This window comes from Polynucleobacter antarcticus, assembly GCF_013307245.1.
Taxonomy (GTDB): Bacteria; Pseudomonadota; Gammaproteobacteria; order Burkholderiales; family Burkholderiaceae; genus Polynucleobacter; species Polynucleobacter antarcticus.
The window spans coordinates 1-461,373 of record NZ_CP028941.1; the positions used below are offsets into that span (position 1 = coordinate 1).

Genomic DNA, 461,373 nt, shown 5'->3' on the forward strand with positions numbered 1-461,373 from the left:
TGAAATCGCTACAATAGACCTTCTAAAAATATGAGTAATTTACAAAATCCCCCTGCATTAAAGCTGCTTAGTCCACTTGGTTTTTGGGATGGCGCACTTGGTACATTCGCGCGCGAGCTCTCCCCCCAGCAGTTCAAAACATGGATACAGCCCCTAACTCTCATCTCTTATAACGAAAGTGAGTATTTACTAACTATTGGCGCTCCAAACCGATTTAAGCTTGATTGGATAAAAAAAACTTTTTCAGATCGTTTTCAAGAGTTAGCCACTGAATACTTTGGCTACGCCATTTCACTCAATTTTGTACTTAATGTAGACGGTGCAAGCTCACAAACGGCCGTAGAAACATCCCCCATTGAGGTGGTGGGGCTGCCGGTGGCCTTAATAAATCATGACAACCCGTCCACAGATGAGCATGCCTTTGAAATAGAGGACCACTCCAAACTTAACCCAAATCTCACATTCGAAACTTTTGTTACTGGAAAAGCTAACCAATTAGCTCGGGCAGCCTCCATTCAAGTAGCACACAACCCTGGAACGTCTTATAACCCGATGTTTTTGTATGGCGGTGTGGGCCTAGGAAAAACCCACCTAATTCATGCCATTGGCAACCACCTTCTTAAAGAAAAGCCTGGCGCCCGAATTCGTTATATTCACGCTGAGCAATATGTGTCCGATGTCGTGCGAGCCTATCAACAAAAGGCTTTTGATCGCTTTAAGCGCTACTATCACTCGCTTGATCTTCTTTTAATTGACGATATTCAGTTTTTTAGCGGCAAATCCCGCACCCAAGAAGAGTTTTTTTATGCCTTCGAGGCGCTACTAAGCAACAAATCGCAGGTCATCATTACTAGTGATACCTACCCAAAAGAGATGGCCGGAATTGATGATCGGCTAATTTCTCGTTTTGATTCCGGGCTTACGGTGGCTATAGAACCGCCCGAGCTTGAGATGCGAGTGGCTATTTTGATGAAAAAAGCGTTGATTGAAGGCATCCCTATGAGTGAGGATGTGGCATTTTTCGTTGCAAAGCATTTGCGCTCTAATGTGCGCGAACTTGAAGGTGCGTTGCGCAAGATTTTGGCTTTTGTCCGCTTTCATGGCAAAGAGGTCACTATTGAAGTTGCCAGAATGGCTCTTAAAGACCTGTTATCCATCCAAAACCGGCAAATTTCAGTTGAAAACATTCAAAAGTCAGTCGCAGATTTTTATAGTATTAAGGTTGCTGACATGTATTCAAAAAGGCGTCCTGCGAACATTGCTAGACCAAGACAAATTGCGATGTTTATGGCAAAAGAGTTAACTCAAAAAAGTCTCCCAGAAATTGGGGAATTATTTGGTGGGCGAGATCACACAACCGTTCTACACGCAGTTCGTAAGATTGGTGAAGAGCGTACTCGCGATGGGCAACTCAACCATGAAATACATGTAATAGAGCAAACCTTAAAGTCTTAAATTTGCTTGTGGATAAGTGTGTGGATGGTTGAGTGGATAAGTTTGTGGGTTCTATGTGGATAAATTGTGGAAAACGGCTCCTTCATGCAAAAATAGAGTGCCAATTAAAAGTTATCCAAGATTTATCCAGTGTTTATACAAAAGTTTTACACAGGGTTTTAAGAGTTTAGTGGCTTGTTTTATAAGGTGTTTATAACTTATCCACTGAAAAAGCAGGCCTTACTACTACTACTAATAAGATATATACAAGGATTTAAAAGCAATGCAACTCGTAAACACATCGCGTGATAGTTTATTGAAACCCCTTCAAGTTGTTAGTGGCATTGTGGAACGAAGGCACACACTGCCCATTTTGGCGAATTTACTTTTCAAAAAGTTGGGTGACCGTGTTTCTTTTGTGTCTACTGATATTGAAATACAAATTACCACCAATGCCATGTTTGGTGTAGGTGAGGATGACGTAACGACTACAGTGGCTGCTAGAAAGCTTTTGGATATTTTAAGAGCGCTCCCAGAGGGCCCTGTTGCCTTAAATCTGAAAGACAATCGTATGGTTGTGCAAAGCGGTAAAAGCCGCTTTTCATTACAAACTTTATCGGCCGCAGAGTTTCCTGTAATGCAAAGTGTTGGCGAAGTGACAGCTAAATGGAAAATGCCTCAGAAGAGTTTTCGACAGCTAATTAGTCAAGTGCATTTTGCAATGGCCCAACAAGACATTCGTTATTACTTGAATGGAATGTTATTGGTGCTTGAGGGCAAACAGGTTATTGCAGTTGCCACCGATGGTCATCGCCTAGCTTATTCACAAGTGGAATTATTAGAGGCGCCTTCAGGTTCTGGTCAAAAACAAGAGATCATTATTCCTCGCAAAACAATTTTAGAATGCCAACACTTGTTGGAAGACTCAGATGAGGTGTTGGAGATGAGCCTAAGCTCAAATCAAATTAAATTTACTTTTGGCGACATTGAATTAATTTCTAAGTTGGTTGAAGGAAAATTCCCGGATTTTCAGCGGGTTATCCCAAAAGGACATAAAAACTCATTAGTAGTCGGTAGAGATGTTTTACAGTCAGCGCTTCAGCGAGCTGCAATTTTAACTACTGACAAATTTAAAGGTGTTCGGTTTTCTTTATCGCCAAATCGGATTACAGTGCAATCGACGAATGCCGAACAAGAGGAAGCACAGGAAGAAATTGAAACGGAATACAGTGGAGACACTGTTGAAATTGGCTTTAACGTAAGCTACTTACTAGACGTTTTATCAAACCTAAAAAACGACAAAGTTCAAATTAGCCTAGGTGATGCCAACAGTAGCGCGGTCATCACCCTACCAGGCTCAGAAGATTTTAAGTATGTCGTGATGCCAATGCGTATTTAATTTAGAAAAAAATGACTGAAGAAAAAAAAGTAGTAGAGCAGTACGGCGCATCATCCATTCAAATTTTAGAAGGCCTTGAAGCGGTTCGCAAACGCCCTGGCATGTACATTGGAGATACTTCTGATGGTACGGGCCTTCATCACCTTGTCTTTGAGGTTCTAGATAACGCTATTGATGAAGCGCTTGCCGGATATTGTTCTGAAATTACAGTAGTAATTCAAACGGACAATTCAATATCCATTGTTGACAACGGTCGAGGCGTTCCAACAGGTATTAAATACGACGATAAACATGAGCCCAAAAGAAGTGCTGCTGAAATTGTTATGACGGAGCTTCACGCCGGTGGAAAATTTGACCAAAACAGCTATAAAGTATCTGGCGGACTACATGGCGTAGGAGTGAGTTGTGTGAACGCCCTTTCAAAGTGGCTGAAGCTTACGATTCGTCGCGACGGTAAAGCGCACTATATGGAGTTTGCGCGTGGTGTGATCCAAAATCGTAATATTCAAGACGAGAACGGCGTAGCTACATCTCCCATCTCTATTACTGGCGACACAGACCTTTCTGGAACCGAGGTACATTTTTTAGCCGATGAGACTATTTTTGGAAATGTTGAGTTCCACTATGAAATTTTAGTAAAACGAATTCGTGAGCTGTCGTTTCTGAATAATGGAGTTCATATCAAACTCATTGATCAGCGCTCTGGCCAAGAAGAGGATTTTGCTTTTTCCGGTGGCGTAAAAGGATTTGTTGAATACATCAATCAAACTAAAACCGTTTTACACCCCAATATCTTTTATGCCGAAGGTATTCGACCATCAGATTTAGGTGGGAATATTACTGCTGAAGTATCCATGCAATGGAATGACAGCTTTAGTGAACAGGTTTTATGCTTTACCAATAACATCCCCCAACGAGATGGCGGCACGCATTTGACCGGCCTTCGCGCCGCCATGACCCGCGTCATTAATAAGTACATTGACGAGCATGAGGTTGCTAAAAAAGCAAAAGTAGAAATTTCTGGTGACGATATGCGCGAGGGGCTTACCTGTGTTTTGTCGGTTAAGGTTCCGGAGCCCAAGTTTTCAAGTCAAACCAAAGACAAGCTAGTGTCAAGTGAGGTTCGTGGCCCCATTGAAGAAATTGTTGCTGAAGCCCTAAGTGCGTATTTGCAAGAACGTCCAGCGGATGCAAAGATTCTTTGTGGAAAAATTGTAGATGCTGCACGAGCCCGAGAGGCGGCGCGTAAAGCGCGTGACATGACGCGACGTAAGGGCGTGCTTGACGGCCTAGGCTTGCCTGGAAAGCTAGCCGACTGCCAAGAGAAGGACCCCACGAAATCAGAATTATTTATTGTCGAGGGAGATTCCGCAGGCGGCTCTGCTAAGCAGGGCCGAGATCGGCGTTTTCAAGCCATCCTCCCATTAAAGGGAAAAATCTTAAACGTTGAAAAGGCGCGCTTTGATAAAATGCTTGCTAGCCAAGAGGTGGTTACCTTAATCACCGTTTTGGGTACGGGTATTGGTGCCGAAGAATATAAAGCAGATAAGCTGCGCTATCACCGCATCATCATCATGACCGATGCGGACGTTGATGGAAGCCACATTCGCACGCTATTACTCACCTTCTTTTATAGGCAGATGCCTGAGCTCATTGAGCGTGGGCACATTTATATCGCCCAACCGCCGCTGTATAAAGTAAAGTTTGGGAAAAATGAGCAGTACATCAAAGATGATGCCGAACTTAATGTGCTTCTACTGAAAATTGCACTGGAGTCGGCCTCTCTTCAAACACCTTCTGGTGAAATCATAGAGGGTGAGGCTTTAGGCGAGCTGGCTAAACACTATCAAGTCATCCAATCCATTGTCGATCGCCTTTCAAGAACGATTGACGAAGATGCGTTACGCGCAATTGCTTCTGGTACAAAGCTTAATTTAGATACAGAAGGGGCCGCACAGGACTCTGCTGAGCGCTTGCGTAGTGCGCTTACTGAATCTTTGAATCCTTTGGCGTTGCCACCAGAAATTATTGTGCAAAAAGAAGAGCGGACCGATCGCTTTAAGCTTTTATTGTCTCGCCGCATTCACGGCAACCTCAAATTGTCTGCGATTAATTCTGACTTTGTACATGGGGATGATTATCAAAGCCTCTCTAATGCCGCAGCCGTTCTTTCGGGCAAAGTGCTGCCGGGCTCCAAAGTGCGTCGTGGTGATCCAGAGAAAAACCAGAAAGAACAATCTATACAAGATTTTAGGGCAGCCTTTGCATGGTTGTTATCCGAAGCGGAGCGTGTGCTCAGTCGCCAACGTTACAAAGGTTTGGGCGAGATGAATCCATCCCAACTTTGGGAAACCACTATGGATGCCGGATCAAGAACATTGCTCCAAGTAAAAATCGAGGATGCAATCACGGCTGATCAAGTGTTTACAACTCTCATGGGCGATGAGGTCGAGCCACGTCGTGCCTTCATTGAGAAAAATGCTTTAATTGCCCGCAACCTAGATGTTTGATGTCAATGAGTAAACAGAAATTAGTGGCGCCAAAAGTTGATCGTTCTTCTGTTGAAGTGCGGTCCTCGCCTATTCATGGCAAAGGCGTCTTTGTGCTTAAGCCAATTAAAAAAGGTGCGGCCATTGTTGAGTACAAGGGCGAGCACATTAGCTGGAAGCTAGCAGAGAAGCGTCACCCACATGACCCCAAGGATCCCAACCATACCTTTTATTTTTCTTTAGAGAGTGGTCGTTGCATTGATGCAAAGTACGGCGGTAACGCTGCACGGTGGATTAATCACTCATGCAAACCAAGCTGTGATGCGCGCGAAGATACCTTTGGTAAAGACCCCCGTGTTTTCATTTATGCTAAACGTGATCTTAAGGTTGGAGAAGAGCTTTTCTATGATTATTCCTTGGGTATTGAAGGCCGTATTACCAAGCAAATGAAAAAAGATTACGAATGTCGTTGTGGTGCAAAGAAGTGTCGTGGCACCATGCTAAATCTAGATTAAAGACGGCTTTTTAATATGCTGTTTTTGTCAATTCAAGATTTAGAGGCCGCCATTAATTATTGGCGTGGTCGATCTCCTGCTTCAGGTGAGGAGTTGCATTTATGCCTTGAGGCAGCCGCACTTGCGAAGCCTTATGCACTTATGATTATTCAGGGCGCACAAAGGGTTCCATTGGATATGTTGGATGTCGCCGCTAAATCTGCTATTGAAAAATACCAGAAACTACCCAAATAAATAAAATATCTATTTAAATCAATGTATTGCGGATGGCTTAGGCGCCATCGATGCTATTTTATCCATTTTGTTTCACGTGAAACCAACAAAATGCTATGATCATCGCCCCATCAAAGGTAAATCATGCGTTACTCAAAGAATTTCGATGTCATAGTGGTTGGCGGCGGTCATGCTGGAACTGAGGCCGCCCTTGCGGCCGCACGTATGGGTTGTGACACGCTGTTAATTACTCACAGTATTGAAAGTTTAGGCGCAATGAGTTGTAACCCCTCAATTGGGGGGATTGGCAAGGGTCACCTAGTTAAAGAGATTGATGCGATGGGCGGCGCCATGGCTGCCGCAACTGACGAGGCCGGCATTCAATTTAGGATCTTGAACTCAAGTAAGGGGCCAGCGGTCCGCGCCACCCGCGCCCAGGGCGACAGGATTTTGTATAAAGCGGCTATTCGCCATCGTCTGGAGAATCAAGAAAATCTCACCCTTTTTCAGGCTGCAGTAGACGATCTTTTGGTTAAGGGAGATGAGGTCCAGGGCATAGTGACTCAGATGGGCCTTGAATTTATGTCACGGAAAGTGGTGCTTACAGCGGGGACTTTCCTTAATGGCAAAATTCATGTTGGCTTAAACAACTATTCTGGCGGGCGAGCTGGCGATCCAGCGGCGATTTCTTTGTCGGATAGATTAAAAGAACTAAAGCTTCCTCAAGGCAGACTTAAGACAGGCACCCCACCCCGCATTGATGGCCGAACAATTGATTTTTCCGTCATGCTTGAGCAGCCTGGGGACTTAGACCCCATTCCTGTTTTCTCTTATCTAGGTAGGCCAGAACAGCACCCTAGGCAAGTTCCTTGCTGGATCTCACATACTAATGAGCAAACACACGACATTATTCGCGGCGGCCTGAGCCGTTCCCCGATGTATACCGGGGTGATTGAAGGGGTTGGCCCCCGTTATTGCCCCTCTATTGAGGACAAAATTCATCGTTTTGCCTCCAGAAATAGCCATCAAATTTTTCTAGAGCCCGAGGGATTAACAACCAACGAGTTTTACCCCAATGGAATTTCTACTAGCCTCCCTTTTGATGTTCAGTGGGATTTGGTGCGTAGTATTCGAGGTCTAGAGGCCGCGGTCATTGTGCGCCCTGGTTATGCTATTGAGTATGACTTCTTTGATCCCCGCCATTTGCGCCACAGCTTAGAAACGAAGGCAATTACTGGCTTGTATTTTGCGGGTCAAATTAATGGCACAACGGGTTATGAAGAGGCCGCAGCACAGGGTATGTTGGCCGGTATTAATGCTGGTTTGGCGGCAAAGGGTAAGGCACCCTGGACTCCTAAGCGGAGTGAGTCTTATATCGGGGTATTGGTTGACGATTTAATTACTCTAGGCGTTCAAGAGCCATACCGAATGTTTACCAGCCGCGCTGAGTATCGCCTCAGTTTGCGCGAAGACAATGCGGATATGCGATTAACGGCCATTGGTCGAGAGCTTAACTTGGTCGACGACTATCGCTGGAACACATTTTGTCGAAAACAAGAGGCTGTTTCACGTGAAACATTAAGGTTGCAAGAGACCTGGATAGGCCCCAAACATGATTCCGCAAAACTTGTTTCTGAGCTTCTGGGTCAAGATTTATCGCATGAGTGTAGTTTGGTAGAGTTAATAAGGCGCCCTGGTGTCACCTATAACGCCGTTATTGGCTTAGCAAACGGTATGTGGTCTCCAGGTCCTCTGGATGATGATTTGGGCCTGGCGCAGCAAATAGGCGATCAGGTAGAGGTTGCCATTAAATACAAAGGTTACATAGATAGACAGGCAGCTGAAATTGAGCGCCAGAGCCATCATGAGGACTTCCCTTTGTCCGAGGCTCTTGATTACACCCAGGTGCTTGGTTTGTCAAAAGAAGTGCAGCAAAAACTGAATCTTCATAAACCAGATACCTTGGGCCAGGCTGGCAGAATCTCGGGTGTGACACCAGCAGCGCTCTCCTTGTTGTTGGTACATCTTAAAAAAGGCCTGGGACGCACCACAGAAGCCTCTCATGAGTAATGAGCTTATTGCTTTGGGCGTTGAGGGCTTGGGTCTTGACCTTACCCCTGAAAACCTTGCCAATTTAGAGTTGTTTTTACAAGAAATGCATCGTTGGAATCGCGTTCATAACCTCACGGCGATTGACAATGAGCAGGATTCAATACGCCTGCATCTCATTGATTCTATTACAGTTTTACCGATAATGCGGCATTATTTAAAAATACAAAGCCCCCAGATTGCTGATTTAGGCTCAGGCGGCGGCTTACCTGCCATTCCAATTGCTATCTTGCAGCCAAGTTGGCATTTGACTTTAATAGAAGCTGTGCGAAAAAAAACCGCTTTCTTGCAGCATATTCGCGGTAAGTTAGGCTTAAAGAATATTGAAGTGCTGAGTGAGCGGGCAGAGGCTGTTGCCAAAGCACGGCCAGGGCAATTCGATGCCGTGATTTCTAGGGCATTTTCTAGCCTAACCCAATTCTTAGACCTATCTCTCCCCTTGTTAAGGCCGGGCGGCCTTGTTTTTGCTATGAAAGGGAAGCGCGCTGACGAAGAATTGAAGGCCGTTTGTATTGATAGTTGGCAGTTGCTTGCGGATGAGTCTTTGCATATTCCCAATCTGGCGGTGGAGCGACGTCTATTGGTTTTATCCCCCATGAGAAAATTACCCCTTTCAGCACAACATTAATAAGAAAACGATGGCCAAAATATTTTGTATTGCCAATCAAAAAGGCGGCGTTGGTAAAACAACCACTGCAGTTAATTTAGCGGCAGGTTTAGCAGGCTTACAGCAACGCGTTTTGTTGGTGGACTTAGATCCACAAGGCAATGCCACGATGGGGTCAGGTATCGAAAAAGCGGATTTAAAAAACACGGTGTATCAAGTGTTGATCGGCCTTGCTTCTATAAAAGAAAGTGCGCAACGTTGCGAAAGTTCTGGCTACGATGTGCTGCCTGCCAATCGCGATTTAGCGGGTGCGGAAATTGAGTTGGTAGATCTCGATTCTCGGGAGCAGCGTTTGAAAGATGCGCTTGCCGAAGTAGGCGGGGACTACGATTTTATTTTGATTGATTGCCCTCCCGCACTATCCTTGCTAACACTTAATGGATTGTGTGCAGCCAATGGTGTGATCGTACCAATGCAATGTGAATACTTTGCTTTAGAGGGTTTATCCGACCTGGTAAATACTATTAAGCAGGTACACGCCAACTTAAACCCGGACCTGGTCATTATTGGTTTGCTGCGCGTTATGTTTGATTCACGCATGACTTTGCAGCAACAGGTTTCAGATCAGTTGATTGAGCACTTTGGTGACAAGGTATTCAAAACTATTATCCCGCGCAATGTTAGGCTGGCTGAGGCCCCATCTTACGGGCTTCCTGGAGTTGCTTTCGATAAATCAGCGCGCGGCGCAAAAGCATATTTAGAGTTTGGTGCCGAAATGATTGCGCGCATCAAGCAAATGTAAAACGGAGAGGCAATAAAAATACTATGGTCGCAATTAAGAAAAAAGGCTTGGGCCGCGGGCTAGATGCCTTGCTTGGTGAAAAGGCGCAAAAAGAAACGACCACCGAGATTAATCGTTTGCCATTAAGTGCATTGCAAGCGGGCAAATATCAACCGCGCCAAAAAATGGAAGCGGGCGCCCTGCAAGAGTTGGCTGAAAGTATTCGCGAGCAAGGCGTGATGCAGCCATTGTTGGTGCGCTTAGTAGCGCCAGGGAAATACGAAATTATTGCGGGTGAACGTCGTTTTCGTGCGGCCACTTTAGCTGGATTGAAAGAAGTGCCTGTATTGGTTTCTGGGGCCGATGATCAAGCTGCTGCTGCAATGGCCTTGATCGAAAATATGCAGAGGGAAGATTTAAATCCGCTGGAGGAATCGCAAGGTTTAGCGAGGCTGATTGAAGAGTTTCGATTTACCCATGAGCAGGCCGCTAAAGCAGTTGGCAAATCTCGTAGCGCCATCACCAATTTACTGCGCTTAAGTCAGCTGGCAAAGCCAGTTCAAGCAATGCTCTTGGCAGGGGATATTGATATGGGCCACGCCCGTGCCCTACTTCCATTGCCGGGTGCGAGTCAGGTGGCCTTGGCCCAAAGAATTGCTGCACAAGGACTATCTGTGCGAGAAGCGGAAAGAATGTCGACAGCTTTGGCTTTGGCCGGGGGCCATATTGGCGACAAAAAAGGGAAAACGAAGGCTGGGGGCGGGGCCGTAAGTCGTGACCCGGATATGCAGCGCCTCACCCATGAAATTTCAGATCTTATTGGCCTCAGTGCGGAATTTAAACTTAAAGGCCAGGGCGGAGAGCTTAAAATCCGCTTTAGTCAATTTGAGGAGCTAGACTCCTTATTAAGTAAATTAGGCATCAAAGTAGATTGAAGCCCCCTGATAAAAAATTGAATACGAATAGGCCGACTTCTAGGCCAGCAGATCAGTGGGAGGACTCTGCCGAAGAGATATGGCCAAGTTATAGCAAGCAAGACATTGAGGCATTGAAAGCCTTAAACCCCAGATTGTTTACGAACAGCCGGTCTTGGTATGTCATCTTGATGCAAATAGGCATTACGCTAGTTTTATCGTTTTTTTTCTTCATATTTGTTGGAAGCCCTGATAATTCCGTTTATACTTACTCCGCTTTAGTAGGCGGCTCAATTGGTTTTTTGCCTTCAACCCTATTTTTATTGCGTTTAGAGCTTGCAAAAGCCAGCAATAAAAATAAGAGTGCTGGCACCTACTTATCTGCCCTGGTATCCGGTGAGCTGCTAAAAATTGTTTTAACTGTGCTGCTGTTTATAGCATTTGCTATTAAGTTGCCAGACTTGAAATGGGTACCACTATTAGTAGCATATGTGGTGACCCTAAAATGTTATTTATTGGCTTGGTTTTGGAAATAATCAAGCAATTAAAAGGAACGGGTTTATCAGATGTCTAGTGAAGTGAAAGCTGCAGCAGAAGTCGCGAATCAGGCTCCGCTGACCCCAACCGCATACATTGCTGAGCACCTGCAAAACCTCAATTCGGTTGGTGGCCCTCAAGACGGCATCATTAATTTCAGCGTTTTAAATTTAGATACTCTGTTTTGGACTGCCCTCATGGGTATCATCACGGTTGTTTTCTTGTTGATCGCAGCCCGCAGGTCAAGTCCAGGGGTCCCAGGAAGATTTCAGTGTTTAGTTGAAATGTTGGTGGATATGGTCGAGACCCAATCCAAAGGGATTGTGCATGGTGACCGCTCTTATATTGCACCCTTAGCTTTGTTTGTGTTTTGTTGGATCATTTTGTTAAACACCTTAGATTTGGTGCCAGTTGATTGGGTAGTGGGCGTCAATCACTTTATAGAGGGATTTGGTATTCATGTTCCTCACCATAAGCTTGTGCCGACAACAGATTTGAACGCCACTCTTGGCTTGTCATTTTCAGTGCTGCTCCTAGTGTTTTTCTACAGCATCAAGATAAAGGGCGTTGGCGGCTTTGCTAAAGAGCTACTATCAGCACCGTTTGGTCCAAAATGGTACTTAGCCCCCTTTAATCTTGTACTTAATATTATTGAATATATTGCTAAGGGCGTGTCCTTAGGTATGCGGTTATTTGGCAATATGTACGCAGGCGAATTGATATTCTTATTGATCGCCCTCTTGGGAAGTATTTGGACGTTTAGTTTGGATCTTTCCATGCTTGGTTTCGTTGGGCATGTCATTGCTGGCTCTGCCTGGGCAATATTTCATATTTTAGTCATTCTGTTGCAAGCTTTTATTTTTATGATGCTGACTTTGGTCTACATTGGTCAGGCACATAGTCATCATTAAGTAACAACCACCCTTTATTTTTAACTTTATCTTTAATACTCAGGAGTAATCATGCAAGCATTCTTAGCCAATATTCAGGGACTCACCGCTATCGGCATTGGCCTTATCATCGGCCTCGGCGCACTTGGAGCCTGTTTGGGCATCGGCATCATGGGCGGCAAATTTATTGAAGGCGCTGCACGTCAGCCTGAGTTGATTAATGAACTCCAAACCAAGATGTTCCTTTTGGCCGGCTTGATCGACGCTGCGTTCTTAATTGGCGTTGGTGTTGCGATGTTGTTTGCTTTTGCAAACCCACTACTCGCAGTTATTAAGTAATTGTTTTGGCGTGGATGACTATCAAGCCATCCAACTGTTCTCAACAATACTGAAAGGAATATCGTGAATCTGAACGCGACCCTATTCGCGCAAATGATTGTTTTCTTCGTCTTATGGTGGGTAGTTGCCCGTTTTGTGTGGCCACCACTTATTAAGTCATTAGATGAGCGATCAGCCAAAATTGCCGAAGGTTTGGCAGCAGCCGAACGTGGTAAAGAAGCGCTTTCATTGGCAAATAATGTGGCCGAACAAGAATTAAGCAAAGCCCGCCAAGAAGGTGTGCAGCGTGTTGCTGAAGCTGAGAAGCGTGCACAAATGTCTGCGGAAGAAATTCGCGCCAACGCACAAGCTGAAGCGGCCCGTATTATTTCTCAAGCAAAGCAAGATGCAGATCAGCAGGTAACACGTGCTCGCGAAGTGTTGCGGGCCGAAGTGGCAATGCTGGCCGTTAAGGGCGCCGAACAAATTTTGCGCCGCGAAGTGGACGCAAAAACACACGGTGCATTGCTTGATCAGTTAAAGGCAGAGCTCTAATATGGCTGATTTAGCCACCATTGCACGCCCCTACGCTGAAGCGCTTTTTCAGAGCGCTAAGCCTGCTGAGCTCGCTGCTTATTTGCAACAGTTACATGAGCTAGCGCAGCTCGCTGCATTGCCTGAGGTTGCCGTCCTCTCAAATAACCCAAAAGTTTCTGCAGATGATTTAAGCAAATTACTTTCTGGCATGGTGAAGACAAAATTAGATGGGAAGGTTTCTAGTTTTTTAAGCCTGATTAACCAGAGCCATCGTTTATCAGCGATTCCTGAAATTGCAATTCAATTTGAAGCGATGAAAAATAAGAGCGAAGGTGCTGCAGAGGTGCTAATTACAAGCGCATTCCCATTAGAAGGCTCTGCACTGAACGACTTATTGTTAAGTTTGAAAAAGCGCTTTGGGGGTAAAGAATTGCGCCCGACTATTCAGGTAGATCCAGCATTAATTGGCGGAGTTCGCATTCAGGTTGGTGATGAAGTGATGGATAGTTCAGTGAAGGCTCGTTTAGCTCAAATGCAAGTCAGTCTTGGTGCTTAAGACATCCCTATTAAGAACATACGAAATAATACCCAGGAGTAAGTAATGCAACTCAATCCTTCCGAGATCAGTGAACTGATCAAAAGCCGAATTAGCGAAATGGGCGTTGACTCCCAACTTCGCAACGAGGGCACTGTAATTTCAGTGACCGACGGTATTTGCCGTGTACACGGTTTATCTGGTGTGATGCAAGGCGAGATGTTGGAGTTTCCTAACAACACCATCGGCCTCGCTTTAAATCTAGAGCGCGACTCCGTTGGTGCCGTTGTATTGGGTGAATACACCCATATTAAAGAAGGCGACCCAGTTAAATGTACGGGCCGCATTTTAGAGGTGCCTGTCGGCCCAGAGTTGCTTGGACGCGTAGTCAATGCACTCGGTCAGCCGATTGATGGCAAAGGCCCTATCAATACAAAATTGACAGACTTCATTGAAAAAGTAGCTCCAGGCGTGATCGCTCGTCAATCCGTTAGTCAGCCATTGCAAACTGGTTTGAAGGCAATTGATGCCATGGTTCCGATTGGCCGCGGTCAACGTGAGCTGATCATTGGCGATCGTCAGACTGGTAAGACAGCGGTTGCAGTGGATGCGATTATTAACCAAAAAGGTAAGGGTGTTTATTGCGTCTATGTCGCGATCGGCCAAAAGGCTTCTACCATTGCTAACGTAGTTCGCAAGCTCTCAGAAACTGGCGCAATGGAGTACACCGTAGTAGTAGCGGCCAGCGCCTCTGAGTCTGCAGCGATGCAGTACCTCTCAGCGTACGCTGGTTGCACCATGGGCGAGTATTTCCGTGACCGCGGTGAAGATGCGCTGATCGTGTATGACGACTTAACAAAACAAGCCGTTGCGTATCGTCAAATTTCTTTATTGCTTCGCCGCCCCCCAGGTCGCGAAGCCTATCCTGGCGACGTCTTCTACCTTCACTCCCGTTTGCTCGAGCGCGCTGCTCGCGTCAACGCTGAATATGTTGAGAAATTTACAAACGGATCAGTAAAAGGTAAGACAGGCTCCTTAACCGCGTTGCCAATTATTGAAACCCAAGCTGGTGACGTTTCAGCATTCGTTCCAACTAATGTGATTTCGATTACTGACGGCCAAATATTTTTGGAGACTGACTTATTTAACGCGGGTGTACGCCCTGCGATTAACGCGGGTATTTCTGTTTCACGCGTTGGTGGGGCAGCCCAAACTAAAGTTATTAAGAAACTATCTGGCGGTATCCGTACCGACTTAGCCCAGTATCGTGAATTGGCAGCGTTTGCACAGTTTGCCTCTGACCTGGACGAGGCAACTCGCAAGCAGTTAGAGCGCGGCCGTCGTGTTACAGAGCTCTGTAAGCAAGCACAATATAAGCCATTACAGGTTTGGGAAATGGCCGCATCTTTGTTCGCGGTGAACAATGGGTATTTTGATGATCTTGAAGTAAAGAACGTGCTGGCATTTGAAAAAGGTTTGCAAGACCATTTGAAATCTAAATATGCTGACTTAGTTGGGCGTATCGAAGAGACTAAAGACTTAAGCAAAGATGATGAAGCTACTTTACGTGCTGCCATTGAGGATTACAAGCGCTCAGCCTCCTTCTAAGAGGGCGCGCATACATCATGGCAAGTACTAAAGAGATACGATCCAAGATCAAGAGCGTGCAAAACACGCGCAAGATCACGAAGGCAATGGAAATGGTTGCTGCATCTAAGATGCGGCGTGCCCAAGAGCGCATGCGTAACGCCCGCCCCTATTCTGAAAAAATTCGTGAGATTGTTGCGAACCTTTCAAAAGCGAATCCAGAGTTTCGCCCTGCGTACATGGCCACACGCGAAGTCAAGAAAGTTGGCACTATATTAGTTACAACAGACAAAGGCTTGTGCGGCGGTTTAAATACTAATGTATTGCGTCTGATTGCAAATCAAGTGCGTGATTTTCAAGGGCAAAAAATCGAGGTTTCTTACACTGCAATTGGGTCAAAAGGCCTGCAGTTCTTAAACCGCTCCAAGGCAAAGTTAATCTCTCAAATTATTCAAATTGGTGATACGCCACACATGGATGTATTGATTGGTGCCATTGTTGCTCAACTAGAAGCGTTTGAGCGTGGCGAGATTGATGCTGTCTATTTGGCATATACGCGATTTGTAAACGCTATGAAGCAAGAAGCGGTTTTGGAAAAGCTACTACCCTTAGAGCCAGCTGAATTAACGCCAGAAGAAAAGTCTGGTAATTCTTGGGACTACATTTATGAGCCTGATGCTGAATCTATCTTGAACGGTTTATTAAAGCGCTATGTAGAGGCCATGATTTATCAAGCTGTTGCTGAAAATATGGCTTCCGAGCAGTCTGCGCGCATGGTTTCCATGAAGGCCGCCTCAGACAATGCAAAGAACGTTATTGGCGAATTGCAATTGGAATACAACAAAACACGACAGGCTGCTATTACTAAAGAGCTATCCGAAATTGTTGGCGGAGCGGCCGCTGTTTAGGCGGTCAGCGTTTAGGAATACGAAAGAATTTATAGAATTAAAAGCGGAGAAATGCGATGAGTAACGGAAATATCGTGCAGTGTATCGGTCCAGTGGTGGATATTCAGTTTCCACGCGACAAAATGCCCAGTATTTATGAGGCATTGACGCTAGTTGAAAGCGGCGAAAAATCATTTGCTGAAAAAGGCTTAACCTTTGAGGTTCAACAACAAATTGGCGATGGTGTTGTTCGTGCGATCGCTATGGGCGCAAGCGATGGCTTACGTCGCGGCATGGAAATTAAGGCTTCTGGTAAGCCCATTTCTGTACCGGTTGGCCCAGCAACACTAGGGCGCATCATGGACGTTTTGGGCCGCCCTATCGATGATGCAGGCCCTATTGCCACCGAAGAGCGTCGCGCTATTCACCAGCCAGCACCAAAGTTTGATGAGCTCTCCCCTTCGGTTGATTTGTTAGAAACGGGTATTAAGGTAATTGACTTAGTTTGCCCCTTCGCAAAAGGCGGTAAGGTTGGACTGTTCGGTGGTGCGGGTGTTGGTAAGACCGTGAACATGATGGAATTGATTAACAACATTGCTAAGCAACATGCTGGCTTATCCGTATTTGCGGGTGTTGGTGAGCGAACCCGTGAAGGTAATGACTTCTATCACGAGATGAAAGAGTCTAACGTTATCGATAAAGTAGCTATGGTGTTTGGTCAGATGAATGAGCCCCCTGGCAACCGTCTGCGCGTTGCGCTGACTGGTTTGACTATGGCTGAAGCATTCCGTGACGAAGGCCGTGACATCCTATTTTTCGTTGACAATATTTATCGCTTCACCCTCGCCGGTACTGAAGTATCTGCTTTGCTTGGTCGTATGCCATCTGCCGTGGGTTATCAGCCTACTTTGGCAGAAGAGATGGGCAAGTTACAGGAGCGTATTACTTCTACTAAGACGGGCTCAGTTACGTCTATTCAGGCAGTGTATGTTCCAGCCGATGACTTAACCGATCCATCACCAGCAACAACCTTCTTACACCTTGACTCTACTGTAGTGTTATCGCGCGACATTGCTGCGCTCGGTATTTACCCAGCAGTGGATCCATTGGATTCCACTAGTCGTCAGCTAGATCCACAAGTTGTTGGTCAAGAGCACTACGATGTTGCCCGTGAAGTACAGATGACCTTGCAGCGCTATAAAGAGTTGCGCGACATTATTGCAATTTTGGGCATGGACGAATTATCCCCAGAAGATAAGCTTGCCGTATCCCGTGCCCGTAAGATTCAGCGCTTCTTGTCACAGCCATTCCACGTTGCTGAAGTGTTTACTGGTTCGCCAGGAAAATACGTTCCGTTGAAAGAAACTATTCGTGGTTTCAAAATGATTTGCAGCGGTGAGTTAGATCACTTACCAGAGCAAGCGTTCTATATGGTGGGTTCAATTGATGAAGCCATCGAGAAAGCTAAGAAGCTTTAATCAGATTCATCTAGGGAAATTATGTCAACCATACGCGTCGATGTAGTAAGTGCCGAGCAATCTATTTTCAGCGGTGAAGCAAAGTTTGTTGCGCTTCCCGGTGAAAACGGCGAGCTTGGTATTTTGCGCGGTCACACTCCGTTGATTACACGTATTCGTCCAGGCTCAGTTCGTATTGAAAAAGCCGATGGCGATGAAGAATTTGTATTCGTAGCGGGCGGCTATTTAGAAGTTCAGCCTGACCATGTGACTGTTTTAGCAGATACTGCCATTCGTGGTCATGACCTTGATGAAGCAAAGGCCACAGAAGCGAAGAAGCGTGCTGAGGAAGCAATGCAGAATCGTGGCACAGACTTTGATTTGGCTTTAGCCCAATCAGAGTTTGCCATGGCTGCTGCACAGTTAGCAGCGATTGCTCGCTTGCGTCGTAAGAAATAAAAAACGGGCCACCCAATTGTTGTTAAATGATCGGTTTTTAAAAGCTTGCTTAGGTGAAGCAGTGGATCAAACGCCACTATGGCTTATGCGCCAGGCGGGCCGCTATCTCCCAGAATACAACGCTACTCGAGCGAGAGCAGGTAGCTTTTTAGGGCTTGCAAAAACCCCCAGTTATGCAACTGAAGTAACGCTTCAGCCTTTAGATCGCTACCCATTAGATGCAGCGATTCTTTTCTCAGATATTCTGACGATTCCAGATGCAATGGGATTGGGGTTGAAATTCACTGCGGGCGAAGGCCCTAGCTTTGAACACCCACTTCGCACGGAAGAGGCTGTTAAAAAATTACGCGTTGCAGATATGAATGAGCTCAAGTATGTTTTTGATGCCGTTTCAGAAATTCGGAAAGCATTAGTTCAGGATGGCAAGCAACGCGTGCCGCTGATTGGTTTTTCCGGTAGCCCATGGACACTTGCTTGCTACATGATTGATGGTTCTGGCTCCGATGATTTCCGTCATGCCAAAACAATGATGTTTAGTCGCCCTGATTTACTGGAATACATTCTAGAAATTAACGTACAGTCTGTTGCTGCTTACTTAACAGAACAAGTCAAGGCGGGTGCTCAGGCCCTGATGATTTTTGATACTTGGGGAGGCTTACTGCCTGATGGCTGGTATCAGCGCATGTCTCTGGCGGCGATGCAAAAAGTGATTGCACTATTGCCGCGCGAGTATGAGGGTAGAAAAATCCCCATCATCATGTTTACTAAGGGTGGCGGTATTTGGTTAAACGATATGGCACAAGCTGGGGCAGATGTCATCGCTATCGACTGGACAATGCCGCTTGGCCGTGCCCGCAAACAACTTTTAGATATTAATAAGCCTTTGGCCCTTCAAGGCAATCTCGATCCATTGATTCTTTTTGCTGAGCCAAGCCAAATCAAAGTAGCGGCTTCAGCCCTACTGGACGACCTAGCGAAATCCCCTACTTTAAAGCCGGGCCTCCATCCCCTTGACGGTCATATTTTCAACCTTGGTCATGGCATTAACCAGTTCACGCCCCCTGAGAGCGTCACGGCCTTATGCGAAGCAGTCATTTCAAGGTCAAAAGTCCTCAGGGCAAGGTAATATTCCCAAGTAGGCGCTAACTTAGTAGCCGTTGTAACAAAAGTTATGCACATATTGGTGCAGAGTTACTAATACAGGGGGATTGGAAGCAATATTCAATATCTACTTTTAATAAATTATATAAGTAACTGATTTATAAAGAATAAATTAAAAATAGATAATAAAAGCTTAGGAAGACATTCCTATAAAATAAGTAGACATAGGATGTTTTGTAAATGATATCCACAGACTTATCCACAAGCAAAGCCAGAAACTTGAGTAAATGACTCTTAAACCCATTGTGGTCCAGGTAGTGCTTGATAAGCCCCTAGCCCAGGGGTTTGATTACTTGTGGGATGCTGAAAAATTAGGCAAATTACCTGAAGTTGGCTGTTTAGTGGAAGTTCCGTTCGGACGATCAAGCGGGGTAGGAGTAGTTATAAGAGTTAGCGATCACTCAGCTTTTGAAATGGACAAATTGAAATCCATTTCTCAATTAGCACCTTTACCGTCATTGGACCCCGGGCTATTGCGCATGATGAACTTTGCAAGCCAATATTACGTCCATGCGCTAGGCGAAACAATTCTGCCAGCTATTCCACAGATGTGGAAAAAACCCGATGAGTGGGGCAAGATAGTAAAAAAAATAGAGGCCGCGGAGAAAAAGCAAGGCTTAGATAAAGAGACGACATCTGAAGGCTTCATTTCAAAGGAACAACTAAATTCAGGTCAAAAAAAGGCGCTCCAAGATCTACTGTTGGATGAGAAAAGTGGAAAAAAATTTAGGGCGATATTGTTGCAAGGCCAGACAGGTAGCGGTAAAACAGCCGTATTTTTAAATTGGCTAGCCAGTATTTTGGAAGATGCAAATGCACAAGTGCTCATACTAGTGCCAGAAATTAATTTGACCCCACAATTAGAGAGGCGGGTGCGAGCATACTTCCCAGATAAAAAGATGGTGGTGTTACATAGTGATGTGAGTGAGAAGAAAAGAGGCATCGCATGGTTTGAGGCAATGACAGGAAAGGCTAAAATTATTTTAGGTACCCGACTTGCAGCCTTAACTCCCCTGCCAAATCTCAGTGCAATCGTGGTTGATGAAGAGCATGACTCTTCATATAAACAGCAAGATGGAATACGATATTCTGCAAGAGATTTAGCAATTTGGCGAGCACATGATTTGCACATTCCTATTTTATTATCTTCAGCTACGCCATCACTCGAGACCTGGATTGCTGCACAGTCTAGCCGATATGAATATATTAGATTGGATCAGCGCGCACAAGGTGCAAACCTGCCTAAAGTAAATCTAATTAATACGCGAGATCCGCAACATCAATTTAGTCCCGGAGATCTTGGAGCGCCAACGCAAAAAAGTCTCATCACGAAAACATTGGCTCAAGCAATTACTAAAAATTTAGCAACTAAGAAACAAAGCTTGATACTGATTAACCGTCGAGGTTATGCGCCAGTATTAAGTTGTAGTGCTTGTCAATGGTTATCGAGGTGCACACAATGCTCAACTTATGCCGTAATGCATAAGGCAGGAGCGTTGGGAAATAGACCGGTATTGAGTTGCCATCATTGCGGCCTAGTACAACAGATTCCTCGCTTTTGCCCAGACTGCGGTAATGCCGACTTAAAAACCCTAGGACATGGAACACAGAAATTGGAAGATGCTATTGAAGATATGTGGCCGCAGGCAAGAGTACTGCGAGTGGACACCGACTCTACAAAAAAGAGTAAAGGGGCAGAAGCCTTATTTCAAGAAATTCATAACGGAAATGTAGATATTATTGTCGGAACCCAAATGATTGCCAAGGGCCATGACTATCAAAACATAGGGCTAGTGGCGGTATTAGACGCAGATAGCCGTTTGTTCTCAGCAGATTTTAGAGCAGCAGAAAGATTGTTTGCGCAACTAGTACAAGTGGCGGGGCGTGCTGGCAGAGCAGGCACCGAGCTAGAGGCGGGCGGAGAAATATACATTGAGACTCAGTATCCAGAGTCTCCGGTTTTTCAGTATTTATTGCGCCACGATGTGGATGGATTTTTAGCATTCACAGCCCGCGAAAGAGAGGAGGCAAAGTTACCTCCAAACTCTTATCAAGCACTGATACATGCCGAGGGTAAAAACTTAGAAAAGGCCATCCAATTTTTGCTTGAGCTAAAGAGCGTATTAAAAGCCAGGGGGCTCATTACAAAAGAACTTAAGGTATACGACCCCGTAGCAAAACCAGTGATGCGCGTTGCTGGATCTGAGCGCGCCCAATTGGTCATTGAGTCTCAGAATCGAAAGGCCTTACAAGAGGTGCTTGAAGTTGTTGATCAAGAATTACGCCAACATTCTCAGGGGCGTATTAGTAAAGCATCTCGCATCCGTTGGCTCATTGAGCGCGATCCAATTACGATTTAGCTGCCTACAGTTGCGCTATATTGCTCAAGATTCATTAAGCTGGCTAATTCGGCATGAAGAGTATCGTTAGATTCGGGCTTAATTTTGAAAAGCCAAACCGCATAAGGCTTTTCATTAATGATTTCAGGAGATGAGTCCATCTCTGCATTGATAGCAACGATTTCTCCGCTGATTGGCGCATGAATATCACTCGCAGCTTTGACAGATTCAATTGCAGCAATAGCCTCACCTTGTTTTACCTGCCGACCTATTTCGGGTGCCTGAAAAAACATCACATCACCTAATGCTTCTTGGGCATGGTTGCTAATGCCTACCCAAATGAGGCCGTCATCTTCGCTTGCCCATTCATGGGATTGTGCGAACATAAAGGTGTCTTGATTTTTCATAATCGAAAATATACCAATCTAACAATGAAAGGTAGGAGAAGCAAAACTAAAGGTGAATAACCTAACTGAGAATTAAGTCTTGGCGGATCCGGTACGGTGAGTACGGTTAAATAAACAGCTTGCACAAATCCAGCGCTGTTTACGATTACTGGTCGGAATCCATGTGCCACCTTCCAGGCGCTTCTCGCGACTGCAAGAAGAACAAAATTTCAGACTCTGGGAAGTGTCTTGGGTAGCAGCAGGAGTCGAGGTAGTCATGGGCAATCCGGGTAAGCCAAATCAATTACAGAAAGTCTATTTTAACCGTTTTGCGCTACTGGAGCTGGGCTCAAGACAACTCGGATGGAATCCGCTGTTTTATTGCCATCAAAGTCAAGCCAAGACTTATTCTCAAAGTCATAGAGCTTGCACTTACGAGCCGTCTCAAAATACCATTCCCAAGAGAACTTTTGAATGAAAATACGCTCTGGAAGGATGGTTTCCAGGGTATTTTGGGCCTCCTGAAGGCGGTAAAGAGGCACACTCATGTCAACGTGATGAGCTGTATGTTCCATGATATGGTGCATTAAAGAGCCCCAAATCCAGTTAAAGGTTAGATGGACAGTGGTCGATACAAAAGGCTGGGCACGTAACCATTCTGATTTTTTGTCATACCAAGATACCGATGTGTGGGTATGGTGAACATAGACCACAAACCCAATCATGCCGTTCCAGAATAGAAAGGGAATAGCAAATCCAATGATTAAGCCGATCCAAACCGATTGGCCAGTTGCTAGGGCGCCAGCGATCAGACAGCCGATCCACACAACAGCAAAGGCAGATACCAGTAAATTATCCTTAAGGAAAATCGGGCGGTCACCGGGTTTGTTCTTTGCGTTTGGAAAATACTCACGTCTCCACCAAATTTCAATAAGGTAATAAAAGACTGGTCCCCAGCCACTGCGATAAAGTCGCTCTAGACTTTTGCGCCATCCTGGTAAGGCATCGAATTCCGCCTTGGATAGCGGAGCCCATACGAAGTCAAAACCTTTTAAATTGGTCTGACCATGATGCACCACGTTATGCCCTACATCCCATAGGCTATATGGCGTCAGGGACGGTAAGAAGGCAATTCGACCTAACACTTTATTAAGTTCACGATGCGGGGTAAAACTTTGATGACAAGCATCATGACCCAAAATAAAAATCCGACCAGTTACAAAGCCTGCGATTACGCCAAAGACTATTTTAAGCAAGACGCTTTCCACAAAAATCGTTCCAGCAATACAGCCTAGCCATAAAGCAGCATCGAGTATGAGCAGCATCAAAGCCTTTGCTGTTTGCCCTTGAGCCATGGGAATCAGCCAGCTACGAATGATTTTGCGGTGTGGCAATGGCAGATGCGGAGCCAAAGGATTGGCCATCGACGGCTCGGAGAGCGAAGGATTTAAGTGATTAGTCATGATAAGAATCAATAAGTTAACCAGGAATGATAGACTTATTCACAGTTTTTCGCATGCGCTAGGTCAAAAACACCCTCATTTTGGTGCGCCCGGCAGGAATCGAACCTGCGACCCTTGGCTTCGGAGGCCAATACTCTATCCACTGAGCTACGGGCGCCTCATGAAAAACGTTAACCTCGCTATTGTAAGTGCCTAAACCCCGCCCTCTCGTTATAATCTTGGCCAAACAACACTAACTCGTCAAATAAAAAAGTCCTATGAGCGAAGCACACGGAAACATCATTAAGACCCCTAAACAACTCATCATTATGGTATTTGCATGCTTTTTCGTGCCACTAATCATTATTTTGTTGTTATTGGTATATGTAAATAGCGGTAAACGCATTGCAGATTCTGGAGCATCTACGGAGCTCTTGATCAAGCCTGTGGCCCAACTCAACTTCAAGGACGCCAGCGCTCCACGTGAATTTCAAACGGGTGAGCAGGTATATAAGGCAGTTTGCTCTTCATGCCATGCATCCGGCGCTGCTGGTGCGCCAAAATTTGGCGATGCAGGAGCTTGGTCTGCCCGTCTTGGTAAGGGATACGATGGTTTGTTAACTTCGGTGATTAAAGGAAAAGGCGCCATGCCTGCACGCGGCGGCGCAAATCCTACCGATACCAGCGATTACGAGTTAGGACGCTCAGTGGTGTATGTAGTGAACTCTGCCGGTGGTAAGCTGTCAGAGCCTAAAGCGCCAGTACCCGCTGCCCCTGAAGCGAAATAACTTTCGCAATAGTTTCTATGCACTCAATAAAAGCTGGCATTAGGCCAGCTTTTATTCTTTAATGTTCTCTGCTTTTGCATCAAGTGCAACTTGATAGGCTTCTTTTTTACTGATGCCTAAAATTTGTGCCAGCACAGAAGCAATCTCTTTACTCCCTAAGTAAGGAGCCAGTACATTTGCCCAAAGCAACAGGGTCGCATGCTCTGGAGCCTCATCATTGTTGGCTTGGCGGCCTGCTACCAAAATAATAAATTCGCCTTTCAGGCTCTCAGCTTTTTCAAGCCACTGTGGAATATCGGCAGCAGATAGTGCCACGAGCTGTTCAAACTTTTTCGTCAGCTCTCTACCGATAACGATTTGACGATCAGACTCAAGATGCTTACAAAGGCTTAAGAGTGTTTCAGAAATTTGGTGGGGTGACTCAAAAAAGATACTGGTTTTTGAGTTAGAGCGAATATCTTGAATAAGCATCTCGCACTCTTTTGTTTTATTGGGCCAAAACCCAAGAAACTGAAAACGCCCTTCTGATGACAGCATGACAGAGCCACTAGCTGAAATGGCTGTGGAGACTGCGCTTGCCCCGGGAACGGGAATGACTCGAAAGCCAGCCTGCCGCACTGCACTGACGAGCCGGGAGCCTGGATCAGAGACTCCGGGTGTGCCAGCGTCTGATATATAGGCCCAGCGCTCATGTTTGCTCAGGTGTTGAATTACAGATTGTGCGCCAGCCAGTTCATTGTGTTCGTGCAATGCCAGGCATTTTTTATGAATTCCAAAATGTTGGAGAAGGGGCGCGCTATGTCTAGTATCTTCGCAGGCAATCCCATCAACTAGGTTGAGAATATGTAATGCACGTAAGGTAATGTCACCCAGATTGCCGATGGGTGTGGCAACCATATATAGGGCCCCAGTTGGCATATCTTGTTGTTTTAAAAAGTCGAACGAACTTAATTCCATGGGGATATCTTTTATGTAGAAAGTATCAATAAGCAAGAGAATACGTTGCTTTTGAATGCGACGGCAAGTCAAACAGCCTATGCCGACTTTGGCGCATAATATTACGATGGATAAAGATACTCTTGAACGTCTAAGCGCCCGTGCATCCCAGCATTTTTTAGATAGCATTGCCGTAAAGCAAGCAGCCGAAAAGATGCTTCCTGAACAGGTTGCGCACGGCATTGTTGCGATAACGGAGTGTTTGCGCGCTGGCGGCAAAGTGATGGCCTGCGGTAATGGCGGATCTGCTGCGGATGCTCAGCATTTTGCTGCTGAATTAATTGGACGTTTCGAGCGTGAGCGTCAAGAGTTAGCAGCAATAGCATTGACTACAGATACCTCTATTTTGACGGCTATTGGTAATGACTACAGCTACGATGAAATTTTTTCTAAACAAGTTCGTGGTCTTGGAAAGCAGGGTGATATTTTGCTAGGCATTTCAACTTCGGGTAATTCAAAAAATGTAGTGCAGGCTATTGAGGCTGCAAAAAAACTGGGCATTAAAATTATTGCGCTAACTGGTAACGATGGTGGAAAAATAGCGGGCCTCTTAGATGCCGGCGACATTCATTTATGCGCCCCCTCTACTCGCACTGCACGTATTCAAGAAACCCATCTGGTTTTGCTTCACGCTATATGTGATGGAGTTGATCACCTTTTGCTCGATTGATCATATCTTTCAATCTATTTTAGAAAACATACCCATGCGAATTTCATCCTTAAGTAAACTAATGATTGCATCAGTAGTGTTGTCACAACTTTCTGCCTGCGCAGTTGTTGCGGTGGGTGCTGCATCTGCTGGTGCAGTGGGGGGCATTGCAATCATGGCAGATCGTCGCTCCCCCGCTGTTCAGGCAATAGACAAAGGTATTGAGCTTGAGGCTGGTAGCGCGCTATCAAAACGATTTGGCGATAATGCACATATTAATGTGACCTCGTTTAATCAGAAAGTACTGCTGACAGGCGAGGCCAAGGACGCAGACATTAAAGCTCAGGCAGGTGCATATGCCAAAGCAATGAAGAACGCGCGTTCTGTATTTAACGAAATTATTATTGGGCCTAATAGCACTTTCACTGCCCGCGCGAACGATTCTTTTCTGGAGTCAAAAGTAAAAGCACAAATGATTTTCACAGATAAGTTGCCATCCAATTCGATGTCATTGATTGCAGAAGGTAGCAGCATTTATCTCATGGGTATGTTGACTCAAAACGAAGCAGCCATTGCAAAAAAAGTAGCGAGCACTACGAATGGTGTGAAAGAGGTATTTGCTTACTTTGATATTATTTCTGAGCAAGAAAAATTACGTTTAGAAAAACAAGGTAAGGCAGATGAGTCGCAGCCTAGCACTGCGCCACTTCAGTAATTTTACATAGCGCATTTATGCCATGAATTTTTTGCAGCTACACCGCAACGCGTGCTGTGTCTTTTTCTTGTTATTTTGTGGCGTATGTAGCGCACAAATCCCGAATGAAAATGCACGCGCATTGTCATTGGCAAAACAAAATGCTTGTTTAGGCTGCCATGCGATTAATAAAAAAATTGTAGGACCTGGATTTCAAGAGGTTGCCAAAAAATATGCAGGTGACCCAAGTGCACATTTATTTTTGAAGAATAAAATTCAAAAGGGTGGCGCAGGTTCTTGGGGTGTTGTACCTATGCCTGGCAACGCTAAGTTGGGCGACGCAGATTTATCTTTATTGACAAGTTGGATACTGCGTGGCGCACCTAGCGCGAATTAAATTGCTGTAACAGGTCTTTTGAAAGGCCACCACCAGGCATCTCTTGAGCGTTTAAAGTTTTCTTTAAGTGCGTAGTCAAAATCGCCCCACTGTTTATTGGCAGCTTCTTCTATGATGGTTCCAGAGTGAGCTGCTGGCAATGTCAGATAGGCGTCAGCATCCCCATAAGCATATTCAACACGCATACCCGCCTTTGTTGCGAGATGCATCATGGCTTTGTTATTTGCAAGGCAGTGAACAAAGAGCGTTTTAATGTTTGTATTGCGTGCATGCATTGCAGCACGCGCTAGTAAAGCCGAGCCAATACCCTGCCCGCGTCCCAACTTAAGTACTGAAACCCCGAATTCAGCTGCTTGATCAGTGTCCTTAAGCTTTGGTAAATAGGCTAAATGCGCCATGCCGACAATCTTGAGCTGAGTATCAAAACTAGCAAATATAGCGTCTCTATTAAAGTCAAGATGCTCTACATAGCTGGCAATCACAGCATCAGAAGTTTGAGTGCCAAAGCGCAGATGCCGATCTTCTTTATTTAGCAATAAAAGATGGCGCAGAATTGCTTCCCTATGACCAGCATGTAGCTCACGAATTGGTACTAACCCGCCAGATTCATAAGGCTTTTCAGGTAAGTGATCATTCACTAATTTATTGTGCATAGCAACATATTAGCAGAAATATAAGGGTTTTCCCGTGGTTTTAGTGCGCATCTTCAAAAGAAATAAAAAACAAAAAAGAGAGTGAGTGATCCATAAAGTAATTTATAAAACTCAAAAATATAAAAATTTCTTAAGATCTAAAGCATTGTTTTTAATAGATTAATTTTCAATATCAGAAAAAACGGGGTGTTTTTAAGGAAAAAGACTACGAAAGGTATTGACGACCCTGTAGAAGTACGCTATAGTCTCATCTCTCTGCTGAATGTTATTTGAAATACACAACAAGTCAGCCCTCTTTAAAAATTAGTCAACCGATAATTGTGGGTACTAAGTGAAAGCATCCAGTCCTTCGGGACAGATGTAAATAAATAGTACTCATAGACAGTAAAAAGATTTGGTTTTATTACCAAGTCAATTTCTTTTGAATGAGTGCGACGATCCGCAAGGATCACAGGAATTAAACTGAAGAGTTTGATCCTGGCTCAGATTGAACGCTGGCGGCATGCCTTACACATGCAAGTCGAACGGCAGCACGGGTACTTGTACCTGGTGGCGAGTGGCGAACGGGTGAGTAATACATCGGAACGTACCTTATCGTGGGGGATAACGCAGCGAAAGCTGTGCTAATACCGCATACGCCCTTAGGGGGAAAGCGGGGGATCGCAAGACCTCGCGCGATTAGAGCGGCCGATGCCTGATTAGCTTGTTGGTGGGGTAAAAGCCCACCAAGGCGACGATCAGTAGCTGGTCTGAGAGGACGATCAGCCACACTGGGACTGAGACACGGCCCAGACTCCTACGGGAGGCAGCAGTGGGGAATTTTGGACAATGGGGGAAACCCTGATCCAGCAATGCCGCGTGAGTGAAGAAGGCCTTCGGGTTGTAAAGCTCTTTTGTCAGGGAAGAAACACCGGCTCTAACACAGTCCGGGAATGACGGTACCTGAAGAATAAGCACCGGCTAACTACGTGCCAGCAGCCGCGGTAATACGTAGGGTGCAAGCGTTAATCGGAATTACTGGGCGTAAAGCGTGCGCAGGCGGTTATACAAGACAGGCGTGAAATCCCCGGGCTTAACCTGGGAATGGCGCCTGTGACTGTATAGCTAGAGTGTGTCAGAGGGGGGTAGAATTCCACGTGTAGCAGTGAAATGCGTAGATATGTGGAGGAATACCAATGGCGAAGGCAGCCCCCTGGGATAACACTGACGCTCATGCACGAAAGCGTGGGGAGCAAACAGGATTAGATACCCTGGTAGTCCACGCCCTAAACGATGCTGACTAGTTGTTCGGGATTTTCATCCTGAGTAACGTAGCTAACGCGTGAAGTCAGCCGCCTGGGGAGTACGGTCGCAAGATTAAAACTCAAAGGAATTGACGGGGACCCGCACAAGCGGTGGATGATGTGGATTAATTCGATGCAACGCGAAAAACCTTACCTACCCTTGACATGTCACTAACGAAGTAGAGATACATTAGGTGCCCGTAAGGGAAAGTGAACACAGGTGCTGCATGGCTGTCGTCAGCTCGTGTCGTGAGATGTTGGGTTAAGTCCCGCAACGAGCGCAACCCTTGTCTTTAGTTGCTACGCAAGAGCACTCTAAAGAGACTGCCGGTGACAAACCGGAGGAAGGTGGGGATGACGTCAAGTCCTCATGGCCCTTATGGGTAGGGCTTCACACGTCATACAATGGTGCATACAGAGGGTTGCCAACCCGCGAGGGGGAGCTAATCTCAGAAAATGCATCGTAGTCCGGATCGTAGTCTGCAACTCGACTACGTGAAGCTGGAATCGCTAGTAATCGCGGATCAGAATGTCGCGGTGAATACGTTCCCGGGTCTTGTACACACCGCCCGTCATACCATGGGAGTGGGTTTTGCCAGAAGCCGTTAGCCTAACCGCAAGGAGGGCGACTGCCACGGCAGGGTTCATGACTGGGGTAAAGTCGTAACAAGGTAGCCGTATCGGAAGGTGCGGCTGGATCACCTCCTTTCTAGAGAAAGATGCTGGAGCTTTAGTGCCCACACTTATCGGTTGACAATAAAAGCCACGGGTCTGTAGCTCAGCTGGTTAGAGCACTGTGTTGATAACGCAGGGGTCGTAGGTTCAAGTCCTACCAGACCCACCACCAGCCAGAAACAAGACTTAGTGGAACGTTGGGGGATTAGCTCAGCTGGGAGAGCACCTGCTTTGCAAGCAGGGGGTCGTCGGTTCGATCCCGTCATCCTCCACCATCATCTAAATGTCAAAACTAAGCAATTTCTTAATTGTTTAGTTTTGTCATTTATGGCTGTTCTTTAAAAATTTGAGTAAGCAAAGTGTCTAATGTTTCTTTGAGAGAGCATTAGACAATGTAATTTGGGTAAAGATTGAATCATCAATCAGTAATACAAACGAGTTTTTAAAAGTTCTTTAATACGTACTTATAGTTTGGATTACGGCAAACATGTCAGATGTAGAAGTAAAACCTGTAACGGTTGCTAGCAATGGTGCTCGTTATAGGATCAAGTGAATAAGTGCACATGATGGATGCCTTGGCGATTACAGGCGACGAAAGACGTTATAACCTGCGATAAGCCCCGGGGAGCTGGTAAATAAGCTTTGATCCGGGGATTTCTGAATGGGGAAACCCACCACTTTTGTGGTATCCATACCTGAATACATAGGGTATGAGAAGCGAACCTCGTGAACTGAAACATCTAAGTAGCGAGAGGAAAAGACATCAACCGAGATTCCCAGAGTAGTGGCGAGCGAAATGGGAACAGCCTTCTAGTGATAGCTCAGTAATTAACAGAACGGAATGGAAAGTCCGACAATAAAGGGTGATAGTCCCGTATGTGAAAATTATTGGGTGGTACTAGGCTAGAGACAAGTAGGGCGGGACACGTGAAATCCTGTCTGAATATGGGGGGACCATCCTCCAAGGCTAAATACTCGTAATCGACCGATAGTGAACAAGTACCGTGAGGGAAAGGCGAAAAGAACCCCGGGAGGGGAGTGAAATAGATCCTGAAATTGTGTGCATACAAACAGTAGGAGCCTCGTAAGGGGTGACTGCGTACCTTTTGTATAATGGGTCAGCGACTTACATTCAGTAGCAAGCTTAACCGAATAGGGAAGGCGTAGCGAAAGCGAGTCCGAATAGGGCGCTAGTTGCTGGGTGTAGACCCGAAACCAGTTGATCTATCCATGGCCAGGTTGAAGGTGCGGTAACACGTACTGGAGGACCGAACCCACTAACGTTGAAAAGTTAGGGGATGAGCTGTGGATAGGGGTGAAAGGCTAAACAAAACTGGAAATAGCTGGTTCTCTCCGAAAACTATTTAGGTAGTGCCTCGTGTATCACTGTAGGGGGTAGAGCACTGTCATGGTAGTGGGGTCCATTGCGGATTACTGCGCCATAGCAAACTCCGAATACCTACAAGTGCAAGCACGGGAGACAGACATCGGGTGCTAACGTCCGGTGTCAAGAGGGAAACAACCCAGACCGCCAGCTAAGGTCCCTAATATATGCTAAGTGGGAAACGAAGTGGGAAGGCTAAAACAGTCAGGAGGTTGGCTTAGAAGCAGCCATCCTTTAAAGAAAGCGTAATAGCTCACTGATCGAGTCGTCCTGCGCGGAAGATGTAACGGGGCTAAGCATATAACCGAAGCTGCGGATCACAGCAATGTGATGGTAGGAGAGCGTTCTGTAAGCCTGTGAAGGTGTCTTGTAAAGGATGCTGGAGGTATCAGAAGTGCGAATGCTGACATGAGTAGCGATAAAGGGGGTGAAAAGCCCCCTCGCCGTAAGCCCAAGGTTTCCTGTTCAACGTTCATCGGAACAGGGTGAGTCGGCCCCTAAGGCGAGGCAGAGATGCGTAGCTGATGGGAACCAGGTTAATATTCCTGGACCATTGTTAAATGCGATGGGGGGACGGATCGCGGAAAGTTGTCCGGGTGTTGGATGTCCCGGTTCTTGCGTTGGAGATGGCTATTAGGTAAATCCGGTAGCGTAATTCAAGGGCGTGATACGAGTGAATTTATTCACGAAGCAATTGGAAGTGGTTCCAAGAAAAGCCTCTAAGCTTCAGTTTAACAAGACCGTACCGCAAACCGACACAGGTGGGCGAGATGAGTATTCTAAGGCGCTTGAGAGAACTCAGGAGAAGGAACTCGGCAAATTTGTACCGTAACTTCGGGATAAGGTACGCCCTGGTAGTTTGACCCTGTACAAGGGGAGGACGAAAGGGTTGCAATAAAAAGGTGGCTGCGACTGTTTAATAAAAACACAGCACTCTGCAAACACGAAAGTGGACGTATAGGGTGTGACGCCTGCCCGGTGCTGGAAGATTAAATGATGGGGTGCAAGCTCTTGATTGAAGTCCCAGTAAACGGCGGCCGTAACTATAACGGTCCTAAGGTAGCGAAATTCCTTGTCGGGTAAGTTCCGACCTGCACGAATGGCGTAACGATGGCCACACTGTCTCCTCCTGAGACTCAGCGAAGTTGAAATGTTTGTGATGATGCAATCTACCCGTGGCTAGACGGAAAGACCCCATGAACCTTTACTGTAGCTTTGCATTGGACTTTGAACCGGTCTGTGTAGGATAGGTGGGAGGCGTTGAAAGCGGAATGCTAGTTTCGCTGGAGCCAACCTTGAAATACCACCCTGGTTTGTTTGAGGTTCTAACCTTGGCCCGTTATCCGGGTCGGGAACAGTGCATGGTAGGCAGTTTGACTGGGGCGGTCTCCTCCCAAAGTGTAACGGAGGAGTACGAAGGTACGCTTGGTACGGTCGGACATCGTACCTAAAGTGCAATGGCAAAAGCGTGCTTAACTGCGAGACCGACAAGTCGAGCAGGTGCGAAAGCAGGTCATAGTGATCCGGTGGTTCTGTATGGAAGGGCCATCGCTCAACGGATAAAAGGTACTCTGGGGATAACAGGCTGATACCGCCCAAGAGTTCATATCGACGGCGGTGTTTGGCACCTCGATGTCGGCTCATCTCATCCTGGGGCTGTAGCCGGTCCCAAGGGTATGGCTGTTCGCCATTTAAAGAGGTACGTGAGCTGGGTTTAAAACGTCGTGAGACAGTTTGGTCCCTATCTGCCATGGGCGTTGGAGATTTGACGGGGGCTGCTCCTAGTACGAGAGGACCGGAGTGGACGTACCGCTGGTGTACCTGTTGTTTCGCCAGAAGCATCGCAGGGTAGCTATGTACGGAAGAGATAACCGCTGAAAGCATCTAAGCGGGAAACTTGCCTGAAGATGAGATCTCCCGTAGGTTTAACCTACATAAAGGGTCGTTGAAGACCACAACGTTGATAGGTCAGGTGTGGAAGCGCAGTAATGCGTTAAGCTAACTGATACTAATTGCCCGTTAGGCTTGATCCTATAACCAGCACTATCGTGTTGGATGTTTGCCAGATTTAATCTGCACTCTAAATTACATGCTTACTCAAATAGAACTGTTGATTTATCAACAGTTCGACCCTCTACGCCCGGTGACCATAGCAAGTTGGAACCACTCCTTCCCATCCCGAACAGGACAGTGAAACGACTTTACGCCGATGATAGTGCGGATTACCCGTGTGAAAGTAGGTAACTGCCGGGCACCAATGCGACGCCCAGACCCTTTCAGGTCTGGGCGTTTTTACTTGTGCAAAGCGTTTAGAGATTGACAGAAGCTCCGATTGGAGTCAAAATATTGGGTTCGCGGAGGGGTGTCCGAGCGGCTAAAGGAGGCAGACTGTAAATCTGTTGGCTATGCCTACGTAGGTTCGAATCCTACCCCCTCCACCAGGTAAAAAGCAGTAAATGCCTTTTATCAGAAGTGTGTACAGAAAATAGATGGTGTTGTAAGTGTAGTTTGGTGAGATTACTGCGGGATTAGTTTAATGGTAAAACAGCAGATTTCCAATCTTCGGTCAAGAGTTCGATTCTCTTATCCCGCTCCAAATAACACCGCAGCAAATTAGTTCAGTCGGCAAAACATAAAAGTTTTGCCCATGTGGCTCAGTGGTAGAGCACTCCCTTGGTAAGGGAGAGGTCGGCAGTTCGATCCTGCCCATGGGCACCAAGTTTAGTTTTATATATTGTGTAGTTTTTTGTTTTAAGAGTTTAATAAAGGCAGACAAAAAAATGGCAAAAGAAAAGTTTCAGCGGACAAAACCGCACGTAAACGTAGGCACTATTGGTCACGTTGACCATGGCAAGACTACCCTCACAGCAGCAATTGCTACCGTGCTCTCAAAGCAATTTGGTGGTGAAGCTAAAGCATATGATCAGATCGATGCTGCTCCAGAAGAAAAAGCCCGTGGTATTACGATTAATACTGCGCACGTAGAGTATGAGACAGCCAATCGTCACTACGCTCACGTTGATTGCCCAGGACATGCTGATTATGTGAAGAACATGATTACTGGTGCTGCGCAGATGGACGGCGCTATTTTGGTGTGCTCTGCAGCAGACGGCCCAATGCCACAAACCCGTGAGCACATCCTCTTGGCACGCCAAGTCGGTGTTCCTTACATTGTCGTGTTCTTAAACAAATGCGACATGGTTGATGATGCAGAACTATTAGAGTTAGTTGAGATGGAAGTACGTGAGCTTTTATCTAAGTACGACTTCCCAGGTGACGATACTCCGATCATCCAAGGCTCTGCTAAGTTAGCGCTTGAAGGTGATGAAGGCCCAATGGGTAAAGAAGCCATTATGAAATTGGCGGATGCTTTAGATACCTACATTCCTACTCCAGAGCGTGCTATTGACGGTGCGTTCTTAATGCCAGTAGAAGATGTGTTCTCCATCTCTGGTCGCGGTACGGTTGTTACAGGTCGTATCGAGCGCGGTATTGTTAAAGTCGGCGAAGAGATTGAAATTATCGGTATCAAGCCAACACTCAAGACAACATGCACCGGTGTTGAAATGTTCCGCAAATTGCTCGACCAAGGTCAAGCAGGCGATAACGTCGGTATCTTGTTACGCGGCACTAAGCGTGAAGAAGTGGAGCGCGGCCAAGTATTGGCTAAGCCAGGTTCAATCACTCCCCATACGCACTTTACTGCCGAGGTATACATCTTGGGTAAAGATGAAGGGGGTCGTCATACACCGTTCTTTAACAACTACCGTCCCCAGTTTTACTTCCGTACTACGGACGTAACCGGTTCGATTGAGTTGCCAAAAGATAAAGAAATGGTCATGCCTGGTGATAACGTTACGATTACTGTAAAACTCATCGCCCCCATCGCGATGGAAGAAGGCTTACGTTTTGCGATCCGTGAAGGTGGCCGTACTGTTGGCGCTGGTGTAGTTGCCAAGATTTTGGCTTAGTAATTTTTTAATAAAGGGGTGTAGCTCAATTGGCAGAGCGTTGGTCTCCAAAACCAAAGGTTGGGGGTTCGATGCCCTCCGCCCCTGCCACGATTTGAACTGAAAGTAATATGTCTCAACAAACAGCAAGTAATTCTGAAGAAAAAAGCAGCTGGGTCATTTGGCTCGCTGCTTTAGTTGTCGTTGCCGCGTTAGTGCTTTACTACACATTGGCCGATCAATCTTTGGTGATTAGATTGGCTGTATTGTTTGGCGGTATTGCTGCAGCAGTTTTGATTGTGGCGATTTCTCCGGATGGGCGTCGTTTTATTGCCTACTCAAAAGATTCTTGGTATGAAGTAAAAAAGGTTGTTTGGCCGACTCGTAAAGAGACCAACCAAATGACACTGGTCGTATTTGGCTTTGTTCTGGTGATGTCCCTCTTTTTGTGGATTGCAGACAAATTAATTGAATGGCTAGTTTTTTCAGTCTTTCTTGGCTGGAAGTGAGTAAGAAAAAATGATTGATGCTGAATTAGTCTCAAATCCACAAGCTACCGGCAATATGCGCTGGTACGTGATTCATGCTTATTCCGGAATGGAAAAAAGCGTTAAAAAAGGCCTAGAGGAGCGGATTAATCGCTCTGGAATGCCTGAAAAATTCGGTCGTATTTTGGTCCCCTCCGAAGAGGTTGTTGAGATCAAATCCGGTCAAAAATCAGTCAGTGAACGCCGTTTCTTCCCTGGATACGTCCTAATTGAGATGGAAATGACGGATGAAAGCTGGCATTTGGTGAAAAATACGCCAAAAGTGACTGGTTTTGTTGGCGGCGTCAGAAATCGTCCAAGTCCAATTTCTACAGCTGAAGTGACCAAAATCATGGATCAAATGCAGGCTGGGGTGGATAAACCTAAGCCCAAGACCCTGTTTGAGGTGGGAGAGATGGTCCGCGTCAAGGAAGGCCCATTCTTAGATTTCAACGGCAATATTGAAGAAGTGAACTACGAGAAGTCAAGATTACGCGTTTCTGTTACAATTTTTGGTCGCGGTACTCCGGTTGAGCTGGAGTTCGGACAAGTAGAAAAGATGTAATAAAACAAGGCTTTAGCCCTGTTGTGCAACGTAAAAGTAGTAGTTTTAAATAGTGGTTAGCAATAACCGAGGAGCGGAGCTAGAAAGCCAAAAAACTAGCGAAGCGTTTACTCAACGGCGGTCTTACTGAATATAGTTCGGCGCGCTTTTAGGAGCAATTCATGGCAAAGAAGATTATTGGCTTTATCAAACTGCAGATCCCTGCAGGTAAAGCAAATCCATCCCCACCCGTAGGTCCAGCTTTGGGTCAACGTGGTCTCAATATTATGGAATTCTGTAAGGCGTTCAATGCTCAAACTCAGAGCATGGAACCAGGCTTGCCAATTCCAGTGGTGATTACTGCATTTGCAGATAAGAGCTTTACCTTCATCATGAAGACGCCTCCAGCGACCATCATGATTAAGAAGGCAGCGAAGATCGAAAAAGGATCACCACGCCCCCATACCGATAAGGTTGGAAAAATTACCCGTGCTCAAGCAGAAGAAATTGCAAAAGCAAAAATGCCAGATTTGACAGCTGCTGATATGGATGCTGCTGTAAGAACAATCGCTGGTAGCGCCCGCTCGATGGGCATCACAGTGGAAGGTCTCTAATCATGACAAAATTATCTAAGCGTTTAAAAGTAATCGAATCTAAAGTCGATCGCAATAAATTTTATGCATTAGAAGATGCGTTGAACTTAGTTAAAGAGTGTGCAACTGCTAAGTTTGATGAGTCTATTGACGTTGCAGTACAGCTCGGTATTGATGCTAAAAAATCTGACCAAGTTGTACGTGGCGCAGTTGTACTCCCAGCTGGTACAGGCAAGCATGTTCGCGTTGCAGTATTTGCTCAAGGCGAAAAAGCAGAACAAGCTAAAGCTGCTGGTGCAGAAATTGTTGGTATGGAAGAGTTGGCTGAGCAGATCAAGGGCGGAAAAATTGACTTTGATATTTTGATCGCATCCCCAGACACCATGAAGATTGTTGGAACCTTAGGTCAAGTATTGGGCCCACGTGGCTTGATGCCAAACCCAAAAGTTGGAACGGTTACTCCTGACGTAGCTACTGCTGTTAAGAATGCAAAAGCTGGTCAAGTGCAGTTTCGTGTGGACAAAGCCGGTATTGTGCATGCAAGCATTGGTCGTCGTTCATTCGAGCCAGCTGCATTGAAATCAAACTTGTTGGCATTGCTTGAGGCTTTGAATAAAGCAAAACCTCCGGCATCAAAAGGGATTTATTTAAAGAAGGTTGCCGTAAGCAGCACTATGGGTGCAGGCGTACGTGTAGACCAAGCATCGATACAGGCAGCGCAATAATTTAAATAATGCCTTGTTTGTAGCAAAAAGAACTTTGGGTCGACTTTTATCTTCGGGTAGGAGTCGAACATCAAAGACCGTTGGTGAATGCGTAGCTGTTAGACAAATTCTTAATCGTTACGAAAGTAGCAACCAGCGCAGATGGCGACCCTGAAAAGATTTCACAAGATTTTTTGTGACAAATGATCAGACGCTGGTGTGTAACCCCAACTGGAAACAGTTGGTTTTTTAGGAGTTAAACCGTGCCTTTGAATGTACAAGACAAAAAAGCAATTGTTGCTGATGTCGGCGCTCAATTGGCAGGAGCCCAAACAGTCGTGCTCGCTGAATACCGTGGTATTCCAGTAGAGCAGTTGACAAAGCTGCGTGCTAGCGCACGTGACCAAGGTGTCTATCTTCGCGTTTTGAAGAACACATTGGCGCGCCGCGCTGCACAAGGCACTACGTTTGAGCCTCTTGCTGATTCGATGGTTGGTCCTTTGATTTACAGCATCTCTGCTGATCCGATTGCCTCGGCAAAAGTATTGCAGAACTTTGCTAAAACTCAAGACAAGCTAGTCATCACTGCTGGCTTATACAACGGCAAATTGTTAGATGTAGCGGGTGTTAAAGCCTTAGCAGCAATTCCTAGTCGCGACGAGTTGTTATCGCAGTTGTTGGGCGTGATGTTGGCCCCAGTATCTGCAATGGCTCGCGTATTAGGTGCAGTAGCAGCACAAAAAGCCGAAGGAGCACCTGCTCCCGTGGCCGTAGCACCTGTTGTTGAAGCAGTAGCCCCAGCAGAAGTTGTTGCTGAAACCGCCGCTCCAGAAGCAAGTGTAGAACCTGCAGCTGCAGCAGAACCAAACGTTGAAACCCCTGCCGCTGAATAAGCGACAGATTAACTATTTAAGTATTAGGAGCTAAAAATGGCGATTACTAAAGAAGAAATCATTGATGCAGTAGGCAGTATGTCCGTAATGGATTTGAATGACTTAGTTAAGGCATTCGAAGAGAAGTTTGGCGTATCCGCTGCAGCTATGGCTGTTGCTGGTCCTGCTGGCGCTGCTGGCGGTGCTGCTGCTGAAGAGCAAACAGAGTTCACTGTGAACTTGCTCGAAGCTGGCGCAAACAAAGTTTCCGTAATTAAGGCTGTTCGCGAAATTACTGGCCTTGGCTTGAAAGAAGCTAAAGACTTAGTGGATGGCGCACCAAAGCCAATCAAAGAAGCAGTTGATAAGAAGACAGCTGAAGAAGCTAAGAAGAAGCTTGACGAAGCAGGCGCTAAGTCAGAAATTAAGTAATAAAAACTTTGCTAACGTTTCTCAAAAAGAAGCGTTAGCTATGTTGGGTTTGACCATTAGTGGTCAAACCCGATTTCATTGTTGATTGAAATCGGGTTTGCCTTCTGATACGACTGCAGAATGCAAGTTTGGTCGGACACTGAATCTGAACGATTGAGTGTTGTCCGCCAGTGATTGGTAGTGGCCAATCGCCAAATCTTTGTACAGTCGCTGAATTCGGAGATGAAATGAACTACAGCTTCACCGAACGCAAGCGAGTCCGTAAAAGCTTTGCTAAAAGAGTAAATAATCACCAGGTCCCGTACCTGATCGCAACACAGCTGGAATCCTACGCTAAATTTTTACAGGCTGAAAAGCCAGCCATGTCTCGCCTTACAGAGGGACTTCAAGCTGCCTTTACTTCAGCATTCCCAATTGTGTCCAACAATGGTTACGCACGCATGGAATATGTGTCGTATCAATTGGCACAGCCACCATTTGACGTTAAAGAATGTCAACAACGTGGTTACACCTATCACTCAGCCTTGCGCGCTAAAGTTCGCTTGATCATTTATGATCGCGAAGCGCCTACCAAGGTTAAAGAAGTAAAAGAGAGTGAAGTCTACATGGGTGAAATACCACTCATGACTGATAACGGTTCTTTCGTGATTAACGGTACAGAGCGCGTCATCGTATCTCAGTTACACCGTTCTCCAGGCGTGTTCTTTGAGCACGATAAAGGCAAGACACATAGTTCAGGTAAGTTACTGTTCTCAGCACGCATCATTCCTTACCGTGGTTCATGGCTCGATTTTGAGTTTGATCCAAAAGATATTTTATATTTCCGCGTTGACCGTCGTCGTAAGATGCCAGTCACCATTTTGCTCAAAGCAATTGGTTTGAACAACGAGCAGATTTTGGCTAACTTCTTTAACTTTGACCACTTTGCATTGACAGCCAACGGCGCTGCAATGGAATTTGTGCCAGAGCGTTTGCGTGGACAGTTAGCTAACTTTGATGTGCTCGATAAGAATGGCGTTGTAGTCATTCAAAAAGACAAGCGTATCAATGCGAAACATATCCGTGAGCTCGAAGCAGCTAAGACTAAAAATATCGTTGTTCCTGACGACTACTTGGTTGGCCGTGTAGTTGCTCGCAATACTATTGATCCGGATTCAGGTGAAATCTTGGCTTACGCTAATGATGAAATCACTGAAGAGTTGCTGGCGACATTGCGCGATGCAGGCATCAAGCAATTAGAAACTATTTACACCAATGATTTAGACTCTGGTGCATACATTTCACAGACATTACGTACTGATGAAACTGCAGATCAAATGGCTGCACGTATCGCTATTTATCGCATGATGCGTCCTGGCGAGCCACCAACAGAAGATGCGGTAGAGGCTTTATTCCAGCGCTTGTTCTACAACGAAGATAGTTACGATTTATCCCGTGTGGGTCGTATGAAGGTTAACAGCCGTCTTGGTCGTTCAGAGATGGAAGGCCCTATGGTCTTGTCGAATGAAGATATTCTCGAGACTATTAAGTCCCTCGTTGACTTGCGTAACGGCAAAGGCGAAGTGGATGATATCGATCACTTAGGTAATCGTCGTGTACGTTGCGTCGGTGAGTTAGCAGAAAATCAATTCCGTGCAGGTTTATCACGCGTAGAGCGTGCGGTGAAAGAACGTCTTGGCCAAGCTGAGACAGAAAACCTCATGCCGCATGATTTGATTAACAGTAAGCCAATCTCTTCAGCGATTCGTGAGTTCTTTGGATCTTCACAGTTGTCCCAGTTTATGGACCAAACCAACCCATTGTCTGAAATCACGCACAAGCGTCGAATTTCTGCATTGGGACCTGGTGGTTTGACACGTGAGCGCGCAGGCTTCGAAGTGCGTGACGTGCATCCAACCCACTATGGCCGTGTATGCCCAATTGAAACGCCAGAAGGACCAAACATTGGTCTGATCAACTCACTCGCTTTGTTTGCGCGTTTGAATGAACATGGTTTCTTGGAAACGCCATATCGTAAGGTTGCTAATAGCAAGGTCAGCGATGAAGTAATGTATCTCTCCGCAATTGAAGAGGCTAAATACGTTATTGCTCAGGCTAATGCTACGATCGACAAAAATGGTAAGTTGGCTGATGAGTTAGTTTCTGCTCGTCAAGCAGGCGAGACCATGATGGTGAGCCCAGAGCGTATTGATTTCATCGACGTTGCGCCTAGTCAGATCGTTTCTGCTGCTGCTTCTTTGGTTCCATTCTTGGAGCATGATGATGCGAATCGCGCCTTGATGGGTGCAAATATGCAGCGTCAAGCGGTTCCTTGCTTGCGTCCAGATAAGCCATTAGTGGGAACAGGTTTAGAGCGTATTGTGGCAGTGGACTCCGGAACCGTAGTGTTGGCAAATCGCGGTGGTATTGTCGATTATGTTGATGCAAACCGTATTGTGATTCGTGTAAACGATGATGAGACAGCTGCAGGTGAAGTAGGTGTGGATATTTATAACCTCATCAAGTACACCCGTTCAAATCAAAACACCAACATCAATCAGCGTCCTATTGTGCAAATGGGCGACCGTGTTGCTCGTGGCGACGTTGTTGGTGATGGCGCATCGACCGATTTAGGTGAATTGGCTTTAGGTCAAAACATGACTGTGGCATTCATGCCATGGAATGGCTATAACTTCGAAGATTCAATTTTGATTTCTGAGAAGGTCGTTGCTGACGATCGTTACACCTCGATTCATATTGAGGAATTGTCGGTGGTTGCGCGTGATACGAAGTTAGGCTCAGAAGAAATTACACGCGATATCTCTAACTTGGCTGAGTCACAACTCTCCCGTTTAGATGAGAGCGGCATTGTGTACATTGGTGCTGAAGTTGAAGCCGGCGACGTCTTGGTTGGCAAGGTAACTCCAAAGGGCGAGACTACTCTCACACCTGAAGAGAAGTTGCTGCGTGCGATCTTCGGTGAAAAAGCATCTGACGTTAAAGATACTTCTTTGCGCGTTCCATCTGGAATGATTGGTACGGTTATTGACGTTCAAGTCTTCACTCGTGAAGGTATTGAGCGTGATGCCCGTGCACAAGCGATTATTCAAGAAGAGCTGCAACGTTATCGCCTGGACTTAAATGACCAGCTACGTATCGTTGAGGGCGATGCCTTCATGCGTTTAGAAAAAATGCTCGTTGGCAAAGTCGTTAACGGTGGGCCTAAGAAGTTAGCTAAAGGTAGCAAAATTGACAAGGCTTATCTTGATGATTTGGATAAGTACCATTGGTTTGATATTCGTCCTTCAGATGATGAAGTTGCCGCTCAAATTGAAGCAATTAAATCTTCTATCGAAGCGAAGCGTAAGCAATTTGATGAGGCTTTTGAAGAGAAGCGCACCAAGTTGACGCAAGGCGATGATTTGCAGCCTGGCGTAACGAAGATGGTTAAGGTGTACTTAGCTGTGAAGCGTCGTTTGCAGCCTGGTGACAAGATGGCCGGTCGTCACGGTAACAAAGGCGTGGTTTCTAAAATTGCTCCTGCAGAAGACATGCCATTTATGGCTGACGGACGCCCTGTTGATATTGTCTTGAACCCGCTGGGCGTTCCTTCTCGTATGAACGTAGGCCAGATCTTGGAAACCCACTTAGGTTGGGCGGCTCAAGGTATTGGTAAGCGTATCGATGAGATGGTTCGCGAGCATGCTAAACAAGCTGAACTCCGCAAGTTTTTAAAGCAGCTTTACAACGAAACAGGCCGTATTGAAGACATCGACAACTTTACGGATGAGCAAGTGACTGTGTTGGCTGAGAATTTACGCCAAGGCTTGCCATTTGCTACGCCAGTATTTGATGGTGCTACTGAGGCAGAAATCAGCAGAATGCTCGAGTTGGCTTATCCACAAGAAGTCGCTACTTCTTTGAAGATGACCCCATCCCGTCAGCAAATGATTCTGTGCGATGGACGGACCGGCGATCAGTTTGAGCGTCCTGTTACGGTTGGTGTCATGCATGTCTTGAAACTCCATCACTTAGTGGATGACAAGATGCACGCACGTTCAACTGGACCTTACTCTTTAGTAACGCAACAGCCGCTGGGTGGTAAAGCCCAGTTTGGTGGTCAGCGCTTTGGTGAGATGGAAGTTTGGGCCCTCGAAGCATACGGTGCTTCATATGTCTTGCAGGAAATGCTGACAGTGAAGTCCGATGACGTCGCAGGCCGTACCAAGGTTTACGAAAACATCGTCAAGGGCGAGCACACAATTGATGCTGGCATGCCCGAATCCTTCAACGTACTGGTAAAAGAAATCCGTTCGTTGGGTATTGACATTGACATGGAGCGCAACTGATATGAAAGCATTGCTCGATTTATTTAAGCAAACGCAGGGCGACGAACAATTTGATGTTATTAAAATTGGTCTCGCTTCTCCTGAGAAAATTCGCTCATGGTCTTTTGGTGAAGTACGCAAACCAGAAACCATCAACTATCGGACCTTTAAGCCCGAGCGTGATGGCTTATTTTGCGCCAAGATTTTTGGACCAACTAAAGACTACGAGTGCTTATGTGGTAAGTACAAGCGCTTAAAGTTCCGTGGTGTCATTTGCGAGAAGTGCGGCGTTGAAGTGACGCTCGCTAAAGTGCGTCGTGAGCGCATGGGCCACATTGAGTTGGCAGCCCCTGTAGCGCACATCTGGTTTTTAAAGTCTTTACCATCCCGTTTGGGCATGGTCCTTGATATGACTTTGCGGGATATCGAACGCGTTCTCTACTTTGAAGCCTATGTAGTGGTAGACGCAGGTTTGACCCCTGAGGGCGCGATGAAGCGCGGTCAGATCATGTCTGAGGACGAGTACATTACTAAAACGGAAGAATATGGTGATGGTGCTTTTACCGCCATCATGGGCGCTGAAGGTATTCGGGATCTCTTGCGTTCGATTGATATCGATCGTGAAGTAGAGACTATCCGTGCTGAATTAAAAGCGACTGGTAGCGATGCCAAGATCAAAAAATATGCCAAGCGCTTAAAAGTGCTCGAGGCGTTCCAGACTTCAGGGATCAAGCCTGACTGGATGATCATGGAAGTATTGCCAGTATTGCCACCCGAGTTGCGCCCATTGGTGCCATTGGATGGCGGCCGCTTTGCTACTTCTGATTTGAATGACCTCTATCGTCGTGTCATCAACCGTAACAATCGTTTAAAGCGTTTGTTAGAGTTGCGTGCACCAGAGATCATCGTTCGTAACGAAAAACGTATGTTGCAAGAAGCCGTTGACTCATTGCTTGATAACGGTCGTCGCGGTAAGGCTATGACTGGCGCTAACAAGCGTCCTCTCAAGTCCTTGGCTGAGATGATTAAAGGTAAGAGCGGTCGTTTCCGTCAAAACTTGCTAGGTAAACGCGTTGACTACTCTGGTCGTTCCGTCATCGTGGTTGGCCCGACATTGAAACTACATCAGTGCGGCTTACCAAAATTGATGGCTTTGGAATTGTTCAAGCCATTTATTTTCAACAAGCTTGAAACTTTGGGAATCGCAACCACGATTAAGGCTGCGAAGAAAGAGGTTGAAAGTCAGACGCCAATCGTTTGGGACATTCTCGAAGAAGTGATTCGTGAGCATCCAATCATGTTGAACCGTGCCCCTACCTTGCACCGTCTCGGTATTCAGGCTTTCGAGCCAATGCTGATCGAAGGCAAGGCAATCCAGTTGCATCCGTTAGTCTGCGCAGCATTTAACGCGGACTTTGACGGTGACCAAATGGCGGTCCACGTTCCTTTGTCGCTCGAAGCGCAAATGGAAGCACGTACCCTGATGTTGGCATCCAACAACGTATTATTCCCAGCCAATGGCGAGCCATCGATTGTTCCCTCACAGGACGTCGTTTTGGGCCTGTACTACGCTACACGTGACAAGATCAACGGTAAAGGCGAAGGCATGGTCTTCGCTAATATTACTGAGGTTGTGCGTGCTTATGAAGCGGGCGAAGTAGAGTTAGCTTCGCGCGTTGCTGTGCGTATTACTGAGCATGAGATCGTAGATAAGAAGGCAGAGGGCGATGCCCGTTTTGCTGAAAAGACAAAGATCTATCAAACTTCAGTAGGCCGTGCAATCTTGTCAGAGATTTTGCCTAAGGGCATGTCTTTCGAGGAAATTAATAAGCCTCTGAAGAAAAAAGAAATCTCACGTTTGATCAATACTTCATTCCGTAAGTGTGGTCTTCGTGAAACGGTTATTTTTGCTGACCGCCTCTTGCAGTCTGGTTTCCGCTTGGCGACTAACGCTGGTATCTCGGTTGCGATCGACGATATGCTGATTCCGACATCTAAAGAGCGCATCATCAGTGAGGCTTCAAATAAGGTTAAAGAGTACGACAAGCAGTTCATGTCAGGCCTTGTAACCAATCAAGAGCGTTATAACAACGTGGTGGATATTTGGGGTGCTGCTGGTGATCAGGTCGGTAAAGCGATGATGGACGAGTTGTCACACGTTGACGTAATCGACCGTAATGGTAAAACTGTTCGCCAAGAATCCTTTAACTCTATCTACATGATGGCGGATTCTGGTGCACGGGGATCTGCAGCGCAGATTCGTCAGTTAGCAGGTATGCGTGGTTTGATGGCGAAGCCTGATGGCTCGATTATTGAAACTCCGATTACTGCGAACTTCCGTGAAGGCTTGAACGTATTGCAGTACTTCATCTCCACTCACGGTGCACGTAAAGGCTTGGCCGATACAGCACTGAAGACAGCGAACTCCGGGTACTTGACACGTCGTTTATGCGACGTAACGCAAGACCTCGTTGTGATTGAAGATGATTGCGGTGCAACCAGTGGCGTGAAGATGAAGGCCCTAGTTGAAGGTGGTGAAATTATCGAAGCCTTGCGCGATCGTATTTTGGGTCGTGTTTGTATCGGTGATGTAGTTCACCCTGATACCCAAGCAGTGATAGTTCCGCATGACACATTATTAGACGAAGACCATGTTGATGAAATCGTTGCCTTAGGTATCGATGAAGTCACTGTACGCACCGTGTTGTCTTGTTTAACCCGTTTTGGTTTATGTGCTAAGTGCTACGGTCGTGACCTCGGTCGTGGTGGATTAGTAAACGTTGGCGAGGCAGTGGGTGTGATTGCTGCTCAGTCTATCGGTGAGCCAGGAACACAGTTGACTATGCGCACATTCCACATTGGTGGTGCTGCATCACGCGCTTTGGTGGCAAGCAATATTGAAGCGAAGTCGAATGGTGCATTGAAGTTCTCCGGCACGATGCGTGTGGTGAAGAACGCGAAGGGTGAGCAGATCGTGATTTCACGTTCCGGTGAAGCCTTGATCGTTGATGACAATGGTCGCGAGCGTGAACGTCATAAGGTGCCTTACGGCGCTACCCTCTTGGTAAAAGAAGATGCTGCAGTCAAGGCTGGCTCAAGCTTGGCAACATGGGATCCATTAACACGTCCGATTATTTCTGAGTACGCTGGTATTGCTCGCTTTGATAACGTTGAAGAAGGCGTTACTGTTGCTAAGCAGGTTGACGAAGTCACCGGTCTTTCCACTTTGGTGGTGATTGATGGTAAGCGTCGTAGTGCTGCCAGCAAAGGTGTTCGTCCGATGATCAACCTTGTAGATAGCAAGGGTGGTGAGGTGATGATTGCTGGTACAGATCATCCAGTCAACATCGGCCTCCAAGTTGGTGCGTTGATCACTGTTAAAGATGGTCAAAAAGTTGAAGTCGGGGAAGTGTTGGCGCGTATTCCAATCGAATCACAGAAGACTCGCGACATTACCGGCGGTTTACCACGCGTTGCTGAATTGTTTGAAGCGCGTTCACCAAAAGATGCTGCTGTATTGGCTAAAGTCACGGGAACTGTTTCCTTCGGTAAAGAAACTAAAGGCAAGCAACGTTTAGTCATTACTGACATGGATGGTGAAGCCAATGAATTCTTGATTCCTAAAGAGAAGCAAGTGCTTGTTCATGACGGTCAAGTGGTGAACAAGGGCGAGATGATTGTGGAAGGCCCTGCCGATCCACATGATATCTTGACGCTCAGAGGAATTGAAGAGCTAGCAATCTACATCGTGGATGAAGTGCAAGACGTTTACCGTTTGCAAGGCGTAAAGATTAATGACAAGCACATTGAAGTGATCGTGCGTCAGATGTTGCGTCGTGTGCAAATTACGGATGGTGGTGATACTGCCTACATCACAGGTGAGCAGGTTGAGCGTTCAAAACTCTACGATGCCAATGATTTAGTGATTGCTGATGGTAAGCGCCCAGCGCAGTTTGAAAACGTATTACTGGGTATTACTAAGGCATCCTTGTCTACAGACAGCTTTATTTCTGCTGCTTCTTTCCAAGAGACCACTCGTGTATTGACCGAAGCTGCAATTATGGGCAAGACCGATACACTCCGTGGCCTCAAGGAAAACGTCATTATTGGTCGCCTGATTCCTGCTGGTACTGGCTTGGCTTACCGCCGTGCCCGTAAGGTCAGAGAGCAATTCGAGCGTGACCGCGCTCAAATGATCGCTGCTGAAGAGGATGCCATGCCAGATACGCCTTTAGAAATAGAGGCTGAAGTGGTTGCTCCTGCTGGGGAGGCAGATCCAAGCTAATTTGGTATTTCTGGCCAGAAATGGCCAGTTTTTCCCCTATTTGGTTGACGGGAAAGGCTGGTCAGGCTAGAATGCTGAGTTCTACTGATTCAGAAGAAGGTCTTTTTGACCTAGAAATTATCTAAGTCATTGATTTTCTTGAAGAAAGCAACAAAGAAGTACTAACCGAGCTATTTATGCCAACAATTAATCAATTATTACGTAAGCCAAGAACTCGGCTGACCGTTAAAAGTAAGAGCCCTGCGCTGCAAAACAGCCCACAGCGCCGTGGTGTATGCACACGCGTGTACACAACCACTCCTAAAAAGCCTAACTCTGCGTTACGTAAAGTAGCTAAAGTGCGTTTAACCAATGGTTTTGAAGTGATTTCATACATTGGTGGTGAAGGCCATAACCTCCAGGAACACTCAGTAGTGTTAATCCGCGGTGGTCGTGTAAAGGATTTACCAGGTGTTCGTTATCACATCGTTCGTGGATCGCTGGACTTGCAAGGCGTTAAAGATCGTAAGCAGTCACGTTCTAAGTACGGTGCTAAGCGTGCCAAGAAAGCTGCTTAATTAGTAAGCTAGCTGTAAAAGAATTTTGTATTAAGTATTTGTAATAAGTCGTCGTTTGTCAGACTTTAAAGACAAGTAAGTGGCTGTTCCGTTTAGAGCTTTTTCTAAATAGTAGGACAGCCGGAGCGGGTAATCCATGTGGATTGCCCCTAACTGAACTGAAGGAGTTGTTATGCCACGTCGTCGTGAAGTTCCCAAACGGGAAATCTTGCCTGATCCAAAATTTGGCAATGTAGAAGTAGCAAAATTCATGAACGTCCTGATGTTGGACGGTAAGAAATCGGTTGCAGAGCGTATCGTTTATGGTGCCTTTGATCACATCGAGAAAAAAGCAAATAAAGAGCCACTCGAAATTTTTTCAACAGCCATGGGCAATGTAAAGCCAATGGTTGAGGTGAAGAGTCGTCGTGTTGGCGGTGCTAACTACCAGGTTCCTGTTGAAGTTCGCCCATCACGCCGTTCCGCTTTAGCAATGCGCTGGGTGCGCGAAGCCGCTAAAAAGCGTGGCGAGAAATCTATGGCGCAGCGTTTGGCCAACGAATTATTAGAGGCTGCTGAAGGTCGTGGCGGCGCAATGAAGAAGCGTGAAGAAGTTCACCGTATGGCTGAAGCTAATAAAGCTTTCTCACATTTCCGCTTCTAATCGCACAGTAAAGAAAAGGTACCAACAGTGGCACGTAAAACCCCTATCGAAAGATACCGCAACATCGGTATTTCTGCGCATATTGACGCAGGCAAAACAACGACTACAGAACGCGTTTTGTTCTACACCGGCGTTAACCATAAAATTGGTGAAGTGCATGATGGTGCAGCAACCATGGACTGGATGGAGCAAGAGCAAGAGCGTGGTATCACGATTACTTCTGCTGCTACGACTACGTTCTGGAAGGGTATGGCTGGTAATTTTCCAGAGCACCGTATCAATATTATTGATACCCCAGGCCACGTAGACTTCACTATTGAAGTAGAGCGTTCAATGCGCGTCTTAGATGGAGCATGCATGGTTTACTGTGCAGTAGGTGGTGTACAGCCACAATCTGAAACGGTTTGGCGTCAGGCTAATAAGTACAAGGTTCCCCGTTTAGCATTTGTAAACAAAATGGACCGTACTGGTGCAAATTTCTTCAAGGTCTATGACCAGATGAAATTGCGTCTTAAAGCGAATCCTATCTTGATTCAAATCCCCATCGGTGCCGAAGAGAATTTCAAGGGCGTTGTGGATTTGGTGAAGATGAAGGCAATCTACTGGGATGAAGAGTCACAAGGGATTAAATTCACTTACGCTGATATTCCTGCAGAATTGCAAGACTCCGCTAATGAGTGGCGTGAAAAATTAGTTGAAGCTGCTGCCGAAAGCTCTGAAGAGCTGATGGAAAAGTATCTTGGCGGTGAAGAGTTGACTGAAGAAGAAATTAAGACAGCATTGCGTAACCGTACTATTGCCAATGAGATCGTTCCTATGTTGTGCGGAACTGCTTTCAAAAACAAAGGTGTTCAAGCAATGTTGGACGCAGTGGTTGAGTTATTGCCATCTCCATTAGATGTTCCACCAGTTCCTTGCGAATTGGAAGACGGTACGCCAACAACTCGTAAAGCTGACGACAAAGAAAAATTCTCTGCATTGGCATTTAAGATCATGACTGATCCATTTGTTGGTCAGTTGATCTTCTTCCGCGTGTATTCCGGCGTTATGAAGTCAGGCGATACGATTTACAACCCTATTAAGGGTAAGAAAGAGCGTGTTGGTCGTTTGCTGCAAATGCATGCAAATCAACGTGAAGAAATTAAAGAAGTATTTGCAGGCGATATCGCGGCTGCTGTCGGATTAAAAGACGCCACTACTGGTGAAACACTGTGTGACCCAGATGGCATTGTGATTCTTGAGCGTATGGTATTCCCAGAGCCAGTGATTTCACAAGCGGTTGAGCCAAAGACAAAACCTGACCAAGAAAAAATGGGTCTGGCATTAAATCGTTTAGCGCAGGAAGATCCATCTTTCCGCGTGAAGACAGATGAAGAGTCTGGTCAAACGATTATTTCTGGAATGGGCGAGCTCCATTTAGAAATCTTGGTTGACCGTATGCGTCGTGAATTTGGCGTAGAAGCAACTGTTGGTAAGCCGCAAGTTGCTTACCGTGAAACAATTCGTAAAGTTTGCGAAGAGATCGAAGGTAAATTCGTTAAGCAGTCTGGTGGTCGTGGTCAATATGGTCACGTAGTGCTTAAGCTTGAGCCACAAGCCCCAGGCAAAGGTTTTGAATTCGTTGACGCCATTAAGGGCGGTGTCGTTCCTCGCGAATACATCCCTGCGGTTGAAAAAGGCATTATCGAAACTTTGAACTCCGGTATTCTGGCTGGCTATCCAGTGGTTGACATTAAGGCAACATTGTTCTTTGGTTCATACCATGATGTTGACTCAAACGAAAATGCATTTAAGATGGCCGGTTCCATGGCGTTCAAAGATGGTATGCGTAAAGCATCTCCAGTATTGCTTGAGCCAATGATGGCGGTTGAAGTAGAAACACCAGAAGATTTCATGGGTAACGTCATGGGTGATCTTTCATCGCGTCGCGGTATTTTGCAAGGCATGGACGACATTCCAGGCGGCGGCAAGATTGTTCGCGCTGAAGTGCCACTAGCTGAGATGTTTGGTTACTCAACTGGCTTGCGCTCGTTGACCCAAGGTCGCGCTACTTACACTATGGAATTTAAGCATTATTCCGAAGCACCTAAGAACGTAGCTGAAGCAGTGATGGCTGCTAAAGCGAAGTAATTTATCCACATTATTTTGAATATTGACTAGCTAAAGAAAGCAGACAAAAAAATGGCAAAAGAAAAGTTTCAGCGGACAAAACCGCACGTAAACGTAGGCACTATTGGTCACGTTGACCATGGCAAGACTACCCTCACAGCAGCAATTGCTACCGTGCTCTCAAAGCAATTTGGTGGTGAAGCTAAAGCATATGATCAGATCGATGCTGCTCCAGAAGAAAAAGCCCGTGGTATTACGATTAATACTGCGCACGTAGAGTATGAGACAGCCAATCGTCACTACGCTCACGTTGATTGCCCAGGACATGCTGATTATGTGAAGAACATGATTACTGGTGCTGCGCAGATGGACGGCGCTATTTTGGTGTGCTCTGCAGCAGACGGCCCAATGCCACAAACCCGTGAGCACATCCTCTTGGCACGCCAAGTCGGTGTTCCTTACATTGTCGTGTTCTTAAACAAATGCGACATGGTTGATGATGCAGAACTATTAGAGTTAGTTGAGATGGAAGTACGTGAGCTTTTATCTAAGTACGACTTCCCAGGTGACGATACTCCGATCATCCAAGGCTCTGCTAAGTTAGCGCTTGAAGGTGATGAAGGCCCAATGGGTAAAGAAGCCATTATGAAATTGGCGGATGCTTTAGATACCTACATTCCTACTCCAGAGCGTGCTATTGACGGTGCGTTCTTAATGCCAGTAGAAGATGTGTTCTCCATCTCTGGTCGCGGTACGGTTGTTACAGGTCGTATCGAGCGCGGTATTGTTAAAGTCGGCGAAGAGATTGAAATTATCGGTATCAAGCCAACACTCAAGACAACATGCACCGGTGTTGAAATGTTCCGCAAATTGCTCGACCAAGGTCAAGCAGGCGATAACGTCGGTATCTTGTTACGCGGCACTAAGCGTGAAGAAGTGGAGCGCGGCCAAGTATTGGCTAAGCCAGGTTCAATCACTCCCCATACGCACTTTACTGCCGAGGTATACATCTTGGGTAAAGATGAAGGGGGTCGTCATACACCGTTCTTTAACAACTACCGTCCCCAGTTTTACTTCCGTACTACGGACGTAACCGGTTCGATTGAGTTGCCAAAAGATAAAGAAATGGTCATGCCTGGTGATAACGTCACGATTACTGTAAAACTCATCGCCCCCATCGCGATGGAAGAAGGCTTACGTTTTGCGATCCGTGAAGGTGGCCGTACTGTTGGCGCTGGTGTAGTTGCCAAGATTTTGGCTTAAGTAGTCGATAGATTTAAGCATTAGAAGTAAATAATATTTAGCGGTTTGCTAACCAGTGACATCTGTGCTGCAGATGTCACTGTGCTCTTTAGATGTATAACGCGGCAGCACCGCAACGCTCTTTGGAATTAATATGCAAAACCAAAAAATTCGTATTCGTCTTAAAGCCTTTGATTACCGCTTAATCGACCAATCAGCAGCTGAAATCGTGGATACAGCCAAGCGCACTGGTGCCGTTGTAAAGGGTCCAGTTCCTTTGCCAACCCGTATTGAGCGCTTTGATATTTTGCGTTCACCACACGTCAATAAGACATCGCGTGACCAGTTAGAGATTCGTACCCATCTGCGTTTGATGGATATTGTTGATCCTACAGAGAAAACCGTAGATGCCTTGATGAAATTAGACTTACCAGCAGGTGTGGACGTCGAAATTAAGTTGCAGTAATTAAGCATTTATAGTCTAAGCGCTTGCCAAGACTAAATATTCGGGATAGAATCTAAGGCTTCGCTTCATTGTTTGAGCGAAATTTCTGGTTTTATTAGCATTAAAACGTTGTAACTTATTGATTTAGAAGTACTTTTACTTGTAAATCACTTAAATTAAATTTTGCCGACCAATCGCAGTCGGCGTGGAGCATGAATATGAGCTTAGGCTTAATCGGTCGCAAGATCGGCATGACCCGTCTATTTACGGACGAAGGGGAAGCAATTCCTGTAACCGTAATTGACGTGAGCGACAATAGAATCGCTCAAATCAAGACCCAGGCAACTGATGGCTACAACGCTATCCAGTTGGCACATGGCACACGTAGAGCTACTCGCGTTACCAAAGCAATGGCTGGCCACTTCGCTAAAGCAGGTGTGATGGCTGGTAACGGTCTCAACGAATTCACATTAGACGCAGCAAACATTGCAGAAATGACTACAGGACAAGTAATTCCTGCAGATACTGCATTTGCTGCTGGCCAAAAAGTGGACGTACAAGGTGTGACAATTGGTAAAGGCTATGCCGGTACCATTAAGCGTCACCACTTTGCATCTGGCCGTGCATCGCACGGTAACTCACGTTCACATAATGTGCCGGGATCTATTGGTATGGCGCAAGATCCAGGACGTGTATTCCCAGGTAAGCGCATGACTGGCCACTTGGGTGACGAGACACGTACTGTACAAAATTTAGTGATCGCACGCATTGATGCAGAGCGCAACCTCATCATGGTTAAAGGTGCTGTTCCTGGCGCCCCAGGCGGTAAAGTGATCGTTACTCCAGCGGTGAAAACACCGTTGAAGAAGAAATAAGGGAGAACGAATATGGAATTAAAGCTTCTCCAAGATAACGGAACTTTAGGCGCAGGCGTTCAAGCCTCCCCAGAAGTATTCGAGCGCGAATATAACGAAGCATTGATACATCAAGTTGTTATTGCGTATCAGGCAAATGCCCGTAGTGGTAATCGCGCACAAAAAGACCGTGAGCAAGTTAAGCACACCACCAAAAAGCCTTGGCGTCAAAAAGGTACTGGTCGTGCACGTGCTGGTATGAGCTCTTCCCCGCTGTGGCGTGGAGGTGGTCGCATATTCCCTAATTCTCCAGAAGAGAATTTCAGCCAAAAAGTAAACAAGAAAATGTACCGTGCCGGTATGAGATCTATTCTGTCTCAGCTAGCGCGCGAAGGTCGCTTGAACATTGTGGATGATTTCAATCTTGATGCGCCAAAGACCAAAGTTTTAGCTGACAAAGTTAAGGCGATGGGCTTAGACTCAGTGTTGATCATTGTTGATCAGGTGAGTGAGAATTTATTCTTAGCATCACGCAACTTGCATAAAGTTGCTGTATGCGAGCCACAGCATGCAGACCCACTAGCCTTAGTTGGATATAAAAAGGTATTGGTAAGCAAAGCTGCGATTGCAAAAATCGAGGAGATGCTCAAATGACCCAAATCCGTAAAAACGATCACAACCTGATGAAGGTTCTGCTTGGACCGGTGATCTCTGAAAAAGCCACTATGGTTGCAGAGAAAAACGAACAAGTGGTTTTCCAAGTGATGCGCGACGCCAATAAGAGTGATGTCAAACAAGCAGTTGAATTGTTATTCAAAGTGCAAGTAGAGTCAGTTCAAATCGTAAATCAAAAAGGTAAGCCTAAGCGCTATGGCCGTTTTGAAGGTCGTCGTGATCATACTAAGAAGGCTTACGTCAGTTTGAAGCCAGGTCAAGAAATTAACTTTGAAGCGGAGGCGAATTAATCATGCCTTTGATGAAAACAAAACCGACCTCACCAGGTCGTCGCTCAATGGTCAAGGTGGTCAATCCTGATCTGCATAAAGGTAAACCTTTTGCAGCATTGGTAGAGCCACAGTTCCAAAAAGCAGGTCGTAACAATAATGGTCACATCACTACCCGTCATAAGGGTGGTGGACATAAGCATCACTACCGCGTTGTGGATTTTAAGCGCAATGACAAAGATGGTATCCCAGCAAAAGTAGAGCGCTTAGAATACGATCCAAATCGCAGTGCCAATATTGCATTGGTCTTGTTTGCGGATGGTGAGCGTCGCTATATTCTGGCTGCTAAGGGTATGACTGTCGGTCAAGCATTGATGACCGGCTCCGAGGCTCCAATTAAATCTGGCAATAACTTGCCAATTCGTAACATTCCTGTTGGTAGCACGATTCACTGCGTAGAAATGTTGCCAGGTAAAGGTGCACAAATAGCGCGCTCAGCCGGCGGCTCAGCGGTATTGCTAGCACGTGAAGGCGTTTACGCTCAGGTACGTTTGCGCTCAGGTGAAGTGCGTCGTATTTTGATCGAGTGCCGTGCAACTATTGGCGAAGTAGGTAATGAAGAGCACAGCTTGCGCGTTATTGGTAAAGCGGGTGCAAATCGCTGGCGTGGTATTCGCCCAACCGTTCGCGGTGTGGCAATGAACCCAGTAGATCACCCACACGGTGGTGGTGAAGGTAAAACTGGCGAAGGCCGTGTACCTGTATCTCCATGGGGCACACCAACCAAAGGTTACCGTACACGTCGCAATAAGCGCACAACTTCGATGATCGTTCAGCGTCGTCAAAAACGTTAAGCGATAAGGATAAATAGATATGACACGTTCAGCTAAAAAAGGTCCTTTTTGCGACGCCAGCTTGGTAAAAAAAGTTGAAGTTGCACAGGCCAACAAAGACAAGAAGCCGATTAAAACTTGGTCACGCCGTTCAACAATTCTGCCAGACTTCATTGGTCTGACAATTGCTGTTCATAACGGTCGTCAGCACGTTCCGGTTTATGTATCAGAAAACATGGTGGGTCATAAGTTAGGCGAGTTTGCCTTGACCCGTACTTTCAAAGGTCACGCTGCTGACAAGAAAGTAACGAAGAAGTAAGGGGATGATGATGGAAGTTAAAGCTATTCACAAGGGCGCCCGCATTTCTGCGCAAAAGACACGTTTGGTCGCCGATCAAATTCGTGGTTTGCCGATTGCACGCGCAATGAACATTTTGAATTTCAGCCCTAAAAAAGCTGCCTTCATTGTGAAGAAAGTTGTTGAGTCTGCAATGGCCAACGCTGAACATAATAAAGGTGCTGATATTGATGAACTCAAGGTATCAACGATTCTTGTTGATAAAGGTACATCTTTGAAGCGCTTTACAGCGCGCGCCAAAGGTCGTGGCAATCAAATCGAAAAACAAACATGTCACATTACCGTGACCTTGAGTAACTAAGGAAAGATATGGGCCAAAAGATAAACCCCACCGGATTCCGACTCTCGGTAACGAAGAACTGGACATCAAAGTGGTATGCAAACAATACTGATTTTGCAAAGATGCTGAAGGAAGATGTAGATGTCCGCATCTATCTCAAGAAGAAGTTAAAGAATGCATCTGTGAGTAAAGTCATTATTGAGCGTCCTGCAAAGAATGCACGTATTACTATTTACAGTTCACGCCCAGGTGTTGTGATCGGTAAAAAAGGCGAAGATATTGAAGTGCTCCGCCGCGAACTACAAAAGCGTATGGGCGTTCCAGTCCACGTGAACATCGAAGAAATTCGTAAGCCTGAAGTAGATGCGCAATTAATTGCTGACTCTATTACTCAGCAGCTTGAGAAGCGCATTATGTTCCGTCGTGCCATGAAGCGTGCCATGCAAAATGCTATGCGCTTAGGTGCACAAGGCATCAAGATTATGTCTTCTGGTCGTTTGAATGGTGCAGAAATTGCTCGTCGCGAATGGTATCGCGAAGGACGCGTTCCACTTCACACATTAAAAGCAGACATCGATTACGCAACCTCTGAAGCTGAAACAACTTACGGCATTATTGGCGTAAAAGTTTGGGTTTACAAAGGGGATACTCTTGGTCGTGGAGCAGAAGCGCAAGCAGCTGCAATCGAACAAGCAGTAGAAGAGAAGAAGCCACGCCGTGCACCGACTAAAACAGCCGGTCGCAAACCAGCAGGTGACGAGAAGCCATTAGTGGTTGCTAAGCCAGCAGTGAAGCGTGTCCGCAAAGCCGTTGAAGCTACTGTAGAAGTTGCAGCTGCTGATGCGCAGAAGTCAGGAGAGTAAGCATGCTACAACCAAAGCGTCGCAAGTATCGCAAGGAACAAAAGGGTCGGAACACTGGAGTGGCAACACGCGGCAGTTCGGTAGCCTTTGGTGACTTTGGATTGAAAGCGGTAGGTCGTGGTCGTTTGACAGCACGTCAGATCGAATCTGCACGTCGCGCAATGACCCGCCATATTAAACGCGGTGGTCGTATCTGGATTCGTATTTTCCCAGATAAGCCAATTTCGCAAAAGCCAGCTGAAGTACGTATGGGTAACGGTAAAGGTAATCCAGAGTACTACGTAGCTGAAATCCAGCCAGGTAAGATTTTGTACGAGATGGACGGTGTAGATGAAACTTTAGCTCGTGAAGCCTTCAAGCTTGCCGCTGCTAAGTTGCCTTTACAAACCACATTCGTGATTCGCCACTTAGGTTGATCGGGATAGAAATTATGAAAAAGACAGAATTAGCTTCTAAAGATCTGGTTGCCTTAAATGCAGAATTGACTGAGCTCTTAAAGACAAGTTTTAAGCTCCGTATGCAAAAAGGCACTCAGCAACTCACCAATACCAGCCAATTGGGTAAAACTAAGCGCGACATCGCTCGTGTGAAGACCTTTATTACCCAAAAAACTGCGCAGAAATAAGGAAAAAGGGATATGACAGAACTATCTAAACCCTTACGCCGCACCCTTGTGGGCCGTGTCGTCAGCGATAAAATGCAAAAAACTGTAACAGTTTTAGTGGAGCGCCAAGTAAAGCATGCGCTTTATGGTAAATATGTTGGACAGTCCAAAAAGTACCATGCACATGATGAAGCAGGCACCTACAAGATGGGCGATACCGTTGAAATTGCTGAATCTAGGCCAATTTCACGTACTAAATCTTGGGTTGTAACCCGTTTAGTAGAAGCATCAAAGGGTATTTAAAGAAATATTAAGGGATAGGGTGAAATTCATTGCCATATCCCTTATTTTCGTAGTAAGATAGAAAGCTTCTCTGGTTTTATTGAGAGAAGCAGTGTTTTTTCATTAATTCCGGGCCTTAGCTTTCGTTAAAGCCCATAGACGGAACCAAGACTGTTTGCCTATGGCTTACAAGTTGGGGATTAAAAAATGATTCAGACCGAAAGTAGATTACAGGTCGCCGACAATACAGGCGCCAGTGAAGTTTTATGCATCAAGGTATTGGGCGGCTCTAAGCGTCGTTACGCCAGTATCGGTGATGTCATTAAAGTCAGCGTGAAATCCGCTGCTCCACGTGGCCGTGTAAAAAAAGGTGATATTTATAACGCTGTAGTGGTGAGAACCGCTAAGGGTGTTCGCCGTCCAGATGGTTCATTGATTAAATTCGATTCGAACGCTGCGGTATTGCTCAACGCAAAGTTAGAGCCCATTGGCACACGTATCTTTGGACCAGTCACACGCGAATTGCGTACTGAGAAGTTCATGAAGATCGTTTCTCTCGCCCCCGAAGTGATTTAAGAGGCTGATATGAAAAAAATTCGTAAAGGTGATTCCGTAATTGTTAGAACTGGCCGTGATGCTGGTAAACAAGGAATAGTAACTGCCGTTCTCGAGAACAAATTAGTTGTTGAGGGCGTGAACATTTATAAAAAGAGCGTTAAACCCAATCCATCTGCTGGCATTACTGGCGGCATGATTGATAAGGTTATGCCTATCCACATTTCAAATGTGGCCTTGGTAGACGGTAACGGCAAAGCTTCCCGCGTAGGCATCAAAGTAGACGCTGGCAAGAAGGTTCGTTTCCTGAAAACCACTGGCGCAACATTAAGCGCATAAGGGGTACGGAGAAATTATGAGCACACGTTTACAAGAGCATTACAAAGAAAAAGTTATGGGCGACTTGATGACCAAGTTTGGTTATAAGTCTGTCATGCAAGTTCCACGTATCACCAAGATCACCCTGAACATGGGCTTGGGCGATGCAGTGAATGACAAAAAGATTATTGAAAATGCAGTTGGTGATTTGACCAAAGTAGCAGGTCAAAAACCAGTTGTAACCAAAGCGAAAAAAGCGATTGCTGGTTTCAAAATTCGTCAAGGTTACCCAATTGGTGCCATGGTGACATTGCGCGGTCAGCGTATGTATGAATTTTTAGATCGCTTCGTGACAGTAGCTTTACCGCGTGTACGTGACTTCCGTGGAATTTCCGGCAAGGCATTTGACGGCCGTGGTAACTACAACATCGGCGTTAAAGAGCAGATTATTTTCCCTGAAATTGAATACGACAAGATTGATGCTCTTCGTGGCCTCAATATTAGTATTACGACGACCGCTAAAACTGACGAAGAAGCAAAAGCTTTGTTGGCAGCGTTCAAATTCCCATTCCGCAATTAAGAGGCTAACGTGGCAAAACTATCCCTAATTGAGCGCGAGAATAAGCGCGCAAAAACTGTAGAAAAGTACGCTGTAAAGCGTGCTGAAATTAAAGCAATCATTGCTGATCAGTCACGCAGCGATGAAGAGCGCTACGAGGCTCGCTTAAAGTTACAGGCACTTCCACGCAATGCAAGTCCGACTCGTCAAAGAAATCGTTGTGCATTAACCGGCCGCCCACGCGGTGTTTACAGTAAGTTTGGATTAGCCCGTAGCAAGATTCGCGAAATCGCCTTCCGTGGCGAAATCCCCGGAATAACCAAGGCCAGCTGGTAAGCGGCGAAAGAATTAGGAGAACTCATGAGTATTAGCGATCCAATCGCCGACATGTTGACCCGGATACGCAATGCGCAAGCAGTGCAAAAGCCTATTGTCATCATGCCGTCGTCAAAAGTTAAAGTAGCCATTGCAAAAGTTTTGCAAGATGAAGGTTATATCGATGGTTTTGAAATCAAAGGTGAAGCGGCTAAGCCAGTGCTCCATATTGATCTCAAGTACTACGCTGGCCGTCCAGTAATTGAGCGTATCGACCGTGTGTCCACACCAAGTCTGCGTATTTACAAAGGGCGCCATGACATTCCTGAAGTGATGAATGGCTTGGGCATTGCAATTATTTCAACCCCACAAGGCCTAATGACAGATCGCAAAGCACGTGCAACAGGCGTGGGCGGCGAAGTTATTTGCTTCGTAGCCTAAGGAGAGAAATATGTCACGCGTTGGTAAATCACCTATTTCAATCCCAAAGGGTGCAGAAGTGAACATTAACGGAGCTACTGTTACCGTTAAAGGCCCCTTAGGAACCTTGTCCCATCAATTACATCCTGCAGTTGGATTAAAGCAAGAAGATGGTATTTTGACTGTTACCTTGAATAACAATGCGCCTGAAGCTGGAGCCCAGTCAGGCACAGCACGCGCATTAGTGAACAACATGGTTATCGGCGTAACGACTGGCTTTGAGCGCAAGCTCAGCTTGGTAGGCGTTGGTTATCGTGCTGCAGCTCAAGGTGATTCCTTAAAGTTGCAGTTGGGTTTCTCACATGACATTATTTACAACCTGCCAAAGGGCGTAAAAGCTGAAACACCATCACAAACTGAAATCATTATTAAAGGCTCCAACAAGCAGCAAGTTGGCCAGGTCGCAGCTGAAGTTCGTGCATACCGTTCACCAGAGCCATACAAAGGCAAAGGCGTTCGCTACGTTGACGAAGTTGTGCATCTGAAAGAAACCAAGAAGAAGTAAGCGAGATTAAAAAATGAATAAAGACGAATCCAGACAAAGACGTGCACGGCAGACTCGTATTCGCATTGCCGAAGCATTGGCAAATCGCTTAACAGTTATCCGTAGCAATACGCACATTTCTGCGCAGGTATATAGCCCATGCGGAACCAAGGTTGTGGCATCTGCCTCATCCATGGAAAAAGATTTACGCCAAGTGATCAAAAACGGCGGCAACGCCGATGCTGCAAAACAAATCGGCAAGTTAGTTGCTGAGCGTGCTGTTAAAGCAGGCGTTGTTGATGTGGCATTTGATCGTTCCGGTCATCGTTACCACGGCCGTATTAAGGCCTTAGCTGAAGCTGCGCGTGAAGCCGGCCTGAAGTTCTAATAGGGTTTAGGAAAAAATATGGCAAAAATGCAAACTAAGATGCAAAACGAAGAGCGTGATGATGGTCTCCGCGAGAAGATGATTGCAGTCAATCGCGTTACTAAAGTGGTTAAGGGTGGTCGTATTCTAGGCTTCGCTGCACTCACTGTAGTTGGCGATGGCGATGGTCGTATCGGCATGGGTAAAGGTAAATCTAAAGAAGTTCCAGTAGCCGTTCAAAAAGCTATGGACGAAGCACGTCGCAAGATGATCAAAGTTTCTTTGCGTAAAGGTACTTTGCAACATACGGTGATTGGTAAGCATGGCGCATCACGTGTGATGATTTCTCCTGCAAAAGATGGTACTGGCGTTATTGCTGGCGGCCCAATGCGCGCTATTTTTGATGTGATGGGTGTAACCAACGTAGTTGCTAAGTCACTTGGCTCAACAAACCCATACAACATGGTTCGTGCAACGATTGATGGCTTGAGCAAGATGAGTACTCCTTCTGAAATTGCTGCTAAGCGCGGTAAGTCAGTTGAAGAGATTCTCGGCTAAGACTACAAGATTAGGAATTTATAAATGACAACAACTCAATCTAAAGTCAAATTGCAACTAGTGCGCAGTTTGATCGGTACACGCGAAAGCCACCGTGCCACGGTTCGTGGTTTAGGCCTTCGTCGTATCAATTCTGTTTCGGAATTGGAAGACACACCAGCAATTCGTGGAATGATTAATAAAGTTTCTTATTTAGTTAAAGTTATTAACTAAAAGCAAGTCAATAGGCGAAGAATATGCAACTCAATACACTCAAACCCGCAGCGGGATCTAACAAAAACCGTCGTCGCGTTGGTCGTGGCATCGGTTCTGGCCTTGGTAAAACAGCTGGCCGTGGTCATAAAGGTCAAAAATCACGTTCCGGCGGATTCCACAAAGTGGGATTCGAGGGCGGTCAGATGCCAATGTACCGTCGTTTGCCAAAACGTGGCTTTGTATCGTTAACACGTCGTCACGTAGGTCAGATTACTTTGAATGACCTAGCAAAAATCAATTTGCCAGAAGTCGATCTCCTGGTTTTAAGAGCTCACGGCTTTGCTGGTGAGCAGATTAATTCCGTTAAGGTCATTAAGACTGGCGAACTCAAGATTGCAGTTACCCTCAAGGGCATTACTGCAACTGCTGGTGCAAAAGCAGCAATTGAAGCAGCTGGTGGCAAATTAGTTGAATTGGTTTAATCGGTTTTAAGTTCAAGATGGCACTCGCACCTACCAACCCAGCAAATATTGCTCAATCAGGAAACAAGTTTGGCGAATTACGTCAACGCTTGATTTTCTTGGTGTTGGCATTGCTCGTGTTTCGTTTGGGTGCGCACATCCCTGTACCAGGAATTGACCCAGATCAGTTGGCCCAATTGTTTGCGGGACAAAAAGATGGCATCTTGGGAATGTTTAACTTATTCTCTGGCGGCGCTTTATCTCGCTTTACAGTGTTTGCTTTAGGAATCATGCCTTACATTTCTGCATCGATCATCATGCAGTTAATGACCATCGTCATTCCTACCCTAGAGGCAATGAAAAAAGAAGGTCAAGCAGGACAGCGCAAGATTACGCAATACACTCGTTACGGCACTGTCGTCTTGGCGACATTCCAAGCTTTGGGGATTTCAGTAGCATTGCAGGCACAGCCAGGCTTAGTCATTAACCCTGGGTTAATCTTTGAAGTAAACACAGTGGTGACTTTGGTTACTGGCACGATGTTCTTGATGTGGCTTGGTGAGCAGATCACCGAGCGTGGTCTAGGTAACGGCATTTCTATTATTATTTTTGCCGGTATTGCTTCTGGCTTACCATCAGCTATTGGCAGCCTGCTTGAATTAGTAAGAACAGGCTCTATGAATATTCTGTCTGGCTTACTCATTGTTGTTATTTGCATAGCAGTAACTTACTTTGTTGTTTTTGTAGAGCGCGGTCAGCGCCGTCTACTAGTAAATTATGCAAAGCGCCAGGTCGGCAATAAGGTATATGGTGGTCAGTCCTCTTATTTCCCGCTGAAGTTAAATATGGCTGGTGTAATCCCCCCTATTTTTGCTTCATCAATTATTTTGTTTCCTGCGACGATTGCTGGCTGGTTTACATCAGGTGAGCCAACCAATATGTTTAGCAGTGTGATTAAAGATTTGGCAGCAACCCTTGCTCCTGGTCAGCCTGTCTATACGATCATGTACGCAGCTGCAATTATTTTCTTCTGTTTTTTCTATACAGCTCTGGTCTTTAATAGTCGCGACACCGCTGATAATTTAAAGAAGAGCGGCGCATTTATTCCCGGTATTCGTCCTGGTGATCAGACTGGTCGTTATATCGACAAGATCCTAGTGCGTTTAACTTTAGCCGGCGCAATTTATATGGTTTTAGTATGTTTGTTGCCTGAATTCTTAGTCTTGAAGTACAACGTGCCATTTTATTTTGGCGGTACTTCATTGTTGATTATTGTCGTTGTCGCAATGGATTTTATGGCGCAAGTGCAGTCATTTGTCATGCAGCAACAATACGGTTCATTGATGAAAAAAGCTAATTTCAAGATGGGCGCTTAACTGAATGTCTAAAGACGATGTTATTCAGATGGCGGGAGAAATTATTGAGAATTTGCCAAACGCGATGTTTCGCGTGAAGCTAGAAAACGGACATGTGGTACTTGGGCACATTTCTGGAAAGATGAGGATGCATTACATCCGCATACTGCCCGGAGATAAGGTAACAGTGGAGTTAACTCCATACGACCTAACGCGAGCAAGAATCATATTCCGGGCGAAGTAAAGATTAAGTAGTACCTATTTTTAAGAGGTGAGTTATGAAAGTTTTAGCATCCGTTAAGTGTATTTGCAGAAATTGCAAGATCATTAAGCGCAAACGCGTTGTTCGTGTCATCTGTTCATCAGATGCACGTCATAAGCAGCGTCAAGGCTAATTGGTTAATTAAGAGGAAATCTCATGGCACGTATCGCTGGGGTCAATATCCCCAATCATCAACACACTGTCATTGGTTTGACAGCAATCTTTGGCGTTGGCACAACTCGTGCCCGTCAGATCTGTAAAACCACAGGTGTTGCAATTGACAAAAAAGTTAAAGATCTTACTGACGCTGACTTAGAAAAGTTGCGTGATGAAGTAGGTAAGTTCATCACCGAGGGTGACCTTCGACGTGAAGTAACGATGAGCATCAAGCGACTCATGGACTTGGGCTGCTACCGTGGCGTACGTCATCGTAAGGGCTTGCCTGTTCGTGGTCAACGTACAAAGACAAACGCTCGTACCCGTAAGGGCCCGCGTAAGTCTGGCGTGCAATTGAAGAAATAATCAAGAAAGTTTATTGACATGGCAAAACAACAATCCGCTTCCGCAGCTTCACAGCGCGCTCGCAAGAAGGTTAAAAAGAACGTTGCTGACGGTATTGCACACGTTCACGCTTCTTTTAATAACACCATTATTACGATCACAGATCGTCAAGGAAATGCGCTGTCATGGGCAACTTCTGGCGGTCAGGGTTTTAAAGGTTCACGCAAGTCCACTCCTTTTGCTGCTCAGGTAGCTGCAGAAGTTGCAGGCAAAGCAGCTATTGAATGCGGTATCAAGAACTTAGAAGTCCAGATCAAGGGCCCAGGTCCAGGTCGTGAATCTGCAGTTCGCGCTCTGAACTCTTTGGGTATCAAGATCACGGAGATTCAAGACGTTACTCCAGTTCCGCACAATGGTTGCCGTCCTCCTAAGCGCCGTCGTATTTAAGTTTAGAAGTTGGCAGTACAAAGTTTTGTAATTTTTTATTAAAGCCCACTGTTCATCTGATTTAAAGGGTGAACTCACCGCAAGTCGCAATACTGCGGCAATGAAAGGAAAGCATCGTGGCACGTTACTTAGGGCCTAAGGCCAAGTTAGCACGTCGGGAAGGTACCGACTTATTTTTAAAGAGCGCTCGTCGCGCTTTGTCAGACAAATGCAAGTTAGATACAAAGCCTGGTCAACATGGCCGTACATCTGGCTCAAGAACATCTGATTACGGCAATCAATTGCGTGAAAAGCAGAAGGTAAAGCGTATCTACGGTATTTTAGAGCGCCAGTTCCGTCGTTATTTCGCAGAAGCAGAGCGTCGCAAAGGCAATACAGGTTCAACACTGCTTCAGTTGTTAGAGTCACGCTTAGATAACGTGGTTTATCGCATGGGCTTTGGTTCTACTCGTGCTGAAGCGCGTCAATTAGTTTCTCACTGCGCAGTGATGCTCAATGGTAGCCCAGTAAACATTCCATCTATTCAGGTAAAGCCGGGTGATGTGGTGGCTATTCGTGAAAAAGCGAAGAAGCAAGCCCGTATTACAGAATCACTCAATCTGGTTCAGCAAATGACTGCAGTAGGCTGGGTTTCAGTCGACGCAGCAAAGCTGGAGGGAACATTTAAGCAAGTGCCTGACCGCGAAGAAATTAGCGGTGAAATTAACGAAAGTTTAATCGTCGAATTGTATTCACGCTAATTAGGCACTCTCTAGGAAAAAATATGCAAACAAATTTGCTCAAACCAAAAATTATTTCTGTTGAAGCGCTTACTGCCAACCAAGCTAAGGTTGTTATGGAGCCGTTCGAGCGTGGTTATGGCCACACACTCGGAAATGCATTACGTCGTGTCCTGTTGTCATCTATGGTTGGTTATGCGCCAACTGAAGTTGCTATCGCAGGCGTTGTTCATGAGTACTCCACATTAGATGGCGTACAAGAAGACGTTGTTAATCTTCTATTGAACATTAAAGGTATCGTGTTTAAGTTGCAATCCCGTGATGAAGTCACCATCAATTTGCGTAAAGAAGGTCCAGGCCTCGTTACTGCAAAAGATATCGATTTGCCACATGATGTAGAAATTATTAACCCTGAACATGTCATTGCTCACTTATCTGCTGGTGGTAAGTTAGACATGCAGATTAAGGTTGAAAAAGGTCGTGGCTATGTACCAGGTAACGTACGTCAATATCAAGATGAAACTACCAAGATCATCGGCCGGATTGTTTTAGATGCCTCATTTAGTCCAGTAAGTCGTGTGAGCTATGCGGTTGAGTCTGCACGTGTGGAACAGCGCACTGACCTTGATCGTCTCGTCATGACAATCGAGACAAACGGTGTCTTGTCTCCTGAGGAAGCGATTCGTCAAGCTGCGACTATTCTGGTTGATCAGTTAGTTGTCTTTGCAGCCTTGGAGAGTAGTGAAGCTTCTGGTGATTTAGCACCAAGCCGTTCATCTATGGTTGACCCAATGTTGATGCGTCCGGTAGATGATCTTGAGCTGACAGTGCGCTCTGCCAATTGTTTGAAGGCAGAGAACATTTATTACATCGGTGACTTGATTCAACGTACAGAGAATGAATTGTTGAAGACGCCTAATTTAGGTCGTAAGTCTTTGAATGAAATCAAGGATGTACTGGCGGCTCGTGGCTTAAGTCTTGGCATGAAACTCGAAAGCTGGCCTCCAGCTAACCTCGAGAAATAATTAGAAAGGAAGCATCATGCGTCACGGAAACGGCTTACGCAAACTTAATAGAACATCATCACATCGCTTAGCGATGCTGCGCAACATGTCTAATTCTCTTTTGGAGCACGAAGTGATTAAAACCACTTTGCCAAAAGCAAAAGAATTGCGCATGGTTGTTGAGCCTTTGATTACCTTGGGTAAGAAAGATAACTTAGCAAATCGTCGCTTGGCATTTAATCGCACACGTGATCGCGATATCGTGACTAAACTCTTTACAGAGCTTGGCCCACGCTACGCAACACGTCCAGGAGGCTACCTTCGTATTTTGAAGTTTGGTTTCCGTCATGGCGATAATGCTCCAATGGCTTTGGTTGAGTTGTTAGATCGTCCAGAAGTTGAAGAAACTGTAGCTGTAGCTGAAGAGGCTTAAGTCTCCAGGCTAGATTAAAAAGCCAGGCTTCGGTCTGGCTTTTTTCATTGATACGCTTATAAATACGCTATGCATCAAGATAAGATCGGTAAATTACTCGTAGTGGTAAGCAGCTTCCCAGGGCTTGAGGAGGCTCAGTTCGTGGCGCGATATTTAATTGAGCATCATTTGGCGGCATGCGTACAAATTCAGGAGGGTGTACATTCATTCTATCGTTGGGAAGGCAAAATATGTGAAGAAAGCGAAGCCTTACTTTCTGCCAAAACAGACGCAAGCCTATGGCCTGAAATCTCTGAATGCATCAAAGCTAGGCATCCCTATGATCTGCCAGAGATACTTGCATTTACACCGGAGCAATATGAAGAGCACTATGGCAAATGGGTGCAAGCAGAGGTAAAGTAAACGGTATGGGTTTATTGAAAAAATACGGCATTATTTTTGCAGGGCTACTAATCTCAGTTAGCCAAGTATTTGCTGCGCCAGAATTTCTGCCTCCTGAGAAAGCATTTCGTGCCGAAGTCACGTGGGTACAAAATACCAACGATATTGAAATAGAAATTTTCCCAGCTAAAGGCTACTACATCTATCAAGAGTCTTTACGCTTTGAGATAGGTGTGCAGCCCACTACATTAAAGGCTGCGACTGCATCTCTTCCCACAGGAATTGAAAAGTTTGATGAGACTTTCCAGAAGAAAATGCAAGTGTACAAGCAGGCATTTCTACTGACATTGCAAGCTAAACCAGAGTTAGGTAAACCGCTGTATTTAGATTTAGAGTTACAAGGATGTGCCGAAGCGGGTATTTGTTATCCACCCATGACGATGAAGTTTTTAATTTCAGGGCCAGGAGTGAAGGCGGGGCCAATACCAGAAGCTTTAGAAGCATCGGCTATGAGCCCGAAAGAAAATCTTGGGTTAATGGATCTATGGCGTGAGCGAGATGATATTAATACAATTAGTCGTTTCTTAGAGGGCACGCCAACAGGCTATTTATTTTTAGCATTCTTTGTTTTGGGCTTAGCCCTCGCATTTACGCCCTGTGTTTTACCTATGCTACCCATCTTGTCTAGCGTGATCTTTGGCTCTCAGGGTGGCAAAACAGTATCAAAGCAACGTGCGAGTGTATTGGCGCTTGCCTATATATTTGGTATGGCTTTGGTATACGCGGCCGCGGGCGTCCTTATGGCAGCCTTAGGGGGAAGTGTCCAAAGAGCCTTGCAAAGTCCCGTGGCATTAGCTGGATTTGCGATATTGCTCTTGACCCTATCTGGCAGTTTATTTGGCTTATATGAGCTCAGATTGCCCCAATCTTGGCATCAACAGATTGATCGCTTAGCAGGGCGCCAAAAGGGTGGAAGTGTCTTTGGAGCCTTTGCCTTAGGAGGAATTTCAACCTTGGTGGCAAGCCCATGTATCACTGCCCCCTTGGCGGGAGTACTCACTTTCATAGCCCAAACAGGGTCAATGAGTTTAGGGGCGGGACTGCTTTTCGTGATGGCTCTAGGGATGGGATTGCCATTGTTCTTTATTGCCATTGAAGCCCGCATTTTGATTCCTTCTACCGGCATCTGGATGGTGTGGCTACAGAGAACTTTAGGTGTTTTGTTGGTAGCCACCGCAGCATGGATTGCTTCACCACTCATGCAAGTTGGTGATGAGGCGTTGGGTAGGACTACCGTGAATGGTCAACGCCAACACCAAATTGGGAAAGTAAGTTTTTCTATTATTGAGACAAGTGCACAGCTAGACTCTTTTTTAATCAAAGCAAAAGAGCAGAAAAAAATCGTATTACTGGATTTTTATGCAGACTGGTGTATCTCTTGTAAAGAGATGGAAGTCAATACTTTTGCTAATGCTGAAGTAAATCAAGCATTGCAGCAATTTGTTTTGCTACAGGCTGATGTGACCAAAAATAGCGCTGATCACCAAGTATTATTACAACGCTTTGGCCTTTATGGCCCACCTGGGATTTTGTTCTTTAATCTGAACTCAGAGGAATTAAAAGATCAGCGTGTGATTGGCTATGTGCCACCCCAACGTTTTTTAGAGCGTTTGAAAAAAGCTCTGGAAAATTAAAATACGGGGTTACTTTTTTTCTTTTAAAAGACGTGCTGCTTCTAGTGCGAAGTAAGTGAGGATGCCATCAGCCCCAGCACGTTTGAATGCCAGCAACGATTCCATCATGACAGCATCGTGATCAAGCCAGCCATTTTGTGCAGCTGCTTTTAGCATGGCATATTCACCGCTCACTTGATAGACATAAGTTGGGTACTCAAACGTTTCCTTGACCCTGCGTACGATATCTAGATAAGGCATGCCAGGCTTCACCATTACCATATCAGCACCTTCGCTAATATCCAAGGCAACCTCCCGCAAAGCCTCATCACTATTGGCGCAATCCATTTGATAGGTTTTTTTATCTGCCTTACCTAAATTTTTTGCTGATCCCACTGCATCACGAAAAGGCCCATAGAAAGCGGATGCATATTTAGCGGAGTAAGCCATGATGCGCGTATGAATGAATTTCTTTTGCTCGAGCGCTTCTCGGATTTTACCAATGCGACCATCCATCATGTCCGATGGCGCAACAATGTCCACGCCAGCTTCCGCTTGGGCAATCGCTTGTTGCACGAGGATGGCAGTAGTTTCATCATTGAGGATACGACCTTGCTCGTCTAAGACGCCATCTTGGCCATGGCTGGTGTATGGGTCGAGTGCAACATCGGTCATGACGCCTAAATTAGGAAAACGTTTCTTGAGTTCACGAACCGCATTCGGAATTAATCCGTTTGGATTAAAAGATTCTTTTCCATCTGGCGTTTTTATGGTGGCATCTATTACCGGAAACAGCGCCAAGACGGGGATGCCTAATGCAACACATTCTTCTGCCACGGCAAAGAGTAAGTCTAGTGAGACGCGATTGACCCCAGGCATAGAACCCACTGCTTGAGATTGGTTTTTACCTTCTAATAAAAAAACGGGATAAATCAAATCATTTGCACTGAGATGATTTTCTTGCATGAGGCGGCGAGACCAATCATCACGACGCATGCGACGTGGACGATGATCCGGAAAGTGCAATAAAGCGTTAGCTTGTGATTTCATCTTTTTGAGTCTCTGCGTCAAATAACCATTTAATAACAAGATTGTCAGCTTCTTCAAGACCAATTCGCTTGGTACTGGAAAATAATTGTGCCGTAAGTCGAGTAGATTCGCCTGTGCCATCCGGAAGGGTAGGATCATATTGCTGCAATTGCTGCCGAACGGCCTCTAAGGCATGCTTACACTCACTTTTATTGAGCTTGTCGCACTTACTAAGCAAAATATGAATAGGTTTACCGGTAGGCACGAACCATTGAATCATTTGCTCGTCTAAATCAGTAATCCCGCGCCTAGAATCCACAATGAGGACCATACCTACAAGTTGCTCTCGCTCCTGTAAATAATCGCTTAAAAGGGCATTCCAGTGATATTTTGTCTCCCGATTAACGGCAGCATAGCCATATCCTGGTAAATCCACTAAGTAAGCCAAAAGATCGTCTTTAGCAAAAAGCCCGAAATAGTTGATATGTTGGGTACGCCCAGGGGTTTTACTGGCAAAAGCGAGCCTTTTTTGGTTGCAAAGTACATTAATTGCGCTGGATTTGCCGGCATTTGAACGTCCTGCAAAGGCCACCTCCCTGAGCGGAGTGGCAGGCAGGCAATGGCTGTCGTTGACCGTGGTCGCAAAGCGAGCTTGAAAGAGTTTAGACATGTCTTGAACCTGAAGCTATTGTAAAATTACTTGAAATCATTAAATGTCTCACAGTGTTGGGTAAAGAGTTATAAAAGTAGGGCCCAAACACTTTTAGGAATTTTTGCCAAGGTAAACATAATGCTTCAAAGCTCCAGAATTTCCAAATTAACACGTTTAAGCACCAGTGTAGTAGCTGGCCTATTTTTGGCTATAGCTGGCTTTTCAACTGCGGTGATTGCTGCTGATCCTGCCCCTGCCGCAATGGCTACAGCTAACCCATTAGTTCCAGGTAAGCCTAAAGCTGATCCTGCAGCTGGGGAAGCGCTGTATGCCAATGGTGACCCAAGTCGCGGTGTAGTGGCCTGCATAGGTTGTCATGGCGTAAATGGAATGAGTGCCTCAGGCGCTTGGCCAAAGCTTGCAGCGCAGCATGCGGCTTACACCACAAAGCAACTAAAGAATTACAAAGATGGTACTCGTGCTAATGCCATCATGGCAGGCATGTCTGCTGCACTCACTGAGCAAGATATGAATAATATTTCTGCTTATTTAGTCAAGCAAGAGCCAGCGCTGGGTGTTGCTCAAAATAAAGCCAGCATTGACTTGGGTAAAGCGATCTATCATGGCGGCATTGCAGCTAAAGGCGTACCAGCATGTGCAGCATGCCATAGTCCAAATGGTGCAGGCATTCCATCGCAGTATCCACGTATGGGTGGTCAATGGGCTGAGTACAACACAGCTCAGTTGGTGGCATTCCGCGAGGGGGTTCGTAAAAATAGTGCGCAGATGACAACGATTGCTACTAAGTTATCAGATCAAGAAATGCAAGCAGTATCCGATTACATGGCTGGTTTGCGTTAAACAAAAATTATTTGCCAATAAAAAACCCGCTGATGTAGCGGGTTTTTTATTGGTCTTTATTTACTTAGGCAACGTAGCTTCCGTAGCAAAGAGGTCTGAAACTTTTTCGCGCGCACGAATAACGTAGGCGTTTTTTCCGTCCACCATTATTTCAGCAGGCTTAGGTCTTGTGTTGTAGTTTGATGCCATCACAAAACCGTAGGCGCCAGCAGAGAGTATGGCCAATAGGTCACCTTCTTCAACAGCAAGCTGACGATCTCTCCCTAGCCAGTCTCCAGATTCGCACACGGGACCAACAACATCATATGTAACACTGGTAACAGCTTTTGCCTGAACAGGAACAATCCCGTGATAAGCCTCGTAGAGCGCAGGGCGCATCAACTCGGTCATCGCCGCATCGACAATACAAAAATTTTTCTCAGTACCTGGCTTAAGATATTCCACTTGGGTTAGTAGTACGCCCGCATTGCCTACGAGCGATCTACCTGGCTCAAGTACTACATCTAAGTGCCCAAAGCCCCGCTCAGCAACCCGATTGAGTAAGGAGTTGGTGAACTCAGTAATGTCGGGCGGGTTGTCATCGCCATAAGAGATACCCAGTCCTCCGCCTAAATCCAGATGGTGAATCTCAATACCTTCTTTCTTGAGTTGAGCCACAAGCTCGAGCACTTTATCTAAGGCATCCAGATAAGGAGCTGTGCTGGTAATTTGCGAGCCAATATGGCAATCAATACCGACTACATCAATTTGCGACAACAGCGCAGCCTCTCTATAGGCTTTTAGTACTTCGTAATAAGCGATGCCAAATTTATTTCCTTTTAAACCCGTAGATATATAAGGATGTGTTTGGGCATCCACATCTGGATTAACGCGTAAAGAGACGGGCGCGCGGCACTGCAGTTTTGCAGCGATCCGCTGAATTTGATGAAGTTCAGCAAGCGACTCGACGTTGATGCATTTGACGCCTGCTTTCAATGCTTGAGCAATTTCTACCGCTGATTTACCAACACCGGCAAAGACAAGGCTGTGAGGATCTGCGCCGATAGCTAATGCACGGGCTAATTCACCGCCGCTGACTAAATCAAAGCCAGCACCTAATTTTTTGAAGCAATCAATCACTGCCAAATTACTATTGGCTTTCATAGCGTAGTGAACCCGAGCTCGCCTTTTACCATTTGAATCTATACAGGCCTTGTCATAAGCTTGATAAGCAGTACTTAATGCTTTCTTGCTATAGACGTATAAGGGTGTGCCATATTCTTTTGCTAAATCAGCTAAAGGAATATCTTCGGCGTACCAGCTGCCATTGCGTTCAGTAAAACCCGTTAATTCAGGAAGAGGAATTGCTGTATTGGTCATTGCTTAGGTGATGGTATTGGAGTCACGGCAGGGCTCTGGGGTTGATAAAGCTTACCTTTGGGCTCGGACTCGGTCGGTGGAAGGGGAGCAGGTGGCACATTAGGCAAATATAGCGGCCCTCTTACCCCACATCCTACAAGGGATATCAAAAGACTAAAGCCGAGAGTTCTTAGAAGAATCGCTATCATGGTTATCTCTAAAACGAATGATTGAATATAGCATGCAGGACTCCCATATGAAGCCAAATAATCCTAGTATTGAAACCATTGATGACAAACAATTTTATGTCCTAGGGGCGAATGTGTTGCAGTCAATCGAGGTGGCCTTAGAAGCAGCAGACGAGGCCCTCGACTTAGATCTGGATATTGAGCGCCAGGGCGGTAATGTCATCAATATTCGCTTTCGGGATCGCAGCGTCATTGTGGTCAATACCCAACCACCTTTGCATGAGATTTGGGTAGCAGCCAAATCCGGTGGCTATCACTATCGTTGGGCTGGTACATTAAGTACTCCACTGTGGTTGGATACTAAAACCGGGCGTGAACTACTCAGTGACTTATCTGAGTTTGCAAGTGCCCAAGCAGGCCAAGCTATTGGAATTAGTCTGATTCAAAAATAAGAGCAGCGTTTCCTATTGGTGGGCACCCGTTGCTGTTAAGGTTTCAATGACTTGCCCATCGGGCACGCTTTGAATGATTGCTTTGCCCATCTTTTCCAAAATCACATAACGAATTTGGCCACCTTCGGTTTTTTTATCAACCTGCATCAGCTCCATGTAACGCTGTGCACCGAACGGTGGTGGCTGGGTTGGTAAATGCATAGAGCCAATGATCTGGGTTAAGCGGCTTACTTCTTTTTGGGTTATGTAGTTTAGGCGACAAGATAAGTTTGCCCCCATCACCATACCGCAACCTACAGCCTCTCCATGAAGCCATTCGCCGTAACCCATACCTGCCTCTATGGCATGACCAAAGGTATGACCAAAGTTAAGCGTAGCGCGAATACCCCCTTCTTTTTCATCAGCAGAAACTACTGAAGATTTAATTTCACAAGAGCGCAGCACGGCATATGCCATCGCTGTGGTGTCGCAGGCTAATAAAGCGGAGGTATTGGCTTCGATCCAATCTAAGAAATCAGCATCTGCAATCGCACCATGCTTGATTACTTCTGCCAGCCCCGCGGAGAGCTCGCGTGCAGGTAAAGTTTTCAGTGTATTTAGGTCAGCAATCACAGCGACTGGCTGATGAAAAGCCCCGATCATATTTTTTCCAAGCGGGTGATTGATGCCCGTCTTTCCGCCTACCGATGAGTCTACTTGGGCTAATAAGGTCGTCGGCACTTGAATAAAACGAACGCCACGCATATAGCTCGCAGCTGCAAAGCCAGTCATATCCCCAATAACACCACCACCTAGCGCCACCAAGATAGTCTGACGATCTGCAGCAAACTTGAGGAGATTATCAAAAATAAGCTGAAGATTTTTCCAGTCCTTATAAGACTCTCCATCAGGTAAAACGATGGTTTTAACTTGCTTACCTAGTTTTTCTAAAGTGCGCGTCAAACGTTCAGCGTATAGAGGTGCCACCGTAGTATTTGTCACAATAAAGATGGAGGTCGCCTTTTCACAAGCGTTAAATAGTTCGGGCCGATCAATTAAATCAGTGCCAATATGAATGGGATAACTTCGATTACCTAAATCAACTTCTAATGTTTTCATGGGGGTATTCAAGCGGAAAGTTCAAGCTGCGTAATTAAAATATGTACTAACTGATTGACACTAGGCTTGCCAGTTTCAATGACGTAGTCGGCGATCTCGCGATACAGGGGGTCGCGAATGGTGTATAAGTTTTCTAGGATCTTCTTTGGGTCACCGTTTTTAAGTAGGGGCCTACCTTCGCTGCCTTTAGTCCGATGCCAAAGCTCTGTGGGATTTGCGTGGAGATAAATCACAGTTCCTCTTTCACTCAGCAATCGCCGATTTTCAGGAAACAATACTGCACCACCACCAGTTGCCAAAATCAGGTCTTGCTCATTAGTGAGCTCGTTAATAACCTGAGCTTCTCGTTTACGAAACCCCGCTTCACCTTCCATCTCAAAGATGATAGGGATTTTTACACCACAGCGCTCTTCAATGACATGATCGGCATCCAGAAAACGGCGATCTAACTTTTTGGCTAATAATTTGCCAACGGTCGACTTTCCGGCGCCCATCAGGCCGATTAGAAATATATTGTGGGATGAAGAGTTCACCCCTCGATTTTATTAGGGTTTGTCTATGACGGTAGGAGTTAAGAAGACTAATAATTCGGTTTTATCTGCCAATTTGGATTTATGGCGAAATAAATGACCAATCCATGGGATATCACCTAAGAAGGGAACTTTGACCTCATCTTCTCTTTCAGTAGTTTGAAAAATACCCCCAATAATTGCTGTCCCGCCATTTTCTACGGTCACTTCAGAGCTCAGATTTTTGGTATCAATGGCATAACCCTGCTCGGTTTTCATACCAATAGTGTCTTTATTGATCCCTACGAGCATAGATATTTTTCCATCAGGATGAATTTTGGGCAAAACCTCCAAGCGAAGATTAGCCTTACGAAATTGCAATTTACTCCCGCTTTGACTGCTTACTTGGTAGGGTAGTTCGGTACCCTGTTCAATGGTTGCTTTCACCTGATCTCCCGTCATAATGCGGGGATTGGACAAGATCTTTCCTTGACCATCAGATTCCAATGCAGAAAGCTCTAATTGCAGAAGCCTGCTGGCATTTTTAGAGACTAGCGTAGCAGCTAAGGTAGCGGGATTGAAGCCATTTAAACCCGCTCCCGCTAAATCTAGTGCACCGCTGGCATTTTGATCGGGGTTATTTCCAAGGCCGTTTGCCTGATAACCGAGCTTTACGCCCAGCTCTCTGGCAAAGCGTTGATCTGCTTCTACGATGCGGGCTTCTATGAGGATTTGCCTAGGACTATTAATGTGGTCGCCTCCAAAAGGGAGAGCAGCATCCTCTCGGCGAAACTTTTGGAAGCTTTGAATTTCTGCATGAGGCCCAATCCAGTAAATATCGCCGTTTCTGACTAAGCGCAGTCCTCTGCTGGCCAGAATGGAATGTAAGGCTGTTTGCCAAAGGGTGTTGTTCAGGTTGACGGTGATCTTGCCTTGGATAGATTCACTCAGAAGAAAGTTGGTTTCACCCATTTTGGCCAATACATGCAACAGGGCTGTCAGCTCAATTTGATGAAACTGCAAACTAATCAGATTATTTTTTGGGTGTGCTGTTGGATTGCCCTCCTGGGAATTTCCTTGCGCCATCCTAAAAAATAGGGCCAAGAACAATGCCAGTAAAAGAGATATACATCTGGAGTGTATTTTCAAAAATATTATTCCGATCTTGCTGAGTTCAGGGTGATCGATTTGCCTTGAGGGTGAGCCAAGATCGCCATCTCTTTTTGGGCTTGAGAGAGGCGCCATTCTCCGATGGCCACAGCATCCTTTTTTACAACGACCGTGGTCTTGCCATCATGAAAAAAAGCCTGCTCGCCAGAGTGCATTCTTGTAAGCCCTAAATACTGCCAACGGCGTAGCTCAGCTTCATGGGGGATCGCTACAGATTTACTCTGAGTGGCAGTAATTGGCTTAACTAATTTTAAAGAGTGAATACTTACTTCTAATTCATCTATTACCAGATATAAGTCCTCTTGGTCTAATGCCCATTCTGCTTTAGCTAATTGCATTTCCTTTTGAAGAGCAGAGAGTTGATTTCTGAGTGCGCTGAGTTCTATTTCGGAGCTGGATTGATTGGTGTTCCAGAGGAAGAACATGGCAGCAGATGCAAGTACTAAGCCTATGACAGCTGTTAAGACGGGAGCAATAGGGACGCCCGAGAATTGAAAGCTGCCCTGAGATAGAAGGGTAGGTTTAGATGCTGTATTGGCCTCTTTTGAAGGTCTGGGCGGAGAGGAAGATTTACGAATCCCATGGGGGTCTGGAATGGCAGGATCATCTCCAAGTTCGCTCAAAATATCGTCAAAAGAGTGGGATGAGATTTGGCGGGTAGGCATGCCATATTGTTCGCCCTAGAGGTAGTCAAAAACATCAGGAAATACTGAATTAAGGGTAAGAACAAAGATTGGCTAGGCTAGGGGGTAAATCACTTAAGCAACCTATAATTTGACAATATGGCCCTAAACCCACAAGACAAGCCGCCATTAAACCGACGGTTTAACAGACAGCCCAGACAATCTAGGGCGTCCAATTCCTTTGCTGGTAAGTCGGGAGGAAGTGCTTTGATAAAAGCCCTGCTGATTACGGGCATGGTCTTTGCAGTGGTGTTCACCTTATTGATTGGCTATGCGTTCTTAATAGCCAAGCCAAATTTACCGAAGATTTCTGCGCTGGTAGATTACAACCCCAAAACCCCCCTCAGAATTTTTACTGCAGATAAGGTACTAATTGGTGAGTTTGGTGAAGAGCGTCGTAACGTGATTCCTTTAACTGAGATTCCCGCCAATATGCGTAACGCAGTCTTGGCTATTGAGGACGATCGTTTCTATTCTCATGGCGGGGTAGATTACATCGGGATTTTGCGAGCAACCCTCACTAATCTACGGGGTAACTTATCCCAAGGGGCTTCAACTATTACCATGCAGGTAGCTAGAAATTTCTTCTTGAGTAATGAAAAAACATTTACTCGAAAAATTTATGAAGTCTTATTGGCATGGGAAATTGAATCCCAACTCACGAAAGATAAGATTCTTGAAATTTACATGAATCAGATTTTTTTGGGACAGAGAGCCTATGGTTTTTCTAGTGCAGCCCAGATCTATTTTGGTAAAGAACTAAAAGATATCTCCTTGGCTGAATCTGCTATGTTGGCGGGCTTACCCAAAGCGCCCTCTGCATACAATCCAGTAAGCAATTACCGACGGGCAAAAATTCGTCAGGAATATATTTTGCAACGTATGCGAGATTTGTCGTACATCACGCCCGAAGATTATCAAAAGGCGATGGCAGAAGAGTTAGGTATCCGTGGGCTGGGTAATGAATTTAGTACCCGAGCAGACTTTGCTTCGGAGATGGTTCGCCAATTATTATTAAGTCAGTATGGTGAGGCTATTTATTCTCAGGGATTAAATGTTTACACCACGATCTTAAAAGCAGATCAAGATGCTGCATATCAAGCGGTACGCCGCGGTATTTTTGAATATGATCTACGCCATGCCTATCGGGGTCCAGAAGGATTTATCGAATTACCAGAGAACTTAGTAAAGCGTCAGCGCGCTATTGATGAGGCACTCTTGTCGTACCCACAGCTAGACGATTTGCAATCGGGTGTTGTTCTGGATATCAAGCCCAAAGAAATGCAGGTCATGATTTCTACTGGAGATACTATTACCCTAAAAGGGGATAGTATGAAGCTCGCTAGTGCCTCTTTTACTGACAGTACTCAACCCAAAAAACGCTTACGTCCCGGTGCCATTATTAGGTTGTTGTCAGATAATGGAATTTGGAAACTAGCCCAATTGCCACAAGTAGAGGCAGCCTTTGTTTCCATGAACGCAGATAGTGGCGCGATTCTTTCTTTAGTGGGAGGTTTCGATTTCAGGCGCAATCAATTTAATCATGTGACTCAAGCCCAGCGTCAACCAGGTTCTTCATTCAAGCCCTTTATTTATGCGGCCGCTCTTGAAAAAGGTTTTACTCCAAATACCGTCGTCAATGATGCTCCGCTATCGATTGGCAGTATGGAAACAGGCAGTAAAGCATGGGAGCCAAAAAATTATGATGGTAAATATGAAGGCATGATGCGTTTGCGGGTTGCTTTGGCAAAGTCTAAAAACTTGGTATCAGTGCGCCTCATTCGTGCAATTGGCCCTTCCTATGCGCAAGACTTTATTCAACGTTTTGGATTTGAGGCTGAGAAGCATCCACCCTACTTAACGATGGCCTTGGGCGCAGGCTCTGTCACTCCCTTACAGATGGCCTCTGCTTACAGCGTATTTGCGAACGGCGGCTATCGGGTCGATCCTTTTTTGATTAACCGAATGTTAGATTCAAAAGGCACGGTGTTATTTGAAGCCAAGCCTGCCCTAGCAAACCAAGATGCTGCGCGTGTGCTCGATGCACGAACTGCTTTTGTCATGGATAGTATGTTGCAAGAAGTGACTAAGACTGGCACAGCTGCAAGTGCACGAGTCAAGCTGGGACGCAATGATATTGCTGGAAAGACGGGCACTACCAATGATTCTCATGATGCTTGGTTTGCTGGGTACAGCCCCAAAGTAGTAGCAGTAGCTTGGATTGGATTTGATAAGCCTACCAGCTTAGGTGATCGTGAAACAGGTGGGGGTCTTGCATTGCCCATGTGGATTTCTTATATGGGGATTGCACTTAAATATGAGCCTCAGCAAGTCCGTGAGGTACCCACAGGCGTTACTCAAGTAGACGGCGATTGGTCTATTCCAGGGTTCTCAAGCAATCTGGGTGGGCGCGAACTTCAGTAGTTCGCAGTAGCGATGGCACGCCAGGCACGCATCATTATTCTCGGTCAAGCGATGCATGTGATGGTGCGGGGTAATAATCGCGAGACGCTATTTTTTAACGCTGCTGATCGCAGAATCTATTTAGACTGGTTAAAAGAGGCAGCAAAGCAATTTGCTTGTTCAGTTCATGCATTTGTCTTGATGCCAAATCATGTGCACCTTTTAATAACCCCTCAGCATGGGGATTCACTTGCCAAAACCATGCAGTCGCTTGGTAGGCGTTATGCGCAGTACTTTAATCAACAACATCAGCGCTCAGGCACTATTTGGGAGGGGCGCTACAGATCCTCCTTAATAGACCCCGATTATTTTTTGCGGTGCCAACGGTATATCGAGTTAAATCCAGTAAGGGCGGGTTTCGATTCAAACCCTCAACTATCCAATTGGACGAGCTTTCCATCTCACATTGGGGGAAACGCAGAGCCGTGGTTGGTAGACCATCAGCACTTTTGGAGTTTGGGCAATACTCCCTTTGAGAGACAAATGACTTGGGCCGCCTTTGTAAAGGAGGGCGCCCCCCATTGGGAAGATCAACAAATCACCGAAGCCATTAATCGATCTAAGCCTTGGGTAAGCGATGTATTCGCTAAAAAGCTATTTAAAGATAACCCTGCGCAAGTGCTTATTCGCCGTCGAGGGCGGCCACAGAAAAACCCCATTTAAATTCAATGGCTTAGAATTATCTACAGGGCATGAAATAGTCGTTCATGCCGAATCCTTCTTAAGTCTGTCCCCATTTATTAAAGACCCCCTAATCTTGATCATAAAATAATGGGACAGAGTCATTTAATTTCTATTGCATCAGTGTGGGTATTCCCCTATATTGGATCCTCCAAAAGTAATGAGGCCAACAATGGCACACGGAAATATTATGACTACAGAAATTCAATCCAATCTTCGCCCAATCGCTCAAGGTCTTTACGATCCCCGAAATGAGCATGATGCTTGCGGCGTAGGATTTGTAGCACATATCAAAGGTAAAAAATACTCACGAGATCGTTGCTCAAGGTTTGCAGATTTTGGAGAATTTAGATCATCGCGGTGCTGTTGGTGCAGATCCCTTAATGGGTGATGGTGCAGGCATCTTGATTCAAGTGCCAGATACTTTGTATCGTGAAGAAATGGACAAGCAGGGTGTGACACTTCCACCTTTGGGCGAGTATGGCGTGGGTATGATCTTCTTACCAAAAGAGCGCGCATCCCGTTTAGCTTGTGAACAAGAATTAGAGCGCACAGTGCGACTAGAAGGACAAGTTGTATTGGGTTGGAGAGATGTGCCGATTGATGTGAAGTTGCCTATGTCGCCAACTGTACGTAAGACAGAGCCATTTATTAGGCAGATCTTTATTGGGCGCGGTCGAGACATTATGACCACCGATGCGCTTGAGCGTAAGTTATACGTGATTCGCAAAACAGCCAGTCACGCCATTCAAGATTTACATCTGAAGCATGGTAAAGAATATTTTGTGGCATCGATGTCGGCACGCACTATTGTGTACAAAGGCTTACTACTAGCAAATCAAGTAGGCGCTTATTACCAAGATCTACAAGATGCACGCACTGTTTCAGCATTGGCACTAGTACATCAACGCTTTTCAACAAACACCTTCCCAGCTTGGGAGCTAGCCCATCCGTATCGCATGATCGCCCATAACGGCGAAATCAATACCGTCAAGGGAAATGTTAACTGGGTCAATGCCCGCGAAGGAGCCATCAGCTCCCCAGTGCTAGGCGATGATCTTAAAAAATTATGGCCACTGATTTATCCAGGGCAATCCGATACTGCTTGCTTTGATAATTGTTTAGAGCTGCTGGTGATGGCAGGCTATCCATTAGCACAAGCCATGATGATGATGATTCCAGAAGCATGGGAACAGCATACCTTGATGGATGAGAACCGTCGTGCATTCTATGAATATCACGCCTCCATGATGGAGCCATGGGATGGACCTGCAGCGATGGCATTTACTGATGGCCGCCAAATTGGCGCCACCCTAGATCGCAACGGATTACGTCCAGCACGATATTACGTGACCGATGATGATTTAGTCATCATGGGCTCAGAGGCAGGTGTATTGCCGATTCCAGAAAGTAAGATTATTCAAAAGTGGCGCTTGCAACCAGGCAAGATGTTCATGATTGATATGGAGCAAGGCCGCATTATTGATGACGTTGAATTAAAGAATGCAGTGTCTCAAGCTAAGCCATATAAGAGTTGGATCGATGCAGTACGCGTCAAGCTAGACGAAGTAGATGCGAGCAAAGCCGATTTGCTCGATGAAAAAATGACTATTCGTCCTGCCGCCAAGTTATTGGATCGACAGCAGGCATTTGCTTATACGCAAGAAGACATTAAGTATCTGATGGCACCAATGGCCATGAATGGTGAGGAGGCGATTGGTTCCATGGGGAACGATAGCCCATTGGCTGTTTTATCTAATAAGAACAAGCCGCTATATAACTACTTCAAGCAATTATTTGCGCAGGTGACCAATCCTCCGATTGATTCTATTCGCGAAAATATGGTGATGTCTTTGGTGTCTTTCATTGGGCCGAAGCCTAATTTGCTAGATACCAACAACATCAATCCACCAATGCGCTTAGAAGTGAGCCAACCTATTTTGGATTTTGATGACATTACTAAGATTCGGCATATTGGCCATTACACCAACGGCAAGTTCCGTTCTTATGAATTAGATATCTGCTATCCAGCTTCTTGGGGTAAAGAAGGTATTGAAGCTCGCTTAGCTTCCTTGTGCGCTGAAGCGGCAGATGCCGTGCGCTCTGGGTATAGTATTTTGATTGTCAGTGATCGTCAGGTCGATGAGCAACATGTCGCTATTCCTGCTTTGTTGGCAACCTCTGCAATTCATCAGCACCTAGTTGAAAAAGGTTTGCGTACTAGCGTTGGCTTGGTAGTAGAAACGGGTAGTGCACGTGAGACTCATCACTTTGCCCTCTTAGCTGGCTATGGTGCAGAAGCTATTCATCCCTACCTTGCTATGGAAACACTAGCCGAGATGGCTAAAGGCTTGTCAGGTGACCTGTCTGCTGAAAAAGCAGTCAAGAATTTTGTAAAAGCCGTTGGTAAGGGCTTGCAAAAGGTGATGTCCAAAATGGGCATCTCTACTTACATGTCCTATACCGGCTCACAGATCTTTGAGGCTATCGGCTTGAACCAAGATGTGATTAATCGCTATTTCAAAGGTACACCATCAAATGTAGGCGGTATTGGTGTGTTTGAGGTTGCCGAAGAGGCATTGCGTATGCATCAATCTGCCTTTAGTAATGACCCTGTCTTAACAAATATGCTTGAAGCAGGTGGTGAATATGCTTTCCGTATTCGTGGTGAAGACCATATGTGGACGCCGGATACGATTGCTAAATTACAGCACTCCACACGCATTGGCGCTGAGAAGGGTTATCAGACTTATAAAGAGTATGCAAACCTGATTAATGATCAAACCAAGCGTCAAATGACATTGCGGGGTTTGTTTGAGTTCAAGTTAGATCCCTCTAAGGCGATTCCTCTGGATGAAGTAGAGTCTGCAAAAGAAATCGTTAAACGTTTTGCAACGGGTGCGATGTCTTTGGGTTCAATTTCTACTGAAGCCCATGCTACTTTAGCTATTGCCATGAATCGTATTGGCGGTAAGTCCAATACTGGCGAAGGGGGCGAGGATCCAAATCGTTACATCAATGAGCTCAAAGGTATTCCCATTAAGAAGGGCGAAACCCTGGCTAGCGTTTTAGGAGACGATGTTGTCGAGGCACACATCCCTTTGCTCGATGGCGATTCATTACGCTCTAAGATTAAACAAGTAGCTTCCGGTCGTTTTGGTGTCACTACTGAATATCTTCGATCTGCCGATCAGATTCAGATCAAGATGGCGCAGGGTGCTAAGCCTGGCGAAGGCGGTCAATTACCTGGTGGTAAGGTCTCTGACTACATTGGTAAATTACGCTTTTCTGTTCCGGGCGTGGGCTTGATTTCCCCGCCTCCGCATCACGATATTTATTCGATTGAAGATATTGCGCAATTAATCCATGACTTGAAGAACGTCAATCCTGCGGCAGATATCTCTGTCAAGCTGGTATCTGAAGTCGGTGTTGGTACAGTGGCCGCCGGGGTTGCTAAAGCAAAAGCAGATCACGTTGTGATTTCTGGTCATGATGGCGGTACTGGTGCATCGCCACTTTCTTCTATTAAGCATGCTGGCTCTCCTTGGGAGCTAGGCTTAGCAGAAACACAGCAAACTTTAGTACTCAACGGCTTGCGTAGCCGTATTCGTGTACAAGCGGATGGCCAAATGAAAACCGGTCGCGATGTTGTCATTGGTGCCTTACTTGGCGCTGATGAGTTTGGTTTTGCAACAGCACCCCTGGTCGCTGAAGGTTGCATCATGATGCGTAAGTGTCACTTAAATACCTGCCCTGTTGGGGTAGCTACGCAAGATCCGGCATTACGTAAAAAGTTTTCTGGCAAACCTGAGCATGTAGTGAACTTCTTTTTCTTCATTGCTGAAGAAGTACGAGAGATCATGGCGCAACTTGGTATTCGTAAATTTAATGATTTGATTGGAAGAGTCGATTTCTTAGATACCCGTAAGGGCATTGAGAACTGGAAGGTTCATGGTTTAGATTTCAGTAAGATTTTTGCTGAGCCACAAGTGGCTAAAGACGCTCCACGTTATCAAATCCTGACTCAAGAACATGGCTTAGGAAGTGCGCTGGATAATATTCTGATTGAGAAGAGTGAGCCTGCACTTGAGCGTGGCGAAAAAGTCTCTTTCATTGTTCCTGTGAAGAATGTGAACCGTACGGTTGGTGCCATGCTCTCCGGAGAAATCGCACAGCGTTATGGTCATGCAGGCTTACCAGATGACACTATTCACATTCAGCTGAATGGAACTGCAGGTCAAAGCTTCGCTGCATTCTTGGCGCGTGGTGTTACTTTAGATTTAGTGGGTGATGGTAATGACTACGTAGGTAAAGGCTTGTCTGGCGGTCGTGTGATTGTGCGCGCCCCACATGAGTTCCGTGGCGATACAGCCAAGAACATTATTGTGGGTAATACAGTTCTCTATGGTGCAATTGGTGGCGAGGCCTTCTTTAATGGTGTTGCAGGTGAGCGTTTTGCAGTTCGAAATTCTGGTGCCACAACGGTCGTAGAAGGGACCGGTGACCATGGATGTGAATACATGACTGGCGGTACCGTAGTGGTCTTAGGCGCAACCGGACGTAACTTCGCTGCTGGTATGAGTGGTGGTATTGCTTATGTTTATGACGAAGATGGTCTATTTGAAAAGCGTTGTAACACCAGCATGGCTACTTTAGAGAAAGTACTTTCCTCTACTGAGCAGATTGCTCAAATACCTCAATCACAGTGGCATGCGCCGATTGACGTTAAAGATGGTGGCGAGCGCTTAACGGATGAGGCTATTTTGAAGGGCCTGATAGAGCGTCATTTCCGTCATACAGGATCAGAGCGTGCCAAAGCATTGTTGGCCGATTGGGAAAATGCCCGTGGTCGTTTTGTCAAAGTTCTGCCAGCTGAATACAAACGTGCATTAGGCGAGCTGTGGGAAAAAGCGCAAAACAAAACCGTTGCTGCTTAATCAAACAAGACATTAAGAAAAGATACTAAGGATTTAATATGGGTAAAGTCACTGGGTTTATGGAGTTTGAGCGCGTAGCGGAAACCTACGAAGCGCCTATTAAACGTCTTCATCATTACAAAGAGTTTGTTGTGACATTGACAGATGCTGAAGCTAAGGTGCAGGGCGCACGTTGTATGGATTGCGGTATTCCTTTTTGTAATAGCGGCTGTCCGGTAAACAATATCATTCCGGATTTTAATGATTTGGTATTTCATGATGACTGGAAGAATGCATTAGATGTTTTGCAATCTACCAATAATTTCCCTGAATTCACGGGCCGTATTTGCCCAGCCCCTTGCGAGTCTGCTTGTACGCTAGGGATCAATAGTGAAGCCGTGGGTATTAAGTCTATCGAGCACGCGATTATTGACAAGGGTTGGGAAAATGGTTGGGTTGTACCGCAGCCTCCTAAAACTAAGACTGGTAAAAAGATTGCAGTGGTTGGTGGCGGACCTGCTGGTATGGCAGCAGCACAGCAATTAGCGCGCGTTGGTCATGATGTCACTGTATTTGAAAAGAATGACCGAGTGGGTGGACTACTGCGTTACGGCATCCCTGATTTTAAGATGGAGAAATGGCTGATCGATCGCCGTGTCGAGCAGATGCAAGCTGAAGGCGTGAAGTTTGAAACGGGCGTTTTTGTGGGTAAGGAGGCCATTGGTATTGAAGTCAAAAATTACTCTACCAAAACCGTTTCTCCTGATCAGTTGATGAAAGATTTTGATGCAATTGTGATTACTGGCGGTGCTGAGCAGCCTCGTGACTTGCCAGTGCCAGGTCGCGAGTTAGCTGGTGTGCATTACGCTTTGGATTTCTTAATTCCACAAAATAAAGAGAATGCGGGTGATCTTAAAAGTGAGATTCGTGCAACTGATAAGCATGTTGTTGTGATTGGTGGCGGAGATACCGGATCTGATTGCGTCGGGACATCTAATCGCCATGGTGCGACCCAGATTACCCAGTTTGAATTGTTACCGCAGCCTCCAGAAGTGGAAAATAAGCCCTTAGTTTGGCCGTATTGGCCTACCAAGTTACGCACCTCTTCTTCGCATGAGGAAGGCTGTGAGCGTGATTGGTCTGTAGCTACTAAGCGTTTTGAGGGTAAAGACGGCAAAGTAGAGAAGCTCATTGGGGTTCGCTTGGAGTGGAGAGACGGCAAGATGTCAGAAGTGCCAAACTCAGAATTTGAGATTAAGGCAGACTTGGTATTACTAGCGATGGGATTTGTATCACCTGCACAGCAGGTACTTACTGCCTTTGGCGTAGAAAAAGATGCTCGCGGTAACGCAAAAGCAACAGTTGACGGTCACAATGCGTACCAAACGAATGTGCCAAAAGTATTTGCGGCGGGTGATATGCGCCGGGGCCAATCTTTGGTTGTGTGGGCGATCCGTGAAGGCCGTCAGTGCGCTCAAGCAATAGACGAGTTCTTAATGGGGTCTTCCGTTCTTCCGCGATAATAGGGAGGATATGAATGGTGACCAGTCCAGCTTAGTGAGTACAAGTAAAGATCCCTTGGGCGAAGTTGTCGTTGCGATTAAAGATGTCAACTTTTCCTATGCACCAGGTGAGCGACAAATTTTGTCGGGACTCAATATGGAGTTTCGTCGTGGTCAGGTAGTCGCAGTGATGGGCGGTTCTGGTTGCGGTAAGACGACAATTCTGCGATTGATCGGCGGACAGTTCGCAGCCCAGTCAGGCCAAGTGCTATTCGAAGGTGCTGATGTTGGCAAGATGAGCTCAGCTGAGCTGATGGCGATTCGTCGCCGTATGGGTATGCTATTTCAGTTTGGTGCACTTTTTACAGACCTCAGTGTTTTTGAAAATGTTGCTTTTCCCTTGCGTGAGCATACCGATTTAAGTGAAGACTTATTGCGCTCATTAGTCTTGATGAAACTTAATGCCGTAGGCTTACGTGGTGCACGCGATTTGATGCCCTCACAAATTTCTGGAGGTATGGCACGGCGCGTGGCTTTAGCCAGAGCTATTGCACTAGACCCTCCCTTGATCATGTATGACGAGCCTTTTGCTGGACTAGATCCGATTTCTTTAGGAATTACTGCGCGCCTGATCCGCGATCTTAATAATGCCTTGGGTGCAACTAGCCTGTTAGTAACGCACGATGTGGAAGAGACATTTGAAATTGCAGACTATGTGTACTTTATCGCTAATGGGCGCATTGGTGCGCAAGGTACCCCAGCAGAATTAAGTCGCTCAACGGATCCTTTTGTACGTCAATTTTTTAGATGCCTGTCCTGATGGTCCTGTGCCATTTCACTATCCCGGCCAAACTCTGGAAGAAGATTTTGGGGTGCTACCCAAATGAATATAATTTCTAAAGCTTTAGATTTATTTGGCGACCTCGGTTTTTTCATCCGCCGCAACTTAACTAGTCTTGGCTTAGCTGCACGGATGTTTGCAGCAGTGATCATGCGTTCCGCATTTTTATTAAAACGCCCACGTTTAGTGTCTGATCAAATTCTGTTTTTAGGAAATCATTCCTTTGTCATCATTGCGGTGTCTGGTTTATTCGTAGGTTTCGTTTTGGGCTTGCAGGGTTATTACACCCTCAATCGTTATGGCTCTGAGCAGGCCTTAGGCTTATTAGTCGCACTTTCTCTCACCCGAGAATTGGGCCCCGTCATTACTGCTTTGCTATTTGCAGGGCGTGCTGGTACTTCACTCACTGCTGAAATTGGTTTGATGAAAGCGGGTGAGCAATTGAGTGCCATGGAGATGATGGCCGTAGATCCTTTGAGTCGTGTGATTGCGCCACGCCTTTGGGCTGGGATCATAGCCATGCCTATTTTGGCGACCATCTTTACTGCTGTGGGTGTCATCGGCGGTTACTTTGTCGGGGTTCCTCTGATTGGAGTGGATTCTGGTGCTTTCTGGTCACAAATGCAGGGTGGGGTTGATCTTTTTTCTGACATTGGCAATGGTTTGATTAAAAGTTTGGTTTTTGGTGTTGCGGTCACCTTTATTGCCCTTTATCAGGGTTATGAAGCTAAACCTACGCCTGAGGGTGTATCCCAAGCCACTACTCGGACTGTGGTGATCTCTTCTTTATCGGTTTTAGCATTAGATTTCTTGCTGACCGCCATGATGTTCTCGAATTAGAACGAATAAACTGGAACTCTTATGAGAAAAAGTGCAATTGATATTTGGGTCGGCGTCTTTGTAGCCATTGGCTTATTAGCCGCTTTATTTTTGGCTTTAAAAGTCGGCAATATGAATGCCGTTTCGTTTACGCCAACTTACAAAATTTCAGCGCGTTTTGACAATATTGGCGGACTAAAGCCACGTGCCCCTGTAAAAAGTGCGGGAGTAGTGGTTGGACGTATTGCCAACATTTCTTTTGATGACAAGACCTATCAGGCAACGGTAGTCATGACGATTGAAGAAGGTTATCAGTTCCCCAAGGATTCGGCCGCTAAGATTTTGACTTCGGGACTGCTGGGCGAGCAATATATTGGGCTGGAGGCAGGTGGCTCAGATGCTATGTTAGTCGCTGGCGATAGGATTACTCAAACGCAGTCAGCAGTTGTTTTAGAAAACCTCATTAGCCAATTCTTGTACAACAAGGCTGCTGATAGCGGACAAGATAAAGGCCAAGATAAGGGCGCGTCAAAATAATGTATTTACTAGCAAAGCTTAAGCATATTATTTTGCTTGGTCTGATTACGACCATGGTGGGTTGTGCGTCTATTCCTGCTGGCGTTGCACCTTCTCCTAATGACCCTTGGGAGCCTTTTAATCGTTCTGTATTTGAGTTTAATGAGGGCTTGGACTCGTATGTTCTCAAGCCCGTGGTAAAGGGTTATCGCTTTGTTTTGCCAGAATTTGTGCGTGATGGAATATATAACTTCTTCAGCAATTACAGCGACATCTACACTGCTTTGCAAAACTTGCTTCAAGGTAAACCAAGTTTGGCCTTTAGTGATCTCATGCGCGTAGTTGTCAATACCACCTTTGGTTTAGGTGGCTTGATTGATATGGCAACACCTGGCGGTCTACCAAAACACAAAGAGGATTGGGGTCAAACCTTTGGTGTCTGGGGTCTTCCCTCTGGCCCTTATGTTGTTTTGCCATTTTTTGGCCCAAGCACTGTACGCGATACCTTGGGAACAGCAGCCGATCTGGAGTCAGACTATCTATTTGCTTACGTTAAAGATATTGGCTTACGGAATAGTATTACTGGCTTACGGGTAGTCAATGCACGTAATACCTATTACGAGGCAGGTGACTTATTAGATGGCGCGGCTATTGATAAGTACAGCTTTGTGCGGGATGCGTATATTCAGCGGCGTGAGTATCAAATCAATGAATCGCGCGATGATGACGAGTCGGTGATCCCCATTTATCAAAATCCTTACGAATAGCCTTGATCGAGAAAATATGAAAAGCAACAAAACTATTCAACAATACTGCCTCGCCTTGTGCGCTGGCTTTTTCTTGATGTCTGCCAGTGTCAGTGCACAAACAGTGGATCAGTCAACGCCAGATGGCCTGATTAAAGCGGTAGTTTCTGATGTGATGGCATCAGTCAAGTCTGATCCTGAGATTCAGAAGGGGAATGTCCCTCGCATTGTAGATTTGGTCGAAAAGAAAATTGTTCCCTATACCGATATGCGTCGCACGACAGAGATGGCGATGGGGCCTAATTGGAAAAAGGCAAGTCCAGAACAACAGGCGCAGCTAGTCAGTGAATTTAAGAGTTTATTAATTCGTACTTATTCTGGAGCATTAAGCCAGCTGAGAGATCAAACAATTCAATTCAAGCCCCTGCGGGCTGCTCCCGATGATAAAGAAGTAGTGGTCAGAACAGTCGTGATTGGTCGAGGGGATCCTATCCCGCTAGATTACCGCTTAGAGAAAACTCCCAGTGGTTGGAGGGTCTATGACATCAACATTATGGGCGCTTGGTTGATAGAGGCTTATCGCAATCAGTTCGCCAATCAGATTAGTCAGAACGGCATTGAGGGCTTAGTGAAGTTTTTGCAGGATCGCAATAAACAATTAGCTGCTGCAAAGCCCACTAATTAAAGACTGAGAGAGAATGCCTTTTTTACTTCCTGTCGCAGTGACACAAGAGAATGCATCGCACTTAGAGATAGAGGGGCTACGTAATGTAGTCGCATTAGGATTAGTAGATTGCTCACAATTACATGACTTTGACTCTACCGTCCTAACAGTACTACTCGCATGGCAGAAAAAACTTCAGGCAGTTGGTCAGCAGATGTCTGTATTGAATGCGCCTGAGAAATTAAAAGTTCTAGCTGGTGTATATGGCGTGGCCGAGTTGCTAGGCCTGTCATAGCATGCACTCTGCGATCTCGATTAAACACATATCAAAAAACTATGGTGCGCTTCAAGCACTAGATCAGGTTTCCTTGTCAATTGAACAGGGTGAGTTTTTTGGTTTACTAGGTCCTAATGGGGCAGGTAAAACAACCCTCATTTCTATATTGGCGGGTTTAGTAACTACGGATCAGGGTACCGCCGCGATTATGGGCGCTGATGTGCAAGCCAATTTTCGTGAGGCACGCCGAATGTTGGGAGTAGTGCCGCAAGAGTTGGTATTTGACCCCTTTTTTACTGTGCGAGAAACCCTCCAATTTCAGTCAGGCTATTTTGGCATTCGCAATAATGATTCCTGGATCGAAGAGATTATGACTAACCTCGATCTCACTTCAAAGGCAGATAGTAATATGCGCGCCTTATCAGGCGGAATGAAACGGCGCGTACTGGTTGCCCAAGCGCTGGTGCATAGACCACCAGTGATCATCTTAGATGAGCCAACAGCAGGAGTAGATGTCGAGTTACGTCAATCCCTTTGGCAATTTATTAGTCGTCTAAATCAAGATGGCCATACGATTGTATTAACAACGCACTATCTGGAAGAGGCTGAAGCACTATGCCAGCGGATTGCGATGCTCAAGCAAGGCAAGATTGTTGCGCTAGATACTACGGCCAATTTGTTGAGTCAGTATGGCTCTGTCAAAAAAGATGGTGAAGGTAAAACAGACTTAGAAGATGTCTTCGTGAATATTATGTCGGGAAGCCCTAAGTGAAGCCCGAAGTGAAGCCTATTCTGAGTAAACCCCTGATGATCTACGGTAGCGGTTTCCCCACCTTGCTCCGTAAAGAAATTAAGCGTTTTTATAAAGTAGGTTTTCAGACGGTGGCAGCCCCAGTGCTCACTGCTATTTTGTATCTGATGATTTTTGGTCATGTACTAGAGGGTAAAGAAGTATATGGACGCTTGAGCTACACCACCTTTTTGATTCCTGGTCTGGTCATGATGAGCGTATTGCAAAATGCTTTTGCGAATACTTCCTCATCCTTGATTCAGTCTAAGGTAACCGGTAATTTAGTGTTTGTATTACTGGCACCGTTTAGTCATCTGGAGTTTTATGCTGCCTATGTTCTCGCAGCGGTGTTTCGTGGTGTCATGGTTGGTCTAGGCGTCTTGGCGATCACTGCCTGGTATGCCCCACCTGCATTTGAGTACCCTCTATGGATATTGACATTTGCTTTTCTGGGCGCTGCTATTTTAGGAAGCATGGGTTTAATTGCCGGTATTTGGGCTGATAAATACGATCAGCTAGCCGCTTTCCAGAATTTCATCATCATGCCGGCAACGATGCTATCGGGGGTGTTTTATTCTATTCATTCCTTACCAGTCGCGTGGCAAACAGTTTCGCATTTCAATCCATTTTTCTACATGATCGATGGATTCCGTTATGGCTTCTTTGGTGTATCGGATATCTCGCCTTGGAATAGTTTGGCGATTGTAGTCAGCTTCTTTATTCTCGTTTCTGTAGTTGCTTTGCGTTTATTACAAAAAGGCTATAAGTTAAGAAATTAGTAGAGCATTAAAATTAGCAGTGAATTCGGTAGTACGTCATTAGCCATGAAGAATAAAATCAGGAGTTAAAAATGTTGCCAACCCCAAAACAAATTGAGGACTATATCCAGCAAGGAGTAGCCTGCACATACCTTCAGGTTGAGGGTGATGGACAACATTTTTTTGCCACCATTGTGAGTCCTGATTTTGAAGGCAAGCGCTTGATACAGCGTCATCAATTGGTCTATGCTGCCATGGGTGATCGTATGAAGGCTGAAGTGCATGCCTTATCAATTAAAGCATTTACCCCCGAAGAGTTTGCAAAAAACACCGCTGCTTAAGATTGTTACGGAAATAGAGTCATGGATAAATTACGGATGTTGGGTGGCACGCCACTCAAGGGAGAGGTACTGATTGCTGGGGCTAAAAATGCTGCATTACCAATTTTGTGCGCCTGCCTCTTAACAGATCAACCTATTTCACTGCGCAATGTGCCAGATTTACAAGATGTGCGCACGATGCTCAAGTTGTTGCAAGAAATTGGTGTCACTGTATCTTTTCCGGATGCGAGTAATCGCAATCATGTAGTTCTTAGTGCAGCAAATATTAAAAGCTCAGAAGCAACCTACGAGATGGTAAAAACCATGCGCGCTTCTATTCTGGTGTTAGGCCCTCTTTTGGCCAGAATGCATAGTGCAAAAGTGTCTTTGCCTGGGGGATGCGCTATTGGCGCGCGTCCAGTCGATCAGCATATTAAAGGCCTTAAGGCGATGGGTGCCACGATTAACATTAAGGGTGGCTATATTCAAGCAGCGACCCAGTCACCCGATGGTCGTTTGCAAGGTGCCTCGATTTTGACCGATATGATTACTGTCACGGGCACTGAAAATTTATTGATGGCAGCTACCCTGGCATCCGGCATAACGATTTTAGAAAATGCTGCCCGCGAACCTGAAGTGGGTGACTTAGCTGATCTGTTGGTGAAGATGGGTGCAAAGATCACCGGAATTGGTAGTGATCGACTGGTGATTGAGGGGGTTGAAAAACTTCATAGTGCTGAGCATGCGGTGATTGCTGATCGTATTGAGGCAGGCACTTTCCTATGTGCAGTTGCCGCCGCCGGGGGTGAGGTCTTGGTAAAACATTGCCGCCCAGATACATTAGATGCGGTCCTAGTCAAGCTGAAGGAGGCTGGTCTAAAGATGGAAGTAGGACCTGACTGGATCAAGGCTTCCATGACAGGCCGCCCTAAGGCAGTCAATTTTCGTACTTCTGAATACCCTGCCTTTCCAACAGATATGCAGGCACAACTCATGGCAGTCAATGCCATTGCTTCAGGCACTTCTACAATTACCGAAACCATCTTTGAAAATCGCTTTATGCATGTTCAAGAGCTCAACCGCTTAGGGGCAGATATCGCGATTGAGGGCAATACCGCTATTGCTCAGGGAGTCGAAAAGCTTTCTGGGGCAGTGGTGATGGCGACCGATTTGCGCGCATCTGCTAGTTTGGTGATTGCGGGCTTAGCTGCTCAAGGTGAAACCCAGGTAGACCGGATTTATCACTTAGATCGTGGATATGACCGCATGGAGCAAAAGTTGACCTTATTAGGGGCCAACATTCAGCGAGTGAAGTAAGCCTGATGGATAATTAGTCCATGAAGTTAACTTTAGCCCTTTCGAAGGGGCGCATCTTCGAAGAAACCGCCCAGATCTTATCTAAGATCGGCATTCGTCCGCTGGAAGATCCTGAAAAGTCACGCAAACTCATTATTGAGACCTCCAATCCTGAAGTACGCCTCATTATTGTGCGTGCTTCGGACGTTCCTACCTATGTTCAATTTGGTGGCGCCGATTTTGGTGTAGCTGGTCTGGATGTATTGATGGAGAACGGCACGGATGGTTTGTATGTACCCTTCGATCTTCAGATTGCTCGATGCCGCATGTCTGTTGCTGTCAAAGAAGGATTTGATTACGCTGCCGCAGTCAAACAAGGCTCTCGCTTAAAAGTGGCAACCAAGTATGTCAACTGTGCACGAGAGCACTTTGCAAATAAGGGCGTACATATTGATACGATCCACTTATACGGTTCTATGGAGTTAGCCCCACTAGTGGGTTTGGCCGATGCGATCGTGGATCTGGTTTCTACCGGCAATACCTTGCGAGCAAATGGCTTAGTTGAAGTCGAACAGATTGCCGATATTAGTGCGCGCCTGGTTGTGAATCAAGCTTCTTATAAACGTAAGCGTGCGCAATTGCAGCCATTTTTTGAGCTTCTAAAATAAGTATGTCAGCAGAAATTAATATTCAGCGTCTTCATAGTAAAGAGGTAGGCTTTAAAGAAACACTCATGTCTAGCCTGTCTTTGCCGATGGCGGATGACGATGCTATTGATGCTGCAGTGGTTAAGATCTTGGCGCAAGTAAAAGAGCGTGGCGATACTGCTGTCCTTGAGTTCACAAAACAATTTGATCGTTTAAGTGTGGATAGTGTTTCTCAATTAGAGATTTCTAGCCAAGAGCTAGAGAAGGCTTATCAGAGCTTACCGGCAGAACAAAAAAATGCATTGGATATCGCTGCACAACGGGTGCGCGCTTATCACGAGCAGCAAAAAATAGAAGCGGGTTGCCATTCTTGGGAATACACCGAGGCTGATGGCACGCGCTTGGGTCAGAAGGTTACCCCTTTAGATCGAGTAGGGATCTATGTGCCCGGTGGCAAGGCAGCCTATCCATCATCAGTATTAATGAATGCCATTCCAGCAAAGGTCGCTGGGGTTAGTGAAGTCATCATGGTTGTGCCTACACCAGATGGTGCACGTAACCCACTCGTACTTGCGGCAGCTTATTTAGCGGGCGTAGATAGAGTCTTTACGATTGGCGGGGCACAGGCTGTGGGTGCATTAGCCTATGGTACAAAAACAATTCCTTCGGTTGATAAGATTGTGGGTCCTGGTAATGCCTATGTAGCAGCAGCCAAGCGAAGAGTATTTGGTACGGTAGGCATCGATATGATTGCTGGTCCTTCAGAAATCTTGATCTTGTGTGATGGCACTAGTCATTCAGATTGGATTGCGATGGATCTATTTTCTCAAGCGGAGCATGATGAGTTAGCACAATCTATTTTGCTTTGCCCGGATGCTGCTTTTATTGAGCAAGTGCAAGCAAGCATTAATAAACTATTGCCAGAGATGCCCAGAAAGAAAGTGATTGAAGCATCACTTACCAATCGTGCTCTATTGATACAAGTACAGGATATGGCAGAAGCTTGTGAGATTGCTAACGATATCGCCGCTGAGCATTTAGAAATTTGCGCTACTAATCCACGTCAATGGTCGGAATTGATTCGTCATGCGGGTGCGATCTTTATGGGAAATTACACTAGTGAGTCATTAGGTGATTACTGTGCTGGCCCTAATCACGTATTACCCACCGCGCGTACTGCACGCTTCTCATCACCATTAGGTGTTTATGATTTTATAAAACGCTCGAGCATGATTGAAGTCAGTGAAGCAGGGGCGCAAACACTAGGTGCAGTAGCAAGTACACTTGCGCACGGTGAGGGCTTGCAGGCCCATGCGCGGGCAGCGGAGATGCGGCTCAAGAAGTAAAGCGGCAGCCTAAATCTCAGTCTGCATTTAAGCTTTAGATACGATTTCTTTTAAAGCAGTCAACAATTCATTACTTTGCTCATCCGTACCAATGGTAATGCGCAGAAAATTATCAATGCGGGGCAGCTTAAAGTGACGCACGATAATCCCTCTATCGCGTAGGGCTTGATACAGTGTTGCACCAGCGTGTTTTGGGTGCTGGGTAAAAATGAAGTTTGCTGTTGAGGGTAGTGTTGCAAAGCCAAGGCTTTCTAATTCTTTCACTAAGCGTTCGCGTGTCTTTATTACTTTTGCGCTTGTAGCTTCTAAGTGTGCTTGATCTTCTACTGCAGCAATAGCTCCGACCTGTGCTAATTTTCCTAGTGGATAAGAGTTAAAACTATTCTTGACGCGTTCTAGGCCTTCAATCAGAGTAGGGTGACCCACAGCAAATCCCACCCTCAATCCTGCTAATGCGCGTGATTTTGAGAGTGTGTGTACAACGAGTAGGTTTTCAGGACAAGCAGATCCTCGTAGTAGGGGAATACATGACTCTGTGCCGTAATCGACATAAGCTTCATCAATCACGAGAACCGAAGCGGTGTTTTTCGCTAGGAGCGCTTCAATTTCTGCGCGCGGGATTGCTCTGCCGGTTGGGGCATTCGGGTTTGGGAAAATAATTCCCCCATTCGGAAACGTAAAGTCTCGGGTGTCCACTTCAAAGTCAGGGCCCAAAGGGATGGTTTGGTATTCCATACCAAATAGCTTGCAATAGACCGGGTAGAAGCTATAAGTGATGTCAGGAAATTGCACAGGCTGAGCTTGCTTCAAAAGACCTAAAAATACATGGGCAAGCACTTCATCAGACCCATTGCCTAAAAACACCTGTTTTGGGTCAAGACCATGTAAATCAGCGATCGCCTTTTTAAGAGCAGCACCTCCTGGGTCAGGATAGAGTCTTAAATCCTCATTAATTTGCTGGCTTATTGCAGTCAAGGCCTTGGGCGATGGGCCATAAGGACTCTCATTGGTATTGAGTTTGACTAGCCGCGCCATTTGCGGTTGCTCCCCAGGGGTGTAAGGGGTAAGGGTCTGCACTACGGGGTTCCAAAAACGGCTCATGAGGGACTCTGGTCAAAAATCAGCAAGAAAATGAGAAAACTCAGCATTTATATCTGCATGAGCAATGATATTATGAGGCTTCAATCAACACTTCGCCTCGCGGCGCAACGAAGCATGCGGCAAGCCGACGTCACCCGAAACACTTCGGAAACCAAAATTCAAATTGTCATCAATTTAGATGGCACTGGTAAAGCTGAGCTCGCCTCAGGCGTGCCTTTTCTGGATCATATGCTCGATCAAATTGCCCGTCACGGCATGATCGACCTTAAAGTCGTTGCCAATGGCGATACCCATATTGATGATCACCATACGGTTGAGGATGTAGGAATTACCTTGGGGCAGGCCATTGCCAAGGCGGTAGGCGATAAGGCAGGTATTACACGGTATGGCCACTCTTATGTTCCTTTGGATGAAACTTTATCGCGTGTCGTGATTGATTTTTCAGGTCGTCCGGGTTTGGAATTTAATGTTCCCTTTACCCGTGCACGGGTAGGTGATTTTGATGTGGATCTGAGCATTGAGTTTTTCCGTGGTTTTGTGAACCATGCGGGCGTGACATTGCACATCGATAATCTGCGGGGCATTAATGCCCACCATCAAATTGAAACAGTGTTCAAGGCTTTTGGCCGTGCTCTGCGTATGGCTTTAGAGCTTGATCCAAGAGCGGCTGGTGTGGTGCCTTCGACCAAAGGCAGTCTGTAATTTAGAAGCCTTCCAGTGCTTTCTATTAGAAGACTGCCCAACACAACACAAAATACAGGTTAACTTTGGCACCAACCATTGCGATTGTGGATTACGGCATGGGCAACCTTCGTTCCGTGTATCAGGCATTTCATCATGTCGCGCCGGACGCCAATATTCTGATTGCCAATAAACCTGAAGAGATCCTTGCTGCCGAGCGGGTAGTGCTGCCTGGTCAGGGGGCGATGCCCGACTGTATGAAGCATCTCAAAGAGTCTGGCTTACTGGAAGCTTTGTTGGAAGCAGCTAAGAGCAAGCCACTATTAGGGGTTTGCGTCGGAGAGCAGATGCTATTTGACCAAAGTGCTGAAGTACGTGCTGAAGTGAAAACCGATACGAATACGCCCTGGACCCCCTGTTTGGGATTAATTCCTGGAGAGGTACGTCGTTTTGATTTAGCTGAAAAAAAGCTGCGCCAAGCAGATGGCTCTGCCTATAAAGTTCCCCACATGGGCTGGAATCAAGTACGCCAAGATCGTCAGCACCCCTTATGGAGCGGTATTCCGGATTTAACGAGCTTTTACTTTGTGCATAGCTACTATGTTGTGCCACAACGTCAAGAAGACATTGTGGGATCAACAGAATATGGCGATTGGTTTACATCTGCGGTGGCAAAGGATAATATTTTTGCAACGCAGTTTCATCCAGAAAAAAGTGCAGAATATGGTTTGAAGCTTTATAAAAATTTTGTTTCTTGGCAACCCTAACCCTAAACAACGCGCTGCTATGCTACTAATCCCTGCAATTGATTTAAAAGACGGCCACTGTGTTCGACTCGAGCAGGGTGATATGGATAAAGCTACGGTGTTCTCTGAAGACCCTGGGGCTATGGCTGCACATTGGATTAGTAAAGGTGCGCGACGTTTGCACCTGGTTGATCTAAATGGTGCCTTTGCTGGCAAACTCAAAAATGAGTCTGCAATTAAATCTATCCTTAAAGCAGTCGGAGATGAAATTCCTGTCCAACTCGGTGGTGGCATTCGGGATTTAGAAACCATTGAACGTTTATTGGATGATGGTATTAGTACTGTGATTATTGGCACAGCTGCCGTGAAGCGCCCTGGATTTGTTCAGGATGCGTGCACAGCTTTTCCAGGGCACATCATGGTTGGATTAGACGCGCGTGATGGCAAAGTAGCGACCGATGGTTGGAGCAAGATTACAGGCCATGAAGTGATTGACCTTGCGAAGAAGTTTGAAGATTGGGGAGTTGAAGCCATCATCTACACCGATATCGGGCGCGATGGCATGCTCAAAGGCGTAAATATGGACGCTACGATTAAATTGGCTCAGGCTATTCGGATTCCGGTAATTGCTAGTGGTGGCTTATCTAATAATCAGGATATTGAAGCCTTGTGCGAGGCCGAGCCCGAAGGCATTATGGGTGTAATTGCTGGCCGATCTATTTATGCTGGCGATTTAGATTTAACAGCAGCGCAAAAATATGCGGATGAGTTGACACTCAAGTTTTCTAAGAAATTTATCTAGTGCTCACAAAAAGAATTATTCCTTGTTTGGATGTCACTGCGGGGCGCGTTGTTAAAGGGGTGAACTTTGTGGGTCTGCGTGATGCTGGTGACCCCGTAGAGATTGCGCGTCGCTATGACGCACAAGGCGCTGACGAGTTAACTTTTTTGGATATTACGGCAACATCGGATGGGCGGGATTTGATCTTGCACATCATTGAAGAGGTTGCCTCTCAAGTCTTTATTCCTTTAACGGTAGGCGGTGGCGTGCGGGTAGTAGCCGACGTGAGGCGTTTACTGAATGCGGGTGCGGATAAAGTCAGCATGAACTCTTCAGCAGTGATTAATCCTGACCTCGTATCGGATGCGGCTGCGTACTATGGTTCGCAATGTATTGTGGTGGCGATTGATGCTAAAAAAACAGAGGCTGGTCATTGGGAAGTATTTACCCATGGCGGAAGAACGGCGACTGGTAAAGATGTTGTGGGCTGGGCAATAGAAGTTACAAAACGCGGCGCCGGTGAAATCTTACTAACGAGTATGAATCGTGATGGTAGTAAAGATGGTTTTGATTTGGAGTTAACCGCTGCCGTGAGTGATGCAGTAAGTATTCCAGTAATTGCCTCAGGCGGAGTCGGTAACTTACAGCATTTGGTGGATGGCATTACTAAAGGCCATGCGGATGCTGTTTTAGCAGCGAGTATTTTTCATTATGGTGAGTTCACCGTTGGTCAGGCAAAAGAATATATGGCTAGCCAAGGAATTCCAGTAAGACTGTAATTTCTATCCTTAGGCGCTAATCGCCATATGGGCGATAAAAGCAGAACGATTTTCTCCGGCTGACTTAGCTTTAGCATCCAATCTTGCCAGCACTCTTTTTGGCAAGGTAATGTTTACCCTTTCGATGTCGTCGGAGAGTAGGGCTGGATCAATCTCAGCAATGGCCCAAATGCAGCCCTTAAATTCTTTTTTCTTTTGTAGATCGGTAATGGAGCTAGGCTTGGGTATATCTTTACCCGCATCTAATGCCGTTTCAATCCATAGTTCGATTGCTTCTTTAGCATTTTCAATAGCCTCATCAATTCCGCTATCAGCAGCAGAAAAGCATCCAGGTAAATCAGGCGCAATCACGCCCCATGCCTTCGTATCGTTGCCCGCCTCAATCGCAATGGGATATTTCATTATGGGGCTTTTATTTAACTTAATATACACATCATACACACAAAATAAGGCTGTGTCCATAAGATGAGCATGGGCTTTTATTTGCCTAGTATTTTTATGAAGGTTGCTCTACCTGCATAATCCTATTAAACTAGTTTAATAAACCAGTTGGATACTATATGAAATCAATCCCTATCACTGTTGGTGCATTTGAGGCTAAAACCCATTTAGCGGAGCTGTTGAGAAAAGTAAGTACTGGCCAAGTCGTACGAATTACACAGCGCGGAAAACCTGTTGCAGACTTGATGCCGATCACTGAAGAGGGTATGCAATCAACATCACTAGCAGCCCAAAAAATGCTGGCATTGATGCATGAGGCAAAGGCTCAAGATGGAATTGATATTAAGGCGCTCATCAATGCGGGTAGAGATTAATGGATTTTGTCCTAGATAACTCTATCGTCATGCGTTGGCTTTTTGATGATGGCGGAACAAAAGATCGCCAATACTCAGAGACTATTTTAAATTCAATCGTAGCCGGTACTTACACACCGATCGCCCCAGGAATCTGGCCACTGGAGATTGCCAACGTTATCTCAAGGGCAGAGGCAATGGGACAAATTGAAGAAATGCGAAGTGCCCATTTCTTAGAAATCATTCGGGAGATGGGAGTAACGACTGAGCCCGTTTCTCAAAGCGTTTGCTTTGGAGGGGTGTTGCATTTAGCCAGAGCTTACAAACTGAGCTCTTATGACAGCGCCTATTTAGAGTTAGCAATGCGTCAAGGTATACCCTTGGCAACTTTAGACAAAGACTTAATTGGCGCCATGAAGAAGGTAGGTGTTCCAAGGCTATTAGTTTAGTTACGGAATACAAACTTTTATTGCTACAAAAATAAATCTGTCAAAATTGAAGAAATGAGCATATTTAATCCCATCCCATCTTTAGACCCTGGCCCATGGCTAGACGCTGTAACCTGGAATGAACAAGGTCTTGTCCCGGTGATTGCACAAGAGGTTGGCACCAAAGATGTCTTGATGATGGCTTGGATGAATCGCGATGCGCTTTTAGCAACCTTACGTTTAGGCGAAGCAGTCTATTGGACCCGCTCAAGACAAAAACTGTGGCACAAGGGTGAAGAGTCAGGTCATATCCAAAAAGTGAAGGAAATTCGTTTGGATTGCGATGGCGATACGATTTTGCTATTGGTAGAGCAAAAGGACGGCATTGCTTGTCATACCGGTGAGCACAGCTGCTTCTTTTTGCAATGGGATTCAGTTAAATCTGCATGGGTCGATGAGTCCACTAAAAAGCATTCGTAGTTATTGATTTAAGGCCAAACTAAGCCCTAAAATGGTATATACTTTGATATATATCAGGAGGGTCAAATGATGGTCCAAACAGCAAAAATCTTCATGAATGGGCGTAGCCAGGCCATTCGGTTACCAGCAGCCTTTCGTTTTGATGAAAAAGAAGTCTTTATTCGTAAAGATCCGGCTACTGGTGATTTGATTCTTTCACGTAAGCCCGATAACTGGGATGGTTTTTTCCTTGCCTTGAATCAGGCTGAGATCCCACTAGGTTTTTTGTCAGCTGAGGAGCGCAATCAAGGTATTCATAATCGGGATCCTTTTGAGGGCCTGGAAGAGTAATGCCGGCTAAAAGATATATGCTTGACACCAATATGGTGAGTGGCCTGATAAAACAACACCCTAATATAGTGAGAAAGATTACTAGTATTCCTATGGAACAGCTGTGTTTATCGGCTATTTCTGAGGGAGAAATACTATTTGGCTTGGCTAAAAAACCTCAAGCCAAGAACCTTCGTAGAGTAGTGGAAGAATTCTTAAAGCGAGTAGATGTTCTTGGGTGGGATAGTCAAGTTGCTGAGCGTTATGGTAAGTTGAGGGCAGACTTAGAGCTAAATGGGGTGTTATTAGGGGCTTTAGATGTTCAAATCGCAGCGCATGCTTTAAGCGAAAACACCATCTTAGTGACCAATGACCAAGCGTTTAAAAGGGTCAAGCAGTTAAAGATTGAAGATTGGACGCAGTAATTTAAATACACATATGAATAAAGCCAATACAGTACCAGCAGATTTAAATAGGTCTTTAGCCCATTTGGCTGACGTAGTAGATCAGCGCCGTGATGCATTTAAGGCAGGCCAAGCTGACCCCAAGACTTCCTATACTGCTTTGCTCTTTTCTAAGGGCGACGATGGGATTTTGAAGAAAATTGGTGAGGAAGCTACCGAAGCAGTCATGGCGGCTAAAGATGCCCGTCATGCCAATTTAGCCCCTGAACAGCAGAAGCTTCTGGTTGGAGAAATGGCGGATTTGTGGTTCCACTGTTTAATAGCCCTTTCTCAGTTTGGTTTACGCCCAGAAGATGTTGTTGGTGAATTAGAGCGTCGTTTAGGCACATCCGGTATTGAAGAAAAGGCTGCCAGAAAGGCCAATGGCAATGATTGAGCAAAGCAAATCTGTGGCGCATGACCCCAATTGCCTCTTTTGTAAGATTTCTGAGGGCTCAATCCCCTCACAGAAGGTCTATGAGGATGAAGAAATCTATGCATTTAAGGACATAAACCCTGCTGCCCCAGTACATTTTTTGATTATCCCTAGAAAGCACATGCCCATGCTGGAGTCTGCAGAAAGCCAGGATGCCCCATTGCTAGGTAGAATGATGGAATTAGCACCACGGCTTGCCAAAGAACAGGGTTGTCGTCCGGGTAAGGATGGCGGCTTTAGATTGATGGTGAATAATGGTGCAGATGGTGGGCAGGAGGTCTTTCACTTGCATTTGCATGTGATGGGCGGTCCGCGCCCCTGGAATAAATAATCCAAGGAGATTAAAGATGGGCTCATTTAGCATTTGGCATTGGGTGATTGTTTTGGTGATTGTGATGTTGGTATTCGGGACTAAGAAGTTACGTAATATCGGCACCGATTTAGGTGGTGCAGTGAAGGGCTTCAAAGATGGCATGAAAGCCCCTGAAGAAGCTAAAACTGAAACCACAGAACAAATCCCACAAAATGCAGCTGCCACAACTACTGCCGCAGCCTCTGCAGAAAAAACTGTAGATGTCCAAGCTAAAGACGTGAAGTAATCATCATCAAAAACATCCTTAGAAATTGATGTGCTCATTGCATGATTGATCTTGGAGTTTCAAAGCTCGCACTCATCGCGGTAGTGGCTCTGATTGTCGTCGGTCCTGATCGTTTACCGAAGGTCGCTCGCATGGCGGGTAATTTATTTGGACGGATGCAGCGTTATATGGCTGATGTTAAATCTGAAGTCAGCCGCCAAATGGAAGTGGAAGAGTTTAAAAAGCTCCGCGAAGAAAGTACTGCTGCTTTTAAAGAGGTGGAGACAAGCCTGCAATCAACCGTGCAAGAGGCTGGTGGAAATTTAAGCGATCAAGCAGATGTCTATGGCAGCCACTTAAATACACTCCCGTTGGATGCCAAAGAAGTGCTTGCTAAATCAACCCGTCAGGGCCGCAAGAGTTGGGGTGTCAGACGTGCAGCAAGACCTACTTGGTATAAGCACTCTACTGGGGTACGAACCCGTGTTCAGTCAGGCGCTGCCAGAATGAAGCGCTTTCAGTACAGCGCCAACAATACGTAACCATTACTGATGCCCGATACTAACGCTGCCGAAGATTCAGGCTTACAGGAATCTTTTCTTTCGCATTTATATGAGTTGCGTGATCGCGTCATTAAATCGGCGATTGCTATTATTGGTGTTTTCTTGTGCCTGGTGTATTGGGCGCCCGATATTTTTCACTTATTTGCTCAGCCACTCTTAAAAGCATTACCGGTTGGTGCCAAGATGATTGTGACCGACGTCACGGGCTCCTTCTTTGTCCCGATGAAAGTCACCATGCTGGTGTCCTTCTTAATTGCATTGCCGGTAGTAATGTATCAGTTGTGGGCTTTTATTGCACCTGGCCTTTATCAGCATGAGCGTACCCTGATCGTGCCACTCGTTATTAGCAGTTACAGCCTCTTTCTGGTTGGTATGTCTTTCGCATATTTCTTAGTCTTCCCCACCGTATTTGAATTTATGGCCAGTTACAACGCCCCACTGGGCGCAGAGATGTCGACGGATATTGATAAATATCTCAGTTTTGCCATGACGACATTTTTAGCATTCGGCATTACTTTTGAAGTGCCAGTCGTCGTAGTAGTCCTAGTACGCATGCGGATAGTAACTCTAGAGAAGTTACGAGAAATCAGACCCTATGTGATTGTCGGTGCCTTTGTCATTGCCGCCATTGTGACTCCGCCGGATGTACTCTCACAGTTATTACTCGCCATACCAATGACGATACTGTATGAACTCGGATTAATCGTGGCGCGCTTTTATGTGCCTAAGCCTGCTGATGACGAAAGCGATGAAGGCAATACAACTGACAAAGGTAATGCCGCTGACAAAAATAATGCCCCAGATAAAGATAATGCAGCGGATAAAGGAAATACTGCAAATTAAACAGCAGTGTGATTTTCTGAAAAAGTAGTATTGAGCCACTCACTCAGACGATCAAAGCGATAACGTCTTTGTCGTAAATTACCTTCTTGTTCTGGTTCACTACCCGCAAATACTTTGCCTGCTGATAATAGAGAGCGGCGCTGCTGAGTCGTATCAATCTGAATAAGTCGGGGTAATATTTTTGGCAGTTCATGCCGAATGTCCACCACAATGCAATGCTCATGTTGTAGCTGGCTGACCTCGCAAAGTAGCATCTCCGCTTTGCTCAAATGAAATTGATTGGCAATGATGAAGCGATGGCACATCAAGATCCATTCCTGATCTAGTTGATGCTCGGCATAATGATTGAGCACTCTATGTGCATGAGTGGCTAGACTATGCCATTCATTCACATCGGTATTGCTGACATTCTCTAAGACTTTAGAGAGGAGTTCTTTTGCTTCAGCTACCCCTTGTTGGTGTGCCTGCCAGATCCAATAAGAGGCTTGTAGACCGCGTACTTTTTCTTCGATCTTTTCGCGCTTGCGCCATAAATTAGCACCTCTCCGAAACTGCGCTTGGGCATGACCTAAATCTGCAGCCATATCAAAACAGCGATCACTTTCTGCGGCGCTGTATCCAGAAAACTGGGGACGACGGTAAATCTCACCAAGCGCAAACCACGCATTACGGTCACCATCTTTTGCTGCCATCTCTAACCAATAGGCAGCCTTCTTAAGCGAGATATTAGATTTAGCGAAAGTAGTAGCTTTGACAACATTGCCTATATCTTGCAATTTTTTTTTAGGCTGTGCCAAGCGCAAACCTAGTGTCAATTTAGCTGCAGTCAGTCCAAGTTCAGCGGCCTGCACAAGAGCGGCCTCATTCTGATTAGAGACCCAAGCCTTCCAAAGCGAGGACAGAGTCTCATCTTTAGGCTGCAACTTCATTAAGAGATCTTTTGCTAACGCTGCAAACTCAGTATTGGACTCAGCTAAAGAAAGTAAAAATGCTTTGGCTGTTTTTTGCAGGGCTGGTAGATCAACAAGATCAACATCCTCTGAGTCGGTATGTGGATGACGCTTTACTCCACCATTAGAGCCGCCATAGTTTTTGTAGTTTTTTAAGAGCCACTCACTAAGCTCCGCCTGTAGATTTTTTTATCTGGGTCAAGGAGTAACTCTGCAAGTTGCCATTGCGCAGCATGTCTTTCGGAGATATTGAGATTTGCCATCTGCCAAAAAGATTCCCAGCCAAAACTAAACGCTGAAGAATTGAGCGTGGCAGCCAAAGGAACGGCAGTAATTTGGCTTAAGATCTCAAGAGCAATAGGAGAATCCGCATCATCAGAGACGGGTTTAGCACTTTCTGAGCTTAAATTAGTAAGTGCTTGATTATAAATAGAAAAATAGGATTTCTCGAACCAAATTAAGGCATTGGAGGGCTGAATCGGCGTCCTAAATGCACCTGTTAAATACGCAGAGGCCACACTTTGTTGCGCAGATACATCACCTAGTCGAGCAGATTGCAATATTTTTAAGAATTCACGGCTTGCCATATGACAATTTTGACATTTAAGGCCCTAAAAGAACAGGAAACAAAGCCCTTGTTGCCCTCATACAACGAAGAAAGCCAAAAAACTGTCTTTTGACAAGCAAAAATAACCCCTACATACCCTGAACCCCAAACTAGCCAAGCAAAACAAGCAAAATTCGTGAGTCCCAGTTTTTTATTGGGCGTTACTTTTAATTTATGGAGATTTAAAGAATGAAAAAATCGCTATTCGCAATCGCTGCAGTAACAGCATTTGCTGGTGCAGCTCAAGCTCAGTCATCAGTGACTGTCTACGGTATTTTGGATGTGGGTTATGTTGGTGGCAACACCACCACTAACAACTCAGCAGCAACATCGCCAACATCAAAAAATAATAAGGTAACTGGCAACCAGTTTGGACAAAATGCTGAGTCCACAAGCCGTTTGGGTTTCCGTGGTACAGAAGATTTAGGCAGTGGCTTGTCTGCTTTTTTCACAACTGAGTTCGCTCTAGCACCACAAGAAGCTGATATTTCTGGTAACTCCAATCTCGGTTTGCAAAATCGTCAAACTTTTGTTGGTTTGAAAAAGAATGGTATTGGTCAAGCTGCTATTGGTACACAGTACACAGGAATCCACACAGCTGTTGCTGCAACTGACCCAGGTCAAGCAAACAACATGGTTGGTAACGTTATCTATTCATTTGGCTCAGGCGTAGCGACCTCCTCTTCTGGATCTACTGCGGCCCAAGGTAACACTGTTGCCTATACAGTTCGTATGGCCAATGCATTGACAGTGCAGAGCGATGCAATGGCTGGTTTCCGTGTTAACGGTATGTTTGTGATGAATAACCAAACTACTACTGTTGGTACAACTGGCCTTACAGGCGGATCTGTAAATACTAATGGTTGGGGCTTAGGTGCTGACTACACGCTAAATAAATTCTATGCAACTGCGCAATATCAAGCATTCAAGCAGCAAGCTGAATTAGCTACAGCTGGAGCTCAGCCTTTCAATGGTGCAGGTGTTCTGCCAGTTACCCTGACTACTGATGCTGCAGCTACTACTGCTGGCGCTGTTGTTGGTACCAATACAACTGCAGTTAACGCTTCTCAAGGTCGTAACATTCAAGACAACCAGATGTACGCAGCAGCTACGTACGACTTTGGTATCTTGAAGGCATATGCACAATACGTTTCACGTAAAGCTACTGCAACTTACAATACAAATTACTACGGCAAGCGTTCTGCTGAGCAAATTGGTGTTCGTAGCTTTATCACACCAAAAATTGAAGGTTGGGCAAGTGCTGGTCTTGGACGTTATACAGCATATGGTGTTGGTTCTCCAACAGCAAACTTTAATGCATGGCAGTTGGGAAGTAACTATTGGTTGAGCAAGCGTACAAACTTGTATGCAATCTATGGTTCAACAACCACAAGTAATTCCACTACTACTACTGGCGCTCTTGTTAGCGGTAGTGCTCAGAACTACGCAGTTGGCGTACGTCACACTTTCTAATTGCCTGCTAACGCGAGTTAGCTGAAGATTAGTTTGGTATTAAATTAACCCACTGTGGCAACACAGTGGGTTTTTTCTTTGTGAAGATTTTGTATTGCAGTTTAAGTCGTGGTGTTTAACGAAGCACGCTGCGCATTCAACTTGATCCGCTGTTGACGTATACGTTCAGCCTTAACACGCTGCTGTGATTGCTTCACCTGTGCTTGCAGACTCTTGATGCGAGCCTGCTCTGGTGTTGGTGGATTGACGACTTCTGCAATGCGCATGCTAAATCGCCCGCGGCTGCGACACGATGTTGCCAGCACCATACACATGCTGCGCCAAACGTAATGCTGCGTCCGCACGTTCAGCATGTATGACAGTGTTGACAGCAATGCCTGCGACACGTACAGTGAGTTGATATTGTTTCATACACGTATTTATTGCTATAGCAGTTTCAGACAGCAGCAGAGTGAGCGACCATTTGTGCATAGTGTCTCACTCGCATGCTCAAGTTTTCTTACACATGCCATATTCGACACAAAACTCTGCGAATTCGGCGTGATTTCAATCATTTAGCAAATGCTGCACGCAATATTGTAGCAGCTGATTCAATCTGCGCATCTAATTCTCCTGCTGTCACTGCAGCTTTGATGGTATCCAACACAGCAATCAAATCCCGTTCAGTACCCACTTCCACTGCTAACTTTTTTGGTGCAATTTCCAACACTCTGCTGCCATAGCGCACTGAGATTGCTAACTTGCCATTCGCAGCTGTAAACCACCAAGGTTTCACACGCACGTCTGTTTCAATCTGTTTACGTGCACCTGTTGTGACATCTGTGAATGTACGAAAACGTTTGATGGTGAACTGACCACCTGATGCATGTGCACGTGCCAGTTCAGTTTGTTGCCATATGCGCCGTATCAGTTTATTGCGTCGTTGCACTTGCGGTGACGCTTGTGTGGGTTTGCGTGCGTCTGTGAGTTTGAGTGTGCTTAATGCAGTTGCTGTAGTCATGTTGTTCTACCTTTCTGTGTTTGTGTAGAGCAACTGTACGTTCGGTCAACATGCGAGGACAACCGATTTGCACATGATCATGTCAATTTCACCAAAATCACCTGCAAACACCTAATATTGCGTCAGATTTTGTAGTGCTTTGTTTGGTCAGTGCTAAATACTTGCATGGATGATCGTACTTACGCACAACTCAAACGCACCAAACGCGATACTGCTCGCACTGACGTATGGATTGCACAGCAAAAGATTACGCCTGAGCAGTTTGGTGATGTGGATACTGCAACAGCGCTGTTACAAGCGCAAAAGATTGCTCGCACCACACTCAAAGCGCATGCAGGATTGCTATGCTCCTACAACATTGCGGCATTAAATGCATTCTTGCAGAAAATGGCTTTTGGTAAGTCACGTAGTAAGTTGCGTGAACAGCATGCCCGTGCTGTATTTCGGATATGTGCGCAGGTCAATCGTAAGTTGTACAAACACAGCAGATAGACACTGCTAATAAAAGGTCAAAAACCCAGTATGTAATATGACGGCTAATGACACTGGACTTGATGCACGACGCTGTGAAGTTAGTGCATAACACAAGGAGCCGCAAGATCACTGCAACAGCAAATCAATGCTGTTGCAGGTTGGAAGTTTGAATACATTGGTCTTCCGTTAAATCTTTTCACAGTCGTGTGCGAAAAGTAATGTCATGCCAATCAGCACGCGATGCGACAGTTATGTTGATTTAGTAATAAATCACATAGCCGTCGTATGACTTCAAGTTCTATCACCCAATCAACAAAACAACAAAGCAAAGACAAAAAAAAAGACAAAAAGAAAGAAAAGGAATGTGTGAGTATGAGCGACAAGCGAATACGAAACACAAGCAAACGCAGTTTGCTTCATCATGTGTGTGATGTGTAGGTAGTTAGATATAAATCACCACCCAAAATGGATTTTGACATGCGAAAAAACTGCAGCAGCAAAATTACAGGATTACATTACCCGTTTGTGTGCGCCACAGCAGCAACACCTCAAATCACCTGCACAAGCGCAGATCACGAAGCACAACAACACAACACCAGCGAGCACAACACGACTGCGCTACAGCGTGTTTTACGCAAGTTGCATGTACTGTAGTCAAAAAGCCACGATCTAATTACAGATACATACAGATTTGCAATAAATACATGACCAAATAGAACATACAAACTATTTGGTCCATGACGTAACCGCATGTTTTGTTACAGATCACACTGTACAGGATGCGTTTTGAAAGCCGCAGTAGATAGTAGTGTCCTAGAAAAAACTAAAGCCTAGACCTACTATTTCGCTGAAGCTGCCTTTGGCCTTTTGCCAATCTTAATTTCTACGCTGAGTTTTTTTCCTTTACGAAGTAATTCAATCTTCGCTTCATTGCCTGGCCCTAACTCTGCAATTTGATTTAAGAGTTGCTTAACATCTTTTGTACTTTGGCCATTGACAGAGGTGAGAACGTCACCCGCTTTAATGCCGCTTCGCTCTGCAGGGCCTCCTACTAACAGGCCTGATATCAGAACGCCTTGTGTATTGCCTACTAGCCCCAAAGACTCTGCGAGATCTTTAGAGAGGTTCTGAGGCTCAACGCCAATCCACCCTCTCGTCACTACACCACTCTTGAGGATGGACTCCATCACTTGCTTTGCAAGGCTAATAGGGATGGCAAATCCAATACCCATAGACCCACCATTATTGGAGTAGATGGCAGTATTAATTCCAATCAGATTACCTTTGGTATCTATCAGCGCACCACCAGAATTCCCAGGGTTAATTGCAGCATCTGTTTGAATAAAATTTTCAAAGGTATTGATACCGACATGGTCTCTGCCTAATGCGGAGACAATACCCGATGTCACTGTCTGTCCAACACCAAAGGGGTTGCCAATAGCAAGGACCACATCACCGACATGAACAGACTCTAGTCTTCCTAGGGTGATCGGCGTCGGCAGTTCTTTGGCATCAATTTTAAGAACCGCAATATCTGTTTCCGGATCGCTGCCAATGATCTTTGCTCTAAATTTTCTACCGTCCGCAAAAGCAACTTCAATCTCATCTGCATCACTAATGACATGGTGATTGGTGAGGATGATGCCATCAGCGCCGACAAGCACACCGGAACCCAAGCTAGAACTCGGATCTACTTGGGGTGATTGATCCCCAAAATATTGTGAAAAAGGATCTGATGAATTTGGTTTAACGCCTTGACGTGTTTTTGCTTTGCTACTTTTATTGGTAAAAATATTGACGACTGCAGGCATCGAGTTCTTGACGGCCTCGTGATAAGAGCCGGGACTGAGCGAGCCATCATAGCTCGCTTCTTTTAGTAAAACCGGTCTGGATGACAGATCTGTAATTTCCTGGCTAATCCACTCTGGCTTTAAGTTGGCTGTGACAAACCAAGCAGCTAACAAGACAGTGACGGCTTGGGCAAAAACAAGCCAGAGGCGATTAAACATAGGGAGGATTATTTCTTTAAGCTGTCGCGGATTTCGCGCAATAAGACTACGTCTTCGTGGGGTGGGGGGTGCTGGTGGTGTAGGAGGTTCATCCATTGCCCTTACTCTATTGACTATCTTCACCATTTGAAAGATCACAAAAGCTAACAAAATAAAGTTGATGGCAATCGTAATGAAGTTGCCATAAGCAAAAATCGGCACCCCTGCTTTTTTGAGGGCATCAAAGGTGTAAGGAATGTTCTCGGGAACCTTGCCCAGGGCAATAAATAGGTTGGTAAAGTCAATATGACCCCCAAATAAACTCGAAATCAGCGGCATCACAATGTCGTTGACGAGAGAATCGACGATTTTTCCAAAAGCCCCGCCAATAATGACGCCAACGGCCAAATCAATCACATTACCCTTGACTGCGAATTCTCGAAATTCTTTTAAAACAGGCATTTATAGCTCCCTTTGCTCTTTTAAACGGCTCAACCGTCATTATCCCAAGATTAACCCTATTACTTTCTGCTTTACCCCACTTTTTACTTTAAAATCTTACCTTTAAGTATTTTCTATCTATAAATGCTCTTCCAAGGAATTTTGTAAATGAGTGACAAGCCTAGTATGGACAAAGAACGCCGCAAATGGCTAATTGCTACTTCGGCGGTTGGTGGTGTTGGTGCGGCCGCAGCCATCTATCCTTTTGTTGATAGTTTTCAGCCCTCAGAGCGTGCTAAGGCCGCTGGAGCGGCTGTTGAGGTAGACATTAGCGGTATGCAACCCGATGAGATGAGAGTGGCCGAATGGCGTGGTAAGCCTGTTTGGGTGGTGCGTCGTACCCCTGAGCAAGTAGCAGAGCTCTCCAAGATTGATGCTGAGCTGGCAGACCCCAATTCTTTAAGAGATCCAGCCCAATTTACCCCTCCGTATGCTCAAAACCAGTGGCGCTCTATTAAGCCGGAATACCTTGTTGTTGTCGGTATTTGTACGCATTTAGGCTGTTCACCAACCCCTATTCTGAAATCTGGCCCACAGCCTTCCGTTCCGAATGATTGGCCAGGCGGCTTCTTATGCCCTTGCCACGGCTCGACATTTGATATTGCTGGTCGTGTCTACAAAAACAAACCCGCACCAGACAATCTTGAGGTGCCCCCCCACTATTACGTCAGTGACACTGTGATTTTAGTCGGCGATCACAATAAGGCCTAAGGAGAAATAAATGGCATTTCAGGAAAAACAAGTCCCAGCAGGTTCATCAGTAGCAGTTAAGGCAATGGCATGGGTAGATTCCCGACTGCCGGTAACCCAGGCCTTTAAGAAGCATATGAGCGAGTACTACGCTCCTAAGAATTTGAACTTCTTCTATATTTTTGGAGCCCTCGCTATTGTGGTGTTGGCGATTCAAATCGTTACAGGCATTTTCTTGACCATGAACTACAAGCCGGATGCTGCTAAGGCATTTGAGTCCGTTGAGTACATCATGCGTGAGGTGCCATTTGGCTGGTTGATTCGCTATATGCACTCAACAGGCGCTTCCATGTTCTTCGTGGTTGTATATATGCACATGTTCCGTGGTTTGATTTATGGTTCATATCGCAAACCCCGTGAATTAATTTGGATCTTCGGTTGTGCGATTTTCTTGACTCTGATGGCTGAAGCATTTTTCGGCTACTTACTCCCTTGGGGTCAGATGTCCTATTGGGGCGCTCAAGTGATTGTGAACTTGTTCTCTGCTATTCCGTTGATCGGTCCAGACCTGTCTTTGTGGTTGCGCGGTGACTACGTTGTAGGTGACGCTACCTTAAATCGCTTCTTTGCATTCCACGTCATTGCCATTCCATTGGTATTAGTAGGTTTAGTGGCGGCACACATCTTGGCTTTGCATGAGGTTGGCTCAAATAACCCAGATGGTATTGAAATCAAAGAAACTGTAGACGAAAAAGGTATCCCATTGGATGGTATTCCTTTCCATCCTTTCTACAGTGTTCATGACGTTATGTATCTTGGTGGATTCTTAATCATCTTTGCTTGCATCGTATTCTTTGCACCAGAGATGGGTGGGTATTTCCTTGAAGCAAATAACTTCATTCCAGCAAACCCATTTGTGACACCATCACACATTGCGCCAGTTTGGTATTTCACACCGTTCTATTCGATGTTGCGCGCTGTGACACCTGATTTCCTTATACCGTTGTGGATTTTTACGACTGTTATCTTGGGTCTGTTTGCTGCTATGTCAAAAAACATTAAGGTGAAGGCTGCTTGCGTAGCAATTGCCGTTGGATTAGCCGCTGGTTTTTATGTGTTTGATGCGAAGTTCTGGGGTGTTGTGATCATGGGGGGTTCAGTAATCATTCTATTTTTCCTGCCTTGGTTAGATCATTCTCCAGTGAAATCCATTCGCTATCGTCCTCAATTCCATAAATATATCTATGGAGTATTTGTGGTGACTTTTGTGATTTTGGGTTATTTAGGCATTCAGCCACCGACACCAACATTTGAAAAGATTTCTCAGATTTGCACTATTTACTATCTGGGCTTCTTCTTGGCGATGCCGTTTTGGAGTCAATTGGGCGAATTTAAGCCTGTCCCGAAGCGTGTCACATTTGCAGCCCATTAATTGAGCACTACAGAGAAATTAGGAACTAGTATGAAACGAATTCTACAAACTGTGATGGGCGCCTGTCAGGCAATCGCATTCGTGGCAGCCCTCAGTGTTGGTCTGTCTGCCAACGCGAGTGAAGCTGGCTTTCCACTAGATAAAGCTCCAGATCGCGTAAATAACAATGCATCGCTGCAAAACGGCGCAAAGATCTTTACAAACTATTGTCTAAATTGCCACGCTGCTGGCAGCATGCGTTACAACCGCTTGCGTGACATTGGTTTAACCGATCAGCAAATTAAAGATAATTTAATTTTGACGGATGCCAAAGTGGGTGATCTGATGACTGTTGCCATGTCAGCAAAAGATGGCAAGGCGTTTTTTGGTAAGACTCCACCAGATTTATCAGTAGAAGCGCGGGCGCGGGGCACGGATTGGCTGTATACCTATTTCCGTACTTACTATAAAGATGACACTACTCAAACAGGTTGGAATAACTTAGTGTATCCAAACGTCGGTATGCCGCACGTTTTGTGGCAGCTCCAAGGTGAGCGCGCTGCAAAGTTTGAAGAACGCAAAGATCCACATGACGCAACCAGAATGCAAAAAGTGTTTGTGGGATTCGAGCAGATCACTCCTGGCACCATGAAGCCACAAGAGTATGACGATAATATCGCTGACTTAGTTTCCTTTTTGTCATGGATGGCTGAGCCAGTGCAGTTAGAGCGTAAGCGTATTGGTGTGGTTGTGCTATTGTTCTTGGTCATCTTTACCTTAGTGGCTTGGCGTTTGAATAAAGCTTATTGGAAAGATATTCACTAATTAACTTAGAGTTAATTAGTGAAAAAAGATGTAACGCTATCGTTGTATGCGTTTGTTGTGTGATTTAGAAATTTAAGGAATAAATTTATGATGGTGTTGTATTCGGGTACTAATTGCCCATTCTCGCAACGCTGCCGTTTAGTGCTTTTCGAAAAAGGCATGGATTTTGAAATTCGTGATGTGGACTTGTTTAACAAGCCTGAAGACATCTCGGTCATGAACCCTTACGGCCAAGTTCCTATTTTGGTTGAGCGTGACCTCATTTTGTATGAGTCCAACATCATTAATGAATATATTGATGAGCGCTTTCCACATCCACAGTTGATGCCACCTGATCCCGTAGCACGCGCACGTGCACGCCTCTTTCTCTTCAATTTTGAGAAGGAGCTCTTTGTTCATGTCGCTTCATTGGAAAATGAAAAAGGTAAGCCCGCAGAAAAGAATCATGAGAAAGCACGCCTTGCGATTCGCGATCGTTTGACTCAGTTGGCGCCGATTTTTGTGAAGAATAAGTACATGCTAGGTGATGAGTTCTCGATGTTAGACGTTGCTATCGCTCCTCTGCTCTGGCGCCTTGAGCACTATGGCATTGATCTGTCACGTAATGCAGCACCGCTTCTGAAGTACGCTGAGCGTATTTTTAGTAGACCTGCTTATATTGAAGCATTGACTCCTTCAGAAAAGGTCATGCGCCGCTAAGCGGGGCATGATTGTCAGCGGCATTGTTTAGCATGGCCGACATTCCAAGTAATAAACCTTACCTTATCCGTGCCCTACATCAGTGGTGCACGGATTTTGGTTTTACACCTTTCATTGCAGTATTTGTAGACTCTAGTGTTGAAGTCCCAATGGAGTTTGTGAAGAATGACGAGATAGTCTTGAACTTATCTGTAGAGGCTTGCCATCAGCTCAATCTAGATAATGAGTGGATTAGCTTTCAGGCGAGATTTGGTGGAATTCCGAGAAAGATTATGGTTCCCGTTACCCATGTCTTGGCAATCTATGCCAAAGAGAATGGACAGGGGATGTCTTTCCCATTTGATACCAATCAATCTACAGGTAATGGCCCTAAGCAATCAGCCACTAAGGAAGTCGAAAAGCCAAAATCAACTAGACCTTCCTTAACGATTGTGAAATAGGCTAAAATATCGTTCGTTGCCCCTTTAGCTCATCTGGTAGAGCAACTGATTTGTAATCAGTAGGTGGTCTGTTCGAGTCGGACAAGGGGCACCAAAACTTAAAACCTAAATTTATGATGAATTTAGGTTTTTTCTTTTGAAAACTCCAATCCAGTTGTTTTATATTGTATTGCTTAATTTAGTAGATTTACTTTATTGGTTTCAGGCATATAAAAATACGCAATCACAGTTCCAATAGCTAAAAAGATCGTCGGATACCATAAGCCAGTAAGGCTATTTCCGGACCATTGATTTAACCAAGTCACGATAAGGGGGAGTAGCCCACCTATCCAGCCTGCTGCAAGATTATGCGGAAGGGTTGCTGCGCTATTTCTGCTTTTGGCGGGGAAAAGCTCTGCGAGTAATGCTGTTTGTGGGCCCACTACAAGGCCAAGAGCCAGTGACAGTACGGTCAAAATCAGCCCAATTCCTAGCAATGAACTTGGGGTACCGTACTGAAGATATTGAGTGCCTAGGCTTTGGAGTATTTCATAGGCAGGATGGATGAAAAAAGTACCTAAGATAAGGCCACTAATTACCACGGGCTTTCTGCCAATCTTATCGGATAGCCAGCCTGCAAATACGGTGAGTGGAAACAGAACGACCGTAGCGTAGATGCTAAGTTGATCTACTATTCCACTGGGGATGTTGACTGATACTTTCAGGAAGATTGCAGTGTAGACCTGTACACAGAAAAATAAAATAGCCCCACTGGAAGAGATGCAGAAAAACAATAAGAACATGCGCTTCCGAATTTCTGGGTCCTTAAAGTTATTGATGAGTTGCGACTCGACTTTTTTATTTTTCTTAGTGAGCTCTAAAAAGACGGGGGTCTCTTCAAGTGATCTCCGAATCCAAAAGGCAATGATCAATAAAAAGAAAGAAATCCAGAATGGCACGCGCCATCCCCATGCTTGAAAGTCTTCTGGGCTGAGGTAGTGACGTAACAAGGCAATTTGTAGGGTGGAAGCCAAAATACCTAATGGCCCCATCAGTTGTAAGAAGCTGGTTTTAAAGCCCCGAGATTCATTGCCAGCATGCTCAGTTAAATACACTGCGCTGCCACCGATTTCACCGCCGGCGGAGAGTCCTTGTAGGAGTCTTAAGCTCACCAACATGACGGATGCCCAGATGCCAATTTGCTCATAGGTAGGCAAGAAGCCCACAAGGACGGTAGCAATACCCATCAAACTAATGGTGATCATAAATATCGGTTTACGGCCAATCTTATCGCCCAAAGAGCCAAAGAAAGCAGCACCCAAGGGCCGAACTACCATACCCACCCCAAAGGTTGCCAGGCTAGCTAAAAGCGCTGTATTAGGGTCGCTATATGGAAAGAACAATGGCCCAAATACCACTGCCAGAGTTGCAAAGGTCAAAAAGTCATACCACTCTAGAAAGGTACCAAAACAGGCAGCCGTCGCTACCTTTCTATATGAGTGAGTGTCTTTTTTGAGCATATTGTTCTGGAATATTTTTCGAGGCATGCCATTAAGGCTGATGAATACTAGTTTTACTTATTCGGGATCTGCAGACGACTCAATCAGGGGTGCCGCTAAGTTCTTACTAGGTTTTACACCCAACTCCCGCACTTTCTCAGCAGTACGAATGAGGTTGCCTTTGCCAGACTTTAATTTACTGAAGGCATCGTGATAACTGGTTTGGGCTTGGTCTAGACGTTGGCCTAATTTCTCTAAGTCATCTACAAACCCTACGAACTTATCGTAGAGCGTGCCACACTGTTTTGCTATTTCCAGTGCGTTGCGATTTTGATGATCTTGACGCCATAGGTGTGCAACCGTTCGTAGCGTTGCCATTAAAGTACTTGGGCATACCAGCACAATATTCTTGGCTAAGGCCTCTTGGTATAAGTTAGGCGCTGTTTTGAGCGCCAACAAAAAAGCGGGCTCAATGGGTACAAACATCAGCACAAAGTCTACTGAGCCAGTGCCATATAAGGCGCTGTAGTTTTTCCCTGAAAGCCCTTGAATGTGTTGGCGCAGAGACTGAATATGCCCCGCTAGTTCTTGCTCGGCAACTAGTGGATCGGAGGCCTCTGCATGACGTGAGTAAGCGGTAATCGATACTTTGCTATCAACCACTAGGCTTCTACCTTCGGGCAGCTTAATCACGACGTCAGGTTGCTGTCGCGAGCCATCGGTCAAGGTATGACTGTCTTGCACTAGATACTCTTGGCCTTTACGCAGACCGGAAGATTCGAGGATAGATTCCAGGACAAGTTCACCCCAATTACCTTGTACCTTAGAGTCGCCTTTTAATGCTTGTGTGAGCGAGCGGGTTTCATCTGACATACGTAGATTGAGGCTAGCCAGACGCTCGATTTCTGCTCTGAGGGCAAAGCGTTCACGCGCCTCGTTGCCATAAGAAGTATTAACTTGCTCTTTAAATTCAGTGAGCTTAGTTTGTAAGGGTTTTAGTAGTGCATCTAAATTAGCGACGTTCTGTTCGGTAAAGCGTTTTGACTTATCTTCCAGAATGTCATTGGCTAAATTCTTAAACTGGTTGGTCAAAGCTTCTTTAGCTTCATTGAGGGATTCCAATCTACCTACACCTTGTTTACGCTCAGAATCTAATTCTGCTTCAAGGCGAATAGCTTGTTGAAGCGCTTGATCCCGCTCAGATCTCAGATGGGCAGCGAGGGCAACCTCAGTCTGCATTTGCTGTTCAGTGCGATGCAGTGCTGAGCGCAAGTTAAGTGCATAAACCAGAAGGCCCGCACATAAACCCAAGGGCAGGCCAAACAGGAGAAGCGAGCTTAAATCAAAAGTCACAGAGATTTAGAGCAGAAGTGAGGTAGCTGTTTATGCTAATTAGTGCCCACTAGTGTCTAGTTATGCTTTTACTAAAGCCTGTAACTCGCCACTTTGAAACATTTCCGTCATGATGTCTGAGCCGCCAACGAATTCACCATTGATGTAAAGCTGAGGAATGGTTGGCCAGTTCGAAAATTGCTTAATACCTTGACGAACTTCCTCGTCTTCCAAAATATTGACAGTGTGCAGATTATCTACACCACTAGCACGCAGAATATTAATCGCGTTGCCAGAAAAGCCGCATTGAGGAAACTGGGCAGTTCCCTTCATAAATAAGACTACGGGGTGGCCGGTAACGATTGCTTCAATTTTTGCTTGGGTATCCATCATGTGCTCCTAAAAGAGAATGGTTGAGTGGTCGGGTAGTTGGGAGGTCATTTATAAATGCAGATGCAATGAATTTTAAGCCTATATGCAAAAAGGGGTTAATTAGGCAGGCCGTCTGCCTGTAGTGACGCGATCATGGCCCGCTAAATCTTGATGCACCTCTACATCAGTCAATCCTGCGGAACTCATGAGCTGAATGACCGGTTCAGATTGATCAAACCCATGTTCTACGGCAATCAAGCCCCCTAGTGTTAAGTATTGATCCGCCTGAGAAATAATTACCTCAAGGCAAGTTAGGCCACTAGCAAAATCCGTGAGGGCAGAAGAGGGTTCAAAGCGAAGATCGCCTTGGCTGAGGTGGGGATCTAGATTGGCGATATACGGGGGATTACTCACGATGACATCAAAGCGCATTGCTGCATCCAGTGGCTGGTACCAGCTACCTTGCACGAATGTCACTTGATGCTCTAAACCCAATTCTTTAGCATTTAATTGAGCAATGTTGAGTGCATCCTCCGATTGATCGGTAGCGATGAGTAGCGCATTAGGCGCTGATTTTGCAATTGCCAGGGCAATGGCACCTGAGCCAGTGCCCAAGTCTAGGATCTTGCATGGCTCACCTTGTTTATCTGGCTTAGGTAGTTCTGTCAGTTTCCTTATTTCACTAAGGACGACATCTACTAAAAGCTCAGTTTCAGGGCGAGGTATTAATACGCCAGGCCCCACTATTAATTCGATATCGTGAAAGCCTTTTTTACCCAAGAGGTAAGCAATCGGTTCACCATCAATTCTTCTCGATTCTAGGCTTTGCCAATCCTCTTGAGCCGCCGGACTGAGAACCATATCATCACGGGATAGGAGGGCGGATCTTGGTAATTGGTAATGTTTTTCTAAAACATGCGCCAACAGAATGCGTGCTTCACTTGCGGGCAATGTACAGTTACTCAGAAGTGATTTTAATGACTGAGTAGCATCCATCTCAAAAAAGATTACTGATCACCCAGGGCAGCTAAAAGCTCAGCCTGATGTTCAGATGCTAGTGCATTGCAAAGATCATCCAAGTCACCATCCATCATGGCATCTATTTTGTAGAGCGTGAGGTTAATACGATGATCGCTAATGCGTCCCTGCGGAAAGTTGTATGTCCGAATGCGATCACTGCGGTCACCAGAGCCCACTAAAGATTTACGGGTTTGCGCTTCTAGTTGATGCTTCTCCCGCTCACGGGCATCCATGATGCGCGATACCAATACCTTCATAGCCTGATCTTTATTACGATGTTGACTCCGATCATCTTGGCATTCCACTACGGTGCCAGTAGGTAAGTGTGTAATGCGAACTGCGGAATCGGTTTTATTAATGTGCTGTCCACCAGCACCAGATGCGCGAAAGGTATCAATACGTAGTTCAGCGGGATTGATCTTGACTGCCTCTAGTTCATCCGCCTCTGGCATGACAGCAACTGTACAAGCCGATGTATGAATACGTCCTTGAGTTTCTGTTTGTGGAACGCGTTGCACCCGGTGACCACCGGATTCAAACTTTAGTTTGGAATAGACTGATTGCCCTACAAGGCGGAGTACCACTTCTTTGTATCCACCTAAATCTGATTCAGCAGCACTAACCACCTCTACTTTCCAACCCTGACGTTCTGCAAAGCGGGTGTACATCCGATAGAGATCACTGGCAAATAAAGCACTTTCATCACCACCAGTACCTGCACGAATTTCTAGAAAGACATTACGCTCATCGTTGACATCTTTTGGAAGGAGTAGTTTTTGGAGGGTGCCCGCAAGGGTTTCCATCGTGGCTTGCGCTTGCTTTTGTTCTTCGTCAGCAAAGTCTTTCATTTCTGGATCTTTGCGCATGTCTTCAGCAGCTTGTGCATCGGCCTCTGCTTGTTTGTACAGACCGAATTGCTCCACGACGCTAGCAATGTCCGCATGCTCACGCGTGAGTTTCCGATAGTTGTCCATGTCTTTTGTGGACTCTTCGGTAGTTAAAAGGGAATTAAGTTCGGCTAAGCGCGTATCTAGATGATCCAGCTTAGCCCGCATGCTGGGCTTCATCTAATGGTCTTCTGGTTTGGATTGGGGGGAAAATAATTTAGGGAGTAATTTAATCAGGATGTCACGCTCAGTACCATTAGAGTGTTGTAGAGCATGCAGTGATCCGTGCAAAAACTTATTGGTCAAGCCCTGCGCCATCGCATTTAATACCTCTTGGGGGTCATCACCTCGCATCAGACGTTTCATAGCGCGGTCTAACTCTAATTGTCTGAGGTGTTCACCTTGTTGCTGAATATCTTGAATCAGTGGCACGGTCTTGCGCCCTTGCATCCAGTGCATGAAGTTTCCAACCCGATCTTCAATGATGAGCTCAGCTTGACTCACAGCTGCCTGGCGCAGAGCGGTACCCGTTTGAATCATCACGCCCAAGTCATCTACGGTATACAAATAGACATCATTGAGGCGGGAAATCTCTGTCTCAAAGTCACGGGGTACTGCTAAATCAATCATGACCATCGGTTTGTGACGGCGCTGTTTGAGTGCGCTCTCCACCATGCCTAAGCCAATAATGGGTAGTGATGAAGCCGTACTAGAAACAATAATGTCGAATTCATGAAGTCGATTGGCAAGCTCGGATAGCTTGAAGGATTCTGCTTGAACTTCTTGTGTAGCAATAGAATCAGCTAATTCTTGGCCACGTTCGATCGTGCGATTAGCAATCGCCACTCCTTTAGGTTTACGTGCTATGAAATGGGTAGCGCATAAAGAAATCATGTCACCAGCACCAATGAACAGTACGCGTTGGTCAGCAATACTTGCAAAGATGCGTTCAGCAAGCCGCACAGAGGCAGCTGCCATTGAAATGGAATGTGCACCGATTTCAGTAGAGCCACGAACTTCTTTCGCAACGGCAAAGGTTTTCTGAAAGAGTTGGTTGAGATAAGTGCCTAAAACACCAGCATCATTTGCGGTGCGGACCGCATCTTTCATTTGACCCAATATTTGGGTTTCACCAATCACCATAGAGTCAAGACCACAAGCCACCCTGAAGGCATGACGCACCGCATCGGATTGTGGCAGTGAGTAAATGTGAGGCTCTAGGCTGCTAGGTGCGAGTCGTTGGGTTTTAGCTAACCAGTCAAAAGTCGCTTCATGCAAAAGGCTGGCTGCATCGGCATCATTTGCTGCGCAATAAAGTTCGGTGCGATTGCAAGTCGACAAAATAGTCGCTTCAGGCAAGCCGGCCTGATTCGCGCCAACCAAATGTTGGCGAAGATCGTATAACGCTTCTTGAAGGAATTCAGGGTCGAAGGCGACCTTCTCCCGAATAGCGATCGGCGCTGTGTGATGATTGATGCCGAGGGTCAACAACTTCATAATGGCAATTATAGATTTGATGACCGAAATAATGGGGGCTTAGCAATGGGGTTTTTAGCATTTCTTGTAATTGGCGGCTTATCTGGGGCTATTGCTTGGGGTTTCTATCCCAGACAGCGTGCTGTCAGACCCAAGCTGCAAAAGCTGCTTATAGCTTCCCTGCTAGGCTTTCTAGCAGCCCTAGCCAGCTCTTATACCGGTCAATGGACTGGATTCTTTCAGGCAGGCCAGATGCTAGAGTGGCTAAGTGCCATTATTGCTGCTTGTGTGGCGGGTGGCCTCTATGCGGCGTTATTTAAGTGAGCTTTAAGGGTTCTAGGTAAATCAGGTCTAAATAAGCGCTATCAAGAAATCCTGTCAGCTCTTTGTCTTCATTTTCTGTAATGTTGACCAGAGTAGATTGATGCCGACATTCTTCAACAAACTGAATTGACATCATTTGAGAGTTTTGAGGATAGTTTGGGATACTTGAAGACATTGGGAACGCCTACAAAAGTCATTATTTTAATGGTGCTGAGTGCTTATTCAAGCCCATCAGTTTTTATCTATCAAGCTTATAGGGCTATTTCTAAGCAGATTGGGATCCTTACCTATGTAGCTAACTAAAAAGCGTAGCCTGCGCCTTCTCTGAAAGATCTTCCCCTGCAGTATTCACCCAAGTAATAGGGCTTAGGCGGTGTTCTAGAAGCCACTTATTTGCTTTCCTAAAATGCCCACAACTAGTTATTCCGCCAGGGTCTAAAAAAGGCTGATCTGTTTTATATACCCCGAGTCCGGAAGGATGTGATGACTGCAGGATCAGTTGTTTTTTGCCCAATTCAATGAGGGGTAGCTTGGATTGGGCATGCCCACCCCACAGCATCCACACCAAATTGGGTTGGTATTGAACAAGCCCGGTAATAAGCCTATCAATCAGGTATTTCCACCCAAGGTTGGCATGACTGCCTGCTTCACCCAATGTAACGCTGAGGGCGGTATTGAGGAGTAATACACCTTGGTTTGCCCAGGCATGAAGGTCACCATGGGGAAGGGCACCAAAGCCCTCTAGGGCAAGTGCTTTGCGGATGTTACGCAATGAGCTGGGAAACTGCCGAGAGTTTATGGGAATGTCACTCGGAATAGAAAAGGCTAAGCCTTGAGCAAGTCCTGGTGAGTGATAGGGATCTTGCCCTAGGATCACTACCTTCACATTAGCAAGGGGGGTAAGCGCTAGTGCTTTAAAGAAGTGTCGAGGCTCTGGCCTGATGAGAGATTCATTTAAATCAATTTGAGCTTGCAGTTTCTGCTGAAAAGTTTGCCATTGCACAGACTCAAAATAATCACCAAGTAGTGCTCGCCAATCTGCAGGAATATCAGTCGATAAGAATGGACTTGGAAGTGGCGGCATTACTCGACTGGAGATACATCGTATTGATCTGGCATTTGATGTTCTTCCAGCACAGTCATACATTCATGTTCGAGATCATCACGATAAAAGCAAATACTGATAGCTTGCTCATCAATAAGACTTGCGAGGACCTTATCCCAACGGGCTGGCGTAATACGCTCCCCATTGATGCTAGCTAAAACATCACCGGAGGCGAGTCCAGCAAGTTGAGCCGCACCACCATCGAGTACATGCGTGATCTTGAGCCAACCGTTTGAGTCAGTGTGTCGTAAGCCCAACTGCAACTTAATCTTTTCTACCTTGGTGTGCACTTTTCGTTTTACCGAAATGAAGTCTGAGTTAAACCACTTATTGAGAGGAATATCTTCCACGCCAAAAATATAGCGAGACTTCAATTGATTCCAGGTTTTAGTAAACCCAGTACCCAATAAGGTATGAATCAGATAATCTAAGCCTTCTTCAGATACCCCCTCCATGGTGACCCCATGTTCGCGCCAAAGCAAGCGCATGAAATCATCTAATGATTGGCGATCATTCGTGAACGCCCGAATCTGCAAATCAAGACCCAAGGCAAGCAATGCGCCTTTACCGTAATAGCTGACTACTGCATTAGGTGTGTTCTCATCTGCTTGGTAGTATTTCGTCCAGGCATCAAATGAGCTATCAGCAAGGCTTTGCTTGAGTCTACCGGGACTACGTAAAATGCCATTCCAATTATTAGCAACGAGCTTGAGATAGGTTGTTAGATCAACACGCTTGCTACGCAGAAGTTGTAAGTCGTCATAGTAGCTCGTGAAGCCTTCAAATAACCATAGCAAGCGGGTATGGTTACGGCGGTCGAGTTGGTAGGGCTGAAAGGCTTTCGGTTGAATACGTTTGACTAGCCATGCATGAAAATATTCATGACTACAAAGACCAAGGAATTCTCGATAGGTGGCTTCATCCAAAGGCGTATTCAGTTGTGGGATCTGATCACGGCGGCACAGGAGTGCCGTGCTGTTGCGATGTTCGAGACCACCATACCCAGCGAGCACCGCATTGGTTAAGAATAGATAATTCTCAAACGGGGCCTGATGTGTTTTAGGCTCAAACAGATCTATCGTGCAGGCACAGATTGCTTGTAGGTCAGTCGCTAGCCGCTGAAGATCGACCTCATGGACACACCCCTGAATAGCCATGCTATGAGAGACCCCATGGGATTTCCAATGTGCAATTTGAAATACTCCCATCGCAATTGGATGATCTAGCAGGTCATCATAATCTTTGGCTAAATAAAAGCCATATCCTTGATCATCTACTTTGGCAGCTTTTAAGCCAGTTTGTACCGTCCAATGATCGGCAACGGTATCTTTGGGTGGAATCAAAATGAGTGCGCATGGCACAGACTCTTGCCCTTGTACTGATAAACACACGCTACTCGGATTAATAAAGGCACGCTCAGTATCTAAATAAGCAGCTCGTACTGAAGAATCAAAGGCATAGACGGTTGTCAGAATTTCTATTGGTCCATTAACTACTGGTAAGCGCCATTGATCGTTATCGATGCGCTCAAGATGGAGTGGTGCATTAGGCTGATGGACTACATAGGCTTCTATTGTTTCGATGTGCTTACTAAAGTCTCGAATTAAATAGCTCCCCGGAATCCAGGTCGGCATCTGTACTATTTGTCCACCGCTCGAGGGGTTCTCAATTCGGAGCTTGATATGAAAGCGGTGGCCATGAAGATCAGCCGACCAAATCGTATATTGAATTTCAGGTAAATCTGATAGTTGCATGGTGTGCATAAAAAATTATTTCAGGCTACTAAACTTCTTTTCGATATCACTAATTTGTACAGCACCGGGGAAGCGGCTACCGTCTACAAAAACCAGGGTAGGCGTCCCTGTGATGCCGTAATTTTTAGCGACAGCCGTATTTTTGTCTAGTGGCGTAGCGCAATCACCTTTTCCGGTGGGGGTAATGCCATTGATCATCCAATCAACATAGGCTTTTTGGGGGTCAGCGGCACACCAAATTTGTTTGGATTTTTGTGCTGAATCTGCAGACAAAATAGGGATGAGGTAGGTGTAGATAGTCACATTGTCTAATTGCTGCAGAGATTTATCTAGTCTTTTGCAATAGCCGCAATTAGGATCTGAGAAAATAGCGACCTGTCTACTGCCATTGCCACGTACCATTTTTATAGCATTTGCAGGCAGAAGGTCTGACCATTTGATGCGATTGAGATCGGCCTGTCTTTGCTCAGTAATATTTTTACCGCTAGCGAGCTCAATGATTTCACCTTGAATGACGTATTTACTTGCAGCATCCGTATAAAAAACATCATTCCCAACCAATACTTCAAATATTCCAGGAATAGGTGAAGCAGAAACACTTTTAATTTTAGTGTTGGCGCCAATCTTTTTTTGTAGTTCAGTACGAATTTGTTGTTCTGATTGTGCATGGGCTGGCCCAGCAAGTAATGCAACGCTACATAAAAAAGCATATGACAGAGCAAGCTTACATAATTTATCCAACATCAACATCTCCTAGTGCACGCTCGATGAGGCGCTGTTTAATAAATTGACTACGGTTAACCATACCTAAGCCCCAATTACGTAATTGTCGTTCGGTACCACTACTGGCCGAGAATAGTTTTTTGAGTTTATCGGTTACCCACAAGATGGCAGCAGTATCACCTTGACGTTCACGCTCATAGCGACGCAAGAGCACTTGATCATTGAGTAATCTAAAGGATTCGCGCTTACCTAAAATATGCAGCAGGGTTGCGACATCTCTCAAGCCTAAATTGAGACCTTGTCCGGCAAGGGGGTGTATGACATGCGCAGCATCACCAACCAGTACGACTTTAGGCTGATCTATTGGACCTATAAAGCGGCTTGCGCGCATTTTTCGTAATGGGAATGTTGCAGGAGAAGAGTTAAGGGTCAGTGTTCCCAATGTTTTGATGATCGCGCCATCAGCGATAGATGAAAACTCTTGAGACCATGCATTGGCATCATGCTGCAAAAGCACGCTTGCTTTTTCTGGAGAAGTTGACCACACCATAGACACTTGTTTGTTTGGTAAAGGTAGCATGGCGATAATGTCGCCGCCTGGTAAAAACCACTGATAGGCTGTTTCTAAATGGGCGTGTGTACAGGTCCAATTTGCTACCACAGCGTTTTGCGAATAACTTTCTTCGCTTGCCACAATCCCGACGGCATTCCGAATGGGTGAGTGAGCCCCATCTGCTGCGATCACTAGCTTGGCATGTAGCGCAGATCCATGTGTGAGATGCAGTGTTGCTCCATCCGTATCCACCACAATATCTTTCACGGCATCATGAATACGCTCTAACTTATTTTGAAAGCGGGCAGCTTGATCAAGCATATGCTCAATTAAATTGGATTCACCGATCCATGCTAATTGCGGTACACCTGCCTCAAACGCAGAAAGATGCAGTTGGTCTAATTCTTCTCCACGATCACCAAAAATACGCATATCGCGTACAGCTTGTAGGCGACCATAATCTAGGGCATCCCATATTTGTAAACGTGACAATAATTTTTGCGTGCCAGGAGAAAAGGCATAAATACGTTGCCCCCATTGCACTCCCTCTGGGGTAGGGACTGCTTGCGCTAAGTCAGGGGCGATTTGAATGGTTTGCAGGCCTAGCTGTGCTAGCCCAAGCGCGCAGGCTTTCCCGACAACTCCCCCTCCCACTACTGCTACATCTACAGAGCGGATTTGGGCATTATTTTTGGGTAATTTACCGAGGGTATTTTGACGAACTTCAGACATATCTTGATGATATCGAAACTAGCCCCTTTACAATGGTGCCATGTCTTTAAAATGTGGCATCGTCGGCCTGCCTAACGTCGGCAAATCTACCCTCTTTAACGCGCTTACCAAGGCTGGGATCGCAGCGGAAAACTATCCTTTCTGCACGATCGAGCCCAATGTAGGTGTGGTTGAGGTTCCTGACCCCCGTCTGGCCGCTTTGGCCGAGATAGTCAAGCCAGAGCGCATATTGCCAGCTGCTGTCGAGTTTGTGGATATTGCCGGCTTAGTTGCTGGGGCTTCCAAAGGGGAGGGTCTAGGCAATCAATTTTTGGCCACCATTCGTGAAACAGATGCCATTACGCACGTCGTACGTTGCTTTGATGACGCGAACATCATTCACGTCGCTGGGAAAATCGATCCTATCGCGGATATTGGGGTGATCGATACAGAATTAGCCCTCTCAGACCTCGCCACTGTTGAAAAAACACTCAATCGCTCTAGTAAGGCTGCCAAATCTGGAAATGATAAAGAAGCTGCTGCTTTGGTGGCGGTACTCACCAAGGTTCAGGCTCACCTAGATCAGGCGCAACCGGTTCGTAGCATGAAGTTGACCGAAGACGAAATCCTCCTCTTAAAGCCCTTGTGCTTAATTACAGCTAAACCTGCGATGTACGTCGCCAACGTCAAGGAAGATGGGTTTACTGATAACCCCCACTTAGAGGCCGTGAAGCAGCATGCCGCCAAGGAAGGTGCTCCAGTCGTCGCCGTATGCGCAGCCATTGAGGCCGAGATTGCGGACTTGGATGATGCGGATAAGGTAGAGTTTTTAGCAGATCTTGGTATGGCAGAGCCCGGCTTAGATCGGGTAATTCGTGCGGGATATGATCTTCTGGGCTTGCAAACCTACTTTACTGCAGGCGTGAAAGAAGTACGTGCATGGACTATCCATAAGGGCGACACAGCTCCTCAGGCAGCCGGGGCAATTCATACGGATTTTGAGCGGGGCTTTATTCGTGCGCAAACTATTGCTTATGAAGACTTCATCCAATTTAAAGGTGAATCGGGTGCTAAAGAGGCGGGGAAGATGCGCGCAGAAGGTAAGGAGTATGTCGTCAAAGACGGCGATGTCCTCAATTTCCTCTTTAACGTTTAGAAATTCTTATTGCTAAGCTCCTAAAGTAAAAAAGTCCTTATAGGTTAAGGACTTTTTTAAAATCAGAATGATCGTATTTAGCTTAATTTGACAGCTTTATCAAGGCATTTAGAGATCTCATCATAGCGTTTTAAAGCCATTTTGCTGGGCACTACTTCTTTTTTGTCGACCATCTTCATTGGCAACCATTTTGATGTAACCCATGGCACTCAGATTCTTCAGGCGTCCATGCAGGGTTGCCTGAGAACCGAGTTCAGACAAGGCAATGAGATCACCAACCAACATGGACTTCTTCGCATGAAAGCTCAAAACAATTTTGTCTAGAAGATCTTCTTCAATACAGTCTAACTTTTTCCCTGGATTAATGCGGTCAAGTACATCAAGGAGGTTTAAAAAGCGCAGATAAGAGGACTTTGGACTGTTCATATTGAAACTATATGTGTAGTTCTTGAATAAAAAATTGATCGTGGTCAATAGCTGTAGAGCTAATAGTAAGTGTATTCCCTTATAGGGTGTTTTGCTAATTAGAAATCCCTTTTTTTGAAGCAAACTAGTAATGATGAGTAAATTATCTTCCGAATGGTTGTTGGGTATCAGCATTAGTCTTATTGCCTACTACGCCTTGTTCTATGCCAATGATTGGCTTACAAGTTATCTAAGCTATGGGCTTGGGGTTAATTGGATTTATCTACCGGCAGGACTGAGGCTATTTCTTATTTTGATATTTGGATTACCTGGAGCGTTGGGTATTGCTCTTAGCTCATTCCTCATTAGTTATTACGGCGACTTTGCTACCAATATCACCACTTGTATTGGGATTGGTTTGATTTCAGGCTTTGCACCCTACATTGCGCGGCTTTTCGTATTGCGCCAAATCAGCATTGCACCTGACTTAAGTGATTTAAATTTACCGAAGTTACTTAGCTGTATTTTAATCTATGCCGTCTTAAGTGCTGGCTTACATCAGTGGTGGTATCTTGTACGGGGATTGGATGAGACCGGTAGCTTCAATCACTTCATAGTGATGTTCTTAGGCGATGTATTAGGCTCTTTACTGCTTATCGCTCTGGTGAAGTACAGCTTGGACTTGCTCAGAGCTTATAGGACCTAAAGAAATAACTCCCTTAGAGCGACGCCGGGATCGGGCGCGCGCATAAATGCCTCGCCCACTAAAAATGCATCAATGTGATGATCACGCATCAGCTGGACATCTGCGCGCGTCATAATCCCGGATTCAGTCACTAAGGTTTTTTCTGGTGGAGCCATCGACAATAACGAGAGCGTTGTTTGAAGCGTGACTTCAAATGTTTTGAGATTGCGATTATTAATTCCGAGTAAGGATGTTTTCAGCTCTAGAGCCTCTTCAAGCTCAGGTGCGTTATGCACCTCTACGAGCACATCTAAACCCAGTTCCTGTGCGCAGGCTTCTAGTTCTTTCATTTGATTGAGCTCTAGGCAAGCCACAATTAATAAAATAGCATCTGCACCAATCGCTCTGGCCTCATAAATTTGATAGGGGTCAATTGTGAAATCTTTACGCAACACCGGAATATGGCATGCTGCTCTAGCAGTTTTCAAATACGCATTAGCCCCTTGGAAATAATCCCGATCTGTCAACACGGATAAACAGGCGGCGCCATTTTTTTCATAGGACTGAGCGATTTCAGCGGGCAGAAAGTGTTCACGCAAGATTCCTTTGCTAGGACTTGCTTTTTTAATTTCAGTAATAACACCCGCTTTGCCCAATTGAATCTTGTGATTCACTGCATTTATAAAGCCACGCGGCTTCAGTAGAGAATCACGATTGTTCTCTTCCGCAAGCTCGCGCTGATTCCCAAGCGAAATTTTTTGAGAATCAGCAGCAATCTCTAATTTTTTGGTCGCTATGATTTTATCGAGGATATCGCTCATGAAGATCTTTAATGACTTTGAGTGGCTAAAACAAATTGATCAAGCTTTTGGCGAGCAGCGCCCGATGCAATGACCGCTTGTGCCATTTGAATGCCGCTCGCAATACTCGGCGCTACATTGGCTACATAGAGCACAGCACCAGCATTTAAGCTGACGATATCGCTAGCAGGGCCCGGTGTTTTATTGAGCACATCTAAAACAATGGCTTTAGATTCTTCTGCGTTGGCTACTTTAAAGCTATGTGAAGGCGCAATATTTAATCCAAAATCCTGAGGATGAATTTCATATTCGCATACGACACCATCTTTAAGTTCACCCACTAAGGTAGGTCCTTCAAGCGAAATCTCATCTAAACCATCGCGACCATATACGACTAAGGCGTGATCCATTCCCATCGCCTGTAATACACGTGCTTGTATGCCTACTAAATCTGCATGGAACACCCCCATCAAAATCCGTTTAGCATCTGCTGGATTTGTCAAAGGCCCTAAGATATTAAAAATTGTGCGCACACCCAAATCTTTACGAATGGGCACCACATTTTTCATTGCAGGATGATGGTTGGGCGCAAACATAAATCCTGCGCCAACGCTAGCAATGCAATGTGCAACTTGCTCTGAGGAGAGTGTCAGCTTCACTCCTAGTGACTCCAAGATATCTGCACTACCCGATTTGCTGCTTACACTGCGATTACCATGCTTCGCAATTTTTGCGCCTGCAGCAGCAGCAACAAACATCGCCGCAGTAGAAATATTAAAGGTATGTGCTCCATCACCGCCAGTGCCTACAACATCCACCAAGTTCGTTCTGTTTTCTACATACACTGGCGTCGCAAACTCGCGCATCACTTGGGCAGCTGCAGCAATTTCACCTACGGTTTCTTTCTTAGTACGTAGAGCGACTAACAACCCCGCTACTAGAGTAGGCGGCATTTCACCACTCATGATGAGACGCATCATTGCAGACATTTCATCATGAGATAGCTCATGATGCTCAATGCATTTTTGGAGGGCTTGCTGAGGAGTGATTGACATAGTACTTGGTAGATTGCTTATGCTTATTTTATTACTTGGCTTGAAGAAAATTCTTCAGTAGAGCATGGCCATGCTCAGAAAGAATAGATTCAGGATGGAACTGCACGCCCTCGACTGCCAATTCACGATGGCGCACACCCATGATCTCACCATCCGATGAGGTGGCGGTAATCTCCAGCGCTCCCGGAAAAGTACTTTTCTCAATGGCTAAAGAATGGTATCGGGTCACTTTGAATGGGTTTGGCAAGTCTTTAAAAACGCCCACACCCGTATGGTGAATATTATCGGTTTTACCGTGCATGACTTTTTGAGCGCGCACAATCTTGCCGCCAAACGCCTCGCCGATTGCTTGGTGTCCTAGGCAGACCCCTAATATAGGAATATGTCCTGCATAACGCTGAATTGTTGCTACTGAGATACCTGCCTCAGCGGGGCTGCAGGGCCCAGGAGAAATGCAAATACGCGCGGGCTTGAGTACCCCTATTTCGTCAACCGTGATTTCATCATTCCGAAACACTTTGACTTCTTCACCCAGCTCGGCAAAGTATTGCACCAGGTTATAGGTAAATGAATCGTAGTTATCAATCATGAGGAGCATCAAGTCCTCCTTGTACTAAGTCAGCGGCCATGAGTACGGCACGAGCCTTGGCTTCAGTCTCTTTCCATTCAGCAGTTGGATCGGAGTCAGCCACAACTCCCGCACCGGCTTGAGAATGTAAAACACCATCCTTAATGACCCCAGTACGAATGGCAATTGCGACATCCATATCACCGGAGAAGGAAAGATAACCGACAGCACCACCATATACACCGCGCTTCACAATTTCCATCTCATCAATGATTTCCATTGCCCGAATTTTCGGAGCACCAGATAAAGTGCCAGCAGGGAAGGTTGCTCGTAAGACATCCATATTGCTCATATTGTCCAGCAATTTTCCCTCTACTGAACTGACGATATGCTGAACATGGGAATATTTTTCAATCGACATAGAGTCGGTGAGCTTGACTGAACCTATTTTAGCAATACGACCTACATCATTGCGAGCCAAATCAATCAACATCACATGTTCTGCAATTTCTTTTGGGTCAGCTAATAGTTCTTGAGCGAGGCGCTCATCTTCTTCAGGGTTTGCACCACGAGGACGGGTACCAGCGAGTGGACGAATGGTCACGATCTTCTCGCCTGCACGATTTTCTTGACGTACTAAAATTTCTGGTGAAGAACCCACAATCTGCATCTCACCAAAATCATAGAAGTACATATACGGTGATGGGTTTAAAGAGCGTAATGCACGATAGAGCGCCAAAGGCGAATCCGTAAACGGTTTACTAATTCGTTGGCCGATTACTACTTGCATACAGTCGCCTGCCAAAATATATTCTTTAGTTTTACAGACGGCGGTCTCAAAATCTGCGGCTGTGAATTTACGGATTAATTCTGTTTTAGTGTTTGGTAATGAGGCAGGTATATTTACTGGTTTACTTAAGCAGGCTAGTAACTCTTCTAATCTACCCTGACTCTTTTCAAAACTATCAGCCACACTAGGATCAGCGTAGACTATAAAATAAATCCGATCGGCGAGGTTATCAAAGACCGCTAACTCTTCAGTCAACATAAGCTGAATATCAGGTACACCCAATTCATCTATCAGTTCATGCTTGGCTAAGCGAGATTCGATATAGCGCACAGTGTCATAACCAAAATAACCAGCAAGACCGCCACAAAAGCGCGGTAGCCCAGGCTGTACTGCCACTTTAAAGCGCTTGAAATACGTATCCACAAAATCAAGCGGATTATCGTGATTTGTTTCTATGACTTCACCATTGAGTAGCACTTCAGTGACGGGTGCGTGCGGAGTACCCACAGTTCTTAATACTGTTTTCGCAGGTAGACCGATAAAAGAGAACCGGCCAAACTGTTCGCCTCCAACTACTGACTCTAGAAGATAGGTGTTCTTTTGTCCAAGCGCTTGCGTTAGTTTGATATACAGCGAAAGCGGAGTTTCTAAGTCAGCTAATACTTCTTTGACCAGCGGAACACGATTGAACCCCTGCTTTCCTAGGGCCAGGAATTCTTCGTGCTGCATTACGCTTTCCCTATGCCCGCGAGTTCAGTTCGCATTGCATGAATGACGGCAGCATAATCTGCTTGTCCAAAAATAGCTGAGCCTGCAACAAAGGTATCGGCTCCAGCCTGAGCAATCTGTGCGATGTTATCCACTTTGATGCCACCATCTACTTCAAGACGAATGTGGCGGCCAGTCTCCGCTTGATAGCGGTCTAAACGCGCGCGTACCTGGGTAATCTTATTGAGCGTGCTGGGAATAAATGATTGCCCACCAAAACCTGGATTGACAGACATAAGCAACACTAAATCGAGTAACTCTAAGGTGTGCTCTAAGTGATCAAGCGGCGTAGCGGGATTAAATACTAATCCTGCTTGACAGCCTTGATCCCGAATTAAATTTAAAGTGCGATTGACATGTGGGCTTGCTTCCGGATGAAAGCTAATCAGGTTTGCCCCCGCTTTAGCAAAATCGGGCACTAAACGATCTACAGGCTCAACCATTAAATGCACATCAATCATGGCGGGTTTGCCATTTTTGAGGGCATGTGGCCGTATCGCCTCGCAAACTAGTGGCCCAATCGTGAGGTTGGGAACATAGTGGTTATCCATCACATCAAAATGAATCCAGTCTGCGCCGGCTACGAGAACCTCTTGAACTTCTTTGCCAAGGCAGGCAAAGTCAGCCGACAAAATGGAGGGCGCAATAACAAACGGGCTATTTGAAGGTGATTTCTGGATATCCATCCCTAGATTCTAGCTTGCAGTTGACTCCAAGATAGCGCAAAATTCGTGCATGAACCCTCACGAAATCAGTATTACGGTCAAAAGCCAGTACTTGCCTGAGCAGTCAGACCCTGAGAATCGGCAATTTGTCTTTGCCTACACCGTCACGATTAAGAATATCGGAACAGCCAATATTCAGTTGATTGCCCGCCATTGGTTCATCGTGGATGGGGAGAATGACATCCAGGAAGTTCGTGGTTTAGGGATTGTGGGGCAGCAGCCGCTATTGCGGGCGGGTGAACAGTTTGAGTACACCAGTTGGGCTACCTTGCCCACGCCAGCAGGCACTATGCGGGGTGAGTATTTCTGCGTTAGTGAGGATGCTCAGTTTTTCCAGGCCCCAATCCCTGAATTCGCCTTGGTGATGCCTAGAACTTTGCATTAAATCGCTTAAAACCCCTATTTTTTACCCTTGCCTGTCCAAAGGACTATAAACAGCAAGAGTGCTAAGGCAAGACCCCCCTCTAAAACAAATAGGAGCATGGGGTATTCATCGAGTAAATTGGCAATCATGATTTTTATATCCAAAACATTCAGAAGTAAGCAAAGTTTGCAAAACCTCATCGCTAGTGTATTCGCTCTGGGAATTACGGGCTGGCTGGCTGGGTGTGCTGTTCCCCCAACTCGGGGGGTAGATACTCGTCCCAGTACTAGTGCTCCTACTCCGTTTAGCTCTGCTATTGCCAGTTTTCAAGCGGTCTCTTGGCAAGCCTTACCCGGCTGGCAGGTTGATGATATGTCGCAGGCGTGGCCATCATGGCTAAAAAGTTGCGATGGTTTGCGTAAACGTAATAGCGAGATCAATTGGCGCAGTGTATGTACCCAAGCAAGTGCTATTTCTGGGCAAGATAGCCAGGCGATTCGCCGCTATTTTGAGGCAAATTTTCAGGCGTATGAGGTACGTAGCACCAGTAGTGGAAGTGATACGGGTTTAGTGACAGGCTATTACGAGCCGATCATGAATGGCTCTCAGATACGAACCGCAAATTACACCATTCCCTTGTATGGCTATCCAAATGCATGGAAAACATCTAAACCTAACCCCATACCAGCACGTGCAGAGTTAATGAGCTCGGGGGTCTTGCGGGGTTCAGAAATTGCTTGGGTGCAAGATCCGGTGGCCGCTGCATTTATGCAGATTCAGGGCTCAGGAAAAATTCGTCTCGACAACGGCCGCGTGTTGCGTCTAGGTTATGCCGCTACCAACGATCAACCATTTAAATCTTTTGCGCAGTGGTTACTAGACCGCAAAGAAATCACCCGTGGACAAGCAACGATGCAAGGTATTTCAGCATGGGCCAAGCGTAATCCTGGCAGGGTAGAGGAGATGCTCAATGCCAATCCGAGATTTGTATTCTTTAAAGAGCTACCGAGTAATGTCAGTGCTGATCTAGGCCCGATTGGTGCTCTAGGAGTGCCTTTAACAAGTGAACGCAGTATTGCTATTGACCTGAAGGGGCTGCCTTTGGGTGCACCGGTATTTTTGAGCACAACGAGGCCACTGAGTAATCAGGTGCTCCAAAAACTGGTGATGGCGCAAGATACTGGTAAAGCGATTGTGGGTGGCGTCAGAGCAGATTACTATTGGGGTTCAGGAGATGCTGCTGGAGAGCTAGCAGGACGGATGAAACAAGATGGCAAGATGTGGGTATTGTTGCCGCGTTAATAAATCATGACAAGAAAGAAGCAGATGAGCTACAACACCATATTGACCGAGGTAGAAGGCAAAGTTGCGATTATTACTTTAAATCGCCCTCAAGTACTCAATGCCCTGAATGATGAATTAATGAATGAGTTGAGCTCAGCTTTATCTGGATTTGATACTGATGAAAATATCGGTTGCATCATCATTACAGGAAGCGAAAAAGCATTTGCTGCAGGTGCTGATATTGCGGCTATGGCGAAGTATGGATTTGATGACGTCTATCGTCGTGACTTTATTTCTCGGAACTGGGAAGGGATCAGAAAAGTACGTAAGCCTGTGATTGCCGCTGTGTCTGGTTATGCACTTGGTGGTGGATGTGAATTAGCCATGATGTGTGACACTATCATGGCAGCTGATAATGCTAAGTTTGCTCAACCAGAAATTAAGTTAGGCATTATTCCTGGCGCCGGCGGTACGCAGCGTTTACCTCGCGCAATTTCTAAGGCCAAGGCAATGGATCTGGCGCTGACTGGCCGCATGATAGATGCAGTCGAAGCGGAACGCGCTGGCTTAGTGGCACGCATTTTCCCTCATGCAGAATTGATGACCGAAGTAAAGGCGATCGCAAAAACGATTGCGGATATGCCTTTGCTCACAGCGATGATGGTGAAAGAGGCCATTAATACTGCTTACGAAACGACCTTATCGGAAGGCATGCATCTTGAGCGTCGTTTGTTTCATGCTTGCTTTGCAACGAATGACCAAAAAGAAGGTATGGCTGCTTTTGTGGAAAAGCGCTCAGCGAAATTTACGAATTCATAAAACGTAACGATTTTTTTCTAAAGTATTTTTTCAGTGCTTTTCTAAGTAGCGCTGAGCTAGCTTGACCCAGTAGCTCACCCCAACTGGAATCAGAGCGTCATTGAAATCATAAGAGGGGTTATGAAGATGGCAAGGGCCCATGCCGTGGCCTACAGAGCGATGATCCCCATCGCCATTGCCTAAGAAAACATAGCAGCCAGGTTTCTCGAGAAGCATGAAGGCAAAATCTTCCGCGCCCATAGTGGGGTCAATTGCTGTGTTGACGTTTTGTATTCCTACTAACTCGCCCATGACTTCGCTCGCAAAGTTCACTTCTATAGCATGATTAATCAGCGGGGGATAGCTGCGGGTAAAGACGACATCAGCCTGACAATCAAACGCGCTAGCAACGTGATGTGAAATTTCTCGTAAACGCTGTTCTATTAAATCTAAGACTTCTAAGGTAAATGTGCGAACAGTACCACCAATGAAGGCACTATCGGGTATAACATTACTCGTCTCACCTGCATGAAATTGAGTCACCGATAAAACGGCAGCATCTACGGGACGTTTATTACGCGTAATGATGCTTTGTAAAGACTGCACCACTTGGGCCCCTGCAAGCAAAGGATCAGCGCTATTATGCGGTAAAGCTGCGTGACCACCTTTGCCCCGAACGGTGATTTCAAAAGTATTACTTGAGGCCATCATCGGCCCTGCAGTCACCCCAAAATGCCCTTCGGCTAAGCCTGGCCAATTATGCAAACCAAAAACAGCATCACAAGGAAACTGTTCGAATAAACCATCCTTCATCATTGCTTGTGCGCCAGCACCACCTTCTTCTGCCGGCTGAAAAATGAAAATGATAGTGCCTTTAAACTCTCGATGATTAGATAAATATTGAGCAGCGCCTAAGAGCATTGCTGTGTGACCGTCATGCCCGCAGGCATGCATCTTTCCAGGATTCTTAGAGGTATGCTCAAACACATTATGTTCTTGTAAGGGCAAAGCATCCATATCAGCACGCAAGCCAATCATCTTGCCTGAGCCTAGAGCACCGTCCAACCTACCTACGACACCTGTTTTTCCGAGTCCACGGTGTACCGTGATTCCCCAGCTCGAAAGTGCCTCTGCTACGAGATCGGAAGTACGATTTTCTTCAAAACGTAATTCGGGGTGTGCATGAATATTGCGACGAATATCTTGAATGGCCGAGGCAGCGTCAATGATTTCTGGAAGTAAGCGCATCACTTTATCTTATATGAACTTATCTGAACTCACCTAAACGTCACTAAATGTTGTCAGGAAGTTGAATGTGCTGCGCAGCAAAACGTAATGCCTCTAAAGAATAGGGGGCATTCTCCACTTTTCTGAGATGCGCTGGAAGAGTAGGAATACGCCCTAAATATGGGGTAAAGATTCTGTCTTGTAGGGCTTGGCAATTTTCTTTTAGAAATGGCATTTCTTCGGTAAGGGTATTTGCAACCCATCCTGCAATACTTAATTGACGTGACTGAATCGCTTCACATGTGAGCAGCGCATGATTGATACACCCTAAACGCATACCCACGACTAGAATCACGGGTAAATCTAGGGCTTGCGCTAAATCTCCTAAATCGTCTTGATCGTTCAGCGGTACCAAAAATCCACCAGCGCCCTCCAGCACAATGCAGTCAACCGTTTTTTTGATTTCCTGAAATGCATTGAGCATGACAGTAGTATCGAGATGTACTCCAATTTTTTGCGCAACAATATGGGGTGCTGCTGCGCTATCTAAAACATAGGGGCAAATTTTTTCATCTTCTGCAGATAGCCCTGAAGCAAGGCGCAATGTTTCAATGTCCTCATTTAGTTGGCCACCTTGAGCGTCAATATAGGTTCCAGCAACGACGGGTTTGAAGCCGGATACTTTATATCCTGCTTCCTGTAGTTTCAGAATCAAAGCGCCACTAACGAGTGTCTTGCCAACTTCAGTATCTGTACCGGTGACGAAAAAACTAGGAGGTTGATTCAAGCTGGAACCCCCTGAGTGACTTTCTGCTCAATCATTTGCAATGTCGTGATGAGTGCACGCAGGTCATCAACACTGTGATTGGCAGAAAGGGTGATACGCAGACGAGCACTTCCTACAGGAACAGTGGGGGGTCGGATGGCAGGAATCCAATAGCCTGCCTCGTCTAATAATTTGGCTGCCGCCAATGCATTAGCATTACTACCAAGAATAATCGGCTGAATAGGGGTGTATGAGGATTCTTTTTGCCATTGGGTGAAAGACATCTCATTACGCCAAATCTCAATCAGATGATGTAAATGTTCACGACGCCTAATACCTTCATCACCTTCTATCAGTTCAAGACTTTTTAATACCGTGTGCGCAATAGCAGGGGGTGTTGCAGTGCTGTAAATATACGGACGCCCTTTTTGGATAAACCACTCAATAAAAGGAGCAGTCGCACAAATAAAAGCACCGCTCACCCCAGCTGCTTTACCAAGCGTACCAATGTAGATGATGCGCTCAGAATGAATCTTGAACTGTTCCAGAATACCGTGTCCCTGTTTACCCAGTACACCAAAACCATGGGCGTCATCTACTAAGAGCAGCGCATCATATTGTTCGGCAATCGCCAGTAATGCTGGGAGGGGAGCAATATCACCATCCATACTAAAGACGCCATCGAGCACAATCAGCTTTAAGGGGCGCGCATCTTGTGCGAGTGACCCTGTCAGCGAGCTAAGATCTCGATGATTAAATAAAGTAACGGTTGCTTTCATCTGAGCACTTGCAAGGCGAACGCCATCAATTAGTGAGGCATGATTAAGCGCCGCAGAATAAATACTTGCTTCACCATGGCCAGCCAGCCTCACTAGCCCAGTAATGGCATTGATATTGGCGAGATAGCCAGTGCTAAAGAATAAGGATCGCGCTTGAGGAATATGGCTGATTTGAAAAGCAGCTAATTTTTGCTCTAGTGAGTCATGAACTATGTTGTGACCACTAATGAGATGAGATGCGCCACTACCTACTCCAAATTGGGTGGCACCCTGCGCAAGTGCCTCAATTAAATCAGGATGATTGGCTAAGCCGAGATAGTCATTGCTACAAAAAGCTTTGAGCTCTCGGTTATTTACAGACATTGTGGTGTCACAGGGGGATGCGGTAGCGCGTAGCTTACGCCTGAGTAGTTGGGTATCTAGATCAGCAATTTGCTGCTCTGCCATTTGTAAGGCGTTAAAAGCTACGCTCATGAAATGACTCGATTTAAGGCGCGCTGTACTGCTGTGCCCATCCTCATCACTTCATCCATACTCAGAATATAGGGCGGCATGACATAAATGGTATTGCCAATAGGCCTAATGAGTATGCCTTCCTGAATACTGGCTGCAAACATATCACGTGGAAAGACGTTTTGATTTTTAAGGACATGCGGTTTGACATCGAAAGCTAAGATCATTCCTTGTTGTCGCCAATGTTGAATACGTTCATCTTCTTTTGCCCAAGCAAATGCTTTTTCAAGTTCCTGACTACGCACTATATTTTTTTCGAGAACATGATCACTCTCGAAAATAGCTAAGCTAGCGAGCGCAGCGGCACAGGCCAACGGATTACCAGTATAGGAGTGAGAATGTAAAAACCCTTGTTGGGCTTGATCGCCATAAAAGGCTTGATAAATTTTATCGCTTGTCATCGAAAGGGAAAGTGGGAGATATCCGCCACTAATTCCTTTAGACAAGGTTAAAAAGTCTGGCCATATACCTGCATGCTCACAGGCAAAAAATTTTCCAGTACGGCCACAACCTACTGCAATTTCATCCGCAATCAAATGAATATTAAATCGATCGCAGAGTACTCTGACGCGCCGTAGGTATTCTGGTGAGTGCATCGCCATCTGTCCTGCACACTGTACGAGTGGCTCAACAATCAAAGCGGCGATGTTCTCATGCTCAGCTTCAAATAATGCTTCTAATGCATTGGCAGCATGGCTTGCAACATCATCTGCAGTTTCGCCTTCCTTCGCTTTACGCGAATCGGGTGAGGGCATAGTAAAGACATCGCTCAATAGAGCACCATAAGCATCTCGAAAGATTGCAACATCTGTCACCGCTAAAGCACCCAGAGTTTCTCCATGATAGCCATTCTCGAGACATACAAACTTTTTCTTTTGTGGTTTATTACTTAGTCTCCAATAGTGGTGACTCATCTTTAAAGCGATCTCGACAGCAGATGCGCCATCGGATGCATAAAAGATATGCCCTAAATGCCCTTTTGTTAAGGCAGCCAGTTTTTCTGAAAGCTCAACGACAGGAGGATGCGTAAATCCTGCGAGCATGACATGCTCAATCTTTTCTAGTTGAGCGCTGATAGCCTGATTTATGTGGGGATTAGAGTGGCCAAATAGGTTAGTCCACCAAGAACTAATGCAATCAAGGAGAGGTTTTTCTTGCTCATCAAAGAGCCAAGCGCCTTTGCCTTTAGTGATCGCGATGAGCGGTAAAGATTCGTGATGCTTCATCTGAGTGCAGGGGTGCCATACGGCATCTAGACTACGATCAACTAGAGGAGTTTGATTTGGATTAGAAATTGGCTGCATATTAGGTATTTGACCACTAGTTTTTCCTCAGGAAGCGCTGTATCTGTTATGTTTATGGATTGAATTGATTTATTTTTTGGAATTTCACTATGCAGGCCACCCAAACTATCGAAAAACCCCTGACCCAGATCAAATCAACAGCGGATTTGAATCGGGAGGTAGACGCCTCTGGCTCTTGGACAGTGGCGAAGGTGGAGGCGCTATTTGCTCTCCCTTTTAGTGAATTGATGTTTAAGGCCCAAGAGACCCACCGCAGCTATTTCCCTCATGGGGATGTGGAATTAGCAACCTTGTTGTCCATTAAGACCGGTGGCTGCCCAGAGGATTGCAGTTATTGCCCTCAAGCTGCGCGTTATGAAACTGAGGTCACGGCAAGTAAATTATTGGATTTAGATGAGGTGCTTGAGGCCGCTAGGGCTGCCAAGGCTGCAGGATCCAATCGTTTTTGTATGGGTGCTGCTTGGCGCGAGCCCAAAGATCGGGATATCGAAAAAGTTGCTGCCATGATTAAGGGTGTGAAGGCACTCGGCCTAGAAACCTGTGCCACTTTGGGAATGTTGGAGGCTAATCAGGCACTGGCACTGCAAGAAGCTGGCTTGGATTTCTACAACCATAATCTTGACACCAGCGAAGATTTTTATCGGTCTGTCATATCCACCCGAGGCTACCAAGATCGTTTGGATACGATTTCTAATGTCCGTGCTGCGGGCATGTCCGTGTGCTGTGGCGGCATTGTAGGCATGGGCGAGAGCCGTTCACAACGTGCTGCCTTTATAGCCCGTTTAGCCAATTTAAGCCCTTATCCCGAGTCAGTGCCTATCAATCACTTAGTTCCTGTGGCCGGAACTCCGATGGCAGACCAAGAGCCTTTGGATCCTCTGGAATTTGTGAGGACCATCGCAGTGGCTCGCATCACCATGCCACGCGCTCGAGTACGCTTATCCGCTGGTCGTCAGGAGCTAGGAAGAGCGGTTCAGGCAATGTGTTTTCAGGCTGGAGCAAACTCGATCTTCTATGGTGAGCAACTACTCACTACCGGTAATCCTGAGGCTGAGCAAGACCGTGCACTATTGGCTGAACTTGGCCTGAAGACTAAGAACAGTGCGAAAGCGGAAGTTTTAATCTAAAGGTTGAGACTGTTATGGCGCTACTAGACCGTTTCATTATTGAGTTTGACACTGCCCTGCGCTCGATAGCGGGTGGTGCTCACGCCCATCGAAGTACCCCAGGATTAGCAGCCCATTCAGATGGTTTAATAAGTGCCGCAGAGCGAGAACATGCCGCCGGATTAATGCGGATTAACCATGTTGGAGAAGTGTGCGCGCAGGCACTCTATCAATCCCAAAAATTAGTCGCTCGTAAGCCAGAAATTAAGCAGATGCTTGATCACTCTGGCCAAGAGGAAATGGACCATTTGGCATGGTGTGAAATACGCCTGAAAGAACTCGGTTCACATACCAGCTATCTCAATCCCATTTGGTATGCAGGATCCTTTGCAATTGGTATCGCTGCTGGCTTAGCGGGTGATAAGTGGAGTTTAGGGTTTGTAGCTGAAACCGAAAAACAGGTAGAAAATCACCTGGAAAGTCATCTAGAAAAATTGCCTCAGGACGATAGTCGTTCTCGGGCTATTGTGGAGCAAATGCGCTCGGATGAAATGGCGCATGGACAAGAGGCTATTGCTGCCGGTGGCGTAGATTTGCCGGAGTCGATTAAAAAAGTGATGCAGCTTGCATCCAAGGTCATGACCAGTACTGCCTACAAAATCTAAATCGATACTATTTTTTTATTAATTTTGATTTAATATACTGTTTATTAATACAGTATATTTAAGTATTATCTATTGAAATAGCTAAGACCTATTCTTAAGTATATTTTCCAAGCCCTTGTTTCAAGTAGTATTTTTAAATACACTATTTTATGAACACATCACGCTAAGTGTTTGTAATCACTAGGGAATTTCCTAAAAAAAGACCCAAAAACACTTGACCCTCTTATAACGATCCTCTAAAGTGGGAGGAAGTGTGAAAAAGTGGGGTAAATAGTGTTTCAAGGTGCGTCAGCTCTCAATTTGGATGCAAAAGGCCGTATGTCTGTGCCGGCTAAGCATCGCGACGCCTTGTTAGTTCAAGGCGAGGGGCGCATCACGCTGACAAAACACCCTGATGGATGCCTTCTTTTATTTCCTCGCCCTGAGTGGGAAACTTTTCGCACTCGGGTAGCGCAATTGCCTATGGATGCCCATTGGTGGCGTCGAATTTTTCTTGGCAATGCTGCAGAGATCGATTTGGACGGTGCTGGAAGAATTTTAGTGAGTCCAGAATTACGCGCAGCTGCAGGTATTGAAAAAGAAGTCATGCTACTTGGGATGGGCAGTCATCTGGAGTTGTGGGATGCAAGCACGTATGCCGCCAAAGAGCAGGCTGCGATTGCGCAAGGCATGCCCGAAGCTCTGAAGCAATTTAATTTTTGATGACAGGGTGGTATGAACATAACTCATCGCCCAGTATTACTGGCCGAGGCGGTGACGGCGCTGATCAGTGGTCCGCTCATCTGCAATTCCAGTACATCGAAAAATTTGTTGCTCATCGATGGCACCTTTGGGCGCGGCGGTCATACGCAAGCTTTACTCGACAAACTTCCCTCCAACGCACGGATGATTTCGTTCGACAAAGATTTGGATGCCATAGCAGTTGCACAAACCATCAACGATCAACGACTGCAAATCGTACACAACAGCTTCGCACAGATGGATCAATATGCAGAGCCAGAATCAGTCGATGGCATTTTGTTAGATTTGGGGATCAGCTCTCCGCAAGTAGACGAAGCACATCGCGGTTTTTCATTTCGTCGCGAGGGCCCGCTCGATATGCGGATGAATACAGATCAAGGATTGACGGCGGCAGCATGGTTAGAGCAAGCACCTCAAGAGGAAATCGCTCGCGTGATTAAGACTTATGGTGAGGAACGCTTTGCATCCCAAATTGCTAAAGCTATTGTGAATAAGCGCGAGGAAGGCCTATCACCAAAAACAACATTGCAGTTAGCAGCTTTGGTCGCGAGTGTTGTGCGCACAAGAGAGGTAGGCCAAGATCCGGCCACAAGAACCTTTCAAGCCTTACGGATTTTTATTAATCGTGAGTTGGAAGATTTAGAGTTGGGATTAAAAGCTGCCCTCAAGTTGCTTAAACCAGGCGCACGACTAGTAGTGATTAGTTTTCACTCCTTAGAAGATCGAATTGTGAAACAGTTTTTGCAAGCGCACTCTAAGGTAGAAATACCTCGTGGTCTGCCTGTCCGTGAAAAAGATTTGCCAGCGAGTGCTCTAGAGGTGATTGGGCGTACTAAGCCTAGTGATCAGGAAGTTCAAGAAAATTCCCGCGCACGTTCTGCCATCATGCGGGTCGCTGAAAAACGCTTAGGGGTGATGGCTTGAATCGTGCCACGCTGACCTTACTTGCTTTATTGCTAATTTGCGCACTTTCGCTAGTGACTGCGCAGCAGCGCGCACGTAAATTATTTGTGTCCTTAGATCGGGCTCAAATTCAAGAGCGTAAGCTCAATCAAGACTGGTTACGTTTGGAATATGAGCAACGCAATTTATCTAAGTCTGCCAGGATTCGGGATGTTGCTCGAAATCAGCTACAAATGATCCCCATTACACCAGAGCGTACGCTTTATCTCAAGGAGACGAGATGAAGCACCTCGGTTTTTCAACTACACCTAATTTAGTATTACGCCTACCTATGTGGCGGTCACGCGTCATGTTGTTCCTTTTATTTTTTGTTTTTATGTTGCTCTTGATTCGTGCTTTCTGGATTCAGGGTCCAGGCAATGCATTTTACGAAGCTAAAGGTGTGCGAGGAACACAGCGTGAGCTCGAGCTCCCTGCCTACCGAGGAAAAATTCTAGACCGCAATGGCCAGATCATTGCTACCAGCTTGGAAGCGAAATCAGTCATTGCGTATAACGATACTGTGCCGGATGACTTATCAATAGAGAAAATTCATCAGCTAGCTAGTTTGTTGCAAATGGGTGAGCCTGAATTACGTAAAAAGTTAAAGGAAGAGCGAAAGCAAGTTTTTCTCAAGCGCCAGGTTGATCCCGAGGTAGCAAAGCAAATTAGACAGTTAGAAATACCCGGCATTGGTTTAAATAACGAATATCGCCGCTTTTACCCAGAAGGTGAGGCAATGGCACATGTGGTTGGGTTCACAAATGTTGAAGATCGAGGTCAAGAGGGTATGGAGCTCTCGAGAGAAAAAGACTTGGCTGGACACCCAGGTCAGCGACGCGTAGTGGTCGATCGGTTAGGACGTATTGTAGAAGAATTGGCTATTTTGCAATTACCTCAAAACGGAAAAGATTTACAACTATCGATCGATAGCAAAATTCAGTTTCTTGCGTATAACGCTGTGAAGAGTGCAGTAGAGAAACATCGTGCTGCTGCTGGTGGTGCGGTAGTTTTGGATACGCAGACAGGAGAAATATTAGCCTTAGCCAATTATCCTAGTTACAACCCCAATGACCGCAAGAAGCTTACGGGTGAGCAATTACGTAATCGTGTGTTGACTGATACGTTTGAGCCTGGCTCAACGATGAAGCCTTTAACAGTTGCAATTGCATTAGAAAAAGGCGTGGTGGCACCGAATACCAATATGGTGATTGGCGCTAAATACTTAATAGGATCTAAGCCTATTACGGATGCTCATCCTTATACAAACTTAACGGTTTCTCAAGTGATTCAGAAATCAAGCAATATTGGTACTGCCAAGATTGCTATGAATAATCTGACTGCCGAAGAAATGTGGAACTTCTACACTTCCATAGGCTTAGGGCAGGCGCCAAAAATTGGCTTCCCGGGTGCTGTAGCAGGGACAGTGCACCCTTATAAAAATTGGGTGCCGACCGACCAGTCACGGATTTCATTTGGGTATGGTATTTCAACCTCACTGTTTCAGATTGCGCGTTCGTACACCATCTTTGCTCGAGACGGGGAATTAGTACCCTTGACTATAGAGCGTAGCCCAAGTTTTAAGCCAGGCACTCAAATCATTTCTGCTAAGACCGCCATTGAAATGCGCAGCATGATGGAGACGGTGACGGAGCCAGGTGGGACTGCTGTCAAAGCACAAGCTGAAGGTTACCGAGTTGGCGGTAAAACGGGGACTGCACATAAATTAGTCGGTAAGGGATACGGCAATAAATATCGCGCCTACTTTGCGGGTCTCGCCCCGATTAGTGCCCCACGTATTGTGGTCGCTGTCATGATTGATGAGCCTACTGCAGGCGGGCACTACGGAGGTGATGTGGCTGCCCCAGTATTCTCTACTATTGTCAGTGAAACATTACGCACATTAAATGTGTTACCAGATAGCAATGGAAGACAAATGGTGTTGCAGGATCAAAACCCTGTAGATATTCAGAGCGCTTCTGTCAAAGTACAGTCGGTGGTTTTAAAAAGATGATGGCAATCGTGAAAATGGAATCCCATCTCCTCATCTCTCAATTGCATGCTCTGACGTCTGCAAATGCAAGAATATACTCTGATAGTCGCCAGATTAATGTAGGAGATATTTTCTTTGCCTATCCGGTTGGCCATGGTGTGGCATTACGGGATGGTCGTGAGTATATTTCTGCTGCTTTAGCTAAGGGTGCAGCCGCTATCGTATTTGACCCCATTGACGATCTTGCACATGAATATTCAGAGCATCCACTATGTTTTGCGATTGAAAATCTTGCTTTGTTAGCGGGACCGCTTTGTGCTGAGTGGTATGGGTATCCCGGAAATAAGCTCAACATCATCGGTGTCACAGGCACCAATGGAAAAACAAGTATTACTCAGTGGCTTTCACAAGCACTTGATGAGCCCAATCATCGGGTAGCAGTAATGGGAACATTGGGTACAGGCTTCCCCGGGCATCTCAAGCAAACAGGTTATACGACACCAGATGCACCGCGCCTACAAACCCAATTAAAAGAATTGCAGGACTCTGGTGCTCAGCAAGTTGTGATGGAGATTTCTTCGCATGCCCTGGATCAAAGACGTATTGCTGGATTAGACATTCATTGCGCGGTATTCACTAATTTGAGCCAAGATCATTTAGATTATCACGGCACCATGGCTCACTATGGCGAGGCCAAAGCAAGCCTTTATCAGCAGCCAGGTCTTGAGCATGCCGTAATTAATTTTGATGATCCATTTGGGCGTGAGCTTGCCACGAAGTTGCTTGCTAGGAATAGCCTTGAGGTATGGGGATATGCGCTAAAAGAAGAAACCTTTGCTGAATATGAGAAGTTTGGAAAACGCTTAAAGCGAACTTACATTAAAGAAAGCAGTCTGATATCAAATGGCTATGACGTCATCTTTCATTATGAAGAGCTGAGTTCCAATAGGATGCATCTCCCAGTGCTAGGAGATTTTAATTTAAGTAACTGCTTAGCGGTATGGACCATATTACTGACGCAAGGTATCAGTACGATCGATGCGAGCCAGCGAATGACAAAGTTACGTCCTGTGTCAGGTCGCATGGAACTCATTGCGCTCAATCAAACCCAAAGAACCGCAGGACCCTTAGTGGTAGTGGACTACGCACACACACCTGATGCACTCAGTAAGGCACTGCTTGCTTTACGCCCAATGGCCGATCAACGCGGTGGAAAGATTTGGTGTGTTTTTGGTTGTGGTGGCGATCGAGATATTGGTAAGCGTTCACAAATGGGACGCGTAGCACAAGAATGTGCTGATCAAATCATTATCACTAGCGATAATCCAAGATCTGAAGACCCTGAGTCTATTATTGCCATGATTCAATCTGGAATGCTAGAGGGCCAGCAGCAGGTTCAGACGATTTTTGATCGAGCGGCAGCCATTATGGCTGCAGTGCGCCATGCTGATATTAAAGACATCATCTTAGTTGCTGGTAAAGGACACGAGTCTACTCAAGAAATCAAAGGTAAGAAATTTGACTTCTCAGATCAAGCACATATTCTTTTAGCTGCAGGAGGGAGTGTATGAGTCAGCCTATGACGACACTTGCTCAGGTGCATGCCATGCTTCCGGATAGCCAGCTAGTCCACATCACTGATCAATCTGCGCAATCGGTACTTATTTCTTGTGTAGGAAGTGATAGTCGCCAAATTGAAGCGGGTGAGTTATTTGTAGCCTTATCTGGTGAACGCTTTGATGCGCATGATTTCTTAGGTGAGATATCTACTGCAGACGTAGGCGCTGCATTAATTAGTAACAAAGAGAAGTGCCCTAAAAATATCGCAGCGGTTTATGTCAAAGATACAAAAAAAGGCTTAGGTGAATTAGCTAAAGCCTGGCGTTCACAGTTTTCGATCCCAGTGGTTGTAGTCACTGGCTCTAATGGTAAGACCACTGTTAAAGAAATGATTGCTTGTATCTTTCAGGTAGCAGTTGGTGAAGAGCACACTTTAGTGACTCAAGGTAACTTAAATAATGATATTGGTTTACCACTCTCATTATTGCGTATGCGCTCGAGTGATCGTCTAGCAGTTATTGAGCTCGGGATGAACCATCCTGGCGAAACGGCTAATTTAGTAGCGATTGCCCAGCCAACGATTGCACTCATAAATAATGCACAACGTGAGCATCAAGAATTTATGTTGACTGTAGAGGCGGTCGCAAAAGAACATGCGGATGTACTACGTGCTCTTCCTGATAATGGCATTGCTGTCTTTCCTGCAGATTCCGAATTTTGTGGCATTTGGCACCAAGCTGCTCAAGGTCGTCAGGTCATTGATTTTGTTTTGTCTACGAGTAATAAGTTAGTGAAGGCAGCGGTTACTGGACATATTCTGGAAAATGGAGCGCTAGATATTCAGACTGAACAAGGCAACATTGAAGTTCAACTCAATACATTAGGCGAGCACAATATTAAAAATGCATTAGCAGCGACCGCGGTTGCGCTAGGTGCTCAGTTAAGTCTTGGTACTATCAAACAAGGCCTTGAATCATTTCAGCCTGTAAAAGGCCGGATGCAAGTAAAACATCTAACGGCCCATTGTCGCTTGATCGATGATAGCTATAACGCAAATCCTGATTCTGTTAGGGCTGCAATTGACGCATTGAAGCAGGCAGGGAATACTGCTTGGTTAATACTCGGTGATATGGGCGAAGTAGGTGATCAGGGCCTTGCTTTTCATCAAGAGCTCGGTGCATATGCTGCTGAGCAAGGAATTGCCAAACTCTTTGTACTTGGCGAGCAATGCCAATTTGCTGTCCAGAGTTTTAATCAAGTGAGGCAAGACCGCTCCCTCCCCTCTGATGCCGTTCATTTCCTGGATATAGAGCATTTACTTTCAGGGGTCAGTAGTGCTTTAGAGGATCGCGCCGTAGGCACTCAGACTCCGATTGATATTTTGGTTAAGGGATCTCGATTTATGTGTATGGAGCGTGTTGTTCAGGCCTTATTAGAGGAGCCTAAAACATGCTTTTAATGTTAGCCCAGTGGCTTCAAGATGACTTTGGTTTTTTCCGCGTCTTTAACTACATCACCTTCAGAGCAGTGATGGCGACAGTAACAGCCCTCTTAATTGGTTTAGCAGCGGGCCCTTGGGTTATTCGGAAGCTGACTGCATTAAAGATGGGTCAAGCAGTGCGTACCGACGGTCCTCAAACACACTTGGTTAAATCAGGAACACCAACAATGGGTGGTGTATTAATTCTGATCGGTATCTTTATTTCTTGCATGCTGTGGGCTGACCTCACGAATCGTTTTGTTTGGATCGTAATGATTGTAACTTTTGGATTTGGTTTAATAGGTTGGGTGGATGATTATCGGAAGGTCGCTCATAAGGACCCCAAAGGAATGGCTTCGAGAGAAAAATTTTTTTGGCAAACGGTCATTGGATTATTTGCTGCAATTTATCTCGCATTTTCAGTGTCTGAGGTGAATAACATGAAAGTGCTGCAGTTATTTATTGATTGGCTCAAGAGTGGCTTCGCTTCAGATCTTCCGGCTAAGTCAAACCTCCTCATTCCCTTCATGAAGGAAGTCAGTTATCCCTTGGGTGTGATGGGATTCATTATTTTGAGTTATTTGGTAATTGTTGGTAGTAGTAATGCAGTGAACCTCACAGATGGACTTGATGGCCTAGTCATCATGCCGGTCATTTTAGTTGGTGCCGCTTTAGGTGCATTTGCTTACGTGATGGGTAATGCGATTTACGCAAAGTATCTACTCTTTCCTTTTATTCCAGGCGCTGGGGAGCTGATGATTTTCTGTGGCGCAATGGGGGGTGCTGGGTTGGCATTCCTTTGGTATAACACGCATCCTGCCCAAGTATTTATGGGTGATGTGGGTGCACTTGCCTTAGGTGGTGCGCTCGGAACTATAGCCATTATTGTTCGCCAAGAAATCGTACTGTTTGTCATGGGTGGAATTTTTGTCGCTGAAACATGCTCAGTGATGCTACAAGTATTTTGGTTCAAATTCACTAAAAAACGTTTTGGAGAGGGCCGCCGTATTTTTAAAATGGCGCCACTACATCACCATTTTGAATTAAGTGGTTGGCGTGAAACACAAGTTGTCGTTCGTTTCTGGATCATCACCATTTTATTAGTCCTCATTGGCCTCTCTAGCCTGAAACTACGATAAGCCATAGCATATGCATAACTTAGAACACGCCTTCGCAAATCCAACCCTTATTTCAGATGAGGCATATACAGCTCCGCAAAAGATATTGATTCTGGGTTTAGGAGAATCTGGTTTTGCAATGGCTAAATGGTGTTTGCGAAATGGTGCAACAGTTCACTTGGCCGATACACGAGATTTTGAGCAGCTAAATGCTAGACAAAAAGTATGGATCAGCGAGTTAGAGTTTGCCGGACTAAAAGATAGTTATTTTGGCCCGCTACTAGAGTCTCATCTTAAAGATATCGAAGTCATTGCCATTAGTCCTGGCTTGTCTCCTTTGCATGAGCCTGTGCAGTCTTTCTTAGCGAATGCTCAAGAGCGCAGTATTGATATCTGGGGCGAAATAGAATTTTTTGCTAGAGCTATTGCTGCTTTAGATCGTATGGCACAAGCATCCGAGGATGAATATAAGCCTGCCATCTTAGCGATTACAGGGACAAATGGAAAAACCACTACTACTGCACTTACTGGGCAATTATGTGAGCGGGCAGGGAAGCGGGTTGCTGTTGCAGGAAACATTAGTCCGGCAGCTTTAGATAAATTAATGTCTTGTTTAGATGCAGTTGATCAGATTTCAGATATGCCTGAGATTTGGGTGCTTGAGTTATCTAGCTTTCAATTAATCTATACCAGCACTTTTAATGCAACAGCAGCGACCATACTTAATATTACGCAAGACCATTTAGATTGGCATGGTGACATGCAAGCTTACGCAAATGCGAAGGCCAATATTTTTGGTAAAGATACTAAGTGCATTCTAAATCGGGATGATTCTGTTGTCATGAGTCTTCTATCTGATGAGCAAAAATCTCAAAGATCGATAGTGACATTTGGCTCTGGACGACCAGATGAGCAAGGTGCTTTTGGTATTGAGCATGACTTACGTGCGGGTGGAATTGATTGGTTGGTATGGGCTGAGGTAGATGAGGATCTGGAGCCTACGCCAAAGCGTCGCCGAAAGAATACGATAGTAGACGATGAGCCATTACGTTTAAAACGCTTGATTCCGGCAGATGCGTTACGTATTCGTGGCCGTCATAATGCTTTGAATGCCCTTGCCGCTTTGGCATTAGCAAGATCTGCTGGACTACCACTCAATATATTGCTCCACGGTTTACGTGACTATCATGGCGAGCCTCATCGCATGCAAAGTGTTTCTATTGTTGCTGATGTGGAGTACGTAGATGATAGTAAAGGCACAAATGTAGGCGCAACTGTTGCTGCCTTGAGTGGCCTTGGTATCAATCAGACCGGTAAGCGGATCTGGTTGATTGCTGGTGGTGAAGGTAAAGACCAAGACTTTAGCCCTTTGCGCGAACCTGCATTACGTTTTGTGAAGGGTGTATTTTTGATTGGTAAGGATGCTCCAAAAATTGCACAGGCACTAGGTGATTCGGTGGCTTGCATTATGAGTGAGACCTTGCAAAATGCAGTAAGCCAAGCAGCTAGACAAGCGCAATCAGGTGACATCGTTTTATTATCACCAGCTTGCGCTAGTTTTGACCAATTTACCGACTATGTTGCGCGTGCTGAGGCATTCGTTGCTGAAGTGCAGGAATTAGGTATGCAGTTCGAAGGAGCGCCTGCATGAATTTGAAAGAAAAATTCTTTCCTGAACATCGTTTGGGGCTAGGACGTTTCTGGAATTTCTCAAGAGGCGGAATTGATAACTTTCGTAGTGGCTTAAGGGATGCTGTCACTGGTGTAGAGCAAACTCGTTCGCGAATGATGGACTATGACCAGTTATTGGTTTGGGCGGTACTATCTTTAGCGCTCATTGGTCTAGTTATGGTGTACTCCGCATCGATCACTTTAGCGGATGGCCCCAAGTATGCTAACTACAGCAGTAATTTCTTTTTGATTCGACATCTCATATCTTTATCGATTGCAATTGGTGTTGGTATATGGGTCTTTAAAATTCCTACTAAGATGTGGGATCGGTACTCCCCAATCATTTTTGGATTTACTGTATTGCTATTAATTGCCGTGTTAATTCCGGGTGTCGGTAAGGGTGTAAATGGGGCAAAGCGCTGGATTTCTTTAGGCGGCCTTACTTTTCAACCATCTGAGTTAATGAAGTTCGCGGCTGTTATTTTTGCTGCGAGTTATACGGTACAGCGCCAAGAATATCTCCATTCATTTGTCAAAGGTATGCTCCCAATGGGTATAGCAGTTGCCTTAGTTGGTGGATTATTAATGGCTGAGCCTGACATGGGTGCATTTGTAGTGATCGCCATAATCGCTTTTGGAATTTTGTTTCTAGGTGGTATCAGCGGTAAATTATTTGGGGGATTATTGCTGGTTGGAATATTGAGCGCAGCAACCATCATTGCCTTATCTCCATTCCGACAAAAGCGCATTATGGCTTTTATAGATCCTTGGCAAGCTGATATCGCAGCAAATAAAGGATACCAATTAACTCACTCATTAATGGCGTTTGGTCGTGGTGAGTGGTTTGGTGTGGGTTTAGGAGGGAGTGTGGAAAAGCTGCACTACCTCCCAGAAGCACATACCGACTTTATCATGGCTGTGATTGGTGAAGAGTTAGGTTTTGTGGGTGTCGTCGTTATGATTTTCTTGTTTTATTGGATCGTCCGACGGGCTTTTTTAATTGGTCGTACTGCTTTACAGCTAGATCGTAGCTTTGCTGGACTTGCCGCAAAAGGGGTCGCTATTTGGTTTGGCTGGCAAGCCTTTATCAATATGGGTGTAAACCTGGGCTTATTGCCTACAAAAGGTTTGACTCTGCCATTAGTCAGCTACGGAGGTTCTGCAATCTTAATGAATGCCGTTGCAGTAGCTATGTTATTGCGCATTGATTATGAGAACCGCATCTTGATGCGAGGCGGCAAGCTATGACACAGCCTTCGATTCTTGTGATGGCTGGTGGTACAGGCGGACATATTTTCCCAGGTTTAGCTGTCGCTGAATATCTACGTATTTGCGGCTGGAAAGTATCGTGGCTAGGCAATCAAAGTGGTATGGAATACCGCCTGGTCAAAGCATGTGGTTTTTCATTTGAAGCTATTCATTTTGGCGGCTTACGCGGTAAAGGGATTAAAGCAAAGCTGATGCTGCCGTTCAATCTTTTAAGAGCAAGCTTTGAGAGTTGGAAGATAATGCGCCGCTTAAAGCCCAATGTTGTCCTTGGTATGGGCGGTTACATTACCTTTCCTGGTGGATTAGTTAGTAAGCTATTAAATAGACCATTGGTGTTGCATGAGGCAAACTCCGTAGCAGGTAGTGCAAATACAGCTTTAGCAAAAATCGCGATGCGCACTTTAACTGGCTTTCCAAATACGATGGAACATGCTGAGTGGGTCGGTAATCCTATTCGAGAAGAGTTTGAAGTATTAGGGGCGCCATCAATACGTTATGCGCAGCGCTCTGGAAATTTATCCATCTTGGTTGTTGGCGGAAGTCTTGGAGCTGCCGCCTTAAATGAAGCCATGCCAGCCGCCTTAGCGCTCATGGATCAAGCTGTACGTCCGCATGTCATTCATCAGGCTGGAGATAAGCATTTGGCAAGTCTTCAGCAGCGTTATGCAGAGCTAGGTGTAGAGGCAGATATCCGTGCGTTTATAGAGGATATGCCTGCTGCATATGCGCAGGCAGACTTGGTGATTTGCCGTTCAGGTGCAATGACCATCTCAGAAATTGCAGCATGTGGAGTGGCATCTTGCCTCATTCCATTTCCATATGCGATTGATGATCATCAAACAGCCAATGCCCGTTTTTTATCTGATGCCAAGGCAGCTATTCTTTTGCCGCAAGTAGATATGAACCCACAAGATCTTGCTTTGATGATCCAAAACTTCAATCGTAAAGACTTACAAGTCATGGCAGAGCATGCGCATGCATTGGCAAAGCCCAATGCAACCCAGCGTGTTGCGGAAATATGTGCCGATTGTGCGGGAGTAGCTATATGAAGCATATCGTCCAGCAAATCCATTTTGTAGGTATTGGTGGTGCGGGTATGAGCGGCATTGCAGAGGTATTACTGAACTTAGGTTATCAGGTATCAGGTTCTGATTTATCAAAGAGTGCAGTAACAAATCGACTTAAAGAATTAGGCGCCGTCATTCATATTGGCCATGCTGCTCAGAATATTGGTACTGCAGAAGCAGTAGTGATTTCTACTGCAGTGACCGGTAACAATCCAGAAGTATTGGCTGCACGAGCGGCTAAGGTACCCGTGATTCAGCGTGCCGTTATGTTGGGCGAGCTGATGCGTCTAAAGCAAGGTATTGCTATTGCAGGAACACATGGCAAAACTACAACAACGAGTTTAGTGGCCTCTGTTTTGGCTGAGGGTGGTTTAGATCCTACGTTTGTCATTGGAGGAAAGTTAAATTCAGCTGGTGCTAATGCGCGTTTAGGTCAAGGTGATTTTATTGTGGTTGAGGCTGATGAATCCGATGCCTCATTCTTACAACTCTTTCCAGCTATGGAAGTAGTGACTAATATTGATGCTGATCATATGGATACTTATCAGCATGATATGGCCAAACTTAAGCAGGCTTTTGTGAAATTTACCCAACGCATGCCATTTTATGGCGTTGCAATTCTCTGCATAGATGATGAGAATGTTAGAAACATTATTCCTTTTGTTTCTCAACCAATATTGCGTTATGGCTTTGCTGAAGATGCGGATATCCGCGCACATCATGTCCGTGCTGAAGGCACTCGTATGCACTTTACGGTTGAGCGTAGAACAGTTCGAAGACACGGCAATAAACCAGGTCCATTAGAGATCCAATTAAATTTACCGGGGTTACACAATGTTCAAAATGCATTGGCAGCTATTGGTATTGCAACGGAATTAGGCATAAGTGATCAGGCGATCATGAAAGCCTTATCTGAATTTAGTGGTGTGGGTCGTCGCTTCCAAAGGTACGGTGAAATTCCATTACAAACAGGCGGAAGTTTTACTTTAATTGATGACTATGGGCATCATCCAGTAGAGATGGCTGCTACCTTAGCAGCAGCGCGTGGCGCATTCCCTCATCGTAGATTGGTATTAGCATTTCAGCCACATCGTTTTACACGGACTAGAGATTGTTTTGGAGAATTTGTACAGGTTCTCAAAAGCTTTGATGCATTGGTCCTGACGGAAGTTTACCCAGCGGGAGAGTCTAAGATTGTCGGTGCGGATAGCCAAAGCTTAATGAAAGCAGCTATCACTACAGATCAGAATATCAGTAGCTTAGATGTTTCTGCGGTTGCATTTGCAGGAACGGTAGCGGAGATGCCTGAAAAGTTAAGAGCCATATTATGTGATGGTGATGTCCTCATTACGATGGGTGCAGGCTCGATAGGTGGATTGCCGCATGTATTGATGGAGGGAAAGCATGTTTAAGCAAGACAGGCAACTACCTACCTGGGGTGAGCGTGTGAAACAAGAGCTCGCAAGCCTGGATATTCATTCGCTCGGTAGAGTGGGTGTTTTGCTTGGCGGGCGATCTGGTGAGCGTGAGATTTCTTTAATGTCTGGTACAGGTGTATTAGAGGCTTTGTTATCCAGAGGTGTAGATGCCCATGGGTTTGATCCTGGCTTACGTTGCCCCACTGAAATAGCAAAAGAAAAGTTTGACCGAGTATTTATCTCCTTACATGGTCGCTATGGTGAAGATGGCACTATTCAAGGCTTGTTAGATCTTTTAGATTTACCTTATACCGGTAGTGGCGTGCTGGCTTCTGCATTAGCGATTGACAAAATTACTACCAAACGTATTTGGTTGAGTAGTGGGCTTTCAACCCCAGTATTTGAAGAGCTTACTGCGGATTGTGATTGGTCTGCAGTTGTGAAGCACTTAGGGCTACCTTTAATTGTGAAGCCTGCGCATGAGGGATCTTCTCTAGGTTTAACGAAGGTACAAGCCCTCGAAGATTTACCTGCTGCTTACAAACTTGCCGCTGGTATGGACAAAAAAGTGATTGCGGAGAGCTGCATTATTGGAGATGAGCTTACTTGTCCATTAGTGGGCTTTGGTGATTCCGCTGAGGCTTTACCAGTCATCAAAATTATTCCTCCGCAGGCGAATTACGACTTCCACAACAAATACTTTTCTAATGAAACGCAGTATTTATGCCCAACTGGTTTAAGCGCTGAGGTTAATGAGGAAGTACAAGCATTAGCTTTGGCTGCCTACAAAGTCCTTGGTTGTAAAACCTGGGGCCGTGCTGATGTCATGTTAGACAAAAAAACTGGTAAACCTTACCTATTGGAAATGAATACTTCGCCAGGTATGACTTCTCACTCTTTGGTACCCATGGCAGCAAATGCAGCCGGCGTTGAATATGCAGATCTAGTGTTGTGGCTATTAAGTCAAACTTTGCAAATTAATGAAAATGTAGATCTGTGATGACACTATTAGATCGTTTCGGCGATATTTTTTCCGCCATCATGTCCCCGCTCTGGAATTACCCAGAGCGTATGCAAAAGCTCAGTCGTTTTTTAGTGCGTAGCTTTATTTTGATGGCCTGTATAGGGGTTCTTATTTGGCTAAGCCAGCGTCCTGTTTTTGTAATACGACAAGTGATGATTGAGCCTATTGCCGGACAAACCCTTAAGCATATTAATAAGCCGGTTGTGAAGCAGCAGGTTTTAGAAACAGTGCAAGGTAACTTTTTCAGCGTCCGATTGGAGGAAGTAAAGCGTGGATTTGAATCCATGCCTTGGGTTCGCCAGGCAAATGTTCGAAGAGTTTGGCCCAATGGACTTGTAATTAGTATTGAAGAGCAAAAGCCTTTTGGTACATGGGGCGGAAAAAATAGCCAGACCCTCATGAATATTCATGGCGAACTTTTTGCAGGACGCATCTCAGATGTTGGTGAGGGTATTACCTTGGTTGATTTTTATGGACCAGAAGATGCGAGCAAGGAAGTGATGCGCTTATTTGAAAGAGCGAGCATCTGGTTTAAGCCTTGGAATGCTGAAGTAAAAAGTCTGACTTTATCGGATCGTTATGCCTGGTCCGTGAAGCTATCTAATGATATGAAGGTTGAATTCGGGCGTGATGAAGAGAATTCAGACAAAAACTTGACTGAAGATCGAGTGGCGCGCCTTTTTAAATATTGGCCACAAGTACAAGAAAAATGGGCAAATCGAATTGATTCTATTGATCTGAGATATGCCAATGGTTTTACAGTGCATCTTGCTTCTGTAAGTGTGAAAAAGAATGAAGTAGAAGGTAAAAAAAGTGAGCAGAAGCAATGAGTAATCAGAATGGACAATCACGATGAGTAAGGACAACCGCGATTTATTAGTAGGCTTAGATATTGGTACATCTAAGGTGGTGGCTTTAGTCGCCGAACTAACTCCTGATGGCCAATTCAACGTAGTAGGTGTTGGCCAAACCGCTTCTAAAGGATTAAAAAAGGGCGTGGTTGTCAATATTGAAGCAACTGTGCAGTCTATTCAGAAGGCGCTGGAAGAGGCTGAGGTGATGGCTGACCGTCAAATCGTGCAAGTGTTTACTGGCATTGCTGGAAATCATATTGTGAGTTTTAACTCTAGCGGTATGGTGGCGATTCGAGATAAAGAGGTAGGCGCTGGTGATGTCGAGCGTGTCTTAGAGACTGCAAAAGCAATCAATATTCCAACAGATCAACAGATTCTTCATATTTTGGTTCAAGAATTTATCATCGATGGACAAGAAGATGTCCGTGAACCCATAGGTATGAGTGGTTTGCGCCTAGAAGTAAAAGTACATATCGTTACTGGTGCTGTGAGTGCAGCGCAAAACATTGTGAAGTGTGTTCGTCGTTGTGGTTTAGAGGTGAATGATCTCATTTTGCAGCCACTAGCCTCCAGTTTAGCGGTACTGACAGAGGATGAAAAAGAGCTTGGCGTGGTCTTGGTTGATATTGGTGGTGGCACTACTGATATTGCCATTTACTGTCAGGGCTCTATTCGTCATACGGCTGTCATTCCTATTGCAGGGGATCAAATTACTAATGACATCGCTATGGCATTGCGCACCCCAACATTAGATGCAGAAGACTTAAAAATCCAATATGGTATTGCTCGTCAAGATATGGCTGATCCTAGCACCATGATTGATGTGCCTGGTGTGGGTGATCGTGACCCACGCCCGATGTCTAAGCAGTCTTTGGCTGCTGTCATTGAGCCACGGGTCGAGGAATTATTTACCTTAGTAAGGGGTGTGGTGCGGGACTCTGGTTATGAAGACATGGTGTCCTCCGGAATTGTTCTGACCGGCGGAACTTCTCTCATGCCTGGCATGGTGGATTTGGCTGAGCAAGTCTTTTTAAGGCCTGCACGCATTGGCAACCCTGAATATCGTGGCCACTTACATGAAGTTTTACGAAGCCCAAGATTTGCTACCAGCATTGGTTTGTTAATGGAAGGGCAAGCGCAATTATTGCGTGGCCGAAGAGTATCTCAATCAGGCGCGTTACAGAGTGTAGTGTCGCGTATGAAGGAATGGTTCGCAGGAAATTTTTAAGTTTTGTTGTTTTTACTTCGTCGTCAATGTAGTGCCTTATTTACCTAGGAGGGTATATGGAATTTGAAATATTAGATCAAGAAACTGCTGGCAAAACCATTATTAAAGTGGTTGGAGTTGGTGGTGCTGGCGGCAATGCTGTTCAGCATATGATTCGTCGTGGGGTTAACGGCGTAGAGTTTATTTGCATGAACACCGATGCTGGCGCATTACAGCGCTCTGAGGCCTCTGTGAATTTGCAACTAGGCTCTAGCGGACTTGGTGCCGGCGCTAAACCAGAAATCGGTGCAGCTGCTGCTCAAGAAGCACGTGCTCGTATTGCTGATTCATTGCAAGGTGCTCATATGGTATTTATTACTGCTGGTATGGGGGGCGGAACTGGAACAGGCGCTGCGCCAATCGTTGCCCAGGTAGCAAAAGAAATGGGTATTTTGACTGTTGGTGTCATCAGCAAACCATTTGATTTTGAGGGCGCAAAGCGTCTTAAGGTAGCAGAAAATGGTGCGCTTGAACTCGAATCATATGTTGATTCTTTAATTGTTGTTCTCAATGAAAAACTCTTTGAAGTGATGGGTGAAGATGCCGAGTTCGATAAGGCATTTGCTTGTGCTGATGATGTATTGCACAACGCAGTTTCTGGTATCGCAGAAATCATCAATGTTCAGGGTTTGATCAACGTTGACTTTGAAGATGTTAAAACTGTAATGGGCGAGCAAGGTAAGGCGATGATGGGAACTGCTACTGTTTCTGGTATGGACCGCGCACGCTTAGCTGCTGAAGCTGCAGTAGCCTCGCCATTACTCGAGGGTGTTGATCTTTCTGGTGCACGTGGTGTACTAGTAAACATTACTGCGAGTCGGACATTGAAGTTATCCGAGACGCGCGAAGTCATGGCAGCAATTCGAGGTTACGCTGCGGATGATGCAACAGTCATTTTTGGTACGGTCTATGATGAAAGCTTAGGTGATGCATTGCGTGTGACTGTGGTAGCTACGGGATTAAATAATCCGCAGGCTAGACAACATCAGCAGCCAGAAGTTGTCTGGAGACAGGCTACTGGTACTCATGACGCCATGCCAACGATGGCAGACTTAAATAGCTTTGCGCCTGCTAGTGCTTCTGCTGCCATGAGTAAAGTGGGTCTTGATTCGGCTTTAAATACGACTGCAGGCGTAGCGTTGACAGGTGCTGGAAGCATTCCCTCGATGGCGCAGCCAGCATCCAGTGGTGTGGATTACAGTCAATATGATTTGCCACGAGTATTCCGTAGTTCTCGCGAGGCTACACCAGTACCCACCCTAGGTGCTGATAGCTCCCCGCAGGCCAAAACCATGTTGGATAAAGGTGCTGATTACTACGAGATACCTGCTTTTTTACGTAAGCAAGCAGATTAAACGACTGATCAATACAATAGGCAGTTGCAAAATGCCAGCGCGGCGCCCCTCCGGACGACGAATCCCGCGCTAGCGTTGGCATATTCATGACAACTATTTAACGGGAGATTTTATGATTGCAGTCGGACAAAAGTTACCAAATGCGACTCTGTATGAGTTTTTAGATGAGGCAACTGAAGGTTGCGCCATTGGTCCCAATGCATTTGAAGTGGAAAAGCTGACCGCTGGTAAAAAAGTAGTGATCTTTGCATTGCCGGGTGCATTTACACCTACCTGCTCTGCAAAACATGTTCCTGGATTTGTTGAGCATTTTGATGCGATCAAAGCTAAGGGTGTTGACGAGATTTGGTGTGTGGCAGTCAATGATCCATTTGTGATGGGTGCATGGGGTCGTGATCTGAAAGTTGGCAATAAAGTACGCATGTTAGGCGATGGAAGTGCTGAGTTCACTAAAAAACTGGGGATGGAGTTTGATCTAACTGCCCGTGGTTTAGGTGTTCGCTCACAACGTTATGCCATGATTGTTGAAAATGGCATCGTGAAAACTCTGGATCTTGAAGATGCTGGAAAATTTGAAGTAAGTGATGCTGCTTCAGTATTGAAAAAGCTCTAAGTAGTTATTCCTGAATTTAGATAAAGCATGATGAAGCAACGTACGATCGCCACCCCCGTTAAAACTGTCGGGATTGGTCTGCACTCTGGCCGTAAGGTCACGTTGACGATTAAGCCTGCTCCGGTAAATTCAGGAATCTCGTTTGTTCGTATTGATACCCCAGAGCCATTCGTGATAGCGGCTACTGCTCTGGCGGTATGTGACACTCGCTTAGCATCCGTTATTCAAAAAGATGGTGTCCGAGTGTCTACAGTAGAGCATTTGCTTTCAGCTTGTGCTGGCTTAGGCCTAGATAATCTTTTGATTGAAGTAGATGGGGAAGAAGTACCCATCATGGATGGTAGTGCTGCCTCATTCTTATTCTTAATAGAGTCTGCAGGTATTGCTGAGCAAGATGCACCAAGACAATTTTTAGTAATTAAAAAACCGATTGAGGTAAGAGAGGGAGATAAGCTTGCGCGTTTAGAGCCTTTCTTCGGCTTTAAACTCGACTTTACTATTGACTTTAAACATCCAGCCGTCGATAAGACGGGCCAACATTTTGTTGTTGACTTTGCTGAGCATGCGTATCGAAGTGAAATTGGACGTGCGCGTACCTTTGGTTTTGCTCACGAAGTTGAAGCATTGCGCGAGATGGGTTTAGCGCGTGGTGGAAGTTTAGATAATGCGATCGTGTTAGACGAGCATCGAATTCTCAATAACGAAGAGCTTCGTTATGAAGATGAGTTTGTGCGACACAAAATATTAGATGCGATTGGAGATCTTTATTTAGTGGGGCACCCTATTATTGGCGCCTATATCGCTGAAAAATCAGGACATGCATTAAACAATGCTTTACTGAGAAAGCTTCTGGACGATCCAAGCTCCTATGAAATAAGCACGTTTTCTGAAAATAAGGCTCCCTCAGCCTACTCTAAAGAGAGTCAACCTCTCTTTTTCTAACTCCCCCATAGCAAATAAGTTTATTTAGCTTTATTTTTGTAGGAGCTTCTCAACCGCTTCACGTAAGTCAGAGTCAGGGTCTAATTTCTCCAGTAGGGATTCCCAGGATGCCCTGGCGACAGGATTAAAACCTTGCGGCTTTCGCTCTGTTTGTAGGCCAGTTCGAGCTTTTATTTCCCAATGGGGTGGAGCAGGTTTGATGCGAACCTTAATGGATAAGCAAATTACCCCTTTTTTTGATAACTCATTGATTAAGCTAGGTAAAACTTGCTGTAAGCGCGTAGCAATCGTAGCCCCGCTGACTAGTAAAAAGAGTTCATTTTGGCCGCCAGAACGCCACCCAGCTTCAATTTTTGAGCTGAAATGCTCTAGATCCAGGGTTGTCAAAGCTATATTAAGAGCAGTTTTGAGTTTGGCTAAATCTTCTGTTTTAGCCAAAATCCCTCCGAGCCCTTGTGAATCACGAAGATAGTCCAGCCACTCATGGGCGGCATTCCTACGAGTCGGTTTACGAGCGAAGTTCATGGAAAAAGAGGGGGGTGGGTGATAAACTCAAGGTCTTAATTTACTTCAATTTCCCATGGTAATCGGTCTTCTTAAAACCCTGGTCGGCAGTCGTAACGACCGCCTCTTAAAGCAGTATCGCAAAGTAGTTGCCAAAGTTAGCGCTTTTGAGCCTAGCCTGCAAGCTTTGGATGATGCTGCACTTCAAGCGAAGACTGCTGAGCTTAAGTCACGCCTAGCCGCAGGCGAATCTTTGGATGACATTGCTCCAGAGGCATTTGCAGTGGTTCGTGAGGCGAGTGTCCGCGTCATGAAGATGCGCCATTTTGATGCACAGATTCAAGGTGGCCTTGCTTTACATCAAGGCAAAATTGCCGAAATGGGTACGGGCGAAGGGAAGACCTTAACCGCCACACTTCCAGTGTATTTAAATGCTTTGACTGGTAAAGGTGTTCATGTTGTTACCGTCAATGATTATTTGGCGCAGCGTGATGCTGAGTGGATGTCTACCCTCTATCAATTCTTGGGTATGAAAGTGGGTGTGAATCTATCGCAGATGGATCACACAGCCAAGCAAGAAGCTTATGCAGCAGACATTACGTACGGAACCAATAATGAATTTGGTTTCGACTACTTGCGCGACAACATGGTTCAAGATTTGGGCCAGCGTGTTCAGCGTGGTTTGGCTTACGCTATCGTCGATGAAGTCGACTCTATTTTGATCGATGAAGCACGCACACCTTTAATTATTTCTGGTCAAGCAGAAGATCATACGGATCTTTACGTAGCCATTAATGCACTACCTGCTCATTTAGAGCGGCAGATTGGCGAACAAAAATCAGATGGAACGGGTGTTGAGAAGCCAGGCGATTATTGGGTTGATGAAAAATCACAGCAAGTCTATTTAACGGAACAAGGTCACGACAAAGCCGAGGTAATCTTAGTCCAGCTTGGCGCTTTGACCGATGGAAACTCCTTATACTCCCCACAAAATATTACCTTGATGCATCATTTGTATGCTGCTTTGCGTGCGCATACTTTATACCATCGTGATCAGCATTATGTAGTTCAAAACAACGAAGTTATTATCGTAGATGAGTTCACGGGCCGCTTAATGCAGGGCCGCCGCTGGTCAGACGGATTACATCAAGCAGTCGAGGCCAAAGAGGGTGTAGCAATTCAGAATGAGAATCAGACTCTAGCGACCATCACCTTTCAAAATTTCTTCCGTATGTATGGCAAGTTAGCGGGTATGACGGGTACTGCTGATACTGAGGCATTTGAGTTCAAGGAAATTTACAGTTTAGAGACTGTCATCATTCCGCCAAATCGCATTAGTCAAAGAAAAGATCGTCAAGATCAAATTTATAAAACTGCCCGTGAGCGTTACGATGCAGTGATTAAAGATATTGACGACTGCTATCAGCGTGGTCAGCCAGTATTGGTAGGCACTACTTCAATTGAAAATTCAGAGCTGATTGCAGGTTTACTAGATAAAGGCCAGCTACCACATCGGGTGTTGAATGCTAAACAGCATGCCCGTGAGGCCGAGATCATTGCCCAAGCTGGTAGACCCCAGATGATTACGATTGCCACCAACATGGCAGGTCGTGGTACCGATATTGTGTTGGGCGGTAACGTAGCTAAGCAATCCTCTTTGATCAATGCCGATTCAAGTCTGACTGATGCTGATAAAGCAGCCAAGATTAGGATCCTGCAAGATGAGTGGCAAAGTTTGCATGACCAAGTATTAAGTGCTGGCGGCTTGCATATTATTGGTACCGAGCGTCATGAAAGCCGTCGTATCGACAATCAATTGCGCGGACGGTCTGGTCGTCAGGGTGATCCGGGCTCTTCCCGCTTTTATCTTTCGCTAGATGATGCGCTCTTACGTATTTTTGCAGGCGATCGTTTACGCTCAGTGATGGATCGCCTCAAAATGCCAGATGGCGAACCTATTGAAGCTGGGATGGTGACGCGTTCGATTGAGTCTGCGCAGCGTAAGGTCGAAGGTCGAAACTTTGATATTCGTAAGCAGCTATTGGAATATGACAACGTTGCCAATGACCAGCGTAAAGAAACGTATAGCTTAAGAAATCAAGTATTAGAGAGTGAGGATGTTGGTGAGCTAATTGCTAATCTACGGGAAGATGTTTTACGTAGTATTTGTATTTTGTATGTTCCCATGGAATCCATGGAAGAACAGTGGGATTTAGTTGGCTTAGAGAATGTGCTGGCTAATGATTGGGGTTTAGTCATTGATCTAAAAAATTGGGTTGAAAGTGCTGAGTCGATAGAGGATCAGCAGATTGTTGAGCGGGTATTGAGTGTTGCGAAAGAAGTATATGACGCTAAGGTAGAACTTTCTGGTCGTACATCATTTGCTGGATTTGAACGCTCTGTTTTGCTTTATAGCTTAGATACCCATTGGCGCGAACACTTAGCTGCTTTAGACCATCTGCGCCAAGGTATTCATTTACGTGGCTATGCACAAAAAGATCCAAAACAAGAGTACCGCCGTGAAGCATTTGAGCTGTATGGTGAGTTTTTGAGTGTTGTTAAGAATGACGTTGTTAAATCCATCATGACGGTAAAAATTCGTAGTGCGAGTGAATTGGATGAAGCCTCAGAATCTATCAATCAGGATTTAGCTAAACTTGCAGACGTGAAATATCAGCATGCAGATGCCGATCAAGCACTTGTTGATTCCGCTAGTGATCCAAGTGCAGCCGTTGAAATTACTGCGGCACCAATCCGTTCAGGTCCAAAAGTAGGTCGCAATGACCCCTGTACCTGTGGTAGTGGTAAAAAATATAAGAACTGCTGCGGTGCATTGGCTTAATTAAAGAGCTTCCAGACTAGGCAGCTCTGTAGTGCCTCCTCTACAATTGTCAAATCATGACAGTTAACCTACCCCTCCCCCAAAAAGATCAACTGAAACCCATTAAAGGTTTTCAGATGGGCATTGCGCAAGCAGGAATTAAAAAGGCAAATCGCAAAGACTTACTTGTAATGACGCTTGCCCCCGGCTCCCAGGTGGCGGGTGTCTTCACCTTAAATCGATTTTGTGCAGCTCCAGTTCAAGTCTGCCGAGAGCACTTAGGGCTGGAAGGCGCTAAAGGAGAAATTCGTGCACTCGTGGTCAATACAGGTAATGCCAATGCTGGAACCGGCGAGCGGGGTATGCAAGATGCGCTAGCAACGTGTGCTGCGCTGGCAAAAGAGTTGAAACTCAATCCAGAACAAATATTACCTTTCTCAACTGGGGTGATTCTTGAGCCACTACCAATTGAAAAACTGATTACTGCGTTGCCTCAAGCAGTAGTAAATTTGGATGAAGATCAGTGGCTAGATGCGGCTGAGGCCATCATGACAACAGATACGCAACCCAAGGCAGCATCGATGACCGTGGCTACCCCTGCGGGCTTAGTCACGATGACGGGTATTTGTAAGGGTGCTGGCATGATTCATCCCAATATGGCCACTTTGCTGGGCTTTATTGCGACAGATGCCGGTTTCGCTCCTGGACTGCTGAAAAAATTAACGGGTGAAGTTGCTGATCTGTCTTTCAATGCCATCACAATTGATGGTGATACCTCTACCAATGATGCCTTTATCATCATGGCAACAAACCAATCTGCAGTGCATATTCAGTCTGATGATGACTCTAGCTATGCTTTAGTCCGCGAGGCATTGATGGATCTTGCACGGCAACTAGCTCATATGATTGTGAGAGATGGTGAAGGTGCCACTAAGTTTATTACGATCAATGTTCATGGCGGTAAGACAGATGAGGAGTGTCGTTTAGTTGCTGAGGCAGTAGCGCATTCCCCCTTAGTAAAGACTGCTTTCTTCGCGAGTGACCCGAACTTAGGTCGCATTCTTGCGGCGATTGGTTATGCTGGCATTACTGATCTTGATGTGAACCAAGTGCAAATGTGGCTTGGAGACGTTTGGGTGGCCAAGAATGGCGGACGTCATCCAGATTATCAAGAGGCTGATGGCAAAAGGGTCATGCAGGCTCAAGAAATCACCGTGAAGATTGATTTAGGTCGTGGGTCAGCTCAACAAACTATGTGGACTTGTGACTTATCGCATGAGTATGTTTCCATTAATGCAGATTACCGCTCGTAGAAAACCATTTTATGAATGAAAAATTAGATCTACTGCTCAGTCATCTAGAGACATTTTTACCAAAGCCCTTGACACAAGAGCAGTGGCAGTCTTCAACTGCTTTTAGATGGCGTCGGCGCGATAGTATTTTTGGCAGCATCGGTTTTTTACAGCCAGTTAAATATGTCTCAGATATTACGTTTGAGGATTTAAAAAATATCGATCGTCAGCGAGATTCTATTCGTGACAATACTAAAAACTTTATTTTAAAAAAACCTGCAAATAATATTTTATTAACAGGAGCGCGTGGCACAGGAAAATCTTCCCTAATTAAAGCAAGCTTGCATGAATTTGCTAGCCAAGGATTGCGCTTGGTTGAGGTTGAGAAAGAGCATTTAGCAGATTTAGCCGACATTACGGAATTATTGGCTGATCGGCCAGAGCGCTTTGTTATTTTTTGCGATGATCTCTCATTTGAAGATGGAGAGTCTGGTTATAAAGCAATGAAGTCTGCCCTAGATGGCTCGGTATCGGCACAGGTCGATAATATTTTGATATATGCCACATCCAATCGACGCCATTTGTTACCTGAGTATATGAAAGACAATCTCACGTATTCGCATACCGACGATGGTGAGATTCACCCAGGGGAAGTAGTAGAGGAAAAAATTTCCCTATCAGAGCGTTTTGGTTTATGGCTTTCTTTCTATCCCCCAAAGCAAGATGAATACTTACTGATTGTTGCGCATTGGTTGAGTCACTTTGGCCTTAGTCATACTCAAATAGAGGCTGCGCGGGCAGAAGCATTGGTCTGGGCTTTAGAGCGTGGCTCGCGTTCTGGCAGAGTCGCTTGGCAGTTTGCTAAGCACTGGGCTGGTTCGCATGCAAGCTAATCGACCCGTCACAGAAGTTGCTGCTGGAATTCTATTAGACAAAGAAGGTCGCTATCTTTTAGGTCAGCGGCCTGAAGGTAAGCCTTACGCTGGTTACTGGGAAGTCCCTGGTGGCAAGATAGAAGGTGGTGAATCTGTATTCGATGCACTCAAGCGCGAGTTACAAGAAGAGTTAGGTATTGATATTGAGTCTAGTGAGGATCTCACCGTGCTGGAGTATGACTATCCTCATGCTTATGTTCTATTACATGTGAGCGTGATACGTCAGTGGAAGGGAGTTCCTGCAGGGTGTGAGGGACAACAGCTTTCTTGGCAGTTACTTTCTGAGAAGGTTCCCAGTGTTGAGCCTTTATTACCTGCAGCTTGGCCAATGCTAGAAAAGCTCCGACTACTACAGCCTTAAAATTGGCACAGTGTTAGCCTGAATGAAATATCTTCATTAACGAGCTGTGGTTTTTTATCTTTATCACTTCTTAAAAAACGAATAGAAAGCAAATATTTATTTGCGCTGATCTCTGAGAAAAGTAAATCATCTTCAAGTGCAATGCGCATGAGTTGGTAGACTTTGCCTGACGGCGCCTGCTGAAAAGAGCCAAGATGTGCCGTGACATCTTTAGCTTCTCCGGATTGGCGCAGTAGGCGCAAGAAAACCTGGCAGGCCTCATGCCACGGCAGTAATGGCGCTACATATTTTTCTAGTAATTCTCTGCGTTGGCTTGAAGGGCTATTTTTCCAGGCGTGATAACTAGGCAAATCAATTGGGCTCGTTCCACCTGGAATATTTAGTCGAGTACGAATAGCATTGAGCCATTCACTTTCAGTGATAGCTGAATTCGGTTTGCCTACGGACTGATTAATACTCAATGCAGCTTTATCAATTTCAGAGATAGTAAGTAAGAGCGCTTCCTGATCTACTTTTTGAGATGTTTTTAAGCCATGGAGAGCATATTTTTGACGTTCAAACTCTTTTAGCAGTAGAGACTTGATATCACCTCTAGAGCCAATATCACCTAAATCAAATAGGATAGTGATTGCATTGTGGTGGAGTTCGGCATCATCAGACTTCAAGAAGTGATTAAAGCGGGCGAACAAGTACTCCAACCGGAGCATGCTCCGGACCAGTTCATTGAAGGGATATTCGTAGACAATCACAAGCTCACATTTTAAGACGAACTCAGTCGCTCATCCTTAATTTGCAGTATTTTTTGGTGCAGACTCTGAACTTCCAGTTTGAGACCCTCAAGGCTTGCTTGGTTCTCAATCACGAAATTGGCTTTCGCAAGTCGATCTTCTCGATTTACTTGAGCCATGAGAATACGCTCCACTTCTGGGCGCGTCATATTATTGCGCTGCATCACTCTAGCTATTTGGATCTCCTCTGGGCAGTCCACTACGACTAGATAGTCAATCAGATTCAGCCAGGCTTCGGATTCCACCAGGAGGGGGACTACAAATACGAGGTAGGGCACACCAGATTGAGCCAGCTCAAAAGCCTGTCGGGCAGTTTTTTGCTGAATGAGGGGGTGGGTAATTTTCTCCAGTTTTTGCCTAGATTGGGGATCTTTAAAGACCAAATCACGCATCCTGCTGCGATCCAGTGCGCCTTGGGCGTCTATGAATTCTGTCCCGAAGGTTTGTTTAATTGGGATAATTGCTTCTCCACCAACTGAGGTGAGCTCGCGAGAGATCAGGTCGCTATCAATAATTCCGACCCCAAGCTTATCCAGAAGATCGCTAATAACAGTCTTACCGGAGCCAATGCCACCAGTGAGGCCCACTAAAAGGATCTTCCCTTTCAGGCTACTTAGATCAGTCTGGGTATGATTAGCGTGGGGATGATTTGAGGCCATAACAACTCAATGATGCCAGCAATGGCAAGAAAGGGGCCAAAAGGAAAAGCCTGTTGAAGTTGTTGACGATGCCACCTTAACCAGGCAATTCCACCAATAAGACCCAGAATAGAGGCCATCAAGAGAATACTAGGTAGCGACTCCCAGCCTAGCCAGGCACCCAGCGCAGCGAGTAGCTTTGCATCACCCATACCAACACCATTTTTCCCTCTGACCAGTCGGTAAGTGGCATTTAAGGCCCAAAGTGATCCGTATCCAACCACGGCACCAATCCATGCGGAAGTAGCGCTGACAAACTGCTGCTCGAAAAGGCCATTGAATGTCATACCTAGAACTATGAGGGGCAAGGTTATCCGATTGGGTAGTCGAAAACTATGCCAATCCACGTAAGCAAGGTAAGTGAATGCCGCTACGAGGGAGGCTTTAATCAAATAGATGATCATGGAATCCATCAGACGATTTGTCCTAGGTTGAAGATGGGTAAATATAAGATTATGACTAGGCTGCCAATAATTGCACCTACTAGAAGAATGAGCAGGGGCTCTAGGTTTTGACTGAGGGCATTGAGTTGCCCACTGAGTTGCGCTCCAAGTGTAGAGGCACGCTGATTGAGCATCTCTGTCAAAGAGCCACCCTCGGCACCAATATGGAGTAGTAAGCGCGTTTCGACATCCATCAACATCGATTTTGGATCCGCTTTTTTGAGTGACTCACCCAGTGGCCAGCCCCGAGTCAGATGCTTAAATATTTCAGCACTAAAGTCGTGACTGACCCATTGGTTGGAAGATTGGGCAGTGATTCGGAGGGCATCGGGAAGGGGAAGGCCTGCTTCTAATAAGTGACCTAAAGTACGGCACCAATGGCTGAGGCTTGCTAGCCGAAATAAGTTACCTAAAAAAGGTAGACGCAGAATGAATCGATCGCAATATCGTTGCAATGCCGTTGACTTAACCCAGACGTAGAAAAAGCAACTTAGCCCAAATCCTATTAGTGCCAACATCTCAAGAAAGTATTGTTGTACAAGATTGGATATCGCAATGAGCATTCTTGTGGGCGCAGGAAGCTCCGCCTGAAAATGTCCAAAGACGTCTTTAAAAACGGGTACCACCCAAATCATCATGACCAGCACCAGTAAAAAAGAGGTAGTGAGTGTAATGAGAGGGTAGGTCAAAGACTGCTGTACTTTTCTTCGTAATTCAATTTGGGCTTCAAGTTGCTGGATGATGGTTCGTAAAGCTAATGTCAAATTACCAGAGCGTTCGCTGACTCTAATGAGATTACAAAACTCTGGAGAAAATTGGCTACCTTGTGCAGTTAAACAATAAGAGAAGCTATTGCCTTTACGTAACAGCATACGAAGGTTTTCTAGCCAAGTTTGCCAAGTTTTTGGTGCAGATTGAATAATCAGTTCTATGGCATTGAGTAAAGGCAGCCCTGCCTGAAGTAGGGCAAGCATTTGCTGAGCAAAATGAAGTTGTTCCGATTTACTAAGGTTTTTATTTAAAAATAAAGTGATTAATGCCAAGTGCCGACCTCAGAATCTAGTGAGTTCTGATCTATCAGTCCAGCTTCAACCGCTCGCATCCCGGATGAATAGAGGTTGAGGAAAGGTGTTGATTGAGTCAGCTCCGTACTTCCTAAAACCTCATGGATGCCAAGGCGTCCAAAATACCCAGAGCCTTTGCAGAGTGGGCAGTCTATTTGTAACTGAGATTTGATGCACTGTGTACAGCACTTGCGAACTAATCGTTGAGAGCTCACGCAGCGAAGACAAGATTCAATAGACTCTTGATCTATGCCTAATGTTTTGAGTCGACTTAATGCACCCCAGGCATTACGCGTGTGTAGGGTGCTAAGAACTAGGTGCCCTGTTTGGGCTGCTGTAATAGCGAGTTGAGCACTTGCGGAATCACGTATCTCACCAATCATGATGACATCAGGATCCTGCCTTAATAGTGCGCGAATAATAGTAGGGAAATCCAGTCCTGCGCGAGGGTGGTAAGCCACTTGATTTATGCCAGGAAGTCGAATTTCAATTGGATCCTCTACCGAGCAAATATTACGTTGAATCTGATTGAGTGCATTTAAGCAGCTATACAGTGTCCGCGTCTTACCCCCACCTGTTGGGCCAGTCACTAGGATGAGTCCATTAGATTGGGCAATCGCCGCTTGAAATATCTCCAGCTGTTCTGGTAGTAAGCCCAGCTTGTCGAGAGCCAGATCCCCTAAATGACTCGGCAGAATTCGAATCACGGCTTTTTCACCGTAGAGCGTCGGAAGAATAGAGACTCGACAATCAATATGCGGTTTACTAAAATCGCGCCCAATAGTCAGGCGTCCATCCTGTGGCAAGCGTTTCTCGGCGATATCTAAGCGCGCTAAGATCTTGATGCGCGTAATTAAACGCTCATGCAGATCTATGGGGTATTGGTTTTGTAATTGAAGTTGGCCATCCACTCGAATGCGTACGATAGTTTCTTGTGATCTGGCCTCAATATGAATATCCGTAGCCCTAGCATCGAGAGCATTTACCGCAATGCTATGCCAGGTTCGAATAATATGAGAATCATGAAGTGTTTCGCTCAATCTCAGTTCGATGAATTATCAGGTCGATACAGTTTGACAGTTTTGACACCGTGCTCATCAAATTGAACAATCTCCATCACCACATCATTCAGCCGAATGCTGACATCATGATCTGGAATAGCTTCCAGTTTTTCTAATATGAGTCCGTTTAGCGTACGAGGTCCATCTAGCGGTAAATCAAGTTTGAGGAGACGATTTAAATCTCGAAGTGCTGCACTACCACTGGCAAGGTATGTGCCATCAGGCAACCAATGTGGTTCGTTAGAAAGGTTGGAGAACGAGGTCGTGAATTCTCCAATTAATTCTTCCACAATATCCTCAAACGTAACAAGACCCAGAACCTGACCATACTCATTAACTACCAAACTCAAGCGCTGCTGATTGTCTTGAAAAAATTGCATCTGCTGTAACACAGGTGTTTCACTGGGAATAAAGTAGGGCTCATTCAGTAAGTCTTTAAAGTCTTGGTGTTGCAGTTCAGCATTACCTAGTAAAGAAAGTGCTTTCTTGACAGAGAGAATTCCAATAATGCGCTCTGAGTCGCCATCGCAAACGGGTAATTTATTGTGATAACACGTTTCTAATTGCTGCATGACCTCATCAATGGGCCTAGCAAGATCTAAAATTTCAATCTTTGATCGAGGTGTCATCACATCATCCACCAGAATATTTTCTAGGTTAAATAAGTTCAGCAAAATATTGCGATGATGGGTGGAGACAAAACGGTTTGACTCTAAAACTAAGCTGCGGAGTTCTTCCTTACCCATCGTTTTATTGTCTGTAGATGCCTGTAAGCGAAATAGCTTCATGAGACCCGATACAAAACTATTGATAAACCAAAGTAGTGGCTTCAGAAGGTAGGTGAGGGGTAGGATGACCCACCCAACATTACTGGCAATTTTTTCTGGAAAAGCAGTACCAATGACCTTAGGTGTAATTTCACTAAAGACGATGATCAGTAAAGCAACTGTTAAGGTAGCAATCGATAAAACTAAACCACTATCACCAAAAATGTGTAATGCAATACCCGTTACTAAAATAGGCAGAATGGTATTGATTAAATTATTCGAAATCAGTAGAACGGACAACAGCGAGTCAATGCGTTTTAATAGTCTCTCAGCTAATGCAGCCCCGGCATTTCCACCATGAGCCATTGCACGCAGCCGGTGTCGATTGGCTGATAGCATGCTTGTTTCGGCCATAGAGAAAAAGCCGGAAAGTGCGAGTAAAAAGATGACTAAAGCAACTTGACCAATAAAAGGCCAATCATCAAAAAAGGTGTCCATCAGATACGCCTGCGAGAAATAAGGAAGAACCAATATAGCAAAGTGCGATTTTTCTCGCTATGGCTTGATTGGCGGTGACGATGGATAGTGACTGAAATTGATGTCAGAATGATCTGTATGCCCATCAATTTACCCAGTTCAGAGCTCAAATCTACCGAATATTGCGTCATATTGGCCCCTTTTGGGTGCTTAGGCATTCAAACTGAGTTGGTGGAGGGTAGTTTGATGATTTCAAAAATTGACTATCGAGCGCTTGGTACCCCTCTTATAAAACCAGGGAATGCGCTAGCAAAAGAGTTTGCAAAACAGTGCCAACACTATTTCAAAAATGCAGGTTTTGCTTTTGATATGCCTCTTAAGCCTGCTGGTACCGAACATCAGAAAAAAGTATGGAGTGCTGCTCAAAGTATTCGGGTTGGTGAAACAAAGACCTATGGCGAGATTGCAAGGGCTATTAAAAGCGGGCCTCGGGCAGTGGGAACGGCATGTGGCGCCAATCCCCATCCCTTAATCACGCCATGCCATCGCGTAGTTTCAGCGCAAGGGCTTGGCGGTTTTATGAAGGAAGATAGTCCAGGCTTTTACCGTCAGGTAAAAATATGGCTCTTACAGCATGAAGGGGTCATTTAACTCAGGGTTGCAGAGTAATTCCTAAGTTTGCGAGAGGCTAGAAAAAAGAAGCATTGCAAGAATGAGTTGTGAGTAGCGGCAAGCATAGTAAAGCCGTAAAACAGCCACACGGTATTTCTGGAGAGTTTCACTTCAGCTTTACCAGATCTATCACCCCACTCTTTTGTAGCGGCGATCTTTTCTAAGGTCATTACTGCAAGACCAAAGGCAAGAAAACAAAAACGTCTCATACCGTTCTCATTGGTAGGTATGAGCAGAATGTATTGGAGAGCGTCCTGCAGTTTGCTATAGGCGATCTTGAGAAGCTCCTCTTGGGTAATATGTGCCGGCTTCCAAGAAACCCCGCGAGCCTGATCTTGGGGCGAGTCCTTGAGAATATTTGTCATTTGCAAGGCTTGACCAAAAGCGATGGCTAAGTTTTCATGACCCTGAATACGCTTGGCAAACTCAGGAGAATAATGAGCAAAGATAGTGGTAAGTAACTCCCCTACTACCCCAGCAACGACATAACAATATCGTTCAAACTCTGGTAAGTCTTTAAGGCCATCCGGACTTTGTCTTTCATGAAAGTAAGACATACCCTCCGACATGATAGAAACACAGCGACTGATGGCAGCTTGATCCTGGCTCGAGAAAGTGCGAAAAATTCGCAATACGGTTGGAGTATGACTAATGAGATCAAGCTCATCGATATTGGAATAATTTTTTAAGGCCTCAAGACTGGGGCTAACAAAAGAAGCAGCGGGAATATTACCCAGAACACTATCTAAAAATAACTGGGACAAGTTTATTTTTATCTTTGGAGTGAGTTCTGCAGCATCCTCAATCGTATCTACGATGCGGCATAGTAAATAGGTGTTTCCCACCACCCTTTCAATCGTTGGTGGTAGTAGCGGGATAGTCAGTGCAAAAGTACGCGACACAGAACCCAAGATGGCCTTTTGATAGGCCAAGTCTGTACCAAGATTCTCTAATGGGGTATTCACTCCTGAATTATGTCAGACCTAGATGCCCAAAATGGGCGCTAATTCATTGAAAGCGCTCTATATATTAAAAGTAACAAGGCCATATAATTTGTGAAAATTCTTGCAGGAGCGATTGGTCAATGTTGCTTTGGTTTGTCATCATCTATTGGGTAATATCGGTTGGCATTGGCCTATGGGCAGCGCTACGCGTTAAAAATGTGGCGGACTTTGCCGCAGCGGGACACAGCCTACCTTTGCCGATTGTGACGGCCACAGTATTTGCTACCTGGTTTGGCTCGGAAGCAGTTTTGGGTATTCCGGCAGTCTTTCTGAAAGAGGGTCTAGGCGGCATCGTTGCCGATCCCTTTGGATCTTCCATGTGCCTGATATTGGTGGGCCTCTTTTTTGCTCGTCATCTCTATAACCGCCGAATGCTCACCATTGGTGATTTCTTTAGAGAAAAATATGGGCGCACAGTTGAAGTCTTGGTGACGCTTTGCATTGTGGTGTCTTATCTAGGCTGGGTTGCGGCGCAGATTAAAGCATTAGGCTTAGTTTTTAGTGTGGTGTCTGATGGGGCAATTACTCAAACCGCAGGAATGTTGATTGGTGCAGGCAGTGTGCTGATCTATACCCTATTTGGGGGTATGTGGTCTGTAGCTATTACAGACTTTGTGCAAATGATCATCATTGTGATTGGGATGCTCTACATCGGTGGTGAACTCACATCCCAAACTGGGGGAGTGGGTGTCGTTATTGAGCATGCTGCTGCGGCTGGGCAATTTTCTAATTTTTGGCCCGATCTCAATCTTGCTTCTGTACTAGGATTTACTGCTGCTTTATGCACCATGATGTTGGGGTCGATTCCACAGCAAGATGTATTTCAGAGAATTACTTCGTCTAAAAATGCCAATGTGGCGGTGCAAGCAGCCCTATTGGGTGGCGCCATGTACTTTGTGTTTGCTTTTGTTCCGATCTTTCTAGCATATTCAGCCACGATCATTGATCCTGATTTAGTGAAGCAATATTTACATACTGATCCCCAAATGATTTTGCCTAAGTTGATCTTGAATCATGCGCCGCTGATTGCGCAAGTGATGTTTTTTGGGGCCTTACTCTCAGCCATCAAGAGTTGTGCCAGCGCTACCTTACTCGCACCTTCAGTGACCTTTGCTGAGAATATTGTGCGAGGTTTTTACAAGCACTTATCAGATCACGATTTATTAAAAGTAATGAGAATCACCGTACTGTGTTTTACGGTTGCGGTCACTCTGTTCGCTATTAATTCTGAATTATCCATTTTTAAGATGGTTGAGAATGCTTACAAAGTCACCCTAGTGGCTGCTTTTGTACCACTTGCTTTTGGGGTGTATTGGTCTAAAGCTAATACCTTAGGAGGCTTGCTAGCTGTTCTCTGCGGTCTGACCGTTTGGATTGGTTGCGAAATACTGGCTCCCAAAGCTATTCTTCCTCCTCAGTTGGCCGGCCTGCTGGCTAGCATCATTGGCATGCTTTTGGGTGGGCTAGTGCCCAAGGCTAAATTAAGCGCCCCATAGGCTTGATAGTCCAAAAAACTGCCTAAAAATCAGGCATAAATATTAATTGCATCGCAAAATAATCTCCTCTACTATGGAATTAATTTAAAAATTTAATTCTTGCGGAGTATTTATGAAAATTTGTGTCATTGGCGGCGGGGGTGCGATTGGCGGTTACCTTGCAGTGATGTTAGCTCGAGCAGGTAACGATGTTACGGTCGTTGCTCGCGGTGCTACCTTAGCGGCTATCAAAGAGCGCGGTCTGGCATTAATCATGAATGATCAGCCTGAGCCTTTAGTTGCACAGGTCAAGGCAGTAGAGAAGATTGCGGATGCAGGAATTTCAGACGTCGTGATTTTAGCAGTCAAGGCGCATCAGGTTGATCCTATTATTCATGATCTTGCTGCAATCATTGGCCCAGAGACTATTTTGATTCCGATGCAAAACGGCATTCCTTGGTGGTATTTTCAGAAGCTCGGCGGTGACTATCAGGATCATTCAGTCGAGACTGTAGATCCAGGCGGTGTGGCCAAGCTGGCAATTAACCCCAATAATATTATTGGTTGCGTAGTTTATCCCGCTACCTTCACACAGGCGCCTGGCGTGATTCGACATGTTGAGGGCAATCGCTTTCCTTTGGGCGAGCTAGATGGCAAGCCCACTGATCGTATTCAGAAGATCTCTGAAATGATGACGGCTGCTGGATTTAAATCACCCATTCTCGAGGATATCCGCTCTGAAATTTGGTTGAAGTTATGGGGCAATATGACTTTCAATCCCATTAGCTCTCTCACACATGGAACCTTAGAGGGTATTTGCCAGCACCCTTTAACTAAAGAGTTGGCACGCAATATGATGGCCGAAGCACAAACCATTGCTGAGAAGTTGGGCGTTACATTCCGTGTTGATATTGAGCGGCGGATTGCTGGGGCAGAAAAAGTCGGTAAACATAAAACTTCGATGCTACAAGACTTAGAGGCGGGTCGTAGCTTAGAGGTGGATGCTTTGCTAGGTTCAGTGATTGAGCTCGGTAAGATCACAGATACACCTACACCTTGCCTCAATACAGTCTTCGCCCTAACAAAGTATCTGGATGAAAATGTTCAAGCTTCCAAAGGTAGCTTGGCATTACCCTCTGTATCAGGCTACTAAAAATATAAAAATATAAAAATATAAAAATACTAGGCTTAGAAAACCTCACCACTAAAAAGGGTGAGGTTTTTCTTTTACGGCAACGCTCGCTTTTTTGACTTATTCAAAGCGATTATCTAAACGACCAACACCCTCAATAATGATGCTGACAGTACTGCCAGGTTTCATGGATCCCACACCAACAGAAGTTCCGCAGGCAATAATGTCGCCCGGCATCAAAGGCATATCTTGAGAAATGAAGCTGACTAATTGAGCTGGTGAAAAAATCATATCGGAGATAGGGTAGTTTTGACGCTCTTGGTCGTTGAGTATGGTTTTGATGGTGAGTTTGCTGGGATCAACATCCGTGGTGATATAAGGGCCAAAGACACCAAAGGTATTAAAGCTCTTAGAGCGCGTCCACTGCGCATAACCGGGATCTCTATTGAGGATTTCAATTGCCGTGACATCATTGATACAGGTGTAGCCAAAGATAGCCTTAGCAGCTGTCACCTCATCAATTTCATGACAATGCTTACCGATCACAATACCCAATTCACCTTCATAAACCACTTTGCCGGAGTAAGACTTCGGAGTGCGAATCACTTGATTGGCCGCTAAGAAAGAATTATTTCCCTTTAGGAAATAGAGTGGCTCTGCTGGCACTGCATGTTCTAGTTTCGTTACGAGGGCATGAAAGTTATCTACCATCGCCACCATTTTGGATGGAACGCAGGGAATGTCCATAGTCACATCAGCGAGGGCTAACATTTCGCTGGTAGATTGCGGGTTATTAAATAGATCTCCTTGATAGACTGCAATATGGTCGCCTAGTACTTGTCCTAGTCCCGTCTTACCTTGATGTTGAAATCTGAGCCATTGAGCCATAATGATTCTTTCTAAAGTTGATGTTGAATTATGAATATCTTACAGGGATGAATGGATGACTCAAAATACTGAATTCTCATTTGCCTCTGAATCCAATCAGCCGATTCGCTATATGGATCGCACCCGAAATTACTACCTCGGCTTAGGGTATGAGACTCCTTATGTTTGGGCGCACTATGCTGACGTCCCGTTTACCCCTTTGAGGAAGCCTTTAAATCAATCTATCTTGGGTCTTGTAACCACTGCAGTGCCATTTGATGCAAGTAAGGGCCCTCAAGGGCCTGGAGCACCCTACAACGCGGGTGCAAAATTCTATGAGCCCTATAGTCAGCCAATCCATCAAGATGCCGATTTAAGAATTGCCCATGTGGGGATTGATCGACGCAATGCCAATATGCAAGATGTCAATTGTTGGTTTCCTTTAATCGCTGCCAAAGAAGCAGTTCGCAGCGGCCGTATTTTAAAGTTAGCTGACCATTTTTACGGTTTACCGACGAATCGAAGTCAGCGGCATACGTTAGATGTAGATGCACCACTGATCCTTAGTAAGATGCTTGCAGACCAGGTTGATGTGGCTATATTGATTCCAAATTGCCCTATTTGTCATCAAAGTCAAAGTTTGCTGGCTCGTTTCTTGGAGGCAGCGGGCATACCAACCGTAGTGATGGGTGCAGCAAAAGATATTGTGGAGTATTGCGGGGTACCCCGCTTTTTGTTTAGTGATTTTCCGTTAGGCAATGCTGCCGCCTTACCCAATAACCCCGCATCACAAGCTTCTAATTTTGAATTGGCACTGCGCTTATTGGAATGCGCACCTGCTGCGCGCACTACTGTGCAGTCACCCTTAATATGGTCCTCAGACGCTGCTTGGAAATTGGATTATTCCAATTTAGCAAAGCTATCTAGTGAGGAAGTGGCGCGCTTGCGCAAGGAAGTGGAAACTGCACGAGAAACGGCACGTGAGTTGAGATTAAAAAGTGTTGGGACTTAAGTCTGCCTAGCTAGTGAGTATTCACATAGGGTATGTAAAGCTGCTGTCGCCTCATTATTTGGAAAGTTTTTGATACATTCCAGCGCAAGATCGACTTCTCGTTTTGCTGCTGCATGGGTGTAATCGAGTGCGCCAGAATCTTGAACTGCACAAACTATTTGCTCAAAGACATCCTCGGGTAAATCTTGATTTTGTTCAATAGCCGCACGAACCAGCAAGCGCTCTTCGGTGCTGCCATTTTCGAGCAGATAAATTAGTGGAAGCGTAGGCTTCCCTTCTTTTAAGTCGTCCCCAGCGTTTTTCCCCATCTGGGAAGCATCCGCTGTGTAATCCAGAAGATCATCCATTAATTGGAAGGCAGTGCCGATATGCCTGCCAAAAGCAGCAGATTGTTCCCGTTGTGGACTAGCCACCTCTGCCAAGATGGCTCCCAGCTCAGTAGATGCCTCAAATAACTTGGCAGTTTTATAGCGAATCACCCGTAGATAGCTCTCTTCATCCACTTCAGGGTCATTCATATTGAGGAGTTGCAACACTTCGCCCTCGGCAATTGTGTTGGTTGCGTCAGAAAGGATTTCCATTACCCGCAGATCATTTGGCTTGACCATCATCTGAAATGCTCTGGAGTAGAGAAAGTCGCCTACTAAAACACTGGCAGCATTGCCAAAGGCTGCATTTGCTGTATCACGCCCTCTTCTGAGGGTAGATTCATCGACTACATCATCATGGAGGAGGGTAGCAGTATGAATAAATTCCACCACAGCAGCTAGCTCTAGGGCATGAGGGGTATCTTTGCCATTGGCGAGTGCCTTACTGACCAATAAAAGTAGGGCTGGTCTAATTCGTTTGCCGCCCGCCTGAATGATATAGGCTGATATTTGGTCAATTAATGCGACTTTTGAGGCTAAACGCAGGCGAATAAGCTCATCTAAGGCTTTGAAATCTAAAGCAATTGGGGCCAAAATTTGGCTTAACTCAGGAGTTTTGACAGTGCTCGACATGCAAGATATAATAATCGGCTTAGCTCATCCAGGGTGGATTAGCTTAAATGTAGGTATTAATTGAGGTTTCACACCATGTACGCGGTCATAAAAACCGGTGGCAAACAGTATAAAGTTGCTGCAGGCGAAAAATTGAAAATAGAACAGATACCAGCGGAAATCGGCAGCGAAATCACTCTTGACCAAGTCTTAGCCGTAGGCGAAGGCGCTTCACTCAAATTGGGTGATCCGTTGGTTAATGGTGCAGCTGTGATGGCCACTGTCGTCTCCCAGGGACGTCACGATAAAGTGACAATCTTTAAGATGCGCCGTCGCAAGCATTATCAAAAGCACCAAGGCCATCGTCAGAATTACACAGAAATTCTGATTAACACGATCAAAGCCTAATTTAGGCTAACGGCTAAATAGCAGGAGAAAGATATGGCACAGAAAAAAGGCGGCGGCTCGACACGAAATGGCCGCGACTCAGAATCGAAACGCTTAGGCGTTAAGGTATATGGCGGCGAGCATATTAATGCTGGCAGCATCATCATTCGTCAGCGTGGTACACGGGTTCATCCGGGTGCGAACGTCGGCATTGGTAAAGACCACACTTTATTTGCTCTCATCGAAGGCAAAGTAGAGTTTGGCGTAAAGGGTGCCTTGAAGAAGGCCCAGGTTTCAGTTTTGCCTCTGTAATTAGACGCCTGACTGAGATCCGTTTTATTCCGATTTATCCGAATTAAACTCTTAGGAACAGGCCTCGCTAAGCGAGGCCTTTTTTATTCATGAAATTTATAGATGAAGCGCGTATTGAAGTAATTGCCGGCCAAGGTGGTGCTGGAAGTGCATCAATGCGCCGTGAAAAGTTTATTGAATTTGGTGGTCCTGATGGCGGTGATGGCGGTAAAGGCGGCAGCGTTTGGGCTACTGCTGATCGCAACATCAATACGCTCATTGACTACCGCTACGCTAAAACACACACCGCTAAAAATGGTGAGCCTGGTCGTGGTGCTGATTGCTATGGCCGCGCAGGGGATGATATCGAATTGCGTATGCCAGTCGGCACCATCATTGCTGATTATGAAACCGGTGAGCCGATTGCTGATTTAACAACGCATGGCGAACGCCTTTGCTTGGCACAGGGCGGGGTTGGTGGCTGGGGAAATATTCACTTTAAGAGCAGTACCAATCGCGCACCCCGTCAAAAGACCAATGGCAAAGAGGGCGAGCGTCGCAAGCTCAAGTTGGAATTAAAAGTATTGGCAGACGTGGGTTTGTTGGGTATGCCGAATGCTGGAAAATCGACTTTGATTACTGCTGTGTCGAATGCCCGTCCAAAGATTGCAGACTATCCCTTCACCACTTTGCATCCGAATTTAGGGGTTGTGCGCGTTGGTAGTGAGCGTAGTTTTGTGATTGCTGATATCCCAGGTTTGATTGAAGGTGCGGCAGAGGGTGCTGGTTTAGGACATCGTTTTTTAAGACACTTGCAACGCACCGGTGTATTACTACATTTGGTGGACATTGCACCGTTTGATGAGAATGTGAATCCGGTTGCGGACGCTAAGGCCATCGTTAATGAGTTACGTAAGTACGATGAGGCCTTAGTTGAAAAGCCACGTTGGTTAGTGTTGAATAAAGTCGACATGATTCCTGAAGAGGATCGTGCAAAAGTAGTTTCTGACTTTATCAAACAGTTTAAGTGGAAGGGTCCTGTATTTGAGATCTCTGCTTTGACAGGATTAGGTTGCGATAAGCTTTGCTACGCTCTTCAAGATTACTTGGATTCAGTTCGTCGGGATCGAGATGATGCGGATGAACGTGCTGCAGATCCCCGCTATCAAGTTGAACTTAAAGATAAAGCACCAGATTAAAAAATACGCATTTGATACACATTGTTGATATGGATACTCAAAAAGTAAAACGCATCGTTGTTAAAGTAGGATCTAGTCTCGTCACGAATAATGGTGAAGGATTGGATCATGCTGCTATTGCAATGTGGGCCGAGCAAATGGCTGGATTATTAAAGGCCGGCCATCAGGTGCTAATGGTGAGCTCTGGCGCGATAGCAGAGGGTATGCAACGCTTGGGCTGGACACAGCGCCCCCACGAGATCCACCAATTACAAGCAGCAGCAGCTGTAGGTCAAATGGGTTTAGTGCAAGTGTATGAAAGTAGCTTTGCACGGTTTAATTTGCGTAGTGCGCAGGTATTGTTAACGAATGCAGACCTAGCCGATACAGAGCGTAATGCGAATGCTAAAGCCACTCTAGAGACGCTCTTAAGTTTGGGCGTTGTGCCTATCATCAACGAAAACGATACCGTCGTTACAGATGAAATCAAGTTTGGTGATAACGATAACTTAGCTGCTTTAGTGGTTAATTTAATTCATGCTGACCTGCTGGTGATCTTGACTGACCAAGGGGGTTTATTTACTGCCGATCCCCGTCAGGATGCTAACGCTACTTTGATGAGTGACGCTCTTGCAGGTGATCCTGCTTTAGAAAAAATGGCAGGTGGTGCCGCAAGTCAGCTCAGTAAGGGAGGTATGTTGACTAAGGTACTGGCTGCTAAGGTGGCAGCGCAAACTGGCGCAACGACCATTATTGCTTCAGGCCATACAGTAGGAGTGTTAACTCGCTTGATGAATGGTGAAAAAATTGGTACCCGGCTTACTTCAGGCGGATAGATTTTCTTTAAAGAATTTGTCCAAAAGAATTACTGGGCTTAGTGCCACCAGTAAAGCCGTTTGGATTGAGAGACTTTAATATTGCCTTAATATTTTTTTCTTGAGAACTCATGTTGCAAAATGCCCCTTGTGCTAATGCTGCCTGATAGCGATTCGGCGTGTTGTCCTTAATAGGCTGCCAGCTGCTTAAGGGATTCTCAAGCCACTTTTTATTATCAAAAGTGCCATATAAGCGCCACTGAAATGAATCACAGCGAATCCCCTCATATTGGGTTTGAGTATTGCCATTTGGGCTAGTCAAGATAACGGTATAGCGGGTCACTCCATCATTCCCAATCAAGATGGAGTCGGTATCCACTGCAAACTTGAAGATAGTTTGTTGGGATACGTAAAAGGGTTGAATTGTTGCTTTATTGGGGGGATTTAAAGGCATGGCTGTATTGCCCTCTTTAAACACCATGGGTGCAAAAGGATCTAGCCCGCTTTCTAGAGGATCGCCTGCACAGCCAGCTATGGCTAAGCTAGTTGCTATAGCAATTATGGGAAATTGAATGCGTTGAATCACGTTTTTTGTCATGGCTTATCTGTTGGTTTTGCTGCATGAGGTGGATCTTCACTGTTGGGGTAAAGAGATTGAATCAGGTCAAGGGGTGATCCCCATACGAGTTGTTGCATGCGAATACCTTGGGATAGGTAGCGTGCTAGTTCAGATAGGGCGAGTTGGTATACCTCGCGCTTAAAGTCAATCACTGAGTCCAATTGAATCCAAAAGGGGATCCAGCGCCAATCATCAAACTCTGGATGCTCGGTAGCATCTAGTTGAATATCGCCATCTGAACCGACAAGGCGCAATAAAAACCAAATTTGTTTTTGACCACGATAGCTCGCCCGGTGATTTTTAGCGCTATGTTGACGACGCAAAAACTCTTCCGGAACGTCATAACGAAGCCAGTCTTTAGTTCGCCCAATAATTTGGACATGTTCTGACAGCAAGCCCACTTCCTCGTGCAATTCGCGGTACATGGCCTGCTCCGGGCTTTCACCATGTTGAATCCCACCCTGCGGGAACTGCCACGAATGCTGCCCAACGCGTTTTCCCCAGAAAACCTCGTTACGGCTATTCAGGAGGACTATGCCGACATTGGGGCGATACCCTTCACGGTCAAGCATGATCGCGCCTCAAATCCTTTAAAATCAATGATTTGATTATATCCATACATGAAAGCCTCACAATCATTTCTCGCCACGCTAAAAGAAGCCCCCTCTGATGCTGAGGTGGTTTCGCACAAACTCATGGTGCGCGCCGGTTTAATTCGTAAGCTAAGTGCCGGTATTTATAACTACTTACCCCTCGGATTGAAGGTGATCCGTAAGGTTGAAAACATCATTCGCGAGGAGATGAATCGCGCTGGTGCGATCGAGTTGTTGATGCCGATGATTCAGCCTGCGGAGTTATGGCAAGAGACCGGTCGTTGGGAGAAGATGGGACCCGAGTTACTGCGCATTAAAGACCGTCATGACCGCGACTTTTTAATTCAGCCAACCTCAGAAGAGGTGATAACTGATTTAGCGCGCAATGAGATCAAAAGCTACAAACAATTACCAATTAATTTTTATCAAATTCAAACAAAGTTTCGGGATGAACGTCGCCCTCGCTTTGGCATCATGCGTGGTCGTGAGTTCAGTATGAAAGACGCTTACTCATTTGATCGTGATGTCGAGGGTCTAAAGAAATCCTATCAAGTGATGTTTGATGCCTATACCCGCATCTTTCAACGTATGGGTTTGAAGTTCCGTGCGGTCACCGCAGATAATGGCGCGATTGGGGGTTCAGGCAGCCAAGAGTTTCATGTGATTGCCGATACTGGTGAGGATGCCATCGTCTATTGCCCAAACTCTGATTACGCTGCAAACCTTGAGGCTGCAGAATCACTCTCTTTAATTTTAGAGCGGGATAAACCTTCTCAGGCAATGACAAAGGTGGCCACACCCGATCAAACACATTGCGTTGACGTAGCCAAGTTTTTAAATGTACCCCTTGAGAAGACAGTGAAATCATTACTGTTTGCAGCAGATCAAGAAAAAAGCGCTGCTAAATTATTCATGGTGTTGTTACGTGGTGATCATGAGCTCAATGAAGTCAAAGCCAGCAAGATTCCTGGGATGGCAGAGTCGCGCTTTGCAAGTGAAGCTGAGATCAAGCAGGCATGTAATACATTGGCGGGCTACTTAGGTCCAGTAGGCGTTCAGGCAGAGGTGACCATCGTTGCCGATCGCACAGTCGCCAATATGTCCGATTTTGTCTGTGGTGCTAATGAAGCTGGGCATCACTTGACCGGTGTGAACTTCGGTCGTGATCTGCCCGAGCCCTTAGTGATGGATTTACGTAATGCCGTTGCAGGTGATCCTTCCCCCGACGGAAAAGGCGTGGTAGATATTTGCCGTGGTATCGAAGTGGGTCATGTGTTTCAGTTAGGTACGCGCTATTCCGAGGCGATGGCGTGTACTTATTTGGATCAACAGGGTAAGTCGCAACCCATGGTGATGGGTTGTTACGGCATTGGTGTGACGCGTTTATTGGGCGCAGCCATTGAGCAAGGCTATGACGATCGCGGCATCATTTGGCCAATCTCTATGGCGCCGTTCGAGGTAGTCATTTGTCCTATGGGTTATGACAAATCAGAAGCAGTGAAACTCGCTGCTGATCAACTGCATCATGAGTTACTAGCCGCTGGAATGGATGTAGTTCTGGATGATCGTGGTGAAAGACCGGGCGCGATGTTTGCGGATTGGGAATTGATTGGAGTGCCCTTCCGAGTGGTGGTTGGGGATCGCGGTCTAGCAGATGCTCAAGTGGAATTCAAAGGGCGTACGGATGCGGAATCACAAAATATCCCGCTTGTAGAGATTAAAGAAAAAGTGATTGCTGCAGTGAAGGCTGCAAAGCAGTTAGTTTTATAAGGAACTAAAAACTTTTTATTTCTTGAATAAGCCGCCAAGTCCTTTGGCGGCTCCTTTCGCAGCCATCGTTGCCATGGTACGCGCCATCTTGCCGCCTTTGAATTGCTTCATCATCGTTTGCATTTGATCAAACTGCGCTAATAGACGATTAACCTCTTGAACTTGAACACCCGCACCTGCAGCGATGCGACGTTTTCGGCTGGCTTTTAATAGCTCAGGTTTGCTCCGCTCTCTGGGCGTCATGCTATCGATAATGCCCCGCATACGCTGCGTTTGCTTATCTGCAACACTGAGATTCGCTTTAGATGCCGCTTGCGCCATATGACTAGGCAGCTTATCCAGCATACTGGCCATACCCCCCATTTGCTGCATTTGAGTAAGTTGATCCCGGAAGTCGCCGAGATCAAATCCACCTTTAGAAATCTTACCCGCTAATTTTTCTGCTTTGGCAATGTCTACGTTTTGCTGTGCTTGTTCTACTAGCGCAAGAATGTCACCCATTCCCAAAATGCGGTTCGCCATGCGCTCCGCATCGAAGGCCTCCAGCCCATCCATTTTTTCGGCGACACCGATAAATTTAAGTGGCACACCAGTTATCTGACGCACCGATAGGGCAGCACCGCCACGGGAATCACCATCAAGCTTAGTCAGAATGACGCCTGTCAGGGGCAGCGTCTCATGGAATGCTTTAGCTGTATTAACAGCATCTTGACCCAACATCGCATCCACTACAAATAGGGTCTCAATCGGCTTTAAGCTGGCATGCAAGGTTTTGATTTCTTGCATCAAAGCCTCATCGATACCTAAGCGTCCCGCTGTATCGACCAATAAGACATCAAAGTAGTGGCGGCGCGCCCAATCTAACGCTGCGATTGCAATGTCATTGGGCTTTTGATCAATACTGCTTGGGAAAAATTCAGCGCCTACTTGTTTACTGACAGTTTCTAATTGCTCAATCGCTGCAGGACGATAGACGTCACAAGAAACCGTGAGTACTTTCTTTTTCTTTTTCTCTTGTAAAAACTTGGCTAGTTTTCCAACGGAAGTGGTTTTACCTGCTCCTTGTAGTCCAGCCATCAGTATTACGGCGGGAGGCTGGGTCGCTAAGCTCAGTTCACTACTTTGGGAGGCATCTCCTCGCATCACCTGGGTCAGCTCGCGCTGAACTACGCCTACTAATGCTTGGCCTGGACTGAGGCTTCCAACCACTTCTTCACCAAGGGCTTTGAACTTAATCTGTTCAAGCAGGGATTTGACTACCGGCAGTGCTACGTCAGCCTCCAGTAGGGCTAGACGGATCTCCCGAAGCATTTCTGCCGTATTACTTTCGGTAAGGCGAGCCTGGCCCCGCATTGTTTTAACAACACGAGATAGGCGGTCGGTGAGATTCTCTAGCATTTATCGATTAGACTTTCCAGATGGATATTTTAGGTTACTCAGGGTATGGATGGCTTCCACCCGCTCTTTATTTACTTCTTTTGATCTTTTTAAGCTCAAGGTCAAAGGATAAAGTAGAGTCTTCCGCTATGACTGGCTTGATTCGTGCGGCTATTTTTCTTATTTTGGTGATTCATGGGCTGCAGTTACATAACTCAGTCTTTACGCCACAGGGATTTGTGTTTGGCTTTGCCCAGAATCTTTCTCTCATTGCTTGGGTAGGGCTAGCTTTTTATTGGTTCCAGTCTGGCTTCTTACCGATTGCTAGCTTGCGTTGGTTGGTGTTGGTATTTGCCTTTGTTTGCTCCATCTTTCCCGCTGTATTTTCGGGCACGCTTATTTCGCCTATTGCAGTCTCAGATCCCTGGTTTAAGGGGCACTTTATCGTCGCCACTATTTCGGTGGGTTTGCTGAGCTTGGCAGCCATGCATGCGATCTTGATGAGCGTTCAAGATCGCGCTTTACATCGTCAACTAGAGATTGCTCCAAATGGACGACTGGCTCATTGGCTAGAGGATCTCCCGCCTCTATTGACCATGGAAAGCCTGCTCTTTAATTTACTTTACGTTGGTTTTGCCCTGTTGAGTTTGACGGTATTTTCGGGTTTATTGTTCTCCCAAGCCCTATTCGGTAGGCCTCTGGTTTTTGACCACAAGACCATCTTTGCCCTGATTTCTTGGTTTTTGTTTGCCGGCTTACTCATTGCGCGTTGGCGCGTTGGCTTGCGTGGGCGCGTTGCTTTGCGTTGGGTCTTGAGTGCTTACATTGCCTTACTGTTGGCTTATGTAGGAAGCCGTTTTGTGTTGGAAGTGATTCTTCAGAGAGCATGATATTTTGATGAAGTGGTTTCTCTTATTTGGTGGTATCGCCCTGGCATATTTTTGGTTTAAGGGTAAAAAAAAGGCGGCAGTAGCAGCCACGCAGGCCTCTAAATCTCAGAGCTTGCGGCCTAAAGTCTCCAATCCAGAAGTGATGGTGCGGTGCCAGTGTTGCGCCGTACATTTGCCTCAATCAGAGGCTATTGCTAAAGACGATCGCTTTTATTGCTCTAGAAAAACATACCCATACTTTGGATGCAACGGGTTGGCTTGGGTCTGCAACTTGGCGTATTTCACCTAATCAAGATAATCGACCTGAGGGAGTAACACCCGATTTGCTGGTGTTGCACCATATTAGCCTTCCGCCTAGTGGCTTTACTGAAAGAAGTAGCACAGCATTCATCGTTGATTTCTTTCAAAATAAACTCAACATATCAAAGCATCCTTATTTCAGGGAAATAGCCGATCAAGCCGTATCAAGTCATTTCCTCATTTCTCGTAATGGTGAGGTCTTTCAGTTTGTCTCTACCCAAAAGAAAGCCTGGCATGCAGGTCTGTCTTCTTTTTTGGGTCGGGAAAAGTGTAATGATTTCTCTATAGGTATTGAGCTAGAGGGAGATGAGACACATCCCTTTGAAGAGATTCAATATGAGGCGCTTGCAAAACTCACTGATCAATTGAGTACAAAGTATCCTAATTTGGCTTTTGCTGGGCATAGCGATATTGCTCCAGGCAGAAAAACAGACCCCGGCATTCAGTTTGACTGGAAAAGGTTACAAACAAAAAGCAACATTCCCGCTGAAAAATTTCCCTTCGGATTTGATTCCCGCTAGGGCTAATAATTCGAATGTGAGCATACGCTTACTTTCTTGCCCTTTGGCTAAGAAGGGCAGTTTTTTTTACACCAAAATGATCGCAAAATTAATACAAAGCTCAGTGAAAACCCTGACATTAATTTGTAAGAAATAACTTACTAAGTTTCTATTTTTTCCCTATACTTAGTGGCAAATTCAGTTTTAGACACTAGATGTAGTGTTTAACTACAGTAATACAGCTTTGATCTTTAATGATTTTTTGTCCAAATAACTATATAAAAGCATAAAAATATGACATACGCCAATCCAGAGACAGTAGGGCAGACAGCCGGCACAATGAACCCAGGTATGAATCCTTCGGATTCAATAAGCCAAACCCCTTCCGCCGGCTTTATTGCTGGTGGTGTAGGTGGTGGTCAAGCTACCCAATTGTCTGATTACAAGATTATTCGCCGTAATGGCTCGGTGGTAGCATTTGAGCCGTCCAAAATTGCGATTGCAGTAACAAAAGCATTTTTAGCAGTGAATGGTGGCCAAGGTGCTGCTTCTGCCCGAGTACGTGAGCAGGTCGAGCAATTAACAAACGCGGTAGTGCGCGCCTTGTTGCGCAGTCGCCCTAATGGCGGCACTTTCCATATTGAAGATATTCAAGATCAGGTAGAGCTGGCATTAATGCGCAGTGGTGAGCATAACGTTGCTCGTGCTTATGTTCTTTATCGCGAGAAGCGCAATCAAGAGCGCGCTACACAGCAAGGCATTGCTCAAGAAACGCAAGCCGCTTCACAGGCAACTGACGCTGGCCTTAAGGTTATAGATAACGGCGAAGAGAAGTGGTTGGATATGGCGGCATTGCGCACCATTATTGAGGCAGCTTGTGAAGGCCTCGGTACCCATATTGTTTCTAGCCCCATCATTACTGAAACGATTAAGAATGTATACGATGGCGTCCCAATGGCCCAAGTGTATGATTCCGCAATTTTGGCCTCACGTACTTTAATCGAAATTGATCCGGCTTATAGTCAAGTCACCGCCCGTATCTTGATGCACGTAATCCGTAAAGAAATTTTAGGTCGTGAAGTCTTGCAAGGCGATATGCAGGCTGAGTACAGCACCTATTTTGCTAAGTACATTAATGAAGGAATTTCTGCTGAGTTATTAGATCCACGCATGCGTGAGTTTGATCTTCCAAGATTAGCTGCAGCATTGAACGCTAGCCGAGATTTGCAGTTCAACTACCTTGGACTGCAGACTTTGTATGACCGCTATTTCTTGCACATCGAGGATCGCCGTATTGAAATGCCGCAGGCATTCTTTATGCGTGTGGCGATGGGCTTATCTTTGAATGAGTTAGATCGTGAGCGTCGTGCTATTGAGTTTTATGAAATCCTATCTACCTTTGATTTCATGTCTAGTACGCCAACACTGTTTAACTCAGCGACTACACGACCACAGTTGTCGAGCTGCTACTTAACAACTGTAGATGATGATCTTGATGGTATCTACGAAGCCTTAAAAGAAAATGCGCTCTTGTCTAAGTTTGCTGGTGGTTTAGGTAATGACTGGACTAACGTACGCGCATTGGGAAGTCATATCAAAGGCACTAATGGTAAATCCCAAGGGGTCGTGCCATTCCTCAAAGTAGTTAATGACACAGCAGTTGCGGTAAATCAAGGTGGTAAGCGTAAGGGTGCGGTTTGCGCCTACCTCGAAACATGGCACTTAGATATCGAGGAGTTCTTAGAGTTGCGTAAGAACACAGGCGATGATCGTCGTCGTACCCATGATATGAATACCTCTAATTGGATTCCAGATTTATTCATGAAGCGTGTCATGGAGGGTGGTGATTGGACATTATTCTCACCTTCAAATACACCTGACTTACATGACTTATTTGGTAAGGCATTTGAAGCGACTTATGTTGCTTATGAGAAAAAAGCAGATGCTGGTGAGCTCAAGCCGTTCCGCCGTATTCCTGCGCAACAATTGTGGCGCAAGATGTTGGGTATGTTATTTGAAACAGGTCATCCATGGATTACTTTTAAAGATCCTTGCAACATCCGCAGTCCGCAGCAGCACATTGGCGTAGTTCATTCCTCTAACTTGTGTACTGAAATTACCCTCAATACCAATGAGACTGAAATCGCCGTTTGTAACTTAGGCTCTGTGAACTTAACTGCACACATGACAACGGACGCCTCTGGCAAGATGATTTTGGATCATGAGAAGCTCCAAAAAACAGTGCGCACTGCAATGCGGATGTTGGATAACGTGATCGATATTAATTACTATGCTGTTGCTAAGGCGCGTAACTCGAATTTGAAGCATCGTCCAGTCGGTATGGGCATCATGGGCTTCCAAGATTGTTTACATATGCAGCGCATTCCTTACGCTAGCGATGAAGCGGTGAAATTTGCTGATTCTTCTATGGAAGCAGTGTGCTACTACGCGTATCAAGCCTCAAATGAATTAGCTCAAGAGCGCGGTGTTTATACGACCTATAAAGGTTCTCTATGGGATCGCGGCATTCTTCCGCAAGATTCAGTAGCGCTGTTGGCAGCTGAGCGTGGCGGCTACCTAGAGGTGGATAATTCATCTACTATGGATTGGAGTGGTTTGCGTGCGAATATCAAGCAGTACGGTATGCGGAATTCCAATTGCGTAGCGATTGCACCGACTGCCACAATTTCTAATATTATTGGTGTATCAGCCTGTATTGAGCCTACATTCCAGAACTTGTTTGTGAAATCCAACCTCTCAGGTGAGTTCACAGTAGTAAACGAGTACTTGGTACGTGATTTGAAGGATCGCGGCCTGTGGGATGAGGTGATGATTGCCGATTTGAAGTACTTTGATGGCACTCTGTCCAAGATTGATCGTGTTCCCCAAGATCTGCGCGATTTGTATGCCACTGCTTTTGAAGTGGAGCCAAGTTGGTTAGTGGAAGCAGCTTCCCGTCGTCAGAAGTGGATTGACCAGGCGCAGTCGCTCAATATCTACATGGGTGGCGCATCGGGTAAGAAGTTGGATGATACGTATAAGTTAGCCTGGTTGCGCGGTTTAAAGACAACGTATTACCTTCGCACAATGGCGGCAACCCATATTGAGAAGTCTACTGTGAAGAGTGGCCAACTTAATGCCGTTTCTAGCGGTGGTGGCGTGAATGGTACCGATGCTGCAGCATCTCAGGAATTAGATGGGCCAGCATGCACTATGCGTCCTGGCGATGATGGATTTGAAGAATGTGAAGCTTGTCAGTAAGCCATTTGCTTATTGATCTTATAAAAAAGTATTGAGGAGAAATTTATGTTGAATTGGGAAGAACAAGTTGCCCCAGCGTTTTTGAAGTCGGGTATTGCACCTCAGCCACTGGCTGCGGAGCAAGAGCGTCCAAAAATAGAAGAGGTTGCGCTAGCCCCATTGGCTGCAATCGTGGCAGAAAAAATGACTAGTCGCGTGAATGTGGCTGATAAACGCATCATTAACGCTAAGACAGACGTGAATCAGCTAGTGCCATTTAAGTACAAGTGGGCTTGGGAAAAGTATTTGGCAGGTTGCGCTAACCATTGGATGCCCCAAGAGATCAATATGAATCGCGATATTGCGCTTTGGAAAGATCCTAATGGTTTAACTGAAGATGAGCGTCGCATCATTAAGCGCAATCTTGGTTTCTTCACCACAGCAGATTCTTTAGCCGCAAACAATATTGTTTTGGGTACTTATCGACATATTACGGCTCCAGAATGCCGTCAATACCTATTGCGCCAAGCTTTTGAAGAGGCAATTCATACTCACGCGTACCAATATATTGTCGAATCTTTGGGTTTAGATCAGAGCGAAATCTTTAATGCGTACAACGAAATTGAGTCGATTCGTGCGAAAGATGAGTTCTTAATTCCGTTTATCAATGTATTAACGGACCCAAACTTTAAGACTGGCACATTAGAAAACGATCAAAAATTACTTCGTTCACTAATAGTTTTTGCTTGCGTAATGGAAGGTTTGTTCTTTTATGTTGGTTTTACGCAAATACTTGCAATGGGTCGCCAAAACAAAATGACAGGTGCTGCTGAGCAGTATCAATACATCCTTCGTGATGAGTCGATGCACTGCAATTTCGGGATTGATTTAATTAATCAAATCAAGCTGGAGAACCCCCAGATATGGACTTCCGAGTTCAAAGACGAGATCAAATCGATCTTCGAAAAGGCAGTGGAATTAGAGTACCGTTATGCAGAAGATACGATGCCTCGTGGAGTACTCGGAATGAACGCGCCGATGTTCAAAGGTTACCTAAGATACATCTGTAATCGCAGATGTTTGCAAATAGGACTTGACGCCATGTTCCCAAATGAAGAGAATCCATTCCCATGGATGTCAGAAATGATTGATCTGAAAAAAGAGAGAAACTTTTTTGAGACACGCGTTATTGAGTATCAAACTGGTGGTGCGCTAAGTTGGGAGTAGTAGTCAGTTAAGCGCATAGCCGGCTAAATAGGAGAGTAGACGGTTGGATAGTTTTAAAAGTCAGCAAAACCAGACTCAAATCCGAAAACCCTTGTCCAAGGGCGCCTGGATTACTCTCTCTATTTTTTCAAGCAAATTTAAGAAGCCGTTTCCTTTTGGGGTCACGGCTTTTTTTCCAAGATTCATTAGCGTGCAGCACCTAGTTTCAAGCCGCGCGCCGATGAATGGCTCGCTCGTCTTCTCCAATATGCTGCAAAGCAAGGCGGAAATGAATGGTCGGGTCTTCTTAATCGGTAGTTTGTATTAATCTTCACGTGAAGGAGTATTACTATGGCAATCGCCAAGAAGAAAGTTGCTGCAAAGAAGCCTGCTGCTAAGAAAAAAGTAGCTGCAAAGAAGCCTGCTGCTAAAAAAGTAGCTAAAAAGAAGCCTGCTGCTAAAAAAGCTGCTGCAAAGAAGCCTGCTGCAAAGAAGAAGCCTGCCGCTAAAAAGCGTCCAGCTGCTAAAAAGAAGCCTGCTGCTAAAAAAGCTGCTGCAAAGAAGCCTGCTGCTAAGAAGAAGCCTGCCGCTAAAAAGCGTCCAGCTGCAAAAAAAAAGTAAGTAAGCCTGCTGCGAAGAAAGCGGGCAAAGCTGTAAAAAAGCCCGTGGCTAAAAAAGCTGCTGCTTCAACAACGTTGAATCCTGCTGCTGCTTGGCCCTTCCCAACTGGCACACGCCCGTAAGCTTCGGCTTGTAGGCATGTGAAGTTCAAAGGGATCTCTCACGAGATCCCTTTTTTATTATCTAAAAAGAGGCATTCTGCTATTAAGTCGCCCCTATAGTGCAAAGCCAAATGCGGTTTTAAACTGAGATCCAATCTGATCTTTGCTCATTTGGTGATTTTGTGGTCCCTGGTGGGCAATTTTGATGGAGCCCATCAAACTGGCTAGCCTTCCAGTGGTTTCCCAATCCATGTCATTTTCTAGTCCAAACAATAGCCCACCACGAAATGCGTCGCCACATCCAGTTGGATCCACTACTTTTGCTGCTGGAACTGATGGAATTGCGATGCATTTACCAGCACAGTAAATATCAGCCCCTTCCGCACCTTTAGTAACTATCAGCGCTTTTACTCGTTCTGCTACTTTTTCTAGACTGAGGCCAGTACGCTGAGACAGCATTTCTCCTTCATAGTCATTGACTGCTAGGTAGCTTGCAATATCAATCAACTCTAAGAGTTCAGGACCATTAAACATCGGTAAACCTTGGCCTGGATCAAAAACAAATGGAATGCCTGCTTCAGCCAGCTGATGGCAATGTTCCCACATACCTTGACGTCCATCTGGCGCAACTATTCCAAATTTGGCGACCCCTTTTTGATTCTGAGTGCGCTCTTTTACTGCTGCGGATACTAAGTTGAGGTGAGAGTCATTCATAGCCCCAGGATGAAAAGCAGTGATTTGATTATTAGCCTGGTCAGTGGTGATCATAGCTTGGGCTGTAAAGCCGGTTTCAATTTGACGAATATGCGCTGTATCAATCTTTAGTTGCTTTAATCGATCGAGATAAGGAGCGGCATCATTTCCAACGGTGGCCATGATGATCGGATCACCGCCAAGAAGCTGAAGGTTGTAGGCAATATTGCCTGCGCATCCACCAAATTCTCGGCGCATTGTCGGTACGAGAAAGGCCACATTAAGAATATGAATCTGCTCCGGCAGAATTTGGTCAGCAAATTTGCCTTCAAAGTTCATGATGGTGTCGTAAGCAATAGAACCACAGATCAAGCTAGCCATAAATCATTACTTTCTAAAAAATTGAGTGGAAAATTGGTTATAGGGAGTTTTGAGTAAATGTTAAGGATAAAAAATTCTGACGCGGTAGCCCGCAGTATTCGGCGGAAGTGCAATTGGGAATTGCAAACGGTACATTTCCCCAGAGGGTGCACCGCGTGTTAAAAATTGAGGATGCGCATCTTGCCAAGTTTGAGGCACCCATGCTTGAGGATTAAATTGAATCGTTTGAATTTCTGATTCCTCTGCATCTGTGAGGAAAATTTCTAAATGCGGGAATAAAACAGGAATTGCTAGACGATTTTGTAATGCGACTGCAACCATGGATTGATTTGAGGCGATTTTAAGGCCCTCTCGTGCATTTTCAGTAGATAAGGTGGCTGAAGTTATTTGCCATGCAGAAAAATCGCTTACAGGGCGATTTATGCACCCTAGTACGCTACACAATTTTTCATCAAACTTTTGCAAAACAGAAAAAGCAGTACTTGCTACAGGATGAGATGAGCCATCAATTCGAGTAGCCAATACTGGCAGAAGCGTATTTCTGGAAAGGTGTTCGCCAAATACGACGAGTAGCACTACAAGAAGACTGAGGAGAATGAACTTAAGTCTTTTTTTTTGAGCTGGCACTGGTACGTGAGCTTTTTTTTCTGTCAGGGTGCCTTGTAGGCAAACCCAACCTTCACTTTCTTTCCAAACCGATAGGCTGAGCCACTGGCTATAAGTAGCAATCACCTCGTCAGCTTGTCTAGCAAGCACACCGGATAAAATAATTCTTCCGCCAACTCGCATTTTATTCACGAGGGCTGGGGCAAGCACTTGAAGTGGATTGGCTAGAATGTTCGCCATCACGATGTCATACTTTGTTTCTGCTGCTAGCTCTGGGGCATTCTCATTGGGCAAAACAAAGCAAATGCTCACCTTATTAATTTCCGCATTGCTATTGGCGGCTACCATCGCTTGAGGATCAATATCTGTTCCGACTACAGGATTGCAGCCTAGTTTTGCTGCGGCAATCGCCAGAATTCCGGAGCCACAACCATAATCTAAGAGACTTTGATTTTGAAGATTAGTGTTTTGTTCTAGCCAAAGCAGGCAAAGATGGGTAGTAGGGTGGCTACCGGTACCAAATGCTAAACCGGGATCAACCGCTAAACAAATTGCTTGCGGGTCAGTAGGTGCTTCATGCCAAGAAGGGACGACCCAAATGCGCTCTCCAATTTGAATGGGAGCAAATTGACTTTGCGTGAGGCGCACCCAATCTTGCTCTTCAACAATCCGCTCTTGAGGTATTGGTAGATGAAAGCCACTCTCTTTGAGGGACTCGAGCAAGGTTGAAACAAAGTCTGCATCGCCGGAATGATCTAATTCAGGATTAAACAGTGCTGTGACGGAAGAGCGATCCCACGCTTGAACTTCAGGAGAGAGACCTGGTTCGCCATATAGCGGGTTTTCATCGTAACCGCCAGCGGCATCATCCTCAACAGTTACCGAAAGTGCGCCTACCTCCAGTAATGCGTCTCCTAAAGGTTCGGCAATTTCAGCGGGTACCGTGAATATGAGTTCACGATAAGACATGCATACCCCTCATGAACGAGTTTAGGGTTTGCCGCGGCTAGCAGCTTGCTCTTCAAGCCGATGCTCTAAGTAATGAATACTAGTGCCACCTTCAATAAAGTTAGGATCAAGCATCAGCTCACGGTGTAGGGGCACATTGGTAGTAATGCCGTCAATCACCATCTCAGAGAGTGCAATCTGCATACGACGAATCGCCTGATCGCGGGTATTGCCGTAAGAAATGAGCTTACCAATCATGGAGTCGTAGTTTGGTGGCACCATGTAACCACTATAGGCATGAGAGTCAACGCGAATACCGGGACCTCCAGGCATGTGAAATGAGCCAATGCGACCGGGGCTGGGCGTAAATTTAAAGGGGTCTTCCGCATTAATACGACATTCGATGGCATGGCCTCGGAAGACAATGTCTTTTTGGCGATAGCCGAGTTTAAGTCCAGCCGCAATCCGAATTTGCTCTTGAACAATATCGACACCGGTAATCATTTCAGTGACCGGGTGCTCTACCTGAACACGGGTATTCATTTCAATAAAGAAAAATTCACCATCTTCATACAAAAACTCGAAGGTACCGGCGCCACGATAACCAATTTTTCGACAGGCTTCTGCGCAGCGCTCACCAATTTTGGCGATAGCACGACGATCGATGCCTGGCGCTGGCGCTTCTTCAATGACTTTTTGGTGGCGTCGTTGCATTGAGCAGTCCCGCTCACCTAACCAGATTGCGCTACCGTGGGTATCGGCCAAAATCTGAATTTCTACATGGCGCGGCTTTTCTAAAAACTTTTCCATATAGACTTCTGGATTACCAAAGGCACGACCCGCTTCCTCTTTGGTCATATTCACTGCATTTAATAATGCCGCTTCGGTATGTACTACGCGCATTCCTCTACCACCACCACCACCCGCAGCTTTGATGATGACTGGATAACCCACGCGTTTTGCAGTGGTAATAATTTCTTTTGGATCGCTGGGGAGCGCACCTTCAGATCCAGGAACACAGGGCACTCCTGCCTTGATCATGGCGCGCTTTGCAGACACCTTGTCACCCATGAGGCGAATGGATGCGGCTGTAGGGCCAATAAAAGCAAAGCCAGATTTCTCAACACGTTCTGCAAAGTCAGCGTTCTCAGACAAAAAGCCATATCCTGGATGAATCGCTTCCGCATCGGTGACTTCCGCCGCTGAAATAATCGCAGGCATATTGAGATAACTTAAGGGTGAGGGTGCGGGCCCAATACAAACGGCCTCATCCGCAAGTCGGACATATTTTGCTTCTTTATCGGCAGTGGAATACACCACAACTGTTTTAATTCCCAACTCACGGCATGCGCGCTGGATGCGGAGAGCAATTTCTCCCCGATTGGCGATCAGAATCTTATCGAACATATTGGCTCAGGGTTAGGTAATGATGAACAGCGGCTGGTCAAATTCAACACCTTGGCCGTTTTCACACAAAATTTGTTTAATCACACCATCTTTTTCAGATTCGATCTCATTGAGTAGTTTCATTGCTTCAATGATGCAGAGAGTTTGACCTATCTTGACGGTATCTCCTACATTAACAAAGTTTGCAGACTCTGGATTTGCGGCGCGATAGAAAGTACCGACCATTGGGGATCGCGCTACAAACCCGGTTTCAACCGGAGTTTCTTCGAGTGCTTGTGGAGCAATAGCAGGGGCCGCGCTTGCTGTAGGCGCAGCTGAAGTTGCTTGGGTCGGAGTTGCATTGGCATAGACCATCTGGCCGCTTGGGGCCGAAGATCCTGCATTGACGATACGAACTCGGTCTTCGCCCTCGTTCACCTCTAGTTCAGAAATACCTGATTCAGAAACCAGGTCAATGAGGGTTTTGAGTTTTCTTAGGTCCATGGAGAGGCTTCCTCTATCTATTGCTTATGAAGTAATTCGTATGAAATAAGGTCTATTTAGTGCTACTTGACTGGTTTGATCTAGCTCTATTTTTTAAGACGTGTAATTGCTGCTTGCAGTGCTAGCTCGTAACCGATAGCGCCAAATCCACAAATTACACCCGTGGCGATATCGGATAAATATGAATGCTTACGGAATTCTTCGCGCTGATAAATGTTCGATAAATGTACTTCCGTAAAGGGAATGGCTACTCCCGCCAGGACGTCACGTAAGGCAACACTGGTATGGGTAAAGGCGCCTGGATTGATAATGATGAAATCAACCCCATCTATTTTTGCTTTTTGAATGCGGTCAATGTGCTCGCCTTCATGATTGCTTTGGAAGGTAGATAAATCAATAGAATGGGACTTTGCAATGGAGTCCAGCTTTATATGAATATCTTCGAGGGTAGTTTTGCCATAAATCTCTGGCTCTCTAGTTCCCAGCAAATTGAGATTTGGGCCCTGGATAACGAGAATTGAAGTATTTTTTGGCATAGATCGATAATTTTAGAAGCAGTTAGATTTCATTATGGGCAGACAAAATTTCTTTCAATGTGCCTGCTTCTTTAATGCAATTGGCTTATAAACAATTAAGGCAAGTATACCCGCACGAGCTCCTAAAATATCCTAAAAACAGGTATAAATTCACTTTATTTTCTTACTTTTTAGTAAAAATAGACCCTAAAAAGCAGTTTTTAAATATTCTAAAATTCAATAAAATTGTTTATAAAGCAGTTTTAATGGCACTTCTAAGCTCTTCTTCGCTTATCTTTCCTAATTTACTACTGGTAGCTTTACCCTTGGCATCAATGATGACGGTATAGGGTAGGGCGCCTTGGGCGTTACCCATTTGCTTGGATAGGCTGCTGCCTTCCATTCCACCGATTACAATCGGGTAAGAAACAGGGGTCATTTCAAGAAATTGACGAATGTTAGAGGGAGAATCAATGCCAATGCCAACAAATAACACATTTTTAGAGGAAAGTTCTGCTTGTAATTTATCAAAAATAGGCATTTCCTCAACGCAAGGAGGGCACCAAGAGGCCCAAAAGTTCACAACCAGGATTTTTCCTTTCCATTGTTGAGTGTCGATAGGTTTTCCATCGGGTCCCTGCCAAGGATTCGCAAAAAAAGCCTCGATGGCGGGGTCGCTAGCCAAGCTACTTCTATAAATCCACTGCGAAGTCAGGACGCCCGCTAGTAGGGCTAAAAGACTGATTCCAACAATACTCATCCATTGTCTGCGGTTCATTGCAACTCCTTCGCTAAAATTCGTTTATGCATATTCATATCTTGGGCATTTGCGGTACTTTCATGGGCGGCATTGCCGCAATTGCTCGGCAGGCCGGACATCGGGTGACCGGTTGTGATGCCAATGTGTATCCACCGATGAGCACCCAACTAGAAGCGCAGGGTATTAAGCTCATTGAAGGATTCTCACCAGATCAATTATTACAGTTTGAGACGATGCCTGATTTATTTGTCATCGGCAATGTGGTGTCGCGTGGTAACCCCTTAATGGAAGCCATCCTCAATCAAGGTCTACCTTACACCTCGGGGCCTCAATGGCTTGGTGAGCAAGTGTTGTTTGGTAGACATGTCCTAGCGGTAGCAGGCACTCACGGCAAAACAACCACATCCGCTATGCTCACTTGGATTTTGGAATTCAATGGCTTTAAGCCCGGTTATTTAATTGGGGGTGTACCACTCAATTTTGTCGTGTCCGCGCGCTTAGGTGATAGTCAATATTTCGTGATCGAAGCAGATGAATATGACACTGCATTCTTTGACAAACGGAGTAAGTTTATCCATTACCGACCACGTACTGCTTTATTGAATAATCTGGAGTTTGATCATGCAGATATTTTTGCCGATCTTCACGCGATAGAAACACAATTTCATCACTTAGTTCGTACGGTGCCTAGCGATGGCCTATTAGTCGTTAATGGTGAAGAGGCTGCATTAGAGAGGGTTGTTGCACGAGGAGCGTGGGCTCCAGTAGAGCGCTTTGGGCAGGACCAAAAGAATGCTTGGTCCTTGCTAACGCAAGAGGCGGATGGTTTCATAGTGGTCAAGGATGGAAAAGAAATGGCAACCGTAAAGTGGGCGCCTGATGCTGGAGTGATGGGTCGGCACAATCAGCTCAATGCCCTTGCAGCCATTGCTTCTGCAAATCATATTGGCATTACACCAGCCGATGCAGCGCGCGCTTTGGCGGAGTTTAAAAACGTCAAGCGCCGCCTAGAAACTATTGGCGTAGAAAATGGAATCACGGTGTACGACGATTTTGCACATCACCCGACTGCAATTGCTACAACACTTGATGGTTTGCGAAGACGGGTTGGTGATGCACGAATTTTGGCTGTATTAGAGCCTCGCTCCAACACGATGAAGTTAGGCATTATGAAAGCCCAGCTCCCCGCTAGCTTAGAGGCGGCAGATATGGTCTATGCATACGGTGCTAGTGACGGTAAAGAGTCATTAGGGTGGGATTTAAGTGAGGTATTGGCACCTCTTAACTCAAGCAAGTCGGATCGCGCGATGGCCTTTATCGACCTCGGCGCCTTGACGGCAGCGGTTGCTAAACAGGCAAGACCTGGCGACCATATATTGGTGATGAGTAATGGCGGGTTTGGTGGGGTCCATCAAAAGATTTTGACCGCTATTCAACAAGCTCAGTCAGAGAATTCACAAACATAAGTGCAATCTACGAAAGCAAACTAATAACATGAGATTAAAAGATAGGGTAGCCATCATCACAGGCTCTGCAAAAGGGATTGGCTTTGCAACGGCACGGCGATTTGCTCAGGAAGGCGCGAAAGTCATCATTACGGATATGAGTCCAGAGGCTATCAAAGTAGCTGCTGATGAGATTCCGAGGTCGGAAGCGTATGTCATGAATGTCACAGATCGCTCTTCCATTCAATCGGTGGTTGATGAAGTGATGCAGCGCCATGGACGGATTGATATTTTAATTAACAATGCGGGTATCACCCAGGATGCGCGTTTAGTCAAAATGACAGAAGCGCAATTTGATGCGGTGATCGATGTCAATCTTAAAGGCGTCTTTAACTGCTCTCAACTAATCGTGCCGCATATGTTGGAGGCGGGCAAGGGCGCGATTGTGAATGCCTCGAGCGTAGTAGGTATTTATGGAAATTTTGGACAGACAAATTATTCTGCGACAAAGTTTGGAGTAATTGGTTTTACTAAAACTTGGGCACGTGAATTAGGGCCAAAAGGTATTCGGGTCAATGCAATTTGTCCTGGCTTTATTGCGACAGAGATGGTCAAAGCTATGCCCGAAAATATTTTGCAAGATATTGAGAGGCGCAGTTGGCTTGGGCGCCTTGGAACTCCAGAAGAAATGGCAAACGTCTACTTATTCTTAGCTAGCGATGAAGCAAGTTATCTGAATGGGGTAGCGCTCGAGGCCAGTGGCGGGATCTCTCTCTAAGCATGCATCTTTTATATGAAGAGGGTGGTGATATCAAGGTCGCCACAGTACAGTCTGCTTCTGGTGCGGGGGATACTGAATCTTGGCAGGCGACAAGTCTTTCAGGGAAGAAGATCAAGCTAAAAGCTAAGGAGGTATGGCTGCGTTTTGAAAAGCCTGAACCACAAGCTTTAATGGATCAAGCTAAAGCCCTAGCCCAAGAAATTGATCTACAATTTTTATGGGATTGCGCGCCAGATGAAGAGTTTGGATTGGTCGATGTGGCTCTTGAATACTTCGGCGCACAAGCAACTATTTTTCAGCAGACAGCTTTAGCGATTGCTTTACAAGGTGCCCCTGTATTTTTTCGGCGTAAAGGCCGTGGCCGTTTCCAACGCGCACCACTTGAGCAGTTACAGGCAGGTTTAGCCGCTTTAGAGCGCAAACAAAAAGAATTAGAACAACAAGCTATTTGGCAAGCAGAGTTAGTCGCCGGAGTCTTTCCTGAGAGCCTGCGATCACAAGCCCAACAATTGCTATTTTCTCCTGATAAAAACACCAGCGCATATAAAGCTTTTATTGCTGCTTGTACAGAATCTGGTGAATCTCCCGCACAAATGATGATCCGTTGCAAAGCGATTACATCCCCTTTGGCATATCACCAAGGGATGTTTTTAAAGGCGCATTTTCCGCAAGGTTCTGCTCATGATGCGTCCTTAGCGGTAGATCAAGCTGCATTAAATCAAGCGATTGCAGATTTACCTTTAGCGGATGTCACGGCTTTTTCGATTGATGACTCTGGTACTACAGAAATTGATGATGCTTTATCAGTGACAGCGTTGGCTGAGGGCGGTCATCGTATTGGCATACATATTGCTGCCCCGGGGCTGGTCATTACTAAGGATGATCCCTTGGATCATATTGCCCGTGCACGCATGTCTACTGTATATTTTCCGGGCGACAAGATTACGATGTTCCCCGATTCAGTTATTCAGCAGTTTTCATTAGATGAGGGCGCGCCTCGTCCTGCTTTATCTATTTACATTGATATCAATAGTGATGGGGTCGTGAATCAGGACGCTTTGCAATTGCGTGCAGAGATGGTGCCGATAGGGGCTAATCTTCGCCTTGAACATCTAGAGCATAAAGTGATCGAAGCGAGTTTGCTAGATCCCACTTCAGATTTTCCTTATCGACAAGAGCTCAGTGTGCTTTGGTCTGCTGCCAAACTATTGCATGCTGGACGTCAAGAACAACGGCTTGCTAATGGACTGCGTGCAGAGCAATTAGGGGCAATAGATCCCAATGCTTTAGCACGAGATTTTCATTTTCATATTCAAGAGCGCGATGGTAAGCAGCATGTAGACATTACAGCCCGTCAACGTGGATCCATTTTAGATACGATCGTTGCTGAGTGGATGATTTATTGCAATAGTGCTGCGGGGCGCCTACTGGCAGATCATGGTTTACCTGGTCTTTTCAGAACACAAAAAGGTTGGGGTCCATTGCGAACGCGGATGCAGACAACACCGGGACCTCACGAAGGCTTGGGATTAGATTACTACGCTTGGTGCACTTCCCCTTTACGTCGTTATTCTGATTTAGTGAATCAATGGCAATTGATTGCTATAGCTAAACATGGTGTGACTGCCAAGATGGTGGCGCCGTTTCCTCCGCGAGATGCAGCGCTGATGGGCATAGCCGTTGATTTTGAGTCTTGCTATCAAGCCTATGGTGAGTATCAAGATCGCTTAGAGAAATACTGGTGTTTACGTTGGATGATGCAAGACGATCAGCCAAAGCAAGTCTTTGTTCGTCATCTTAAAGAAGGTATGTCACGGGTAGAACCTATTCCTTTGCATCTTCCCATTCCAGAGCTTGCTACGCATACGCGGATGACTCGAGCCGAAGTAAGCATTGCCGATGTAGATCTATTACAACTCAGTGCTGGTGTTCGCGTGTTGCAAATAGAAACCCCCGTAGTGATTGAGAGTGATGCAAGCCTCACCTAGCTTGAAACTATCGATCGCCTATTTACAAATTTCTTGGCGGCGCTACCCATTTCGTTTTGCCTTGATTGTTTCAATAGTGGTACATCTTATTTTTTTATCTTTTCGTTGGGGTATGGGAGAGATTCAAAGTCGACGTTTCAATGCGCCGCTGAGCGTGGTTTTAGTTAACTCAAGCAATTCAACTTCTCCTAAGCAGGCAAGTAAGTTGGCTCAGGCTGACTTAAGTGGCGGTGGCAATACCAATAATCAAGATGCTACGGCCATGCATCGAGCAAGGTTAGGTGCCCAGGCTCGCTTAGAGGTTTTGGAGAAACAGCAGAAGCAAATGTTGGCTAAGTTAGATGCGCAGCGTGCCCTTTCTGGGGGCCGTAAAAGTGGGGATGAGGTTAAGGCAATATCTCAATTAAATGCTCTTGAAGCGGAACTCGCTAAACGCTTGCAGGTAAATGGGCGTGAGCCACGTCGTAAAGTATTAACTGGTGCCAGCACTAAGGCTGTTGTGTATGCCCAGTATTACGATGCGATGCGGCAAAAGATGGAAGCCTATGGGAGCGCCTTCTTTCCGAGGGCAAATGGCCGTCCTCTTTATGGAAGTTTGGTGATTGTGGTGAGTGTGGACTCCCAAGGACGCATTGTTAATAATGCACAGGGTAAGGAGAGTGTGAGCATTGAGCGTAGCTCCGGCAACCCCGAGTTGGATCGGCAGGCACTTGCGATTGTTAGGGCGTCTGCCCCGTTTGGCGCATTTCCTGCTGAGATGCGTAAGCAAATCGATATCTTAGATTGGGTCTCTACGTTCGACTTCACACGAGATGGTACTGATCGCCTAGATTTGCGTCGTTAATCAAAATACGCTTATTCTATATCCCATATGACTCAATCTATATCTGCCGATCTGCATATTGATCTCAATACTTGCCCTGCTCAATTTCCGGGGAAAGATGTCTATGCTGTTGCTGGCAATCCAATCACCCATAGCAAGTCCCCATTGATTCATCAACGATTTGCTCAACAGTCTCAACAGAAAATTCACTATGGATTTCTTCAGCCTGAATTGGATGCATTTAAAAAGACAGCAGACACATTTTTCAGTGCTGGCGGTAAGGGTATGAATGTCACTGTGCCGTTTAAATTAGATGCTCGTGAATTTGCCCATCAACTAACACCCCGAGCCCAGTTAGCTGGCGCTGTGAATACGCTATACATTCAAAATGCAATCATCTATGGTGACAATACGGATGGTGCTGGTTTAGTGCGAGATTTACTAGTGCAGGGTATTGCGCTACGCGGTGCGCGTATTTTGTTACTAGGTGCCGGTGGGGCATCTCGCGGTGTAATGGGTCCACTACTAGAGCAGGCACCCAAACAACTTGTGATTGCCAATCGTTCGGCTGATAAAGCAAATGAGTTAGTGCAATTATTTGGCGCACTTGCGACATCTCACCAGGTTTTTTTACAGTCTGTTGCATTGGGCGATTTAGAAAAATCTGCCAATACAAATACTCCTTTTGATCTCGTAATTAATGCCACTGCAGCTGGCTTAACAGATGAGTCCCCTATTAGTGATGCTGCAGCTAGCACCATTTTCACCTCTAAGTCTTTTGCCTACGATATGGTTTACGGTAAAACGACAGCGTTCATGCGACAGGCCCTTTACAGGGGTGCTCGCGTTAGTGACGGATTGGGTATGTTGGTAGAACAAGCGGCTGACGCATTCTTGATCTGGCGGGGTGCAGACTGCAGTCAAAAGATTGATCCTCGTGCTGTTTTAAATGAACTTCGTAGTTTATAAATTTTCATCGAGCATTGATGCGCTGGCTTGGCTATTTTTTAAAGTGCGTACTGGGCGGTTTGTTCGCCATGCAGATTTACTTTGTAGTCCAGATAGGCCTGTGGTCCAGCATTAATCTAGATAGCACTGCTTTTCAGAGGGCTGAGCGCTGGCGTTTATGTGGCCTACATTGGAATTGTTCAGTTCAATCCGTCTGGATTTCTTACGGTAGTATTTCTCCTAATCTCAAACGTGCTGTTCTGGTGAGCGAAGACGATATCTTTTTTCAACATAAAGGCGTGCGGATTGAAGATATGCAGAAAGCATGGGAAAAAAATCAACGACAAAGTAATGTATCCAGCGGTAAAGCTCAGACTGCGTTACGAGGTGGGTCAACCATTACTCAGCAGTTAGCCAAAAACCTATTTTTATCTTCAGAGCAGAATTATTTTCGCAAAGGCCAGGAGCTTGTTATTGCCGGTCTTCTTGAGGTGATGCTTTCTAAGGATCGGCTTTTTGAGATCTATCTCAACTCAGTAGAGTGGGGTGAAGGTATATTTGGCGTCGGTGCTGCATCGAGGCATTACTTTGGTATTAGTCCTGGCGCTTTGGATAGAGAGCAATCTGCTGCCTTAGCATCGGCCTTACCGGCGCCAAAATGTTTTGATAAAACGCAATATTGCCGCCGAGCCAATATTCACTTTCCAACACGTCAAAGCTTTATCTTAGAGAACATGGATAAGGTAGCCTTGGCTCCCATACCCACTAAAAAGCAAATTAAGAAGTAATGGGGTGGTAAGGCAGTGGTGAAAGGATGGGTAAAGGATGAATCTAGTGAAGATTCTTTACCTTATGCAGCCCACACTTTTTTCTAGACTTTATTTGTCAGCGGCTAGACGTAGGGCATCACGTGTCTGCAGTGCTACTTTTCTAGCAGCCTCTGCAAAATCACTTCCTGAGCTCGCATACAAAATCGCTCTCGATGAATTAATCATCATGCCTGTCCCTGCTTTTTTTGGAATGCTGCCAGCGCTTACTGTGGCATCAATATCACCGCCTTGAGCGCCAATGCCAGGAATGAGGAGGGGCATCTCACCAACGATTGCACGTACTTGCGCAATTTCTTCCGGGAAAGTTGCGCCAACAACTAGACTAATTTGTCCAGAGGTATTCCATTCTTTTGCAGCAAGTTTGGCTACGTGAAGGTAGAGTGGCTCGCCGCTCGGAGTTACTTTTAGAAACTGTAAGTCTGAGCCCCCGGGGTTCGAGGTACGACATAAAACAATCACCCCTTTACCGGCAAATTTCAGATAGGGCTCGATAGAGTCAAAGCCCATGTAGGGGTTGACTGTCACTGCATCTGCGCCATAGCGTTCAAATGCTTCGAGTGCGTAATGTTCCGCGGTACTCCCTATGTCACCCCTTTTTGAGTCCAGAATGACCGGGATATGAGGATATGTATTTTTGAGGTATCGGATGAGCTTTTCTAGTTGTGCCTCGGCCCTTTGTGAGGCAAAGTAGGCGAACTGAGGTTTAAAGGAGCAGACTAGATCTGCAGTCGCATCTGCAACCTCACGGCAAAACTCGAAGATCCCCTCGGGCTTGCCTTGAAATACAGCGGGTAAGCGCTTCGGATCTGGATCTAAGCCCACGCATAACATACTGCCTTGGGAGGCCCATACAGACTGGAGTTGTTGGGTAAAGGTATTTGAGCTGAGGTTCATTGGGTTTCTGCTTATTTTAGTGAAACTGTCATGATCTATAGGATAAACTAGCGCACATTCCTTAGGAGTTCACCATGATCAACTTGTTCGTCCTACAAAATGGCCGCCTCTCTCAAGAGCAAGTGGAAGATCGCAATGAATTGTTGCAATATTCAAACCCTATCTGGATCGACGTTGTTGACCCTGAGGAGGAGGAGCTTGTCTGGATTAAAGAGGCTTTTGGCGTACTTTTACCTGAATTAGATGATTTGGGCGATTTAGAGGCTTCGGCGCGCTATTTTGAGGCAGATGATGGGCATCTCCATATTCGTACGGATTTCTTGCTGGATGAAGAAGAAACTTCCCGTAACGTTCGAGTCGCTTTTGTCATGACCAAACAGGTCTTGTTCTCGATTCATGATGAGGATTTGCCTGTTTTCCGTTTGGTGCGTTTGCGTGCGCGTTTGCGCCCAGGTTCGGTCAGTAATGCGAAAGATGTATTGCTCGATTTGTACTCCACGGATGCCGAATATTCTGCAGATGCCTTAGAAGAGGTTTATGAAAATCTTGAGCAAGCGGGTAAGCGCGTTTTGCAAGATGACATTACTGATCATGATGCAGAAGAAGTACTTGAAACTATTGCTAAAGAAGAGGATACCAACGGACGTATTCGTCGCAATGTGATGGATACCCGTCGCGCCTTGTCATTTCTCATGCGCAGTAAATTATTGTCTGATGAGCAGCAGGAAGAGGCGCGTCAGATTTTGCGTGATATCGACTCATTAGAAAATCATACTGCGTTCTTATTCGATAAGATTAACTTCTTGATGGATGCGACAGTCGGTTTTATTAATTTGAACCAAAGTAAGATCATCAAGATATTCTCAGTGGTATCCGTTGCCTTAATGCCACCTACTTTATTGGCTAGTGTGTGGGGAATGAACTTCCGCTACATGCCGGAGTTGGAGCAAACTTGGGGTTACCCAGTCGCCATTATCTCGATGATGATTTCTGCCATGATTCCATTGTGGTTCTTCCGTCACAAAGGCTGGCTTAGCTCGCGTTAATTTCTGAGCGAGTATGTTGCAGTTATTTCTAAGTTTTCAGTAATTCAAGAAATTGGGTGAGTGCATAATCTCGTGCTTGCTCACGAATTTTTTGGCGGTCACCTGAGAAGTGCATAGTGCAGGCAGTGATATTGCCAGGATCTTGAAGATGACTTCTAATAGCCCAAGCAAAACAAATCGTGCCCACCGGCTTTTCTTGAGAGCCACCAGTAGGGCCAGCAATGCCAGTGATAGCAATAGCGACATTGACATTGGCGTTGTGTTGAGCGCCCTGTGCCATTGCTGTAGCAACCGGCTCGCTGACTGCGCCAAATGAATCAATAGTTTCTGCGCGAACCCCCAAACAGGACGTCTTAGCTGGATTGCTATAAGTAATGTAGCCACGTTCAAACCAATCACTAGAGCCGGCGACCTCTGTTAAGGCAGCGCACACCAAGCCTCCAGTGCAGGACTCTGCAAGCGAAATTGTCCAGCCGCGCTCGATGAGGGATACGGCTACCTTTTCGGCTAATGTGTGCTGATTAGAAGGCGTATTGTTCACCATATGAATGTGAGTGCAGTTTGGGTGAGTGCGATGACCACTAGGGTAAACAATGCAGCAGCGAGATCATCCGCAATAATTCCAAATCCACGCCACAGAATATGTTTGAGATCTGATGATGTAGCTGCAGAGCTCGCATTTATTTTTTTGAAGTAAGCATCAATCATACCGATTGGCCCAGGCTTTACTGCATCGAAAAAGCGAAAGAGTGCAAAAGCGAACGCTTGCATCCAAATATCTGCTGGCATGATCAAGATTAGAACCAGCCAGAAGGCGACGATTTCATCCCAAACAATGCCGCCAAAATCTTTTCTACCTAACTCTTCGCTGACATGTCCGCAGACCCAACAACCCAAAATAATTCCGCTAGCAATAATCCATAGTAGTTCTTCAGTAGAAAGAAAATACTGGCCCAGTAGAAACGCTGCCCAGGCCCATAATGTTCCTGCGGTACCAGGAGCAAACGGCGCTAGACCACTACCAAAGCCAAATGCAATTGTGCGACCGGCAGAGCCAAAGACCCATTTGAGGCTTGGGTTTTCAGTGGAATGCTGATCGATAGAGTTACTCATGCAAAGTGATTAAAAGATTGCAGAAGAGGGTTGACTTGCGCCTGTGGGAGCTTGACACCACGACTGTCTAAAAGACAAATTTCTGGTGTAGCACCTTTCATGGGCTCAATACTCCCAATGAGCGTGAGCGGAAGAGTCAAATCCACGCTCAGTTTTTTAATCACTTCACGCTGACTGATGGGTGCGGTGAAGCAGAGTTCGTAGTCATCTCCGCCAGATGCAGCGTATTGATTTTGCAGTTGGATGTTTTGCTTTAAAAGTACCGCAGATTTAGGAAGTTGGTCTAAGAAGATTTCTGCATCCATACTCGACTGCTTTAGGACATGTTTTAAGTCACCCAATAAGCCATCAGAAATATCAATCGCGGAGTGGGCGACATCTCTTAAAGCAAGCCCCAACTCTACTCGGGGTCTAGGTTGATGCATGCGTGACTGAATTACCTCTAAATCCGTGTTGACTAAATCAATTTCATGACGCAGCGCAGCAAGAGCAAGCCTGGCATCTCCAGTTGTTCCAGAGACCCAGACATCATCACCCTCTAATGCCCCTGATCTTTTAATGGCTTTTCCTTTAGAGACGCTTCCAAATGCAGTGATGCAAATATTGAGAGGGCCTGCGGTGGTATCACCACCAATTAGTGGGCAGGCGTATTGGTTTGCAATTTCAAATAGGCCTTTGCTAAATTGTTCCAGCCAGATTGAATCCACTTTTGGTAAAGCAATCGCCAGCGTAAAGCCAAGAGGCTTGGCTCCCATCGCTGCAAGGTCTGAAAGGCTCACGGCTAGGGCTTTCCATCCCAGCCACTGTGGATTAGCGCCTGCAAAGAAGTGGCGTCCCTCAAGCAACATATCACTCGTAATGGCAATCTCTTGATCAGGCTGCGAATGAATTAAAGCGCAATCGTCACCAATTCCGAGCGCAATTGCACCGGAATGATTGATGAGCATCCGTTCTGATTGCGTTTTAAAGAAACGCTGAATCAGATCAAATTCACCGAGTTGGGTAGATTGGGTTTGCATACCTCATTTTATGGCTGTTGCGAGTCTGGCATCTAAGAGGAATAGAATTAGGGCTTAAACATGCCTGATTGATGAGTGAGCTGATGAGTAAACCAAGCAACAGCAGTAAAGAACAGCAAATAGCCGATTTAAGAGCAGCTGCTCTGCACTATCACGAGTTTCCAGTCCCTGGAAAAATCGAAATTGCTCCAACCAAGCAACTCACCAATCAACGCGATCTTGCTTTGGCCTACACCCCAGGTGTAGCAGCAGCCTGTGAAGAGATCGTAAAAGATCCCGCTAATGCATTTCGTTATACAGCGCGAGGTAACTTAGTCGGTGTGATTACCAATGGCACTGCTGTTTTAGGCCTCGGCAATATTGGACCATTAGCCAGTAAGCCGGTGATGGAGGGTAAAGCCGTTCTCTTTAAGAAATTTGCCGGTATTGATGTTTTTGATATTGAAGTGAATGAGAATGATCCTGATAAGTTGGTTGAAATTATTGCGGCACTTGAGCCTACCTTCGGGGGCATTAATTTAGAAGATATTAAAGCGCCAGATTGTTTTGTTGTTGAGCGTAAGTTGCAAGCCCGTATGAAGATTCCTGTTTTTCATGATGATCAGCATGGCACAGCAATCGTAGTTGCAGCTGCTATTTTGAATGGCTTAAAAGTCGTTGGCAAAGAAGTGGATCAGGTCAAGCTGGTCACTTCGGGTGCTGGAGCTGCGGCATTGGCATGTTTAGATCTATTAGTAGATTTGGGCATACCACGTAAAAATATTTGGGTAACCGATTTAGCAGGGGTTGCTTATAGGGGTCGTCAAGAACTAATGGATCCTGAGAAAGAGCCATTCTGTCAAGAGACAGAACTGCGTACTTTGAATCAAGTCATTGAAGGTGCTGATATCTTTTTGGGGCTTTCTGCAGGTGGTGTTCTAAAACAAGATATGGTGAAGAAGATGGCGCCTAAGCCATTAGTATTCGCTTTGGCAAACCCCACCCCTGAGATTTTGCCAGAGGAGGTAAAAGAGATTCGTCCTGATGCCGTGATGGCAACTGGCCGCACGGATTACCCTAATCAAGTCAACAATGTTTTATGTTTCCCATTCATCTTCCGTGGAGCATTGGATGTAGGTGCCACCACGATTACGCGTGGCATGGAAGTTGCTGCCGTCAAGGCTGTAGCAGAATTAGCGCGTGCCGAGCAGAATGAAATCGTGACCTCGGTCTATGGTATTGAAAATTTATCTTTTGGTCCTGACTACTTAATTCCGAAACCATTTGATCCTCGCCTCATTACTGTAATTGCGCCAGCAGTCGCGAAAGCCGCGATGGATGATGGTGTGGCGCTTCGCCCTATTAAAGATTTTGATGCTTATCGCAATCAGCTCCAGCAGTTTGTATACCACTCTGGTACGTTGATGAAACCCTTATTTAGTATTGCTAAGAGTGTGCCTGCAAGTCACAAGCGGATTGTATTTGCTGAGGGTGAAGATGAAAGAGTATTGCGTGCTGTCCAAATTATTATTGACGAGCAACTTGCTACCCCTATTTTAATTGGTCGCCCATCTGTTATTGAGCATCGCATAGAAAAATTTGGTTTGCGGATTAAAGCGGGTAATGATTTTGTGATCGTCAATCCTGAAAATGATTCTCGTTTCAGAGACTTTTGGCAAACTTATTTAGCGTTAACAGAGCGTAAGGGTGTGACGGAATCTTTTGCTAAGCTAGAAATGCGCCGTCGTCATACTTTGATCGGCTCAATTATGATCAGCAAGGGTATGGCAGATGGCATGATTTGTGGAACTGTCGGTGATATTGCAACCCATCTGAAATATATTAATGAAGTGGTAGGTCATGAGCCAGGCGCAAATGTTTACGGTGCTATGTCAGGATTAATTTTGCCGGGTCGTCAAGTATTCTTGGTAGATACCCATGTCAACATCGACCCCACCGCCGAACAGTTGGCCGAATTAACATTGATGGCTGCAAATGAAATGCGTAAATTAGGCATCACTCCTAAGATAGCTCTGTTGTCCCACTCTAATTTTGGGTCTAGTGCCGCCCCTTCTGCAGTCAAAATGCGTGAAGTGCTGGCTTTGATTCAAAAAGCAGAACCCTTGCTGGAGGTCGATGGCGAAATGCATGGTGATAGTGCTTTGGATGAAACCATTCGAGCTGGCGCGGTTACCTCATCTCCATTAAAGGGTGATGCTAATTTGTTAGTTTTGCCAAATATTGATGCTGCTAATATTTCCTACAACTTACTAAAAACAGCTGCCGGCAACGGTATTGCAATTGGCCCCTTATTGTTGGGGGTTGCCAAACCAATTCATATCCTGACCCCAGCAGCGACTGTCCGAAGGATAGTTAATATCACTACTTTGGCAGTGGTTGAGGCTGCAAGTAATGCGAGAAGTGTTGCCTAAACACTAAATTGACGTTTATATTTATGTTAGTTAGCGATAGCTAACATAAATTATCACTATATAAATCAATAGTTTATATAAAAAGTACGAATTTGAGGCTTGATTTGATGGCGGGTTAAGGGTAACCTAGCACCCATAATGAATAATCGCTCTGAAAACGGCACTACAGTAGGCTTTGATGAACACAGTCGGGCTGAAAGTTGGGACAGTAATGATCGACTCGATACGGAGTCTTCTGCTGCCAATATTTATGCCGAGGGCGGTTTATCTCGTTTGCAAACCTATGCAGCAAATCAAGTTTCGGGAAAAAAAGTGACAGCTTCTTGGCGTGCCGCTTTAGCCGTTCGTGATGCTGGACCGCCGGCAATGTTGCGCAGTGTGCGCCCAAATATTGTGCAGTCTATCCGTGCTTTTCGTACGCCTGACTTGCAAGAAGCCGCAACGGAGTTGGGTCAGCATTTTATTTACGCTAACTGTGCCAATGCGATGACTAAAGGTGAGGTATTAGAGTCCATCGCCATTGCCTATACATTCACTAAACAGCAAGCGAAGAACTTTGATCCTTTGCTGGATGCTTTGACTACAACCGTTGATAAATCTGGCCCACAGCCTGGTTTCGTCGTGGTGCTAGAAGGTCTGCCGTGCACTCAGAAGTTTGACAAAGAGGCTCGTGAAACCCTGCTAGATGTGTTCCGTGATGCCGTTGATTTTTGGTCTGAGCGCCGTACTCCTTATCGCGTGTTTTATTCGTTCGCTTAATCTATAGATACTATTTAAGCAACCAAAGCCAGATGAATCGCCTCTACTTGAGGCGATTTTGCATTTCAGGATTCCATAGGCTGTGAACGGTAGAGATCGCTACGATCCCAGCAGTTTCAGTGCGCAAGATACGTTCACCTAAAGAAACCATTTGGTAGCCTGCCGCTTTTGCTTGGGCCTCCTCAGTCGGTGAGCAGCCCCCTTCTGGGCCAATCATGATGACTATATTTTGGGGTCGGGTATCTATCAGTGCTGAATACAGGCTTTGAGAGCCATTCGGACTCAAGAGTAGTTTCAGTCCCGTCCTGGGTTCTATCTGAAGGTAGCTATCAAAAGGCTGGATAGGTTCAACAATAGCGAAAACAGAGCGATCACATTGCTCACAGGCGGCCTGAACAATACCTTTCCAATGCAAAAGTCGTTTTTGAGCCCGTTCTTGGTCACTTGAGCGGGTTAATTTAAGTACAGAGCGCTCACATTGCAGCGGGTAGATAGTCTGGACCCCAATTTCTACTGCTTTTTCAATGATCCAGTCCATCTTGTCCCCGCCAGCCAGTCCTTGGGCCAAGGTAATGGCATAGGGGCTCTCTCGGCCAATATCCAGATGAATCTCGCTCAGCTCTGCCTCGCCGGACTTATTGCCCAGTGAAAGCAGTTTTGCATGGGCTACCTGACCCTTTCCATCAAATATCGGGAAGGATTCACCCACCTCAATGCGACGTACACGCAAGTGATGGGCGAGCTCAGGGGTCAGCGGCGTTGGGTTTTGGATTTCCCATGGCCCGGGAAGATAAAATTGAGGCATTACTGCAATATAGCTAATTTATTTTCTTCGAGACCAATTTTACGATGTCAAACCTTCAAATTCGTATGGCCAATGCCATCCGCGCTTTATCCATGGATGCAGTACAGCAGGCTAATTCTGGCCATCCGGGCATGCCTATGGGTATGGCGGATATCGCAGTAGGTCTTTGGAACGAACACTTACAACACAATCCTACAGATCCACATTGGATGAATCGCGATCGTTTTGTTTTATCCAATGGCCATGGGTCCATGTTGCTCTATTCCTTATTGCATTTGACTGGCTATGACCTACCGATTGATGAGTTAAAAAATTTCCGTCAACTCCATAGTAAAACCCCTGGGCATCCGGAGTATGGAATTACTGCTGGTGTAGAAACTACTACCGGCCCTTTGGGTCAAGGTATTGCTAACGCGGTTGGAATGGCTTTAGCTGAAAAGTTACTTGCAGAAGAATTTAATCGCCCAGGACATCAGATTGTTAACCACCACACCTATGCTTTTTTAGGCGATGGTTGTTTGATGGAAGGAATTAGTCATGAAGTGTGTTCTCTAGCTGGGACCTTGCAACTCAATAAATTGATTGCACTTTGGGATGACAATGGCATTTCAATTGACGGCAAAGTAGTTTCTTGGTTTAACGAAGATACGCCTAAGCGTTTTGAAGCATACAACTGGAATGTGATTCGTGATGTCGATGGCCATGATACGGAGGCAGTTTCCCATGCGATTACACAGGCTAAGAAAAGTGACAAGCCCACATTGATTTGCTGTAACACCGCGATTGGAAAAGGTTCGCCGAATATGGCGGGTAGCGATAAGGTGCATGGTTCACCATTGGGCGCCGCTGAGATTGCTGCAACCCGTATTGAAATGAACTGGCCCTATGCACCGTTTGAGATTCCGAATGATATTTATGCAGCATGGGATTTTAAAAAGCGGGGTGAAGCTGCCGAGCATGCATGGAACAAAGAATTTCAAGCCTATAAAAATAAGTACCCTGAATTCGCTGCTGAATTACAGCGACGTATGCAAGGGGACTTGTCGAAAGATTTTGCGTCGACTTTAGAGACTTATATAAAGACCTGCCAATCAAAAGCAGAAACAATAGCGACACGCAAGGCCAGTCAAAATGCAATTGAAGCATTAGCACCTGTCGTACCAGAATTTATGGGTGGATCTGCTGATTTAACCGGCTCTAATCTCACCAACTGGAGCGCTTGCAAACCCGTACGTGCTCAGCAATGGGGCAACCACATTAATTATGGTGTACGTGAGTTCGGTATGAGCGCCATCATGAATGGCATCGCTTTACATGGTGGCTACATTCCATTTGGAGGCACCTTTTTAACCTTCTCAGATTACAGTCGCAATGCCTTGCGGATGGCAGCATTAATGAAACTGCGCAGTATCTTTGTCTTTACTCATGACTCTATTGGATTGGGTGAGGATGGCCCAACCCATCAGTCGGTTGAGCAGGTGGCGAGTTTGCGTCTGATCCCAAATTTAATGGTGTGGCGTCCTTGTGATACGACTGAAAGTGCAGTGGCTTGGGGTGCTGCAGTAGAGCGCAAACAGGGTCCGAGCGCCTTGATTTTTAGCCGACAAAATTGCCCATTTGTATCTCGTAGTAGTCAGCAGATAAAAGATATTTCAAGAGGTGGATACGTTTTGCGCGATGCCCCTAAAAAGAAAATAGATGCAGTCATCATCGCTACTGGCTCTGAGATTGCATTGGCCTTACAAACGGCTGAATGCTTAGAAAAAGAGAGTGCAGGTAAGCTCGGTATTCGAGTCGTATCGATTCCTTCGACTTCAGTATTTGATCAACAAGACACTGCCTATAAAGCAAAGGTATTGCCTGCGAATATTCCACGAATTGCAGTAGAAGCTGGGGTAAGTGATTATTGGTGGAAGTATGGTTGTGCAGCTGTGCATGGTGTAGATACCTTCGGTGAGTCAGCACCTGCACCACAGCTTTACGAATACTTTGGGTTAACAGTGGATCAGATCGCAAAAACAGTGAAACAATGTATCGGGAAAAAATAAAAAATTAAGAAATAATTTTCTGTTAAAGAATTTAATATTGGCAAGGGAAATAGAATGACAATTCGGGTCGCAATTAATGGTTATGGTCGCATTGGGCGCATGGTTTTGCGTGCTTTATATGAAGATCAAGTCGATGGCAAGCCAAGGCGTGACATTAAGATCGTCGCGATTAATGCGATGGGCGATATAGATATCAATGCTCACTTAACCCAATATGATTCTGCGCATGGCCGTTTCCCTGCGGAAGTAAAAGTGGATGGCGATTGCATGGTGGTTAATGGGGATCGTATTAAGATGTTTTCGACACGTAATCCCTTAGAAACACCATGGGGAGAATTGGGTGTCGATTTGGTTTTGGAGTGTTCTGGTAAGTTCACTTCTAAAGAAAAAGCCATGGTGCATATCTCCCAGGGCGCCAAGAAGGTACTCATCTCTGCGCCTGGAGATAAAGATGTGGATGCCACCATCGTCTATGGTGTTAATCAGCAAGTTCTCAAGTCAAGTGACATCGTGGTCTCTAATGCAAGTTGTACTACCAACTGCTTAGCGCCATTAGTAAAGCCCTTGCTAGAGAAAATTGGCATCGAGTCTGGTTTGATGACCACCATTCATGCTTTTACTAATGATCAAGTATTAACCGATGTGTATCACAGCGATAAGCGGCGTGCGCGTTCTGCAGTGAGCAGTATGATTCCCACCAAGACCGGTGCTGCCAAAGCAGTGGGTTTAGTATTGCCGGCCTTAGCAGGGCGTTTTGATGGCTTTGCCATGCGCGTCCCTGTCATTAACGTTTCCGTGGTGGACCTAACGTTTGCTGCCAGTCGCGCCACTAGTGTGGATGAGGTGAATACGATCTTGAAGGCTGCCAGCGAAGGGGAGTTGAAGGGTATTTTGGGCTTTAATACCTTGCCACTCGTCTCTATCGACTTTAATCATGATCCCCGTCCTAGTATTTACGATGCATCCCAAACCCGTGTTTCAGCAGATGGCAAGCTCGTTAAGGTATTGGCTTGGTATGACAATGAATGGGGTTATTCCGTTCAAATGCTCAATGCTGCACAGGCGTTGATGGCAGTGAAGTAACGATTTTTTAGTAGACTTATTGCTTGCTGTCGTTAAAAACGAGTTTTATATGCAAAAAAGACCTTAATTTAGGTCTTTTTTCATTATCTTGGCTTATCTTTCAGAAAATACTATCTCAGCCACTCCGCTTTGGTAGCTTATGAAGCTTTCTGTTTATTGCGGCAATTCTTTTTTTGGTCAGTGGCCATACATAGCCAAAGCATGTTCCTGAAGCTTAAAACCGAGGTTTTTCGCGATATCACGCTGCCTTTTTTCAATCGCCTCATCTACAAACTCCTCTACATGCCCGCAATCTAGGCAAACGAGATGGTCGTGATGCTGTCCCTCATTTAACTCATAGATTGCTCTACTATCGCCTTTACTAGACTCAAAATGGCTACGCAATAAGAGCCCCGCTTGTTCAAACTGGGTGAGAACCCGATATACAGTGGCTAAACCAATTTCTTTATCCTCCTGAGCTAATGCCATGAAGACATCTTCAGCGCTAAAGTGGGTGCCCCCATTTTGATGAAAAAAGTCGAGTATTTTGATGCGTGGCCCGGTAGCTTTTAGGCCAATATCACGTAAATCTGCAGGAGTAGGGTTTTGGTTCTTATTCATGGGTTTGAGAGCTAAAATCAATGTCTTAATGATACGGCCTGCCATGCAAAATTGTCTTCAACTTTTTAGTCGTTTTTTGAGCTCCTTTTCAGGTGTTTTTGCCCTATTACGTTCGGGTCTTGTCATCGCTGTGATTGGAGGCACTTTTGTCATCACGGGATGTACGAGTGCGGTAGACGATACGCAACGTGCTTTTATGAATAAAGTATTTAGGCCCTACGTTCCAGACGTGGTGCAGGGCAACTTTATATCTAGCGAGCAATACGCTAAGTTACAAGTGGGTATGAGTCGTGAACAGGTACGTCAGATTTTAGGTACTCCATTATTGGCTAGTTACTTTCATGTCAATCGCTGGGATTATATTTTTGAATTTAAGCGCGCTTCACAGGTGATGGGTTCGGAGCGTCGTGTCACTGTATTTTTTGATGGCGATAAGTTGGTCAAGTTTCAAGGTGATGCCTTACCAACCGAAATCGAGCTGGTTGCAGAGATTGATAACTATGCCAAAACAAAGCGCTCTTTTTGGGACGTGATGACGGGGTCTAACAAACCTCCTGTAACAAAGCCTTTGCAAAGCCCAGAGCTACTGGTGCCTAGTCCAACGAATAACTTACCTGCAGGGGCACCGTCCCCGATAGGTGGGGCTGTCAATACTAAGTAAATCTGGTCGCTATTACAAGAATGAGTGACCTTGCTTGTCTCGAGTCCGTTAGAGTTTCTAGATTTTTTAAATAAGAAGTGATGAATCAAATGATGAAAATCGCAATTGCCGGTGCTACTGGCCGAATGGGAAAAATGTTGATTGAGGCTGTGTTGAGCAGCCCAGATACTCAATTGGTTGGAGCTTTGGAGCATGACGCCTGTCCGCAGCTAGGTGAAGATGCCGGTGCATTTTTGGGCAAGAAGACCGGCGTTGCTATTACTGCTGATATTACAAAGGCATTAACAGATGCAGAATTTTTAATCGACTTTACTCGGCCAGAAGGAACCATGGCGCACTTAGCGCTTGCGCAAAAGACGGGTAGCAAAATGATTATTGGTACAACGGGCCTGAATACAGAGCAAATTAATAGTCTGAAAAAAGCTTCAGCGAATTTGGCAATCGTTTTTGCGCCCAATATGAGTATTGGTGTGAATGCGACGTTTAAGTTGCTCGAGATCGCCGCTAAGATGCTGAACCAAGGCTACGATATTGAAATTATTGAGGCGCATCATCGCCATAAGGTTGATGCGCCGTCAGGCACGGCATTGAAGATGGGTGAAGTCATTGCAGATGCCATGGGTGAGAACTTAGATGATGTGGCGGTCTATGCTCGCGAAGGACATACTGGCGAACGCAAAGCGGGTTCGATTGGTTTTGCAACGATTCGTGGTGGCGATATTGTGGGTGACCATACGGTCTTATTTGCAGGCGATGGCGAACGTATTGAAATTAGTCACAAGTCCTCTAGTCGTCAGTCGTATGCTCAAGGCGCCTTACGTGCAGTACGTTTTTTACAAACTCAGAATGCTGGTCTTTACGATATGCAAGATGTTCTGGGTTTGCGTCAGCACTCTTGAGCTGGGAAGCCAGGTAGCTCAATTAAAAAATTTAGTAAGTCAGAATAGAAGAAAAGAGTCGCATTGAATGAGTAAGGATTACGACCACCGCAGTATTGAGGCGGCAGCACGGGCTGATTGGGAGAGTACGCAAGCGTATACCGTGATTGAGGGTGCAGTAGATGCATCTGGCAAGCCCAAGCCAAAGTATTACGCATGCTCGATGTTGCCTTACCCATCGGGCAAGTTGCACATGGGCCACGTGCGCAACTACACCATCAATGACGTCATGGCAAGACAGCTACGCATGCAGGGTTACAACGTATTAATGCCTATGGGCTGGGATGCCTTTGGAATGCCCGCAGAAAATGCTGCGATTCAGAATAAAGTGCCTCCAGCACAATGGACCTACGACAACATTGCTTATATGAAAAAGCAAATGACGGCGATGGGTCTAGCGATTGATTGGTCACGTGAAATCGCCACCTGCAACCCCAACTACTATCGTTGGAATCAATGGCTCTTTTTGAAGATGCTGGAAAAAGGGATTGCTTACCGTAAGACACAATTAGTGAACTGGGATCCGATTGACCAAACGGTACTGGCAAACGAGCAGGTGATTGATGGTCGTGGTTGGCGTTCTGGTGCCTTGGTTGAGAAACGAGAAATACCGGGGTATTACTTCAATATTACTGCTTACGCAGAACAGCTCCTTTCTGGTTTGGATGAACTCGGTTGGCCCGAGCGTGTGAAGACGATGCAGCAAAATTGGATTGGTAAAAGTCGCGGGGTGCGTTTTGCTTTTAAACATCAGATTGCAGATGCTCACGGTAACTTTGTTCAAGACGGCCAACTGTATGTGTTCACCACTCGTGCAGATACGATCATGGGCGTGACATTTTGTGCCGTTGCAGCAGAGCACCCATTAGCAACCCAGGCTGCCACTAATAATTCTGAACTCGCAGCATTTATTGATAAATGTAAGACTAGTAGTGTGATTGAGGCAGATCTTGCCACCCAGGAAAAAGAAGGGATGTTCACGGGTTTATATGTGATGCATCCTTTCACAAATGAACCAGTGCCTGTGTGGGTAGGTAATTATGTGTTGATGTCTTACGGCGATGGTGCCGTGATGGGTGTTCCTGCTCATGATGAGCGAGATTTTGCCTTTGCACTCAAATATCAATTACCGATTAAGCAAGTGATTGCCTTACGTACCCCATCTAGTATGTTCAATACGAATCATTGGCAAGATTGGTATGCGCAAAAAGAGGGTGTGGAATGTCTCAATAGTGGGAAGTACGATGGCATGTCGTTTGAAGAGGCAGTAGATGCGGTTGCCCAAGATTTAGAAAAAATGGGTGTAGGGGAGATTAAAACGACTTATCGTTTACGCGATTGGGGGATTTCTCGTCAACGCTATTGGGGAACACCTATTCCGATGATTCATTGTGGCGATGAGCAGACGCCAGGATGCGGAACCGTACCTGTTCCAGAAGCAGATCTTCCGGTAATACTGCCAGAGGATTGTGTACCAGATGGTAGTGGTAATCCGCTTAATAAGCGGGCTGATTTTCTGAATGTCAAATGCCCCCAATGTGGTAAGCCTGCACGTCGCGAGACAGACACCATGGATACCTTTGTGGATTCCTCTTGGTACTTTATGCGCTACACGGGCCCTGATGCGAAGACCATGGTGGATGGGCGCAATGAATATTGGATGCCAATGGATCAATACATTGGCGGTATTGAGCATGCTATTTTGCACTTACTCTATGCACGCTTTTGGACAAAGGTTATGCGTGATCTGAATTTGATTACGTTTGATGAGCCGTTTCAAAATTTACTGACGCAAGGTATGGTGCTCAATGAGACGTACTACTCTGAAGATGCTTCTGGCAAAAAGACGTGGTTAAATCCTGTCGATATTGAGCTGGAGCTTGATGACAAGGGTCGTCCACAGGGTGCTAGCTTAAAAGGAGATAGCTCTGGTACTCCGGTCATTATCGGTGGTGTCGAGAAGATGGCTAAGAGTAAGAACAATGGTGTTGATCCACAGGCACTGATCGACCAATATGGCGCAGATACAGCACGTCTTTTTGTGATGTTCGCTGCCCCACCAGAGCAGCAATTGGAGTGGTCCGGTGCCGGTGTAGATGGCGCATCCCGATTTTTGCGTCGGGTGTGGGTGTACTCTATGAGTCAGTCAGATGCTATTCGTGCTGCTCAAGCAGAATTGCCCAGCAATTTGAGTGATGCTGAAAAAGAATTACGCCGTGAGGTACATACTATTTTGAAGCAAGCCAATTTTGATTATCAACGTCGTCAGTACAACACGGTCGTGTCTGCTGCTATGAAGATGCTCAATGCGTTAGAGCCTATCAAATTGGGAGCTGGTGTAGTTGGTTCAGCTGTACTCCGTGAGTGCCTCAGTATTTTGCTGAGAGTGCTGTATCCAGTAGTACCCCATTTAACTCATACCCTTTGGAAAGAATTAGGATATGAGCAGGCTCTAGGCACTATTTTGGATGTCTCATGGCCTGAGGTGGATGAGGCAGCACTAGTACAAACTGAGCTCACCATCATGCTGCAAATTAACGGCAAGCTACGTGGTGATATTCGGGTGCCGGCGAATGCGACTAAAGAGCAGATCGAAGCGGCAGCTTTAAATAGTGAGCCTGTCATTAAGGTACTTGATGGCGGTGCACCGAAGAAAGTCATCGTCGTTCCTGGACGCTTAATTAATATTGTGGTTTAAATGACGCGAACTATTTTTAATAGAAACTAAAGACATGAGCGTAAATCAACTTCGACGAACTCTGCTTGGTGGGCTAATCTTGGCTCCGGTCAGTGGTTTGCTGGCGTGTGGGTTTCGTCTGCGGGGGATGGTAGATTTACCTTACAAAGTGCTTGCCATTACTGGCAGTCCATCACCTCCCTTACGAGCTGATCTGCAAACGGTCATCCTGACAGGAACCAATGCAAAGGTAGCCATTAACCCGAAGGATGCCGATCTTATTTTAGATATCACGAGTGATTTAAGTAATCGAGAGATATTGGCCTACAACTCAAATGGTCAAGTATCTGCCTATCGCTTAAACATTCGGGTTGGATTTAGGGCGTATGACAATAGTGGTGCAGATATTGTCCCTGACGCTGAAATTTATGTCACTAGAGATATGGATTTCTCGGTATCTACAGTATTAGCCTCTGATGCACAGATGCAGCAATTTTTTACCTCGATGCGAAGAGATCTCTCAGTGCAAATTTTGCGCCGAGTTGCTGCAGCTGCTAAATCTCCTCAATCCAGAAGTTTTTAAAGTATGAATATGAACCAGCATGGTTAAGAGCGATGCACTACAGGTTCATTTAAAGTCCTTGCACTCTGCGGCAGCGTTAAAGCCGCTCTATGTTTTTAGTGGGGATGAGCCGCTATTAATGATGGAGGCGATGGACCAACTGCGTGCTACCGCCAAAACCATGGGATTTACAGAACGAGAAGTGTTACTACAAGAGCGTGGCTTTGACTGGAGCGCTCTATTAAGTAGTGGGCAAACCATGTCTCTCTTTGGCGATAAGCGTTGGGTGGAGTTGCGCATTCCAACGGGTAAGCCTGGTCGTGACGGTGCGGATGCTTTAAAGCAATTTGCTGCCCAAATTGAATCTCAAGATATTGGTCAAGACGGCCCAGATACGATTGTTTGCATTATTTTGCCAAAACTGGACGGTAAGACTAAAACGTCTGGCTGGTTTATCGCCTTAGATGAGGCTGGAATGGCAATACAGTTAGATTCATTAGATCGGACTCAACTCCCGCAATGGATTGCAGGACGCCTCAAAAAGCAAGGTCAAGAAGTGGAGTCTGGACCTAATGGGCACCGCGCCTTAAGTTTCATTTCCGAACAGGTTGAAGGAAATTTGATTGCTGCCCATCAAGAGATTCAGAAGTTAGGTTTATTGCATCCTAGTGGCGTTCTGACGGAGGAGCAAATTCGTTCTGCCATATTAAAGGTTGCTCGTTATAACGTTTTTGAGCTCACTGAGGCGATGTTGGCAGGCGATCTTCCCCGTTTAAATAGAATGTTGGATGGTTTAAAAGGCGAGGGCGAGCCACTCGTTTTAATTTTATGGAGCGTTACTGAAGAGCTTCGGATACTATCGAAGCTGAAGGTAGCAAGTGATGCAGGTGAGTCATTGCAGCAGTTAATGCGTGCTAATCGCATTTGGGGTAACAAGGAGCGTCTTTATCCGATGGCTTTAAAAAGAGTTCAACCTTTGAAGTTACGCAGAGCCATCCAACTTGCTGCAGGATTAGATCGCCAAGCAAAAGGTTTGTATGCAGCAGAATTACCAGCCAATCCTTGGGATGGCTTGCGCTTGGTTGGCAATCTGTTGCGCTAGTCAAGGGTAATGTATTGAGGACGATTAGTAGTAACGATTAATTGATGATGATGAAATAGTGAATTAAAGAATGAGCAATGAAATAAAACAAATGATGCTGAATATCGGTCAGCGTGCACGCCAAGCATCGCGTGCCATGGCGCGCGCATCTAGCGAGCAAAAAGACCAGGCCTTGCTTCATATTGCCAAGTTGATTCGTGAGAAGGCGAACGAGATTCAGCGGGTGAATCAACTCGATGTCGAGCGAGCAACATTAAAAGGTCAAGATGCCGCCTTTATTGATCGTCTCACCATGACCCCAAAGACCATTGAATCCATGGCTTTAGGCTTAGAGCAAATAGTTTCCTTAGAGGACCCTATCGGAAAAATGACTGCCTTACAAAAGCAGGCATCCGGTATTGAGTTGGGGCAAATGCGCGTTCCACTGGGTGTGATCGGGATTATTTATGAGTCACGCCCTAATGTCACGATTGATGCTGCGGCACTCTGCCTTAAGTCAGGTAATGCTGTTATTTTGCGGGGCGGCTCGGAGGCGATTGATTCCAATACCTTGTTGGCGCAACTGATTCAGGCTGGCTTAGATGCTGCTCAATTGCCAATGGATGCGGTGCAGGTCGTCACTACGACTGATCGTAGTGCTGTAGGGGAGATGATCACCATGACGGAATATATCGATGTGATTGTTCCTCGTGGCGGTAAGAGCTTGATTGCGCGCTTGATGGCTGAGGCACGCGTACCGATGATTAAACATTTAGATGGCATCTGTCACACCTACATTGATGCTGATGCGGATATTGCGATGGCTATTAAGGTGTGTGATAACGCGAAGACTCAGCGTTATGCACCTTGTAATGCGATGGAGACATTATTGGTCAACCAGGCAATTGCACAACAAGTACTACCTACTTTATGCAAGATCTATCAAGACAAGGGTGTTGAGTTGCGTGTCGATGCTCTGACACGAAAAGCCTTAGAAGAAAATGGGTTTGAGGGTTTAGTGGATGCGACTGAAGAAGACTGGCAGACTGAATATTTAGCCCCTATTTTATCGATTAAAACAGTCGCTAATATGGATGAAGCCATGAGTCATATTGAGCAATACGGTAGTAAGCATACCGATGCCATCATCACCAATAATCAAGCGCAAGCGAATCGTTTTTTACGTGAAGTAGATAGTGCCAGCGTGATGGTCAATGCAAGTACCCGCTTTGCAGATGGGTTTGAATATGGCCTTGGTGCTGAAATCGGGATTTCCAATGACAAACTCCATGCGCGTGGTCCTGTAGGCCTCGATGGCTTAACCTCTTTGAAATATATCGTCATGGGTCATGGCGAGATTCGTAGCTAATTCATTTAATAAAGGATTGATCGTGGGAAATGCTTATCTTTGGACTAAGACACTACATATTGTCTTAATTACCTCGTGGTTTGCGGGCTTGTTTTATCTGCCAAGAATTTTCGTTAACTTAGCAGATGAAAAAAATCCGGAAGTATATGCGCGGCTCTTAGGTATGGCGGATCGACTCTTTCGGTTTATGACCATCTTGGCAATACCCGCTGTGATTTTGGGGATTGCACTCTGGATGCATTTTAAGATTGGCCGTGGTGAAGTTTGGATGCATGCGAAGTTATTCTTTGTGATTCTATTGATTGGGTATCACCATGCTTGCTGGGGCATGCTTAAGAAGTTTCGTAAATCCATCAATACGCATTCAGGTGTCTGGTACCGTTGGTTTAATGAAGTCCCTGTAGTTCTATTATTGATTGTGGTTGCTTTAGTCGTCATTAAGCCTTAATGAATTCTTTACCGTATTTTGTTCTATTCCTTTTTTAGATTGCTAGTCCCATGAGATTTTTTGTTGTTTGTCCAGGTGGACTAGAGCTAGCTCTTGCACAAGAGCTAGCGAGCATTGCGCAGCGTGCGGATTCTAAGGCTTTAGGGGCTTGGGTGATTGATCCTACTCCTACGAGTCCTACTGGTGGGGTAGGCTTAGCTGCACCACTTTCTGCTGCCATGGCTTTGAATTTACATTCTCGTATAGCTAGCCGAGTGTTGTTGCAGATGGCAGAGTCAGCTTATCGTCAGGAAGATGACTTGTACAAATTGGCTAGTGGCTTGGCTTGGGAGGAATGGTTTTCTTCTAAACAGACTTTGCGAGTCGATGTGACGGCACATCGCTCACCCTTAAAAAGTTTAAACTTTGCCACTCTGAAAATTAAAGATGCGATTGTGGATCGTTTGCGTGATGTCACAGGAGATCGTCCTAGTATTGATACCGCCTTTCCGGATGTTCGAGTGCAGGCTCATCTGACGGCTACCCATGTGACTATCTACTTAGATACTTCAGGCGAGGCTTTATTTAAGCGTGGCTGGCGAGATGAAAAAGGTGATGCCCCTTTAAAAGAAAATTTAGCTGCAGGTATCTTGTCTATTACCGGCTGGAAGCCTTCGCAAACTTTATTTGATCCGATGTGCGGTAGCGGTACTTTCTTAATTGAGGCTGCGCAAATCGCTTTGGCTATTCCTCCAGGTGCAATTCGGGCAGGAATGTATGGTGATGATGCTAAACCTAGTCGACTGGCATATCGTCCTTTAGTCACCTCTGCTCATGGTTTTGGCTTCCAAAGACTGAAACCCTTTAGTCAGGCAGCTGAGCAACAGCGGTGGGCTGGATTAAAAGAGGCTGCCCTCAATGAAATGCTGGAAAAACGAAAGCAATTTCCTGATGCACAGTCTTTAGGAATTAGTGGCGGCGATATTAATGAACGCTTAGTAGCAATGTTTAAAGGTAATTGGCAGCGCGCACAGCTGCCTGGAACTCCTATTACTCGTCAGATCGATGCCTTGGCCAGCAAGCCGCCGACAGGTGCACCGCATGGTGTGATGTTGCTCAATCCTCCTTATGGCGAGCGCCTAGTAATTAAAGGGGGGCGAGGTCAGGGATCGGTATCTGATGATGAGGTGGCAGGTACAGAGCAGCCAGAAGATCGCTTTGCCCATAATTTGGAAACGGGTCGTCAAAGTGCTAAACGTTCTAGTCGTGAATCATTGAAAAAGCTACAGGCACAAGAGGAGCAAGATCCCCATTTTGTCGAGTTTTTAAGGCAATTTGGTCAGCATTTAAAAGACGCTTATGGTGGCTGGAATGTGTTTGTGCTGACAGCGGATATGGCGCTGCCAGGACAGCTACGCATCAAGGAATCTAAACGTACGCCTCTATTTAACGGACCGCTGGAGTGTCGCCTATTTAAGTTCGAGATGCATCAAAAAACATAGCCAACTCGATTTAAAATAAATGCCGTGATGATTTAATACTCAAAGAGATGAGATAGCAATGGAATACAAAACCTATATGTGCTTAATTTGTGGCTGGGTATATAACGAAGCTACTGGCTTACCAGAAGAAGGCATTGCTGCAGGAACCCTTTGGAAGGATGTCCCAATGAATTGGACCTGTCCTGAGTGCGGCGCACGTAAAGAAGATTTTGAGATGATGGCAATTTAATCGTCAATATATTGATTGACAAAAAAAATAATAGCGAAAGTTAGGAAGCCATCTTGGGAAAAAACGACATTTTATTTGAGCGTGCGCAAAAAACAATTCCTGGGGGTGTGAATTCTCCAGTGCGTGCATTTCGTCAAGTGGGTGGCACTCCTCGTTTTGTAACGAGGGCAAAAGGCCCCTATTTTTGGGATGCAGATGACAAGCGTTATATCGATTTAATTATGTCTTGGGGCCCTATGATTGCTGGTCACGCCCATCCTGAAGTAGTGGCTGCGGTTCAAAAGGCCGCTGAAACTAGCTTTAGTTACGGCGCGCCTACTGAAGGAGAAATTGAATTAGCAGAACGCATTTGTCAATTGGTACCTAGTATTGAACAGGTGCGAATGGTATCGAGTGGCACCGAGGCAACTATGAGTGCTCTCCGTCTTGCGCGGGGCTACACTGGCAGAGATCTCATTATTAAATTTGAAGGTTGTTATCACGGTCATGCCGATAGCTTGTTAGTGAAAGCGGGATCAGGATTATTGACGTTTGCAGACTCTACCCAAAATGCTCCCTCCTCGGGGGGCGTGCCTCAGGATTTAGTAAAACACACCCTGGTTTTACCTTATAACGATGTTGCTGCACTGGAAGAAGTCTTTAAGAAACAGGGCAATGAAGTGGCTGCGGTCATCATTGAGCCGATCGCAGGCAATATGAATTTAATTCAACCCTCCAAAATATTTTTAGCGACATTGCGAGACCTTACCACTCAGTATGGCAGTGTTTTAATTTACGACGAGGTCATGACAGGCTTTCGGGTAGCATTGGGCGGTGCGCAATCTTTGCAAGGTATTGTCCCGGACTTAACTTGCCTTGGTAAGGTGATGGGTGGCGGTATGCCTATGGCAGCATTCGGTGGCAAGAAAGCCATCATGTCTAAGTTAGCCCCTCTAGGTAATGTGTATCAGGCAGGTACTTTATCTGGTAACCCGGTTGCGGTAGCCGCAGGCCTCAAGAATTTAGAGATTATTTCTCGAGAAGGTTTTTTTGAGTACTTGACAGGTCAGACTACTAAGCTGATGACAGGCCTCAAGCAAGCTGCAGATGAGTCTGGCGTACCATTTTCAGTTGATAGTGTTGGCGGTATGTTTGGGTTTTACTTTACCGATAAGGTACCCACCTCATTTGAGGAGGTGACTAAAACCAATATTGAGGCGTTTAAGAAATTCTTCCATCTGATGTTGGATCAAGGGGTATACCTTGCGCCATCAGCATATGAAGCTGGCTTTACTTCAATTGCCCACGATAATGCGATAGTAGATGACATTATTAGGGCTGCACGGACTTCATTTAAGAGTTTGTGAGCGACTTTTAAAGATCTCTTGCCCGTATTACATTCTGAGGGGATGGTCATAACCAGCCACTTGAATAGTTTCGAGTTTATCGCTAGGCTTACCTGATTCAACAATTTTCATGGCAGTGAGTTTGCCACCCCATACGCAACCTGTATCAAGGCCAATCACATTTTCGTGACGTACGAGTCCTAGAGTGGACCAGTGTCCAAAATAAATCAAAGCGTCACAGGTTTTTCTTTTAGGGGTTTTGAACCACGGAATGTAACCCTCGGGACCCTTCTCAAAGCCTTCTTTACTTTCGAATTCCATCATACCTGCAGGAGTGCAAAACCGAATGCGGGTCAATGCATTAGTAATCACTCGTAAGCGTTCATAGCCTTTAAGCGAGTTGCTCCATTTATTTGGTGTATTGCCATACATATTGGCTAGAAAATCTCGATAGTTTTTTTTGCGAAGTACTTTTTCAACTTCTTGTGCGCATTCGATGGTTTGCTGTAGGTCCCATTGAGGCAATACGCCAGCATGAACAGTCAATACCTTTCCATTACTGAGCGCCATAGGCCGATGGCGCAACCAATCTATTAACTCTGCTCTATCTGGAGCATCCAAAATCGACTGAATAGTATCTAAGCCCTTTGATTTTCGGAGTCCTGCATCTATAGCGAGTAGGTGGAGATCATGGTTACCTAGCAGGCATTCAATACGCTTATCTTCTTGTAACTGTTTGAGGTAGCGCAGTGTACCCAAGGAATCTGGGCCACGATTCACTAAATCACCCAAAAAAATTAATTTTGATGTGGATGGAAGTTTTTTAACGAGACTCTTTAAGGAGGGCGCGCAACCTTGTACATCTCCAATAGCATAAATCTTACTCATGCTCTATATTAAATCGGAACGGTATTTAGTGATAGCTGATCTACGCTTCTGATGTCTCAGAATTGACTTTTTTAACTACGCTGTATCGTACTAAGGTTTTTTTACGAGCCTCATCATGATTCACGATGGGTAAGGGGTAGTCTCTACCCAATAAGATACTGGCCGCTTCAAGTTCAATATGACCAGCCTCCCAAGGTGCATGAATGGATTTCTTAGAAAGTTTCTCTAATTGGGGAAGATAACGACGAATAAATTTACCTTCACTATCAAATTTTTCAGATTGGGTTATTGGATTAAATATCCTAAAGTAAGGTTGCGCATCACATCCCGAGGAAGATGCCCATTGCCAACCACCATTATTAGAGGAGAGTTCAAAATCATTGAGGTGTTTAGCAAAGTAGGCTTCACCCCAGCGCCAATCAACACCTAAGTCTTTAGTTAAAAAACTAGCTACTACCATTCGCAAGCGGTTATGCATATAGCCACTTTGATTCAGCTGATGCATGGCCGCATCTACTAAGGGATAGCCCGTCTTTCCTTCACACCAAGCACTAAAGAGTTTTTTTGCTGTAGCCCCGCTCTCCCATTGAATCTGGTCATAATCTGGTTTAAATGCGACGCCACTGGAAAGTCTTGGGTGGTTAGCAAGAATCATGAAATAAAAATCTCGCCAAATGAGCTCACTGAGCCAGATGGTGGCGCCCATACTGCCTGCAAGCATTCGGCGGTGACCTTCACGTACTAAGCCACGAATAGATAGCATCCCAAAGCGTAAGTGAGTGGAAAGATAGCTGACGCCTTTAATAGCAGGAAAATCTCTACCTATTTGGTATTGATCGATCCGGTGTAGGAAGTCTTCTAGAAATTGCTGCCCACCCTCAGATCCTGGCGGAAGATACGCCTCAATGCCGGTTGAGCAAAAGCCCATTGATTCTAATGAGGGGAGGGGCGACTGTAATGATTTCGGTATCGCAGCAAACTGCCCTTTTTTGGGAGTGCAATCATATGAAGCAATATGCTTTTCTTGCAGTGTCTTGAGCCAATTATTTTTATAGGGGGTGAATACTGAAAATACGGTATTGGAGTTCGTGAGAATCTCTTTTTTCTCAAAAATGACCTGATCTTTAAAACTTTCAAAATGAATATTCAGCTTATTTAATGAGGCTTGAACCGCAGCATCGCGTGAAATAGCTGAAGGCTCATAGTCATGGTTGGTATAGACACAATCCACTCCAAGCTCGCAAGCAATCTTAGGAATGCATTCAGTTGGTTTACCTACCTGAACAATCAGTCCTCCACCCTGTTTGCGAAGCGCCTCATCAATCTGTTGGAGGCCTTGCCAGATAAAGTCTACACGCCTGTCATGAGAAAGAGCTTGATTCTTGATATTGTCAGTTCGTAGGGGTTCCAGAATATCGATATCGAAAATAAAGGTGAGCCAGACTTGTTGGCTATTTTTAAGGGCGTGATGAAGTGCGGCATGGTCATAAAGACGAAGATCACGACGAAGCCAAACAAGTGCTTTTTGCATAGCCTCTATATTAGGGCTAAAACCATGACCTTGCATGGAATCGAAGGTAATGCCTTAGCGCAACAAAGTATTGATGGAGATCAGGTCTTCATCGGATAAAGCGGCGGCATTTGCCTTTAATTTAATCGCATTCAGAATCGTGTTGTAGCGTGCCTGTTGAAGCTGTGAGCGTGTTGTGATGACAGTGTCTAAAGCAATTAAGACATCAATATTAATTAAAGTCCCCACCTGAAAACCGAGCTTGCTGGATTCTAGTGCCGAAGCGGAAGAGCGCTCTGCTGCTTCAAATGCTTTTACGCTAGCTAAGCCACCGTAGAAGCCAGTAAAAGCAGCTCGGGTATTTTGAGCTGCAGTACGGCGAGCATTGTCATAGTTCGCTTTAGCAACATCAACTAAGGCTGCATTTTGACGAATAACTGAACTGCTAAATCCTCCAGAGACTAGAGGAATAGTCATTTGTAGAGCAATCGTATTATTGTAAATATTAGTCTGCGATGGCGTTAGGCTATTCGCCGCAGCATTCGAAGTGTTGTAGCCGGTGGTCCCAACAAAGTTCACTGATGGATAGTTGAGGGCTTGAGATGCTCTGAATGAGCTTTCCGCTAAGCTCACAGACATCTGCCCTGCTAAGACGTTAAAGTTAGCGGCCTCAGCTTGCGCAATCCAGTCATCTAGCGTTTGGCCTTTAGGTAGCTGTGGGTTTACGCTATCAATCAGCGGGGTATTGCTGCTAACTTTATTTTTGGAGCGGGGATCCTTTAGCACACCATCAATTCTTACTTCTTTGGTGAGAGGAGTTAAGGCTCCGATAGGGCGACCTGCTAACTGCTCTAAGATGCCTCGCTTTACTATTAAATCTGCTTGTGCAGCAATCTCTTGTGAGTTTGCTAGGTCTAAAGCAGCTTGTGCAGTATTGACATCAACAATAGTAGCTAAGCCCGCATCAAACTTTGCTTGTGCAATGTCAAGTTGTTGCTGAATTAAACTTTTTTTATTACGAAAAAGTGCTACATTGTCTTGGCTGGTGAGGGCGTCAAAGTAGGCCTGCGAGACCCGAATAATTAAATCTTGTTGTGCGGAGTAAAAACGCATATCCGCAATCTTGGTATTGAGGTCACCCTGCTTAAAAGCTTCTAGCGCCGCCATGTTAAAGACGGGTTGCGTTAGGCTAACAGTGTAGTTTTTTTGGTCGTATACCCTTGAGCTGGGTGCATTGGCTGGCGCATTCCCTCCGCTATGTTGATAGTAGCGAGTTGCACCTGGTGTGGCACTCGCTTGAGGGAGCAGAAGTGATAAACCTTGCCAATAGAGCTCTTTACTAGCTTGATAATTAAAGCGGGCAGCATTCAAGACTGGGTCGCTAAACGCCGCTTCTTGGTAAAGCCGAATTAAATCGGTTGTTTGCCCAGGATTGCTTGAGTTACTGCTGTTGAGATTGGACGGGGCGAGCACATCATTCGGAATGGCTTGCTTAGGAGTGACCACTATTTGTGGAGGTGCATCAAGCCCCATCATGGATGGGGCACTCAATCGAGTGGGCAAAGACGGTTTCGTTCCGCTGCTATTTTGTGCAATGGCATCAGGGGCATACAAACCGAATCCAAGCCCCTGACTCAGGATTAAACCCAAGCTAGCAAACAGGGATAGGCGAGATAGGGGCAAACGTGCTGGTGTCATCTCATTTGGGTGCTTTTCAATATGACATGAAGTTTAAGCTTATTTGTTTGCAAGGTCTTATTTGAGTTTGATTTGGCTCTAATTTAAGGCTTATTTTCTCAAATCTCGTAGTGCCGTGCATCTATCTATAAAATTGAGCCTATGGATCTTATTTTGCTAGGTAAAGCAGTCATTCTTGGGGTGGTAGAGGGCTTAACGGAATTTTTGCCAATTTCCAGCACCGGACATCTCATTTTAGTGGGAGATTTACTCAATTTTAATGACGATCGAGGCAAAGCCTTTGAGGTCATCATTCAGTTTGGTGCTATTTTGGCAGTCTGTTGGGAATTTCGAGAAAAGCTCTGGAAAGTGATATCCACAATTCAAACCAGTTCTAGCTCTCGAAAATTTATGTTGAATTTATTGATCGCCTCCATTCCGGCAATGAGTTTGGCTTTCATCTTTGGCAAATACATTAAAACGTATTTATTCTCACCTATACCTGTAGCGATGGCGTTTATTGTAGGTGGTTTCATTATTTTTTGGGCCGAACATCGACAGAAAAATATTGTGATGAGAGAGAGTAAGATTCAATCTGCTGATGATTTAACTTACTTGGATGCTTTTAAGGTTGGGCTAGCTCAATGTGCCGCGTTGATCCCAGGTACATCCCGTTCTGGAGCAACGATTATTGGTGGTATGTTATTCGGTCTACCCCGTGCGGTAGCAACCGAATTCTCTTTCTTCTTAGCCATTCCTGTGATTGGTGGCGCAACTGCCTATGAATTACTCAAACTTTGGAAGTCACCAGTATCGCTTTCTGGAGACTTTAGCCTTGCGATAGTAGTAGGATTTATCTCTGCATTTATCTCCGCATTTATTTGCGTGCGGTGGTTGATTCATTATGTCGCTAGTCATAACTTTATCCCTTTTGCATGGTATCGAATTATCTTTGGAGTATTAGTTTTAGTGAGCGCCTATAGTGGTTTGGTTGTTTGGTCTCAGTAAGCATATAAAGTGAAACATCAGAACAGATTTAAGAAAATTACAAAAGAGTAAAAATAAAGAAATAATATGGATGTATCGATCGACGCTATTACGAGCAATATCCAACTTGCATTGGCACCAGTGTTTTTATTAACTGCAGTGGCAACCTTGATCAATGCTATTTCAGCTCGCTTGGCAAGATCAGTTGACCGCATGCGCTCTATTCGACAAAAAATACAAGATGGTCACATCACAGATTCAGTCGTGGTGCAGCATCTCATGTTAGAGGCAAACGAAGCAAAGAGACGCGGTCGTTTATGCACTATCGCGATCTTTTTTAATGTCTTGAGTGGCGTTTTTATTTCCTTGACAGTATTAGAGTTATTTTTCTTTCAAGCGGGTGCAGTGCGCTCTATGCAAACAACTTATGTGGTGTGGACTTTTGTACTAGGCTTAGTATTTTTTATGACATCGCTTGCCGTCGTCTTAGTAGAAGTAATATGCGCCTATATGTCTGCTGGTTGGAATACGCCTTTTCCAAAATAAGCCTAGAGCAAAATAGGTACCCAAAAAATGATCAGAACGGATCGCATTCGCTCTTTTGTTTTAAGAGCAGGCAGAACAACCACCGGTCAACAACGCGCTATTGATGGGTTGGGACCACAGTTTTTACTACCCTTTCAAAATACCCCTCTGCATTTAGAAGCAGCGTTCGGTAATTCAGCTAGTCCGAAGATATTAGAAATTGGTTTTGGTATGGGTGAAACTACAGCCAAAATTGCAGCTTTACGACCTGATGATGATTTTCTGGCAATTGAAGTCCATACGCCAGGAGTAGGTGCCTTACTCAAGCTGATTGGTGAAAATCAACTCTCTAATCTTCGTTTGATTCAGCATGATGCTGTTGAGGTATTGGAAAAGATGATTGCGCCGCATTCCTTAGATGGCATACATATTTATTTTGCTGATCCCTGGCATAAAAAACGTCATCATAAGCGTAGACTTATCCAAGCAGAATTCGTTCAATTACTGACATCCCGTTTAAGGTCTGGTGGTTATTTACATTTAGCGACGGATTGGCATAACTATGCCGAGCAAATGCTGTTAGTACTCAATGCTGAGTCAGTATTGAGGAATGTCTCCACTGAGCAGGTCAGGATTGAAACTTTTACCGCAGCGGATGTTGCAACTACATCAGCACTTTCAAAAGATGTTTTAAAAGAATTTAAGCCCAGCCAAGTTCAGTTAAGTAGTCAGCATCCTGGATATGTTGAACGGCCTGCGTACAGGCCGATCACCAAGTTCGAAAATCGTGGCCTCAAGTTGGGTCACGGCGTGTGGGACTTAGTCTATAAAAAGCAGCAGAATTAAGGAAGTTCCAGCTGATTAGTTTAGAGGCCTAAACAAACGTATTTGAGCTCTAAATACTCATCCATACCGTAGACACTACCTTCGCGCCCCAAGCCAGATTGCTTGACACCACCGAATGGTGCAACCTCATTGGAGATAATTCCCGTATTCACGCCAACAATGCCGTACTCCAATGCTTCCGCTGCCTTCCAAATGCGACCAATATCTCGGCTGTAAAAGTAAGAGGCCAAACCAAACTGACTCTCATTAGCTAATCGAATAGCTTCTTCATCGCTCTCAAAAGTAATAATTGGTGCCACTGGGCCAAACGTTTCCTCATAAGTGATCAGCATATCGCTCGTTACGTTAGACAGAATAGTAGGTTCATAGAAAGTTCCACCAAGTGTGGAAACTTTTCCACCAGTCACTAACTGGGCACCTTTACTAAGGGCATCCGCTACATGGCGCTCTACCTTCTCCAGAGCAGCCTTCTCAATGAGTGGTCCTTGCGAAACACCAGCGTCCATGCCGTTACCTACTTTAATTTCTTGTACTGCTTTGGCAAATTTTTCCGTAAATGCAGCTTGCACTTTCTTGTGGACGTAAAAGCGATTCGCGCAAACACAGGTTTGTCCAGAGTTTCTATATTTTGAGAGAATGGCACCAGAAACAGCTGAATCAATATCTGCATCTTCAAAGACGATAAAAGGGGCATGCCCACCCAGCTCAAGCGCTATTTTTTTAACGGTCGGTGCAGACTGTGCCATCAAGATACGGCCTACTTCAGTTGACCCGGTAAATGAGAGATGACGAACTACAGGTGAGGCACAGAGAGTCTTGCCAATCGCAACGGATTGATCTGCATCCGCGGTCAGAATATTGATTACACCGGGGGGTATTCCAGCGCGTAATGCAAGTTCTGCCAGTGCTAAGGCAGAAAGGGGGGTGAGCTCTGCTGGCTTAATGATCACAGTGCAACCAGCAGCTATAGCTGGAGCAATTTTTCGGGAAATCATAGCATTTGGAAAATTCCAAGGGGTGATAGCAACACAGACGCCGATAGGCTGCTTCATAACGACAAAACGCTTGTCATTCGCAGTCGTACTCGGTATTGCCCCTGTGATTCGTTTAGCCTCTTCTGCAAACCATTCAATAAATGATGCGCCGTATACAACTTCACCCTTTGATTCTGTTAAAGGTTTACCTTGTTCAAGTGTCATTAGAACAGCCAGATCTTGAGTATTTTGAATAATTAAATCAAACCACTTGCGCATGATGCTGGCACGCTCTTTACCCGTTTTGTTTTTCCAGTGCTGAAAAGCGCCTTCAGCAACAGCGATTGCTATCTCAGCTTCTTGTGGCCCTAAATTACTTACCTGTCCGATGAGCTCCCCAGTTGCGGGATTGGTCACTGAAAAACGACTATCAGCACTTGCTTTTACCCATACCCCATTAATGAATGCATCCTCTTTAAATAAGCTAGGATCTTTAAGGAGTTTACGAATATCGATTTTCTGCATGATGGGCCTTAATGGCTAATGAGATGAATTTATTGTATCTCTAAGAGAGGGCTTTGATAGATTATTAAAGATGAGTCTTATGCTTGTTGTTACCTAGCCTGCTTGCATTTCTGTACTGCGCAACTTCTGCGCTAAAACATCTAGAACACCGTTGACATACTTATGACCATCCGTACCCCCAAATGTTTTGGCAAGCTCTACAGCCTCATTGATGGCTACTTTGTAGGGGACTGAGAGATCCATAGCAAGCTCGTAAGTACCAATTAATAATGCCGCATGCTCTACCGGAGAAAGTTCATTAATAGGCCGATCAAGCGCTGGGGTAATGAGGCCCTCTAGTTCGTCGGTATGCTCTAGTACCCCTGTAAAGATGCCTTGGAATAAATCGAGTTGGCAGCGACGAAATCCAGGATCTTCAGCTAATTGCTTGGCAATCGCAGTGGCATTGGGCAGGCTGCCAGCACGACGCATCACCAGACTTTGATACACGCCTTGTAAGGCATATTCACGGGCACGGCGGCGTGGTGTCAGCGAGCGCGAAGGACGCTTCACTTCGTTACTATTGGCAGTAGATGGATTGGGTGACATTTTTGACATTGCCATTACTGCGCTTCGTTAGGATGGATTTCAAAATCGATCTCAGGAGTGAGGGCTAAAGCTAGGTTTGCCATCTCCACCACTGCACGAGCGCAATCGGCACCCTTAATCTGAACACGGGCCTCTGCTTGCTCATCGGTATCGCAAGTCAGTACACCATTAGCAATGGGGAGGCCAGATTCAAGGCAGACTCGAGTAATGCCGGCAGCAGATTCATTAGAGACTAGTTCAAAGTGGTAGGTCTCGCCACGAATCACAGCACCCAATGCAACCAAGCCGTCAAACTCATCGGTCTCTGCTAATTTTTGGAGCGCAAAAGGAATTTCTAGCGCACCTGGCACAGTGACTAATTTAATATCTGCTTGGGAGACGCCGAGCTTGATCAGCTCTTCGATGCAGGCAGTTGTTAGTGCAACACAGTAGGTCTCATTAAAGCGGCCTTGCACAATACCGATACGCAAGTCTTCGCCATTGAAATCAGCAGCCAAAACGCCGACTGAATCTTCATTGGTGGGTAAGTTATCGGATGTGCTGGCAGAGGTATTCATAGTATTTTTTAGGCAACAGATGTTACCAATCAATTTTTTTCAAAAGGAATGTAGCCAGTGACTTCCAGTTTATATCCGGAAAGACTCGGGATTGAAGTGGGGTTAGAGAGCAAGCGCATTTTTCCAACGCCAATATCTTTCAAAATTTGCGCACCAATACCATAGCTTCGGAAGTCCGTTTTTCGAGCGAGTGGCTTAGCTGCCTTATCAGCATGTGAGCCATTCAGTTTGTGGAACTGTGCGAGCCAGTCAACATCATTAGGGGATGCAATACCTGAGGCATTTAACAGAACAGCCACACCAGCTGGTGCTGCAGCTAGTTTCTCAAGAGCCTGTACTAGTGGCCATGAATGATTGCTGACAGTGGCATCTAGAAAATCTAATACAGTGACTGGCTCATGGACTCGCACCAAAGTTTCTTCAGTCTCGGAAGGCTTGCCATGAATTAATGCAATATGCACACATGAACTAGGCGTATCTCGATAAATGATTCCTTGAAACTTACCCCAAGGGGTAATGAACTCGCGTTCACCTTCGCGCACCACAATGCTCTCATGCTGGCTGCGATATTGAATCAAGTCGGCAATGCTACCAATTTTTAATTGATGCTCTTTTGCAAACTCAAGCAAATCAGGAAGGCGTGCCATGCTGCCATCGTCCTTCATGATTTCACATATGACTGCGGTAGGAGAACAACCTGCCAATGCAGCCAAGTCACAGCCTGCTTCAGTATGGCCTGAGCGAATCAGCACACCGCCAGGTTGTGCCATCAAAGGAAAAATATGACCTGGTTGAACAAGGTCATTTGGCTTTGCATGGGTAGCCACAGCAGTTTTGATGGTGAGTGCGCGATCTGCTGCAGAAATTCCTGTAGTGACGCCCATAGCAGCTTCAATGGAAACGGTAAAGTTTGTACCCATCGAGGTGCCGTTATCCCGCACCATCAAAGGCAGATTGAGCTGTTGGCAGCGCTCACGGGTCAAAGTAAGGCAAATCAAGCCACGACCATGTTTAGCCATGAAATTCACTGCCTCAGCACTGACATGATCTGCAGCCAAGACTAAATCACCTTCGTTCTCGCGATCTTCTTCATCAACCAGAATCACCATCTTGCCAGCCTTGAGCTCAGCAATGATTTCTTCTGTAGGGGAGAGGGTATTTTGCATAGCCCTCTATTTTAAGCTGAGGAGGGTTTTTTGGCCTGCAAGCCCAGATCTGCTCTCCATGCCCAACGGCTTCCTGCGCAATATCCAGCTTTTCTGACAATAGATACCTATCAAAGGCATTTTTTTGTCTTTCAAGTCTCGAGACAATGATTCATGCCTCAATGGATCAAAAAATCTGCAATAAGCTCCAAATTACTACGAGACCTCAGACAGGCTGAGCAAACTAATCAAGCCAAGGCAGCCAATGGCTTTATTTTACTCGAAGCTTTAGTTGCTATGACTCTAGTGGCTACGAGTTGGGTAGCTTTGGGAAATACCTACCAAACCGTTGTTTTGCGTTTAGGCCAAGCACAGGCGCAGCAAATAAAAATACATCAGGAGTTAGATCAACATGAAATTACTATCTTGGCGAGTCGGCAGCTGCAAGCTATTACACCAACCCCATCTCTATCAAAGAGCGCATTGAATGAGTCTACTGGAATGTCTCGTCGGTCTCGCCCTATCACTCATTCTGGTAGCGCCACTAATAAAAAATAGTGGCGAGCTCATTGCAAAGCAGATTGAATATGAAAAAACACAATCACTTTCTGCAGAAGCAGATCGTGCCTTAGAGTTAATTGGAAGATCCATTCGGATGGCTGGCTATCAACATGCTAACTCATTATCTCGAACTCACCAAAGGGAGCAACGGGTTGCTGATTTCATTCAGATTCAAAAACATAGCGGTTATCAAAGATCAGATGCTGTGATGGTGAAGCATGAACTTTCTAGCGGGGTAGATTTTGATTGCATCGGCAACACCTTAACCCCAGAGCGTACTAAAAATGGTTTAGCGCAGCAAGGATTTTTAGTAGACCGACAGGCCTCAGCACCCAAGGGTAAGAAAGTCAATGGTGGATCTTTAATCTGTCAATCGCTAGATCGACAAGGGCGCATACAAAATACGACCTTGATGAATGGGGTTCAATATCTGTCGATTGAGGTATTACCAGGTTTGGCTGGAAAAGCCTTTAGAGTCAAGCTAGAAATGACCGATGGTGGCTGGATTCAGCGAGAGTTTGAGCGAACATTTTCCACGCGCAATCTTTAATGATCATTGCTTGGGTCTTATCTCTATTGCTGCTGCTGTCCTCTTTAGTCTTTCATCTTGAGCGACTCGCCTCACTCGAAATCATTAGTACTCATACGGGACTGCAGTCATCACAACAATTTATTGCTGCTGAAAAAGCTTTACTTGAATGTGAACAACATCTTTCTAATATTACCGAGATCATAAATGCCTCATGCCATATTCAGTCGGCCGGTAAAAATCGTTGGTTACTGTCAAGTAAAGAAATGCCCACCATTGAAATTCTCGTGTTGCTGGATGAAAAAACACATACGGCGACTCGTCTTAATTGGCGGCAAAAATTTGACCCACTTTGACTGAATCTGAAATCAGAGTAGGCCAAGAGCTGGGTGCAAGTCTGCTGGAGTTGATGGCAGTTGTATTGATTGTTGCCATCATGGCGGTAATGACAGTACCGCTCATGCATGAGCATATGGCTGCTAGAGAAATTGATTTGATTGCGAGGCGTTTTATTGCCCATGCTCAATTTGCATGTAGCCAATCATTGAAGTTAGGTAGGTCAGTTCACATTACCCCACTAGCCGGGAATGTTTGGGAAGCAGGCTGGCTGGTTAAAAACAACTGTGGTAAATCGCAAGTCAAGACAGGGTGTGTTGAGCGTATCTGGTTTTCTCAGGGCAAGATCACACCGGTGTACTTTAAGGGTGGGGGCAAGCAATTTATCGACCCGCATTCCTCTCAAAGAGGGATCACGTTTAATGCTGCTGGCGCCGCGAAGACTGCTCAAGGGGGTTTTGTAGCTAATCGATTGATACTGGGGCATGAGCGCGATACAAGGCTAGAGCGGCAGCTCATTTTGGGTAGCGGAGGCCGCTGGAGAATCTGTGATCCCCATAAAGATAGCAAGGCTTGTCGGTAAATTTGCCGTGATGCCCCACAATCGGTTTTAATAGAGCCCATGTATACCGCTGTTGACTATCAATTTATGGCTTTGGCTCTGGCCGAAGCTCAAAAAGCCTTGTATTTGCCTAATCCTAATCCACGGGTCGGATGTGTCATTGTCAAAGATGCCCAAGTAATTGGGCGTGGTTTTACCCAAAGAGTGGGTGGATCCCATGCGGAGGTGCAGGCTTTAGCAGATGCCAAGGCGAAGGGCTTTGATCCCGCTGGCGCTACTATTTACGTGACCTTAGAGCCCTGCAATCACACTGGTAAGACGCCTCCCTGCGTAGATGCCTTTATTGCTGCTAAGCCTGCCAAGCTCATTGCCGCGATGTTAGATCCTAATCCAATAGTAAATGGCAAAGGATTAGAGCGTTTGAAGGCCGCAGGCATTCAGGTGGATTGCGGTTTGATGGCATCAGAGGCGCAGGCATTAAACCCAGGATTTATTTCTAGAATGACACGCGGCTTGCCATGGGTGCGCATGAAAATTGCCGCGAGCTTAGATGGGAAGACGGCACTCCCTAATGGCAAAAGTCAATGGATTACCGGGCCCCTAGCTAGAGCAGATGGCCACCATTGGCGTGCACAGGCGTGCGCTATTTTGACGGGTATGGGGACGGTGAAAGAAGATGATCCGACCTTAAATGTGCGGGATGTCAAAACCGATCGTCAACCTTCGAAGATTATTGTGGATTCCAAATTAGAGACGCCGCTCAATGCGAAAGTATTGAAGGGCTTAGATGAAGCGAGCGTGATTTTGGTATGTGCTTCACTGGATTCGCAAGAGGCTCAAGAAAAAGCAAAAGCGTTTGAGAACTTGGGCGTTCAGGTAGTTTCTATGTCCAACTTTGCAGGTAAGGTAGATTTACCAAAACTTTTCGCTTACTTAGCCCAAGAACATCATATGAATGAAATCCATATCGAGGCAGGCTGTAAGTTAAATGGCTCCTTATTGAGGGAGAATTGTGTAGATGAGCTATTACTCTACTACGCTCCTTTTTTTGTAGGTGAGGGAATTGGCATGGCCAATGTCAGTTCTTTAGCAGAGCTCAATGATCGTCAAGATTGGCAAATCGTTGATCAAACTATGTTCGCCCCAGATCTACGCATTCGTCTGATTAAAAATTAATTAACCCTACATTTCAATCCCACTATGTTTACTGGAATCATTACTGCTGTTGGCAATATTAAGAGTGCTGAACCGAAAGGTGATGGCATGAAATTATTGATCGAGACGCCAGCCGGCTATCTTGATGATGTTACTTTGGGCGATAGTATTGCGATTCAAGGAGCTTGTATGACCGCCACCCAATTTACAAGCAATACCTTTGAATTGGATATTTCTAGAGAGTCTCTCAATAAAACGGTGGGGCTTGATCAAGTCGGGCCCGTCAATCTTGAAAAAGCCTTACGACTCAATGATCGTTTGGGTGGCCACCTTGTGAGTGGCCATGTGGATGGTGTGGGTAAGGTAGCCCACTTTGCCGCTGTAGCTAAAGATGCTTATGGATCTTGGCTATTACGTATTGAAGCTCCTAAGGATTTGGCGCCATTCTTAGCCTATAAAGGATCGATTGTGGTCAACGGTGTATCGCTCACCGTCAATCAAACGCTAGATGCAACAGAGGCTTGCATGGTGGATATCAATATCATTCCTCATACCTTACAAAATACGACTTTGGGAAATCTACAACAAAGCGATCAAGTCAATTTAGAAGTAGATCTGATTGCCCGTTATGTGGCGCGGATGCTTAGTAAGCCATAAGTATCTCTAAAGCTAGGGTTAAAAAGCCCTATTGACAGTTCAGATAGAGGAAATATGAAGAACTTAAAACCTATTCGCAATGAATTGGAATATCAATCTGTATTAGATGAAATATCGTATTTGATTGATCATGAGCCAGATCCTGGAAGTAAAAAAGGGGATAGGTTTGAGATACTTTTAATACTAGTAGAAGCTTATGAGGCAAAGCACTATGCTATTGCGCACCCTGATCCAATTGAAGCTATCAAATTTAGGATGGAGCAAGCGGGCCTTAAACCAAAAGATCTCCAACCTATGATTGGAGGGTTAAACCGGGTTTATGAAATACTAAACCGCAAGAGACCTTTGACATTAAAAATGATTTGGAACTTGCATACGGGGCTAGGTATTCCTGCAGAAAGTCTGATTCAACAAGCAGTAGATCTTGAGGCAGCGTGATTTTTTTTAATTAGATCGTAGTTGATAGCGAGTAGGGTCAGATAAGTCTGCTTGCTGAAAACCTATTTTCCTGAGACGACAAGACTCACATTCTCCACAGGCCTCACCCAAATCATTAGCTTGATAGCAAGATACCGTTTGTGAGTAGTCCACACCTAAAGTAGTGCCTAAGTGGATGATCTCCGCCTTCGTCATGCTGATAATCGGAGCATGTACCCGAAAGCGGCTTTCAGGTTTTATCGCTTCTACGCCTGCTTTAGTCGCTAGGTTAGCCATAGCTTCAAATGAGGCAACATAATCAGGACGACAGTCTGGATAGCCTGAATAATCAACGGCATTCGCACCATAGAATATATCTAAACCACCAAGAGATTCTGCCCAGCCTAGTGCGAGTGAAAGCAAAATCGTATTGCGTGCTGGTACATAAGTCACCGGAATTTCTTGATCCTTACCGGGAGTAGTCGGTATATCAATTGATGCATCCGTCAGTGCAGACCCGCCAAAGCGTGTAAGGTCTAAATGGACTACTTCATGGCGAATGACGCCCATCTTTTTGGCAATGTGTTTAGCGGCCGCCAGTTCAGAGGAGTGACGTTGACCATAGCTAACTGATAGGACATAAGGGGCATAAGCTAAATCCTTAGCGAGCGCCAAAATCGTACTGGAATCTAAGCCACCCGAAAATAAAATGACTGCAGGGGCATGAGGCTTGCGGGGGGCAATATTCTGAAAGGCGGCGGACAACTGAGACATAGGTAAGTTTAACTAAAAAGTATTGCTGAGTACGCTTACTTCGTTGCAGCCATTAGTTGCTGTGCATCCTTAGCCGCCTCACTATCGGGATACTTGCTAATAACTTCAGAGAAGGTTTTTTTGGCAGCTGCTTTATTGCCGCTCTCTAATTGCGCATTACCCAGTGTCACCATTGCCGCAGGTATGCGCGGATGATTTGGGAAGCGTTTAATTAGACCTTGAACTTGTGTAATAGCGCCAGGATAATCCTTAGTGGCATATTTACTATTACCACTCCAAAAAAGTGCTAGTGGTAAGTAGGGGCTATTCGGATAGCGCTTAGCAAAGGCTGAAAAGTCTACATCTGCCTTTTTTAAACTTCCCGCTTGAAAGACTTTTAAGGCATCGTCATAGGCTTTTTTCTCACCAGGCTGTACGATTCCACTCACGCCCTCGATCGTTTCTGTTCGTGGCTCAAGATTCCCTAAGCGATTATCTAAATCTTGATAATAAGTTTTTTGACTAGTAGAAACATCATCACCTTGTTTTTCAAGGCCTTCAATTTTGCCGCGGAGTATTGCGTTATCCGCCCTGAGTTTCTCAATTTGATTTTGTAATTCCAGTTGCGTTGTTGCTAGTGTCTTGCGTAAATCCAAGATTGCTTTGCGAGCATCATCATCGGCAAAGAGTGCCCAGGCATTTCCAGATAGACTCAGAAAAACAGTCGCTGCACTTAGACAAAACGCTCGTGAGAGCGTTTGTTTAATAGTGTTAGAAAGCCTAATCATTAGTTCGTAATGTAAACGATGTCAGCACGGCGATTTTCTGCCCAAGCTGCCTCATTGTCACCTTCGGCTTTAGGTTTTTCTTTGCCATAACTGACTGCTTCCATTTGGTCATCAGAAACACCCATTAAGTTTAGGGATTTCCGCACGGCATCGGAACGGCGCTGACCTAATGCTAAGTTGTACTCAGCAGTGCCACGCTCATCGGTATTGCCTTGAATAATGACTTTTTGTTTTGGGTTAGCCTTTAAGAAGCTAGCATGTGCCGATAGCTGTTTTTGATATTTGGTCTGTACGGTGTACTCATTCAAGTCAAAGTAAACACTTTTTTCAAACAAGGGGCTCTTTGGGTCATTCCAAGGTTGGGAGCTAAAGTTGCCGCTACCGCTACCGCTATTAGCGCTATCAACATCATCTAGTTTGACACTGGAGCAAGCAGCCAATAGCAAGGCGGTGGCGCCTAAAAGGGTAAATGTCGCTGCACGACGTGCGATAGAAATTGTCATAATCTTTCCTTTTCCTGCGATTGAAGCAAATAAATAAGCTGATAACTCTTATTATGCCTCCAAGAAGCCTAAAAATGACATGCTACGGCATCAGTATTTCAATATTGGGCTAGTCAAGAGACTTAGTCCATAAAAGGACCCCAAGAGGGCTGACGCACATCAGAACCAGGAATACTGAGCACTTGCTTTGAGTTTCCATCTACTGAAACCGCTGCCAAGACCCGTTTGCCGCCGACCTTCGTTGAGTAAAGGACATAACGACCATTTGCCGCAAATGAGGGGGATTCGTCACTACTGCTATTGGTTAGGGCTTGGGTATCTCCTGTAGCGAGATTGAGAATGTGCAAACGAAATGCACCACCAATATTGGCGATATACGCTAAATACTTCCCATCTGGTGAGATGCGGGGTGAAGTCACAAAACCTTGCTTGAAGGTAATGCGCTTAGCACCTTCCACTTGTTCGCCTTCAGCGCTCATGCGATAAATCTGTGGACTACCGCCACGATCACTCGTGAAATAAATATAGCGGTTATCCGCTGAGTACTGCGGCTCAGTATCAATTGTCTGCCCACGTGTGAGGCGAGTTAATCCAGTGCCATCCGCGTTAATGCTGTAGACCTGAGTGTTGCCATCTTTCGATAGTGAGATAGCTAATTTTTTACCATCCCCTGACCAGGCTGGCGCACTGTTATTGCCTTTTTGATTGGACAAAGGCGTGCGCCGACCCGTAGCAAGCTCATGCACATAAATGACCGGCTTACGATCTTCGAAAGATACATACGCTACTTTTTTGCCATCGGGTGACCACGAAGGAGAGATGATGGGCTCACCACTACTCATTGCCGTGCGAATATTTTGACCATCTGCATCGGAGATGACCAGGCGATAACGTTTACCTTCTTTAATCACGTAGGATAGCCGTGTAGAAAAGATGCCACGTTCCCCTAACAATTTCAGAATGATGTCATCAGCGATCTTGTGAGCAACGGCGCGTAAGTTATCGGCACTAGAATTGAGATTAAGGCCACCTAAGCTCAGAGATTTGCGCACATCAAACAATTTGTATTGAATCTCAAACTGCGTAGGACCTGTTTGAACAACCGAGCCAACAACCAGGGCATCTGCACCCCGTGCAGCCCAAGCTTTGTAGTTTGGGGTGTCCTCAACGCTCTCGCTAGCATTACCATTTTCTGTGTTTTTAAAGTAGCCACTGCGCGCTAGATCTTGACGAATAATATCGGTCACACCAATCGGTAATTTCGCTTCATCTTTGAAGCGGATCACGGCGATCGGGTAAAGCGACTGCCCTACGCCAGTGATTTCAATACTCATTTGTGCTTGGCTCGGTAGGCTCATCATGCCTAGGCCTAGAGCTAAAAACATGAGTGCAGACTTGATGACAGAGCGGGCGATAGTTTTGGTCATGTCTATTAATTTACTTTGGTTTGAGTTTGAGTTCAGGCGTTAGTGTCGGGAATGCGCCATTATCGTCTTTAGGAAGGCTTTGAGTGGCATCTATTGCACTTAAGACTGCCTGATCCCAAGCGCTGTCACCGCTACCGGAAGTAATGACCCTCGTGAGAATGGCGCCATCGGGGGCTAGCTTTACTTGAATCACAGTTTGTTTATTGCCCTTAAAGGAATCCGCATTAAAGGTGATGTTGGCTCGTACCTTTTTAATGACCTTATCACTCCAACCAGGAGGAGCATTACCTCCTGCACCCACGCCACTGCCAACAGAGCCGCCCGTACCGCCATCGGTAGCGGCGAGTCCTCTTAAGCTCGCAATATTGGCCTCACGTCTTTTATCAGCCTCCGCATTTGCTTTGATTTGCGCTGGGGTCAGCGCAGCTGGCTTAGGCGCCTCGACTTTTTTGGGCTCTTCTTTTTTCTTCTCAGGGGGAGGAGGTGGAAGTGCTTTTACTGGCTTTGGTGTTTCTTTAGGAATTTCTTTTACAACTTCTTTCTTGGGAGGTTCTTTTTCAACTGGCTTTTTCTTGATGGCAATATCAGCTGCCCCTTCTTTCATTTCTACTTTAACTTCTGGTGCAACCGGAGTTTGAATTTGTGGTGTGGAATCCCAAAGCTCGACTTCAACACCAGAAGGTGTGCTGTTATTCCAGCTAATGCCAATCACCAGAAAAGCAACTAAACCTAAGTGCGCTGCTAAGGAGTACGTAAAAGCTTTTTTTGTACCCCCTCTTTTTGTCTGCCGACCTCTTGATGAGGATGAGGACCAGGTTTGCGCGCTATTCATCAATGTAATGCAAAGAGGCTTACTGAGTCTTGACGGCAAGGCCAACGCGCTTAACACCGTTTTCTTTAAGTTTGGACATGACGTCCATTACCACTTCGTACTTAATCGATTTATCGGCGGCTAATACTACGGGTTGTTCAGCAGATTTTTCAGCTTGGGTGCGGGCAAAGCTTCCCAACTCAAATTTATTAAGGGTTTGAGTAGGTTCACCATCCTTACGCACAATCACATTTTCATTGGCATCAATCGTTAAAAATACGGGGGGTAAAGTTTGCACCTTTGCACCGCCTACCGTCGGTAAATTAACAACCCCAGGATTCACCATAGGTGCTGTCGCCATAAAGATGATGAGTAGCACCAGCATCACATCGATGTAAGGCACTACATTAATATCGGATATCGCCCGACGCTTGGAAGATCTTCTCAGAGAGTCGGCCATGCCTATTTACTCAGACCTTGGCGTTGCAAGATGTTAGTGAATTCTTCGATGAAGGTTTCAAAACGAATAGCTAAGCGATCGACATCCGTAGCGGCTCGGTTATAGGCAACCACCGCCGGGATCGCCGCAAAAAGGCCAATTGCAGTGGCGATCAATGCCTCAGCAATACCTGGGGCAACCGCAGCTAAGGTAGCATTTTGGACATTAGCCAGACCACGGAATGCATGCATGATCCCCCAGACGGTGCCAAAGAGGCCAATATAAGGGGATACAGAGCCAACCGATGCTAGGAAAGGCAGGTTGGCCTCAAGTAGGTCCATCTCGCGCTGGTAGGTCGCTTTCATGGCACGACGGGCAGCATCGATTTCGCGGACTTTGATGAACTCCTCCATGCCGGCTTCGAAAATGTGTTCCAAAACAGCATTACTGCGATTATTGCGTTTGGATGCACCTAAAAGCGTATTGAGGTCACCACCAGACCAAAAATCTCGCTCAAAACGCTCTGTATCTCGTCGCACGCTGCGTAATACCGCCGTTTTCTTGAAAATAATCGTCCATGAGGCTACGGAGAGTCCGATTAATAACAACATTACCAACTGTACTAATAGGCTGGCATTGAGGATGAGAGAGAGAAATGAGAGGTCTTGAGTAGGGGTCATGGTGGATTTTTGTATGATGTAGGTTGATTTTACTTAAGCAATCCAACTTCATCAGGATTATGACCATGTTTGACCGCCAAAACACCTTAGCCAAAACCGACCCTGAATTATGGGCATCCATTCAGAATGAGAATAAACGCCAAGAAGACCATATTGAGCTGATTGCTTCTGAGAACTACACCTCTCCGGCAGTAATGCAAGCCCAGGGCTCCCAGTTGACCAATAAGTACGCCGAGGGTTATCCAGGTAAGCGTTATTACGGGGGTTGTGAGTTCGTAGACGTTGCTGAGCAATTGGCGATTGATCGGGTGAAAGTCTTATTTGGTGCTGAGGCAGCAAACGTACAGCCCCATTGCGGTGCTTCTGCAAACCAGGCAGTGTTCTTGGCTTTTCTAAAGCCTGGAGATACCTTTATGGGCATGAGTTTGGCTGAGGGCGGTCATTTGACCCATGGCATGGCCTTGAATATGAGCGGTAAGTGGTTTAACCCTATCGCGTATGGCTTGGATAAAAACGAAGAGATTGATTACGAGCAAATGGAGCGTTTAGCTCGTGAACACAAGCCAAAACTCATTATTGCTGGCGCCTCTGCTTACTCTAGAAGAATCGATTTTGAGCGCATCGGTAAACTGGCCAAAGAAGTGGGCGCAATCTTTTTGGTGGATATGGCCCATTACGCTGGCTTGATTGCTGCGGGCGTTTATCCCAATCCTATCCCGCATGCTGATGTCGTGACATCCACTACCCATAAAGGTTTGCGCGGCCCACGTGGCGGTATTATTTTGATGAAGGCGGAACACGAAAAGGCTATTAACTCGGCAATCTTTCCTGGCTTGCAAGGCGGCCCGTTGATGCATGTGATTGCCGCTAAGGCGACTGCTTTTAAAGAGGCATTAGAACCTAGCTTTATCGATTATCAAAAACAAGTGATTGCCAATGCAAAAGCGTTAGCGGAAACACTCATCGAGCGAGGACTACGCATTGTTTCAGGTGGGACAGATTCTCATGTGATGTTGGTGGATTTACGTGCCAAGAAAATGACCGGTAAAGAGGCTGAGCGGATCTTAGGCGAGGCGCATATTACTTGTAATAAAAATGGCATTCCAAACGATCCAGAAAAACCCATGGTGACAAGCGGAATTCGTTTGGGTTCACCTGCTATGACTACCCGCGGCTTTAAAGAAGCTGAGGCGAGACAGGTTGGTCATTTTATTGCAGACGTATTAGATAACCCTACGGATGCCAATAATATTGCTAAGGTTCGTGAGCAAGTGTCTGAACTTACTAAGCGCTTTCCGGTATACGGCTAAAGATTAAGAAAGAATAGATTGCGCTGCCCCTTTTGCCATAACGACGATACCCAAGTTCTTGATACACGGGTATCGGATGAGGGTGACACGATCCGTCGTCGGCGTCGGTGCGCTAAGTGCGATAAGCGTTTTACTACCTATGAGCGTGTAGAGTTAGTGCTACCAGCGATTGTCAAAAAGAATGGCAGTCGCGTGGAATACAGCCACGATAAATTGGCTAGTTCAATCAAATTGGCTTTGCGTAAGCGCCCAGTGTCATCTGATTTAGTAGATGAGTCGATTGGACGTATTGAAGAAAAACTCTTGAGCTTAGGTGAAAAAGAAATCGCTAGCGAGCGGGTTGGCGAACTGGTCATGCGTGAACTCAAGCGCTTAGACAAGGTAGCCTACATTCGGTTTGCTTCTGTCTATAGAAGCTTTGCCGACATTGAATCTTTTGAAAGTGCCCTTAAAGAGCTGAAGTAGTCCACACTCTCTGTGCATTAATGAGCGGATGTTGGGGGACGGTTGGGATATCTCTTGCCAGTCAGGTTGTTATAGATTGCTCCGGCAACAATCAAAAGCACTGAGTCCACCAGTACGGGGAACAGTGCAAAGCGATAGTGCAGTATTTGCCCCGAGATGACGATTAATGCCACTGCGGCTGCAGGGGGATGAAGGCAGCGTAGACAAAACATTCCCAAAATAGATAAAGCTACTCCTGCCGGCATGCTGATGAAGGGCTCACTGACGAAATGATTTAATGTGATGCCCACTACAGCAGAAATGCTGTTACCCCCAATGACTGCCCAGGGCTGAGCCATAGGGCTTTGAGGGATGGCAAATACGAGTAGTGCGCTGGCACCTAGCGAGGCAATAAGCCATTCATTAGTGCCGTTCAGATCACCGAGATATTTGGCAAGCACCAACACCAGCGCTAAACCGATCAGCGCTCCAAATGCAGAGCGCAATTTTTCTTGCCAAGAAACTTGCGCTTGATCACCCCCGAAGTAAAACGCACAACGCTTAAAAGCATTTTTCACTTCAGCTGGTATGGTTCAGAGGAGTTTAGGAAAGGCAGGCGAAAATGGATTTTGTAATGTCATCCACACTACCAGTTCCACTGACCTTGCGATAGGCTGGAGCCTTTACTTGATTAGCTGTATGCGCTGCTGCGGCCCAGCTTGAATAGTATTCAACTAAAGGACGCGTTTGATCGTTATAAACCTGCAAACGTTTGCGCACGGTTTCTTCTTTGTCATCGTCACGCTGAATCAGTGCTTCACCAGTGACATCATCTTTGCCTTCGACCATCGGCGGATTAAACGTGATGTGATAGGTACGGCCTGAAGCAGGATGAACACGGCGACCACTCATGCGATCAATGATTGCCTCAAACGGCACATCAATTTCCAAAACATAATCAATGGGTACACCAGCATCTTTCATGGCTTGTGCTTGTGGGATAGTTCTTGGAAAACCGTCAAACAAATACCCTTTGCTGCAATCAGGTTGAGTTAAGCGATCTTTAACCAAGCCAATGATGATGTCATCAGAAACAAGACCACCTGCATCCATGATCTTCTTAGCAGCAACACCTAACGCTGTTCCTGCTTTTACTGCGGCACGCAACATATCGCCTGTAGAGATTTGTGGAATAACAAACTTTTCGCAAATAAATTGGGCTTGAGTACCTTTACCAGCACCTGGTGCACCGAGCAGAATTAAGCGCATGAATTTCCCCTTAGAAGATTTTTATTCTCTCGCATTACTGCGGACTTCTTTGAATATGATTGCTAGGATTATCCCTGAGAAGGTGGCTACTCGACAATTAACTAGCCATTTGCCAGAAATTGACGCACTCGCTCGAGGTCATCCGGGGTGTCCACCCCAGCAGGCGGAGCCTGGGTGGTGGTGTGAACCGCAATACGATAGCCATTCCAGAGGGCGCGTAACTGTTCTAGGGCTTCTGCTTGCTCAGGTGGGGCTGGTTCAAGGCGGGTATAGGCCTGTAAAAAATCTGCTCGATAAGCGTAAATACCTAGATGGCGTAGATGATGCGTATGGGCTTGAGTATTGCTATCCCGTACAAAAGGAATGGGTGCTCTAGAGAAATACATAGCTTCACCAGATCGATTGAGGACTACTTTCACCACATTCGGGTTGGTGATCTCAGTAACATCGGTAATAGGGGTTGCTACAGTAGATATCGCACAATCAGCATGATGCGCTAGCGTCAGAGCGACTTGATTAATGAGCTCTGGTGGAATGAGGGGTTCATCTCCCTGAACATTGACGACCAAAGTATCTGCCGAAAGTTTTAACAGTCGCGCAACTTCTGCGATGCGATCTGTGCCTGTTGGATGATCTGGGCTTGTCATGAGGCACTCAATACGATGTGCATCACAAGCTGCCTGAATTTCAGGAGAATCCGTAGCTACCACAACGCTGTGTGCTAAAGATTGCTGGGCGCGCTCTGCCACCCAAATAACCATAGGCTTACCAACAATGTCAGCGAGGGGTTTGCGAGGCAGACGAGTAGATCCCAATCTTGCCGGAATAACAACTAAAAACTCTGGGGACTGAAGACTCATTTAGCTAGCAATAAGAGAGGGAAATAAACGAAACAACTTCATTTCAATGCGCTGAGCTCATCAGCAGTAATGCTACGTGCCTCATCAACTAGCATGACTGGGATGTCATTACGAATAGGATATGCCAAGTGATCTGCCTTGCAAATTAATTCATTATTTTCCCCATCCCAATGCAAAGCACTTTTGCATAAAGGGCAGACTAAGATATTGAGTAAGCGCTTATCCATGTAGATTCTTTTATAAAGTGTATTGATGAGGATCGGGTCTTTGCAAAATCGACTGCAACCACTCCGCTAAATTATGTGGAATTCTGAGATGCATGGGTACCACCCAAATACGCTCATCCTTAATTAAGGAACATTTTACGGCATCCTTCTCGGTAATGAGAATGCACTTCGCATCTATAGAGGAAAAGAATTCCGTTGTGAAGGTGTTATGGTCAGGTAAGGCGATGCCTTGCGCGCCAATGCCATGTCTTAGCAAGTCATCAAAAAATCGCTGGGGATTGCCAATGGCTGCTACAGCAGTCATTTGGTCTGGTGTGAAAGCTTGCGCAATCGACTCAAGAGATTGGGTATTTTCGCTATTGATGAGTTGATAAGGGGTACCCAGTTCACTATGTAAAGTAAAGGCACGGCGCCCAAGTAGATATTCATCCACCGATGATGGTGTTGATTGGCCGCCTGTGATTAAGGTGGCATCTCTTTCGCGGCTTGCAGGTTCCCGTAAGGGGCCGGCTGGGATTAAAAAGCCATTACCTTCACCTCTCTGATCCCGCACGACGAACTCCACATCGCGACCCCCTTCACGCGCCGGCCAACGTGCCAAGCCACTGTGCTGCAAACCATCATCACTGATGATGACGTTGACTGTCGGGTTTTGTTTGAGTAGGGCTGCAATGCTTTTACTTCGTTTGGGATAGACCCATAACGGAAATTGATAGCGTGTACGCTTTACAATCAGGACGGGTTCATCACCTACCAGTGCTGGATCTGAATCGGCATGAACCTGAGTGGGTACAAGGAGTGTGCCTGCACCGTAGCCCCTACTGATAATGCCTGGCTGCCAACCTGCTTGTGCTAAAGACTCGGCTAAGGCAATGACAATCGGTGTTTTGCCAGTCCCCCCTACACGAATGTTGCCCACAATAATGACGGGTATCCGTCGCGATGTTTTATTTGAAATACCTAAGTCATCTATGAGTTTGCGCGCGCGGATTAAAAGTCCATAAATCCAAGATAGTGGCCACAGTAAAAAACTGATTGGCCCACGCCGCTCCCAAAACTTGGGTGCCTTGCGAAAGAAAGCGGAGTCTGTAAATAAGGCCATGGCTAGCTTACGCGCACTCTTTATTCTTATTTTTTGTTTTGACTACTAAAGACAATATTGGATAAACCCGCATCACGCGCTGCCTCTAAGGCGCTCATCACTGCTTGATGGGGTGCCCTTGCATCAGCGTCGATATGGATTTGTAGTTCTTTACCTGTAGAGCTTGTATTACGTGCCATGAGTGCTATCAGTACACTGTTGATTTGTGAGCGCTCAGTAACCTTGCCGTTAATTGCAAAACGCCCATCTCGACTCACTGCAATATGAATTTGCCCACTTTCTGTTTGGCTTTGCGAGCCATTGGCAGTGGGCAGGGTGATGGCTAATTCTTGATAGCGTGTGAAGGTCGTAGAGATCATTAAGAAGATGAGTACGACTAAGAGTACATCTATAAAAGGAATTAAATTGATTTCAGGTTCTGCAGGCGAAGATAGCTTTCCTAAGGAAAATCTTCTTGCTGAATGCAGATTGCCCTTAAGCCAACTCATGGTGCCTCTGCAGATTGAGGGTAAAGCTTTTTAAAGAGCTGTCGAGTAAATTCTTCGCATTCATGTTGACGTTGATTTGCCATGGCCCGTAAGCCACGCCAAGCAGCTAATGCGGGTATGGCAATGAGTAGGCCGAAGGCGGTGTTGTACAGCGCTATAGAAATGCCATGAGCGAGTTGTTGCGGGTTACCCGCTCCCCCATCGATCACACCTTGACTTCCAAAGATTTCAATCATGCCGACGACCGTACCAAAGAGGCCTAAGAGCGGCGCTACGGTAGCAATAGTGGCAAGGGCACCTAAATAACGCTCTAGCTTGAGCCAAGTGGTTTGTGCAATGGCCTGAATCTCTTCAAAGGCGATTGCTGCAGAACTGCCACTCTTTTTCTCACGTAGTAGGCCTGAAAACAGAGGGCCCATGGGGGAAAGTTGGGCAAGGGCAGTAATATCCGCCTCAGATACGGTTTTTCCCGCCGTAAGCTGATCTCCGAGGCTAAATGCAGCCTCAAGTGCGCCTTTGGGAAATAGATGAATTCGGCGCAAATACCAAGCACGCTCCAAAATGATGGCCAGACCAATAATGGAGATAAAAAGAAGGGGCCAAATGGGCCAGCCGGCTGATAGTAAGATTGAATACATAAGCTAGGTACTTTAGCTCAATTGGAAACCAGTTTTCTGAAAGTTACCCTGTGGATAACTCTGTGCAAAACTTTTAGGAGCTAGGTCTGTAAGCCCTTGATTGACCGTTAATCGGGAGCTCATTTGCTGGTCTAGCTCAAAAAGTGCTTTAAAAATAGCCTATATTAATCAATGACTTATAAATATAATGTAGTACTTGTAGGGGGCAATGGGTAAGTAACTACTTACTTTTTGGTATTAAACCAAGGGCAAATCTGTTCCTGTGGATATTTATTGGTCGCAAAGCCATATGGCTATATAGAAAAAGAGAAAAAATAGTTGGAAATATCAAGGGAAATTCTGAGTGTTGGCGATCTGAACCGCGCCATTGCGAGCTCCTTAGAGGAGCGCTTCGATATCGTTTGGGTTAGCGGGGAGATTTCTAACTTCAAGGCTTATGACAGTGGACATTGGTACTTCTCCCTCAAGGACGAAGAAGGGCAAATTCGTAGTGTGATGTTTCGGGGGCGCAATAGCCAGGTTGGTTTCCTGCCCCAATCTGGGGATTTAGTAGAAGTCAGTGCCAGTCTAGGAATGTATGTACCTAGGGGCGATATTCAACTTACCATCCAGACGCTCAGACGGGCGGGTATGGGAGGTCTTTACGAAGCCTTCTTAAAACTCAAGGCCAAGCTGGCTAAAGCGGGTTTATTTGATGCAGAGCGCAAACAAGAAATACCCACCCACCCCAGATCGATTGGCATTATTACTTCACCCCAAGCCGCGGCATTAAAAGATGTGTTGAGTACCTTGGCGAGACGAGCTCCCCATATTCCGATTGTGATTTACCCCACCTTGGTTCAGGGGACTGATGCACCTAGAGGAATCATTGCTGCACTTCACGCCGCTGAAAAAGAGCAGGCTGTGGATGTGATTTTATTGGTGAGGGGTGGCGGCAGTATTGAAGATTTGTGGGCCTTTAATGATGAGCAGTTGGCTTATGCCATCGCGCAGTCTCCCATTCCGGTAGTGAGTGGTGTCGGCCATGAAACCGATACGACGATTGCAGATTTTGTTGCAGACCTCAGAGCACCCACTCCAACAGGTGCTGCGGAATTAGCAGCACCACGTAAAGACCAGCTATTACAAGAGCTTGCAGCAATTGAGCAAGCCCTCTTGCAAAGAGTCACTCAGCGCGTAGAGCGCGAGGCTCAAACTTTAGATCAGCTTGCCTTGCGATTAAGCCATGCATTGCCGAACCCAGAGCGGATGCGTGAACAAATACGCCACTGGCAACAACGACTCAATCAGGCTTGGATAGTGCGAGTCGATTCATGGAAAAGAACGCAAAGCCACCAGCAACAACAATTAGAAATGCTCAATCCACAACGCACATTGGAGCGGGGTTATGCCGTTGTACTAAATACTAAAGAAGGTATTCACGCAGTGCGCAAGCCTAAGGAGCTGTGTCTGAATATAGATTTTGAAATTCGCTTAGCTGAGGGGGTAGCGAGCGTACAGTTTGCAACAATCACACCCGAGAAATGATATAGATTAAGACAAACTTATTTAAAGTCTATGCTGCAACTGTCACTTCAATGTGGTAACCGAGTACATTCGCAGCAGCCTCAATCTGATCAAACTTAGACGCATGTTTTAGATCAAATAATCTATCGATTTGGGGCATGTGCCATCCCAAACGGCGGGCTAACTCTGTTTTTTTAATGCCTTCATCCATCATAGCTTGATACACCCCTAACTTTGCCGATTCTAGTGCGGATGGAGAAATGAGTTTTTGACCTCGTTTTGCTTTGCTGGGTTTGGGCAATGCTTTACGTGCATCTACATAAAAAGATAAGCCCGTTTCAAGGGCATCCACAGCGTTATTAAGGGCTTCTACCTCATTTTTCCCAAAAGTAATTGCTTCGGGGATGTCTTTAAATGTTACCAAGACATGACGACCATCTTTTGTGAGTGTTACTGGAAATTTAAACATATCCCCCCTTTATTTCAAGCCAAGTTGGCGTTTTATTGCAGATTCAAGACCCTTACCAAGCTCAGTTGTTCCATGCATTGGAAGAGTAGATTTCCGACCATTTAAAAGTACTTTTAGGTGAGAGCCCTTTCCAGGGAGAAAAATTGCACCCTGTTGCTCAAGCCATTTTTTCATTTCTTTTGAATTCATGTATATATTAACATATCTGTTGTGTTTCTGAGAATCGCAATTAAATGGATCTCATATTTTTTGACATGAAATATTATCTCGGAGTGCAATACCCATCCTGACAAAACAGTTGGGCGGGCTTATTCAGCCTTTAAAGGATGCTGGGCTCAATCGTTAACTGCACACCAAATTTTTCCTTTACCTGATACTGAATCAGGCTGGCGAGTTCGAGAATATCGGCAGCGCTAGCTCCACCATGATTGACTAATACGAGTGCCTGTTTCTCATAGACACCAACAGGCCCGATCTGCTTACCTTTGAATCCACACTGATCTATCAGCCAACCTGCTGCGAGCTTTCGTTTGCCCATTGCATCTGCATAAGACACTAAGTCTGGAAACTGTGCGATGAGTGCAGCATGTTGTTCTTGTGCTACTACGGGGTTATGGAAAAAACTTCCGGCATTACCAATGACCTTAGGGTCAGGCAATTTTTGCATTCGAATCTTACATACTGCAGTAAAGATTTGCTCAGCATTTAGCTTAGATTCTTGATCTGCAAAATACTTTGCTAAGTCAGCATAGTGAATGCGTGCTTGCCAGGCTTTGGGTATTTGAAAGACCACCTTCGTCACGATAAAGCGCGTAGGGTGTTGTTTCAAGTAACTATCGCGATAGGCAAACTGGCAGGCCTCTTGAGAGAGCGTAACAAAGGCTTGGGCCACAGAATCAAAAGCTTCGATATGGTCGATGTATTGACCTACCTCAACCCCATAGGCCCCAATATTCTGAATCGGGGCAGCACCTACTGTGCCGGGAATGAGTGCCAAGTTTTCAAGACCAGGTAAATCCTGCTCTAGTGTCCAGGCTACCAGTTCATGCCAATTAACTCCTGCCCCCACTGCGAGTAGTGTGTTCTTTTCATCGGCATGAATAATTTCTTGGCCACTAATATTCATGAGTAGGGTGGCGCCATCCAGCTGCTTTGGCAGAATGACATTGCTGCCACCACCAAGCACTCTCCATGTACGTTTTTGCTCTTCTAGCGTTCTTATAAGGCTAGGGAGTTGATCGCTAGCAGTAATCTCATAAGCCGACTCAGCCATACAATCCAAACCCAGAGTATTGCGATGCTTGAGACCCATAGGAGCGGTTAATTTTGCTGGTGGGGGCGCATTTTTAGCGGAGTTCATGCCACAATCTTATTCGTGTTCGGGTTTACCGTGACAATTTGCTGAAAAACTAGAAAGCCATTGTATAAAAATGACATTTTTAGGAGCTAGATTATTTAAGGAGTAAGAAATGCCCTCATTTGATGTTGTATGCGAACCAGAAATGGTTGAATTGAAAAATGCCCTCGAGCAATCCAATAAAGAGATTTCAACGCGCTTTGACTTTAAAGGCTCAGATTCGCGGGTTGAGCTTAAGGATGAGACTTTGCTTGTCTATGCAGATGATGAGTTCAAATTAGGTCAAGTGCGTGATGTGTTATTCAGCAAAATGGCCAAGCGTAATGTGGATGTGCGCTATCTCAAGGATGACAAGACTGAGACCATTGGTAGTGATAAGCGTAAGCAGACCATGAAGATTCAGAAGGGAATTAATCAAGAGCTGTCTAAGAAAGTCGTACGCATTCTGAAAGACAGCAAGATTAAAGTGCAGGCTAGTATTCAGGGCGATGCAGTACGGGTAACCGGTGCCAAGCGAGATGATTTGCAAGAAGCGATGGCTTTGCTTCGCAAGGATGTTACTGAGGCACCACTGGGCTTTAATAACTTTAGAGATTAATTGGCAGTAGGTTTGTGTATATCCTACTTTAAAGAGTATTTAAATAGCCCTTAGCTGCATATTTTAATGATGAAGTCTATCTTTATAGACTTTAAGTAAGCAACCCACTCTCTTTTATTGTGGCTCTGGAAGCGTGCGTTTCATATAGTCCGCAAAGAGCGGAACAGTAAAGGCAGTATCACCATGTGCAGGGCTATAAATCATTCCCTTTGAAATTAATGATTGGCGCAAAGGCCCTAATTGCACAACACCTTTTTTCATGACAGCTGCAATATCTCCTGATCGAGGGGTTGCGCTATCAATCTCCGCCATGGCACGGAGATAATTTTTCTCCATCGGTGTGCAACGATCAAATCTCACTCGAAAAAAACTGGCATCTAATTGCGTGATGGCTAAAGCAGTTGCTAATATGGAATCATCTTGATTGATCGGACTTTCTTTTGCTACGGCCCAACAATGACTTCCCCATTCTTGTAAAAAGTAAGGGTAGCCTTGGGTTTGTTTTAGAACTTCTGCAAGTGCCTCTGGTGTGAAGTCCACGCCATGCTCCTTGACTGGTCTCGCCAGTGCCTCTGTTGCAGCTTCAATGGGCAGAGCACCAATCACTGGAAAATTGAATAATCTTTCCGCATATGATTTTGCTCGACCAACATTTCCAACTAATTGGGGTAGGCCGGCACCTACTAAAGCCACCGGCAATTGATTTTGAGCACAAGCATGTAATGCTGAAATTAGTGCTGCTAATTGGTTTTCAGGGACATATTGCAATTCATCAATCAAGATAACAATAGCCGTGCTCTTTTCCTTAGCCGCTTTTCCAATCGCTTGTAATAGTTCTGTGAGGTCATAATCCAAATCACCTGAGTCAGCAGCGCCTTGCTCAATACCTAAATCAAATCCAAATTCCATGCCTTCATATTTGATTTTGGCCGTTTTGATAAAACTCCCCAACACTTTTACTGCCCTCGATAAGGCATCGCCTACACCTACAACTCGATCTAGTTTCAGTAAGGCGGCTCTTAGGCTGGGAGTGATCATGGCTGGTAAGTTTCGCCCCTCAGGCGCTTCAAATTGAACGCAAATTAAGCCTTCTGCCTCCGCATCATTCTTTAGGCGATTAAGCAGCACCGTTTTACCTACGCCACGTAGTCCAACCATCAACACACTTTTCCCAGATAAGCCTTTGCGGATTCTGTGAAGGGCGATGGAGACATCTTCCATAATCTGTTCCCGACCGGCCAATTCAGGGGGTGGCGTTCCAGCACCGGGAGAAAAAGGATTTTCGCGTGGATTCATAATTTATAGAGAGTTTATGTGAGTTTATGTATTTTACATAAACTCACATAAACTACTTATAATTCAGGAATAGTCAGTATATTTATCCGAGTATTTAGATCTGCTGAGTTCTTTTTGAGGGCTAATCTCGGAGTGGCGAGAATTTGGCGGAAGCGGTGAGATTCGAACTCACGATAGAGTTTCCCCTATGCCTGCTTAGTAGGCAGGTGCCATCGGCCACTCGGCCACGCTTCCATGGGTGTAGAGTTTACAGGGACTCTTTTCTTGACATCCTCTTTTCTAAAACTGCCCAGCTAGGTTAGCATCAGTCTTATGAGTCATAACGCCATCTCACCCACTAGTATCGACGCCATCGAGCGCTTTTGCGATGCGTGTTGGTTAGAGGATGGTTTGGCGCAAAACAGCTTAGCCGCCTATCGCCGCGATCTCCTGCTGTTAGCCCAGTGGCTTTTTCAAAATGCTGGGCTTGATTTGTACTCCGTCGGCGAAAAAGAGCTGACGTCTTACATTGCCCATAAAAGGGCGGATAAAGCCACTACGGCTAATCGTCGCCTCACCGTGTTCAAACGTTTTTATCGTCATGCTCTACGCATTAATTTAGTGAAGAGTGATCCCTGCATTGGCTTACGTGCTGCTAAGCAGGCCTTACGCTTTCCTAAGACCTTAAGTGAAGATCAGGTCACCGCCTTACTCAATGCGCCTGATATAGAAACACCTCTAGGCTTACGTGATCGCACCATGCTGGAGCTGATGTACGCCAGTGGCTTACGCGTTTCTGAAATCGTCGCCTTAAAGACAGTCGCCTTAGGTTTGAATGAAGGCATTGTCCGAGTTGTGAACGGCAAGGGCGGAAAAGAGCGTTTAGTGCCCTTTGGGGGTGAAGCAGGTCAGTGGTTGCGTCGTTATTTAGCGGATGCCAGAACACCCTTGTTAGAAGGTAAAAGTGCAGAGGCTGTATTTATTGGCCGCCACACCGGCACCGGCTTAAGCAGGCAAGCTTTTTGGGCGCTGATTAAACGCTACGCCACGATCGCAAACATTCCAGTAGCTTTATCCCCACATACCTTGCGACATGCTTTTGCTACCCATTTACTCAACCATGGCGCCGACTTAAGAGTGGTGCAGCTGCTTTTAGGGCATGCGGACATCTCTACGACCCAGATCTACACCCATGTCGCGAGAGAGCGCCTTAAATCTATTCATCAGCAACATCACCCTCGGGGGTAACTTAATTGGGTGCGCCATAAAATGGTGTTTCAAGTTTAAAAGGTTCCATTAAGGACCATAATGGAGTATTATGGCGAAAAGTAAGGGAGTGACCAATGGCTGTTAATGTGAAATTACCTGAGATGCTTGTCGATCAAGCCAAACGCTACGGCCAAGCTGAGCATCGCTCAGTACCTAAGCAAATTGAGCATTGGTCAATGATTGGAAGAATAGCCGAAGAAAATCCTGACCTTCCCTTCTCTTTAATCCGCGACATTTTGCTAGCCGATCAAGAAGCGCTTGTAGGCGAGTACGTTTTTAGTTAATGCGCTTGCTTGTCACGCCGACCTTTGTGAGGGTCACGAAGAAATTGCATTCATCACAAAAAGTAGATCTAGAAATAGCACTGCGCGCGATAGAGGCGCAGCCTGAGCTAGGTAGTGCAAAGACTGGTGACTTAATGGGTATTCGGGTTTACAAATTTAAATTAACAGGCCAACTTTGCTTGCTAGCCTATCGTATATTGGATGAGAGCAGCCTTAAATTACTGACCTTTGGACCACATGAAAATTTCTATCGAGACCTTAAACGTTTTGATTAGTGGATTCGACACTACCCATTTCATTGACCCACAAATCACGATCGAGATAAGTGTTTAAGATAGCACCATGGATAGCAACCTTTATCTACTACTCATTCCCATTGCTTATTTGATTGGCTCTATTTCCTTTGCGGTGGTGGTGAGTAAGTGCATGCGTTTGCCAGATCCGCATTCTTATGGCTCTGGTAATCCTGGTGCTACGAACGTACTAAGAACAGGCAATAAATCAGCGGCGGTGCTGACTTTACTGGGTGACGCACTAAAGGGTTTTATTGCAGTGACCTTAGCACGCATGATTTTAGGTGATCAGTCTTTAACTGCAACCTTCGGTTCATGGGTTTTATGTGGTGTAGTGATCGCAGTTTTCTTGGGACATCTGTTCCCCATTTTTCATGGATTTAAAGGTGGTAAGGGTGTAGCTACCGCCTGCGGAATTTTATTTGGCATTCATTGGATCTTGGGTTTAGCGACTTTAGCAACATGGTTGATAGTTGCAAAGGCGACTAAATATTCTTCTTTAGCAGCATTAGCCGCTGCTGCATTTGGCCCACTCTATTTTGTTTTTGTCTTTGGCCTACAGCCTATGGGTATTGCCTTGCTAGTCGTATGCTTATTGTTAGTTTGGCGCCATCGGGGCAATATCCGTAACTTAATGAATGGTACTGAAAGCCGAATTGGCGCTAACAGCAGTTCTAAAAAGAAGGTGCCGTAATGACAATCGCTTATGCCTGTGTCTTATTCATGGGTTTATTTCCTTATGTGGCAGCAGGAATTGCTAAAAAAGGCTTTGATCATTACGACAATAGCGACCCAAGACAGTGGCTTGCTAAACAAACTGGATTTCGGGCGCGTGCTAATGCAGCCCAAGCTAACCTTTTTGAATCCCTACCTTTATTCTTTGCCGCAGTCATCATTGCGAGTATGCAAAATGTGACACAGTCAACGCTTGATATTTTGGCGCTTGGTTTTGTCGTAGCGCGGGTTGCTTTTTTGATTTGTTACATTGCAGATTGGTCTACTACTAGATCAATTGTGTGGCTAGCCGGATTAGTTTGCGTGGTAGCGATCTTTTTTCAGATTTAAGATTATAAATTTCCGCTTCAGGCGAACATAATGCGTGAATAAATAGGCATTATTTGGTTTAACAAGAATCTTGACAAGTCCTAGAGCACTTCTTGTATTAGTGGGAACCTCCGCCTCAAAAAGGAAATGGCTACGATACTTTTGAAATACTAGGCCTTCTTGAAGTTTGCCTGCACAGTTAACTCACTAAAGAATCCTTAAGGAGTTTGGGGGATTTAATTTATACCCATATTGGTATAATATAGGGATGATTAGCTCCTTAAAACCGCTTTATTGGCTCGGTTCTTCAAAAAAAGATTTAATGGCTTTGCCAGAAGATGTAAAAGATGTTTTTGGGTATGCTCTGCATTTATCTCAATGCGGTAAGAAGCATGCGCAAGCAAAACCTTTAAAGGGTTTTAATGGAGCAAGTGTCCTAGAGGTTGTTGAGGATCACTTAGGAAATACGTACAGAGCGGTGTATACCGTTAAAGTGGCTAATGCGGTGTATGTATTGCACTGTTTTCAAAAGAAATCAACTTTTGGTATACAGACCCCTAAGCCAGATATGGATCTTATTGCTGAGCGACTGAAAATAGCTCAGCAACATGCGAAAGGAAGTTGCAAATGAATCAAGTTGAAATGAGTGGCGGCAATATCTATGCTGATCTTGGCGATCCTCAAGCGGAAGAGATGCTGGTTAAATCTCGGCTGGCTTATAAGATTGGCGAAATCATCAAGCATCGCCATTTAACTCAGACTGATGCCGCACATCTTTTGGGGCTGACTCAACCTAAGCTGTCAGGGCTCTTAAGAGGTCAGTTTAGAGGTATTAGCGAAGCAAAAATGCTTGATTGTCTTAATCGTCTGGGGCGGGATGTAGATATTGTGATTCGCAAACGCTCACGTTCTCAGGTTAGCGGTCACACTAGTGTGGTCTTTGCGTAATTATTTGTAAGATTTTTATACTCATCATGACACCCTTGCAAGTTACTTTTTTCATCCTTAGAACTTATGCCCATTAAAAAACATGTTGTGAAGAAGCTGGCAACCAAGTCAGCAACTAAGGTGGTGGCTAAAAAAGCTACACCTAAGAAATCATCCCCCAAAAAAGATCAGCAGACTATTGATGCTGGCACACCTTTATCTGTCGTGATTCGTCGCCGTATTCAGGCGCAAAAGGCGCGCTTTCATGCCAATGACAATATCTCTCAATTTATTCAACCCGGTGAATTAGATCGTCTGGTCGATGAGGTCGCAGAAAAGATGCAAGCTGTATTGGAGAGTTTGGTGATTGATACCCAGAGTGATCACAATACCCAAGCTACCAGTCGTCGTGTGGCGAAGATGTATGTGCAGGAAGTGTTTAATGGTCGCTATGTAGAGCAACCTACCTTAACCAAATTTCCTAATGTCAGTCGCTTAAATGAGCTCATGATTATTGGCCCTATTACAGTTCGTAGTGCGTGCTCACATCATTTTTGTCCGATCATGGGCCGGATCTGGATTGGGGTATTACCCAGCAAAGCATCTGCACTGATTGGTTTATCTAAATACTCGCGTCTGACTGAGTGGGTGATGTGTAGACCCCAAATCCAAGAAGAAGCCGTAGTGGAATTAGCTGATATGCTCGAAAAGAAAATCAAACCGATTGGGGTAGCGATCGTGATGGATGCGGATCACTTTTGTATGCAGTGGCGGGGTGTTAAAGACCGGGATTCAAAGATGGTGAACAGCGTGATGCGTGGCGCCTTCTTGAAAGATTCCAATTTGCGCAGAGAGTTTTTAGCTCTGCTAGAAAAGCGCTAGTAAAGACTCGATACAAAAATGGGGAAGTCAGTCGTTCAGACAAAAGGCAAAATAGTCGCAAGCATCAGTAGTGTTTTGCTGGTGCTTGTCCTCACCCTTTTCCTTGTCCTTACGCTCTCTGCTTGCTCCCTATATCCAGACAAAAACAAAGATCCTGCTAAAAATAATATAGCGACCTTTCAGCGAGAGGCCATTGATTGTGCAAAGGCTTATCCTGAAGCAGGGTCTGGGGTACACGTCAGAGAGCGGATCAAGTGCATGAATCTCAAAGGCTGGTACTAAGGGGTAAGAGCCTGCAGCTACTCAACAGTATTTTATTTTTTGAGAATAATTCTCATCTAAATAATCAATAAAATCATGTACTTACATTGGCAACAATGAAGTGTAAGACTCTGTTCTATGATCTACCTCAATATTTTTGTTTAATGTCACTCTATGGAGATCGTATGAAAAATAGTCGTCGCCAATTTATGATTTTGTCCGCCGCTGGTGCCTGCACTTTGGCGCTCAACGGTAAAGTTCAAGCGCAAGCAATGGTGTCTGAGTCAGACCCACAAGCTAAGGCATTGAAGTATGTTGCTGTTACCCCAGATGCTTCTAAAAACTGTGCTAACTGCGCTCTGTATCAGGGCAAAGCAGGTGCTGCTGCCGGTGGTTGCTCTTTGTTTGGTGCGAAGCAAGTAGCTGCTAATGGTTGGTGTTCTGCTTGGGCCAAGAAATAAAACGTTTAGATTGAATGTAAAGCGTTCAAGCCCTAGTTCAACACAAAACGGCTACCTAGCAATAGGTAGCCGTTTTGTATTTAAGTCGTTCCTGGAGTAAGGCAATATGGATAGTATTTTTTTCTTTGCATCAAAGGTAGTGCACATTTTGATTGAGCCACTCAATGGGGTGTTGATCTTAGTATTTTTTGCATTATTGTTTTTACTTCTGCGTAAACAGCAGCTGGCGCGTCGTATGCTATCTATCGCACTGTGTCTTGGCCTCTTTGTTGGTTATCTACCTTCATCCCAATGGGGCATGCGTGCACTTGAAGAGGCTGTACCTCAGACGCCATTAACGCCCGCAGTACTTGCCGAAGTAGGCGGAGTCATTATTTTGGGTGGCGCGATTGAAGGCGGCCTGATTGCACAAGATCGTGGCGAGGTCTCGATTTTTTCTGCCGCGGAGCGAGTGACCAAGGCGATGGAGTTGCTACGCCAAAACCCCGAACTGCCATTTATCTTTAGTGGGTATTCCGGAAGGTTAATGCCACAAGGACCCTCTGAGGCAGATGCCTTTAAGCAGTTACTGCAAGAGCAGGGCTTGGGCGCACACCCTGGCTATTATGAAAACCAATCTCGCAACACGTATGAGAATTTTCTTTACACAAAGCAGATCATTGATGCTATCGATAAAAATACGGTGAAGGATGCAAACCTTGTAAAGGGTGAAAAAGACAGTACCGCTCCAAAACCTTGGCTCTTAATTACCTCAGCGCGGCATATGCTGCGCTCGCTACAAGTCGCCAACAAACTGGACATCGCTGTGATCCCCGTATTAGTGGATTACCAAACGAGCAAGCAACAGAGCTGGCATCGCTTTGATTTAGTAGAGGGTGGCGAGCAGTGGAACGCATTGATTCATGAGTGCATCGGTATTGCTGCCTATTGGCTGACTGGCAAGCTGGAGTTTCGGTAAAATAGGATGTCATGAGTGCGAGTAAATCGAGTCCGAGTTCCCAAGTTAGCAAAGCTTCAGGTTCGTGCCTAGCCAATCAGTTTTTGCTGGCAATGCCAGGCATGCTAGACGACAACTTTGCGGGTTCGGTTATTTATCTGTTTGAACACAATGCCCATGGTGCGATGGGGCTGGTTATTAATCGGCCCACAGAGGTCACCTTATTAGGTTTACTGGACAAAATTGAACTACAGCTCGAGATCACTCCCTTTGCAGATCAAGTCGTTTATTTTGGGGGCCCGGTTCAGGTTGATCGAGGCTTTGTTTTGCATGAGTCTGATAGTCCAGCCTACAGCTCTTACTTAACGGTACCCGGTGGCTTGACCATGACTACTTCAAAGGACATCTTGGAAGATGTTGCTAAAGGCGGTGGGCCTCATCGCTTCATGATGACCTTGGGCTATTCGGGCTGGGGTGCTGGTCAGTTAGAGGAAGAGATTGCCTTAAATGGTTGGATGAACGCAGAATTAAGCCGCCAGCAAATGGCGGAGATTATCTTTGCCACTCCTGCAAAAGAGCGTTACCAGCGAGCCATGAATGCCTTGGGTATTGATCCCTCTCAGTTATCGGGGCAGGTAGGGCATGCTTGAAGCAGAGCCTAAGGCATTGCAGCCCGAGGTAATAGATCCCATTACGGCACTAGCCTTTGACTTTGGTACCCGCCGTATTGGTTTGGCAGTAGGCAACTCGATAACGGGCTCTAGCCAAGCCCTTGCCCCTATTAATGCTGACCAGGACGATGCCCGGTTTGCCCAAATAGCTGCTTACGTTACCGAATGGGCTCCCGATCAATTGGTCGTAGGCTTGCCTTGTCACCCTGATGGTGCAGAACATACCATGACCGCTAAAGCACGCCGTTTTGGTAATCAACTGCAAGGACGCTTTGGTCTCCCAGTCGCCTGGGTAGATGAGCGCTATACCTCTGCCGTTCTAGAAAACGATGCGCAGTTTCGTAATAAAAAACCAAGCCAAAAGACGCTTAGCCTAGATTCAGAGTCAGCTAGATTGATTTTGGAGCAGTACTTTGCGGAGCGCTTGGCTGCACAGTAAAAAGATAATTACCTTTCACCATCTAATTTACATTTATGCTTGGTGATGAGTTTTACTGTTTGGCGACCTTCTAACTTCGTTTTTTACAATTTACCTAAAAATTTCACTGATCTTTCTACCGCCTCTTCGTAACTCGGTCTGTAGGTCAAAACATCGATTTCATTAAATTGGGGCTTTAATACATGAGACCTTTCTTGAATTTGCTGAATAAATTGATCTTTGTACTTCACTAAAAATGGCGCAGCCATTTTTAATTCCTCAGGCTCTCGCTCAATTACCAAAGATAGGTCAAATAAATCTCGAGCGGCAGCCTGATCTCCTCTATGCCAGAGTTTTTTTGCCACAATTTCTACAGCAGTTTCGACACGAATGGTGTTGCCTAAGAGAATCCAGTTCTCATAACCAGGCTTAGTGAGATTAGGTGAAGCCACAAAATCAATTTCACCTTCGGGGCGTATTAATTTAACGTATGAATTTTGACCCTCAACGTATTGAGAAGCAATATCAGCTGCTACATCATTTAATCTGGGTGTTGCGAATCCGAGGTACTGTGGATCGGGCACAAAAATATCAATGTCCTTGCTTAGACGATGTTGGTAGCGCAACATGAGCACTGTACCACCGCCAAACGTCCAAAATGGATCGCTCGTTCCATGTTTTTTAATTTCATCAATGATGCGAAGTGCGTGTGGCAAAAGAATCTCCCACACACCATGAGTGAGATCACGTTCTTTTAAGACTTTATTCATAAATGATCACCGCCACGCTGGTCTTGGTGAATGCATCTCATCAGTCCATCGATCAATATTTTTCCAAATCGTTTTTGGGGGAGTATTCCCTACTTTAGCTGCTGCCTCTACTGCTAACACAATCATAGGTAACGGCACCTCATCAAGTAAAGAAGCCATATACGGAAAGTTAGCATCCGCTATTTTTCCTGATATCAGTGACTTTGCTAGGTCCGAACTGCTTAATTTATTTTTATAACTGACACTCGCAGTTTGACTAGCCACCTGTAGGGCATCCCCCTGTTTTTTCCGCCCCTGCATTGTGATGTCCAATCCGAGCAAATTGAGCAAACAAAACAGTTTGGCCGCCCCCAAGTCCCTCAGCGTGCCATTTTCTAAATTCAGAATTGTGGATCGTGACAAATTGCCAAGCTTAGCCAAGCGCTCTTGCGTTAAGCCTAGACCAGTTCGGCGATGAGCCACTTGGAGTCCAATTTCACGTAAATTCATAAGATGATTGTGCCATAACTTTTCAATAAATGTGTAATATATTACGCATTTATAAGAGAAAAGCTGCTGACGCATGACATTTTTTGGTGTGTTGCTCTACTTAGTCTGGTGATCCCCCCTTTGTTAAAGAATTGGGATTTGACTATTTTGATAAAACACAGGGGGCAGCGCTGCTGGCACAATAAAATATAGATCTGATGGGTACACGTGGACCGGGTCACGAGTTCATATTGTTTGTTTTACAGGGCCTCTTAAATAAGGTTTGGTTTTTTACCAAATTTGTTCATAGCTATCTTTGCTTCGTACATATTTACGGCGACCAAGACTAAATTCCTCAAACAAGGTCAATTTGACTAATACAAATTACAGCACCCAGTTTTCCAGTGCTAAATTTGGAACTCTTTTAAATTATCGTAAATTGTTGCTTACCAACATCAAGCCCTGGCCAATAGCCTGGGCTGCAATATGAATATCATTTTCTCCAATGATTTCTCCTTTTTTTTCTAACGCAGCTTTAATTTGGCCATAGTGCTGCGATGCCTTGGCGTCATAAGATAGAACCTCAAGATGGCTTTTGTACTCCGCGCTCATTCAAAAAGTCATCAGATACTGTCGGGCTATTTAAGAAAAAGTTATCCCACGTATTTTCAATGGGCGTAATGATGCGTTCGCGACCTCGAATGCGCACTATGACCTTTTTAACTTCATCGGGTAAATGCGCTTTAGCAGGCAGTCTGACCGCCTGGCTGCGATTATTAGTAAACACGGTAGCAATTACTATGGTCATCATTTACTCCTATGTCTAAAGCGTTTCACGTCATGTTGGTGATTTCTAGCATTAAGGTGCCTGACCTTATTGCGAAGATCATTTAATCCATTACATAAGGTGTTTTTATTTAAGTTAAAAAAACGGCTCTCATGAGCTCTACTTCGCCTCTTGGGAGGGTTAGATGCTTTGCCACATCTTCCCATTGGCGAGTGACCTTTAAAACCTCATCCACAATCAGAGCCGCTTGATCTGTACTTAATTCGTAATATGGAGCTGTAGTAATGACACTTTCCAAGGAGGGGCGGTTGTCACCCATGTCTAAGTTGAGGACATGCTCTGCTTTATCAATATTTGGATTCAAATCAAAAGCGGGAGAGAGGCGCCAGCCATCTGGTGACAAAACAAAACCATGATTTCTTAAGTGATCATCTCGATTGCTAATAGCCACATTAAAAATCACTCTACGAAATAATTGCGCTAAATCATCCTTAATCGAACCTCTTGCACCTCTGGTCAGGATGAACTGAGCGATGTCAAGGTAGCTCGCATCATCACTAGCCGCCTGTTTAAGCATTGTCATAGCCGAGGCATAATGAATCCGCTGGCCGTCAATGCGATCAAAGCGCTTCACAGCAAAGGTTCTATAGTCGCTGCCTAGCCGAAGTAACTTTGCTGGCATCATTTGAATTTTGGCGCGTATTGCGAGCATATGAGCCAACATTTCCCAAGCACCAATGTCCCGGTCATCGTCTTTTGCCGGAAATTTAGCAATCCAAAGTGATCCATCATGCTCCGTGAAGTTGGCTTTTGGTCTCGCGCCACCTAAAGATGCTCCGGGGGCAACCAAAACTCTAAGCCATCTCCTCAGATTATCTAAGTCATCTAGCTTTTTATCGCTTAGCTGCCGGGCGATATTTTCTAGCTCCGCTAGTTGAGCTACGGGAGGGGCGGATAAGGCATGCGAAGCTAAAAATACATCACCACCAGAATATTTAAATCGTAGTGCACCCTGCCTCGTTTGGTCTTGGACTCCAATCAAATAGTCCCATGCATAGAGCGTGCGAGCCTGACGCCCTTCGTCTTTTGCCTCCATGGACTCTCTGCGTTTCATTAAGGTTTGTCCCCAACGATCGGGCGAAGAGTCTAGAAAAACGCCAAAATTACCTTGCGCTGGATTGGGATGAAAGGCAGCCTTATCTAACGATAAATCAGGGTCTATATCAAAACGGTGTGGGTGTGATAGCCAGGTATCGTCATAATGAAAGCGGACATTGCCCCGGTCATGCTTTAGATAGCCGACCTTGACAGGCTCCTTCGCAATGAAGCCCGCATCAATCCAAACTTCTAAATTCAGATTAGCCATCCTGCCCCCTTGCTTTTGACAGAGCTAAATCCTGTAGACGACGTCCAAGCAAATCATCTTTGGCAAGAAAATTAAAGTCATCTTGAAGTTGCAGTGCTGCCATGATTCTGAGATAGGTTCCAATGGCCACCGCAGGAAACCCTTTTTCTGCGCGATGCAATGTCATGCGAGAAATAGAAGATCGCTCAGCTAGAGCATCTGCTGAGATGCCACGACGCAAACGAGCAAGCCTAATCCGCTCTCCTAGATTGGCGAGGATCTTTTGCTCAGAAGGAAAGATGGGCTGAGGTTTACTAGGCATGTATCACATTATACATAAATAAAGCTAAATTTGTACATAATGTAATACAAAATGAATGAAAAGTCACCAAATGTATTTTTTAATGGGGGGACGAATTCAAGAGGTGATTGAATTAATATTAAAGACCCGATAAAAAACAGCGGAAGCACTGCCAGCACAATAAAATAAGGGTCAATATGTGTTTCGTTTTGCTCTCTTGCAACAAACTTAGCAAAACAATCCATTAGCACCAAAATTAACCCTTTCAGGATATCAAGATGGATGCCGAGTTACTGTACAAAAAGCTACTAGCCCATCTTCGCAGCGCATTGGCTGCTAACCCGGCAATCGAGATCGCAGGCTTGGCGATTGGAGGGGCTTGGATTGCAGAGCGTCTGGCTCATGATGTAGGTTTAAAGCACCATGGTGTGATTAATGTAGCCTTTCATCGGGACGACTATGCTGAAAAAGGCTTGGCAGCAATGCGCTCAGCCGAAAGCATGGCAACTCACTTACCTTTTGAAGTTAATGGTGCGCACATCGTGGTGATTGATGATGTGCTGCTCACGGGCAGAACCGTGCGCGCCGCTTTAAATGAGCTCTTTGATTTTGGGAGGCCTGCTAGTGTTGAACTGATGGTCTTAGCGGATCGCAGTAAGCGAGAATTACCCATTGCAGCCAGCTTTGTGGGCGAACAGGTAAATGTGCCAGATCACCAGATAATGGCACTAGAGCAAGATGAGCAGAGTCACTTTCGTTTTGTTCTAGAGGAGCGTACAGCATGAGTACAGAAAATTCCTTTGTGAATCAATTTAATGCGGCAGGTGAGTTAACACACCTTCTTACCTTAGAAGGTTTACTCAAAGAGCAGATTGTGCATATTTTGGATACGGCGCAGCAGTTTGTCAGCGTGACCGACCCTGCTAGGGAAGTAAAAAAAGTACCACTCCTTAGGGGTAAGAGTGTCTTTAATCTCTTCTTTGAAAACTCTACCCGTACACGCACCACTTTTGAGATCGCGGCTAAGCGCTTATCCGCAGATGTGATTAATTTAGATATCTCCACCTCATCGACTGCTAAAGGTGAGAGTCTGATTGATACGATTGATAACTTGATTGCCATGCAGGCCGATATCTTTGTGGTGCGCCACAGTGTATCTAGAGCGCCTATTGAGATTGCCAATCATGTTCCGCCATATGTGCATGTGATTAATGCGGGTGATGGCAGTCATCAACACCCTACGCAAGGTTTACTGGATATGTACACCATGCGGCACTTCAAGCAAGACTTTACGAAACTCAAGGTAGCGATTGTGGGGGACATTGTGCATAGCCGAGTAGCCAAGTCTAATATCCATGCACTTACTGCTTTGGGTTGTACGGACATACGCGTCATTGGCCCCGAGAGCTTATTGCCTAATGATTTAGACATGTTGGGGGTGAAAGTCTTTCACAGTATGGAAGAAGGTTTACGTGGTGTAGATGTCGTGATGACCCTACGTATTCAGAAAGAACGTATGGAAGCCGGTAAGGTGCCCGAGGGAGCGGCTTTCTTTGCCCAGTTTGGTCTGACACCAGAGCGCCTAGCCTTAGCCAAGCCCGATGCGATTGTGATGCACCCCGGCCCCATGAATCGGGGAGTAGAGATTGATTCCAAAGTCGCCGATGGTGCGCAATCGGTCATTCTGAAACAAGTCACTTTCGGGATTGCTGTGCGTATGGCAGTGATGTCTATTGTGGCTGGTAACTAAGCACTTCATGCAGCAATCAAAGCAACACCCAAAGTAACAGCTAATGCCACAACCAATGCAACAACCAGAACAACAACCAATACAAAAAAAACACTGGTTGATTTTGTCGCATGGTTTTAATATGGATGGCAGGGCAGCAAGCCAAACCATTACCGACAAAATTCCTTATTTTCTTGAGGCGGGCGTGAAGCCCATGGTGTTCAGTTCGATCACAGGCATCCAAGATCAGCACATTGCCCATCGGCAATTTTTAGCCTGGGGGCCAGCAGCCTTCCGGTTTGACTTTCGGCATTGGGTCGCCAATCAATATGGGCGAGGGTGGTTTTATAAACTGACAACCCGATCCGTATCCTTTCTGCTGGTACCCTTTATCGCTTTAGAAAAACTCTTTCTTGGTTACTCCAGTCAGTGGTCTTGGGCTATGCCTGCCTATGTGCATGGCTTAAAAGAAATCCGTAATAACAATGTGGATTTAATCTATTCCACTGGTGGGGCTTGGTCTGCACACTTAGCCGCTTTATGGCTTAAGAAAAAAACAGGTCTACCTTGGATCGCAGAAATTCATGATCCGTTAGTCATACGAAAGAGCCCACAAGATCAAGGTTTTGATAAGCCTATAAATCGCGATGCGCGCTTTAGGCAGTATTTAGAAAAGCAGCTTTGTAAATATGCAGATCTAGTGTGGTGGTTTACCGATGGGGCGGTGCACTACGCCAAGGTACGTAATCCAAATTTAAATGAACCCGGTAATACAGTGGCCATGATGGTGATACCGGGGGCAATGCCACCACTGCAGCAGACTAAAGAAGAGAAAAACGTAGAAAAGCACAGTACAGAAGAGCAAAGTGCAGATAAGCAAAGCGCAGAAAAAATAGTCCAAGCCCACCAATACAGTAACAAATTGCATTTATGCCACTTTGGTTCACTTGCCAAAGACAGATCGCTCTCGACGATTCTGAAAGCAGTAAATCACTTAACTCAACATCATCCTAAGGCTAGAGGCCAGATACAGATACATGCGTATGGCGCACCACTAGATGAGCTGAGTAAAGACGCAATTAATGAATGTAGCCAAAATGGCATTGATGATCTGCTGATCGCACATGGTAGGCTAGAGAAAGATTCCCTTACTGGTAAAAGTGGGCGCGAGCGAGTCATGCAAGCAATGCAAGCAGCCGATGTGCTGATCTTGTTACACGGAACGGATGAATGGTGCGCAGAGTACATTCCGTCGAAGTTTTATGAGTATCTCTGGACAGGCAGACCTATTTGGGCCTTAAGTCATCGTAACCCTCAGTTAGATGCCATGCTAGAGGAGCGGGGGGCTTATATAAGCCATGCTGAGAGCGAAGCCGAGGTCAACCGTGCCTTAGAGCGTATTTGGCTTGATTGGCGTAATCAGCAACTCATAGAGCCCAAGTGGATGCCAATTGGGGTAGATCAGGCAGCCCAATGCATTCTTGATAAAGTACATGACATCAACCAAATACACTCCTTAGTGATGAATCGATAAATATGCTCAATATTGTTTTGTATTGCTGCACCTTTCGTAAAGACTTACTCAGAACAGTCAAGCTGGCCCAGAGTATTCGTAAGCACAATAAGGGCAGTATCCCGTTTTATATTTCAGTGCCTAGTGATGATGTGGATTTATTTACCTCGCACTTAGTAGGGCTTGATGTATTGGTATTTGACGAGCGAGATATTTTCAATGCCAATCCTAAGTTGGATATCGATAAGTTGTATCAAATCCGCGGAGGCTTAAGGCAACAGGTCATCAAATCTGAGTTTTGGAGGCTTGGGATAGCAGAGAACTATTTGGTCTTAGACTCAGATTGTGTGTTCATCCGAGACTTTAATGAAAGTGATTTTATTGTTCAAGATGATGTACCTTATTCGGTAATTCATGAGGGGCGCGATATGCTGCAGTCGACCGAGCGTTTTGGCCCTCAGAAAATCCGCCAGCACTTTTTAGCAGACCGCGAACCTATTCAAGCGGTATTGGGGCGCAAGGGCATTACTTATGATTTTGGTTATGCCCCATTTTTGTGGAGTAGGAAGGTCTGGGAGTCTCTTGATACAAACTACCTGACTCCCAATAATATGAATTTCATGGACGCAATACTACTTTGCGGCTCAGAGTTCACTTGGTATGGTGAATCTTTAACTACCTATCGTGCGATTCCGATTTATCCGCGTGAGCAATTGTTTCGGCATTATCACTATGAGCATCAATTGTGGGCTGACCAGATTCTAGGATATTCCGAGAAGATATTGGCACACGATTACTTAGGTGTGGTCTATCAGTCCAATTGGGAAAGCTGGGGCGACTATGGTCCATCAAGCAAGAGCATCCCATCGCGGGTTTGGCGCTCTATAAAGCGGGTGCTTAAAAAGACCCAATTTAAGCTGTCTTTGCTTCTCCGATTTATTTGAATGTAAATAAGGCGACATGCTCCATTTACCTACGGTCACTCTGCTTTGCGTTGAAACACGCGATCCTGAGCTAGCGCACTGGGCTATTGAAAAGTGTCTTGTTGGTACGCAGTTTGCAAAGATTGTCTTGGTAACAAACTTGGATTTAGTCAAAGAGCGCAAAGCAGGAATTAACTATGTGCAAGCACCACCCATTCGAACTACCAAAGACTATTCAGAGTTTTTGCTAACGGGTTTAGATCAGTATGTTGTAGGAAGCCATGTACTCATCATTCAGTGGGATAGCTTTATTACCAACCCCGCTTTATGGAGCAATGCATTCCTAGACTACGACTACATTGGACCGGTCTGGCCCCATCATCCCGCAACGCCAGTCGGTAATGGCGGTTTCTCATTGCGCTCCATTAAGTTGTTAAATGCCATGAAGCTGCCACAATTTATGAAAAGGCATCCTGAGGATGTTTGTATCTGCATTGACAATAAGGCGTTCTTAGAAAATGACTGCCAAATCCAGTTTGCACCGGTAGAGATTGCTGAGCAATTTGCAGTAGAGCGAACCCCGTGGCACGATGCCTTTGGTTTCCATGGGTTTTTTAACTTTGGCAAGATGTTGGGCGATGATGAATTAGGACAATTTCTAGACATGCTGCCCTCTGAGTACTTGGGGGGCTTAGATACCTATGACCTATTGCAAAGCCTTCAACTGGATCAAAGAACGCAATTAGCCGACAAAATCATTCATAAATTGCAGTTTAGATGGAAAATGCGAAGAAGATACCTTCGTGCCAAGTTATCTCTCAAGCTTTTCTAGCAACCCTAATATGGATATAAGGTAGCTGGATTGTAAAATAGCAAATTCCTTATTGTTTTAGCAAACGGCACCATCATTCACAAGCCAGCGTAATACATGAAAAATACCTCTAGCCTCGATAAGATTGGCTTACTACTCATCATCACTAGCTCAGTGTTGCTTGGGATATGGGCAACGATGAATACAATTGCGCTCAGAAATATATTACTTGCTATCGGAGGATTGCTAGCTATTGCTTACTGGTGGAATGAGTTTGCAAAAAATAAAGCTGTGCCAGCAGCTGCACCGATAGCTAAGCCAGCGCCTCTAAAAAACACTATGCTGACTTGGATCGCTATTGCGCTCATTGGGATCATGTTTTTATGGGTCGTTGCCCATTACATCTTTTTTTCACAAAATCCAGACCAACAATGGGGCGAGTTGAGAAGTACTTGGTTAAGAGCATTTGTAGCAGTTTTGATTGGGTCAGCCACTGGTCTTGCATTAAATCGCGATAGTCGCTTTACGCCAATCCTTTGGCTTGGCTTATTCATGAGTTTTGTATTTCTGATTGGGCAATATATTCCTAAAGCGCTGCTAAAGCATAGTATGTTTGCCGTTGATTGGTTTGGGGACTATATATATTGGGCTAAATTTCATGGTGTGCTGGCTGGGACCTTGTTAATTGCTGGACTACTTGGTTTGTTAGTGGACCGCTTTTATTTTAATAACAATCATGAAGGAAATATTTACAAGAAAACTACCTTAGATTCAAATAGTGATGGCAAAAGAACATCGCCATCCTTCAGACTAAGCTATTTTTTAATGGCTTATGCTGTATTGGGCATTTGTATAGCCGCCTATTCTTTTGTTTTTGTTTTTGATGCAAAAGCTGGCTTAGGCATGCTAATAATCTTAATTGGTTTTTGGGTATTCTTGGGTGCGCTCGCATTGATGGCAAAAGTAGTTTTTGGTAAGAATAAAAGAATCAGCTTGGCATCATTGAGCCGCATCTTACTGATAGTTACTGTAGTTGGAATTCCACTGTTTTGGGTTTCGGCAAATCATATAAAAAATAATCCTGGCTGGGAAAGTCTGTTCGAAGACGTCAGGATAGGAGTGCAGATTGATAAATATAAACATTGGACAGATCCAGCACTTGGTTTTCCGGTCCGCGCTGATGGTAAGGGAGTGGCTGGCAATACCTATGAGCGAGCGTCTCTAGCTTCTGCCGGCTTGAGAGTCATAACGCTTGAGCCCATTGGAAGTGGGGCTCTTCGCTCGTTTCGGGATCAAATTAACAAATATGTGCCTGGATATAAAAGCCATCCGTATACGCACTCTGCTTGGATTGACCTAGGCCTCACTTTTGGGTTGCCTGGGCTATTGCTGCTGCCGGCAGCACTTCTTTTAATCCTGGTTAATGCTTTTCGAGACACCAGCTTACGCAATCGGGGGATGATCATTAGCCTTGCCCTTGCTTTTCTTATTTTGTATAGCGTAGGCGAGTATGGATTTCAGCACAGTATTGAGATCTTGTTTTATATTGCGGGTTTACTTTGTGGTCTCTCACTAGTGAGGCATCCTATAGCGAATGACCAATATCTTCAGAAGCCGGACTAGAATTTCATGCGCTTATTACCTGGTCATTAATGAGTGCCATGTTAAATCTTCGAGATCATGAGTAAGAAAAAAATTCTTATTACTTTTGTGGATAGTTTTTCAATAGTAGACCACCTAAAAAAGGAGTTTACAGAGCTCTCTATAGATGTAGATGTTTATATCACTAATAATTCAGGGCATTGGCTACATAGATACTTTTTTAAGCGGATTAATAAGCTAGCGAAAGCTTTTGGGCTACTCCCAACCCATATAGATCTTTTCTGGTGGTGCCCTTTTTCTTTTGAAAAGTTTCGAGATCGAGAGTTCGCACTTCGTATTGAAAAATTTAAACCAGACTTAATTTTTTGCATACATGGACAGCAATTTGGTGAAACAATTCTTAACGTAACAAAGATTACCAAAATAGGGTGGTATGTCGAGCCTAACCCTGACTACAATGAGCTGATCCGTCATGCAAGACTTTTTGATCTCTACCTCTCATATGATAGTAGAAGCGTAGAGTTATTGAATGGCCTCAATATTCGCTCAGAGTACCAATCTCATGTGGCTTCCCCATCTGATTTTTATGTAATACCTGGAAGCACTAAAGAAATTGATGTTCTCCTCTATGGAGCTTGGAGCCCCTGGCGTGAGGCAGTCTTATTTGCCGCCTATCAAGCAACTAAAAACATAGCACTTTATGGAAATGGCTGGTTCAAAAACTGTACCATTTTTTCAAAAAAAGATCTGCTTAGTATTCACAGGGGCAAAGAAATCATTGGTTCTGATTTGAATCAAGTAATTAATAAATCTCATATTGTGTTGAACGCACAAAGATTAAAAAAATCTACTACCGGACTAGACACTAGGGCATTTGACGTACTAGCAAGTGGCGCATTACTTTTAACAGATGCACCAACAGATTTATTCAGACACTTCAGAGATAAAGAGGATTTATTGGTGTATGAGGATTCTGAAGAGCTGCCAAAACTCATTAAATATATTCTAGAGGGTGGAGTGGAGATCGATAAAATCAGGAGGACTGGTAGAGAAAAAGTACTACAAGGACTGACTTACCGAGACCTTTGTCAGAAAATTTCACAAAAATTTTTAACAGACTGATCGAGGTATGACCCGTAGTAGAAATATTTTCAATATCGAGCGTTAATAGCTGCGATTAAATATAAGTCATAATTTGGCGCTCATTCGATAGGCCAAATTGAACAATATAATTTCATAACTTATAGGTAGCCTGCCTGTAAATTCTAACTATAATTAAAACACTGTTTAAATTGAGCTACTTGATAACATGATTCTAGTGACAGGCGGTGCTGGCTTTATTGGTGGTAACTTTGTACTTGATTGGCTCAAGGATCCCAACGCTGAGGGCATCATTAACTTAGATAAGCTGACCTATGCAGGTAATTTAGCCACCCTTGAGTCTCTCAAGAATGATCCCCGTCATGTGTTTATCCACGGTGATATCGGTGATCAAGCGCTCGTTACCACATTATTAAAAGAGCATCAGCCTCGTGCGATCATCAACTTTGCAGCAGAGAGTCATGTAGATCGATCCATTCATGGACCAGCTGAGTTTGTACAAACGAATGTTATGGGAACATTTAACTTATTGGAGTGCGCTAGATCCTATTGGAATGATCTAGACTTAGAAAAGAAGGCAGCCTTTCGGTTTCACCACGTCTCAACTGATGAGGTCTATGGCTCCCTAAGTAAAAGCGATCCCGCCTTTACTGAAACCAATCCCTATGAGCCCAATAGCCCCTACTCAGCCTCTAAGGCAGCATCTGATCATTTGGTAAGGGCATGGTTTCATACGTATGGCTTTCCGGTAGTGACTACCAACTGTTCGAATAACTATGGCCCCTATCACTTTCCAGAAAAGCTCATCCCACTGGTGATTCTCAATGCCTTAAATAGTAAGCAATTACCTATTTATGGTGATGGACAGCAGGTACGTGATTGGCTTTTCGTAAGTGATCACTGCTCGGCAATCCGTGAGGTATTGGCTAAGGGCAAATTAGGAGAGACCTACAATATTGGGGGTTGGAATGAAAAAGCGAATCTTGAGGTGGTTAACACTATCTGCAGCATCTTAGATGAGCTCAAACCAAGAGCAGATAAAAAATCCTACGCAGAGCAAATCACTTTTGTAAAAGATCGTCCAGGACATGACCGCCGCTATGCAATTGATGCGAGCAAGATCAAGCGCGAGCTGGGCTGGAAACCCACAGAAACCTTTGATAGCGGTATTAAAAAAACGGTGCAGTGGTATTTGGATAACCCTGTTTGGATTGAGGGCGTGGTGAGTGGCTCTTATCGCGATTGGGTACAGCAGCAATATAACTAAGCCAGTGCAACTCAATACAACGATCGTAAGTCAATTAAAAAAGCCCAAATGAATATTCTTGTATTTGGAAAAGATGGCCAACTCGGTAAAGCTTTTAAGGCAGTCTTTACTGCCAATACATTAGAGGCTCAGCACCACATTGATTATGTTGGCCGTGCCGAGTGTGATTTAGCAAGTAGTCAAGCAGTTAAAACTGTATTGGATCAATTAAAGCCAGATTTGATTATCAATGCTGCCGCCTATACAGCCGTTGATAAGGCTGAAACGGAAGTCGATTTGGCATTTGCTATTAATGCCACAGCCCCAGAGATCATGGCGCAGTATGCCGTAGCTAATAATGCAACATTCTTACATTACTCGACTGATTATGTATTTGATGGCAGCAAAGACGGTGTTTACACCGAGGAAGACTTACGTAATCCTTTGGGTGTCTATGGAAAAAGCAAGGCAGCTGGTGAAGTAGCCATTGAAGATATGTTTGCTAATCTACCACTGGATTCCAAAGCGCAGTTTGCTATTTTAAGAACCAGTTGGGTCTATGGCGATGGTGGAAATTTTATTCGCACAATTTTGCGTCTTGCCAAAGAGCGTGAGCAGCTCAGCATTATTTCTGATCAGCATGGCGTACCCACGAGTGCTGAGTGGTTATCGAGCGTTAGCTTAAATTTAGTACTAAATGCAGAAGGACAAATAAAGCCTTTTCCATCGGGCATTTACCATGCGGTACCCAGTGGTGAAACCACTTGGCATGGCTTAGCTACCTTGGCGGTTCAGTCTGCCATTGAGGCAGGCATTGTTATGAGAGTAAAGCCCGAATCCATTAAACCTATTCTGGCAGTGGATTACCCTTTACCAGCGCCAAGACCCATGAACTCACGAATGGCGACAGATCGCCTGCAATCAGTATTGAAGCGAAGTGGGGATGAGCTAATTCAAGTCCAATTGGCACAATTGCTGGAGCCTTGGGACAAGCCCGTTAAAACTTACGTTCGCCACCTGGTACACAGTAAACTCATTACGTAGTATTAATTTGAATAGGTTTAGACGGGTTTAGATAAGGCACTTTTTGAATGACAGCGAATTTAGTAAACCGTAAAGGCATTATTTTGGCAGGGGGTTCTGGTACCCGTTTATATCCTGTTACTCAAGCTGTTTCAAAACAGCTGATGCCGGTCTATGACAAGCCCATGGTGTATTACCCACTGACAACTTTGATGCTCGCGGGCATTCGGGATATTTTGTTAATTTCGACACCGCATGACACTCCGCGTTTTACTGAGTTGCTAGGTAATGGTTCGCAGTGGGGTTTAAATATTCAGTATTGTGTTCAGCCCTCACCCGATGGTTTGGCACAAGCATTCACTTTAGGTAAATCCTTTATTGGTAATAGCCCAAGTGCCTTGGTGCTGGGTGACAACATTTTTTATGGCCATGAGTTAGTAGAGCAGTTAGGTAGTGCCAATGACAGAACTGCCGGCGCTACAGTATTTGCCTACCATGTCACCGACCCTGAGCGTTATGGTGTGGTGGAATTCGATAAAGACTACAAAGCCCTCTCCATTGAAGAAAAGCCGCAGAATCCTAAAAGTAACTACGCCGTGACCGGCCTGTATTTTTATGACAATCAAGTCTGTGATATCGCAGCGTCTATTAAACCCAGTGCAAGAGGAGAGCTCGAGATCACTGATGTGAATCGGGCTTATCTTAATCAAAATACCCTCAGTGTAGAGATTATGGGTCGGGGCTATGCTTGGCTTGATACCGGCACGCATGACTCTTTGCTTGATGCCGCAGGCTTTATTGCTACGCTACAAAAGCGTCAAGGCCTGATGGTGGCCTGTCCAGAAGAGATCGCCTATCGCCAGGGGTGGATCACTGGAGAGGCAGTGCAAAAAGTAGCCGATCAGCTCAAGAAAAACAGTTATGGGCAGTACTTGAGCAAAATAGTGCAGGAGCTCAGTAGTAACAATCAGTCGATTTCTTTATCGAGTAAGAGGTAGGGTAGGTAAAGTTATGACAGAAAATTCAAATGCTAAGTTACAAGTAACACCAACGGCTATTCCGGATGTCTTAATCATCGAGCCTAAGGTATTTGGTGACAATCGCGGTTGGTTTACGGAATCCTTTAATGCCAATGAATTTGCAAAAGCAACCGGGCTTGATATAACGTTTGTGCAAGACAATCATTCTTTTTCAAGGCAGTGGACGCTTCGGGGGATGCATTATCAGCTTGAGCATACCCAAGGAAAATTAGTCAGAGTCACATCAGGTAGTGTCTTTGATGTAGCTGTTGATTTAAGAAAAGACTCTGCCACTTTTGGTAAATGGGTTGGCGTAGAACTCTCTGTTGAAAACCACAGGCAGATGTGGGTACCCCCGGGCTTTGCTCATGGCTTTTTGGTTCTTTCAGAAACTGCTGAGTTTCTGTATAAAACTACCGATTATTATGATCCCAGTAGCGAAGCCTGTTTATCGTGGTGCGACCCTACTGTTGGGATTGAGTGGCCCATCCCCCTAGATAAACAGGCCTTGCTTAATGGCAAAGATGCTGCTGGCCTGGCATGGGATGCCGCGCCAAAGTTTTGAAGCCCCAGGATCGATCCAAATAATAAGCCTTAGTTCAACTCATTCATAATGCTGAAATGACGAGTCAGCAGCCAAACCCATTATCTACAGCAGCTCTAGCGCCCAAGATCTTATTGGTCAAACTGTCTTCTCTTGGGGATGTACTCCATAACTTACCGATTGTGTGGGATTTACGTAAGCGCTTACCGAATGCCCAAATCGACTGGATTGTGGAAGAGGCTTATGTGCATTTGCTAGAACCACTCAAAACAACACATTCATTTAAGGGTATCGATCGCATCATTCCAATAGCGCTTCGGCGTTGGAGAAAGAATCTCTTTTCCATTCAAACCTGGCGTGAGTTTTTTGCCATGCGTAAATTATTACAGTCAGTATCGTATGACACGGTGATTGAAACCCAGGGGCTGCTGAAATCCGCTTTGGTTTGCTCACTGGCCAATAAGTCAAAAGATGCTGTAGTGAGTGGTTTAGGTAATGCTACGGAATATTCAGGTTATGAGCCAATGGCTAGATTCTTCTATACCCAATCGGTGCAGGTGCCAGTTAAATGCCATGCGATTGATCGCTCACGCTGGGTGATGTGCTCGGCATTTAATTGGCCACTGATTGACCGAACTACAGAAGCTCCACAGTTTTACTCCCACAGTTTTGTAACGCAGTTATCTCCACTAATCACTGAGGGTTTACGTAAAGATCCCCATGGTTTACCTGTGCCTTATGTACTGTGTTTTCATTCGACTGCTCGGGTAGCTAAGCGTTGGCCCAACGATCATTGGATTGCTTTAGGTAAAGAGCTATCTAACCATGGTTATCAATTAGTCTTTCCGTGGGGTAACGAGGCTGAGAAAAAAGAAAGTACTTTGATTGCCAGCCAGATTCCAGGGGCAATCGTGCCGAGGGCTTTTTCCATTGAGGAGGCCTATCAATTGGTGGCGCATGCAGCACTGACGATTGGTGTGGATACCGGATTAACCCATTTATCAGCAGTATTGGGTAAACCTACGGTGGAAATCTATTGCGACTCCCCGAAATGGAAGACTGAGGGGTATTGGAGTGGGATGATTGCAAATGTGGGAGACTATAAAAAAGTGCCAAATCTCGAGGAGGTTATGGGTGTGACCTGTCTGGTTTCTTCGGACCATTTTCATTTAGAAACATGGACTCCAGGGTTTAAGTTATTGCGCCATTCAGATACGAACTCTAGCGGGGTTTGATAATCCAAACTGGAGTGCGGTCTGATTAAATTGTAGTGCTTACGCCAAGTTTCAATAATCACCTTGGCATGTTGCCTGCTGTAAAACCAGTTCAAAGCTAAACATTCATCTCTGAACTTGCCATTAAAGCTCTCGTTAGTACCGTTTTGCCAAGGCTTGCCTGGTTCAATGTGTAGGTTATGTAGACCTTTGGCTACAGCCCATTCCAACAAGATAGTACTAATAAACTCCGGGCCGTTGTCACTTCGTAAAACTTTAGGGTAACCCCGCTTTGCAATCACTTCTTCTAATATCTGCACCACTCGCTTACCTTTAATTGAGCCGGCTACATCAATATACAAACTCTCCTTGGTGAACTCGTCTATCAAGGTTAAGCACTTGAGCTTTTGACCATTGGCACAAGCATCAAAGACAAAATCGTATGCCCAGACTTCATTGGGCGCTGTTGCTACAAAGGGTTGCCGGTTGGGACTGCCCATATGATCTTTGCGCTTGCGAGTTCGCTTCTTGGGCATTTGCAGGCCTGCACCAGCCCATATACGGGCAGCACGATCTCGCCCTAATACGATGCCGTCTCGCCGCAAGAAGATTCGGATCCGTCTGGCGCCATAGCGAGGATATTGTTCAGAGTAAGAACGCATTGCAGCAATCACAGGCTGGTCTTTAACCGGCATCCTTTGCTGATACCCAAGGCCTGACCTAGCTACCTGCAATAGCGCACAAGCCCGTCTTTGACTAATCCCGCGATCTACTGCGTAGCGTGCTTGCTCTAATCGAGCTTGCACGCTCACCACTTTTTTGCGGTGATCTCCTTCATCACCTCAATCTCCAGATCCCGCTCTGCCAGAATCTTCTTGAGGCGACTGTTCTCTTGCTCTAACAGCTTTAAGCGTTTGACATCGTCCGTACCCATATCGCCAAACTTCTTCCGCCAGATATAAATCGAGGGCTCACTCACCCCATGGCGTTTAGCCACCTCTGCAACTGGTGCTTTATCGGCCTCTTGCAATATCCGAACAATCTGCTCATCCGTAAATCGGGCTCTCTTCATGTACTACTCCTTTTAGTCAAGGAGGAGTCATTATCTCTAAATTAGTTTGGTCTGAAAATCCCAGGACAGGTCAGGTGCAGTAAGAGCTAGCGGCACAACTATATTGTGATGAAAGTTAGACGAACTATTTGAAAAGCTTTATATCAAGTTCAGCATGGAGAGATCACTAGATATGTTATTTTCTTGATCATGAGGCTATTTGCATAAAAATTTTCCCCTAGTTAGCATGCTTGATAGAGAAACTTTTGCAATACAAGTAGGCTTATAGATCAATACAATGAAACTGATGCTGCGAACCTGCATCTCTCAGGAGGCTTTGCATGAGAGATGCGGTCATTGAGAAAATAACTGAGTTAAATACCCTCTTAGTTTCAGGCTATTTTTTGTAGAATGCTTATCAAATGGGGGGTCTTAATATGTTGACTCACTACTCTAAAGGAGCCCGTGAAGCCATATATTTTAGCCCCTCGTTGAACATCATCAAAATATGATGTGAAGGTGTCATGTGCTATTACATTGACATGGGTTGGATCGCTATGAATCGCAGAATAGGGATAAACCGGTGTGTGCGAAAGAAAATAGCCATTCGGCTTTAGGGTCCGCCAAATCTCGTTCATTAGCTCTACAAAAGGAAACCGACGATTAGGCGCATAGATGACTCTTGGGATGTGCTCTAAGATATCGAATGCAGTGATGTAGTCAAATGCGTTGTCTTCAAAGGGGATAGGCTCAACGGATAAATCCGCACATTTAATCTTCCCCGAAGAGTTATCGCGTATATCAATGCCGTAAGCAAGTTCAGCATTGAATGGGTTTCGCGGGATTGAGCCGCAACCTATATCAAGTGAACTAGTTCCCTGGGCATCTAACTTTCCGTTAATTAGCCCCTTTAAGCATTGATCAACAGATTTAACCTTAGGCAAATCTATCAGGGAGCCCATAGATTTTATGCCTACTCTATAGATCTTAAAGATACGAGGAATTTTAAAAAGCATATTCATGAAGAGTTAGTCTGTTTCCGCTGAGTGTAGGCAAAACTTTTTTAAGGATGAGGCAGCATCTGCCAACACATACACAACAAGCTAAATGTATGTAATGTCACAGAATAACAGAACAAACCTGCATGAAAGTGTGCTTTTGTGATCCCCTCAGCCTAGAGCAATGAGAAGGCAATAAAAATATCAACTGCTTATTAAGTTAATGCCTCTAATGACTCATTAGTGATGTTTATGTCAGATTTAGAGGGCTCTTAGCAGCATTGCGCTGCGCCATTTACACCGATACCTTGTATCGACAATTCACAAAATAATCGCTAATCTATAAAAATCACCATGGATTAGAATGGATGGGAAATGACCATTGAAAGACTACCTACCTCTGTTGCACCAGTCATCCTTTGTGGTGGCTCTGGTACGCGTTTGTGGCCCTTATCGCGCTCAGGCTTCCCAAAGCAGTTTTTAGTGCTCTCTGGTGATGATTCGAGTCAGAGCTTATTTCAGCAGGCGATCACCCGCATTAATGCCATTGCCAGTCCAGAGATTAAATTGGGTTCAACCCTGATTGTGACCAATGAAGAGCACCGCTTTTTAGCTTTAGATCAAATACGAGAACTGAAGGGTATGCAAGCAACGTTCTTACTTGAGCCGGTTGGCCGTAATACAGCACCAGCACTGAGCTTGGCAGCACTACAAGCAGTCACTGCAAAGGGTGCTGAAGACCAAAGTCAGCAAGAGAGCGCTGATCCGATTTTGGTTATTACTCCAGCAGATCAAACCGTTCAGAATCCAGCAGCTTTTGTAAATGCCTTACAAGATTGTGTTGCAGTGGTGGCTGCAGACCAAGATAACAAGACGATCGCTATTTTGGGTATTACGCCAACTGCCCCTGAAACTGGCTATGGTTATATTCAGCGCAATAGTGCTAGAGGCAAAAACAATGAGTTTGCCGTAGCCCAGTTTGTTGAAAAACCTGATACTAAAACAGCACAAGCCTATTTGGCCGATGGCAACTATCTATGGAATAGCGGTATGTTTGTGCTGCGCGCCAGCACCTGGCTTGTGGCCTTAGAGCAATACCGCCCGGATATTGCTAGTGCTACTAAAGCAGCTTGGAATGCTAAAACCACAGATCAATCTGGCGAGGTCACTTTTGTGCGACCAGATAAAGTGCTGTTTACTGCAGTGCCCAGTGAGTCGATTGACTATGCGGTCATTGAAAAGTGTGCTGCTAGCGCTAGTAACCTCAATGGCTCAAAAGATGACGATGCATTCACTGTAAAAATGGTCGAGCTAGATGCTGGCTGGAATGATCTGGGCGCTTGGGATGCGGTGTGGCAAGTCGGCAATAAAGATGGCGAAGGTAATGTCACCAGTGGTGATACCTTAATTTCTAATACTACGAACTCTTTAGTGCATGCAAGCAGTCGCTTGGTCAGTGCTGTAGGTATTGATAATCTGGTCATTATTGAAACGGCTGACGCTGTTTTAGTTGCTGATCGAGCGAATAGTCAAGATGTCAAAAGTATTGTGAGCCAATTGGAAGCTCAAAAGCGCGAAGAGAAGAACTTACATCGCAAAGTAGCCCGCCCTTGGGGTTGGTATGACAGCGTCGATGAAGGTGAGCGCTTTAAAGTGAAGCGCATTCAGGTAAAGCCTGGAGCCAGCCTTTCATTGCAGATGCATCATCACAGGGCGGAGCATTGGATTGTAGTGAAAGGCGTTGCCGAAATTACTAACGGTGATCAAGTACTGACTCTGACTGAGAACCAAAGTACTTATATTCCACAAGGCCAAACCCATCGCTTAGCCAATCCCGGAAAAGAGCCCTTAGAAATTATTGAAGTGCAATCAGGTAGCTATCTTGGTGAGGATGACATTGTGAGGTTTGAAGATACCTATGGCCGCAGCTAAAAACCTCAAATACTCAGCACATTGGCTAAAGTGTCAGGATTGGCGTAACAATCACTACGATTTGGTTTTGCACCAAATGGCTAGCTGGACTCAATATGATTGTTAGTGGTGTCTAATTATTGCCTCTTAATATAATGCTTAGTTGTTTTAAAGCCTTTTCTCAGGATTAGTCACTTATAATTACGATTAGTATTTATAAAGAATTTAAATAAAAAACATCACTGCAATCAAGCGATGTAAATAGAGTAATAACTTTAGAGCGACACCCCATTCTTTACTATATTTAAGTTTTAGCTCCCTAAACCTACGCACCTTAATGAATACACCAAAATCTTCTTATTCAGACCAAGCAGATACTCGCGAGAATGCCGAGAGTGAAATCTCCCTTCTCGACATTATTGATTTTGTTCAAAGTGCCTGGAAAAAGCTCGCTATTGCCGCAGTAGTGGGTGCTATTTTGGGCCTAGCCTATTGGTTTTTTCTAGTTGGGTACACTGCGCAGCTCGTGCTGCTAAACAACAACAACAACAACAACAGTTATGCTTTGGACATCGTATCTTGGCGTACCGTGCAAAAAAGCCTGCCTAACCTAGCGGCACAAATTGTGGTCGAGGGAGGGCTCAAGGACCAAGAGTTATCCCAGTACCGGACTATGAGCGATGAACTCTGGTGGCAAAAGAATGTCCTGCCAACCTATGCGCTCTCTAAGGCTGACACTAAGGACCTTGCAGCTATTGGTAAGGATCTCGATGGCGCGGCAACTACCATTCTCAGTTTGACCATTAATTCAGGCGGTGCCACAGAGCAAAAATCGGTGGAGGCAGTTAAGCTTTCAGGAGATTTTTTGCGTAGCGGTTCTGCCTACCTGCAGCTCAGAGGTTTGATTAATGGCTACGAGAGCAACGCTACAGCCCAGGTAGCAGAGATAAACCGCCGAATTACTTCAGCCAAGATCGATCTACAGTTTTTGAACTCACGCGCTCAAAATCTTGAGGAGCTACGCAAACGCTTTCCTCAAAATACCACCGCCTCTGGCCAGGTGGTTGATGCCAAGGATTCAGGAGCTAAGTACCTACCTATCACTACCCAGATTATTGCGGTCAATAATGACATCAACGGCAATAAGGAGCTACTGGATCGTATGCAGATCAAATTAGCCCAAATTGGCATCATCAATAATTTTTTGTCCCAAGCATTACCGCTAATGGATCAGAATCGTGATGGGTTAATGGTTGCCAAGCAGCTCCTAGATATCAACAGCGTGATGCTACAAAAGGTCAGCCCCAATGACCCCAGCGCTTTGGAGGCCTTACAAGGTCTGCGAAGTGAGATCGTGAGTATTCAAAATCGCTTTACTAAGAGCTTAGAAGCCAATAGCGCACCCACCAGCAAGAAGCGCGGGATGATTAAATCCGCTGCCAGTGGCTTAGCTGTAGCCTTTTTCCTTGCGTTGATGGTACTGCTAGGTCAACGTGTATGGGCTAGCGTTAAGGCGAGCGAAAGTAGCCCAATAAAACCAGACAGGTCAGCTCTCTAAAAAATCATTAGAAGTATTTGGTACGCTTACTTATGAGTTATCAGCTATAAGTTATTTCATAACTTGGTATTGTTCGAGGTAGCGCATGACAGTATCCGATTTACTCCATCTACCTCGGTTCATGATAGTGGGCATGCTGGCACCAGAGGCGAGTAAGTCTTGCGCTGCACCAATGCGGAATGAGTGACCACTGATTTTTTTAATCATGGTGGTGTCGAGATTCGAAGCCATTGCGATGCGCTTATAAATCCGGTTGATTTGACTGCCGCTGAGGGATTCTGTAACCTTCCCCCAATGATCGACACCGCGCAATAAAAAGCCATCCGTGATCTTTGCGGCATCACACCAGCACTCAATGCTCGCAACGGTTTGGGTTTGAAGTGCTATCCAGCGACCCCTTAACTCCTGATCTACTTTGCTTTTGCGTAGCAAGATGCTGTGATGGATGCCATTTGCCTCTCGCTGGGCTAAATCAAGTGCTAATAATGACACCAGTTCACTGCGCCGACAAAGTGTGTCATACGCCAATTGAATCAGCACGGCATCACGCAAGCCGCGCAGCGATCCATCAAGGCTACCCAGCATGCGCGTCAGCATTTCTTGTCGAATGCCAAAGGCTTGATTTGATGATCGACCAATACTACGGTGCATCCGTTTCATCGCCAAGCGTACCTCAGGCTCCTTGCTTGGATCCGGCAAGCGATTGAGTAAATGCAGCGCTGAAATCCCCACAATGGCCCGCCGAATACTAGCCGATGATCGGCCTGTTGCGCTCATGAATACGATAAACGCGGCTACCGACAAGGAGCTCGCAGGCAGAGCGGGTTCATTACGAGACTCGCAAAATACGATGAATGCCTTAAAGTCAGCAACGTATGCCCGAATAGTCGCTGGAGCATAGGCACCATCGATTCGGATGATGGTGTCATGGAGTATTTCAACAGGGTTCATGGATTAAATCAAAAGGAAATAAGAATGCTCATCCTAGTGACCCTCTTGAGTGGCGCCTATAGTCAAATAAAGATACCGCCCATCAGAAGATCCGCACCCATCAGTCAGAAAGAACGCACATCGCATTGGAAGGGGTGTAAAAGATATTGAGTTTGGAGTAAGAAAAGCGCCGCGGAAAAAACAGCCTAATCCATTCAGTGCTTGAGCTAACCCTGGTTCCCGCCATGCCTACCCTTGACCCCAGTGGCAGGTTAGCAATAAAAAATACATACTGGCAAAAATCAAGGGTTAACCCTAATATAAGACCACATCTGAAATAAACTGTTCTTTTTTTGAACAAGTTCATTACAACGGTTATAATGATTTGATGTTGACAAGTCGGCCATTCAAGCATTGAAGCTTTGATGGCATCAAATTAGTCTTCAACACATTGCAGTTAAACCGCTTCAGCCGCATAACGTAAAACACTAAAGCCCTAATGCCTTCAGACGAAATCCAACTTCACGTCTTGCGCGCCATCGAGTCCAACCCTGGACTCACGCAGCGTCAGCTAGCTCAAGTATTGGGCGTGAGTCTCGGTAAAGCTCACTACTGTATCAATGCCTTAATTGATAAAGGTCTAGTGAAGATGGGGAACTTTAGTCACAACCAAAAAAAGATGGACTACGCCTACCTGCTGACGCCCCAAGGAATCAAAAGCAAAACAGCCCTAACGACGCACTTCTTACAGCGCAAGATGGCGGAGTACGAGGCTCTGCGGTTGGAGTTAGAGCGAACCACTGCAGTGCCGCAGGGGCACATTTCAGCACAGCAAACAGCCGGGACGCGCATTGATGAGGGTGCCTCCCTATCGCCGGCACACCAGTAAGCGAAATGATCGAGAACGCCATGCCCATGCAACCGCCCACGAACATACTTAACTCAAGCAAACGCTCTATTGCATTGGAGTGTAGTTACGAAGCGCGGGATCGGGCATTAGCGGGCTTGATGCTTAATAAAAATATAAAAGAGTATTAAATGAGTAATATTCAGATTCACACATTAAGTGACGTACAGTCAGAGGCAATTGGTGATGGAACTCGAGTTTGGCAGTATTGCGTTATTTTCCCAAAGGCAACAGTTGGTAAAAATTGTAATATTTGCGCTCAAGTGCTTATTGAAAATGATGTAGTTATTGGCGATCATGTGACAATTAAAAGTGGCGTTCAATTATGGGATGGAACCCGTATTGGCAATCGGGTTTTTATTGGCCCAAATGCAACTTTTACCAATGATCAGTTTCCTAGAAGCAAGCAATATCCTAACCAATTTTTAATAACTGAAATAAAGGATGGTGCCAGTATTGGAGCAAATGCAACGATACTTCCCGGTCTTACTATTGGGGAGGGCGCCATGGTTGGTGCCGGTGCAGTTGTTACCAGAAATATTCCGCCTCATGCCATCGTTGTTGGAAATCCAGCTGTTATAACGGGCTATGTTGGCGCCAATAATACAAAACCTGATAATCAATACTCTGCATCAATAGACTTGACTGAAAACTCTAAAAGTTTAGGTGTTGGGGCTTGTGTTTTATACAGGCTTCCGCTTGTCCCGGATATACGAGGTAATTTATCGGTAGCCGAATATGAAAAGCAAATTCCATTTATACCTAAGCGGTGTTTTTGGGTATTCGATGTTCCTAGTCGTGAAGTACGGGGAGAGCATGCACATAAAAAACTTCATCAATATTTGATATGTGTAAAGGGTTCTGTTAATGTAGTTCTGGATGATGGCGTTAACAAGACAGAGTTAATTCTTGATAAACCCAATCTAGGTTTACACATTCCGCCCAGGGTCTGGGGAATTCAATATAAATATTCCGCAGATGCAGTGCTTTTGGTTTTGGCGTCAGATGCCTATCATGCTGATGATTATCTTCGTGATTATGTCGAGTTCATTTCTCATATTAATTCTCAGACTGCCCAGTCATGATTCCATTTTTAGATCTTAAAACAATTAACTTAAGGCAAAAAGAGCGGCTTCAAGAGGCATTAGATCGCGTGCTCGATTCTGGCTGGTTAATTTTAGGTAAGGAGGTTGAAATATTTGAGAAGGAGTTTGCTGACTATTGCGGGACCAAGTTTTGTATTGGTGTTGCTAATGGGCTTGATGCACTCAATTTAGTATTAAGGGCATGGGGAATAGGGATTGGTGATGAGGTGATTGTTCCTTCGAATACTTACATAGCAACTTGGTTGGCGGTAAGTCAAACTGGCGCAACTCCGATTCCCGTAGAGCCCAATATCCATTCATACAATTTAGATCCCTCTCTAATAGAAGGCGCCATTACATCTCGAACTAAAGCAATTATTCCAGTGCACTTATATGGCCATGCTGCTGAAATGGCTCCAATTATGGATATCGCACGCCGTAATAATTTAAAGGTTCTTGAGGATGCGGCTCAAGCACACGGAGCAATTTTTCAAGGGAATAAAGTGGGTGGGCTTGGCGATGCAGCTGCTTTTAGTTTTTATCCTGGCAAAAATCTTGGGGCCTTGGGGGATGGAGGGGGCATCACTACCAACGATCCAGTACTAGCCCAAAAACTGAAGATCTTGCGTAACTACGGTTCGGAGGCAAAGTATCAGAACAGTATTAAAGGATTTAATTCGCGCTTAGATGAGATTCAGGCAGCTTTTCTGAGGGCGAAGTTAGGGCGCCTTGATGAGGACAATCGTAGACGACAATTTATTGCAAAAAGTTATGAGAATGCATTTCAAGGTCTGAAAAATATAATATTACCTATTGCAAATTCTTCGAATGAATGCGTTTGGCATTTGTATGTAATTCGACACCCAAAGAGAGATTTGTTTATGCAATTTCTAGCCAAGAATCAGGTAGCGGCTATGATTCATTACCCAATCCCGCCCCATTTGCAGCCGGCTTACCAAGATTTAGGATTTATTGAGGGGTCATTTCCGATCTCAGAAGAGATTCATCGTACTTGTATTAGTTTGCCGATTGGCCCAACAATGACTGATGATGATATCGAGTCAGTAATAGTCGCCGTTACAAATAGCTCAAATGAGTGTGCCTAGGTCTAGAGTGCAAATAATATCTTGTGAGAGCATTTAATTTTCGCGATTTAGTTAGGCACGGCCTTATATATGGCGTTGGAGGGATTGCGCAATCTGCCTTAGGATTCATCTTGCTCCCAATCCTTACAGCAAGGATGAGTGAATCGGAGTTTGGGGTTTATTCCTTAGTTTTGATGGCGGCTACTATCGCTGGCGCAATTTTCTACTTGGGTATGACTTCTGCTATGCCAAGATCATATTTTGATAGCAATGAGGAAATAAAACGAAAATCAATTTTTACTACTGCTTTCCTCATATTGCTGATGGGGGCAATAGGTCAAATACTGATTGGGTGCCATTTCGGGCCTTTTATTGCAAAATTAATTCTCAAATCTAGTGGCGATAAATATGTGCTCGCTATCGAGTGGGCTTTTTTTGGAAGTGCGCTTACCTTTGTAAATCAATATTTCTTTTCCTATCTTCGCCTTAAGAGGTACTCAATAGCCTCTGTGTTCTTGAGTATTGGAGGATTGGTCTCCGGAGTTTTATTGACGATTTACTTTCTAAATGTTGATAGTGAAATTCTGGTGAGTCCATTCAAGGCGATAGCGTATTCTCAAATTTTAATCGCATCTATTATTCTGCTTTTGTATGGAAGGGAAATGTTTATTTGGCGGATTGCCTTTGAAGAGTGCAAACCACTTATACATTTTGGACTTCCAACAGTTTTAACAAGTTTTGGAGTAATGGCATTAGATTGGGCCGACCGCATCATTATTGAGCGATATATGTCATTTGCTGACGTTGGACTTTATTCTGCTGCAATTAGGGTAAGCGGATTGATGGGTGTTCTGCTCATAACCCCATTTACACAAATTTGGTCACCCATGATGTTTGAATATCAAAAAAATAGAAATATAAAGGAAATAACTTCTAAAGTTTTGTCATACTTTTTAATATTAGGCGGCATCCTCCTTGCATTTATATCTCCATTTTCAGTAGAAATACTCCATTTTTTAATAAAATATGAAATTACACAAACTCTTATTTTTACATTTTTAACTTTGGCGTTAGCAAGCTTGATAAATGGAACTGCGAACATAGTGGTGGCAGGAATATTTTACGAAAGAAAAGTTTATTTTATGCCGCTAATTTACTCTTCAATTGCTGCTATAAAAATTGCACTAAATATTTTTTTGATTCCAATTTTTGGAATTGGGGCTGCAGCTTTTAGTGCATTAATTGCATCTATATTGATACCCTGCACTATTTATTATTTTGCTAAAAGATTTTTTAGTTTTAAAATTGAGTGGAATAAGTTATTGAGATTATTATTTATTATATTAATTATTATATTATCTATATTATATCAGCCACAAGACAGATCAGTTAATAATTATTTAACCCAAATATTTTCGTCGCTTGCAATCTTCCTTGCAATTTATATTTTCTGCCTCTCTGCAACTGAAAAAAAATATCTAGAAAATATATTTATTAGGCTAAAATATGCTGTTAAAAAGGGAATTAAATAATGTATTTACCCATTAAAAAATCGATTTTTAACAGCACCCTATCACTTGGATATGCAATAAGCATCGGGATACCAATAATGTTGTTGGGTTATTGCAAGGATAAGATTGCTCTAAATAGGAACATGAATGATGTTATTTTCAATGATCTAAGGTTATTTGGCTTGCATAAATTTCCAGATTTAGTTCCATCTGCTGAGGTGAAGGTCCTTCTTGAGGATTTTGAAAATTTAAAGAGATCTACAGTTGTTGATGTGAGCGGACAATTATCTGGGCGAATTTTTTCCCATGGGATTTTATCGCCCTTATTGGGTAAATATGCTGAAATAATAAAGCCACATGCGATCAAATTTTTTAATACAGAGCAGGTTAAAGTGGAAATTTCATATTATCAGGAGAGTTATCCTCAGAGGGATCTAGAAAGCGTTCCAGGCGGCGATTTTCATGTCGATGACAATAAAGCGAACCTTAAATATTTTATATATTTGTCCGATGTTAATGAGGAGAGCGGGCCTTTTTCATGTGTCCCATCCACTGGAAGTTGGAAACTAAGGAATAGCATTCTTAGAGGAGTATTGTGGGAGCTAACAAAAAATAGAAAATACTTATATGATTTTCTTATTAGCCATTCCGGTTGCAGTAAAAATGAAAAGAAAATTTTAGGTATATCTGGCACTCACTTTTTGGTTGATACCACGTCAATGCATAGAGCAAGCCCGGTGTTGATCGGATTAAGAAGGGTGGCGGTAATTAGCTTTAATAGAGGGAATCAGACGAGTCAAAACGGGGGCAAAGGATGGATGTTGCAAAAAAAGTTGGCCTAATTCCAGTCAGACTTGAAAGTTCTAGACTACCCAAAAAAGCTATTCTAGACATTGCAGGGAGACCAATGATAGTCCATGTTGCTAAAAGAGCGGCCATGGCAAGGTTGTTGGATGAGGTAATTGTATGCACCGACAGCGAAGAAATTGCAAATATATGTCTAGATAATTCCATAAAAATCATATTGACTAAGTCAAGTCATATAAATGGGACCGAAAGAATAGCGGAAGCCTCTGATGGCCTGAATTTAAATGAAAAAGATATCATTATTGATATTCAAGGAGATGAGCCATTATTAATGCCGCAGATGATAGATAATGTCATTAAATTCATGGAAAATAATCCTGTAAATGATATTGTTGTCCCATATATAACTATTTCTGATGGATTATCTCCAAATCGCGTCAAGATTGTAGAAAGCAACGGAAGAATTTATTATATGAGCCGTGCTTCTGTTCCTTATTCATTTCTAGAGTCTACCCACATTAAGAAGCACTTAAGTATTATAGGGTTTAAAAGGCAAGCGTTATCAAAATTTTATGAATGTAAACAATCTCCGCTAGAGAGAGTCGAGGGGATTGAATTGTTAAGAGCTCTTGAAAATGGGCTTATAGTTGGAACGTATGAGGAGCATGGCGAGTCGCTTGCAGTAGATACGCGCGACGACTATGATCAAGTCAACAGATTGATGTTGAGAGACTCACTTTTTGGAAAGTATTGATGATTCATATTTGCTTTGATCTTGATGGAACCTTAATTGATTCAATTCCGTTAATGAGAGCTAGCTGGGAAAATTTATGCTCCAAATTGGATTTAAAAATTGGCTGGAGTATTTATAAAAAAAATATTGGGCTCCCATTTGATAAAATATGTGAGAATTTAAATATTGTGACTTTGAAGGAGGAGGTTAGGGAGCTTTATTTTTCATTCAATAAGAAAAATATTGCGCTCATAGAGCCGATGCCAGGATTGTGGGAATGTATTGATTGGATTAATTTGGAAAATGTTGAGTGGTCTATCATCACCTCAAAACCAAGATATACTACATATGACATCTTAAATAAATTTGAATTAAATCCCGCGTTTGTAATAACTTGCGATGATACTCCATTGGGGAAGCCTACCATATTACCAGCTGATTTATTGAGGGAAAATATTAGCGATGAGGTAAACAAAATTTATTATATTGGAGATACAATTGTCGACCATATTTTCTCTTTAAATGCAAATTTTAAATTTATTGAATTTATTGATTCGAGGAATTCGGATTATATTTTCGAAGATAAAAAATCAGGATTTATACTAAATAACAGACCAAAAATACATAATTTAAAAGATATTAAAAATTTAATTAAAATGAATGGCTATTGATCTTGTATAGAAAATTAAAGCATCTAATCATTGATTTTTTTGAGTGGCTTGGCTTTATTCATCGATATAGATGGCATGTCAATGGCGATTCAGACAGGCTCATATTGGCTGACAAGGAAATTTTAAAGGGAGAAAGAACTGGGTATGCAAACGTTCTTTTCAATACAAGATCTGGATATGTCTACATAGGTAAAAATGTAATTTTTGGACATGATTGTCAGATACTAACGGGTAGGCATATCGATAATTATTCATCCCCATTAACATTTAAACCAACACCAAGTGAAGGTTACGATATCAATATTAAAGACGGGGTATGGATTACATCAAGAGTAATCGTAACGGGTGGTGTAACCATTGGTGAGAATACTACAGTGCTTCCAGGCTCAGTAGTCACAAAAGATTTGCCTTCCAATTCTATAGTTGGAGGCGTTCCCGCCAAGTTTTTAAGATTGAAAGTATTGCGCGATGATGGCTAATTTCCTAAGACTGATAGTTCATAAAATTAGAGTATTTTTTTGGCTTATTCGACCCAAAACTACTATGTTAGATTTTCTTGGAGAATCTTTTTTGTCGGTATCTGCTCGATGGCAAGGAGAACTTCATCCTATATTATCTTATATCTGTCTTTACGATGTGCTCAGGCAGCTAAATTTTAAGGGCAAGTTTCTGGAATTGGGGGGCGGTTATTCAACTGTATTGGCAGCAAACATTTTTAACCCCCAAGAGGTAAGCATTGCTTCTGTTGATTTAAATCCTTCCAAGTACAACCGCATTTTAAATTCAGTACATTCTAAGCAAAGATTCCTGTCTTCTATAAGTAGCATCCAGGCGCCAACCGTCACGCTAGCTGAAGCATTCGCTGGGCTTGAGGCGGTACGCGTTTCTTTAAAAGATTTTGATAGGGCCGCTGTAGAGTTATCAATTAGAAAATTCATCAGCTCAGAAAATATTTCCAAGCAATTTACTGATTTAATTTTTTCTGAAAATGGCGATGATCTAAAAGAGATAATCATGTCTCACCCCAGTTATGTTGGTGACTTGAAATTTTATGAGGGCACAAAAAGTTTATTAGGTACAGCATATTGTTCTTATTTGGTGGAGCGGAACTATAAGGCGGATGCAATATTCTTTGATTGTGGTGAAGTATCAAGTATTGGGGAGTGGCATTTAATGTGGCAGACCATACAGATTGGTGGATTTGCGTTGCTTCATGATATTTACTATCCTAAATCAATTAAGAATTTTTTAGTTGCCACTTACATAGATCTATCGCCAAACTGGAGCATTCTCTATACAGATTCTCAATCTACTCAGGGCGCTTTAATTGCTCAAAGAGTAGCATAAATACATTTAGGTAAACATATTGAGTCAATATGCCAAGCCCTCGTTTTGTGTTGTTGATATATCTGGCTATTCGTTCACAGGAAAGAGTGCCTTCTTTGATTTGCTGTGTGAGTTTGATGGATTTTTCCATCATTCAAAAGAGTTTGAGTTTGATTTACTCAGGGTGCGCGGCGGGATTCTAGATTTGAAATTTGCGCTAGTAGATTCTTGGTCGCCAATTCGATCCTCAGAAGCCATAATGGCTTTTTATCACCTGATCACAACAATTGGCGGAAATAAATCAACGTACTCTAGGCTATTCCGATCTGGCGCACATTACGATCACTACTTTCCTGGATTTACGGAAATTTCACTAAAGTTTATTGATTCTTTAGTTTGCGCAAAATGGAATTGTGAATGGCCATATCCATTGTATGGAAAGAGTAAATGGCATATATGTTTTACCAAGGCCATGCAAAAAATCGGATGCATGAGAGAGAATCAATTTTTTCTATCGCGCATGACTGCCGAAGAATTTTATGTTCGCACTCGACTTTATTTTAATGAGCTTTTTAGAGGGCTTGAAAAAAAGTCATACTCAAAAATTCTTTTAAGTAATGCTTTTGAGCCTTTTGCGCCACTACAATCTGTTGCCCTTTTTGATCATGCTAAGTCAATCATTGTTGATAGAGATCCCCGGGATATCTATCTCTCAGCACTAATGGCAGGGAGAATTGCAGGATCTAAAGTGGGGCAAGCCGTAACAGGAGGGGGTGTTCAGACATTTATAGATAGGTTCAGGATTTATCGGTCCAAAATGGACGATCAGAACCCAAATATCTACCGTACAAATTTTGAATCCCTTGTTCTTAACTATGATGAAGAGCTTTTAAGGATTCGCCATTTTTTGGGGACTGAAAACCTTACTCATTCGCAAAAAGGTGCTTACTTCAGTCCGAATGAGTCGGACAAAAAATATTGGCCAATGGAAAATGCATAAATGCAAAAACTATTTTAGTGATGTGGAATTAATAAAATCAGAGCTTTTAGAATTTTGTATAGAAATTTGAATATTTGGTGGATGATATGAAAAAAAATAAAGTATTAATATTGGCAGGTGGTCTTGGCACACGACTATCTGAAGAGACTGACCTTCGACCAAAGCCCATGGTTGAGATTGGTGGAAGGCCGATGTTGTGGCACATTATGAAACTGTACTCACGCTATGGCTTCAATGATTTTGTTGTTCTTTTGGGTTTCAAGGGCTACTTTATTAAAGAGTATTTTTCTAATTACTTCCTTCATCGAAGTGATATCACTATTGACTTAAGCAGCAATCAGCTGACTATTCACAATAATCAAAGCGAGCCCTGGAAAATAACATTGATTGATACGGGCGAGCACACTATGACTGGGGGGCGAATAAAAAGGGCTCAGGATTATATTGGGCAGAATCGGTTCATGTTGACTTATGGTGATGGTTTAAGTGACATTGATATGCGAAGCGAGCTGGAATTTCACGAAAGTCATGGTAAATCGGTAACTATGATTTCAGTTCAGCCGGATGGAAGGTTTGGAACTTTTGAAGCCGATTCAAGTGGATTGGTATCGCGTTTTTTAGAAAAGCCAAAAGGTGATGGGTCTTGGATTAATGGAGGTTTTTTTATTTGCGAACCGAAAGTCTTTGACTATTTGAATCAAGGAGATGCCACTGTTTTTGAACAAACACCCTTGCAGCAATTGGCAAATGAAGGGGAACTATATTCATACAGGCATTCAGGATTTTGGAAATGTATGGATACATTGCGAGATAAGAATGAGCTTAATGCAATGTGGAATTCTGGCAACGCACCGTGGAAGACATGGTAAAAAATTATGTTTAATAATGTTTATTGCGGCAAAAAAGTTTTAATTACCGGCAATACGGGCTTCAAGGGAAGTTGGCTAACGGAATGGTTGCTCCGGCTAGGGGCTACCGTAGTGGGATATTCAATAGATATTCCAACTACACCCTCCATGTTTGAGGATTCTAGTCTAGAGTCAAGGATAAAACATTATTTCGGTGACGTTAGAGATTACCCCCTGTTGAAAGGTATCATAGATTTGGAAAAGCCAGACTTTATTTTTCATCTTGCTGCGCAAGCAATTGTTTCCGTATCTTATGATGAACCAGTTGAAACAATTTCAACAAATGCAATTGGTAGCATTAATGTATTGGAGGCGGTTAGAAGAATTGATTGGCCTTGCATCGTGATCATGATTACCAGTGATAAAGCCTACGATAACGTTGAGTGGGTTTGGGGGTATCGCGAAACGGATGCCGTAGGTGGTAACGATATATATAGCGGTTCAAAAGGAGCCGCAGAAGTGCTGATCAACTGCTACCTAAAATCTTTTTTTCTTAAACAGGATCTGGTGAGGGTGGGCATTGGACGTGCAGGCAATGTAATTGGGGGCGGTGATTGGGCTAAAGATCGAATAGTAGTTGATATTATGCGATCATGGAGCAAGGGGGTCCCGGTAAAAATTAGGAGCCCACAGGCAACTCGACCATGGCAACATGTATTGGAGCCATTAAGTGGGTATCTAAATTTAGGCATGAAATTATATGAGAGTAATTCCTTGAATGGCGAGGCATTCAATTTTGGTCCACGCACGGAGCAAAATAGAACGGTTGTTGAGCTACTTCAAGATTTAGCTAAGCAGTGGGGTTTTGATGATATGGGCAATGCGTATCAAGTTGTTGATAGTATCCCATTCCATGAGGCCGGACTTTTGAAACTAAATTGCGATAAAGCTATGTTTTATATGAAATGGGAGGCGAATTTAAGCTACGCCGAAACAGTAGAATTTATTTCGAATTGGTATAAAGTTTATTTTGACGGCGCTAAAGATTTAAGTTTAGTTACGCTAGATCAGCTGGGTAAGTATGAAGCTCTAGCTAAGAATCGAGGTAGATCTTGGGCTCTAAATTAATTCAGGGCGTGCAGGTAGCGCCCCTTTCTATAGTGCACCATCCGCAAGGAAATATTATGCATGCCTTGAAATCTAGCTCACCTGGATTTTGTGGCTTTGGAGAGGCTTACTTTTCTTTTGTGCACAAGGATGAAATTAAAGGCTGGAAAAAGCATAAAAGATTTGCGCTTAATATAGTTGTGCCCGTTGGAGGAATTCGCTTTGTCGCACATGATGATCGACATAACTCCTGTACAAAGGGCAATTTCTTTGATGTTATTTTAGGTGTGGGTTTCCAATACTCTCGTTTGACTATTCCCCCTGGCGTATGGGTTTCTTTTCGCGGTATTGAAGATCTAAATTTGTTGATGAATATTATTCCTGAGGAGCATGATCCAACTGAGTCGGAAAATATCACACTAAATTCCATTTCTTACGCCTGGGTATAGCTCGATGAAGCGGTATGAATTTTGATAACTAAACCCAATGTATATTTTGTATTTCCTTACCGGGGGATTGGAGGGGTTCCAGTCCTTTTTGTGCGAATTGGGGAATATCTTGCGAAGATAGGTTTAATCAGGGCTTATTTTGTAGATTATCTCGATGGTGCAATGGCAAAAATGAGAGACCCAAATCTCTCGGAGTTGCTAGCCTATTCAGATGATGAGTTTGTATCTATTCCCAACAAGTCTTTTGTCGTATTTCAGTCAATGACTCCTTGGTCTATTTTTCCGCAACTTAAGATAGGCAGCTGTAGTCATATTTTATTTTGGAATTGTCACCCCCTCAATTTAATTCCAATGCCGCCAGGCTTGAGGCCGCTTATGCAGAGGAGTGTAAGTTTTTCAAGAATACTTTTTAAGACCGCATTAAAGGGCTGGCACTATAAAGTTATTAACTTTTTAGAATACTTGATTTCAAAAAATGCAATTGTGTTTATGGATGAAAATAATCTTAGGGCTACAGAAGAATATCTCCAGTATGCAATTCCTGACCCAGTATTTTTCCCTATACCAGTGGATGTATTTGAAAATAGTGATTTAGAAAATGAGGAGAGAAAATTTGGTATGGGGAGACCTCTGAGGCTTGCTTGGGTCGGCAGAATTGTAGATTTCAAATTTCATATACTGAAGCGTACATTACTTGAGCTAGCTGCAATACAAGCCTCACTCCCATTCCCTATCGAGATAAAAATTATAGGTGAAGGCGAAATGCTTTCTGAGTTGAAGGAGGTTGCAGGTCAACTAAAAGATGTTAAATCTACTTTTATTAATTCAATTCCTTCCGACGAGTTGGACATATATTTGGTTGATAACGTTGATTTACTTTTAGCTATGGGAACATCTGCTCTCGATGGTGCAAAGCTAGGCATACCTACAATACTATTGGACATGAGCTATAAAGAGGTTGATTCTAGATATCACTACCAATGGTTATACAGACGACACGGCTTTACACTTGGCGATATTATCAATTCAAGTCATCTCTCGGGTAGCTGTGGATCACTAACATTGCGTTTGCTTGAGCTAAATGAAAATTTTATTTTTCATGCGAAAAGATCTAAAGAATATGTGTTGATGAACCATGATGTCAAGCTTGAAGCAAACAAATTTCTAAACTATCTTTTGGGCACAAAAGCCATGTGGGGGGAGATGAAAACAAGGTCTCTTCTTGATAGGGGAATTGTATATACATCTAAACAATTAATTTCTGAATATATGCTGAATAAATGAGTGCAAAATGAATGCTCCAAAGATATCTATTGTTGTGAACTGTTTCAATGGTGAGGAGCATCTCCGGGAAGCCTTAGATTCAATTTTTCAGCAAACTTATCAAGACTGGGAAGTTATTTTTTGGGATAACTGCTCTAGTGATTTAAGTGCATCAATTGCAAACTCATATGGTGAAAAAATACGCTACTTTAGATCTAATGAGCTTACAAGCTTAGGTAAAGCGCGAAGGTTGGCCGTTGAGAAAGCGGTTGGCGAGTGGGTTTGTTTTTTGGATGTAGACGATAGGTGGCATCCTAAGAAGCTAGAGGCTCAAATTAGAGATCTTGAAATGGGGGATTATTTATTTGCATATGCTGGGGTATGCGAAATTAAAAAAAATGGAGAAAAAATCAGAGAGGTAATTCCTAAATTACAAACGGGATTTATTTTTGGGTCTCTAATAACGAATTTTGAACTCAATATGGTTACCCCTATTTTTAATAGAGAAAAGGCCGAAATATTAAATATACGTTTTGATGACGCTATCACAGCCTCCGAAGAGTTTAACTTTTTTATGCGGCTTGCATATCATGGAAATGCTTTAGTACAACACAAGGTTTTAGGTGATTATCGACTGCACTCGGGAAGCTTAACGTATAGAAGTATGGGTGAATGGGCCAATGAAAGGCGGATTACTCTAAAGCAGCTTGAAACCAGTTTTCCCGATATTGAGAAATTATATGCAAACGAGCTTGAAGAGGCTAACGCAAAAGGCGACTATTATGAAGCCATGTATTTAATGTCGAAAGGTAATTTGCGGGATGCTAGAGCATTGCTTAAGCCGCTTACGTCTGTTAATTATAAATATAAATTCCTATATTATGCTAGTTTTCATAAACAAATTTGGAGTCTGATCCATTCAGACCTTATTAAGCGAGTTATTTTTTATAAAATTCAAAAAATGCTAGGGGAAAGATAATGCTAGAGAGCTATGATGATTTTGGAAGGCTTGAATATAAAATTTATAGTGGGGCAATTCCAGAAAAACTAATTAATGAAGTTGTAAAAGCGCATAGTATTTTCAAGAATTCAAAATATGCTTTTTTTAGAGCTCAAGGTACTATTGGTTTTGAATTGCCTGCACTTGATTCATATGGGAATCAAGTTAATTCAATTCAAAACCCCAACCTTTTAGGTTTTTTTCCGGCGTTTACGAAGTCAATAAATTCAATAATTCACTCTGAATATATTGCAAAATGTTTAAAAGATTTTACTGGCTCAAATAAGCATATTCAATATCAATCGATGTTGTTTGACAAGAGTACTGGAACCAAATTACATCAGGATTCATGGTATCTGGATACTTCCCCGCCTGGAAAATTGGTCGGGGCATGGATTGCCTTGGAGGATATTACTTTAGAAGCGGGACCTTTCTATGTTTATGAGCGAGGCCCGTCTTCTGTGGTCAGCGTGGAAAATAGAGACTCTATTTTAATTGCAGGTGAAGAGGCATTTCAATCAACTTGGCCTACTTCTGAGAAAAAAATGTTTCTGGCTAAAAAGGGTGATATACTTATATGGAATAGCATGGTCATGCATGGTGCAGATTCGTCGGTTGGCCAGAATTACACACGAAAATCAATAACCGCACATTTTTATCCCATGGGTGCCAATGTACAAGATGCCCCTATCAAGCGTTGGTATAGCATTTATGACCATAATAAACTGAGGAAAACAAAATCACCCGAAGTTATGATGGCTCCAACGGTAAATCCAATTGCTTACTCGATGATGTGCGCAATGTTGTATGCCGCTAAATTTATTTCCAAAACCTTGAGCAATGATAGGGCAGCGGATTCTAAGCTAAGTGAAATTAGAAGAATTGAGTGATTTGTTTGATGAGGGCATCCCAGTGAAGCTAATTAGATTATCCAAATCAGTTGTTGGGCCCGAAGAGGCTGCGGAGGTATCTCGTGTAATTGAATTGGGGTATCTTGGAATGGGCCAAGAGGTTAAGTTATTTGAGGATGAGCTAAAGTCTTTCATTGGAGGTGATAGAGATGTGCTCTGTGTGAGTACTGGCACCTCCGCCATACACCTTGCTCTTCAAGCATTGGGCATCGGCCCTGGTGATGAGGTATTAGTTCCTAGCCTAACGTATTTGGCCACCTTTCAGGCTATTTCAGCAACGGGGGCTAAGCCAACTGCCTGCGATGTTTCTATAAAGAACGGATTTATTGACGTTGTTGATGCTCAAAAAAGGATAACCTCCAAGACGAAGGCTATAGTACCGGTGCATTATGGAAGCTCTAGCCAGGGAATTGAGGATGTATACATATTTGCAAAAAAAAATGGACTTAGAGTGGTTGAAGATGCTGCTCATAGTTTCGGTTGTATCCATGCCGGGCAGAGAATAGGATCTACCGGCGATATTATCTGCTTCAGTTTTGATGGGATTAAAAACATCACTTCCGGGGAGGGGGGCGCTGTAGTAACTGGCGATCGGGAAGTTTCCGCAAAGATCAAGGATGCTCGACTTTTGGGTGTTGAGAAGGATACGGATAAAAGATTTAACGGTGAGAGAAGTTGGCTTTTTGACGTTCATTATCAGGGTTGGCGTTATCACATGAGTAATATCATGGCAGCTATTGGTCGTGCGCAGCTCAAAAAGATTGGTAAATACGGAAGCATCAGGAGGGAGATTGCCCTTCAGTACGTCGATAGATTAAGAAATCTTTCGGGGCTTGAGTTACTACAAATCAGCTATGAGAATCTAATCCCTCATATCTTTCCAGTTCGAATTCTATCGGGTAAAAGGCAAATCGTATCTCAGTTGCTTAAAGAAGCTGGTGTCGAGACGGGCATCCACTATCAACCCAATCACTTATTGTCTTTTTATAAGTCAACTTATTCGCTCCCGATTTCCGAGCAATTGGGAGGCGAGCTACTTTCTCTTCCCTTGCATCCGGATGTTACGGAATCTGATCAGTTAAGGATTTGTACGCTTCTTGAAAAAATCCTGAAGGCATGAAAAATAATATGGTGAATTCAACTACGAAGTGCAACTTTGAACAACTAGGGCTAGTGGCTAAGGATGTTTTAGTATCCAAAGCTTAGGGGCCGGTAAGTCAAAGTAGCCATGACCTATCAACACCTTAGCCAAACTGAACGATATCAGATTTATATCCTTATGAAAGACGGAAAAACCCAAAGCCAGATAGCCCAGCTCCTGGATCGACATAAGTCGACCATTAGCCGAGAGCTTGCTCGCAATACTGGTAATCGGGGTTACCGTCCCAGGCAAGCCTGCCTGTTAGCAGAGGAACGTTCCCAAGGCTCTCGTAATGCCGCCCAAATCACCCCATCTGATTGGGATCAGGCTGTGGAGCGCCTAAAGGACCAATGGAGCCCCGTCCAAATTGCCAATCAGAGTTGGTATTAGCATTGAAACCATCTACCGCCATGTGTACGCCGATAAGGCCGCTGGTGGCAGCCTTTACCAGCAGCTGCGCTGCCAAAAGAAACGCAAAAAGCGCTATGCCAGTGGCCGTGACCGGAGGGGTCAGATCGTCGGTAGAAGGCCCATCAGCGAGCGTCCCCAGCACATTGAAGCCAGATCCCAAATCGGCCACTGGGAAGGCGATACCGTCATTGGCGCTGCCCATAAGCAAGCCATCGTGACCTTAGTCGAGCGCAAGAGTGGTTATGCCTTAATAAGCAAAGTGAACAATAAAACCTCAGAGCTTGTCAGTAATGCCATCATTACCAAAATGAATCCCTTAAGCCGACTAGTTAAAACACTGACTTTTGACAACGGAAAAGAATTTGCCGAGCATGCCCGAATTGATGAATCGCTGCAATCAACCACCTACTTTGCAGATCCGTTTGCGAGTTGGCAACGCGGATCCAATGAAAACTTCAATGGTCTGCTGCGTCAATACATCCCTAAAAAGAGACCGCTATCTACTGTGACAGACAAGGAGCTTAGAGTGATTGAAACTAAACTGAATAATCGTCCTCGCAAGAGGTTGGGATTTAAAACCCCGAATGAAGTGTTTATGCAGTCCTTAAACCGTGTTGCACTTCGTGTTTGAATCTACGTATTAATAAAAGCCTACTAAATCAAATTTACGCTCTTTTAATGGGGCGGTATTTCAGTCAACTGAGGGCATGACATAATGATTTTTCAAGGCGCATCTCAGCTTGGCCTTAATAAACATGAAATATTGCCGTATTTTTTTGTCAGCATAGTTTTAGTTGGCACCATAGGGGCAACGAGTTTTTGTTTGCCAAATAATGTGCTTAGTTATGTTGGATTTGGGTTTATGGCTGTATATTTTCTTGTAAGTTTATTTATTAGTGGCGGGCCTAAAAAGCAAGTAAAGCTATATCTTCAAGACCTAGTCCCATTGGGGCTCTTAATAATTTGGGTTTATGGAGTAACTAGGGGATTATATTTAGGAAACGAGCCATCAAATATATTTAGAAATTTTTTTGGCCTAGTGATTTATAGCGCGTATTTTATCTTTATAGCCTTGGGGCTTGAGGTTAAGCGTATATATAAAGTGGTGATAACTTCCACGGCAATGGTTTGTTTTGTCATGTATTCCGTCTTCATTTGGGATAAAGCTTTCAGTAAATATTTTTATATTGGGGCTGACTTTGCACAACTCAGTGTAAGGTCATATTACTCAGATAATATGACGCTTCTTTGTGGCTCATTAACGTTGCTATCACTTGGTTTCATGAGAAGATTTTTAAGTTTTAATGCCTTAATTTTAATAGCACTAAATACTTTTGCATTGCTACAGATTACTTTTTCTAAACCACTTTTAATTTACTATGCACTATTTTTATTATTTCAAATATATATTTATGTAATAAATTTTAAAAATATTTATTACAGAGGAATCATTCTTATAGGTTTGTTGGTTTGCCTTGCAATTTATCCTTTGAAAGTAGAGTTTTCTGACAATAGGTATGTCGCTGCATTTCTTGGGGAGATAAGGATTACATATTTTCAAGATTTATTTGCTAGTAGTGCTGATGCAGGAAGGGCTCCCGAAGAAGGTCAAGAATTAAGACAATTAAAAATGCGGTCCAATAAAGTTTTAGTGGCAAACCAGTCTGAGTCTAATCAAGAGAAGGTCAATGACTCCGCTTCTAAGGATTTTTTGGAGGCAAAGCATGTTAAGGTGCTAGATCCACCCAAGACTTTTAACTCTAAGAGCACTTCAGAAAAAAAGAGCAAATAACGAAATCAAGCGCTGCTCTGGAAGCTGATTCAAATCTTGAAACACTTGAAATGCAGTCAATTGAATTAAGAAGACTTCAGGCTAGATACCTCAAAGATGAGGTAGAGATTTTTGGTTCCGGCCTGGGCGCCAGACTTAAGAGTGGCTATAAGCGAGACGAACGTGGATACGGCTTTGAAAGTACATATTTAAATATTGCCCATAAATTTGGTATTTTTGGTGTATTTATACTAATTGCCTACCTGTATACATCTTTCTTAATTATTAAAGGATTCTGTAAAAATAAATACTGTAAATTTTCAGCAGTATCTACCACATTTTTTGGTGGTTTGATTGTTGCACTAGGAAACCCCATTATCTTTTCACCATCTTTTGTTATGATGCACGTCATAACACTATATTTTTTCAGGCCAAGTAGTGAAGCTTGAAATATTACGGCCTGATTATGTCTTTGCCTTGCTTTGGACAACAGTATTTGGTTTGGCTTATGCCGATCTTTATTGGATGGGGTTTGATTACTCCTTGAGATTAAATATGCTAATAGGTTCAAATATCGCAGGCTTCTTTATTATTTATAATTTATGCAATAGAAAAATTATAAATAATCCTCATAGGGAAATAAATGTGGATTATTTATTTATGGTTACGAAATTCCTATTTTTTATTTGGAGTATATTATTTATAATTAATATATATTTCAGTAATGGAATACCATTTATTTGGTCGATTTTAAAGGTAAATAAATCATATGTTGACTTCGGTGTTCCAACTCTTTCTGGCTTTGCAAATATGTTGAGAATTTTGACTCTCTGCATCATTTGTTATCAGATAATTAAAAAACAAAATTCGAAAATTGCGTTGCTATATTTATTTTCAGCGATTTTGATCGGATCATCACTATTGGAGCTAGCTCGAGGCAACACAATATTTTTACTATTTTCAATTCTTGGTTTTATCTTCGTTGGGAAATTTTTCAACAGAAAGTTTTTCATTTATGGATCAATCCTGATTGCATTATTCTCAATTATTTTTGGTTATGTTGAAAAGTTAAGAAGTCCACAAGGATCAGGGGGTGAGGCAATAATGCAATATCAGTCGGTATTGAATAGGCTACCTTACGGCTTTACTTCAACTTATTTATACGTCACTACACCAATCAGTAACCTATATTACTCCGATACTCATCCTAAAATAGAGCCGCTTGGATTTCCTTATCATTCAGCAATTGCTCTGGTGCCCACAATTGTGCGGGAGAAAATCTTTCATAAGGAATATGGGAGCAGCATCAAACTACGGAGAGAGAGCCATAATGCAACGAGTTTTTACGCACCGTTACTTGATGACTTCAATTTTTATATAACCTTTTTAATTGTTTCGTTCATGCAATTTTCTCTTGCCTTCACATACATTAAGGCAAGGAATGGAAGCTTTTTTTACAGATTAGTATATGGCCCGCTTTTTGCAAGTCTCTTATTATCAATTTTCTACAATTACTTTTTGACCTTATTTATATTTGTTTACTGTTTAAGTGTATATGGTCTATATATTTTTTATGGTAAATATCAAAAGCATAACTAGAATTAAAATCTTCCAACATAATTAATTTGGTATACCAATGTTTAATAATAAAATTCTTCTCATTACTGGCGGCACGGGATCATTTGGGAATGCTATTCTCAATAGGTTTTTAGATTCGGAAGTCAAAGAGATTCGAATCCTGAGTAGGGATGAGAAAAAGCAGGACGATATGAGAAAGTCTTATCAAAATCCTAAAATTAAGTTTTACATTGGTGATGTCCGCGATTACCAAGCCGTTTTAAATGCTACACGTGGATGTGATTTTGTCTATCATGCCGCCGCACTTAAGCAGGTTCCCTCTTGCGAATTTCATCCTTTGGAGGCCGTAAAAACCAATATTTTAGGGACTGAAAATGTTTTGGAAGCATCTATCACTTCTGGGGTGCAACGTGTTGTTTGTCTGAGTACTGACAAGGCGGTTTACCCTATCAATGCAATGGGAATCTCTAAGGCAATGATGGAAAAAGTGGTTGTTGCAAAGTCAAGGGTGAGCACATCTACCGTCATATGTGCCACCCGTTATGGCAACGTCATGGCTTCGCGTGGGTCTGTTATCCCCCTTTTTTTGGACCAAATACGACGGGGACAGGCTCTCACGATTACCGATCAAGGCATGACGCGCTTTATGATGACTCTTGAGGATGCGGTTGATTTGGTTGTTTATGCTTTTTGTAATGCAAACCCAGGTGATATTTTTGTGCAAAAAGCACCTGCAGCAACAATCTCAACTTTGGCTCAATCGCTTGTAGATTTGATGGGGAATCCGGACTATCCAATTCAGGTAATTGGAACTCGGCATGGTGAGAAATTGTATGAAGTCTTGCTCAGTCGAGAAGAAATGGCATCTGCTGAGGACTTAGAAGATTACTATAGGATACCTCCCGACTTAAGGGATCTAAATTATGGTAAGTTTGTGGAGCAAGGGGAGCCTCTAATATCTACGGCAGTAGACTATAACTCCCACAATACAATTCGACTTGATGTTGATGAAATGAAGCGGCTTTTACTGAAGTTACCATTAGTTAAGGCTGCTGTAGCTGGTGTTTATACTGAGCCAGAGGGTTGACATGAAGATCTTAATTACTGGATCAAAAGGGTTTATTGGTAAGAATCTTAGGCTTGCGCTAACAGAGGTCGGTAACTACGAGATTCTTACTTTTGATCGCGGTGATGCTCCCGATTTACTCGTGAAACTAGTTCATCAGTCGGATTATGTTGTACATTTAGCTGGAGAGAATCGCCCAATAGATCCTAAATGCTTTCAAGAGGGTAATGTTGATCTTACCCAAGTCCTTTGTCAGGCGATCGAAAAGACAGGCCGCTTAATTCCATTGATTTATTCATCTTCGCTACAGGCGAATGATTCAAAAAGCCTGTATGCACAAAGTAAGAGATCTGCTGAGGCGGTGATTAAGGCATTATCTGAATCCACAAAAAATCCCGTACTAATTTACCGTTTGGCCAATGTTTTTGGAAAATGGATTCGCCCTAACTACAACTCTGTAGTGGGAACGTTTTGTTACAAGATTGCTCGCGGCCTCCCAATTCAAATTCACGATGAAAATACAGTTATCCAGCTCATTTACATTGACGATGTTATTAAAGACATCATTGCTCATATCAAGAGATCCTGGTCAGGCAGTAATATTGGGGAAATTTCTCCGCGGTACGCTATTACCGTTGGAGACTTAGCCAAACAGCTCTATGAATTCAAAAATTCCAGAGATTCTTTAATAATTCCCAGAGTAGGTGTGGGCTTTATTCGCGCCCTATATTCGACTTATATTAGTTATTTGCCGGTTGAGGAGTTTTCATATGCTGTTCCAAAGTATGGTGATGAACGTGGTGATTTTGTGGAAATGTTGAAAACTCCCGATGCCGGGCAGTTTTCCTACTTCACTGCTTTGCCTGGAGTTACGCGTGGTGGGCATTACCACCATAGCAAAACCGAAAAATTCTTAGTGATTTCTGGAAGAGCACGTTTTGGATTCCGCCATATGATAACTGGCGAGGTTTATGAGCTATTTTCCTCGGGTGACAAGCCGGAGATTGTAGAAACTATTCCTGGATGGACGCACGACATTACCAATATTGGCAATGAAAAAATGGTTGTTATGTTGTGGGCTAATGAAATTTATAATCGAGAGCTTCCCGATACGATAGCTTCTAAGGTATGAAATGAAAAAACTAAAAGTTATGTCTGTTGTTGGTACACGTCCAGAAATCATTCGGCTATCCCGGGTCTTAAGTAAGTTGGATGAATATTGTGACCATGTAATGGTTCATACTGGCCAAAATTATGATTACGAGTTAAACCAGATTTTTTTTGAGGACCTAGGGATTCGTAAGCCAGATCATTTTTTGGGTAGCGCAGAGGCGGGTAGCGGAGTTGCACGAACTATTGGCAATGTAATTGTTGCTATTGACAGAGTTTTGGAGTTTGAAAAACCCGAGGCTTTATTGGTACTCGGCGATACCAATAGTTGTTTATCGGTTATTCCAGCAAAGCGTCGTCAAATTCCAATATTTCACATGGAAGCCGGTAACCGTTGCTTTGATCAGCGCGTCCCAGAGGAAACCAATCGTAAAATTGTGGATCATGTTGCGGATGTCAATCTCACCTACAGTGAGATTGCACGAGACCTCCTCCTTAGAGAGGGTCTTTCTCCTGATTTAATTATTAAGACTGGTAGCCCAATGTATGAGGTTCTATCTCACTACAAAAAGCAAATTGATCAATCAAATATTTTAGAGCGCCTCAACTTAGAAAAGAATAATTATTTTGTGGTGAGTGCTCATCGCGAAGAAAATATTGAGCCGATAAAATCATTTGAAAAATTAGTGGTTTTATTGAACTCTTTGGCTGAGCAATATCAATTGCCGATTATTGTTTCAACCCATCCCCGTACTCAAAAGCGGATCAAAGAAATGGGAGTTATCTTTCATCCCAAGATTCAGATTTTAAAACCATTGGGTTTTCATGACTATGTAAAGCTGCAAGTCATGTCTAGGACAGTCCTCTCTGATAGTGGCACCATTAATGAAGAATCCTCGATCCTGAACTTCCGGGCCTTGAATTTACGAGATGCGCATGAGCGCCCAGAGGGAATGGAAGAGGCGGCAGTGATGATGGTTGGTCTTGAATTGGATCGAGTACTGCAAAGCCTCAAGATTCTAGAGGGGCAGGCATGCGGAGATGAGCGTACATTGCAATTGGTTGCCGATTATTCAGTGCCCAATGTCTCTGATAAGGTAGTGCGTATATTGCATAGCTATACCGACTACGTAAATCGAGTTGTTTGGAGAAAATACTGAGATGAATTGTAAGTTGGGCAATTTAAATGCCCCTACAGTTTTTATTGTTTCTGAGTATGTAGACCCGCAACTCAATTCTACTGGTTATTACTGGTCTAAGATCATACATGGTGTCTCGGCAGCCTTTTCTCGGGTTGCAGTCATTTGTCCAGAAGGTAGTAAATTTGAGCAATATCCATTTGAATCAAGTAGAGTGTTTGTTTATCCGATATCAGAAAGTAGCTACAAAAAAAATAATCTATTATTTCGCCTCTTCGGACTACTCAATTTAAGCTCTAAATTCTTTGTAAAAATATTGCAACACGTTCGAAGGAATGACCTCATTTTTTCTGGCACAAATCCTATTTTTTTACTCTTATGTATTGCGCTATCCAAAAAGTTTATCCACTTTAAGTGGGTGCTACTCGTTCATGATGTATTTCCTGATAATTTAGCAGCTGCTGGCATTTTAAGAAAATCAAATTATTTTTATCAATTCTTAGACAGTATGTTTACCTTGGCCTATCAATCTGCTGATGCCATGATAGTGATTGGTCGCGATATGGAGGCTTTGTTTAGAAAAAAACAGATCACTGGCCAATTGATCTATCAGCCTAATTGGGTGAATAAGGGTGAAATAATTCCTATCAATAGGAAACAGTCTGCCTTGATTCAGAATTTGGGTTGGGATAATAAAGTTGTTTTCCAATTCTTTGGTAATGCAGGAAGATTGCAAGGTATTGATAATTTACTAAATGCCATTACAAAAGTTATGGATCCTCGCGCTGCTTTTCTATTTATTGGCGAGGGATCTGAGTTTGAAATGATTCAAAAGTTTGCTGACACACATCCGCAAAAGCCTATCGCCATAATTGCTAATAAAGACTTAAACAGTCGAAATGCTGGCTTAGCTGCATGTGATGTTGCCATTGTTTCTTTAATTGCGGGAATGCAAGGTATCGGTGTGCCAAGTAAGAGCTACTTTTCTCTAGCGGCTGATCGCCCTATATTGGGGGTGGTGGATGTGAATTCAGAAGTGGCGCAAATGATTCGGCAATATGATGGTATTGGTTGGCATTGCGATCCAGATAAACCTCAGGAGTTAGCCGCTCTGATCGATACAATTTGTAAGATAGACTTGTCTTTAAATATAGGCAAAGCTAGGAGATTGATGGAGGAGAAATATGACGAAGCACCTGCCATTGGTAGGTATATTGCAAGCCTCAAGCTGGTATTAGCCGATAGCAATTAACGATGGTAAATTCAACATCGATCGCACAGTGTGTTTTAGTGACTGGCGCAAATGGATTTGTAGGGTCTTATGTAATTGATGCTCTTCTAGAGTCTGGGTATAGCGTTAAAGCGGTAGTGCGAAAAAGTTGGAGCAATCCCCCCAAGGAGGTTGAGTTAATTGTTGCCGATTTATCTTTACCGGTTGATTGGAGCAGTGCTCTTAAGGGTGTAACAACCATCATTCATTTGGCTGCTATAGTTCACCAAATGAATGAATCACCACAGATGTCTATTGAAGAGTATAGAAATATCAATACAGATGCTACTTTAGTGTTTGCGGAGCAAGCAGCTAAGGCAGGCGTAAAAAGATTTATTTTTTTGAGTACTATCGCAGTAAATGGAGCTTTTACTGGGCCAGGTGAATGCTTCACGGAGCAGTCGGAGCCGAAACCAAAAAGCTCCTATGCAATTAGTAAGTATGAGTCTGAATTAGGCTTGCAAAAATTAGCCCTGCTACATCCCATGGAGGTGACAATCATTAGGCCTCCAATGGTTTATGGAGAAAAAGCTCCTGGTAATTTTTCGAGACTGGTATCTCTTGTTCAGGCTGGCATTCCACTTCCATTTAAATTGGCCCAAAATTCAAGAAGTTTTATTTTTATTAAAAACTTGGCGAGCTTTATATTAGCCTGTGTTGAGCATCCTGCTGCCGGCAATGAATTATTTCTTGTATCTGATAATGATGATATTTCCCCTTGCACCCTAATTTGTCAAATTTCAAAGAGTCTGGGGTTAAGACCTAGAGTATTTTCGATCCCTGTGAGACTGCTTGAACTCGTTTTTATAGTTTTTGGACGGAGGACTTTGGTAAATCAACTACTCAAACCCATGAGAGTAAACATTTCTAAAGCCCACTCTTTATTGGGGTGGAATCCGCCTTATGGTTCATTTATTGGATTAATTAATTCAGTTAAAAAATGAGTAAGCGATTTAAATATCTTGGTATTATGGTCTTGGACTTGGAAACATATGAAGCGATTTTTTGAATCTTATACTTAGCTTTTTATTTTTGGCAATATTCTCACCGCTATTCATCTTGCTCGCTCTGATCATTCGAGTAACATCTAGGGGGCCTTCTTTATATTTGTCTAAACGCGTGGGTAGATGCAACATCATATTTATGATGCTAAAATTCCGCACTATGAAATTAGGCACTCCCGCGCTAGCAACCCACCTTCTGTCTGACTCATGTCAATATTTAACGCCCGTGGGTTCATTTCTGCGGAAATCAAGTCTAGATGAATTGCCGCAACTATGGAGTATTTTGGTTGGTGATATGAGTTTTGTTGGGCCCCGTCCAGCACTGTTTAATCAAGATGACTTAATTGCTTTGCGAGCCGAATATGGTGTAGATAAGCTAGCACCGGGATTAACCGGTTGGGCTCAAGTAAATGGTCGAGATGAGCTATCGATCCCAGTCAAAGTTCAATATGACTATGAGTATCTGCAGAAACAGTCCTTTTGGTTTGATATGAAAATTCTGGGCTTGACTTTCTTAAAGGTTATTCGTCGCTCTGGGGTTTCTCACTAAATACACTATTTATTAGTTCATTTGCAGATGAGGGCGGCAAGTTTAAGTCGTTGTGACCTGTCCTGACATTTTCAGACCAAACTAATTTAGAGATAATGACTCCTCCTTGACTAAAAGGAGTAGTACATGAAGAGAGCCCGATTTACGGATGAGCAGATTGTTCGGATATTGCAAGAGGCCGATAAAGCACCAGTTGCAGAGGTGGCTAAACGCCATGGGGTGAGTGAGCCCTCGATTTATATCTGGCGGAAGAAGTTTGGCGATATGGGTACAGATGATGTGAAGCGCTTAAAGCTGTTAGAGCAAGAGAACAGTCGCCTTAAGAAGATCTTGGCAGAACGGGATCTGGAGATTGAGGTGATGAAGGAGATCACCGCAAAAAAGTGGTGAGCGTGCAAGCTCGATTAGAGCAAGCACGCTACGCAGTGGATCGCGGGATTAGCCAAAGAAGAGCCTGTGTGCTGTTGCAGGTAGCTAGGTCAGGCCTTGGGTATCAGCAAAGGATGCCGGTTAAAGACCAGCCTGTGATTGCTGCAATGCGTTCTTACTCTGAACAATATCCTCGCTATGGCGCCAGACGGATCCGAATCTTCTTGCGGCGAGACGGCATCGTATTAGGGCGAGATCGTGCTGCCCGTATATGGGCTGGTGCAGGCCTGCAAATGCCCAAGAAGCGAACTCGCAAGCGCAAAGATCATATGGGCAGTCCCAACCGGCAACCCTTTGTAGCAACAGCGCCCAATGAAGTCTGGGCATACGATTTTGTCTTTGATGCTTGTGCCAATGGTCAAAAGCTCAAGTGCTTAACCTTGATAGACGAGTTCACCAAGGAGAGTTTGTATATTGATGTAGCCGGCTCAATTAAAGGTAAGCGAGTGGTGCAGATATTAGAAGAAGTGATTGCAAAGCGGGGTTACCCTAAAGTTTTACGAAGTGACAACGGCCCGGAGTTTATTAGTACTATCTTGTTGGAATGGGCTGTAGCCAAAGGTCTACATAACCTACACATTGAACCAGGCAAGCCTTGGCAAAACGGTACTAACGAGAGCTTTAATGGCAAGTTCAGAGATGAATGTTTAGCTTTGAACTGGTTTTACAGCAGGCAACATGCCAAGGTGATTATTGAAACTTGGCGTAAGCACTACAATTTAATCAGACCGCACTCCAGTTTGGATTATCAAACCCCGCTAGAGTTCGTATCTGAATGGCGCAATAACTTAAACCCTGGAGTCCATGTTTCTAAATGAAAATGGTCCGAAGAAACCAGACAGGTCAGTTGCAACTAGATTTCTCTTATTTGGATATGTAATTTATAATTAATGTGTGCCAATTAACGCAACCAAACAATCCCTATTGAATTTGCCTCGCTCAATTAAGCGTGGGTTAGTGATGATTTTTGATGTCATTATTTGTGGGTTTAGTGTTTGGTTTGCATTTGGACTTCGATTGGATCATTGGGGTTATTTTGAAGGCAATCAATGGATGGTGTTGATTGTCGCGATTGGGTTTTCATTTCCCCTTTTTATTTCTTTTGGCTTATATCGAGCTATTTTTAGATATGTTGGTTCAGCTGCGCTTGCTTCAATGGCGCGTGTATTTATCACTTATACCTTCTTATTTTTTTGTGTATTTACACTTCTTGGCATTGATGGTGTGCCTCGTTCAATTGGGGTCATCCAGCCAATCCTTCTTTTTATCGGAATTGGCGCAAGTCGATATTTTGTTCGTTATTGGTTGGGGGGTATCAATAATGTTCAAAAATCATTTCATCGGGCTCAACCTATTGCGCTAATTTATGGTGCTGGCTTTGCGGGTCGTCAACTAGCGGCGGGCTTATCAAGCAACAAAGAGATGGTGGTTAAAGGTTTTATTGATGATGACCCTCAATTCCATAAAAGTACCATTAATGGAATTTCTGTATACCCTGGTACGGGTTTACAAGATTTAATCCATCACCTAGATATTACGGATGTGCTGTTGGCCATTCCTTCGGCCAACCAGCAGCGCAGAAGTGAGATCATTGGCTCTTTAGATGGATGCGGGGTTCGCGTTCGAACGCTGCCAGGCTTTAACGACTTAGCTTCTGGTCGCGTCAGAATTTCTGATTTGCATGATTTGGATATGAATGACTTGCTTGGACGGGAGGTTGTTCCGCCACAAGTTCACTTGCTGGAAAAGAATATCCGTAATCAAGTTGTTTTGGTTACTGGGGCTGGCGGCTCCATTGGGAGTGAACTATGTCGCCAGATTATTAAGTTCTCCCCTAAGTCATTAATTCTGATTGATAGTAGCGAGCATTCCCTTTATTTGATCTATGAGGAATTAAAGAGAGCCCTTATAGGGCTAAGGGATGATTATTCGGTACTAGTTGGGGATGATGTCAATTTACCCCCTTCGGGAATGTCAATAAAGCTAATACCTTGTTTGGCTTCAGTGCGCGATAGCGATTTATTGATGAAGATTTTTAGAGCTCATCAACCCACTACGGTCTTTCATGCAGCTGCGTACAAGCATGTTCCTTTGGTGGAGCAAAATCCTGCGGAAGGCATTCGCAATAATGTGTTTGGAACTTTCACTTGTGCACAGGTGAGCTTGGAGTGTGGCGTACCTCACTTTATTCTGGTGAGCACCGATAAAGCGGTTAGACCTACCAATGTGATGGGGGCAAGTAAGCGTATTGCCGAGCTTCTATTGCAAGCAATGGCGGATATTTCTTTTAAGGGCGATCACTTAACCACTTTTTCAATGGTTCGATTTGGTAATGTGCTTGGCTCCTCTGGTTCTGTGGCACCACTGTTTAGCGCTCAAATTGCGGCTGGCGGCCCCATTACATTGACGCATTCCGAGGTAACTCGTTATTTCATGACTATTCCCGAGGCGGCGCAGTTAGTCATTCAAGCTGGTGCAATGGCTAAAGGAGGAGATGTTTTTGTCTTAAATATGGGTGAGCCCGTACGTATTTATGATTTGGCTGTACGGATGGTTTATTTGACAGGCCTACTAGTTAGGGATGATGCTCATCCTAATGGCGATATTGAAATTAAGGTCACTGGTTTGCGCCCGGGAGAAAAGCTCTACGAAGAGCTCCTCATTGGCGATAACCCAGGGGCAACAGATCACCCTAAAATCATGAAAGCGCATGAAGAATTTTTATCATGGGATGAGTTGCAACAGGAGCTTGAAAAGCTTAATGTCGCCTTGGATGCATGTGATGGCAAGTTGATTAGAAGCATGCTCATAAAGTTAGTCCCCGGCTACCAGCCTAATGGTGATTCAGAGGATTGGAATTGGGGGGGGATTGTCTAAGCCATGAATATTCTATTTAAGGCTAACTCTTGTGCCATGATCTTGATGCATTTCTAAAATGGCGATGGACTATGTCAGTTGATAAATTTCTTTCTGAGCTCAAGCAATTTTTTGTAAATTCATTTTCAGGCCCCGTCTATCAAGAGGGGGTTTTGTATTTCATTATCGAAGAGCTACCCAATCCAAGAGATTCTGGTCTCTTCAAAATTCTATGCGGTAGTACCCAGATTGGTTTAGATGCGGTTACTTTAGATGAACCTGGTGTTCTTGTTGCCAATCAGCTGATTGGTTTGCATGCCGCCACTATTCGCAAGTATCCATACCAAAAAATTGAGTACATTAATATTGCGCCTTGGGCACAAGACAAGATTGAAGCTCGTATGGCTAGAATTGCTTTAAAAATTTAGACTTTACTTCGATTTTCTCAAATTTATAACTCCCTTTAATCTCGTATTAAAGATATTGAGATCCAAATTAATATCCCTACTGCATATTTCGCTGACATGGGATGGTAATCCTCCCCTTTTTAACCTAAGCTAAAAGTAGAGGCTGGTACTGCAAGTGCTAGTTTTTGTTTAGGAGTAATTCCTCCTAAACCCATATTGGGTCTTTCGTGATTGTAGGTCCACATCCATTTGGTTGCAAAGTCTTGTACTTCATCAATCGATTCAAAGAGGTATTGATTAAGCCAGTCATATCTCACGGTGCGGTTATAGCGTTCAATATAAGCATTTTGCTGTGGCTTACCTGGTTGGATATAACTCATCTCAATTTGGTGTTTAGCAGCCCATGCAGTCAGGATGTTTCCTACGAGTTCGGGGCCATTATCACAGCGTATTTTTAAGGGCTTGCCACGCCATTCAATGATCTGATCGAGTGACCGGATCACTCGTACTGCGGGCATAGAAAAATCAATATCAATGGCTAAGGCCTCTCGATTAAAGTCATCGATCACATTAAAAAGGCGGATGGTTCTGCCATCATGAAGTTGGTCATGCATAAAATCAATCGACCAAGTGTCATTAATGCCTTGAGGTACAGCTAAGGGTAAAGGCTTTTCCCGAACTAAGCGTTTATGGGGTTTAATCCGTAGATTAAGCTCTAGTTCCTTATCCCTAAAGGGACTTCCCTTGGTCGTAATCCGGTAAACCCGCTTGTGGTTCCAGGTAAATCCCTTCACGTTACGCAAAAATAAGAAGCAAAGACCAAAGCCCCAGTTGCGTTGATTGTGAGTAAGACGGATCAGCCAATCGGCAATAAGGGCATTGTCAGAAGACAGCTTAGGGCTATAGCGATAGCAGGTCTGGCTAATGACAAAGGTATCGCACGCTAAGCGGATGCTCATACGACCCCTTTTTACTTCTTGGCTGGCCATCTCACGGCGGCGAGATGGCCGAGTTACTTTTTTTGCAAAACTTCCTTTAAGATATCTGCCTGGAGTTGGACTTCGGCGTACATCTTCTTTAGGCGGGCATTTTCAAGCTCTAACTCCTTTACGCGGGACATCATAGAAGCATCCATGCCGCCGTATTTAGAGCGCCATTTATAGAAGCTAGCAACGCTAATATTGTGCTCACGGCACAGTTCTGGGGCTGGCACGCCAGATTCGGCTTGCTTGAGAATGGCCATTATTTGGCTCTCGGTAAATCGGGAGGTCTTCATAGAATTTCCTTCAAATCAAACTACATAGAAATTCTACTTTTAAATCAAGTTAACCTAGGGGAGGATTACCCAATCACTTCTTCTAATATCTGCACCACTCGCTTACCTTTAATTGAGCCGGCTACATCAATATACAAACTCTCCTTGGTGAACTCGTCTATCAAGGTTAAGCACTTGAGCTTTTGACCATTGGCACAAGCATCAAAGACAAAATCGTATGCCCAGACTTCATTGGGCGCCCTTGCTACAAAGGGTTGCCGGTTTGGACTGCCCATATGATCTTTGCGCTTACGAGTCCGCTTCTTGGGCACTTGCAGGCCTGCGCCAGCCCATATACGGGCAGCACGATCTCGCCCTAATACGATGCCGTCTCGCCGCAAGAAGATTCGGATCCGTCTGGCGCCATAGCGAGGATATTGTTCAGAGTAAGAACGCATTGCAGCAATCACAGGCTGGTCTTTAACCGGCATCCTTTGCTGATACCCAAGGCCTGACCTAGCTACCTGCAACAGCACACAGGCTCTTCTTTGGCTAATCCCGCGATCCACTGCGTAGCGTGCTTGCTCTAATCGAGCTTGCACGCTCACCACTTTTTTGCGGTGATCTCCTTCATCACCTCAATCTCCAGATCCCGTTCTGCCAAGATCTTCTTAAGGCGACTGTTCTCTTGCTCTAACAGCTTTAAGCGCTTCACATCATCTGTACCCATATCGCCAAACTTCTTCCGCCAGATATAAATCGAGGGCTCACTCACCCCATGGCGTTTAGCCACCTCTGCAACTGGTGCTTTATCGGCCTCTTGCAATATCCGAACAATCTGCTCATCCGTAAATCGGGCTCTCTTCATGTACTACTCCTTTTAGTCAAGGAGGAGTCATTATCTCTAAATTAGTTTGGTCTGAAAATGTCAGGACAGGTCAATTCCTTGTTCAAAATCTACCTCAAAATCAGCGGCAATATCGAGTGGTAATGCCCCCCACCCAAGAGGGTCAAAGCATCTAAGTTCTAAGAATAAATTAGCCCCTATTGGAGGTGTGAAGTGAGGCGCAGAGCCATGGCTCGCTCCTGCACCAAGCAGTATTAAATTCATCAGCTTATATTCCCTAAAGTAAGCTCAGTCTACTCCCTACCTTGCGCCATGAGTGACCATCAGGGTTAAGGTGCTTGGTAACTCTTGATATTTGGCCTCTTAATGGTTTTGGCTTTAATAGGGTTAAATGTGCTCGACATACCTCATGACCGTATCGGTTTTTGACCACCTTCCACGTTGCATGATGATTGGCATGCTAGCTCCTGAATTCAATAAATCTTGAGCTGCACCTACTCTCATAGAGTGACCACTGATGCCCTTAATGACTAATTCATCTAACTCAGCTTTTTTAGCAAGCCTTTTATAGATTCGATTTATCTGGCCCGCTCCAATTTGTGGGCTTACATCTAGCGAACGATTAAGCCCACAAAATAGCAATTTCTGATTTTCAGGGAGTCCCTTTATCCACTCTACTAGTGCAATGTGAGCTCTTTGCGTTAAATGTAACCACTTTCCTGTGGAGTCTTGATCTGTTTTGCTTTTTCGCAGAAGAATAGATGAGGTCTCAATACCATTCTTAATAATTGTTTTGACATCCTTGACTTGCAGCGATACTAGTTCGCTACGTCTACATAAAGTGTCATATGCTACTAGCAATAGGGCACGATCCCGAATTCCTCTAACTGAATTATCGGTAGCTAATATCAACTTTTCTAAAGTATCGGCATTAATGCCACCAGCTTGTTTCGATGATCGGCCTAGCTTTCGATGCATCCTACGCATCTCTAATGCTACATCGGGATCTTTGGAGGGATCTTCAAAGCGATTAAGTTTATGAACAGCAGACAGTCCGCATAACGCTCGGCGAATGCCTGCTGAAGATCTGCCACTACCCGTTAACTTACAAATATATTGAACAAATAAATAGGGTTCTGCAGGCAAGGCATTAGCATTTTTATCATGGTGAATTCAACTACGAAGTGCAACTTTGAACAACTAGGGCTAGTGGCTAAGGATGTTTTAGTATCCAAAGCTTAGGGGCCGGTAAGTCAAAGTAGCCATGACCTATCAACACCTTAGCCAAACTGAACGATATCAGATTTATATCCTTATGAAAGACGGAAAAACCCAAAGCCAGATAGCCCAGCTCCTGGATCGACATAAGTCGACCATTAGCCGAGAGCTTGCTCGCAATACTGGTAATCGGGGTTACCGTCCCAGGCAAGCCTGCCTGTTAGCAGAGGAACGTTCCCAAGGCTCTCGTAATGCCGCCCAAATCACCCCATCTGATTGGGATCAGGCTGTGGAGCGCCTAAAGGACCAATGGAGCCCCGTCCAAATTGCCAATCAGAGTTGGTATTAGCATTGAAACCATCTACCGCCATGTGTACGCCGATAAGGCCGCTGGTGGCAGCCTTTACCAGCAGCTGCGCTGCCAAAAGAAACGCAAAAAGCGCTATGCCAGTGGCCGTGACCGGAGGGGTCAGATCGTCGGTAGAAGGCCCATCAGCGAGCGTCCCCAGCACATTGAAGCCAGATCCCAAATCGGCCACTGGGAAGGCGATACCGTCATTGGCGCTGCCCATAAGCAAGCCATCGTGACCTTAGTCGAGCGCAAGAGTGGTTATGCCTTAATAAGCAAAGTGAACAATAAAACCTCAGAGCTTGTCAGTAATGCCATCATTACCAAAATGAATCCCTTAAGCCGACTAGTTAAAACACTGACTTTTGACAACGGAAAAGAATTTGCCGAGCATGCCCGAATTGATGAATCGCTGCAATCAACCACCTACTTTGCAGATCCGTTTGCGAGTTGGCAACGCGGATCCAATGAAAACTTCAATGGTCTGCTGCGTCAATACATCCCTAAAAAGAGACCGCTATCTACTGTGACAGACAAGGAGCTTAGAGTGATTGAAACTAAACTGAATAATCGTCCTCGCAAGAGGTTGGGATTTAAAACCCCGAATGAAGTGTTTATGCAGTCCTTAAACCGTGTTGCACTTCGTGTTTGAATCTACGAAAGTAAATAGCGCAATGACACTTACTGTTAATGAGCCCAACCAGTACGGATTGACTTGCAGCAGATTGCGGGATCGGTAATAGTGAAATACACCAAATAACAAGCCCAACTGAATAGTGCCAAGAATGAAAAAACAGAGGGCAATCAAGTGTTTCGTGTGCGATATCGTACAACGACAGTCGTAAAAAGGGGCTGATACAGTATGGATTGATAGTCATCTGACCTTCAGTCCTTCTACCATAGAGACTCTAGCGCCCTTAGTGAAAAACACTCATAAATGGTTGAAAAGTTATAAAATCTCCACAAGTGCTAAATATCAATGTTTTTAGCCTTAACCCTTTAAGAGAACCCCATATCGGGAAGTCTCATTGATACCTTGAAAGATTGACTTAACATGGAAAAAACTATTATCGCTACTGCACTCATAGCCACTCTTGGCCTTAGTGCAAATTTTGCTAGTGCTCAGCCGGCCAAGCCTGTTGCTGGCGTTATGGCAGAAGAAACTGCCTTAATTTATGACGGCGTTGTTACCAAAATTGATGCGGCAACACGTACGGTTACCCTGAAAAATAAAGACGGTGAAACCTCCGTTGTTGCAGGTCCAGAAGTGAAGAACTTTGCTCAAATTAAAGTTGGCGATCGTTTTGACGTCGTATATGAAATGGCTGTAGCAATTGAATTGGTTAAAGTCAAAAGTGCTGGCATCCGAAGTGAAGAAGTCACTACCAAAACAGTTACTGCACCCAAGGGTGATAAGCCTGGTATGGTCACTACTAATATTGTGACTGCTGTAGCCAATGTGATTGCCGTTGATAAAGCCAAGAAAGTAGTTTCTCTGAAAGGTCCTCAAGGAAATATTTTCAACGTGAAGGTCAAAAACCCTGAGCTATTGAAAGATATCGCTGTAAATGATCAAGTTAAAGTGGTCTACGCAGAAGCCATCGCAGCTGTTGTGAGTGCCCCCGCTGCCAAGAAGTAATCTTTAATGTTTCAAAAAGGCCGCCAGTTCATATGGACTGGCGGCCTTTTTTTATCCAGCTAGTTAGTGAGGACAGAATCAAAATTTTGGCAAGAAACTATCAAACGCACATCAAAGACTCAAATAAGCCCCGCTTTTAAGCCCCCTCTATCCCTACTGCTTAAATCAATTAATGACTCATAAATAGATCATTAAACTACTTAAAGACTTATTTATGAGTCATTTTTATTGACCAATGGCATATAAATAGGTATATTAATAGCCCCTATCTAACAAAATGCATAAAGCATCTATGCGCGTAGATCAACAGCTAACCCTAGCATCAAAACAACTTGGCCAATCCGCTGAAATAGCGCAATGCCTCGTTTCCTTGCGTCTTGCGCGTCAGGTTCGCCAAAGCGAAGCTGCTATTCGTGCGGGCTTATCTCGCGCAACAGCCCAGCGCATTGAGAAAGGCGATCCTGGCGTTGCTATTGGCGCGATGCTACGCTACTTAGATGCAATCGCCCCAGGCGTGACCTTATTGCAACTCTTAAGCGGTACTGATCCTGCAATGATTGCTTTGGAGCGTCGCTCGCGCCCTCAACGCGTCCGTGATTTAAGTGCATCTGAAATGAAAGCGCTGGATTTCTGATGGTAAATACCGCTAAAGATCTATTTGTCTTTGCCAATCTTGATGGTGAATTTATACCAGCAGGACAACTGCAAGTAGATGAAGAAGGCTCAAGACTCATTGCCTCCTCATTTGCTTATGGCTTACGCTACTTAGATAGGGGCAACGCGCAGGAAGTTGATCCTGTCGCCCTTAGCCTTAAGAATAAAAGCGAGATTAAAGGTAAGCGCCTCATTCCTCCAAACGGCCTAGAGACTTTTGGTGGAATTCGGGATGCCGCCCCTGATTCGTGGGGAAGAAGAGTTATTGAAGCTAGGCTTAAAGTTCCAGCCAACAGCCTGCCAGAGTCGGCTTACCTATTGGAAGCTGGCAGTGACCGAATTGGGGCTTTGGATATTCGAGCATCATTAGAACAAGAAGAGCGTCCCGCGCATGAAAGTATTCACAACCTCTCTTACGTACTAGAAGGCGCACAAAAAGTTGAAGCTGGCTTGCCAGTATCGGAAGCGCTATCCAAAATCTTAATTGTGGGTAGTGGCCTTGGAGGCATGCGCCCGAAGGCAAGCGTACGCGATGATCAAAACATTTTATGGATGGCTAAGTTCCCGGGCAACAATGACGGAACTTTAGATGTGCCGAGCATTGAATATGCCACGCTCAAACTTGCAGAATTAGCCGGCCTTAATGTGGCTCAAACTCAATTAGAGCAAGTCGGCAAGAAAAATGTATTGATGGTCAAACGTTTTGATCGCTCTTGGACCACTTCGGCTCGCCCAGCAGAGTTTCGACATCATGTCGTTAGCGCCCTCACCCTAGTTGCTTGCCATGAATCGGAATCCAATACAAAAAGTTATATGGATATTGCCGATGCCATACGCAGATATTGTTTAGTTCAAACAGTTAAATCTGATGTTGGAGAACTATATGCTCGCATGATCTTTAATCTTTTTGTCAGCAATGATGATGATCATCTGCGTAACCATGCATTTTTATGGAATCAGGAGCTTAAAGGCTGGAGCCTAAGTCCTCTCTATGATGTTATGCCGCATGCAGTCATTGCAAGTGAGCGCTATCAACATCTAGGCGTTGGTCCTCAAGGCAAGCTAGCCACCTTAGATAACGCCTATGCCGCCAAAGAGCGCTTTGGGCTATCTGCACAGCAAGCAAGCTCTGTTATCGATCGCGTATGGCGAGTAACTAGACAGTGGAAGATATATTTTGAAGAGCTTGGAATTCCTGCGGATCAAATCGAAGGAATCTCTCGGGCTTTTAGACACATTGACGATATTTGCAGTCCCGAGTTAATCAAAACTCTAGCCAAAGACTAATCCCCCATAGAGAAGATCTTTCTAGAGACCTCTTTCCAAAGAGGTGCATCGACTCAGAGGCGAAGAAGGCAGACAATATTTGGTTGCCATGTTTTGGTGGTGGGTAGAACGGTGGGTACAGAACCCTAAAAAATATAAAGCCCCGACTGGCGGGGCTTACAGGGCAATAATGGCGGAAGAGGTGAGATTCGAACTCACGGAGGACTTTCATCCTCGCCAGTTTTCAAGACTGGTGCATTCAACCGCTCTGCCACTCTTCCTTTGCGTATTGAGAGTCCGATTATAAGGAATTCAGAAGCGTAGTACCCAAAAGCTCTTTACGGATTACTTTGAAGGCGATTTTTAGCATGTCTTATTGCCTTTGACATCGCTGGCTTAGTAAAGAAAAAATACGCTCAATCACCTAAGCTGGTTGTGTAATTCTTTTCCACCCAAGTGTTGCTAAAACCTAAATCTTTAGCTAAAATAGCTAAAGTTTATTGAATTGGAGTCACCATGCAAGTAACCGCAACAGAAGCGAAAAACCGCTTCGGAGCCATCTGTGCTAGCGCTAAAACAGAACCTGTGTTCGTACAAAAGGATGGACGAATTGATACTGTCATCATGTCTGCCCAGCAGTTTGATGCCCTACTGGCAGCTGATGTCAATCGTGATCAGAAAAAAAAGCAATTTGAATCTGATTACAAGTATTGGATAGATGAGCAAAATGCCCGCTTTGAGCGTCACGGGCTTTGGTGTGATGATATGAGGACTTGGTAGATGCAGTTTGATGTCTTTGAAAATCCTAGCCCAAGAATGCGAGATGTATATCCGTTTGTCATTGATATTCAAAGCAACTTATTAAGCTTGTTAGCAACACGAATGGTGATACCTATATCTATAACTAAATTAAGTATAGAAAAAATCCCACGTAGGCTTTGCCCTTTGATCAATATTGACGGGAAGAAATTGATGTTGATGCCTCATGAGGCTGCACCCTTGGATAAAAAAATCTTAAAACGAAAGATTGGCTCGGCAAAAAGTCAATCAAGTGAAATTTTGTCTGCAATGGATGCTGTAACTAGTGGTATCTAGAGGATCTCAGCCGACCAATAAGTAAAGCGGCGAACGTTCGAATAATCTACTGAATGTCAATGTAGGGTACCGCTTTTTCGAAACTGCTTTTAAGGTCCCCGACTATTCATTAATACCAAGGAGTAGCTTGAAATGAAAGATAAAAATACACCATCACTTAAGTCCCTACTGATATCAGCACAGGCAAAGGGAAAGCTCATTTTGCCAAAACGCAGTCAAAGACTACATCGCAAACCCATCAAATTTATCGTGCTTTAATCAAACGCTCTAAATACTGAGCAATTGCTATGCTGGAAGTAAGCCCAGGTGACTCAAAACCATAGAGATTAAATAATCCTTGGAGCTGATGCTGCTCTGGGCCATTAAATACAAAGTCTCCTGCAGGCATATTCGGAGCCACAATTTTGGCCCTCACCCCAGAATAATCAGGCTGAAGCGTGCCATCTCTTAGGCCAGGCCAGTAGCGTCGCACTGCTTCATAAAATCCTTCACCCCGTTTGGGGTCGACTCTGTAATCGATTTGCGCCTCGTGATCGATATCGAGCCATTCCACATCAGGACCAAACTTGGCTTGGCCAGCCATATCTAAAGTCAGATGCACTCCAAGCCCGCCAGATTCTGGAATGGGGTAGATCAAGTGACTAAACGGAGACTTACCTGAAAGAGAAAAGTAATTGCCTTTGGCAAAGTATGCCTTCGGAATTTTCTCCTGTTCAAGACCTTCAATTTTTTGTGCCATTGCTGGCGCACTCATGCCCGCACAATTAATCAATAACTGAGTATGAATATTCATACCATCAGCACCGCCAATCTCCAGCTCAAATCCATCTTGTGCATTGACTCCCAAGGGCTTTGCCCTTAGTAGCGGTGACTGGTAGGCAATCATGCCGCCGGCATCTTCAAAGCCGCCCAATAATGACAACATATAGCCATGACTATCGACAATCCCCGTAGTAGCTGAGAGCAGTGCTGCTGCGCATTGCAGTTGTGGCTCAAGAGATTTTGCCTGTGCACCGCTGATCATCTTGATTGCGGGTACTTGATTATTTTGAGCCTTATATAAAATAGCCTGCAAATCATCTAACTGAGTCTCATCAGCAGCGACAATCAATTTACCGTAGGGCTGGGTAGCGACTTGATGACTGCGGCAGTACTCATATAGGAGTCGATTGCCTTCTACGCACAACTTCGCTTTGAGCGAATCCTTAGGGTAATAAATACCTGCATGAATCACTTCGCTATTGCGCGCACTGCTAATAGTGCCAAAAGCGTCTTCGCGCTCAAGCAGAATTGTCTCTCGACCTTGTAGGGCCATTTCTCGGGCAACCGCCAAACCCACTACTCCGGCACCAATTACTACGCAATCTACCTGCTCCATCTACCCCACCTTGTAGTCCTAATATACTTAAATCGTACCATTTACCCTATTTTAGAAGGGGCAATGGCTTATTCTTGATAAAATTTAAAAATGCTTTCAAGCCCGAACTCTGCCCCGTCCCATTCTTATTCGCAAACTCCGAATAATGCTCACAGTGCTGTCAATATTGTGCTGGATACGGCTTATCAGGGGATTGATGCAGCCGACTGGAAGACGCTCTTTAATCAGGCACGGTCAGCCAAATTAGCGCAGTTCATCGAGGACATGTTTGCTGGTAAGCATATTAACAAAAGTGAAGATCGCCCGGCGCTCCATTCGGCGTTACGCAATCTCTCTAAAATCCCTGTCTTCATTCAAGGACAAGATGTCATGCCCGCAGTAGTAGATGTCTGGCATCGCATCGAAGCACTCTGCAATCAGTGGGTTGGCGTAACGGATGTGATTCACATTGGTATTGGTGGTTCTGATTTTGGGCCACGCCTTGCAATCGAAGCTTTAGCGCATGTGCCGGGCATTCATAGCCGTGGCATGCGGATGCATTTTTTAGCTAACATTGATACCGCAGAATCTGCACGAATTCTGGCAAAAGCGAATCCCCACAGCACCCGCGTCATTATCGTTTCTAAGTCATTTACCACCCTTGAAACCGCCATGAATGCCAAGGCAGTAGCCAAGTGGCTACTAGATAGTGGCTGTACTCCGAGTCAAATAACGAATTCTTTATTTGCGGTCACGGCCAATATTTCTGCTGCAACAACATTTGGTATTAGCCAAGAACATATTTACCCTTTCTGGGATTGGGTAGGCGGTCGTTACTCAGTGTGGTCTGCAGTGGGTCTACCCATTGCTTTGCAATATGGCTTTGATACATTTAAAGATTTCTTGGCAGGTGCCCATGCTATGGACCTGCATTTTAAAAATACGCCGCTAGAACAAAACCTGCCCGTCATCATGGCGCTTACCCTGCTCTATCAGCAAGAGCAGAACGATGTCAAGGCATATGCCGCTATTCCGTATGCTGATGCCTTAGATTGGTTTCCGAAATGGTTGCAGCAGCTCGATATGGAAAGTAACGGAAAATCCGTAGATCGTGATGGTAAGCCCGTCAAGCATTCCTCGCCAGTAGTCTTTGGTAGTGCTGGCAGTAATGCACAACATTCCTACTTTCAACTCTTTCACCAGGGCCCTGAGATTATTCCGATTGACTTCATTGCCGTGCGCGAACCCATGAGTGATCGGCCTGAGGCGGTAGCACACCACCGTATTTTGTTATCAAACTGTTTAGCACAAGCTCAAGCTTTAGCTAATGGCAAAGAAGCTAGTAATCCAAATGATGTGTACCCTGGTAAGCGTCCTAGTAATTTATTGCTACTACCAGAGCTCAATGCGTTTTATCTTGGCGCCCTCCTCGCACTCTATGAAAACAGAGCCGCTACCCTTGGTGCACTCTGGAATATCAATAGCTTTGATCAACCCGGCGTGGAATACGGCAAAGTATTGGCCAAGCCCATTGAAAAAGCGCTCGCCAGTCATGCACAAGACGTCCAAGCAAGCGAACATATTGATGTGATTACGGCCGCAAGAATTATCTTTCTCAATACAACAGCATTAAAAAAATAATTCGTTTTCTGTTTTTCAATCTCCTGCACTAAGGATCTGCAATGCAACTATCACCCTCTATATTTAAGGCCTATGACATCCGCGGCATCATTGATGAGACGCTCGATCCTTCTATTGCGAAACTGATTGGTCAAGCATTTGGTAGTGAGATGCGCGAGCTTGGTGAGACTGATATTGTGATTGGTCGGGATGGCCGCCTCTCAGGTCCTAGCTTGACTGAAGCGCTCACTGAAGGTCTACTTTCAACCGGAATTAATGTAATTGATTTAGGGATGGTCGCTACACCCATGGTGTACTTTGCTGCGAACCATACTATCCGTGGAAAAAAACCCCAATCTGGAATCATGATTACGGGTAGTCATAATCCACCGAACTACAACGGCTTCAAAATGGTATTGGGCACGTCTGCTATTTACGGCGAGCAAATACAGAGTTTGCGTAAACGTATAGAGGTAAAGCAATTTGCAACTGGTCAAGGAAGCAGAACTACCTTTGATATTTTCCCGATGTATCTAGCGTATATTGTTGGTGATGTGAAACTCGCTCGTCCGATGAAGATTGTGGTGGACTGCGGCAATGGTGTAGGTGGTGCTTTTGCTGGCCAGCTCTTCAGAGCTTTGGGCTGTGAAGTGCAAGAGCTCTTTTGTGAAGTCGACGGCACCTTCCCCAACCACCATCCAGACCCTGCGCATTTAGAAAACCTACAAGATCTCATTAAAAATCTGCAGACTAGTGACAACGAACTTGGTCTTGCCTTTGATGGTGATGCTGATCGCCTAGGTGTAGTGACTAAAGATGGTCAGGTTATCTTCCCAGACCGTCAAATGATGCTGTTTGCTAAAGATGTGCTGTCGCGTCATCCTGGTGGCCAGATCATTTATGACGTCAAATGCACGCGTAATTTAGCCACCTTTGTAAAGCAGCACGGTGGCGAACCGCTGATGTGGAAAACGGGTCATTCTTTAGTCAAAGCCAAGTTGAAAGAAACGGGCGCCCCACTCGCCGGAGAAATGAGTGGCCATATATTCTTTAAAGACCGCTGGTTTGGATTTGATGATGGTTTATATACAGGGGCGCGTCTTCTAGAAATTCTGAGTAAAGAAACTGATCCTAACCAAACGCTCAATGATTTACCCAATGCGCTGTGCACCCCAGAATTACAGATCGCTTGCGCTGAAGGAGAACCCTTTACTATTTTGGAATCCATTAAAGCCCATGCCAAGTTTCCGACTAGTGAAGCCATTAATACGATTGATGGCGTAAGAGTGGAATATGCCGATGGCTTTGGTCTGGCCAGACCATCGAACACTACCCCGGTAGTGGTGATGCGCTTTGAGGCGGATAACGAAGCAGCAATTACGCGAATTCAAGAAGAATTTAAGCTTGCCGTACTGGCTGCTAAACCAGATGCGAAGCTGCCTTTTTAGGCACAAAGTCCTCATTTATTTCAATAAAACAACATATAGTTTCTCAATTAATGCATTTTTGATAAAGTATATGTAGGTTGAAATCATCCTCAGTTCTAGAGATCCTTGCCTAAGAAGTCATTAGTGCTCTTGCCCGACTCGGGGAAAACTTGGCTCTAGCCCTTGTGCGCCGCAGCGGCTATGGGCATCTTGTACCCACCTTTGCACATATGAAGCGCTGTGAGGACAGATGTATCTACTGCACTTTTTTAATCAATGCTGCTTTTACATGCTTGTATAGACTTGGAAGCTCATTATGAATAGTCTTCCAAACAATTTCTAAATCTACTTTGAAGTATCCATGCGATATGGAATTGCGCATTTGATAAGCGGATGAAAGGGGTAACTCTGGATGAGATGCAGCAAACTCTGAAAAGTATTTTTCTATATTGTTGCTTGCTTCCCCAATGATTTCAAAGTTACGAATCACCGCATCCTGAATCAGTTTGCTCTTAATGAACGTCAGCTCATCCACGTCTGCAACATATTCTTTAATACGCTCAATCGCCTCTAAAATATGGGCCAGAAAGTCTCCTAGCCTCTGTTGATCACGGGTCATATTGGACGAGCTTCTGCAATGACTTCTGCACGAAACTTATCAGGCAAGGCATTTGGAGTTAGCACATCCACAGGAACGCCCAATAGTTTTAGTAACTCATGTCGAATAGCACCAATATCGAATAAAGTTGTCTCCGAGCTGGGATCTATTAATATATCTAAGTCACTGCCTTCTTGGTCATCACCATGAAGCACAGAGCCAAATACACGCGCATTTGAGGCGCGATGACTCTCAACAACTGCTCTAATTGCCGCACGATGTGATTGCAAAGCAAGAGATGGCTTCATGAATACCCTCCAATAGTAAGGTGTAAATGTTGATGACTTGTTGATATTGCTACTTAAATAAAAACTAGATCTTAGGGCTAATACTCACATCATTATATATTTAGATGCTGTATTTAACTGCTACTGTAAGCAATTTTTGGCCCAGTATTTAGCTTACTAGCAAGCGTAATGAATTGGCACCCATGATTCACTGAAGTGTCTAGAACACAGGGGCCTCTAACAAGTCACCTTCACTAACAGTATTAATGCAGTAAGGTTTTACTTACAGACTGTGGTGCAGACTCAGGAGCATGATTTTCAATCACTGCAGGAATGCCTCCCCATCCTGCAAATTCTCGGATTTGATCTAGCAATAAGCCCATAGCTTGTAATGTGGGTCCTGCCATCTTGATATTCAAGTTGCCGCCACCGGGCAGCATTAAGTCTAGCGACAGTTCATCTTGCTGTTCTACCTGATGAATAGAGCATTTTGCCTCTGTGACCAATAAAGCTTCAGCGCCTATTGGAAACTGACTTGCTGATTGATACACTTCTGCCGCCCCTTGAGGGGCTGGGGTATTTTCTTTTTTAATCGTACTTTGGACAGCCTCTTTAGCAAATTGGGCAATAGCTTTAGCTGCTTCTGGTGAATGTCCTTGCTCTAATTGCTTGACCATCAGATGCTGAGTGGCTGCCAAGATGAACAGGGTCACCCTGCGCGTTAACCAGAAACGAAACTCGGTATCTTCGTCCGTATTAAAACGAAAAAAGATGCGGTCATCCTGAGGAATATAAGTCGCGTTAAATTGTTTGATAGCCATAGTGCTTATTATTACCTATATGGCGTTGCGCAGATAAGCAAATAACAAAGCCGCCCGAAGGCGGCTTTGTTGTGAAGTACTTGGTACCTGATACTTAATAAAGCGAATTAAGCAGATTTACGGCCTTTAGTAGCTGGCTTTGCAACAGCGTATTGACCTTGAGCATTTGACATAGCTTCGTCAACACTCTTTTCAAAACTAGCAAATGCATCAGCTGCAGAAGCGCGTACTTGGTCAAACTGCTGAATAGAAGCATCAAACATAGATTTGAATGCAGATACAAATGCCTCAGATCCAGCAGGAGCTGTCTTAGTAGCTTCTTTAACCATCTTTACCAAATCAGCACGTGCGTCATCGATAGAAGCATCAACTACTTCAGCAACTTCTTTATTACTCTTACGAATAACTTTACTTACTTTAGCTTGGTAAGCAGCAGCATATTTAGCCGCTTCTTGTGCTGTTTCTGGCTGAGCTAACTTGGCTAATTGCTGTGGATCCTTAACAGCCATTAATTGAGTAGCACTGTCTTGAGCAGCAGCAACGACATCTTTAGCAATCGCTTGGTTGATCTCAGCCAACTCTTGTGCGCTTTGAACAGCGACTTGAGCTAAATGCTTGGCTGTCTCAACAGATTTAGTTTGAGCTTGTACGAGTTGATCGTTTAATTGATTCTGGAACATGATTTATCCTTAATTTAAGAAGATTGTTAATTTATTGCAATGCACCATTGTAAGATGCCATTTTTAACAAATCAAGGATTATTTGTTGCGTTGCAATAAAACTTCCTAAGATTCAGGGTAAATCTCATAATATGGTGGTAAGCAGCCTAATTAGGGGTTTAATGCTGTTTTAAGAGTAATTTCCCATAAACCAAAAGTTGCCAGCTATGCAACAAACCAGCTTATTGGCATGTAGAATTGCATGTGGATTCGACTGCTAGCGCCCCTATTTCCTTTGATTACCCCCAGCAAAATGCGGCTGGAGCTACCTTTACGGCCCAGGCCTGGGCTAAAACTCCCCCTCCTTTAGTTGCCATTGAAAAAGCACAGGTCATAGCCCGTATCAAAGAATTATTGATTGCCAAGGATGCGGCTTTAGTGGCCCATTATTACGTCGATGGCGATATTCAAGATTTGGCAGTAGAAACGGGTGGCTTTGTTTCTGACTCATTAGAAATGGCTCGTTTTGGGAAAAATCATTCCGCCAAGAATTTGATTGTGGCGGGCGTGCGTTTTATGGGCGAGTCAGCCAAAATTGTCAGTCCTGAGAAACGTGTTTTTATGCCGGACTTGGATGCGACCTGCTCCTTAGATCTGGGTTGCGATGCCACTGACTTTGCTGCTTTTAGAGCACTTCATCCTGACCGCGTTGTGGTGGTATATGCCAACACGAGTGCAGCAGTGAAAGCCCAAGCAGATTGGATGGTGACCAGCTCTTGCGCTTTGGCGATCGTGCAGCAACTCAAGCTTAAGGGTAAAAAAATTCTTTGGGCACCCGATCGCCACTTAGGTCGCTATATTCAGGAGCAAACGGGCGCCGATATGCTGCTCTGGAATGGCGCTTGTATCGTCCATGATGAATTTAAAGCCGTTGAACTCGAAATGTTGATCGCCGCGCATCCAGGCGCAATGGTATTGGTTCATCCAGAATCTCCTAAGGGCGTTGTGGATCTAGCAGATGTGGTGGGCTCTACTTCGGCCATGATTAAAGCCGTAGTAGAAGGCTCGGCTACCGAATATATTGTGGCTACGGATAAGGGCATCTTGCATCGTATGCGCCAGTTAGCGCCACACAAGATCTTGATAGAAGCGCCCACTGCTGGCAATAGTGCGACCTGCAAGAGTTGTGCGCACTGTCCATGGATGGCCATGAATGGCTTGCAAGGTATTTTGAATTGCTTAGAAAATACTTCTGGTGAAATCTTTATTGAGGAAGCGATACGGAATAAAGCACTCGGCTGTATAGATCGCATGTTGGATTTCACGAAAAATCATCCTGATTTAATTGCTCAAGCTCAGCATGGATTTGTGAAAAACATTGGCGCCGCTTAATGTTTGGCTTCAATGAAACGGTAGCGCAAGCACGTCAACGCAATATTCATGATGCGCTGATGGAAGATGTGGGAATGCATGACTGGACGGCGCAACTGGTACCCAGTAAAACCGTTCAGGCCCAATTGATGGTGCGACAAGCTGCTGTGCTGTGTGGCGTAGATTGGTTTGAGGAAACACTAAAGACCTTAGATCCCTTGGCTGCTATTACCTGGCATTACCAAGAAGGCGACATGATGAAGACCGACAGTGTGGTCTGTGACATTTCTGCGAATTCCAGAGCATTACTGTCTGCTGAACGCCCTTGCATTAATTTTCTGCAAACGCTTTCTTGGACGGCTAGTATTACTCGCCAACACGTCGATGCCATTGCTGGTGTGAGCCCTAATCCTCAAGGCTGCGCCGTATTAGATACCCGTAAAACCATCCCCGGTTTACGTCAGGCACAAAAATACGCAGTGCGTATTGGAGGCGGTCAGAACCAACGGCTTGCCCTATGGCATGGCATTCTGATTAAAGAAAATCATATTGCGGCTGCTGGCAGCATTACTGCCGCCCTCCAGAATGCAGTAGCACTCAATGCTGGGGTAGATATTCAGATTGAGGTAGAAAACCTGACTGAACTAGAAGAAGCGTTGGCAGCGGACGCTAAGAGTATTTTGATTGATAACTTCACCACCGAGCAAATGAAGCAGGCAGTCGCTCTTACTAATGGCAGAGCCCTACTGGAAGCATCAGGCGGAATTAATCTGGATCAAATGCGTGAGATTGCTACAACAGGAGTTGATCGGATTTCTCTTGGTAAATTAACCAAAGATGTTTGTGCAGTAGATTTTTCGATGCGCATCAAGTAATCCCTCAAAAATTTATAAAAGAATAGCCTGAATACCCTTCATTTCAATAATTTGAAGTAACTTTGCCGCTGCTCCACTTGGATGTTTTCCGGAGCCCGTGGCCTCCCATTTTTGAACTGTTGAAACGCTCACATTGAGTAAGGCAGCAAAAATGGATTGACTCATTTTTGCCTGATGAATTCGAAGATCGGCTACTTTTTTTGAGGTGAATACAGGTGGCTTTTCTATACAAAGAGCCTTCATCTTTACTAAATCATGCTTTGTTAGAAGGCCATGTTGATCCAAGTCCATTGCGATCTCTAACAGCTCATCTAGCACTCGATTTTCTTCCGTTAATAATTTTTTACGCATAGCAATCTAACTCCCGCAATGTTCCAGAAATAACCAGTTCTCGTAACTTAAATATATCGACCCTTTCAAAAGATCTTGCAACAATTCCAGCCGCCTCTTGCTCTGCATTTGTGAAGTCCGATCCTGAACCACTTTTTTCACGTCCAACGATGAAAATAATGGCATCCTTATTTTTCTTCGCCACAATAGTGCGGATACTTCCACTCTTGCCCTGCCCTCGTAGCGGGATTCTTTTTTTACAAACTCCACCCCCTAGATCGGCCTCATAGAGTCCTTGCTCTATTTCCCTTGCAGCATTACAAAGCGAACTAGTAGAAATTATTTTCTTAGCCCAACGATCAAAAGTTTTAGTTTTCATGACTATTTTCATGGTCAAAATAATAAACTATTGCACTCAGTGCTATAACATTGTAGTCGACAATGCATTATGGGTATCTGCTTGGATAAGCAGATTGGGAATATTTATGTAGTCACATTCGCCCACAAAACCTCTTTGCAAGTCGGTTTAATTAACCATAATCATAATAATTGTATCCAGAAGGATACAATAGGGTATGATAGAAATCAGGAAAACAGCTGACTTTAGTGCCTGGCTTGACAGCCTTTTCGACTTAACAGCAAGAGCAAAAATTCAGGCAAGAATAAAAAGAATAAGTGAAGGAAATGCAGGTGACAGCAAGTCGGTTGGAGAAAAAGTCTTTGAAATGAAAATTGATTTTGGGCCAGGCTACCGTGTTTACTTCACGAAGCAGGGGAAAATAATCATCATTCTTTTAATTGGTGGCGATAAAGACTCGCAAAATAAGGATATTAAGTTTGCTCAACGTTTAGCAAAAAACTTATAAATACAATGAAAAAAACAATCACTACCCCATATGATGTTGCGGATCATCTTCGTACTCCGCAAGAAATGGCTGCGTATTTAGAGGCATGTATTGAAGAATCCAATGGAGATCCAGCATTTATTACAAAAGCACTTGGTGATATTGCTAGAGCCAAGGGCATGACTCAGGTTGCAAAAGATGCAGGGCTTTCAAGAGAAAGTTTATACAAAGCCCTCTCGGGTGACCACAGCCCAGGTTTTGACACCATTCTTCGCGTGATGCATGCTCTCGGGCTCAGTTTTCATGCTGTACCAAGTTATAAAAAAGTCTGACATGAATCAACCTAATGAAACCCATGAATGGGTTGACCCAGATGATGCGCCTGAAGCTGATGAGGCATGGTTTAGGGATGCTCATCTTTATATTGGAGACACTCTTATCAAAAGAGGGATTGGGCGCCTACCCATTAAGAACACAAAAGAAATATTGAGCTCTAGACTTGATACCGATAACTTAGAGCCAGATTAGGTTTCTGGGCTTTCAGAAGTACCCTCAGCCTGCGGGGTCAGGATGGTCGGATACGACACTGCCCATGTTCCAGGGTAATCTCGGCTGTAGTGTAGTCCCCTGCTCTCTCGACGCATTAGGGCGGAGCGCACAATCAGCTCTGCACACTCTAAGAGATTTCTGAGCTCAATTAAATCTCTGCTCACTTTGAAGTTTGCGTAATACTCTTGCACCTCATATCTCAGCAACTTAATACGATGTAGTGCGCGTTCAAGGCGTCGGTTGGTTCTCACAATGCCTACATAATTCCACATCAGAGATCGTAATTCATCCCAGTTATGGGCGATGACCACTTGCTCATCGGCATCTTCTACTTGACTCTCATCCCAGAGCGGTAGCTTTGGCATAGCAGGTATTTTGATACTTCCAATATCTTGAGCAGCGGCCTTACCAATCACAATGCACTCTAGTAATGAATTGCTAGCCAAACGATTGGCACCATGAAGGCCGGTGTAGGTGGCTTCGCCTACTGCATACAGTCCTGGTAAATCGGTATGCCCTTTAAGATCTGTCACTACGCCCCCACAGGCATAGTGTGCTGCAGGCACTACTGGGATAGGCTCTTTTGTAATATCTAAGCCCAAGGTCATACAGCGTGCATAGATCATCGGAAAATGTTCCTTGATAAACGCCTCACCCAAATGCGTGGCATCTAGGTGGACGTAATCAATGCCATGCTTTTTCATTTCAAAGTCGATAGCTCGGGCTACGATATCGCGCGGCGCTAACTCATGACGCTCATCATGCTCAGGCATAAAGCGGGTGCCATCAGGTAACTTCAATAAGCCTCCCTCACCGCGCATCGCTTCCGTAATTAAGAAGGTGCGATCACTTGGGTGATACAAGCATGTCGGATGAAACTGAATAAATTCCATATTGCCAACCCGGCAGCCTGCACGCCAAGCCATGGCAATGCCATCACCCGTAGCGGTATCTGGATTACTGGTGTAGCGGTATACCTTACCAACTCCGCCAGTAGCCAACACCACGGATTTAGCTTCAATAGTTTCAACACGATTATTTTTAATATCGAGGGCATATACACCGTAACAACGGTTGGGTTTGTTGCGCTTTGTTTTTGCATCTAACTGTCGATTGGTAATGAGATCGAGTGCAATCCAATGCTCTCGTAATTCAATATTGTGATGAGCACGTGCTTTATCGAGTAAAACCTCATGAATAGCTTTACCAGTAGCATCTGCAGCATGCGCAATGCGACGGTGACTGTGCCCACCTTCTCGAGTCAGATGCAATCCCATCGGACCATTTTTATCAGCAGTAAAAGGAACGCCTTGCTCCACCAACCAACGAATCGCTTCAGCACTTTCTTCGGCAATATAGCGCGCAGTGGACTCGACGACTAAACCCGCACCCGCATTTAAGGTATCTGCCACATGAGAATCAATACTGTCATGCTCTTTATCGACCACACCAACAATGCCACCTTGAGCCCAAGCGGTTGCTGCCTCCCCAAGACCCCGCTTGGCCATGATGATGACGGGCTGGGTTTCAGCTAGGTGGAGCGCAACGGTTAAGCCTGCTAAACCTGCTCCAATAATGAGAACAGGTAGCTCAGCTTTAGTGTCCGAGGTGCTTTGTGGGGCTTTTGAGCTAGTCATATTTAGGAGATTAATAACAAAGCTTTTGCCTTGCTTCTCACTTCTGATAGCGTGAATGCACTCACTTTGTTTTTGAACTTTGCCTTTCTCACCTTCCAATCTAAGGACTTCAATTGATCAGAAAGAATTGCGGAGTCAATACCGTCCATCTCTATTAACACTTCAAAAGGATACCCTTTAATTTGTGTGGTGAGCGGGCAGCAAATCATAAGATTGGTTTTTTTATTGTAAAGCTCAGGAGTTATCACCAAGGCAGGGCGACGACCAGCTTGTTCGTGACCAGCTTGCGGATTGAATTCCAGCCAAACGATGTCTCCTGCATCAGGGACATAAGCCTTCACCATTAAAGCAACTCTTTTCCGACCGATTTACCAAAGTCAATCTCATGATGACTGTTTTTTGGCGTCATTCCCGCGAGTAGATCATGAAGCTGATACTCTAACTGCGTGATTGGCTCAATAACAATACGGCCTTTTTGGACTTTTACAGAGACGAGTTGATCAATATTGAGATGGGCAGACTTCATGACGGCCGTATTCAACCGTAAGGCTGGGCTGTTACCCCATTTTTTAATGATTGTTTGCATGAGCGCCTTTTTAAACTGAATGTATCTAGAATGTATCTACATTGTATCTACATTCACGATCTAGAGCAAGATCCAAAAACCCCCACTGTAAAGGTGGGGTTGGATAGTCATGAGTTGATCAGGCGGTAATGTGCTGTTTAGAGTCGTTAGTTCCGTAACCTATCGATACAGGCGCTTTACCACCCTTAGTCAGCTTCACTGCGCAGTATTTAAACTCCGGAATTTTTCCAAATGGATCTAGGGCAGCATTGGTAATCAGATTGGCAGCTGCTTCGTAGTACGCAAACGGAATGAAAATCACACCCTGCGGAGTACCATCATCTCGACGTACATGAATACCTACATCACCACGGCGAGACTGAACAGTAATCACATCACCAGCGACAACACCTAACTGAGTCATATCCTCACCATGCATAGATGCTGTTGCAAGCGGCTCAATCGCATCTAAGACGGTGGCACGCCGCGTCATACTACCAGTGTGCCAATGCTCTAACTGACGACCCGTAATTAATACAAAGGGATACTCTGCATCTGGGCGCTCATCGGCATGAATAATATCTGCTGGAACTAATTTTACTTTTCCGTCGGCAGTAGCAAACTGGTCATCAAAGACAATTGGGCGACCTGGGTCTTCTGCAGATAGACAAGGATACGTCACACTAGATTCTTTTTCGAGACGCTCCCAAGTAATGCCATTAATCGCTGCATGCATGGCTTGACGCATTTCATCATAGACGGCAGCTACACCGGCATCCGGGCCTGCGTAATTCCAATTCAGACCCATCTTCTTGGCAATTTCTTGAATAATCCACAGATCTGGCTTGGCATCACCAGGAGGATTAATCGCTTTTTTGCCCATCTGCACCATACGGTCGGTATTGCTTGCAGTACCTACCTTCTCAGGCCAGGCGCTGGCTGGTAATACAACATCAGCCAGTAAAGCGGTTTCTGTCATAAAAATATCCTGCACTACCAGCAGCTCTAAAGAGGCTAGCGCATGACGTGCGTGATTTAAATCTGGGTCACTCATCGCCGGGTTTTCCCCTTCGACATACATGCCTCGAATCTTATCGGGATCACTATCAGGCGCAGTGATCTTATGCATAATCTCGACGACCGTATAGCCTGGCTTCTTATCTAGCGGGGTATCCCAGAACTTTTCAAACCAGGCATGTGCTGTAGGATTATCTACGCGCTGATAGTTGGGGAACATCATCGGAATCAAACCGGCATCACTAGCGCCTTGCACATTATTTTGACCGCGTAGAGGATGCAACCCAGAGCCGGGCTTACCAATTTGGCCAGTAATGCTGACTAACGCAATGAGGCAACGGGCATTATCTGTTCCATGAACGTGTTGACTCACGCCCATGCCCCACAAAACCATCGCTGATTTTGTCGTCGCAAATTCTCTCGCTACTTCACGCAAGGTCTCTGCCGGAATACCGCAAATAGGTGCCATCGCTTCAGGGCTATAGCCCTTGATATTCTCTTTAAGTGCTTCAAAGTTATTCGCACGATGGGCAATAAAGTCTTTATCTGCTAAACCTTCTTCAATGATCGTATAGATCATGGCATTGAGCATCGCTACATCAGTATCGGGCTTGAACTGCATGGTGCGCCAAGCATGTTTACCCATATCAGTAATACGAGGATCACACAACACAATCTTCGCACCCCGTTTAGCCGCATTCTTAAACCACGTCGCTGCTACGGGATGATTGGCTGTAGGATTTGAGCCAATCAAAAAGATCATGCTCGAGTGCTCTACATCATTGACCTGATTACTCACTGCGCCAGAACCCACACCCTCTAAGAGCGCAGCTACCGATGATGCATGACAAAGACGGGTGCAATGATCGACGTTATTACTACCAAAGCCCGTACGCACTAATTTTTGAAAGAGGTAAGCCTCTTCGTTACTACCTTTAGCTGAGCCAAAGCCCGCCAATACCTTATTGCCATATTGGTTTTTGAGTTTCTTAAAGCCGCCGCCAGCAGCTTCTAGTGCCTCTTCCCAAGTAGCTTCACGGAAAATGCTAGACCAGTCTTGCGGGTTCTGAGTCGCATTCTCATCTTTAGGAACGCCTGTCTTACGAATGAGGGGCTTAGTAAGGCGTTGGGGGTTATGGATGTAGTCCATTCCAAAGCGCCCTTTAACGCACAAGCGATTATGGTTAGCAGGGCCATCACGCCCTTCTACACTCACAATTTTTTCATCTTTAACGTTATAGGTAATTTGGCAACCTACGCCACAAAATGGGCATACAGAATCTACCTTGCGATCCACTATTTGTGAACCAATCAGACCCTTAGGCATGAGCGCACCTGTAGGGCATGCCTGTACACATTCCCCACAAGCTACGCAAGTACTGTCACCCATAGGGTCATTCAGATCAAAAACAATTTCACTATGACTACCCCGCATGGCGTAGCCAATCACATCATTGACCTGCTCTTCACGACAAGCGCGTACGCAACGATTGCATTGAATACAAGCATCTAAATTGACAGCCATCGCTGGATGGGATACATCACTCGCCACCTTCTCACGGCGCAACGCTTTCAGTTCTGGTCGTACAGTGACATCCATCCGTGTTGCCCAAGTACTCAGCTCACCATGTTGGTTTTTTTGCTCTTCGGCTTCGCTATCCCCAACCCACTTAAAGCCTTCATCTGGCATATCGGATAACAACATCTCAAGGATCAACTTTTGACTCTTCACAGCACGCTCACTTTGGGCTTTGACTTCCATACCCGGCGTAGCGCTTCTGCAGCAACTTGGCGCTAAGGTGCGCTCACCATTAATCTCTACAACGCAAGCACGGCAATTACCATCAGCGCGATAACCGTCTTTAAAGCACAGATGCGGAATATCAATCCCATGACGTTTAGCTGCCTTGAGAATAGTCTCCCCTTCATAAGAAATGATGGTTTGTCCATCTAACTTGAATTCAACTATTTGCAGTTGCAATTCTTTAGCATTTACTGGTGCGTTCATATTTTTTATTGACTCAGTTACGCAACTTCTTGCGGGAAATATTTTGCAATACAGCGAATGGGGTTTGGTGCGGCTTGACCCAGCCCACAGATCGATGCATCGACCATCACAATCGCTAAATCATCTAAGGTGTCTTGATCCCATGATGGAGCTTGCATTAGTGTGGCGGCTTTACCGGTACCAACGCGGCACGGGGTACATTGGCCACAACTCTCATGTTCAAAAAAGTGCATCACGTTTAAGGCCATATCACGCGCTTTATCTTTGTCGCCAAAGACCATCACGGCTGCCGATCCAATAAAGCAACCATAGGGTTGCAAGGTATCAAAGTCAAGCGGAATAGCATTCATCGTGGCAGGCAAAATACCGCCGGATGCACCGCCCGGTAAGTAACCGTAAAACGCATGACCCTCTTGCATACCACCACAGTACTCATCAATCAGCTCTTGGATCGTGATACCTGCTGGCGCTAACTTCACACCAGGGTTCTTCACGCGCCCACTGACACTAAAGCTGCGCAAACCTTTTCGATCATGGCGACCAAAAGAACTAAACCACTCTGGACCGCGCTGCACAATATCGCGGACCCAGTACAGGGTCTCAAAGTTGTGCTCAAGGGTAGGGCGACCAAATAGGCCAACTTGCGCAATATAAGGGGGGCGCATGCGGGGCTCACCGCGCTTACCTTCAATACTTTCGATCATGGCGGATTCTTCCCCGCAGATATAGGCACCTGCGCCACGACGCAATTCTATTAAGGGTAATTTAAATGGTGGATTAGCCTGTAATTTTTTGAGTTCTAGCTCAAGCAATTCGCGGCAGCCATGGTATTCATCACGTAAATAAATGTAGCAAGCATCAATGCCTACTACGCTAGCGGCGATCAGCAAACCTTCTAAGAAGCGATGGGGATCGCGCTCCAAATAAGTGCGGTCTTTAAATGTGCCTGGCTCACCTTCATCAATATTGACTGCCATGAGCTTTGGCGCGACTTGGTCTCTCACGATGCGCCACTTGCGCCCCGCCGGAAATCCTGCACCGCCTAAACCACGCAGGCCTGAGCTCTCCATAATCTTGATAATGCTTTCACTATCCAGCGCATTACCTACTTTGGATTCAAGAATCTGTTTTGCTAAAGCATAACCCCCATTGGCTTTGTAGGCTTCATAACCTACATAGCTTGGAGAAATTGCTTGGTTATCGCCTTGTTGAGAGACGCCTTGTTCAGTAAAGGTCGCAGGATCAAAACTGCCATCGTCTTTCGCTAGAGGATGCGTAGTCATCTGATTGTTGACTGCAGCAGCCACTTTATCGGTAGTCGCAAATAGCACAGGGTATTGATGAACTACTACTGCTGGCGCTTGTTCACAGCGACCAATACACGGCGCAGCAATCACTTTCACTTTTGGATTACCTAAGATGCCGGGCAGCTTAGCCAGTAGATTTTGGGCGCCAGCTAATTCGCAGGCGATGCCATCGCAGACACGAACAGTAATATCGGCTACAGGATCGTTACCACGCACGACTTCAAAGTGGTGATAAAAAGTGGCCACTTCATAGACTTCAGCCATGGGCACATTCATTTCTTTTGCCAAAGCCACTAAATGGCGATCATGTAAAGCGAGATACGCATCATTGAGTTTATGTAAATGCTCAATTAACAAGTCGCGACGGTGTGGCGCCAAACCAATAAGCTGGCGCACTTCAGCTACAGAGACATCATCGGCTTGGCGGCCCTTTAACTTACTCTTGCGACGAATGGTTTCCCTTAAGTCATCTGCCGTGGCTAGGGCAATAGCCTTGACTTCGTTCGAGGGCTTGGGGTGATTCATGGTGTCTAGTCTCTAGTTTCTGGTCGCACTAATACAAGTAATAGAAAACAATGCTTGCAACCCCAATAAAGGTAGGGGCACCTTTTGACTATATAGAGGAGCAAGCAAAATCATCCTGTGATTTTGAGTTATTTCTCTCAGCAAGTCCTTGACGGCGCTCAAGGGATTAAAACTAGGGTTTACCCTTATATTAGATCACAGAGGGAGAAGGTTTATCGCCAGGCGGCAAGGAGTAATCGAGTTTGCGCTCATAAACACGTGATTTGAAGCAATCCTGATAGCCTTTACTACCGATCTGCCAGCCTATCGATGTGCAGTCATCCGAAGCGGCTGACTCAATGGAGCCACAGCCAGATAGCGTTATGGCTGCACAGATAGTGAGTACAAAAAGAACTAGTGATTTAAATGATTTCATAACACAAGTCTACTTGATTCTGACCTCAAGTTCGAGAGGGGCGTCCTCTTTTGCGGCGCTGACTGACTTAACCTCCTTCAAAGTCATGCGATCTCCAAGGCCTGGTCCATTTTGACCATCAGATCAAGCGCTATCTTTGCCCGTTGATTGGCCAATGTTTTTAAGTTCTCATCTGCAAGCTAGAGCCAACTGTGGATGAGTAAATTTCAAGCGCTTGCGAGTCTCACGCACTAAGAGACCTAAATCTAGAGAGTTATGTATTTGTGTACTCATTAATATTTCCTGATCGGGAAATATTATTGCTCCCTACAACTTCCAGCTTACTCTGACCCCACCATCCAGGTTTACTGATAATGTGCAGATTTATTGACACCAGAGGTGAACTGACCTGATTTTTAGTACCACTCCTAAAGAGAGGATTTTTGATAATCTTCACCCTAAAGGAGTACTAAACATGGCCAAAGGTCAACGTCTCAAACCCGAGCAAATCGTCACCCTGTTACGCCAAATTGATGTTTTGACAACGAATGGCAAAACCCTTGCCCAGGCCTGTAAAGAAGTGGGAACGGTTGAGCAAAGCTACTATCGCTGGAGAAAAATGTACGGCGGTATGCAGGTCGATCAAGCTCGCAAGTACAAAGATTTGGAGCTAGAGAACACCCGGCTCAAGAAGCTAGTAGCGGACTTATCGCTACGAGAAGTGATGCTCAAGGAAGTCATTAAGGGAAACTTCTAAGCCCTACTAAGCGTAAGACAGCTGCTCAGGTGTTGATGCAGAAATACTCAACATCAGAGCGCTTAGCTTGTGAATTAGTAGGGCTCTCCAGAGCAGCTTATCGCTACATGCCCTTACCAAGAGATGATGAGACGCCGCTACGAGCAGAGGTGGTCCGTATGGCAAGCACCTACGGTAGATACGGTTATCGGTTTATTGCCAGCATGATGCGCAATGCTGGTTGGAGCCAAGCGACTACTAGTAAAGTAGCTCGCATCTGGCGTGAGGAAGAGCTCAAGATCCCACAAAAGCAACCCCCTAGGGGTAGACTCTGGCTAAACGACGGAAGCTGCATGCGCTTATCGGCCACCCATCCCAATCATGTGTGGAGCTACGATTTTGTGTTTATCAGAGATGCTTATGGTGGCAAGATCCGCATGCTCACCATGATCGATGAGTACAGCAGAAAGTGCCTCACCATCCACTGCGCTAGACGGATTGGATCGGTTCAAGTGATTGAGCAACTCGCAAACGCCATGGTCATCGGTAATCGTCCCCTAGGTTAACTTGATTTAAAAGTAGAATTTCTATGTAGTTTGATTTAAAGGAAATTCTATGAAGACCTCCCGATTTACCGATAGCCAAATCATGGCCATTCTCAAGCAAGCCGAATCTGGCGTGCCAGCCCCAGAACTGTGCCGTGAGCACAATATTAGCGTTGCTAGCTTCTATAAATGGCGCTCTAAATACGGCGGCATGGATGCTTCTATGATGTCCCGCGTAAAGGAGTTAGAGCTTGAAAATGCCCGCCTAAAGAAGATGTACGCCGAAGTCCAACTCCAGGCAGATATCTTAAAGGAAGTTTTGCAAAAAAAGTAACTCGGCCATCTCGCCGCCGTGAGATGGCCAGCCAAGAAGTAAAAAGGGGTCGTATGAGCATCCGCTTAGCGTGCGATACCTTTGTCATTAGCCAGACCTGCTATCGCTATAGCCCTAAGCTGTCTTCTGACAATGCCCTTATTGCCGATTGGCTGATCCGTCTTACTCACAATCAACGCAACTGGGGCTTTGGTCTTTGCTTCTTATTTTTGCGTAACGTGAAGGGATTTACCTGGAACCACAAGCGGGTTTACCGGATTACGACCAAGGGAAGTCCCTTTAGGGATAAGGAACTAGAGCTTAATCTACGGATTAAACCCCATAAACGCTTAGTTCGGGAAAAGCCTTTACCCTTAGCTGTACCTCAAGGCATTAATGACACTTGGTCGATTGATTTTATGCATGACCAACTTCATGATGGCAGAACCATCCGCCTTTTTAATGTGATCGATGACTTTAATCGAGAGGCCTTAGCCATTGATATTGATTTTTCTATGCCCGCAGTACGAGTGATCCGGTCACTCGATCAGATCATTGAATGGCGTGGCAAGCCCTTAAAAATACGCTGTGATAATGGCCCCGAACTCGTAGGAAACATCCTGACTGCATGGGCTGCTAAACACCAAATTGAGATGAGTTATATCCAACCAGGTAAGCCACAGCAAAATGCTTATATTGAACGCTATAACCGCACCGTGAGATATGACTGGCTTAATCAATACCTCTTTGAATCGATTGATGAAGTACAAGACTTTGCAACCAAATGGATGTGGACCTACAATCACGAAAGACCCAATATGGGTTTAGGAGGAATTACTCCTAAACAAAAACTAGCACTTGCAGTACCAGCCTCTACTTTTAGCTTAGGTTAAAAAGGGGAGGATTACCATCCCAGGCAGTCCTTGGGAGAATGGCTTTTGTGAGAGCTTTAACGGGACCTTTAGAGATAACCTATTGGATGGAGAGATCTTTTATAGCTTAAAAGAAGCCAAAGTAGTCGTGGGTGAGTGGGTCAAGCACTACAACCAAGTAAGGCCTCATAGTGCTTTAGGTTATAGACCGCCAGCACCCGAAACCCAAGTACCTAGAATCATCCAAAACCAACCGAGTTTATTGCAATGATTTACTATAGAAAAACTCTCTCAAGTAGTGGACCTAAATTGACAGCAGTTCAATCCTGGGCCCTTAGACCTTGGTGTATTTTTTTGGTTAATTCAATACTTAACCATTCAAATCTCACATAATCCTACGATTAGCTAACGAATGATTGAAGATGGGCACACTTCCGCAGCGCCAACACTCTGAACAACATTTCCACCCACGCATTGATAGAAGCAATTTCTGTATGCCCCAGAAACAGAATTTCCCTTATTGAAGCAAACTTGACCATTGTCAAAGGGCCTTACGTTACTTGGTTGGGTGTAATTTCTGCCGTAATTTGGATTATTCATTAAGCCTTGTGATACGCCTTGTAACTGCGAAATCCCCTCGCCTTGCTGTCTATAAATCTCAGCGGCATATACCTGGCAATTTAGCCCCCTGGCCTGCGCCTGTCTAAAGGCCTCATTTAGAGTGTTGGAGTTCATCAGAGGAGGCTTTAGTAAAACCGCCCTACAGACATTAAAGTCCGTGGCTCTTTGCATAGACTGAGGAGTTGCGCAACCATAAAGAATCCAAATAACAAAAAATAAAAAGAAGCTGTAATTACGTTTCAGAAGATCACTTATCATTTGTTGAGGTGCGCAGGTATGCTCTCACTAGAATCTGAGAGATACCTTTAATCCTATCTCTGTGGTCACATTCGAAGGCTCGTACGCATATGCAGGGTAGGCAACCCCTCCAACCATGACATTGTAATAATTCGTAGTTGATTGGGCGATATTCCAATAGTTCATATATGGTCCTATTGACCAGTTTTTCTCACTATACATAACTGATAATCTCAATCCATACCCTGTATTTTGATTATTTGTTTGATTGGGATAGGAGACATTTCCCCCGTAGTACCCATTGATAACTGAAAGGTCCGATACCTGAGTACCTTTAATTAAATAATCAAACTCAGCGGTAGTCTCCAGCTTTCCACTCGATCCAATTGGCATACGATGAATAGCACCAATTGGGATATATTGATAGGTACTCTCTCTCTGATAAGCAATTGCACCAGTAGATGTTGAGGAGCCAGAGGTGCCATTTACTAAATGTCTATAACCCAGGCCTGTGTATGGCGCTATTACAAAATTATCAAACTTCAAATCAATACCCGCTAATGCTCTGGCGTCATAGTACCAATTAGGATCGCCCGCACTTATCCCGCTACCAAAATAATTTGCAGGGCCGTTTGCATATCTTAAATCGGCCTTAAAAAAAACATCGCCTCCAAATGCATATATCCCGGAATAATCAATACCGACCATTGTCGATTGAATGGCAACAGAAAGGGATGGCTCTGTATATCTGTATGTTGAAAGCGTAAAACCAAGCTCGTTACTAGTTTGAGTGCTTAAAGAGGAATTATCGTACTCAGAACGAAACAGGCTTAAAGGACTTTTATTTACATTTTCTTGCCCGCCGAACTGATATCCCACTCCTGCCAAAATATTATATGAGGTAACCGAATAGTTTCCAGAGAATGTATACGGCATTGCGCTAAGCGTACCGTTAACTACCCTACTTTGACTTCCATAATTAAAATAGTTTGCCTCTCCAAATGCATACCATCCATTGAAAATCTGTCTTTTATATCCTAGCCCCAAGGAATAGCCAGTCATACTTTTTGTCGATGAATCTAGCTGAAAATCAGCGCCTGTAAATCCAATTTTTCCATATAGGGCAGACTCTTCAGATAAAAGCACAGTTGGCGAAAGAAATATATTGTAAGAATTTAGCAATTTATAAGTGCCAGAAATCTTTTTAAAATTTCCTGCATAGGTATCGTAATAACTATTGGTAAATTGATAGGAAGATCCTTGTCCCGATAGGACTGAATACTCAACTCCCAAGCCAAGTAAAAAATTACTACTTATGCTGTGGTTAAAACCAGCAGCTGCAGTTCCAGTAAAGTTACTAGTTGTAGAACCAAACCCAGAATCTGGTATTCGGCCGAATGTTGTATTTATATTATTATTGGTAAATGCGGGCGCACTACTTGCGTAGCCGATACCTAATTGACCATAAACTCCCTCAAAAGATTGCGAGTGTGAGATGTTGCTAATAGCCAAGCCTAACAGCACTAATAATGCGAAGAAAAGACGATTAATCATAAATCCCAGAGATTAAATTTGAAGTTTAAAAAATTAAATCAGTGCGGTCAGGCTTATTCCTGTTATTTTTTATAAGTAACTCCTACTATAGTGGGAAGACATTGGATAGTCAAAACTTAACAATCCTCGGTAATGCACGAGGAAAAAATGGATGTCATTGGCGCTTTTGGGGAAACACTCAGAAAACTGATGCTTAAGCATGGCTTCACACAAGAGCAGCTAGGCTTTGAAGCTGGATTAAGGAGAACTTTTATAAGCTCCCTTGAACTAGGCGACAAACAACCTTCCCTGGTAACTATTCAAAAGCTGGCAGTGGTTTTTAACTTGTCCATATCTAAATTTCTTGCTGAAGTAGAGAAAACGCACCTTAAATAGGTGGTTATGGTTGAGTGCAGTTTGCCAGTAAAGCCCTTGTATAAATAAGGGGGCCTCTTTTAGGGATGCTATTTAAGAAATTCCAGTCAAACTCGGCTGGACCTGAAAAAAAGGTCTCTCATTTCGTCTTCCATCCTAGCGTCCACCTTCCAGATCAAGGTTTCTAGGCAAGTTGTTAGCTTAGGATTAAAGAGGAAATTCAGTATTTCAAGAATCTCCCCTTCAGGAAGGTTTCCTCGTAAGCAAGCATAGTGTGTGAAATCAAGGGTTTTGATTTTATGGCGCTCAATCGCCACAAACAAATCAGTAATAAGCTTAAGGGTTGTTCCGTGGCCCTTGGTCCTCGGAACAAGGAAGAGCATCATCTCAGGGCCATCTAAGGCTACGACCTTATTACTTAAATTGCAGCTCTGCACCAATTCCTCAGTCAACACATCCCTCCACTCGGGGCTAGAGGCATAGCCTCTAAGAATCGTGAAGCCATTCCAATTAGCGGTTACTGAGATGGCATCAACATCTGTTAACTCCTCAAGATTCAAGAATCTCGGCCGACCTTCGACCATGCGAAGTCCAGTAGGTCTGATCAAAATTTCCATGATTCCATTACTTTAACGATTAATGTTCAACACTTTCGATATGCCAAACATAAAACTAAGGTACAAAAAAAATATGTAAATACAGTTTGTTTATATTGGATTACAAATGGGTACCAATGCGGGTACTAGGGAAAATATAGGCAACAAAATACCCAGTAACTCGTTGAATTAACTGGGTTTTTTGAATAATACCTGGCGGAAGAGGCGGGATTCGAACCCGCGGTAGGCTATAAACCTACGCACGCTTTCCAGGCGTGTGACTTAAACCGCTCATCCACCCTTCCGGTAACCATTGATTATACGATTAACAAAAGGGTGTGCGTCTATTTGCTTATAGCGCCTCTTTGAGCTGCTCCAGGATCGCTGGGTTCTCTAGAGTAGAGGTGTCTTGCGTAATTTCTTCACCTTTAGCAATCACCCGCAATAAGCGGCGCATGATCTTGCCAGAGCGAGTTTTAGGCAAGTTATCGCCAAAGCGCACATCCTTTGGTTTAGCAATTGGGCCAATCTGCTTGCCTACCCAATTACGTAACTCTGTTGCTATTTTCTTAGCATCATCACCTGTTGGGCGTCCACCCTTAAGCACCACAAACACACAGATGGCCTCACCCGTTAATTCATCGGGGCGCCCTACTACGGCTGCTTCTGCAACTAGCGGATTAGCCACTAAGCAAGATTCAATTTCCATCGTGCCCATACGGTGACCAGAGACGTTCAAGACATCATCAATTCGGCCAGTAATCGTGAAATAGGCAGTGTCCTTATTGCGAATTGCGCCATCGCCCGCTAAATACAATGTGCCGCCTAACTCTTCTGGGAAGTAAGACTTCACAAAACGATCGGGGTCATTCCAAATATTGCGAATCATGGAAGGCCATGGACGCTTGACTACCAAAATGCCGCCCTGGCCATTAGGCACATCGGCTCCTGCCTCATCCACAATCGCCGCCATAATACCTGGCAATGGCAATGTGCAAGATCCAGGAATCATCGGCGTCGCGCCCGGCAATGGAGAAATCATATGGCCACCGGTTTCGGTTTGCCAGAAAGTATCTGCAATCGGGCAACGTGAACCACCAACATTCTCGTAATACCACATCCAGGCTTCAGGATTAATTGGTTCGCCCACTGAACCCAAGAGGCGCAATGAGGATAAGTCGTAACTCTTAGGATGTACTGCCTCATCATTACTGGAGGCTTTGATCAAAGAGCGAATAGCGGTTGGTGCTGTGTAAAAAATCGTCGCTTTGTGTTTTTGAATCATGTGCCAGAAACGACCTGCATTCGGGAATGTAGGTACGCCTTCAAACACAATTTCTGTTGCCCCTACGGCGAGCGGACCGTAAGTAATGTAGGAGTGACCCGTTACCCAACCAATATCAGCCGTACACCAGAAAATATCCTCGGGCTTAATGTCAAAGGTCCACTTCATAGTGAGAATAGCCCATAGCAGATAACCACCCGTGGAGTGCTGCACACCTTTTGGCTTACCGGTTGATCCAGAGGTATACAGAATAAATAATGGATGCTCAGCACTTACCCACTCTGGCTCACACGTCGTTGACTCATTAGCAACTACATCGTGCATCCAACTGTCACGACCTGCCGTCATTGCTACATTACCGCCTGTACGTTTGTAGACAATGACATTCTTAATTTTTTCACAGCCACCTAGCGTCAGTGCTTCATCCACAATCACCTTCAGTGGCAATGGCTTGCCACCACGTAATTGCTCATCACCCGTAATGACCGCACACGCACCCACGTCCACAATGCGCTCTTGCAATGACTTAGCAGAGAAACCTCCAAAGACAACCGAGTGAATCGCCCCAATGCGTGCGCACGCTTGCATAGCCACAATGCCTTCGATCGACATGGACATATAAATAATGACGCGATCGCCTGACTTAATGCCCATCTTGCGTAGCGCATTTGCCATTTTGCAAACACGCTCGAGCATCTCTTGATAAGTCACATTACTGACCGTACCGTCATCCGCCTCAAAAATGATCGCGGTTTTATTGCCCAGGCCTTTTTCAACATTAATGTCTAGACAGTTGTAAGAGGCATTTGTAGTGCCATCTTCAAACCACTTATAGAAAGGCGCTTTAGATTCATCCAAAACCTTTGTAAAAGGCTTTTTCCAGTAAATATTTTCATTGGCTAAACGCGCCCAGAAACCGTCATAATCCTTTTCAGCCTCGGCACATAACTTGTTATAGGCTTCCATACTAGGAATAGCAGCACCCTTTACAAAGTCAGCAGGTGGGTGAAATACGCGATTTTCTTGCATTAATGCTTCCATACTGTGTAGCCCTCTATTGAATAATTAGTGCTTATTTTCTACCAAAATCAAGCAGAATCAGGAGAATCTGCCCCAACAGCTAATAAGATAAGCGAAAACACAGTGGTTTTGCTCTATGGCAAACCCTTAAAATAGCAAAAACATCAATGCAACATCAACTCAATATCAACGCAAGATCAAAATCACCTCACTCTATTAAGCCTATCACCATGACCCAAATTAAACAAAATGACCTGATTCAAAGCGTTGCCGATGCCTTCCAGTTCATCTCCTACTACCACCCCAAAGACTTCATCTCCGCCTTGGGTAAGGCCTATGAGCTAGAGCAAGGGGTTGCCGCCAAGGATGCTATTGCCCAAATTTTGACCAATAGTCGGATGTGTGCCGAAGGCCACCGCCCCATGTGTCAAGACACTGGCATTGCTGTGGTCTTCCTAAAAATTGGTATGCAGGTCCAATGGAGTGATGCCACGATGAGTGTTTCAGACATGGTTAACGAGGGTGTTCGCCGCGCCTATATGAACCCCGACAACCCCTTACGTGCCTCGGTACTCCTCGATCCCGCGGGCAAACGTAAGAACACGGGTGATAACACTCCAGCGGTAATTCATTATGAAATCGTCCCAGGGGATGGTGTAGAGGTCATTTGTGCTGCCAAAGGCGGCGGTTCTGAGAACAAAGCCAAGATGGCGATGCTCAACCCTTCGGATTCTATTGTGGACTGGGTAGTCAAGACTGTGCCAACTATGGGTGCAGGCTGGTGCCCACCAGGTATTTTAGGAATTGGTATTGGCGGTACTCCAGAAAAAGCCATGCTGATGGCCAAAGAGTCGTTAATGGGTCCGGTAGACATTCAAGAGCTGATCGCCCGTGGCCCACAAAATCGCGTGGAAGAATTGCGCTTAGAAATTTTTGATAAGGTCAATAAGCTTGGTATTGGCGCCCAAGGTTTAGGTGGTCTGACTACCGTCTTAGATATCAAGATCATGGACTACCCAACCCATGCGGCTTCTTTACCTGTTGCCATGATTCCAAACTGCGCCGCTACGCGCCATGTGCACTTTCATTTGCATGGTGATGGCCCTGCCAAGCTTGATATTCCTTCATTAAGTGATTGGCCCGATGTGACGTGGACACCAGATACCAAAAAATCGAAACGGGTGAACTTAGACACCCTGACACCTGCCGAAGTAGCTGCTTGGAAGGAAGGCGACACCTTGCTCTTGAATGGCAAAATTTTGACCGGCCGTGATGCCGCGCACAAACGTATCCAAGACATGTTGGCCAAAGGAGAAGCGCTCCCCGTCAGCTTTAAAAACCGGGTGATCTATTATGTAGGCCCAGTCGATCCAGTTGGCAATGAAGCGGTGGGGCCAGCAGGTCCGACTACCTCCACCAGAATGGATAAGTTCACAGAGATGATGCTTTCACAAACGGGTTTGATTTCCATGATTGGAAAAGCGGAGCGTGGACCAGTAGCGATTGAAGCTATTAAGAAACATAAATCTGCTTATCTGATGGCTGTGGGTGGCGCTGCTTATTTAGTCTCCAAAGCTATTCAAACTGCTAAGGTCGTTGGCTTTGCTGACTTGGGCATGGAAGCTATTTATGAATTCGATGTCAAAGATATGCCTGTGACTGTAGCGGTGAGCTCTGCAGGCATCTCCATGCATGAGACAGGCCCCAAAGAATGGCAAGCGAAGATTGGCAATATTCCAGTCACGATTGCTTAAGTCAATTACCATTTTTTAGAGCGGCTTATTCTTTGGCACTCATCGGCGTATTTGATTCTGGGGTAGGCGGCTTATCCGTGTTGGATGAGGCGCTACGTCAGCTTCCAGAGCACCGTTATATTTATCTCGCCGATTCTCTACATGCCCCCTATGGTGAGAAATCTAGTGAGTGGATTGCCGCTCGGAGCCTGGAGCTGTGCCACTATTTAGTAGCTCAAGGTTGTGATGCCATTGTGATTGCTTGCAATACCGCCACGGCACAAGCAATTGCTCAGATCCGCTCTGCACTTCCGCATATTCCAATTGTGGGAGTGGAACCAGGAATAAAACCAGCAGCAATGCAATCGGCCAATGGTGTGGTTGGTGTACTGGCAACAGAAGCGACGCTCAAGAGTGATAAGTTCAATGCCCTACTGGCAACCCTGCCCCATCACTGCCAATTTATTAAACAAGCGGGCGCTGGTCTCGTACCCCTGATTGAAGCAGGTCAAGCCAATAGCGAAGCTACCTTAGAGTTACTCGCTGAGCACCTCATACCGATTCAAGAGGCAGGTGCAGATACCCTAGTGTTAGGATGCACCCACTATCCCTTCTTAAGAAAAGCCATCCGCAAATTACTAGGTGATGCCATTAACCTGATTGATACTAGTGAAGCCGTCGTGCGTCAGCTCAAAAGAAGTTTGCTACTGCAAGATACTTCGATAGCTGCTGACGATGTGGCAGGATCAGTGCAATTTATTAGTAGCAAAGACTCGGAAGTATTGCTCAAAATGGCGCATGAACTGATGCAGTCAGATCTCAGTACGCACCGCACAAAATCCATCACAGTGAGTACCTTTCATTGAAGATGCTGCTATCCAAACTGAGTACGCGTCTGCCTTTCAATCCGGCAGAGCGCATCATCATCGGCATAGTCATTATTTTGCACCTACTCTTTTTAAGAGGCTTTGAGAGTGGTATGAAACCGGATAGTGACACCAGTGCAGATGACGCTAGAGTGATGGCGAATCTGGTGAGTCCAGAAGCTTCTAAACAACCGCAAGCTGCTCCGGCACCGCCTCCACCTCAACCTAAACCTAAAACAGAGCCCCAGAAAAAAACGGTGGATGAAAAATCCACGCAAGCACCCACTCCACCACAAGCTCAGCAGCAAACCAGTACGCCACCCACACCACAGCAGTCTAAAAGTGACCAGATGCCCAATGCAGCGGTTGCCCCTTCCACTAACGCGGGATCAAGCGGCACGCCTATTCAGACTGATATTGGTAAACTGGTTGTGGTGTATCAGCCCGATGCAGATGCTTACTACCCCTCTTTCTCCAAGCGATCTGGAGAGCAAGGTGAAGTGGTTGTGAGGCTGATTATTGATGAAAATGGCAATGTTGAGGATGTTGCATTATTACGCTCAAGCTCTTTTCCACGCTTAGATCGAGCAGCAACCGACATAGGTCGGCGTTATCGTTTCAAACCATTTGTAGTAAATGGTGCACCTGCCAGAATTTCTACTAACCTGTTAATTAAATTTAATTTAAAGAATTAATCATTATGAATACACCATTTGGCTTATTAAATTTATGGCTTGAAGGCGATAACATTATTCGCTTTGTAGCTATTGTGATGTTGGTATCCTCGATTGTGACCTGGGTCATCTTGCTTTCGCGTTCTTGGGATCTGCGTAATCTACGAAAATTTAAACCAGAGCTCGATCAATTTTGGCGCGCCACTTCCTATGAGCAAGGTCTCCAGGGGTTTACTAACCCTGCCAACAATCCTTATTTCCATATTGCTAAGGCAGCTAGTGGTGCCTCAACCCATCATCAAAGTCAATCTAGCAACCATCGTGAGTTGTTGCAAACGCTAAACTATTCAGAATGGATGGCCAGAAGCATCAAGAATAGTATTGATGGAGTAGCTGCAGGACTGCAAAAGGGTATGACCTTTTTAGGTTCGACCGGTGCTACAGCGCCATTCGTTGGATTATTTGGAACGGTCTGGGGCATCTACCATGCCTTGATCGCCATTAGCAGCTCTGGAAGTGCACAAATCGACCAAGTGGCTGGCCCGATTGGAGAAGCACTCATCATGACGGCTATCGGCTTAGCAGTAGCGATTCCCGCGGTATTAGGTTTTAATGCGCTCAATCGCGCCAATAGATTGCTGGTTGCAGACCTCAATCGCTTTGGTAATGATCTACTGGCTTATTTTGTAACTGGTGCTCGCGTCAAGTCCGGAGAATAACGATGTCTTTTAATCTGCAAAACGATCAAAACGAAGAAGGCATCATGGCAGAAATCAATATGACACCGATGGTGGATGTCATGCTGGTTCTACTGATTATTTTTATGATTACCTTGCCCGTGATTCAGCAAGCGGTCAAAGTGGAGTTACCAAAAGCCAATAGTGTTCGTAATGAGGTCAAGCCTGAGTCGGTGCAACTCACGATTGATGCCAAAGGCCAGATATTTTGGAATAGCACCCCTATTACTCTTGATACCTTTGGTGGCTATGCAGAAAAAGCAGCTCAAAAAGAACCGCAACCAGAGATTAATTTACGTGCCGATAAGTCAGTGAAATATGAATATGTTGCGCAAGTACTTGCTGCATCGCGCCGTGCTGGCTTGACTAAATTAGGTTTTGTTACCGAACCTGATTAGTTCACCATGTACTACTTCATTACCGTACACTGCTCTTGATAGGTCCTAGTCCCACCACCTAGTGTGGCAGAGAGTATCCCGCCAGTGATCGTTTCTACTTTTCTAAGCTGACCAGTTTGTCGATTCAGATGAATGGCGGTCACTACGGAACCAGCTCCATATTGCATGCCATCAAACACCTCAGGCAGAAAGCTTGCCTTGATTGAGATCAACACCGTAGATTCTGTAATGAGGACATTTTGAACCGATTGCTGCCCCACTTCATCAGCACGATCTAGGTCACGTCCATCTAAAAACACTTTCGCTTTTTGCCCTTTGCTTGCAGGTGTAACTTGTAACTCATAGGTCTCAATGTAATTGCGCTCCGAGCGCTCACAAGTAAAAGTGAGGGGCATTGCTGCAACACTGAAGCCTGAGATCATAAGCAAGAAAATAACAGAGAGTGTTTTTATCACGATCTTGGAATGAATTAAAAGATACAGTCTGATTGGTGCCCGAGGCCGGAATCGAACCGGCACGCCCCTTTCGGAAAGCGACAGATTTTAAATCTGTTGTGTCTACCGATTTCACCACTCGGGCCCGCACGAGCAATAAAGCCGTACTCAATACATCAAGACAAATGATTTTAGCATGTACAGGTGTCCCTGGGCTTCAAGTCCTGTTTAGCCAAGCTTTGCCTCCCGAATAGGCAAACCCACTACACTATTCCCATGAAAATCTTCCCCCCTAGAGCGGGTCTTAAAACCTTACTCAAGGGAACCCTCTGGCTGCTGTCTAGCCTAGTTTTGCTGTCTATCATTGCTGGGCTCATATACCTCTTATCAGCCCAAACAAGTATTTCAGGTAAGCGCACCATCAAAAATCTGGGTGACTCTGTTGAGATCACGTTTGATGCGAGTGATATTCCCCACATTAAAGCGAAAACTGCCGCTGATGCCTTATTTGCCTTGGGTTACTTACATGCCAGCGAACGCTCTTGGCAAATGGAAATTAATCGTCGTTTAGCCAGTGGTCGTCTTTCTGAAATCCTCGGCAAAGATACGCTTTCTATCGATCGCTTTATTCGTACATTGGGCATTAAGCGCGCTGCTGAAAAGCAATTTGAGCGCTACCCTATTGCTAGCAAACGATTATTGCAAGCCTATGCTGATGGGGTGAATACTGGGAACGCCCATTTAGGCTGGGCTTTACCACTGGAATACCTTTTAGCGGGCTCTAAACCAGGTCATTGGTCTCCTACAGATAGCGTCGCATGGATGCTGATGATGGCACTAGATCTTGGTGGCAATTGGCAAAAAGAATTACTACGTCTTGAACTATCGCAATTCCTCACTACTAAACAAGTATGGGAAGTCATGCCTGCCTATACGCCGGGTGAGCCAGTCAGCAATATCGATTTTGCCAAGATGTATCGCGATCTGAATGTCTTTAATCCTGAAGTACTTACTAGGGATCAGAAATCTAAAAAGCTTCCCTCCACAGAGCTATCCCTGTTTGAGATCCCAGGCGGTAAAGAGGGCTTGGGCTCCAACAACTGGGCGCTCAATGGCAGGCTCACGAGTTCTGGCAAACCTCTACTAGCGAATGATCCGCATCTCGGCCTATCGGCACCAGCAATTTGGTATTTTGCCCATTTGGATGCCCCCGGCCTGAATGTCATAGGCGCAACCCTCCCTGGAATACCAGCAGTAGTTCTGGGTAGAGCAGAAAAATTTGCTTGGAGCTTTACGAATACTGGCCCAGATGTACAAGACCTCTATCTTGAACAACTTGACCCCAAGAATCCTGGCTCCTATCGTGGTCCAGAGGGTCCACTCACCTTTACTGTACGCCAAGAAATTATCGACATCAAAGGTCAGCCACCCTTACGCTTTTTGGTAAAGGAGACGCGGCATGGCCCTGTGATCTCAGAATCTTATGCGCGGGCTAAACGAGCGATTGATACAGACCGATTTGTTTTAGCCTTACGCTGGACAGCGCTGGATCTTGAAAATCAATCCGTTGTGGGTTTGTTAGAAATGAATCAGGCAAAAGACCTGGATACTTTTACAAAATCCTTACGCAAAAATTATGCGCCTATGCAAAACGTGGTGATGGCGGATACAGAGGGCAATATTTCTTATCAAGCGGCTGGGGTAGCGCCTAAGCGTATCCTACATCAAGGCTTATACGGCGTAGCGCCAGCACTGGGCTGGGAAAAGCAATACGACTGGTCAAGCTATATTCCATTTGAGCAGTTACCGAATAGTCACAATCCTGACTCAGGTTGGATTGCCACAGCCAATCAGAAGATCTTGGCAGCCAATAATCCTAATCCACTCACTGGCGATTGGGAATTACCCACTCGCTATGACCGCATTGTGGATCTCATCAAAGCTAAACCTACCCATGATCTCGCCTCCATGAAATCCATGCAGGCAGATACGCTCTCCTTAGGAGCTACACCATTATTGGAAGCCTTTAAAGCTGCGCAGTCAAAACATCCCTTAGCACAACAAGCAATCAGCTTAAGTAAGCACTTTGATGGTGATATGAAAGTGGATAGTATCGGCGCATTGATTTTTAATGCCTGGGTTGATCAGTTAACCCGCAATCTTTTTTCACGTTTAAGTTATCTCTTTACTGAGAACTATGGTTCGCGTAGTTTTAGAGATGCCCTGACCATACAAATGCAAAATCCTAACAGCCTATGGTGTGATGATCTGGCTACTGAAGTTATCGAAACGTGTGCGGATGCATCAAATGCTGCATTAGGTCAGGCCTTGGAGCAACTGAGTAGGCAGTTTGGCAACAACCCGCAAGATTGGTCTTGGGGGCAAGCCCATACTGCGATTTCAGAGCATAGGCCATTGAGTAAAGTACCGATGCTAAATAGCGTATTTAATCTCGTCCAACAATTTCCAGGTGATAGCTTTACTATCAACGTCGGACGACTAGAGCTCCTAAAATCTCAGAACCCTTTCGAAACCAAGCAAGCCCCTAGCTTACGCGCCCTATATGATCTGGCGGACTTAGAGCAATCTCTATTTATCTATCAAACAGGTCAGTCCGGCTGGGTTCAAAGCAAGCTTTATCGCAATATGAGCCCACTCTGGGCTAAGAATGAATACCTCGCTCTGCAAATGAGGCCCGATAGAATCAGCAGAAAGCTGGAGCTCAATAGTCCACAAAGATAAGTTGAAGGTGTTTAGAATAGTCATAGAGCATTTGAGTACACTAGCATCTCTACCCTACATACCTAAATACCTACCTTCAGCATAGAAGTCACATCATGAAAAAAATATACTCTCTCGCCCTCTTAAGCGCTCTTTGCCTTCTGCCGATTGCTAACAGTCATGCTGCCTGGAAGGAGTTAGGCTCTAATGAATTGATGGTGGTCTACGTTGATCTTGATACGATAAGTGATGTTGGTGAAAAGGCTCAAATTTTGTCGATGCTGGATTTTAAAAAACCAGGGCTTAATCCCAAAACAAAGCAGCCAGTCAGTTCAATCATCGGACTAAATGAATACAACTGTCCGGCTATCAGCTATCGCCCAATTGAATATAAAGAATTTTCTGGTAACAAAGGTAGTGGCAAAGTGGTGTCTGACAACCAAACCCCCAATAGTGAATTTGAGCCCGTTCCCAATGAATCCTGGACGGCCGGGGTCTTCAACGTGGTCTGTCAGCGTAAGTAAATCTTCTATTGCAAAGGACTGCTTTGGCTTATCTTCGCCTGAGCTTACTGGGCATAGCCCTTCTTCTGAATCTCATGGGCTGTGCAGTACCTCTGATTGCAATGGGTGGCGCCACCTCTACTGCTAGTACAGTAGGTACCGCTGCTGCCTCTGCAGCGGTAGCCAACCCTATGACAGCGACCAGTTTGGCCTCTACTGCGGCTACGGGTAAATCTCCTCTTGAGCACGCTACCTCAGCGGCCACTAAAAAAGACTGTAATTTTCTAAATGCCTTAGGGCCGAAACCCATTTGTACCGATGTGCTGATTCCGCCTGTGAAAGATCTGAGCGAGCCTTACCTCGGGCCTGCCGATATCGTAGCGCCTCCCAAGAATCCGTAAGTACGCGCATGTCGTAATGTATTAGTAGGAATACACAGCAGTCTAAAATACAGTATGACTATAGAAAACTACTACCTCACCCTTACTTGCAAAAATCGACCGGGCATTGTTGCTGCGGTTTCCACCTACATTTTTGAACAGGGTGGCGATATTGAAGAGGCACAACAATTTGATGACAAAGCCTCTAAGCGCTTTTTCATGCGCGTGAGTTTTAGCTGTGCCGCGGATGCGCATGTACTTAAAACAGGTTTTATAGAAATTGCCAATCGATTTGAATTGAGCTGGGATTTACGGGCTGTAAAAGAATATAAGCGCGTATTGATCATGGCTTCAAAACTAGACCATTGCTTAGTCGATCTACTCTATCGCTGGCGCATTGGCGAACTTCCTATGATTATCTGTGGGATTGTTTCTAATCACCCGCGTGAGGTATATGCCAGCATTGATTTTGCGGATATTCCGTTTCATCATCTACCCGTTACACCAGAGACTAAAGCGACGCAAGAAGCCGCATTATTAGATATCGTGGCTAAAGATAAAGTGGATATGGTGATCTTGGCTCGCTACATGCAAATTCTGTCAGATCACTTATCTACTCAGCTATCCGGGCGCTGTATTAATGTGCACCATTCTTTCTTACCGAGCTTTAAGGGTGCTAAGCCCTATCATCAAGCCCACGCACGCGGTATTAAGCTTATCGGCGCAACCGCACACTTTGTTACGAGTGATTTAGATGAAGGGCCGATCATTGAACAAGACGTCACACGTGTCACGCATGGCGATACCCCTGAAGATTTAGTCCGCAAGGGACGGGATTTAGAGCGCACTGTCTTGTCTCGTGCCCTACGCTACTATCTGCATGATCGGGTATTGAACAATGGCGCTACTTCCGTAGTATTCTCAGATTGAAATGTGATTGCATGGCACTAAGATGACACTATGATCTCCGGCCTAGTCCAAATACTCTTTTTTCAATCTCTTGGGGAGTTAATCTCTCAATTTGCCCTCCCGACACTGCCAGGCCCTGTCATTGGTTTAGTGCTCTTGATTGCTTGGCTGGTTCTCCGTAAAGGAATTCACCCTGATCTAGCGATGGTGGCAGATGGTTTTAGTCAATACCTGGGGCTGTTATTTGTGCCAGCAGCCGTTGGAGTAGTGCTCTTTCTTCCAGAGCTTAAGGCCAATGCGCTAGCTATCGTGAGTGCCTTAGTGGGTAGCGTGATTCTGACGATTACAGTGAGCGCCCTCGTCGTACGTTTTCTTAGCCCAAAGACGAAAGAGTTAGATTCTTGAGAGAGCAACATTCCATTGTGGAGATTTGGGTCTACCTCTCAGGCAGCCCCCTATTTGCGCTCTTTATTACCTTGGCCGCCTATCAAATCGGCCTATGGATTTATAAAAAGGCTAAACAAAATCCCTTAGCTAATCCCGTTGCGATTGCCATCATTCTGGTAGCTAGCATTATTCAGTTTGTGGAGATGCCTTACACCACCTATTTTGAAGGTGCTCAATTTATTCACTTTCTATTAGGCTCTGCGACGGTGTCACTAGCAATCCCCATTTATAGAGGATTGAGTAGTCTCAAGGGTCGATCTATCCCATTGATCGGCTCTTTAATTGCAGGCGGCTTGGTATCGATTATTAGCGCAGTCAATATTGCTAAATTATTTGGTGCTGATGCGAGTATTACCGGTGCGATGTATCCCAAATCTGTCACCGCGCCCATTGCAATGGGTATTGCAGAACGCATTGCCGTTTCGCCAACCTTAACCGCTATCTTTGCGGTCACTACCGGCATTCTGGGGGCTATTTTGGCACCCTTTATTCTGAATGCTTTGGGTATGAAAGCATGGTGGCAACGCGGCTTTGCGATTGGTATTGGAGCGCATGGCATTGGTACCTCGCGTGCCTTTAGTATTCATCCAGAGGCAGGCACTTATGCCAGTCTAGCGATGGGCATGAACGGCGTGATTAGCGCTGTCGCCATACCCATCATCTATCACTTATTCAATTAGACTTCATCGCATCATCCACTGCATCCCCTAAGGCACTAATGAGATTTTCTACTTCTGCTGGTGTAGAAATAAATGGGGGGCCTACTGCGATGGTGTCGTTTGAAATTCTGACTAAGACACCTCTCTCGATACAGGCCTCTAGCACTTTCATAGCACGTAAGCCAGGCTTTCCAGGTACAGGTTCGAGCTCAACCGCCCCAGACAAACCGATATTGCGAATATCTAATAGGCCTGATTTGCCTTTCAGTGCATGTAAGGCATTTTCTAAGATAGGCTCGAGTGCTTTAGCGCGATTCACTAAATCATCTGACTCAAAGATATCCAATACTGCATGTGCCGCCGCAACGGGAATCGGATGGCCTGAGTACGTATAGCCATGAAAGAATTCGATCAATTGCTCTTGCCCGCCGCCACCCATAATCGAGTCATAAATATCGCCACGCACTAAGACACCGCCCATGGGAATGACGCCATTCGTGATTGCTTTAGCAAAGACGATCATATCGGGGGTCACACCAAATCGATCTGCACCAAAATTCGCGCTCAAACGCCCAAAGCCAGTAATGACCTCATCAAAAATGAGCAAAATGCCATGCTTCGTACAGATCTCGCGGATCTTTTGCAGATATCCTAGCGGTGGCACTAATACACCGGTTGAACCTTGGACCGGCTCCAAGATAACGGCAGCAATGGTATTGGCATCATGCAGTGCAACGATTCTTTCTAGCTCATCAGCTAAGTGTGCACCCCAAGTGGGCTGCCCTTTTGAAAAAGCCATTTGCGATAAATTGAGGGTATGTGGGAGGTGATCAACGCCAGGCATCATCATGCTGGCAAACATTTTGCGATTAGCAACAATGCCCCCTACAGAAATTCCTCCAATACCAACACCATGATAGGCGCGCTCGCGGCCAATCATTCGAATACGTGACGCATTACCTTGAACACGGTGATAACCAATCGCGATTTTCAGCGCAGTATCAACTGCTTCGGAGCCCGAGTTAGTAAAAAAGACTTTGTCTAAACCTGCGGGTGCTAACTTCACAATGCGACTGGCTAAAGTAAATGTAGCCTCACTTGCCATCTGAAACGCAGGGCAATAATCCATGGTGTCATATTGCTTCGCAATCGCTGCACCAATACGCGGATCTGCATGCCCTAAAGGAGAGCACCATAATCCAGAAAGTCCATCAAACAACTTTCGACCATGGTCATCAAAGTAGTAAGCTCCCTTTGCTGATTTCATGACTTTAGGATGTTGATGAAAATAACGATTTGGCGTGTATGGCAACCAATACGCTGACATATCAATTGGTTTTGGATTACTGGTCATATTGAGCCCATATCGTCGAGAGAATATTTGATACTATAGTATGAAACGTAAAGTCTCATTTTAAATGAATGTTTACCTCACAAAAGTATGCAAAACACGATTAAACCCATTACCGTTAGCAATCTCGAGGAATTCAGTGCCGCATGGAATCGCCATGACATCGATGCACTCATGAGTTTTATGAGTGAGGAATGTATTTTTCAGACCGCTGCCGGGCCGCACGCATGGGGTAGTCGCCATGTGGGAACTGCAGCAGTAAGAACCGCTTTTGAAAGCGCCTGGCTTCTTGTTCCGGATGCGCAATGGCTTCATGGAAAGCACTTTGTGCATGGCAATTTAGGAATATCGGAATGGACTTTTACCGGTACAGCTGCAGATGGTAGTCGGATTGAATCCGATGGCGTAGATATCTTTACGTTTAAAGATGGCAAGATTTTATTGAAAAATGTCTTCCGTAAAAACTGCCCAAACTTGCCATCTATAAAATGAGCAAGACTATATTAGAAAATTCTCAGCAGGGATATGATCCCTTATATGATCCGCTGAGCTCTCCCGATATTGGCAGTGGCCGTGCATATGCTCCTAGTTATTGGGCTGCAAGCGCAGGCACTCCCCCACTTACTGATGGCCCCATTACCCAAGATATCGACACCGATGTCGTTATTATTGGATCCGGTTCAACTGGTGTCTCTACTGCACTGTATTTAGCGCAAGAGCATGGTATTGAAGCAACGATTTTGGAAGCCAACCAAACTGCCTGGGGCTGCTCAAGCCGCAGTGGCGGACAAGGTCAAAATGCTAGCGGTAGATTATCGCGCTCCCAATGGATTGAGCATTACGGATTAGATGTTGCTAAAAAATTAGACCGTGAAATTTATACCGGTTTTGAGAATTTCAAAGAATTAACTCAAGAGATTAACTGTGATGCATTTGATGGTGGCCACCTGTATGTGGCGCATCGCCCTGAAAAAATGGCCTATCTTGAACAGGAAGCTAAAGTTCGGAAAGAAATTTTTGCTTACGATCCCAAAATATTAACTGCCCCAGAATTACGTGAGCAATACTGCGATGACCGGGATGCTGCTGGGGCACTGTGGGAGCGAGAAGGTATTGGTATTCACCCCTTAAAATTTACTTATGGACTGCTCCGCAAAGCACAAAGTCTTGGGGTAAAGATCCATACTGCTAGTCCGGTATCGGGCTGGGAAACGATTGATGGTGTTCACCATATTCAAACCCCTGGGGGCATCGTTCGCGCCAAGCGTATTGCCATCTGTACCGGTGGCTATGGCATGCAAAAGATTAAGCCCATCAAAAATCGTATTCTGCCTATCTTGTCTAACTCGGTAGTGACAAGGCCTCTTACTGAATCTGAGCTAACAGCCTGCAATTTTCGCTCTCATACTTTTCTTACCGATACCCGCACGCTACGCTTTTATTACCGCCTATTAAAAGATAATCGACTTCAAATCGGTAGTCGCAGCGCAGTTAATGGTGCGGATGCCACGGCACCTCAGCACCTTGCATTGCTGACCGAAGCGATTGCGAGAAAGTTCCCCCCCTTGGCAGGTATTCCGATTGATTACTCATGGTGGGGCTGGGTAGATGTCAGCCACGATATGATGCCCCGTATTACCCAGCCAGATCCAAAGAAAATGGTGTGGTGTGCGCTAGGCTATGGCGGCAATGGCGTTTCTTTTTCTACTTGGGCGGGCAAACGTTTAGCGGAGCGTATTGCAGGAGATAATACGCATCGCGAGGTATTTAAGCTCCCAATTTATAACTCTGCACTTCCATTTCCTAATCTGTTTGGTAAGGTAGAGTCCCAAATGCTTGCCCCTTTTAGACGAATGGGGCAAAGTTTTCTTTATAAGTGGTACTGGTTTCAAGATGAGAAATAATTTAGTCAATATAACTGCCTTAAGGAGGCTTCCCATGCATATGATTCTGCGTATCAGTTTGAGTGTTTTACTGTCATTCCAATTGTGCGGCTATGCTGCCGCCAATACCGATTGGCCAAAAAAGCCTATTCAAATGATCTTATCCTTCCCTGCTGGGGGCTCTACCGATGTGTTTGCGCGGAGTATTGCAGCGCCCCTTGGCGAAGCCTTAGGACAGGCTATTGTGATTGAGAATAAGCCTGGAGCTGGAGGAATGATTGGTCTATCCGCTGGAGCCAAAGCAAGTCCAGATGGATATACATTGCATTTCAGCGCCCTAACAAATCAAGCAATTTCGCAAGCCCTGTTTAATAATCCTCCTGCTAATTTAGAGAAAGATTTTTTACCCGTTGCGCTAGTGGGCTCTGTACCCCATATTCTTGAAGTAAACCCCAGCGTCCCCGCAAAAAATATGACTGAATTGATTGCATTTATTAAATCAAAAAAAGGAAATTTCAGTTACGCCTCCCAAGGAAATGGCTCCCTCTCTCACCTAGAGTCTCAGTTATTTATGGCACGCATTGGCGCAACAGGGGTGCATATTCCTTACAAAGGCAGTAGCTTTGCTTTACCAGATCTGATTGCGGGCAATACCTTGATGATGTTTGATAGCTTAACGGCATCTTTGCCGCATATTCAAAGCGGCAAACTCAGACCCATTGCAATTGCGGCTACCGAGCGCTCTCCTTTACTACCTAATGTGCCTACATTTGAACAAGACGGTATGAAGCAATTTGATGTAGAAAATTTATTTGCCATCTACGCTCCAAAAGGAACCTCTCCAGCCATTATTAGTCGCCTTGAGAGAGAGATTCGCAAGATTCTCACCAATCCTGATTTCAAGACGAAGTTGGCTGGCCAGGGAATTCAACTGCAGTTTGCAAACTCTGAAAAATTGGCCGAAGTCACCATGAAAGAACAGGCTAAGTGGCTAAAGGTAGTGAAAGAATCCAACATTAAAGTGGATTAAGCCCTCTCAAACTGACAAAACATCTTTCACAGGACTGATTTCATTCATGTTAATTTCTCCACCCTATAGCGGCGGTCGTGCACCTGTCTTAGCTAAAAATACCGTCGCGAGCTCGCAACCACTAGCTACTCAAGCCGGTATCGAAGCACTACAGCAGGGCGGTAATGCGGTTGATGCTGCGCTGGCTACAGCCATTACCTTAACCGTGGTGGAGCCCACCATGAATGGTCTTGGAGGTGATGGGTTTGCGCTGATTTGGGATGGCAACAAGCTACATGGCTTAAATGCTTCTGGACGTGCACCAGCAGCCTGGACACCCCAATACTTTGCTGGCAAAACTGCGATGGATCTGATTGGGTGGAATACCGTGACGGTACCCGGCATGGTGTCAGGGTGGGTTGCATTATCTCGTCAGTTTGGCAAGCTTCCTTTTGCACAACTCTTTCAACGTGCCATCGATTATGCTGAAAACGGTTTTCCAGTATCCCCTGTGATTGCTAGGCAATGGCGTGAAGCGATTCCTATTCTAAAAAACCAGCCTGGCTTTACTGAGTCATTTTTAGTCGATGGCAAATCCCCTGCTGCCGGACAAATCTGGCGCTACCCCGCTCAAGCGAAGACCCTAAAAGAGATTGCCGCTACGAAAGGTGCATCTTTTTACACAGGCGCCCTTGCGCAAAGCATGGTCGACTTCTCCAATAAGAGTGGTGGCTGCTTTACGATGGCTGACTTTGCTGATAACAAACCAGAGTGGGTTGACCCATTAGCGTTTGATTACGGTGACTTCACCCTCCATGAAATCCCTCCCAATGGTTCTGGGATTGCAGCCCAAATGGCCTTAGGTATTTTGCAAGCTGCCAACGTTAAACAATACCCGGCTAATTCTGCACAACGTATTCATTTACAAGTAGAGGCCATGCGTATGGCTTTTGCCGATGCATATGCCCATGTATCAGATGCCAGCACAATGAAGGTGCCTGCTAGCGCTTTATTAGATCGAGATTATTTGGCCAGTCGTGCTGCACTAATCGATCATCACAAGGTGGGTATATATGGTGCGGGAGATCCCCATGCCGGTGGTACGGTTTATCTATGTGCTGCCGATGCATCGGGCATGATGATTTCGTATATTCAATCGAACTTCAAAGGCTTTGGTTCGGGGGTTGTGGCACCAGGCGGTATCGCTTTTCAGAATCGTGGCATGGGTTTTAGCTTGGTCGATGGCCATCCCAATCAAGTAGCCCCAGGCAAGCGCCCTTTTCATTCGATCATTCCCGCCTTCCTTACTAAGGGTAAGGGTCAAGATCTGAAACCCACTATGGCCTTTGGTGTAATGGGTGGCAATATGCAGCCGCAAGGCCATCTGCAGTTTGTCATGCGCTTTGTTGATGAGTATCTCAATCCACAAGCCTGCTCGGATGCACCACGCTGGAGAATTGATGATCTCGGTAAGTTAACTGTCGAAGCGCATATGCCTGAATCCGTTATCGAAGGCCTTAAAGTAATTGGCCATGAAGTGACTGTGATGCCTGCCAATAGCCTAGACTTTGGTAGTGCGCAAGCGATTGCTGTATTGGGTGAAGACACAGATGCGGCTTATATTGCCGGTAGTGATCATCGAAGGGATGGGTTGGCTGCTGGGTTTTAATCTTAGCTGATCAGGCGGACCATCTGGTCAGCCTGATCTATACGGGTATTGATTTAAATAAATATGAAAACCACTTACTTTGAAGAAGACGATATTTTGGTAATCCATTTATCTGACAAAGCTATCACAAAAGAAATCTCTCAAGATTGGAATACTCACATCAGCTATGCTGCAGATGGGACAGCGGTTGAATTAGTCATTCTTGAAGCCAAGGCGCATGGGATGATTCCCGCAACTATGATACTTGCTGCATAAGCAGCGTTCTCATATATACAAATTTGAAGTACCCAGTCAGAAGTTTTGACATAACTCATTCCATCTTTTGCATTAGGGCTTTGTTCGGCCTATAAAGAAGAGAAACGGCATGGGGGTAGTTTATTGAGGTAGCTTATTGAGGTAACTTAGTTAGGTAAGCAATTCATATAGAACCGCTTTACCTCTTGATCGCAGCTCACGTCCTTTGCTTGGATGGGCCGCTCCAGGGTAATGCCCTCAATAGAGGTACAACGGCTTAAGGCAACGTAGACTTGACCTGATGCAAAAGCCCCAGAAGACAAATCGACCTTGATCTTATCGAGGGTTTTGCCTTGGCTCTTATGAATGGTGACTGCCCAAGCTAGCATTAATGGGATCTGCACAAAGGTGCCAATGATGTTCGGTGAAATCTTGCCTGACATCATGTCATGGTCATAGCGATAAGATTCCCATTGATGTCCTTTGACTTCTACCGTATTGGCATAAGGGCCGTTTTGCACCATCACCTTCACGGAATTGGGCAGTAGCTCACGCACAACCCCGATCGTGCCATTGACCCAACGTTTAGGAAAGTTGCTGTCCGTTGCGGTAAACATCACCTTAGCGCCCACCTTTAAAGTCAGGTGGTTGGGGGATGGCAGATTACGATCATCAACGTTGAACTTCCCTGTGGAATTACCCGTGTAGATTTTGGCATCGGTCGTTAAGGCTCGCAATCCTGCGCCATTAATCTGATCTGCTCGCGCATTGGTCGTCGTCAATGTAATGGTCTGCTCATCTACTGCTGCCGCATGGGTAAAACATTGGTGATTTAAGGTGTCTAGTGCCTCATCAATATTTTCATTAATCCGAATTTGATTTAAGAGTCCTGCAAAATGGGCATCCTTTTGACGGAAGATTTTGGATAGCTCTACCATCGTCACATCTTTGCGATGTAAGGCCATCGCACAGAAGAAATACGGCCCCTCATAACCCCGCTCTGCTAAGACTTGCATATCGGCATTCGACACTACAGGCGGCAGCTGAAATAAGTCTCCGACAAACATCACTTGTATGCCGCCAAAAGGCTGATTTTTATTCGGGCCATTGGCACGTAGAAATAAATCCATAGCATCGACCACATCGGTTCTCACCATGGAGATCTCATCAATAATGAGTAGGCGGATGTCTTTATAGAGTCGCTTATCTTTGAGTGGCTTAATGTCCTCTTCCGGAAAGATCAAGCGTGGTGGCAGCCGAAAGAAAGAGTGAATTGTCACCCCTTTGACTTGAAGCGCTGCAACGCCCGTCGGGGCAACCACCACGACATTACCGGGGATATGCTCACGCAGATAGCCAATTAAGGTCGTTTTACCAGTACCGGCTTTACCGCTCACAAAAATGTAAGGATCGTGACGCTCTATGGCATCAATCACCGCCTGGTATTCAGGGGTAATTTCTATTTCAGACGGAGTTAGGGCTTGGGGGGCGGTGTTCGAAGTCATAGGCAAGGAGAACTATACTCCGGGCCCATCAAGCGCGCTCCAAGAAGCGCTCTGCAGCCTTCAGACTAGCTAAACAAGTCCACTCTATTGCCACCCAATTTTTTAGCACGATACATAGACACATCAGCTAATTTAAGGACATGGTCAGGCGTATCAGAATCATCGAAGAAGACTTTGCACCCAATACTAGCGCTGGAGTGATGCTCAATCATCTTGCCATCATGTTGGAGATAGTAAGGCTCAATGAGGGCACTCAATATCTTGCTGGAGATAACGCTCACTTGCTCGAGGGTTTTATCAACACTTAGGCTGATTTCTGACAAAATAATGACGAACTCATCCCCACCAAAGCGGGCAACGGTATCGATTTCACGAATACACGACTGCATACGTTTGGCACTTTCAGCCAACAAAAGGTCGCCCATGTGGTGGCCATATTGATCATTCAGTACTTTTAATTTATCAAGATCGATAAATAGAATGGCGCCATAAAGCTTACTGCGCTTACTGATAGACATTGCTAATTTAATTCGATCCATTAACAAGTATCGATTGGGCAAGCCGGTTAAGTAGTCATATAGTGCTAGCTTTTCTACTCGCTCTTCCAAAATTTTTCGCTCTAAAACGATGCTGACTAAACTTGAGACAACCTCAATTTCTGCCAGCTCTTCAGCGCTTGGGCTATGGATTTCTTTGCGATAAGTAGCAAAGGTAGCTAAAATTTCACCCTTAGAGGAATACACAGGGTGTGACCAGCAAGACTTAAATCCCGCCTTTTCTACCCAAGGCTTTGCGAAACTCCAGTTTGGATGTGTGTCTAGATTTTCTGCAATTGAATTGAGGCCTGTTGCGATAGCATCACCACAACAAGCTACTCCTGGAGCAAGCACTAGCTGCTCAATGGCCTCATTAAAAAAGGCAGGAATACGTGGAGCTGCACCCACTTTAAATCCATTCCCCTCCTGATTGAGCAGCAAAATACTACAAAAGGTTCCAGGGCGATTTTTTTCTATGTCGGAAATGATTTGCAGCAGTACGACTTCAGCCGACGTATTTTTCGCCATTAATTCTAAGACCGTATTGCGTGTCGTATCTTGCTTGAGAACTTTTTGTTTAATCGTGATGTCCTCAATAATGCCCCAAACCAATTTTTGCCCATCGGCATCGACTACTGTAAATCCGCTAATAGAAATCGGAAATCGGGAACCATCTTTGCGAATGTATTCCTTCTGGTATGGAGCAAAAAATCCCGTTTGGCTTAACTGCTCGAGTTGAGAGCGTTCGTAATCAACATACTCAGGTGGCGTGATATCCCAAAAGGAGAGCTTCAAAAACTCTTCCTTGGTGTAGCCGGTGTACTCCAATAATGCCGTATTCACCTCTATAAATTTCCCAGTTGCAAGAGTAATTAAAGCCATGCCAATGGGTGAGTGCTCAAACAGCACTTGAAACTTTTCTTCAGATCGACGCAGCTTGTGGTCACTCGATTGGACTTGATTCGTAAATACCTTAAATTCAGATTTATCGTCTTTGTACTTCTGGGCAATCGTCTGAAAAGCCTCTTTTTCAGCAATAAAGGCATCCACAATATGGGGATCAAAGTGCGTCCCTTTTTTATTCAGAATTTCTTCAACGGCATCCTCATGTCGCCATTCTGACTTATAGACTCGCTCGCTCACTAAAGCATCGTAAATATCAGCCAAGGCCATGATGCGTGCAGACAGGGGAATATCCTGACCTGCCAATCCTTTGGGATACCCTTGGCCATCCCATCGTTCATGGTGCGCGCCAGCAATCTCAATCGCTGCTTCGATCACGTCATCTTCTTCAAGCTCTTCGTCTAATTGAGCCTTAGCAGAGGAAAGCACATCTCCGCCAATCGTGGTGTGGGTTTTCATAATGCCCCACTCATCTTTTGTGAGCGGACCATCTTTATAGAGAATGTTGTCAGGGATGCCTACCTTACCAATATCATGGAGCGGTGAAGCCTTAAAGAGGCAGTCCACTGTCTTAGCACTGAGGCGGTCTAGATAGTGCCCATTCTTGATGAGGCGTTCGGCCAAAAGCTTGACGTATCGTTGCGTCCGAATAATATGACTACCTGTTTCATTATCTCGCGCTAAAGCTAAGGCATTGAGGCTGGACAGCATCTTTAATTCGGCATTAGAAGATTTTCGTTCTTCTTTTTTCCAGAGACGCTCAAGCAGAATATTGCCTATCGCAACATAGATTAGCAAGTTAGATGCAAGCCCCACGCCACGCAATATAGCTGGCAATTGATTCTCTTCATAGATCGTGTTGGCATTTGAGCTCACATGATTCGTAATATACATTCGCAAAACGATCACTACTGCTTGCAAAGCAAATGCTAGGCATAAAACATACAGCTGGCGGGACTTCTCTTTTCGCAGTTGAATGAGCACTTCGATGAGTGCCGCTATATTAAGCACTAAGATAGCGCCACTTATTAAAAATACCCGCGCATTAAAAGAGCCATACTGCCTTAAGAGCTCAAAAGCTACTAAAAATACCATCATTCCTATCCAAAATACACGGGATGAAATGAGTTCCCGCTTATAGCGCCAGGAGCGGATGAACAACAGCGTAGCCAAACCAGAAAATACCAGCGCAGTATTGGCAAAAGATAAAAAATATGTTGAACTAAATCCGGCTAAGAAAAAACTAAAACTGGATAGCACCATCAGTATCAGCGCCGTTGACCAGTAATGATGGGATTTAGCTGAGGAGCTCTGCGCTTTTCCCGTTAACGATCCCAAAAAGATCATCAGGACAATCAATCCATAAGACAAGTAAAAGAATTGATTAAACAGTTCCATACTATTTTGAAAGTTTATTTTGAGGGGATAAAAAATACACAATCACTCATTCGGGAAATCATTAATAAGGCTTGATGTGGGCTAAGTGGGTCATTCAATTATTTTGATTTGTAATAAAGTTATTGATTTTAATTGGCTAACAAAAACTTTATTGAGGTTTGTTGGATAGTTAAGCTCACAATAGCTAGTACAAAAATACTATATTTAATTAATAATCAGTTATTTTGCTCATTCTCTTGAATGAAGTAGTACCACCGTACTAGAATGAGGGCATGACTCCAGCCCGCTTAACTAGCCAAAAATCCATCCGTGTTCACGTGATTGAGCCTCAAGCAATCTCTTTATGGGGAATTAAAGAGCTTGTTAATAGCAATAAACAATTTGAGGTTTGTGCCTGTTCAACGGATGGTGTTTCTGCGTTGAAGGATGCAGAGAATATTCAACCCCATATTATTTTGATTGAACCGGAGCTTGAAGGAGAAGACTCCATCGCTCTGATCGATGCATTGATTCAGAAAACGGCTGCCAAAGTAGTCCTTCTAACATCGAACCGAGATCCATTATTACAAGATCGCGCTATTCTCAAAGGTGCCAAGGGAGTCATTCTTAAAACAGATCCCCCTGAAACTCTACTCAAGGCATTAGAAAAGATTCATGAAGGCGAGCTTTGGCTTAATCGCCATGCCACTTCGCGTATCTTGAAAAAAATGGCTGAGCCGCATGCCACTAAAGATCTCAGTGATGAACAACTAAAACTGGCTGAACTCACCCCTAAAGAAACTCTGATCACTAAAGCAATTCAGCTCTATCCCAAAAAGACCTTACGAGAGGTGGCCAGTTCCCTGCACATTAGTGAACATACCTTGCGTAATCACCTGGCCTCTATTTATGACAAATTAAGTGTCAGAAACCGCCTTGAGCTTTATGTGTTTTGCGGAAAGTATCAAAAAACGGATGACCCCAATCATCACCCTAAGCGTCGCTCAAACGATGGACAATAGCCGCGAGTAATAGATAGCAAAAAAGCTAGTTTAAGAAACTCCTTGCCTTAGCAAGTCCTTGTAGAGCATCTCCATAACTTGAATTGAGCGCTACTGCCCTCTCGTAATCTCCGCAGGCTTTTGCATATGCTTTGAGATTCATCCAAGCAGCCGCCCGATTATTAAAGGCCTCAGCATATTGATGATTGAGCGTAATGGCTTTATTGAAGCAGTCCAGCGCCTCATTAAATCGCTTTAAGACACACAAAAGAACCCCAACATTGTTGAGCAAAACCGCACTTTTGGGTGCAATACCTAGCGCCTGCTCATACTCCTTGAGGGCATCCTGATAGCGACCTTCAGTAATCATCACCTTAGCCAAATTTGAGAGTAGTTCAATGTTGTCAGGACTTATTTTGAGGGCTTTAGAAAAGTCTTCTGAGGCTTTTTGAGTTTGATGGGTTCCTACAAAATAAAGCCCACGATTTTGAAGCGCATCTACATAGTCTGCCTCGAGTGCAATGGCAGTATTGTAATTTTTGAGCGCCAAATCATTTTTATTTAACTGGAGATAGGCATTTGCCAGATTGTTAAAGGCTTTTGCATTCTTGGGCTCGATTTCGCAAGCCATCTTAAACAGGTTGCTAGCCATGTCATGGCTTTTCATTTGGACAGCGATTAATCCCATACTATGTACTGCCAAGAAATGTTTAGGCTCTTTTTTTAGAACTGTTTGATAAGCAGTCCAAGCTTCATTTAATTGACCTTGATGATGATATTCAATTGCTTTCTCTAGCGCCGAGCTATTCTTTATGAGTTTTCCACTGCTTTTCTTGCTAGTCTTTTTGGGGATTGCTCGATCTTTAATTTCCGCCTTTTTAGCTACTGCTGTTGCTGAATTTTTTTTGACAGTCGGCTTTGCTACCGAAGCTTTCTTATTTGTGGGTTTTTTCATCTGAGCGCACCAGTTGGATCTTATATTGCAAGTAGAAAGAGTAATGATTTTGAATGCATTTTGAATGTATTTGTAATATCGTCCATTTCAATATATCACTAAAGCAGCGTGTTGCTCTACTATGTAATTCCCCTGTTGACCAGTGGGATGTTGCCTTTACCTTTAGCAAAAAGTAGATGGGCTATAGCAAAAAAATGATTGTAAAACGATGACTTGTATTTTGCGTATTCTAGGTTGCAGTGGCAACGTTAGGCAAGATCTGAGAACAACTTCATTCTTGCTCAATGACCATATCTGTCACCTGCCCTTTATTCTCGATGCAGTGGAGTTCATCGTGCAAAGCCATTAGTAGTTTTTGGTATCCAACAAACAATTGAAGCTCTGAAAAAGCACATTTTTAACAATGTCATGTGGCCTGACTTTACCAAGATTCCAGGCGCAGAAAATCCCAGCGTCGTAGTCCAAACCATAAAGATTGGTCAAACTATTGCTGTAGATTAAATTCAGATTACCGCCCTACCCGTCAATCACAGCATTTCCGCTTATGGCTATTGGATTGATTCTGGTGAAGGAGCTTTGGTCACAAGAAAAAAGGGGGCTGAGAAAACATAGGGAATAGAAGAGATCAATACCTCAAGCATCTGATTATTGAGACTTCTTTTACCAATACTGGAAAGGTATTAGCCAAACTATCTGGCCACTATCATCCTGAAAAACTGTGTGAAGATTTAGCGAAGTTTGCGCATTCTTGCCAGATTTGGATTGCCCATCTTAAGCCGGATGAAGCCTCCAAGATCATGGATGAAATCACTTCAAACCCCATAGGGGATAAGGTTCAAACCTTGCAGAATAAGCAATTACTGCAGTTTTAACTAAAATAAACTGGCGATTATTGATCATGATCTATTCAGATAATTGAATAAAAAAGACGGACTATCCAAAGAGTTGTCCGTCTTTTTAACATCATGCAGTAACAATACTGCTCTATCAATTCCTACTGTTTAACCATGCCACTGAATCTTATCGACGTTGTTAATGTCGTGTGAAGCACCATCAGCTGTAACAATGGTGACAGAGTTATCGGCACTCTCGGAAGCAAAGGTAATTTGATTATTCGTCGCATCAACTTTAGCATCACCAGAATTAATAATCACTGTCCAATCACCCGCACCATTGGCGTAGTTACCATCATTCAAGGTACCACCAGCAGCTATGATCGATCCAGGGCCACCATGATCACTCGCAATATCGATCACGTCAGTCCAGCTCTTATTGCTCAGTAAGTTTTCACTAGTGTCACCACCTACGAACTGAGATAGGATATCTTCTGTACCGACTTCTTGACCTGGCAAGGTGGCAATCTCATATGTCTGGCCACCCAACTCCACCATGAGAGTAGAGCTTGAAGCAGTATCTGCTAATTGATCAATATGGGTAATTGACTCGATAGCATCTGCATTAGCAATGATGGCTGCGATATCCAATGGCTCATAGACATCACTCACTGCAAAGCCAACGTCTTCTGCGATATGCAATTGACCATCACTAGTAGTGTAAGTAGTTTGACCATACACAATCACATCACCATTGGCTTCGAAACGAACTTGGCCATCTGAAGTGAGTGACAGGCTAGTAATACCGCGATCAGCTAAGCTTAAGTACTCACCACTATCAACAATACCGTCACTGTCAGCGTCTTGCCAGACACCAAACTTCGTAAAGTCAGCGTCTGAGCTGTCAAAGACACCATCTTTATTCGTGTCGTAGACTTTGGCCAAACCTTGAAGGTCGGTCTCACCATCCTGAGTAGCAAAACTAATTTGCAATTCATTGTCAGGTAACTTCAGGGCGAGTAAACCGTCAGCAGATGAGACCCAAGCCGTAGATTGTAATAAGTTTTGACCACTATAGTCATAAACAACTTGCGCATTTTGACTGAGGTAGTTAATACCATCTTGGTTCAAATCAATCGCAATGGGTGTTACGGTAATAGTGTTGTATGTACCTCTTGTTATTGTTAGGTTTCCTGAGTTTAGAGCAATAGTAGTAATGGCTGTAACACCAGTCAACTTAATTAACACGTCATTTCCACCTACCCCTGCAACACCATCTGAAATAAAGAGGAAGTAATTACCAGTACTATTGACTTTAAAGAAAGCAAACTCACCGGCAGTATCAGTAGCAGCAGTAAATCGAGTAGTGATATCACTGAGAGCATCTGCTAAAGTAGCCCCCGAAAGAGATGCAAAAGTTGCTACGCCCGTACTTGTATTTATTAAAGCCTGAGTGGCGGTGGCTGCATTTGCATTCCCCCCTACGGTCAACGTTTGGCTGAAATCAATTACGTCTCCAGTGTTAAGAGCACCAACGGTATAGTCAGTAATTGTGTCCGCCAGAACATCTGTTTGACCACTGGCCCCTGAAGAGAAAACAAAGGCATCTGAACCAGTGCCACCAGTAATTGAGTCAGCACCCGCTCCGCCATTAATGGAGTCCGCACCTGAGCCGCCAGTGATGGTGTCAGCATTTGCACTGCCAGTAATCGTGAAGCCTTCTGACTGACCACTGAGGTTAATGGTGATTGCAGAAGCACCAGAAGCATTGATGTTTTCAATACTAGATAAACGACCGTCAGTAGCACCAGCAGTATTCAGGTCTGCAGAAGTTTCTGACAAAGTCAGAGTATCGGTACCAGTACCACCATCAAGGGTATCGGCTCCAACAAAACCAACGAAGGTATCGTTGCCTAATCCGCCGATTAATATATCGTCTCCAGCGCCACCAGTAATCGAATCATCGCCATCACCACCATCAATACGGTCAACTCCTGAACCCCCTGTCAAGGTATCGTTTCCACCCAAACCTAAAATCAAATGGGTTTCAGAGTTATTAGGTGCGGCTATAGTGTTAGCAGCATCAGTTCCGGTCTGCACATAAGTGCCCGCACCCAAATTAATCGTCAGGCTAGCATCACTAAAGTCTCCATCTGCCTGCTGCAAACGATAAGTAAAGACTTCTTGCTGACCGGTCCTGTCTGTCGCGCCTGATGTCATCGTATAAGTATATGAACCATCGCTTCTCAGGCTTAAGTTGCCGTAGGTACCGGCAATAATCGTACCACCTGAACTAATACTGGTTCCTGCACCTGCAATAGAGGCACCATTTGAAGCGAACATTACAGTAGCACCTTCAGAGCCTAGGCTATCAACAGTACCGAAAGGATCAGTACCAGAAAAAGCGATATTTTCATTGAGGATGACATTACCAGTAATAGCCGCTGCAGAGTAAGTGGTGGTAGCGGGTGCAGTATTCGATTGAACAAAATTGTCAAGAAGCATGCGTAAATTTGAGGAGCCGGGACCGCCACTTTCATCATCCACAGTAAGTAGCAATCTATATTCTGTGCTAGCTGTTAAATTATTAATCGTTTTCAGATTATTACTTTGGACTGCGAATGTAGTATTGTCAGCAGTATTTGTAAAGGAGACTGCGCTATTAGAACCCCATGTCCCATCAGCTTTTTTAAACCAAAGTTGATAAGAAGCAGTATCCCCACTTGCGAATCTATCTGAGGCTAGTGCTGCATTAAATGATATTGAGGTGGCACCCGTAAAGACTGGTGTAAATAGTGATGCTACAAAACCGGCATCGCTATCCCTATCTTCAATTCTTAACCATTTTTCAGCACTTCCACTTCTATAACTAGTATCGAAACTACTACCATTGTTGCTCGATGTAATCCATTTATTTGTTTCGGTTGCGGCAACTGCTGCAGTAAAGGTTGTTTCACCATCAATAACAGTTGTAACAGTATCTCCGGAACCTGTAGTAGCATCAAAGGTCCAGTAATCCGTGGTCGCACTCGCAGAATTTTGTGATGAAAAATTAGTGAGAGTGGTAGGTGTAGTAGTTCCACTGGTAATAGTTTCTGTTACTACAGCTTGATTGAAGTTGTCATAAGCAACTACTTCACTTCTATCCAGAATGTTGATTGTGAAAGTGTTTGTTGCCGTATCGCCTAGCAGTGATGCGGGTTCAGTATCTAACTTGCTATCTTGAATTGTGTAAGTAATGACAGAACTTAAACTATCTTTGATATCCGTAGTATTTGCATTAGCAGTGAATGTATAGGAACCATCACGGCTGAACACAACTGTGCCGCCATTCACAGTTACTGTCTGTGTTGGGTTTGCATCAGTGAACGTATAGGTGGTCAGGTTGTATTCAACACTCACCATTTTCTTACTGCCTGCCATCCAACCATCTGGACCAGATTGATCTTTGGCTTGATCTATCAGGTTATAGGTGTAAGACGTTGGAGCTGGGGTTGGTGGTGTAACAGGGGTTGGAGGCACCAAAGTATCTAATAACGTTGTTATATTGTCTACCAAAATCGCATTGGCATTACTAACCGTTTCACCATTCCAGGCAATTGGGTTGAGATAGGTGGCAGTAGCAGCAGTCATGCCTTTGCCAATAGCTATAGCATTAGAGTTAATCTCATTGGCATTGAGGTAATTCTTCCAAGCCCATTCTTCGCCTGCCTGAATTCCAATATCTTGGGCTTCGTAAGTGGCTGTGCCAAGCGCAGCCAGACCAGATGTTTTACGCACACCAGCACTATCTTCTGTGGGTACACCATCCGATAAGAAGTAGGACACGTTTTGACCATCAGACTGAACACCCGCCGCAGTGAACTTAACCGTGCTCATAACCGTATCAATCGCACGGTCGTAGTTGGTATAAGATCCTGCAGACAGCGCAGTAATTGCAGCTTTAGCAGTCGCCGCATCGGTCCAAACAGATCCACTTAGATTTTTAGCGTTTGAATCAAACGAAACTACTTGGATACTCACATTACCTAAACTATCGTACTTGTCGATTAAGGCAAGTGCTGCTGATTTTGCATAAGCTAAGCGACTTTGAGCTGCGCCTGAGTCAACGGTAGCCATACTGCCAGACCTATCAATCACAAGAACCAAATTAGTATTGATATTTGCAGACTGTGAGCTACCCGCTGTAGCACCTTCGATAATATCAAGAGTGAAAGGATTGGCAATAGGAACAGCAGGATTGGTGTCGGTATCAGTAATGGTTGTTACGACAGTATTGGCATCGTAAGCAATTTTTTCATATGCTAATAGGGCTGGTGGGGTGTAAGAACCTCCCACCAAGCTCACGGTAAAGGTTTCGCCACCATCGTTTTGAGCGTCATTAAACGCAGCAACTTGGAACATTGTTCCAATCGTTGCTTCAATGCGCTGATCAGAGATGTAGTCAAAACCTGGTGAAGCCGTATCTTTAATATCACCCACTGCCACAATGACTGTGCCGGCGGGCTGATTTGATACCGCAGCACCATTACTGTCCACAGCAACCACTTTGTAGTATGCAGTTGAGTTTGACTCTTCACCAATCGATGAGAGTGAAACATTACTAAGGGCTACGCCTGATAAATTAACAGCAATCAGCTTGAAAGTAAATGCGGTGTCGTTATCAGTCAAGTTACCAGCGCCACCATCATCATTTGCTGTGGAGTCGATGATTGTGGCTGTACCGGTAGAGGTAACAGCACCTCTAGTCGCTGTAAGCGTAAATGTCTCACCAGAGTCGGCGATAGCATCATCAGTAATTTGAACACGTACCTGTAAAGTGCCCTTGGCGTTTGTTGGCGTGAAACTGTTACTCGTAGTCCAAGGATCTGCTCCAGTTAATGAGTACTGGATTGAATTAACATAATCAGTACCGGCAGTAGCAGTACCTGCAGTTAAGGACAAGTTAATAGCTGCGCCAGACAAAGCTACATACGTGACGCTAAATGTCGCATATCTGCCCGTATCTACTCCTGCGGTACCAGAATCTTCGCTCACCTCGACGCTTGACACTACAAGAGAGTCGCCAATAGACGTTATTACTCCGCCGCCGTAATTGATTTTTTCAAAGCTACTAGCGTTCGATAAGCCACTTACCGATACACTAAACTGCTCAGTACCTTCAGTAGAGCTATCAGACCTTGCACTTACCGAGAGAACATCTCCTACTTTTGCGGTAGTGAATTGACCCACTGCAGTAGCATTTCCGTTAGTGCCTGATGCAATAGATGTTGTTAGTCCAGTTGTACCGTTTTGAGCAAACCAACTATAGTCAGAAATGGTACCCGTGGTATTAAACGCTGCAGCCCAAATAGTTGCATCACCGGTAAATTGAACGGTTACTGTCGATGTATTCAAACTTAAGGTGACATCAACTCCACTGTCATTAACCGCTATCACTTTGTAATACGCTAAACCAGATCCTTCTAGAACAGAATTATCTGTGCCGCCATTGATAATATTGCCGGCGCTATCAACACTTACTATTTTGATAGTAATTGCATCATTGTCATCGTAAGACGATAGATCTGCTACAACATCATTGGCGGTTTCATCTGTAATCGTGGTCTCTACCGTAACAACACCCTTACCGTTATCGGCATCGGCTAATGCCAACGCTTCAAAGGTGCTAGTGCTCGAGGTAGGGTTACTAATACTGACTTGGTATTTTTCTACCATTATCTTTGTAGTAATCATCGATTGTGACGACCGTAAAGGTATTGGAGCTCACACCCAGTGCGCTACCTGTGATGGTAAGCGTACCGGTATCTTTCGAGGTGTAATCTATTCCTTCTGCGGCGGTAGTGCTCGTACCATCAGCGGTATTTAAACTCACGGTGACTGATTGACCTGCATAAAGCTTGACCTCAGCACCTGCAGCATCGACTAAGGTCACTGTATAGGTCGCACTTTCACCTTCAACTACCAAAGCAGCGCCAGTGAGCTTGACATAAACCGTATCGGCAATGCCCGCTGTCTGATCACTACCAGTTTGATCATTGATCGTGGTCTCTACCGTAACAACACCCTTACCGTTATCGGCATCGGCTAATGCCAACGCTTCAAAGGTGCTAGTGCTCGAGGTAGGGTTACTAATACTGACTTGGTATTTTTCACCATTATCTTTGTAGTAATCATCGATTGTGACGACCGTAAAGGTATTGGAGCTCACACCCAGTGCGCTACCTGTGATGGTAAGCGTACCGGTATCTTTCGAGGTGTAATCTATTCCTTCTGCGGCGGTAGTGCTCGTACCATCAGCGGTATTTAAACTCACGGTGACTGATTGACCTGCATAAAGCTTGACCTCAGCACCTGCAGCATCGACTAAGGTCACTGTATAGGTCGCACTTTCACCTTCAACTACCAAAGCAGCGCCAGTGAGCTTGACATAAACCGTATCGGCGGCGGTCGTGTTTGCCAGCAACTCATCCGTTACGGTCGAAGTGACTACGCTCGCATCTAAGGTTACTTTTTCATACTCATACAAGCTGTCATTGCTATAGGTGCTGCCGGTATCAAGTTGGACCGTAAAGGTCTCAGTAGATTCTTTAAAGTAGTCATCCACTAAGGCAGCGCTAAAGGCTTGGCCAACAGTCACGGTCGCTGACGCAGGCTTGGTGTAGTCTGAAGCACCGCTTGTCCCGTTTGTAAGGGCATCGGTAAAGAGCACCCCTACGGTACCTGTCACACCACTTACTTCGGTGCCATTTACAAAAGCGGCGACCTTGTAATACAAGGTCTCACCTTCAGTACCGCTATTGGTATCACCCAAAATAGTACTGCCGGTACTATCACATGCGACTACTTTTAAGGTCACGGTATCTTCAGGGCCAGCAACTGATTCATCCGTTACGGTCGAAGTGACTACGCTCGCATCTAAGGTTACTTTTTCATACTCATACAAGCTGTCATTGCTATAGGTGCTGCCGGTATCAAGTTGGACCGTAAAGGTCTCAGTAGATTCTTTAAAGTAGTCATCCACTAAGGCAGCGCTAAAGGCTTGGCCAACAGTCACGGTCGCTGACGCAGGCTTGGTGTAGTCTGAAGCACCGCTTGTCCCGTTTGTAAGGGCATCGGTAAAGAGCACCCCTACGGTACCTGTCACACCACTTACTTCGGTGCCATTTACAAAAGCGGCGACCTTGTAATACAAGGTCTCACCTTCAGTACCGCTATTGGTATCACCCAAAATAGTACTGCCGGTACTATCACATGCGACTACTTTTAAGGTCACGGTATCGTTATCTAACTTATCAGGATCGGTCGTTATATCGTTTGCTGTCTCATCAGCAATCGTTGTAATAACTTCGTCGTTTGCTGTATCAATAGCAATACTCTCAAATCCACCACCACTCACGTTGCTGATCGTTGCAATGATGGTCTCGCCGTTATCTGCGTATACGTCATCGGTTGTAGCAAGCGTAAAGGTGTTGCTGCTTGAACCTGCTGACACCTTGACTGTGACTTGTTTGGTGTAGTCGGTACCGTCTGTTGCTGTACCGGCGTAGGTCAATGTCACAGTAACGTCAGTTTCTGCAATCACTGCATCACCCGCTACATCTTTGAGGCTGACGGTGTATTCAGTTGTGGTAGCGCCTTCGTTCACATTGCTAGGACCACTGAGGCTGACCATTACCTGGTCATTAACTGAGTAAGTTTCAGTATCACTTGCACTTGCGCTATTACCCGCGGCATCGGTTGTCGTGACGCTTGCATTGATTGTCTTATCGCTATCGGCTACTAAATCTGAACCAGGCACATTAATACTAAATTTCAGGTCTGCGTCTACTGTGCCAGTAAAGGTCTTGCCATTGACAGTCAAGGTAACGGTATCGCCTAATTTGGCATCGCCACCTACTATGCCGGTAATCGCAATATTAGTAGCGGCCTCAGCGGCATTAATTACATCATTGGGTGTGATGTTTTCATCTAAGGTGATGGTGGGGACTGAATCCTCTGGAGGATCTGGTGGTGCCTCATCAGGACTGACAATTGGTGCTGGAGTGGTATCGCTTATTGTTGTTTCTGGAGCTGCTTGTCCTGGAGCTGCTTGAGTCGTGGCAGCTGGCTCAGTTGCGGCGGCTTGAGGTTCAATAGTTCTCGAGCCCAACACAGCAAAGATTGCATTGGAATCGGTGGACTGAACTTGAGAAGTGCCTATAGATGGGGGAGCATCAATTGCTCGGGGAGCGCCGTCATCACTGGCTAGAGCGGCGACATCGAGTAATGACTCCGTGCCTCTTGCATTAGAATCTGCTTGATTATTAGAGGGATCCCTTATTTCTTGATAGACACTAGGCGTATCTGGGGCAGCGGGATTTGTGGTGTTTACGGTTGCGTCAGCAATGTGGGATTGCGCAACATCTGGTCCAGCCTGTTGTAACGAGGTTTGTTCATCAAGATGTTGTGCATCTTGTGACTGTTGTCCTGAATCGGTGTTTGCATCTGCCATAGTAAATTCCCAATGAATAAAGCACACCAAAATTATGGCTATTTGGGTTTAATTTACGGCTTATAGCTACTTATTCATACTGGGCTTTTAGTTATATAACTTTAGTTATATTTTTATCGCTTAATACCTGATATTTAAAGCTTAAATACGGAAACACCTTGCAGTACATTGGTTCTAGTGTTGATACTATAAGGCAAACCTGCAGTGCTGGCATTGGGACCATATAGCAAGACATTTCCGGTGCCTGAACAAGCAGAGGGTTGAGCTAGTAGATATCCTGTAAAACCCGACGATAACATTTCGTGAAATCCACTGGATTGGCATCAAAGCGCATACACTCAGTAGAAACCTTCAGAGTACGTCGCAATAGCTCCTCAGGGTCTTTGGGCCAACGCCCTGGTCTTTGGGCATACATTTCAGTCCGTTGCTTGAGATAGCTGCTCTCAATGCCATTTAATCCATAAGCGGTAATTTCTGGGCTGGATAATCGATAGACACGCTTGGTCTGGTATGACTGCATGGCAATGAAGAGATCAGGGGGAATCTCCATCTCAGCAAAATAGACTTTGGCGGAAGTATTAAATTTATCTAAGAGCGATTTAGCAACCGGGTCCTCTTTAGCATCCACTTCTTTCTTAATCACCCCAGAATCGTTACTCAAGGTAATTCTGGCTTGATGGATGCCAATACTGAAGGTGGGGGCACCCCTCACTACTCCGCCAGCCAGAACCAAGATACACGCACTGGAGCATTCTCCATTCACAAAGACATGGGCATGGGCATTTCTTAAAATTTTGCCAATTTCCATCGCAGCCATCCCATCTCCGCCCTTACTATCCAAAAAGACAATCAGACCGGCTGGTACGGGATCCGATTCTGTAGGAGTAATACTCTTTTGAAGATTGGCCAATAGCTTTCTGGAAATAGAACCTTTAATTTGCACAATCCGAATGTGCTGTGACTCCTGGGCTGGTCCATCAACCCCTTTACTAGACTCAGTGAACTTGACCGTATTGATGGTGACGCTTGCTTTTGGGCTTGCAGCCTCGCTGCCAGGTAATCCTAGGTTGGCATTTTCTTGAGCATATAGGAAAGAAGATGCCCCTAGCAGTACTATAAAACCAGCCATTCGGGCAACGGGAACGATGCGTAAGAGCGGGTTCATGATTCTAGGATGTGGCTTTCAGACTATAGACACTTGCTTATTCAATTGTGCAATTGCAGAAGCTGTGAGCCCATCTCTGAAATCAAAATAATGGTCATCACGCGGCAGAATTAAACCTAAGGCCAGTAATTCTTGTAAAGCACCTTGCAATACGGGTCTTGGTAGATTAATCGATGGCAATAACTCATTGAATGCCTGCTCAGGTGACTGCGCTGCAGCAAAAATCAATTGCTTAGCCGCGGAAGATAAATCATCGACCATCGCCTGCATATCCACTAAGACACCCTCGGGAACTAAATCTAGATGAGGCTCTTCCATAGTATGAATGCGCGTGAAGATGGCATTGTCGGGGCGAGGCCCCAAAATACGGATATGCGTTTGGGTTTTTTGTACATCACGTAAATTGGTAACGACTACCAGTACTCGCAAACCTACTAAGCGATCAATACCACGATCGCCTAGGGCGCTTTTTAATGCCTGTAGAGAATGAATACCCAGCACCTTTAAAACTACAGGTGCATGGGTAGATATTTTCCAAATGGAAGATAAGAGCCGATCTAAAGTGGAGTCGGGCTTATTTGAAGATAGATCGTATTGGGTTGCCGTCATCTCTACTTGTGTCAACAAACTACTTAATATCTGGTCACGTCTTTTAGCGCTAGGAATATGAACTGTGATGGGACAAAATCCAGCCTGAGTCGCATTAATAGCAATGGCATCCACTAAAGAATTTGCTAGCGAAGGTGGCCAAGACTCTACACAGACCCACTGACTTACACCATTGCTAACGGCTTGTAAGACTTCCTTGAGAAAGGACAGATCACCCCATTGAGACAGACGGGAAGGTGCTGATGCTCGAGTGCCAATGGCATAGATATTTTCATTACTTTTTACTGTTTCAGTATCACTGGAATATTTTTCCTCACCTATTGCCTTGCTAGCAACTAACTTCTCTTTGCTTATCTTCGCAGGTCGCAACTCTAGCCAAGGAACCGAGGCAGAACAGAGATGTTCCGTCAGTGCGTTCGCTAAGCTTAATGTCAACTGGGAAGACTTTTTAGCCAGGCTCAAAGCTCCCTGAAAGGCGCTTGCAGAGCTTAAAACTTGCATTTGAGAGGGTACGATTTCTGCTTGGGTAGAAATTCCTATACCAATATGAAGATCCAGAGCCTGATCTATCTCTAGGCGGCTGCGGATCGCTTGCGCCAATAAAGTTGCGCGGTCAACATCATCAATATGGGAAGTAGGATGCCCAAACCAAATCAGTAAGCCCCCGTCCGGCAATATCATGCTACTAGCATCTAAGGCAAATACCATTTCTTCGATAGTAAAACGCAGTTGCTCTAGATAGCTTTTACGCTGGATCACCATTACTGCATCAGTCATGGCATCTTCAGGAATGGTAATGGCTACGGCAACAATCAAGCGCCATGAATACCCAACGCTATCCTCCACTCCATTAGAAATCGTTTTTTTGGGTTTTGCTTTAGAGGCCGGCGCAAGACGCTGGCTAGCAATAGCGAGCTTGGCCCTACTAGAAACATTGAGGAGCCGAAAAATAGCAAAAATATGCTGTTTAACGGTTCCCTCGGAAATCTTTAATTCGTTCGCAATTTCCTTATTTGTTGAACCCTGTCCAACCAAAGCAACCACTTGACGCTGGCGCGCTGTCAGTGATTGATTTTCTTTTGTTGGATTGGAATTTATGATTATTCTCTTTAGGAATAGCGTTTATCTCTCGCGCAAACCTTGATGGAAGGCCACGTAGATTGGGCGCATCAGGTAACGTAATACCGTTTGACGGTCCGTCACAATATCAGCCTGTACGGTCATTCCTGGCTCAATCTTCTTGCCTGGATCATCGCCTAAATTCTTAGTAGGGATAGAGACTAAGACCTTGAAGTAAGGCTGCTGCTTTTCATCCAAAGTGCTGTATGGAGAAACCATCGTGACCTTGCCATCCACAGTACCAAAACGCATAAAGTCATACGTACCAATCTTGACGCGGACATCTTGACCCACCCGCACAAAACCAATATCAGTCGGTTGCACCCGGACATCTGCCTGAATCAAGCCATCGGTTGGCACCACATTCATCAAAATAGCACCGGGAGGCACTACACCGCCCACCGTTCTAAATTTCAAATCTTGCACTACGCCATCTACTGGAGAGACGACATCCACACGTTCTAAACGATCCCGCATTTTGGTGAGCTGCTCATCGGTTTGTGCCATTTCATTTGCGGCAATGTTGAGCTCATCCATATGGGTGCGTTGATAGCGTAGGAGTTCTGCTTGCGCCATTGTCAGATTTCTCTGTGCATCCAAAGCTTGCACACGCGTTGCCAGCTTCTCTTTAGAGAGTTCATTACGGATGTTACTTACTTCACCCAAGATGGTAATTTCCTTTTCAAGCTGACTGACTTGAGACTTCGATGTTTTCAGCGTGACCTGTTGCTCTAAAACCATCTTCTCGTACTCTTTAGGCACCGTAGAAAAATCAGCTGGACGATCATCAATTAAGGCGCGTAATCGTTCTACCCGCGCAAACAAGCCCCAGTATTTGGCTTTTAAAGTCTCATATTCTGCATTCGGCTCGGTATCGTTGAGGCGCATTAGCACCTCACCTGCTTTTACCGCTTGGCCATCAACCACGTTAATGGCTGCAATTCTGCCCCCATCTACGTGCTGAATGATCTTGACTGAACCAATAGGCATGACCTGCCCGGTTGATAAAGCCACTACATCAAGACGTGAGAACAATGCCCACAACAGAAATAGGCCCACTGTGTAAGCGACTAACTTGATCGTAGTCCGTAGGTAGGTAGGTGGAACTGCCTCTTCTAGTAGGATAGCTTTAGCTAAATAGTTATCAGCTCTACTCCCCAATACCAGATCGGAATTACCACTCATCTGAACTTTAGATTGATCGTTCATGTTTAACTCTCATGTAAATATATTAATTAATATGGGTGCTGCATTAAGCGGAAACAGGTTGCTTCAATAATTCATTGGGAGGACCGGCAGCGCGTAAGTAGCCCTTATCAAAGACCAATAAGGTATCCGCCAGACGAATATGACTTGGTCTATGGCTAATAAAGAGCACGGTGGTTTTACCTTTTAATGATTTCAAGGTCTCCACAAATTTATAATCTCCGTCAGCATCTAGACCAGAGCCTGGCTCATCAAAAATCATGATGGGCGCCCGCGTAATGTAGGTTCTCGCCAGCAATAATTTTTGCTTTAAGGTGGACGGTAGCTCATTGGTATTGTCACCAAAGCGGTAGTTAATCCCATTTGGCAGAGCCAGCACAGCAGAGAGTGCACCAGCCATATCAAGGACTTGATAGACATCATCATCCGTCGCATCTGGTCTTGCAAAGCGCAGATTTTGCGCAATCGTTGCTCTAAAGAATTGGGTGTCTTGTGGTGCGTAACCAATGATGCGCCTTAACTCCAGCGGATCCAATTGGCGAATATCCACACCATCAATCAAAATGCTACCCGCTTGTGGGGCATACATCCCCATCAATAGTTTCAGTAAGGTGGACTTACCACTACCATTTGCCCCGGTAATCGCTACCAACTCCCCTGCTTGCACCTTAAACTCAATACCAATTAAGGCCGGATCTGTGTGCATGGAATAACGAAAAGAAGCCCGAGCAAACTCTAAGCGACCCTCTAGACCTCTGGATACCGGTGACGCACTCATCTCATCTGGACGCTCAGTCTGAATCTGCATCAGAGAATCAATTTGTCTAGCAGCAGTTCTAATCCGCTCAATCCGAGTCATATTGGTAAACAAAGTTTGCAATGGTGTTAATACCCGCCACATCAGCAGCAGCGAGGCAATCAAGGCACCTGAGCTTAATTTCTGATCAAATACTGCTGGCGTAGTGAAGGCCACAATTCCTAAAGCCGAGAGCATCATCACAAAATAGGAAATACCTACTAGCATTGAGGACAAACGCTCAGCTTGGAATGAGCACATTGCAGAATTTGCTGACACTTCACGCATTCGCTCTAGCCACATATATTGCGCACCAGATTCACGGACATTGCGCATCTTCGTGATCATCTCAATTAAGAACTCTGTACGCTTGGCGCTGGCATACCCTAATGCACTCACACTATCGTTGGTACGTTTAAGGAAGATAAAGAATAAGAGTGCATATACCGCTACCATGATCAGAAATAAAACCAGGGCAATCGGATTAATGATGGATAAGCCAATTAGTAATACCAAGGTGGCAGGTAGCTCTAGCATAGTAGAAGCTAATGGGCCCGTGAAAGCATCCCGAATACCTTGGAAAATTTGTAGACGGGCCGACTGCGCACCAACAGAGGCTCTCTCTGAGAATGACGGAGGCAATGCCAGTACATGCTGTAACACGGCGGTGCCAAAGAGATATTCAATTCGACCTGAGATAAAGGACAAAATATCTGCCCGTTGTTTCACGAAAAAATAGGACAAGACCACTGCAATGACAGCGCCAATAGTCAGGTAGAACAGTGTTTCTTTAGCTCCGGATGGAATAATCACGCTGTAAGCTGCCATCAAGAATAATGAGGAGCCCATCAAAATCACTCCGGAAATCAATGAGGCAATAGATCCTTGACCAATTAACCCAGAAAAACGGTAGAGGGTCTGTCCAACCCATGATTTTTTCTTTGCAGTGCTTTTCTCTAACTGAGTGAAAAAATAGGCAATGCCCGGCATAGCCAAATCACTCAGCAGTCTAGGTTCTGATTCGGTAGATTCCCCCACACGTAATTGCTGTCCAATCCTACCGAGAACAACAAAGGCTGCGCCTTGATCAGGCACAAATAGGCATGGATACGCTCTTTGATCAATCGCACTTAAAGCACAAGGCACTTCGGATACGCGATAGCCTAGGGTGGCCATCGCATTTTGGATACCTGTCAAATCTAATCCAGGTGTGTAGTACGGTAAAGACTCGGCTACATCACGTGCCGAGTATGGCGAATTAATCACTTTTAATAAGAGCGCCAAGCATTCAGAAAAATCCGTCACCTGTTTAAAGTTAGTGTTAATGGTTTCACCCATGTGAAACCAACGCTGACTTGGTGGACTGACTTGTCTGCCGGCCTCAAAAAATGCTCCCGGTGCTAAGGGGGAATAATTTTCAGGCATTGCGACAGATTTAGTGCTTAAGCCAGTGGGTGGATTGAGAGCGGCACTTGTGGGAGCATGTAAGGCACTAAGATTACCTGCTGGATTATCAAAGAGATTGCCATCATGTAAATACAAAGTGCGGTTTGCAAGACGGGTAAAGGAAGGTCTCTCTGAAACTAATATGATGGTGACCTTGCCACGAATACCTTCCAGATACTTGAGAAGCATGCTATCGCCCTCTGAGTCCATTGCAGCACTGGAGTCATCAAATAAAATCACGCTCGGGTTAGAAGATAAAGCACGCACAATCGCAACACGCTGGCGAAAGCCCGGGGGCATGGAATCAGCAGCCATATCGCCCACAATAGAATCCCAGCCTCGGGGCATACGAGATACAAAGTCAGACAAACCTAATTCTTTAGCTACCTGCATTGCAATATCAATGCGAGAGGAGTCAAAAACCGTGACGTTATCTAATAGCGAGCCTTCAAATAAGGCCGTTCGTTGCGGCAAATACGCTACTTCTTTAGCTAAGTCTTCAATACTAAATTCTTTAAGATTCTTACCATTGAGGGTCACTTCGCCTCTTAAAGGCTCCAAAATGCCTGCCATAAGTTGTAGCAAGGCACTACGCCCAGAACCACTTTGCCCGCCGATAGCAATAAACTCCCCCGCCTTTACATCAAGAGATAAGTTGTCAAAGAGTTCTTTTTGAACGCCGGGGAACTGAAAGGCGACATTGCTTAATTGCAGATTAGAAGCACTTAATACTGATGCCTCTGCAATAAGCGCATTGGGATCAATGATTTTTTCATGAGCAGGCAAGCCAGGCTTATCCAATACCAGTTTTAACTTATCCCGCAATATTTCATCTTGTTGGTGCTTAGACCACATACCGCCCAGTCTTTGCAAAGGGGATAAGGCACGCAAGCCCAACAGGATGCATGCGGCCATTTCACCATTTGACAACTGATTACTAATTACGAGCCAAGATCCTAGGGCTATTACCGCTACTGTCATCAGTGGAGAAAACACACTACCTACTCCCGCAGACATCTCTAGAGCATACGTAACGCGTGACATCAACACAGCACAGCTTTCTTGTAAACGCTCATACCGCCTTAACATCAATGATTCCATCGTCATGGACTTCATCGTGTGCACGTTCTTAAGGATCTCAGTTAATAGATTCGCTCTGCGCAAATCCATTTCCTTTTGCTCTTTAATAATGGCCGGGTAATTGCGTCCATTCTTCCAGGTAATAAATACAAATGCGCTATAGCCAATCATTAGGACAAGGCCAATTAATGGGCTAATAAAGAAAATGATGAAAACGTACAACAATGTAAAGGGTAAGTCCATCAACTGCTGGGAGGTTTGTCCAGAATAGTGATAGCGCAAAGTAGAAATCGATTTATATTCCTCAAGAATAGTGCCAGTACCCTTGCGTTCAAAATCATTAATGGGCTCTGCTAGCAAGCGGCTAGTGAGAGAAACATATCCTTGATGTTCAAAGCGCGCTGATATCCAAGCTGTCGAGTAGGATCTAAATATACGAATCACTGCTTCAAGCGCAACTGCAGTTCCTACAGCCACACAAAAGACAATGAGGGTATCCATCGAGCGATGCGATAGAATACGATCGTATAACTGCAACATTAATAAAGGAAATGCGAGGGCTAAGATATTGATTAATACGCTGGCAACTACAATGTTATTGCGCTCCTGTATAAAAGTAGAAAGCTCATCAACCGAGTCTTTTTGCTTTTTATTCTGAAATATTTGCTTTGTTTGCCCATACAACTGAACAAGCTCTGAAGTAAATAATTTCCACTCTTCTGCGAATTGATTTACTCGAACTTGAAAGTACGTTTGACATTGTTCATTTAAAGCATTAGCTGAGTATTTCTCTGTAAATTTTTTTCTCTGTGTCGCTTGATCAGGATCATTAAAACCGTACTTATTGAAAAGTTGATGCCATTTTTTTTCTAAATAATGAAATATATTTTTCAAATCTTGACTCATCACATCGTTGAGCTTGACGAGTACCCAATGGAAAAACTTTGCAAGCAGATAGACTGGGGTCAAAATAAGATTGAGCGGCTGAATAATCCAAGCAACACTGCTTGAAAGCGCTTCTTTGGGTCGATTCATAAAAGCATAAAAACGACTGGATTGATCCACAATAGCGGAAGCCACCTGAAGGATGGCGGCGTATCCCTTATTAAGCAATGGCAGTAATTTTGATCTAATAAAAACAAAGAGCACTTCAATGGAACGCGCTATCAAAAAAATGGTGAAAAGAGCAGCAGCGATACCACCCTCAATAATTCCAAGGATGGGTACAGACACGACTTTGAGAATCTTTTTGCTTAACTGGATCATTCGGCCCATTAAAGGAGTGTCATTTTTCATATTCATATCGCTTTAATTAGGGGTCGATTGTTTTAGTGGCGCAGGTGCATTAATCATGTTGCCCTTGCTATCGATACCAAGATTGGGTTTGGGACCCACAATTTTGTCTGCCTTACTGGCCGCTTCCGCCCATCTTGCATCTGCGGCAGGTAATTTTGTGCCACCTAAGCACGGATCATTTTGTAACTTAGTACCCCCGCCGATCGCCTTAAACAAGTCGACTGAAGCGCGCAATTGATCAAATCTTGCTTGAATTGCTGCATCTTCTGAGTTAAATACCGTACGCTGAATTTCATAAAGCTGGACAAAATCCATACCGCCTAAAAGAACCACCCGTTGACTCATCACAGTCAGTCGTTGCGCCTTATCGCGTGAGGTACTTAAATCCGAATACGCACGAGCAGTCAATTGAATGCCGGAAAGTGAGTCCTCAACTTCTCGCAAAGAAGACAGTACCGTATTGGCATAAGACTCCAACATTTCTACGTTCTTAGCACTGGCCAGCTGAATTTGCGATTGCCGTTTGCCCGCATCAAAAATGTTGGCTAATAAATTACTAGTAATGTTGTAATACAAACTTTGTGGTGCAGTGAGTGTAGATAAAAGAAAGCTACCAAAGCCAGCGCCGCCCGTTAAATTAAAATTAGGCAATAAATTGGCTCGAGCGGAATATAAATCCAGCTTGGCGGATTCCAACATCGCTTCTGCCCGTCGAATATCAGGCCTTCTGCATAGAAGATCAGACGGCAATCCTGGCTCTACGACAGGTACCCTCACCTTATCAACCGACACTCCTTTGACTGTCAGCGTGGAAGGCGTTATTCCCACCAGTGTGGCCAAACGCGTAAATGCGCGCTCACGCTGTTGCTGTAAACCTACAACGGCTGCACGCGTATTATTCAAAAGAATCGTTTGTTGGAAAAAATCAATTTCCGTAGCATCGCCTAGTTGCACGCGTCTACCAAGACCTCTCGTCAGCTCCTGAATCGCATCCAAATTTCGCTGACCGACTGTTATACGTTCATTCAGGGACACTACCTGAAAATAAGAAGTCACAATATCGCCCGTAAGGGTTAGAGTCACTGCATCACGATTAAACTCGCTAGCTAAAGCCTGAGAATAAGCTGACTGAGTATCAAATCCTTTTTTGCCCCACAAGTTCACTTCATAGTTAACCAATGCCCCAGCCTGCCAGGTTCCTTGACTAGACCAAGCGGCGGTATTAGGAGCAGATCCAATCGCCGGATACGGCGCCTGAATGGAATAACCACCAATCGCATCAATGGTTGGGTATTCAGCTGATCGCACAATACCCGCTTGGGCACGCGTTTGAGCAACCCGAGCAACGGCGACACGCAAGTCATAGTTATTGGTAATACCGGTTTCGACTATTTGATTGAGCTCGTCACTCTCGAAATCCCGCCACCATAATTCTTTTGGGCGTGGCAAGCTCGCCTCAACCGGAGCCCTAAATTCTTTTGGAAGCCATCGTACATATTCTGCAGCAGGTGGCGCATCGCCTGGCTTGATGATGGGGCTCGTGCAAGCACTCAAGCCCAAGGAAAGACAAGCCAAATAAAGAGGCAGCCGTTTACATTGGGGACGCGAAACACCAGCAGGACTTTTATTGGCCACGGCAATAACTTTAGTTATAAATAGATCTACTATTAAACTATATAAGTACCTTTTTTTACATAGTACTTGTAGAAAGGTCTATTTAGTACTTATGTAGTATAAAAGTAGTATTTAAGTACTAAATAAGCTTAATAACTTTTAGTGATAATGTATAAAAACCTCTAAATATTACGATCTCATGCCCGCCAATACGATTAGTAAAGATCTCATGCAGCAACTACTCAAGATTAGCTCGTCTTTGAGTAGCGAGAAAGATATTGATCAGTTGTTAGAAAATATTTTGCAATCTGCCATGCAAATCACCAATTGCGATGCAGGCACTCTCTATCTCAATTCAGATAACCATAGCCTCAAATTTGAGATATTGCATACCAAAAGCAAGGGCGTGCACCTAGGCGGGAAAAGTGGCAAAACTATTTCTATCCCTCCGATACCACTGAGTAAGATAAATGGAGAGCCAGAGCTGTCTAGGGTAGCGTGTTACGCCGTTAATAAAGAAGAAATTGTCAATATTGAGGATGCCTACAATGCCCCATTAGGATTTGACTTCTCTGGAACCATTGCTTTTGATCAATCCAATAACTACCGGTCCCAATCCTTTCTCACGGTCCCGATGAAAAACCATGAGGAAGAAGTAATTGGCGTGCTTCAACTCATCAATGCTACTGACCCCGTATCAGGATCTGTGATTGCTTTTTCTCAAGAAGATCAAGAAATCGTGGAAGCCTTATCCTCTCAGGCAGCGTTTGCCCTGACGAATCGCTTACTGATTCGTCAGCTCGAAGAGCTATTTGAATCCTTTATTGGCCTGATTAATCATGCAATCGATGACAAGTCGCCCTATACCGGCGGACACTGTAATCGCGTACCGGATCTCACCATGATGCTAGCCGATGCTGTGAACCGTTGTAGTGCAGGACCCTTAGCAGATTTTATGTTGACTGAAGCTGATCGACAAGAGCTCAAAATTGCTGGCTTGCTGCATGACTGTGGAAAAATTACGACGCCTGTTCACGTAGTTGATAAAGCTACCAAGCTAGAGAAGATCTTTGACCGTATTCATCTCATTGAAGTACGAGCTGAGGTTGCCCTGCGCGATATTAAGCTGGCCTTAGCCAATCATGAAATTGATACTGTGATTGCAGATCAAAAACACACTCAGCTAATAGATGACTGCTCTTTTTTATCGCACTGCAATATTGGTAGCGAGTTTATGAAAGATGAATCTGTATCACGAGTTCATGAGATTGCAGCGCGTTACCCGTGGATAGATAAATCAGGCATCTCACACCCCTTCTTAACAGAAGAAGAAATCACAAACCTCACAATTCGTGCTGGGACACTAAATAAAGATGAGCGAAAAATCATCAATCGCCACATTGATCTAACCATCAGCATGCTGGAAAAACTACCCTGGCCAAAACATTTGCGCAATGTAACTGAATACGCCGGTGGTCACCATGAGCGCATGGATGGTAAGGGCTACCCCAAAGGCTTAACTCGCGAACAAATGTCGGTGCCTGCGCGCTGCATGGGTATTGCCGATATCTTTGAAGCTCTGACTGCGAAAGACCGGCCCTATAAGAAAGGTAAAACTCTTAGTGAAGCGTTAGAGATCTTAGGAAAAATGAAGCTAGGGCACCATATTGACCCTGATCTATTTGATATTTTTATTTGGGATAAGGTCTATGAGGACTATGCCTTCAAGTTTATGGACAAGAGCCAAATGGATGAAGTGAATGTGTCAAAGATACCAGGCTACAACCCACCACCACCTGACTATCAATTTAAAAGGGCGTAAATCCGCCTCAAATCCCTAGATCATTCAATAGATTCTGGTATGAGTTACGCGACGAATCTCTGCTACCGCTAACTGTGCAATATCGCGCATTTTTTCATATTTATCACTCTGAAGATCTATCAGGGATTCGATTTGTGCATAGGTTTGCGGTACAAAGCGTTCGCCACTTTCTTGGCTCTTACGTAGGACACCAAAATCAATCCGGCTTCGCTCATCTGTACTTAGGCGACTGATGAGATCCTTAGTTGCCCAAATGCTGCCTTGTCTTGCAAAGTCACTTAAACGAGATGCCTGATTAATCGTATTACCTAGTACAGCGAACTCCACATGATTTGCAGACTGGAAGGCCCCCATCCACTCCTGGCCTTCGTGCAAACCAATATTGAGCTGAAGTTCGGTATACCAATTCTTTTTCAATTGCCAGTCAGCGCTGATCTTGCGCATCGCCTCTTTTAGCTCTTGAGCACAAGCGACAGCATTAAACAGGTAATTGCTTTCAGGTTGTGGGAAAAAATAGTAGACGACTCCATCGCCCGCATGCTTTCCATGTGTACCGGTGTACTTACGCAAGATTGGCGTCATCGTCGACCAAATCTGATTAATCAAGGAAAAATATTCATCTGGCGGCAGTTCTGAACAAATGCGTACGGAGTTTTGTAGGTCAGCTACCAATACAGCTAAGGGAGTCATCACTGGCAAACGCTTACTCAGTAGTGATTGGATGACTTGATCTCGCCGAGATAGAAAATGAATTAAATCATCACTCTGTTCACTTACCGGGGAATGGACCACTAACATTCCCTCACGGAAGTAGACTGCATAAACGTTGTATAAAGCACTATCGCCATCAGGTAATTGACGTAAGAATTCCATCTCAGAGATCATTTGTTCTGAAGCCTGATCCTGGAATTGGATATCCTCAAGGATCGGTAACAGCAAAGGATCTGCCTGAATCACGATCTTTTCTAAGGTCTCATAACTTAAGCGAGAGGAGGCTAGTTGTAAATGTAATCTAGCCAATGATTTTTGCTCATTCAGACTCAATCGTGCTTCAGGTCGAGAAATCAGTTCCAACAAATTACGCTGCTCACTTCTAGCCGGTGGCGCATCAAATCCAAAAACTGCCTTACGAGCAGATTCATTCAACCAAGTGAGCTCGAAGTTGTAATTAAGCATATAAGCAGGATGCTCTAGCCGATCCAATGAGAGATTTAAATTCATTGGCGCCTTATCTAAGGGGGCCTTATCTTGTAGTGCTGTCTTACGGATGTGACTAGCCTCTACTCGCTTCGCCTTTCTGCTAGAGCTAGCCGCAGAAAACTCCGCTTGCGTTGCAAATTCTCTTAATTCATCCATCTCTAATACTGCTTCTGTCAATACAAGGCGCTCTGAAACCTCTGCCATTGACATTCCCTGTGACTTCAAAATCTGCACAGCCTGAACGCGCTCTAATGCATCGTCTGGAAAAAACCCTAATACCCTAGCCCCACCCTCATCTGCATCGGCAGATAAAGACTGGACCATCGGCTTTGGCAAAATGCCAAGCTGGATGTAGTTATTGAGGGTGGCGCGAGATATCCCTGTTTGGTCTATCAAGGCCTTACTAGAAATCATTTATATATCTGTCCAATGAAAAATGATGGCTGGGGGATCATTTATACAGACTAATTTAATATTTAGACAGTCTAATCCAGTGATGACAGACAATTTAGACACTTAGTTGCAATAAGGCAACAAAAAAAATGAGTAAATATAACTTTAGTTATAACTTTTTAGTCGTGATTAGATTTAGACAGCATATCTTTAAATTCTTCAGCAGATACAGGCTTACTGTAATAGTAGCCTTGTGCAAAGTCACATCCCATCTCTTTAAGTAGCCTCACCTGCTCAACTGTTTCGACCCCTTCGGCAATAGTTTGCAAACCTAATCCCTTAGCCATTGCCAGCATTGCTGATACTAAAGATTTATCTCTGGCATCTCGGTGAAGCTCTTTAATAAATTGAAGGTCAATCTTAATAAAATCAAATTCTAAATTCTTTAAAGAGGCCAAGGAAGAGTAGCCTGTTCCAAAATCATCTAGACTAAATAAGCAACCGCCTTGTTGCAAAATCTTGATCTTACTACTCACTAGATGCGATTTAAACATCATCATACTTTCCGTGACTTCAAATACTAACCTACGTGGCAAAATTTTCGCTTCTTGAATTTTTTCATGCCAACTAAGCGCTGAATGCTTGGGGGAATTGAGTTGAGCTGGTGATATATTTACCGCTATTGAAACATCATCATGTGCAATAGACTGTAAGAAATGTAATACCTCATTAAATACCCAGTCACCAATTTCTACAATCAGGCCTGTTTCTTCTGCAATCGTAATAAAGTTACTTGGCATCAATATCTCGCCCGAACTTAACCTCCATCGTATTAATGATTCAGCATGTAATATCCGGCCATCACTTAAACGCACAATGGGCTGATATACCATTTCAAATTGCTGAAGTTGCAATGCTTCCCGCAACTCAGTTGCAATCTTTAACCGATAACTGGACTTAATCTGTAAAGCCTGAGTGAAGAAATAATAATTGCTGGTCCCTTGGCTTTTAGCGGCAAACATTGCTTGATCTGAATTTTTCAACAAGGTTTCAGCTTGATCACCATCAGTAGGGTAAATAGAGATTCCAAGACTAGCCGATGGATAAAGAATATTTCCTTGAATGCTAGTAGCTTGGGTAATTTTTCTCACAAACTCTTGAATAATGAGCTCGACATTTTCAGGTTTGGATAGATTACATAATAAAACTACAAACTCGTCTCCCCCAAATCGCGCAACTGTGTCACTTTCGCGTAATCCCGAGGCAAGTCTTGTTGCAATTATTTTTAAAAATTCATCGCCCCCATTGTGTCCAAGTGAGTCATTAACTTCCTTAAATCGATCTAGATCAATATAGACAACTGCTATAAATGTTGATGTACGACTAGCCCATTTAATGGCTTGATTTAATCGATCCAGAAATAAACGTCGATTAGGCAATCCTGTTAATGAGTCAAAACTCGCTACTTTTTCTACTTTAAGTATTAATTCATCCTTATCTTGAATGGATGCTTTTAAGCGAATATTGACTATTCTGTACCAAAAAACAAACCCACCAACTATCAGAAATAAAGCACTAAAAGCGCCTAATAAAATAGAGTACTGAAAACGTTCACCCCGCTCTGACCAGTATGAAAAATAAAATGAGGCATCAAGCTTGCTGTTAATTGGAGCTAGCCCCAACTCTTTAAAGGTATCCGCAATTTTTTCCCATCGAGATGGATTGATGTGTCCAATTGGGACATAATCCGGCATGATCAATCCTTTAGTTACCGCAGCCTCAAACAAAAGATGCGCTCGATCTTTTTTAGACGCTGGACCCTGATGTAAATAATCTACCGTATCTGGAATATTTGCCAGGGCGTATGCCCACCCTTTTATAGAGGCTCTGGTGAAACGCTTTACTGTCTCGGAATTTTTTTGAACATAATCTAAGCGTGAGAATAATGCATCTCCGTAAAAGTCAATTCCGTAATTAATTGGGTCAATCACTTCAAAAGGCACATTGCGCTTATTAAGATAAAAGGGTTCATTACTAAGATAGGCATGAATTGCATCTGCCTTGCCAGAAATAAAGTCCTCTAAAGGGTAGTTAATAGAAAGTACTTTATTTAAATCTCCAGGCAAGATTCCTTGTTTGTTAAATATTGCATATAACTCAGGATTATCTTGTAATGCTCTCAGAGCAATATTTCGCTGACTTAGAATTTCAATCGATTTTCCATAGCCTGGTCTAGTAATAAGCACTCCTGCAGAGCGTTGAAAGATATCCGCTAGCAGAACTAATGGCACACCCTGCATGAAACTGAGAGCTAACCCAGAATTACCGATAGCAAAATCAGCTCGATGACTGAGGACCTCTTCCTTCATATTGACGCCTGGGCCACCAGGAACAATTTTGACGTCAAGACCTTCCTCTTTATAGAACCCTTGGGCTTGAGCCATGTAGTAGCCGGCAAACTGAAACTGGGGCTCCCATCGCAGCTGCAAGGTAACGCTAGTCACTGCGTGCGCACAAATTGGCATCAGCCCAAAAAGGATGATTCCACATAAATATAACTTTATGTCGAGCAAAGTATTACGAAGGAACATATTTACCGAGCGCCTACTAAAACTAATTTTTCATTTAAGGATGAATCAAAATTACGATAGAGTCTATCTAAAATGGAGTCTACGTCATCGCTATCTCCCCCAAGGATCGTCGAAGTGAGAGATACAGAAATAGGCTCTACAAATTCTTTCGTCAACTGATGACATACTTTTTTTGTTTTTTCATGAAATTCATCTTCATTTTTACCGCTGTAAACTACCACATAGTTTTCTTCATTTAATTCGATAACAAAACAATGTTCATTCGGATCTACTGCCTTATCTAACTTAAGAGCAAATAAGCTTTTCAATTCATATAGTCTTTTATAACCATACTTACTACTGTAATCGCTTGCTCCACTGAGGCGAAATAAAGCAATATTCAATGGCGTTCCTAAAACTAGAGCTTTTTTTAAAGTAAGCTTGAGTTGGTTTAAACCAGCTTTAGCGAGATATATGCCCGTATCCTTCCTAAAGGTATCGCCTATGGTCAATTGGAGTTGCTTGCGATCCAAGATTAATATAACCATTCCTACCCCAAATATTGGGAGTAAAAAAGTAGGCATTCCGAGCACAATAGTTTGTATGGGTGATGGCGAGATGAGGTTAATTGAACTCTCACCGCTAAGGATGTTAATGACTAATCTAGTCAGTCGTATGCTTAAGAAAGCAAAAAGTGCGGCAAGAACCAAGCTTCTTGCGAAGGAAGTTTTTTCATATTTCCATAAAGTCTTAAATTGATCCCCAAGTAAAATGAGGCTTACTATGCTGAACAGTCCAACTCTAATAGAAAAACTAGGGTAGATGTAATGAAACCAGGCGAAAGCAGACATATACAGTACAAGCAAAACACATTGGACTGTAGTGCTGATGAGTGTTTTTTGCTTGCACAGTTTTCTAATGCTAGTGGAGCTCAGTAACAGGCTGTAAAACGCAAATCCATTCGCAATCACAATACTCAGAAAATCGGGTATGAGCCCCCGTCCCAGTAATAGCGCTAATGAAGTAGCAAGAAAGAGCATGGAAAAAGCTTGCTCAATAGCGCCATCGACTACGTTTTCTGATGAGCTGAGAACATAAAAAACAATAAAAAAGAAGAGGCTGATTGCTCCTGCAGAAACAAAGTACATGGAAAGGCTATTCACAATGGAATCTCCATATTTACAGCTCGCTAGAAAAAATTAATTATTAATCATAATAAACAATAGGTACCACTGAAAACCTGATTTTTATAGTACTTTAGTACTAATATTCTGGGTATTTGATGATTATGGTGACTAAATAGAGCTAAACCTGGCGAGGCCTAATGGAATGACGCTTTACTTGTCCTTAGCACTATCTGCGATACACCGAAAGCCGATGTAGACGACGGCAATATCACCCGACTTGGATTCCACATCGGACTCTTGTTGTCTCTCAGGGCCGTACCACCAAGAAGCGCCTCGCGTAATAAATCCGCCAGAGCGTTCTGTTGTCGTCCACTCCCAGACATTGCCACCCATATCGTATAAACCATTGACTCCACGTTTGGTACTGCCAGCCAGTACGTGGCCGGTACCTCGGTTTAAAGCGCCTGCTGGAGCGAGTCCTTTGTAATCACCGCAACCACTTAAGCAATGAGAAACCATTGGGGTTGTACCGCCGGGATACGGGTAACGTTGCCCCTTGATGTATCCAGTAGGCGCTTGATTGCGTTGCTCTACAAATGCAGCACTTGTCCACTCTGCATCGGTAGGTAAACGTTTACCAAAGTAACGACAAACAGACTCTGCCTCTTTAACATTGAGATGAACTGCAGGCTCTTGATCTTTAGCAGGAACACCATAAGGGGTTTTCCAAGACCAGCCCGGTTTTTTAACAAAGCCTCCTTCATAGGTGAGACCACCACCATTTTTTTCTGCCTGACTGATAAAGCTAGTAGCCACAGCAAAAGTTTTGACATCGGCAATCGTCATTTCTGTTTGATCCCACAGCACATTACCAATTTGAATAGTAGGGATAGTAGAAGCAGTAGCGATGGTGGATTGAGTAGATGGGGGGTTACTATTTGCAGCCGAGGATCGCAGCATGAAGTACCCGGCAATGATGGACAGTACAACACCAAACAGAATGGGTAATATATCGAACTTTTTCATGAACAAGCCCTCTAATGTAAAAGGCTCCACGATGGGAGCCTTCCAATACTATCAATTTTGGGGCGAACGACGGGGCTCGAACCCGCGACAACCAGAATCACAATCTGGGACTCTACCAACTGAGCTACGTCCGCCACTGAAGATCTCAGATTATAGCTTTTAGGCCCAAAACCTGTCAAAAATAGCCTAGGGGGACTATTAGGCTGCCTCAAACTCAAAGGCCGCCCAATCCCCTAGGGTGAGGCTCGCATCTATGAAAAAATCCACAATGGCCGCCTTACTCTGCACCTTAGCCAAGGCATGGTGATCAGACAGTCTTTGGCGCCAATAGCGTGACCCTGCCCTACCATGTGCCAAACCCAATATATGCCGTGTAAATGCGCCAATATAAAAAGGTTTTTGCTTCGCTTGGCACTCATCAAACCAGGCCTGTACCTGCTTTACTAATCCAATCTGAATTCGGTGCCATTCTGTCTCGCTAAATAAATACCCAGCAGCCTCGCCATCGGTATGGATAAAGTCATCCCAGCCCAATAGCATCGCCGGAAAATGATAAGCTGCCCTACCCACCATAAAACCATCAAAGTCATTCCAATGACCTGCAATCTGCTCGTTACTGTCTAAGCCCCCATTAAGCAATACTTTGAGATTTGGGAATTGCTTTTGCGCATCTAGGCGAAGCTTTGCCGCTACCTCATAACGCAAAGGTGGTTTGCTACGATTCTCTTTGGGAGACAAGCCCTTGAGTACAGCATTACGCGCATGAATGGTCACTTGACTAGCGCCTGCATCGGCAACTGCCAGAATAAAGTCCAGTGCAAATTGATAATCTTTTTCAGAACTTGCAGCATCCATTGAATCAAGACCCAGTCGATGCTTTACCGAAATCGGTATATCCACAGCACGCTTCATGGCTTTAACGCAATCGGCAACAAGCTGTGGCTCTGCCATCAGGCATGCACCAAAGGCGCCACGTTGAACTCGCTCTGAAGGACAGCCGCAGTTCAGATCAATCTCATCGTAAGCCCACTGTTGTGCTAACTCCGATGCTTTGGCTAAATCATTTGGCTCAGAGCCGCCCAACTGCAATACCACTGGATGCTGATCTTGGGAATAATCTAAATGTCTTGGCACATCACCATGCATTAGAGCGCCCGTCGTCACCATCTCGGTATACAGTGTCGCTTCTTTAGTGAGCGTCCGATGAAAGGAGCGACAGTGACGATCAGTCCACTCCATCATTGGGGCGACGGCTAGGCGCTTTTTATTAATTGGGCTCATTATGCGTTTTTATTCAGGCTTATCTTGGCCTAAGAGATGCTTGATCACTTCCAAACCTGTCGAGGTAAATGCAACTCACGTGCGAGTAAATCAATATTGCTCCATATCTTTTTCGCTGTAATGTGGCTACGCAAAGCAGCCTGCTCAACAGCGGCAACCAATAAGGCTAGTGGGGCCTCATCTAAAAGAGTAGCAATGTGGGGCAAAACCTTTTTTGATAGCTTTCCTGTCACCAATACTTTTTCTAAGTCTGACTTCAATATTTTTGTTTTATAACTAACGCTAGCCGTCCTACTAGCAAGCTCAAGGGCATTTAAAGTTGTTCCCCTTACCTTGGCCTCTAGCGACAGATTTAAGATCTCTAAAAGCGCTTCGAGTTTTTTTACCCCCAAATCACTAAGAGAGCCATTTTCCAATTGATTAATAGTGGACCTAGACAGATTGCAAAGCTTACCTAGCCGCTCTTGGGTTAAGCCCAAAGCAGTACGACGCTCGAAAACTTGCTGACCAATAGATCTTAAATTCATATACCCATTATGAGGGAAGAATATAAAAATGTCGAGTATATTCGACATTTAATAGAAATCCTCTGTATTAATCGATACGAGGGTAAATGCACAGATCAAGCTGCCTTCGAGTCACAAAAGACCTCGCCTGGCTAGTAATGGGATCTTTAAACTGAATTTCGCTTGCCAAGAGTTGTAAGGGTTTTGACAGGTCCAAGTCGTACTCCTGATAGGGTGTCAACACTGGATAAATCTGATCATGCCGGATCGGAATCCCTAGGGCATTGAGGTGGCAACGCAATTGATGTTTTTTACCAGTGATGGGCTTTAATCGATATCGCGCCCATGGCCCCATCACCTCTAACAATTCAATGGTAGTTTGCGCGTTTGCATCACCTTCCACCTCTTGCATTTGTAAGAAATGCGCAGACTCTTCCAGTCGACAAGAGTAGGTCAAAGGTAGTTTCTCGCAGAGTTCTTCTGAATAGGGTGCAATAGCTTCGTAGATTTTGGTGACTTCTCGATCTCTAAACAGATTTTGATAATGAGCACGCTCGCAAGGCAAAATTGAAAAGATGATGAGTCCTGCAGTATCTCGATCAATCCGATGAATTGGACTTAAAGTCTGTAAACCCGTTTTGAGTTTTAAACGATTAAGTAGGGTTTGATGTAGGTAAAGTCCACTTGGGGTCACCGGTAAAAAATGGGGTTTATCTGCTACCAAAATATGCTCATCTTGATACACAATCTGCTCTTCGAATGGAATATCGGGCTCGCGCGCTAAGCGTCTGAAATATACTAAATGGGTATTTTCCTGATAGGCATCTTCTGCAGCAACGGCTACCCCATCCGCAGTCATCACCAAGCCCTCTCTGAAACGCTCTTGCCACTCAGCAATATCAATATGCGCAAAATGACTAGTAAAAAAATCTAAAAGGGTACTATGAGTGAGCCCTATAGGCAAGAAGACGCGTGAAGAAGAGACTCCCTCCGAATTAACATACCTAGATTTTGGTATTAAAGCCATAGTTTTATTTTAAAGGATGCTCTCTCGGGCCACTGATTTAGAATAGGGCAGCATTCATTAAAGAATAATAAAAATACCTATGTTTGAACTTTCCGCTTTTGATCTGAGTCTCTTACTTACCCTTGCCCTCTTAGCTGGCCTAGTTGACTCTATCATCGGTGGTGGTGGCATGATTCAAGTGCCGGCCTTATTTGCCGCTTTACCTGGCTTTCCACCAGCTACCCTACTATCGGTGAATAAATTTGCCTCAGTGATTGGTACGATCGGCGCCACCATACAGTACGCTAAGGTCAATAAAATCCCCTGGGCGCTAGTGATGATGTCTTCATCGGTGGCCTTCTTTGCTTCAGTTGGCGGCGCTTATTTAGTCACTCAAATTCCGACAGAGTGGATCAGAGGAGCTTTACCGTTTTTACTCATGGCATTGCTCATATTTAATATCAAATCTAGCGCTGGATTGGTACACCAACCTAAGCACCAACACCATCAGCAAAAAGCGATTGCCTCGACTGGCGCTGGAGTGATTGGTTTTTATGACGGCTTTCTTGGGCCTGGTGCAGGTGCTTTTTATAAGATGCTCTATACCCGCGTGCTTGGCTATGACTTTCTACGCGCTGCAGCACCGGCTAAATGTTTAAATATTGCCTCCAATTTGGGCGCGCTTTGTGTCTTTCTCTTCTTGGGCTTCTTTGACTGGAAAATCGGCGTTGCCCTGGCTGTTGCCAACCTGATGGGCAGCCAAATTGGTACCCGTATCGCCATTAAACATGGCAATACCTTTATTCGTAAGGGATTCTTCATCTTAGCCACAGCATTAATCATCAAAACTTTTTACGATGCTTTTCTGAAGTAATGTAAGCAAGTAATAACCTAATGAATTACTAGGCTATTGATAGATTTATTGTGGCTACAAGAGTACATTGAATATATCTAGACGCAATCTATCTACTTCAGAAAATAGGTGAAAAAATTGAAAATACTATTACCGGTGGACGGCTCTAAGTCTTCATTAAATGCTGCTAAATATGTTGCTAAATTAGCGAAAGATTTGCAAAGCAAATGTACGGTGACTTTAATTAGCGTCCATGATGATATTGGCCTGGGTCACGTAAAGGAATTTGTCTCTAGCAGCGTGATAGATGACTACCTGAGAGAAGTCAGTGAGAAAGAGCTTAGAGGCGCTCAAAAAGTACTGGCTGCTGCAGGTGTTAAACATAGTATGGTTATTAAGCGCGGCAATGTTGCTACTGAAATTATTACCTTAGCCAATAAGGAAAAGTCTGACATGATCGTCATGGGATCTAAAGGTAGATCTGGAATCTTGGATACCGTCATGGGCTCTATTGCACAGAAAGTAAGTAGCAATGCAAAGCAACCCGTGCTATTGGTGAAATAAGTGCGTTGTTGGGTCTCCCTTTAAGCAATACCAGGCCGTCTATTCGACGGCCTTTTTCATTGGATAAGACATGAGTATTTTTCTGCTGATACTGGCGCCAGGGCTGATTGGGATCTACTGGTTGATTCGACTACAAATCTGTCTGTCGCGGATGCGCTACCTCATAGATACTTATGGCATGGATCGTAAGAAACTTCGTAAGCTCAGTTGCAAAGAAGTGAAATTACTACGAAATTCGATTGACGAGCGGAGACATACGAATGATTCAATGGGATTAGACACACTCATCAAACCCTTTAGGGCCTGAGCTTCTTGCTAAAAAAAGCTGGGTAGATCACATCTTTTACGCAATCGCTTTTTCTACATCCACTAAATCTGATCTCCAGCCCTTATTACGAACCTCTCGAACCACAATCTTTTGATGAATGAGTCTTTCTACTGTGCTGATTCTGGTAATGACGGATCGGATGGTTTGATTGCCATCGGCATGGTCGGAGTATAAAACCCGTAACATTTTATCGGCCCACTTTGGTACTCGGCCATGTTTTTCCCAGCGAGCAACAGTTTGGGCATCAATCCCCATCATTTTTGCTAAACCAGCCTGAGATAAGATCATTCCACCGCTACGCAGATACCGAAATTCAACCCCGGTAAGTGCGCTCGATTTATTGATCAGGGCCAAGCAAATCACCTTGATTAAGCCATCAATATCATGGATAGCAATGCCCTTGCCATAGGGAGTCTTGCGAACCTCAAAGCCATTTTGAAGCCAGACGTTTTTTAGGCCGCCATCAGTGTAATGAAGCATTTTATTTTCCATAAAACCCTAAATACTGTTATCACAATCACTCCATTAGATGGAAAATCGACATTGACCACCACTGATATGTTGCTACCGCCACAATATCGCTCCATTTGACACTGCATACCGCGATGCCTGAGGTCCGTCTCTGGCTCTCGCTTAAGTAAGCCATGCCGTAGTACATCAAATACCATTGCATTGGTAATCTTGCGTTCACGCATTCGAATACTGGCGTGAAGGGTAATCGTTACGTTAATGGACTCTTCTGCTGCATGTCGAATTTGCATTTGAATTTGGCTCTTACTGAGCTTACTCACTTGCGCTACCTATCAATTTGATAGGCCTCCATAATATATCATTTTGATAGGGCGTGTGCATTAGGTTCCATTGAGGCGATGAGAAAAATTACGCTATATAGGTAATTTTAATGAGGCAAATAAGCCTCATGCCTCAGTGGGTAATAGCTATTCGCATCCGTCAAAAAGGTTAATGACTTTTTTGATAGATAACTTGAATGCTTTCAAGACTTCAATTTACGCAAAGCTTCAGCCATAGCATTATTGATAGGAGGCGTAATTCTTCTATCCTCCTGAGGTCTTCTTAGCTCAGGATTTTTTGAGGGCTTTGCTTTATGAGACATGTTTTGCATTGGCTTTGAGCCGCTCGTCTTTGGCGCTTCATCTGAGAGACGCATAGTCAAGGCAATCCGCTTGCGCTGTTCATCGACTTCAAGCACTTTGACTTTAACAACCTGCCCTGCCTTCACAACTGTGTGCGGATCTTTTACAAAGGTATTTGCTAAAGCAGAGATATGGACCAATCCATCTTGGTGAACACCAATATCCACAAACGCCCCAAATGCAGCTACGTTGGTCACTACCCCTTCTAGAATCATCTCCGCCTTAAGATCGCTGATTTTCTCAATACCCTCTTTAAACGTAGCTGTTGTGAACTCTGGCCGCGGATCACGTCCTGGCTTTTCTAATTCTTTAATGATGTCAGTGACTGTCGGCAGCCCAAACTTGGCATCAGCGTATTTTTCCGGCTTCAGACTATGCAGTATTCCAGCATCACCAATCACCTCCTTGACCCCTTTCTGAATATCTTTCAGAATCTTTTCCACTAAAGGATAGGATTCGGGGTGAACCGCTGAGGCATCTAAGGGATCAATGCCATTCATGATGCGTAGAAAGCCAGCGGCTTGCTCAAAGGTTTTATCACCTAAACGCGGCACACTGCGTAATTCTGCTCGAGATTGAAAGGCGCCATGCAAATCCCGATAGGCGACAATGCCTTCCGCTACCGTAGCACTTAAACCCGATACTCGAGCTAGCAAAGGGGCTGATGCCGTGTTCACATCTACCCCGACAGCATTGACACAATCTTCCACAACAGCTAATAAAGACTTCGCTAACTGGGTTTGCATCACATCATGCTGATATTGACCTACCCCAATCGACTTAGGATCAATCTTGACTAATTCTGCTAAAGGATCCTGCAACCTTCTTGCAATCGACACTGCCCCACGTAAGGAGACATCCATATTGGGCAACTCCTTTGACGCATATTCTGAGGCAGAGTAGACGGATGCCCCAGCTTCAGAGACCACAATCTTCGTTAACTTGAGCTCTGGTTTAGCTTGCATTAAGTCCTGCGCCAACTTGTCGGTTTCTCGCGAAGCCGTGCCGTTACCAATCGAGATAAGTGTCGCTTGATGCTTTTCTGCCAACTTAGCCAGAGTATGTAAAGATCCGCTCCAATCATTTTTAGGTTGATGGGGATAGATCACCTCTGTATCTACAACCTTACCAGTAGCATCGACTACCGCGACCTTGACGCCGGTTCGCATCCCCGGATCTAAACCAATCGTGACTTTGGGGCCGGCAGGTGCAGCCAAGAGCAAGGCCTTCAAGTTACGAGCAAAGACGTTAATTGCTTCAACTTCAGAGCGTTCACGTAAGGCGCTCATCAACTCAGACTCTAGATGCATAGAGCACTTAATACGCCAAGTCCAACGCACAGTCTCCCCCAACCACTGATCAGCAGGGCGGCCTTCATTTTTTATCTTAAATTGATTGGCAATGCGGGATTCACATGGATTGTGAGGGGCATCCCACCTGGGTTTTTCTGCTTCGGTATCTAGGCGAAGATTGACCATCAACATTTGCTCGCGACGGCCTCTAAATAAAGCTAGGGCCCGATGCGATGGAATTGCGGAGATGGGCTCAGAGTAATCAAAATAATCTGAGAATTTTTCACCCTCTTGCTCTTTGCCGGCAATCACCTTGGACTCTACAACGCCGTGCTCTTGCAAATAAGTTCGAAGCGATTGCACCAAACCAGCATCTTCGGCAAAGCGCTCCATCAAAATTTGACGGGCACCTTCAAGAGCGGCTTTAGCATCAACTACGCCAGGGTTCTCACCCTGATCAGAGGTAAATGCCTCTTTGAGATATTTAACCGCCTCTACTTCTGGCTCAAGCATAGGATTAGCAAGTAAATCATTAGCCAGAGGCTCAAGCCCGGCCTCTAAAGCAATCTGTGCCTTAGTCCGCCGTTTGACTTTATAGGGCAAGTAGAGATCTTCTAAACGGGTTTTATCTTCTGCCAGCATGATGGCTTTGAGCAACTCAGGCGTCATCTTGCCCTGCTCTTCAATCGATGCCACAATCGCTTTGCGTCGCTCCTCTAGCTCCCGCAAATATCCCAAGCGATCTTCCAGCAAACGTAACTGAGTGTCATCCAAACCTCCCGTAGCCTCTTTCCGATAGCGGGCAATAAAGGGAACAGTAGCGCCCTCATCCATCAATGCTATGGCAGCCGCTACCTGGGCGGGTTTGGCGGATAACTCTTGGGCAAGACGTTGTTCAATAGAGGGCAGCATATGGGTATGTATTGGGGAATATTTATTATTTTGACAACTACATAGATAAAAGCCACCCGAAGGTGGCCTCTATCTCAGCATCATTTCTGATGTACGCAATTACTCGCGAGATGCCTTCTTGCGATCATGCTCTTTCAAGTAACGCTTACGCACACGCACACTCTTAGGCGTGACTTCAACGAGCTCATCATCACTAATGAATTCCACTGCGTACTCGAGAGTTAGGTCGATTGGAGTAACTAAACGCACTGCCTCATCCGTACCCGATGAGCGCACGTTAGTTAATTGCTTACCTTTAATTGGATTGACTACCAAGTCGTTATCACGACTATGAATCCCAATCACCATACCTTCGTACACGGGGTCACCGTGTTTTACAAACATACGGCCACGATCTTGTAATTTCCAGATGGCATAAGCAACTGCCTCACCATCGTCTTGACTAATCAGTACACCGTTATGACGCTCGCCAAAAACACCATCCTTAGCAGGCGCATAACAATCAAAGGTGTGACTGAGTAAGCCATTGCCACGGGTCATTGTTAAAAAGTCGCCTTGGAAACCAATCAAACCACGTGCCGGAATACGGTACTCTAAGCGCGTACGACCTTTACCATCACTCACCATATCGAGTAACTCACCCTTACGCTTACCGAGCTCTTCCATCACGCTGCCTTGAGTCGCATCCTCTAGGTCAACCGTGAGGTTCTCGTACGGCTCCATCTTGACACCGTTTTCTTCATGGAAGACAACGCGTGGACGGGATACTGCCATCTCATAGCCTTCGCGACGCATGGTTTCAACCAAAATCGTCAAATGTAATTCGCCACGACCTGAAACCTCAAAAACAGTATCGTCATCAGTTTGACGAACACGCAGAGCCATATTGGCTTTTAATTCGCGATCTAAACGCTCACGAATTTGACGGCTCGTGACAAACTTACCTTCACGACCCGCTAGAGGACTCGTATTCACCATAAAGTTCATAGTGAGTGTAGGCTCATCAATCTTCAGCATTGGCAGTGGATCTGGTTTATCCGGTGCACAAACTGTCGTTCCAATTGCTAACTCTTCAATACCGTTGATCAAGGCAATATCACCTGCATAAGCCTCTTCAACCACCTCTCGCTCCAAACCTTTGAAGGTGAGTACTTGATTAATACGGCCCTTAAATGGAGTGCCATCAGGACCATTCATACACACTACTTCCATACCGGCTCTTAATTTGCCGCGATTGATTCGTCCAACACCAATTTTTCCAACGTAACTGTTGTAGTCAATCGAAGAAATCTGGAACTGTAAAGGACCATCGACATCATCCTCACGCACGGGGACGTACTTGAGAACCGCATCAAATAAAGGACGCATATCACCAGAGCGGACATCATCAGTCATACCTGCATAGCCATTTAAGCCAGATGCATACACTATTGGGAAATCTAACTGCTCTTCAGTTGCACCCAATTTATCAAAGAGCTCAAAAGTAGCATTAATCACATAGTCAATTCGTGCGCCTGGACGATCTACTTTGTTAATCACAACGATTGGCTTGAGGCCCAGTGCGAGTGCTTTCTTAGTAACAAAACGGGTCTGAGGCATTGGACCTTCGACCGCATCTACCAAGAGCAACACGCCGTCTACCATAGAGAGCACACGCTCTACTTCACCACCGAAGTCAGCATGTCCTGGTGTATCTACGATATTGATATGCGTACCGTCATACTCCACAGCACAGTTCTTAGACAAAATAGTAATGCCACGTTCTTTTTCTAAGTCGTTTGAATCCATGACCCGTTCAGTCATTTTTTCATTAGAGCGGAATGTGCCAGATTGACGCAAGAGCTGGTCAACCAAAGTAGTTTTACCGTGGTCAACGTGGGCGATGATGGCAATATTACGGAGTGCGCGTTTAGTCATGTGAAGCTTCTAAAGTTAAAAAATAAGGTTAATAAAAAGTGATTAAGGTGTTTGTGAAATCAAGCGCTTCGGGTGCAACACTCCAGAGCGCCAATCAGCAGTGCCAATAAAGTTATGGGGAGCAGCAGTAGCCCGATAAATACGTACAAGGGCTTCTATCGAAGGAATACCCAAAGGAACGCGTTGACCGAGTCCGAGGCGCTTCGCTTGTTGCTCATCAATCGTAATATGCGGCAAAGTCTGCAAGAGGGCATCGACCGGTAAGATATAAGTAGAGCTATCCTGCAAGCCTTGCTGAATACTTTCCAACGCAAAGGACTGCTCCAAGCTTAAGTGACCGACTTCAGTTCGACGTAAGCCCACTAAATGGGCGCCACATCCTAATGCCTTACCGAGATCTTCTGCGATCACCCGAATGTAAGTACCCTTACTACAACGCACTTCTAAAGTAGCCTCAGGCCAATTAATCTGCGTCCAACGAATTGCATGGATCGTAATATTGCGTGGAGTACGCTCTAATTCAACACCTGCGCGGGCATATTCATATAAAGGTTTACCATCGCGCTTGAGCGCTGAATACATCGGTGGCACTTGAGAAATTGGGCCCATAAAATTGGGTAGTAAAGCATTTAACGCTATAAGAGTAGCAGCCTCATCAGCAAAGCTAGGTAAGGGCAGCTCTTCGATGACTACACCTTCAGCATCGCCCGTGTCGGTACGTTGGCCAAATTTGACCTGCGCAATGTAGGTCTTATCTGCCTCTAGTAAGTCTTGAGAATACTTTGTGGCCTCACCTAAACAAATCGGCAGCAAACCAGTAGCCATGGGGTCTAGTGTGCCGGTGTGGCCTGCTTTGTCTGCATTAAAAGCACGCTTCACAGCTGTCACAGCACCTTGCGAGCTCATGCCAGCAGGTTTATCAAGCAATACTACGCCGTCGATACGTACAGACATCTTTATACGTTCTCGTCTTTGTGATCGCTACGGTCATCACTACGCACTGCTTGATCAATGAGTTGGGACATTTCAATACCGTGCTTTACAGAGACGTCGTAATGAAAATGTAATGTCGGCACAGTATGAATATGCAATCGCTTGAACAATAAAGAATGGAGGTAGCCTGCTTTATCCTGCAGCGCCTTTAAGGCTACTTCGGGCTCGGCACCTAACACTGTAAAGAACACTTTTGCATGTGCCAAATCCGGGGTGAGCTCAATACTTTGCAAGGTAATTAAACCCAAGCTAGGACTACGTAACTCACGGGGAATAAGCTCGGCCAAGTCTCGCTGGATTTGATCAGCGAGACGTTGGTTGCGATGCGGACTGGTTTTATGCATTAACTCAGGAACGCTTAGAGTGTTCTAGCCACTTCAGTGACTTCAAACGCTTCCAATTGATCGCCTTCTTTAATGTCGTTATAGCCTTTTAATGACAGGCCACACTCCACACCAGCGCGCACTTCTTTGGCATCATCTTTGAAGCGCTTGAGAGAATCCAATTCACCTGACCAGACAACAATATTGTCACGCAAGAGACGAACACTCGACGTACGCTTGACCACGCCATCGAGCACCAAGCAACCCGCAATGGCGCCAACTTTGGATACCAAGAAGACTTGACGAATCTCCACCATACCGGTGATTTCTTCTTTCTTGTCTGGCGTCAACATACCGCTTAAGGCTGCTTTCACTTCATCGACCGCATCATAAATAATATTGTGATAACGAATCTCCACGCCATTATGTTCTGCTAGCTTACGTGCTGCACCATCTGCACGGGAGTTAAAGCCAATGATTGTAGCCTTAGAAGCAACCGCTAAATTGACGTCCGTTTCAGTAATACCACCTACTGCTGCATGAACAATTTGCACCTTCACTTCAGCTGTAGAAAGTTTTTGCAGTGACTGCGATAAAGCCTCTTGTGAACCCTGAACATCAGCCTTGATGATTAACGGTAAGAGTTTGGCTTCAACAGCGCCCTCTTCCATATTTTCCATCATAGTTTCTAGCTTGAAGGCCTGTTGTTTTGCCAACTTCACGTCACGGAACTTACCTTGACGGAAGAGTGCAATCTCACGGGCCTTACGCTCATCTGGCACTACTTGAACAGACTCACCAGCAGCAGGTACTTCAGATAAACCTTGAATCTCGACCGGAATGGAAGGGCCTGCCTCATTACATGGCTTACCATTTTCATCTAGCATGGCACGAACACGGCCGTAGGTAGATCCTGCTAACAGCATATCGCCTCGCTTGAGAGTACCGGACTGAACAAGTACGGTAGCTACTGGGCCACGACCTTTGTCTAAACGCGCCTCAATGACCAGGCCTTGAGCTGGGGCAGCTTGCGCTGCTTTGAGCTCCAAAATCTCTGCTTGTAACAATACGTTCTCGAGCAAAGCATCAATACCTTCGCCAGTTTTAGCAGAGACGGGAATAAATGGCACATCGCCACCGTATTCCTCAGGCACTACCTGCTCAGCAACCAATTCAGTTTTAACGCGCTCAGAGTTCGCTTCGGGTTTATCGATTTTGTTAATAGCTACAACAATCGGTACACCAGCCGCTTGCGCATGATGAATCGCTTCTTTCGTTTGCGGCATCACACCGTCGTCAGCCGCCACTACCAAAATCACAATATCTGTTGCTTTAGCTCCACGAGCACGCATAGCCGTAAAAGCCTCGTGACCTGGAGTATCGAGGAAGGTAATCATGCCACGCGGTGTTTCTACATGGTAGGCACCAATGTGCTGAGTAATACCACCCGCCTCGCCCGTTGCTACTTTAGCGGCACGAATCTTATCGAGTAAAGATGTTTTACCGTGGTCAACGTGACCCATCACCGTGACTACAGGTGGACGTGGAAGTAACTCAGCATCATGACCAGCGGTACCCAGATCTAAATCTGGATCCTCTAACTTAGCAGCATGGGCTGTGTGGCCCATTTCTTCTACGATGATCATGGCTGTATCTTGATCCAAGATCTGGTTGATAGTGACCATCTGGCCCATACCCATTAAGAGCTTAATGACTTCTGCACTCTTCACAGCCATGGCATGCGCTAGCTCGGCAACCGTAATGGTTTCTGGAACCTGAACGTCGTGCACTACTTTTTCTGTAGGAACTTGGAAATTGGTGTCTACGTTCGCTTCAGCAATTTGACGTTGCTTTCTTCTGCCGCCGCCTGAACGCCAACCGCCTACACCACCTAAGTTATCACCACGGGTCTTAAGGCCAGTGGGCTTCTTAGCGCCTTCTTCTTGCCATGTTGAAGAGGTTTCAGCAGACTTAATCGTCTTACCGCCCACTTTAGCAACCGCTTTTTTCTTATCTTCTGCACCTTCAACTTTGGCAGGCTTATGTAATGTGCCCTTCTTCGCTTCCTCAGCGGCAATTTCACTCGGCGCCTTGAGCACACGCGCAGGCGCACTCATCATGTCACGAATGGCCAATGCTTCAGCCTCAGCGGCAGAGCGGCGCTTGGCGATCTCAATTAACTGTGCCTTACCAGCTTCTGCCAATTCTTTAGTAGCTTTGTCAGCAAGTGCTTTTTTCTCTTGAGCAGCGCTATCACTGGCCTGCTTTGCTTTACCCGGTGCAAGCTCAGCAGCACTAGCAGCATCCGCTTCTTTTTGACGAGCATCTACTGTCGCCTTCATTTCTGCTTCTTGACGAGCTAGCAACTCTGCTTGGCGAGTTGCTTCAGCAGCACGTTTTTCTAGCTCTTGAGAAGACAGGATTGATGTAACCGGTGCTTGAGTAGCAGCCACCACTTCCGGAGCCTCTTCCACTGCAGGAGCTGCAGCTTCATCGCCACGTTTGACTAAAACTCGCTTCTTACGCACTTCCACCTGAACTGTACGAGTACGTCCAGCAGAATCCGCCTGACGAATTTCAGAGTTCTCGCGCTTAATCAGCGTAATCTTTTTACGATTACCCGTATCGGCACTGCCGTGCGCTTTTTGCAAATGCTCGAGCAACACCGTCTTATCTTTTTCGGTGATGCTGTCGTCCTCAGAACCTTTTTCAACACCAGCAGCTTTTAACTGCTCCAAAAGATCTGGCGCGGTACGTTTTAATTCTTTAGCGAGTACTTTTACTGTTGTTGCCATGTACTACTTCCTCTCATGAAGTAAACCAATGTTCGCGCGCTTTCATGATGAGCGTTTTCGCAGTTTCTTCGTCAATTTGTGTCGCCTCAACCAGCTCATCAACAGCTAGTTCAGCTAAGTCGTCACGCGTGTTCACTTGATTGTCAGCAAGCTTAGCAATCAATTCAGTGGTCATTCCCTCGAGGGAACGTAAATCTTGTGAGACTTCGCCAACACGCTCTTCTTTAGCCAACTCCATAGTCAATAAGGAGTCACGTGCACGAGTACGCAGTTCATTGACAGTATCTTCATCGAAAGAATCGATTTCTAACATCTCAGAAAGGGGTACGTAAGCAACCTCTTCTAAAGTATTGAAGCCTTCTTCAATCAAGATATCAGCCACTTCTTGGTCAACGTCCAGTTTGTCCATAAACAATTGACGAACAGAAGAAGCTTCTTTCTCGGTTTTCTCTGCAGACTCTTCGGGAGTCATGATGTTAATTTGCCAACCGGTTAAGTCACTCGCCAAACGCACATTTTGTCCGCTACGGCCAATTGCAATCGCCAAATTCTCTTCATCTACTACGACATCCATCGCGTGACGCTCTTCATCCACCACAATGGATGACACTTGAGCTGGGGCCAATGCACCGATCACAAACTGAGCAGGATCTTCAGACCATAAGACGATGTCTACCGCTTCGCCAGCCACTTCGTTACGTACCGCTGTAACACGGGTACCACGAACGCCAACGCAAGTACCGATAGGATCAATACGCTTGTCATAAGTAATGACCGCAATCTTTGCGCGGATTCCAGGATCACGAGCTGCACCTTTAATCTCTAATAAACCCTGTTCCATTTCAGGGACTTCATTCTCAAACAACTTGATCAAGAACTCTGGGCAAGTACGGGAAAGCTCAATCTGTGGACCACGGGCTTCACGATCAACTTTTAGGATATAAGCACGCACACGATCGCCAGAACGTAAGTTCTCTTTCGGAATCATCTGATCACGGCGTAATAGGGCTTCTACACGGCCAGACTCAATGATCAAACCATTCTTATCGGCACGTTTGACTGTACCGGTCATGACTTTTTCGCCACGATCTAGGTAATCATTCAGAATCTGCTCACGCTCAGCATCACGAATACGTTGCAAGATGACTTGCTTAGCCGCTTGGGCACCAATACGGCCAAAGGCTAAGGATTCAATTTGCTCTTCGATGTACTCACCGACTTCCATATCGGTAAATTGCTCTTGAGCCTCGAAATGCAGGATCTCTTTATCTGGCTCTTGCAGACCGGCTTCATCGGGAACCACCAACCAACGACGGAAGGTTTCGTATTCACCGGACTCACGATCAATCAACACCCGAATATCTACATCTTCTGTTGTATAGCGTTTTTTAGTAGCTGACGCCAAGGCCATTTCTAGTGCCTCGAACACAATTTCAGCATCAACGTTCTTTTCACGCGCTAAGGCGTCTGCCAACATGAGAACTTCTCGACTCATGACTTTCTTCCTTTGAAATCAATAACAGGGACTAACCGAGTCTTATCGACCTCGGCTAAAGAAAACTCCAATTGAGACTCGGCACCATCGGTGCCTTCAAACAACAAACCAAACTTCGCATCTGGTGAATTCAACTCACCACTTAACAAGCCTTGCAACACACCACGAAAATTCTTACGATTACCAGCGGCAACCCGCAACTTCAAATCTACTTCCATTCCGGAGAAACGCTCAAAGTCAGCCGCCGACTTCACCGGACGATCTAGCCCTGGGGAAGAAATCTCCAAGCGCTCAAAAGGAATGTTCTCGACTGGCAATGTGTAGCTCAGTTGATGACTCACTTTTTCGCAATCCAATACCGTAATCAAACGCTCATAATCTGGGTTTTCAATTGTGACACGCAGTAAACCCCCCGCTTCGCGCTCAATCTCTACTAGCGCGTAACCTAAGTTTTCTACCTCCGCAGAAATAATCCGCTGATCTTTCACGACAACCCTTCAATACAAAACGGCAAAAAAAAATGGGCTTCAAAGCCCATATTCTCGAAATTCAGAACAGGCCGACTTACGTTGATCGCAACATCAGTCGGTAACCACTCAAAACAACAGCAAACTACTAACAGTCCAAAATTATAGCCGATTTAGAGGAAAACTCATCAAAATCAGAAGCTTTCGCCCGGATCTCGAGGTTTTCTGGGGCCTTTATTGAAGGGTTTGCGCCCTTTTGGCACCCCCCGCTTAGGTCCATTTCCGGGGCTTTGGGGGCTTGCAGTCACAAAAGCAGACTGTCCATGATGGACTTTGTTGCCTTTATTGCGATTTTGGCCTTGAGCTCCCTGACCACCGCCTTGACCACCTGCACCGGGTCGACCGCCCTGCGTACGACCTCGGAAAGGCCCTCGTCCTTCTCCAGATCCACCACTGCCATTGCCATTGCCGCCCCCTGGTTTACCGCCTCTTCCCTGATGAGTCAGGCTGTGATGGCCGCTCGCTTGGGTTAAAGCATCTCGCGAGCCCCAATAAGACACCGAGGTTTGCATGGGGTCTGGCTGGAAATCCCCTGAGGGAGCAGTATGTCTATCACGACCTTGTGCATTTGGGTTACGGTTCTTATCCGTAGGTTGAGGCATTCTTAAGCCAGCAGATTTCATCAAGTTAAAGATGCCACCTGCTTCAAGCTCTTCCCATTTACCCCGTCTTAAACGCGGGGGGAGCAAGAAAATACCATAACGAGTTCGCAGCAAACGCGAAACGGTGTGCCCTACTGCCTCAAACATCCGGCGTACCTCGCGGTTACGACCCTCTGTTAAGGCAACGTGATACCACCGGTTCGCACCGTCACCGCCGCCCATCGAAAGACGTAAGAATTTTGCTTGGCCATCATCTAAGGTGATGCCGCTTTTTAATAGCGCCGTATTTTCTTGGCTCAATTCCCCTAAAATGCGAACCGCGTATTCACGCTCCACTCCATAGCGCGGATGCATCAGGCGATTAGCTAATTCACCGGAAGTAGTGAACAACAACAAGCCTTCAGTATTGAAGTCCAAACGGCCTACCGCAATCCAACGACCTTGGCGCGGTTTAGGTAAGCGATCAAATACCGTTGGGCGACCCTCTGGATCCGATTGACTGACGATTTCACCGGCAGGCTTGTGATACAAAATAACGCGCGGTGGTTTTGTCTGAATCTTGCGGTGTACAGGTTTGCCGTTAATTCGCACTTGATCCGTGGGCCCAATGCGTTGACCAATATGCGCAGGCAAACTATTCACCGAGACGCGCCCTTGAATAATCAGATCCTCCATATCGCGACGTGAACCCATCCCGACATCAGCTAGTACTTTGTGCAACTTGACAGTATCTTCGTCATCCGCATCGTCATCTAAACCATCAAGATCAGACCACACTTCATCACGCAAACTCAGCGGCAAATCATCTACGTTTGCAAACTGCAAACTACTCATCTCATCTTCACTAGGTACATCAGCATCTTCATCATGACGTACACGCTGCGCACGGCGCTCAGCACCCGTTTGATGAGAGATCTCATTCTCATTCATGCCATCTGGATTCTTTTGCTCTTCGACTTCTGGAGCATCTAAGGCGGCATCAAATTCCCCAGAAACTACGGAAGCAAACAAAGCTTCGATCTCCGCTGGGTTGGGTGCAAGCTTGACTACCGCATTACCACCGCCTTCGCGAGGGCCATTCGTATCACCACCTTCTCTGCGTGGGCGATCTTTATTAAAAGGACGTTTTTTGTTAGCCGGATGCCTACCCGTACCTGTACCTCCGCCTGCACCAGGCCCAGAACCTTGGCGACGTGGGCGGCGTGGTCCGCCTTCGCGACCCTCTCGTCCATCTATCTTTGCTCCTTCGGCTTGGGGAGCAGCCGCATCAACACTAGCAGCGGATTGATTCGCAGAAGGCGGAATGGAAGATGGATCGTTTTTGTTAGAGCTTGTCATTAATAATTATTTTTGTTCATCTGTGGGTTTATCTTGTAGCTCTTCTATAGAGATATCAATGATTTCTTGGGTTGCATCTTCAGCGATCACGACTGTCTCGACAGTTGCTGATGCGTCAAACTCCATCACTGCTTGACCTAAGTGTTCTGCAGCTGCCATGGGTGCTGCATCTTCTAGCATCGGCAAGTTTTGTAAATTCGTGAGGCTTAAGTCATCTAAAAACTGTTTGGTGGTGGCATACAAACCCGGCCGGCCCACTGTCTCTTTATGACCAATGACTTCAACCCAGCCACGATCTTCTAATTGCTTCATTACATTAGTGCTCACAGTAACACCCCGAATTTCCTCAATCTCACCACGTGTCACGGGTTGACGATAGGCAATGATGGCCAAGGTCTCCATCACTGCACGCGAATACTTTGGCGGCTTTTCTGGGGTAAGGCGATCAAGATACTCACGCATAGACAAGCGACTCTGAAAGCGCCAGCCCGTGGCAATATGCACTAACTCCATACCTTTATCATCCCAAGCTTTTTGAAGCTCAAGCAAAGCATCATCAATTTCACTAACAGTAATGTCCTCAGTAAATAAACGTGTGAGGTCATTTACGGTCAGTGGCTCTTGCGCGCACAAGAGGGCTGTTTCAATTACGCGTTTTTTGTGATCGTCCATAAAAGTCGGGTTATCAGACAACTGTCTGATGTGGCTTTAAAAAATGTAATGCGCTAATGGGTTGGTAGTGTTCGTTGGTGGTATTTTTTAGCTTCTACGGGCATTTGATCTCTAAAGTCATGTGGAGAGCTAGCCGCACTAAAACGAAGTCCTTTTCGTACACCTGCTGTCATTATAGGGGAGGCTCAATACAATAGCTATATGTACGAAATAACACCCCAATCCCCGCACCCCCCTTTTGAGATCGAAGAAAGACGCCGTTTTTTAAGTCTAGGGCTTGGTTTAGGGGTATTAATCAGCGGATCTGGACTGACAGGCTGTAGCCTCATGAGTAGTCGCAAACCCGTCATTGGCCTCGCTTTAGGTGCTGGCGCTGCCCGGGGTTTCGCCCATGTTGGAGTGATTAAAGCCCTAGAGGCTCAAGGCATCAGACCCGATATCGTGGTTGGCAGCAGCGCAGGCAGCATGATTGCCGCCCTCTTAGCCTCTGGAGCTACCGGCAGTGAATTGAACCGTTTGGCTCTCAATTTAGATGAAGCCACTATTGCAGACTGGGGCCTGCCTTTCTCCGGAAGATTTGGCGGACTCATCAAGGGGGATGCCCTTCAAGCGATGGTCAATCGAGAGGTGCAAAATAAACCCATCGAACAAATGCGTATCCCACTCGGCATTGTCGCTACCGAATTACAGTCTGGCAAAGGGATTTTATTTAGATCTGGCAATACCGGATTAGCAGTTCGTGCCTCTTGTAGTGTTCCGGGCGTCTTTCAACCAGCCGTGATTAGCGGTAAAGAGTATGTCGATGGTGGCTTGGTTGCTCCAGTGCCCGTCAGTTACGCAAGGCAAATGGGAGCGACTTTCGTCATTGCCGTCAATATTTCCTCAGAACCAGGCTACCAAGATGCTAGTGGCACATTCGGTGTCATGCAGCAAACCATCTCCATCATGCAGCGAAGTATTAACCAATATGAATTAAAAGATGCAGATATTGTCATTACCCCGCACCTAAAACAGATGAGTGCGAGCGACTTTAAGTCCAGAAATGCGGCCATCTTAGCCGGTGAAGTGGCAGCTCAAGAGCAAATGACGACCCTAAAAGAAAAACTCAAAGGATAGTTTTATAGTATCGGTTCTCCATAGTTTGCCCATGAAATTCTTTCATCTCCTTTCAAAAATATATTTAGCACTGGCATTACTTCTGCCAGCCCAGTTTGCACACGCACAGTTTTCAAGCGCAGTAAATAGCTACCTCAAAAAGCGCACGGATGCGTTCATGACGATTACAGCTTACTCGCTCACCCCGGATGTCACGACCGGCTCCTTATCGATCAAAGATAAGGGTGGTGAAAACACTAATCTTCAAATGATTTCATTAGGTGGCGGAGATCGTATCAGCGCAAACTTTCCGCTCTACCTCGAAGGCACCATTGCAGTGAATCGCTTTAATCCAACTTTTACTGATGGAATTGGTGCAAGCAATGTCACCGTACCCGTTCATTGGAACATTATTACAGGCACCGGCGGTGTTGGCTAGGACTTTCCATTCACTGATAACTTGCGCATTAGGCCTATCGCCAATGTCATGTTGGGTCACGTGGAAAGTGATATATCGATTGCCTCTCGCTATCTCAGTAATCAAAAAGGAGTGGACTTGCAATTTTTGGATGGTGGTCGAATGAATGCCTATGGATTGGGGGGCTCACTGATGCTGGACTATGAAGACTACAAGCCCGAACGCGAATATGACGCTGAACTGCGTTACACCAATATTGCAATGAATACGTTTGATACCTCAGCAGCTGTGAAAGGCTCAGCAGATTCTCAAAGCTTAGGACTCTGGGCACGCACGAGAATTCCGACACCCCTCACAGTATTGGAGCGGCCGTTGCGTGCCGTATTTGAAGTGGCTCACACCGAATTTTTAGGCAATCTTCGGGGTGCCTTAGGATTTAATTCACTCTCTTCAGTGGGCACCGGTTTTGAAATCGATCGAAGTGCTTCAGACCCTATTTTTAGCAGAGTCAGAGTCGTATTTCGGTATCAATTTGGTCAGAATATCCGCGGGACATCGATCGGCTTAGCTGCCAGTTTCTAACAGTGCTGCAGTACGCAGTACCTTAATTACAGATTGCGAGACTTGCGCTTAAGTTTATTGACTTCATTGAGCAACTCTTTGCGCTCTGCATCACCTAAGTTATCACTACCATCCAAACGACGGGCACCATCAAAGCGTTTGTCCCAATAGAGACTGCTGAGATCATCCACACGAACGTTCGTACCTTTTGATGGAGAGTGAATAAATTTATTGTCGCCTACGTAAATCCCTACATGGGAAAAAGTGAGGCGCATCGTATTAAAAAATACCAAGTCGCCGGGCTGTAATTCTTCACGATTAATCGGCTTGCCCATACGGCTCATTTGAGTTGACTGACGCGGCAATAAAAAGCCCAACTTATCCTTAAAGACATAGCCCACAAAACTACTGCCATCTAAACCGGATTGCGGTAACTCTGTATCCCAGCGATAACGAACACCAATGACTTCCATCGCACGATTAATTAATTGGTCCGATTTTCCTGTTACAGAATCCGCTAAACGATCAGATACGCGAGCAAAGTAAGAGACACCCGCCTGAAACATGGTTTCTTTAGCAACTTCTACGGAAGTCTCTTTGGAAACATCCGCAACTGGATCCACTGCAAAGGTAGAGCCTGCACTCAGGACAAGAAAAGTAGCGAGCGCTGCTGGCAGCTGCTTTGCTAAGCGCTTTACAGAAATCCCTTGGGGGTTGAGGTCTTTAAAAAATGACATTGCTCGAGTTTAACAAAGAAGCGGCATTTAACCAAATATCCCAATTAAAGCTAAGTACTTGTTTTTGTTGGATTATTTGCAGTAAGCGCTTATAAATAGCCCTATATTGGTGCCTTTGTGGCAACTTCGTGGCATCTTCGTGACAACTTCGTGCTTTGTTAGCTGAGCTCTGCAGCCGCAAATAAGGCTTTGGTATAGACCTGACGGGGATGATGAATGAGTGTTTCTGTATCACCAAACTCGACCACCTTACCTTCCTTGAGCACCATCACTTCATGAGACATAGCACGAATCACTGCCAAATCATGACTAATCATCAAATAAGCCAAGTTGTACTTCTTTTGCAGCTCCGTTAGCAAGGCAAGCACTTGCTTTTGTATCGACACATCTAAGGCCGAAGTCGGCTCATCCAACACCAAGATCTGTGGCTTCAAAATTAATGCGCGTGCAATTGCAATACGCTGGCGCTGACCACCAGAAAATTCATGGGGGTAACGGGTGAGCGCAGAACGATCAATACCCACTTCGCGCAAGATATCTACGACGCGCAATTCACGCTCAGTAGCGGATAGATTGGGGAAGTGCACATCCAATCCCTCCACAACAATATCCATCACACTCATACGAGGAGAAAGTGAGCCAAAAGGATCCTGAAAAATCACCTGCAAGCTTGAACGCATCGCGCGACGCTCTACAGGCTTCAATCTCTGCCAGTCACTTCCAAGGACATCGACTACGCCAGTAATCTGCGCAGCAGAATCTCCCAGCAAACCTAAAACCGCCATACCTAAAGTCGTTTTACCAGACCCGGACTCCCCAATCACTCCGATGGTCTGACCCTGCTTGAGTTCAAAACTGACCTTACGCAATACTTGATGGCGTGGTGCAGATTTGAACCACGTAGTAGACTCAGTGCCAGGATAAGAAACGGATAAGTTATCGGTCTTTAATAGTACTGGCGCCAAAGGCATCACCGGCGCAATGTCACGCACTGGCTCGCTATTGACTAGGGCTTTGGTATACGCATTTTCCGGATGCTGGAACACTTTTTTGGTGGGGCCCGCCTCCATCAAATTGCCTTGATTGAGCACCGCAACCCGTTGCGCAAAATGCTTCACTAAATTAAGATCATGTGTAATCAATAAGATAGCCATACCGCCATGGTCTTTAGATTCTTCTTGAAGTTCTTTTAATAGATCCAATATCTGTAATCGTAAGCTCACATCCAAGGCAGTAGTCGGCTCATCTGCAATTAAGAGTCGTGGCTTACAAGCCAAAGCCATAGCAATCATGGCACGCTGGCGTTGACCTCCAGATAATTGATGCGGGTATGCATGAAAGCGTTTCTCAGGCTCTGGAATACCAGTCTTCTTTAGTAATTCAATCGCGGCAGACATCGAGTCTGCTTTAGAAATCAGTGGCTGATATACCTGCACAGCCTCAACAATTTGATTGCCAACTGTAAACAAGGGATTGAGAGCAGTCATCGGCTCCTGAAAGATCATGGCAATCTCCCGCCCCCGAATCTCTCGAATATCTTGCATTGGCAAGGACAGTAAATCACGAGGAGCGCCGTCACCTTGCCCCCCTTGTTGTGCGCTACCACTCCACAAAATACGGCCTGATGCTTTCGCGCTCTCCGGTTCGAGTCTGAGCGGCGCCAATGCAGTCAGCGTTTTGCCTGAACCTGATTCGCCCACCAAAGCAACCCGTTCACCCACACCAATGTCTAGATTGAGGTGACTGACTGCAAATTTCTCGCGACGGCCTGCACCAAATGAGATTGAGAAATCTTCGTAGCGGAGCAAAGGGGAACTCATGAGCGCCCCCCACTCATCCTATTTGCCTTACGAGAATCAAAGGCATCGCGTAGGGCCTCACCCATGAACGTCAGTAGCAGTAAGGTGGCCACTAAGACAACAAAGGTCGATAAAGAAATCCACCACGCATCTAAATTACTCTTCCCTTGAGAGAGCAATTCGCCCAAGCTAGGCGTCCCCGGGGGGACACCTAAACCTAAAAAATCTAAACTGGTGAGCGACAAAATAGCAGCACTCATTCTGAAAGGAAGGAAGGTAATCACCGGAGTCAAGCTATTAGGCAAGATATGGCGGCGCATAATTTGCAAATTAGTCAGACCTAATGCTCGCGCAGCCCGCACATATTCCAGTGCGCGGTTACGAAAAAATTCAGCGCGCACATAGTCCGATAAACCCATCCACCCAAAAGCAGCAAGCAAAATTATCAGTAGCCAAATGCTGGGGTTAAAAATAGAAGCAAAAATAATCAGCAGATAGAGCTCTGGCATCGCTGACCAAATTTCAATCAATCGCTGAGTGATCAGATCAAACCTACCCCCAAAGAACCCCATTAAAGAGCCGGTAATGATGCCAACGCTCACGCCCACAACAGTCAAAGCCAAGCCAAATAGGATAGATAAACGAAAACCATAAATGAGTCGGGCTAGAACATCGCGCCCACGGTCATCGGTACCTAACCAATTATCAAAAGAAGGTGGCGCAGGATTGGGTACTTTGGAAAAGTAATTGAGCGTCTCATAACTATAAGGAATGGGCGGGTAAATGGCCCAGTTTCCTTTGGTGGTGATGTTCTGCCGTATATCTGGATCTAAAAAATCGGCTGGGGTGGCGAAGTCACCGCCAAATACTCTTTCCGCTTGGGGTTTGATAATCGGGAAGTAAAACTTTCCTTCGTAACGGACGATCAAAGGCTTATCGTTCGCAATCAACTCAGCGCCCATGCTTAAACCAAATAGGATCATAAAAATCCATAGGCTAGCGTAACCCATGCGACTGTTTTTAAATCGCTGCCACCGAGTCATGAGCCACCCCCAGCACCAAACTGAATACGGGGATCGATATAGACATAACAAAGATCAGAGATGAGCTTCGTAAACAAGCCAATCAGGGTAAAGAGATATAAGGTGCCAAAGACTACTGGGTAATCCCGACGCATCACCGATTCATAAGCAAGTAGCCCAAGGCCATCAAGCGAAAATAATGTTTCGATCAGCAATGAACCGGTAAAGAAGGCGCCAATAAACGCTGCCGGAAATCCAGTAACTAATGGCAGTAGCGCGTTACGAAATACATGCTTCCACAAGACCTGTTTCTCGGTGAGCCCTTTGGCTCTGGCAGTCAAGACATACTGTTTACGAATCTCTTCCAAAAAAGAGTTCTTCGTTAACATCGTGACTACTGCAAAACTACCTAAGACCGAGGCGGTAATCGGCAGCACCAAGTGCCACAAATAATCCATGACCTTACCCATCAAGGTCAGCTCACTCCAATTATCTGAGGTGAGGCCCCGTAGTGGAAAGATCTGTAAGAAACTACCTCCCCCAAAAACAACCAGTAGCAATACGCCCAATACAAAACCAGGGATAGCGTAGCCCACCAAAATCATGGTGCTCGTCACCGCATCAAAACGGGAGCCATCACGCACTGCCTTGGCAATTCCTAACGGGATCGAGACGATATAGGTGAGGAAGAAAGTCCACAAACCAATGCTGATAGAAACCGGTAATTTAGAAACCACTAACTGCCACACACTTTGATGTTGGTAATAGCTCTGTCCTAAATCAAACTGGGCAAAACGTTTTAGCATCATGAAATAACGCTCTAGGGGTGGCTTATCAAAACCATATAAGGCTTTGACTTGAGCCAAACGCTCTGCATCGATTCCCTGTCGACCGCGATACGTACTACCTCCGCCCGATGACTCGGCACTACTTACAGCAGCATCGCCCTTCCCTTTTAACTCTAAGATGAGTTGCTCGACTGGACCACCCGGTACAAATTGCACCACGGCAAAAGTCAACGTTAAAACACCCAATAAAGTGGGAATCATCAAGAGCACACGCTTGAGAATATATGACCACATTTGCCCTTGCATTACTTGGCCCCCGCTTTCCACCAATTGAGCAAAATCCAGGATTCAGCGGTGTAATACAAAGGAGGCTCGGGATAGCGCATCTCCTTACGATACGCGATGCGGTGGGTAGGGTTGTACCACTGAGGAATGACGTAATAACTATTCCACAGCACGCGATCTAAAGCCCTGGTGGCAGCACGCAATTCTTCTCGGGTTTGCGCTCTGACAATCGCCTCTACTAGAGCATCTACTACAGGGGATTGCACCCCAATGACATTGTCAGATCCCTTTTCTTTCGCGGCTTGACTACCGAAGCGATCCCACAATTCATTTCCGGGGCTTTGCGAGTCCGGGAAACGAATCGTTGTCATGTCAAAATCATATTCATCCATACGCTTTTGATGCAAAGCAAAGTCACTAGTTCGGATATCTACCTGGATACCTAACTTTTCTAGATTGCGTACATAAGACGAGATGACCCTTAAAAAGAAAGGGCCGTCTTCTACCATTTCAAAACGAAAGGGTTCATCCTGCATATTCCGCAAGGCACCATCGCGATATTGCCAGCCTGCTTGGGCTAATAGGTCACGGGCTTTACGTAAATTTTGACGCAAACTCTCTGGCGACGCTGTAGAAGGTGCAGCAGGCATTGGCCCAAAGACAACGTCAGGTACCCACTTGGGATATTGCGCCTTTAGTGGTTTGAGTAATTTGAGTTCAGCCTCAGTAGGCTTTTGAGGGCCATCAAAATTAGCACTGAGATCACTGTTCGTAAAGTAGCTATTGATACGACCATATTGTTCAAAGAATAATTGTCGATTGAGCCACTCAAAATCGAGTGCATATCCTAAGGCTTGGCGCACACGCGCATCTTGAAAAATGGGTCTGCGCACATTCATCGCAAAACCTTGCATGCCCGCACCATTGTGATTGATGAATGCCTTCTTTAATAAGGTGCCCTCATTAAAGCGCGGACCAACATAACTTCGCGCCCAGTTTTTAGCGCGATACTCCACCAAGGTATCAAACTCACCCGCCTTAAAAGCTTCTAAACGCACCGCATCATCGCTGTAAAGCTTGTAGACCACTCGGTCAAAGTTAAAAAAGCCCACACGTACATTTAAGGTCTTACCACCTTGATCAGCCCAGTAATTGGGGTTGCGCTTAAAGACCATGGTCTTACCCGCTTTGTAAGAATCAATCACATAAGGGCCACTACCTAGGGGATGCTCAAAGGTCAACTTATCAAATGGGGTCATCGTGCCATCTGGCTTCTTACCCCACTGTTGAGAAAAGATGGGCAAAGTACCCACCATGACTGGCAACTCCGGATTGCGATTCTTAAAATCAAAACGTATTACGCGATCGGATACAACGACTGCCTGCTTCACATCGGCATATACCGTCTTAAATTGTGGATTGGCTAAGGGACTCATCAAAGTATCAAAACTATGCTTCACATCACTAGCCAGAATAGGACTGCCATCCGAAAACTGCGCCTCAGGACGAATCCGAAATACCACCGACATCTTGTCCGCTGCCACAGCAATATCTTCTGCGATCAATCCATAGGCGCTAGATACTTCATCAGCACTCCCCACCGCTAAAGACTCAAACATGAGCTGAGAAACCCCAGGGGCTGTCACACCACGTAAGGTGTATGGATTGAATTTATCAAAACTGGTGCGACGATCCGGATTTGGCAGGGTCAGCGTGCCGCCCCGCGGTGCATTGGGATTAACGTAGTCGAAATGGCTAAATCCATCGGCATATTTAGGTTTGCCATATTGGGCTATTCCCTGTCCGGCATGGCCTGCAGTCGCCATCAGCCCGATCAAAGAGGCCAATAGCAGTAAAACAGGGATTTGCCGGTTAAGGGAGAACATAGTCATATGTGCAACAATTGTAGATAGCAAATCATATTCGAAGCAAAGGACACATCATGGGCTTTCTCACTGGCAAAAAAATTCTTATTACCGGGCTACTTTCTAACCGTTCCATCGCCTATGGCATCGCCAAAGCATGTCATCGTGAGGGGGCCGAACTAGCCTTTACCTATGTAGGAGAGCGCTTTAAGGACCGAATCGTTGATTTTGCGAAAGAATTCAACACTGAATTGATTTTTGACTGCGATGTTGGCAGTGATGAACAAATTTCTGCACTATTTAAGGATTTGGCTAAATCTTGGCCTCAGTTTGATGGTTTTGTCCATGCGATCGGCTTTGCCCCCCGTGAAGCGATTGCTGGCGACTTTTTAGAAGGCCTGACTCGTGAAGGCTTCAAAATTGCCCATGACATTTCCGCCTACAGTTTTCCGGCGATGGCAAAAGAAGCGCTGCCGATGCTGCGTGACAAATCTGCTTTACTCACGCTCACCTATTTAGGTAGCTTGCGTAACGTTCCTAACTACAACACCATGGGTCTTGCTAAGGCATCCTTAGAAGCATCTGTGCGTTATCTAGCCGGTTCGGTTGGGCCAAAAGGTATTCGTGCGAATGGTATCTCTGCAGGTCCTATTAAAACGCTTGCTGCTTCTGGCATCAAAGGTTTTGGCAAAATTTTGGAAGCCGTCGAAGCAACTGCACCACTGCGTCGCAATGTCACGATTGATGATGTCGGTAATACTGCCGCCTTTTTGATGTCAGATTTAGCCAACGGTATTACTGCAGAAATCATCTACGTCGATAACGGATTTAGCCAAGTCGTTGGTGGGATGAACGAAATTTGAATCTGACAGGGCAAAAGTCTGAGACTGCGCCCTCATTAGGGGAGGCTCTCAAGTTTTGGGCTAAGTTGGGCTTTATTAGTTTTGGCGGTCCCGCAGGACAAATCGCCATTCTTCATGAAGAGTTAGTTGAGAAGCGTCGCTGGATTTCTGAGCGGCGCTTTTTACATGCTTTGAACTATTGCATGTTGCTGCCGGGTCCAGAGGCTCAGCAATTAGTAACCTACATCGGCTGGCTGATGCATCGCACCTGGGGTGGTATTTTGGCAGGCAGCCTATTTGTCCTGCCTTCATTAATGATTTTCATTGCCCTATCGTGGATATATCTCACCTTTGGACAAGTACCTTGGATTGCCGCTATCTTCTTTGGCATCAAACCTGCAGTGGTAGCGATTGTGTTGCACGCAGCGATGCGTATTGGTAAGCGTACGCTACACAACGCATTACTGCGATGGATAGCAGTCATTTCATTTTTAGCGATCTTTATCCTCAATCTCGCCTTTCCAATCATTGTTATCTGCGCGGCCTTGTTGGGTATATGGGCTGGTAAACGCTACCCTGAATATTTTCAACAAACCTCATCATCCTCCCACATCAGTGGCTCAGGAAAAGAGAGTGTTCGCAGTGCAGCATGGATTGACGACCACACCCCCACACCAGAGCATGCTCAGTTCACATCCAAAAAATTGATGCGGCATAGTCTGATTACCCTTCTACTATTTTCTCTGCCGTTTTTAGGTCTGGTTTTATTGTTTGGCTGGAAGACCCTCTACCCGCAAATTGCCTGGTTCTTTACCAAAGCAGCCTTTCTCACTTTTGGTGGTGCATATGCCGTCTTGCCTTATGTATACCAAGGTGCGGTAGATCAATTTCAATGGCTCAGTGCAGGCCAGATGATGGATGGACTTGCCCTGGGTGAAGCGACTCCAGGACCGCTGATTATGGTGGTGGCATTTGTGGGTTACTTAGCCGGTCATATTCAGCATCTGATAGGTCACAGCACCGTGTTCTGGTTTGGGGTATTGGGAGCTTGTGTTGCTACCTGGTTTACTTTTTTACCTTCTTTTTTCTTAGTATTAGTTGGAGGGCCGCTGATTGAGTCCACTCATGGCAAGCTAGGCTTTACCGCGCCTCTCACGGCCATCTCTGCTGCAGTCGTTGGAGTGATAGCCAACTTGGGCCTATTTTTTGCTTATCACGTCTTTATTCCGAGTGGCTTAGGCGGCTCCATTTCTTGGATTTCTATTGTAATCTGCCTATTTGCAGGTCTCGCCCTGTTTAAATTTAATAAAGGCACTATTACGGTCCTAATGGGCTCCGCTGTGGCAGGCCTTCTCAGCTATCTCTTGAGCAGTTTATTAATCTAAGCATTGCTATAACAACGCCTTATTACACATTGACATTGGCATAATAGAATTTATGCGAATCGAAACTCACACCATCACTCACCTCCAAGAATGGCTCGGCAAAACCGAGACTCTTCAAGATACCGTTACTGCTGCGCCAGTACGCGCCCTATCAGCTACCCTAGATCGAAATGATGCTGCGCCCAGATCGGGAAGCCTTTTACCTGAGCTGTGGCATTGGCTCTATTTTTTACCGCATGCCCGTCAATCCGAAATTGGACCCGATGGCCACCCCAAGCGTGGTGGTTTTTTGCCACCGGTGCCCTTGCCCCGTCGTATGTGGGCAGGCAGTCGTGTGCAGTGGCTTGCACCACTAACAGTTGGTGATGAGATCGAGCGCGTTTCGACTATTGAATCCGTAAGCCATAAAGCAGGACGTACGGGTGACCTCATTTTTGTTTTAGTGAAACATGAAATTTCTAACTCAAGGGGTTTGGCAATCATTGAAGAGCATGACATTGTCTATCGTGATGCGCCTGGGCCAGACGATAAACCAGTAGCACCTAGTGTGGCAGCTACTGCGGCGCCAACAGATGCACAGTGGTCCAAAGTCATTACACCGGATGATGTTTTGCTATTTCGTTACTCCGCCTTAACTTTTAATGGTCATCGCATTCATTACGATCGTCAATATGTCACTAAAGTAGAAGGCTACCCAGGTTTAATTGTTCATGGGCCTTTGATCGCAACGCTTTTAGTGGATCTAGTACGTCAAAGCATTCCAGACTGCACTCTGAAGTATTTTGAGTTCAGAGCAATTCGCCCGACTTTTGATATTCATCCGTTTAAAGTCAATGCGAAGCCAGATCTTGAAAAAGATCCTTCTGGAAAAACCATTTCTATTTGGGCGCAAGATCACGAAGGCTTGCTCACTATGCAAGCTACTGCAGTATTAAACTGACTTTATTAATCACCGCTTCACAAGATTGAATTAATATGCCTACCTCCCATTTATCTAAAGAACTTGCTACCTTCGCATCTCAATTAACAATTGAAGATATTCCAAAGGCGGTAATTGATCGCGCAGAAGACTTATTGGTGGATTGGTTTGGTTCTGCAATTGCAGGCAAAGGTGCGCGCCCTGTAGAAATCATGACGCAATTTGCCCAGCAGATGGGTGGCTTTAGCACTGATCACCTTGGCTCTGCTGAGATTCTGATTCATCGCACTAGCTCTAGCCCTTTTTTAGCAGCACTAGCAAATGCAGCCGCTTCACACGTTGCTGAGCAAGATGATGTGCACAATGGCTCGGTCTTTCATCCAGCGACAGTAGTGTTCCCAGCCGCACTTGCAACAGCGCAGACGATCGGCGCTTCAGGAGAAGATTTTTTAGTGGCCGCCATCGCTGGCTATGAAGTCGGTATTCGGGTAGGAGAATTTTTAGGTCGCTCTCATTACAAAACCTTTCATACCACTGGTACTGCAGGCACCCTTGCTGCTGCTGCGGCTGTTGGTCATCTACTCAAACTCAATCCCGATCAAATGCTCCATGCTTTTGGTTCAGCAGGAACACAGTCTGCTGGTCTTTGGGAATTCTTACGCGATGCGGCAGACTCTAAGCAGTTACATACTGCACATGCTTCAGCAACTGGACTGATGTCCGCCTATTTGGCGCAAGCTGGCTTTACGGGTGCACAGCATATTTTGGAAGGTAAGCAAGGTTTAGCCGCAGGCATGTCTAGTGATGCCGATCCTAGTAAGCTGGTTGATCGATTAGGTAGTCGTTGGGCACTTGCTGAAACCAGCTTTAAGTACCATGCGTCCTGTCGTCATACTCACCCTGCTGCAGATGCTTTGCTGCAGGTGATGCTCAAACATGATCTCAAACCAAGCGACATCGCTAAAGTAGAAACATTAGTACATCAAGGTGCTCTCGATGTGCTGGGGCCAGTAGTTGACCCCACAACCGTTCATCAATCGAAGTTCTCCATGGGTACTGTGCTCGCACTCGTTGCACATTATAAATTTGCTGGTCTTCAGGAGTTTGATCAACACTTTCGTGATGTAGAAGTCTGCGCTTTCCGTGATCAGGTCACGATGACTCTAGATCCGGAGGTAGATAGTGCTTATCCTCAACGCTGGATTGGCAAGGTAAAGGTACATCTAAAAGATGGCAGCGTATTGGAGGGTCGAGTAGATGAACCCAAAGGCGATCCTGGCAACACACTGAGCCGAACTGAGATTACGGACAAGGCTATGCGACTTGCCGCCTTTAGTGGTGGTGCGACCCCTGCTGAAATGACACTCGCTATCAATACCTTGTGGAATATCCGCAAGCAAGTCAAGATACAATTTTTGCTTTCTTCACACTAAGACATCAGAACCCTTTGCATATGAACCCACTCGATACTCCCATTGGTTTTAGTAGTACCTTTTTATTTGTTCCAGGCGCGCGGCCAGAGCGTTTTGCCAAAGCCCTTGATAGCGACGCCGATGCGGTCATCATTGATCTAGAGGATGCTGTTGCACAAGAGGATAAAGAGATGGCACGCGGAGCAATTCGTAGTGCATGGCCCAGCTTTAGTGCTGAGCAAAAGCAACGCTTAATCATCCGCTCCAACTCACCGGGTAGTGCGTTTTATGCGGCAGATCTCATCTTGCTTCAAGAAATCGCAGCAGCTTGTGTTCTGATACCCAAAAGTGAATCACTAGACCAAATTAATGGTGTCGCACAAATTTTGCCGAACACCGCCATCATTCCCATGATTGAAACAGCGCTGGGATTAGATCGCATTCATGAGATTGCGAATTCAGAGCAGGTGCTCCGCCTGGCTTTAGGTAACCTCGATTTGCAGGCCGACTTGGGTATGGCATGCGATCCCCAAGAAACAGAATTGCAAACAGCGTGTTTTCAGCTTGTACTTGCCTCCCGATTGGCGCAAATTGCCCCTCCAATTACTGGAGTTACTACTTCAACTGATGATCTTGAGCGAATTTCTGGAGATGCACAGCGTGCAAAAAGAATGGGGTTCGGTGGCAAGCTCTGCATTCATCCAAAACAGATCGTGCCAGTGAAGACAGCGTTTCAGCCATCGGAGCTTGATATCTCTTGGGCACACCAAGTGATTGAGGCGGATGAGGTATCAAAAGGGGGCATAGCAAAACTGAATGGTCGAATGGTTGACCGGCCAGTTGTTTTATTGGCTCAACGCATTTTGGCGAGTGCTGGTAAACCCTAGGCGTTTCTCTATTGATTCATGGCAAAATCTTTACAGTATTAAATCAACGGAGATATGAATGAAATTCAAAAAAACTTTATTCGCTGGAATTGCCGCTATTGTTGGCGCCAGCACATTATTAGGTAGCAATATTGCGTCCGCCCAAAAGGACTGGCCAACTAAGCCTATCGCATTGGTCGTACCATTTGCAGCTGGTGGCCCTACAGATACGATTGCACGTCTGATTGCTGTACCAATGGGTCAAGCATTAGGTCAAACCGTTGTAGTTGAAAACACGGCTGGCGCTGGTGGCACGATTGCTTCTACCAAAGTAGCTCGCGCAGCACCCGATGGATATACGATTTATATTCACCACATGGGTATGGCAACTGCTCAGGCCTTGTACGATAAATTACCGTACGACCCTATGAACAGCTTTGAATATATTGGCCAGGTTGCAGATGTACCAATGGTATTGCTCGGTAAAAAAGATCTGCCTGCTAATAACTTTAAAGAGTTAGAGGCTTACATCAAAGCAAACGGCTCTAAGGTCACCATGGCTAATGCAGGTCCTGGTGCAGTATCCCAACTTTGCGGTTTATTGTTTCAGAGTCGTATGGGCGTCAGACTCACCAATATTCCTTACAAGGGAACTGGTCCAGCGTTAACTGACCTCCTTGGTGGTCAAGTGGATCTCTTATGCGACCAAACAACCCAAACCATTCCTTACATTAAAGATGGCCGTGTAAAAGCATTTGGTACAACTACTATGAAGCGCTTACCAGCGATTCCGAATGTACCGACATTAAACGAGCAAGGTCTTAAAGGCTTTGAAGTGAAGGTCTGGCATGGTGTATACGCACCAAAAGGTACGCCTCAACCTATCCTTGATAAGATCAATGCTGCTCTGAAAAAAGCCTTGAGCTCACCTGATGTTGTTAAGCGCTTACAAGATGCAAACATCGATATTGCACCGATGGCTAAGGTTTCCGCTAAAGGTCTTAAGGATCACCTAGAAAGTGAAATCAACGTTTGGGGTCCAGTAATTCGTAAAGCAAATATTCCAGATTAATTTTGGAGTAGCACCCAACAAAAAAGCCAGCGCTCTGCTGGCTTTTTTTGTTTCCACAATGTAGTGATAGATTCTTGCTCCCTGCTCACCGCTCACTGCTCACTGCTCACTATTTCTTTACACACCCATTACTACCCCGCTCTAAAAAGATATCCTGATTGCGCCTTCTCGCGACGTTTTTGATAAATTCCTTGAGCGATTGCATACAGCGCCCAAATTGCTAAGAATGGATCTAGGAGGTAATCCCATAAATTGGCAGACTCATGCCAATGCAAAGACCACGCAACAATCGCCAAAGAGATCATCCAAACCCCCTGTGTCCAGCCAGCCAGTCCACAGACTATCGCAAATACAATCACTGAGGCATAGAAAGGCAGTGATCCATAACCCCAAACATAGGGATCAAACATCCCAAATCCTAATACCAAGGGATAGAACATCACCGCAATCAAAGCGATAGCTACCTTAAATCCAAAAGGGCTTTTTCGATCGGGTGAAAGTAAAGTTACCCAAAGTAAAAGCATGGTGACAATACTGAGCTCACCAGTAACCCCTCGTACATAAGCAGCCAAAGGTAATTCAATCGGCAGACCCAGCGGCCAGAAAAATACATTACCCAGGATCAGCAATAAGCCAATACGGACTGGCGTAGGTAACTCAGCGTGGAATAACTTCTGTAAAAGGTAAATAATTAACACAGCGCAGGTTATAGACATCTCTACTACAGCAATGATCTGTAAATAGGCATTCATTATTGCGCCTCCTGCAATCCACGTTGGGCCTGTTTAAACCATTCAGGAGAGAAATAGATATGACGAATTTTTTTTCTATCCCAGGTGTAAACCAAGTGGGCATCTTTACCGTTTCCACTAGCCAGATAAGGATAAGAAAACTCCCGGTGCAGGCCATTTGTTAAAGATTGATCATCCTCGATAACTTGAATAACTTTCCATCCAGATGCATCACCATTATTTATCATCATCACCAAACGATATCGGGCGGCTTCAATGTCATTCAATACCATTAAACGTTCGCCACTCTCCAAAGTTAAAGCAGCAACTGCTGCATTTGGATTGGGAATATCGAGATCTTGAGTAACGCTCCATGATTGACCGGCATTCTGCGTTTCACTCACAGGGATTTTCTTGGGCTGGCCACCTGGTCGTGTTTGGCGAAAGAAAGCACTCGCATCTTGAGCATTGCTGGGAAATACCACCGGCTGAATCGCATTTCTACCAGAGTTCATACGGCGCTTATCAATGACCTGATGTGCTTCTACCCTCAAGAATTCACCAAAGCGACCGATCCACTCATGATAGGCAGGTAAGCCTAAGCGACCATCTGCAAACTGTAAGGCAGGTGACTTCACTAAAGTACTCAGATTGATCAGCGGCGAGGTAATCAAGCGTGCAGGCTGACCCCAAGTTAAACCATCATCATCTGAAATCATGCTGGAGATTGAACTACCCGCCCAACCGCCAATCGAGACTGTGACAAAAAATAACTGCATACGACCATCTGCCATTCTGGCAGGAACAGGGTTACCTAATTTTTTAATATAGCGAGATAAGCCCTTCTGGGCAGCCACGCGATCTAGCACCACAGTAGGTGCACTCCACCTAGCAGACTGAGGGTCATAAACAGAGGTATTAATCACAACATCTTGCGCACCCTCTCGGCTACCAGCAAACCAGAATGCTCGCATTGCCCCATCATTCAAAGCTATTAACGAAGCAGCATGGACTGAAGCAGCGCCGGTGTCAGGCAGCCAATCCGATAGAAAAGTCAGTGGAATGGCTTTAGCTGTAGTCCTATTTTTTAAAGTGCTCTCAGAGAGTTTTTCTTGGGAGTCAGAATCAGTGGATGAGGGGGTTACTGTTATTGCAAATGGGGCCCAAACCGGGCGGCTATCAATATGTAAATAACCGAATACTGTTGCTAGCAATAAAACACAAAAAGCGATCACACGACTCATCGACAAGCATCCTTGGTAGCTAAGGGCAATGAAACTGTTGCCGGGGTAGTAATTAAATATTCATTCACAAAAAGATGCTCACCAATGTTCCCCATGAGCATCGATTGAATTTGTGCATCTGTATGCCGAGCACTCATTTCCATCCGCTTGCCGAGTATCTTACAAGAGTCACACAGAATGGGCTCAACCCCTATAGGGACCTGAACAGCGACTAAGGGGTATGTGCTACTAAGGGGTCCAATATCTTGTGCCTCTTTAGAATCGTAGCCATGTAATATCGCCCCAGGCAATAACAGTCGGTACTCCTCATCTTTGGCACGATAGTCACACGGGACCCACATATCTTGAGCCCTGACCTGGTCAATTGTTGCTTGGTCATATCGACCCAAAGCACCCTCAAGAGGACTAAGACTGCTTGTCAGAGCGCAGTACGACAGAAAGCAGCCTGTGAGAGCTAGAGTCTTACAGTAATCTCGCTTGATGAGGCCCAGCAATATCAACAAGAGAGAACCTCCCATTAGGATCCAATGCCAGTAAGCGTATTCCCAGATACCAGGACGCCCTAAGAACTCGGACATTTGCAAGTTTGTACCAACCCAAGTGAGGGCACCGACCAATATCAACTGTAAAACTAAAGCAATGCGAAATCCCCATAAAGGCAAGCGATCCCAATAGATTGCAATTAAGGCAGCAAAGGCGGGCATCACTGGCAATAGATAGCGGCCAGAACGCTGACTTGGCAAACTAAAGACCATAAAAAAGGCCAAAGCAAAAAGTAATAGCAAGCTCTCTTCTAGAGAAAGGAAGCGACGTTGACGCCAACATACCAACAATGCAGAAATCAATACGAAAAAGAATAGGCCGGCATTAGCTAGACTCGTCAGCACCAGCATCCAAATACTGTCACCGCCTCGCACTAAATCTAATAAATAATTGGAGCTACGCGCCTCAAATTTTCCGACATTCTCACCTAATACAAATTCTTTCCAAACAGCCTCGGGAAATGGATCTAATAGGAACCACAGCCCAAAAATACCCAAAGCCATTACGGTAACGAGGATGACCTTATACAAATCTTGGATGACAACTTTAGGAATACTCCACTCACGCCAGCGCCAATAGAACAAACCCAAGGCAAATGCTGCAGGGGCAATATAAGCAAATGACTTAGCGAGTAAAGCCATTCCAAAACAAGCGCCTGCCAATAAGGGAAATAAGATCTTCGAATGAAAAGCAGCCTTCCCCCAATATAAAAGCGCAAAAAATGGCAAGCTTATCCAAAAGACTGCGGGCGGATCGGTCAGAAAAGGTCGGCCGTAACGATATGTTGCAAAAAAAGAGAGCCAGACTAAAGCTGCTAACAAACCCGTCTGCTTTCTTCCACTAAAACGACTAACCGCCAAAAATAAGAAAAAAGCTGTTAGCCCTGTGTACAGCACGCTGGGCCAACGTAAAGCGCTGAGCGTCCAATCACTACCCCAAGTGGTACTGGTAATGCCCTGCCAAAAAACTAAAGGAGGTTTGGTATTTTTAATACCGTCCATCTCCGATTGCAGTGGCAACCATTGACCTGCATCTGCAGTCATACGGACAATATGCATATAGGGATATTCATCTCCGTTCTTTGGAGCAAAACGGCTATCTAAACCATAAAGATAGGTAAATACCCCTAGAAGTAGGATCAAAATTGCACTACGGTAGATAAAAGAGCCTCGCATGTCGATAGTTTATAGGTCTTAAGGGAAATCACTCAAATTGAGAATGGGGCTGCCTACTTTTTGTTCTGAGCTTATACAGAATCAATCTAGGTAAAACTACCATTTTGAATCACACCTGATTAAGATAGACTTAAGAAGTATTTCCCTTACAACAGTCGTATGCAAGATGGAGACCATTCCTATGCCAATGCAGTATTTAAAACCTATTTTTATGGCCAGTGCCCTCATCGGCCTAAGCCAATGGAGCATCACAGCGTCTGCTCAAAATGCGGATGCGACCAAGCTGTATAACCGCAGCCTTGCAGCAACTTGCGCAAACTGCCATGGAACCAATGGTATAGGCGTTCCTGAGGCTGGCATGCCGCTCATCAACGGCTATAACAGCGAACAACTCTTGGCAAGCTTAAGAGCTTATAAATCTGGCGCACGTGAAGGCACCATCATGCCGCAATTAGCTAAAGGCTATACGGATGAGCAACTACAAACTATTGCCAATCAACTTGGCAAAAAACAATAAGGGGGCAGCATGGATCGTCGACATTTTTTAGGTCAAAGTGCAGCCGGACTCGGCTTACTAGCTGGCTTCTCCACTCAAGCTAGGGCAAGCCTACAAAAAGCAGAGATTGTAGTGGTGGGTGGTGGCTATGGTGGTGCTACTGCTGCAAAGTACCTACGGTTGTTATCTAACAATACTGCGCGTGTCACTTTAATAGAGCCGAATGCATCTTTTATATCTTGCCCTATGTCTAACCTCGTTGTTGGTGGCTCGCGTACGCTTTCTGAACTGACCTCCCCTTATGACAATCTCAGTAAACGTCATGGGATTAAGATTATTCAAGATAGTGTCGCCAGCATTGAAGCCGATCAAAAAACCGTCAAGCTTGCCTCTGGGAAAACCTTGCGCTACGATAAATTAGTCGTTTCTCCTGGGATCTCCATGCTCATGAATAGCGTTGAAGGTCTGGTACAAGCGAATAAAGATGGGATTACTTTGCAGGCTTGGAAAGCTGGAGCGGAAACTGTTGCTTTACACAAGCAAGTGGCGTCAATGCCTGATGGTGGCACCTTTGTTCTCAGTATTCCTGAGGCGCCCTATCGCTGCCCTCCTGGTCCTTATGAACGTGCCTGCCAAGTGGCTAACTATTTAAAGCAACATAAATCTAAATCTAAAGTCATCATCTTGGATGCGAATCAAGACGTCACATCTAAAGGTGGTTTATTTAAAAAAGTTTGGGCAGAACAGTACCCAGGCATGATTGATTATCGCCCGAAACATAATGTCGTTGGAGTGGATGCGAAAACGAAAACGGTAAAGCTTGAAGTTCAAGACGATGTCAAAGGTGATGTACTCAATATTTTGCCAGCGATGAGTGCTGGAGAGATTGCCGTGAAAACAGGGCTCGCGAACTCTAATGGGCGTTGGGTCAACGTAAACTATCTGAACTTTGAGTCTACTGCTCGCAAAGATATTCACGTGTTAGGTGACTCTATTCAGGTTGCACCCCTGATGCCAAAATCAGGTCATATGGCCAATCAGCATGCTAAGGTAGCGGCAGCGGCAATTGTGGCAGAGTTAAGCGGCTGGGAAATCAATCCAGCACCAGTTTTGACTAATACCTGCTACAGCTTTGTCAACACAAGAGATGTGGTTCACGTCGCCAGTGTGCATCAATACAATGCGGCCGAGAAAACCTTTAAAACTGTTCCTGGTTCCGGTGGACTATCTCCAGAGGCATCAGCACTTGAAGGCGTGTATGCATGGGGTTGGGCACGTAACATTTGGGCAGATAGTTTGGGTTAATGTAAAGCAAGAAATGTCAGTATTAAAAAAGAGGCCTCGGCCTCTTTTTTAATACCTAAGAATTCTTCACTATCTTATGGATTTTATTGCGCCTATACCGACTAATGAGGAAGAAGAAAATGGCAACTACTGGAGCGGCAATAGCAGCAACGATTTCAGGATGAATATTCCAGCCCGCCTCTTTACCCCCCTTAGCCATGTAAGCCAATAAGCTGACGGCGTAATAGGTCAGCACTAAAACAGAGAGACTTTCTACTGTCTGCTGTAAGCGTAATTGCAAACGTGCACGCTGATCCATACTGGCCAGCAATTTCTGGGTCTGCTCTTCATTCACAAACTCAATACGAGTTCGCAACGTTTGCGTTGTTCTCGAAATACGATCCGACAATTCTTTCAACCTGCGTTGCGTCCAAATACAAGTACCCATCGCTGGTTGAAAACGTCTTTCCATAAACTCAGAAAGAGACTGCACGCCGGGAATAGGTGACTCAGCTAACTCTAGTAAATTTTTGAGTAAAAGCTGACTGTAGGCTTCCGCGGCAGTAAAACGCAAGCCATAACCTGAAATCCATTGCTCTGCTTTGGATGCTAACTGTGAAAGCTCCCCCAAAAATTTTCCATCTTTTTCTGTTTGGACACCTGGCTCTGTTTGCAATTGTGCAATTTGTTGAGAGAGCTCTGCTAATTCAGATTCAGCAGTTCTCAGAGGTAATGAGAGACTCTTCGCAACGGGAAAGGCCAGCATAGCAGCCATTCGATAAGTTTCTGCTTCAGCAATGGCGCGGGCAATACGGCCAGCCTGTCTTGAGCCAAGAACATCATGCGGAATAAAGCAAGAAGTAAAGCCATCGTCGTCTAAGCGTAAATCTGTCCACAACTGCGCTTTCTTGCTGGATAAGATGTAACTCCCTAAAACGGTATTTCCACTAAAAATAGCTGACACCTCTTGGGCTTCATTAAACAGAGGGCGCTGTTCGAATACCAAATCAAGAGCGGAGATACGCTCACCACCCGCCTCTACAATTTTTGGACAGCCCAACTTTTCAAATAAGGCGTCTAGACTCTTCTCAAGAATAAGCCGTGATTCTATTAAGGGCCCAGAAACTTTGACTGCATTATGAGTAATCGCAGCAATCGTTGCAAACTCGCCGTGTAACTCCCATTTAATAACTACTCTACGAGGCTCAGGCGTCAAAGTAAGAAATTTAAAGGAGTGATCCTGAGCAAGATCATTCGCAACTCCTAAAGCTTTACTTAATCCCTGAATCCACTCTATATGTTTTTGACGAGAAACTCCATCGAGCAAGAATGACTGCGACAACACACGTTCATTTGGCCAGAGGGCAATCGGGGGCCTTGCATGCAGCTCCTCATGGAGCAGCTTTCGGGCAGGATGATCATAAGATCTCATAAATAGCGTTCTTTAGGGATACTCAGTCATTGATGATTAATCATATGTCACCAGCATCCTCTTGAAGACGATACGGCTGAACTCCACGACCCAAACAATTACGCACATAGTCGATACTCGAACGCAAGGAGTAATAGTCACTAGATAAACCTTTTGGTACCTTTAATTGAAGTGTCTGATATTCCAATAAGTCTAATTTTTTAAGGTATTCACTTAGCATCTCTGGTTGAAAATTTTCTGTCAACTCTTGCTCATACAGTCTTAATATTCCATAAAGTCTATTTATTTTTCGCCGTATTCGCTTCTCTCGAAAGCTAGGCAGTGTAAGTAATACTGGATAAGCTATGACACAAAAAGGAAGGAATACAAAAATGAGACGATTAACCAATTCTGCTAGCCAAAATGGGAGATAAGCCATTAATAATGGCGAGCCATTTTTTTGATAATGCACAGCTACTGGACTTTCTGGCAACCCTGAACTGCCAAACAGCGGGAACTCACCCCGCTTGGCAAAAAAACTTGCTTTGCCATTAATTTCGCGCGCTGCCTCTAAAAATAAAAACTGGAGCGCTGGGTGCATGTGATCATCAATTAATAAGTTCGTGGTGGTCCCTAAAAGCTGTATATCCTTATCCGGGAAATTACGAATCAAATTAAAGCCCCCCATAGGAACTTCCAAAATATGTAAAAAAGGCAAAATACGCGATAACGCTTGGGCTCGCTCAAAAGCAGCGATATGAATATTAGGATCTTTCAAGAGTGTCTGTACGTTTTGGGACTGGTAACCGTCTACTAAAAAAGCAGCATCAATTCGACCTTGCTGCAAAGCCTCAACAGCCTCATGATTAGATAGGTTAAGAAAGTTGACTCTATTAGCTTGACCTGTAATCTCTAGCAAATGCATGGCCTGAACATGGGTTCCACTTCCTATAGCTCCCACTGAGACTTTTTTTTCTATGAAGTGCTCAACCTGATTACTCACTCCTCTAAAATTGCTAGCCTTCAGTTGAGAGCCGCGATAAAAAAACCAGATTGGCTCGTAATCTACCGCGCCCAAAGTGGCAACTCCCTTAATACCTTCATGATTAAAGATTCCCGCTTGGACAAAGGCGGCCTGCAAAGGATCCTTACGATCCACTAAACGCTGCAAGTTTTCTTGGGCACCCTTGGTATTAATAAGCTCCAGAGTGATGCCTTTTTTCTCAAAGTAATCCACATACTTTTTTGCCATTACTTCATAAGAACCACCGACTGAACCAGTGGCCATCTGAACGTTTCTCGGGGGAGGTGGATCGGCATACCACCAGATGCCTATTAATACTAGTAAGAGAAATAGCAACAGCGGCCAAGCCTCCTTCAAGAACAAAGTAAAGTCCGCCCATTTGTCTTGAGCGGTTTCATACAGACCTAGGCAGGTTTCATGAATGTCTTGTTTGATACTTCCCATTTAGGGCCACTTAGCATTTGTCTTAAAAGCTAATGATAATAGGCTTATCTACCTTTTGAAAAGTACTCAAATTATGATAACCCTCAGAGTATCCCAAGATCATGGCTATGCTGGGCATAGCTGGCTATCACGACCCTCAATTTATGGGCTGGGGCAATCTGAGAGTCTTTAATAAAGATTGAATAGCAGCATCACAATAAACCAAAAAATACATTAAGTGAGGTACATATGAGCTATGTTGCTGTCATCGGAACCGGAATCATGGCCGCAGGAATTGCTGCGGGATTTATCGCCCAGAATATCCCTGTTGTTATTCTTGGTAGAAGCAAAGAGAAAGCAGATGCCTGCCTTAATAAGGCAATAGCACTGGCTGTCAAGATTGGAATGGCCGGGGATAATGCTACGAAAGACGTAGCCTTAGTTAAAGCTGACCAGACTTCTGAGGTATTAGAGGGATGGTTTGACTGGAATGATTGCGAATGGGTAATCGAAACTGTCGCTGAGGACCTAGGACTCAAACAAAGTATCTTTAAGTATCTAGATGAAAAAGTGCCTTCACATATTCCCATCGGTAGTAATAGCTCTGGCTTTCCAATCTCTAAAATTGCTATTGGTTTAAAAACGGCGCATCGTATGATAGGTGCTCACTACTTTATGCCCGCTGAGGTGGTCCCTTTAGTAGAAATAGTTATGGGTGAAAAAACAGAACTACCGTTTGCGGAAAGCGCTTGTACTCTGTATAAAAAAATTGACAAGAAGCCGGTTCTCGTGAAAAAAGATATTCCTGGATTTTTGGCCAATCGCATTCAGCATGCTCTGATGCGTGAAGCTCTATCACTTGTAGAACAAGGTATTGCCAGCCCCGCTGATATTGATGACGCAGTGAGATACAGCTTCGGCTTTCGTTATGCTGCAGTTGGGCCAATGACCCAAAAAGAAATATCAGGATGGGATGGGATGGCTAATGCGGCAAAAGAAATCTACCCCTCTTTATCGAATATCACTACCTTACCCCCGAAGCTAGCCAAGCTGATGCAGGATGGAAAAACGGGTATGAAGGCAGGTGAAGGCTTTAGGAAATGGTCTAAGGAAGAAATTCAGGAGACCTCCGATGCTTACTCAAGGAGGCTAAAGGCTGCTTTTGACGTACTGAATATAAAATAAAAGCATGACTGAACTGAAAGATATCCATGATTGAAGCTTCTGAAAAAAAATTAGCGGGCTCAGTAATTCGCTTGCACCCTAATGACAATATTGTTGTTGCTCGTGTAGATATTGGGATTGGAGAAACAGTAGCTAGCGAACAACTTACAAGTCGAAGCCAAGTACCTGCGGGCTACAAAATTGCGGCTAAGAAAATCCTAGCTGGTCAGCCCATCTTGAAATATAACGTAACCGTCGGGTTTGCAAATGCAGATATCGAACCAGGCATGATGGTGCATAGTCACAATACTGAGTTTCGTGAATTCGATCGTGACTATGCCTATGCAAGCGAATACAAACCCACCACACTCCTACCAGAGTCTGAGCGGGCCACTTTTCAAGGCTATGTAAGAGCCAATGGCAAAGTCGGCACTCGAAATTTCATTGGCATATTGTCTACGGTGAATTGCTCAGCAACGGTTGTCAATAAGATTGCTGCCTGGTTTACACCTGAGAAGCTAAAAGACTATCCGAATATCGATGGTGTGGTGGCATTTAGTCACGACATTGGCTGCGGTATGGAAATGAGTGGTGAGCCTATGCAATTACTCCGCAGAACTATGGCGGGATATGCTCAGCACCCCAACTTAGCAGCAGCCCTTATTATTGGCCTTGGTTGTGAGCGTAATCAGCTCAAAGGTTTAATGGAGCAAGAAGCGCTAAAAGAAACCTCCACCTTACATACCTTCATCATGCAAGAAACCGGTGGCACACGAAAAACGATTGAGGCTGGTATTGAGGCAGTCAAAGCCTTATTGCCAGAAGCCAATAAAGCGAAACGAGAAACCGTATCTGCTAGCCACCTTACCGTAGGCTTGCAATGTGGCGGCTCAGATGGGTTCTCTTCGATCACCGCCAATCCCGCACTCGGTGCAGCAGTAGATATTCTTGCGCGCCATGGTGGCACTGGCATTCTCTCGGAGACCCCGGAGATTTACGGTGTGGAGCATACCCTCACCCGTCGTGCGGCAAGTAAAGCTATTGGTGAAAAGCTAATTCAACGTATTCGCTGGTGGAAAGATGAATACTCTGTCGGCCGTGACGTGCAAATTAATGGGCAAGTGAGTCCTGGTAATCAAATTGGCGGTCTGGCAAATATCTTTGAAAAATCGTTAGGCTCTTCTATGAAAGGTGGAACGGGGCCTTTGATGGAAGTGTATCGATATGCAGAGCCGGTTACTACTAAGGGTTTTGTATTTATGGATACCCCTGGCTTTGATCCAGTATCAGCCACCGGTCAGATTGCTGGTGGCGCGAATTTAATTGCCTTCACCACGGGACGGGGCTCAATGTTTGGCTCTAAGCCAGCACCCTGCATCAAACTAGCAACCAATACCCCGATGTATCAACGACTCACTGAAGATATGGACATTAATTGCGGAGAAATCCTGGAAGGGACGGTCTCAGTGCAAGAGATGGGGCAGCGCATCTTTGAGCTTTTCTTAAAAACGGCTTCAGGCCAAGCCTCTAAGAGTGAATTATTAGGTCTTGGGGATTACGAGTTTGTACCGTGGCAAATTGGGGTGATGAGCTAAGGCTTCTTGGCAACCCCAATTTAGAACTCAGCGGGCTTCATGCCCGCTTTTTCTTTATCCTAATGAACTGTAGAATGAGTTCTATGAATTTAATTGAGATTTAAACAGGGTATATTCTGAATTATGAAATTTAGAGATTATTACGAAACGCTTGGAGTAGCGCGTGGCGCTAGCGAAGCAGAAATCAAAACAGCCTACCGAAAGTTAGCGCGCAAATACCATCCAGATGTGAATAAAGAAGCGGGTGCAGAAGATCAGTTTAAAGAGCTTGGTGAGGCCTATGCCGTCTTAAAAGATACTGAAAAGCGAGCCGCCTACGATCGCATGGGCGCTAATTGGAAAAATGGTCAAGACTTTACGCCACCCCCAAATTGGAATGAAGGGTTTGAATATTCAGATAGTGGCTTTGGTGGCGGTCAGAGTGGTTACGGCGGCGGCTATGAAGGTAATCAAAGTGAGTTCTTCGAATCCCTTTTTGGGAGAGGTAGAGCGCAGCAAGGAAGTCAGCGCGGAAATGCTCGCCAAGGTATGCACTTTAAAGGCCAAGATCATCGCGCTAAGATATTGATTGATTTAAGTGATGCTTATAACGGTGCGAAACGGACTATTTCATTACAAATGCCAGTGCAGGATCCTAGCGGCCATGTCACTAGCCAAGAACGTAAGCTAGATGTGAGTATTCCAAAAGGTATTAAAGCAGGGCAAAATTTACGTCTTGCAGGTCAAGGCGGTCCAGGTGTAGGCGAAGGGGGTGCGGGGGATTTGTATTTAGAAATTGATTTTCACCCTAACCCTATTTATCGCGTTGATGGAAAAGATGTCTATCTTGATTTACCGTTAGCACCTTGGGAAGCAGCGCTAGGCAAAACAGTGAACATTCCTACCCCTGCTGGATCTACTCTAGAGTTAACAATCCCCGCAGGCACTGCAGCGGGTAAAAAAATGCGTCTCAAAGGTAAAGGTATTCCAAGTAAAGAGGCGGGAGATCTTTATGTTGTCCCCAGCATTGCATTACCTAGTACAGATACAGATGCGCATAAAGAGGCGTATCAAGCATTTGAAAAAGCATTTGATTTCAACCCCAGAACACACTTGAAGGGATGATGAATATGACACAGACCCAAATTACCTGGATAGAAGGCACTGTGATTGAAGATGAGGTGCATATGAGCATTATCGAAATTTCACAAGCTACACGGGCACCTCAAGATCTGATTATGGCCTGGGTATCCGAGGGTGTTCTAAGCCCTGCGGGCTGCTCACCTGAAGACTGGCGTTTTAGCGGAGATGCACTCAAGCGAGCAAGAACTGCAGCTCATCTAACACACGATCTTGAGCTCAATGTTTCCGGAGTCGCTTTAGCACTGGATCTGCTAGATGAAATTACCCGTTTACGAAATCAATTGCATCGCGAAAATCGGGACTAAAAGATCTCCAAGGCTTTAAGATTCAGAGCGACTTAATAGCAATTCCCAACGCTGCAATTTGAGCTCTAGATCAGCGGTCAGCTCTGATAAACGGGCCTGCATGCCAGCTGCGCACTCTGGCTCATTTTTATAAAGATCTGGATTGCTCATAGCAAGTCCAATATTAGCCTGCTCAGTCTCCAAAGCTTCAATTTGCAAAGGTAAAGTTTCCAGCTCTTGACGCTCTTTCCCATTGAGCTTTTGGGCTTGGCTCTTAGGTGCAACCGCCTTCACTTCCTTAGCCCCTGGTTTTGGCTCTGTCTTTTCTATGGGTTTGGATCCGCCATTGGCTGCACGAATTTTGTCTGAGCGTGCTTTTTGAATCTTCCAGTCCTCGTAACCACCTTCATACTCACGCCAGAATCCTTCGCCCTCATTCGCAATAATACTGGTCACTACGTTATCTAAGAAATAGCGATCATGACTCACCAAGAATACGGTACCTTTATATTCTTGTAGCAATTGCTCTAGCAAGTCCAATGTATCGATATCTAAGTCATTAGTTGGCTCATCCAAAACCAACACATTGGCTGGCCTTGCAAATAGGCGGGCAAGCAGCAATCGATTACGTTCACCACCAGATAAAGTACTAACAGGTGAATTAGTACGCTCGGGTGCGAATAAGAAATCACTTAAATAACTCTTCACATGCTTTTTGTTGCCATTAATCTCAATCCACTCACTCCCAGGACTAATGTAATCCTCAAGGGATGCATTGAGATCTAGGCCCTCGCGCATCTGATCAAAATAAGCCACTTCAATTCTTGTGCCCATGGTTGCAGTGCCAGAATCCGGAGCAATAGTTCCTAAAATTAACTTGAGTAGCGTTGTCTTCCCAGCACCATTTGGGCCTAATAAGCCGACTTTGTCGCCACGCAGAATCGTTGCTGTGAAATCTTGAACAATCGGGCGGCCATAAGACTTAGAAACATTTTGTAAGTCCGCCACAATCTTGCCGCTTCGGTCGCCAGCAGATACTGCTAGCTTCACCTGGCCCATCGTATCCCGTCTTTGCGCACGGCTGTTGCGGAGGTTTTCAAGGCGCGCAATACGGGCAACACTTCGTGTCCGCCTCGCCTCCACCCCTTTCCGAATCCAAACCTCTTCTTGAGCCAATAATTTATCCGCTCGTGCATTCGCTAAGGACTCAGAGTTGAGTTCTTGATCTTTAAGAAGCTCATAGGCAGAAAAGTTTCCAGGATAGCTTCGTAAAATTCCACGGTCGAGCTCTACAATTTGTGTGCAGACATTATCTAAAAAAGCACGGTCATGGGTTACCAATATGACAGAGCCTTGATATTCTTTAAGAAGCTCTTCCAACCAAGCAATCGAATCTAAGTCCAAATGGTTAGTCGGCTCATCCAATATCAGTACGTCTGGCATTTCCACTAAAGCGCGTGCGAGTGCTACGCGCTTTTTAGTACCGCCGGATAAGGTGCTAATTTTGAGGTCATCCTGGAGATGTAATCGATCCAAGGTCTCATGCACACGCTGCTCCCAATTCCAACCACTCAAGGCTTCTAATTGAGACTGCACTTCATCCATACGATGTTGAGAAACATCATCCCATTCCCCTACGCTCAGCGCCTCGTATTCTTCTCTGAGAGACTTCGCTAAAGCAACACCTTTAGATACAGCCTCAAAGATAGTCTCTTCAGCCTCAAATAAAGGCTCCTGAGGAACGTAAGCAATACGAAGCCCTTGTTGATATTGCAAGAGTCCGTCATCCAGTTTTTCTAGGCCGGCCAAAATCTTTAATAAAGAAGATTTACCAGTGCCGTTTCGGCCAATTAAGCCAACCCGCTCCCCGGATTCCAGGGAAAAAGCCGTGTTTGCGAGGAGGTCAACGTGGCCAAAAGCCAGTTTTGCATCAGTGAGTACGATTAAAGCCATGGCGACATTATCGCTACTTCGGACAAAGCGGGATGATTTTCAATCAATATGGGCTTGAGAGGTAGAATTTATTGGTAGGCTATAGGCAATCACACTCAATAAAAAATCCATGACCTGTCAATTAAACCCCGCCTCACCGCGCCTTATTCTCTTTGCCGGCCATGCCGGCACAGGTAAGTCAACCTTAGCTAAAAAAGCTTTGCCCTTAATCATTGAAAAAACAGGGGAGACTTTTTTCTTTCTTGATAAGGATACAGCTTACGGTGCCTATAGCTCGCACGTGATGGAGCTCACAACCAACAATCCAAACGATCGTGACAGTCCCTTCTATCTCAAAAATATAAGGGACTGGGAATACGCTGGCCTGATTGCTATTGCAAAAGAAAATCTCCAGCTTGGGGTCAATGTAATTCTGGTGGGTCCTTTTTCCACTGAAATTCAAAGTGGGAGAATGTTTAACCCGGCCTTATTGGGAGTACCCCCAGAAACCAGCATTAAAGTTGCTTGGATTGATTTAGACGAGGAGGAAGCTAAGCGACGCATAGAAAAGCGCGCAGACCCTCGCGATGAGTGGAAGTTACAGCAATGGGATCAATATATTCAACGAAGAATTAATCCACCGAGTCATCCATATATCAAGCGCTTTGATAACCTTCAGTTTGACCAAAATCATTTTAATCAATTAATAGATTATCTTATTCAATAAAAAACCCCTGCGTGCAGGGCCTTACTTTAATACTCTTAGCTGTTGCACCATTAAAACTTATAGGTCACTCCAACCGCCGGCATCCATGGGTTTAAAGTTAACTTACCAATATTAGCGCCATCAGATACTGTAGTGATATTAGTGCTCATGGTTGCATACTTGAGATCAAGGTTAACGCCCCAGTTTTTGTCCAACATATAGTCCATTCCAAGCTGAGCAACAAAGCCAAGGCTAGACTGGTCGATTTGTATACTATTGCCATAAGCTGGAAAATTAGATCGATTACCAAAAATCGTATAGTTCACTCCTGCGCCAACGTAGGGCTTAAATGCGCCTAAATCAGTAAAGTGGTACTGAAGTAATAGCGATGGTGGCAGCGCAGTAATTTTTCCTGCATTACTGCTTCCAGGGCCTGAAGTAATATTTACTTGCTGTGGATATGTCAACACTAATTCAGCTGCAATATTTTTAGTAAAAAAGTAAGAAATATCTAACTCAGGAATCACTTGATTTTTAGCTTTAACATTTTCAGTCGATGCTACCCCTGATTGACCGTTCTGAAATAGTAGGTCTACGGCACGAACTCTGATCATCCATGGATTATCAGTAGTAGATTGGGCATGAGAGACGCATGGAATAAATGATGCAAAGGCTACCAAGGTTACGACTAAAGTTTTAAAACGCATCATATATTTCTTTTCTATTATCAATTTGCTCAAGCTATTTTCAAATCGAATCAAGAATCGTTAGTTGATATATATCAACTGTGACGACTGTGTAGATTTTTTATGGGTTTAAAAACTACAGTGTTTTAATGTGTTTTTGATTTAGATCAAATGAGTATTGATTATTTAGATAGGTAGTCCAGTGCGAGCGCTTCGGCTACCTTAATTCCATCTACGCCTGCAGAGAGTATTCCGCCAGCGTATCCAGCACCTTCACCCGCAGGATATAAACCCTGAATATTTAAGCTCTGAAAATTAGGGCCTCTCGTAATACGCAAAGGAGATGAGGTTCTCGTTTCAATGCCTGTCAGTACTGCATCTTTCATTGAAAAACCTTTAATCTGTTTTTCAAAAGCAGGTATTGCCTCTCGAATGGCATCAATCGCATAAGACGGTAAGCTATCTGCTAAGTCTGTAAGGTGAACACCTGGCTTATAGGACGGGATAACAGTACCAAATTCCGTAGAGGGCTTACCCACTAAAAAATCCCCAACCAATTGACCTGGTGCTTCATAGGTCGACCCACCCATTTCATAGGCCTTAGACTCCAGCTCACGCTGAAATGCAATACCTGCCAGTGGGCCACCGGGATAATCCTCGGGGGTGATACCCACTACGATTCCAGCATTGGCATTGCGCTCGTTACGGGAGTATTGACTCATACCATTGGTGACTACGCGATGCGGCTCAGAAGTAGCCGCAACGACTGTGCCGCCAGGACACATACAAAAACTATAAACGGAGCGGCCATTTTTAGCGTGATATACCAACTTGTAATCTGCTGCTCCGGTGTATTCATTACCCGCATGCGGTCCTAAGCGTGCCTTATCAATTAAAGACTGTGGATGCTCAATTCGGAAGCCTACTGAAAAAGGTTTAGATTCCATATAGACGCCCGCCTCATGCAGCGCCTCAAAAGTATCACGCGCACTATGCCCTAAGGCAAGAATGACATGATTGGCTCGTAGATCTTCATGACCTTCAATTTTGACTCCCTTAATCTGGTCATTTTGAATGTCAAAGCCAATCACTTTTTGGGTAAACCGAATCTCGCCACCGAGTGCAATAATTTCTTGGCGCATGCGTTCAACCACTCCAACGAGACGGAAGGTGCCAATATGGGGCTTGGCGACATAGCGAATTTCTTCTGGAGCACCCGCTTTAATAAATTCATGAATCACTTTGCGACCATAAAACTTAGTGTCTTTAATTTGACTATAAAGCTTGCCATCTGAAAACGTACCTGCTCCACCCTCGCCAAACTGGACATTCGATTCAGGATTTAGGACATTTTTACGCCAGAGACCCCAAGTATCTTGAGTACGTTCACGCACAGGTTTACCGCGCTCCAGCACAATGGGCTTAAAGCCCATTTGAGCCAATATGAGGGCTGCAAAAATACCGCAAGGGCCAAAGCCAATCACTACAGGACGCTGAAAATTGGCTGTCTGAACTTGAGTCTGAACCTGTAAGGCACCAGCCACCAAGTGATAGCTGGTGTCAGGAGAAGGTCTGACATGAATATCATTTGAAAACTTCTTGAGTACTTGATCTTCATCCTTAACTGATATATCCACCGTATAGATAAAAGCAAGCGCCACATTCTTCCTGGCATCGTAACTTCGCTTGAATATCTCGGTCTTTATAAGATCTTTGGCATGTAAATTTAAACGCTTGAGGATTGCCTCCTCCAATACCTCAGGGGCATGGTCAATGGGCAGGCGAAGTTCGGTAATGCGGATCATGGGACTCTACGATACACAGTAAATGAAGACAATTAACGAAATAATACGGAGATAGACATAGAGGACCATTTTAAAGGCGATAATGCGCCATGGCTCTTCGCGCAACTATCCACAAAGTCGACCTTCACGTCGCAGATTCTGACCGTCATTACTATGGCAGCCACTCCCTCACTATCGCCAAACACCCTTCGGAAACTGAAGAGCGCATGATGGTTCGAATCATCGCATTTGCGCTGCAAGCACAAGAGGAGTTAGCCTTTACCAAAGGTCTTAGCGATACCGATGAGCCTGATCTCTGGATAAAAGACCTCACCGATGCCATCCAACTCTGGATTGAAATTGGGCAACCAGATGAGCGCCGAATTCTGAAAGCATGTGGCCGATCTGAACAAGTCATCGTCTATTGCTATGGGGGCCACACCAGCAAAATTTGGTGGGATGGTACTGCCAATAAACTAACTCGGGCTCGCAATCTTCAGGTGATTTCGATACCAGCAGAGCAGGCTAAAGAACTTAATACACTTGTTGAGCGGAGCATGGTGCTGCACATCAATGTTCAAGATGGCGAAGCATACGTTTCTTCGGATCAAGGTCAAGTAACCATCACCCCAGAAATATGGCGCACTAATCCATAGCAATATTTATGGTGATGCCAGTATTCATGCCTATCGTTTTAGATACCAATATCTTGCTAGATATTTTTGTCTTCAATGATGCTAGTACTGTAGATTTAAAAGTAGCTGTCCTTAATCAAGCTATTCGAGCAATAGCTAGCCCTAAGACTCTTGACGAGTTCACAGAGGTGATCGCCCGCCCCCTCTTTCAGCTCAACGGCGAGTCACAAGCAGCAATCTTGGCGCAATGGCGATCGATGGCAGAGTTATATAATGACGCACAGTTAGATATGGCACCATGGATATGTGAAGATGCCGATGATCAAATCTTTTTGGATATTGCCTTTCAACTCAGGCCAAGCATCCTCATTAGCAAAGATAAAGCGATATTGAAGTTAGCGAGCATTGCTGCCAAAAACGAGGTTGTGATTACCTCACGCTACGAGGCATTTAAGCGCTAGAGCTAGGGTGTAGGCCTTTCGCAGCCTCAGCTGCAATCTCAAAAGATCGTAAGCGCGATTGGTGGTCGAATATTTGACCAGTAAAAACAATTTCATCAGCGCCAGTCTGATCGAGCCAATATTGCATCTGCTTTCTGACGGTCTCTAAAGACCCGACGGCTGAACACTGTAAGGTATTGCTAGCGCTGGCTTTTTCATGTGGCTCGCAAAAATCATCTAAATCGGCGATTGGAGGCGGCAACTGCCCCCGAGTATTGCGGCGCATACGAACGACGTGTTGCTGAAGAGTAGTAAATAGATGCTCGGCCTCTTCATCTGTATCTGCTGCTACGACATTCATCAAAAAAGCACAGTAGGGCTTCGCAAGCTTCTCAGATGACTTAAATGTTCTGCGATAGCTTTGCATGGCATCTAGTAACTGCTCTGGAGCAAAGTGTGAAGCAAATGCATAAGGTAAGCCAAAGTGCGCAGCTAATTGGGCGCCATACAAACTAGAGCCTAAAATCCAGATTGGCACCTCGGTATTCGCCCCAGGAATAGCTTTTACGGCTTGATTCTCTTGAATAGGGCCAAAGTAATCTTGTAGCTCCATCACATCCTGCGGAAAGCGATCATCACTGCCCTGCAAGTCTCGACGTAAGGCCCTTGCTGTTAGCTGATCAGTGCCTGGCGCCCGCCCTAAGCCCAACTCAATTCGACCAGGATAGAGGGAAGCTAAAGTACCGAATTGTTCTGCAATGACTAAAGGAGCATGGTTAGGCAACATGACTCCGCCAGACCCCACACGAATACGCGAGGTTCCTGAGGCAATATATCCAATTAAGACGGCTGGAGCCGAGCTCGCATTGCCGGTCATATTGTGATGTTCTGCCACCCAGTAACGGGTATAGCCCCACTGCTCAGCATGCTGAGCAAGGTCTAATGAGTTTCGCAAGGCATCCCCAGCAGTATGCCCCTGCGGAATCGGAGATATATCTAAAATAGAGTATGGGACTACATTGGTCATACCTAGATCATACTAAGAAAGCATTCAACCAAGATGAATAAACCAAAAATGGCAGATGCTGATCAAGGCCTGTTTAAACCTGGGAATACTCTCAGGCATAAGAAGACTGGTGGTTTTTATAAACTTGTTGTATTGGCTAATGTCGAGGCGAATTTAGAGCCCGCTTATGTTTATGAGTCAATGCAATCACACGACTTTTGGATACGTCCGCAAGCAGAAATGGAAGATGGTCGATTTGAGCTAGTCGATACATCAGAAAAGGAATCGAAATGACCGAAGATCGAATCACTAACCTCGAAATTAAACTGAGTTTTACCGAAGACCTGGTTGAGCAAGTCAATCAAACGGTCTACAAGCAACAGCAGCAAATTGAATTTTTGTACCGTGAACTGAAATCCATCAAGGAACAGGCTGGAAGTAGTGATGCTTCGATTGGAAACTCTCCAAAAGATAATATTCCCCCGCACTATTAATCACCTGATACGATTGAATAAAATTTCAACAATACCAACTAATACAGAAAGCTCATTATGGGTAACTTAACGCTTTTTCTAGTCCAGTGGGGATTAACCTCTCTATCACTCTGGGCAGCCAGTTATATTTTTAGCGGCTTGCGCTTTGCGGATGGGGGATCGCTACTGATTGCAGCCCTATTGCTAGGATTTGCTAATGCCGTTGTCAAGCCACTCCTCATTCTTCTAACATTGCCACTGACCGTCCTTACTATGGGCTTATTTTTATTGGTAGTGAATGCATTGGTGCTGATGCTAGTATCCGCGCTTGTCAGCGGCTTTACGATTTCTAGTTTCTGGACTGCTTTTTTTGCCAGTATCTTTATTTCTTTATTCAGTCTTTTTATTGGCAACTTACTCACTTAAATCACTCTGCCCTTACTGCATCCCTGGATAAATATCAGCCCAGGGATGGAGCGCCTCTCTACAAGGCTGACTTTTCGAGCTGAGCGATTTAGCATTCTCAGCAAGTATGCTTGCACCCCCTGTCAAGAAACCAAGGCCGATAGAGACTGCACTACTCACTACTCCAGCTTGGTTAACCATTGCCTTAGGATTGGATAGTGTTCCACCCACCTTGACCAGACCAGCCAAATCTAGACCTGAAGTGAGACCAGATTTTTCCCGTGGTTCAATGGTGAGGTTAACCCCCTCAGTCTTCAGATTAATAGAACCTGCTAAAACCACATTTAAGCGATCTGTTTCAATGCCGATGGTATTGGCAATATTTATTTGACCGCTGTTGATCGGCAAATAGGCAACAGCGCATTCAAGCATATTTTCAGCTGTTTTCTTACGTAAGGGATTGATGGCATCCAGCAGAGTAATGACGAGTTCACCACCATCATTCAAAAAATTAGAGCCTATTTTGGCCTGACTAATATCTAATTGAATTTTTCCATTGGCATTTGATGCCATTTGGTGCAGACTTTTACCCGTCATCTTGAGATCAAAAGCCAGCTTCATATTGCCGCCACTCACTTTAGAGCTTGGGTCAATACGGGCCAATAGATCCTCTAATGTGAAATCCTTTGTAAATCCCTTTGATGTGATTACTGGAGAAGCGCTACCCAGGGCAGAAAACCCTAGCTGAATATCAGCCTGACCCTTACCCATCTGAAACATGAGCTGCGGAATATCGATCGAAGAGTCATTCATTTGAACGATGGCACTGAGGTTCTGTAGCGGCTTTCGCTTTGGCAAGCCTAACTCAGTAATCTTGATCACAATCTTGCCTTTTGCCTTTGGCAATACATCAAACGGCAATATTTCATCGCTCAATAAATAGGGTGATGATGGCTTTTTATTGGCTAATTGAACCTTACTTGATTGGCTTGATTTATTTAATAGATTGGTTGATCCCTGTATTGGAATATTGGGCGTACCACCTACTGAAGGCCAATCAAAAGCATCGGAGGTAAGTCGTAGATCAACTATCGGCAAGGATTTAGGGCTCTTGATCACCTCCCCTTGAATCATCATAGATTTTCCGCTCACTCCTAGCTTGAGGTCGAACGCAAACTGACTGGGAGAGACATCCCAGTGCTTTATCAACCCTGAAATAGAGTCTGTTTTACCTGCAAGACTAAGTACTAGACCTTGATAGTCCATGTCAAGGAGGATGGAGGTCTTTTTGCTGCTTTCGATCGAAGATAATCGTTTGATTTGGTAGAGGGAGTCTTGCCCTGAGGCATTCCGATAATGAATTGTGGCATTGGTGACTGAGATATTCCCCATAGTAATACCGCTCTCATCATGAGTTGAGGTAGCTTGACTACTTACGAGAGGCAGAGAGGAGCTAGGGGGGTCAATATTCATGTCCCAATTTACTTTGCCAGCAGCATTTTTTTGCAAAAATACCTCTAGGCCACTTAATTCAACCTGATGAATTTCAATACGCTTACTCAATAGCGGGAATATTTTTATATTTATGTCCATGCGTTTGAGAGTAAGCATATCGGCGGATGTGGCCCATGAATCATTACTCAAGCTCAGCTGCTCTGCCGATATAGTAATTTTAGGAAACAGGTTCAAACTAATAGGGCCAGAGATTTTTAAATCTCGCCCTGTAGCATTCTTCACCGATGAAGCAAGGACCTTAATTAGCTGCTCGGGCTTGATCATAGATGCTACATACCAAGCCCCCAAGCCCCCAAGAATAAGTAAGCAGACTAAAGAAATGCCAAAAATTTTGGCTTGTATCTTCATTAAAAGTGACGCTGTAAATGGAGCCGATTAAGCCAGAGCCAGATTTAGGCACTCGCCTTTTTTAAGACCGCATAGATTTGGTCTTTGAGCAGCAACTTCTCTTTCTTTAAGGTCTCAATTTCGTCTGGAGTACTAGGTTCGGCATGGGCCTCGAGTCTTTGAATATGCTGATCGAGCTTATTGTGCTTATCAAATAAGTGTGAAAAATGACGATCTGATGTTTTTAATTTACTAATAAGCTCGCGATATTCTGGGAACATGGTCTCTCTTCAGGTGGGGTTAGAGGTAA

Annotated in this window: 463 protein-coding genes, 13 tRNA genes, 3 rRNA genes and 11 pseudogenes; 315 read left to right on the forward strand and 175 right to left on the reverse strand. The window is 45.1% G+C overall.

Annotated features, from left to right (window positions below):
- Positions 1-30 precede the first annotated feature (30 nt).
- From dnaA to priA, 20 genes are all read left to right on the forward strand, one after another.
- Positions 31-1,455: a chromosomal replication initiator protein DnaA gene (dnaA, locus tag DCO16_RS00005; protein WP_173941773.1), complete on the forward strand. Its 1,425-nt coding sequence runs from the start codon at positions 31-33 to the stop codon at positions 1,453-1,455.
- A 262-nt stretch (positions 1,456-1,717) separates the two neighbouring features.
- Complete coding sequence (gene dnaN, locus DCO16_RS00010) at positions 1,718-2,833, forward strand: DNA polymerase III subunit beta (protein ID WP_173941774.1); 1,116 nt, start codon at positions 1,718-1,720, stop codon at positions 2,831-2,833.
- An 11-nt stretch (positions 2,834-2,844) separates the two neighbouring features.
- The gene (gyrB, locus tag DCO16_RS00015; protein WP_173941775.1) at positions 2,845-5,343 is read left to right on the forward strand and encodes a DNA topoisomerase (ATP-hydrolyzing) subunit B; all 2,499 of its coding nucleotides are present in this window, start codon (positions 2,845-2,847) and stop codon (positions 5,341-5,343) included.
- Between the two features lie 5 nt (positions 5,344-5,348).
- On the forward strand, positions 5,349-5,837 hold the full coding sequence (locus DCO16_RS00020) for an SET domain-containing protein (RefSeq protein ID WP_173941776.1): 489 nt from the start codon (positions 5,349-5,351) through the stop codon (positions 5,835-5,837).
- A 15-nt stretch (positions 5,838-5,852) separates the two neighbouring features.
- The gene (locus tag DCO16_RS00025) at positions 5,853-6,071 is read left to right on the forward strand and encodes a DUF3717 domain-containing protein (protein ID WP_173941777.1); all 219 of its coding nucleotides are present in this window, start codon (positions 5,853-5,855) and stop codon (positions 6,069-6,071) included.
- 123 nt (positions 6,072-6,194) lie between these two features.
- Positions 6,195-8,120: a tRNA uridine-5-carboxymethylaminomethyl(34) synthesis enzyme MnmG gene (gene mnmG, locus DCO16_RS00030; protein ID WP_173941778.1), complete on the forward strand. Its 1,926-nt coding sequence runs from the start codon at positions 6,195-6,197 to the stop codon at positions 8,118-8,120.
- Positions 8,113-8,787: a 16S rRNA (guanine(527)-N(7))-methyltransferase RsmG gene (gene rsmG, locus DCO16_RS00035; RefSeq protein WP_173941779.1), complete on the forward strand. Its 675-nt coding sequence runs from the start codon at positions 8,113-8,115 to the stop codon at positions 8,785-8,787. The genes mnmG and rsmG overlap by 8 nt, the downstream gene beginning before the upstream one ends.
- A gap of 10 nt (positions 8,788-8,797) precedes the next feature.
- On the forward strand, positions 8,798-9,568 hold the full coding sequence (locus DCO16_RS00040) for a ParA family protein (protein ID WP_173941780.1): 771 nt from the start codon (positions 8,798-8,800) through the stop codon (positions 9,566-9,568).
- A 23-nt stretch (positions 9,569-9,591) separates the two neighbouring features.
- Positions 9,592-10,482, forward strand: a complete 891-nt coding sequence (locus DCO16_RS00045) for a ParB/RepB/Spo0J family partition protein (RefSeq protein ID WP_173941781.1) — start codon at positions 9,592-9,594, stop codon at positions 10,480-10,482.
- Between the two features lie 17 nt (positions 10,483-10,499).
- Positions 10,500-10,997 (forward strand): ATP synthase subunit I, encoded by a 498-nt coding sequence (locus DCO16_RS00050; RefSeq protein WP_173941782.1) that lies wholly within the window; start codon positions 10,500-10,502, stop codon positions 10,995-10,997.
- A 30-nt stretch (positions 10,998-11,027) separates the two neighbouring features.
- On the forward strand, positions 11,028-11,909 hold the full coding sequence (gene atpB, locus DCO16_RS00055; RefSeq protein WP_173941783.1) for a F0F1 ATP synthase subunit A: 882 nt from the start codon (positions 11,028-11,030) through the stop codon (positions 11,907-11,909).
- A gap of 51 nt (positions 11,910-11,960) precedes the next feature.
- Positions 11,961-12,227 carry a F0F1 ATP synthase subunit C gene (atpE, locus tag DCO16_RS00060; RefSeq protein ID WP_046329354.1) on the forward strand — a complete coding sequence of 89 codons (267 nt, stop codon included), beginning with the start codon at positions 11,961-11,963 and terminating at the stop codon, positions 12,225-12,227.
- A 63-nt stretch (positions 12,228-12,290) separates the two neighbouring features.
- A complete protein-coding gene (locus tag DCO16_RS00065) occupies positions 12,291-12,761 on the forward strand; it encodes a F0F1 ATP synthase subunit B (protein WP_173941784.1) in 471 nt (156 codons plus the stop codon).
- A 1-nt stretch (position 12,762) separates the two neighbouring features.
- Positions 12,763-13,299, forward strand: a complete 537-nt coding sequence (locus DCO16_RS00070; RefSeq protein WP_173941785.1) for a F0F1 ATP synthase subunit delta — start codon at positions 12,763-12,765, stop codon at positions 13,297-13,299.
- Between the two features lie 45 nt (positions 13,300-13,344).
- Entirely contained in the window at positions 13,345-14,886 is a 1,542-nt protein-coding gene (atpA, locus tag DCO16_RS00075; RefSeq protein WP_173941786.1) for a F0F1 ATP synthase subunit alpha, read from the forward strand.
- A 17-nt stretch (positions 14,887-14,903) separates the two neighbouring features.
- Entirely contained in the window at positions 14,904-15,773 is an 870-nt protein-coding gene (gene atpG, locus DCO16_RS00080) for a F0F1 ATP synthase subunit gamma (protein WP_173941787.1), read from the forward strand.
- Positions 15,774-15,829: 56 nt separating this feature from the next.
- Positions 15,830-17,230 carry a F0F1 ATP synthase subunit beta gene (gene atpD, locus DCO16_RS00085; protein ID WP_173941788.1) on the forward strand — a complete coding sequence of 467 codons (1,401 nt, stop codon included), beginning with the start codon at positions 15,830-15,832 and terminating at the stop codon, positions 17,228-17,230.
- Between the two features lie 21 nt (positions 17,231-17,251).
- Complete coding sequence (locus tag DCO16_RS00090) at positions 17,252-17,668, forward strand: F0F1 ATP synthase subunit epsilon (RefSeq protein WP_173941789.1); 417 nt, start codon at positions 17,252-17,254, stop codon at positions 17,666-17,668.
- Positions 17,669-17,684: 16 nt separating this feature from the next.
- Positions 17,685-18,794, forward strand: a complete 1,110-nt coding sequence (gene hemE, locus DCO16_RS00095; RefSeq protein WP_173941790.1) for a uroporphyrinogen decarboxylase — start codon at positions 17,685-17,687, stop codon at positions 18,792-18,794.
- A gap of 262 nt (positions 18,795-19,056) precedes the next feature.
- Positions 19,057-21,189: a replication restart helicase PriA gene (gene priA / locus DCO16_RS00100; RefSeq protein ID WP_173941791.1), complete on the forward strand. Its 2,133-nt coding sequence runs from the start codon at positions 19,057-19,059 to the stop codon at positions 21,187-21,189.
- On the opposite strand, the gene gcvH is transcribed toward priA, so the two are convergent.
- From gcvH to DCO16_RS00120, 4 genes are all read right to left on the reverse strand, one after another.
- On the reverse strand, positions 21,186-21,575 hold the full coding sequence (gene gcvH / locus DCO16_RS00105) for a glycine cleavage system protein GcvH (protein ID WP_173941792.1): 390 nt from the start codon (positions 21,573-21,575) through the stop codon (positions 21,186-21,188). The two genes, priA and gcvH, sit on opposite strands and share 4 nt — an antisense overlap.
- A gap of 72 nt (positions 21,576-21,647) precedes the next feature.
- On the reverse strand, positions 21,648-21,833 hold the full coding sequence (locus DCO16_RS00110) for a hypothetical protein (protein WP_173941793.1): 186 nt from the start codon (positions 21,831-21,833) through the stop codon (positions 21,648-21,650).
- 41 nt (positions 21,834-21,874) lie between these two features.
- Complete coding sequence (locus DCO16_RS00115) at positions 21,875-23,017, reverse strand: fatty acid desaturase (RefSeq protein ID WP_173941794.1); 1,143 nt, start codon at positions 23,015-23,017, stop codon at positions 21,875-21,877.
- 81 nt (positions 23,018-23,098) lie between these two features.
- Positions 23,099-23,174: transfer RNA gene (locus DCO16_RS00120), tRNA-Arg, on the reverse strand.
- Positions 23,175-23,274: 100 nt separating this feature from the next.
- Between DCO16_RS00120 and DCO16_RS00125 the strand changes: the two genes are divergently transcribed.
- Positions 23,275-23,784, forward strand: coding sequence for a c-type cytochrome (locus DCO16_RS00125; protein WP_173941795.1), 510 nt, complete (start codon positions 23,275-23,277; stop codon positions 23,782-23,784).
- Between the two features lie 51 nt (positions 23,785-23,835).
- On the opposite strand, the gene rsmI is transcribed toward DCO16_RS00125, so the two are convergent.
- Positions 23,836-24,741, reverse strand: a complete 906-nt coding sequence (gene rsmI / locus DCO16_RS00130) for a 16S rRNA (cytidine(1402)-2'-O)-methyltransferase (RefSeq protein WP_173941796.1) — start codon at positions 24,739-24,741, stop codon at positions 23,836-23,838.
- Between the two features lie 106 nt (positions 24,742-24,847).
- On the opposite strand from rsmI, the gene DCO16_RS00135 reads away from it, so the two are divergent.
- From DCO16_RS00135 to DCO16_RS00145, 3 genes are read left to right on the forward strand one after another with little or no spacing between them, the layout of a single operon-like run.
- On the forward strand, positions 24,848-25,450 hold the full coding sequence (locus DCO16_RS00135) for a phosphoheptose isomerase (RefSeq protein WP_173943706.1): 603 nt from the start codon (positions 24,848-24,850) through the stop codon (positions 25,448-25,450).
- Between the two features lie 34 nt (positions 25,451-25,484).
- Positions 25,485-26,144, forward strand: coding sequence for a BON domain-containing protein (locus DCO16_RS00140; protein WP_173941797.1), 660 nt, complete (start codon positions 25,485-25,487; stop codon positions 26,142-26,144).
- A 22-nt stretch (positions 26,145-26,166) separates the two neighbouring features.
- A complete protein-coding gene (locus tag DCO16_RS00145; RefSeq protein WP_173941798.1) occupies positions 26,167-26,520 on the forward strand; it encodes a c-type cytochrome in 354 nt (117 codons plus the stop codon).
- On the opposite strand, the gene DCO16_RS00150 is transcribed toward DCO16_RS00145, so the two are convergent.
- Complete coding sequence (locus DCO16_RS00150; RefSeq protein ID WP_173941799.1) at positions 26,517-27,173, reverse strand: GNAT family N-acetyltransferase; 657 nt, start codon at positions 27,171-27,173, stop codon at positions 26,517-26,519. The genes DCO16_RS00145 and DCO16_RS00150 overlap by 4 nt on opposite strands.
- A 459-nt stretch (positions 27,174-27,632) precedes the next feature.
- Between DCO16_RS00150 and DCO16_RS00155 the strand changes: the two genes are divergently transcribed.
- From DCO16_RS00155 to dsbD, 53 genes and pseudogenes are all read left to right on the forward strand, one after another.
- Positions 27,633-29,165: ribosomal RNA gene (locus DCO16_RS00155) — 16S ribosomal RNA — on the forward strand.
- Between the two features lie 58 nt (positions 29,166-29,223).
- Positions 29,224-29,300: transfer RNA gene (locus DCO16_RS00160), tRNA-Ile, on the forward strand.
- 30 nt (positions 29,301-29,330) lie between these two features.
- Positions 29,331-29,406, forward strand: a tRNA-Ala gene (locus DCO16_RS00165).
- Positions 29,407-29,674: 268 nt separating this feature from the next.
- Positions 29,675-32,548: ribosomal RNA gene (locus DCO16_RS00170) — 23S ribosomal RNA — on the forward strand.
- A gap of 106 nt (positions 32,549-32,654) precedes the next feature.
- A 5S ribosomal RNA gene (rrf, locus tag DCO16_RS00175) occupies positions 32,655-32,768 on the forward strand.
- Together the 16S, 23S and 5S rRNA genes with 5 tRNA genes alongside form the textbook arrangement of a ribosomal RNA operon.
- A gap of 103 nt (positions 32,769-32,871) precedes the next feature.
- Positions 32,872-32,956 (forward strand) — tRNA-Tyr (locus tag DCO16_RS00180).
- Between the two features lie 81 nt (positions 32,957-33,037).
- A tRNA-Gly gene (locus tag DCO16_RS00185) sits at positions 33,038-33,111 on the forward strand.
- A 47-nt stretch (positions 33,112-33,158) separates the two neighbouring features.
- Positions 33,159-33,233 (forward strand) — tRNA-Thr (locus tag DCO16_RS00190).
- A gap of 62 nt (positions 33,234-33,295) precedes the next feature.
- Positions 33,296-34,486 carry an elongation factor Tu gene (tuf, locus tag DCO16_RS00195; protein ID WP_173941800.1) on the forward strand — a complete coding sequence of 397 codons (1,191 nt, stop codon included), beginning with the start codon at positions 33,296-33,298 and terminating at the stop codon, positions 34,484-34,486.
- A 14-nt stretch (positions 34,487-34,500) separates the two neighbouring features.
- Positions 34,501-34,576 (forward strand) — tRNA-Trp (locus DCO16_RS00200).
- A 20-nt stretch (positions 34,577-34,596) separates the two neighbouring features.
- Complete coding sequence (gene secE / locus DCO16_RS00205) at positions 34,597-34,974, forward strand: preprotein translocase subunit SecE (protein WP_173941801.1); 378 nt, start codon at positions 34,597-34,599, stop codon at positions 34,972-34,974.
- 10 nt (positions 34,975-34,984) lie between these two features.
- On the forward strand, positions 34,985-35,557 hold the full coding sequence (gene nusG / locus DCO16_RS00210) for a transcription termination/antitermination protein NusG (RefSeq protein ID WP_173941802.1): 573 nt from the start codon (positions 34,985-34,987) through the stop codon (positions 35,555-35,557).
- 161 nt (positions 35,558-35,718) lie between these two features.
- Positions 35,719-36,150 (forward strand): 50S ribosomal protein L11, encoded by a 432-nt coding sequence (rplK, locus tag DCO16_RS00215; RefSeq protein WP_011901890.1) that lies wholly within the window; start codon positions 35,719-35,721, stop codon positions 36,148-36,150.
- A gap of 2 nt (positions 36,151-36,152) precedes the next feature.
- Complete coding sequence (gene rplA, locus DCO16_RS00220) at positions 36,153-36,854, forward strand: 50S ribosomal protein L1 (RefSeq protein WP_173941803.1); 702 nt, start codon at positions 36,153-36,155, stop codon at positions 36,852-36,854.
- A gap of 242 nt (positions 36,855-37,096) precedes the next feature.
- Positions 37,097-37,636, forward strand: a pseudogene (rplJ, locus tag DCO16_RS00225) (50S ribosomal protein L10); the annotation flags it as partial.
- Between the two features lie 126 nt (positions 37,637-37,762).
- On the forward strand, positions 37,763-38,137 hold the full coding sequence (rplL, locus tag DCO16_RS00230) for a 50S ribosomal protein L7/L12 (protein WP_173941805.1): 375 nt from the start codon (positions 37,763-37,765) through the stop codon (positions 38,135-38,137).
- A 227-nt stretch (positions 38,138-38,364) separates the two neighbouring features.
- Entirely contained in the window at positions 38,365-42,465 is a 4,101-nt protein-coding gene (rpoB, locus tag DCO16_RS00235) for a DNA-directed RNA polymerase subunit beta (protein ID WP_173941806.1), read from the forward strand.
- A 1-nt stretch (position 42,466) separates the two neighbouring features.
- Positions 42,467-46,729 (forward strand): DNA-directed RNA polymerase subunit beta', encoded by a 4,263-nt coding sequence (rpoC, locus tag DCO16_RS00240; RefSeq protein WP_173941807.1) that lies wholly within the window; start codon positions 42,467-42,469, stop codon positions 46,727-46,729.
- 176 nt (positions 46,730-46,905) lie between these two features.
- On the forward strand, positions 46,906-47,286 hold the full coding sequence (gene rpsL, locus DCO16_RS00245; RefSeq protein WP_041484791.1) for a 30S ribosomal protein S12: 381 nt from the start codon (positions 46,906-46,908) through the stop codon (positions 47,284-47,286).
- Between the two features lie 172 nt (positions 47,287-47,458).
- Entirely contained in the window at positions 47,459-47,929 is a 471-nt protein-coding gene (gene rpsG, locus DCO16_RS00250) for a 30S ribosomal protein S7 (RefSeq protein ID WP_011901897.1), read from the forward strand.
- Positions 47,930-47,956: 27 nt separating this feature from the next.
- Complete coding sequence (gene fusA / locus DCO16_RS00255) at positions 47,957-50,059, forward strand: elongation factor G (protein WP_173941808.1); 2,103 nt, start codon at positions 47,957-47,959, stop codon at positions 50,057-50,059.
- A 51-nt stretch (positions 50,060-50,110) separates the two neighbouring features.
- Positions 50,111-51,301, forward strand: coding sequence for an elongation factor Tu (tuf, locus tag DCO16_RS00260; RefSeq protein ID WP_173941800.1), 1,191 nt, complete (start codon positions 50,111-50,113; stop codon positions 51,299-51,301).
- A 133-nt stretch (positions 51,302-51,434) separates the two neighbouring features.
- Positions 51,435-51,746 carry a 30S ribosomal protein S10 gene (rpsJ, locus tag DCO16_RS00265; RefSeq protein ID WP_011901899.1) on the forward strand — a complete coding sequence of 104 codons (312 nt, stop codon included), beginning with the start codon at positions 51,435-51,437 and terminating at the stop codon, positions 51,744-51,746.
- A gap of 197 nt (positions 51,747-51,943) precedes the next feature.
- Positions 51,944-52,600, forward strand: coding sequence for a 50S ribosomal protein L3 (gene rplC, locus DCO16_RS00270; protein WP_173941809.1), 657 nt, complete (start codon positions 51,944-51,946; stop codon positions 52,598-52,600).
- A 12-nt stretch (positions 52,601-52,612) separates the two neighbouring features.
- Complete coding sequence (rplD, locus tag DCO16_RS00275) at positions 52,613-53,233, forward strand: 50S ribosomal protein L4 (protein WP_173941810.1); 621 nt, start codon at positions 52,613-52,615, stop codon at positions 53,231-53,233.
- Positions 53,230-53,544: a 50S ribosomal protein L23 gene (rplW, locus tag DCO16_RS00280; protein ID WP_173941811.1), complete on the forward strand. Its 315-nt coding sequence runs from the start codon at positions 53,230-53,232 to the stop codon at positions 53,542-53,544. Before rplD ends, rplW begins: the two co-directional genes overlap by 4 nt.
- A 2-nt stretch (positions 53,545-53,546) precedes the next feature.
- Positions 53,547-54,377: a 50S ribosomal protein L2 gene (gene rplB / locus DCO16_RS00285; protein ID WP_173941812.1), complete on the forward strand. Its 831-nt coding sequence runs from the start codon at positions 53,547-53,549 to the stop codon at positions 54,375-54,377.
- A 19-nt stretch (positions 54,378-54,396) separates the two neighbouring features.
- On the forward strand, positions 54,397-54,675 hold the full coding sequence (gene rpsS / locus DCO16_RS00290; protein ID WP_011901904.1) for a 30S ribosomal protein S19: 279 nt from the start codon (positions 54,397-54,399) through the stop codon (positions 54,673-54,675).
- 7 nt (positions 54,676-54,682) lie between these two features.
- Entirely contained in the window at positions 54,683-55,015 is a 333-nt protein-coding gene (rplV, locus tag DCO16_RS00295; RefSeq protein ID WP_217426704.1) for a 50S ribosomal protein L22, read from the forward strand.
- A gap of 8 nt (positions 55,016-55,023) precedes the next feature.
- Positions 55,024-55,857 (forward strand): 30S ribosomal protein S3, encoded by an 834-nt coding sequence (rpsC, locus tag DCO16_RS00300; RefSeq protein ID WP_173941813.1) that lies wholly within the window; start codon positions 55,024-55,026, stop codon positions 55,855-55,857.
- 2 nt (positions 55,858-55,859) lie between these two features.
- Positions 55,860-56,273 (forward strand): 50S ribosomal protein L16, encoded by a 414-nt coding sequence (rplP, locus tag DCO16_RS00305; protein WP_100379479.1) that lies wholly within the window; start codon positions 55,860-55,862, stop codon positions 56,271-56,273.
- A gap of 14 nt (positions 56,274-56,287) precedes the next feature.
- On the forward strand, positions 56,288-56,482 hold the full coding sequence (gene rpmC / locus DCO16_RS00310) for a 50S ribosomal protein L29 (protein ID WP_173941814.1): 195 nt from the start codon (positions 56,288-56,290) through the stop codon (positions 56,480-56,482).
- Positions 56,483-56,494: 12 nt separating this feature from the next.
- Positions 56,495-56,764, forward strand: coding sequence for a 30S ribosomal protein S17 (gene rpsQ, locus DCO16_RS00315; protein ID WP_173941815.1), 270 nt, complete (start codon positions 56,495-56,497; stop codon positions 56,762-56,764).
- Between the two features lie 186 nt (positions 56,765-56,950).
- Positions 56,951-57,319, forward strand: coding sequence for a 50S ribosomal protein L14 (gene rplN / locus DCO16_RS00320; protein WP_173941816.1), 369 nt, complete (start codon positions 56,951-56,953; stop codon positions 57,317-57,319).
- Positions 57,320-57,328: 9 nt separating this feature from the next.
- A complete protein-coding gene (rplX, locus tag DCO16_RS00325) occupies positions 57,329-57,637 on the forward strand; it encodes a 50S ribosomal protein L24 (RefSeq protein ID WP_173941817.1) in 309 nt (102 codons plus the stop codon).
- Positions 57,638-57,653: 16 nt separating this feature from the next.
- On the forward strand, positions 57,654-58,196 hold the full coding sequence (gene rplE, locus DCO16_RS00330; RefSeq protein ID WP_173941818.1) for a 50S ribosomal protein L5: 543 nt from the start codon (positions 57,654-57,656) through the stop codon (positions 58,194-58,196).
- 9 nt (positions 58,197-58,205) lie between these two features.
- Entirely contained in the window at positions 58,206-58,511 is a 306-nt protein-coding gene (gene rpsN, locus DCO16_RS00335; protein ID WP_173941819.1) for a 30S ribosomal protein S14, read from the forward strand.
- A gap of 24 nt (positions 58,512-58,535) precedes the next feature.
- Positions 58,536-58,931 carry a 30S ribosomal protein S8 gene (gene rpsH / locus DCO16_RS00340; RefSeq protein WP_173941820.1) on the forward strand — a complete coding sequence of 132 codons (396 nt, stop codon included), beginning with the start codon at positions 58,536-58,538 and terminating at the stop codon, positions 58,929-58,931.
- A gap of 10 nt (positions 58,932-58,941) precedes the next feature.
- Positions 58,942-59,475, forward strand: coding sequence for a 50S ribosomal protein L6 (gene rplF, locus DCO16_RS00345; RefSeq protein ID WP_173941821.1), 534 nt, complete (start codon positions 58,942-58,944; stop codon positions 59,473-59,475).
- Between the two features lie 13 nt (positions 59,476-59,488).
- Entirely contained in the window at positions 59,489-59,842 is a 354-nt protein-coding gene (rplR, locus tag DCO16_RS00350) for a 50S ribosomal protein L18 (RefSeq protein ID WP_173941822.1), read from the forward strand.
- Positions 59,843-59,860: 18 nt separating this feature from the next.
- Complete coding sequence (rpsE, locus tag DCO16_RS00355; RefSeq protein WP_015420248.1) at positions 59,861-60,379, forward strand: 30S ribosomal protein S5; 519 nt, start codon at positions 59,861-59,863, stop codon at positions 60,377-60,379.
- Positions 60,380-60,403: 24 nt separating this feature from the next.
- Positions 60,404-60,592 (forward strand): 50S ribosomal protein L30, encoded by a 189-nt coding sequence (gene rpmD / locus DCO16_RS00360; RefSeq protein WP_173941823.1) that lies wholly within the window; start codon positions 60,404-60,406, stop codon positions 60,590-60,592.
- A gap of 23 nt (positions 60,593-60,615) precedes the next feature.
- Positions 60,616-61,056 (forward strand): 50S ribosomal protein L15, encoded by a 441-nt coding sequence (gene rplO / locus DCO16_RS00365; RefSeq protein ID WP_173941824.1) that lies wholly within the window; start codon positions 60,616-60,618, stop codon positions 61,054-61,056.
- 17 nt (positions 61,057-61,073) lie between these two features.
- Positions 61,074-62,411: a preprotein translocase subunit SecY gene (secY, locus tag DCO16_RS00370; protein ID WP_173941825.1), complete on the forward strand. Its 1,338-nt coding sequence runs from the start codon at positions 61,074-61,076 to the stop codon at positions 62,409-62,411.
- Positions 62,412-62,415: 4 nt separating this feature from the next.
- Positions 62,416-62,634 carry a translation initiation factor IF-1 gene (infA, locus tag DCO16_RS00375; RefSeq protein WP_088526684.1) on the forward strand — a complete coding sequence of 73 codons (219 nt, stop codon included), beginning with the start codon at positions 62,416-62,418 and terminating at the stop codon, positions 62,632-62,634.
- Between the two features lie 34 nt (positions 62,635-62,668).
- Complete coding sequence (gene rpmJ / locus DCO16_RS00380) at positions 62,669-62,785, forward strand: 50S ribosomal protein L36 (protein ID WP_012357167.1); 117 nt, start codon at positions 62,669-62,671, stop codon at positions 62,783-62,785.
- Between the two features lie 23 nt (positions 62,786-62,808).
- Positions 62,809-63,174 carry a 30S ribosomal protein S13 gene (gene rpsM / locus DCO16_RS00385; protein ID WP_173941826.1) on the forward strand — a complete coding sequence of 122 codons (366 nt, stop codon included), beginning with the start codon at positions 62,809-62,811 and terminating at the stop codon, positions 63,172-63,174.
- A gap of 18 nt (positions 63,175-63,192) precedes the next feature.
- Positions 63,193-63,600 carry a 30S ribosomal protein S11 gene (rpsK, locus tag DCO16_RS00390; RefSeq protein ID WP_173941827.1) on the forward strand — a complete coding sequence of 136 codons (408 nt, stop codon included), beginning with the start codon at positions 63,193-63,195 and terminating at the stop codon, positions 63,598-63,600.
- Between the two features lie 116 nt (positions 63,601-63,716).
- Positions 63,717-64,340, forward strand: a complete 624-nt coding sequence (gene rpsD, locus DCO16_RS00395; RefSeq protein WP_173941828.1) for a 30S ribosomal protein S4 — start codon at positions 63,717-63,719, stop codon at positions 64,338-64,340.
- 23 nt (positions 64,341-64,363) lie between these two features.
- On the forward strand, positions 64,364-65,344 hold the full coding sequence (locus DCO16_RS00400) for a DNA-directed RNA polymerase subunit alpha (RefSeq protein WP_173941829.1): 981 nt from the start codon (positions 64,364-64,366) through the stop codon (positions 65,342-65,344).
- Positions 65,345-65,360: 16 nt separating this feature from the next.
- Entirely contained in the window at positions 65,361-65,756 is a 396-nt protein-coding gene (gene rplQ, locus DCO16_RS00405; RefSeq protein ID WP_173941830.1) for a 50S ribosomal protein L17, read from the forward strand.
- Positions 65,757-65,825: 69 nt separating this feature from the next.
- Complete coding sequence (gene cutA / locus DCO16_RS00410; protein WP_173941831.1) at positions 65,826-66,158, forward strand: divalent-cation tolerance protein CutA; 333 nt, start codon at positions 65,826-65,828, stop codon at positions 66,156-66,158.
- Positions 66,134-67,831: a protein-disulfide reductase DsbD gene (dsbD, locus tag DCO16_RS00415; RefSeq protein ID WP_254598054.1), complete on the forward strand. Its 1,698-nt coding sequence runs from the start codon at positions 66,134-66,136 to the stop codon at positions 67,829-67,831. Before cutA ends, dsbD begins: the two co-directional genes overlap by 25 nt.
- Positions 67,832-67,840: 9 nt before the next feature.
- Here dsbD and hemB read toward each other — a convergent pair whose 3' ends face one another.
- Both hemB and yihA read right to left on the reverse strand, forming a co-directional pair.
- Complete coding sequence (gene hemB, locus DCO16_RS00420) at positions 67,841-68,860, reverse strand: porphobilinogen synthase (RefSeq protein WP_173941832.1); 1,020 nt, start codon at positions 68,858-68,860, stop codon at positions 67,841-67,843.
- Positions 68,844-69,509, reverse strand: coding sequence for a ribosome biogenesis GTP-binding protein YihA/YsxC (yihA, locus tag DCO16_RS00425; RefSeq protein ID WP_173941833.1), 666 nt, complete (start codon positions 69,507-69,509; stop codon positions 68,844-68,846). Before yihA ends, hemB begins: the two co-directional genes overlap by 17 nt.
- 120 nt (positions 69,510-69,629) lie before the next feature.
- On the opposite strand from yihA, the gene DCO16_RS00430 reads away from it, so the two are divergent.
- Positions 69,630-70,352: a c-type cytochrome gene (locus DCO16_RS00430; protein ID WP_173941834.1), complete on the forward strand. Its 723-nt coding sequence runs from the start codon at positions 69,630-69,632 to the stop codon at positions 70,350-70,352.
- A gap of 60 nt (positions 70,353-70,412) precedes the next feature.
- Here DCO16_RS00430 and lysA read toward each other — a convergent pair whose 3' ends face one another.
- Together lysA and lptM are read right to left on the reverse strand one after the other, a co-directional pair.
- On the reverse strand, positions 70,413-71,711 hold the full coding sequence (gene lysA / locus DCO16_RS00435; RefSeq protein ID WP_173941835.1) for a diaminopimelate decarboxylase: 1,299 nt from the start codon (positions 71,709-71,711) through the stop codon (positions 70,413-70,415).
- Positions 71,708-71,899 (reverse strand): LPS translocon maturation chaperone LptM, encoded by a 192-nt coding sequence (gene lptM / locus DCO16_RS11355; RefSeq protein ID WP_367652072.1) that lies wholly within the window; start codon positions 71,897-71,899, stop codon positions 71,708-71,710. The genes lysA and lptM overlap by 4 nt, the downstream gene beginning before the upstream one ends.
- A gap of 47 nt (positions 71,900-71,946) precedes the next feature.
- Between lptM and cyaY the strand changes: the two genes are divergently transcribed.
- Positions 71,947-72,330 (forward strand): iron donor protein CyaY, encoded by a 384-nt coding sequence (cyaY, locus tag DCO16_RS00440; protein ID WP_173941836.1) that lies wholly within the window; start codon positions 71,947-71,949, stop codon positions 72,328-72,330.
- Between the two features lie 12 nt (positions 72,331-72,342).
- On the opposite strand, the gene aroB is transcribed toward cyaY, so the two are convergent.
- From aroB to DCO16_RS00460, 4 genes are all read right to left on the reverse strand, one after another.
- Positions 72,343-73,428, reverse strand: coding sequence for a 3-dehydroquinate synthase (gene aroB / locus DCO16_RS00445; protein ID WP_173941837.1), 1,086 nt, complete (start codon positions 73,426-73,428; stop codon positions 72,343-72,345).
- An 8-nt stretch (positions 73,429-73,436) separates the two neighbouring features.
- Positions 73,437-73,961, reverse strand: a complete 525-nt coding sequence (locus DCO16_RS00450; RefSeq protein ID WP_302480373.1) for a shikimate kinase — start codon at positions 73,959-73,961, stop codon at positions 73,437-73,439.
- Between the two features lie 12 nt (positions 73,962-73,973).
- Positions 73,974-75,023, reverse strand: coding sequence for a secretin GspD/PilQ domain-containing protein (locus DCO16_RS00455; protein ID WP_173941838.1), 1,050 nt, complete (start codon positions 75,021-75,023; stop codon positions 73,974-73,976).
- Between the two features lie 68 nt (positions 75,024-75,091).
- Positions 75,092-75,772: a hypothetical protein gene (locus tag DCO16_RS00460; protein ID WP_173941839.1), complete on the reverse strand. Its 681-nt coding sequence runs from the start codon at positions 75,770-75,772 to the stop codon at positions 75,092-75,094.
- Between the two features lie 117 nt (positions 75,773-75,889).
- On the opposite strand from DCO16_RS00460, the gene DCO16_RS00465 reads away from it, so the two are divergent.
- The 16 genes and pseudogenes from DCO16_RS00465 to hisD all read left to right on the forward strand — a co-directional run bounded on the left by DCO16_RS00465 (position 75,890) and on the right by hisD (position 94,372).
- Positions 75,890-78,214, forward strand: coding sequence for a penicillin-binding protein 1A (locus tag DCO16_RS00465; RefSeq protein WP_173941840.1), 2,325 nt, complete (start codon positions 75,890-75,892; stop codon positions 78,212-78,214).
- 12 nt (positions 78,215-78,226) lie between these two features.
- Positions 78,227-78,916, forward strand: coding sequence for a transposase (locus DCO16_RS00470; protein ID WP_173941841.1), 690 nt, complete (start codon positions 78,227-78,229; stop codon positions 78,914-78,916).
- Positions 78,917-79,124: 208 nt separating this feature from the next.
- Positions 79,125-83,871 (forward strand): annotated as a pseudogene (locus DCO16_RS00475) (glutamate synthase-related protein).
- 38 nt (positions 83,872-83,909) lie between these two features.
- Positions 83,910-85,373: a glutamate synthase subunit beta gene (locus DCO16_RS00480; protein WP_173941842.1), complete on the forward strand. Its 1,464-nt coding sequence runs from the start codon at positions 83,910-83,912 to the stop codon at positions 85,371-85,373.
- Between the two features lie 136 nt (positions 85,374-85,509).
- Positions 85,510-86,239: pseudogene (locus DCO16_RS00485) on the forward strand (ABC transporter ATP-binding protein).
- Complete coding sequence (mlaE, locus tag DCO16_RS00490) at positions 86,236-87,033, forward strand: lipid asymmetry maintenance ABC transporter permease subunit MlaE (protein WP_173941843.1); 798 nt, start codon at positions 86,236-86,238, stop codon at positions 87,031-87,033. Before DCO16_RS00485 ends, mlaE begins: the two are co-directional and overlap by 4 nt.
- A 21-nt stretch (positions 87,034-87,054) precedes the next feature.
- A complete protein-coding gene (gene mlaD, locus DCO16_RS00495; protein ID WP_173941844.1) occupies positions 87,055-87,549 on the forward strand; it encodes an outer membrane lipid asymmetry maintenance protein MlaD in 495 nt (164 codons plus the stop codon).
- Positions 87,549-88,295, forward strand: a complete 747-nt coding sequence (locus tag DCO16_RS00500) for an MlaA family lipoprotein (RefSeq protein WP_173941845.1) — start codon at positions 87,549-87,551, stop codon at positions 88,293-88,295. Before mlaD ends, DCO16_RS00500 begins: the two co-directional genes overlap by 1 nt.
- 16 nt (positions 88,296-88,311) lie before the next feature.
- Positions 88,312-88,959 (forward strand): MlaC/ttg2D family ABC transporter substrate-binding protein, encoded by a 648-nt coding sequence (locus DCO16_RS00505; protein WP_173941846.1) that lies wholly within the window; start codon positions 88,312-88,314, stop codon positions 88,957-88,959.
- A gap of 13 nt (positions 88,960-88,972) precedes the next feature.
- Positions 88,973-89,233 (forward strand): STAS domain-containing protein, encoded by a 261-nt coding sequence (locus tag DCO16_RS00510; RefSeq protein WP_173941847.1) that lies wholly within the window; start codon positions 88,973-88,975, stop codon positions 89,231-89,233.
- 1 nt (position 89,234) lies between these two features.
- A complete protein-coding gene (locus DCO16_RS00515; RefSeq protein ID WP_173941848.1) occupies positions 89,235-89,987 on the forward strand; it encodes an ABC transporter ATP-binding protein in 753 nt (250 codons plus the stop codon).
- 35 nt (positions 89,988-90,022) lie between these two features.
- Positions 90,023-90,784, forward strand: a complete 762-nt coding sequence (locus DCO16_RS00520) for an ABC transporter permease (protein ID WP_173943710.1) — start codon at positions 90,023-90,025, stop codon at positions 90,782-90,784.
- Between the two features lie 71 nt (positions 90,785-90,855).
- Positions 90,856-91,104, forward strand: coding sequence for a BolA family protein (locus DCO16_RS00525; RefSeq protein WP_173941849.1), 249 nt, complete (start codon positions 90,856-90,858; stop codon positions 91,102-91,104).
- 21 nt (positions 91,105-91,125) lie between these two features.
- Positions 91,126-92,400: a UDP-N-acetylglucosamine 1-carboxyvinyltransferase gene (murA, locus tag DCO16_RS00530; protein ID WP_173941850.1), complete on the forward strand. Its 1,275-nt coding sequence runs from the start codon at positions 91,126-91,128 to the stop codon at positions 92,398-92,400.
- Positions 92,401-92,420: 20 nt separating this feature from the next.
- Positions 92,421-93,047, forward strand: a complete 627-nt coding sequence (gene hisG, locus DCO16_RS00535) for an ATP phosphoribosyltransferase (RefSeq protein WP_173941851.1) — start codon at positions 92,421-92,423, stop codon at positions 93,045-93,047.
- 65 nt (positions 93,048-93,112) lie between these two features.
- Positions 93,113-94,372, forward strand: a complete 1,260-nt coding sequence (hisD, locus tag DCO16_RS00540) for a histidinol dehydrogenase (RefSeq protein WP_415836224.1) — start codon at positions 93,113-93,115, stop codon at positions 94,370-94,372.
- Between the two features lie 27 nt (positions 94,373-94,399).
- Here the strand turns inward: hisD and hisC are convergent, their stop codons facing one another.
- Positions 94,400-95,473, reverse strand: coding sequence for a histidinol-phosphate transaminase (gene hisC, locus DCO16_RS00545; RefSeq protein ID WP_173941853.1), 1,074 nt, complete (start codon positions 95,471-95,473; stop codon positions 94,400-94,402).
- 114 nt (positions 95,474-95,587) lie between these two features.
- Here hisC and hisB point away from each other — a divergent pair, with 114 nt between their 5' ends.
- From hisB to hisF, 4 genes are all read left to right on the forward strand, one after another.
- Complete coding sequence (gene hisB / locus DCO16_RS00550) at positions 95,588-96,175, forward strand: imidazoleglycerol-phosphate dehydratase HisB (RefSeq protein ID WP_173941854.1); 588 nt, start codon at positions 95,588-95,590, stop codon at positions 96,173-96,175.
- Positions 96,176-96,240: 65 nt separating this feature from the next.
- A complete protein-coding gene (gene hisH / locus DCO16_RS00555) occupies positions 96,241-96,921 on the forward strand; it encodes an imidazole glycerol phosphate synthase subunit HisH (RefSeq protein WP_173941855.1) in 681 nt (226 codons plus the stop codon).
- A gap of 19 nt (positions 96,922-96,940) precedes the next feature.
- Positions 96,941-97,702 carry a 1-(5-phosphoribosyl)-5-[(5-phosphoribosylamino)methylideneamino]imidazole-4-carboxamide isomerase gene (gene hisA / locus DCO16_RS00560; RefSeq protein WP_173941856.1) on the forward strand — a complete coding sequence of 254 codons (762 nt, stop codon included), beginning with the start codon at positions 96,941-96,943 and terminating at the stop codon, positions 97,700-97,702.
- Positions 97,702-98,460 (forward strand): imidazole glycerol phosphate synthase subunit HisF, encoded by a 759-nt coding sequence (gene hisF, locus DCO16_RS00565; RefSeq protein ID WP_173941857.1) that lies wholly within the window; start codon positions 97,702-97,704, stop codon positions 98,458-98,460. Before hisA ends, hisF begins: the two co-directional genes overlap by 1 nt.
- A 9-nt stretch (positions 98,461-98,469) precedes the next feature.
- Here the strand turns inward: hisF and DCO16_RS00570 are convergent, their stop codons facing one another.
- Entirely contained in the window at positions 98,470-98,862 is a 393-nt protein-coding gene (locus tag DCO16_RS00570) for a type II toxin-antitoxin system HicB family antitoxin (RefSeq protein ID WP_173941858.1), read from the reverse strand.
- A 158-nt stretch (positions 98,863-99,020) separates the two neighbouring features.
- Here DCO16_RS00570 and DCO16_RS00575 point away from each other — a divergent pair, with 158 nt between their 5' ends.
- The 10 genes from DCO16_RS00575 (at position 99,021) to tatC (ending at position 103,334) form a co-directional block, all read left to right on the forward strand.
- Positions 99,021-99,275, forward strand: coding sequence for a type II toxin-antitoxin system Phd/YefM family antitoxin (locus tag DCO16_RS00575; protein WP_173941859.1), 255 nt, complete (start codon positions 99,021-99,023; stop codon positions 99,273-99,275).
- Positions 99,275-99,703 (forward strand): type II toxin-antitoxin system VapC family toxin, encoded by a 429-nt coding sequence (locus DCO16_RS00580; RefSeq protein ID WP_173941860.1) that lies wholly within the window; start codon positions 99,275-99,277, stop codon positions 99,701-99,703. Before DCO16_RS00575 ends, DCO16_RS00580 begins: the two co-directional genes overlap by 1 nt.
- A gap of 54 nt (positions 99,704-99,757) precedes the next feature.
- The gene (gene hisI / locus DCO16_RS00585) at positions 99,758-100,162 is read left to right on the forward strand and encodes a phosphoribosyl-AMP cyclohydrolase (protein WP_173941861.1); all 405 of its coding nucleotides are present in this window, start codon (positions 99,758-99,760) and stop codon (positions 100,160-100,162) included.
- Between the two features lie 66 nt (positions 100,163-100,228).
- Positions 100,229-100,492 (forward strand): antitoxin, encoded by a 264-nt coding sequence (locus DCO16_RS00590; protein ID WP_415836205.1) that lies wholly within the window; start codon positions 100,229-100,231, stop codon positions 100,490-100,492.
- Positions 100,492-100,896, forward strand: a complete 405-nt coding sequence (locus DCO16_RS00595; RefSeq protein WP_173941862.1) for a type II toxin-antitoxin system VapC family toxin — start codon at positions 100,492-100,494, stop codon at positions 100,894-100,896. Before DCO16_RS00590 ends, DCO16_RS00595 begins: the two co-directional genes overlap by 1 nt.
- A gap of 13 nt (positions 100,897-100,909) precedes the next feature.
- Positions 100,910-101,311 carry a phosphoribosyl-ATP diphosphatase gene (locus DCO16_RS00600; protein ID WP_173941863.1) on the forward strand — a complete coding sequence of 134 codons (402 nt, stop codon included), beginning with the start codon at positions 100,910-100,912 and terminating at the stop codon, positions 101,309-101,311.
- Complete coding sequence (locus DCO16_RS00605) at positions 101,304-101,681, forward strand: histidine triad nucleotide-binding protein (protein WP_173941864.1); 378 nt, start codon at positions 101,304-101,306, stop codon at positions 101,679-101,681. The genes DCO16_RS00600 and DCO16_RS00605 overlap by 8 nt, the downstream gene beginning before the upstream one ends.
- A 16-nt stretch (positions 101,682-101,697) precedes the next feature.
- Complete coding sequence (gene tatA / locus DCO16_RS00610; protein WP_173941865.1) at positions 101,698-101,949, forward strand: Sec-independent protein translocase subunit TatA; 252 nt, start codon at positions 101,698-101,700, stop codon at positions 101,947-101,949.
- A 41-nt stretch (positions 101,950-101,990) separates the two neighbouring features.
- Positions 101,991-102,470 carry a Sec-independent protein translocase protein TatB gene (gene tatB / locus DCO16_RS00615; protein ID WP_173941866.1) on the forward strand — a complete coding sequence of 160 codons (480 nt, stop codon included), beginning with the start codon at positions 101,991-101,993 and terminating at the stop codon, positions 102,468-102,470.
- Positions 102,471-102,479: 9 nt separating this feature from the next.
- A complete protein-coding gene (gene tatC, locus DCO16_RS00620) occupies positions 102,480-103,334 on the forward strand; it encodes a twin-arginine translocase subunit TatC (RefSeq protein WP_173941867.1) in 855 nt (284 codons plus the stop codon).
- On the opposite strand, the gene DCO16_RS11150 is transcribed toward tatC, so the two are convergent.
- Together DCO16_RS11150 and DCO16_RS11155 are read right to left on the reverse strand one after the other, a co-directional pair.
- Complete coding sequence (locus DCO16_RS11150; protein ID WP_217426672.1) at positions 103,331-104,263, reverse strand: tetratricopeptide repeat protein; 933 nt, start codon at positions 104,261-104,263, stop codon at positions 103,331-103,333. The two genes, tatC and DCO16_RS11150, sit on opposite strands and share 4 nt — an antisense overlap.
- Before the next feature lie 173 nt (positions 104,264-104,436).
- The gene (locus DCO16_RS11155; protein ID WP_217426673.1) at positions 104,437-104,871 is read right to left on the reverse strand and encodes a hypothetical protein; all 435 of its coding nucleotides are present in this window, start codon (positions 104,869-104,871) and stop codon (positions 104,437-104,439) included.
- Positions 104,872-105,080: 209 nt separating this feature from the next.
- Here DCO16_RS11155 and DCO16_RS00630 point away from each other — a divergent pair, with 209 nt between their 5' ends.
- The gene (locus tag DCO16_RS00630; protein ID WP_173941868.1) at positions 105,081-106,364 is read left to right on the forward strand and encodes a porin; all 1,284 of its coding nucleotides are present in this window, start codon (positions 105,081-105,083) and stop codon (positions 106,362-106,364) included.
- Positions 106,365-106,465: 101 nt separating this feature from the next.
- Here DCO16_RS00630 and DCO16_RS00635 read toward each other — a convergent pair whose 3' ends face one another.
- The 3 genes from DCO16_RS00635 to DCO16_RS00645 form a co-directional block, all read right to left on the reverse strand.
- The gene (locus DCO16_RS00635; protein WP_173941869.1) at positions 106,466-106,630 is read right to left on the reverse strand and encodes a hypothetical protein; all 165 of its coding nucleotides are present in this window, start codon (positions 106,628-106,630) and stop codon (positions 106,466-106,468) included.
- A gap of 1 nt (position 106,631) precedes the next feature.
- On the reverse strand, positions 106,632-106,835 hold the full coding sequence (locus DCO16_RS00640; RefSeq protein WP_173941870.1) for a hypothetical protein: 204 nt from the start codon (positions 106,833-106,835) through the stop codon (positions 106,632-106,634).
- Positions 106,836-106,914: 79 nt separating this feature from the next.
- Positions 106,915-107,364, reverse strand: coding sequence for a DUF6641 family protein (locus tag DCO16_RS00645; protein WP_173941871.1), 450 nt, complete (start codon positions 107,362-107,364; stop codon positions 106,915-106,917).
- A gap of 165 nt (positions 107,365-107,529) precedes the next feature.
- Between DCO16_RS00645 and DCO16_RS00650 the strand changes: the two genes are divergently transcribed.
- Positions 107,530-107,856 (forward strand): hypothetical protein, encoded by a 327-nt coding sequence (locus DCO16_RS00650; protein WP_173941872.1) that lies wholly within the window; start codon positions 107,530-107,532, stop codon positions 107,854-107,856.
- Positions 107,857-108,310: 454 nt separating this feature from the next.
- Positions 108,311-108,511, forward strand: coding sequence for a hypothetical protein (locus DCO16_RS00655; protein WP_173941873.1), 201 nt, complete (start codon positions 108,311-108,313; stop codon positions 108,509-108,511).
- A 166-nt stretch (positions 108,512-108,677) separates the two neighbouring features.
- On the opposite strand, the gene DCO16_RS00660 is transcribed toward DCO16_RS00655, so the two are convergent.
- Together DCO16_RS00660 and mscL are read right to left on the reverse strand one after the other, a co-directional pair.
- Positions 108,678-109,847: a Do family serine endopeptidase gene (locus tag DCO16_RS00660; protein WP_173941874.1), complete on the reverse strand. Its 1,170-nt coding sequence runs from the start codon at positions 109,845-109,847 to the stop codon at positions 108,678-108,680.
- Positions 109,848-109,855: 8 nt separating this feature from the next.
- Positions 109,856-110,288, reverse strand: a pseudogene (gene mscL, locus DCO16_RS00665) (large conductance mechanosensitive channel protein MscL).
- A gap of 147 nt (positions 110,289-110,435) precedes the next feature.
- Between mscL and petA the strand changes: the two are divergent.
- From petA to DCO16_RS00695, 6 genes are all read left to right on the forward strand, one after another.
- Positions 110,436-111,038 carry a ubiquinol-cytochrome c reductase iron-sulfur subunit gene (petA, locus tag DCO16_RS00670; protein WP_173941875.1) on the forward strand — a complete coding sequence of 201 codons (603 nt, stop codon included), beginning with the start codon at positions 110,436-110,438 and terminating at the stop codon, positions 111,036-111,038.
- Between the two features lie 10 nt (positions 111,039-111,048).
- A complete protein-coding gene (locus tag DCO16_RS00675) occupies positions 111,049-112,449 on the forward strand; it encodes a cytochrome b (RefSeq protein WP_173941876.1) in 1,401 nt (466 codons plus the stop codon).
- A 30-nt stretch (positions 112,450-112,479) separates the two neighbouring features.
- Positions 112,480-113,253, forward strand: a complete 774-nt coding sequence (locus DCO16_RS00680) for a cytochrome c1 (RefSeq protein WP_173941877.1) — start codon at positions 112,480-112,482, stop codon at positions 113,251-113,253.
- A gap of 87 nt (positions 113,254-113,340) precedes the next feature.
- A complete protein-coding gene (locus tag DCO16_RS00685) occupies positions 113,341-113,952 on the forward strand; it encodes a glutathione S-transferase N-terminal domain-containing protein (RefSeq protein ID WP_173941878.1) in 612 nt (203 codons plus the stop codon).
- A 32-nt stretch (positions 113,953-113,984) separates the two neighbouring features.
- Positions 113,985-114,392 (forward strand): ClpXP protease specificity-enhancing factor, encoded by a 408-nt coding sequence (locus tag DCO16_RS00690; protein ID WP_173941879.1) that lies wholly within the window; start codon positions 113,985-113,987, stop codon positions 114,390-114,392.
- A gap of 18 nt (positions 114,393-114,410) precedes the next feature.
- A tRNA-Thr gene (locus tag DCO16_RS00695) sits at positions 114,411-114,486 on the forward strand.
- Between the two features lie 79 nt (positions 114,487-114,565).
- Here DCO16_RS00695 and DCO16_RS00700 read toward each other — a convergent pair.
- The 6 genes from DCO16_RS00700 to hemA all read right to left on the reverse strand — a co-directional run bounded on the left by DCO16_RS00700 (position 114,566) and on the right by hemA (position 120,978).
- On the reverse strand, positions 114,566-115,891 hold the full coding sequence (locus DCO16_RS00700; RefSeq protein WP_254598055.1) for an MFS transporter: 1,326 nt from the start codon (positions 115,889-115,891) through the stop codon (positions 114,566-114,568).
- Between the two features lie 57 nt (positions 115,892-115,948).
- The gene (locus DCO16_RS00705; protein ID WP_173941881.1) at positions 115,949-117,223 is read right to left on the reverse strand and encodes a DNA recombination protein RmuC; all 1,275 of its coding nucleotides are present in this window, start codon (positions 117,221-117,223) and stop codon (positions 115,949-115,951) included.
- Positions 117,224-117,283: 60 nt separating this feature from the next.
- Positions 117,284-117,592, reverse strand: coding sequence for a Grx4 family monothiol glutaredoxin (gene grxD / locus DCO16_RS00710; RefSeq protein ID WP_173943712.1), 309 nt, complete (start codon positions 117,590-117,592; stop codon positions 117,284-117,286).
- A 102-nt stretch (positions 117,593-117,694) separates the two neighbouring features.
- Complete coding sequence (gene prmC, locus DCO16_RS00715; RefSeq protein WP_173941882.1) at positions 117,695-118,570, reverse strand: peptide chain release factor N(5)-glutamine methyltransferase; 876 nt, start codon at positions 118,568-118,570, stop codon at positions 117,695-117,697.
- 11 nt (positions 118,571-118,581) lie between these two features.
- Positions 118,582-119,661: a peptide chain release factor 1 gene (prfA, locus tag DCO16_RS00720; RefSeq protein ID WP_173941883.1), complete on the reverse strand. Its 1,080-nt coding sequence runs from the start codon at positions 119,659-119,661 to the stop codon at positions 118,582-118,584.
- Positions 119,662-120,978: a glutamyl-tRNA reductase gene (hemA, locus tag DCO16_RS00725; protein ID WP_173941884.1), complete on the reverse strand. Its 1,317-nt coding sequence runs from the start codon at positions 120,976-120,978 to the stop codon at positions 119,662-119,664. It lies immediately after the preceding gene.
- Between the two features lie 45 nt (positions 120,979-121,023).
- Between hemA and DCO16_RS00730 the strand changes: the two genes are divergently transcribed.
- On the forward strand, positions 121,024-121,281 hold the full coding sequence (locus DCO16_RS00730) for a hypothetical protein (protein ID WP_173941885.1): 258 nt from the start codon (positions 121,024-121,026) through the stop codon (positions 121,279-121,281).
- Here DCO16_RS00730 and DCO16_RS00735 read toward each other — a convergent pair.
- The 5 genes from DCO16_RS00735 to DCO16_RS00755 form a co-directional block, all read right to left on the reverse strand.
- Positions 121,274-121,456, reverse strand: a complete 183-nt coding sequence (locus tag DCO16_RS00735; RefSeq protein WP_173941886.1) for an antitoxin MazE-like protein — start codon at positions 121,454-121,456, stop codon at positions 121,274-121,276. The genes DCO16_RS00730 and DCO16_RS00735 overlap by 8 nt on opposite strands.
- Positions 121,457-121,576: 120 nt before the next feature.
- A complete protein-coding gene (locus DCO16_RS00740) occupies positions 121,577-122,365 on the reverse strand; it encodes a uracil-DNA glycosylase (protein ID WP_173941887.1) in 789 nt (262 codons plus the stop codon).
- Positions 122,365-124,140 carry a M61 family metallopeptidase gene (locus DCO16_RS00745; RefSeq protein WP_217426674.1) on the reverse strand — a complete coding sequence of 592 codons (1,776 nt, stop codon included), beginning with the start codon at positions 124,138-124,140 and terminating at the stop codon, positions 122,365-122,367. Before DCO16_RS00745 ends, DCO16_RS00740 begins: the two co-directional genes overlap by 1 nt.
- 15 nt (positions 124,141-124,155) lie before the next feature.
- Positions 124,156-124,884 carry a DsbC family protein gene (locus tag DCO16_RS00750; RefSeq protein ID WP_173941889.1) on the reverse strand — a complete coding sequence of 243 codons (729 nt, stop codon included), beginning with the start codon at positions 124,882-124,884 and terminating at the stop codon, positions 124,156-124,158.
- Positions 124,874-126,148, reverse strand: coding sequence for an FAD-dependent monooxygenase (locus tag DCO16_RS00755; RefSeq protein WP_173941890.1), 1,275 nt, complete (start codon positions 126,146-126,148; stop codon positions 124,874-124,876). Before DCO16_RS00755 ends, DCO16_RS00750 begins: the two co-directional genes overlap by 11 nt.
- A gap of 40 nt (positions 126,149-126,188) precedes the next feature.
- On the opposite strand from DCO16_RS00755, the gene ychF reads away from it, so the two are divergent.
- Positions 126,189-127,283, forward strand: a complete 1,095-nt coding sequence (ychF, locus tag DCO16_RS00760) for a redox-regulated ATPase YchF (RefSeq protein ID WP_173941891.1) — start codon at positions 126,189-126,191, stop codon at positions 127,281-127,283.
- Positions 127,284-127,403: 120 nt separating this feature from the next.
- Here the strand turns inward: ychF and DCO16_RS00765 are convergent, their stop codons facing one another.
- Complete coding sequence (locus DCO16_RS00765) at positions 127,404-127,709, reverse strand: hypothetical protein (protein ID WP_254598056.1); 306 nt, start codon at positions 127,707-127,709, stop codon at positions 127,404-127,406.
- Between the two features lie 130 nt (positions 127,710-127,839).
- Here DCO16_RS00765 and DCO16_RS00770 point away from each other — a divergent pair, with 130 nt between their 5' ends.
- Entirely contained in the window at positions 127,840-128,394 is a 555-nt protein-coding gene (locus DCO16_RS00770; protein WP_217426675.1) for a hypothetical protein, read from the forward strand.
- Here DCO16_RS00770 and trpC read toward each other — a convergent pair.
- From trpC to rpe, 5 genes are read right to left on the reverse strand one after another with little or no spacing between them, the layout of a single operon-like run.
- The gene (trpC, locus tag DCO16_RS00775; protein ID WP_173941892.1) at positions 128,391-129,194 is read right to left on the reverse strand and encodes an indole-3-glycerol phosphate synthase TrpC; all 804 of its coding nucleotides are present in this window, start codon (positions 129,192-129,194) and stop codon (positions 128,391-128,393) included. The genes DCO16_RS00770 and trpC overlap by 4 nt on opposite strands.
- Positions 129,195-129,202: 8 nt before the next feature.
- The gene (gene trpD / locus DCO16_RS00780; RefSeq protein ID WP_173941893.1) at positions 129,203-130,228 is read right to left on the reverse strand and encodes an anthranilate phosphoribosyltransferase; all 1,026 of its coding nucleotides are present in this window, start codon (positions 130,226-130,228) and stop codon (positions 129,203-129,205) included.
- A gap of 31 nt (positions 130,229-130,259) precedes the next feature.
- Positions 130,260-130,826, reverse strand: a complete 567-nt coding sequence (locus DCO16_RS00785; protein ID WP_173941894.1) for an anthranilate synthase component II — start codon at positions 130,824-130,826, stop codon at positions 130,260-130,262.
- Positions 130,810-132,315 carry an anthranilate synthase component I gene (gene trpE, locus DCO16_RS00790; RefSeq protein WP_173941895.1) on the reverse strand — a complete coding sequence of 502 codons (1,506 nt, stop codon included), beginning with the start codon at positions 132,313-132,315 and terminating at the stop codon, positions 130,810-130,812. The genes DCO16_RS00785 and trpE overlap by 17 nt, the downstream gene beginning before the upstream one ends.
- Positions 132,315-133,040: a ribulose-phosphate 3-epimerase gene (rpe, locus tag DCO16_RS00795; RefSeq protein ID WP_173941896.1), complete on the reverse strand. Its 726-nt coding sequence runs from the start codon at positions 133,038-133,040 to the stop codon at positions 132,315-132,317. The genes trpE and rpe overlap by 1 nt, the downstream gene beginning before the upstream one ends.
- Before the next feature lie 49 nt (positions 133,041-133,089).
- Between rpe and apaG the strand changes: the two genes are divergently transcribed.
- The 3 genes from apaG to DCO16_RS00810 all read left to right on the forward strand — a co-directional run bounded on the left by apaG (position 133,090) and on the right by DCO16_RS00810 (position 135,546).
- Positions 133,090-133,464, forward strand: coding sequence for a Co2+/Mg2+ efflux facilitator ApaG/CorD (gene apaG, locus DCO16_RS00800; protein ID WP_173941897.1), 375 nt, complete (start codon positions 133,090-133,092; stop codon positions 133,462-133,464).
- A 126-nt stretch (positions 133,465-133,590) separates the two neighbouring features.
- Positions 133,591-134,745 (forward strand): murein transglycosylase A, encoded by a 1,155-nt coding sequence (gene mltA / locus DCO16_RS00805; RefSeq protein WP_173941898.1) that lies wholly within the window; start codon positions 133,591-133,593, stop codon positions 134,743-134,745.
- Positions 134,746-134,769: 24 nt separating this feature from the next.
- Positions 134,770-135,546, forward strand: coding sequence for an enoyl-CoA hydratase (locus DCO16_RS00810; RefSeq protein ID WP_173943714.1), 777 nt, complete (start codon positions 134,770-134,772; stop codon positions 135,544-135,546).
- 30 nt (positions 135,547-135,576) lie between these two features.
- Here DCO16_RS00810 and DCO16_RS00815 read toward each other — a convergent pair whose 3' ends face one another.
- The 4 genes from DCO16_RS00815 to bioA are packed head-to-tail and all read right to left on the reverse strand — an operon-like array spanning position 135,577 to position 140,114.
- Positions 135,577-136,773: a M20 aminoacylase family protein gene (locus tag DCO16_RS00815; RefSeq protein ID WP_173941899.1), complete on the reverse strand. Its 1,197-nt coding sequence runs from the start codon at positions 136,771-136,773 to the stop codon at positions 135,577-135,579.
- A gap of 43 nt (positions 136,774-136,816) precedes the next feature.
- A complete protein-coding gene (gene bioD / locus DCO16_RS00820; RefSeq protein ID WP_173941900.1) occupies positions 136,817-137,539 on the reverse strand; it encodes a dethiobiotin synthase in 723 nt (240 codons plus the stop codon).
- Complete coding sequence (locus DCO16_RS00825) at positions 137,536-138,771, reverse strand: aminotransferase class I/II-fold pyridoxal phosphate-dependent enzyme (protein WP_173941901.1); 1,236 nt, start codon at positions 138,769-138,771, stop codon at positions 137,536-137,538. Before DCO16_RS00825 ends, bioD begins: the two co-directional genes overlap by 4 nt.
- Positions 138,768-140,114, reverse strand: coding sequence for an adenosylmethionine--8-amino-7-oxononanoate transaminase (gene bioA / locus DCO16_RS00830; protein WP_173941902.1), 1,347 nt, complete (start codon positions 140,112-140,114; stop codon positions 138,768-138,770). The genes DCO16_RS00825 and bioA overlap by 4 nt, the downstream gene beginning before the upstream one ends.
- An 89-nt stretch (positions 140,115-140,203) precedes the next feature.
- Between bioA and bioB the strand changes: the two genes are divergently transcribed.
- The 19 genes from bioB to lpxC all read left to right on the forward strand — a co-directional run bounded on the left by bioB (position 140,204) and on the right by lpxC (position 161,199).
- A complete protein-coding gene (gene bioB / locus DCO16_RS00835) occupies positions 140,204-141,241 on the forward strand; it encodes a biotin synthase BioB (RefSeq protein WP_173941903.1) in 1,038 nt (345 codons plus the stop codon).
- Between the two features lie 14 nt (positions 141,242-141,255).
- Positions 141,256-141,885 (forward strand): 2-polyprenyl-3-methyl-6-methoxy-1,4-benzoquinone monooxygenase, encoded by a 630-nt coding sequence (coq7, locus tag DCO16_RS00840; protein ID WP_173941904.1) that lies wholly within the window; start codon positions 141,256-141,258, stop codon positions 141,883-141,885.
- Positions 141,886-142,158: 273 nt separating this feature from the next.
- The gene (mraZ, locus tag DCO16_RS00845) at positions 142,159-142,587 is read left to right on the forward strand and encodes a division/cell wall cluster transcriptional repressor MraZ (RefSeq protein ID WP_173941905.1); all 429 of its coding nucleotides are present in this window, start codon (positions 142,159-142,161) and stop codon (positions 142,585-142,587) included.
- A gap of 12 nt (positions 142,588-142,599) precedes the next feature.
- Entirely contained in the window at positions 142,600-143,550 is a 951-nt protein-coding gene (rsmH, locus tag DCO16_RS00850; RefSeq protein WP_173941906.1) for a 16S rRNA (cytosine(1402)-N(4))-methyltransferase RsmH, read from the forward strand.
- Positions 143,547-143,813, forward strand: a complete 267-nt coding sequence (ftsL, locus tag DCO16_RS00855) for a cell division protein FtsL (RefSeq protein WP_173941907.1) — start codon at positions 143,547-143,549, stop codon at positions 143,811-143,813. The genes rsmH and ftsL overlap by 4 nt, the downstream gene beginning before the upstream one ends.
- The gene (locus DCO16_RS00860; protein WP_173941908.1) at positions 143,810-145,582 is read left to right on the forward strand and encodes a peptidoglycan D,D-transpeptidase FtsI family protein; all 1,773 of its coding nucleotides are present in this window, start codon (positions 143,810-143,812) and stop codon (positions 145,580-145,582) included. The genes ftsL and DCO16_RS00860 overlap by 4 nt, the downstream gene beginning before the upstream one ends.
- Complete coding sequence (locus DCO16_RS00865; RefSeq protein ID WP_173941909.1) at positions 145,579-147,132, forward strand: UDP-N-acetylmuramoyl-L-alanyl-D-glutamate--2,6-diaminopimelate ligase; 1,554 nt, start codon at positions 145,579-145,581, stop codon at positions 147,130-147,132. Before DCO16_RS00860 ends, DCO16_RS00865 begins: the two co-directional genes overlap by 4 nt.
- Positions 147,129-148,580: a UDP-N-acetylmuramoyl-tripeptide--D-alanyl-D-alanine ligase gene (locus tag DCO16_RS00870; RefSeq protein ID WP_254598057.1), complete on the forward strand. Its 1,452-nt coding sequence runs from the start codon at positions 147,129-147,131 to the stop codon at positions 148,578-148,580. The genes DCO16_RS00865 and DCO16_RS00870 overlap by 4 nt, the downstream gene beginning before the upstream one ends.
- Positions 148,571-149,740: a phospho-N-acetylmuramoyl-pentapeptide-transferase gene (gene mraY, locus DCO16_RS00875; RefSeq protein ID WP_173941910.1), complete on the forward strand. Its 1,170-nt coding sequence runs from the start codon at positions 148,571-148,573 to the stop codon at positions 149,738-149,740. The genes DCO16_RS00870 and mraY overlap by 10 nt, the downstream gene beginning before the upstream one ends.
- 10 nt (positions 149,741-149,750) lie before the next feature.
- A complete protein-coding gene (gene murD, locus DCO16_RS00880) occupies positions 149,751-151,370 on the forward strand; it encodes a UDP-N-acetylmuramoyl-L-alanine--D-glutamate ligase (protein ID WP_173941911.1) in 1,620 nt (539 codons plus the stop codon).
- The gene (gene ftsW / locus DCO16_RS00885; protein ID WP_173941912.1) at positions 151,367-152,638 is read left to right on the forward strand and encodes a putative lipid II flippase FtsW; all 1,272 of its coding nucleotides are present in this window, start codon (positions 151,367-151,369) and stop codon (positions 152,636-152,638) included. Before murD ends, ftsW begins: the two co-directional genes overlap by 4 nt.
- Positions 152,635-153,708 carry an undecaprenyldiphospho-muramoylpentapeptide beta-N-acetylglucosaminyltransferase gene (murG, locus tag DCO16_RS00890; RefSeq protein WP_173941913.1) on the forward strand — a complete coding sequence of 358 codons (1,074 nt, stop codon included), beginning with the start codon at positions 152,635-152,637 and terminating at the stop codon, positions 153,706-153,708. The genes ftsW and murG overlap by 4 nt, the downstream gene beginning before the upstream one ends.
- Positions 153,705-155,138 (forward strand): UDP-N-acetylmuramate--L-alanine ligase, encoded by a 1,434-nt coding sequence (murC, locus tag DCO16_RS00895; RefSeq protein ID WP_173941914.1) that lies wholly within the window; start codon positions 153,705-153,707, stop codon positions 155,136-155,138. Before murG ends, murC begins: the two co-directional genes overlap by 4 nt.
- The gene (locus DCO16_RS00900; RefSeq protein ID WP_173941915.1) at positions 155,131-156,144 is read left to right on the forward strand and encodes a D-alanine--D-alanine ligase; all 1,014 of its coding nucleotides are present in this window, start codon (positions 155,131-155,133) and stop codon (positions 156,142-156,144) included. Before murC ends, DCO16_RS00900 begins: the two co-directional genes overlap by 8 nt.
- Positions 156,144-156,998, forward strand: coding sequence for a cell division protein FtsQ/DivIB (locus tag DCO16_RS00905; protein WP_254598058.1), 855 nt, complete (start codon positions 156,144-156,146; stop codon positions 156,996-156,998). The genes DCO16_RS00900 and DCO16_RS00905 overlap by 1 nt, the downstream gene beginning before the upstream one ends.
- A gap of 22 nt (positions 156,999-157,020) precedes the next feature.
- Positions 157,021-158,250 carry a cell division protein FtsA gene (ftsA, locus tag DCO16_RS00910; RefSeq protein WP_173941917.1) on the forward strand — a complete coding sequence of 410 codons (1,230 nt, stop codon included), beginning with the start codon at positions 157,021-157,023 and terminating at the stop codon, positions 158,248-158,250.
- A 56-nt stretch (positions 158,251-158,306) separates the two neighbouring features.
- Positions 158,307-159,644, forward strand: a complete 1,338-nt coding sequence (gene ftsZ, locus DCO16_RS00915; protein WP_173941918.1) for a cell division protein FtsZ — start codon at positions 158,307-158,309, stop codon at positions 159,642-159,644.
- 112 nt (positions 159,645-159,756) lie between these two features.
- The gene (locus tag DCO16_RS00920) at positions 159,757-160,257 is read left to right on the forward strand and encodes a peroxiredoxin (RefSeq protein WP_173941919.1); all 501 of its coding nucleotides are present in this window, start codon (positions 159,757-159,759) and stop codon (positions 160,255-160,257) included.
- Between the two features lie 27 nt (positions 160,258-160,284).
- Entirely contained in the window at positions 160,285-161,199 is a 915-nt protein-coding gene (lpxC, locus tag DCO16_RS00925; protein WP_173941920.1) for a UDP-3-O-acyl-N-acetylglucosamine deacetylase, read from the forward strand.
- A gap of 30 nt (positions 161,200-161,229) precedes the next feature.
- On the opposite strand, the gene DCO16_RS00930 is transcribed toward lpxC, so the two are convergent.
- A complete protein-coding gene (locus tag DCO16_RS00930; RefSeq protein WP_173941921.1) occupies positions 161,230-161,724 on the reverse strand; it encodes a hypothetical protein in 495 nt (164 codons plus the stop codon).
- Between the two features lie 55 nt (positions 161,725-161,779).
- On the opposite strand from DCO16_RS00930, the gene secA reads away from it, so the two are divergent.
- From secA to DCO16_RS00950, 4 genes are read left to right on the forward strand one after another with little or no spacing between them, the layout of a single operon-like run.
- Positions 161,780-164,545 (forward strand): preprotein translocase subunit SecA, encoded by a 2,766-nt coding sequence (gene secA / locus DCO16_RS00935; RefSeq protein ID WP_173941922.1) that lies wholly within the window; start codon positions 161,780-161,782, stop codon positions 164,543-164,545.
- A 56-nt stretch (positions 164,546-164,601) separates the two neighbouring features.
- A complete protein-coding gene (gene argJ, locus DCO16_RS00940; protein ID WP_173941923.1) occupies positions 164,602-165,837 on the forward strand; it encodes a bifunctional glutamate N-acetyltransferase/amino-acid acetyltransferase ArgJ in 1,236 nt (411 codons plus the stop codon).
- Positions 165,838-165,848: 11 nt separating this feature from the next.
- Complete coding sequence (locus DCO16_RS00945; RefSeq protein ID WP_173941924.1) at positions 165,849-166,709, forward strand: ATP-binding protein; 861 nt, start codon at positions 165,849-165,851, stop codon at positions 166,707-166,709.
- On the forward strand, positions 166,699-167,112 hold the full coding sequence (locus tag DCO16_RS00950) for an NUDIX domain-containing protein (RefSeq protein WP_173941925.1): 414 nt from the start codon (positions 166,699-166,701) through the stop codon (positions 167,110-167,112). Before DCO16_RS00945 ends, DCO16_RS00950 begins: the two co-directional genes overlap by 11 nt.
- Here the strand turns inward: DCO16_RS00950 and zapD are convergent.
- Genes zapD through DCO16_RS00980 form a run of 6 tightly spaced genes read right to left on the reverse strand, consistent with a single transcriptional unit; the run spans position 167,109 to position 172,431 of the window.
- Entirely contained in the window at positions 167,109-167,861 is a 753-nt protein-coding gene (gene zapD, locus DCO16_RS00955) for a cell division protein ZapD (RefSeq protein ID WP_173941926.1), read from the reverse strand. The genes DCO16_RS00950 and zapD overlap by 4 nt on opposite strands.
- 11 nt (positions 167,862-167,872) lie before the next feature.
- The gene (gene coaE, locus DCO16_RS00960) at positions 167,873-168,559 is read right to left on the reverse strand and encodes a dephospho-CoA kinase (protein WP_173941927.1); all 687 of its coding nucleotides are present in this window, start codon (positions 168,557-168,559) and stop codon (positions 167,873-167,875) included.
- Positions 168,514-169,011 (reverse strand): prepilin peptidase, encoded by a 498-nt coding sequence (locus DCO16_RS00965; protein WP_173941928.1) that lies wholly within the window; start codon positions 169,009-169,011, stop codon positions 168,514-168,516. Before DCO16_RS00965 ends, coaE begins: the two co-directional genes overlap by 46 nt.
- A complete protein-coding gene (locus tag DCO16_RS00970) occupies positions 169,011-170,084 on the reverse strand; it encodes a type II secretion system F family protein (protein ID WP_254598060.1) in 1,074 nt (357 codons plus the stop codon). Before DCO16_RS00970 ends, DCO16_RS00965 begins: the two co-directional genes overlap by 1 nt.
- Positions 170,075-171,145 (reverse strand): GspE/PulE family protein, encoded by a 1,071-nt coding sequence (locus tag DCO16_RS00975; protein ID WP_173941929.1) that lies wholly within the window; start codon positions 171,143-171,145, stop codon positions 170,075-170,077. Before DCO16_RS00975 ends, DCO16_RS00970 begins: the two co-directional genes overlap by 10 nt.
- A gap of 2 nt (positions 171,146-171,147) precedes the next feature.
- Positions 171,148-172,431, reverse strand: a complete 1,284-nt coding sequence (locus DCO16_RS00980) for an HlyC/CorC family transporter (RefSeq protein WP_173941930.1) — start codon at positions 172,429-172,431, stop codon at positions 171,148-171,150.
- A gap of 87 nt (positions 172,432-172,518) precedes the next feature.
- On the opposite strand from DCO16_RS00980, the gene DCO16_RS00985 reads away from it, so the two are divergent.
- Entirely contained in the window at positions 172,519-173,061 is a 543-nt protein-coding gene (locus DCO16_RS00985) for a methylated-DNA--[protein]-cysteine S-methyltransferase (protein WP_254598061.1), read from the forward strand.
- On the opposite strand, the gene DCO16_RS00990 is transcribed toward DCO16_RS00985, so the two are convergent.
- Complete coding sequence (locus tag DCO16_RS00990; RefSeq protein WP_173941931.1) at positions 173,058-174,047, reverse strand: squalene/phytoene synthase family protein; 990 nt, start codon at positions 174,045-174,047, stop codon at positions 173,058-173,060. The two genes, DCO16_RS00985 and DCO16_RS00990, sit on opposite strands and share 4 nt — an antisense overlap.
- Before the next feature lie 119 nt (positions 174,048-174,166).
- Between DCO16_RS00990 and DCO16_RS00995 the strand changes: the two genes are divergently transcribed.
- Entirely contained in the window at positions 174,167-175,582 is a 1,416-nt protein-coding gene (locus DCO16_RS00995; RefSeq protein ID WP_173941932.1) for a high affinity choline transporter 1, read from the forward strand.
- Positions 175,583-175,694: 112 nt separating this feature from the next.
- Positions 175,695-176,714 (forward strand): 2-dehydropantoate 2-reductase, encoded by a 1,020-nt coding sequence (locus tag DCO16_RS01000; RefSeq protein ID WP_173941933.1) that lies wholly within the window; start codon positions 175,695-175,697, stop codon positions 176,712-176,714.
- Between the two features lie 99 nt (positions 176,715-176,813).
- Here DCO16_RS01000 and DCO16_RS01005 read toward each other — a convergent pair whose 3' ends face one another.
- The gene (locus tag DCO16_RS01005; protein WP_173941934.1) at positions 176,814-177,581 is read right to left on the reverse strand and encodes a fumarylacetoacetate hydrolase family protein; all 768 of its coding nucleotides are present in this window, start codon (positions 177,579-177,581) and stop codon (positions 176,814-176,816) included.
- 55 nt (positions 177,582-177,636) lie between these two features.
- On the opposite strand from DCO16_RS01005, the gene DCO16_RS01010 reads away from it, so the two are divergent.
- Complete coding sequence (locus DCO16_RS01010; protein ID WP_173941935.1) at positions 177,637-178,572, forward strand: glycine reductase; 936 nt, start codon at positions 177,637-177,639, stop codon at positions 178,570-178,572.
- Here DCO16_RS01010 and DCO16_RS01015 read toward each other — a convergent pair.
- A complete protein-coding gene (locus DCO16_RS01015) occupies positions 178,569-179,573 on the reverse strand; it encodes a polyprenyl synthetase family protein (protein WP_173941936.1) in 1,005 nt (334 codons plus the stop codon). The two genes, DCO16_RS01010 and DCO16_RS01015, sit on opposite strands and share 4 nt — an antisense overlap.
- A gap of 75 nt (positions 179,574-179,648) precedes the next feature.
- Here DCO16_RS01015 and rplU point away from each other — a divergent pair, with 75 nt between their 5' ends.
- The 4 genes and pseudogenes from rplU to proB all read left to right on the forward strand — a co-directional run.
- Positions 179,649-179,960, forward strand: a complete 312-nt coding sequence (gene rplU / locus DCO16_RS01020) for a 50S ribosomal protein L21 (RefSeq protein WP_041484800.1) — start codon at positions 179,649-179,651, stop codon at positions 179,958-179,960.
- Between the two features lie 33 nt (positions 179,961-179,993).
- Positions 179,994-180,251, forward strand: a complete 258-nt coding sequence (rpmA, locus tag DCO16_RS01025) for a 50S ribosomal protein L27 (protein ID WP_173941937.1) — start codon at positions 179,994-179,996, stop codon at positions 180,249-180,251.
- 89 nt (positions 180,252-180,340) lie between these two features.
- Complete coding sequence (obgE, locus tag DCO16_RS01030) at positions 180,341-181,429, forward strand: GTPase ObgE (protein ID WP_173941938.1); 1,089 nt, start codon at positions 180,341-180,343, stop codon at positions 181,427-181,429.
- A gap of 29 nt (positions 181,430-181,458) precedes the next feature.
- Positions 181,459-182,229 (forward strand): annotated as a pseudogene (proB, locus tag DCO16_RS01035) (glutamate 5-kinase); the annotation flags it as partial.
- Between the two features lie 22 nt (positions 182,230-182,251).
- Here the strand turns inward: proB and DCO16_RS01040 are convergent.
- The gene (locus DCO16_RS01040; protein WP_173941940.1) at positions 182,252-182,821 is read right to left on the reverse strand and encodes a CNP1-like family protein; all 570 of its coding nucleotides are present in this window, start codon (positions 182,819-182,821) and stop codon (positions 182,252-182,254) included.
- Complete coding sequence (locus tag DCO16_RS01045) at positions 182,818-183,414, reverse strand: RNA pyrophosphohydrolase (RefSeq protein ID WP_173941941.1); 597 nt, start codon at positions 183,412-183,414, stop codon at positions 182,818-182,820. Before DCO16_RS01045 ends, DCO16_RS01040 begins: the two co-directional genes overlap by 4 nt.
- A gap of 48 nt (positions 183,415-183,462) precedes the next feature.
- Here DCO16_RS01045 and DCO16_RS01050 point away from each other — a divergent pair, with 48 nt between their 5' ends.
- Entirely contained in the window at positions 183,463-185,205 is a 1,743-nt protein-coding gene (locus DCO16_RS01050) for a proline--tRNA ligase (RefSeq protein WP_173941942.1), read from the forward strand.
- 15 nt (positions 185,206-185,220) lie between these two features.
- Here the strand turns inward: DCO16_RS01050 and ffh are convergent, their stop codons facing one another.
- A complete protein-coding gene (ffh, locus tag DCO16_RS01055) occupies positions 185,221-186,603 on the reverse strand; it encodes a signal recognition particle protein (protein ID WP_173941943.1) in 1,383 nt (460 codons plus the stop codon).
- A gap of 128 nt (positions 186,604-186,731) precedes the next feature.
- On the opposite strand from ffh, the gene DCO16_RS01060 reads away from it, so the two are divergent.
- The 7 genes and pseudogenes from DCO16_RS01060 to DCO16_RS01085 form a co-directional block, all read left to right on the forward strand.
- The gene (locus tag DCO16_RS01060) at positions 186,732-187,472 is read left to right on the forward strand and encodes a cytochrome C assembly family protein (RefSeq protein ID WP_254598062.1); all 741 of its coding nucleotides are present in this window, start codon (positions 186,732-186,734) and stop codon (positions 187,470-187,472) included.
- 7 nt (positions 187,473-187,479) lie between these two features.
- Complete coding sequence (locus DCO16_RS11310) at positions 187,480-187,761, forward strand: PP0621 family protein (RefSeq protein ID WP_302480375.1); 282 nt, start codon at positions 187,480-187,482, stop codon at positions 187,759-187,761.
- Entirely contained in the window at positions 187,664-188,293 is a 630-nt protein-coding gene (gene ampD / locus DCO16_RS01065; protein WP_254598063.1) for a 1,6-anhydro-N-acetylmuramyl-L-alanine amidase AmpD, read from the forward strand. Before DCO16_RS11310 ends, ampD begins: the two co-directional genes overlap by 98 nt.
- A 273-nt stretch (positions 188,294-188,566) precedes the next feature.
- The gene (locus tag DCO16_RS01070) at positions 188,567-191,533 is read left to right on the forward strand and encodes a ribonucleoside-diphosphate reductase subunit alpha (protein ID WP_173941945.1); all 2,967 of its coding nucleotides are present in this window, start codon (positions 188,567-188,569) and stop codon (positions 191,531-191,533) included.
- 45 nt (positions 191,534-191,578) lie between these two features.
- Positions 191,579-192,739, forward strand: a complete 1,161-nt coding sequence (locus DCO16_RS01075) for a ribonucleotide-diphosphate reductase subunit beta (RefSeq protein WP_173941946.1) — start codon at positions 191,579-191,581, stop codon at positions 192,737-192,739.
- Between the two features lie 43 nt (positions 192,740-192,782).
- Positions 192,783-193,046 carry a hypothetical protein gene (locus DCO16_RS01080; protein WP_173941947.1) on the forward strand — a complete coding sequence of 88 codons (264 nt, stop codon included), beginning with the start codon at positions 192,783-192,785 and terminating at the stop codon, positions 193,044-193,046.
- 32 nt (positions 193,047-193,078) lie between these two features.
- A pseudogene (locus DCO16_RS01085) lies at positions 193,079-193,461 on the forward strand (histone); the annotation flags it as partial.
- Positions 193,462-193,554: 93 nt separating this feature from the next.
- Here the strand turns inward: DCO16_RS01085 and DCO16_RS01090 are convergent.
- The 6 genes and pseudogenes from DCO16_RS01090 to DCO16_RS01115 form a co-directional block, all read right to left on the reverse strand.
- Entirely contained in the window at positions 193,555-194,514 is a 960-nt protein-coding gene (locus DCO16_RS01090) for a carbohydrate kinase family protein (protein WP_173941948.1), read from the reverse strand.
- A gap of 645 nt (positions 194,515-195,159) precedes the next feature.
- A pseudogene (gene prmA, locus DCO16_RS11230) lies at positions 195,160-196,089 on the reverse strand (50S ribosomal protein L11 methyltransferase); the annotation flags it as partial.
- Positions 196,090-196,110: 21 nt separating this feature from the next.
- Positions 196,111-197,475 (reverse strand): acetyl-CoA carboxylase biotin carboxylase subunit, encoded by a 1,365-nt coding sequence (accC, locus tag DCO16_RS01100; RefSeq protein ID WP_173941950.1) that lies wholly within the window; start codon positions 197,473-197,475, stop codon positions 196,111-196,113.
- Between the two features lie 12 nt (positions 197,476-197,487).
- Complete coding sequence (accB, locus tag DCO16_RS01105) at positions 197,488-197,958, reverse strand: acetyl-CoA carboxylase biotin carboxyl carrier protein (RefSeq protein ID WP_173941951.1); 471 nt, start codon at positions 197,956-197,958, stop codon at positions 197,488-197,490.
- Positions 197,959-198,044: 86 nt separating this feature from the next.
- On the reverse strand, positions 198,045-198,494 hold the full coding sequence (gene aroQ / locus DCO16_RS01110; protein WP_173941952.1) for a type II 3-dehydroquinate dehydratase: 450 nt from the start codon (positions 198,492-198,494) through the stop codon (positions 198,045-198,047).
- Positions 198,495-198,723: 229 nt separating this feature from the next.
- Positions 198,724-199,251: a TlpA family protein disulfide reductase gene (locus DCO16_RS01115; protein WP_173941953.1), complete on the reverse strand. Its 528-nt coding sequence runs from the start codon at positions 199,249-199,251 to the stop codon at positions 198,724-198,726.
- A gap of 26 nt (positions 199,252-199,277) precedes the next feature.
- Here DCO16_RS01115 and mpl point away from each other — a divergent pair, with 26 nt between their 5' ends.
- From mpl to mtgA, 6 genes are read left to right on the forward strand one after another with little or no spacing between them, the layout of a single operon-like run.
- Complete coding sequence (mpl, locus tag DCO16_RS01120; protein WP_173941954.1) at positions 199,278-200,699, forward strand: UDP-N-acetylmuramate:L-alanyl-gamma-D-glutamyl-meso-diaminopimelate ligase; 1,422 nt, start codon at positions 199,278-199,280, stop codon at positions 200,697-200,699.
- A gap of 28 nt (positions 200,700-200,727) precedes the next feature.
- Positions 200,728-201,456: a 3-oxoacyl-ACP reductase FabG gene (gene fabG, locus DCO16_RS01125; protein ID WP_173941955.1), complete on the forward strand. Its 729-nt coding sequence runs from the start codon at positions 200,728-200,730 to the stop codon at positions 201,454-201,456.
- Positions 201,457-201,458: 2 nt separating this feature from the next.
- Entirely contained in the window at positions 201,459-203,447 is a 1,989-nt protein-coding gene (locus tag DCO16_RS01130; protein WP_173941956.1) for a ribonuclease catalytic domain-containing protein, read from the forward strand.
- Complete coding sequence (locus DCO16_RS01135) at positions 203,431-204,291, forward strand: energy transducer TonB family protein (protein WP_173941957.1); 861 nt, start codon at positions 203,431-203,433, stop codon at positions 204,289-204,291. Before DCO16_RS01130 ends, DCO16_RS01135 begins: the two co-directional genes overlap by 17 nt.
- Before the next feature lie 27 nt (positions 204,292-204,318).
- Positions 204,319-205,239 carry a shikimate dehydrogenase gene (gene aroE / locus DCO16_RS01140; protein ID WP_173941958.1) on the forward strand — a complete coding sequence of 307 codons (921 nt, stop codon included), beginning with the start codon at positions 204,319-204,321 and terminating at the stop codon, positions 205,237-205,239.
- Positions 205,240-205,256: 17 nt separating this feature from the next.
- Positions 205,257-206,006, forward strand: coding sequence for a monofunctional biosynthetic peptidoglycan transglycosylase (gene mtgA, locus DCO16_RS01145; protein WP_173941959.1), 750 nt, complete (start codon positions 205,257-205,259; stop codon positions 206,004-206,006).
- Positions 206,007-206,096: 90 nt separating this feature from the next.
- Here the strand turns inward: mtgA and pyrF are convergent, their stop codons facing one another.
- Complete coding sequence (gene pyrF / locus DCO16_RS01150; RefSeq protein ID WP_173941960.1) at positions 206,097-206,942, reverse strand: orotidine-5'-phosphate decarboxylase; 846 nt, start codon at positions 206,940-206,942, stop codon at positions 206,097-206,099.
- A 74-nt stretch (positions 206,943-207,016) separates the two neighbouring features.
- On the opposite strand from pyrF, the gene corA reads away from it, so the two are divergent.
- The gene (gene corA, locus DCO16_RS01155; RefSeq protein ID WP_173941961.1) at positions 207,017-207,988 is read left to right on the forward strand and encodes a magnesium/cobalt transporter CorA; all 972 of its coding nucleotides are present in this window, start codon (positions 207,017-207,019) and stop codon (positions 207,986-207,988) included.
- Between the two features lie 28 nt (positions 207,989-208,016).
- Here the strand turns inward: corA and DCO16_RS01160 are convergent, their stop codons facing one another.
- Genes DCO16_RS01160 through thiL form a run of 3 tightly spaced genes read right to left on the reverse strand, consistent with a single transcriptional unit; the run spans position 208,017 to position 210,120 of the window.
- On the reverse strand, positions 208,017-208,532 hold the full coding sequence (locus DCO16_RS01160; RefSeq protein WP_173941962.1) for a CinA family protein: 516 nt from the start codon (positions 208,530-208,532) through the stop codon (positions 208,017-208,019).
- A complete protein-coding gene (locus tag DCO16_RS01165; protein WP_173941963.1) occupies positions 208,526-209,101 on the reverse strand; it encodes a phosphatidylglycerophosphatase A family protein in 576 nt (191 codons plus the stop codon). The genes DCO16_RS01160 and DCO16_RS01165 overlap by 7 nt, the downstream gene beginning before the upstream one ends.
- Positions 209,098-210,120 (reverse strand): thiamine-phosphate kinase, encoded by a 1,023-nt coding sequence (gene thiL, locus DCO16_RS01170; protein ID WP_173941964.1) that lies wholly within the window; start codon positions 210,118-210,120, stop codon positions 209,098-209,100. The genes DCO16_RS01165 and thiL overlap by 4 nt, the downstream gene beginning before the upstream one ends.
- Positions 210,121-210,203: 83 nt before the next feature.
- Here thiL and DCO16_RS01175 point away from each other — a divergent pair, with 83 nt between their 5' ends.
- Positions 210,204-212,531, forward strand: coding sequence for an NADP-dependent malic enzyme (locus tag DCO16_RS01175; RefSeq protein WP_173941965.1), 2,328 nt, complete (start codon positions 210,204-210,206; stop codon positions 212,529-212,531).
- A 138-nt stretch (positions 212,532-212,669) separates the two neighbouring features.
- Complete coding sequence (locus tag DCO16_RS01180; protein ID WP_173941966.1) at positions 212,670-213,290, forward strand: barstar family protein; 621 nt, start codon at positions 212,670-212,672, stop codon at positions 213,288-213,290.
- Between the two features lie 43 nt (positions 213,291-213,333).
- On the opposite strand, the gene DCO16_RS01185 is transcribed toward DCO16_RS01180, so the two are convergent.
- Entirely contained in the window at positions 213,334-214,095 is a 762-nt protein-coding gene (locus tag DCO16_RS01185) for a 16S rRNA (uracil(1498)-N(3))-methyltransferase (RefSeq protein WP_173941967.1), read from the reverse strand.
- A 44-nt stretch (positions 214,096-214,139) separates the two neighbouring features.
- Here DCO16_RS01185 and tkt point away from each other — a divergent pair, with 44 nt between their 5' ends.
- Together tkt and gap are read left to right on the forward strand one after the other, a co-directional pair.
- Positions 214,140-216,143 carry a transketolase gene (tkt, locus tag DCO16_RS01190; RefSeq protein WP_254598064.1) on the forward strand — a complete coding sequence of 668 codons (2,004 nt, stop codon included), beginning with the start codon at positions 214,140-214,142 and terminating at the stop codon, positions 216,141-216,143.
- Positions 216,144-216,197: 54 nt separating this feature from the next.
- Entirely contained in the window at positions 216,198-217,226 is a 1,029-nt protein-coding gene (gene gap, locus DCO16_RS01195) for a type I glyceraldehyde-3-phosphate dehydrogenase (protein WP_173941968.1), read from the forward strand.
- Positions 217,227-217,403: 177 nt separating this feature from the next.
- Here the strand turns inward: gap and fur are convergent, their stop codons facing one another.
- Positions 217,404-217,826 (reverse strand): ferric iron uptake transcriptional regulator, encoded by a 423-nt coding sequence (gene fur, locus DCO16_RS01200; protein ID WP_173943719.1) that lies wholly within the window; start codon positions 217,824-217,826, stop codon positions 217,404-217,406.
- Positions 217,827-217,869: 43 nt separating this feature from the next.
- Here fur and DCO16_RS01205 point away from each other — a divergent pair, with 43 nt between their 5' ends.
- The 10 genes from DCO16_RS01205 to hemL all read left to right on the forward strand — a co-directional run bounded on the left by DCO16_RS01205 (position 217,870) and on the right by hemL (position 228,618).
- Positions 217,870-218,487: an outer membrane protein assembly factor BamE gene (locus DCO16_RS01205; protein WP_173941969.1), complete on the forward strand. Its 618-nt coding sequence runs from the start codon at positions 217,870-217,872 to the stop codon at positions 218,485-218,487.
- A gap of 92 nt (positions 218,488-218,579) precedes the next feature.
- The gene (dapB, locus tag DCO16_RS01210; RefSeq protein ID WP_173943720.1) at positions 218,580-219,386 is read left to right on the forward strand and encodes a 4-hydroxy-tetrahydrodipicolinate reductase; all 807 of its coding nucleotides are present in this window, start codon (positions 218,580-218,582) and stop codon (positions 219,384-219,386) included.
- A gap of 67 nt (positions 219,387-219,453) precedes the next feature.
- Positions 219,454-222,123: a leucine--tRNA ligase gene (leuS, locus tag DCO16_RS01215; RefSeq protein WP_173941970.1), complete on the forward strand. Its 2,670-nt coding sequence runs from the start codon at positions 219,454-219,456 to the stop codon at positions 222,121-222,123.
- Between the two features lie 34 nt (positions 222,124-222,157).
- Positions 222,158-222,685, forward strand: coding sequence for an LPS-assembly lipoprotein LptE (locus DCO16_RS01220; RefSeq protein WP_173941971.1), 528 nt, complete (start codon positions 222,158-222,160; stop codon positions 222,683-222,685).
- A 19-nt stretch (positions 222,686-222,704) separates the two neighbouring features.
- On the forward strand, positions 222,705-223,766 hold the full coding sequence (gene holA / locus DCO16_RS01225) for a DNA polymerase III subunit delta (protein ID WP_173941972.1): 1,062 nt from the start codon (positions 222,705-222,707) through the stop codon (positions 223,764-223,766).
- Between the two features lie 70 nt (positions 223,767-223,836).
- On the forward strand, positions 223,837-225,114 hold the full coding sequence (locus DCO16_RS01230; protein ID WP_173941973.1) for a glutamate-5-semialdehyde dehydrogenase: 1,278 nt from the start codon (positions 223,837-223,839) through the stop codon (positions 225,112-225,114).
- Positions 225,095-225,562 carry a CopD family protein gene (locus tag DCO16_RS01235; protein WP_173941974.1) on the forward strand — a complete coding sequence of 156 codons (468 nt, stop codon included), beginning with the start codon at positions 225,095-225,097 and terminating at the stop codon, positions 225,560-225,562. Before DCO16_RS01230 ends, DCO16_RS01235 begins: the two co-directional genes overlap by 20 nt.
- A gap of 50 nt (positions 225,563-225,612) precedes the next feature.
- Positions 225,613-227,043, forward strand: a complete 1,431-nt coding sequence (locus tag DCO16_RS01240) for a THUMP domain-containing class I SAM-dependent RNA methyltransferase (protein ID WP_173941975.1) — start codon at positions 225,613-225,615, stop codon at positions 227,041-227,043.
- 58 nt (positions 227,044-227,101) lie between these two features.
- On the forward strand, positions 227,102-227,272 hold the full coding sequence (locus DCO16_RS01245) for a rubredoxin (protein WP_173941976.1): 171 nt from the start codon (positions 227,102-227,104) through the stop codon (positions 227,270-227,272).
- A gap of 53 nt (positions 227,273-227,325) precedes the next feature.
- Entirely contained in the window at positions 227,326-228,618 is a 1,293-nt protein-coding gene (hemL, locus tag DCO16_RS01250; RefSeq protein ID WP_173941977.1) for a glutamate-1-semialdehyde 2,1-aminomutase, read from the forward strand.
- Positions 228,619-228,645: 27 nt separating this feature from the next.
- Here the strand turns inward: hemL and DCO16_RS01255 are convergent, their stop codons facing one another.
- Genes DCO16_RS01255 through DCO16_RS01265 form a run of 3 tightly spaced genes read right to left on the reverse strand, consistent with a single transcriptional unit; the run spans position 228,646 to position 232,693 of the window.
- Positions 228,646-229,485 (reverse strand): symmetrical bis(5'-nucleosyl)-tetraphosphatase, encoded by an 840-nt coding sequence (locus tag DCO16_RS01255; RefSeq protein ID WP_173941978.1) that lies wholly within the window; start codon positions 229,483-229,485, stop codon positions 228,646-228,648.
- 40 nt (positions 229,486-229,525) lie between these two features.
- A complete protein-coding gene (locus DCO16_RS01260) occupies positions 229,526-231,016 on the reverse strand; it encodes a cryptochrome/photolyase family protein (RefSeq protein ID WP_173941979.1) in 1,491 nt (496 codons plus the stop codon).
- Positions 231,017-231,070: 54 nt separating this feature from the next.
- Positions 231,071-232,693 carry a TolC family protein gene (locus DCO16_RS01265; RefSeq protein ID WP_173941980.1) on the reverse strand — a complete coding sequence of 541 codons (1,623 nt, stop codon included), beginning with the start codon at positions 232,691-232,693 and terminating at the stop codon, positions 231,071-231,073.
- Positions 232,694-232,834: 141 nt separating this feature from the next.
- Here DCO16_RS01265 and DCO16_RS01270 point away from each other — a divergent pair, with 141 nt between their 5' ends.
- The 3 genes from DCO16_RS01270 to trmB all read left to right on the forward strand — a co-directional run bounded on the left by DCO16_RS01270 (position 232,835) and on the right by trmB (position 235,030).
- Positions 232,835-233,680, forward strand: coding sequence for an undecaprenyl-diphosphate phosphatase (locus DCO16_RS01270; protein ID WP_173941981.1), 846 nt, complete (start codon positions 232,835-232,837; stop codon positions 233,678-233,680).
- 66 nt (positions 233,681-233,746) lie between these two features.
- Positions 233,747-234,205 carry a DUF2721 domain-containing protein gene (locus tag DCO16_RS01275; RefSeq protein WP_173941982.1) on the forward strand — a complete coding sequence of 153 codons (459 nt, stop codon included), beginning with the start codon at positions 233,747-233,749 and terminating at the stop codon, positions 234,203-234,205.
- A gap of 27 nt (positions 234,206-234,232) precedes the next feature.
- Complete coding sequence (gene trmB, locus DCO16_RS01280) at positions 234,233-235,030, forward strand: tRNA (guanosine(46)-N7)-methyltransferase TrmB (RefSeq protein WP_173941983.1); 798 nt, start codon at positions 234,233-234,235, stop codon at positions 235,028-235,030.
- Positions 235,031-235,050: 20 nt separating this feature from the next.
- Here trmB and DCO16_RS01285 read toward each other — a convergent pair whose 3' ends face one another.
- From DCO16_RS01285 to ribBA, 4 genes are all read right to left on the reverse strand, one after another.
- Entirely contained in the window at positions 235,051-236,529 is a 1,479-nt protein-coding gene (locus DCO16_RS01285) for an NAD-dependent succinate-semialdehyde dehydrogenase (RefSeq protein WP_173941984.1), read from the reverse strand.
- A 93-nt stretch (positions 236,530-236,622) separates the two neighbouring features.
- Positions 236,623-237,126: a transcription antitermination factor NusB gene (gene nusB, locus DCO16_RS01290; protein WP_173943721.1), complete on the reverse strand. Its 504-nt coding sequence runs from the start codon at positions 237,124-237,126 to the stop codon at positions 236,623-236,625.
- A gap of 5 nt (positions 237,127-237,131) precedes the next feature.
- Complete coding sequence (ribH, locus tag DCO16_RS01295) at positions 237,132-237,674, reverse strand: 6,7-dimethyl-8-ribityllumazine synthase (protein WP_173941985.1); 543 nt, start codon at positions 237,672-237,674, stop codon at positions 237,132-237,134.
- 29 nt (positions 237,675-237,703) lie between these two features.
- Positions 237,704-238,840 carry a bifunctional 3,4-dihydroxy-2-butanone-4-phosphate synthase/GTP cyclohydrolase II gene (gene ribBA, locus DCO16_RS01300; protein ID WP_173941986.1) on the reverse strand — a complete coding sequence of 379 codons (1,137 nt, stop codon included), beginning with the start codon at positions 238,838-238,840 and terminating at the stop codon, positions 237,704-237,706.
- Between the two features lie 153 nt (positions 238,841-238,993).
- Between ribBA and DCO16_RS01305 the strand changes: the two genes are divergently transcribed.
- Genes DCO16_RS01305 through DCO16_RS01335 form a run of 7 tightly spaced genes read left to right on the forward strand, consistent with a single transcriptional unit; the run spans position 238,994 to position 243,057 of the window.
- Positions 238,994-239,377, forward strand: coding sequence for a hypothetical protein (locus DCO16_RS01305; RefSeq protein WP_173941987.1), 384 nt, complete (start codon positions 238,994-238,996; stop codon positions 239,375-239,377).
- The gene (locus DCO16_RS01310) at positions 239,307-239,930 is read left to right on the forward strand and encodes a PilW family protein (protein WP_173941988.1); all 624 of its coding nucleotides are present in this window, start codon (positions 239,307-239,309) and stop codon (positions 239,928-239,930) included. The genes DCO16_RS01305 and DCO16_RS01310 overlap by 71 nt, the downstream gene beginning before the upstream one ends.
- Entirely contained in the window at positions 239,930-240,265 is a 336-nt protein-coding gene (locus DCO16_RS01315; RefSeq protein WP_173941989.1) for a hypothetical protein, read from the forward strand. The genes DCO16_RS01310 and DCO16_RS01315 overlap by 1 nt, the downstream gene beginning before the upstream one ends.
- Positions 240,262-240,828: a pilus assembly FimT family protein gene (locus DCO16_RS01320; protein WP_254598065.1), complete on the forward strand. Its 567-nt coding sequence runs from the start codon at positions 240,262-240,264 to the stop codon at positions 240,826-240,828. The genes DCO16_RS01315 and DCO16_RS01320 overlap by 4 nt, the downstream gene beginning before the upstream one ends.
- 39 nt (positions 240,829-240,867) lie before the next feature.
- Positions 240,868-241,983, forward strand: coding sequence for a bifunctional diaminohydroxyphosphoribosylaminopyrimidine deaminase/5-amino-6-(5-phosphoribosylamino)uracil reductase RibD (gene ribD / locus DCO16_RS01325; protein ID WP_173941990.1), 1,116 nt, complete (start codon positions 240,868-240,870; stop codon positions 241,981-241,983).
- Positions 241,984-242,007: 24 nt separating this feature from the next.
- Complete coding sequence (locus DCO16_RS01330) at positions 242,008-242,619, forward strand: riboflavin synthase (protein ID WP_173941991.1); 612 nt, start codon at positions 242,008-242,010, stop codon at positions 242,617-242,619.
- Between the two features lie 54 nt (positions 242,620-242,673).
- Entirely contained in the window at positions 242,674-243,057 is a 384-nt protein-coding gene (locus DCO16_RS01335) for a helix-turn-helix domain-containing protein (protein ID WP_173941992.1), read from the forward strand.
- A 6-nt stretch (positions 243,058-243,063) separates the two neighbouring features.
- Here DCO16_RS01335 and queC read toward each other — a convergent pair whose 3' ends face one another.
- The 7 genes from queC to tolQ all read right to left on the reverse strand — a co-directional run bounded on the left by queC (position 243,064) and on the right by tolQ (position 248,437).
- Complete coding sequence (gene queC / locus DCO16_RS01340) at positions 243,064-243,810, reverse strand: 7-cyano-7-deazaguanine synthase QueC (protein ID WP_173941993.1); 747 nt, start codon at positions 243,808-243,810, stop codon at positions 243,064-243,066.
- A gap of 35 nt (positions 243,811-243,845) precedes the next feature.
- Positions 243,846-244,577: a tol-pal system protein YbgF gene (gene ybgF / locus DCO16_RS01345; RefSeq protein ID WP_173941994.1), complete on the reverse strand. Its 732-nt coding sequence runs from the start codon at positions 244,575-244,577 to the stop codon at positions 243,846-243,848.
- Positions 244,577-245,080, reverse strand: a complete 504-nt coding sequence (gene pal / locus DCO16_RS01350) for a peptidoglycan-associated lipoprotein Pal (protein ID WP_173941995.1) — start codon at positions 245,078-245,080, stop codon at positions 244,577-244,579. Before pal ends, ybgF begins: the two co-directional genes overlap by 1 nt.
- Positions 245,081-245,202: 122 nt before the next feature.
- Positions 245,203-246,507 (reverse strand): Tol-Pal system beta propeller repeat protein TolB, encoded by a 1,305-nt coding sequence (gene tolB, locus DCO16_RS01355; RefSeq protein WP_173941996.1) that lies wholly within the window; start codon positions 246,505-246,507, stop codon positions 245,203-245,205.
- Positions 246,508-246,517: 10 nt separating this feature from the next.
- Positions 246,518-247,339, reverse strand: coding sequence for a cell envelope integrity protein TolA (gene tolA / locus DCO16_RS01360; RefSeq protein WP_173941997.1), 822 nt, complete (start codon positions 247,337-247,339; stop codon positions 246,518-246,520).
- A gap of 19 nt (positions 247,340-247,358) precedes the next feature.
- A complete protein-coding gene (locus DCO16_RS01365) occupies positions 247,359-247,778 on the reverse strand; it encodes an ExbD/TolR family protein (protein WP_173941998.1) in 420 nt (139 codons plus the stop codon).
- Positions 247,779-247,780: 2 nt separating this feature from the next.
- Positions 247,781-248,437: a protein TolQ gene (gene tolQ / locus DCO16_RS01370; protein WP_173941999.1), complete on the reverse strand. Its 657-nt coding sequence runs from the start codon at positions 248,435-248,437 to the stop codon at positions 247,781-247,783.
- A 65-nt stretch (positions 248,438-248,502) separates the two neighbouring features.
- Between tolQ and glyA the strand changes: the two genes are divergently transcribed.
- Both glyA and nrdR read left to right on the forward strand, forming a co-directional pair.
- The gene (gene glyA / locus DCO16_RS01375) at positions 248,503-249,747 is read left to right on the forward strand and encodes a serine hydroxymethyltransferase (protein ID WP_173942000.1); all 1,245 of its coding nucleotides are present in this window, start codon (positions 248,503-248,505) and stop codon (positions 249,745-249,747) included.
- Positions 249,748-249,765: 18 nt separating this feature from the next.
- Entirely contained in the window at positions 249,766-250,212 is a 447-nt protein-coding gene (nrdR, locus tag DCO16_RS01380; protein WP_173942001.1) for a transcriptional regulator NrdR, read from the forward strand.
- Between the two features lie 17 nt (positions 250,213-250,229).
- Here nrdR and DCO16_RS01385 read toward each other — a convergent pair whose 3' ends face one another.
- From DCO16_RS01385 to DCO16_RS01415, 7 genes are all read right to left on the reverse strand, one after another.
- Positions 250,230-250,769 carry an HPP family protein gene (locus DCO16_RS01385; protein ID WP_254598066.1) on the reverse strand — a complete coding sequence of 180 codons (540 nt, stop codon included), beginning with the start codon at positions 250,767-250,769 and terminating at the stop codon, positions 250,230-250,232.
- A 25-nt stretch (positions 250,770-250,794) separates the two neighbouring features.
- On the reverse strand, positions 250,795-251,460 hold the full coding sequence (gene adk / locus DCO16_RS01390) for an adenylate kinase (RefSeq protein ID WP_173942002.1): 666 nt from the start codon (positions 251,458-251,460) through the stop codon (positions 250,795-250,797).
- 101 nt (positions 251,461-251,561) lie between these two features.
- Positions 251,562-252,320, reverse strand: a complete 759-nt coding sequence (gene kdsB / locus DCO16_RS01395; protein WP_173942003.1) for a 3-deoxy-manno-octulosonate cytidylyltransferase — start codon at positions 252,318-252,320, stop codon at positions 251,562-251,564.
- 38 nt (positions 252,321-252,358) lie between these two features.
- Positions 252,359-252,547, reverse strand: coding sequence for a Trm112 family protein (locus tag DCO16_RS01400; RefSeq protein WP_173942004.1), 189 nt, complete (start codon positions 252,545-252,547; stop codon positions 252,359-252,361).
- Positions 252,548-252,557: 10 nt separating this feature from the next.
- Positions 252,558-253,649: a tetraacyldisaccharide 4'-kinase gene (lpxK, locus tag DCO16_RS01405; RefSeq protein WP_173942005.1), complete on the reverse strand. Its 1,092-nt coding sequence runs from the start codon at positions 253,647-253,649 to the stop codon at positions 252,558-252,560.
- A gap of 26 nt (positions 253,650-253,675) precedes the next feature.
- The gene (locus DCO16_RS01410; RefSeq protein WP_173942006.1) at positions 253,676-254,137 is read right to left on the reverse strand and encodes an ExbD/TolR family protein; all 462 of its coding nucleotides are present in this window, start codon (positions 254,135-254,137) and stop codon (positions 253,676-253,678) included.
- Positions 254,134-254,775: a MotA/TolQ/ExbB proton channel family protein gene (locus tag DCO16_RS01415; protein ID WP_173942007.1), complete on the reverse strand. Its 642-nt coding sequence runs from the start codon at positions 254,773-254,775 to the stop codon at positions 254,134-254,136. Before DCO16_RS01415 ends, DCO16_RS01410 begins: the two co-directional genes overlap by 4 nt.
- A 318-nt stretch (positions 254,776-255,093) precedes the next feature.
- Here DCO16_RS01415 and xseA point away from each other — a divergent pair, with 318 nt between their 5' ends.
- Complete coding sequence (gene xseA / locus DCO16_RS01420; RefSeq protein ID WP_173942008.1) at positions 255,094-256,302, forward strand: exodeoxyribonuclease VII large subunit; 1,209 nt, start codon at positions 255,094-255,096, stop codon at positions 256,300-256,302.
- Positions 256,303-256,330: 28 nt separating this feature from the next.
- Here the strand turns inward: xseA and DCO16_RS01425 are convergent, their stop codons facing one another.
- The 3 genes from DCO16_RS01425 to murB all read right to left on the reverse strand — a co-directional run bounded on the left by DCO16_RS01425 (position 256,331) and on the right by murB (position 258,110).
- Positions 256,331-256,750, reverse strand: coding sequence for a type II toxin-antitoxin system HicB family antitoxin (locus tag DCO16_RS01425; RefSeq protein WP_173942009.1), 420 nt, complete (start codon positions 256,748-256,750; stop codon positions 256,331-256,333).
- 9 nt (positions 256,751-256,759) lie between these two features.
- On the reverse strand, positions 256,760-256,939 hold the full coding sequence (locus tag DCO16_RS01430) for a type II toxin-antitoxin system HicA family toxin (protein ID WP_173942010.1): 180 nt from the start codon (positions 256,937-256,939) through the stop codon (positions 256,760-256,762).
- 130 nt (positions 256,940-257,069) lie between these two features.
- On the reverse strand, positions 257,070-258,110 hold the full coding sequence (murB, locus tag DCO16_RS01435; RefSeq protein ID WP_173942011.1) for a UDP-N-acetylmuramate dehydrogenase: 1,041 nt from the start codon (positions 258,108-258,110) through the stop codon (positions 257,070-257,072).
- Between the two features lie 109 nt (positions 258,111-258,219).
- Here murB and DCO16_RS01440 point away from each other — a divergent pair, with 109 nt between their 5' ends.
- A complete protein-coding gene (locus DCO16_RS01440; RefSeq protein WP_173942012.1) occupies positions 258,220-258,705 on the forward strand; it encodes a YajQ family cyclic di-GMP-binding protein in 486 nt (161 codons plus the stop codon).
- 114 nt (positions 258,706-258,819) lie between these two features.
- On the opposite strand, the gene DCO16_RS01445 is transcribed toward DCO16_RS01440, so the two are convergent.
- A complete protein-coding gene (locus DCO16_RS01445) occupies positions 258,820-260,001 on the reverse strand; it encodes an ATP-binding protein (RefSeq protein WP_173942013.1) in 1,182 nt (393 codons plus the stop codon).
- 144 nt (positions 260,002-260,145) lie between these two features.
- Positions 260,146-260,235, reverse strand: a tRNA-Ser gene (locus DCO16_RS01450).
- A 78-nt stretch (positions 260,236-260,313) separates the two neighbouring features.
- Here DCO16_RS01450 and xerD point away from each other — a divergent pair.
- The 12 genes from xerD to ruvX all read left to right on the forward strand — a co-directional run bounded on the left by xerD (position 260,314) and on the right by ruvX (position 267,448).
- Complete coding sequence (xerD, locus tag DCO16_RS01455) at positions 260,314-261,228, forward strand: site-specific tyrosine recombinase XerD (protein ID WP_173942014.1); 915 nt, start codon at positions 260,314-260,316, stop codon at positions 261,226-261,228.
- A 95-nt stretch (positions 261,229-261,323) separates the two neighbouring features.
- The gene (locus tag DCO16_RS01460; protein WP_173942015.1) at positions 261,324-261,533 is read left to right on the forward strand and encodes a TA system antitoxin ParD family protein; all 210 of its coding nucleotides are present in this window, start codon (positions 261,324-261,326) and stop codon (positions 261,531-261,533) included.
- On the forward strand, positions 261,533-261,808 hold the full coding sequence (locus DCO16_RS01465; protein WP_173942016.1) for a type II toxin-antitoxin system RelE/ParE family toxin: 276 nt from the start codon (positions 261,533-261,535) through the stop codon (positions 261,806-261,808). Before DCO16_RS01460 ends, DCO16_RS01465 begins: the two co-directional genes overlap by 1 nt.
- Before the next feature lie 67 nt (positions 261,809-261,875).
- Positions 261,876-262,520 (forward strand): glycerol-3-phosphate 1-O-acyltransferase PlsY, encoded by a 645-nt coding sequence (gene plsY / locus DCO16_RS01470; RefSeq protein ID WP_173942017.1) that lies wholly within the window; start codon positions 261,876-261,878, stop codon positions 262,518-262,520.
- Positions 262,520-262,891, forward strand: coding sequence for an MAPEG family protein (locus DCO16_RS01475; RefSeq protein WP_173942018.1), 372 nt, complete (start codon positions 262,520-262,522; stop codon positions 262,889-262,891). Before plsY ends, DCO16_RS01475 begins: the two co-directional genes overlap by 1 nt.
- Positions 262,892-263,138: 247 nt before the next feature.
- The gene (locus tag DCO16_RS01480; RefSeq protein ID WP_173942019.1) at positions 263,139-263,501 is read left to right on the forward strand and encodes a type II toxin-antitoxin system RelE/ParE family toxin; all 363 of its coding nucleotides are present in this window, start codon (positions 263,139-263,141) and stop codon (positions 263,499-263,501) included.
- Positions 263,498-263,818, forward strand: coding sequence for a helix-turn-helix domain-containing protein (locus tag DCO16_RS01485; protein ID WP_173942020.1), 321 nt, complete (start codon positions 263,498-263,500; stop codon positions 263,816-263,818). The genes DCO16_RS01480 and DCO16_RS01485 overlap by 4 nt, the downstream gene beginning before the upstream one ends.
- 66 nt (positions 263,819-263,884) lie before the next feature.
- The gene (gene folE / locus DCO16_RS01490) at positions 263,885-264,679 is read left to right on the forward strand and encodes a GTP cyclohydrolase I (RefSeq protein WP_173942021.1); all 795 of its coding nucleotides are present in this window, start codon (positions 263,885-263,887) and stop codon (positions 264,677-264,679) included.
- A 446-nt stretch (positions 264,680-265,125) separates the two neighbouring features.
- Entirely contained in the window at positions 265,126-265,401 is a 276-nt protein-coding gene (locus DCO16_RS01495) for a high-potential iron-sulfur protein (RefSeq protein WP_173942022.1), read from the forward strand.
- 106 nt (positions 265,402-265,507) lie between these two features.
- Positions 265,508-266,359 carry a YdcF family protein gene (locus tag DCO16_RS01500; protein WP_173942023.1) on the forward strand — a complete coding sequence of 284 codons (852 nt, stop codon included), beginning with the start codon at positions 265,508-265,510 and terminating at the stop codon, positions 266,357-266,359.
- 11 nt (positions 266,360-266,370) lie between these two features.
- On the forward strand, positions 266,371-266,988 hold the full coding sequence (locus tag DCO16_RS01505) for a YqgE/AlgH family protein (protein ID WP_173942024.1): 618 nt from the start codon (positions 266,371-266,373) through the stop codon (positions 266,986-266,988).
- Entirely contained in the window at positions 266,981-267,448 is a 468-nt protein-coding gene (ruvX, locus tag DCO16_RS01510) for a Holliday junction resolvase RuvX (RefSeq protein WP_173942025.1), read from the forward strand. Before DCO16_RS01505 ends, ruvX begins: the two co-directional genes overlap by 8 nt.
- An 83-nt stretch (positions 267,449-267,531) precedes the next feature.
- Here ruvX and DCO16_RS01515 read toward each other — a convergent pair whose 3' ends face one another.
- The 6 genes from DCO16_RS01515 to DCO16_RS01540 all read right to left on the reverse strand — a co-directional run bounded on the left by DCO16_RS01515 (position 267,532) and on the right by DCO16_RS01540 (position 271,119).
- Positions 267,532-268,197: a nucleotidyl transferase AbiEii/AbiGii toxin family protein gene (locus DCO16_RS01515; protein ID WP_173942026.1), complete on the reverse strand. Its 666-nt coding sequence runs from the start codon at positions 268,195-268,197 to the stop codon at positions 267,532-267,534.
- Between the two features lie 6 nt (positions 268,198-268,203).
- On the reverse strand, positions 268,204-268,686 hold the full coding sequence (locus tag DCO16_RS01520; RefSeq protein WP_173942027.1) for a helix-turn-helix transcriptional regulator: 483 nt from the start codon (positions 268,684-268,686) through the stop codon (positions 268,204-268,206).
- A gap of 408 nt (positions 268,687-269,094) precedes the next feature.
- On the reverse strand, positions 269,095-269,277 hold the full coding sequence (locus DCO16_RS01525; RefSeq protein WP_173942028.1) for a type II toxin-antitoxin system VapC family toxin: 183 nt from the start codon (positions 269,275-269,277) through the stop codon (positions 269,095-269,097).
- Complete coding sequence (gene vapB, locus DCO16_RS01530) at positions 269,249-269,476, reverse strand: type II toxin-antitoxin system VapB family antitoxin (RefSeq protein ID WP_302480377.1); 228 nt, start codon at positions 269,474-269,476, stop codon at positions 269,249-269,251. The genes DCO16_RS01525 and vapB overlap by 29 nt, the downstream gene beginning before the upstream one ends.
- Positions 269,477-269,582: 106 nt before the next feature.
- Positions 269,583-270,818 carry a type II toxin-antitoxin system HipA family toxin gene (locus tag DCO16_RS01535; protein ID WP_173942029.1) on the reverse strand — a complete coding sequence of 412 codons (1,236 nt, stop codon included), beginning with the start codon at positions 270,816-270,818 and terminating at the stop codon, positions 269,583-269,585.
- Positions 270,811-271,119, reverse strand: coding sequence for a helix-turn-helix domain-containing protein (locus DCO16_RS01540; protein ID WP_173942030.1), 309 nt, complete (start codon positions 271,117-271,119; stop codon positions 270,811-270,813). The genes DCO16_RS01535 and DCO16_RS01540 overlap by 8 nt, the downstream gene beginning before the upstream one ends.
- A gap of 257 nt (positions 271,120-271,376) precedes the next feature.
- Here DCO16_RS01540 and pyrR point away from each other — a divergent pair, with 257 nt between their 5' ends.
- The 12 genes from pyrR (at position 271,377) to waaC (ending at position 283,844) form a co-directional block, all read left to right on the forward strand.
- Positions 271,377-271,883 carry a bifunctional pyr operon transcriptional regulator/uracil phosphoribosyltransferase PyrR gene (gene pyrR, locus DCO16_RS01545; protein WP_173942031.1) on the forward strand — a complete coding sequence of 169 codons (507 nt, stop codon included), beginning with the start codon at positions 271,377-271,379 and terminating at the stop codon, positions 271,881-271,883.
- A complete protein-coding gene (locus tag DCO16_RS01550; RefSeq protein WP_173942032.1) occupies positions 271,880-272,848 on the forward strand; it encodes an aspartate carbamoyltransferase catalytic subunit in 969 nt (322 codons plus the stop codon). Before pyrR ends, DCO16_RS01550 begins: the two co-directional genes overlap by 4 nt.
- A gap of 43 nt (positions 272,849-272,891) precedes the next feature.
- Entirely contained in the window at positions 272,892-274,361 is a 1,470-nt protein-coding gene (locus DCO16_RS01555; RefSeq protein WP_254598067.1) for a glycosyltransferase, read from the forward strand.
- Between the two features lie 2 nt (positions 274,362-274,363).
- A complete protein-coding gene (locus tag DCO16_RS01560) occupies positions 274,364-275,284 on the forward strand; it encodes a DUF6492 family protein (RefSeq protein ID WP_173942033.1) in 921 nt (306 codons plus the stop codon).
- A 16-nt stretch (positions 275,285-275,300) separates the two neighbouring features.
- A complete protein-coding gene (locus DCO16_RS01565; RefSeq protein ID WP_173942034.1) occupies positions 275,301-276,095 on the forward strand; it encodes a DUF5672 family protein in 795 nt (264 codons plus the stop codon).
- A 96-nt stretch (positions 276,096-276,191) separates the two neighbouring features.
- On the forward strand, positions 276,192-277,697 hold the full coding sequence (locus tag DCO16_RS01570; protein WP_173942035.1) for an O-antigen ligase family protein: 1,506 nt from the start codon (positions 276,192-276,194) through the stop codon (positions 277,695-277,697).
- A 57-nt stretch (positions 277,698-277,754) separates the two neighbouring features.
- On the forward strand, positions 277,755-278,798 hold the full coding sequence (locus DCO16_RS01575) for a CgeB family protein (protein WP_173942036.1): 1,044 nt from the start codon (positions 277,755-277,757) through the stop codon (positions 278,796-278,798).
- Positions 278,799-278,985: 187 nt separating this feature from the next.
- Positions 278,986-280,044, forward strand: coding sequence for a dTDP-glucose 4,6-dehydratase (rfbB, locus tag DCO16_RS01580; RefSeq protein ID WP_173942037.1), 1,059 nt, complete (start codon positions 278,986-278,988; stop codon positions 280,042-280,044).
- Positions 280,045-280,092: 48 nt separating this feature from the next.
- A complete protein-coding gene (gene rfbD, locus DCO16_RS01585; protein ID WP_173942038.1) occupies positions 280,093-281,067 on the forward strand; it encodes a dTDP-4-dehydrorhamnose reductase in 975 nt (324 codons plus the stop codon).
- A gap of 47 nt (positions 281,068-281,114) precedes the next feature.
- Complete coding sequence (gene rfbA, locus DCO16_RS01590) at positions 281,115-282,044, forward strand: glucose-1-phosphate thymidylyltransferase RfbA (protein WP_173942039.1); 930 nt, start codon at positions 281,115-281,117, stop codon at positions 282,042-282,044.
- A gap of 13 nt (positions 282,045-282,057) precedes the next feature.
- Positions 282,058-282,630 carry a dTDP-4-dehydrorhamnose 3,5-epimerase gene (gene rfbC, locus DCO16_RS01595; protein WP_173942040.1) on the forward strand — a complete coding sequence of 191 codons (573 nt, stop codon included), beginning with the start codon at positions 282,058-282,060 and terminating at the stop codon, positions 282,628-282,630.
- Between the two features lie 56 nt (positions 282,631-282,686).
- Positions 282,687-283,844, forward strand: coding sequence for a lipopolysaccharide heptosyltransferase I (gene waaC, locus DCO16_RS01600; protein WP_173942041.1), 1,158 nt, complete (start codon positions 282,687-282,689; stop codon positions 283,842-283,844).
- On the opposite strand, the gene DCO16_RS01605 is transcribed toward waaC, so the two are convergent.
- Positions 283,775-284,895 (reverse strand): IS3 family transposase gene (locus tag DCO16_RS01605; protein ID WP_173942042.1). Its coding sequence is split into 2 segments (ribosomal slippage): positions 283,775-284,646 and positions 284,646-284,895, totalling 1,122 coding nucleotides; the frame shifts between segments, so codons are not numbered across the junction. The genes waaC and DCO16_RS01605 overlap by 70 nt on opposite strands.
- Before the next feature lie 371 nt (positions 284,896-285,266).
- Positions 285,267-285,836, reverse strand: a complete 570-nt coding sequence (locus DCO16_RS01610; RefSeq protein WP_217426676.1) for a methyltransferase domain-containing protein — start codon at positions 285,834-285,836, stop codon at positions 285,267-285,269.
- A 411-nt stretch (positions 285,837-286,247) separates the two neighbouring features.
- Here DCO16_RS01610 and DCO16_RS01615 point away from each other — a divergent pair, with 411 nt between their 5' ends.
- Positions 286,248-287,804 carry a mannose-1-phosphate guanylyltransferase/mannose-6-phosphate isomerase gene (locus tag DCO16_RS01615; protein ID WP_173942044.1) on the forward strand — a complete coding sequence of 519 codons (1,557 nt, stop codon included), beginning with the start codon at positions 286,248-286,250 and terminating at the stop codon, positions 287,802-287,804.
- A gap of 316 nt (positions 287,805-288,120) precedes the next feature.
- Entirely contained in the window at positions 288,121-289,341 is a 1,221-nt protein-coding gene (locus DCO16_RS01620) for a hypothetical protein (RefSeq protein ID WP_173942045.1), read from the forward strand.
- 51 nt (positions 289,342-289,392) lie between these two features.
- On the opposite strand, the gene DCO16_RS01625 is transcribed toward DCO16_RS01620, so the two are convergent.
- Positions 289,393-290,292: a tyrosine-type recombinase/integrase gene (locus DCO16_RS01625; protein WP_173942046.1), complete on the reverse strand. Its 900-nt coding sequence runs from the start codon at positions 290,290-290,292 to the stop codon at positions 289,393-289,395.
- Positions 290,293-290,770: 478 nt separating this feature from the next.
- Here DCO16_RS01625 and DCO16_RS01630 point away from each other — a divergent pair, with 478 nt between their 5' ends.
- From DCO16_RS01630 to DCO16_RS01775, 30 genes and pseudogenes are all read left to right on the forward strand, one after another.
- Complete coding sequence (locus tag DCO16_RS01630; protein ID WP_173942047.1) at positions 290,771-291,160, forward strand: MarR family EPS-associated transcriptional regulator; 390 nt, start codon at positions 290,771-290,773, stop codon at positions 291,158-291,160.
- 149 nt (positions 291,161-291,309) lie between these two features.
- Entirely contained in the window at positions 291,310-292,263 is a 954-nt protein-coding gene (locus DCO16_RS01635; RefSeq protein WP_173942048.1) for a WxcM-like domain-containing protein, read from the forward strand.
- A complete protein-coding gene (locus tag DCO16_RS01640; protein ID WP_173942049.1) occupies positions 292,260-293,369 on the forward strand; it encodes a DegT/DnrJ/EryC1/StrS family aminotransferase in 1,110 nt (369 codons plus the stop codon). The genes DCO16_RS01635 and DCO16_RS01640 overlap by 4 nt, the downstream gene beginning before the upstream one ends.
- A 23-nt stretch (positions 293,370-293,392) precedes the next feature.
- Complete coding sequence (locus DCO16_RS01645) at positions 293,393-294,880, forward strand: lipopolysaccharide biosynthesis protein (protein ID WP_173942050.1); 1,488 nt, start codon at positions 293,393-293,395, stop codon at positions 294,878-294,880.
- Positions 294,880-295,701 (forward strand): hypothetical protein, encoded by an 822-nt coding sequence (locus tag DCO16_RS01650; protein ID WP_173942051.1) that lies wholly within the window; start codon positions 294,880-294,882, stop codon positions 295,699-295,701. Before DCO16_RS01645 ends, DCO16_RS01650 begins: the two co-directional genes overlap by 1 nt.
- Positions 295,674-296,420, forward strand: a complete 747-nt coding sequence (kdsB, locus tag DCO16_RS01655; protein WP_173942052.1) for a 3-deoxy-manno-octulosonate cytidylyltransferase — start codon at positions 295,674-295,676, stop codon at positions 296,418-296,420. The genes DCO16_RS01650 and kdsB (DCO16_RS01655) overlap by 28 nt, the downstream gene beginning before the upstream one ends.
- Complete coding sequence (locus DCO16_RS01660) at positions 296,420-297,070, forward strand: HAD family hydrolase (protein ID WP_173942053.1); 651 nt, start codon at positions 296,420-296,422, stop codon at positions 297,068-297,070. Before kdsB (DCO16_RS01655) ends, DCO16_RS01660 begins: the two co-directional genes overlap by 1 nt.
- A gap of 2 nt (positions 297,071-297,072) precedes the next feature.
- Complete coding sequence (locus DCO16_RS01665) at positions 297,073-297,549, forward strand: acyltransferase (protein WP_217426677.1); 477 nt, start codon at positions 297,073-297,075, stop codon at positions 297,547-297,549.
- Positions 297,550-297,613: 64 nt separating this feature from the next.
- Positions 297,614-298,417, forward strand: a complete 804-nt coding sequence (locus tag DCO16_RS01670; RefSeq protein WP_173942055.1) for a hypothetical protein — start codon at positions 297,614-297,616, stop codon at positions 298,415-298,417.
- 19 nt (positions 298,418-298,436) lie between these two features.
- Complete coding sequence (locus DCO16_RS01675; RefSeq protein WP_173942056.1) at positions 298,437-299,396, forward strand: hypothetical protein; 960 nt, start codon at positions 298,437-298,439, stop codon at positions 299,394-299,396.
- Positions 299,397-299,482: 86 nt separating this feature from the next.
- Complete coding sequence (gene rfbF, locus DCO16_RS01680; protein ID WP_173942057.1) at positions 299,483-300,265, forward strand: glucose-1-phosphate cytidylyltransferase; 783 nt, start codon at positions 299,483-299,485, stop codon at positions 300,263-300,265.
- Between the two features lie 6 nt (positions 300,266-300,271).
- A complete protein-coding gene (gene rfbG / locus DCO16_RS01685; RefSeq protein WP_173942058.1) occupies positions 300,272-301,372 on the forward strand; it encodes a CDP-glucose 4,6-dehydratase in 1,101 nt (366 codons plus the stop codon).
- A complete protein-coding gene (locus DCO16_RS01690; RefSeq protein ID WP_254598068.1) occupies positions 301,357-301,800 on the forward strand; it encodes a dTDP-4-dehydrorhamnose 3,5-epimerase in 444 nt (147 codons plus the stop codon). The genes rfbG and DCO16_RS01690 overlap by 16 nt, the downstream gene beginning before the upstream one ends.
- A gap of 21 nt (positions 301,801-301,821) precedes the next feature.
- Positions 301,822-303,084, forward strand: a complete 1,263-nt coding sequence (locus tag DCO16_RS01695; protein WP_173942059.1) for a glycosyltransferase family protein — start codon at positions 301,822-301,824, stop codon at positions 303,082-303,084.
- A 7-nt stretch (positions 303,085-303,091) separates the two neighbouring features.
- Positions 303,092-304,042 carry a glycosyltransferase family 2 protein gene (locus DCO16_RS01700; RefSeq protein ID WP_173942060.1) on the forward strand — a complete coding sequence of 317 codons (951 nt, stop codon included), beginning with the start codon at positions 303,092-303,094 and terminating at the stop codon, positions 304,040-304,042.
- Positions 304,042-304,953 (forward strand): phytanoyl-CoA dioxygenase family protein, encoded by a 912-nt coding sequence (locus DCO16_RS01705; protein ID WP_173942061.1) that lies wholly within the window; start codon positions 304,042-304,044, stop codon positions 304,951-304,953. The genes DCO16_RS01700 and DCO16_RS01705 overlap by 1 nt, the downstream gene beginning before the upstream one ends.
- A complete protein-coding gene (locus DCO16_RS01710) occupies positions 304,931-306,094 on the forward strand; it encodes a DegT/DnrJ/EryC1/StrS family aminotransferase (RefSeq protein ID WP_254598069.1) in 1,164 nt (387 codons plus the stop codon). The genes DCO16_RS01705 and DCO16_RS01710 overlap by 23 nt, the downstream gene beginning before the upstream one ends.
- A 108-nt stretch (positions 306,095-306,202) precedes the next feature.
- A pseudogene (locus tag DCO16_RS01715) lies at positions 306,203-307,157 on the forward strand (IS30 family transposase).
- Positions 307,158-307,241: 84 nt separating this feature from the next.
- Positions 307,242-308,318, forward strand: a complete 1,077-nt coding sequence (locus tag DCO16_RS01720) for a hypothetical protein (protein ID WP_173942062.1) — start codon at positions 307,242-307,244, stop codon at positions 308,316-308,318.
- A gap of 50 nt (positions 308,319-308,368) precedes the next feature.
- The gene (locus tag DCO16_RS01725; protein WP_173942063.1) at positions 308,369-308,746 is read left to right on the forward strand and encodes a hypothetical protein; all 378 of its coding nucleotides are present in this window, start codon (positions 308,369-308,371) and stop codon (positions 308,744-308,746) included.
- The gene (locus DCO16_RS01730; RefSeq protein WP_173942064.1) at positions 308,736-309,896 is read left to right on the forward strand and encodes an O-antigen polymerase; all 1,161 of its coding nucleotides are present in this window, start codon (positions 308,736-308,738) and stop codon (positions 309,894-309,896) included. The genes DCO16_RS01725 and DCO16_RS01730 overlap by 11 nt, the downstream gene beginning before the upstream one ends.
- Before the next feature lie 37 nt (positions 309,897-309,933).
- On the forward strand, positions 309,934-310,962 hold the full coding sequence (locus DCO16_RS01735; protein ID WP_173942065.1) for a polysaccharide biosynthesis protein: 1,029 nt from the start codon (positions 309,934-309,936) through the stop codon (positions 310,960-310,962).
- Position 310,963: 1 nt separating this feature from the next.
- Positions 310,964-312,073 carry a UDP-2-acetamido-2,6-beta-L-arabino-hexul-4-ose reductase gene (gene wbjC / locus DCO16_RS01740; RefSeq protein WP_173942066.1) on the forward strand — a complete coding sequence of 370 codons (1,110 nt, stop codon included), beginning with the start codon at positions 310,964-310,966 and terminating at the stop codon, positions 312,071-312,073.
- A 1-nt stretch (position 312,074) separates the two neighbouring features.
- On the forward strand, positions 312,075-313,211 hold the full coding sequence (gene wecB / locus DCO16_RS01745) for a non-hydrolyzing UDP-N-acetylglucosamine 2-epimerase (RefSeq protein ID WP_173942067.1): 1,137 nt from the start codon (positions 312,075-312,077) through the stop codon (positions 313,209-313,211).
- A gap of 1 nt (position 313,212) precedes the next feature.
- Positions 313,213-314,442, forward strand: a complete 1,230-nt coding sequence (locus tag DCO16_RS01750; RefSeq protein WP_173942068.1) for a glycosyltransferase family 4 protein — start codon at positions 313,213-313,215, stop codon at positions 314,440-314,442.
- 2 nt (positions 314,443-314,444) lie between these two features.
- A complete protein-coding gene (locus tag DCO16_RS01755) occupies positions 314,445-315,404 on the forward strand; it encodes an NAD-dependent epimerase/dehydratase family protein (protein WP_173942069.1) in 960 nt (319 codons plus the stop codon).
- 115 nt (positions 315,405-315,519) lie between these two features.
- Positions 315,520-316,014 carry a sugar transferase gene (locus DCO16_RS01760; protein WP_437342860.1) on the forward strand — a complete coding sequence of 165 codons (495 nt, stop codon included), beginning with the start codon at positions 315,520-315,522 and terminating at the stop codon, positions 316,012-316,014.
- A gap of 126 nt (positions 316,015-316,140) precedes the next feature.
- Positions 316,141-317,261 (forward strand): IS3 family transposase gene (locus tag DCO16_RS01765; RefSeq protein WP_173942071.1). Its coding sequence is split into 2 segments (ribosomal slippage): positions 316,141-316,390 and positions 316,390-317,261, totalling 1,122 coding nucleotides; the frame shifts between segments, so codons are not numbered across the junction.
- 112 nt (positions 317,262-317,373) lie between these two features.
- Positions 317,374-319,320: a polysaccharide biosynthesis protein gene (locus DCO16_RS01770; protein WP_254598071.1), complete on the forward strand. Its 1,947-nt coding sequence runs from the start codon at positions 317,374-317,376 to the stop codon at positions 319,318-319,320.
- Positions 319,321-319,391: 71 nt separating this feature from the next.
- Entirely contained in the window at positions 319,392-319,727 is a 336-nt protein-coding gene (locus DCO16_RS01775) for a hypothetical protein (RefSeq protein WP_173942072.1), read from the forward strand.
- A gap of 119 nt (positions 319,728-319,846) precedes the next feature.
- Here the strand turns inward: DCO16_RS01775 and DCO16_RS01780 are convergent.
- The 4 genes and pseudogenes from DCO16_RS01780 to DCO16_RS01800 all read right to left on the reverse strand — a co-directional run bounded on the left by DCO16_RS01780 (position 319,847) and on the right by DCO16_RS01800 (position 322,954).
- A protein-coding gene (locus DCO16_RS01780; RefSeq protein ID WP_173942073.1) for an IS3 family transposase occupies positions 319,847-320,982 on the reverse strand; the annotation gives its coding sequence in 2 pieces (ribosomal slippage) (positions 319,847-320,736 and positions 320,736-320,982; 1,137 coding nt in all).
- Positions 320,983-321,053: 71 nt separating this feature from the next.
- Positions 321,054-321,829, reverse strand: a pseudogene (locus DCO16_RS11235) (IS3 family transposase); the annotation flags it as partial.
- 60 nt (positions 321,830-321,889) lie between these two features.
- Entirely contained in the window at positions 321,890-322,072 is a 183-nt protein-coding gene (locus DCO16_RS01795; protein WP_173942076.1) for a hypothetical protein, read from the reverse strand.
- 123 nt (positions 322,073-322,195) lie between these two features.
- The gene (locus DCO16_RS01800) at positions 322,196-322,954 is read right to left on the reverse strand and encodes a tyrosine-type recombinase/integrase (RefSeq protein WP_173942077.1); all 759 of its coding nucleotides are present in this window, start codon (positions 322,952-322,954) and stop codon (positions 322,196-322,198) included.
- 118 nt (positions 322,955-323,072) lie between these two features.
- Between DCO16_RS01800 and DCO16_RS01805 the strand changes: the two are divergent.
- From DCO16_RS01805 to DCO16_RS01820, 4 genes and pseudogenes are all read left to right on the forward strand, one after another.
- Positions 323,073-324,027 (forward strand): annotated as a pseudogene (locus tag DCO16_RS01805) (IS30 family transposase).
- Positions 324,028-324,429: 402 nt separating this feature from the next.
- Positions 324,430-325,014, forward strand: coding sequence for a hypothetical protein (locus tag DCO16_RS01810; protein WP_173942078.1), 585 nt, complete (start codon positions 324,430-324,432; stop codon positions 325,012-325,014).
- 277 nt (positions 325,015-325,291) lie between these two features.
- Positions 325,292-325,648 carry a helix-turn-helix domain-containing protein gene (locus tag DCO16_RS01815; RefSeq protein WP_254598072.1) on the forward strand — a complete coding sequence of 119 codons (357 nt, stop codon included), beginning with the start codon at positions 325,292-325,294 and terminating at the stop codon, positions 325,646-325,648.
- Positions 325,648-326,955 carry a type II toxin-antitoxin system HipA family toxin gene (locus tag DCO16_RS01820; RefSeq protein WP_173942079.1) on the forward strand — a complete coding sequence of 436 codons (1,308 nt, stop codon included), beginning with the start codon at positions 325,648-325,650 and terminating at the stop codon, positions 326,953-326,955. The genes DCO16_RS01815 and DCO16_RS01820 overlap by 1 nt, the downstream gene beginning before the upstream one ends.
- A gap of 170 nt (positions 326,956-327,125) precedes the next feature.
- Here DCO16_RS01820 and DCO16_RS01825 read toward each other — a convergent pair.
- Positions 327,126-327,215 (reverse strand) — tRNA-Ser (locus DCO16_RS01825).
- A gap of 235 nt (positions 327,216-327,450) precedes the next feature.
- Here DCO16_RS01825 and DCO16_RS01830 point away from each other — a divergent pair.
- Both DCO16_RS01830 and DCO16_RS01835 read left to right on the forward strand, forming a co-directional pair.
- Positions 327,451-327,714, forward strand: a complete 264-nt coding sequence (locus DCO16_RS01830; protein WP_100380323.1) for a type II toxin-antitoxin system Phd/YefM family antitoxin — start codon at positions 327,451-327,453, stop codon at positions 327,712-327,714.
- The gene (locus tag DCO16_RS01835; protein WP_173942080.1) at positions 327,715-328,029 is read left to right on the forward strand and encodes a CcdB family protein; all 315 of its coding nucleotides are present in this window, start codon (positions 327,715-327,717) and stop codon (positions 328,027-328,029) included.
- Between the two features lie 244 nt (positions 328,030-328,273).
- Here DCO16_RS01835 and DCO16_RS01840 read toward each other — a convergent pair whose 3' ends face one another.
- A complete protein-coding gene (locus DCO16_RS01840; protein ID WP_173942081.1) occupies positions 328,274-329,407 on the reverse strand; it encodes an NAD(P)/FAD-dependent oxidoreductase in 1,134 nt (377 codons plus the stop codon).
- 90 nt (positions 329,408-329,497) lie between these two features.
- Between DCO16_RS01840 and pgi the strand changes: the two genes are divergently transcribed.
- Together pgi and DCO16_RS01850 are read left to right on the forward strand one after the other, a co-directional pair.
- Positions 329,498-331,027, forward strand: coding sequence for a glucose-6-phosphate isomerase (gene pgi, locus DCO16_RS01845; protein WP_173942082.1), 1,530 nt, complete (start codon positions 329,498-329,500; stop codon positions 331,025-331,027).
- A gap of 41 nt (positions 331,028-331,068) precedes the next feature.
- A complete protein-coding gene (locus tag DCO16_RS01850) occupies positions 331,069-332,454 on the forward strand; it encodes a phosphomannomutase/phosphoglucomutase (protein WP_173942083.1) in 1,386 nt (461 codons plus the stop codon).
- Between the two features lie 235 nt (positions 332,455-332,689).
- Here the strand turns inward: DCO16_RS01850 and DCO16_RS01855 are convergent, their stop codons facing one another.
- The 4 genes from DCO16_RS01855 to DCO16_RS01870 form a co-directional block, all read right to left on the reverse strand.
- Positions 332,690-333,052, reverse strand: coding sequence for a HepT-like ribonuclease domain-containing protein (locus tag DCO16_RS01855; RefSeq protein ID WP_173942084.1), 363 nt, complete (start codon positions 333,050-333,052; stop codon positions 332,690-332,692).
- Entirely contained in the window at positions 333,049-333,339 is a 291-nt protein-coding gene (locus DCO16_RS01860; protein WP_173942085.1) for a nucleotidyltransferase family protein, read from the reverse strand. Before DCO16_RS01860 ends, DCO16_RS01855 begins: the two co-directional genes overlap by 4 nt.
- A 242-nt stretch (positions 333,340-333,581) precedes the next feature.
- Entirely contained in the window at positions 333,582-334,139 is a 558-nt protein-coding gene (locus DCO16_RS01865; protein WP_173942086.1) for a hypothetical protein, read from the reverse strand.
- A gap of 107 nt (positions 334,140-334,246) precedes the next feature.
- The gene (locus tag DCO16_RS01870; RefSeq protein WP_173942087.1) at positions 334,247-334,819 is read right to left on the reverse strand and encodes a phasin family protein; all 573 of its coding nucleotides are present in this window, start codon (positions 334,817-334,819) and stop codon (positions 334,247-334,249) included.
- 243 nt (positions 334,820-335,062) lie between these two features.
- Between DCO16_RS01870 and nadA the strand changes: the two genes are divergently transcribed.
- Positions 335,063-336,190 (forward strand): quinolinate synthase NadA, encoded by a 1,128-nt coding sequence (gene nadA / locus DCO16_RS01875; RefSeq protein WP_173942088.1) that lies wholly within the window; start codon positions 335,063-335,065, stop codon positions 336,188-336,190.
- Positions 336,190-337,044: a carboxylating nicotinate-nucleotide diphosphorylase gene (gene nadC, locus DCO16_RS01880; protein WP_173942089.1), complete on the forward strand. Its 855-nt coding sequence runs from the start codon at positions 336,190-336,192 to the stop codon at positions 337,042-337,044. The genes nadA and nadC overlap by 1 nt, the downstream gene beginning before the upstream one ends.
- A gap of 12 nt (positions 337,045-337,056) precedes the next feature.
- On the opposite strand, the gene DCO16_RS01885 is transcribed toward nadC, so the two are convergent.
- Both DCO16_RS01885 and DCO16_RS01890 read right to left on the reverse strand, forming a co-directional pair.
- The gene (locus tag DCO16_RS01885; RefSeq protein ID WP_173942090.1) at positions 337,057-337,395 is read right to left on the reverse strand and encodes a helix-turn-helix domain-containing protein; all 339 of its coding nucleotides are present in this window, start codon (positions 337,393-337,395) and stop codon (positions 337,057-337,059) included.
- Complete coding sequence (locus DCO16_RS01890) at positions 337,388-337,753, reverse strand: type II toxin-antitoxin system RelE/ParE family toxin (protein WP_254598073.1); 366 nt, start codon at positions 337,751-337,753, stop codon at positions 337,388-337,390. Before DCO16_RS01890 ends, DCO16_RS01885 begins: the two co-directional genes overlap by 8 nt.
- A 196-nt stretch (positions 337,754-337,949) precedes the next feature.
- On the opposite strand from DCO16_RS01890, the gene DCO16_RS01895 reads away from it, so the two are divergent.
- From DCO16_RS01895 to DCO16_RS01905, 3 genes are read left to right on the forward strand one after another with little or no spacing between them, the layout of a single operon-like run.
- Positions 337,950-338,240 carry a type II toxin-antitoxin system RelE/ParE family toxin gene (locus tag DCO16_RS01895; protein WP_173942092.1) on the forward strand — a complete coding sequence of 97 codons (291 nt, stop codon included), beginning with the start codon at positions 337,950-337,952 and terminating at the stop codon, positions 338,238-338,240.
- A 5-nt stretch (positions 338,241-338,245) separates the two neighbouring features.
- Entirely contained in the window at positions 338,246-338,551 is a 306-nt protein-coding gene (locus DCO16_RS01900; protein WP_173942093.1) for an addiction module antidote protein, read from the forward strand.
- Between the two features lies 1 nt (position 338,552).
- Entirely contained in the window at positions 338,553-338,747 is a 195-nt protein-coding gene (locus DCO16_RS01905; RefSeq protein WP_173942094.1) for a hypothetical protein, read from the forward strand.
- Here the strand turns inward: DCO16_RS01905 and nadB are convergent.
- The 6 genes from nadB to DCO16_RS01935 form a co-directional block, all read right to left on the reverse strand.
- Positions 338,744-340,405, reverse strand: coding sequence for an L-aspartate oxidase (nadB, locus tag DCO16_RS01910; RefSeq protein WP_173942095.1), 1,662 nt, complete (start codon positions 340,403-340,405; stop codon positions 338,744-338,746). The two genes, DCO16_RS01905 and nadB, sit on opposite strands and share 4 nt — an antisense overlap.
- Positions 340,406-340,407: 2 nt before the next feature.
- Positions 340,408-340,749 (reverse strand): endoribonuclease MazF, encoded by a 342-nt coding sequence (gene mazF / locus DCO16_RS01915; protein ID WP_173942096.1) that lies wholly within the window; start codon positions 340,747-340,749, stop codon positions 340,408-340,410.
- Complete coding sequence (locus tag DCO16_RS01920) at positions 340,749-340,991, reverse strand: AbrB/MazE/SpoVT family DNA-binding domain-containing protein (protein ID WP_173942097.1); 243 nt, start codon at positions 340,989-340,991, stop codon at positions 340,749-340,751. Before DCO16_RS01920 ends, mazF begins: the two co-directional genes overlap by 1 nt.
- Positions 340,992-341,109: 118 nt before the next feature.
- On the reverse strand, positions 341,110-343,995 hold the full coding sequence (fdhF, locus tag DCO16_RS01925) for a formate dehydrogenase subunit alpha (protein WP_173942098.1): 2,886 nt from the start codon (positions 343,993-343,995) through the stop codon (positions 341,110-341,112).
- A 17-nt stretch (positions 343,996-344,012) separates the two neighbouring features.
- Positions 344,013-345,827 (reverse strand): NAD(P)H-dependent oxidoreductase subunit E, encoded by a 1,815-nt coding sequence (locus DCO16_RS01930; RefSeq protein WP_173942099.1) that lies wholly within the window; start codon positions 345,825-345,827, stop codon positions 344,013-344,015.
- 190 nt (positions 345,828-346,017) lie between these two features.
- Complete coding sequence (locus DCO16_RS01935) at positions 346,018-346,242, reverse strand: hypothetical protein (RefSeq protein WP_173942100.1); 225 nt, start codon at positions 346,240-346,242, stop codon at positions 346,018-346,020.
- A gap of 454 nt (positions 346,243-346,696) precedes the next feature.
- Here DCO16_RS01935 and DCO16_RS01940 point away from each other — a divergent pair, with 454 nt between their 5' ends.
- The 4 genes and pseudogenes from DCO16_RS01940 to DCO16_RS01955 form a co-directional block, all read left to right on the forward strand.
- Entirely contained in the window at positions 346,697-346,978 is a 282-nt protein-coding gene (locus tag DCO16_RS01940) for a transposase (protein ID WP_173942101.1), read from the forward strand.
- A 35-nt stretch (positions 346,979-347,013) separates the two neighbouring features.
- The gene (locus tag DCO16_RS01945) at positions 347,014-347,523 is read left to right on the forward strand and encodes a DDE-type integrase/transposase/recombinase (RefSeq protein WP_173942102.1); all 510 of its coding nucleotides are present in this window, start codon (positions 347,014-347,016) and stop codon (positions 347,521-347,523) included.
- A 49-nt stretch (positions 347,524-347,572) separates the two neighbouring features.
- Positions 347,573-348,708 (forward strand): IS3 family transposase gene (locus tag DCO16_RS01950; RefSeq protein WP_173942103.1). Its coding sequence is split into 2 segments (ribosomal slippage): positions 347,573-347,819 and positions 347,819-348,708, totalling 1,137 coding nucleotides; the frame shifts between segments, so codons are not numbered across the junction.
- A 19-nt stretch (positions 348,709-348,727) separates the two neighbouring features.
- Positions 348,728-348,958 (forward strand): annotated as a pseudogene (locus tag DCO16_RS01955) (integrase core domain-containing protein); the annotation flags it as partial.
- Positions 348,959-349,092: 134 nt separating this feature from the next.
- Here DCO16_RS01955 and DCO16_RS01960 read toward each other — a convergent pair.
- Both DCO16_RS01960 and DCO16_RS01965 read right to left on the reverse strand, forming a co-directional pair.
- Positions 349,093-349,479, reverse strand: a complete 387-nt coding sequence (locus DCO16_RS01960) for a hypothetical protein (protein WP_173942104.1) — start codon at positions 349,477-349,479, stop codon at positions 349,093-349,095.
- A 114-nt stretch (positions 349,480-349,593) separates the two neighbouring features.
- A complete protein-coding gene (locus DCO16_RS01965; protein ID WP_173942105.1) occupies positions 349,594-351,099 on the reverse strand; it encodes an outer membrane protein in 1,506 nt (501 codons plus the stop codon).
- Between the two features lie 147 nt (positions 351,100-351,246).
- Between DCO16_RS01965 and DCO16_RS01970 the strand changes: the two genes are divergently transcribed.
- The gene (locus tag DCO16_RS01970; RefSeq protein WP_217426680.1) at positions 351,247-351,474 is read left to right on the forward strand and encodes a helix-turn-helix domain-containing protein; all 228 of its coding nucleotides are present in this window, start codon (positions 351,247-351,249) and stop codon (positions 351,472-351,474) included.
- 86 nt (positions 351,475-351,560) lie between these two features.
- On the opposite strand, the gene DCO16_RS01975 is transcribed toward DCO16_RS01970, so the two are convergent.
- The 3 genes from DCO16_RS01975 to acs all read right to left on the reverse strand — a co-directional run bounded on the left by DCO16_RS01975 (position 351,561) and on the right by acs (position 354,375).
- Entirely contained in the window at positions 351,561-352,070 is a 510-nt protein-coding gene (locus DCO16_RS01975; RefSeq protein ID WP_173942107.1) for a hypothetical protein, read from the reverse strand.
- A gap of 193 nt (positions 352,071-352,263) precedes the next feature.
- Positions 352,264-352,354 (reverse strand) — tRNA-Ser (locus tag DCO16_RS01980).
- Positions 352,355-352,401: 47 nt separating this feature from the next.
- Positions 352,402-354,375: an acetate--CoA ligase gene (gene acs, locus DCO16_RS01985; protein ID WP_217426681.1), complete on the reverse strand. Its 1,974-nt coding sequence runs from the start codon at positions 354,373-354,375 to the stop codon at positions 352,402-352,404.
- A 209-nt stretch (positions 354,376-354,584) separates the two neighbouring features.
- Here acs and DCO16_RS01990 point away from each other — a divergent pair, with 209 nt between their 5' ends.
- Genes DCO16_RS01990 through DCO16_RS02010 form a run of 5 tightly spaced genes read left to right on the forward strand, consistent with a single transcriptional unit; the run spans position 354,585 to position 358,762 of the window.
- The gene (locus DCO16_RS01990; RefSeq protein WP_173942109.1) at positions 354,585-356,108 is read left to right on the forward strand and encodes a fumarate hydratase; all 1,524 of its coding nucleotides are present in this window, start codon (positions 354,585-354,587) and stop codon (positions 356,106-356,108) included.
- On the forward strand, positions 356,066-356,953 hold the full coding sequence (gene murI, locus DCO16_RS01995; protein ID WP_254598074.1) for a glutamate racemase: 888 nt from the start codon (positions 356,066-356,068) through the stop codon (positions 356,951-356,953). Before DCO16_RS01990 ends, murI begins: the two co-directional genes overlap by 43 nt.
- A gap of 2 nt (positions 356,954-356,955) precedes the next feature.
- Complete coding sequence (locus DCO16_RS02000) at positions 356,956-357,648, forward strand: TonB family protein (protein ID WP_254598075.1); 693 nt, start codon at positions 356,956-356,958, stop codon at positions 357,646-357,648.
- Between the two features lie 5 nt (positions 357,649-357,653).
- Positions 357,654-358,346, forward strand: coding sequence for a MotA/TolQ/ExbB proton channel family protein (locus DCO16_RS02005; RefSeq protein ID WP_173942111.1), 693 nt, complete (start codon positions 357,654-357,656; stop codon positions 358,344-358,346).
- Between the two features lie 2 nt (positions 358,347-358,348).
- Entirely contained in the window at positions 358,349-358,762 is a 414-nt protein-coding gene (locus tag DCO16_RS02010) for an ExbD/TolR family protein (protein WP_173942112.1), read from the forward strand.
- An 11-nt stretch (positions 358,763-358,773) separates the two neighbouring features.
- Here DCO16_RS02010 and DCO16_RS02015 read toward each other — a convergent pair whose 3' ends face one another.
- Positions 358,774-359,184 carry a hypothetical protein gene (locus DCO16_RS02015; RefSeq protein ID WP_173942113.1) on the reverse strand — a complete coding sequence of 137 codons (411 nt, stop codon included), beginning with the start codon at positions 359,182-359,184 and terminating at the stop codon, positions 358,774-358,776.
- A gap of 66 nt (positions 359,185-359,250) precedes the next feature.
- A tRNA-Leu gene (locus DCO16_RS02020) sits at positions 359,251-359,341 on the reverse strand.
- 131 nt (positions 359,342-359,472) lie between these two features.
- On the opposite strand from DCO16_RS02020, the gene DCO16_RS02025 reads away from it, so the two are divergent.
- The 6 genes from DCO16_RS02025 to DCO16_RS02050 all read left to right on the forward strand — a co-directional run bounded on the left by DCO16_RS02025 (position 359,473) and on the right by DCO16_RS02050 (position 364,836).
- The gene (locus DCO16_RS02025) at positions 359,473-361,938 is read left to right on the forward strand and encodes a penicillin acylase family protein (RefSeq protein WP_173942114.1); all 2,466 of its coding nucleotides are present in this window, start codon (positions 359,473-359,475) and stop codon (positions 361,936-361,938) included.
- 95 nt (positions 361,939-362,033) lie between these two features.
- The gene (locus DCO16_RS02030; RefSeq protein WP_173942115.1) at positions 362,034-362,441 is read left to right on the forward strand and encodes a surface-adhesin E family protein; all 408 of its coding nucleotides are present in this window, start codon (positions 362,034-362,036) and stop codon (positions 362,439-362,441) included.
- 8 nt (positions 362,442-362,449) lie between these two features.
- Positions 362,450-362,821, forward strand: coding sequence for a hypothetical protein (locus DCO16_RS02035; RefSeq protein WP_173942116.1), 372 nt, complete (start codon positions 362,450-362,452; stop codon positions 362,819-362,821).
- Positions 362,822-362,875: 54 nt separating this feature from the next.
- Positions 362,876-363,730: a formyltetrahydrofolate deformylase gene (gene purU / locus DCO16_RS02040; protein WP_173942117.1), complete on the forward strand. Its 855-nt coding sequence runs from the start codon at positions 362,876-362,878 to the stop codon at positions 363,728-363,730.
- 30 nt (positions 363,731-363,760) lie between these two features.
- Entirely contained in the window at positions 363,761-364,114 is a 354-nt protein-coding gene (locus tag DCO16_RS02045) for a CidA/LrgA family protein (protein ID WP_173942118.1), read from the forward strand.
- Entirely contained in the window at positions 364,111-364,836 is a 726-nt protein-coding gene (locus DCO16_RS02050) for an LrgB family protein (RefSeq protein ID WP_173942119.1), read from the forward strand. The genes DCO16_RS02045 and DCO16_RS02050 overlap by 4 nt, the downstream gene beginning before the upstream one ends.
- Here the strand turns inward: DCO16_RS02050 and aptA are convergent.
- Positions 364,829-366,169: an omega-aminotransferase AptA gene (gene aptA / locus DCO16_RS02055; protein ID WP_173942120.1), complete on the reverse strand. Its 1,341-nt coding sequence runs from the start codon at positions 366,167-366,169 to the stop codon at positions 364,829-364,831. The two genes, DCO16_RS02050 and aptA, sit on opposite strands and share 8 nt — an antisense overlap.
- Positions 366,170-366,256: 87 nt before the next feature.
- Here aptA and DCO16_RS02060 point away from each other — a divergent pair, with 87 nt between their 5' ends.
- From DCO16_RS02060 to DCO16_RS02080, 5 genes are all read left to right on the forward strand, one after another.
- Entirely contained in the window at positions 366,257-366,658 is a 402-nt protein-coding gene (locus DCO16_RS02060) for a nuclear transport factor 2 family protein (RefSeq protein WP_173942121.1), read from the forward strand.
- On the forward strand, positions 366,655-368,070 hold the full coding sequence (locus DCO16_RS02065) for an NAD(P)/FAD-dependent oxidoreductase (protein WP_173942122.1): 1,416 nt from the start codon (positions 366,655-366,657) through the stop codon (positions 368,068-368,070). The genes DCO16_RS02060 and DCO16_RS02065 overlap by 4 nt, the downstream gene beginning before the upstream one ends.
- 34 nt (positions 368,071-368,104) lie before the next feature.
- Entirely contained in the window at positions 368,105-369,079 is a 975-nt protein-coding gene (locus tag DCO16_RS02070) for a Bug family tripartite tricarboxylate transporter substrate binding protein (RefSeq protein WP_173942123.1), read from the forward strand.
- A gap of 46 nt (positions 369,080-369,125) precedes the next feature.
- Positions 369,126-370,727 carry a gamma-glutamyltransferase family protein gene (locus tag DCO16_RS02075; protein ID WP_173942124.1) on the forward strand — a complete coding sequence of 534 codons (1,602 nt, stop codon included), beginning with the start codon at positions 369,126-369,128 and terminating at the stop codon, positions 370,725-370,727.
- Between the two features lie 63 nt (positions 370,728-370,790).
- Positions 370,791-370,982, forward strand: coding sequence for a DUF2283 domain-containing protein (locus tag DCO16_RS02080; protein ID WP_173942125.1), 192 nt, complete (start codon positions 370,791-370,793; stop codon positions 370,980-370,982).
- Between the two features lie 146 nt (positions 370,983-371,128).
- On the opposite strand, the gene DCO16_RS11315 is transcribed toward DCO16_RS02080, so the two are convergent.
- Together DCO16_RS11315 and DCO16_RS02090 are read right to left on the reverse strand one after the other, a co-directional pair.
- Positions 371,129-372,466 (reverse strand): ATP-dependent DNA helicase, encoded by a 1,338-nt coding sequence (locus DCO16_RS11315; protein ID WP_173942126.1) that lies wholly within the window; start codon positions 372,464-372,466, stop codon positions 371,129-371,131.
- Positions 372,467-372,531: 65 nt separating this feature from the next.
- A complete protein-coding gene (locus DCO16_RS02090; RefSeq protein ID WP_173942127.1) occupies positions 372,532-375,303 on the reverse strand; it encodes a diguanylate cyclase domain-containing protein in 2,772 nt (923 codons plus the stop codon).
- Positions 375,304-375,575: 272 nt separating this feature from the next.
- On the opposite strand from DCO16_RS02090, the gene DCO16_RS02095 reads away from it, so the two are divergent.
- Positions 375,576-376,304, forward strand: coding sequence for a response regulator transcription factor (locus DCO16_RS02095; RefSeq protein ID WP_173942128.1), 729 nt, complete (start codon positions 375,576-375,578; stop codon positions 376,302-376,304).
- Between the two features lie 25 nt (positions 376,305-376,329).
- Here DCO16_RS02095 and DCO16_RS02100 read toward each other — a convergent pair whose 3' ends face one another.
- On the reverse strand, positions 376,330-377,238 hold the full coding sequence (locus DCO16_RS02100) for a tetratricopeptide repeat protein (protein ID WP_173942129.1): 909 nt from the start codon (positions 377,236-377,238) through the stop codon (positions 376,330-376,332).
- 294 nt (positions 377,239-377,532) lie between these two features.
- On the opposite strand from DCO16_RS02100, the gene DCO16_RS11320 reads away from it, so the two are divergent.
- Complete coding sequence (locus DCO16_RS11320) at positions 377,533-377,739, forward strand: MBL fold metallo-hydrolase (protein ID WP_173943731.1); 207 nt, start codon at positions 377,533-377,535, stop codon at positions 377,737-377,739.
- 500 nt (positions 377,740-378,239) lie between these two features.
- On the opposite strand, the gene DCO16_RS02110 is transcribed toward DCO16_RS11320, so the two are convergent.
- The 7 genes from DCO16_RS02110 to DCO16_RS02140 all read right to left on the reverse strand — a co-directional run bounded on the left by DCO16_RS02110 (position 378,240) and on the right by DCO16_RS02140 (position 396,917).
- The gene (locus DCO16_RS02110; RefSeq protein ID WP_173942130.1) at positions 378,240-383,789 is read right to left on the reverse strand and encodes an SPM autocatalytic domain-containing protein; all 5,550 of its coding nucleotides are present in this window, start codon (positions 383,787-383,789) and stop codon (positions 378,240-378,242) included.
- Positions 383,761-386,565 (reverse strand): Ig-like domain-containing protein, encoded by a 2,805-nt coding sequence (locus DCO16_RS02115; protein WP_173942131.1) that lies wholly within the window; start codon positions 386,563-386,565, stop codon positions 383,761-383,763. The genes DCO16_RS02110 and DCO16_RS02115 overlap by 29 nt, the downstream gene beginning before the upstream one ends.
- 265 nt (positions 386,566-386,830) lie before the next feature.
- Positions 386,831-387,730, reverse strand: a complete 900-nt coding sequence (locus tag DCO16_RS02120; protein ID WP_173942132.1) for an ATP-dependent Clp protease proteolytic subunit — start codon at positions 387,728-387,730, stop codon at positions 386,831-386,833.
- Between the two features lie 18 nt (positions 387,731-387,748).
- Positions 387,749-389,443, reverse strand: a complete 1,695-nt coding sequence (locus tag DCO16_RS02125; protein WP_173943732.1) for a response regulator transcription factor — start codon at positions 389,441-389,443, stop codon at positions 387,749-387,751.
- A gap of 18 nt (positions 389,444-389,461) precedes the next feature.
- Positions 389,462-390,667 carry a beta-barrel domain-containing protein gene (locus tag DCO16_RS02130; protein WP_173942133.1) on the reverse strand — a complete coding sequence of 402 codons (1,206 nt, stop codon included), beginning with the start codon at positions 390,665-390,667 and terminating at the stop codon, positions 389,462-389,464.
- Positions 390,668-390,710: 43 nt separating this feature from the next.
- Entirely contained in the window at positions 390,711-395,282 is a 4,572-nt protein-coding gene (locus DCO16_RS02135) for a peptidase domain-containing ABC transporter (RefSeq protein WP_173942134.1), read from the reverse strand.
- Between the two features lie 12 nt (positions 395,283-395,294).
- Positions 395,295-396,917, reverse strand: coding sequence for an efflux transporter outer membrane subunit (locus DCO16_RS02140; RefSeq protein ID WP_173942135.1), 1,623 nt, complete (start codon positions 396,915-396,917; stop codon positions 395,295-395,297).
- 178 nt (positions 396,918-397,095) lie between these two features.
- On the opposite strand from DCO16_RS02140, the gene DCO16_RS02145 reads away from it, so the two are divergent.
- Positions 397,096-398,718 (forward strand): HD domain-containing phosphohydrolase, encoded by a 1,623-nt coding sequence (locus DCO16_RS02145; RefSeq protein ID WP_173942136.1) that lies wholly within the window; start codon positions 397,096-397,098, stop codon positions 398,716-398,718.
- 24 nt (positions 398,719-398,742) lie between these two features.
- Here the strand turns inward: DCO16_RS02145 and DCO16_RS02150 are convergent, their stop codons facing one another.
- The 8 genes from DCO16_RS02150 to DCO16_RS02185 form a co-directional block, all read right to left on the reverse strand.
- The gene (locus DCO16_RS02150; protein ID WP_173942137.1) at positions 398,743-400,332 is read right to left on the reverse strand and encodes an adenylate/guanylate cyclase domain-containing protein; all 1,590 of its coding nucleotides are present in this window, start codon (positions 400,330-400,332) and stop codon (positions 398,743-398,745) included.
- A 158-nt stretch (positions 400,333-400,490) separates the two neighbouring features.
- On the reverse strand, positions 400,491-402,836 hold the full coding sequence (locus DCO16_RS02155) for an EAL domain-containing protein (protein WP_173942138.1): 2,346 nt from the start codon (positions 402,834-402,836) through the stop codon (positions 400,491-400,493).
- 68 nt (positions 402,837-402,904) lie between these two features.
- On the reverse strand, positions 402,905-404,029 hold the full coding sequence (locus DCO16_RS02160) for a hypothetical protein (protein WP_173942139.1): 1,125 nt from the start codon (positions 404,027-404,029) through the stop codon (positions 402,905-402,907).
- A gap of 189 nt (positions 404,030-404,218) precedes the next feature.
- Entirely contained in the window at positions 404,219-405,034 is an 816-nt protein-coding gene (locus DCO16_RS02165) for a formylglycine-generating enzyme family protein (protein WP_173942140.1), read from the reverse strand.
- A 58-nt stretch (positions 405,035-405,092) separates the two neighbouring features.
- Positions 405,093-405,168, reverse strand: a tRNA-His gene (locus tag DCO16_RS02170).
- Between the two features lie 64 nt (positions 405,169-405,232).
- On the reverse strand, positions 405,233-406,315 hold the full coding sequence (gene dusA / locus DCO16_RS02175) for a tRNA dihydrouridine(20/20a) synthase DusA (protein WP_173942141.1): 1,083 nt from the start codon (positions 406,313-406,315) through the stop codon (positions 405,233-405,235).
- 44 nt (positions 406,316-406,359) lie between these two features.
- Positions 406,360-406,842, reverse strand: a complete 483-nt coding sequence (locus DCO16_RS02180) for a helix-turn-helix domain-containing protein (protein ID WP_173942142.1) — start codon at positions 406,840-406,842, stop codon at positions 406,360-406,362.
- Between the two features lie 67 nt (positions 406,843-406,909).
- The gene (locus DCO16_RS02185; RefSeq protein ID WP_173942143.1) at positions 406,910-407,848 is read right to left on the reverse strand and encodes a pseudouridine synthase; all 939 of its coding nucleotides are present in this window, start codon (positions 407,846-407,848) and stop codon (positions 406,910-406,912) included.
- A gap of 79 nt (positions 407,849-407,927) precedes the next feature.
- On the opposite strand from DCO16_RS02185, the gene DCO16_RS02190 reads away from it, so the two are divergent.
- From DCO16_RS02190 to DCO16_RS02200, 3 genes are all read left to right on the forward strand, one after another.
- A complete protein-coding gene (locus DCO16_RS02190; protein WP_173942144.1) occupies positions 407,928-408,701 on the forward strand; it encodes a TSUP family transporter in 774 nt (257 codons plus the stop codon).
- 108 nt (positions 408,702-408,809) lie between these two features.
- Positions 408,810-409,244, forward strand: coding sequence for a universal stress protein (locus DCO16_RS02195; RefSeq protein ID WP_254598076.1), 435 nt, complete (start codon positions 408,810-408,812; stop codon positions 409,242-409,244).
- 70 nt (positions 409,245-409,314) lie between these two features.
- Positions 409,315-409,551, forward strand: a complete 237-nt coding sequence (locus DCO16_RS02200; protein ID WP_173942146.1) for a hypothetical protein — start codon at positions 409,315-409,317, stop codon at positions 409,549-409,551.
- 36 nt (positions 409,552-409,587) lie between these two features.
- Here the strand turns inward: DCO16_RS02200 and DCO16_RS02205 are convergent, their stop codons facing one another.
- From DCO16_RS02205 to scpB, 11 genes are all read right to left on the reverse strand, one after another.
- Positions 409,588-410,052 (reverse strand): helix-turn-helix domain-containing protein, encoded by a 465-nt coding sequence (locus DCO16_RS02205; protein ID WP_173942147.1) that lies wholly within the window; start codon positions 410,050-410,052, stop codon positions 409,588-409,590.
- Complete coding sequence (locus DCO16_RS02210; protein ID WP_173942148.1) at positions 410,025-410,363, reverse strand: DUF4258 domain-containing protein; 339 nt, start codon at positions 410,361-410,363, stop codon at positions 410,025-410,027. Before DCO16_RS02210 ends, DCO16_RS02205 begins: the two co-directional genes overlap by 28 nt.
- Before the next feature lie 203 nt (positions 410,364-410,566).
- Complete coding sequence (locus tag DCO16_RS02215) at positions 410,567-412,930, reverse strand: Tex family protein (protein ID WP_173942149.1); 2,364 nt, start codon at positions 412,928-412,930, stop codon at positions 410,567-410,569.
- 99 nt (positions 412,931-413,029) lie between these two features.
- A complete protein-coding gene (gene typA / locus DCO16_RS02220) occupies positions 413,030-414,847 on the reverse strand; it encodes a translational GTPase TypA (protein ID WP_173942150.1) in 1,818 nt (605 codons plus the stop codon).
- Positions 414,848-414,889: 42 nt separating this feature from the next.
- Positions 414,890-415,801 (reverse strand): tRNA pseudouridine(55) synthase TruB, encoded by a 912-nt coding sequence (gene truB, locus DCO16_RS02225; RefSeq protein ID WP_173942151.1) that lies wholly within the window; start codon positions 415,799-415,801, stop codon positions 414,890-414,892.
- A gap of 2 nt (positions 415,802-415,803) precedes the next feature.
- A complete protein-coding gene (gene rbfA / locus DCO16_RS02230; protein ID WP_173942152.1) occupies positions 415,804-416,184 on the reverse strand; it encodes a 30S ribosome-binding factor RbfA in 381 nt (126 codons plus the stop codon).
- 14 nt (positions 416,185-416,198) lie between these two features.
- Positions 416,199-418,958 carry a translation initiation factor IF-2 gene (gene infB, locus DCO16_RS02235; protein ID WP_173942153.1) on the reverse strand — a complete coding sequence of 920 codons (2,760 nt, stop codon included), beginning with the start codon at positions 418,956-418,958 and terminating at the stop codon, positions 416,199-416,201.
- A gap of 13 nt (positions 418,959-418,971) precedes the next feature.
- Positions 418,972-420,453, reverse strand: coding sequence for a transcription termination factor NusA (nusA, locus tag DCO16_RS02240; RefSeq protein WP_173942154.1), 1,482 nt, complete (start codon positions 420,451-420,453; stop codon positions 418,972-418,974).
- Positions 420,450-420,941: a ribosome maturation factor RimP gene (gene rimP, locus DCO16_RS02245; RefSeq protein ID WP_173942155.1), complete on the reverse strand. Its 492-nt coding sequence runs from the start codon at positions 420,939-420,941 to the stop codon at positions 420,450-420,452. The genes nusA and rimP overlap by 4 nt, the downstream gene beginning before the upstream one ends.
- Before the next feature lie 173 nt (positions 420,942-421,114).
- Positions 421,115-422,920, reverse strand: a complete 1,806-nt coding sequence (locus DCO16_RS02250) for a pseudouridine synthase (RefSeq protein ID WP_173942156.1) — start codon at positions 422,918-422,920, stop codon at positions 421,115-421,117.
- A 6-nt stretch (positions 422,921-422,926) separates the two neighbouring features.
- On the reverse strand, positions 422,927-423,592 hold the full coding sequence (gene scpB, locus DCO16_RS02255) for an SMC-Scp complex subunit ScpB (protein WP_173942157.1): 666 nt from the start codon (positions 423,590-423,592) through the stop codon (positions 422,927-422,929).
- Positions 423,593-423,793: 201 nt separating this feature from the next.
- Here scpB and DCO16_RS02260 point away from each other — a divergent pair, with 201 nt between their 5' ends.
- Genes DCO16_RS02260 through DCO16_RS11175 form a run of 3 tightly spaced genes read left to right on the forward strand, consistent with a single transcriptional unit; the run spans position 423,794 to position 425,687 of the window.
- Positions 423,794-424,708, forward strand: coding sequence for a patatin-like phospholipase family protein (locus DCO16_RS02260; RefSeq protein ID WP_173942158.1), 915 nt, complete (start codon positions 423,794-423,796; stop codon positions 424,706-424,708).
- Positions 424,709-424,739: 31 nt separating this feature from the next.
- Positions 424,740-425,126, forward strand: coding sequence for a hypothetical protein (locus DCO16_RS11170; RefSeq protein WP_217426683.1), 387 nt, complete (start codon positions 424,740-424,742; stop codon positions 425,124-425,126).
- 48 nt (positions 425,127-425,174) lie between these two features.
- On the forward strand, positions 425,175-425,687 hold the full coding sequence (locus tag DCO16_RS11175) for a hypothetical protein (RefSeq protein WP_217426684.1): 513 nt from the start codon (positions 425,175-425,177) through the stop codon (positions 425,685-425,687).
- A gap of 26 nt (positions 425,688-425,713) precedes the next feature.
- Here DCO16_RS11175 and DCO16_RS02270 read toward each other — a convergent pair whose 3' ends face one another.
- The 5 genes from DCO16_RS02270 to DCO16_RS02290 form a co-directional block, all read right to left on the reverse strand.
- Positions 425,714-426,403 carry a C40 family peptidase gene (locus DCO16_RS02270; RefSeq protein WP_173942159.1) on the reverse strand — a complete coding sequence of 230 codons (690 nt, stop codon included), beginning with the start codon at positions 426,401-426,403 and terminating at the stop codon, positions 425,714-425,716.
- Between the two features lie 158 nt (positions 426,404-426,561).
- Positions 426,562-428,223: an ABC transporter ATP-binding protein gene (locus tag DCO16_RS02275; protein WP_173942160.1), complete on the reverse strand. Its 1,662-nt coding sequence runs from the start codon at positions 428,221-428,223 to the stop codon at positions 426,562-426,564.
- Entirely contained in the window at positions 428,220-429,245 is a 1,026-nt protein-coding gene (locus tag DCO16_RS02280; protein ID WP_173942161.1) for an ABC transporter permease, read from the reverse strand. Before DCO16_RS02280 ends, DCO16_RS02275 begins: the two co-directional genes overlap by 4 nt.
- The gene (locus DCO16_RS02285) at positions 429,242-430,306 is read right to left on the reverse strand and encodes a microcin C ABC transporter permease YejB (RefSeq protein ID WP_173942162.1); all 1,065 of its coding nucleotides are present in this window, start codon (positions 430,304-430,306) and stop codon (positions 429,242-429,244) included. Before DCO16_RS02285 ends, DCO16_RS02280 begins: the two co-directional genes overlap by 4 nt.
- An 11-nt stretch (positions 430,307-430,317) precedes the next feature.
- Positions 430,318-432,189 (reverse strand): extracellular solute-binding protein, encoded by a 1,872-nt coding sequence (locus DCO16_RS02290; RefSeq protein WP_173942163.1) that lies wholly within the window; start codon positions 432,187-432,189, stop codon positions 430,318-430,320.
- Positions 432,190-432,239: 50 nt separating this feature from the next.
- Here DCO16_RS02290 and fabI point away from each other — a divergent pair, with 50 nt between their 5' ends.
- Genes fabI through DCO16_RS02320 form a run of 6 tightly spaced genes read left to right on the forward strand, consistent with a single transcriptional unit; the run spans position 432,240 to position 438,658 of the window.
- Positions 432,240-433,025 carry an enoyl-ACP reductase FabI gene (gene fabI / locus DCO16_RS02295; RefSeq protein WP_173942164.1) on the forward strand — a complete coding sequence of 262 codons (786 nt, stop codon included), beginning with the start codon at positions 432,240-432,242 and terminating at the stop codon, positions 433,023-433,025.
- Complete coding sequence (gene chrA / locus DCO16_RS02300; protein WP_173942165.1) at positions 433,022-434,389, forward strand: chromate efflux transporter; 1,368 nt, start codon at positions 433,022-433,024, stop codon at positions 434,387-434,389. Before fabI ends, chrA begins: the two co-directional genes overlap by 4 nt.
- Before the next feature lie 52 nt (positions 434,390-434,441).
- Positions 434,442-435,329: an HTD2 family dehydratase gene (locus DCO16_RS02305; RefSeq protein WP_173942166.1), complete on the forward strand. Its 888-nt coding sequence runs from the start codon at positions 434,442-434,444 to the stop codon at positions 435,327-435,329.
- A 35-nt stretch (positions 435,330-435,364) separates the two neighbouring features.
- Entirely contained in the window at positions 435,365-436,741 is a 1,377-nt protein-coding gene (locus tag DCO16_RS02310; protein ID WP_173942167.1) for an MmgE/PrpD family protein, read from the forward strand.
- 20 nt (positions 436,742-436,761) lie between these two features.
- The gene (locus DCO16_RS02315) at positions 436,762-437,607 is read left to right on the forward strand and encodes an HpcH/HpaI aldolase/citrate lyase family protein (RefSeq protein ID WP_173942168.1); all 846 of its coding nucleotides are present in this window, start codon (positions 436,762-436,764) and stop codon (positions 437,605-437,607) included.
- Between the two features lie 58 nt (positions 437,608-437,665).
- Complete coding sequence (locus DCO16_RS02320) at positions 437,666-438,658, forward strand: Bug family tripartite tricarboxylate transporter substrate binding protein (RefSeq protein ID WP_173942169.1); 993 nt, start codon at positions 437,666-437,668, stop codon at positions 438,656-438,658.
- Positions 438,659-438,789: 131 nt separating this feature from the next.
- On the opposite strand, the gene DCO16_RS02325 is transcribed toward DCO16_RS02320, so the two are convergent.
- Genes DCO16_RS02325 through DCO16_RS02335 form a run of 3 tightly spaced genes read right to left on the reverse strand, consistent with a single transcriptional unit; the run spans position 438,790 to position 442,351 of the window.
- Entirely contained in the window at positions 438,790-439,410 is a 621-nt protein-coding gene (locus DCO16_RS02325; RefSeq protein WP_173942170.1) for a hypothetical protein, read from the reverse strand.
- Entirely contained in the window at positions 439,410-440,633 is a 1,224-nt protein-coding gene (locus DCO16_RS02330; protein ID WP_173942171.1) for a sialidase family protein, read from the reverse strand. The genes DCO16_RS02325 and DCO16_RS02330 overlap by 1 nt, the downstream gene beginning before the upstream one ends.
- Positions 440,630-442,351 (reverse strand): ArnT family glycosyltransferase, encoded by a 1,722-nt coding sequence (locus DCO16_RS02335; protein WP_173942172.1) that lies wholly within the window; start codon positions 442,349-442,351, stop codon positions 440,630-440,632. Before DCO16_RS02335 ends, DCO16_RS02330 begins: the two co-directional genes overlap by 4 nt.
- A 166-nt stretch (positions 442,352-442,517) precedes the next feature.
- Between DCO16_RS02335 and DCO16_RS02340 the strand changes: the two genes are divergently transcribed.
- The gene (locus DCO16_RS02340; RefSeq protein WP_254598077.1) at positions 442,518-442,868 is read left to right on the forward strand and encodes a c-type cytochrome; all 351 of its coding nucleotides are present in this window, start codon (positions 442,518-442,520) and stop codon (positions 442,866-442,868) included.
- A 9-nt stretch (positions 442,869-442,877) separates the two neighbouring features.
- A complete protein-coding gene (locus DCO16_RS02345) occupies positions 442,878-444,152 on the forward strand; it encodes an NAD(P)/FAD-dependent oxidoreductase (RefSeq protein WP_173942173.1) in 1,275 nt (424 codons plus the stop codon).
- A gap of 55 nt (positions 444,153-444,207) precedes the next feature.
- Here the strand turns inward: DCO16_RS02345 and DCO16_RS02350 are convergent, their stop codons facing one another.
- Together DCO16_RS02350 and DCO16_RS02355 are read right to left on the reverse strand one after the other, a co-directional pair.
- Positions 444,208-445,563, reverse strand: coding sequence for a DUF3422 domain-containing protein (locus tag DCO16_RS02350; protein WP_173942174.1), 1,356 nt, complete (start codon positions 445,561-445,563; stop codon positions 444,208-444,210).
- Positions 445,564-445,603: 40 nt separating this feature from the next.
- On the reverse strand, positions 445,604-447,010 hold the full coding sequence (locus tag DCO16_RS02355; protein ID WP_173942175.1) for a TAXI family TRAP transporter solute-binding subunit: 1,407 nt from the start codon (positions 447,008-447,010) through the stop codon (positions 445,604-445,606).
- A 228-nt stretch (positions 447,011-447,238) separates the two neighbouring features.
- On the opposite strand from DCO16_RS02355, the gene DCO16_RS02360 reads away from it, so the two are divergent.
- From DCO16_RS02360 to DCO16_RS02375, 4 genes are all read left to right on the forward strand, one after another.
- Entirely contained in the window at positions 447,239-448,174 is a 936-nt protein-coding gene (locus DCO16_RS02360; protein ID WP_173942176.1) for a 3-hydroxyacyl-CoA dehydrogenase family protein, read from the forward strand.
- Positions 448,175-448,200: 26 nt separating this feature from the next.
- Positions 448,201-449,748, forward strand: a complete 1,548-nt coding sequence (locus DCO16_RS02365) for a UxaA family hydrolase (RefSeq protein ID WP_173942177.1) — start codon at positions 448,201-448,203, stop codon at positions 449,746-449,748.
- A gap of 123 nt (positions 449,749-449,871) precedes the next feature.
- A complete protein-coding gene (locus tag DCO16_RS02370) occupies positions 449,872-450,852 on the forward strand; it encodes a DnaJ C-terminal domain-containing protein (protein ID WP_173942178.1) in 981 nt (326 codons plus the stop codon).
- 5 nt (positions 450,853-450,857) lie between these two features.
- Complete coding sequence (locus DCO16_RS02375; protein WP_173942179.1) at positions 450,858-451,175, forward strand: chaperone modulator CbpM; 318 nt, start codon at positions 450,858-450,860, stop codon at positions 451,173-451,175.
- 15 nt (positions 451,176-451,190) lie between these two features.
- On the opposite strand, the gene DCO16_RS02380 is transcribed toward DCO16_RS02375, so the two are convergent.
- Positions 451,191-453,107, reverse strand: coding sequence for an ATP-binding cassette domain-containing protein (locus DCO16_RS02380; protein ID WP_173942180.1), 1,917 nt, complete (start codon positions 453,105-453,107; stop codon positions 451,191-451,193).
- Between the two features lie 109 nt (positions 453,108-453,216).
- Here DCO16_RS02380 and DCO16_RS02385 point away from each other — a divergent pair, with 109 nt between their 5' ends.
- Positions 453,217-453,813 carry a P-loop nucleotide/nucleoside kinase family protein gene (locus DCO16_RS02385; protein WP_173942181.1) on the forward strand — a complete coding sequence of 199 codons (597 nt, stop codon included), beginning with the start codon at positions 453,217-453,219 and terminating at the stop codon, positions 453,811-453,813.
- A gap of 50 nt (positions 453,814-453,863) precedes the next feature.
- Here the strand turns inward: DCO16_RS02385 and DCO16_RS02390 are convergent, their stop codons facing one another.
- Both DCO16_RS02390 and DCO16_RS02395 read right to left on the reverse strand, forming a co-directional pair.
- Positions 453,864-454,502 carry an OmpW/AlkL family protein gene (locus DCO16_RS02390; RefSeq protein WP_254598078.1) on the reverse strand — a complete coding sequence of 213 codons (639 nt, stop codon included), beginning with the start codon at positions 454,500-454,502 and terminating at the stop codon, positions 453,864-453,866.
- A gap of 158 nt (positions 454,503-454,660) precedes the next feature.
- Positions 454,661-456,283: an NAD(P)/FAD-dependent oxidoreductase gene (locus DCO16_RS02395; protein WP_173942182.1), complete on the reverse strand. Its 1,623-nt coding sequence runs from the start codon at positions 456,281-456,283 to the stop codon at positions 454,661-454,663.
- Positions 456,284-456,372: 89 nt separating this feature from the next.
- Between DCO16_RS02395 and DCO16_RS02400 the strand changes: the two genes are divergently transcribed.
- Both DCO16_RS02400 and DCO16_RS02405 read left to right on the forward strand, forming a co-directional pair.
- Positions 456,373-456,918, forward strand: coding sequence for a YaeQ family protein (locus DCO16_RS02400; RefSeq protein ID WP_173942183.1), 546 nt, complete (start codon positions 456,373-456,375; stop codon positions 456,916-456,918).
- Between the two features lie 26 nt (positions 456,919-456,944).
- Positions 456,945-457,358 carry a putative toxin-antitoxin system toxin component, PIN family gene (locus DCO16_RS02405; RefSeq protein ID WP_173942184.1) on the forward strand — a complete coding sequence of 138 codons (414 nt, stop codon included), beginning with the start codon at positions 456,945-456,947 and terminating at the stop codon, positions 457,356-457,358.
- On the opposite strand, the gene DCO16_RS02410 is transcribed toward DCO16_RS02405, so the two are convergent.
- A complete protein-coding gene (locus tag DCO16_RS02410; protein WP_173942185.1) occupies positions 457,348-458,364 on the reverse strand; it encodes an LLM class flavin-dependent oxidoreductase in 1,017 nt (338 codons plus the stop codon). The genes DCO16_RS02405 and DCO16_RS02410 overlap by 11 nt on opposite strands.
- Before the next feature lie 33 nt (positions 458,365-458,397).
- Here DCO16_RS02410 and DCO16_RS02415 point away from each other — a divergent pair, with 33 nt between their 5' ends.
- Genes DCO16_RS02415 through DCO16_RS02425 form a run of 3 tightly spaced genes read left to right on the forward strand, consistent with a single transcriptional unit; the run spans position 458,398 to position 459,242 of the window.
- Complete coding sequence (locus DCO16_RS02415) at positions 458,398-458,637, forward strand: hypothetical protein (protein WP_173942186.1); 240 nt, start codon at positions 458,398-458,400, stop codon at positions 458,635-458,637.
- Complete coding sequence (locus DCO16_RS02420; protein WP_173942187.1) at positions 458,634-458,837, forward strand: SlyX family protein; 204 nt, start codon at positions 458,634-458,636, stop codon at positions 458,835-458,837. Before DCO16_RS02415 ends, DCO16_RS02420 begins: the two co-directional genes overlap by 4 nt.
- Positions 458,838-458,891: 54 nt before the next feature.
- Positions 458,892-459,242 carry a phage holin family protein gene (locus DCO16_RS02425; RefSeq protein WP_173943735.1) on the forward strand — a complete coding sequence of 117 codons (351 nt, stop codon included), beginning with the start codon at positions 458,892-458,894 and terminating at the stop codon, positions 459,240-459,242.
- 12 nt (positions 459,243-459,254) lie between these two features.
- Here DCO16_RS02425 and DCO16_RS02430 read toward each other — a convergent pair whose 3' ends face one another.
- The gene (locus DCO16_RS02430) at positions 459,255-461,084 is read right to left on the reverse strand and encodes an AsmA family protein (RefSeq protein ID WP_173942188.1); all 1,830 of its coding nucleotides are present in this window, start codon (positions 461,082-461,084) and stop codon (positions 459,255-459,257) included.
- A gap of 44 nt (positions 461,085-461,128) precedes the next feature.
- Positions 461,129-461,344 carry an HP1242/YdcH family protein gene (locus tag DCO16_RS02435; protein ID WP_173942189.1) on the reverse strand — a complete coding sequence of 72 codons (216 nt, stop codon included), beginning with the start codon at positions 461,342-461,344 and terminating at the stop codon, positions 461,129-461,131.
- Between the last annotated feature and the right edge of the window lie 29 nt (positions 461,345-461,373).

Coding starts and splice junctions, on each gene's coding strand:
- tuf (WP_173941800.1), top strand. CDS start 50,111: ATGGCAAAAGAAAAGTTTCAGCGGACAAAACCGCACGTAAACGTAGGC.
- pyrR (WP_173942031.1), top strand. CDS start 271,377: ATGGATGCCGAGTTACTGTACAAAAAGCTACTAGCCCATCTTCGCAGC.
- DCO16_RS00740 (WP_173941887.1), bottom strand. CDS start 122,365: ATGCCGCCACTTCCAAGTCCATTCTTATCGACTGATATTCCTGCAGAT.
- DCO16_RS02430 (WP_173942188.1), bottom strand. CDS start 461,084: ATGAAGATACAAGCCAAAATTTTTGGCATTTCTTTAGTCTGCTTACTT.
- tkt (WP_254598064.1), top strand. CDS start 214,140: ATGTCAAACCTTCAAATTCGTATGGCCAATGCCATCCGCGCTTTATCC.
- DCO16_RS02340 (WP_254598077.1), top strand. CDS start 442,518: ATGGAGACCATTCCTATGCCAATGCAGTATTTAAAACCTATTTTTATG.
- DCO16_RS01725 (WP_173942063.1), top strand. CDS start 308,369: ATGCAGTCAATTGAATTAAGAAGACTTCAGGCTAGATACCTCAAAGAT.
- obgE (WP_173941938.1), top strand. CDS start 180,341: ATGAAATTTATAGATGAAGCGCGTATTGAAGTAATTGCCGGCCAAGGT.
- rsmG (WP_173941779.1), top strand. CDS start 8,113: ATGAGTAATGAGCTTATTGCTTTGGGCGTTGAGGGCTTGGGTCTTGAC.
- DCO16_RS11170 (WP_217426683.1), top strand. CDS start 424,740: ATGAAATTCTTTCATCTCCTTTCAAAAATATATTTAGCACTGGCATTA.
- DCO16_RS01795 (WP_173942076.1), bottom strand. CDS start 322,072: ATGAATTTAATACTGCTTGGTGCAGGAGCGAGCCATGGCTCTGCGCCT.
- DCO16_RS01270 (WP_173941981.1), top strand. CDS start 232,835: ATGGATCTTATTTTGCTAGGTAAAGCAGTCATTCTTGGGGTGGTAGAG.
- DCO16_RS00785 (WP_173941894.1), bottom strand. CDS start 130,826: ATGCTCCTCATGATTGATAACTACGATTCATTTACCTATAACCTGGTG.
- DCO16_RS01830 (WP_100380323.1), top strand. CDS start 327,451: ATGCAAGTAACCGCAACAGAAGCGAAAAACCGCTTCGGAGCCATCTGT.
- rplN (WP_173941816.1), top strand. CDS start 56,951: ATGATTCAGACCGAAAGTAGATTACAGGTCGCCGACAATACAGGCGCC.
- DCO16_RS02025 (WP_173942114.1), top strand. CDS start 359,473: ATGAAAATCTTCCCCCCTAGAGCGGGTCTTAAAACCTTACTCAAGGGA.
- DCO16_RS01015 (WP_173941936.1), bottom strand. CDS start 179,573: ATGTCGAGCACTGTCAAAACTCCTGAGTTAAGCCAAATTTTGGCCCCA.
- aroQ (WP_173941952.1), bottom strand. CDS start 198,494: ATGCCAAAAAATACTTCAATTCTCGTTATCCAGGGCCCAAATCTCAAT.
- rpsE (WP_015420248.1), top strand. CDS start 59,861: ATGGCAAAAATGCAAACTAAGATGCAAAACGAAGAGCGTGATGATGGT.
- DCO16_RS02435 (WP_173942189.1), bottom strand. CDS start 461,344: ATGTTCCCAGAATATCGCGAGCTTATTAGTAAATTAAAAACATCAGAT.
- rpsM (WP_173941826.1), top strand. CDS start 62,809: ATGGCACGTATCGCTGGGGTCAATATCCCCAATCATCAACACACTGTC.
- rpmA (WP_173941937.1), top strand. CDS start 179,994: ATGGCACAGAAAAAAGGCGGCGGCTCGACACGAAATGGCCGCGACTCA.
- DCO16_RS01425 (WP_173942009.1), bottom strand. CDS start 256,750: ATGTTTAAATTTCCAGTAACACTCACAAAAGATGGTCGTCATGTCTTG.
- DCO16_RS02165 (WP_173942140.1), bottom strand. CDS start 405,034: ATGAAAAAGTTCGATATATTACCCATTCTGTTTGGTGTTGTACTGTCC.
- DCO16_RS01000 (WP_173941933.1), top strand. CDS start 175,695: ATGAAAATTTGTGTCATTGGCGGCGGGGGTGCGATTGGCGGTTACCTT.
- DCO16_RS01430 (WP_173942010.1), bottom strand. CDS start 256,939: ATGAATTCAAAAGAAATGAAAAAATGGCTTGAGCAACAGGGTGCAATT.
- DCO16_RS01515 (WP_173942026.1), bottom strand. CDS start 268,197: ATGAATAAAGTCTTAAAAGAACGTGATCTCACTCATGGTGTGTGGGAG.
- DCO16_RS11310 (WP_302480375.1), top strand. CDS start 187,480: ATGAAGTGGTTTCTCTTATTTGGTGGTATCGCCCTGGCATATTTTTGG.
- leuS (WP_173941970.1), top strand. CDS start 219,454: ATGAGTAAGGATTACGACCACCGCAGTATTGAGGCGGCAGCACGGGCT.
- DCO16_RS01130 (WP_173941956.1), top strand. CDS start 201,459: ATGCATCTTTTATATGAAGAGGGTGGTGATATCAAGGTCGCCACAGTA.
- DCO16_RS01815 (WP_254598072.1), top strand. CDS start 325,292: ATGCATAAAGCATCTATGCGCGTAGATCAACAGCTAACCCTAGCATCA.
- DCO16_RS02360 (WP_173942176.1), top strand. CDS start 447,239: ATGAGCTATGTTGCTGTCATCGGAACCGGAATCATGGCCGCAGGAATT.
- fdhF (WP_173942098.1), bottom strand. CDS start 343,995: ATGAACGCACCAGTAAATGCTAAAGAATTGCAACTGCAAATAGTTGAA.
- DCO16_RS00600 (WP_173941863.1), top strand. CDS start 100,910: ATGAATAAAGCCAATACAGTACCAGCAGATTTAAATAGGTCTTTAGCC.
- DCO16_RS01165 (WP_173941963.1), bottom strand. CDS start 209,101: ATGAGTAACTCTATCGATCAGCATTCCACTGAAAACCCAAGCCTCAAA.
- DCO16_RS02115 (WP_173942131.1), bottom strand. CDS start 386,565: ATGGCAGATGCAAACACCGATTCAGGACAACAGTCACAAGATGCACAA.
- DCO16_RS02155 (WP_173942138.1), bottom strand. CDS start 402,836: ATGCCAATTTGTGCGCACGCAGTGACTAGCGTTACCTTGCAGCTGCGA.
- atpA (WP_173941786.1), top strand. CDS start 13,345: ATGCAACTCAATCCTTCCGAGATCAGTGAACTGATCAAAAGCCGAATT.
- rfbG (WP_173942058.1), top strand. CDS start 300,272: ATGTTTAATAATGTTTATTGCGGCAAAAAAGTTTTAATTACCGGCAAT.
- rplU (WP_041484800.1), top strand. CDS start 179,649: ATGTACGCGGTCATAAAAACCGGTGGCAAACAGTATAAAGTTGCTGCA.
- DCO16_RS01940 (WP_173942101.1), top strand. CDS start 346,697: ATGGCCAAAGGTCAACGTCTCAAACCCGAGCAAATCGTCACCCTGTTA.
- DCO16_RS00430 (WP_173941834.1), top strand. CDS start 69,630: ATGCTTCAAAGCTCCAGAATTTCCAAATTAACACGTTTAAGCACCAGT.
- coaE (WP_173941927.1), bottom strand. CDS start 168,559: ATGGCCTCAAATCATCCCCACGCTAATCATACCCAGACTGATCTAAGT.
- DCO16_RS00520 (WP_173943710.1), top strand. CDS start 90,023: ATGATCTACGGTAGCGGTTTCCCCACCTTGCTCCGTAAAGAAATTAAG.
- tolQ (WP_173941999.1), bottom strand. CDS start 248,437: ATGACCCCTACTCAAGACCTCTCATTTCTCTCTCTCATCCTCAATGCC.
- bioA (WP_173941902.1), bottom strand. CDS start 140,114: ATGCAGCCAATTTCTAATCCAAATCAAACTCCTCTAGTTGATCGTAGT.
- DCO16_RS00125 (WP_173941795.1), top strand. CDS start 23,275: ATGAGCGAAGCACACGGAAACATCATTAAGACCCCTAAACAACTCATC.
- tuf (WP_173941800.1), top strand. CDS start 33,296: ATGGCAAAAGAAAAGTTTCAGCGGACAAAACCGCACGTAAACGTAGGC.
- DCO16_RS02275 (WP_173942160.1), bottom strand. CDS start 428,223: ATGAGTTCCCCTTTGCTCCGCTACGAAGATTTCTCAATCTCATTTGGT.
- aroE (WP_173941958.1), top strand. CDS start 204,319: ATGACTCAATCTATATCTGCCGATCTGCATATTGATCTCAATACTTGC.
- DCO16_RS00070 (WP_173941785.1), top strand. CDS start 12,763: ATGGCTGATTTAGCCACCATTGCACGCCCCTACGCTGAAGCGCTTTTT.
- nusB (WP_173943721.1), bottom strand. CDS start 237,126: ATGTCAAAAATGTCACCCAATCCATCTACTGCCAATAGTAACGAAGTG.
- DCO16_RS02420 (WP_173942187.1), top strand. CDS start 458,634: ATGACCGAAGATCGAATCACTAACCTCGAAATTAAACTGAGTTTTACC.
- DCO16_RS11175 (WP_217426684.1), top strand. CDS start 425,175: ATGTTGGGTCACGTGGAAAGTGATATATCGATTGCCTCTCGCTATCTC.
- rpsJ (WP_011901899.1), top strand. CDS start 51,435: ATGCAAAACCAAAAAATTCGTATTCGTCTTAAAGCCTTTGATTACCGC.
- DCO16_RS01555 (WP_254598067.1), top strand. CDS start 272,892: ATGCCACAACCAATGCAACAACCAGAACAACAACCAATACAAAAAAAA.
- DCO16_RS02000 (WP_254598075.1), top strand. CDS start 356,956: ATGCTGCTATCCAAACTGAGTACGCGTCTGCCTTTCAATCCGGCAGAG.
- DCO16_RS01070 (WP_173941945.1), top strand. CDS start 188,567: ATGACATACGCCAATCCAGAGACAGTAGGGCAGACAGCCGGCACAATG.
- DCO16_RS02285 (WP_173942162.1), bottom strand. CDS start 430,306: ATGTGGTCATATATTCTCAAGCGTGTGCTCTTGATGATTCCCACTTTA.
- aroB (WP_173941837.1), bottom strand. CDS start 73,428: ATGAAAACATTAGAAGTTGATTTAGGTAATCGAAGTTATCCCATTCAT.
- DCO16_RS02350 (WP_173942174.1), bottom strand. CDS start 445,563: ATGAGATCTTATGATCATCCTGCCCGAAAGCTGCTCCATGAGGAGCTG.
- DCO16_RS00865 (WP_173941909.1), top strand. CDS start 145,579: ATGATGGCAATCGTGAAAATGGAATCCCATCTCCTCATCTCTCAATTG.
- DCO16_RS02190 (WP_173942144.1), top strand. CDS start 407,928: ATGTTTGAACTTTCCGCTTTTGATCTGAGTCTCTTACTTACCCTTGCC.
- ftsW (WP_173941912.1), top strand. CDS start 151,367: ATGAATTTGAAAGAAAAATTCTTTCCTGAACATCGTTTGGGGCTAGGA.
- lptM (WP_367652072.1), bottom strand. CDS start 71,899: ATGATAGCGATTCTTCTAAGAACTCTCGGCTTTAGTCTTTTGATATCC.
- rplF (WP_173941821.1), top strand. CDS start 58,942: ATGTCACGCGTTGGTAAATCACCTATTTCAATCCCAAAGGGTGCAGAA.
- DCO16_RS00515 (WP_173941848.1), top strand. CDS start 89,235: ATGCACTCTGCGATCTCGATTAAACACATATCAAAAAACTATGGTGCG.
- DCO16_RS01625 (WP_173942046.1), bottom strand. CDS start 290,292: ATGAACCCTGTTGAAATACTCCATGACACCATCATCCGAATCGATGGT.
- DCO16_RS11150 (WP_217426672.1), bottom strand. CDS start 104,263: ATGAAGTTGCAGCCTAAAGATGAGACTCTGTCCTCGCTTTGGAAGGCT.
- scpB (WP_173942157.1), bottom strand. CDS start 423,592: ATGGACGATCACAAAAAACGCGTAATTGAAACAGCCCTCTTGTGCGCG.
- prmC (WP_173941882.1), bottom strand. CDS start 118,570: ATGGATGCTACTCAGTCATTAAAATCACTTCTGAGTAACTGTACATTG.
- apaG (WP_173941897.1), top strand. CDS start 133,090: ATGAACCCTCACGAAATCAGTATTACGGTCAAAAGCCAGTACTTGCCT.
- queC (WP_173941993.1), bottom strand. CDS start 243,810: ATGTCTCAGTTGTCCGCCGCCTTTCAGAATATTGCCCCCCGCAAGCCT.
- rplO (WP_173941824.1), top strand. CDS start 60,616: ATGCAACTCAATACACTCAAACCCGCAGCGGGATCTAACAAAAACCGT.
- DCO16_RS01620 (WP_173942045.1), top strand. CDS start 288,121: ATGAATACACCAAAATCTTCTTATTCAGACCAAGCAGATACTCGCGAG.
- dnaA (WP_173941773.1), top strand. CDS start 31: ATGAGTAATTTACAAAATCCCCCTGCATTAAAGCTGCTTAGTCCACTT.
- mnmG (WP_173941778.1), top strand. CDS start 6,195: ATGCGTTACTCAAAGAATTTCGATGTCATAGTGGTTGGCGGCGGTCAT.
- hisC (WP_173941853.1), bottom strand. CDS start 95,473: ATGAGCCGTTTTTGGAACCCCGTAGTGCAGACCCTTACCCCTTACACC.
- DCO16_RS01460 (WP_173942015.1), top strand. CDS start 261,324: ATGGCTGTTAATGTGAAATTACCTGAGATGCTTGTCGATCAAGCCAAA.
- DCO16_RS01040 (WP_173941940.1), bottom strand. CDS start 182,821: ATGACAAAAAACGTGATTCAACGCATTCAATTTCCCATAATTGCTATA.
- DCO16_RS02290 (WP_173942163.1), bottom strand. CDS start 432,189: ATGACTATGTTCTCCCTTAACCGGCAAATCCCTGTTTTACTGCTATTG.
- ribBA (WP_173941986.1), bottom strand. CDS start 238,840: ATGCAAAATACCCTCTCCCCTACAGAAGAAATCATTGCTGAGCTCAAG.
- DCO16_RS02145 (WP_173942136.1), top strand. CDS start 397,096: ATGCCCGCCAATACGATTAGTAAAGATCTCATGCAGCAACTACTCAAG.
- DCO16_RS01235 (WP_173941974.1), top strand. CDS start 225,095: ATGGCGAGATTCGTAGCTAATTCATTTAATAAAGGATTGATCGTGGGA.
- hemA (WP_173941884.1), bottom strand. CDS start 120,978: ATGAAGTTGTTGACCCTCGGCATCAATCATCACACAGCGCCGATCGCT.
- gap (WP_173941968.1), top strand. CDS start 216,198: ATGACAATTCGGGTCGCAATTAATGGTTATGGTCGCATTGGGCGCATG.
- ffh (WP_173941943.1), bottom strand. CDS start 186,603: ATGCTAGAGAATCTCACCGACCGCCTATCTCGTGTTGTTAAAACAATG.
- trpE (WP_173941895.1), bottom strand. CDS start 132,315: ATGCAGCACGAAGAATTCCTGGCCCTAGGAAAGCAGGGGTTCAATCGT.
- DCO16_RS01885 (WP_173942090.1), bottom strand. CDS start 337,395: ATGCGTAAAAAATTATTAACGGAAGAAAATCGAGTGCTAGATGAGCTG.
- adk (WP_173942002.1), bottom strand. CDS start 251,460: ATGCGCTTAATTCTGCTCGGTGCACCAGGTGCTGGTAAAGGTACTCAA.
- DCO16_RS00905 (WP_254598058.1), top strand. CDS start 156,144: ATGACACTATTAGATCGTTTCGGCGATATTTTTTCCGCCATCATGTCC.
- DCO16_RS00135 (WP_173943706.1), top strand. CDS start 24,848: ATGGATAAAGATACTCTTGAACGTCTAAGCGCCCGTGCATCCCAGCAT.
- DCO16_RS01305 (WP_173941987.1), top strand. CDS start 238,994: ATGCCTCAATGGATCAAAAAATCTGCAATAAGCTCCAAATTACTACGA.
- DCO16_RS00750 (WP_173941889.1), bottom strand. CDS start 124,884: ATGTTGGATAAATTATGTAAGCTTGCTCTGTCATATGCTTTTTTATGT.
- DCO16_RS02385 (WP_173942181.1), top strand. CDS start 453,217: ATGACCTGTCAATTAAACCCCGCCTCACCGCGCCTTATTCTCTTTGCC.
- kdsB (WP_173942003.1), bottom strand. CDS start 252,320: ATGAGTCTTCAGTCCCCAGAGTTTTTAGTTGTTATTCCGGCAAGATTG.
- rplK (WP_011901890.1), top strand. CDS start 35,719: ATGGCAAAGAAGATTATTGGCTTTATCAAACTGCAGATCCCTGCAGGT.
- DCO16_RS00825 (WP_173941901.1), bottom strand. CDS start 138,771: ATGAGCGTAGCTTTTAACGCCTTACAAATGGCAGAGCAGCAAATTGCT.
- DCO16_RS02130 (WP_173942133.1), bottom strand. CDS start 390,667: ATGAACGATCAATCTAAAGTTCAGATGAGTGGTAATTCCGATCTGGTA.
- DCO16_RS02215 (WP_173942149.1), bottom strand. CDS start 412,930: ATGCTGCCCTCTATTGAACAACGTCTTGCCCAAGAGTTATCCGCCAAA.
- DCO16_RS00635 (WP_173941869.1), bottom strand. CDS start 106,630: ATGCGCATTGCAGAAGTCGTCAATCCACCAACACCAGAGCAGGCTCGC.
- rplB (WP_173941812.1), top strand. CDS start 53,547: ATGCCTTTGATGAAAACAAAACCGACCTCACCAGGTCGTCGCTCAATG.
- rplV (WP_217426704.1), top strand. CDS start 54,683: ATGATGGAAGTTAAAGCTATTCACAAGGGCGCCCGCATTTCTGCGCAA.
- argJ (WP_173941923.1), top strand. CDS start 164,602: ATGACAGTTAACCTACCCCTCCCCCAAAAAGATCAACTGAAACCCATT.
- tatB (WP_173941866.1), top strand. CDS start 101,991: ATGATTGATCTTGGAGTTTCAAAGCTCGCACTCATCGCGGTAGTGGCT.
- trpC (WP_173941892.1), bottom strand. CDS start 129,194: ATGAGCGATATCCTCGATAAAATCATAGCGACCAAAAAATTAGAGATT.
- DCO16_RS01850 (WP_173942083.1), top strand. CDS start 331,069: ATGCAACTATCACCCTCTATATTTAAGGCCTATGACATCCGCGGCATC.
- rpsK (WP_173941827.1), top strand. CDS start 63,193: ATGGCAAAACAACAATCCGCTTCCGCAGCTTCACAGCGCGCTCGCAAG.
- bioB (WP_173941903.1), top strand. CDS start 140,204: ATGCAGGCCACCCAAACTATCGAAAAACCCCTGACCCAGATCAAATCA.
- DCO16_RS00995 (WP_173941932.1), top strand. CDS start 174,167: ATGTTGCTTTGGTTTGTCATCATCTATTGGGTAATATCGGTTGGCATT.
- rplL (WP_173941805.1), top strand. CDS start 37,763: ATGGCGATTACTAAAGAAGAAATCATTGATGCAGTAGGCAGTATGTCC.
- rfbC (WP_173942040.1), top strand. CDS start 282,058: ATGACAGAAAATTCAAATGCTAAGTTACAAGTAACACCAACGGCTATT.
- rplC (WP_173941809.1), top strand. CDS start 51,944: ATGAGCTTAGGCTTAATCGGTCGCAAGATCGGCATGACCCGTCTATTT.
- DCO16_RS02410 (WP_173942185.1), bottom strand. CDS start 458,364: ATGACCAATGTAGTCCCATACTCTATTTTAGATATATCTCCGATTCCG.
- DCO16_RS01480 (WP_173942019.1), top strand. CDS start 263,139: ATGATTAGCTCCTTAAAACCGCTTTATTGGCTCGGTTCTTCAAAAAAA.
- DCO16_RS01720 (WP_173942062.1), top strand. CDS start 307,242: ATGATTTTTCAAGGCGCATCTCAGCTTGGCCTTAATAAACATGAAATA.
- hisI (WP_173941861.1), top strand. CDS start 99,758: ATGAGCATATTTAATCCCATCCCATCTTTAGACCCTGGCCCATGGCTA.
- DCO16_RS00920 (WP_173941919.1), top strand. CDS start 159,757: ATGATTGCAGTCGGACAAAAGTTACCAAATGCGACTCTGTATGAGTTT.
- DCO16_RS00090 (WP_173941789.1), top strand. CDS start 17,252: ATGTCAACCATACGCGTCGATGTAGTAAGTGCCGAGCAATCTATTTTC.
- DCO16_RS01810 (WP_173942078.1), top strand. CDS start 324,430: ATGGAAAAAACTATTATCGCTACTGCACTCATAGCCACTCTTGGCCTT.
- DCO16_RS00575 (WP_173941859.1), top strand. CDS start 99,021: ATGAAATCAATCCCTATCACTGTTGGTGCATTTGAGGCTAAAACCCAT.
- DCO16_RS01205 (WP_173941969.1), top strand. CDS start 217,870: ATGCAAAATTGTCTTCAACTTTTTAGTCGTTTTTTGAGCTCCTTTTCA.
- DCO16_RS01560 (WP_173942033.1), top strand. CDS start 274,364: ATGCTCAATATTGTTTTGTATTGCTGCACCTTTCGTAAAGACTTACTC.
- DCO16_RS00040 (WP_173941780.1), top strand. CDS start 8,798: ATGGCCAAAATATTTTGTATTGCCAATCAAAAAGGCGGCGTTGGTAAA.
- DCO16_RS02250 (WP_173942156.1), bottom strand. CDS start 422,920: ATGACAAGCTCTAACAAAAACGATCCATCTTCCATTCCGCCTTCTGCG.
- rpsH (WP_173941820.1), top strand. CDS start 58,536: ATGAGTATTAGCGATCCAATCGCCGACATGTTGACCCGGATACGCAAT.
- DCO16_RS01400 (WP_173942004.1), bottom strand. CDS start 252,547: ATGGATAAGCGCTTACTCAATATCTTAGTCTGCCCTTTATGCAAAAGT.
- DCO16_RS01660 (WP_173942053.1), top strand. CDS start 296,420: ATGATTCATATTTGCTTTGATCTTGATGGAACCTTAATTGATTCAATT.
- DCO16_RS01415 (WP_173942007.1), bottom strand. CDS start 254,775: ATGTATTCAATCTTACTATCAGCCGGCTGGCCCATTTGGCCCCTTCTT.
- DCO16_RS02395 (WP_173942182.1), bottom strand. CDS start 456,283: ATGATCCGCATTACCGAACTTCGCCTGCCCATTGACCATGCCCCTGAG.
- lpxC (WP_173941920.1), top strand. CDS start 160,285: ATGATGAAGCAACGTACGATCGCCACCCCCGTTAAAACTGTCGGGATT.
- mltA (WP_173941898.1), top strand. CDS start 133,591: ATGATTTTTATATCCAAAACATTCAGAAGTAAGCAAAGTTTGCAAAAC.
- ruvX (WP_173942025.1), top strand. CDS start 266,981: ATGCTTGAAGCAGAGCCTAAGGCATTGCAGCCCGAGGTAATAGATCCC.
- DCO16_RS02305 (WP_173942166.1), top strand. CDS start 434,442: ATGCGAATCGAAACTCACACCATCACTCACCTCCAAGAATGGCTCGGC.
- DCO16_RS02365 (WP_173942177.1), top strand. CDS start 448,201: ATGATTGAAGCTTCTGAAAAAAAATTAGCGGGCTCAGTAATTCGCTTG.
- DCO16_RS00675 (WP_173941876.1), top strand. CDS start 111,049: ATGGCATTTCAGGAAAAACAAGTCCCAGCAGGTTCATCAGTAGCAGTT.
- DCO16_RS02400 (WP_173942183.1), top strand. CDS start 456,373: ATGGCTCTTCGCGCAACTATCCACAAAGTCGACCTTCACGTCGCAGAT.
- DCO16_RS00500 (WP_173941845.1), top strand. CDS start 87,549: ATGTATTTACTAGCAAAGCTTAAGCATATTATTTTGCTTGGTCTGATT.
- DCO16_RS01315 (WP_173941989.1), top strand. CDS start 239,930: ATGATCATTGCTTGGGTCTTATCTCTATTGCTGCTGCTGTCCTCTTTA.
- wbjC (WP_173942066.1), top strand. CDS start 310,964: ATGAAGATCTTAATTACTGGATCAAAAGGGTTTATTGGTAAGAATCTT.
- DCO16_RS02080 (WP_173942125.1), top strand. CDS start 370,791: ATGAAAACCACTTACTTTGAAGAAGACGATATTTTGGTAATCCATTTA.
- rplQ (WP_173941830.1), top strand. CDS start 65,361: ATGCGTCACGGAAACGGCTTACGCAAACTTAATAGAACATCATCACAT.
- DCO16_RS01860 (WP_173942085.1), bottom strand. CDS start 333,339: ATGAAGCCATCTCTTGCTTTGCAATCACATCGTGCGGCAATTAGAGCA.
- typA (WP_173942150.1), bottom strand. CDS start 414,847: ATGACTAAACGCGCACTCCGTAATATTGCCATCATCGCCCACGTTGAC.
- DCO16_RS02060 (WP_173942121.1), top strand. CDS start 366,257: ATGCAAAACACGATTAAACCCATTACCGTTAGCAATCTCGAGGAATTC.
- DCO16_RS01945 (WP_173942102.1), top strand. CDS start 347,014: ATGCAGAAATACTCAACATCAGAGCGCTTAGCTTGTGAATTAGTAGGG.
- plsY (WP_173942017.1), top strand. CDS start 261,876: ATGGATAGCAACCTTTATCTACTACTCATTCCCATTGCTTATTTGATT.
- DCO16_RS00140 (WP_173941797.1), top strand. CDS start 25,485: ATGCGAATTTCATCCTTAAGTAAACTAATGATTGCATCAGTAGTGTTG.
- DCO16_RS00115 (WP_173941794.1), bottom strand. CDS start 23,017: ATGACTAATCACTTAAATCCTTCGCTCTCCGAGCCGTCGATGGCCAAT.
- mlaD (WP_173941844.1), top strand. CDS start 87,055: ATGAGAAAAAGTGCAATTGATATTTGGGTCGGCGTCTTTGTAGCCATT.
- fabI (WP_173942164.1), top strand. CDS start 432,240: ATGGGCTTTCTCACTGGCAAAAAAATTCTTATTACCGGGCTACTTTCT.
- pyrF (WP_173941960.1), bottom strand. CDS start 206,942: ATGAACCTCAGCTCAAATACCTTTACCCAACAACTCCAGTCTGTATGG.
- DCO16_RS02010 (WP_173942112.1), top strand. CDS start 358,349: ATGTCTTTTAATCTGCAAAACGATCAAAACGAAGAAGGCATCATGGCA.
- DCO16_RS01990 (WP_173942109.1), top strand. CDS start 354,585: ATGACCCAAATTAAACAAAATGACCTGATTCAAAGCGTTGCCGATGCC.
- DCO16_RS01410 (WP_173942006.1), bottom strand. CDS start 254,137: ATGAGTTGGCTTAAGGGCAATCTGCATTCAGCAAGAAGATTTTCCTTA.
- lpxK (WP_173942005.1), bottom strand. CDS start 253,649: ATGGCCTTATTTACAGACTCCGCTTTCTTTCGCAAGGCACCCAAGTTT.
- DCO16_RS01640 (WP_173942049.1), top strand. CDS start 292,260: ATGATTCCATTTTTAGATCTTAAAACAATTAACTTAAGGCAAAAAGAG.
- tatC (WP_173941867.1), top strand. CDS start 102,480: ATGCCCGATACTAACGCTGCCGAAGATTCAGGCTTACAGGAATCTTTT.
- cutA (WP_173941831.1), top strand. CDS start 65,826: ATGCATCAAGATAAGATCGGTAAATTACTCGTAGTGGTAAGCAGCTTC.
- DCO16_RS02405 (WP_173942184.1), top strand. CDS start 456,945: ATGCCTATCGTTTTAGATACCAATATCTTGCTAGATATTTTTGTCTTC.
- rsmI (WP_173941796.1), bottom strand. CDS start 24,741: ATGGAATTAAGTTCGTTCGACTTTTTAAAACAACAAGATATGCCAACT.
- nusA (WP_173942154.1), bottom strand. CDS start 420,453: ATGAGTCGAGAAGTTCTCATGTTGGCAGACGCCTTAGCGCGTGAAAAG.
- DCO16_RS00580 (WP_173941860.1), top strand. CDS start 99,275: ATGGATTTTGTCCTAGATAACTCTATCGTCATGCGTTGGCTTTTTGAT.
- DCO16_RS01650 (WP_173942051.1), top strand. CDS start 294,880: ATGTATTTACCCATTAAAAAATCGATTTTTAACAGCACCCTATCACTT.
- rplW (WP_173941811.1), top strand. CDS start 53,230: ATGACCCAAATCCGTAAAAACGATCACAACCTGATGAAGGTTCTGCTT.
- DCO16_RS00480 (WP_173941842.1), top strand. CDS start 83,910: ATGGGTAAAGTCACTGGGTTTATGGAGTTTGAGCGCGTAGCGGAAACC.
- lysA (WP_173941835.1), bottom strand. CDS start 71,711: ATGACCAATACAGCAATTCCTCTTCCTGAATTAACGGGTTTTACTGAA.
- DCO16_RS00700 (WP_254598055.1), bottom strand. CDS start 115,891: ATGCTCAAAAAAGACACTCACTCATATAGAAAGGTAGCGACGGCTGCC.
- DCO16_RS00690 (WP_173941879.1), top strand. CDS start 113,985: ATGGCCGACATTCCAAGTAATAAACCTTACCTTATCCGTGCCCTACAT.
- DCO16_RS02015 (WP_173942113.1), bottom strand. CDS start 359,184: ATGATCTCAGGCTTCAGTGTTGCAGCAATGCCCCTCACTTTTACTTGT.
- DCO16_RS01520 (WP_173942027.1), bottom strand. CDS start 268,686: ATGAATTTACGTGAAATTGGACTCCAAGTGGCTCATCGCCGAACTGGT.
- DCO16_RS00145 (WP_173941798.1), top strand. CDS start 26,167: ATGAATTTTTTGCAGCTACACCGCAACGCGTGCTGTGTCTTTTTCTTG.
- DCO16_RS01330 (WP_173941991.1), top strand. CDS start 242,008: ATGTTTACTGGAATCATTACTGCTGTTGGCAATATTAAGAGTGCTGAA.
- DCO16_RS01630 (WP_173942047.1), top strand. CDS start 290,771: ATGCCTTCAGACGAAATCCAACTTCACGTCTTGCGCGCCATCGAGTCC.
- rfbB (WP_173942037.1), top strand. CDS start 278,986: ATGATTCTAGTGACAGGCGGTGCTGGCTTTATTGGTGGTAACTTTGTA.
- rfbF (WP_173942057.1), top strand. CDS start 299,483: ATGAAAAAAAATAAAGTATTAATATTGGCAGGTGGTCTTGGCACACGA.
- rpsL (WP_041484791.1), top strand. CDS start 46,906: ATGCCAACAATTAATCAATTATTACGTAAGCCAAGAACTCGGCTGACC.
- DCO16_RS00870 (WP_254598057.1), top strand. CDS start 147,129: ATGAGTCAGCCTATGACGACACTTGCTCAGGTGCATGCCATGCTTCCG.
- accB (WP_173941951.1), bottom strand. CDS start 197,958: ATGGACCTAAGAAAACTCAAAACCCTCATTGACCTGGTTTCTGAATCA.
- DCO16_RS01220 (WP_173941971.1), top strand. CDS start 222,158: ATGAGCGTAAATCAACTTCGACGAACTCTGCTTGGTGGGCTAATCTTG.
- DCO16_RS01840 (WP_173942081.1), bottom strand. CDS start 329,407: ATGGAGCAGGTAGATTGCGTAGTAATTGGTGCCGGAGTAGTGGGTTTG.
- DCO16_RS01865 (WP_173942086.1), bottom strand. CDS start 334,139: ATGGCTATCAAACAATTTAACGCGACTTATATTCCTCAGGATGACCGC.
- rplP (WP_100379479.1), top strand. CDS start 55,860: ATGCTACAACCAAAGCGTCGCAAGTATCGCAAGGAACAAAAGGGTCGG.
- DCO16_RS01465 (WP_173942016.1), top strand. CDS start 261,533: ATGCGCTTGCTTGTCACGCCGACCTTTGTGAGGGTCACGAAGAAATTG.
- DCO16_RS00950 (WP_173941925.1), top strand. CDS start 166,699: ATGCAAGCTAATCGACCCGTCACAGAAGTTGCTGCTGGAATTCTATTA.
- fabG (WP_173941955.1), top strand. CDS start 200,728: ATGAGATTAAAAGATAGGGTAGCCATCATCACAGGCTCTGCAAAAGGG.
- murG (WP_173941913.1), top strand. CDS start 152,635: ATGACACAGCCTTCGATTCTTGTGATGGCTGGTGGTACAGGCGGACAT.
- tolA (WP_173941997.1), bottom strand. CDS start 247,339: ATGAATAGCGCGCAAACCTGGTCCTCATCCTCATCAAGAGGTCGGCAG.
- thiL (WP_173941964.1), bottom strand. CDS start 210,120: ATGCAAACCCAATCTACCCAACTCGGTGAATTTGATCTGATTCAGCGT.
- DCO16_RS02370 (WP_173942178.1), top strand. CDS start 449,872: ATGAAATTTAGAGATTATTACGAAACGCTTGGAGTAGCGCGTGGCGCT.
- infA (WP_088526684.1), top strand. CDS start 62,416: ATGTCTAAAGACGATGTTATTCAGATGGCGGGAGAAATTATTGAGAAT.
- DCO16_RS02270 (WP_173942159.1), bottom strand. CDS start 426,403: ATGTCATTTTTTAAAGACCTCAACCCCCAAGGGATTTCTGTAAAGCGC.
- DCO16_RS01905 (WP_173942094.1), top strand. CDS start 338,553: ATGAATCAACCTAATGAAACCCATGAATGGGTTGACCCAGATGATGCG.
- DCO16_RS01440 (WP_173942012.1), top strand. CDS start 258,220: ATGCCCTCATTTGATGTTGTATGCGAACCAGAAATGGTTGAATTGAAA.
- DCO16_RS01475 (WP_173942018.1), top strand. CDS start 262,520: ATGACAATCGCTTATGCCTGTGTCTTATTCATGGGTTTATTTCCTTAT.
- DCO16_RS01920 (WP_173942097.1), bottom strand. CDS start 340,991: ATGCAAACAATCATTAAAAAATGGGGTAACAGCCCAGCCTTACGGTTG.
- atpD (WP_173941788.1), top strand. CDS start 15,830: ATGAGTAACGGAAATATCGTGCAGTGTATCGGTCCAGTGGTGGATATT.
- DCO16_RS02090 (WP_173942127.1), bottom strand. CDS start 375,303: ATGGAACTGTTTAATCAATTCTTTTACTTGTCTTATGGATTGATTGTC.
- DCO16_RS01115 (WP_173941953.1), bottom strand. CDS start 199,251: ATGAACCGCAGACAATGGATGAGTATTGTTGGAATCAGTCTTTTAGCC.
- DCO16_RS01635 (WP_173942048.1), top strand. CDS start 291,310: ATGAGTAATATTCAGATTCACACATTAAGTGACGTACAGTCAGAGGCA.
- rpsQ (WP_173941815.1), top strand. CDS start 56,495: ATGACAGAACTATCTAAACCCTTACGCCGCACCCTTGTGGGCCGTGTC.
- nadC (WP_173942089.1), top strand. CDS start 336,190: ATGTTTGGCTTCAATGAAACGGTAGCGCAAGCACGTCAACGCAATATT.
- DCO16_RS02005 (WP_173942111.1), top strand. CDS start 357,654: ATGAATACACCATTTGGCTTATTAAATTTATGGCTTGAAGGCGATAAC.
- DCO16_RS00590 (WP_415836205.1), top strand. CDS start 100,229: ATGATGGTCCAAACAGCAAAAATCTTCATGAATGGGCGTAGCCAGGCC.
- nadB (WP_173942095.1), bottom strand. CDS start 340,405: ATGACTAGCTCAAAAGCCCCACAAAGCACCTCGGACACTAAAGCTGAG.
- mpl (WP_173941954.1), top strand. CDS start 199,278: ATGCATATTCATATCTTGGGCATTTGCGGTACTTTCATGGGCGGCATT.
- DCO16_RS01275 (WP_173941982.1), top strand. CDS start 233,747: ATGGATGTATCGATCGACGCTATTACGAGCAATATCCAACTTGCATTG.
- DCO16_RS02065 (WP_173942122.1), top strand. CDS start 366,655: ATGAGCAAGACTATATTAGAAAATTCTCAGCAGGGATATGATCCCTTA.
- DCO16_RS00650 (WP_173941872.1), top strand. CDS start 107,530: ATGGATGATCGTACTTACGCACAACTCAAACGCACCAAACGCGATACT.
- DCO16_RS02345 (WP_173942173.1), top strand. CDS start 442,878: ATGGATCGTCGACATTTTTTAGGTCAAAGTGCAGCCGGACTCGGCTTA.
- ftsZ (WP_173941918.1), top strand. CDS start 158,307: ATGGAATTTGAAATATTAGATCAAGAAACTGCTGGCAAAACCATTATT.
- atpG (WP_173941787.1), top strand. CDS start 14,904: ATGGCAAGTACTAAAGAGATACGATCCAAGATCAAGAGCGTGCAAAAC.
- rpsC (WP_173941813.1), top strand. CDS start 55,024: ATGGGCCAAAAGATAAACCCCACCGGATTCCGACTCTCGGTAACGAAG.
- DCO16_RS01700 (WP_173942060.1), top strand. CDS start 303,092: ATGAATGCTCCAAAGATATCTATTGTTGTGAACTGTTTCAATGGTGAG.
- DCO16_RS01935 (WP_173942100.1), bottom strand. CDS start 346,242: ATGAAATCATTTAAATCACTAGTTCTTTTTGTACTCACTATCTGTGCA.
- ribD (WP_173941990.1), top strand. CDS start 240,868: ATGTATACCGCTGTTGACTATCAATTTATGGCTTTGGCTCTGGCCGAA.
- DCO16_RS00735 (WP_173941886.1), bottom strand. CDS start 121,456: ATGTCTTCAAGTATCCCAAACTATCCTCAAAACTCTCAAATGATGTCA.
- DCO16_RS02320 (WP_173942169.1), top strand. CDS start 437,666: ATGAAATTCAAAAAAACTTTATTCGCTGGAATTGCCGCTATTGTTGGC.
- trpD (WP_173941893.1), bottom strand. CDS start 130,228: ATGTCAATCACTCCTCAGCAAGCCCTCCAAAAATGCATTGAGCATCAT.
- DCO16_RS01160 (WP_173941962.1), bottom strand. CDS start 208,532: ATGGTGAACAATACGCCTTCTAATCAGCACACATTAGCCGAAAAGGTA.
- kdsB (WP_173942052.1), top strand. CDS start 295,674: ATGGATGTTGCAAAAAAAGTTGGCCTAATTCCAGTCAGACTTGAAAGT.
- DCO16_RS00460 (WP_173941839.1), bottom strand. CDS start 75,772: ATGCCTACCCGCCAAATCTCATCCCACTCTTTTGACGATATTTTGAGC.
- DCO16_RS00965 (WP_173941928.1), bottom strand. CDS start 169,011: ATGGATTCCATGATCATCTATTTGATTAAAGCCTCCCTCGTAGCGGCA.
- DCO16_RS01010 (WP_173941935.1), top strand. CDS start 177,637: ATGACTCAAAATACTGAATTCTCATTTGCCTCTGAATCCAATCAGCCG.
- rpmJ (WP_012357167.1), top strand. CDS start 62,669: ATGAAAGTTTTAGCATCCGTTAAGTGTATTTGCAGAAATTGCAAGATC.
- DCO16_RS02310 (WP_173942167.1), top strand. CDS start 435,365: ATGCCTACCTCCCATTTATCTAAAGAACTTGCTACCTTCGCATCTCAA.
- DCO16_RS01005 (WP_173941934.1), bottom strand. CDS start 177,581: ATGGCTCAATGGCTCAGATTTCAACATCAAGGTAAGACGGGACTAGGA.
- DCO16_RS01735 (WP_173942065.1), top strand. CDS start 309,934: ATGTTTAATAATAAAATTCTTCTCATTACTGGCGGCACGGGATCATTT.
- DCO16_RS01755 (WP_173942069.1), top strand. CDS start 314,445: ATGGTAAATTCAACATCGATCGCACAGTGTGTTTTAGTGACTGGCGCA.
- mlaE (WP_173941843.1), top strand. CDS start 86,236: ATGAATATAATTTCTAAAGCTTTAGATTTATTTGGCGACCTCGGTTTT.
- rpmD (WP_173941823.1), top strand. CDS start 60,404: ATGACAACAACTCAATCTAAAGTCAAATTGCAACTAGTGCGCAGTTTG.
- DCO16_RS00505 (WP_173941846.1), top strand. CDS start 88,312: ATGAAAAGCAACAAAACTATTCAACAATACTGCCTCGCCTTGTGCGCT.
- DCO16_RS00110 (WP_173941793.1), bottom strand. CDS start 21,833: ATGACTACCTCGACTCCTGCTGCTACCCAAGACACTTCCCAGAGTCTG.
- DCO16_RS02100 (WP_173942129.1), bottom strand. CDS start 377,238: ATGAAAAAACCCACAAATAAGAAAGCTTCGGTAGCAAAGCCGACTGTC.
- DCO16_RS01820 (WP_173942079.1), top strand. CDS start 325,648: ATGGTAAATACCGCTAAAGATCTATTTGTCTTTGCCAATCTTGATGGT.
- DCO16_RS00465 (WP_173941840.1), top strand. CDS start 75,890: ATGGCCCTAAACCCACAAGACAAGCCGCCATTAAACCGACGGTTTAAC.
- DCO16_RS02070 (WP_173942123.1), top strand. CDS start 368,105: ATGCATATGATTCTGCGTATCAGTTTGAGTGTTTTACTGTCATTCCAA.
- hisB (WP_173941854.1), top strand. CDS start 95,588: ATGCGGCAAGCCGACGTCACCCGAAACACTTCGGAAACCAAAATTCAA.
- DCO16_RS01855 (WP_173942084.1), bottom strand. CDS start 333,052: ATGACCCGTGATCAACAGAGGCTAGGAGACTTTCTGGCCCATATTTTA.
- DCO16_RS00980 (WP_173941930.1), bottom strand. CDS start 172,431: ATGGACACCTTTTTTGATGATTGGCCTTTTATTGGTCAAGTTGCTTTA.
- DCO16_RS01485 (WP_173942020.1), top strand. CDS start 263,498: ATGAATCAAGTTGAAATGAGTGGCGGCAATATCTATGCTGATCTTGGC.
- DCO16_RS00745 (WP_217426674.1), bottom strand. CDS start 124,140: ATGCAACTATCAGATTTACCTGAAATTCAATATACGATTTGGTCGGCT.
- DCO16_RS11315 (WP_173942126.1), bottom strand. CDS start 372,466: ATGACTTCGAACACCGCCCCCCAAGCCCTAACTCCGTCTGAAATAGAA.
- murA (WP_173941850.1), top strand. CDS start 91,126: ATGGATAAATTACGGATGTTGGGTGGCACGCCACTCAAGGGAGAGGTA.
- DCO16_RS02200 (WP_173942146.1), top strand. CDS start 409,315: ATGAGTATTTTTCTGCTGATACTGGCGCCAGGGCTGATTGGGATCTAC.
- DCO16_RS01495 (WP_173942022.1), top strand. CDS start 265,126: ATGAAAAATAGTCGTCGCCAATTTATGATTTTGTCCGCCGCTGGTGCC.
- DCO16_RS01775 (WP_173942072.1), top strand. CDS start 319,392: ATGTCAGTTGATAAATTTCTTTCTGAGCTCAAGCAATTTTTTGTAAAT.
- DCO16_RS02415 (WP_173942186.1), top strand. CDS start 458,398: ATGAATAAACCAAAAATGGCAGATGCTGATCAAGGCCTGTTTAAACCT.
- vapB (WP_302480377.1), bottom strand. CDS start 269,476: ATGATGACCATAGTAATTGCTACCGTGTTTACTAATAATCGCAGCCAG.
- xerD (WP_173942014.1), top strand. CDS start 260,314: ATGAGTCATAACGCCATCTCACCCACTAGTATCGACGCCATCGAGCGC.
- DCO16_RS01575 (WP_173942036.1), top strand. CDS start 277,755: ATGAGTAAGAAAAAAATTCTTATTACTTTTGTGGATAGTTTTTCAATA.
- DCO16_RS01550 (WP_173942032.1), top strand. CDS start 271,880: ATGAGTACAGAAAATTCCTTTGTGAATCAATTTAATGCGGCAGGTGAG.
- DCO16_RS02315 (WP_173942168.1), top strand. CDS start 436,762: ATGAACCCACTCGATACTCCCATTGGTTTTAGTAGTACCTTTTTATTT.
- dusA (WP_173942141.1), bottom strand. CDS start 406,315: ATGAGCCCAATTAATAAAAAGCGCCTAGCCGTCGCCCCAATGATGGAG.
- hisD (WP_415836224.1), top strand. CDS start 93,113: ATGTCTAGCCTGTCTTTGCCGATGGCGGATGACGATGCTATTGATGCT.
- DCO16_RS00640 (WP_173941870.1), bottom strand. CDS start 106,835: ATGCACAAATGGTCGCTCACTCTGCTGCTGTCTGAAACTGCTATAGCA.
- folE (WP_173942021.1), top strand. CDS start 263,885: ATGCCCATTAAAAAACATGTTGTGAAGAAGCTGGCAACCAAGTCAGCA.
- DCO16_RS01090 (WP_173941948.1), bottom strand. CDS start 194,514: ATGGCTAGCTTGATCTGTGGTTCTATTGCTTACGACACCATCATGAAC.
- pal (WP_173941995.1), bottom strand. CDS start 245,080: ATGACAATTTCTATCGCACGTCGTGCAGCGACATTTACCCTTTTAGGC.
- rpsG (WP_011901897.1), top strand. CDS start 47,459: ATGCCACGTCGTCGTGAAGTTCCCAAACGGGAAATCTTGCCTGATCCA.
- DCO16_RS02180 (WP_173942142.1), bottom strand. CDS start 406,842: ATGAATTTAAGATCTATTGGTCAGCAAGTTTTCGAGCGTCGTACTGCT.
- DCO16_RS00570 (WP_173941858.1), bottom strand. CDS start 98,862: ATGAAATATCCCATTGCGATTGAGGCGGGCAACGATACGAAGGCATGG.
- DCO16_RS00605 (WP_173941864.1), top strand. CDS start 101,304: ATGATTGAGCAAAGCAAATCTGTGGCGCATGACCCCAATTGCCTCTTT.
- nusG (WP_173941802.1), top strand. CDS start 34,985: ATGATTGATGCTGAATTAGTCTCAAATCCACAAGCTACCGGCAATATG.
- pgi (WP_173942082.1), top strand. CDS start 329,498: ATGCTTTCAAGCCCGAACTCTGCCCCGTCCCATTCTTATTCGCAAACT.
- gcvH (WP_173941792.1), bottom strand. CDS start 21,575: ATGAAAAATCAAGACACCTTTATGTTCGCACAATCCCATGAATGGGCA.
- DCO16_RS02150 (WP_173942137.1), bottom strand. CDS start 400,332: ATGATTTCTAGTAAGGCCTTGATAGACCAAACAGGGATATCTCGCGCC.
- DCO16_RS01050 (WP_173941942.1), top strand. CDS start 183,463: ATGAAAGCCTCACAATCATTTCTCGCCACGCTAAAAGAAGCCCCCTCT.
- DCO16_RS00860 (WP_173941908.1), top strand. CDS start 143,810: ATGAAGCACCTCGGTTTTTCAACTACACCTAATTTAGTATTACGCCTA.
- gyrB (WP_173941775.1), top strand. CDS start 2,845: ATGACTGAAGAAAAAAAAGTAGTAGAGCAGTACGGCGCATCATCCATT.
- DCO16_RS01570 (WP_173942035.1), top strand. CDS start 276,192: ATGAAAAATACCTCTAGCCTCGATAAGATTGGCTTACTACTCATCATC.
- ychF (WP_173941891.1), top strand. CDS start 126,189: ATGTCTTTAAAATGTGGCATCGTCGGCCTGCCTAACGTCGGCAAATCT.
- rpmC (WP_173941814.1), top strand. CDS start 56,288: ATGAAAAAGACAGAATTAGCTTCTAAAGATCTGGTTGCCTTAAATGCA.
- DCO16_RS00680 (WP_173941877.1), top strand. CDS start 112,480: ATGAAACGAATTCTACAAACTGTGATGGGCGCCTGTCAGGCAATCGCA.
- rplA (WP_173941803.1), top strand. CDS start 36,153: ATGACAAAATTATCTAAGCGTTTAAAAGTAATCGAATCTAAAGTCGAT.
- DCO16_RS00660 (WP_173941874.1), bottom strand. CDS start 109,847: ATGTTTAATCGCCTCTGGCTTGTTTTTGCCCAAGCCGTCACTGTCTTG.
- rplX (WP_173941817.1), top strand. CDS start 57,329: ATGAAAAAAATTCGTAAAGGTGATTCCGTAATTGTTAGAACTGGCCGT.
- trmB (WP_173941983.1), top strand. CDS start 234,233: ATGATCAGAACGGATCGCATTCGCTCTTTTGTTTTAAGAGCAGGCAGA.
- DCO16_RS01045 (WP_173941941.1), bottom strand. CDS start 183,414: ATGCTTGACCGTGAAGGGTATCGCCCCAATGTCGGCATAGTCCTCCTG.
- rplE (WP_173941818.1), top strand. CDS start 57,654: ATGAGCACACGTTTACAAGAGCATTACAAAGAAAAAGTTATGGGCGAC.
- DCO16_RS02280 (WP_173942161.1), bottom strand. CDS start 429,245: ATGACTCGGTGGCAGCGATTTAAAAACAGTCGCATGGGTTACGCTAGC.
- DCO16_RS01265 (WP_173941980.1), bottom strand. CDS start 232,693: ATGACACCAGCACGTTTGCCCCTATCTCGCCTATCCCTGTTTGCTAGC.
- DCO16_RS01175 (WP_173941965.1), top strand. CDS start 210,204: ATGAGTAAACCAAGCAACAGCAGTAAAGAACAGCAAATAGCCGATTTA.
- DCO16_RS00900 (WP_173941915.1), top strand. CDS start 155,131: ATGTTTAAGCAAGACAGGCAACTACCTACCTGGGGTGAGCGTGTGAAA.
- DCO16_RS00525 (WP_173941849.1), top strand. CDS start 90,856: ATGTTGCCAACCCCAAAACAAATTGAGGACTATATCCAGCAAGGAGTA.
- DCO16_RS01705 (WP_173942061.1), top strand. CDS start 304,042: ATGCTAGAGAGCTATGATGATTTTGGAAGGCTTGAATATAAAATTTAT.
- DCO16_RS02330 (WP_173942171.1), bottom strand. CDS start 440,633: ATGAGTCGTGTGATCGCTTTTTGTGTTTTATTGCTAGCAACAGTATTC.
- DCO16_RS02160 (WP_173942139.1), bottom strand. CDS start 404,029: ATGTACTTTGTTTCTGCAGGAGCAATCAGCCTCTTCTTTTTTATTGTT.
- hisG (WP_173941851.1), top strand. CDS start 92,421: ATGAAGTTAACTTTAGCCCTTTCGAAGGGGCGCATCTTCGAAGAAACC.
- DCO16_RS01975 (WP_173942107.1), bottom strand. CDS start 352,070: ATGGAAATTTTGATCAGACCTACTGGACTTCGCATGGTCGAAGGTCGG.
- DCO16_RS01285 (WP_173941984.1), bottom strand. CDS start 236,529: ATGCAGAAAATCGATATTCGTAAACTCCTTAAAGATCCTAGCTTATTT.
- grxD (WP_173943712.1), bottom strand. CDS start 117,592: ATGGATACCCAAGCAAAAATTGAAGCAATCGTTACCGGCCACCCCGTA.
- murD (WP_173941911.1), top strand. CDS start 149,751: ATGCATAACTTAGAACACGCCTTCGCAAATCCAACCCTTATTTCAGAT.
- DCO16_RS00685 (WP_173941878.1), top strand. CDS start 113,341: ATGATGGTGTTGTATTCGGGTACTAATTGCCCATTCTCGCAACGCTGC.
- DCO16_RS01610 (WP_217426676.1), bottom strand. CDS start 285,836: ATGGGCTCCCTGATAGATTTGCCTAAGGTTAAATCTGTTGATCAATGC.
- tatA (WP_173941865.1), top strand. CDS start 101,698: ATGGGCTCATTTAGCATTTGGCATTGGGTGATTGTTTTGGTGATTGTG.
- DCO16_RS02095 (WP_173942128.1), top strand. CDS start 375,576: ATGACTCCAGCCCGCTTAACTAGCCAAAAATCCATCCGTGTTCACGTG.
- acs (WP_217426681.1), bottom strand. CDS start 354,375: ATGGAAGCATTAATGCAAGAAAATCGCGTATTTCACCCACCTGCTGAC.
- DCO16_RS02205 (WP_173942147.1), bottom strand. CDS start 410,052: ATGCTTCATTACACTGATGGCGGCCTAAAAAACGTCTGGCTTCAAAAT.
- DCO16_RS02045 (WP_173942118.1), top strand. CDS start 363,761: ATGATCTCCGGCCTAGTCCAAATACTCTTTTTTCAATCTCTTGGGGAG.
- DCO16_RS01835 (WP_173942080.1), top strand. CDS start 327,715: ATGCAGTTTGATGTCTTTGAAAATCCTAGCCCAAGAATGCGAGATGTA.
- DCO16_RS01670 (WP_173942055.1), top strand. CDS start 297,614: ATGTTAGATTTTCTTGGAGAATCTTTTTTGTCGGTATCTGCTCGATGG.
- DCO16_RS01240 (WP_173941975.1), top strand. CDS start 225,613: ATGAGATTTTTTGTTGTTTGTCCAGGTGGACTAGAGCTAGCTCTTGCA.
- atpB (WP_173941783.1), top strand. CDS start 11,028: ATGTCTAGTGAAGTGAAAGCTGCAGCAGAAGTCGCGAATCAGGCTCCG.
- yihA (WP_173941833.1), bottom strand. CDS start 69,509: ATGTCTAAACTCTTTCAAGCTCGCTTTGCGACCACGGTCAACGACAGC.
- priA (WP_173941791.1), top strand. CDS start 19,057: ATGACTCTTAAACCCATTGTGGTCCAGGTAGTGCTTGATAAGCCCCTA.
- DCO16_RS00645 (WP_173941871.1), bottom strand. CDS start 107,364: ATGACTACAGCAACTGCATTAAGCACACTCAAACTCACAGACGCACGC.
- DCO16_RS11155 (WP_217426673.1), bottom strand. CDS start 104,871: ATGGCAAGCCGTGAATTCTTAAAAATATTGCAATCTGCTCGACTAGGT.
- DCO16_RS00945 (WP_173941924.1), top strand. CDS start 165,849: ATGAATGAAAAATTAGATCTACTGCTCAGTCATCTAGAGACATTTTTA.
- tolB (WP_173941996.1), bottom strand. CDS start 246,507: ATGACCAAAACTATCGCCCGCTCTGTCATCAAGTCTGCACTCATGTTT.
- rsmH (WP_173941906.1), top strand. CDS start 142,600: ATGAACATAACTCATCGCCCAGTATTACTGGCCGAGGCGGTGACGGCG.
- DCO16_RS01365 (WP_173941998.1), bottom strand. CDS start 247,778: ATGGCCGACTCTCTGAGAAGATCTTCCAAGCGTCGGGCGATATCCGAT.
- murC (WP_173941914.1), top strand. CDS start 153,705: ATGAAGCATATCGTCCAGCAAATCCATTTTGTAGGTATTGGTGGTGCG.
- DCO16_RS02030 (WP_173942115.1), top strand. CDS start 362,034: ATGAAAAAAATATACTCTCTCGCCCTCTTAAGCGCTCTTTGCCTTCTG.
- DCO16_RS01505 (WP_173942024.1), top strand. CDS start 266,371: ATGAGTGCGAGTAAATCGAGTCCGAGTTCCCAAGTTAGCAAAGCTTCA.
- rpe (WP_173941896.1), bottom strand. CDS start 133,040: ATGGATATCCAGAAATCACCTTCAAATAGCCCGTTTGTTATTGCGCCC.
- DCO16_RS00510 (WP_173941847.1), top strand. CDS start 88,973: ATGCCTTTTTTACTTCCTGTCGCAGTGACACAAGAGAATGCATCGCAC.
- DCO16_RS02380 (WP_173942180.1), bottom strand. CDS start 453,107: ATGGCTTTAATCGTACTCACTGATGCAAAACTGGCTTTTGGCCACGTT.
- DCO16_RS01565 (WP_173942034.1), top strand. CDS start 275,301: ATGCTCCATTTACCTACGGTCACTCTGCTTTGCGTTGAAACACGCGAT.
- DCO16_RS00730 (WP_173941885.1), top strand. CDS start 121,024: ATGGGGTTTTTAGCATTTCTTGTAATTGGCGGCTTATCTGGGGCTATT.
- DCO16_RS01965 (WP_173942105.1), bottom strand. CDS start 351,099: ATGATTAATCGTCTTTTCTTCGCATTATTAGTGCTGTTAGGCTTGGCT.
- dnaN (WP_173941774.1), top strand. CDS start 1,718: ATGCAACTCGTAAACACATCGCGTGATAGTTTATTGAAACCCCTTCAA.
- DCO16_RS01310 (WP_173941988.1), top strand. CDS start 239,307: ATGAGTCTACTGGAATGTCTCGTCGGTCTCGCCCTATCACTCATTCTG.
- truB (WP_173942151.1), bottom strand. CDS start 415,801: ATGTCTGTACGTATCGACGGCGTAGTATTGCTTGATAAACCTGCTGGC.
- glyA (WP_173942000.1), top strand. CDS start 248,503: ATGTTTGACCGCCAAAACACCTTAGCCAAAACCGACCCTGAATTATGG.
- DCO16_RS01890 (WP_254598073.1), bottom strand. CDS start 337,753: ATGAAAACTAAAACTTTTGATCGTTGGGCTAAGAAAATAATTTCTACT.
- mtgA (WP_173941959.1), top strand. CDS start 205,257: ATGCGCTGGCTTGGCTATTTTTTAAAGTGCGTACTGGGCGGTTTGTTC.
- DCO16_RS02110 (WP_173942130.1), bottom strand. CDS start 383,789: ATGGTAGAAAAATACCAAGTCAGTATTAGTAACCCTACCTCGAGCACT.
- DCO16_RS01525 (WP_173942028.1), bottom strand. CDS start 269,277: ATGAGCGCGGAGTACAAAAGCCATCTTGAGGTTCTATCTTATGACGCC.
- mraY (WP_173941910.1), top strand. CDS start 148,571: ATGCTTTTAATGTTAGCCCAGTGGCTTCAAGATGACTTTGGTTTTTTC.
- dsbD (WP_254598054.1), top strand. CDS start 66,134: ATGGGTGCAAGCAGAGGTAAAGTAAACGGTATGGGTTTATTGAAAAAA.
- murI (WP_254598074.1), top strand. CDS start 356,066: ATGGCAAGCGAAGATTGGCAATATTCCAGTCACGATTGCTTAAGTCAA.
- DCO16_RS01445 (WP_173942013.1), bottom strand. CDS start 260,001: ATGAATCCACGCGAAAATCCTTTTTCTCCCGGTGCTGGAACGCCACCC.
- purU (WP_173942117.1), top strand. CDS start 362,876: ATGACTATAGAAAACTACTACCTCACCCTTACTTGCAAAAATCGACCG.
- DCO16_RS02120 (WP_173942132.1), bottom strand. CDS start 387,730: ATGAACCCGCTCTTACGCATCGTTCCCGTTGCCCGAATGGCTGGTTTT.
- holA (WP_173941972.1), top strand. CDS start 222,705: ATGGTTAAGAGCGATGCACTACAGGTTCATTTAAAGTCCTTGCACTCT.
- DCO16_RS00815 (WP_173941899.1), bottom strand. CDS start 136,773: ATGCGCTTACTTCCAGAAATCATTGACGCTGCCTCGGCCATTCAAGAT.
- DCO16_RS00630 (WP_173941868.1), top strand. CDS start 105,081: ATGAAAAAATCGCTATTCGCAATCGCTGCAGTAACAGCATTTGCTGGT.
- petA (WP_173941875.1), top strand. CDS start 110,436: ATGAGTGACAAGCCTAGTATGGACAAAGAACGCCGCAAATGGCTAATT.
- dapB (WP_173943720.1), top strand. CDS start 218,580: ATGAAAATCGCAATTGCCGGTGCTACTGGCCGAATGGGAAAAATGTTG.
- DCO16_RS00150 (WP_173941799.1), bottom strand. CDS start 27,173: ATGCACAATAAATTAGTGAATGATCACTTACCTGAAAAGCCTTATGAA.
- ybgF (WP_173941994.1), bottom strand. CDS start 244,577: ATGATTAGGCTTTCTAACACTATTAAACAAACGCTCTCACGAGCGTTT.
- DCO16_RS01230 (WP_173941973.1), top strand. CDS start 223,837: ATGAGCAATGAAATAAAACAAATGATGCTGAATATCGGTCAGCGTGCA.
- rplR (WP_173941822.1), top strand. CDS start 59,489: ATGAATAAAGACGAATCCAGACAAAGACGTGCACGGCAGACTCGTATT.
- rpsS (WP_011901904.1), top strand. CDS start 54,397: ATGACACGTTCAGCTAAAAAAGGTCCTTTTTGCGACGCCAGCTTGGTA.
- DCO16_RS01255 (WP_173941978.1), bottom strand. CDS start 229,485: ATGAGTAAGATTTATGCTATTGGAGATGTACAAGGTTGCGCGCCCTCC.
- DCO16_RS02390 (WP_254598078.1), bottom strand. CDS start 454,502: ATGATGCGTTTTAAAACTTTAGTCGTAACCTTGGTAGCCTTTGCATCA.
- DCO16_RS01900 (WP_173942093.1), top strand. CDS start 338,246: ATGAAAAAAACAATCACTACCCCATATGATGTTGCGGATCATCTTCGT.
- coq7 (WP_173941904.1), top strand. CDS start 141,256: ATGGCGCTACTAGACCGTTTCATTATTGAGTTTGACACTGCCCTGCGC.
- DCO16_RS01060 (WP_254598062.1), top strand. CDS start 186,732: ATGACTGGCTTGATTCGTGCGGCTATTTTTCTTATTTTGGTGATTCAT.
- hemB (WP_173941832.1), bottom strand. CDS start 68,860: ATGAAATCACAAGCTAACGCTTTATTGCACTTTCCGGATCATCGTCCA.
- DCO16_RS01075 (WP_173941946.1), top strand. CDS start 191,579: ATGTTGAATTGGGAAGAACAAGTTGCCCCAGCGTTTTTGAAGTCGGGT.
- DCO16_RS00045 (WP_173941781.1), top strand. CDS start 9,592: ATGGTCGCAATTAAGAAAAAAGGCTTGGGCCGCGGGCTAGATGCCTTG.
- DCO16_RS02260 (WP_173942158.1), top strand. CDS start 423,794: ATGTACGAAATAACACCCCAATCCCCGCACCCCCCTTTTGAGATCGAA.
- accC (WP_173941950.1), bottom strand. CDS start 197,475: ATGTTCGATAAGATTCTGATCGCCAATCGGGGAGAAATTGCTCTCCGC.
- DCO16_RS01895 (WP_173942092.1), top strand. CDS start 337,950: ATGATAGAAATCAGGAAAACAGCTGACTTTAGTGCCTGGCTTGACAGC.
- DCO16_RS01970 (WP_217426680.1), top strand. CDS start 351,247: ATGGATGTCATTGGCGCTTTTGGGGAAACACTCAGAAAACTGATGCTT.
- rplD (WP_173941810.1), top strand. CDS start 52,613: ATGGAATTAAAGCTTCTCCAAGATAACGGAACTTTAGGCGCAGGCGTT.
- DCO16_RS02355 (WP_173942175.1), bottom strand. CDS start 447,010: ATGGGAAGTATCAAACAAGACATTCATGAAACCTGCCTAGGTCTGTAT.
- atpE (WP_046329354.1), top strand. CDS start 11,961: ATGCAAGCATTCTTAGCCAATATTCAGGGACTCACCGCTATCGGCATT.
- hisA (WP_173941856.1), top strand. CDS start 96,941: ATGCTACTAATCCCTGCAATTGATTTAAAAGACGGCCACTGTGTTCGA.
- DCO16_RS01750 (WP_173942068.1), top strand. CDS start 313,213: ATGAATTGTAAGTTGGGCAATTTAAATGCCCCTACAGTTTTTATTGTT.
- DCO16_RS02335 (WP_173942172.1), bottom strand. CDS start 442,351: ATGCGAGGCTCTTTTATCTACCGTAGTGCAATTTTGATCCTACTTCTA.
- corA (WP_173941961.1), top strand. CDS start 207,017: ATGATCAACTTGTTCGTCCTACAAAATGGCCGCCTCTCTCAAGAGCAA.
- DCO16_RS02075 (WP_173942124.1), top strand. CDS start 369,126: ATGTTAATTTCTCCACCCTATAGCGGCGGTCGTGCACCTGTCTTAGCT.
- rpoC (WP_173941807.1), top strand. CDS start 42,467: ATGAAAGCATTGCTCGATTTATTTAAGCAAACGCAGGGCGACGAACAA.
- DCO16_RS00765 (WP_254598056.1), bottom strand. CDS start 127,709: ATGAACAGTCCAAAGTCCTCTTATCTGCGCTTTTTAAACCTCCTTGAT.
- DCO16_RS01135 (WP_173941957.1), top strand. CDS start 203,431: ATGCAAGCCTCACCTAGCTTGAAACTATCGATCGCCTATTTACAAATT.
- DCO16_RS01615 (WP_173942044.1), top strand. CDS start 286,248: ATGACCATTGAAAGACTACCTACCTCTGTTGCACCAGTCATCCTTTGT.
- DCO16_RS01180 (WP_173941966.1), top strand. CDS start 212,670: ATGAATAATCGCTCTGAAAACGGCACTACAGTAGGCTTTGATGAACAC.
- infB (WP_173942153.1), bottom strand. CDS start 418,958: ATGGCAACAACAGTAAAAGTACTCGCTAAAGAATTAAAACGTACCGCG.
- DCO16_RS01245 (WP_173941976.1), top strand. CDS start 227,102: ATGGAATACAAAACCTATATGTGCTTAATTTGTGGCTGGGTATATAAC.
- DCO16_RS02185 (WP_173942143.1), bottom strand. CDS start 407,848: ATGGCTTTAATACCAAAATCTAGGTATGTTAATTCGGAGGGAGTCTCT.
- DCO16_RS00810 (WP_173943714.1), top strand. CDS start 134,770: ATGAGCTACAACACCATATTGACCGAGGTAGAAGGCAAAGTTGCGATT.
- ftsA (WP_173941917.1), top strand. CDS start 157,021: ATGAGTAAGGACAACCGCGATTTATTAGTAGGCTTAGATATTGGTACA.
- DCO16_RS01870 (WP_173942087.1), bottom strand. CDS start 334,819: ATGTTCCAGAATCAATTAAACGATCAACTCGTACAAGCTCAAACTAAA.
- DCO16_RS02325 (WP_173942170.1), bottom strand. CDS start 439,410: ATGAATGCCTATTTACAGATCATTGCTGTAGTAGAGATGTCTATAACC.
- DCO16_RS00020 (WP_173941776.1), top strand. CDS start 5,349: ATGAGTAAACAGAAATTAGTGGCGCCAAAAGTTGATCGTTCTTCTGTT.
- rfbD (WP_173942038.1), top strand. CDS start 280,093: ATGAATATTCTTGTATTTGGAAAAGATGGCCAACTCGGTAAAGCTTTT.
- DCO16_RS00930 (WP_173941921.1), bottom strand. CDS start 161,724: ATGAACTTCGCTCGTAAACCGACTCGTAGGAATGCCGCCCATGAGTGG.
- DCO16_RS00755 (WP_173941890.1), bottom strand. CDS start 126,148: ATGTCTGAAGTTCGTCAAAATACCCTCGGTAAATTACCCAAAAATAAT.
- secA (WP_173941922.1), top strand. CDS start 161,780: ATGGTAATCGGTCTTCTTAAAACCCTGGTCGGCAGTCGTAACGACCGC.
- aptA (WP_173942120.1), bottom strand. CDS start 366,169: ATGACCAGTAATCCAAAACCAATTGATATGTCAGCGTATTGGTTGCCA.
- murB (WP_173942011.1), bottom strand. CDS start 258,110: ATGAACTCCGCTAAAAATGCGCCCCCACCAGCAAAATTAACCGCTCCT.
- prfA (WP_173941883.1), bottom strand. CDS start 119,661: ATGAAGCCCAGCATGCGGGCTAAGCTGGATCATCTAGATACGCGCTTA.
- DCO16_RS01540 (WP_173942030.1), bottom strand. CDS start 271,119: ATGCCTAGTAAACCTCAGCCCATCTTTCCTTCTGAGCAAAAGATCCTC.
- DCO16_RS01960 (WP_173942104.1), bottom strand. CDS start 349,479: ATGCAAAGAGCCACGGACTTTAATGTCTGTAGGGCGGTTTTACTAAAG.
- DCO16_RS00400 (WP_173941829.1), top strand. CDS start 64,364: ATGCAAACAAATTTGCTCAAACCAAAAATTATTTCTGTTGAAGCGCTT.
- DCO16_RS00595 (WP_173941862.1), top strand. CDS start 100,492: ATGCCGGCTAAAAGATATATGCTTGACACCAATATGGTGAGTGGCCTG.
- DCO16_RS00455 (WP_173941838.1), bottom strand. CDS start 75,023: ATGGCGCAAGGAAATTCCCAGGAGGGCAATCCAACAGCACACCCAAAA.
- cyaY (WP_173941836.1), top strand. CDS start 71,947: ATGAAGCCAAATAATCCTAGTATTGAAACCATTGATGACAAACAATTT.
- rpoB (WP_173941806.1), top strand. CDS start 38,365: ATGAACTACAGCTTCACCGAACGCAAGCGAGTCCGTAAAAGCTTTGCT.
- ribH (WP_173941985.1), bottom strand. CDS start 237,674: ATGAATACCTCTGCCAGCACATCCGATAACTTACCCACCAATGAAGAT.
- DCO16_RS00470 (WP_173941841.1), top strand. CDS start 78,227: ATGGCACGCCAGGCACGCATCATTATTCTCGGTCAAGCGATGCATGTG.
- waaC (WP_173942041.1), top strand. CDS start 282,687: ATGACGAGTCAGCAGCCAAACCCATTATCTACAGCAGCTCTAGCGCCC.
- rbfA (WP_173942152.1), bottom strand. CDS start 416,184: ATGCATAAAACCAGTCCGCATCGCAACCAACGTCTCGCTGATCAAATC.
- DCO16_RS01535 (WP_173942029.1), bottom strand. CDS start 270,818: ATGGCTAATCTGAATTTAGAAGTTTGGATTGATGCGGGCTTCATTGCG.
- wecB (WP_173942067.1), top strand. CDS start 312,075: ATGAAAAAACTAAAAGTTATGTCTGTTGTTGGTACACGTCCAGAAATC.
- secY (WP_173941825.1), top strand. CDS start 61,074: ATGGCACTCGCACCTACCAACCCAGCAAATATTGCTCAATCAGGAAAC.
- DCO16_RS00770 (WP_217426675.1), top strand. CDS start 127,840: ATGATGAGTAAATTATCTTCCGAATGGTTGTTGGGTATCAGCATTAGT.
- DCO16_RS00025 (WP_173941777.1), top strand. CDS start 5,853: ATGCTGTTTTTGTCAATTCAAGATTTAGAGGCCGCCATTAATTATTGG.
- secE (WP_173941801.1), top strand. CDS start 34,597: ATGTCTCAACAAACAGCAAGTAATTCTGAAGAAAAAAGCAGCTGGGTC.
- DCO16_RS01930 (WP_173942099.1), bottom strand. CDS start 345,827: ATGAATCACCCCAAGCCCTCGAACGAAGTCAAGGCTATTGCCCTAGCC.
- DCO16_RS02135 (WP_173942134.1), bottom strand. CDS start 395,282: ATGAAAAATGACACTCCTTTAATGGGCCGAATGATCCAGTTAAGCAAA.
- DCO16_RS01500 (WP_173942023.1), top strand. CDS start 265,508: ATGGATAGTATTTTTTTCTTTGCATCAAAGGTAGTGCACATTTTGATT.
- rfbA (WP_173942039.1), top strand. CDS start 281,115: ATGACAGCGAATTTAGTAAACCGTAAAGGCATTATTTTGGCAGGGGGT.
- DCO16_RS01185 (WP_173941967.1), bottom strand. CDS start 214,095: ATGCCTCAATTTTATCTTCCCGGGCCATGGGAAATCCAAAACCCAACG.
- DCO16_RS01260 (WP_173941979.1), bottom strand. CDS start 231,016: ATGCAAAAAGCACTTGTTTGGCTTCGTCGTGATCTTCGTCTTTATGAC.
- mazF (WP_173942096.1), bottom strand. CDS start 340,749: ATGGTGAAGGCTTATGTCCCTGATGCAGGAGACATCGTTTGGCTGGAA.
- DCO16_RS02375 (WP_173942179.1), top strand. CDS start 450,858: ATGACACAGACCCAAATTACCTGGATAGAAGGCACTGTGATTGAAGAT.
- fur (WP_173943719.1), bottom strand. CDS start 217,826: ATGAATAAGAACCAAAACCCTACTCCTGCAGATTTACGTGATATTGGC.
- DCO16_RS01335 (WP_173941992.1), top strand. CDS start 242,674: ATGAAGAACTTAAAACCTATTCGCAATGAATTGGAATATCAATCTGTA.